Source organism: Pseudomonas sp. HN2-3, from assembly GCF_020691745.1.
Taxonomy (GTDB): Bacteria; Pseudomonadota; Gammaproteobacteria; order Pseudomonadales; family Pseudomonadaceae; genus Aquipseudomonas; species Aquipseudomonas capeferrum.
In genome coordinates, this window is record NZ_CP085704.1 from 112,846 (window position 1) to 517,500 (window position 404,655).

Annotated in this window: 322 protein-coding genes, 8 tRNA genes, 7 rRNA genes and 2 pseudogenes (2 of these 339 cut by a window edge); 169 read left to right on the forward strand and 170 right to left on the reverse strand. The window is 61.8% G+C overall.

Annotation, left to right across the window (positions count from 1 at the left end; genetic code table 11):
- From LJX93_RS00560 to LJX93_RS00575, 4 genes are all read right to left on the reverse strand, one after another.
- A protein-coding gene (locus tag LJX93_RS00560) for an NAD(P)(+) transhydrogenase (Re/Si-specific) subunit beta (protein WP_047583848.1) crosses the window boundary here: on the reverse strand, nucleotides 1-792 show its 5' portion. Its footprint begins 645 nt before the window's first position; 792 of the gene's 1,437 nt are visible here — the first part of the coding sequence; the start codon lies at nucleotides 790-792; its stop codon lies off the left edge, out of view.
- A 2-nt stretch (nucleotides 793-794) separates the two neighbouring features.
- Nucleotides 795-1,109 (reverse strand): NAD(P) transhydrogenase subunit alpha, encoded by a 315-nt coding sequence (locus LJX93_RS00565; protein WP_227696640.1) that lies wholly within the window; start codon nucleotides 1,107-1,109, stop codon nucleotides 795-797.
- Nucleotides 1,110-1,120: 11 nt separating this feature from the next.
- Nucleotides 1,121-2,242 (reverse strand): Re/Si-specific NAD(P)(+) transhydrogenase subunit alpha, encoded by a 1,122-nt coding sequence (locus LJX93_RS00570; RefSeq protein WP_047583849.1) that lies wholly within the window; start codon nucleotides 2,240-2,242, stop codon nucleotides 1,121-1,123.
- 436 nt (nucleotides 2,243-2,678) lie between these two features.
- Nucleotides 2,679-3,578 carry a LysR family transcriptional regulator gene (locus tag LJX93_RS00575; protein ID WP_033702564.1) on the reverse strand — a complete coding sequence of 300 codons (900 nt, stop codon included), beginning with the start codon at nucleotides 3,576-3,578 and terminating at the stop codon, nucleotides 2,679-2,681.
- A 163-nt stretch (nucleotides 3,579-3,741) separates the two neighbouring features.
- On the opposite strand from LJX93_RS00575, the gene LJX93_RS00580 reads away from it, so the two are divergent.
- From LJX93_RS00580 to rrf (LJX93_RS00640), 13 genes are all read left to right on the forward strand, one after another.
- Nucleotides 3,742-4,923 (forward strand): acyl-CoA dehydrogenase, encoded by a 1,182-nt coding sequence (locus LJX93_RS00580; protein ID WP_033702565.1) that lies wholly within the window; start codon nucleotides 3,742-3,744, stop codon nucleotides 4,921-4,923.
- Between the two features lie 14 nt (nucleotides 4,924-4,937).
- Nucleotides 4,938-6,158, forward strand: a complete 1,221-nt coding sequence (locus tag LJX93_RS00585; protein WP_033702566.1) for a CaiB/BaiF CoA transferase family protein — start codon at nucleotides 4,938-4,940, stop codon at nucleotides 6,156-6,158.
- A gap of 568 nt (nucleotides 6,159-6,726) precedes the next feature.
- Nucleotides 6,727-8,263, forward strand: a 16S ribosomal RNA gene (locus tag LJX93_RS00590).
- Nucleotides 8,264-8,349: 86 nt separating this feature from the next.
- Nucleotides 8,350-8,426 (forward strand) — tRNA-Ile (locus LJX93_RS00595).
- A gap of 26 nt (nucleotides 8,427-8,452) precedes the next feature.
- Nucleotides 8,453-8,528 (forward strand) — tRNA-Ala (locus tag LJX93_RS00600).
- 244 nt (nucleotides 8,529-8,772) lie between these two features.
- Nucleotides 8,773-11,664 (forward strand): 23S ribosomal RNA (locus LJX93_RS00605).
- Nucleotides 11,665-11,797: 133 nt separating this feature from the next.
- Nucleotides 11,798-11,913, forward strand: a 5S ribosomal RNA gene (gene rrf, locus LJX93_RS00610).
- 450 nt (nucleotides 11,914-12,363) lie between these two features.
- Nucleotides 12,364-13,900 (forward strand): 16S ribosomal RNA (locus tag LJX93_RS00615).
- A 77-nt stretch (nucleotides 13,901-13,977) separates the two neighbouring features.
- A tRNA-Ile gene (locus LJX93_RS00620) sits at nucleotides 13,978-14,054 on the forward strand.
- A gap of 6 nt (nucleotides 14,055-14,060) precedes the next feature.
- Nucleotides 14,061-14,136 (forward strand) — tRNA-Ala (locus tag LJX93_RS00625).
- Nucleotides 14,137-14,372: 236 nt separating this feature from the next.
- A 23S ribosomal RNA gene (locus tag LJX93_RS00630) occupies nucleotides 14,373-17,264 on the forward strand.
- A 133-nt stretch (nucleotides 17,265-17,397) separates the two neighbouring features.
- Nucleotides 17,398-17,513 (forward strand): 5S ribosomal RNA (gene rrf, locus LJX93_RS00635).
- 109 nt (nucleotides 17,514-17,622) lie between these two features.
- Nucleotides 17,623-17,738, forward strand: a 5S ribosomal RNA gene (rrf, locus tag LJX93_RS00640).
- Together the 16S, 23S and 5S rRNA genes with 4 tRNA genes alongside form the textbook arrangement of a ribosomal RNA operon.
- Before the next feature lie 53 nt (nucleotides 17,739-17,791).
- On the opposite strand, the gene LJX93_RS00645 is transcribed toward rrf (LJX93_RS00640), so the two are convergent.
- From LJX93_RS00645 to LJX93_RS00660, 4 genes are all read right to left on the reverse strand, one after another.
- Nucleotides 17,792-20,206 (reverse strand): TonB-dependent siderophore receptor, encoded by a 2,415-nt coding sequence (locus LJX93_RS00645; protein WP_227697287.1) that lies wholly within the window; start codon nucleotides 20,204-20,206, stop codon nucleotides 17,792-17,794.
- A gap of 171 nt (nucleotides 20,207-20,377) precedes the next feature.
- Nucleotides 20,378-21,346, reverse strand: a complete 969-nt coding sequence (locus tag LJX93_RS00650) for a FecR domain-containing protein (RefSeq protein WP_033703541.1) — start codon at nucleotides 21,344-21,346, stop codon at nucleotides 20,378-20,380.
- A complete protein-coding gene (locus tag LJX93_RS00655) occupies nucleotides 21,343-21,846 on the reverse strand; it encodes a sigma-70 family RNA polymerase sigma factor (RefSeq protein WP_033703538.1) in 504 nt (167 codons plus the stop codon). The genes LJX93_RS00650 and LJX93_RS00655 overlap by 4 nt, the downstream gene beginning before the upstream one ends.
- Before the next feature lie 92 nt (nucleotides 21,847-21,938).
- A complete protein-coding gene (locus tag LJX93_RS00660; RefSeq protein WP_033703537.1) occupies nucleotides 21,939-22,628 on the reverse strand; it encodes a GntR family transcriptional regulator in 690 nt (229 codons plus the stop codon).
- Nucleotides 22,629-22,833: 205 nt separating this feature from the next.
- Here LJX93_RS00660 and lapG point away from each other — a divergent pair, with 205 nt between their 5' ends.
- Together lapG and lapD are read left to right on the forward strand one after the other, a co-directional pair.
- Nucleotides 22,834-23,595, forward strand: coding sequence for a cysteine protease LapG (gene lapG / locus LJX93_RS00665; protein WP_156311542.1), 762 nt, complete (start codon nucleotides 22,834-22,836; stop codon nucleotides 23,593-23,595).
- Between the two features lie 10 nt (nucleotides 23,596-23,605).
- Nucleotides 23,606-25,552 (forward strand): cyclic di-GMP receptor LapD, encoded by a 1,947-nt coding sequence (lapD, locus tag LJX93_RS00670; RefSeq protein ID WP_186661680.1) that lies wholly within the window; start codon nucleotides 23,606-23,608, stop codon nucleotides 25,550-25,552.
- 129 nt (nucleotides 25,553-25,681) lie between these two features.
- On the opposite strand, the gene LJX93_RS00675 is transcribed toward lapD, so the two are convergent.
- The 3 genes and pseudogenes from LJX93_RS00675 to LJX93_RS00685 all read right to left on the reverse strand — a co-directional run.
- Nucleotides 25,682-27,040, reverse strand: coding sequence for an HlyD family type I secretion periplasmic adaptor subunit (locus tag LJX93_RS00675; protein WP_156311540.1), 1,359 nt, complete (start codon nucleotides 27,038-27,040; stop codon nucleotides 25,682-25,684).
- A 7-nt stretch (nucleotides 27,041-27,047) separates the two neighbouring features.
- Complete coding sequence (locus tag LJX93_RS00680; RefSeq protein WP_033703532.1) at nucleotides 27,048-29,204, reverse strand: type I secretion system permease/ATPase; 2,157 nt, start codon at nucleotides 29,202-29,204, stop codon at nucleotides 27,048-27,050.
- Nucleotides 29,205-29,248: 44 nt separating this feature from the next.
- Nucleotides 29,249-29,514: pseudogene (locus LJX93_RS00685) on the reverse strand (hypothetical protein); the annotation flags it as partial.
- A 453-nt stretch (nucleotides 29,515-29,967) separates the two neighbouring features.
- Here LJX93_RS00685 and LJX93_RS00690 point away from each other — a divergent pair.
- The 6 genes from LJX93_RS00690 to LJX93_RS00715 all read left to right on the forward strand — a co-directional run bounded on the left by LJX93_RS00690 (nucleotide 29,968) and on the right by LJX93_RS00715 (nucleotide 58,876).
- The gene (locus tag LJX93_RS00690; RefSeq protein ID WP_227696641.1) at nucleotides 29,968-54,483 is read left to right on the forward strand and encodes a retention module-containing protein; all 24,516 of its coding nucleotides are present in this window, start codon (nucleotides 29,968-29,970) and stop codon (nucleotides 54,481-54,483) included.
- Nucleotides 54,484-54,646: 163 nt separating this feature from the next.
- A complete protein-coding gene (locus LJX93_RS00695; protein ID WP_033703347.1) occupies nucleotides 54,647-54,988 on the forward strand; it encodes a hypothetical protein in 342 nt (113 codons plus the stop codon).
- Nucleotides 54,989-55,190: 202 nt separating this feature from the next.
- Nucleotides 55,191-56,090: a TauD/TfdA dioxygenase family protein gene (locus LJX93_RS00700; RefSeq protein WP_033703328.1), complete on the forward strand. Its 900-nt coding sequence runs from the start codon at nucleotides 55,191-55,193 to the stop codon at nucleotides 56,088-56,090.
- An 18-nt stretch (nucleotides 56,091-56,108) separates the two neighbouring features.
- Nucleotides 56,109-57,128 carry an ABC transporter substrate-binding protein gene (locus LJX93_RS00705; RefSeq protein ID WP_047582859.1) on the forward strand — a complete coding sequence of 340 codons (1,020 nt, stop codon included), beginning with the start codon at nucleotides 56,109-56,111 and terminating at the stop codon, nucleotides 57,126-57,128.
- A 6-nt stretch (nucleotides 57,129-57,134) separates the two neighbouring features.
- A complete protein-coding gene (locus tag LJX93_RS00710; RefSeq protein WP_033703325.1) occupies nucleotides 57,135-57,998 on the forward strand; it encodes an ABC transporter ATP-binding protein in 864 nt (287 codons plus the stop codon).
- Nucleotides 57,999-58,012: 14 nt separating this feature from the next.
- Entirely contained in the window at nucleotides 58,013-58,876 is an 864-nt protein-coding gene (locus tag LJX93_RS00715; protein WP_227696643.1) for an ABC transporter permease, read from the forward strand.
- A 75-nt stretch (nucleotides 58,877-58,951) separates the two neighbouring features.
- On the opposite strand, the gene LJX93_RS00720 is transcribed toward LJX93_RS00715, so the two are convergent.
- The gene (locus LJX93_RS00720; RefSeq protein WP_033703321.1) at nucleotides 58,952-59,512 is read right to left on the reverse strand and encodes a WYL domain-containing protein; all 561 of its coding nucleotides are present in this window, start codon (nucleotides 59,510-59,512) and stop codon (nucleotides 58,952-58,954) included.
- Nucleotides 59,513-59,718: 206 nt separating this feature from the next.
- Here LJX93_RS00720 and LJX93_RS00725 point away from each other — a divergent pair, with 206 nt between their 5' ends.
- From LJX93_RS00725 to LJX93_RS00750, 6 genes are all read left to right on the forward strand, one after another.
- Nucleotides 59,719-60,513 (forward strand): tetratricopeptide repeat protein, encoded by a 795-nt coding sequence (locus LJX93_RS00725; protein ID WP_033703320.1) that lies wholly within the window; start codon nucleotides 59,719-59,721, stop codon nucleotides 60,511-60,513.
- A 176-nt stretch (nucleotides 60,514-60,689) separates the two neighbouring features.
- Nucleotides 60,690-61,142 (forward strand): MarR family winged helix-turn-helix transcriptional regulator, encoded by a 453-nt coding sequence (locus tag LJX93_RS00730; RefSeq protein ID WP_033703319.1) that lies wholly within the window; start codon nucleotides 60,690-60,692, stop codon nucleotides 61,140-61,142.
- Entirely contained in the window at nucleotides 61,139-63,226 is a 2,088-nt protein-coding gene (locus LJX93_RS00735; RefSeq protein WP_033703318.1) for an FUSC family protein, read from the forward strand. Before LJX93_RS00730 ends, LJX93_RS00735 begins: the two co-directional genes overlap by 4 nt.
- On the forward strand, nucleotides 63,223-63,435 hold the full coding sequence (locus LJX93_RS00740; RefSeq protein WP_033703316.1) for a DUF1656 domain-containing protein: 213 nt from the start codon (nucleotides 63,223-63,225) through the stop codon (nucleotides 63,433-63,435). Before LJX93_RS00735 ends, LJX93_RS00740 begins: the two co-directional genes overlap by 4 nt.
- Nucleotides 63,432-64,307, forward strand: a complete 876-nt coding sequence (locus tag LJX93_RS00745) for an HlyD family secretion protein (RefSeq protein ID WP_033703315.1) — start codon at nucleotides 63,432-63,434, stop codon at nucleotides 64,305-64,307. Before LJX93_RS00740 ends, LJX93_RS00745 begins: the two co-directional genes overlap by 4 nt.
- On the forward strand, nucleotides 64,304-65,725 hold the full coding sequence (locus LJX93_RS00750; protein ID WP_033703314.1) for an efflux transporter outer membrane subunit: 1,422 nt from the start codon (nucleotides 64,304-64,306) through the stop codon (nucleotides 65,723-65,725). The genes LJX93_RS00745 and LJX93_RS00750 overlap by 4 nt, the downstream gene beginning before the upstream one ends.
- Before the next feature lie 199 nt (nucleotides 65,726-65,924).
- On the opposite strand, the gene LJX93_RS00755 is transcribed toward LJX93_RS00750, so the two are convergent.
- Entirely contained in the window at nucleotides 65,925-66,200 is a 276-nt protein-coding gene (locus tag LJX93_RS00755) for a hypothetical protein (RefSeq protein ID WP_227696644.1), read from the reverse strand.
- A gap of 45 nt (nucleotides 66,201-66,245) precedes the next feature.
- Between LJX93_RS00755 and LJX93_RS00760 the strand changes: the two genes are divergently transcribed.
- Nucleotides 66,246-68,189, forward strand: a complete 1,944-nt coding sequence (locus LJX93_RS00760) for a cytochrome c/FTR1 family iron permease (protein ID WP_033703313.1) — start codon at nucleotides 66,246-66,248, stop codon at nucleotides 68,187-68,189.
- A 181-nt stretch (nucleotides 68,190-68,370) separates the two neighbouring features.
- On the opposite strand, the gene LJX93_RS00765 is transcribed toward LJX93_RS00760, so the two are convergent.
- Together LJX93_RS00765 and LJX93_RS00770 are read right to left on the reverse strand one after the other, a co-directional pair.
- Complete coding sequence (locus LJX93_RS00765; RefSeq protein ID WP_033703312.1) at nucleotides 68,371-68,616, reverse strand: TIGR02647 family protein; 246 nt, start codon at nucleotides 68,614-68,616, stop codon at nucleotides 68,371-68,373.
- A gap of 69 nt (nucleotides 68,617-68,685) precedes the next feature.
- Entirely contained in the window at nucleotides 68,686-68,985 is a 300-nt protein-coding gene (locus tag LJX93_RS00770) for a hypothetical protein (RefSeq protein WP_033703311.1), read from the reverse strand.
- 147 nt (nucleotides 68,986-69,132) lie between these two features.
- Between LJX93_RS00770 and LJX93_RS00775 the strand changes: the two genes are divergently transcribed.
- Nucleotides 69,133-69,795, forward strand: coding sequence for a glutathione S-transferase (locus tag LJX93_RS00775; RefSeq protein ID WP_033703310.1), 663 nt, complete (start codon nucleotides 69,133-69,135; stop codon nucleotides 69,793-69,795).
- A gap of 115 nt (nucleotides 69,796-69,910) precedes the next feature.
- Here LJX93_RS00775 and argH read toward each other — a convergent pair whose 3' ends face one another.
- Complete coding sequence (gene argH, locus LJX93_RS00780; protein ID WP_033703309.1) at nucleotides 69,911-71,305, reverse strand: argininosuccinate lyase; 1,395 nt, start codon at nucleotides 71,303-71,305, stop codon at nucleotides 69,911-69,913.
- A 308-nt stretch (nucleotides 71,306-71,613) separates the two neighbouring features.
- Here argH and LJX93_RS00785 point away from each other — a divergent pair, with 308 nt between their 5' ends.
- From LJX93_RS00785 to LJX93_RS00815, 7 genes are all read left to right on the forward strand, one after another.
- Nucleotides 71,614-72,357 carry a LytR/AlgR family response regulator transcription factor gene (locus LJX93_RS00785; protein ID WP_033703307.1) on the forward strand — a complete coding sequence of 248 codons (744 nt, stop codon included), beginning with the start codon at nucleotides 71,614-71,616 and terminating at the stop codon, nucleotides 72,355-72,357.
- Between the two features lie 306 nt (nucleotides 72,358-72,663).
- The gene (gene hemC, locus LJX93_RS00790) at nucleotides 72,664-73,605 is read left to right on the forward strand and encodes a hydroxymethylbilane synthase (RefSeq protein WP_033703306.1); all 942 of its coding nucleotides are present in this window, start codon (nucleotides 72,664-72,666) and stop codon (nucleotides 73,603-73,605) included.
- Entirely contained in the window at nucleotides 73,602-74,369 is a 768-nt protein-coding gene (locus LJX93_RS00795) for a uroporphyrinogen-III synthase (protein WP_047582863.1), read from the forward strand. Before hemC ends, LJX93_RS00795 begins: the two co-directional genes overlap by 4 nt.
- Before the next feature lie 45 nt (nucleotides 74,370-74,414).
- On the forward strand, nucleotides 74,415-75,515 hold the full coding sequence (locus LJX93_RS00800) for a uroporphyrinogen-III C-methyltransferase (protein WP_227696645.1): 1,101 nt from the start codon (nucleotides 74,415-74,417) through the stop codon (nucleotides 75,513-75,515).
- Entirely contained in the window at nucleotides 75,512-76,750 is a 1,239-nt protein-coding gene (locus LJX93_RS00805) for a heme biosynthesis protein HemY (RefSeq protein ID WP_047582867.1), read from the forward strand. Before LJX93_RS00800 ends, LJX93_RS00805 begins: the two co-directional genes overlap by 4 nt.
- 232 nt (nucleotides 76,751-76,982) lie before the next feature.
- Nucleotides 76,983-77,483, forward strand: coding sequence for a disulfide bond formation protein B (locus LJX93_RS00810; RefSeq protein ID WP_033703301.1), 501 nt, complete (start codon nucleotides 76,983-76,985; stop codon nucleotides 77,481-77,483).
- A 231-nt stretch (nucleotides 77,484-77,714) separates the two neighbouring features.
- On the forward strand, nucleotides 77,715-78,185 hold the full coding sequence (locus LJX93_RS00815; RefSeq protein WP_033703299.1) for an Rsd/AlgQ family anti-sigma factor: 471 nt from the start codon (nucleotides 77,715-77,717) through the stop codon (nucleotides 78,183-78,185).
- A gap of 9 nt (nucleotides 78,186-78,194) precedes the next feature.
- Here LJX93_RS00815 and LJX93_RS00820 read toward each other — a convergent pair whose 3' ends face one another.
- A complete protein-coding gene (locus LJX93_RS00820; protein ID WP_033703297.1) occupies nucleotides 78,195-78,845 on the reverse strand; it encodes an FKBP-type peptidyl-prolyl cis-trans isomerase in 651 nt (216 codons plus the stop codon).
- A gap of 228 nt (nucleotides 78,846-79,073) precedes the next feature.
- On the opposite strand from LJX93_RS00820, the gene LJX93_RS00825 reads away from it, so the two are divergent.
- Nucleotides 79,074-80,129 carry an AlgP family protein gene (locus LJX93_RS00825; protein ID WP_227696646.1) on the forward strand — a complete coding sequence of 352 codons (1,056 nt, stop codon included), beginning with the start codon at nucleotides 79,074-79,076 and terminating at the stop codon, nucleotides 80,127-80,129.
- Here the strand turns inward: LJX93_RS00825 and LJX93_RS00830 are convergent.
- Nucleotides 80,105-80,587 (reverse strand): TIGR02444 family protein, encoded by a 483-nt coding sequence (locus tag LJX93_RS00830; RefSeq protein ID WP_047582871.1) that lies wholly within the window; start codon nucleotides 80,585-80,587, stop codon nucleotides 80,105-80,107. The genes LJX93_RS00825 and LJX93_RS00830 overlap by 25 nt on opposite strands.
- 50 nt (nucleotides 80,588-80,637) lie before the next feature.
- Between LJX93_RS00830 and LJX93_RS00835 the strand changes: the two genes are divergently transcribed.
- The 3 genes from LJX93_RS00835 (at nucleotide 80,638) to LJX93_RS00845 (ending at nucleotide 83,892) form a co-directional block, all read left to right on the forward strand.
- The gene (locus LJX93_RS00835) at nucleotides 80,638-82,548 is read left to right on the forward strand and encodes an ATP-binding cassette domain-containing protein (protein WP_033703293.1); all 1,911 of its coding nucleotides are present in this window, start codon (nucleotides 80,638-80,640) and stop codon (nucleotides 82,546-82,548) included.
- On the forward strand, nucleotides 82,548-83,135 hold the full coding sequence (locus LJX93_RS00840; protein ID WP_033703292.1) for a mechanosensitive ion channel family protein: 588 nt from the start codon (nucleotides 82,548-82,550) through the stop codon (nucleotides 83,133-83,135). The genes LJX93_RS00835 and LJX93_RS00840 overlap by 1 nt, the downstream gene beginning before the upstream one ends.
- 124 nt (nucleotides 83,136-83,259) lie before the next feature.
- Complete coding sequence (locus LJX93_RS00845; protein ID WP_033703291.1) at nucleotides 83,260-83,892, forward strand: LysE family transporter; 633 nt, start codon at nucleotides 83,260-83,262, stop codon at nucleotides 83,890-83,892.
- A gap of 69 nt (nucleotides 83,893-83,961) precedes the next feature.
- On the opposite strand, the gene LJX93_RS00850 is transcribed toward LJX93_RS00845, so the two are convergent.
- Nucleotides 83,962-84,714, reverse strand: a complete 753-nt coding sequence (locus tag LJX93_RS00850) for a slipin family protein (RefSeq protein ID WP_027595137.1) — start codon at nucleotides 84,712-84,714, stop codon at nucleotides 83,962-83,964.
- A 2-nt stretch (nucleotides 84,715-84,716) separates the two neighbouring features.
- Nucleotides 84,717-86,057, reverse strand: coding sequence for an NfeD family protein (locus tag LJX93_RS00855; RefSeq protein WP_227696647.1), 1,341 nt, complete (start codon nucleotides 86,055-86,057; stop codon nucleotides 84,717-84,719).
- A gap of 97 nt (nucleotides 86,058-86,154) precedes the next feature.
- On the opposite strand from LJX93_RS00855, the gene LJX93_RS00860 reads away from it, so the two are divergent.
- The 3 genes from LJX93_RS00860 (at nucleotide 86,155) to LJX93_RS00870 (ending at nucleotide 87,625) form a co-directional block, all read left to right on the forward strand.
- A complete protein-coding gene (locus LJX93_RS00860) occupies nucleotides 86,155-86,613 on the forward strand; it encodes an aminoacyl-tRNA deacylase (protein WP_033703289.1) in 459 nt (152 codons plus the stop codon).
- A 61-nt stretch (nucleotides 86,614-86,674) separates the two neighbouring features.
- Nucleotides 86,675-86,917 (forward strand): DUF2789 domain-containing protein, encoded by a 243-nt coding sequence (locus LJX93_RS00865; RefSeq protein ID WP_186660510.1) that lies wholly within the window; start codon nucleotides 86,675-86,677, stop codon nucleotides 86,915-86,917.
- 69 nt (nucleotides 86,918-86,986) lie between these two features.
- Entirely contained in the window at nucleotides 86,987-87,625 is a 639-nt protein-coding gene (locus LJX93_RS00870) for a hypothetical protein (protein ID WP_033703287.1), read from the forward strand.
- Between the two features lie 6 nt (nucleotides 87,626-87,631).
- On the opposite strand, the gene LJX93_RS00875 is transcribed toward LJX93_RS00870, so the two are convergent.
- On the reverse strand, nucleotides 87,632-88,069 hold the full coding sequence (locus LJX93_RS00875) for a CBS domain-containing protein (protein WP_033703285.1): 438 nt from the start codon (nucleotides 88,067-88,069) through the stop codon (nucleotides 87,632-87,634).
- A gap of 254 nt (nucleotides 88,070-88,323) precedes the next feature.
- Here LJX93_RS00875 and LJX93_RS00880 point away from each other — a divergent pair, with 254 nt between their 5' ends.
- From LJX93_RS00880 to LJX93_RS00890, 3 genes are read left to right on the forward strand one after another with little or no spacing between them, the layout of a single operon-like run.
- Nucleotides 88,324-89,886 carry an OmpA family protein gene (locus LJX93_RS00880; RefSeq protein WP_227696648.1) on the forward strand — a complete coding sequence of 521 codons (1,563 nt, stop codon included), beginning with the start codon at nucleotides 88,324-88,326 and terminating at the stop codon, nucleotides 89,884-89,886.
- A gap of 22 nt (nucleotides 89,887-89,908) precedes the next feature.
- Complete coding sequence (locus LJX93_RS00885; RefSeq protein WP_227696649.1) at nucleotides 89,909-91,519, forward strand: hypothetical protein; 1,611 nt, start codon at nucleotides 89,909-89,911, stop codon at nucleotides 91,517-91,519.
- Nucleotides 91,516-92,349, forward strand: a complete 834-nt coding sequence (locus tag LJX93_RS00890) for a hypothetical protein (protein ID WP_033703282.1) — start codon at nucleotides 91,516-91,518, stop codon at nucleotides 92,347-92,349. The genes LJX93_RS00885 and LJX93_RS00890 overlap by 4 nt, the downstream gene beginning before the upstream one ends.
- A gap of 39 nt (nucleotides 92,350-92,388) precedes the next feature.
- Here LJX93_RS00890 and LJX93_RS00895 read toward each other — a convergent pair whose 3' ends face one another.
- The 4 genes from LJX93_RS00895 to LJX93_RS00910 all read right to left on the reverse strand — a co-directional run bounded on the left by LJX93_RS00895 (nucleotide 92,389) and on the right by LJX93_RS00910 (nucleotide 96,913).
- A complete protein-coding gene (locus LJX93_RS00895) occupies nucleotides 92,389-94,119 on the reverse strand; it encodes a dipeptidase (protein WP_095064939.1) in 1,731 nt (576 codons plus the stop codon).
- Nucleotides 94,120-94,280: 161 nt separating this feature from the next.
- Nucleotides 94,281-94,357: transfer RNA gene (locus LJX93_RS00900), tRNA-Arg, on the reverse strand.
- Nucleotides 94,358-94,457: 100 nt separating this feature from the next.
- Nucleotides 94,458-95,321: an ABC transporter ATP-binding protein gene (locus LJX93_RS00905; protein ID WP_052040643.1), complete on the reverse strand. Its 864-nt coding sequence runs from the start codon at nucleotides 95,319-95,321 to the stop codon at nucleotides 94,458-94,460.
- A complete protein-coding gene (locus tag LJX93_RS00910; RefSeq protein WP_227696651.1) occupies nucleotides 95,318-96,913 on the reverse strand; it encodes an ABC transporter permease in 1,596 nt (531 codons plus the stop codon). Before LJX93_RS00910 ends, LJX93_RS00905 begins: the two co-directional genes overlap by 4 nt.
- A 296-nt stretch (nucleotides 96,914-97,209) precedes the next feature.
- Between LJX93_RS00910 and LJX93_RS00915 the strand changes: the two genes are divergently transcribed.
- A complete protein-coding gene (locus tag LJX93_RS00915) occupies nucleotides 97,210-98,247 on the forward strand; it encodes an ABC transporter substrate-binding protein (protein WP_033703279.1) in 1,038 nt (345 codons plus the stop codon).
- Between the two features lie 36 nt (nucleotides 98,248-98,283).
- Nucleotides 98,284-99,189 (forward strand): TauD/TfdA dioxygenase family protein, encoded by a 906-nt coding sequence (locus tag LJX93_RS00920; protein ID WP_095064941.1) that lies wholly within the window; start codon nucleotides 98,284-98,286, stop codon nucleotides 99,187-99,189.
- A 77-nt stretch (nucleotides 99,190-99,266) separates the two neighbouring features.
- Here the strand turns inward: LJX93_RS00920 and LJX93_RS00925 are convergent, their stop codons facing one another.
- Nucleotides 99,267-100,181 (reverse strand): LysR family transcriptional regulator, encoded by a 915-nt coding sequence (locus tag LJX93_RS00925; protein ID WP_095064943.1) that lies wholly within the window; start codon nucleotides 100,179-100,181, stop codon nucleotides 99,267-99,269.
- A gap of 193 nt (nucleotides 100,182-100,374) precedes the next feature.
- Between LJX93_RS00925 and LJX93_RS00930 the strand changes: the two genes are divergently transcribed.
- The 5 genes from LJX93_RS00930 (at nucleotide 100,375) to LJX93_RS00950 (ending at nucleotide 109,053) form a co-directional block, all read left to right on the forward strand.
- On the forward strand, nucleotides 100,375-102,711 hold the full coding sequence (locus LJX93_RS00930) for a TonB-dependent receptor (protein ID WP_033703275.1): 2,337 nt from the start codon (nucleotides 100,375-100,377) through the stop codon (nucleotides 102,709-102,711).
- A gap of 17 nt (nucleotides 102,712-102,728) precedes the next feature.
- Nucleotides 102,729-104,405 (forward strand): aryl-sulfate sulfotransferase, encoded by a 1,677-nt coding sequence (locus tag LJX93_RS00935; RefSeq protein WP_033703274.1) that lies wholly within the window; start codon nucleotides 102,729-102,731, stop codon nucleotides 104,403-104,405.
- Nucleotides 104,406-104,745: 340 nt separating this feature from the next.
- Nucleotides 104,746-106,188, forward strand: a complete 1,443-nt coding sequence (gene gabD, locus LJX93_RS00940; RefSeq protein WP_027595154.1) for an NADP-dependent succinate-semialdehyde dehydrogenase — start codon at nucleotides 104,746-104,748, stop codon at nucleotides 106,186-106,188.
- A 182-nt stretch (nucleotides 106,189-106,370) separates the two neighbouring features.
- Complete coding sequence (gene gabT / locus LJX93_RS00945; protein ID WP_033703273.1) at nucleotides 106,371-107,648, forward strand: 4-aminobutyrate--2-oxoglutarate transaminase; 1,278 nt, start codon at nucleotides 106,371-106,373, stop codon at nucleotides 107,646-107,648.
- A gap of 136 nt (nucleotides 107,649-107,784) precedes the next feature.
- On the forward strand, nucleotides 107,785-109,053 hold the full coding sequence (locus LJX93_RS00950; protein WP_227696652.1) for a response regulator: 1,269 nt from the start codon (nucleotides 107,785-107,787) through the stop codon (nucleotides 109,051-109,053).
- Between the two features lie 122 nt (nucleotides 109,054-109,175).
- On the opposite strand, the gene LJX93_RS00955 is transcribed toward LJX93_RS00950, so the two are convergent.
- Nucleotides 109,176-110,207: a GGDEF domain-containing protein gene (locus LJX93_RS00955; protein ID WP_033703269.1), complete on the reverse strand. Its 1,032-nt coding sequence runs from the start codon at nucleotides 110,205-110,207 to the stop codon at nucleotides 109,176-109,178.
- A 100-nt stretch (nucleotides 110,208-110,307) separates the two neighbouring features.
- Nucleotides 110,308-111,492 carry a delta-9 fatty acid desaturase DesA gene (gene desA, locus LJX93_RS00960; RefSeq protein WP_047582890.1) on the reverse strand — a complete coding sequence of 395 codons (1,185 nt, stop codon included), beginning with the start codon at nucleotides 111,490-111,492 and terminating at the stop codon, nucleotides 110,308-110,310.
- Between the two features lie 147 nt (nucleotides 111,493-111,639).
- On the opposite strand from desA, the gene dibA reads away from it, so the two are divergent.
- Nucleotides 111,640-113,535 carry a phosphodiesterase DibA gene (gene dibA / locus LJX93_RS00965; protein ID WP_033703267.1) on the forward strand — a complete coding sequence of 632 codons (1,896 nt, stop codon included), beginning with the start codon at nucleotides 111,640-111,642 and terminating at the stop codon, nucleotides 113,533-113,535.
- Nucleotides 113,536-113,539: 4 nt separating this feature from the next.
- Here dibA and LJX93_RS00970 read toward each other — a convergent pair whose 3' ends face one another.
- The 11 genes from LJX93_RS00970 to tcyJ form a co-directional block, all read right to left on the reverse strand.
- Nucleotides 113,540-114,793: a HipA domain-containing protein gene (locus tag LJX93_RS00970; RefSeq protein ID WP_095064949.1), complete on the reverse strand. Its 1,254-nt coding sequence runs from the start codon at nucleotides 114,791-114,793 to the stop codon at nucleotides 113,540-113,542.
- Nucleotides 114,790-115,074: a helix-turn-helix domain-containing protein gene (locus LJX93_RS00975; protein WP_320327157.1), complete on the reverse strand. Its 285-nt coding sequence runs from the start codon at nucleotides 115,072-115,074 to the stop codon at nucleotides 114,790-114,792. Before LJX93_RS00975 ends, LJX93_RS00970 begins: the two co-directional genes overlap by 4 nt.
- A 165-nt stretch (nucleotides 115,075-115,239) precedes the next feature.
- Complete coding sequence (locus tag LJX93_RS00980; protein WP_033703266.1) at nucleotides 115,240-115,884, reverse strand: methionine ABC transporter permease; 645 nt, start codon at nucleotides 115,882-115,884, stop codon at nucleotides 115,240-115,242.
- Nucleotides 115,874-116,983, reverse strand: coding sequence for a methionine ABC transporter ATP-binding protein (locus LJX93_RS00985; protein WP_095064953.1), 1,110 nt, complete (start codon nucleotides 116,981-116,983; stop codon nucleotides 115,874-115,876). Before LJX93_RS00985 ends, LJX93_RS00980 begins: the two co-directional genes overlap by 11 nt.
- A 1-nt stretch (nucleotide 116,984) precedes the next feature.
- Nucleotides 116,985-117,785 carry a MetQ/NlpA family ABC transporter substrate-binding protein gene (locus LJX93_RS00990; protein WP_033703264.1) on the reverse strand — a complete coding sequence of 267 codons (801 nt, stop codon included), beginning with the start codon at nucleotides 117,783-117,785 and terminating at the stop codon, nucleotides 116,985-116,987.
- Complete coding sequence (locus tag LJX93_RS00995) at nucleotides 117,778-119,169, reverse strand: LLM class flavin-dependent oxidoreductase (protein WP_227696654.1); 1,392 nt, start codon at nucleotides 119,167-119,169, stop codon at nucleotides 117,778-117,780. The genes LJX93_RS00990 and LJX93_RS00995 overlap by 8 nt, the downstream gene beginning before the upstream one ends.
- Complete coding sequence (locus tag LJX93_RS01000) at nucleotides 119,169-120,350, reverse strand: SfnB family sulfur acquisition oxidoreductase (protein WP_095064955.1); 1,182 nt, start codon at nucleotides 120,348-120,350, stop codon at nucleotides 119,169-119,171. The genes LJX93_RS00995 and LJX93_RS01000 overlap by 1 nt, the downstream gene beginning before the upstream one ends.
- A 137-nt stretch (nucleotides 120,351-120,487) precedes the next feature.
- Nucleotides 120,488-121,729 carry an SfnB family sulfur acquisition oxidoreductase gene (locus tag LJX93_RS01005; protein WP_033703261.1) on the reverse strand — a complete coding sequence of 414 codons (1,242 nt, stop codon included), beginning with the start codon at nucleotides 121,727-121,729 and terminating at the stop codon, nucleotides 120,488-120,490.
- Between the two features lie 265 nt (nucleotides 121,730-121,994).
- The gene (gene tcyN, locus LJX93_RS01010; protein WP_227696656.1) at nucleotides 121,995-122,753 is read right to left on the reverse strand and encodes an L-cystine ABC transporter ATP-binding protein TcyN; all 759 of its coding nucleotides are present in this window, start codon (nucleotides 122,751-122,753) and stop codon (nucleotides 121,995-121,997) included.
- Nucleotides 122,754-122,755: 2 nt separating this feature from the next.
- Nucleotides 122,756-123,424: a cystine ABC transporter permease gene (gene tcyL, locus LJX93_RS01015; protein WP_033703258.1), complete on the reverse strand. Its 669-nt coding sequence runs from the start codon at nucleotides 123,422-123,424 to the stop codon at nucleotides 122,756-122,758.
- The gene (gene tcyJ, locus LJX93_RS01020) at nucleotides 123,421-124,215 is read right to left on the reverse strand and encodes a cystine ABC transporter substrate-binding protein (RefSeq protein ID WP_095064963.1); all 795 of its coding nucleotides are present in this window, start codon (nucleotides 124,213-124,215) and stop codon (nucleotides 123,421-123,423) included. The genes tcyL and tcyJ overlap by 4 nt, the downstream gene beginning before the upstream one ends.
- 271 nt (nucleotides 124,216-124,486) lie before the next feature.
- Between tcyJ and epsC the strand changes: the two genes are divergently transcribed.
- Nucleotides 124,487-125,419 carry a serine O-acetyltransferase EpsC gene (epsC, locus tag LJX93_RS01025; RefSeq protein WP_033703256.1) on the forward strand — a complete coding sequence of 311 codons (933 nt, stop codon included), beginning with the start codon at nucleotides 124,487-124,489 and terminating at the stop codon, nucleotides 125,417-125,419.
- A 333-nt stretch (nucleotides 125,420-125,752) separates the two neighbouring features.
- Nucleotides 125,753-127,714, forward strand: a complete 1,962-nt coding sequence (gene betT / locus LJX93_RS01030; RefSeq protein ID WP_167334472.1) for a choline transporter BetT — start codon at nucleotides 125,753-125,755, stop codon at nucleotides 127,712-127,714.
- A 121-nt stretch (nucleotides 127,715-127,835) separates the two neighbouring features.
- On the opposite strand, the gene tauD is transcribed toward betT, so the two are convergent.
- From tauD to tauA, 4 genes are read right to left on the reverse strand one after another with little or no spacing between them, the layout of a single operon-like run.
- On the reverse strand, nucleotides 127,836-128,669 hold the full coding sequence (gene tauD / locus LJX93_RS01035; RefSeq protein WP_047582898.1) for a taurine dioxygenase: 834 nt from the start codon (nucleotides 128,667-128,669) through the stop codon (nucleotides 127,836-127,838).
- A gap of 43 nt (nucleotides 128,670-128,712) precedes the next feature.
- The gene (gene tauC / locus LJX93_RS01040) at nucleotides 128,713-129,552 is read right to left on the reverse strand and encodes a taurine ABC transporter permease TauC (protein ID WP_033703249.1); all 840 of its coding nucleotides are present in this window, start codon (nucleotides 129,550-129,552) and stop codon (nucleotides 128,713-128,715) included.
- Complete coding sequence (tauB, locus tag LJX93_RS01045) at nucleotides 129,549-130,337, reverse strand: taurine ABC transporter ATP-binding subunit (RefSeq protein ID WP_033703248.1); 789 nt, start codon at nucleotides 130,335-130,337, stop codon at nucleotides 129,549-129,551. Before tauB ends, tauC begins: the two co-directional genes overlap by 4 nt.
- 13 nt (nucleotides 130,338-130,350) lie before the next feature.
- Nucleotides 130,351-131,322 carry a taurine ABC transporter substrate-binding protein gene (gene tauA / locus LJX93_RS01050; protein ID WP_227696658.1) on the reverse strand — a complete coding sequence of 324 codons (972 nt, stop codon included), beginning with the start codon at nucleotides 131,320-131,322 and terminating at the stop codon, nucleotides 130,351-130,353.
- 514 nt (nucleotides 131,323-131,836) lie between these two features.
- Here tauA and LJX93_RS01055 point away from each other — a divergent pair.
- From LJX93_RS01055 to LJX93_RS01090, 8 genes are all read left to right on the forward strand, one after another.
- Nucleotides 131,837-133,165 (forward strand): OprD family porin, encoded by a 1,329-nt coding sequence (locus tag LJX93_RS01055; protein ID WP_033703246.1) that lies wholly within the window; start codon nucleotides 131,837-131,839, stop codon nucleotides 133,163-133,165.
- Between the two features lie 165 nt (nucleotides 133,166-133,330).
- Nucleotides 133,331-133,969: a peroxiredoxin gene (locus LJX93_RS01060; protein WP_033703245.1), complete on the forward strand. Its 639-nt coding sequence runs from the start codon at nucleotides 133,331-133,333 to the stop codon at nucleotides 133,967-133,969.
- Between the two features lie 220 nt (nucleotides 133,970-134,189).
- Nucleotides 134,190-134,783 (forward strand): NADPH-dependent FMN reductase, encoded by a 594-nt coding sequence (ssuE, locus tag LJX93_RS01065; protein ID WP_033703244.1) that lies wholly within the window; start codon nucleotides 134,190-134,192, stop codon nucleotides 134,781-134,783.
- A gap of 84 nt (nucleotides 134,784-134,867) precedes the next feature.
- Nucleotides 134,868-135,833, forward strand: coding sequence for a sulfonate ABC transporter substrate-binding protein (locus LJX93_RS01070; RefSeq protein WP_033703243.1), 966 nt, complete (start codon nucleotides 134,868-134,870; stop codon nucleotides 135,831-135,833).
- A gap of 60 nt (nucleotides 135,834-135,893) precedes the next feature.
- Nucleotides 135,894-137,042, forward strand: a complete 1,149-nt coding sequence (ssuD, locus tag LJX93_RS01075) for an FMNH2-dependent alkanesulfonate monooxygenase (RefSeq protein WP_033703242.1) — start codon at nucleotides 135,894-135,896, stop codon at nucleotides 137,040-137,042.
- A 10-nt stretch (nucleotides 137,043-137,052) separates the two neighbouring features.
- Complete coding sequence (ssuC, locus tag LJX93_RS01080) at nucleotides 137,053-137,850, forward strand: aliphatic sulfonate ABC transporter permease SsuC (RefSeq protein ID WP_033703241.1); 798 nt, start codon at nucleotides 137,053-137,055, stop codon at nucleotides 137,848-137,850.
- Entirely contained in the window at nucleotides 137,847-138,659 is an 813-nt protein-coding gene (gene ssuB / locus LJX93_RS01085) for an aliphatic sulfonates ABC transporter ATP-binding protein (protein WP_227696659.1), read from the forward strand. Before ssuC ends, ssuB begins: the two co-directional genes overlap by 4 nt.
- A gap of 44 nt (nucleotides 138,660-138,703) precedes the next feature.
- Nucleotides 138,704-138,919: a TOBE domain-containing protein gene (locus tag LJX93_RS01090; RefSeq protein ID WP_008095172.1), complete on the forward strand. Its 216-nt coding sequence runs from the start codon at nucleotides 138,704-138,706 to the stop codon at nucleotides 138,917-138,919.
- A 78-nt stretch (nucleotides 138,920-138,997) separates the two neighbouring features.
- Here LJX93_RS01090 and LJX93_RS01095 read toward each other — a convergent pair whose 3' ends face one another.
- The 5 genes from LJX93_RS01095 to LJX93_RS01115 form a co-directional block, all read right to left on the reverse strand.
- On the reverse strand, nucleotides 138,998-144,145 hold the full coding sequence (locus tag LJX93_RS01095; protein ID WP_227696660.1) for a dermonecrotic toxin domain-containing protein: 5,148 nt from the start codon (nucleotides 144,143-144,145) through the stop codon (nucleotides 138,998-139,000).
- Nucleotides 144,146-144,231: 86 nt separating this feature from the next.
- Nucleotides 144,232-144,867, reverse strand: coding sequence for a TetR/AcrR family transcriptional regulator (locus LJX93_RS01100; RefSeq protein WP_095064969.1), 636 nt, complete (start codon nucleotides 144,865-144,867; stop codon nucleotides 144,232-144,234).
- Entirely contained in the window at nucleotides 144,867-146,444 is a 1,578-nt protein-coding gene (gene gshA, locus LJX93_RS01105; RefSeq protein WP_227696661.1) for a glutamate--cysteine ligase, read from the reverse strand. The genes LJX93_RS01100 and gshA overlap by 1 nt, the downstream gene beginning before the upstream one ends.
- A 153-nt stretch (nucleotides 146,445-146,597) precedes the next feature.
- A complete protein-coding gene (locus tag LJX93_RS01110) occupies nucleotides 146,598-146,981 on the reverse strand; it encodes a PaaI family thioesterase (RefSeq protein WP_186660445.1) in 384 nt (127 codons plus the stop codon).
- Nucleotides 146,981-149,305 (reverse strand): Tex family protein, encoded by a 2,325-nt coding sequence (locus LJX93_RS01115; protein WP_033703236.1) that lies wholly within the window; start codon nucleotides 149,303-149,305, stop codon nucleotides 146,981-146,983. Before LJX93_RS01115 ends, LJX93_RS01110 begins: the two co-directional genes overlap by 1 nt.
- A gap of 227 nt (nucleotides 149,306-149,532) precedes the next feature.
- On the opposite strand from LJX93_RS01115, the gene ompR reads away from it, so the two are divergent.
- Both ompR and LJX93_RS01125 read left to right on the forward strand, forming a co-directional pair.
- Nucleotides 149,533-150,273, forward strand: coding sequence for a two-component system response regulator OmpR (ompR, locus tag LJX93_RS01120; RefSeq protein WP_227696662.1), 741 nt, complete (start codon nucleotides 149,533-149,535; stop codon nucleotides 150,271-150,273).
- Between the two features lie 13 nt (nucleotides 150,274-150,286).
- Nucleotides 150,287-151,600, forward strand: coding sequence for an ATP-binding protein (locus LJX93_RS01125; protein WP_033703234.1), 1,314 nt, complete (start codon nucleotides 150,287-150,289; stop codon nucleotides 151,598-151,600).
- 113 nt (nucleotides 151,601-151,713) lie between these two features.
- Here LJX93_RS01125 and rimK read toward each other — a convergent pair whose 3' ends face one another.
- Together rimK and LJX93_RS01135 are read right to left on the reverse strand one after the other, a co-directional pair.
- On the reverse strand, nucleotides 151,714-152,619 hold the full coding sequence (rimK, locus tag LJX93_RS01130) for a 30S ribosomal protein S6--L-glutamate ligase (protein ID WP_012316721.1): 906 nt from the start codon (nucleotides 152,617-152,619) through the stop codon (nucleotides 151,714-151,716).
- Complete coding sequence (locus LJX93_RS01135) at nucleotides 152,616-153,032, reverse strand: ATP-dependent zinc protease (RefSeq protein WP_414004136.1); 417 nt, start codon at nucleotides 153,030-153,032, stop codon at nucleotides 152,616-152,618. Before LJX93_RS01135 ends, rimK begins: the two co-directional genes overlap by 4 nt.
- Before the next feature lie 175 nt (nucleotides 153,033-153,207).
- On the opposite strand from LJX93_RS01135, the gene LJX93_RS01140 reads away from it, so the two are divergent.
- Entirely contained in the window at nucleotides 153,208-153,609 is a 402-nt protein-coding gene (locus LJX93_RS01140; RefSeq protein WP_047582909.1) for an RNA-binding S4 domain-containing protein, read from the forward strand.
- A 26-nt stretch (nucleotides 153,610-153,635) separates the two neighbouring features.
- On the opposite strand, the gene LJX93_RS01145 is transcribed toward LJX93_RS01140, so the two are convergent.
- Complete coding sequence (locus LJX93_RS01145; protein WP_033703232.1) at nucleotides 153,636-154,430, reverse strand: phosphatase PAP2 family protein; 795 nt, start codon at nucleotides 154,428-154,430, stop codon at nucleotides 153,636-153,638.
- A gap of 119 nt (nucleotides 154,431-154,549) precedes the next feature.
- On the opposite strand from LJX93_RS01145, the gene hslO reads away from it, so the two are divergent.
- The 3 genes from hslO to LJX93_RS01160 all read left to right on the forward strand — a co-directional run bounded on the left by hslO (nucleotide 154,550) and on the right by LJX93_RS01160 (nucleotide 157,789).
- Nucleotides 154,550-155,449 carry an Hsp33 family molecular chaperone HslO gene (gene hslO, locus LJX93_RS01150; RefSeq protein ID WP_033703231.1) on the forward strand — a complete coding sequence of 300 codons (900 nt, stop codon included), beginning with the start codon at nucleotides 154,550-154,552 and terminating at the stop codon, nucleotides 155,447-155,449.
- Nucleotides 155,450-155,628: 179 nt separating this feature from the next.
- Nucleotides 155,629-157,170 carry a phosphoenolpyruvate carboxykinase gene (locus LJX93_RS01155; protein ID WP_033703229.1) on the forward strand — a complete coding sequence of 514 codons (1,542 nt, stop codon included), beginning with the start codon at nucleotides 155,629-155,631 and terminating at the stop codon, nucleotides 157,168-157,170.
- A 178-nt stretch (nucleotides 157,171-157,348) separates the two neighbouring features.
- Complete coding sequence (locus LJX93_RS01160; protein ID WP_033703228.1) at nucleotides 157,349-157,789, forward strand: acyl-CoA thioesterase; 441 nt, start codon at nucleotides 157,349-157,351, stop codon at nucleotides 157,787-157,789.
- Between the two features lie 55 nt (nucleotides 157,790-157,844).
- On the opposite strand, the gene LJX93_RS01165 is transcribed toward LJX93_RS01160, so the two are convergent.
- The 3 genes from LJX93_RS01165 to fdhD all read right to left on the reverse strand — a co-directional run bounded on the left by LJX93_RS01165 (nucleotide 157,845) and on the right by fdhD (nucleotide 161,722).
- On the reverse strand, nucleotides 157,845-158,324 hold the full coding sequence (locus tag LJX93_RS01165) for a glycine zipper domain-containing protein (RefSeq protein WP_033703227.1): 480 nt from the start codon (nucleotides 158,322-158,324) through the stop codon (nucleotides 157,845-157,847).
- 216 nt (nucleotides 158,325-158,540) lie between these two features.
- Entirely contained in the window at nucleotides 158,541-160,886 is a 2,346-nt protein-coding gene (locus tag LJX93_RS01170; protein ID WP_227696663.1) for an FdhF/YdeP family oxidoreductase, read from the reverse strand.
- Nucleotides 160,887-160,891: 5 nt separating this feature from the next.
- Entirely contained in the window at nucleotides 160,892-161,722 is an 831-nt protein-coding gene (fdhD, locus tag LJX93_RS01175) for a formate dehydrogenase accessory sulfurtransferase FdhD (RefSeq protein WP_227696665.1), read from the reverse strand.
- 175 nt (nucleotides 161,723-161,897) lie between these two features.
- Between fdhD and lysM the strand changes: the two genes are divergently transcribed.
- Nucleotides 161,898-162,338, forward strand: a complete 441-nt coding sequence (gene lysM, locus LJX93_RS01180) for a peptidoglycan-binding protein LysM (RefSeq protein WP_047582915.1) — start codon at nucleotides 161,898-161,900, stop codon at nucleotides 162,336-162,338.
- A gap of 107 nt (nucleotides 162,339-162,445) precedes the next feature.
- Here lysM and yrfG read toward each other — a convergent pair whose 3' ends face one another.
- A complete protein-coding gene (gene yrfG, locus LJX93_RS01185; RefSeq protein ID WP_033703223.1) occupies nucleotides 162,446-163,108 on the reverse strand; it encodes a GMP/IMP nucleotidase in 663 nt (220 codons plus the stop codon).
- A gap of 64 nt (nucleotides 163,109-163,172) precedes the next feature.
- On the opposite strand from yrfG, the gene nudE reads away from it, so the two are divergent.
- Nucleotides 163,173-163,739 (forward strand): ADP compounds hydrolase NudE, encoded by a 567-nt coding sequence (nudE, locus tag LJX93_RS01190; protein ID WP_033703221.1) that lies wholly within the window; start codon nucleotides 163,173-163,175, stop codon nucleotides 163,737-163,739.
- Nucleotides 163,736-164,572: a 3'(2'),5'-bisphosphate nucleotidase CysQ gene (gene cysQ / locus LJX93_RS01195; RefSeq protein ID WP_227696666.1), complete on the forward strand. Its 837-nt coding sequence runs from the start codon at nucleotides 163,736-163,738 to the stop codon at nucleotides 164,570-164,572. The genes nudE and cysQ overlap by 4 nt, the downstream gene beginning before the upstream one ends.
- A gap of 15 nt (nucleotides 164,573-164,587) precedes the next feature.
- Here cysQ and LJX93_RS01200 read toward each other — a convergent pair whose 3' ends face one another.
- From LJX93_RS01200 to rfbB, 7 genes are read right to left on the reverse strand one after another with little or no spacing between them, the layout of a single operon-like run.
- Complete coding sequence (locus LJX93_RS01200; protein WP_033703219.1) at nucleotides 164,588-165,043, reverse strand: YiiD C-terminal domain-containing protein; 456 nt, start codon at nucleotides 165,041-165,043, stop codon at nucleotides 164,588-164,590.
- Nucleotides 165,040-166,449, reverse strand: coding sequence for a sigma-54-dependent transcriptional regulator (locus LJX93_RS01205; RefSeq protein ID WP_156311032.1), 1,410 nt, complete (start codon nucleotides 166,447-166,449; stop codon nucleotides 165,040-165,042). Before LJX93_RS01205 ends, LJX93_RS01200 begins: the two co-directional genes overlap by 4 nt.
- A complete protein-coding gene (locus tag LJX93_RS01210) occupies nucleotides 166,446-168,260 on the reverse strand; it encodes a sensor histidine kinase (RefSeq protein ID WP_033703216.1) in 1,815 nt (604 codons plus the stop codon). Before LJX93_RS01210 ends, LJX93_RS01205 begins: the two co-directional genes overlap by 4 nt.
- Before the next feature lie 38 nt (nucleotides 168,261-168,298).
- Nucleotides 168,299-169,159, reverse strand: a complete 861-nt coding sequence (gene rfbD / locus LJX93_RS01215) for a dTDP-4-dehydrorhamnose reductase (RefSeq protein ID WP_047582920.1) — start codon at nucleotides 169,157-169,159, stop codon at nucleotides 168,299-168,301.
- Nucleotides 169,156-169,701 (reverse strand): dTDP-4-dehydrorhamnose 3,5-epimerase, encoded by a 546-nt coding sequence (rfbC, locus tag LJX93_RS01220; RefSeq protein ID WP_033703214.1) that lies wholly within the window; start codon nucleotides 169,699-169,701, stop codon nucleotides 169,156-169,158. Before rfbC ends, rfbD begins: the two co-directional genes overlap by 4 nt.
- Entirely contained in the window at nucleotides 169,698-170,573 is an 876-nt protein-coding gene (rfbA, locus tag LJX93_RS01225) for a glucose-1-phosphate thymidylyltransferase RfbA (RefSeq protein ID WP_033703213.1), read from the reverse strand. The genes rfbC and rfbA overlap by 4 nt, the downstream gene beginning before the upstream one ends.
- Nucleotides 170,570-171,652: a dTDP-glucose 4,6-dehydratase gene (gene rfbB / locus LJX93_RS01230; RefSeq protein ID WP_033703212.1), complete on the reverse strand. Its 1,083-nt coding sequence runs from the start codon at nucleotides 171,650-171,652 to the stop codon at nucleotides 170,570-170,572. Before rfbB ends, rfbA begins: the two co-directional genes overlap by 4 nt.
- 303 nt (nucleotides 171,653-171,955) lie before the next feature.
- On the opposite strand from rfbB, the gene aguA reads away from it, so the two are divergent.
- Nucleotides 171,956-173,062: an agmatine deiminase gene (gene aguA / locus LJX93_RS01235; protein ID WP_033703211.1), complete on the forward strand. Its 1,107-nt coding sequence runs from the start codon at nucleotides 171,956-171,958 to the stop codon at nucleotides 173,060-173,062.
- Nucleotides 173,063-173,246: 184 nt separating this feature from the next.
- Nucleotides 173,247-173,444: a hypothetical protein gene (locus tag LJX93_RS01240; RefSeq protein ID WP_077068774.1), complete on the forward strand. Its 198-nt coding sequence runs from the start codon at nucleotides 173,247-173,249 to the stop codon at nucleotides 173,442-173,444.
- A 51-nt stretch (nucleotides 173,445-173,495) separates the two neighbouring features.
- Here LJX93_RS01240 and LJX93_RS01245 read toward each other — a convergent pair whose 3' ends face one another.
- Nucleotides 173,496-175,583 carry a TonB-dependent receptor gene (locus tag LJX93_RS01245; RefSeq protein ID WP_227696667.1) on the reverse strand — a complete coding sequence of 696 codons (2,088 nt, stop codon included), beginning with the start codon at nucleotides 175,581-175,583 and terminating at the stop codon, nucleotides 173,496-173,498.
- A 471-nt stretch (nucleotides 175,584-176,054) separates the two neighbouring features.
- Here LJX93_RS01245 and LJX93_RS01250 point away from each other — a divergent pair, with 471 nt between their 5' ends.
- Nucleotides 176,055-177,374: an OprD family porin gene (locus LJX93_RS01250; RefSeq protein WP_033703209.1), complete on the forward strand. Its 1,320-nt coding sequence runs from the start codon at nucleotides 176,055-176,057 to the stop codon at nucleotides 177,372-177,374.
- Nucleotides 177,375-177,516: 142 nt separating this feature from the next.
- Here LJX93_RS01250 and LJX93_RS01255 read toward each other — a convergent pair whose 3' ends face one another.
- From LJX93_RS01255 to LJX93_RS01265, 3 genes are all read right to left on the reverse strand, one after another.
- Nucleotides 177,517-179,178 carry an FMN-binding glutamate synthase family protein gene (locus LJX93_RS01255; RefSeq protein WP_095064985.1) on the reverse strand — a complete coding sequence of 554 codons (1,662 nt, stop codon included), beginning with the start codon at nucleotides 179,176-179,178 and terminating at the stop codon, nucleotides 177,517-177,519.
- A 141-nt stretch (nucleotides 179,179-179,319) separates the two neighbouring features.
- Nucleotides 179,320-180,696 (reverse strand): ATP-binding protein, encoded by a 1,377-nt coding sequence (locus LJX93_RS01260; protein WP_156311038.1) that lies wholly within the window; start codon nucleotides 180,694-180,696, stop codon nucleotides 179,320-179,322.
- Nucleotides 180,689-181,408: a response regulator gene (locus LJX93_RS01265; protein ID WP_033703206.1), complete on the reverse strand. Its 720-nt coding sequence runs from the start codon at nucleotides 181,406-181,408 to the stop codon at nucleotides 180,689-180,691. Before LJX93_RS01265 ends, LJX93_RS01260 begins: the two co-directional genes overlap by 8 nt.
- 140 nt (nucleotides 181,409-181,548) lie before the next feature.
- Here LJX93_RS01265 and LJX93_RS01270 point away from each other — a divergent pair, with 140 nt between their 5' ends.
- Nucleotides 181,549-183,846 carry a TonB-dependent siderophore receptor gene (locus LJX93_RS01270; RefSeq protein ID WP_156311040.1) on the forward strand — a complete coding sequence of 766 codons (2,298 nt, stop codon included), beginning with the start codon at nucleotides 181,549-181,551 and terminating at the stop codon, nucleotides 183,844-183,846.
- Nucleotides 183,847-183,963: 117 nt separating this feature from the next.
- On the opposite strand, the gene LJX93_RS01275 is transcribed toward LJX93_RS01270, so the two are convergent.
- Nucleotides 183,964-184,170 (reverse strand): DUF3079 domain-containing protein, encoded by a 207-nt coding sequence (locus tag LJX93_RS01275; RefSeq protein ID WP_047582976.1) that lies wholly within the window; start codon nucleotides 184,168-184,170, stop codon nucleotides 183,964-183,966.
- 208 nt (nucleotides 184,171-184,378) lie between these two features.
- Here LJX93_RS01275 and LJX93_RS01280 point away from each other — a divergent pair, with 208 nt between their 5' ends.
- A complete protein-coding gene (locus tag LJX93_RS01280; protein ID WP_227696668.1) occupies nucleotides 184,379-184,831 on the forward strand; it encodes a DUF2442 domain-containing protein in 453 nt (150 codons plus the stop codon).
- A gap of 137 nt (nucleotides 184,832-184,968) precedes the next feature.
- Here LJX93_RS01280 and LJX93_RS01285 read toward each other — a convergent pair whose 3' ends face one another.
- From LJX93_RS01285 to LJX93_RS01325, 9 genes are all read right to left on the reverse strand, one after another.
- On the reverse strand, nucleotides 184,969-185,283 hold the full coding sequence (locus LJX93_RS01285) for a hypothetical protein (protein ID WP_033703201.1): 315 nt from the start codon (nucleotides 185,281-185,283) through the stop codon (nucleotides 184,969-184,971).
- A 482-nt stretch (nucleotides 185,284-185,765) separates the two neighbouring features.
- Nucleotides 185,766-186,431, reverse strand: coding sequence for a dUTP diphosphatase (locus LJX93_RS01290; RefSeq protein ID WP_227696669.1), 666 nt, complete (start codon nucleotides 186,429-186,431; stop codon nucleotides 185,766-185,768).
- Between the two features lie 13 nt (nucleotides 186,432-186,444).
- Nucleotides 186,445-187,338 (reverse strand): hypothetical protein, encoded by an 894-nt coding sequence (locus LJX93_RS01295; protein WP_227696670.1) that lies wholly within the window; start codon nucleotides 187,336-187,338, stop codon nucleotides 186,445-186,447.
- On the reverse strand, nucleotides 187,335-189,281 hold the full coding sequence (locus LJX93_RS01300; RefSeq protein ID WP_227696671.1) for a hypothetical protein: 1,947 nt from the start codon (nucleotides 189,279-189,281) through the stop codon (nucleotides 187,335-187,337). Before LJX93_RS01300 ends, LJX93_RS01295 begins: the two co-directional genes overlap by 4 nt.
- A 2-nt stretch (nucleotides 189,282-189,283) precedes the next feature.
- Nucleotides 189,284-190,162, reverse strand: a complete 879-nt coding sequence (locus LJX93_RS01305) for a hypothetical protein (RefSeq protein ID WP_227696672.1) — start codon at nucleotides 190,160-190,162, stop codon at nucleotides 189,284-189,286.
- Nucleotides 190,163-190,178: 16 nt separating this feature from the next.
- Nucleotides 190,179-191,375 (reverse strand): N-6 DNA methylase, encoded by a 1,197-nt coding sequence (locus LJX93_RS01310; RefSeq protein WP_227696674.1) that lies wholly within the window; start codon nucleotides 191,373-191,375, stop codon nucleotides 190,179-190,181.
- Nucleotides 191,376-192,383: 1,008 nt separating this feature from the next.
- On the reverse strand, nucleotides 192,384-193,703 hold the full coding sequence (locus LJX93_RS01315; protein ID WP_227696675.1) for a tyrosine-type recombinase/integrase: 1,320 nt from the start codon (nucleotides 193,701-193,703) through the stop codon (nucleotides 192,384-192,386).
- A 163-nt stretch (nucleotides 193,704-193,866) separates the two neighbouring features.
- A tRNA-Thr gene (locus LJX93_RS01320) sits at nucleotides 193,867-193,942 on the reverse strand.
- A 98-nt stretch (nucleotides 193,943-194,040) separates the two neighbouring features.
- The gene (locus LJX93_RS01325; protein ID WP_033703195.1) at nucleotides 194,041-194,289 is read right to left on the reverse strand and encodes a hypothetical protein; all 249 of its coding nucleotides are present in this window, start codon (nucleotides 194,287-194,289) and stop codon (nucleotides 194,041-194,043) included.
- Between the two features lie 648 nt (nucleotides 194,290-194,937).
- Here LJX93_RS01325 and LJX93_RS01330 point away from each other — a divergent pair.
- Together LJX93_RS01330 and LJX93_RS01335 are read left to right on the forward strand one after the other, a co-directional pair.
- Complete coding sequence (locus tag LJX93_RS01330; protein WP_227696676.1) at nucleotides 194,938-195,204, forward strand: hypothetical protein; 267 nt, start codon at nucleotides 194,938-194,940, stop codon at nucleotides 195,202-195,204.
- Nucleotides 195,201-195,473, forward strand: a complete 273-nt coding sequence (locus tag LJX93_RS01335; RefSeq protein WP_156311041.1) for a DUF3077 domain-containing protein — start codon at nucleotides 195,201-195,203, stop codon at nucleotides 195,471-195,473. The genes LJX93_RS01330 and LJX93_RS01335 overlap by 4 nt, the downstream gene beginning before the upstream one ends.
- Before the next feature lie 236 nt (nucleotides 195,474-195,709).
- Here LJX93_RS01335 and LJX93_RS01340 read toward each other — a convergent pair whose 3' ends face one another.
- The 5 genes from LJX93_RS01340 to LJX93_RS01360 all read right to left on the reverse strand — a co-directional run bounded on the left by LJX93_RS01340 (nucleotide 195,710) and on the right by LJX93_RS01360 (nucleotide 199,978).
- Nucleotides 195,710-196,909, reverse strand: a complete 1,200-nt coding sequence (locus LJX93_RS01340; RefSeq protein ID WP_227696677.1) for a methyltransferase — start codon at nucleotides 196,907-196,909, stop codon at nucleotides 195,710-195,712.
- An 83-nt stretch (nucleotides 196,910-196,992) separates the two neighbouring features.
- Nucleotides 196,993-197,682 (reverse strand): ABC transporter permease, encoded by a 690-nt coding sequence (locus LJX93_RS01345; RefSeq protein ID WP_047582943.1) that lies wholly within the window; start codon nucleotides 197,680-197,682, stop codon nucleotides 196,993-196,995.
- Nucleotides 197,679-198,374: an ABC transporter permease gene (locus LJX93_RS01350; protein ID WP_033703191.1), complete on the reverse strand. Its 696-nt coding sequence runs from the start codon at nucleotides 198,372-198,374 to the stop codon at nucleotides 197,679-197,681. The genes LJX93_RS01345 and LJX93_RS01350 overlap by 4 nt, the downstream gene beginning before the upstream one ends.
- Nucleotides 198,375-198,429: 55 nt before the next feature.
- Nucleotides 198,430-199,191 carry an ABC transporter substrate-binding protein gene (locus tag LJX93_RS01355; RefSeq protein ID WP_033703190.1) on the reverse strand — a complete coding sequence of 254 codons (762 nt, stop codon included), beginning with the start codon at nucleotides 199,189-199,191 and terminating at the stop codon, nucleotides 198,430-198,432.
- Between the two features lie 13 nt (nucleotides 199,192-199,204).
- Nucleotides 199,205-199,978, reverse strand: coding sequence for an ABC transporter ATP-binding protein (locus tag LJX93_RS01360; protein ID WP_027917578.1), 774 nt, complete (start codon nucleotides 199,976-199,978; stop codon nucleotides 199,205-199,207).
- A 638-nt stretch (nucleotides 199,979-200,616) separates the two neighbouring features.
- Here LJX93_RS01360 and gabP point away from each other — a divergent pair.
- Nucleotides 200,617-202,002, forward strand: a complete 1,386-nt coding sequence (gene gabP, locus LJX93_RS01365) for a GABA permease (RefSeq protein WP_227696678.1) — start codon at nucleotides 200,617-200,619, stop codon at nucleotides 202,000-202,002.
- 75 nt (nucleotides 202,003-202,077) lie between these two features.
- Here the strand turns inward: gabP and LJX93_RS01370 are convergent, their stop codons facing one another.
- Complete coding sequence (locus tag LJX93_RS01370; protein ID WP_033703188.1) at nucleotides 202,078-202,515, reverse strand: hypothetical protein; 438 nt, start codon at nucleotides 202,513-202,515, stop codon at nucleotides 202,078-202,080.
- Between the two features lie 129 nt (nucleotides 202,516-202,644).
- Between LJX93_RS01370 and LJX93_RS01375 the strand changes: the two genes are divergently transcribed.
- The gene (locus LJX93_RS01375; RefSeq protein WP_050506183.1) at nucleotides 202,645-203,178 is read left to right on the forward strand and encodes a hypothetical protein; all 534 of its coding nucleotides are present in this window, start codon (nucleotides 202,645-202,647) and stop codon (nucleotides 203,176-203,178) included.
- A gap of 9 nt (nucleotides 203,179-203,187) precedes the next feature.
- On the opposite strand, the gene ppk2 is transcribed toward LJX93_RS01375, so the two are convergent.
- From ppk2 to LJX93_RS01400, 5 genes are all read right to left on the reverse strand, one after another.
- Entirely contained in the window at nucleotides 203,188-204,168 is a 981-nt protein-coding gene (gene ppk2, locus LJX93_RS01380; protein ID WP_227696679.1) for a polyphosphate kinase 2, read from the reverse strand.
- Between the two features lie 293 nt (nucleotides 204,169-204,461).
- Nucleotides 204,462-204,537 (reverse strand) — tRNA-Phe (locus tag LJX93_RS01385).
- Between the two features lie 90 nt (nucleotides 204,538-204,627).
- Nucleotides 204,628-204,900, reverse strand: coding sequence for an oxidative damage protection protein (locus tag LJX93_RS01390; RefSeq protein ID WP_227696680.1), 273 nt, complete (start codon nucleotides 204,898-204,900; stop codon nucleotides 204,628-204,630).
- On the reverse strand, nucleotides 204,897-205,964 hold the full coding sequence (mutY, locus tag LJX93_RS01395) for an A/G-specific adenine glycosylase (protein WP_033703185.1): 1,068 nt from the start codon (nucleotides 205,962-205,964) through the stop codon (nucleotides 204,897-204,899). Before mutY ends, LJX93_RS01390 begins: the two co-directional genes overlap by 4 nt.
- Nucleotides 205,961-208,210 carry an AsmA family protein gene (locus tag LJX93_RS01400; RefSeq protein ID WP_227696681.1) on the reverse strand — a complete coding sequence of 750 codons (2,250 nt, stop codon included), beginning with the start codon at nucleotides 208,208-208,210 and terminating at the stop codon, nucleotides 205,961-205,963. The genes mutY and LJX93_RS01400 overlap by 4 nt, the downstream gene beginning before the upstream one ends.
- Before the next feature lie 330 nt (nucleotides 208,211-208,540).
- Between LJX93_RS01400 and LJX93_RS01405 the strand changes: the two genes are divergently transcribed.
- The 6 genes from LJX93_RS01405 to hisF all read left to right on the forward strand — a co-directional run bounded on the left by LJX93_RS01405 (nucleotide 208,541) and on the right by hisF (nucleotide 213,507).
- Entirely contained in the window at nucleotides 208,541-210,202 is a 1,662-nt protein-coding gene (locus LJX93_RS01405; protein ID WP_033703183.1) for an OFA family MFS transporter, read from the forward strand.
- A gap of 170 nt (nucleotides 210,203-210,372) precedes the next feature.
- Nucleotides 210,373-210,966, forward strand: coding sequence for an imidazoleglycerol-phosphate dehydratase HisB (gene hisB, locus LJX93_RS01410; protein ID WP_033703340.1), 594 nt, complete (start codon nucleotides 210,373-210,375; stop codon nucleotides 210,964-210,966).
- Nucleotides 210,967-211,605 (forward strand): imidazole glycerol phosphate synthase subunit HisH, encoded by a 639-nt coding sequence (gene hisH, locus LJX93_RS01415; RefSeq protein WP_033703182.1) that lies wholly within the window; start codon nucleotides 210,967-210,969, stop codon nucleotides 211,603-211,605. It begins immediately after the preceding gene.
- A complete protein-coding gene (locus tag LJX93_RS01420) occupies nucleotides 211,606-211,866 on the forward strand; it encodes a DUF2164 domain-containing protein (RefSeq protein WP_033703181.1) in 261 nt (86 codons plus the stop codon).
- Nucleotides 211,867-211,893: 27 nt separating this feature from the next.
- Entirely contained in the window at nucleotides 211,894-212,625 is a 732-nt protein-coding gene (gene hisA / locus LJX93_RS01425) for a 1-(5-phosphoribosyl)-5-[(5-phosphoribosylamino)methylideneamino]imidazole-4-carboxamide isomerase (protein WP_033703180.1), read from the forward strand.
- A 111-nt stretch (nucleotides 212,626-212,736) separates the two neighbouring features.
- Nucleotides 212,737-213,507, forward strand: a complete 771-nt coding sequence (hisF, locus tag LJX93_RS01430; RefSeq protein ID WP_033703179.1) for an imidazole glycerol phosphate synthase subunit HisF — start codon at nucleotides 212,737-212,739, stop codon at nucleotides 213,505-213,507.
- Between the two features lie 127 nt (nucleotides 213,508-213,634).
- Here hisF and choV read toward each other — a convergent pair whose 3' ends face one another.
- The 3 genes from choV to LJX93_RS01445 all read right to left on the reverse strand — a co-directional run bounded on the left by choV (nucleotide 213,635) and on the right by LJX93_RS01445 (nucleotide 216,687).
- Entirely contained in the window at nucleotides 213,635-214,813 is a 1,179-nt protein-coding gene (choV, locus tag LJX93_RS01435; RefSeq protein WP_033703178.1) for a choline ABC transporter ATP-binding protein, read from the reverse strand.
- Nucleotides 214,810-215,658: a choline ABC transporter permease subunit gene (gene choW, locus LJX93_RS01440; protein ID WP_177326490.1), complete on the reverse strand. Its 849-nt coding sequence runs from the start codon at nucleotides 215,656-215,658 to the stop codon at nucleotides 214,810-214,812. Before choW ends, choV begins: the two co-directional genes overlap by 4 nt.
- Before the next feature lie 81 nt (nucleotides 215,659-215,739).
- Entirely contained in the window at nucleotides 215,740-216,687 is a 948-nt protein-coding gene (locus tag LJX93_RS01445; protein ID WP_033703176.1) for a choline ABC transporter substrate-binding protein, read from the reverse strand.
- 453 nt (nucleotides 216,688-217,140) lie between these two features.
- Here LJX93_RS01445 and LJX93_RS01450 point away from each other — a divergent pair, with 453 nt between their 5' ends.
- Both LJX93_RS01450 and LJX93_RS01455 read left to right on the forward strand, forming a co-directional pair.
- Nucleotides 217,141-218,517 carry an L-serine ammonia-lyase gene (locus LJX93_RS01450; RefSeq protein ID WP_047582955.1) on the forward strand — a complete coding sequence of 459 codons (1,377 nt, stop codon included), beginning with the start codon at nucleotides 217,141-217,143 and terminating at the stop codon, nucleotides 218,515-218,517.
- 393 nt (nucleotides 218,518-218,910) lie between these two features.
- Complete coding sequence (locus LJX93_RS01455) at nucleotides 218,911-220,017, forward strand: GlxA family transcriptional regulator (RefSeq protein WP_033703174.1); 1,107 nt, start codon at nucleotides 218,911-218,913, stop codon at nucleotides 220,015-220,017.
- Between the two features lie 67 nt (nucleotides 220,018-220,084).
- Here the strand turns inward: LJX93_RS01455 and LJX93_RS01460 are convergent, their stop codons facing one another.
- Nucleotides 220,085-220,342, reverse strand: coding sequence for a hypothetical protein (locus LJX93_RS01460; protein ID WP_033703173.1), 258 nt, complete (start codon nucleotides 220,340-220,342; stop codon nucleotides 220,085-220,087).
- 347 nt (nucleotides 220,343-220,689) lie between these two features.
- Between LJX93_RS01460 and LJX93_RS01465 the strand changes: the two genes are divergently transcribed.
- Nucleotides 220,690-222,285 carry a reprolysin-like metallopeptidase gene (locus LJX93_RS01465; RefSeq protein WP_227696682.1) on the forward strand — a complete coding sequence of 532 codons (1,596 nt, stop codon included), beginning with the start codon at nucleotides 220,690-220,692 and terminating at the stop codon, nucleotides 222,283-222,285.
- A gap of 67 nt (nucleotides 222,286-222,352) precedes the next feature.
- Here LJX93_RS01465 and LJX93_RS01470 read toward each other — a convergent pair whose 3' ends face one another.
- The 4 genes from LJX93_RS01470 to choX all read right to left on the reverse strand — a co-directional run bounded on the left by LJX93_RS01470 (nucleotide 222,353) and on the right by choX (nucleotide 225,762).
- Nucleotides 222,353-222,817, reverse strand: a complete 465-nt coding sequence (locus LJX93_RS01470) for a thioesterase family protein (protein ID WP_227696683.1) — start codon at nucleotides 222,815-222,817, stop codon at nucleotides 222,353-222,355.
- A gap of 10 nt (nucleotides 222,818-222,827) precedes the next feature.
- Nucleotides 222,828-223,793 (reverse strand): L-carnitine dehydrogenase, encoded by a 966-nt coding sequence (locus LJX93_RS01475; protein ID WP_033703169.1) that lies wholly within the window; start codon nucleotides 223,791-223,793, stop codon nucleotides 222,828-222,830.
- 18 nt (nucleotides 223,794-223,811) lie between these two features.
- Nucleotides 223,812-224,696 carry a 3-keto-5-aminohexanoate cleavage protein gene (locus LJX93_RS01480; protein ID WP_033703168.1) on the reverse strand — a complete coding sequence of 295 codons (885 nt, stop codon included), beginning with the start codon at nucleotides 224,694-224,696 and terminating at the stop codon, nucleotides 223,812-223,814.
- 121 nt (nucleotides 224,697-224,817) lie between these two features.
- Nucleotides 224,818-225,762 carry a choline ABC transporter substrate-binding protein gene (gene choX, locus LJX93_RS01485; RefSeq protein WP_033703167.1) on the reverse strand — a complete coding sequence of 315 codons (945 nt, stop codon included), beginning with the start codon at nucleotides 225,760-225,762 and terminating at the stop codon, nucleotides 224,818-224,820.
- A gap of 146 nt (nucleotides 225,763-225,908) precedes the next feature.
- Between choX and LJX93_RS01490 the strand changes: the two genes are divergently transcribed.
- Nucleotides 225,909-226,853 (forward strand): GlxA family transcriptional regulator, encoded by a 945-nt coding sequence (locus LJX93_RS01490; protein ID WP_156311253.1) that lies wholly within the window; start codon nucleotides 225,909-225,911, stop codon nucleotides 226,851-226,853.
- 116 nt (nucleotides 226,854-226,969) lie between these two features.
- Here the strand turns inward: LJX93_RS01490 and LJX93_RS01495 are convergent, their stop codons facing one another.
- Nucleotides 226,970-227,371: a lysozyme inhibitor LprI family protein gene (locus LJX93_RS01495; RefSeq protein ID WP_033703164.1), complete on the reverse strand. Its 402-nt coding sequence runs from the start codon at nucleotides 227,369-227,371 to the stop codon at nucleotides 226,970-226,972.
- Nucleotides 227,372-227,667: 296 nt separating this feature from the next.
- Here LJX93_RS01495 and LJX93_RS01500 point away from each other — a divergent pair, with 296 nt between their 5' ends.
- The 6 genes from LJX93_RS01500 to LJX93_RS01525 all read left to right on the forward strand — a co-directional run bounded on the left by LJX93_RS01500 (nucleotide 227,668) and on the right by LJX93_RS01525 (nucleotide 235,502).
- A complete protein-coding gene (locus LJX93_RS01500) occupies nucleotides 227,668-228,645 on the forward strand; it encodes a dipeptidase (protein ID WP_033703163.1) in 978 nt (325 codons plus the stop codon).
- Between the two features lie 76 nt (nucleotides 228,646-228,721).
- Nucleotides 228,722-229,252, forward strand: coding sequence for a DUF5943 domain-containing protein (locus LJX93_RS01505; RefSeq protein ID WP_033703161.1), 531 nt, complete (start codon nucleotides 228,722-228,724; stop codon nucleotides 229,250-229,252).
- A gap of 15 nt (nucleotides 229,253-229,267) precedes the next feature.
- Entirely contained in the window at nucleotides 229,268-231,328 is a 2,061-nt protein-coding gene (gene dgcA / locus LJX93_RS01510) for a dimethylglycine demethylation protein DgcA (protein WP_033703159.1), read from the forward strand.
- Between the two features lie 208 nt (nucleotides 231,329-231,536).
- Nucleotides 231,537-233,489, forward strand: coding sequence for a dimethylglycine demethylation protein DgcB (gene dgcB, locus LJX93_RS01515; protein WP_095065419.1), 1,953 nt, complete (start codon nucleotides 231,537-231,539; stop codon nucleotides 233,487-233,489).
- Complete coding sequence (locus LJX93_RS01520) at nucleotides 233,489-234,721, forward strand: electron transfer flavoprotein subunit alpha/FixB family protein (protein ID WP_033703157.1); 1,233 nt, start codon at nucleotides 233,489-233,491, stop codon at nucleotides 234,719-234,721. The genes dgcB and LJX93_RS01520 overlap by 1 nt, the downstream gene beginning before the upstream one ends.
- A 10-nt stretch (nucleotides 234,722-234,731) precedes the next feature.
- Nucleotides 234,732-235,502, forward strand: coding sequence for an electron transfer flavoprotein subunit beta (locus LJX93_RS01525; RefSeq protein ID WP_186661444.1), 771 nt, complete (start codon nucleotides 234,732-234,734; stop codon nucleotides 235,500-235,502).
- A 62-nt stretch (nucleotides 235,503-235,564) separates the two neighbouring features.
- Here the strand turns inward: LJX93_RS01525 and LJX93_RS01530 are convergent, their stop codons facing one another.
- Complete coding sequence (locus LJX93_RS01530) at nucleotides 235,565-235,783, reverse strand: cold shock domain-containing protein (protein WP_186666152.1); 219 nt, start codon at nucleotides 235,781-235,783, stop codon at nucleotides 235,565-235,567.
- 496 nt (nucleotides 235,784-236,279) lie between these two features.
- Here LJX93_RS01530 and LJX93_RS01535 point away from each other — a divergent pair, with 496 nt between their 5' ends.
- Nucleotides 236,280-237,086, forward strand: a complete 807-nt coding sequence (locus LJX93_RS01535) for an RHS repeat-associated core domain-containing protein (protein ID WP_227696684.1) — start codon at nucleotides 236,280-236,282, stop codon at nucleotides 237,084-237,086.
- A gap of 42 nt (nucleotides 237,087-237,128) precedes the next feature.
- Here LJX93_RS01535 and gbcA read toward each other — a convergent pair whose 3' ends face one another.
- Entirely contained in the window at nucleotides 237,129-238,421 is a 1,293-nt protein-coding gene (gbcA, locus tag LJX93_RS01540; RefSeq protein ID WP_047582963.1) for a glycine-betaine demethylase subunit GbcA, read from the reverse strand.
- Nucleotides 238,422-238,716: 295 nt separating this feature from the next.
- Between gbcA and gbcB the strand changes: the two genes are divergently transcribed.
- Nucleotides 238,717-239,817: a glycine-betaine demethylase subunit GbcB gene (gbcB, locus tag LJX93_RS01545; protein ID WP_033703152.1), complete on the forward strand. Its 1,101-nt coding sequence runs from the start codon at nucleotides 238,717-238,719 to the stop codon at nucleotides 239,815-239,817.
- Between the two features lie 81 nt (nucleotides 239,818-239,898).
- Here gbcB and LJX93_RS01550 read toward each other — a convergent pair whose 3' ends face one another.
- From LJX93_RS01550 to LJX93_RS27400, 3 genes and pseudogenes are all read right to left on the reverse strand, one after another.
- Nucleotides 239,899-240,354 (reverse strand): REP-associated tyrosine transposase, encoded by a 456-nt coding sequence (locus LJX93_RS01550; RefSeq protein WP_047582964.1) that lies wholly within the window; start codon nucleotides 240,352-240,354, stop codon nucleotides 239,899-239,901.
- An 872-nt stretch (nucleotides 240,355-241,226) separates the two neighbouring features.
- Nucleotides 241,227-242,099 carry a methyl-accepting chemotaxis protein gene (locus LJX93_RS27395; RefSeq protein WP_371856450.1) on the reverse strand — a complete coding sequence of 291 codons (873 nt, stop codon included), beginning with the start codon at nucleotides 242,097-242,099 and terminating at the stop codon, nucleotides 241,227-241,229.
- A 30-nt stretch (nucleotides 242,100-242,129) separates the two neighbouring features.
- Nucleotides 242,130-242,852: pseudogene (locus LJX93_RS27400) on the reverse strand (MCP four helix bundle domain-containing protein); the annotation flags it as partial.
- A gap of 270 nt (nucleotides 242,853-243,122) precedes the next feature.
- On the opposite strand from LJX93_RS27400, the gene LJX93_RS01560 reads away from it, so the two are divergent.
- The 3 genes from LJX93_RS01560 to LJX93_RS01570 all read left to right on the forward strand — a co-directional run bounded on the left by LJX93_RS01560 (nucleotide 243,123) and on the right by LJX93_RS01570 (nucleotide 245,711).
- The gene (locus LJX93_RS01560) at nucleotides 243,123-243,353 is read left to right on the forward strand and encodes a hypothetical protein (RefSeq protein ID WP_033703149.1); all 231 of its coding nucleotides are present in this window, start codon (nucleotides 243,123-243,125) and stop codon (nucleotides 243,351-243,353) included.
- Nucleotides 243,350-243,652, forward strand: a complete 303-nt coding sequence (locus tag LJX93_RS01565; protein ID WP_033703147.1) for a cell division protein ZapA — start codon at nucleotides 243,350-243,352, stop codon at nucleotides 243,650-243,652. The genes LJX93_RS01560 and LJX93_RS01565 overlap by 4 nt, the downstream gene beginning before the upstream one ends.
- 121 nt (nucleotides 243,653-243,773) lie before the next feature.
- The gene (locus tag LJX93_RS01570; RefSeq protein WP_227696685.1) at nucleotides 243,774-245,711 is read left to right on the forward strand and encodes a methyl-accepting chemotaxis protein; all 1,938 of its coding nucleotides are present in this window, start codon (nucleotides 243,774-243,776) and stop codon (nucleotides 245,709-245,711) included.
- Between the two features lie 84 nt (nucleotides 245,712-245,795).
- Here the strand turns inward: LJX93_RS01570 and LJX93_RS01575 are convergent, their stop codons facing one another.
- On the reverse strand, nucleotides 245,796-246,836 hold the full coding sequence (locus LJX93_RS01575) for a low specificity L-threonine aldolase (RefSeq protein ID WP_033703145.1): 1,041 nt from the start codon (nucleotides 246,834-246,836) through the stop codon (nucleotides 245,796-245,798).
- Nucleotides 246,837-247,156: 320 nt separating this feature from the next.
- Between LJX93_RS01575 and LJX93_RS01580 the strand changes: the two genes are divergently transcribed.
- From LJX93_RS01580 to purU, 6 genes are all read left to right on the forward strand, one after another.
- Nucleotides 247,157-248,410: a serine hydroxymethyltransferase gene (locus LJX93_RS01580; RefSeq protein WP_047582966.1), complete on the forward strand. Its 1,254-nt coding sequence runs from the start codon at nucleotides 247,157-247,159 to the stop codon at nucleotides 248,408-248,410.
- A gap of 15 nt (nucleotides 248,411-248,425) precedes the next feature.
- Entirely contained in the window at nucleotides 248,426-249,676 is a 1,251-nt protein-coding gene (locus tag LJX93_RS01585) for a sarcosine oxidase subunit beta family protein (RefSeq protein ID WP_008089646.1), read from the forward strand.
- 14 nt (nucleotides 249,677-249,690) lie between these two features.
- The gene (locus LJX93_RS01590) at nucleotides 249,691-250,026 is read left to right on the forward strand and encodes a sarcosine oxidase subunit delta (protein ID WP_027594307.1); all 336 of its coding nucleotides are present in this window, start codon (nucleotides 249,691-249,693) and stop codon (nucleotides 250,024-250,026) included.
- Complete coding sequence (locus LJX93_RS01595; protein ID WP_033703143.1) at nucleotides 250,023-253,040, forward strand: sarcosine oxidase subunit alpha; 3,018 nt, start codon at nucleotides 250,023-250,025, stop codon at nucleotides 253,038-253,040. Before LJX93_RS01590 ends, LJX93_RS01595 begins: the two co-directional genes overlap by 4 nt.
- Nucleotides 253,041-253,223: 183 nt before the next feature.
- Complete coding sequence (locus LJX93_RS01600) at nucleotides 253,224-253,856, forward strand: sarcosine oxidase subunit gamma (RefSeq protein WP_033703142.1); 633 nt, start codon at nucleotides 253,224-253,226, stop codon at nucleotides 253,854-253,856.
- Between the two features lie 10 nt (nucleotides 253,857-253,866).
- On the forward strand, nucleotides 253,867-254,724 hold the full coding sequence (gene purU, locus LJX93_RS01605) for a formyltetrahydrofolate deformylase (RefSeq protein ID WP_033703141.1): 858 nt from the start codon (nucleotides 253,867-253,869) through the stop codon (nucleotides 254,722-254,724).
- A gap of 55 nt (nucleotides 254,725-254,779) precedes the next feature.
- Here purU and LJX93_RS01610 read toward each other — a convergent pair whose 3' ends face one another.
- Nucleotides 254,780-255,217, reverse strand: coding sequence for a hypothetical protein (locus LJX93_RS01610; protein ID WP_033703140.1), 438 nt, complete (start codon nucleotides 255,215-255,217; stop codon nucleotides 254,780-254,782).
- A 388-nt stretch (nucleotides 255,218-255,605) separates the two neighbouring features.
- Here LJX93_RS01610 and fdhA point away from each other — a divergent pair, with 388 nt between their 5' ends.
- Nucleotides 255,606-256,805 (forward strand): formaldehyde dehydrogenase, glutathione-independent, encoded by a 1,200-nt coding sequence (gene fdhA / locus LJX93_RS01615; RefSeq protein ID WP_033703138.1) that lies wholly within the window; start codon nucleotides 255,606-255,608, stop codon nucleotides 256,803-256,805.
- A gap of 50 nt (nucleotides 256,806-256,855) precedes the next feature.
- On the opposite strand, the gene LJX93_RS01620 is transcribed toward fdhA, so the two are convergent.
- The gene (locus LJX93_RS01620; RefSeq protein WP_227696686.1) at nucleotides 256,856-257,761 is read right to left on the reverse strand and encodes an RHS repeat-associated core domain-containing protein; all 906 of its coding nucleotides are present in this window, start codon (nucleotides 257,759-257,761) and stop codon (nucleotides 256,856-256,858) included.
- 168 nt (nucleotides 257,762-257,929) lie between these two features.
- Entirely contained in the window at nucleotides 257,930-258,925 is a 996-nt protein-coding gene (locus tag LJX93_RS01625) for an RHS repeat-associated core domain-containing protein (protein WP_227696687.1), read from the reverse strand.
- 410 nt (nucleotides 258,926-259,335) lie between these two features.
- Here LJX93_RS01625 and LJX93_RS01630 point away from each other — a divergent pair, with 410 nt between their 5' ends.
- From LJX93_RS01630 to LJX93_RS01640, 3 genes are all read left to right on the forward strand, one after another.
- Complete coding sequence (locus LJX93_RS01630; RefSeq protein WP_227696689.1) at nucleotides 259,336-259,584, forward strand: hypothetical protein; 249 nt, start codon at nucleotides 259,336-259,338, stop codon at nucleotides 259,582-259,584.
- A gap of 16 nt (nucleotides 259,585-259,600) precedes the next feature.
- Entirely contained in the window at nucleotides 259,601-259,873 is a 273-nt protein-coding gene (locus LJX93_RS01635; RefSeq protein WP_033703134.1) for a DUF3077 domain-containing protein, read from the forward strand.
- A gap of 152 nt (nucleotides 259,874-260,025) precedes the next feature.
- Complete coding sequence (locus LJX93_RS01640; RefSeq protein WP_227696690.1) at nucleotides 260,026-260,619, forward strand: DUF2780 domain-containing protein; 594 nt, start codon at nucleotides 260,026-260,028, stop codon at nucleotides 260,617-260,619.
- 38 nt (nucleotides 260,620-260,657) lie between these two features.
- On the opposite strand, the gene LJX93_RS27405 is transcribed toward LJX93_RS01640, so the two are convergent.
- Together LJX93_RS27405 and LJX93_RS01650 are read right to left on the reverse strand one after the other, a co-directional pair.
- Nucleotides 260,658-261,401: an RHS repeat-associated core domain-containing protein gene (locus tag LJX93_RS27405; protein ID WP_077068767.1), complete on the reverse strand. Its 744-nt coding sequence runs from the start codon at nucleotides 261,399-261,401 to the stop codon at nucleotides 260,658-260,660.
- 65 nt (nucleotides 261,402-261,466) lie between these two features.
- The gene (locus tag LJX93_RS01650; RefSeq protein WP_095065439.1) at nucleotides 261,467-262,837 is read right to left on the reverse strand and encodes an APC family permease; all 1,371 of its coding nucleotides are present in this window, start codon (nucleotides 262,835-262,837) and stop codon (nucleotides 261,467-261,469) included.
- A gap of 220 nt (nucleotides 262,838-263,057) precedes the next feature.
- On the opposite strand from LJX93_RS01650, the gene LJX93_RS01655 reads away from it, so the two are divergent.
- Nucleotides 263,058-264,412 (forward strand): IS3 family transposase gene (locus LJX93_RS01655; RefSeq protein WP_156056779.1). Its coding sequence is split into 2 segments (ribosomal slippage): nucleotides 263,058-263,528 and nucleotides 263,531-264,412, totalling 1,353 coding nucleotides; the frame shifts between segments, so codons are not numbered across the junction.
- A gap of 74 nt (nucleotides 264,413-264,486) precedes the next feature.
- Here LJX93_RS01655 and LJX93_RS01660 read toward each other — a convergent pair.
- Nucleotides 264,487-265,377: an acyltransferase gene (locus LJX93_RS01660; protein WP_033703129.1), complete on the reverse strand. Its 891-nt coding sequence runs from the start codon at nucleotides 265,375-265,377 to the stop codon at nucleotides 264,487-264,489.
- Between the two features lie 182 nt (nucleotides 265,378-265,559).
- On the opposite strand from LJX93_RS01660, the gene LJX93_RS01665 reads away from it, so the two are divergent.
- From LJX93_RS01665 to creD, 4 genes are all read left to right on the forward strand, one after another.
- Complete coding sequence (locus LJX93_RS01665) at nucleotides 265,560-266,060, forward strand: ATP-dependent zinc protease (RefSeq protein WP_095065441.1); 501 nt, start codon at nucleotides 265,560-265,562, stop codon at nucleotides 266,058-266,060.
- Nucleotides 266,061-266,237: 177 nt separating this feature from the next.
- Complete coding sequence (gene creB / locus LJX93_RS01670) at nucleotides 266,238-266,918, forward strand: two-component system response regulator CreB (protein ID WP_227696691.1); 681 nt, start codon at nucleotides 266,238-266,240, stop codon at nucleotides 266,916-266,918.
- Nucleotides 266,918-268,351 carry a two-component system sensor histidine kinase CreC gene (gene creC, locus LJX93_RS01675; protein ID WP_227696692.1) on the forward strand — a complete coding sequence of 478 codons (1,434 nt, stop codon included), beginning with the start codon at nucleotides 266,918-266,920 and terminating at the stop codon, nucleotides 268,349-268,351. Before creB ends, creC begins: the two co-directional genes overlap by 1 nt.
- A 100-nt stretch (nucleotides 268,352-268,451) precedes the next feature.
- Nucleotides 268,452-269,780 (forward strand): cell envelope integrity protein CreD, encoded by a 1,329-nt coding sequence (creD, locus tag LJX93_RS01680; protein ID WP_227696693.1) that lies wholly within the window; start codon nucleotides 268,452-268,454, stop codon nucleotides 269,778-269,780.
- Nucleotides 269,781-269,967: 187 nt separating this feature from the next.
- Here creD and LJX93_RS01685 read toward each other — a convergent pair whose 3' ends face one another.
- The 5 genes from LJX93_RS01685 to aceE form a co-directional block, all read right to left on the reverse strand.
- Nucleotides 269,968-270,591 carry a glutathione S-transferase gene (locus LJX93_RS01685; RefSeq protein ID WP_033703124.1) on the reverse strand — a complete coding sequence of 208 codons (624 nt, stop codon included), beginning with the start codon at nucleotides 270,589-270,591 and terminating at the stop codon, nucleotides 269,968-269,970.
- Between the two features lie 3 nt (nucleotides 270,592-270,594).
- Nucleotides 270,595-271,263, reverse strand: coding sequence for a peptide-methionine (S)-S-oxide reductase MsrA (gene msrA / locus LJX93_RS01690; RefSeq protein WP_033703123.1), 669 nt, complete (start codon nucleotides 271,261-271,263; stop codon nucleotides 270,595-270,597).
- A gap of 103 nt (nucleotides 271,264-271,366) precedes the next feature.
- Entirely contained in the window at nucleotides 271,367-274,057 is a 2,691-nt protein-coding gene (locus LJX93_RS01695) for an EAL domain-containing protein (RefSeq protein WP_033703122.1), read from the reverse strand.
- A gap of 314 nt (nucleotides 274,058-274,371) precedes the next feature.
- Nucleotides 274,372-276,012, reverse strand: a complete 1,641-nt coding sequence (gene aceF / locus LJX93_RS01700; protein ID WP_162525116.1) for a dihydrolipoyllysine-residue acetyltransferase — start codon at nucleotides 276,010-276,012, stop codon at nucleotides 274,372-274,374.
- Nucleotides 276,013-276,025: 13 nt separating this feature from the next.
- Complete coding sequence (aceE, locus tag LJX93_RS01705) at nucleotides 276,026-278,671, reverse strand: pyruvate dehydrogenase (acetyl-transferring), homodimeric type (protein WP_033703119.1); 2,646 nt, start codon at nucleotides 278,669-278,671, stop codon at nucleotides 276,026-276,028.
- Nucleotides 278,672-279,054: 383 nt separating this feature from the next.
- Here aceE and glnE point away from each other — a divergent pair, with 383 nt between their 5' ends.
- The 8 genes from glnE (at nucleotide 279,055) to LJX93_RS01745 (ending at nucleotide 289,130) form a co-directional block, all read left to right on the forward strand.
- Entirely contained in the window at nucleotides 279,055-281,988 is a 2,934-nt protein-coding gene (gene glnE / locus LJX93_RS01710) for a bifunctional [glutamate--ammonia ligase]-adenylyl-L-tyrosine phosphorylase/[glutamate--ammonia-ligase] adenylyltransferase (RefSeq protein ID WP_033703118.1), read from the forward strand.
- A gap of 184 nt (nucleotides 281,989-282,172) precedes the next feature.
- Entirely contained in the window at nucleotides 282,173-283,222 is a 1,050-nt protein-coding gene (gene waaF, locus LJX93_RS01715) for a lipopolysaccharide heptosyltransferase II (RefSeq protein ID WP_033703117.1), read from the forward strand.
- Complete coding sequence (gene waaC / locus LJX93_RS01720; RefSeq protein ID WP_033703116.1) at nucleotides 283,223-284,281, forward strand: lipopolysaccharide heptosyltransferase I; 1,059 nt, start codon at nucleotides 283,223-283,225, stop codon at nucleotides 284,279-284,281.
- Complete coding sequence (locus LJX93_RS01725; RefSeq protein WP_095065449.1) at nucleotides 284,281-285,402, forward strand: glycosyltransferase family 4 protein; 1,122 nt, start codon at nucleotides 284,281-284,283, stop codon at nucleotides 285,400-285,402. Before waaC ends, LJX93_RS01725 begins: the two co-directional genes overlap by 1 nt.
- A complete protein-coding gene (gene rfaP / locus LJX93_RS01730; protein WP_186658562.1) occupies nucleotides 285,399-286,205 on the forward strand; it encodes a lipopolysaccharide core heptose(I) kinase RfaP in 807 nt (268 codons plus the stop codon). Before LJX93_RS01725 ends, rfaP begins: the two co-directional genes overlap by 4 nt.
- The gene (locus LJX93_RS01735; RefSeq protein WP_227696694.1) at nucleotides 286,205-286,939 is read left to right on the forward strand and encodes a lipopolysaccharide kinase InaA family protein; all 735 of its coding nucleotides are present in this window, start codon (nucleotides 286,205-286,207) and stop codon (nucleotides 286,937-286,939) included. The genes rfaP and LJX93_RS01735 overlap by 1 nt, the downstream gene beginning before the upstream one ends.
- The gene (locus LJX93_RS01740; protein WP_047583687.1) at nucleotides 286,936-287,688 is read left to right on the forward strand and encodes a lipopolysaccharide kinase InaA family protein; all 753 of its coding nucleotides are present in this window, start codon (nucleotides 286,936-286,938) and stop codon (nucleotides 287,686-287,688) included. Before LJX93_RS01735 ends, LJX93_RS01740 begins: the two co-directional genes overlap by 4 nt.
- Entirely contained in the window at nucleotides 287,688-289,130 is a 1,443-nt protein-coding gene (locus LJX93_RS01745; RefSeq protein WP_033703111.1) for a lipopolysaccharide kinase InaA family protein, read from the forward strand. Before LJX93_RS01740 ends, LJX93_RS01745 begins: the two co-directional genes overlap by 1 nt.
- Here LJX93_RS01745 and LJX93_RS01750 read toward each other — a convergent pair.
- The 8 genes from LJX93_RS01750 to LJX93_RS01785 form a co-directional block, all read right to left on the reverse strand.
- Nucleotides 289,091-291,892, reverse strand: a complete 2,802-nt coding sequence (locus LJX93_RS01750; protein WP_047583688.1) for a dermonecrotic toxin domain-containing protein — start codon at nucleotides 291,890-291,892, stop codon at nucleotides 289,091-289,093. The genes LJX93_RS01745 and LJX93_RS01750 overlap by 40 nt on opposite strands.
- A 66-nt stretch (nucleotides 291,893-291,958) precedes the next feature.
- Nucleotides 291,959-292,135: a hypothetical protein gene (locus tag LJX93_RS01755; RefSeq protein WP_077068766.1), complete on the reverse strand. Its 177-nt coding sequence runs from the start codon at nucleotides 292,133-292,135 to the stop codon at nucleotides 291,959-291,961.
- Nucleotides 292,132-293,244 carry a PepSY-associated TM helix domain-containing protein gene (locus LJX93_RS01760; RefSeq protein WP_227696695.1) on the reverse strand — a complete coding sequence of 371 codons (1,113 nt, stop codon included), beginning with the start codon at nucleotides 293,242-293,244 and terminating at the stop codon, nucleotides 292,132-292,134. Before LJX93_RS01760 ends, LJX93_RS01755 begins: the two co-directional genes overlap by 4 nt.
- An 80-nt stretch (nucleotides 293,245-293,324) precedes the next feature.
- A complete protein-coding gene (locus LJX93_RS01765) occupies nucleotides 293,325-295,757 on the reverse strand; it encodes a TonB-dependent siderophore receptor (RefSeq protein WP_227696696.1) in 2,433 nt (810 codons plus the stop codon).
- 118 nt (nucleotides 295,758-295,875) lie between these two features.
- A complete protein-coding gene (locus LJX93_RS01770) occupies nucleotides 295,876-296,832 on the reverse strand; it encodes a FecR domain-containing protein (RefSeq protein WP_033703106.1) in 957 nt (318 codons plus the stop codon).
- A complete protein-coding gene (locus tag LJX93_RS01775) occupies nucleotides 296,829-297,347 on the reverse strand; it encodes an RNA polymerase sigma factor (protein ID WP_047583689.1) in 519 nt (172 codons plus the stop codon). Before LJX93_RS01775 ends, LJX93_RS01770 begins: the two co-directional genes overlap by 4 nt.
- 394 nt (nucleotides 297,348-297,741) lie before the next feature.
- Complete coding sequence (locus LJX93_RS01780; protein WP_033703104.1) at nucleotides 297,742-298,452, reverse strand: PolC-type DNA polymerase III; 711 nt, start codon at nucleotides 298,450-298,452, stop codon at nucleotides 297,742-297,744.
- Nucleotides 298,449-300,386 carry a putative nucleotidyltransferase substrate binding domain-containing protein gene (locus tag LJX93_RS01785; protein WP_095065455.1) on the reverse strand — a complete coding sequence of 646 codons (1,938 nt, stop codon included), beginning with the start codon at nucleotides 300,384-300,386 and terminating at the stop codon, nucleotides 298,449-298,451. Before LJX93_RS01785 ends, LJX93_RS01780 begins: the two co-directional genes overlap by 4 nt.
- Nucleotides 300,387-300,572: 186 nt before the next feature.
- Between LJX93_RS01785 and LJX93_RS01790 the strand changes: the two genes are divergently transcribed.
- On the forward strand, nucleotides 300,573-301,016 hold the full coding sequence (locus LJX93_RS01790; RefSeq protein WP_033703102.1) for a response regulator: 444 nt from the start codon (nucleotides 300,573-300,575) through the stop codon (nucleotides 301,014-301,016).
- Nucleotides 301,017-301,059: 43 nt separating this feature from the next.
- Here the strand turns inward: LJX93_RS01790 and LJX93_RS01795 are convergent, their stop codons facing one another.
- The gene (locus LJX93_RS01795; RefSeq protein ID WP_033703101.1) at nucleotides 301,060-303,237 is read right to left on the reverse strand and encodes a malate synthase G; all 2,178 of its coding nucleotides are present in this window, start codon (nucleotides 303,235-303,237) and stop codon (nucleotides 301,060-301,062) included.
- Nucleotides 303,238-303,690: 453 nt separating this feature from the next.
- Here LJX93_RS01795 and LJX93_RS01800 point away from each other — a divergent pair, with 453 nt between their 5' ends.
- Nucleotides 303,691-304,209 (forward strand): glycine cleavage system protein R, encoded by a 519-nt coding sequence (locus LJX93_RS01800; RefSeq protein WP_033703100.1) that lies wholly within the window; start codon nucleotides 303,691-303,693, stop codon nucleotides 304,207-304,209.
- Between the two features lie 247 nt (nucleotides 304,210-304,456).
- On the opposite strand, the gene rarD is transcribed toward LJX93_RS01800, so the two are convergent.
- The 4 genes from rarD to LJX93_RS01820 all read right to left on the reverse strand — a co-directional run bounded on the left by rarD (nucleotide 304,457) and on the right by LJX93_RS01820 (nucleotide 308,213).
- Nucleotides 304,457-305,344 (reverse strand): EamA family transporter RarD, encoded by an 888-nt coding sequence (rarD, locus tag LJX93_RS01805; protein ID WP_033703099.1) that lies wholly within the window; start codon nucleotides 305,342-305,344, stop codon nucleotides 304,457-304,459.
- Nucleotides 305,345-305,408: 64 nt separating this feature from the next.
- On the reverse strand, nucleotides 305,409-306,383 hold the full coding sequence (locus LJX93_RS01810; protein WP_047583691.1) for a serine/threonine protein kinase: 975 nt from the start codon (nucleotides 306,381-306,383) through the stop codon (nucleotides 305,409-305,411).
- Nucleotides 306,384-306,452: 69 nt separating this feature from the next.
- Nucleotides 306,453-307,217 carry a TOBE domain-containing protein gene (locus LJX93_RS01815; protein ID WP_227696697.1) on the reverse strand — a complete coding sequence of 255 codons (765 nt, stop codon included), beginning with the start codon at nucleotides 307,215-307,217 and terminating at the stop codon, nucleotides 306,453-306,455.
- A gap of 264 nt (nucleotides 307,218-307,481) precedes the next feature.
- On the reverse strand, nucleotides 307,482-308,213 hold the full coding sequence (locus LJX93_RS01820) for a ComF family protein (RefSeq protein ID WP_047583692.1): 732 nt from the start codon (nucleotides 308,211-308,213) through the stop codon (nucleotides 307,482-307,484).
- A gap of 89 nt (nucleotides 308,214-308,302) precedes the next feature.
- Here LJX93_RS01820 and bioB point away from each other — a divergent pair, with 89 nt between their 5' ends.
- The 9 genes from bioB to LJX93_RS01865 all read left to right on the forward strand — a co-directional run bounded on the left by bioB (nucleotide 308,303) and on the right by LJX93_RS01865 (nucleotide 318,668).
- Entirely contained in the window at nucleotides 308,303-309,361 is a 1,059-nt protein-coding gene (gene bioB, locus LJX93_RS01825; protein ID WP_033703095.1) for a biotin synthase BioB, read from the forward strand.
- 1 nt (nucleotide 309,362) lies between these two features.
- Complete coding sequence (gene bioF, locus LJX93_RS01830; protein WP_033703094.1) at nucleotides 309,363-310,556, forward strand: 8-amino-7-oxononanoate synthase; 1,194 nt, start codon at nucleotides 309,363-309,365, stop codon at nucleotides 310,554-310,556.
- On the forward strand, nucleotides 310,541-311,272 hold the full coding sequence (locus tag LJX93_RS01835; RefSeq protein ID WP_033703092.1) for an alpha/beta fold hydrolase: 732 nt from the start codon (nucleotides 310,541-310,543) through the stop codon (nucleotides 311,270-311,272). Before bioF ends, LJX93_RS01835 begins: the two co-directional genes overlap by 16 nt.
- A complete protein-coding gene (gene bioC, locus LJX93_RS01840) occupies nucleotides 311,265-312,083 on the forward strand; it encodes a malonyl-ACP O-methyltransferase BioC (protein WP_033703091.1) in 819 nt (272 codons plus the stop codon). Before LJX93_RS01835 ends, bioC begins: the two co-directional genes overlap by 8 nt.
- Before the next feature lie 10 nt (nucleotides 312,084-312,093).
- Complete coding sequence (gene bioD / locus LJX93_RS01845) at nucleotides 312,094-312,774, forward strand: dethiobiotin synthase (protein ID WP_033703090.1); 681 nt, start codon at nucleotides 312,094-312,096, stop codon at nucleotides 312,772-312,774.
- A gap of 112 nt (nucleotides 312,775-312,886) precedes the next feature.
- Complete coding sequence (locus LJX93_RS01850) at nucleotides 312,887-313,201, forward strand: hypothetical protein (protein WP_033703088.1); 315 nt, start codon at nucleotides 312,887-312,889, stop codon at nucleotides 313,199-313,201.
- Between the two features lie 317 nt (nucleotides 313,202-313,518).
- The gene (locus tag LJX93_RS01855; protein WP_033703087.1) at nucleotides 313,519-315,324 is read left to right on the forward strand and encodes a phenylacyl-CoA dehydrogenase; all 1,806 of its coding nucleotides are present in this window, start codon (nucleotides 313,519-313,521) and stop codon (nucleotides 315,322-315,324) included.
- Nucleotides 315,325-315,482: 158 nt separating this feature from the next.
- Nucleotides 315,483-316,766 carry a sensor domain-containing diguanylate cyclase gene (locus LJX93_RS01860; RefSeq protein WP_047583694.1) on the forward strand — a complete coding sequence of 428 codons (1,284 nt, stop codon included), beginning with the start codon at nucleotides 315,483-315,485 and terminating at the stop codon, nucleotides 316,764-316,766.
- Nucleotides 316,767-316,889: 123 nt separating this feature from the next.
- Entirely contained in the window at nucleotides 316,890-318,668 is a 1,779-nt protein-coding gene (locus tag LJX93_RS01865) for an acyl-CoA dehydrogenase C-terminal domain-containing protein (protein ID WP_095065461.1), read from the forward strand.
- 301 nt (nucleotides 318,669-318,969) lie between these two features.
- Here LJX93_RS01865 and LJX93_RS01870 read toward each other — a convergent pair whose 3' ends face one another.
- The gene (locus LJX93_RS01870) at nucleotides 318,970-319,893 is read right to left on the reverse strand and encodes a LysR family transcriptional regulator (protein WP_047583695.1); all 924 of its coding nucleotides are present in this window, start codon (nucleotides 319,891-319,893) and stop codon (nucleotides 318,970-318,972) included.
- Nucleotides 319,894-320,102: 209 nt separating this feature from the next.
- Here LJX93_RS01870 and LJX93_RS01875 point away from each other — a divergent pair, with 209 nt between their 5' ends.
- A complete protein-coding gene (locus LJX93_RS01875; RefSeq protein WP_047583696.1) occupies nucleotides 320,103-321,383 on the forward strand; it encodes an aspartate aminotransferase family protein in 1,281 nt (426 codons plus the stop codon).
- A gap of 151 nt (nucleotides 321,384-321,534) precedes the next feature.
- Complete coding sequence (locus LJX93_RS01880; RefSeq protein ID WP_003177654.1) at nucleotides 321,535-321,693, forward strand: YqaE/Pmp3 family membrane protein; 159 nt, start codon at nucleotides 321,535-321,537, stop codon at nucleotides 321,691-321,693.
- Nucleotides 321,694-321,740: 47 nt separating this feature from the next.
- Here the strand turns inward: LJX93_RS01880 and LJX93_RS01885 are convergent, their stop codons facing one another.
- From LJX93_RS01885 to LJX93_RS01930, 10 genes are all read right to left on the reverse strand, one after another.
- A complete protein-coding gene (locus LJX93_RS01885) occupies nucleotides 321,741-323,573 on the reverse strand; it encodes a S9 family peptidase (protein ID WP_033703080.1) in 1,833 nt (610 codons plus the stop codon).
- The gene (gene pqqE / locus LJX93_RS01890; protein WP_033703079.1) at nucleotides 323,539-324,699 is read right to left on the reverse strand and encodes a pyrroloquinoline quinone biosynthesis protein PqqE; all 1,161 of its coding nucleotides are present in this window, start codon (nucleotides 324,697-324,699) and stop codon (nucleotides 323,539-323,541) included. The genes LJX93_RS01885 and pqqE overlap by 35 nt, the downstream gene beginning before the upstream one ends.
- Complete coding sequence (gene pqqD / locus LJX93_RS01895; protein WP_033703078.1) at nucleotides 324,671-324,946, reverse strand: pyrroloquinoline quinone biosynthesis peptide chaperone PqqD; 276 nt, start codon at nucleotides 324,944-324,946, stop codon at nucleotides 324,671-324,673. The genes pqqE and pqqD overlap by 29 nt, the downstream gene beginning before the upstream one ends.
- Nucleotides 324,943-325,698 (reverse strand): pyrroloquinoline-quinone synthase PqqC, encoded by a 756-nt coding sequence (pqqC, locus tag LJX93_RS01900; RefSeq protein ID WP_047583697.1) that lies wholly within the window; start codon nucleotides 325,696-325,698, stop codon nucleotides 324,943-324,945. The genes pqqD and pqqC overlap by 4 nt, the downstream gene beginning before the upstream one ends.
- Before the next feature lie 9 nt (nucleotides 325,699-325,707).
- Complete coding sequence (gene pqqB / locus LJX93_RS01905) at nucleotides 325,708-326,619, reverse strand: pyrroloquinoline quinone biosynthesis protein PqqB (protein WP_033703075.1); 912 nt, start codon at nucleotides 326,617-326,619, stop codon at nucleotides 325,708-325,710.
- 78 nt (nucleotides 326,620-326,697) lie between these two features.
- Nucleotides 326,698-326,769 (reverse strand): pyrroloquinoline quinone precursor peptide PqqA, encoded by a 72-nt coding sequence (pqqA, locus tag LJX93_RS01910; RefSeq protein WP_003243383.1) that lies wholly within the window; start codon nucleotides 326,767-326,769, stop codon nucleotides 326,698-326,700.
- A 170-nt stretch (nucleotides 326,770-326,939) separates the two neighbouring features.
- Nucleotides 326,940-329,216: a pyrroloquinoline quinone biosynthesis protein PqqF gene (gene pqqF / locus LJX93_RS01915; protein WP_227696698.1), complete on the reverse strand. Its 2,277-nt coding sequence runs from the start codon at nucleotides 329,214-329,216 to the stop codon at nucleotides 326,940-326,942.
- Between the two features lie 12 nt (nucleotides 329,217-329,228).
- On the reverse strand, nucleotides 329,229-330,023 hold the full coding sequence (locus LJX93_RS01920) for a carbon-nitrogen hydrolase family protein (protein ID WP_095065465.1): 795 nt from the start codon (nucleotides 330,021-330,023) through the stop codon (nucleotides 329,229-329,231).
- A gap of 14 nt (nucleotides 330,024-330,037) precedes the next feature.
- Nucleotides 330,038-331,720 carry a flavin monoamine oxidase family protein gene (locus LJX93_RS01925; RefSeq protein WP_047583699.1) on the reverse strand — a complete coding sequence of 561 codons (1,683 nt, stop codon included), beginning with the start codon at nucleotides 331,718-331,720 and terminating at the stop codon, nucleotides 330,038-330,040.
- A 237-nt stretch (nucleotides 331,721-331,957) separates the two neighbouring features.
- Nucleotides 331,958-332,419: an Lrp/AsnC family transcriptional regulator gene (locus LJX93_RS01930; RefSeq protein ID WP_033703070.1), complete on the reverse strand. Its 462-nt coding sequence runs from the start codon at nucleotides 332,417-332,419 to the stop codon at nucleotides 331,958-331,960.
- A 114-nt stretch (nucleotides 332,420-332,533) separates the two neighbouring features.
- On the opposite strand from LJX93_RS01930, the gene LJX93_RS01935 reads away from it, so the two are divergent.
- The 7 genes from LJX93_RS01935 to LJX93_RS01960 all read left to right on the forward strand — a co-directional run bounded on the left by LJX93_RS01935 (nucleotide 332,534) and on the right by LJX93_RS01960 (nucleotide 342,542).
- Nucleotides 332,534-333,088 (forward strand): serine acetyltransferase, encoded by a 555-nt coding sequence (locus LJX93_RS01935; protein WP_095065467.1) that lies wholly within the window; start codon nucleotides 332,534-332,536, stop codon nucleotides 333,086-333,088.
- Nucleotides 333,089-333,216: 128 nt separating this feature from the next.
- A complete protein-coding gene (locus tag LJX93_RS01940; RefSeq protein WP_033703068.1) occupies nucleotides 333,217-333,888 on the forward strand; it encodes a hypothetical protein in 672 nt (223 codons plus the stop codon).
- 425 nt (nucleotides 333,889-334,313) lie between these two features.
- On the forward strand, nucleotides 334,314-336,671 hold the full coding sequence (locus LJX93_RS01945; RefSeq protein ID WP_265106050.1) for a membrane-bound PQQ-dependent dehydrogenase, glucose/quinate/shikimate family: 2,358 nt from the start codon (nucleotides 334,314-334,316) through the stop codon (nucleotides 336,669-336,671).
- A 117-nt stretch (nucleotides 336,672-336,788) separates the two neighbouring features.
- Nucleotides 336,789-338,081 (forward strand): carbohydrate porin, encoded by a 1,293-nt coding sequence (locus LJX93_RS01950; protein WP_227696700.1) that lies wholly within the window; start codon nucleotides 336,789-336,791, stop codon nucleotides 338,079-338,081.
- Nucleotides 338,082-338,504: 423 nt separating this feature from the next.
- Nucleotides 338,505-339,086 carry an HNH endonuclease gene (locus tag LJX93_RS27410; RefSeq protein WP_414004131.1) on the forward strand — a complete coding sequence of 194 codons (582 nt, stop codon included), beginning with the start codon at nucleotides 338,505-338,507 and terminating at the stop codon, nucleotides 339,084-339,086.
- A gap of 181 nt (nucleotides 339,087-339,267) precedes the next feature.
- Nucleotides 339,268-341,622: a sensor histidine kinase gene (locus LJX93_RS01955; RefSeq protein WP_227696702.1), complete on the forward strand. Its 2,355-nt coding sequence runs from the start codon at nucleotides 339,268-339,270 to the stop codon at nucleotides 341,620-341,622.
- Nucleotides 341,619-342,542: a hypothetical protein gene (locus LJX93_RS01960; RefSeq protein WP_227696703.1), complete on the forward strand. Its 924-nt coding sequence runs from the start codon at nucleotides 341,619-341,621 to the stop codon at nucleotides 342,540-342,542. The genes LJX93_RS01955 and LJX93_RS01960 overlap by 4 nt, the downstream gene beginning before the upstream one ends.
- Here the strand turns inward: LJX93_RS01960 and LJX93_RS01965 are convergent.
- The 10 genes from LJX93_RS01965 to rpsU all read right to left on the reverse strand — a co-directional run bounded on the left by LJX93_RS01965 (nucleotide 342,492) and on the right by rpsU (nucleotide 356,288).
- Nucleotides 342,492-343,799 (reverse strand): DNA cytosine methyltransferase, encoded by a 1,308-nt coding sequence (locus LJX93_RS01965; RefSeq protein ID WP_227696705.1) that lies wholly within the window; start codon nucleotides 343,797-343,799, stop codon nucleotides 342,492-342,494. The genes LJX93_RS01960 and LJX93_RS01965 overlap by 51 nt on opposite strands.
- Nucleotides 343,800-345,001: 1,202 nt before the next feature.
- Nucleotides 345,002-345,280: a TraK family protein gene (locus LJX93_RS01970; protein WP_227696707.1), complete on the reverse strand. Its 279-nt coding sequence runs from the start codon at nucleotides 345,278-345,280 to the stop codon at nucleotides 345,002-345,004.
- 681 nt (nucleotides 345,281-345,961) lie between these two features.
- Nucleotides 345,962-346,171 carry a hypothetical protein gene (locus LJX93_RS01975; RefSeq protein WP_227696708.1) on the reverse strand — a complete coding sequence of 70 codons (210 nt, stop codon included), beginning with the start codon at nucleotides 346,169-346,171 and terminating at the stop codon, nucleotides 345,962-345,964.
- A 4-nt stretch (nucleotides 346,172-346,175) separates the two neighbouring features.
- Nucleotides 346,176-346,394, reverse strand: coding sequence for a DNA-binding protein (locus LJX93_RS01980; RefSeq protein WP_227696709.1), 219 nt, complete (start codon nucleotides 346,392-346,394; stop codon nucleotides 346,176-346,178).
- A 303-nt stretch (nucleotides 346,395-346,697) separates the two neighbouring features.
- Nucleotides 346,698-347,771, reverse strand: a complete 1,074-nt coding sequence (locus LJX93_RS01985) for a tyrosine-type recombinase/integrase (RefSeq protein ID WP_227696710.1) — start codon at nucleotides 347,769-347,771, stop codon at nucleotides 346,698-346,700.
- Between the two features lie 126 nt (nucleotides 347,772-347,897).
- Nucleotides 347,898-347,974 (reverse strand) — tRNA-Ile (locus LJX93_RS01990).
- A 15-nt stretch (nucleotides 347,975-347,989) separates the two neighbouring features.
- Nucleotides 347,990-351,733, reverse strand: a complete 3,744-nt coding sequence (locus LJX93_RS01995) for a bifunctional diguanylate cyclase/phosphodiesterase (protein WP_095065567.1) — start codon at nucleotides 351,731-351,733, stop codon at nucleotides 347,990-347,992.
- Between the two features lie 131 nt (nucleotides 351,734-351,864).
- Complete coding sequence (gene rpoD, locus LJX93_RS02000; protein ID WP_033703065.1) at nucleotides 351,865-353,712, reverse strand: RNA polymerase sigma factor RpoD; 1,848 nt, start codon at nucleotides 353,710-353,712, stop codon at nucleotides 351,865-351,867.
- Nucleotides 353,713-353,779: 67 nt separating this feature from the next.
- Complete coding sequence (gene dnaG, locus LJX93_RS02005; protein WP_033703064.1) at nucleotides 353,780-355,762, reverse strand: DNA primase; 1,983 nt, start codon at nucleotides 355,760-355,762, stop codon at nucleotides 353,780-353,782.
- Between the two features lie 310 nt (nucleotides 355,763-356,072).
- A complete protein-coding gene (gene rpsU, locus LJX93_RS02010; RefSeq protein WP_003255575.1) occupies nucleotides 356,073-356,288 on the reverse strand; it encodes a 30S ribosomal protein S21 in 216 nt (71 codons plus the stop codon).
- 204 nt (nucleotides 356,289-356,492) lie between these two features.
- On the opposite strand from rpsU, the gene tsaD reads away from it, so the two are divergent.
- Nucleotides 356,493-357,518, forward strand: a complete 1,026-nt coding sequence (tsaD, locus tag LJX93_RS02015; protein ID WP_047583864.1) for a tRNA (adenosine(37)-N6)-threonylcarbamoyltransferase complex transferase subunit TsaD — start codon at nucleotides 356,493-356,495, stop codon at nucleotides 357,516-357,518.
- 6 nt (nucleotides 357,519-357,524) lie between these two features.
- On the opposite strand, the gene plsY is transcribed toward tsaD, so the two are convergent.
- On the reverse strand, nucleotides 357,525-358,094 hold the full coding sequence (gene plsY / locus LJX93_RS02020) for a glycerol-3-phosphate 1-O-acyltransferase PlsY (protein WP_033703062.1): 570 nt from the start codon (nucleotides 358,092-358,094) through the stop codon (nucleotides 357,525-357,527).
- 74 nt (nucleotides 358,095-358,168) lie between these two features.
- Between plsY and folB the strand changes: the two genes are divergently transcribed.
- Nucleotides 358,169-358,525 (forward strand): dihydroneopterin aldolase, encoded by a 357-nt coding sequence (gene folB / locus LJX93_RS02025; protein WP_033703061.1) that lies wholly within the window; start codon nucleotides 358,169-358,171, stop codon nucleotides 358,523-358,525.
- Nucleotides 358,516-359,025 carry a 2-amino-4-hydroxy-6-hydroxymethyldihydropteridine diphosphokinase gene (gene folK, locus LJX93_RS02030; RefSeq protein ID WP_033703059.1) on the forward strand — a complete coding sequence of 170 codons (510 nt, stop codon included), beginning with the start codon at nucleotides 358,516-358,518 and terminating at the stop codon, nucleotides 359,023-359,025. Before folB ends, folK begins: the two co-directional genes overlap by 10 nt.
- A 56-nt stretch (nucleotides 359,026-359,081) precedes the next feature.
- Here the strand turns inward: folK and LJX93_RS02035 are convergent, their stop codons facing one another.
- From LJX93_RS02035 to LJX93_RS02085, 11 genes are all read right to left on the reverse strand, one after another.
- Nucleotides 359,082-360,200 (reverse strand): multifunctional CCA addition/repair protein, encoded by a 1,119-nt coding sequence (locus LJX93_RS02035; protein WP_033703058.1) that lies wholly within the window; start codon nucleotides 360,198-360,200, stop codon nucleotides 359,082-359,084.
- A gap of 60 nt (nucleotides 360,201-360,260) precedes the next feature.
- On the reverse strand, nucleotides 360,261-361,829 hold the full coding sequence (locus tag LJX93_RS02040) for a SpoVR family protein (RefSeq protein ID WP_033703057.1): 1,569 nt from the start codon (nucleotides 361,827-361,829) through the stop codon (nucleotides 360,261-360,263).
- Nucleotides 361,826-363,094, reverse strand: a complete 1,269-nt coding sequence (locus LJX93_RS02045) for a YeaH/YhbH family protein (protein ID WP_227696711.1) — start codon at nucleotides 363,092-363,094, stop codon at nucleotides 361,826-361,828. The genes LJX93_RS02040 and LJX93_RS02045 overlap by 4 nt, the downstream gene beginning before the upstream one ends.
- Before the next feature lie 141 nt (nucleotides 363,095-363,235).
- Nucleotides 363,236-365,158: a PrkA family serine protein kinase gene (locus LJX93_RS02050; RefSeq protein WP_027594382.1), complete on the reverse strand. Its 1,923-nt coding sequence runs from the start codon at nucleotides 365,156-365,158 to the stop codon at nucleotides 363,236-363,238.
- A 283-nt stretch (nucleotides 365,159-365,441) separates the two neighbouring features.
- Nucleotides 365,442-365,771 carry a thiosulfate sulfurtransferase GlpE gene (glpE, locus tag LJX93_RS02055; protein ID WP_047583863.1) on the reverse strand — a complete coding sequence of 110 codons (330 nt, stop codon included), beginning with the start codon at nucleotides 365,769-365,771 and terminating at the stop codon, nucleotides 365,442-365,444.
- 14 nt (nucleotides 365,772-365,785) lie between these two features.
- Nucleotides 365,786-366,652, reverse strand: coding sequence for a symmetrical bis(5'-nucleosyl)-tetraphosphatase (locus LJX93_RS02060; RefSeq protein ID WP_033703053.1), 867 nt, complete (start codon nucleotides 366,650-366,652; stop codon nucleotides 365,786-365,788).
- Nucleotides 366,652-367,032, reverse strand: a complete 381-nt coding sequence (gene apaG, locus LJX93_RS02065) for a Co2+/Mg2+ efflux protein ApaG (RefSeq protein ID WP_033703052.1) — start codon at nucleotides 367,030-367,032, stop codon at nucleotides 366,652-366,654. The genes LJX93_RS02060 and apaG overlap by 1 nt, the downstream gene beginning before the upstream one ends.
- 153 nt (nucleotides 367,033-367,185) lie before the next feature.
- Nucleotides 367,186-367,986 (reverse strand): 16S rRNA (adenine(1518)-N(6)/adenine(1519)-N(6))-dimethyltransferase RsmA, encoded by an 801-nt coding sequence (gene rsmA / locus LJX93_RS02070; RefSeq protein ID WP_033703051.1) that lies wholly within the window; start codon nucleotides 367,984-367,986, stop codon nucleotides 367,186-367,188.
- Nucleotides 367,983-368,972, reverse strand: a complete 990-nt coding sequence (gene pdxA / locus LJX93_RS02075) for a 4-hydroxythreonine-4-phosphate dehydrogenase PdxA (protein WP_033703049.1) — start codon at nucleotides 368,970-368,972, stop codon at nucleotides 367,983-367,985. Before pdxA ends, rsmA begins: the two co-directional genes overlap by 4 nt.
- Nucleotides 368,969-370,288 (reverse strand): peptidylprolyl isomerase SurA, encoded by a 1,320-nt coding sequence (surA, locus tag LJX93_RS02080; protein WP_033703048.1) that lies wholly within the window; start codon nucleotides 370,286-370,288, stop codon nucleotides 368,969-368,971. The genes pdxA and surA overlap by 4 nt, the downstream gene beginning before the upstream one ends.
- The gene (locus LJX93_RS02085) at nucleotides 370,269-373,109 is read right to left on the reverse strand and encodes an LPS-assembly protein LptD (RefSeq protein ID WP_033703047.1); all 2,841 of its coding nucleotides are present in this window, start codon (nucleotides 373,107-373,109) and stop codon (nucleotides 370,269-370,271) included. Before LJX93_RS02085 ends, surA begins: the two co-directional genes overlap by 20 nt.
- Nucleotides 373,110-373,239: 130 nt before the next feature.
- On the opposite strand from LJX93_RS02085, the gene LJX93_RS02090 reads away from it, so the two are divergent.
- Genes LJX93_RS02090 through LJX93_RS02100 form a run of 3 tightly spaced genes read left to right on the forward strand, consistent with a single transcriptional unit; the run spans nucleotide 373,240 to nucleotide 375,693 of the window.
- Nucleotides 373,240-374,259, forward strand: coding sequence for an aminoglycoside phosphotransferase family protein (locus LJX93_RS02090; protein WP_033703045.1), 1,020 nt, complete (start codon nucleotides 373,240-373,242; stop codon nucleotides 374,257-374,259).
- Nucleotides 374,256-374,927, forward strand: a complete 672-nt coding sequence (gene murU, locus LJX93_RS02095) for an N-acetylmuramate alpha-1-phosphate uridylyltransferase MurU (RefSeq protein ID WP_033703044.1) — start codon at nucleotides 374,256-374,258, stop codon at nucleotides 374,925-374,927. Before LJX93_RS02090 ends, murU begins: the two co-directional genes overlap by 4 nt.
- A gap of 1 nt (nucleotide 374,928) precedes the next feature.
- Nucleotides 374,929-375,693, forward strand: coding sequence for a TerB family tellurite resistance protein (locus LJX93_RS02100; protein WP_033703043.1), 765 nt, complete (start codon nucleotides 374,929-374,931; stop codon nucleotides 375,691-375,693).
- A 42-nt stretch (nucleotides 375,694-375,735) separates the two neighbouring features.
- On the opposite strand, the gene LJX93_RS02105 is transcribed toward LJX93_RS02100, so the two are convergent.
- Nucleotides 375,736-376,734, reverse strand: coding sequence for an alpha/beta hydrolase family protein (locus tag LJX93_RS02105; protein ID WP_033703041.1), 999 nt, complete (start codon nucleotides 376,732-376,734; stop codon nucleotides 375,736-375,738).
- A gap of 95 nt (nucleotides 376,735-376,829) precedes the next feature.
- Between LJX93_RS02105 and LJX93_RS02110 the strand changes: the two genes are divergently transcribed.
- From LJX93_RS02110 to trpE, 9 genes are all read left to right on the forward strand, one after another.
- Entirely contained in the window at nucleotides 376,830-379,217 is a 2,388-nt protein-coding gene (locus tag LJX93_RS02110) for a PAS domain S-box protein (RefSeq protein WP_227696712.1), read from the forward strand.
- A 7-nt stretch (nucleotides 379,218-379,224) separates the two neighbouring features.
- Nucleotides 379,225-379,857, forward strand: coding sequence for a response regulator transcription factor (locus LJX93_RS02115; protein WP_177326514.1), 633 nt, complete (start codon nucleotides 379,225-379,227; stop codon nucleotides 379,855-379,857).
- A 305-nt stretch (nucleotides 379,858-380,162) separates the two neighbouring features.
- Nucleotides 380,163-381,287 carry an ABC transporter ATP-binding protein gene (locus tag LJX93_RS02120; protein WP_033703038.1) on the forward strand — a complete coding sequence of 375 codons (1,125 nt, stop codon included), beginning with the start codon at nucleotides 380,163-380,165 and terminating at the stop codon, nucleotides 381,285-381,287.
- A 40-nt stretch (nucleotides 381,288-381,327) separates the two neighbouring features.
- Nucleotides 381,328-382,362 carry an ABC transporter substrate-binding protein gene (locus tag LJX93_RS02125; protein WP_033703037.1) on the forward strand — a complete coding sequence of 345 codons (1,035 nt, stop codon included), beginning with the start codon at nucleotides 381,328-381,330 and terminating at the stop codon, nucleotides 382,360-382,362.
- Nucleotides 382,363-382,428: 66 nt separating this feature from the next.
- Nucleotides 382,429-383,676: an ABC transporter permease gene (locus LJX93_RS02130; protein ID WP_033703036.1), complete on the forward strand. Its 1,248-nt coding sequence runs from the start codon at nucleotides 382,429-382,431 to the stop codon at nucleotides 383,674-383,676.
- Between the two features lie 11 nt (nucleotides 383,677-383,687).
- Complete coding sequence (locus tag LJX93_RS02135) at nucleotides 383,688-384,515, forward strand: ABC transporter permease (RefSeq protein WP_033703035.1); 828 nt, start codon at nucleotides 383,688-383,690, stop codon at nucleotides 384,513-384,515.
- 161 nt (nucleotides 384,516-384,676) lie between these two features.
- Complete coding sequence (gene rpe / locus LJX93_RS02140; RefSeq protein ID WP_033703334.1) at nucleotides 384,677-385,351, forward strand: ribulose-phosphate 3-epimerase; 675 nt, start codon at nucleotides 384,677-384,679, stop codon at nucleotides 385,349-385,351.
- Nucleotides 385,348-386,166, forward strand: a complete 819-nt coding sequence (locus LJX93_RS02145; RefSeq protein ID WP_047583858.1) for a phosphoglycolate phosphatase — start codon at nucleotides 385,348-385,350, stop codon at nucleotides 386,164-386,166. Before rpe ends, LJX93_RS02145 begins: the two co-directional genes overlap by 4 nt.
- 70 nt (nucleotides 386,167-386,236) lie before the next feature.
- Nucleotides 386,237-387,718: an anthranilate synthase component I gene (gene trpE / locus LJX93_RS02150; protein WP_047583857.1), complete on the forward strand. Its 1,482-nt coding sequence runs from the start codon at nucleotides 386,237-386,239 to the stop codon at nucleotides 387,716-387,718.
- A gap of 37 nt (nucleotides 387,719-387,755) precedes the next feature.
- On the opposite strand, the gene estP is transcribed toward trpE, so the two are convergent.
- The gene (estP, locus tag LJX93_RS02155; protein ID WP_227696713.1) at nucleotides 387,756-389,645 is read right to left on the reverse strand and encodes an esterase EstP; all 1,890 of its coding nucleotides are present in this window, start codon (nucleotides 389,643-389,645) and stop codon (nucleotides 387,756-387,758) included.
- Between the two features lie 373 nt (nucleotides 389,646-390,018).
- On the opposite strand from estP, the gene LJX93_RS02160 reads away from it, so the two are divergent.
- The 4 genes from LJX93_RS02160 (at nucleotide 390,019) to LJX93_RS02175 (ending at nucleotide 393,282) form a co-directional block, all read left to right on the forward strand.
- On the forward strand, nucleotides 390,019-390,612 hold the full coding sequence (locus LJX93_RS02160) for an aminodeoxychorismate/anthranilate synthase component II (RefSeq protein WP_033703030.1): 594 nt from the start codon (nucleotides 390,019-390,021) through the stop codon (nucleotides 390,610-390,612).
- A gap of 9 nt (nucleotides 390,613-390,621) precedes the next feature.
- Nucleotides 390,622-391,671 (forward strand): anthranilate phosphoribosyltransferase, encoded by a 1,050-nt coding sequence (trpD, locus tag LJX93_RS02165; RefSeq protein ID WP_033703029.1) that lies wholly within the window; start codon nucleotides 390,622-390,624, stop codon nucleotides 391,669-391,671.
- Nucleotides 391,668-392,501 (forward strand): indole-3-glycerol phosphate synthase TrpC, encoded by an 834-nt coding sequence (gene trpC / locus LJX93_RS02170; protein WP_047583856.1) that lies wholly within the window; start codon nucleotides 391,668-391,670, stop codon nucleotides 392,499-392,501. The genes trpD and trpC overlap by 4 nt, the downstream gene beginning before the upstream one ends.
- 76 nt (nucleotides 392,502-392,577) lie before the next feature.
- Nucleotides 392,578-393,282, forward strand: a complete 705-nt coding sequence (locus LJX93_RS02175; protein ID WP_227696714.1) for a biotin/lipoate A/B protein ligase family protein — start codon at nucleotides 392,578-392,580, stop codon at nucleotides 393,280-393,282.
- Here the strand turns inward: LJX93_RS02175 and crp are convergent.
- Nucleotides 393,279-393,923: a cAMP-activated global transcriptional regulator CRP gene (gene crp, locus LJX93_RS02180; protein WP_033703333.1), complete on the reverse strand. Its 645-nt coding sequence runs from the start codon at nucleotides 393,921-393,923 to the stop codon at nucleotides 393,279-393,281. The two genes, LJX93_RS02175 and crp, sit on opposite strands and share 4 nt — an antisense overlap.
- 191 nt (nucleotides 393,924-394,114) lie before the next feature.
- Here crp and LJX93_RS02185 point away from each other — a divergent pair, with 191 nt between their 5' ends.
- Complete coding sequence (locus LJX93_RS02185) at nucleotides 394,115-394,537, forward strand: OsmC family protein (protein ID WP_027594409.1); 423 nt, start codon at nucleotides 394,115-394,117, stop codon at nucleotides 394,535-394,537.
- 39 nt (nucleotides 394,538-394,576) lie between these two features.
- On the opposite strand, the gene LJX93_RS02190 is transcribed toward LJX93_RS02185, so the two are convergent.
- The 6 genes from LJX93_RS02190 to hemJ all read right to left on the reverse strand — a co-directional run bounded on the left by LJX93_RS02190 (nucleotide 394,577) and on the right by hemJ (nucleotide 399,002).
- Entirely contained in the window at nucleotides 394,577-395,617 is a 1,041-nt protein-coding gene (locus LJX93_RS02190; protein ID WP_047583855.1) for a hypothetical protein, read from the reverse strand.
- Between the two features lie 10 nt (nucleotides 395,618-395,627).
- Nucleotides 395,628-396,275 (reverse strand): 2-polyprenyl-3-methyl-6-methoxy-1,4-benzoquinone monooxygenase, encoded by a 648-nt coding sequence (gene coq7 / locus LJX93_RS02195; RefSeq protein WP_027594411.1) that lies wholly within the window; start codon nucleotides 396,273-396,275, stop codon nucleotides 395,628-395,630.
- A gap of 65 nt (nucleotides 396,276-396,340) precedes the next feature.
- Nucleotides 396,341-396,679 (reverse strand): histidine triad nucleotide-binding protein, encoded by a 339-nt coding sequence (locus LJX93_RS02200; protein ID WP_033703025.1) that lies wholly within the window; start codon nucleotides 396,677-396,679, stop codon nucleotides 396,341-396,343.
- A 64-nt stretch (nucleotides 396,680-396,743) separates the two neighbouring features.
- Nucleotides 396,744-397,526, reverse strand: coding sequence for an SDR family NAD(P)-dependent oxidoreductase (locus LJX93_RS02205; RefSeq protein WP_227696715.1), 783 nt, complete (start codon nucleotides 397,524-397,526; stop codon nucleotides 396,744-396,746).
- A gap of 67 nt (nucleotides 397,527-397,593) precedes the next feature.
- Nucleotides 397,594-398,550 carry an NAD(P)H-dependent flavin oxidoreductase gene (locus LJX93_RS02210; RefSeq protein WP_033703022.1) on the reverse strand — a complete coding sequence of 319 codons (957 nt, stop codon included), beginning with the start codon at nucleotides 398,548-398,550 and terminating at the stop codon, nucleotides 397,594-397,596.
- Between the two features lie 26 nt (nucleotides 398,551-398,576).
- Nucleotides 398,577-399,002, reverse strand: coding sequence for a protoporphyrinogen oxidase HemJ (gene hemJ, locus LJX93_RS02215; RefSeq protein ID WP_227696716.1), 426 nt, complete (start codon nucleotides 399,000-399,002; stop codon nucleotides 398,577-398,579).
- 142 nt (nucleotides 399,003-399,144) lie between these two features.
- Here hemJ and argC point away from each other — a divergent pair, with 142 nt between their 5' ends.
- Together argC and erpA are read left to right on the forward strand one after the other, a co-directional pair.
- Nucleotides 399,145-400,179 (forward strand): N-acetyl-gamma-glutamyl-phosphate reductase, encoded by a 1,035-nt coding sequence (argC, locus tag LJX93_RS02220; protein ID WP_033703021.1) that lies wholly within the window; start codon nucleotides 399,145-399,147, stop codon nucleotides 400,177-400,179.
- A 145-nt stretch (nucleotides 400,180-400,324) separates the two neighbouring features.
- Nucleotides 400,325-400,675 carry an iron-sulfur cluster insertion protein ErpA gene (gene erpA, locus LJX93_RS02225; RefSeq protein ID WP_033703332.1) on the forward strand — a complete coding sequence of 117 codons (351 nt, stop codon included), beginning with the start codon at nucleotides 400,325-400,327 and terminating at the stop codon, nucleotides 400,673-400,675.
- Between the two features lie 58 nt (nucleotides 400,676-400,733).
- On the opposite strand, the gene LJX93_RS02230 is transcribed toward erpA, so the two are convergent.
- Nucleotides 400,734-401,825 carry an anhydro-N-acetylmuramic acid kinase gene (locus tag LJX93_RS02230; protein WP_033703020.1) on the reverse strand — a complete coding sequence of 364 codons (1,092 nt, stop codon included), beginning with the start codon at nucleotides 401,823-401,825 and terminating at the stop codon, nucleotides 400,734-400,736.
- A 3-nt stretch (nucleotides 401,826-401,828) separates the two neighbouring features.
- A complete protein-coding gene (locus LJX93_RS02235) occupies nucleotides 401,829-403,247 on the reverse strand; it encodes a peptidoglycan DD-metalloendopeptidase family protein (protein ID WP_033703019.1) in 1,419 nt (472 codons plus the stop codon).
- A gap of 217 nt (nucleotides 403,248-403,464) precedes the next feature.
- On the opposite strand from LJX93_RS02235, the gene tyrS reads away from it, so the two are divergent.
- Nucleotides 403,465-404,655, forward strand: the 5' portion of a protein-coding gene (gene tyrS, locus LJX93_RS02240) for a tyrosine--tRNA ligase (RefSeq protein WP_033703018.1). Its footprint extends 9 nt past the window's final position; only the first 1,191 of its 1,200 coding nucleotides appear in the window; it begins with the start codon at nucleotides 403,465-403,467; its stop codon lies off the right edge, out of view.

The window sequence follows — 404,655 nt, forward strand, 5'->3', positions numbered from 1 at the left end:
GCTGGAGCCGACCAGTGAGCCTGCAATGATCAGCATCGAGTTGTTCAGCGAGAAGCCGATACCTGCAGCGGCCCAGCCCGAATAGCTGTTGAGCATCGACACCACCACCGGCATGTCCGCGCCACCGATCGGGATAATGATCAGTACGCCCATGATGAAGGCCAGGGCCAGCATCAGGGTGAAGGCACTGTAATGGCCGGTGAAGGTGAACAGCAGGCCAAGGGCGATGGTGGTCAGGCCAAGGATCAGGTTCAGCTTGTGCTGGCCGGTGAACTGTACCGGTGCGCCCTGGAACAGGCGGAACTTGTACTTGCCCGACAGCTTGCCGAAGGCGATGACCGAACCCGAGAAGGTGATGGCACCAATGGCTGCACCGAGGAACAGCTCCAGGCGGTTGCCGGTGGGGATCGGGTCGCTGATGGCGGCGACGATGCCCATCGACTGGGGCTCAAGCACGGCGGCAATGGCGATGAATACCGCAGCCAGGCCGATCATGCTGTGCATGAAGGCGACCAGCTCCGGCATCTTGGTCATCTCGACACGCTTGGCCATGACCGAGCCAGCGGTGCCGCCGACCAGCAGGCCGACGATCACATAGCCGATGCCGGCGGTGGCAAGCTCTGCGCCCAGCTTATAGATGAGGCCAACGGTGGTGACGATGGCCAAGCCCATGCCGATCATGCCGAACAGGTTGCCGCGGCGTGACGTGGTCGGGTGCGAAAGGCCCTTGAGCGCCTGGATGAAGCAGATCGAGGCGACCAGGTAGAGAAGCGTTACCAGATTCATGCTCATGCTTACTTCTTCGCCTCGTTCTTGGCTTTCTTCTTGAACATCTCAAGCATGCGACGGGTGACCAGGAAGCCACCGAATACGTTGACCGCGGCCAAGGCCACGGCGAGCGTGCCAATCACCTTGCCGGCCGGTGTCACGGTCAGCGCGGCGGCCAGCATGGCGCCGACGATGACGATGGCGGAGATGGCGTTGGTGACCGCCATCAGCGGCGTGTGCAGTGCCGGGGTAACGTTCCACACGACGTGGTAGCCCACATAGATGGCCAGCACGAAGATGATCAGGTTGTAGATGCCATGGGAAATCAGCATGTCTTCCATTGTCGTGCTCCTTAGCCGTTCTTGCGGACGACTTGCCCGTCGCGGCACATGAGGCAGGCCGCGACGATATCGTCTTCGAGGTTGATGACCAGCGCGTTGTCCTTGTCGAACAACAGCTTCATGAAGTCCAGCAGGTTGCGTGCGTACAGCGCCGACGCATCGGCCCCCACCTGGGCTGGCAGGTTGGTGGAGCCGACGATGGTCACGCCGTTTTCCAGCACCACCTGGTCGGCAACGGTCAGCGGGCAGTTGCCGCCTTGGGCTGCCGCCAGGTCGATGACCACCGAGCCCGGCTTCATTTGCGCGACGGTTTCAGCGCTGAGCAGGGTCGGCGCCTTGCGGCCCGGGATCAGTGCCGTGGTGATGACGATATCGGCCTGCTTGGCGCGCTCGTGTACGGCCTGGGCCTGGCGCTGCATCCAGCTGGCCGGCATCGGCCGCGCATAGCCACCCACGCCTTCGGCGCACTCACGCTCCTCGTCGGTTTCGTAAGGCACATCGATGAACTTGGCGCCCAGCGACTCGATCTGCTCCTTGACGGCGGGGCGCACATCCGAGGCCTCGATCACGGCGCCCATGCGCTTGGCCGTGGCAATGGCCTGCAGCCCTGCAACGCCGGCGCCCAGAATCAGCACGCGGGCAGCCTTAACGGTGCCGGCAGCGGTCATCAGCATGGGCATGAAGCGCGGGTAGTAGTGAGCGGCCAGCAGCACTGCCTTGTAACCGGCGATGTTGGCCTGCGACGACAGTACGTCGAGGCTTTGCGCACGTGAGGTACGTGGCGCTGCTTCCAGGGCGAAGGCAGTGATGCCGCGGTCGGCCATCTTGCCGATCAGTTCGCCGTTGAACGGGTTGAGCATCCCCACCAGCAGGCTGCCACTGCTGATCAGCGCGAGCTCCTGATCATTGGGCGCGACCACTTTGAGTACGAGTTGCGCGCCATAGGCGTCGGCGGCGCTTCCCAGGGAGGCGCCCACGGCCTCATAGGCACTGTCCGGAATGCTGGCGTTTAGCCCTGCCCCCCGTTGGACGGTGACCTGATGGCCTTGAGCAACCAGTTTTTTGATGGTTTCAGGGGTCGCGGCGACCCTTGTCTCACCCGTCTGCGTCTCGAGAGGAACACCAATGTGCACGACTTTATCTCCTGCGGTGACCTTTTGTCTTTGTGGAAGCCAGCGTACTTCGGGTGGTGCGCTGGTGCGGTCGTTGAGCGTCAACCCGCCGAGTCCTAGGCGGGCCAGGCATTTTGCAGATGAACCCGGGGGCCTACAACCGGTTATGGAGCGAAACGAAGTTAAAACTACAAGTCACCCTGTGACCGTATGTCGCAAGCCTACCGTCGCAGCCCGTCAAACATGGGCTATTGGGAGATTAGGAGAAAAAATCAAAAAAAATGGCCCTAATTCGCTTACGACTTGGTGAATGTCGCAATTTCGCCCTGAAAGCCGCGTAGTCAGCAGGGTTAAAGGGGATTTTCAGGCTTGCATAACAGTTTACGTATATGCGACAAATACATATATCTGTAGGTGTTTAAAATAATTGACTACGGGGTCAGGTTGCACCGTATTCCTACGTTGACGCCGTGTATTGCTTGGCTTGTGCCACCAGCCAGTCGCGGAAGGCGCGCAGCGAAGCGGACTCAACCTTGCGCTCGGGAATCATCAGATAGTAGGCCTTGTCGCTGCTCAGGGCATGCCTGTTAGCGACCACCAACCTACCCTCCTGCAACTCACGCTGGATCAGGAAGGGTGGGATCAGCGCGACGCCCATGTCGTGCATCGCCGCCTGTGCGAGCATGGAGAATAGTTCATAGCGTGGGCCTGTCATGTCGCGCTCCACGTTCATGCCCAGGCTGGCGAACCACTGTCGCCAGGCATACGGGCGTGTGGTCTGCTGCAGCAAGGGCAGTTGCGCAATGCGCCGGGCGTCGAGCATGCCCTGCCCGTCCAGCATGGCCGGGCTGCACACGGGTACAGGGTTCTCGCCCATCAGCCGGTGCGACTGGGTGCCTGACCAGTCGGCATCACCGAAATAGATGGCGGCATCAAAGGCGGTGTCGGCAAACAGGAACGGGCGGGTGCGGTTGGTCAGGTTGACGGTGACGTCCGGGTGGCCCTGCTGGAAGTCCTTGAGCCTGGGCAGCAGCCATTGGGTGCCAAAGGTCGGCACCACGGCCAGTTCGATCACGTTGGCGCCTTGCTGGCGCATCACTGACAGGGTGTCGCGCTCAACGGCATCCAGCTGCGCGGCGACCTGGCGACTATAAGACAGGCCCGCCTCGGTCAGCTTTACCCCACGCCGTGAGCGACGAAACAGTTCGACATTAAGGAAGGCCTCCAGGCCACCGATCTGCCGACAAACGGCGCCCTGGGTCAGCGCAAGCTCTTGCGCAGCCTTGGTAAAGCTCTCGTTACGCGCCGCCGCCTCGAAGCAGACCAGGGCGGCGGTACTGGGGATCTTGCGGCGCATGTACGTCAACCTCACTTGTAAGGCTGTCAATGTGGCGTTTTGCCGATTTACGGAGTGATAAATTATCACTAATCCGTGCGCAATCCTCGTTTGTCCCGGCAGCCGATCAGGCCTAGGCTCAAGGGCACAAGAATTTGCTCTCTCTATATCGAGGATTTCGCTCATGGCCGGTAAAGCAAGCTTCAACTGGATCGATCCGCTGTTGCTGGATCAGCAGCTCACTGAAGAAGAGCGCATGGTGCGTGACAGCGCTTATCAGTTTGCCCAGGACAAGCTGGCGCCGCGCGTGCTCGAGGCCTTCCGCCATGAGCGAACCGACCCAGCAATCTTCCGCGAGATGGGCGAAATCGGTTTGCTGGGTGCGACCATTCCCGAACAGTACGGCGGCAGCGGCCTGAATTATGTGTGCTACGGGTTGATTGCACGCGAGGTAGAGCGCATCGACTCGGGCTATCGCTCAATGATGAGCGTGCAGTCTTCCCTGGTCATGGTGCCGATCAACGAATTTGGCACCGAGGCGCAGAAGCAGAAGTACCTCCCCAAACTGGCCAGTGGTGAATGGATCGGCTGCTTTGGCCTGACCGAGCCTAACCATGGCTCCGACCCGGGTTCGATGATCACCCGTGCCCGGAAGGTCGACGGTGGCTACCGCCTGACCGGCAGCAAGATGTGGATTACCAACAGCCCGATCGCCGATGTGTTCGTGGTCTGGGGCAAGGATGACGCGGGCGACATCCGCGGCTTCGTGCTGGAAAAGGGCTGGGAAGGCCTCAGTGCCCCGGCGATCCATGGCAAGGTCGGCCTGCGCGCCTCGATCACCGGCGAAATCGTGATGGACAACGTATTCGTGCCTGAAGAGAACATCTTCCCGGACGTGCGTGGCCTCAAGGGCCCGTTCACCTGCTTGAACTCGGCGCGCTATGGCATTTCCTGGGGGGCATTGGGCGCCGCCGAGGCCTGCTGGCATACCGCGCGTCAATACACCCTGGACCGTCAGCAGTTCGGCCGCCCGCTTGCAGCTAACCAGTTGATCCAGAAAAAGCTCGCCGACATGCAGACCGAAATCACCTTGGCACTGCAGGGCTGCCTGCGCCTGGGGCGTATGAAGGATGAAGGCACGGCGGCTGTCGAGATCACTTCGATCATGAAGCGCAACTCGTGCGGTAAGGCCCTGGATATCGCCCGCATGGCGCGCGACATGCTCGGGGGTAATGGCATTTCCGACGAGTTCGGTGTGGCCCGCCACCTGGTCAACCTCGAGGTGGTCAACACCTATGAGGGTACCCATGACGTGCATGCGCTGATCCTGGGGCGTGCACAGACCGGCATCCAGGCCTTCTATTAACAAGGAGCCAGCCCATGGGCGCGCTATCACATCTGCGGGTGCTGGACCTTTCGCGCGTGTTGGCCGGCCCCTGGTCTGGCCAGATTCTGGCTGACCTTGGTGCTGACGTGATCAAGGTCGAGCGCCCGGGCAGTGGCGATGATACCCGTTCGTGGGGCCCGCCCTTTCTCCGGGACGCCCAGGGTGAGAACACCAGCGAGGCGGCTTATTACCTTTCGGCCAACCGCAACAAGCGTTCGGTGACGATCGACTTCACTCAGCCTGAAGGCCAGCGCCTGGTGCGTGAGCTAGCGGCCAAGTCGGATATCGTCATCGAGAACTTCAAGGTAGGTGGCCTGGCGGCCTACGGGCTGGATTACCAAAGCCTGAAGGCACTCAACCCGAAGCTTATCTATTGCTCCATTACTGGCTTCGGTCAGACGGGGCCTTATGCCAAGCGCGCAGGCTATGACTTCATGATCCAGGGCCTGGGCGGGCTGATGAGCCTGACCGGGCGGCCTGAGGGCGAGGAAGGCGCGGGGCCGGTGAAAGTTGGCGTGGCGCTGACTGACATCCTCACTGGGCTGTATTCGACGGTGGCTATCTTGGCCGCCCTCGCCCATCGGGATCAAACCGGCATCGGTCAGCATGTCGACATGGCATTGCTCGATGTGCAGGTGGCATGCCTGGCCAACCAGGCCATGAACTACCTGACTACGGGCAACCCGCCCCGGCGCCTGGGCAATGCGCATCCCAACATCGTGCCCTACCAGGACTTCCCCACGGCCGATGGCGATTTCATTCTTACCGTGGGTAACGACAGTCAGTTTCGCAAGTTCGCCGAGGTGGCGGGGCAGCCGCAATGGGCGGATGACCCGCGCTTCGCTACCAACAAGCTGCGGGTTGCCAATCGTGGTGAGCTGATTCCGTTGATTCGTCAGGCTACGGTATTCAAGACCACTGCAGAATGGGTGAGCCAGCTGGAGACGGCTGGTGTGCCCTGCGGGCCTATCAATGACCTGGCGCAGATGTTCCAGGACCCGCAGGTAGTGGCGCGTGGCTTGGCGGTGAGTATCGCGCACCCGCTGGCTGGGAGCGTGCCGCAGGTGGCCAGCCCGATTCGGCTGTCGGAGACACCGGTAGAGTACCGACGGGCGCCACCGCTGCTGGGTGAGCATACCGAGGCGGTATTGAGTGATGTATTGGGGCTGGATGCCGAGGCGGTACACCGCTTGCGCAGTGCCGGGGTGCTTTAAGGCTATATAAAGCAACGAAATAGCGGGGAGGCCGAAGGCCTCCCCGCTTTGCTTTTCGGCGATATCAAAGTTTATTGGAATTAAGGGGTTGACGCGATTTCGAATCCCCTTATAATGCGCCCCACTTCCAGCGTAGTCGGAACGAAAAACTCCTTGAGATTCAATGAGTTAAATAGTCAAGACGGAGTTTGAAGGGCTTCGATCGAAAGGTCGTCAGCGGTTAAGATGGTGGTTGACAGCGCTTCTAAACGCTGTATGATTCGCCTCCCGCTACGAGAGATCGCAGCGAGTCAAGTGTTTGAAGCTAAACGAGTTTCTCGAAAAAAACTTCAAAATAAACGCTTGACAGCAAATGAGGAAAGCGTAGAATGCGCGCCTCGGTTGAGACGAAAAGCTCTTAACCAACCGCTCTTTAACAAATTGAATCAAGCAATTCGTGTGGGTGCTTGTGAGTACGGACTGATAGTCACAAAGATTATCAGCATCACAAGTGACCATGCGAGAAATCACATAGTCATTTGAGATTGCTGAGCCAAGTTTAGGGTTTCTTAAAAACCCAAGCAGTATTGAACTGAAGAGTTTGATCATGGCTCAGATTGAACGCTGGCGGCAGGCCTAACACATGCAAGTCGAGCGGATGAGAGGGGCTTGCTCTTCGATTCAGCGGCGGACGGGTGAGTAATGCCTAGGAATCTGCCTGATAGTGGGGGACAACGTTTCGAAAGGAACGCTAATACCGCATACGTCCTACGGGAGAAAGCAGGGGACCTTCGGGCCTTGCGCTATCAGATGAGCCTAGGTCGGATTAGCTAGTTGGTGGGGTAATGGCTCACCAAGGCGACGATCCGTAACTGGTCTGAGAGGATGATCAGTCACACTGGAACTGAGACACGGTCCAGACTCCTACGGGAGGCAGCAGTGGGGAATATTGGACAATGGGCGAAAGCCTGATCCAGCCATGCCGCGTGTGTGAAGAAGGTCTTCGGATTGTAAAGCACTTTAAGTTGGGAGGAAGGGCAGTAAGCGAATACCTTGCTGTTTTGACGTTACCGACAGAATAAGCACCGGCTAACTCTGTGCCAGCAGCCGCGGTAATACAGAGGGTGCAAGCGTTAATCGGAATTACTGGGCGTAAAGCGCGCGTAGGTGGTTTGTTAAGTTGAATGTGAAAGCCCCGGGCTCAACCTGGGAACTGCATCCAAAACTGGCAAGCTAGAGTACGGTAGAGGGTGGTGGAATTTCCTGTGTAGCGGTGAAATGCGTAGATATAGGAAGGAACACCAGTGGCGAAGGCGACCACCTGGACTGATACTGACACTGAGGTGCGAAAGCGTGGGGAGCAAACAGGATTAGATACCCTGGTAGTCCACGCCGTAAACGATGTCAACTAGCCGTTGGAATCCTTGAGATTTTAGTGGCGCAGCTAACGCATTAAGTTGACCGCCTGGGGAGTACGGCCGCAAGGTTAAAACTCAAATGAATTGACGGGGGCCCGCACAAGCGGTGGAGCATGTGGTTTAATTCGAAGCAACGCGAAGAACCTTACCAGGCCTTGACATGCAGAGAACTTTCCAGAGATGGATTGGTGCCTTCGGGAACTCTGACACAGGTGCTGCATGGCTGTCGTCAGCTCGTGTCGTGAGATGTTGGGTTAAGTCCCGTAACGAGCGCAACCCTTGTCCTTAGTTACCAGCACGTTATGGTGGGCACTCTAAGGAGACTGCCGGTGACAAACCGGAGGAAGGTGGGGATGACGTCAAGTCATCATGGCCCTTACGGCCTGGGCTACACACGTGCTACAATGGTCGGTACAGAGGGTTGCCAAGCCGCGAGGTGGAGCTAATCTCACAAAACCGATCGTAGTCCGGATCGCAGTCTGCAACTCGACTGCGTGAAGTCGGAATCGCTAGTAATCGCGAATCAGAATGTCGCGGTGAATACGTTCCCGGGCCTTGTACACACCGCCCGTCACACCATGGGAGTGGGTTGCACCAGAAGTAGCTAGTCTAACCTTCGGGAGGACGGTTACCACGGTGTGATTCATGACTGGGGTGAAGTCGTAACAAGGTAGCCGTAGGGGAACCTGCGGCTGGATCACCTCCTTAATCGACGACATCAGCCTGCTGATGAGCTCCCACACGAATTGCTTGATTCTTTGTATAAAGACGATGCTGTAACGCGACCCTGTTATAGGTCTGTAGCTCAGTTGGTTAGAGCGCACCCCTGATAAGGGTGAGGTCGGCAGTTCAAATCTGCCCAGACCTACCAATTACTTGGTGCGGCCTACAAAATACGGGGCCATAGCTCAGCTGGGAGAGCGCCTGCCTTGCACGCAGGAGGTCAGCGGTTCGATCCCGCTTGGCTCCACCACTCTTCAGGTTTCGCAGCACTGCTCAGAACTTAGAAATGAACATTCGTTGATGAATGTTGATTTCTGACTTTTGTCAGATCGTTCTTTAAAAATTCGGATATGTGATAGAAATAGACTGAACACTACTTTCACTGGTAGTGGATCAGGCTAAGGTAAAATTTGTGATGTGCTCTTAATTGAGCAGCATGCGAATTTTCGGCGAATGTCGTCTTCACAGTATAACCAGATTGCTTGGGGTTATATGGTCAAGTGAAGAAGCGCATACGGTGGATGCCTTGGCAGTCAGAGGCGATGAAAGACGTGGTAGCCTGCGATAAGCTTTGGGGAGTCGGCAAACAGACTGTGATCCAGAGATCTCTGAATGGGGGAACCCACTCAGCATAAGCTGAGTATCTTGTACTGAATACATAGGTGCAAGAGGCGAACCAGGGGAACTGAAACATCTAAGTACCCTGAGGAAAAGAAATCAACCGAGATTCCCTTAGTAGTGGCGAGCGAACGGGGACCAGCCCTTAAGTTGGTTTGAGATTAGTGGAACGCTCTGGAAAGTGCGGCCATAGTGGGTGATAGCCCCGTACACGAAAATCTCTTATCAATGAAATCGAGTAGGACGGAGCACGAGAAACTTTGTCTGAATATGGGGGGACCATCCTCCAAGGCTAAATACTACTGACTGACCGATAGTGAACTAGTACCGTGAGGGAAAGGCGAAAAGAACCCCGGAGAGGGGAGTGAAATAGATCCTGAAACCGTATGCGTACAAGCAGTGGGAGCCTACTTGTTAGGTGACTGCGTACCTTTTGTATAATGGGTCAGCGACTTATATTCAGTGGCGAGCTTAACCGAATAGGGGAGGCGTAGCGAAAGCGAGTCTTAATAGGGCGTTTAGTCGCTGGGTATAGACCCGAAACCGGGCGATCTATCCATGGGCAGGTTGAAGGTTAGGTAACACTGACTGGAGGACCGAACCGACTACCGTTGAAAAGTTAGCGGATGACCTGTGGATCGGAGTGAAAGGCTAATCAAGCTCGGAGATAGCTGGTTCTCCTCGAAAGCTATTTAGGTAGCGCCTCATGTATCACTGTAGGGGGTAGAGCACTGTTTCGGCTAGGGGGTCATCCCGACTTACCAAACCGATGCAAACTCCGAATACCTACAAGTGCCGAGCATGGGAGACACACGGCGGGTGCTAACGTCCGTCGTGAAAAGGGAAACAACCCAGACCGTCAGCTAAGGTCCCAAAGTCATGGTTAAGTGGGAAACGATGTGGGAAGGCTTAGACAGCTAGGAGGTTGGCTTAGAAGCAGCCACCCTTTAAAGAAAGCGTAATAGCTCACTAGTCGAGTCGGCCTGCGCGGAAGATGTAACGGGGCTCAAACCATGCACCGAAGCTACGGGTATCATCTTATGATGATGCGGTAGAGGAGCGTTCTGTAAGCCTGTGAAGGTGAGTTGAGAAGCTTGCTGGAGGTATCAGAAGTGCGAATGCTGACATGAGTAACGACAATGGGAGTGAAAAACTCCCACGCCGAAAGACCAAGGTTTCCTGCGCAACGTTAATCGACGCAGGGTTAGTCGGTCCCTAAGGCGAGGCTGAAAAGCGTAGTCGATGGAAAACAGGTTAATATTCCTGTACTTGCAGTTATTGCGATGGAGGGACGGAGAAGGCTAGGCCAGCTTGGCGTTGGTTGTCCAAGTTTAAGGTGGTAGGCTGAAATCTTAGGCAAATCCGGGATTTCAAGGCCGAGAGCTGATGACGAGTTGCCTTTAGGCGACGAAGTGGTTGATGCCATGCTTCCAAGAAAAGCTCCTAAGCTTCAGATAACTGGGAACCGTACCCCAAACCGACACAGGTGGTTAGGTAGAGAATACCAAGGCGCTTGAGAGAACTCGGGTGAAGGAACTAGGCAAAATGGCACCGTAACTTCGGGAGAAGGTGCGCCGGCGAGGGTTAAGGACTTGCTCCGTAAGCCCATGCCGGTCGAAGATACCAGGCCGCTGCGACTGTTTATTAAAAACACAGCACTCTGCAAACACGAAAGTGGACGTATAGGGTGTGACGCCTGCCCGGTGCCGGAAGGTTAATTGATGGGGTTAGCGCAAGCGAAGCTCTTGATCGAAGCCCCGGTAAACGGCGGCCGTAACTATAACGGTCCTAAGGTAGCGAAATTCCTTGTCGGGTAAGTTCCGACCTGCACGAATGGCGTAACGATGGCGGCGCTGTCTCCACCCGAGACTCAGTGAAATTGAAATCGCTGTGAAGATGCAGTGTATCCGCGGCTAGACGGAAAGACCCCGTGAACCTTTACTATAGCTTTGCACTGGACTTTGAATTTGCTTGTGTAGGATAGGTGGGAGGCTTTGAAGTGGGGACGCCAGTTCTCATGGAGCCATCCTTGAAATACCACCCTGGCAACTTTGAGGTTCTAACTCAGGTCCGTTATCCGGATCGAGGACAGTGTATGGTGGGTAGTTTGACTGGGGCGGTCTCCTCCCAAAGAGTAACGGAGGAGTACGAAGGTGCGCTCAGACCGGTCGGAAATCGGTCGTAGAGTATAAAGGCAAAAGCGCGCTTGACTGCGAGACAAACACGTCGAGCAGGTACGAAAGTAGGTCTTAGTGATCCGGTGGTTCTGTATGGAAGGGCCATCGCTCAACGGATAAAAGGTACTCCGGGGATAACAGGCTGATACCGCCCAAGAGTTCATATCGACGGCGGTGTTTGGCACCTCGATGTCGGCTCATCACATCCTGGGGCTGAAGCCGGTCCCAAGGGTATGGCTGTTCGCCATTTAAAGTGGTACGCGAGCTGGGTTTAGAACGTCGTGAGACAGTTCGGTCCCTATCTGCCGTGGACGTTTGAGATTTGAGAGGGGCTGCTCCTAGTACGAGAGGACCGGAGTGGACGAACCTCTGGTGTTCCGGTTGTCACGCCAGTGGCATTGCCGGGTAGCTATGTTCGGAAGAGATAACCGCTGAAAGCATCTAAGCGGGAAACTTGCCTCAAGATGAGATCTCACTGGGATCTAGAATCCCCTAAAGGGCCGTCGAAGACTACGACGTTGATAGGTTGGGTGTGTAAGCGCTGTGAGGCGTTGAGCTAACCAATACTAATTGCCCGTGAGGCTTGACCATATAACACCCAAGCAATTTGCTCCTGCAGATTGCGGTGGTGAAGACACACGAACCGAAAGTTCGAATGTACATCACAACATCACATATCCGAATTCGCTAGGCTGTCCATCTGGACGTTCTGGCAACAGAATTTCTTGACGACCATAGAGCATTGGAACCACCTGATCCCATCCCGAACTCAGTAGTGAAACGATGCATCGCCGATGGTAGTGTGGGGTCTCCCCATGTGAGAGTAGGTCATCGTCAAGATTCATTTCGCAAAACCCCTATCTGCGCAAGCAGGTAGGGGTTTTGTCTTTAAGTAGAAGCTCATGCTTCTTGCTGACCAGGTCGAGAGACAGATCAGCAGCGCTAAAAAGGTGATTGACAGCGTTTTTGAATGCTGTATTATTCGCCTCCCGCTACGAGAGATCGCAGCGAGTTAAGTGTTTGAAGCTAAACGAGTTTCTCGCAAAAAACTTCAAAATAAACGCTTGACAGGCACTGAGGAAAGCGTAGAATGCGCACCTCGGTTGAGACGAAAAGCTCTTGACCAACCGCTCTTTAACAAATTGAATCAAGCAATTCGTGTGGGTGCTTGTGAGTATGGACTGATAGTCACAAAGATTATCAGCATCACAAGTGACCATGCGAGAAATCACATAGTCATTTGAGATTGCTGAGCCAAGTTTAGGGTTTCTTAAAAACCCAAGCAGTATTGAACTGAAGAGTTTGATCATGGCTCAGATTGAACGCTGGCGGCAGGCCTAACACATGCAAGTCGAGCGGATGAGAAGAGCTTGCTCTTCGATTCAGCGGCGGACGGGTGAGTAATGCCTAGGAATCTGCCTGATAGTGGGGGACAACGTTTCGAAAGGAACGCTAATACCGCATACGTCCTACGGGAGAAAGCAGGGGACCTTCGGGCCTTGCGCTATCAGATGAGCCTAGGTCGGATTAGCTAGTTGGTGGGGTAATGGCTCACCAAGGCGACGATCCGTAACTGGTCTGAGAGGATGATCAGTCACACTGGAACTGAGACACGGTCCAGACTCCTACGGGAGGCAGCAGTGGGGAATATTGGACAATGGGCGAAAGCCTGATCCAGCCATGCCGCGTGTGTGAAGAAGGTCTTCGGATTGTAAAGCACTTTAAGTTGGGAGGAAGGGCAGTAAGCGAATACCTTGCTGTTTTGACGTTACCGACAGAATAAGCACCGGCTAACTCTGTGCCAGCAGCCGCGGTAATACAGAGGGTGCAAGCGTTAATCGGAATTACTGGGCGTAAAGCGCGCGTAGGTGGTTTGTTAAGTTGAATGTGAAAGCCCCGGGCTCAACCTGGGAACTGCATCCAAAACTGGCAAGCTAGAGTACAGTAGAGGGTGGTGGAATTTCCTGTGTAGCGGTGAAATGCGTAGATATAGGAAGGAACACCAGTGGCGAAGGCGACCACCTGGACTGATACTGACACTGAGGTGCGAAAGCGTGGGGAGCAAACAGGATTAGATACCCTGGTAGTCCACGCCGTAAACGATGTCAACTAGCCGTTGGAATCCTTGAGATTTTAGTGGCGCAGCTAACGCATTAAGTTGACCGCCTGGGGAGTACGGCCGCAAGGTTAAAACTCAAATGAATTGACGGGGGCCCGCACAAGCGGTGGAGCATGTGGTTTAATTCGAAGCAACGCGAAGAACCTTACCAGGCCTTGACATGCAGAGAACTTTCCAGAGATGGATTGGTGCCTTCGGGAACTCTGACACAGGTGCTGCATGGCTGTCGTCAGCTCGTGTCGTGAGATGTTGGGTTAAGTCCCGTAACGAGCGCAACCCTTGTCCTTAGTTACCAGCACGTTATGGTGGGCACTCTAAGGAGACTGCCGGTGACAAACCGGAGGAAGGTGGGGATGACGTCAAGTCATCATGGCCCTTACGGCCTGGGCTACACACGTGCTACAATGGTCGGTACAGAGGGTTGCCAAGCCGCGAGGTGGAGCTAATCTCACAAAACCGATCGTAGTCCGGATCGCAGTCTGCAACTCGACTGCGTGAAGTCGGAATCGCTAGTAATCGCGAATCAGAATGTCGCGGTGAATACGTTCCCGGGCCTTGTACACACCGCCCGTCACACCATGGGAGTGGGTTGCACCAGAAGTAGCTAGTCTAACCCTCGGGAGGACGGTTACCACGGTGTGATTCATGACTGGGGTGAAGTCGTAACAAGGTAGCCGTAGGGGAACCTGCGGCTGGATCACCTCCTTAATCGACGACATCAGCCTGCTGATGAGCTCCCACACGAATTGCTTGATTCATATGTGAAGACGATCAAGACCCTATATAGGTCTGTAGCTCAGTTGGTTAGAGCGCACCCCTGATAAGGGTGAGGTCGGCAGTTCAAATCTGCCCAGACCTACCAATATGCGGGGCCATAGCTCAGCTGGGAGAGCGCCTGCCTTGCACGCAGGAGGTCAGCGGTTCGATCCCGCTTGGCTCCACCACTCTTGCAGTACCTTGATCAAACTCAGAAATGAGCATTCGCGTCGAATGTTGATTTCTGACTTTTGTCAGATCGTTCTTTAAAAATTCGGATATGTGATAGAAATAGACTGAACACTACTTTCACTGGTAGTGGATCAGGCTAAGGTAAAATTTGTGATGTGCTCTTAATTGAGCAGCATGCGAATTTTCGGCGAATGTCGTCTTCACAGTATAACCAGATTGCTTGGGGTTATATGGTCAAGTGAAGAAACGCATACGGTGGATGCCTTGGCAGTCAGAGGCGATGAAAGACGTGGTAGCCTGCGATAAGCTTTGGGGAGTCGGCAAACAGACTGTGATCCAGAGATCTCTGAATGGGGGAACCCACTCAGCATAAGCTGAGTATCTTGTACTGAATACATAGGTGCAAGAGGCGAACCAGGGGAACTGAAACATCTAAGTACCCTGAGGAAAAGAAATCAACCGAGATTCCCTTAGTAGTGGCGAGCGAACGGGGACCAGCCCTTAAGTTGGTTTGAGATTAGTGGAACGCTCTGGAAAGTGCGGCCATAGTGGGTGATAGCCCCGTACACGAAAATCTCTTATCAATGAAATCGAGTAGGACGGAGCACGAGAAACTTTGTCTGAATATGGGGGGACCATCCTCCAAGGCTAAATACTACTGACTGACCGATAGTGAACTAGTACCGTGAGGGAAAGGCGAAAAGAACCCCGGAGAGGGGAGTGAAATAGATCCTGAAACCGTATGCGTACAAGCAGTGGGAGCCTACTTGTTAGGTGACTGCGTACCTTTTGTATAATGGGTCAGCGACTTATATTCAGTGGCGAGCTTAACCGAATAGGGGAGGCGTAGCGAAAGCGAGTCTTAATAGGGCGTTTAGTCGCTGGGTATAGACCCGAAACCGGGCGATCTATCCATGGGCAGGTTGAAGGTTAGGTAACACTGACTGGAGGACCGAACCGACTACCGTTGAAAAGTTAGCGGATGACCTGTGGATCGGAGTGAAAGGCTAATCAAGCTCGGAGATAGCTGGTTCTCCTCGAAAGCTATTTAGGTAGCGCCTCATGTATCACTGTAGGGGGTAGAGCACTGTTTCGGCTAGGGGGTCATCCCGACTTACCAAACCGATGCAAACTCCGAATACCTACAAGTGCCGAGCATGGGAGACACACGGCGGGTGCTAACGTCCGTCGTGAAAAGGGAAACAACCCAGACCGTCAGCTAAGGTCCCAAAGTCATGGTTAAGTGGGAAACGATGTGGGAAGGCTTAGACAGCTAGGAGGTTGGCTTAGAAGCAGCCACCCTTTAAAGAAAGCGTAATAGCTCACTAGTCGAGTCGGCCTGCGCGGAAGATGTAACGGGGCTCAAACCATGCACCGAAGCTACGGGTATCATCTTATGATGATGCGGTAGAGGAGCGTTCTGTAAGCCTGTGAAGGTGAGTTGAGAAGCTTGCTGGAGGTATCAGAAGTGCGAATGCTGACATGAGTAACGACAATGGGAGTGAAAAACTCCCACGCCGAAAGACCAAGGTTTCCTGCGCAACGTTAATCGACGCAGGGTTAGTCGGTCCCTAAGGCGAGGCTGAAAAGCGTAGTCGATGGAAAACAGGTTAATATTCCTGTACTTGCAGTTATTGCGATGGAGGGACGGAGAAGGCTAGGCCAGCTTGGCGTTGGTTGTCCAAGTTTAAGGTGGTAGGCTGAAATCTTAGGCAAATCCGGGATTTCAAGGCCGAGAGCTGATGACGAGTTGCCTTTAGGCGACGAAGTGGTTGATGCCATGCTTCCAAGAAAAGCTCCTAAGCTTCAGATAACTGGGAACCGTACCCCAAACCGACACAGGTGGTTAGGTAGAGAATACCAAGGCGCTTGAGAGAACTCGGGTGAAGGAACTAGGCAAAATGGCACCGTAACTTCGGGAGAAGGTGCGCCGGCGAGGGTTAAGGACTTGCTCCGTAAGCCCATGCCGGTCGAAGATACCAGGCCGCTGCGACTGTTTATTAAAAACACAGCACTCTGCAAACACGAAAGTGGACGTATAGGGTGTGACGCCTGCCCGGTGCCGGAAGGTTAATTGATGGGGTTAGCGCAAGCGAAGCTCTTGATCGAAGCCCCGGTAAACGGCGGCCGTAACTATAACGGTCCTAAGGTAGCGAAATTCCTTGTCGGGTAAGTTCCGACCTGCACGAATGGCGTAACGATGGCGGCGCTGTCTCCACCCGAGACTCAGTGAAATTGAAATCGCTGTGAAGATGCAGTGTATCCGCGGCTAGACGGAAAGACCCCGTGAACCTTTACTATAGCTTTGCACTGGACTTTGAATTTGCTTGTGTAGGATAGGTGGGAGGCTTTGAAGTGGGGACGCCAGTTCTCATGGAGCCATCCTTGAAATACCACCCTGGCAACTTTGAGGTTCTAACTCAGGTCCGTTATCCGGATCGAGGACAGTGTATGGTGGGTAGTTTGACTGGGGCGGTCTCCTCCCAAAGAGTAACGGAGGAGTACGAAGGTGCGCTCAGACCGGTCGGAAATCGGTCGTAGAGTATAAAGGCAAAAGCGCGCTTGACTGCGAGACAAACACGTCGAGCAGGTACGAAAGTAGGTCTTAGTGATCCGGTGGTTCTGTATGGAAGGGCCATCGCTCAACGGATAAAAGGTACTCCGGGGATAACAGGCTGATACCGCCCAAGAGTTCATATCGACGGCGGTGTTTGGCACCTCGATGTCGGCTCATCACATCCTGGGGCTGAAGCCGGTCCCAAGGGTATGGCTGTTCGCCATTTAAAGTGGTACGCGAGCTGGGTTTAGAACGTCGTGAGACAGTTCGGTCCCTATCTGCCGTGGACGTTTGAGATTTGAGAGGGGCTGCTCCTAGTACGAGAGGACCGGAGTGGACGAACCTCTGGTGTTCCGGTTGTCACGCCAGTGGCATTGCCGGGTAGCTATGTTCGGAAGAGATAACCGCTGAAAGCATCTAAGCGGGAAACTTGCCTCAAGATGAGATCTCACTGGGATCTAGAATCCCCTAAAGGGCCGTCGAAGACTACGACGTGGATAGGTTGGGTGTGTAAGCGCTGTGAGGCGTTGAGCTAACCAATACTAATTGCCCGTGAGGCTTGACCATATAACACCCAAGCAATTTGCTCATGCAGATTGCGGTGGTGAAGACGCACGAACCGAAAGTTCGAATGTACATCACAACATCACATATCCGAATTCGCTAGGCTGTCCATCTGGACGTTCTGGCAACAGAATTTCTTGACGACCATAGAGCATTGGAACCACCTGATCCCATCCCGAACTCAGTAGTGAAACGATGCATCGCCGATGGTAGTGTGGGGTCTCCCCATGTGAGAGTAGGTCATCGTCAAGATTCATTTCGCAAAACCCCTATCTGCGCGAGCAGGTAGGGGTTTTGTCTTTAAGTAGAAGCCATAGAAATTCGCGGGCACGTCTTCAGGACGGGCCGGCACACAGAATTTCTTGACGACCATAGAGCATTGGAACCACCTGATCCCATCCCGAACTCAGCAGTGAAACGATGCATCGCCGATGGTAGTGTGGGGTCTCCCCATGTGAGAGTAGGTCATCGTCAAGATTCAAACCCAAAGCCCCTGTCTGCATCGCAGACAGGGGCTTTGTCTTTTCGGGTCAGAATTGATAGCTGACCGTTGCGCTGACGTTGCGCTCTTCACCCATGTAGCAATAGTTCAGGCTGGCACATGAGGTGACGTAGCTCTCATTGGTGAGGTTGTTGGCGTTCAGGCGCACATCCACCCCCGTCAGGCCAACCTTGCCCAGGTCGTATCCGATCGAGGCATCAAACAGCGTGTAGGAGGGCACCTTCATGCTGTTTTCCGCATCCACCCAGCTGTACCCTACATAACGCACCCCACCGCCCAGTCGCAGGCCGTCCAGCGGCCCCTGGCGGAAGTTGTAGTCGGCCCACAGCGAAAACATCTGCTTGGGTGCCTGGGTGGGCGAATTACCCTTGTTGTCCAGGTTTGCTGCCACCAAGCTCGGCATCGTCTTGGCATACTCGATGTCGGTAAAGGTGTAGCCGCCCAACAGCTTGAGGTTGTCGGTCAGCTGAACATGCGCCTCCAGCTCCAGGCCTTGTGAGCGTACTTCACCCACCGGGCGGTAGAAGTCTTCGTTCGGCTGCTTGGAGGCCAGGTTCTCCTGCTCGATACGGAACACCGACGCGGTAAACAGGTTGTCACTGCCGGGCGGCTGGTACTTGATACCCGCTTCCCACTGAGTGCCCTCGGTCGGTGCCAACGGCCGGCCTTCCTGGTCGGACACGGTATTGGGGTTGAACGACTCCGAGTAGCTGACATAGGGTGCCAAGCCGTTCTCGAACAAGTACAGCACGCCCGCTCGGGTGGTGAACTTGGAGCGCTGATCGTTGACCTTGGTGTTGCTGTCGCGATTCTCCTCGGAGACCTTCACCCAGTCCTGGCGCAAGCCCAGCGAGAAGCGCCATTGGTCCAGCTCAACCAGGTCCTGCAGGTACACACCCGTTTGCTGCAGGCGGCGCTGATAGCGGTTTTCACCAAGTACCTGGAGGTTGCCATTGCCATATTGAGGGTTGCCGGCATCCAGCGGGTCGACCGTGCCGTAACGCCATTCCACGTCGGCCTTGCGGCGCTGGTAGTCGGTGCCAAGCAGCAAGGTGTGCTTGGCCGCGCCGGTGAAGAACTCCGCCTGCAGCATGTTATCGATGATGTACGAATGCAGGCGCTCGTCGCCCCCGGTGTAGGCGCGGTTGAGGATGTTGCTGTCGGCGTCGGCCCAACCGGCCGAATACACCTGGTCCATCGTTACGTCAGAATCCTGGTAGCGGAAGTTCTGCCGGGCGGTGAAGACGTCGTTGAAACGGTGCTCGAACTGGTAGCTGAACGACTGCTGGGTACGCTCGTAGTTGTCGACCCCAGGCTCACCTTCAAAGAAGTGGTCTGACAGGCGCAGCCCGTTGCGCTTGTGCAGCATGCCGTCAGCCGGGTTACCCCCGTGGTAGCCACCATTGGGGTCGTGCTGCAGGTATGCCTGCAGCGTCAGCGAGGTGTCTTCGGTGAAGTCGATGCTGATAGCCGGTGCGATGGCGTAGCGTTCTTCCTTGTTATGGTCGAACTGAGTATCAGAGCTGTCCGCCAAGCCTGTCAGGCGATAGGCAATACGCTTGTCGTCATCGACCGGGCCGCTGAAGTCGAAGCCCATGCCACGCTGGCCTTGGGTACCGACGGTGGCCTGCACCTGATGGAAGGGCGTGAACAGGGGCTTCTTGGTGGTCAGTGCCACCAGGCCCCCTGGCGAGCTGCGGCCATAGAGTACCGAAGAGGGCCCTTTGAGGATGTCGATGCGCTCCAGAAAGTAAGGGTCCACTTGCATGGTGCTGTAGGTGCCGTTGTCACCCATGGACTTCAGGCCGTCAACGTAGATGTTGTCGACCGAACCGTCGTTGAAGCCGCGCATGGCCACATAGTCGTAGCGGTGAGTGGCGCCATAGGGGTTGGTCAGCACCCCAGGCGTATAGCGCATGGCCTGGGCGACGGTCTGCGAGCCCTGGTCATCTATCTGCTGGCGAGTCACCACCGAGACCGACTGTGAGGTTTCCACCAGGGGCATGCTGGTCTTGGTCGCGACCTGGCTGTGGGTGGCGTTGTAGCCATCCATGCTGCCCAAGGCATTGCCCAGGGAGAAGCTGCGGATATCGGTGTCTGGCAGCGACAGTGCGGCGTTGTCTGGCTGGGCCCGCAGCACATAGCTGTGCCCACCCTGGCTTACGGCCTCCAGGCCGCTGCCATTGAGCAATTGGCGCAGCGCCTGATCGGCCGAGTACTGCCCTTGCAAGCCACGGGATTGCAGCCCATTGGTCAATTGCGGTGTGCTGGAGAGGGTGATCCCCGCCTGACGGGCAAACTGGTTGAGCACATCGTTCAGTTCGCCGGGCGCAATCGCATACTGCTGGCTGACCTGCGCGGCTTCAGCGGCCAAGGCTTGAAGGGGCAGGGCGCTGATGCCCAGTGCGGTACCGAGCAGGGCTGCCCGAACGGCCTTGCGCAGGCTGGCTGAATTCAAGACAGGTCGAAAATCATTCTCGTTAGTGCGGTGTGTAGAGGTAGAGACAATGGGCATGAAAGCGTCCGTTGAAAGGTTGAGGGCAGAAGGCGTTGCTTACTGTCCTAGCCGGATCGATGCCCAAAACCCGCCAAAAATATCCCCGCAGGGGTGAAGTCAGGCCATGTGCTCGACGCGGATCCACCAACGTGTGCGTTGGCGAAGCCTGACCGGGAGCGTTTTTGGCAGCAGTTGCAGCAGTTGCTCCGGGTCGTCCAGGCGGAACACACCGGACAGGCGCAGATCGGCAATGTCATCGCTGCAAGCCAAGTAGCCATGGCGATAGCGGCTCACTTGCGCGAGAAAATCGTGCAAGCGCATGTCGCGGGTCACGATCAGCCCTTCGCTCCAGGCCATGGGGTCCATATCCACGCGATCCAGGCGTTGTGCACCGCTGGCATCCAGGCGCCAGTGCTGGCTGCTGTCGATCCATTGCACCTGGCCATTCCCCGGCCGGTGTATCGCCACCTTTCCCTGGCTGACGCTGACGCGGGTGCAGGCGATATCCTGGCGTACCACAAAGCGAGCATTGAAACCTTCGAGCAAGGCCTCTTGCGTCTGTACCAACAGGGGGCGCGTCTGATCCTGCGCTTCGCTGCAGGTGAGCATCAGCTCCCCTTGCTTGAGGTGAACCAAACGCTGCTGCTGGTCGAAGGCCAGGTCCACCGCACTGCGCGTGTTCAGTTGCATCAATGAGCCATCGGGCAGGTGCAATCGCCGCCGTTCGCCAGTAGCAGTGGCGTAGTCCGAAGCCCAGGCGCTGACGCTATCGAGGTCTCTGGCCAGCCAGGTGGCGGAGCCCACCAGGGCGACGCCGCCAAGCAACTTGAGCGCCTGGCGCCGGTGCAGGCGCCGCTGGCTGGTTTCCAGGGTGTGCAAGGCAACCCCAGCGCCGGGGATGGTCCGCAGGTCAAGGTCCTGGTGCAGGTGTATCACCCGTTGCCAGGCCAGTTCGTGCTCATGCCGCGCGCTACGCCACTGCTCGCATTGCTGCAGCAGGGCAGGGCTGCTACCGCTCTCTCGCAGCCTGAGCAGCCACTGAATGGCTTGCTTGACCGCTTTGGCCGACGGCGCGACTACTGTCATCGCTCGTCTTCAAAGCGCAGCAGGTAGCAATGGTAAAGCGCATCGGCGATATAGCGCTCGACGGTGCGTACGGATATGCCCATCTGCTCGGCGATGGCCTGGTGTTTCAGCCCATCGCACTGGGCCAGCAGAAAGGCGCGGCGCACCTTTGGCTTGAGCCCTTCGAGCATGCGCGCGATACGCTCCAGCAGCTCCAGTAGCACTTCGCGGGTCTCGGCCGAGGGGGCCTGTGTTTCCGGCAAGTGAGCCAGGGCTTCGAGGTAGGCCCGGTGCAGTTCTTCACGGCGCCAGTGATCGATCACCAGCCCACGTGCCACGGTCCGCAGAAACGCCCTTGGCGTGTTCAGCTGTACCTGCTCGCGACGCTGCAACAGCCGCACGAAGGTGTCCTGGGCCAGGTCCGCGGCATCGGCGGCATTGCCCAGCTTGCTGCGCAGCCAGGCATGCAACCAACCGTGGTGGTCACTGTAGAGCGTTTGCACGGAGTCATTGGAAGGCATGGAGGAGGGCGCTGGCTTCAATGGACATGAATGATAATTAGTCTCATTGTTTGCGGTGCCGGGCTAATTTGCAACCGTCTCATGCCGGCCTGTTATCGTGCCAACTGCGAATCCAGGTAAGCCCTGATCACATGCGCGCCGGAGTTCAAGTGCTTCTCCAGCACGGCGATGGCTTCATCCACCAGTTTGTCGCTGGCCGCATCCACCAGCGCGTTGTGATCGTCCTGGGTGAGTTTCCCCAACCCCATGGAGGAAAGATGAAAGCGCAGAAAACGCTCTTCTTCGTTCAGTTCGTTCTCGATCAGGCGCAACAGCTTCTTGTTTGACGCCTTGCTGTACAGCGTCATGTGGAACAGGCGGTTGAGGCGGCCGAGTTCGGCGTGGCGGGTCTCATGCTCGAGTTGCAGGATGTAGCCGCGGGCACGGGCGATGTCGTCGGCATCAAGCAGCGGAATGGATTGGCGCAGCGCCTCGCTTTCGAGCAGAACACGCAGGGCATAGGTGTCTACCGCGTCCTCGCCGATCAACGGCGCAACCACAGCGCCCTTGTGCATCTCCACGTTCAGCAGCGATTGCGCTTCAAGTTGGCGCAAGGCCTCGCGCACAGGCATGCGGCTGACCCCGAACAAGGTCGCCAGCTCTTGCTGACGCACAGCGGTGCCTGGCGGTAGTCGCCCATCAAGAATGGCGCTGCGCAGGCGCTCTTCGATAACAGCACGTGCCAGGTGTGGGGGTAGCTGTTCGCTAGCCAGCACGTTGCTCAGTTTAATTTTCTCGGCCACGCGGAGTCTGCCTCGACCATAACGAAAGTTGGATCCAATGACACTAGTAACAGGCAAGGGGGCTTGTCAAACCGTCAGCCGCATTGGAGCGGGTGACCCAAGGCCGCGGCTATGGTGTATGAAGTCGCTTGGCAAAGGAAGCGGCACATACAACGAGATAGCCATAAAGTTAGTATGGCCCATCCCCAGGTTGCGTGATTGCAGGATGCCATTGTCTTTTGCACAGCGAGGCCGCACCATCGCTGCTTTCGACTGGTCTGAACAGGTCTTCGCAGTGGCGATATCCTGGATGTTCAAAACCGCTGTGCGACGTGTCGGCCTTGCCGCGCTGCTGGGTAGCTTGCTACTGGGCGGTTTGCACGCGGATTGGGATTTTTCCCAGATCAGTCGCAAGTCGCAGGCCCTGTATGGCCCGCTTGGCGCAGGCCAGGGGCGTATCGACGCCTGGCAGAACCTGATGGCCACGCAGAAGCAGGCCACCGAGCTGGAGCGGCTGCAGGTGGTCAACCGCTTCTTCAACCAGCAACTGCGCTACGTCGAAGATATCGATCTGTGGCATGAGGTCGATTATTGGGCCACGCCGGTCCAGGCACTGATCAAGGGGGCAGGTGATTGCGAGGACTACGCTATTGCCAAGTATTTCAGCCTACGGCGCATGGGCATCCCCAGCGAAAAGCTGCGTATCACCTACGTCAAGGCGTTGCGGCAAAACCGAGCGCACATGGTGCTGACCTACTATTCAAACCCACAGGCTCAACCGTTGGTGCTCGACAGCCTGATGGATGCCATCAAGCCGGCGAGCCAGCGTCCCGACCTGCTGCCGGTGTATGCCTTCAATGGTGAGGGGCTGTGGCTGACAGGCGCCGCCGGCAACAAGAAGGTAGGCGATACCAAGCGGCTGTCACGCTGGCAGGATTTGCTGAAGAAAATGCAGGCCGAAGGGTTCCCGGCCGAGCCGGTTTACTGAAGGAGCACAGATGTCACTGTTCAAACAATTGCTGTTGGCCATTTGCCTGTTCCTGGTGGTCGCCTTCAGCGGCAGCTTCATGGTCAGCCTGGAGAGCTCGCGCAGCCAGTACGTCAACCAGCTGCGTTCGCACGCCCAGGACGCAGCCACTGCCCTGGCGCTGTCGCTGACACCCAACATCGACGACCCGGCGATGGTCGAACTGATGGTCAGCTCGATCTTCGACAGTGGCTACTATGCGAGCATCAAGGTCGTCGACCTGGGTTCCAATGCCGTGTTGGTGGAGCGCCATGCCGAGCCTGACCGAGGGGGTGTGCCGGCCTGGTTCGTCCACCTCATTGGCCTTGAAGCGGCCGGTGGTGATGCCATTGTCAGCCGCGGATGGCAGCAGGCCGCCCGGGTGGAGGTGATCAGCCACCCGATGTTCGCCATCGCCAAGCTCTGGCAGAGCGCCTTGGGCAGCCTGGGCTGGTTGCTGCTGTGTGGTGCAGCCAGTGCGGTGCTCGGCGCGTTGTTGCTGCGCCGCCAGTTGCGGCCACTGGACTACATGGTCGAGCAATCCCATGCCATCGCCCGGCGCGAATTCCTCAGCCTGCCAGACCTGCCGCGCACACCCGAGCTGCGCCGTGTGGTGCAGGCGATGAACCAGATGGTCGAGAAGCTCAAGGCGCTGTTCACCGAGCAGGCCGAGCGCAGTGAGCGGTTGCGCGCCGAGTCCTACCAGGACAGCCTCACCGGGCTGTCCAACCGCCGCTATTTCGAGATGCAGCTCAACACCCGCGTCAGCAACATGGAGGAAGCCCGGGCTGGTTACTTGCTGTTGCTGCGGGTGCAGGGGCTGGCAGGCCTCAACGCGCGCCTGGGCGGGCAGCGTACCGACCAGCTGTTGCAGGCGGTGGGCGAGCAACTGCGCCGTACCTGTGCCAGCTACCCAGAAACCAAAGACCTGATTTCGCGCAGCCGTGGGGGCGAGTTCGCCGTGCTGGCGCCGGGTATGGTGCACGAGGAGGCCGTACAGCTTGCCCAGGCGCTGGAGGCCACCCTGCAGAGCCTGCACGAGACTGGCGCCAGTGATGTCAGCCCGGTCGCGTGCATCGGCCTTGCGCCCTTCAGCCCCGGCGATGCGCCACAGGCATTGCTGAAACTTGCCGACGAAGCCCTGGCCCTTGCCGAAAACCAGCCGGCACCCGGCTGGGTCTGTCTCGAACAGGGTGCAGCTGCGGTAGCGGGCGATAGCCATCATGCCTGGCATGAGCGGCTCGACCAGGCATTTGCCAATGGGCATTTCGAGCTGTTTTTCCAGCCGGTGGTGGACTGCGAAACAGCGCAACGGGTATTGCACCACAAAGTCATCTCGCGCTTGCACGATGAGCAAGGCGAGGCACTGCCCGCCGGGCGCTTCCTGCCCTGGCTGGAGCGCTTCGGCTGGATGCCGCGCCTGGATGTGCTGGTGCTGGAAAAGGTGCTCGCCCACCTGCGCAGCCATGATCAGATGCTGGCGCTGAACCTGTCCGCAGCAACCTTGGCCGACCCCAAGGCGCTGCAACGCGTCTACGAGCTGCTAAGCCAGCATGCGGCGCTGGGCCCGCGGTTGACGTTCGAGATCGGCGAAGAGCAACTGCCCGACCAGTCTGCCCTCGAGCAACTGACCCGACGCCTGCACGCGCTTGGCTTCGGGCTGGCGCTGCAGCGCTTCGGCGGCCGTTTCAGCATGATCGGCAACTTGGCACACCTGGGCCTGGCATACCTGAAAATTGATGGCAGCTATATCCGTAACATTGACCATGAGCAGCACAAGCGCCTGTTCATCGAAGCGATCCAACGCGCCGCACACAGTATCGACCTGCCGTTGATTGCCGAGCGGGTCGAGACGGAAGGCGAGCGGTTGGTGCTGCGGGAGATGGGCGTGGGTGGTATTCAGGGGCAGCTGGTGGGTGAACCTGCACCCTGGCGCTGATACTTCCCCGTGAAGGAGCGGCCCCGGCGATTTTTGCTGCGCCACAGAACCTGGGGCCGCTCCGCGACCCTTTCCGACCGGTCCGGCGCCTCGGCAAGGCCGCTCCTACACACACAGCCGGGCGTGGTGTTAACGCTCGCGCAGGGCTTCCGAGCGGGCCTTCATGATCGGCTTGAGCAGGTAGCTCATGATGGTCTTCTTGCCGGTCATGATATCCACCGTCGCCACCATCCCGGGAATGATCAGTAATGGCTTCTCGTCAGTGCCCAGGTGGCTGCGATCGGTGCGCAGCTTGATCAGGTAGTACGTGGTCTTTTTGTCTTCATCGGTGATGGTGTCGGCACCGATCTGCTCCAGCTTGGCCTTCAGGCCACCGTAAATGGTGTAGTCATAGGCGGTGAACTTGACCGTCGCTTCCTGCCCTGGATGCAGGAAGGCGATGTCCTTGGGCAGGATCTTCGCTTCGATGACCAGGGTGTCGTCCAGCGGCACGACCTCGACGATGTCGCTACCCGGCTGGATCACTCCACCGATGGTGTTGACCAGCAGCTGTTTGACGATACCGCGCACAGGTGAGGTGACCATGGTGCGGTGAACCCGGTCGTCCAGCGCCTTGCTGGTGGCCGTGGCCTTGCTGAGCTCGGTGCGTGCCTCATTGAGCTGGGTCAGCGCTTCGCTGCGGAATTTGCCACGGGTTTCTTCGATCTTGCTCTGTACTTCCCGAATGGCCGCCTCGGCACGCGGGATGGCCAGCGCGGTGGAATCCATCTGGCCACGGTTTTCCACTTCGGCACGGCGCAGGCGCAGCACTTCGACCTGGGAGATTGCGCCCTGGGCTACCAAGGGCTCGGACATCGCAATCTCCTGGCGCAGCAGTTGCAGGCTGTTGGCGTACTGCGCGCGCTTGGAGGTGTATTCGCGCAGCTCCTGCTGACGCTGTACCAGCTGCTGCTGCAGGCCACCGATCTCGTCCTGCAGTTGCTGGCGCCGGCTCTGGTAAAGCGATTGCTCGTTGGCTGCCTGGTTGGGCGCGGCCTTGCTCAGGGCCTCATCGATTTGCAGCGGACGGTCTTCGACCTCGGCACTCAGGCGTTCGACGCGCAGCGCCATGGCCAAGCGGTCGGCCTCGGTTTCGCCGACGTTGGAGGCGAAGCGGGTTTCGTCCAGGCGCAGCAGGGGTTGGCCGATTTCGACGATCTGCCCTTCCTTGGCGTAGATTTCGGCGACGATGCCGCCCTCGAGGTTCTGGATCTTCTGCACCTTGGAGGACGGAATGGCCTTGCCTTCGCCGCGCGTGACTTCATCGATCGGCGCCACACTGGCCCAGACGATCAGGAATACGAAAAACGCGATCACACCCCAGATGGTCAGGCGCACCACCCGCGGTGCATCCTCGATCAGCGCCTTGTTGACCTCGGGCAGCGGCTGCCCGCCGAGCGAATCGGAGCCCTTGAAGTAGCGCCGCAGGCCATCCTTGAACTGCCCCATATCGAGCTTATGCAACACTGATCTGCCCCTTCTTCAGCGCATCCATGACCGCGGCTTTCGGGCCGTCGGCGACAATCTGCCCGCGATCGATGACGATCAGCCGGTCCACCAGCGACAGCAACGAGGCGCGGTGGGTCACCAGCAGCACCGTCTTGTTCTCGATCACCGCCTGCAGGCGTTGCTTGAGGCGCTCTTCACCGGTGTTGTCCATGGCGCTGGTCGGCTCGTCGAGCAGCAGGATCTGCGGGTTGAGCAGCAATGCACGCCCCAGGGCAACGTTCTGCCGCTGGCCGCCGGAGAGGTTCTGGCCACGCTCGCCCACTTGCAGCTCATAACCGTCGGGGTGCAGCCGGGCAAACTCATGAACACCTGCAAGTTCTGCGGCCTGCAGGATCATTTCGTCTTCGATGTAACGTGCGCCGCTGACCAGGTTGTCGCGCAGGGTGCCGGCCATCAGCTGGATGTCCTGCGGCACATAGCCGATGTTGTGGCGCAGTTCGCTGACGTCGATCTGGCGGATATCCACGCCATCGACCAGCAGTGACCCGCCGTCGGCTTCATAGAGGCCCACGACCAGCTTGGCCAGGGAGCTCTTGCCCGAGCCGCTGCGGCCAATGATGCCGACCTTTTCGCCGGGGCGGATGGTCAGGTTGATGTTCTTCAGGGCCAGGTTCTGCTGGTTCGGGTAGGTGAACTCGACCCCGCGGAACTCGATGCTGCCCTGCAGTACCCGGCGGCTCAGCGGCCGCTCCTCGAAGTTGCGCTCCTGCGGCAAGTCCATCATGTGGTCGGTGGCGACCATGGTTACCTTGGCCTGCTGGTAGCGGGCCAGCAAGCCGTTGAGCTGGCCCAGCGGGCCGAGGGCGCGGCCGCTGAGCATGTAACAGGCGACCAGGCCGCCCATGCTCAGGTTGCCGTCGATGATCAGGTAGACACCCACGCAGATCATCGCCACGCCTGCCAGCTGCTGGATCAGCATGGTGATGTTCATCGCCAGGCTCGACAGCACCTTCACGCGCAGCTCCAACCGGCTGAGGGTGCCGAGGGTCTGCTCCCACATGTACTGGCGCTCGCTTTCGGCGTTGTTGACCTTGACGGCGTCCAGGCCAGCCAGGGTCTCGATCAGGCTGGACTGGCGCTCCGAGGCCAGGGCCATGGTCCGCTCCATGGTCGCCATCAGCGGCCGCTGCAAGGCATAACCGATGCCCAGGGCCAGCGGGAAGGCGATGATCGGGATCCACACCAGGTGCCCGCCAATGATGGCGATGACGATCAGGATCAGGAGGGTGAACGGCAGGTCGATCAGGCTGGTCAGGGTCAAGGAGGCGAGGAAGTCGCGCAAGCCCTGGAACTCATGGATGTTCTGGGCAAAGCTGCCGACCCGCGCCGGGCGGTACTTCATCGACATGCCGACGATACGCTCGAACAAGGTCGCCGAAATGATCAAGTCGGTCTTTTTGCCGGCAAGGTCCAGGCAGAGGCCGCGCAAGCCCTTGAGGATAAGGTCGAAGACGTAGGCGCCGGCGATGCCGACGGCCAGCACCCAGAGGGTCGAGGTTGCCTGGTTGGGCACCACCCGGTCATACACGTTCATGACGAACAGCGGCGCGGCCAGGGCGATCAGGTTGATTACCAGGCTGGCGGCGATGGCATCGATGTACAGCCATTTGCTGCGCAGCAGGGTGTCGCGGAACCAGGATTTCGCGCGCGGGATGAGGTTGCCGTGGTTGACGTCGAACTTGTGCTGCGGCTGGGCGAAGAACACGCGCCCGCTGTAGTCACTGAGCAGCGCTTCGCGGCTGACATGCACCTCGCCACCATCGCTCTCGCTAAGCAGCAGGCGCGCGGTGTCTTCGTTTTCCCAGCCCAGCAGCACGGCGCTGCGGCCTTCCTTGAGCAACAGCATGGCCGGCATGGCGATACTGGGGATCTGCTCCAGCTTGCGCTGCAGCAGCCGCCCCTGCAGCCCTGCCCGGGCCGCGGCACGGGGCAGCAGCTCGGGGCTCAGGCGCTGGGCAGGCAGCGGCAGGCCGGTGGTCAGCATGACCCGGCTGGCGGGTTTCTGATGCAGAACACACAGGCTCAGCAAGCTATCCAGCAAGGGATCGTCATGCTGACTGCGTGGATCGTGGCTGAGTTGGACTCGACTGACTTCGGATTCCACGCGGCGCTCTCTTCATCCTTGCGGTGGGTGGGGCAGGGTGTGCCTCAGTTCAGGCCTGACAGGCTCACCCTCGGTTTCAGATCGTTCTGCACAACAGTGGCCATCGGGGCTACGACACCCTGATTCTTGAGCAGTGGCCAATGGTCGCCTTGATTCGATACTGAGTAAACAATTGTATGTTCTTCACCGCTACCAGACGACGCTGGCTTAGTGAAGGTTACAGCTTGGACTCCAGGTCAGCCTTGTCGCTGACGCCAGTGTAAAGGTTGAAGTTCATTCGCAGCATAGCCTGCCATTCGTTGTTATAGCCTGCGGGCTATCAAGGGTGGTCTGCATGGCTTCGGGCAAGGATTGTGCTTGTGAATAGGTGGCGGCTAGGGTGATGGGAAGAACGGTAAACAGTGAAGCACGCATTTTTGGCGAGTTCTCGAAAGCGCTGTTGTCCTGAATCACGGTTCAAGCTTTTCAGGGCCAGGAAAATGGCGCCAGAACTGACCGATGGGCGGGCTTCCGACCGGCCCTGGATTAGTACTAAAGGAAGGGGTGGCAAAGGTGCAAATATCAATGTGACATTACATTGCCGATTGTTTAGGATGGCGAGTATAAGGTCAATAGTTTGGCAGATAGTTAATTCCAAACAGTTATAGACGTAATTTTGACGTCAAATCCTCATCATATTAATCGACACAGATCCGCCTGAAGTGGCTTACAACAGCGCCGCTCTGGCAGGGAAGTACCCTAACCGGGTCACACGGAGAGTCCAATGAGCAGCGTTGTAGCCATCGTCAAAAGCATTGTCGGCCAGGTTATTGCGGTATCCCCAGAGGGCATCCGGCGTGTACTCATCGAAGGTGATCGCCTGTTGGCGGGTGAGGAAGTACTCACCGGCCCGGGCGGCGCGGTAACGCTCGAGCTGGCCGATGGTCGCCTGCTCGACCTGGGCCGTGACAGCCAGTGGAGCGCGGATGCGCCCTACAGCAGCACCGACCTGGGCCAGGCCACTGCGCAGGCTGCACCGTCGGTCGAAGAGCTGCAGCAGGCAATCGCTGCGGGTGTCGACCCGACTACCGAGCTTGAAGCCACGGCAGCAGGCCCGGCAGCGGCGGGCGGTGGTGGCGCGCTGGGGGGTGGCCACAGCTTTGTCATGCTTGAGGAGACAGCGGGCAGGGTCGACACGAGCATCGGTTTCCCTACCGGCCCATTAGGCTTTGCCGCGGCGCTGGAGTCTGAAGACGTTGGCGCGCTGGACACCAGCAACAGCAATCAGCAGGTCATACCGCCCACCACGCCGACCGATGTCTCCACCGCGCTTGTCCTCAACGCCACCCCTTCCATCTCCGAAGCGGGTGGCGTAATCGTTTATACCGCGACAGTTGGCCAGGCGCCGACGTCCAACCTGGTCGTGACCCTGTCCAACGGAGCGGTGATCGTCATTCCGGCAGGGCAGACCAGCGGTAGCGTCAATGTCACCATCCCGGCGAATGACACGCCGTATATCGACGGCGGGCAGATCTCGACGACCGTGACGGGTGCCACCGGGGGGAACGGTCTGATAGTGACCCTGCCGCAAACGCCGGCGGTTACGCAGATTACCGATACTATCGACACCACCACTGCGACCCTGACCGCCAACCCTTCGGTGACCGAAGGTGGCGTGATCACTTACACCGTGACCCTGAGCAACCCTGCCCAGACTCCGGTTACCGTGACCCTGTCGAACGGCCAGACCATCACCGTCGAAGCCGGCAAGACCCAGGGCAGCGTTGACTTCCAGACCCCGGATAACGATGTCTACAGCAACGGCTCGACTGTCACTACCACTATCACCGGCGCTACCGGCGGTAACTTCGAGCAACTGACGCCGAACCCGACCCCGGCGCAGACCACGATCAACGACTCGGTCGACAACACTACTGCGACCCTGACCGCGAATCCTTCGGTAACCGAAGGCGGCGTGATCACTTACACCGTGACCCTGAGCAACCCTGCCCAGACGCCTGTCACCGTGACCTTGTCGAATGGCCAGACCATCACTGTCGAAGCTGGCAAGACTCAAGGCAGCGTTGATTTCCAGACCCCGGACAACGACGTCTACAACAACGGCTCGACCGTCAGCACCACTATCACTGACGCCACTGGCGGCAACTTCGAGCAACTGACGCCGAACCCGACCCCGGCGCAGACCACGATCAATGACTCGGTCGATGTGACCACTGCGACCCTGACCGCGAACCCTTCGGTAACCGAAGGTGGCGTGATCACTTACACCGTGACCCTGAGCAACCCTGCCCAGACGCCTGTCACCGTGACCCTGTCGAATGGCCAGACCATCACCGTCGAAGCCGGCAAGACTCAAGGCAGCGTTGATTTCCAGACCCCGGACAACGACGTCTACAACAACGGCTCGACCGTCAGCACCACTATCACTGACGCCACTGGCGGCAACTTCGAGCAACTGACGCCGAACCCGACCCCGGCGCAGACCACGATCAACGATTCGGTCGACACCACCACCGCAACTCTGACCGCTTCGCCAAGTGTGACTGAGGGCGGCGTGATCACGTACACCGTGACCCTGAGCAACCCTGCCCAGACTCCGGTTACCGTGACCTTGTCGAACGGCCAAACCATCACTGTTGAAGCCGGCAAGACCCAAGGCAGCGTTGACTTCCAGACCCCGGACAACGACGTCTACAGCAACGGCTCGACTGTCACTACCACTATCACCGGCGCTACCGGCGGTAACTTCGAGCAACTGACGCCGAACCCGACCCCGGCGCAGACCACGATCAACGACTCGGTCGACAACACTACTGCGACCCTGACCGCGAATCCTTCGGTAACCGAAGGCGGCGTGATCACCTACACCGTGACCCTGAGCAACCCTGCCCAGACGCCTGTCACCGTGACCTTGTCGAATGGCCAGACCATCACTGTCGAAGCTGGCAAGACTCAAGGCAGCGTTGATTTCCAGACCCCGGACAACGACGTCTACAACAACGGCTCGACCGTCAGCACCACTATCACTGACGCCACTGGCGGCAACTTCGAGCAACTGACGCCGAACCCGACCCCGGCGCAGACCACGATCAACGATTCGGTCGATGTGACCACTGCGACCCTGACCGCGAACCCTTCGGTAACCGAAGGTGGCGTGATCACTTACACCGTGACCCTGAGCAACCCTGCCCAGACGCCTGTCACCGTGACCTTGTCGAATGGCCAGACCATCACTGTCGAAGCTGGCAAGACTCAAGGCAGCGTTGATTTCCAGACCCCGGACAACGACGTCTACAACAACGGCTCGACCGTCAGCACCACTATCACTGACGCCACTGGCGGCAACTTCGAGCAACTGACGCCGAACCCGACCCCGGCGCAGACCACGATCAATGACTCGGTCGATGTGACCACTGCGACCCTGACCGCGAACCCTTCGGTAACCGAAGGTGGCGTGATCACTTACACCGTGACCCTGAGCAACCCTGCCCAGACGCCTGTCACCGTGACCCTGTCGAATGGCCAGACCATCACTGTCGAAGCTGGCAAGACTCAAGGCAGCGTTGATTTCCAGACCCCGGACAACGACGTCTACAACAACGGCTCGACCGTCAGCACCACTATCACTGACGCCACTGGCGGCAACTTCGAGCAACTGACGCCGAACCCGACCCCGGCGCAGACCACGATCAATGACTCGGTCGATGTGACCACTGCGACCCTGACCGCGAACCCTTCGGTAACCGAAGGTGGCGTGATCACTTACACCGTGACCCTGAGCAACCCTGCCCAGACGCCTGTCACCGTGACCCTGTCGAATGGCCAGACCATCACCGTCGAAGCCGGCAAGACTCAAGGCAGCGTTGATTTCCAGACCCCGGACAACGACGTCTACAACAACGGCTCGACCGTCAGCACCACTATCACTGACGCCACTGGCGGCAACTTCGAGCAACTGACGCCGAACCCGACCCCGGCGCAGACCACGATCAACGATTCGGTCGACACCACCACCGCAACTCTGACCGCTTCGCCAAGTGTGACTGAGGGCGGCGTGATCACGTACACCGTGACCCTGAGCAACCCTGCCCAGACTCCGGTTACCGTGACCTTGTCGAACGGCCAAACCATCACTGTTGAAGCTGGCAAGACCCAAGGCAGTGTCGACTTCCAGACTCCGAACAACGACGTCTACAACAATGGCTCGACCATCACTACCACCATCACAGGCGCTACCGGCGGTAACTTCGAGCAGCTGACGCCGAATCCGACCCCGGCGCAGACCACGATCAACGATTCGGTCGACACCACCACCGCAACTCTGACCGCTTCGCCAAGTGTGACTGAGGGCGGCGTGATCACGTACACCGTGACCCTGAGCAACCCTGCCCAGACTCCGGTTACCGTGACCTTGTCGAACGGCCAAACCATCACTGTTGAAGCCGGCAAGACCCAAGGCAGCGTTGACTTCCAGACCCCGGACAACGACGTCTACAACAACGGCTCGACCGTCAGCACCACTATCACTGACGCTACCGGCGGTAACTTCGAGCAGCTGACGCCGAATCCGACCCCGGCGCAGACCACGATCAACGATTCGGTCGATGTGACCACTGCGACCCTGACCGCCAATCCTTCGGTCACCGAAGGTGGCGTGATCACCTACACCGTGACCCTGAGCAACCCTGCCCAGACTCCGGTTACCGTGACCCTGTCGAACGGCCAGACCATCACCGTCGAGGCCGGCAAGACCCAAGGCAGTGTCGACTTCCAGACTCCGAACAACGACGTCTACAACAATGGCTCGACCATCACTACCACCATCACAGGCGCTACCGGCGGTAACTTCGAGCAACTGACGCCGAACCCGACCCCGGCGCAGACCACGATCAACGATTCGGTCGATGTGACCACTGCGACCCTGACCGCGAACCCTTCGGTAACCGAAGGTGGCGTGATCACTTACACCGTGACCCTGAGCAACCCTGCCCAGACGCCTGTCACCGTGACCCTGTCGAATGGTCAGACCATCACCGTCGAAGCCGGCAAAACCCAGGGCAGCGTTGACTTCCAGACCCCGGATAACGACGTCTACAACAACGGCTCGACTGTCACTACCACCATCACCGGTGCTACCGGCGGCAACTTCGAGCAACTGACGCCGAACCCGACCCCGGCGCAGACCACGATCAACGATTCGGTCGATGTGACCACTGCGACCCTGACCGCCAATCCTTCGGTCACCGAAGGTGGTGTGATCACCTACACCGTGACCCTGAGCAACCCTGCCCAGACGCCTGTCACCGTGACCCTGTCGAACGGTCAGACCATCACCGTCGAAGCCGGCAAAACCCAGGGCAGTGTCGACTTCCAGACCCCGGACAACGACGTCTACAACAATGGCTCGACCGTCAGCACCACTATCACTGACGCCACTGGCGGCAACTTCGAGCAACTGACGCCGAACCCGACCCCGGCGCAGACCACGATCAACGATTCGGTCGATGTGACCACTGCGACCCTGACCGCCAATCCTTCGGTCACCGAAGGTGGCGTGATCACCTACACCGTGACCCTGAGCAACCCTGCCCAGACTCCGGTTACCGTGACCCTGTCGAACGGCCAGACCATCACCGTCGAGGCCGGCAAGACCCAAGGCAGCGTTGATTTCCAGACCCCGGATAACGATGTCTACAACAATGGCTCGACTGTCAGCACGACCATCACTGACGCCACTGGCGGTAACTTCGAGCAACTGACGCCGAACCCGACCCCGGCGCAGACCACGATCAACGATTCGGTCGATGTGACCACTGCGACCCTGACCGCCAATCCTTCGGTCACCGAAGGTGGCGTGATCACCTACACCGTGACCCTGAGCAACCCTGCCCAGACTCCGGTTACCGTGACCCTGTCGAACGGCCAGACCATCACCGTCGAGGCCGGCAAGACCCAAGGCAGCGTTGATTTCCAGACCCCGGATAACGATGTCTACAACAATGGCTCGACCATCACTACCACCATCACAGGCGCTACCGGCGGTAACTTCGAGCAGCTGACGCCGAATCCGACCCCGGCGCAGACCACGATCAATGACTCGGTCGATGTGACGACTGCGACCCTGACCGCGAATCCTTCGGTCACCGAAGGTGGTGTGATCACCTACACCGTGACCCTGAGCAACCCTGCCCAGACGCCTGTCACCGTGACCCTGTCGAATGGTCAGACCATCACCGTCGAAGCCGGCAAAACCCAGGGCAGCGTTGACTTCCAGACCCCGGATAACGACGTCTACAACAACGGCTCGACTGTCACTACCACCATCACCGGTGCTACCGGCGGCAACTTCGAGCAACTGACGCCTAACCCGACTCCAGCGCAGACCACGATCAATGACTCGGTCGATGTGACGACTGCGACCCTGACCGCGAATCCTTCGGTCACCGAAGGTGGTGTGATCACCTACACCGTGACCCTGAGCAACCCTGCCCAGACGCCTGTCACCGTGACCCTGTCGAATGGTCAGACCATCACCGTCGAAGCCGGCAAAACCCAGGGCAGCGTTGACTTCCAGACCCCGGATAACGACGTCTACAACAACGGCTCGACTGTCACTACCACCATCACCGGTGCTACCGGCGGCAACTTCGAGCAACTGACGCCTAACCCGACTCCAGCGCAGACCACGATCAATGACTCGGTCGATGTGACGACTGCGACCCTGACCGCGAATCCTTCGGTCACCGAAGGTGGTGTGATCACCTACACCGTGACCCTGAGCAACCCTGCCCAGACGCCTGTCACCGTGACCCTGTCGAACGGTCAGACCATCACCGTCGAAGCCGGCAAGACCCAAGGCAGCGTTGATTTCCAGACCCCGGATAACGATGTCTACAACAATGGCTCGACTGTCAGCACGACCATCACTGACGCCACTGGCGGTAACTTCGAGCAACTGACGCCGAACCCGACCCCGGCGCAGACCACGATCAACGATTCGGTCGATGTGACCACTGCGACCCTGACCGCCAATCCTTCGGTCACCGAAGGTGGCGTGATCACCTACACCGTGACCCTGAGCAACCCTGCCCAGACTCCGGTTACCGTGACCCTGTCGAACGGCCAGACCATCACCGTCGAGGCCGGCAAGACCCAAGGCAGCGTTGATTTCCAGACCCCGGATAACGATGTCTACAACAATGGCTCGACCATCACTACCACCATCACAGGCGCTACCGGCGGTAACTTCGAGCAGCTGACGCCGAACCCGACCCCGGCGTCGACTGTAATCAATGACAGTATCGATACCGTCACCGTAAGCATCGTCAGCAACGGCAACGTGACTGAAGATCAGCAGCCATCCTTTACCGTAAAAGTGAGCCAGGCGCTGGACCGTCCGCTGACCGTAACGCTGTCGAACGGCGAAACCGTCACCATCGAGGCAGGCAAGACCGAAGTCGAGTACAAGACTCCGGCCCAAGGCGATGACGTAATCAAGGACGCCGGCTCTGTGACGTTGAGCGTCACCGGCGCCACTGTCGCGGGTGCTACCTTCGAGAATCTGGCCATCGGCGGCCCGGCGACCGTTGAAGTTTCGGACACCGTCAGCGAAGTCGTTGCAACTTTGACTGTGGACAAGGCAACCGTGGCCGAAGGTGGCCAGGTGACCTACACCGTCACGCTGACCAACGCACAGGGCCTGTCTGTCACTGAGCACGGCGCGCTGACCTTCACCCTGACCGACGGTACAAAAGTCACGATTCCGGCCAACAGTGCTTCCGGCACTGCGACCATCACGGTTCAAGATGACGTGTACGTCGGCGGTCAGGGCGCTGTCGCCAACAAGCTTGAGTCGGTATCGGGCGCAGACAACTTCGAGAAGCTGACTTTGGGTGGTGATAGCGTCACCACTTCTGTGACGGACGAGCCAGGTTCGGGCACCCCAGGCACCGGCAACGAAGGCGACCTGGTCAGGGTCACCATCACCGCCGACCAGGTTTCGGTCGCCGAGAACGTGAAGCCGACCTTCACCGTTCACATCAATACCGCCCTGACCCACGACCTGGTCGTGACCCTGAGCAACAACGCTACGGTCACTATCAAAGCGGGCGAAACCAGCGCGCCCTACAGCCACGATGCGCAAGGCGACGACGTTTACCAGGACGCCGGTGAGATCAGCCTGGGTATCAAGTCCGCCGTCGATGTCGATGGCCGTGCTTTCGAGAACCTGCAGCTGGGTGATGCCGCGTCGGTCAAAGTCACCGACACCACCGACGAAGTCATCGCCAAGCTGACCGCTACGCCTTCGGTCACCGAAGGAGGCGAGATTACGTACACCGTCACCCTGACCAACAAAGACGGTTTGCCAATCAACAACCACTCGCCGCTCTACTTCACCCTGAGCGACGGCAAAACGGTCATCACAGTGCCAGCCAACGGCACCGTCGGTACGGCCACTGTTACTGCTCCGGATAATGTCTACGTGGGCAGCAACACCCCGGTAGAGCAGAGCCTGCAATCGGTCAGCGGCGCAGACGCGTGGAAGTTCGAGCAACTGACCTTGGACAAGACCCCGGTCAGCACTACGGTTACCGACGAGCCAGGTACTCCGGGCAACGAAGGCGACGTGGTCAAAGTCACCATCACCGCTGACCAGGTATCGGTCGCCGAGAACGTCCAACCGAGCTTCACCGTTCACATCAACACCGCCCTGGACCACGACCTGGTCGTGACCCTGAGCAACAATGCCACCGTCACCATCAAGGCTGGCGAAACCAGCGCGCCATACAGCCACGATGCGCAAGGCGACGACGTTTACCAGGACGCCGGTGAGATCAGCCTGGGTATCAAGTCCGCCGTCGATGTCGATGGCCGTGCTTTCGAGAACCTGCAGCTGGGTGATGCCGCGTCGGTCAAAGTCACCGACACCACCGACGAAGTCATCGCCAAGCTGACCGCTACGCCTTCGGTCACCGAAGGAGGCGAGATTACGTACACCGTCACCCTGACCAACAAAGACGGTTTGCCGATCAACAATCACTCGCCGCTGTACTTCACCTTGAGTGACGGTAAAACGGTCATTACCGTCCCGGCCAACAGCACCACCGGTTTCACCACCGTTACTGCACCAGACAACGTTTATGTCGGCACTAACGCCCCGGTTGAGCAGAGCTTGCAAGCGGTCAGCGGCGCAGACGCCTGGAAGTTCGAACAACTCACCTTGGACAAGACCCCGGTCAGCACCACGGTGACCGACGAGCCAGGTACCCCAGGCAACGAAGGTGATCTGGTCAAGGTCACTATCACCGCTGACCAAGTCTCGGTTGCCGAGAACGTGAAGCCGACCTTCACCGTTCACATCAACACCGCGCTGGCGCACGACCTGGTCGTGACCCTGAGCAACAATGCCACGGTTACCATCAAGGCCGGTGAAACCAGCGCGCCGTACGCTCACGACGCGCAGGGCGACGACGTTTACAAAGATGCCGGTGAGATCAACTTGGGCATCAAGTCCGCCGTCGATGTAGACGGTCGTGCCTTCGAAAACCTGCAGTTGGGCGATGCGGCGTCGGTCAAAGTCACCGATACCACCGACGACGTGGTTGCCAAACTGACCGCTACCCCTTCGGTGACCGAAGGTGGCGAGATCACCTACACCATCACGCTGACCAACAAAGACGGTCTGCCGATCGACAAACACTCGGCCCTGACTTTCACCCTGAGCGACGGCACCACCGTCATTACCGTGCCGGCCAACAGCACTGTTGGCACTGTCACTGTCACTGCTCCGGACAACGACTACGTCGGTGCGAACGACCCAGTGATCAAGTCGATCGCTTCGGTTGATGGCGCTGATGTCGGTAAGTTCGAGAACCTGGTTCTGGACAAAACCCCAGTCAGCACCGCTGTCACCGACGAGCCAGGTACTCCGGGCAACGAAGGCGATCTGGTCAAGGTCACCATCACGGCCGATCAGGTTTCGGTTGCCGAGAACGTGAAGCCGACCTTCACCGTCCACATCAACACCGCGCTGGCGCACGACCTGGTCGTGACCCTGAGCAACAATGCCACGGTTACCATCAAGGCCGGTGAAACCAGCGCGCCGTACGCTCACGACGCGCAGGGCGACGACGTTTACAAAGATGCCGGTGAGATCAACTTGGGCATCAAGTCCGCCGTCGATGTAGACGGTCGTGCCTTCGAAAACCTGCAGTTGGGCGATGCGGCGTCGGTCAAAGTCACCGATACCACCGACGACGTGGTTGCCAAACTGACCGCTACCCCTTCGGTGACCGAAGGTGGCGAGATCACCTACACCATCACGCTGACCAACAAAGACGGTCTGCCGATCGACAAACACTCGGCCCTGACTTTCACGCTGAGCGACGGCACCACCGTCATTACTGTGCCGGCCAACAGCACCTCGGGCTTCGTCACCGTTACTGCGCCTGACAACGTCTACACCGGTACCAACGACCCAGTGATCAAGTCGATCGCTTCGGTTGATGGCGCTGATGTCGGTAAGTTCGAGAACTTGGTTCTGGACAAAACCCCAGTCAGCACCGCTGTCACCGACGAGCCAGGTACTCCGGGCAACGAAGGCGATCTGGTCAAGGTCACCATCACGGCCGATCAGGTTTCGGTCGCAGAGAACGTGAAGCCGACCTTCACCGTCCACATCAATACCGCCCTGGCCCACGACCTGGTCGTGACCCTGAGCAACAACGCCACCGTCACCATCAAGGCTGGCGAAACCAGCGCGCCGTACAGCCACGATGCACAGGGCGACGACGTCTACAAAGATGCTGGTGAGATCAGTCTGGGTATCAAGTCCGCCGTCGATGTCGATGGCCGTGCCTTCGAGAACTTGCAGCTGGGTGACGCGGCGTCGGTCAAAGTCACCGATACCACCGACGATGTCATTGCCAAACTGACTGCTACCCCTTCGGTGACCGAAGGTGGCGAGATCACCTACACCGTCACCCTGACCAACAAAGACGGTCTGCCGATCGACAACCACGCGCCGTTGTACTTCACACTGAGTGACGGCAAAACGGTCGTCACTGTGCCGGCCAACAGCACCTCGGGCTTCGTCACCGTTACCGCGCCTGACAACGTTTACGTTGGGACCAACGCGCCGGTAGAGCAGGGCCTGCAAGCAGTCAGCGGCGCTGATGCGTGGAAGTTCGAGAACCTGGTTCTGGACAAGACCCCGGTCAGCACTACGGTCACCGACGAGCCGGGTACACCAGGCAACGAAGGCGACGTGGTCAAAGTCACCATCACTGCTGACCAGGTCTCGGTTGCCGAGAACGTCAAACCGACCTTCACCGTCCACATCAACACCGCGTTGGCGCACGACCTGGTCGTGACCCTGAGCAACAATGCTCAGGTCACCATCAAGGCGGGCGAAACCAGCGCGCCGTATAGCCACGACGCGCAGGGCGACGACGTCTACAAAGACGCCGGCGAAATCAGCCTGGGTATCAAGTCCGCCGTCGATGTCGAAGGTCGTGCCTTTGAAAACCTGCAGCTGGGCGATGCGGCGTCGGTCAAAGTCACCGACACCACCGACGACGTGGTTGCCAAGCTGACCGCCACACCGTCGGTCACCGAAGGTGGTGCAATCACTTACACCATCACCCTGACCAACAAAGATGGTCTGCCGATCGATAAACATTCGGCGCTGACCTTCACCCTGAGCGATGGCACCACGGTCATCACCGTGCCAGCCAATGGCACCTCGGGCTTTGTGACTGTCACTGCTCCGGACAACGTTTACACCGGCACCAACGACCCAGTGATCAAGTCGATCGCTTCGGTTGATGGCGCCGATGTTGGCAAGTTCGAAAACCTGGTCCTGGACAAGACCCCGGTCAGCACCGCTGTCACCGACGAGCCAGGCTCTGGCACTCCAGGCACTGGCAACGGTGGCGACTTGGTCAAGGTCACTATCACCGCTGACCAGGTCTCGGTTGCCGAGAACGTGAAGCCAACCTTCACCGTCCACATCAACACCGCGCTGGCGCACGACCTGGTCGTGACCCTGAGCAACAATTCCACCGTCACCATCAAGGCCGGTGAAACCAGCGCGCCGTACGCTCACGACGCGCAGGGCGACGACGTTTACAAAGATGCCGGTGAGATCAACCTGGGCATCAAGTCGGCAGCCGACATCGATGGCCGTGCCTTCGAGAACCTGCAACTGGGTGATGCCGCGTCGGTCAAAGTCACCGATACCGCCGATGACGTGGTGGCCAAGCTGACTGCTACGTCTTCGGTGACCGAAGGTGGCGAGATCACCTACACCGTCACCCTGACCAACAAAGACGGTCTGCCGATCGACAACCACTCGCCGTTGTACTTCACCCTGAGTGACGGCAAAACGGTCATCACTGTGCCGGCTAACAGCACCAGCGGTTTCACCACCGTGACTGCACCGGACAACGTCTACGTCGGCACCAACGCACCGGTTGAGCAGAGCTTGCAAGCAGTCAGCGGCGCTGATGCGTGGAAGTTCGAGAACCTGGTTCTGGACAAGACCCCGGTCAGCACTACGGTCACCGACGAGCCGGGTACACCAGGCAACGAAGGTGATGTGGTCAAGGTCACTATCACCGCAGACCAGGTTTCGGTCGCAGAGAACGTGAAGCCGACCTTCACTGTGCACATCAACACCGCCCTGGCGCACGACCTGGTCGTGACCCTGAGCAACAATGCTCAGGTCACCATCAAGGCCGGTGAAACCAGCAGCGAACCTTACACCCACGACGCGCAGGGCGACGACGTCTACAAAGACGCCGGTGAAATCGGCTTGGGTATCAAATCGGCGGTCGATGTTGACGGTCGGACCTTTGAAAACCTGCAGCTGGGCGAGGCGGCGTCGGTCAAAGTCACCGATACCACCGACGATGTCATCGCCAAGCTGACCGCTACGCCTTCGGTGACCGAAGGTGGCGAGATCACCTATACCGTTACGCTGACCAACAAAGACGGTCTGCCGATCGACAACCACTCGCCGTTGTACTTCACCCTGAGTGACGGCAAAACGGTCATCACTGTCCCGGCTAACAGCACCAGCGGTTTCACCACCGTGACTGCACCGGACAACGTCTACGTCGGCACCAACGCACCGGTTGAGCAGAGCTTGCAAGCAGTCAGCGGCGCTGATGCGTGGAAGTTCGAGAACCTGGTTCTGGACAAGACCCCGGTCAGCACTACGGTCACCGACGAGCCGGGTACACCAGGCAACGAAGGTGATGTGGTCAAGGTCACTATCACCGCAGACCAGGTTTCGGTCGCAGAGAACGTGAAGCCGACCTTCACTGTGCACATCAACACCGCCCTGGCGCACGACCTGGTCGTGACCCTGAGCAACAATGCTCAGGTCACCATCAAGGCCGGTGAAACCAGCAGCGAACCTTACACCCACGACGCGCAGGGCGATGACGTCTACAAAGACGCCGGTGAAATCGGCTTGGGTATCAAATCGGCGGTCGATGTTGACGGTCGGACCTTTGAAAACCTGCAGCTGGGCGAGGCGGCGTCGGTCAAAGTCACCGACACCACCGACGATGTTATCGCCAAGCTGACCGCTACCCCTTCGGTGACCGAAGGTGGCGAGATCACCTATACCGTTACGCTGACCAACAAAGACGGTCTGCCGATCGATAACCACGCGCCGTTGTACTTCACCCTGAGTGACGGCAAAACGGTCATCACTGTCCCGGCTAACAGCACCAGCGGTTTCACCACCGTGACTGCACCGGACAACGTCTACGTCGGCACCAACGCACCGGTTGAGCAGAGCTTGCAAGCAGTCAGCGGCGCTGATGCGTGGAAGTTCGAAAACCTGGTCCTGGACAAGACCCCGGTCAGCACCTCTGTCACCGACGAGCCGGGTACTCCAGGCAACGAAGGCGATCTGGTCAAGGTCACCATCACCGCCGATCAGGTCTCGGTCGCAGAGAACGTGAAGCCGACCTTCACCGTTCACATCAATACCGCCCTGGATCACGACCTTGTCGTGACCCTGAGCAACAACGAAGTTGTGACCATCAAGGCCGGCGAAACCAGCGCGCCGTACAGCCATGCTGCGCAAGGCGACGACGTCTATAAGGACGCCGGTGAAATCAGCCTGGGCATCAAGTCCGCCGTCGATGTAGACGGTCGCGCCTTCGAGAACCTGCAGCTGGGCGACGCGGCGTCGGTCAAAGTCACCGATACCACCGACGATGTCATCGCCAAGCTGACCGCTACCCCTTCGGTGACCGAAGGTGGCGAGATCACCTACACCATCACGCTGACCAACAAAGACGGTCTGCCGATCGACAAGCACTCGGCCCTGACCTTCACCCTGAGCGACGGCACCACCGTGATCACCGTGCCAGCCAATGGCACCTCGGGCTTTGTGACTGTCACTGCACCGGACAACGTTTACACCGGCACCAACGACCCAGTGATCAAATCGATCGCCAGCGTCGACGGCGCTGATGTCGGCAAGTTCGAGAACCTGGTTCTGGACAAGACGCCGGTCAGCACTGCTGTTACCGACGAGCCTGGTTCGGGCACCCCAGGCACTGGCAACGGTGGCGACCTGGTCAAGGTCACCATCACCGCTGACCAGGTCTCGGTTGCCGAGAACGTGAAGCCAACCTTCACCGTCCACATCAACACCGCGCTGGCGCACGACCTGGTCGTGACCCTGAGCAACAACGCCACCGTCACCATCAAGGCGGGCGAAACCAGCGCGCCGTATAGCCACGACGCGCAGGGCGACGACGTCTACAAAGACGCCGGCGAAATCAGCCTGGGTATCAAGTCCGCCGCCGATGTCGATGGCCGTGCCTTCGAGAACTTGCAGCTGGGCGACGCGGCGTCGGTCAAAGTCACCGACACCACTGACGATGTCATTGCCAAGCTGACCGCTACCCCTTCGGTGACCGAAGGTGGTGCGATCACCTACACCATCACGCTGACCAACAAAGACGGTCTGCCGATCGACAAGCACTCGGCCCTGACCTTCACGCTGAGCGACGGCACCACCGTGATCACCGTGCCAGCCAATGGCACCTCGGGCTTTGTGACTGTCACTGCTCCGGACAACGTTTACACCGGCACCAACGACCCAGTGATCAAGTCGATCGCTTCGGTTGATGGCGCCGATGTCGGCAAGTTCGAGAACCTGGTTCTGGACAAAACCCCAGTCAGCACCGCTGTCACCGACGAGCCAGGCTCGGGCACCCCAGGCACTGGCAACGGTGGCGACTTGGTCAAGGTCACCATCACGGCCGATCAGGTCTCGGTTGCCGAGAACGTGAAGCCGACCTTCACCGTCCACATCAACACCGCGCTGGCGCACGACCTGGTCGTGACCCTGAGCAACAACGCCACCGTCACCATCAAGGCGGGCGAAACCAGCGCGCCGTATAGCCACGACGCGCAGGGCGACGACGTCTACAAAGACGCCGGCGAAATCAGCCTGGGTATCAAGTCCGCCGCCGATGTCGATGGCCGTGCCTTCGAGAACTTGCAGCTGGGCGACGCGGCGTCGGTCAAAGTCACCGACACCACTGACGATGTCATTGCCAAGCTGACCGCTACCCCTTCGGTGACCGAAGGTGGCGAGATCACCTACACCATCACGCTGACCAACAAAGACGGTCTGCCGATCGATAAACATTCGGCGCTGACCTTCACGCTGAGCGACGGCACCACCGTGATCACCGTGCCAGCCAATGGCACCTCGGGCTTTGTGACTGTCACTGCACCGGACAACGTTTACACCGGCACCAACGACCCAGTGATCAAGTCGATCGCTTCGGTTGATGGCGCCGATGTCGGCAAGTTCGAGAACCTGGTTCTGGACAAAACCCCAGTCAGCACCGCTGTCACCGACGAGCCAGGCTCGGGCACCCCAGGCACTGGCAACGGTGGCGACTTGGTCAAGGTCACCATCACGGCCGATCAGGTCTCGGTTGCCGAGAACGTGAAGCCGACCTTCACCGTTCACATCAACGCTGCCCTGGACCACGACCTGGTCGTGACCCTGAGCAACAATGAAGTTGTGACCATCAAGGCTGGCGAAACCAGCGCACCGTACAGCCACGCTGCACAGGGCGAAGACGTCTACAAAGATGCTGGTGAGATCAGTCTGGGTATCAAGTCCGCCGCCGATGTCGATGGCCGTGCTTTCGAGAACTTGCAGCTGGGCGACGCGGCGTCGGTCAAAGTCACCGACACCACTGACGATGTCATTGCCAAGCTGACCGCTACCCCTTCGGTGACCGAAGGTGGCGAGATCACCTACACCATCACGCTGACCAACAAAGACGGTCTGCCGATCGATAAACATTCGGCGCTGACCTTCACCCTGAGCGATGGCACCACGGTCATCACCGTGCCAGCCAATGGCACCTCGGGCTTCGTGACTGTCACTGCTCCGGACAACGTTTACACCGGCACCAACGATCCAGTGATCAAATCGATCGCCAGCGTCGACGGCGCTGATGTCGGCAAGTTCGAGAATCTGGTTCTGGACAAGACTCCGGTCAGCACTGCTGTTACCGACGAGCCTGGTTCGGGCACCCCAGGCACTGGCAACGGTGGCGACCTGGTCAAGGTCACCATCACCGCTGACCAGGTCTCGGTCGCTGAAAACGTTAAACCGACCTTCACCGTGCACATCAACGCTGCCCTGGACCACGATCTGGTCGTGACCCTGAGCAACAACGAAGTTGTGACCATCAAGGCCGGCGAAACCAGCGCGCCGTACAGCCATGCTGCACAGGGCGACGACGTCTACAAAGACGCCGGCGAAATCAGCCTGGGCATCAAGTCGGCAGCAGACATCGACGGCCGTGCCTTCGAGAACCTGCAGCTGGGCGATGCGGCGTCGGTCAAAGTGACTGACACCACCGACGACGTTGTGGCCAAACTGACCGCTACTCCTTCGGTCACCGAAGGCGGTGCGATCACCTACACCATCACATTGACCAACAAAGACGGTCTGCCGATCGACAAGCACTCGGCCCTGACTTTCACCCTGAGCGACGGCACCACGGTCATTACTGTGCCGGCCAACAGCACCTCGGGCTTCGTCACCGTTACTGCGCCTGACAACGTCTACACCGGCACCAACGACCCAGTAATCAAGTCGATCGCTTCGGTTGATGGCGCTGATGTTGGCAAGTTCGAAAACCTGGTCCTAGACAAGACCCCGGTCAGCACCGCTGTCACCGACGAGCCAGGCTCTGGCACTCCAGGCACTGGCAACGGTGGCGACTTGGTCAAGGTCACTATCACCGCTGACCAGGTCTCGGTTGCCGAGAACGTGAAGCCAACCTTCACCGTCCACATCAACACCGCGCTGGCGCACGACCTGGTCGTGACCCTGAGCAACAACGCCACCGTCACCATCAAGGCGGGCGAAACCAGCGCGCCGTATAGCCACGACGCGCAGGGCGACGACGTCTACAAAGACGCCGGCGAAATCAGCCTGGGTATCAAGTCCGCCGTCGATGTCGACGGTCGTGCCTTTGAAAACCTGCAGCTGGGTGATGCGGCGTCGGTCAAAGTCACTGACACCACCGACGACGTGGTGGCCAAACTGACCGCTACTCCTTCGGTCACCGAGGGCGGTGCGATCACCTACACCATCACGCTGACCAACAAAGACGGTCTGCCGATCGATAAACATTCGGCCCTGACCTTCACGCTGAGCGACGGCACCACGGTCATTACTGTGCCGGCCAACAGCACCAGCGGTTTCGTAACCGTGACTGCTCCGGACAACGTTTACACTGGTACCAACGATCCAGTGATCAAATCGATCGCCAGCGTCGACGGCGCCGATGTCGGCAAGTTCGAGAACCTGGTTCTGGACAAGACGCCGGTCAGCACTGCTGTTACCGACGAGCCTGGTTCGGGCACCCCAGGCACTGGCAACGGTGGCGACCTGGTCAAGGTCACCATCACTGCCGACCAGGTCTCGGTCGCTGAAAACGTTAAACCGACCTTCACCGTTCAGATCAACGCTGCCCTGGCCCACGACCTTGTCGTGACCCTGAGCAACAACGCCACCGTCACCATCAAGGCTGGCGAAACCAGCGCGCCGTACAGCCACGCTGCACAGGGCGACGATGTCTACAAAGATGCCGGTGAGATCAGCCTGGGCATCAAGTCGGCAGCAGACATCGACGGCCGTGCCTTCGAGAACCTGCAGCTGGGCGATGCGGCGTCGGTCAAAGTCACTGACACCACCGACGACGTGGTGGCCAAGCTGACTGCAACGCCTTCGGTCACCGAAGGTGGTGCGATCACCTACACCATCACCCTGACCAACAAAGACGGTCTGCCGATTGATAAACATTCGGCCCTGACCTTCACGCTGAGCGACGGCACCACGGTCATTACTGTGCCGGCCAACAGCACCTCGGGCTTCGTCACCGTTACTGCGCCTGACAACGTCTACACCGGCACCAACGACCCAGTAATCAAGTCGATCGCTTCGGTTGATGGCGCTGATGTTGGCAAGTTCGAAAACCTGGTCCTGGACAAGACCCCGGTCAGCACCGCTGTCACCGACGAGCCAGGCTCTGGCACTCCAGGCACTGGCAACGGTGGCGACTTGGTCAAGGTCACTATCACCGCTGACCAGGTCTCGGTTGCCGAGAACGTGAAGCCAACCTTCACCGTCCACATCAACACCGCGCTGGCGCACGACCTGGTCGTGACCCTGAGCAACAACGCCACCGTCACCATCAAGGCGGGCGAAACCAGCGCGCCGTATAGCCACGACGCGCAGGGCGACGACGTCTACAAAGACGCCGGCGAAATCAGCCTGGGTATCAAGTCCGCCGTCGATGTCGACGGTCGTGCCTTTGAAAACCTGCAGCTGGGTGATGCGGCGTCGGTCAAAGTGACTGACACTACCGATGACGTGGTGGCCAAACTGACTGCAACGCCTTCGGTCACCGAAGGTGGTGCGATCACTTACACCATCACCCTGACCAACAAAGACGGTCTGCCGATCGACAAGCACTCGGCCCTGACTTTCACCCTGAGCGACGGCACCACGGTCATTACTGTGCCGGCCAACAGCACCTCGGGCTTCGTCACCGTTACTGCGCCTGACAACGTCTACACCGGCACCAACGACCCAGTGATCAAGTCGATCGCTTCGGTTGATGGCGCCGATGTCGGCAAGTTCGAGAACCTGGTCCTGGACAAGACCCCGGTCAGCACTACGGTCACTGACGAGCCAGGTACTCCGGGCAACGAAGGCGATCTGGTCAAAGTCACCATCACTGCCGACCAGGTCTCGGTCGCTGAAAACGTTAAACCGACCTTCACCGTCCACATCAATACCGCCCTGGATCACGACCTTGTCGTGACCCTGAGCAACAACGAAGTTGTGACCATCAAGGCCGGCGAAACCAGCGCGCCGTACAGCCATGCTGCGCAAGGCGACGACGTCTATAAGGACGCCGGTGAAATCAGCCTGGGCATCAAGTCGGCAGCAGACATCGACGGCCGTGCCTTCGAGAACCTGCAGCTGGGCGATGCGGCGTCGGTCAAAGTCACCGATACCACCGATGACGTGGTGGCCAAGCTGACCGCTACTCCTTCGGTCACCGAAGGCGGTGTGATCACCTACACCATCACCTTGACCAACAAAGACGGTCTGCCGATCGACAAGCACTCGGCCCTGACCTTCACCTTGAGCGACGGCACCACCGTCATCACCGTGCCGGCCAATGGCACTTCGGGCTTCGTGACTGTCACTGCTCCGGACAACGTTTACACCGGCACCAACGATCCAGTGATCAAATCGATCGCCAGCGTCGACGGCGCTGATGTCGGCAAGTTCGAGAACCTGGTTCTGGACAAGACTCCGGTCAGCACCGCTGTCACCGACGAGCCGGGTACTCCAGGCAACGAAGGCGATCTGGTCAAAGTCACCATTACTGCCGACCAGGTTTCGGTCGCTGAAAACGTCAAACCGACCTTCACTGTGCACATCAACACCGCCCTGGCGCACGACCTGGTCGTGACCCTGAGCAACAATGCTCAGGTCACCATCAAGGCCGGCGAAACCAGCGCGCCGTACAGCCACGCTGCACAGGGCGACGACGTCTATAAGGACGCCGGTGAAATCAGCCTGGGCATCAAGTCCGCCGTCGATGTAGACGGTCGCGCCTTCGAGAACCTGCAGCTGGGTGGGGCCGCGTCGGTCAAAGTCACTGACACCACCGACGACGTGGTGGCCAAACTGACCGCTACTCCTTCGGTCACCGAGGGCGGTGCGATCACCTACACCATCACGCTGACCAACAAAGACGGTCTGCCGATCGATAAACATTCGGCCCTGACCTTCACGCTGAGCGACGGCACCACGGTCATTACTGTGCCGGCCAACAGCACCAGCGGTTTCGTAACCGTGACTGCTCCGGACAACGTTTACACTGGTACCAACGATCCAGTGATCAAATCGATCGCCAGCGTCGACGGCGCCGATGTCGGCAAGTTCGAGAACCTGGTTCTGGACAAGACCCCAGTCAGCACCGCTGTCACCGACGAACCAGGCTCGGGCACCCCGGGCACCGGTAACCAGGGCGACAAGGTCGAACTGAGCATCGTTGCCAACCAGGCCTCGGTCTTCGAGAACGAGAAGCCGACCTTTACCGTCAGCATCAAACAGGCCTTGGATCAGGACCTGACCGTACAGCTGACCGAAGGCAAGTCGGTGGTGATCAAGAAGGGCGAAACATCGGCCATCTTCACCCACGACGCACAAGGCGAAGACGTGTACGTCGATGCCGGTTCGCTGACCGTCAGCATCACCGGCACCAGCGTGCCGGATGGCCGTCAGTTCGAGAACCTGGTCGTGAGCAAGCCTTCGGCCTCGGTGGACATCAAGGACACCTCGAACGAAGTCATCGCCAAGCTCACGGCAACCGAGTCGGTTACCGAAGGTGGCTCGATCGTCTACACCGTCACCCTGACCAGCAAGGATGGCCTGCCGGTCAACAACCACGGCGCGCTGACCTTCACCCTGAGCGATGGCAAGACCGTCATCACTGTGCCGGCCAACGGCACCGTGGGTACGGCTACCGTCGCTGCACCGGATAACGTCTACATCGGCCAGAGCTCCGTCAGCCAGACCCTGCAGTCGGTAGGCGGCGCCGGCGCCAGCAAGTTCGAAAACCTGACCCTGGACAAGGCCCCGGCCACCACCACGGTCAACGACGAGCCAGGCGTGGGCACCCCGGGCAGCAACAACCAGGGCGACAAGGTCGAACTGAGCATCGTTGCCAACCAGGCCTCGGTCTTCGAGAACGAGAAGCCGACCTTTACCGTCAGCATCAAACAGGCCTTGGATCAGGACCTGACCGTACAGCTGACCGAAGGCAAGTCGGTGGTGATCAAGAAGGGCGAAACCTCGGCCATCTTCACCCACGACGCACAAGGCGAAGACGTGTACGTCGATGCCGGTTCGCTGACCGTCAGCATCACCGGCACCAGCGTGCCGGATGGCCGTCAGTTCGAGAACCTGGTCGTGAGCAAGCCTTCGGCCTCGGTGGACATCAAGGACACTCAGAACGAAGTCATCGCCAAGCTGACTGCTACCCCTTCGGTTACCGAAGGCGGCGTGATCACCTACACCGTGACCCTGACCAGCAAGGACGGCCTGCCGATCAACAACCACGGCGCGCTGACCTTCACCCTGAGCGACGGCAAAACCATCGTCAACGTGCCGGCCAACAGTGCGACGGGCTTCGTCACTGTGGCTGCACCAGACGACGCCTACATCGGCCAGACCTCTGTCGGCCTGTCTCTGCAGTCGGTAGGCGGCGCCGGTGCCAGCAAGTTCGAGGCGCTGACGCTGGACAAGACCACGGCCACCACCGTGGTCAACGACGAGCCAGGTGTTGGTACACCAGGCACTGGCAACCAGGGCGATGTGACCACCATCGGCATCACCGGCACCACCTCGTTGACCGAAGGCGAAACCGGCCGCTACACGCTGACCCTGAGCAACCCGTCCAAGGCAGAAGTCACCGTTACCCTGACCTACAGCGGCACCGCCAACGGCCAGGATTACACCGCAGTCACCACCGTGAAGATCCCGGCCAACAGCAGCAGCGCCACGTTCGATATCAAGACCCTCGACGACAAGCTGGTTGAGGGTACCGAAAACTTCACCGTCAAGATCGAAACCGCTACCGGTGGCAACTTCGAGAACTTGCAGGTCGATGGCAGCAAGGCGAGCGTTACCACCAACATCCTCGACAACGACCATCTGCCGGTCTCCACTGGCGGTGCGGTCAATGGCGTGGAAGACACCGACTACCTGTTCGCCTGGAACGACTTCAAGGTCACCGATGCCGATGGCAACACCGGCCTGTTCGTGACCATCACCTCGCTGCCGGTCGACGGTAGCCTGAAGTTCTTCAACGGCACCGCGTGGGTCGATGTGACCGTGGGCCAGGTGGTCAGCCAGGCCGATATCGGCAGCAAGTACCTCAAGTTCGTCCCGACGCTGAACCAGTCGGGCACCGATGGCTACGGCGGCTCGGGCGTCGGCAACAAGCAGGCTGACTACGCGCAGTTCAAGTACAAGCCGAACGACGGCACCAACTCGGGCAGCGAAGTGACCATGAAGGTCGACATCAGCCCGGTGGCCGACAAACCGACCCTGAGCTTCGGCAGCAGCGATGTCGAGTCCAAAGGCCTGACCAAGGACGTCTGGACCACCTTGAAAGGCCTGGGCACCGACGGCAACGGCATCACTGGCGATGCGCTGAAAACGGTGTTTGCCAACTCCGGTAATGCCGCCTCCAGCGCCACCACCACCAACGTGCAGTCCGATGGCAGCGTTACGGCTGGCAGCGGTTCGAAAACCTCGGGCCTGCTCTTCCTGGAGGCCGGCAAGACCTACACCTTCAGCGGCATCGCCGATGACAGCATGGTCGTCACCATTGGTGGCAAGACCGTGGTGACCGCGACTTGGGGCGCAGGTGGCCAGATTTCCGGCACCTTCACCCCAACGTCCAGCGGCTACTACCCGATCGAGGTGTACCACGCCAACCAGTCTGGCCCTGGTAGCTATGACCTGAACATCCAGGTGGGCTCCGGTGCTGTCACCGACCTGAGCAGCAGCAACATCCCGATGTACCAGAACGTGACCGAGATGGCCAACGCTGGCCTGGGCGTGTCCGACCTGCACAACGTCAATGGCCAAAGCTACTACGACGGCTACAAGCTTAACGAAGGGCCGGAAGGTGGCTCGGTCAAACTGGTTGGCATCACCACCAACCTGACCGACACCGATGGCTCCGAGACCTTGAGCGTGACCCTCAGCGGCATTCCGAAAGGGACTGTGCTGAGCGATGGTGCGGGCCACACCGTGACTGTCGGCGGTACGCCGGTGGACGTGACAGGCTGGAAACTCAGCGGCCTGACACTGACCCCGCCGGCCTACTACAAGGGCTCGTTCGACATCACCGTCACGTCGACCGCCACCGAAAGCCTCGGCGGCTCGGACAGCATCACCGGCAAGATCCCGGTGACTGTCTACGGCGCCAACTACAAGGCCACGGTGGGCACCTCGGGTGATGACACCATCAATGGCAGCGAAGGCAACGACATCATCGTCGCCGACGTCGCTGGCCTGAACGTGGTGGCGGGCAAGAACTACAACATTGCCTTCATGGTCGACAGCTCGGGCAGTATGAGCACCCAGTCCGTCAATGCCGCCAAGGCGCAGTTGGCTGCGGTATTCCAGACGCTGAAAGCCAGCCTGGGCTCGGATACCTCGGGGACGGTGAATATCTTCATCGCCGACTTCGACACCCAGGTAAACAAGAACGTGGCGGTCAACCTTGCCGATACCGACGCACTGGCCAAGCTTCAGGCGGTGCTGGACTCAATGGTGGGTGGTTCAAGCTACGGCGGTGGTACCAACTATGAGGATGTGTTCAAGACCACGGCCAACTTCTTCAAGAGCACCATGGCTACCGGTAACAGCAGCGCGGAGAACCTGACCTACTTCATCACCGACGGTAAGCCGACCTATTACCAGGCCAATGAGACGACCAATTACCGCCTGTGGAGCGGCGGCAAGTACCTGGATGACGTGGTCAACGTCAACAACTACAAGGTGGGTGACACCTTCAGTGTCTGGGCCGACGCAACGCACAAAGTTGAAATCAATAGCGAAGGCACCCTCAAAGTGCTGACCTACACAGAAAACCGTTGGGGCAGCCTGGTGCTTGATTCCACCCGCACTGTCGGGACGATTCATGCTCAAGGGGATGGCACCTACGAGTTCTCCGGCCTGGGCGGTACCGGTTATGCCGATTCCTGGAACTACTGGGATTCGGCGAACAACACCTCTGCCAGCTTCGCCCTGTTGGGCGGGACTAACGGCGTAAGCAAGGTCCAGGCAATTGGTTTGAACAACGATGTCAGCCTGACCGACCTGAAGCCATACGACAGCGCCGGCAAGCCGCAGGCCAATATCGACCCATCCAACCTGGCCAGCGCGATCCTCGGGCATTCCGAGGCGACCCTGCCAGGCGCCGACAAGGTCGATGGCGGCAACGGCAACGACATCATCTTCGGTGACCTGATCAGCCTCAACGGTGTCGTCAGCGAGGGCTACCAGGCCCTGCAGGCGTACGTTGCGCAGAAGAGCGGTGTCGAGGCCAGTGCCATCACCACCAACAACGTTCACCAATACATCACCGAGCACTACACCGAGTTCGATATCTCCGGCGCCAACGACGGCAAGGACTTCCTGTCGGGCGGCAATGGCAACGATATCCTCTTCGGCCAAGGCGGCGATGACACCCTCGATGGTGGCAGAGGTAACGACATCCTCCTGGGCGGTACTGGCAAGGACATCCTGATCGGTGGCCAGGGCGACGATATCCTCATCGGCGGTAGCGGTGCCGACACCTTCGTGTGGAAGTCGGGCGACCTCGGCAATGACGTGATCAAGGACTTCAAGGTGGCCGAAGGCGACCGTATCGACCTGAAGGATCTGCTTCAGTTCGAGAAGGGCAGCACCATCGACAACTACTTGAAGATCACCACGGTGGACGGCTCCTCGACGCTGCAGGTCAGCAGCGAAGGCAAGCTCAACGCCGCCGGTGGCCTGGCCAACGCCGATGTGACGATCAAGCTGGAAGGGGTGAACTGGTCCAATACCTCGATCAACTCGTTGATCAGCGGTGGCGACCCGACCATCCGTATCGACAACAAGGACAGCTGATGCCCAGCCCACCCGGGCGGTCTGTATGACCGCCCGGGTGGGCGCCGGCTCTTTCCTGCCTTCCCGTGACAGCGCATACTCCTGCGCCGGGCCTGCGCGCCCGGAAATCTTTGCCTATGCTGCTGTCTACCAACAAGGAATCAACGTGACGAGGGACACCGCCATGTTCTACGTGCAACGCGACGCCACCGGCCAGTTGCTGCGGGTAGAAGCCGCTTCATACGAAGGGTTCAGCGAGATACTCCCCGCCGACAATGCCGAAATCCAGGAATGGTTCGGCGATGACGAAGTGGAAAACAGCCTCAAGCAGCTCAAGCAAAGCGACCTGGACATGATCCGCGTGCTCGAGGACTTGATCGATGTGCTGACCGCCAAGGGCGTCTTCAGCATCACCGACCTGCCTGCCGGGGCACAGGCCAAGTTGCTCAATCGTTCCAAGGCGCGCAAGGCGCTCGGCAGCTTGAACAACCTGATCGATGAAGAAGAGCAGGGCGGGTTGATCTGATACTGGATCAGCCCCCGATCCTCGGTGATATGGTTATTCAATAAAGGTATTTAAAATATCCTTCTTATGACTTTATAGTCACTCCCACTGCGTACCCGTCGACCAATCGATGCGCCGCACGACTTGAACCCACACGGGAAATCCCCGTGCGTTTCTGATCGTTGCGCGTACTTTGACGTCGCGCACTGCGTGGGAGTGAACCATGTCCGCCGCCTCGAACGCCTTGTCGTCCATCGACAGCGCCCAGCCGCAACACTTTGAAATCCGCCCGTTCTCCGGTGCCGTCGGGGCCGAGATCATTGGCCTTGACCTTGGCAAACCCGTCAACGCCGAGGATTTCACCCGCATTCATCGTGCCCACCTCGATCACCATGTACTGGTGTTCCGCGACCAGCGCATCACCCCTGAACAGCAAATCAGCTTCAGCCGCCGCTTCGGCGAGCTGCAGATCCATGTGCTCAAACAGTTTCTGCTGGCCGGGCACCCCGAGATCCTGATCGTTTCCAACATCATCGAAGATGGCCACAACATTGGCCTGGGTGATGCTGGCAAGTTCTGGCATTCGGACCTGTCGTACAAGACGCTCCCCAGCCTCGGTTCCATGCTGCATGCCCAGGAACTGCCCAGCGAGGGCGGCGATACCCTGTTCGCCGACATGCACAAGGCCTGGGACGCCGTACCCGAAGCCCTGCGCACCGTGATCGAGGGCCGCGCGGCCGCTCATTCCTACACGGCGCGTTATTCCGAAACCAAGTTCGAGGGCAACTGGCGCCCGACCCTGAGCGCCGAGCAGTTGGCCCAGGTGCAGGAAGTCATCCACCCGGTGGTACGTACCCACCCGGAAAACGGCCGCAAGGCGCTGTTCGTCAGTGAAGGCTTCACCACCCGCATCGTCGGCCTGCCAGCGGATGAAAGCCACGACGTGCTGCAACAGCTGTATGCCCTGAGCGTGCTCGAACAGAACATCTACCGCCATCAGTGGCAGCCCCACGACCTGGTGTTCTGGGACAACCGCTCGCTGATCCACCTCGCCACCGGCTGCCCCGCGCACCTGCGGCGCAAGCTGTACCGCACCACCATCCAGGGCGATGCCCCGTTCTGACGACTGAGGAAACACATCATGCGCAAATCCATCAGCCGCCTGGCGGCAAGCATCGGCCTGGGCGCGAGCCTGGTCGTCGGCAGCCTGGCGGCCCCTGCCGTGGCCCAGGCCGAAGGCGAGATCCGCATCGCCGAACAGTTCGGCATCGTCTACCTGCTGCTGAACGTGGTGCGTGACCAGCACTTGATCGAGAAGCACGGCAAGGAGCAGGGCATCGACATCAAAGTCGATTGGGCCCAGCTTTCTGGCGGTGCAGCCATCAACGATGCGCTGCTGTCCGGCTCGGTGGACATCGCCGGCGCCGGCGTTGGCCCACTGCTGACCGTCTGGGACCGTACCAAGGGCCGGCAGAACGTCAAGGCCGTCGCCTCGCTTGGCAACTTCCCGTATTACCTGGTCAGCAGCAACCCCAACGTGAAGACCATCGCCGACATCTCCGAGAAAGACCGCATCGCCGTGCCGGCGGTAGGCGTCTCCGTGCAGTCGCGCTTCCTCCAATACGCCGCAGCCCAGCAGTGGGGCGACAAGGACTACAACCGCCTCGACAAGTACACCCTGGCCGTACCGCACCCCGATGCCACGGCCGCATTGATCGCCGGTGGCACCGAGCTTAACGGGCACTTCTCCAACCCGCCGTTCCAGGACCAGGCGTTGGCCAACAAGGACGTGCACGTCGTGCTCAACAGCTACGACCTGCTCGGCCCCAACTCGCCGACCCTGCTGTTCGCCACCGAAAAATTCCGCAACGAAAACCCCAAGACCTACAAGGCCTTCGTCGACGCCCTGGCCGAGGCTGCGGACTTTGCACAGAAGGACAAGGCTGCTGCTGCCGATACCTACATCCGCGTGACCAAGGCCAAGATCGACCGCGACGTGCTGATCAAGCTGATCGACAACCCGCAGTACGAGTTCACCGTCACGCCGAAGAACACCTACAAGCTGGCAGACTTCCTTTATCGGGTCGGCGCCATCAAGCACAAGCCTGAGTCGTGGAAGGATTACTTCTTCCAGGATGAACGCCCGCTGCAGGGGAGCTGATCGATCATGACCGCCCCATTGCCAGGCCACGCGGCCAGCAACCTGAGCCGTGTCGCCACGCCACCCTTGCTCAAGGTGGATAACCTCAGCCTCGAATACCGAACCGCGCAGCGCGTGGTGCGGGCCACCCACCAGGTCAGCTTCGAAGTTGACCGTGCCGACCGTTTCGTCTTGCTGGGGCCTTCGGGCTGCGGCAAGTCCACCTTGCTCAAGGCCGTGGCCGGGTTCATCAACCCCCAGGAAGGGCAGATTCTGCTGCAGGGCAAGCCCGTCAAAGGCCCAGGGCCGGACCGTATCGTGGTGTTTCAGGAGTTCGACCAGCTACCGCCCTGGAAGACGGTAAAGCAGAACGTCATGTTCCCGCTGCTGGTCTCGGGCCAGCTCAAGCGCGCCGAGGCCGAGGAACGGGCCCTGCATTACCTGGACAAGGTTGGCCTGGCGGCGTTTGCCGATGCCTATCCCCACACCCTGTCTGGCGGCATGAAGGCGCGCGTGGCGATTGCCCGGGCCTTGGCCACCCAGCCGAAGATTCTGCTGATGGACGAACCGTTCGCCGCGCTCGACGCGCTGACCCGGCGCAAGATGCAGGAAGAGCTGCTGCTGCTGTGGGAAGAGGTGCGTTTCACCTTGCTGTTCGTCACCCACTCCATCGAAGAGGCGCTGGTGGTCGGCAACCGCATCTTGCTGCTGTCGCCGCACCCGGGGCGGGTGCGGGCCGAGGTGCACAGCCATCAGTACGATCTTGGCAGCCTGGGCGCAGCGGATTTCCAGGCCAGTGCCCGCCGCATTCATCGGCTGCTGTTCGATGAGGCCCAAACGCCCGAGCAAGCCGACGAACTCGGCTTCAACGATATCCGTATCGCCTACTGACAGGAGCTTCAGCCATGACCACTACCCCTGTACGTCAGGAATACGAGGTGCAGCTGGAGCCGCTGCGCAGTGTGCCTCTGGAACGCCAACTGCCATTGGCCCAGCGTTTGTGGCAGCTCGGCTGGCTGCGCAAGGCGGTCATCCTGGTTGTGATCGCCGCGCTTTGGGAGGCCGCAGCCCGCTATCAAGGCAACGACCTGCTGCTGCCGAGCTTTCTGCAAACGTCCGCTGCGCTATGGGATGGCCTGATCAGCGGTGAACTGCCGGCCAAGGTCGGCGTGTCGCTGGTGATCTTGCTCAAGGGCTACGTGCTGGGCATCGTGCTGGCCTTTGGATTGACCAGCCTGGCGGTGTCGACCCAGCTCGGTCGTGACCTGCTGGGCACCTTGACCTCCATGTTCAACCCCCTGCCAGCAATCGCCTTGCTGCCGCTGGCGCTGCTGTGGTTCGGCCTGGGCGACAACAGCCTGATCTTCGTGCTGGTGCACTCGGTGCTGTGGGCGCTGGCGCTGAACACCTACGCGGGCTTTCTCGGGGTGTCCGAAACCCTGCGCATGGCCGGCCGCAACTATGGCCTGAAGGGCCTGCGCCTGGTGTTGCATATCCTGGTTCCGGCGGCCTTGCCGTCGATCCTGTCGGGGTTGAAGATCGGCTGGGCGTTTGCCTGGCGTACCCTGATTGCCGCCGAGCTGGTGTTTGGCGCCAGCAGTGGCAAGGGCGGCCTGGGTTGGTACATCTTCCAGAACCGCAACGAGCTGTACACCGACAAGGTGTTCGCCGGGCTGGCCGTGGTGATCCTGATCGGTTTGCTGGTCGAAGGGTTGGTGTTCAATACCCTGGAGCGGCTGACGGTGCGGCGTTGGGGCATGCAGCGCTAGCAGGCAAGCCTGCACCGGCTGCTGTGGGGGCGGGGTTATCGGGGTGCCGAACCGCCACGCAGAGGCCGGTACAGGTTATGGGTTCTGGTACTGGGCAGCCGCATTGCTCAGCATCTTGCCAATCTCTTCGCGTAGCCCTTCCGGTTGCTCCACCACTACCCCATCCCCCTGGCTCAGCAGCCACCAGCGCAACGGCCAGCCATCGCTCACCGTGGCACGTACCCGATGCCCATGCTCCTGCGCGGTCAGCTGCATGTCGGTGCTTAGTGGCGTCTCGCGCAGCTGCCGCGCCAATGTGTCACTGATCCGCGCCACCAGCTCCACCCCCTCGCCCTGGGCCGGCTGCAGCGCGTCACCGCGCAGGTAGGTCAACAGGTCGAAATTGCCGCGCAGCTCACCCACGGCAGTCGACGACCAGTGCCAGCCGAACGGTATGCTCTTGTCATTGCGCTCCAGCGGAAAAATCAGCGACAACTCGTTGAGGTCGCGCTCAACCGTGCGTTTGCTGACATTGAAGCCCACATCACGCAGGCGCCAGACCAGCTCGGCGCTGGTGATGCCTGGGGAGCGGCTGGGCAGCTGACGCAGCAGCGCCCACTGACGGCTGAGGGTGGCGCGAGTGGTGGCGAACGGCAAAAGATAACGTCCTTGTCTAGGCTTGCCGCAATAGGATGGCGGCACGAGCGGGGCATGGCAATTGGCCACAGCCTGCTCAGATCAAGGAAGTCGCATTTGGTTGCCTCGTGCCGAATCGTTCGCGACAGGTTTTGTCGTGACGTCACGCAGAATCACGCCTCATCACAGCTGAGGTTGGGGTTGTGTGTCGTTCAATGAGGATGAACATGTCTGCTGCCAGCAATATCCATTCGCTGCTCGCCCGTCTTCTGCCAGAGCGGGTCATCGCCCCACCAGCCCCTGCGGGGAGGCGTCATCGGTTGTTTGCCGGGGTCGGGTTGCCCAGCCAGCGGTCGCTGTTGGTCAGCCGCCTGGATGAGGCCAGCGATTTGCAGGTGGTGTATGCCGACCTGCGCCGCCAGGCGTTGCAAGGCAGCGTAGCGGCACTCAATGACCTCGGCTGGATCTGGCTCAATGGCAAGTACTGGCGTGCCGACACGGTGCTGGCCGGCCACCTGCTGCGCATGGCGGCCTTGCAGGGCAACGCCGCGGCCTGGTTCAACCTGGGCCAGCAGCACTATTTCGGCAAAGGCATCGAGGCATCGTACGTGCAGGCGGCCGAGTGTTATCGGCAGGCATTCGACCGCGGCATTTTGCATGCTGCCGCTGCGCTCGGTGACTTGTATGAAGAGGAAGTGTGCGATGGCGACCTGGACTGGCAGGTCGACCTGGTAGAGGCCTACCAGTGGTTTCAGCGCGGCGCCCAGCGGGGCGAAGCGCGATGCCGGTTTGAAGTCGGTTATCGGCTGATGCATGGCCTGCACGTCGAAGCCGATATCAAAGGCGCGCTGTATTGGCTGGAACTGGCGGCTGCGGCGGGCGTGATGCAGGCGGCCGAGGAGCTGGCGGTGCATTTCAGCAGCCGCGACGGCACACGGTACCTGGAATGGCGCGACCGGGCAGTGCAGATGGGCAGCACGCTGGCGCTGACGATGAAGCTGGAAGACCAGGTGCAGCCCTGACCGTTGCCTCATATTCGCGGCAAAGTGCAGCCCCTTGTGGGGGCGGCTTTGCGCCGCGAAAGGGCATTACATGAACAACCATTCATCGACGCTATCCGTCGCCCGCTGTTGACGACAGGGGGAGGGCCAGGCGTATATTGATAGTTAGCAAACTATGAATATCCTTGGTTCCTTTCATGACCCTTGATCTCCTGCGCCTGCAAGTCAGCAGCGGCATGGTGGTTGCCGCACGCCATTGGCGGCGCATCTGCCATGCGGCCCTCACCAGCTACGGCATCTCCGAAGCCTGCGCCGCGCCGTTGCTGATGATCGTGCGCCTGGGCGACGGCGTGCATCAGGTGGCGGTGGCCCAGGCCGCCGGCCTCGAAAGCCCGTCGTTGGTGCGCTTGCTCGACCAACTGTGCAAAGCCGGGCTGGTGTGCCGCAGCGAGGACCCTCTGGACCGCCGCGCCAAGGCCCTGAGCCTGACCGCCGAAGGCCGCGCCCTGGCCGAGTCCATCGAAGCCGAGCTGGTGCGCCTGCGCCGTGATGTGCTGCAGGGCATCGACCAGGCCGACCTGGAGGCCACCTTGCGCGTACTGCGCGCCTTCGAAGCCGTCGGCCTCGGCACACCAGGCGGGGCAGCATGAACGGATTCTTCAGCTCGGTGCCCCCGGCCCGCGATTGGTTCTACGGCGTGCGCACCTTCGGCGCGTCGATGATCGCCCTGTACATTGCCCTGCTCATGCAGCTGCCACGCCCTTACTGGGCGATGGCGACCGTCTATATCGTCTCCAGCCCGTTCGTCGGCCCCACCAGCTCCAAGGCCCTGTACCGCGCCCTGGGCACATTGCTCGGTGCCGGCGGGGCGGTATTGCTGGTGCCACCGCTGGTGCAGTCGCCGCTGTTGCTGAGCGTGGCCATCGCCTTGTGGACCGGCACCTTGCTGTTCCTCTCGCTGAACCTGCGCACAGCCAACAACTACGTGCTGATGCTGGCCGGCTACACCCTGCCGATGATTGCCCTGGCGGTGGTCGACAACCCTACGGCGGTGTTCGATGTGGCCTCGTCGCGGGCCCAGGAAATCTGCCTGGGCATCGTCTGCGCGGCGGTGGTCGGCGCAATCTTCTGGCCGCGGCGCCTGGCCCCGGTGGTGGTCGGCTCGACCGGCAACTGGTTCGCCGAGGCGATCCGCTACAGCGACACCTACCTGGCCCGCGACGTTGCCGCCGACAAGGTCGGCAGCATGCGCGTCTCGATGGTGGCCACGTTCAATACCCTGGAAATGATGATCGGCCAGCTCGGCCACGAAGGTGCCGGCCCCCACACCCTGAAAAACGCCAGTGAACTGCGTGGGCGCATGATCCACCTGCTGCCGGTGATCGACGCCCTGGACGACGCCTTGGTCGCCCTCGAAGGCCGTGCGCCGGCCCAGTTCGCCCAGCTGCAACCGCTGCTGGCCGAGGCCCGCGAATGGCTCAAAGGCACCGCTGATGATGCCTCCCTGGCCCCCTGGACCGCATTGCACGAGCAGATCACCCGCCTGCAACCCAGCGCCACCGCCCTGGACCAGCGCGCCGGCCTGCTGCTGTCCAACGCCCTGTATCGCCTGACCGAATGGGTCGACCTCTGGCAAGACTGCTGCACCCTCCAGCACGCCTTGCGCAAGGACGACGCCACGCCCTGGCGCGCCGCCTACCGCCACTGGCGCCTGGGCCGGCTGACGCCGTTCTTTGACCGTGGCCTGATGCTCTACTCGGTGTTTTCCACGGTTACCGCGATCATTGTCGCCAGTGGCCTGTGGATTCTGCTCGGCTGGAACGACGGTGGCAGTGCGGTCATCCTCGCCGCCGTGGCGTGCAGCTTCTTTGCCGCGATGGACGACCCGGCGCCGCAGATCTACCGGTTCTTCTTCTGGACACTGATGTCGGTGATCTTCTCCAGCGTCTACCTGTTCCTGGTGCTGCCCAACCTGCACGACTTCCCGATGCTGGTGCTGGCCTTTGCGGTGCCGTTCATTTGCGTCGGCACGCTGACCGTGCAGCCGCGTTTCTACCTCGGTACTTTGCTGACCATCGTCAACACCGCCACCTTCATCAGCATCCAGGGCGTCTATGATGCGGACTTCCTGACCTTCATCAACGCCAACCTGGCAGGCCCGGTGGGGCTGCTGTTCGCCTTCATCTGGACCTTGCTGCTACGCCCGTTCGGCGTGGAACTGGCGGCCAAGCGCATGACCCGCTTCGCCTGGCGCGATATCGTCGAAATGACCCAGCCCGCGACATTGGCCGAACACCGCCAGGTGGGCGTACAGATGCTCGACCGCCTGATGCAGCACCTGCCACGCTTGTCGCAGACCGGCCAGGACAGCGGTGTGGCGCTGCGTGACCTGCGCGTGGGCCTGAACCTGCTCGACCTGCTGGCCTACCTGCCACGCGCCAACCCGCAGGCCCGCGAGCGCCTGGCTTTGGTCATCGAAGAAGTCGGCGCCCACTACGCCGCCTGCCTGCGCGCCAACCAGCGCCTGCACGCCCCGGCGGCGCTGTTGCGCAACATGGAGCGTGCGCGGCAAGGGCTGGCGCTGGACGATCACAACGACCGCGGCGATGCCCGTGTGCACCTGCTGCACGCCTTGAGCGGCCTGCGCCTGGCCTTGCTGCCCGGTGTCGAAGTGATGCTCGAACCCACCGAACAACCGCAACTGCCCCCCGGCATCGATGGAGCCCCACTGTGATCGGTGATCTGGATATCAGCGGGGTGTTTCTGCCCACGCTGTTGGTGATGATGTTGTTCACCTACCTGTTGTTCCTGGGCGTGCACGCTGTACTGGTGCGCCTGCACTTTTACCGCCTGGTCTGGCACCGGGCCTTGTTCAACGTTGCCCTCTACGCCGTGATGCTGGGCGCGGTCGACCACTTTTGCCGAAACCTGATGCTGCCATGAAAAAACCTTTGCTGACCCTGGGCCGTGTGGTCCTGACCTTGCTGGTCGTGAGTTTCGCCGCCGTGCTCGTCTGGCAGATGGTGGTGTACTACCTGTTCGCCCCCTGGACCCGCGACGGCCATATCCGCGCCGACGTGATCCAGATCGCCCCGGATGTGTCCGGGCTGATCCAGAAGGTCGAGGTGCGTGACAACCAGGTGGTCAAGCGCGGCGACGTGCTGTTCACCATCGACCAAGACCGCTTCAGCCTGGCCCTGCGCCAGGCACAGGCAACCCTGGCCGAGCGCGAGGAAACCCTGGCCCAGGCCGCCCGTGAAACGCGCCGTAACCGCAAACTGGGCAACCTGGTGGCGGCCGAGCAGCTGGAAGAGAGCCAGTCCCGCGAGGCCCGCGCCCGCTCGGCGGTCAACGAGGCGCAGGTGGCGGTCGATACTGCCCAGCTCAACCTCGACCGCTCGGTGGTGCGCAGCCCCGTGGACGGCTACCTCAACGACCGCGCCCCGCGTAACCATGAGTTCGTCACCGCCGGCCGCCCGGTACTGTCGGTGGTCGACAGCGCCTCGTACCACGTCGATGGCTACTTCGAAGAAACCAAGCTCGGAGGCATCCATATCGGCGATGCCGTGGACATCCGCGTGATGGGCGACAACACCCGCCTGCGCGGCCACGTGCAAAGCTTCGCCGCCGGTATCGAAGACCGCGACCGCAGCAGCGGCGCCAACCTGTTGCCCAACGTCAACCCGGCCTTCAGCTGGGTGCGCCTGGCCCAGCGGATTCCGGTGCGTATCGCTTTCGATGAAGTGCCGGAAGACTTCCGCATGATCGCCGGGCGCACCGCCACGGTATCGATCATCGAGGACAAGCGCCCATGAAACGCCTGATGCTGGTGGGCATGGCCTTGTCCCTCGGTGCCTGTGCCCTGGTTGGCCCGGACTATGAAGTGCCGAAAGACGCGGCCGTGCAGCGCAGCGACCTCAACGGCCCGCTGCGCCAGGATGCCGACAGTGTGGTGTCGGCGCCGGTACCTGAAGACTGGTGGCAGCTGTACCAGGATCAGCGCCTCAACGCACTGGTACGCCAGGCATTGAGCGCCAATACCGAGCTGCGCGTGGCCGCAGCCAACATTGCCAAGGCCCGTGCGCAGGTTGAAGTGGCCGAATCGCAGGGCGGCTTCAGCGGTGGCATCAAGGCCGGCGCGCAGCGCTTGCAGGAGTCCGGCGAGGCCTTCCTGCTGCCTGAGAAGGTGCCCGTGGCCAATATCGGTGAGGCCATCATCAGCGCCTCCTACCAGTTTGACCTGTGGGGCACGTTCAAGCGCGGCACCGAAGCGGCCAAGGCCAACGCCGACGCGGTGCAAGCTGCCGCAGACACCGCGCGCATCACCCTGGTGGCCGATGTGGTCAAGGCCTACACCCAAGTGTGCTCGGCCAACGAGGAATACCACATTGCCCGCGAGTCGCTGGACTTGCAGGAGCAAGGCGTGAAGCTGAACCAACGCCTGCGCGATGCCGGCCGTGGCGATGAAACCCAGGTCACCCGCTCGCAGACCCAGTTCAAATCGTTGCGCGCCGAGTTGCCGCGCTTCAAGGCCGAGCGCGAGACCGGCCTGTATACCCTGGCTGCACTGCTGGCAAAACCAGTTGAGCAATTGCCTGCCGGCACCGCCGACTGCGCCGAGCTGCCGCACCTGGCTCAGTTGGTCCCGGTGGGCGACGGCGCCGCGTTGCTCAAGCGCCGCCCCGATGTGCGCCAGGCCGAACGCCAACTGGCGGCGGCTACCGCCAACATCGGCGTGGCCACCGGCGCGCTGTACCCGGATATCAGCATCGGCGCCCAGGTCGGCACCATTGGTATTCTCGAGAACCTTGGCGAGCCGGCCACCAACCGCTGGGGCTTTGGCCCGCAGATCAATTGGAGCATCCCGACCAATGGCACCCGTGCCCGCATCCGCATGGCCGAAGCCTCGACCCAGGCGGCGCTGGCGCATTTTGATGGTGTGGTGCTGAACGCCATTCGCGAGACCCAGACCCGATTGGCGCAGTACAGCGCCTTGCTGGACCGGCGTGATGCTCTGGCCGAGGCGGAGCAGTCGGCCAAGGAAGCGGCAGACCAGACGCATCGGTATTACCAGGCTGGGCGTGAGTCGTTCCTGGCGGATTTGCAGGCGACGCGGACGTATACCGATATGCGGGCGCAGTTGGCGGCGGCGAATAGCCAGGTGGCGATGGGGCAGATTGGGGTGTTTCTGGCGTTGGGTGGGGGGTGGAAGGGGGGTGGTGGCAAGCCTTGAGGGTTGTGGGTAGGGTTTGACGACAGAGCCGCGGCGCCCTTGAGATCGAGCGCCGCCCGCGCGGCGCTCGATCTCAAGGGCGCTGAAACTCTCACGGTGAACACCTTGAAGCCGTAAGACATTTCCGAACCTGAAAGCTGCGGCCTGCTGATCCGCGCCCTGACCCTGACCGTGGAACAGACCACCACCGCCCTGCCTGCTATGCGCAATGATCAACGCCCTGTGCGACCACTCCCGCGCCACCGCCTGAAGCGAGGCACGACAGATGCGCGACGAGCCCAGAGCGTCTTCCACCGCAGGCGGGGAAACCTTCGACCTGTTCCGCCTGCAACCCTGTATCCGCCACCTGAATAGCTACTGACATGGGCAGCAGTAAGCCATTGTCCAATGCTCCAGCACGGCATAGTGCTTGGTGGATCAAAAGCGCTTTCATTTCACGATCAATCCCCTCCTGTTTTGTCACAAGATTTTTCATGAAATCTGCCCGCACACCTTGAGAGAAGAAGAGTGGAAGTGAACAATGTTCTCTTTCGCATTCCCTCCGAGACTGGCCATGAATACCCATTCCCGTCTGCTTGCCTGGCTGCCTGCTTTACTGCTGGGCCCAATGCTGGCGCTGTGCAGCACCCTGGCGTTGGCCGAAGCCCCTGCCGAAGCTACCAAGGCCCTGCACTTGCTCGACTACATGGGCGCCGACTACCCGCCGACCGTGCGCGAAGGCAAGGTGATCGACGAGGGCGAGTACCGCGAGCAACAGGAGTTCAGCGCGGTCCTGGCCGACCTGGTCAAGAACCTGCCGGCGCATGCCGAACAAGCCGCCCTGGTACAGGGCGTGCAGGCGTTGCGCCAAGCCATCGACCAGCGTCAGGACGGCGCCGCTGTAGCCCGTCAGGCCCGTCAGTTGGGCGCACGCCTGGCGGTGGCCTACGAGGTCAGCCAGGCCCCGGTGATTACTCCGGACCCGGCCCGTGGGGCTTCGCTGTACGCGCAGAACTGCGCGATCTGCCATGGCGATAGCGGCGCCGGCGATGGCCCAGCCGGCGTTGGCCTGGAGCCGCCTCCAGCCAACCTGCGCAGTGTCGAGCGGCTAGACCAGCTGAGCCTGTTCGACCTGTACAACACCCTCGGCCTGGGCATCGAAGGTACCGAGATGCCATCGTTCGCCGACCAGCTCGACGAGCGTCAGCGCTGGGACGTGGCCGCCTTTGTGGCCAGCTTCACTGCCAACCCCGAGGCGGCCAAGGGCGATAAAGCCTGGAACCTGGCAGACCTGGCGCGCCAGACCCCGGCCGAAGTCGCGGCCAACGAAGGCGCCGATGCAGTAGCGGCGTTCCGCGCCCAGCGTGCCCAGCCGCCGCAAGCCAAACGCGGCCCGGCGCAGTTGCTCGAATACACCGCCAGCACCCTGGACAAAAGCCTGGCGGCCTACCGCGAGGGCGATCACGACCAGGCCTATGACCTGTCGGTAGCCGCTTACCTGGAAGGCTTCGAGCTGGTGGAAAGCTCGCTGGACAACATCGACACCCAGGCGCGCAAGGACACCGAAAAAACCCTCATGGCTTACCGCCAGTCCCTGCAGGACGGCTTACCTGTGGCCCAGGCCGAGCAACGGCTGGCCGAAGCCAAGGCTAAGCTCGACCAGGCCGCCAAGCTGTTGGGCAGTGATGGCCTGAGCTGGTCGCTGAGCTATATCTCCGGTTTGTTGATTCTGCTGCGCGAAGGCCTTGAAGCGATTCTGGTGCTGGCGGCGATCCTCGCCTTCCTGCGCAACACCGGCCAGCAGTCGGCGGTGCGCAGCGTCAACGTCGGTTGGGGCCTGGCGCTGGTCGCAGGTTTTGCCACCTGGGCCTTGGCGGCTTACGTGATCGACGTCGGCGGTGCCCAGCGCGAGCTGCTGGAAGGCTGCACAGCGCTGTTTGCTGCGGTCATGGTGCTGTGGCTCGGGGTGTGGATGCACGACCGCCGCCACGCCGCTGCCTGGCAGGACTACATCAAGAGCAGCCTGGTCAGTGGTGGCGGGCGCTTCGGCTTTGCCATGCTGGCGTTCTTCTCGGTGTACCGCGAACTGTTCGAAGTGATCCTGTTCTACGAGACCCTGTGGCTGCAGGCCGGGCCTTCCGGGCATCAAGCCGTGCTAGCGGGGGGCGCCACGGCATTGGTGCTGCTGGTGGGATTGGCGTGGGTGATTCTGCGCGGCTCGGCCAAGCTGCCGCTGTCGCTGTTCTTCAGCATCAACGCCGCGCTGCTGTGCGCGCTGTCGGTGGTGTTCGCCGGGCATGGCGTGAAGGCGCTGCAGGAAGCCGGGGTGCTGGGCACGCGGCCGGTGGCGTTCTTCGAGTTTGACTGGCTGGGCATTCATGCCGATGCCTATTCGCTGGCAGCGCAGGCAGTGGCCTTGCTGGCCATCGTGTTCCTGTACGGGCGCTCGTGGCTGGCAGAGAAACGCAGGGCGGCGGCCAACTAGCAAAGGTGTGTAAACCCCCTGTAGGCGCGGCCTTGCCGGGGCGCCGGACCGGTCGGAACGGGCCGCGAAGCGGCCCCAGGATTTCAGCAGTGCTGCACAAATTGCCGGGGCCGCGTTGCGGCCCTTTCCGACCGGTCCGGCGCCCCGGCAAGGCCGCTCCTACAAGGATTGCGGCAGTCTGTCAGGCCGGTTGTGGCGCCTTGAGAATGTTCTGCAGCAGTTGCACACTTTCGACGGCGTCATGACCCAGGCTGGTCAGGTAGCCACCATCGGGTTGATCGGTCAGCCCTTTTTCGTGCAGGCGTTTAGCTGCCGCGATGAGTTTAGTGGGGGCTTGGCTGTTTATCTTGATGCCTTCCTGGCTGCTGTCGTGCTTGAACAGCGCAAGTACTTCCAGTTCATCGATCAGCTCGGGGGTAAAGGACATGGCGACTCCTGACTTCCAGACGAGGATGGCGGCACCTTCATGGGTGCCTGACCTTCGAGTGTAGTCGGGTTATTCGTCGTCGCCTTGATCCATCTCAGGTGGCAGCTCGGGCAGGGCACGCAGGGCGTTTTCATACCATTCGCTGTTGAACGCGCGGTCTTCCACCAGCATGTTGTCGATCTCGAAGGCCAGCACATGGGCCATCAGGTTGAGGATTTCCTCGCGCGCATAGCCAACCAGGGTGAGTTTGTTGAAGGTGGCCTTGGCCGCTGGCGGCTCGTCGCTTTCGATCTGGTTCTCGATGGCCTGGGTCAGCGTTGCCTCGGCGAAGGCTTCGTCGTCATTGTCGATGTCGGTGGGCTCGCTCATGGCGGTACTCCTGTGATTGGGCATACAGTTTGCCACGCCTGTGGCGGCAATGTCCGGTCATTGACCGGGTGCATGACGCTGGTCAGGCGCAGGCTTAGGGGCTATAAAAGCCGGGCCATCCCCATACGGCCTGGAGGCTGTTACCCCATGCTCAAGCTTCACGGATTCTCAGTCAGCAACTACTACAACATGGTCAAGCTGGCACTCCTGGAAAAAGGCCTGCCTTTCGAGGAGGTCACCTTCTATGGCGGCCAGGCGCCGCATGCACTGGAAGTCAGCCCACGGGGCAAGGTACCAGTGCTGGAAACCGAACACGGCTTCCTCAGCGAGACCAGTGTGATTCTCGACTACATCGAGCAGACCCAGGGCGGCAAAGCGCTGTTGCCTGCGGACCCGTTCGAGCAGGCCAAGGTGCGCGAGCTGCTGAAAGAAATCGAGTTGTACATCGAGCTGCCGGCACGCACCTGCTACGCCGAGTCGTTCTTTGGCATGGCGGTAGAGCCGTTGATCAAGGAGCGCGCGCGGGCCGACCTGTTGGCGGGCTTTGCCACGCTCAAGCGCAATGGTCGCTTCGCGCCGTATGTGGCGGGTGAGCAGCTGACGATTGCCGACCTGATGTTCTGCTTCTCGGTCGACCTGGCTTACGCGGTGGGCAAGAAGGTGCTGAACGTCGACTTCCTGGCGGATTTCCCGCAGGCGAAGGCATTGTTGCAGCGAATGGGCGAGAACCCGCACATGGCGCGGATTTTGGCAGACAAGGAGGCGTCGATGCCGGCCTTCATGGAGATGATTCGCAGCGGCAAGCGCTGAGGTTTGCACAAGCGTCAAGCCTGCCCCCACAGGGTTCCGTTAAATCAATGAGTTAGCGGTTTCTCTGTGGGGGCGGGCTTGCCCCGCGAACGAGGGCAAAGCCCTCGCCATGGTCTTAGCGCGAAGCCAGCAAGGCTTGGCCGCGTACCACCGCCGCACGCACTTGCGCCGGCGCGGTACCACCAATGTGGTCACGGGCATTGACCGAGCCTTCCAGGGTCAGCACGGCGAACACGTCCTGCTCGATCTGGTCGCTGAACTGGCGCAGTTCTTCCAGGCTCATCTCGGCCAGGTCCTTGCCGGTGTCCACACCATACTTCACGGCATGGCCGACGATTTCGTGGCAATCACGGAACGGCAGGCCACGGCGTACCAGGTAGTCGGCAAGGTCGGTGGCAGTCGAGAAGCCACGCAGGGCCGCTTCGCGCATGATCGCGTGCTTGGGCTTGACCGCGGGGATCATGTCGGCAAAGGCACGCAGCGAGTCGCGCAGGGTATCGGCGGCGTCGAACAGCGGTTCCTTGTCTTCCTGGTTGTCCTTGTTGTAGGCCAGCGGTTGGCCTTTCATCAGGGTCAGCAGGCCGGTCAGCGCGCCGAACACGCGGCCGCTCTTGCCACGTACCAGCTCCGGTACGTCCGGGTTCTTTTTCTGCGGCATGATCGAGCTGCCGGTGCAGAAGCGATCAGGCAGGTCGATGAACTGGAACTGCGCGCTGGTCCACAGCACCAGCTCTTCGGAGAAGCGCGACAGGTGCATCATGGCGATGCTCGCGGCAGCGCAGAATTCGATGGCGAAGTCGCGGTCGGAAACGCCGTCCAGCGAGTTGCCAGACACGTCCTCGAAGCCCAGCAGCTTGCAGGTGAGCTCGCGGTCGATCGGGTAGGTGGTGCCTGCCAGCGCGGCGCTGCCCAGGGGCATGCGGTTGGTGCGCTTGCGGCAGTCGACCAGGCGCTCGTAGTCGCGGCTGAGCATTTCGAACCAGGCCAGCAGGTGGTGGCCGAAGGTGACCGGCTGGGCCGTCTGCAGGTGGGTGAAGCCGGGCATGATGGTGTCGGCTTCACGCTCGGCCTGCTCCAGCAGGCCCTTTTGCAAGCGGGTGATTTCGGCCAGGATCAGGTCGATCTCGTCGCGCAGCCACAGGCGGATGTCGGTGGCCACCTGGTCGTTTCGGCTACGGCCGGTGTGCAGTTTTTTACCGGTGATGCCGATGCGATCGGTCAGGCGTGCCTCGATGTTCATGTGCACGTCTTCAAGCTCGACGCGCCAGTCGAAGTTGCCGGCCTCGATTTCGCCCTGGATGGTCTTCAGGCCATCGATGATGGTGTCGCGCTCAGCATCGCTGAGCACGCCGACCTGCGCCAACATGGTGGCGTGGGCGATCGAACCCATGATGTCGTGGCGGTACAGGCGCTTGTCGAAATCGACCGAAGCGGTGAAACGGGCGACGAAGGCGTCGACGGGCTCACTGAAGCGGCCGCCCCAGGACTGATTGGTCTTGTCGGTGCTCATGGATTCACTCATTGCAGGCGTGAACGAAAAAGTGGCAACGATGATAGCAGGGTTGGGCTTGCTGCCGCAGGGCGCCGGTCGAGAGAAATGACCCGAAAACGGCAGGCAGACACGCACACAAGGATTTGCAGGATTGAACGGCAGTGTTCCATGGACCGTCTACAGTTGGACAGAGGACTGGCAGTGAATCTGCCGGCCGAGTGAATCTTTGGCCATCGCACCGGTCTAGAGCGTGACCGCAGTGTCGCTCGAACCACATCTGTCTACGCTATACCTGTGCGAGACTCATTCAGGAATCCAGCGCAATTATGAATGTCCTGATCGTTGATGACGAACCCCAAGGCCGTGAACGCCTCAGTAGGCTGCTCGGCGAACTGGAGGGTTACACCGTGCTGGAGCCTAGCGCCACCAACGGCGAGGAAGCCCTGGCGCTGATTGAAAGCCTCAAGCCTGATGTCGTCCTGCTCGACATCGGCATGCCCGGCCTGGATGGCCTGCAGGTTGCCGCTCGCCTGTGCGAACGCGAGGCGCCGCCGTCGGTGGTGTTTTGCACCGGCGACGACGAATACGGCACCGAGGCTTTCAAGGACAGCACCCTCAGCCATGTGACCAAACCCTTCCAGCCCCAGGCGCTGCGTGATGCCTTGCGCAAGGCCGAGAAGCCCAACCGCGCCCAGTTGGCGGCGCTTACCCGGCCTGCCAATGAAGGCGGAGGCCCGCGCAGCCATATCAGCGCGCGAACGCGAAAAGGCATCGAGCTGATTCCGTTGCCCCAGGTCATCTATTTCATTGCTGACCACAAATACGTGACCTTGCGCCACGAGACCGGGGAAGTGCTGCTCGATGAGCCGCTCAAGGCCCTGGAAGATGAATTTGGCGATCGCTTTGTGCGCATCCATCGCAACGCGCTGGTGGCCCGCGAACGTATCGAACGCCTGCAGCGCACGCCGCTGGGGCATTTTCAGCTGTTTCTCAAGGGCCTTGACGGTGATGCGCTGACCGTCAGCCGGCGCCACGTGGCTGGCGTGCGCAAGATGATGCAGACGCTCTGACCCGCCGTGCGCTGCCTGTTGTAGGAGCGGCCTTGCGTCGCGAAAGGGTTGCGCAGCAGCCCCAGGTTTTCAGCTTCACCGCACAGATTGCCGGGGTCGCAAAGCAGCCCCAGGTTTTCAGCTTCGCCGCACAGATTGCCGGGGCCGCTTCGCGGCCCTTTCGCGACGCAAGGCCGCTCCTACAAACAGCCATCCGTGGGCACAAACACAACAGCCACCCCCACCGCACCGCCTTTGACCCGTATCTGCTAGCGATGCCATCGGAGCTGTTATCATCGGCGGTATTTCTCTGCATCGGGGCGTTCCATGTCCACTCGCGAAATCCGCATTGCCACCCGTAAAAGTGCCTTGGCCCTGTGGCAGGCCGAATACGTCAAAGCCCGCCTCGAGCAGGCTCACCCTGGGCTGATCGTGACCCTGGTGCCCATGGTCAGCCGCGGTGACAAGCTGCTCGACGCGCCGCTGGCGAAAATCGGCGGCAAGGGCCTGTTCGTCAAAGAGCTTGAAACCGCCCTGCTGGACAACGAAGCCGACATCGCCGTGCATTCGATGAAGGATGTGCCCATGGACTTCCCCGAAGGCCTGGGCCTGTATTGCATCTGCGAGCGCGAAGACCCGCGCGATGCGTTCGTTTCCAACCGTTTCGAAAGCCTTGAAGCCTTGCCCGCCGGCAGCATCGTCGGTACCTCCAGCCTGCGCCGTCAGGCCCAGTTGCTGGCGCGCCGCCCGGACCTCGAAATCCGCTTCCTGCGGGGCAACGTCAATACCCGCCTGGCCAAGCTCGATGCCGGCGAATATGACGCGATCATCCTCGCTGCGGCCGGCTTGATCCGCCTCGGTTTCGAAGACCGCATCACCTCCAGCATCAGCGTCGACGACAGCCTGCCAGCGGGCGGCCAAGGCGCGGTGGGCATCGAATGCCGCAGCGCTGACAGCGAAATCCATGCGCTGCTGGCGCCACTGCACCATCTCGACACCGCCGACCGGGTGGTGGCCGAACGGGCATTGAACAAACACCTCAATGGCGGCTGCCAGGTGCCGATCGCCTGCTACGCGGTACTTGAAGGCGACCAGCTGTGGCTGCGTGGCCTGGTCGGCCAGCCCAGCGGTGGCACCTTGCTGGTGGCCGACGCCCGGGCGCCGCGCGCAGCGGCTGAGGCGTTGGGCGTGCAGGTTGCTGAAGACCTGCTGGGCCAGGGCGCCGAAGCCATCCTCAAGGAAGTCTATGGCGAGGCCGGGCACCCGTGAGTGATTGGCGCCTGTTGCTGACCCGGCCCGCCGATGACTGCACAGCACTGGCGCAACGGCTGGCGGCGGCGGGGGTGGCTAGCAGTTGTCTGCCGCTGCTGGCGATAGACGCTGTCGCCGTGGACGAGCGGCAACGCCAGTTGCTGGCTGGGCTGCAGGGCTTTCAGGCAATCATCGTGGTCAGCAAGCCGGCAGCCAGGTTGCTGCTCGAACGGCTGGACCAGGCCGGGCTACAGCCACCGGCTCAAGGCTGGTTCACGGTGGGCGAGGCGACCGCAGCGGTGCTGCAGGGCGCGGGCCTTGAGGTGGCCTGCCCAGCGCAAGGTGACGACAGTGAAGCGTTGCTCGCGCTGGCGGCCCTGCGCGAGGCTATCGGCGTGCCTGCGCCGCGTGTCTTGATCGTCCGCGGCGTCGGAGGTCGCGAACTGCTGGCAGAGCGTCTTGCAGAGCAAGGTGCTAGTGTCGATTATCTGGAACTGTATCGTCGCAGCCTGCCGGAATACCCGGCGGGCGCCTTGATGCGTCGCATCGAAGCGGAACGCCTCAATGGCCTGGTGGTCAGCAGTGGGCAGGGCTTTGAACACTTGCAGCAGATGGCCGGCGCCGATTGGCCGCAGGTAGCGCGTCTGCCGCTGTTCGTGCCGAGCCCGCGGGTTGCCGAGCAGGCCAGGGCCGCCGGGGCCCAACAGGTTGTGGATTGCCGTGGCGCCAGTGCCACGGCCTTGCTGGCAGCTGTGCAGCGCCGCGCTGCACCTGCCTCTTAAGGCGCTAAGCTGAACGCCAAGCGCCCCCATGCAAAGGATGGATACGTGAGCGAAACTGTCTTGTCCAATAATGATCAGCCGTCGGCCCAGACGCCGGCGGACCCCATCACAGCCCCACCTGCCAAGCGCTCCGGCAGTGGTCTGGCAGCACTGGCCCTGCTGCTGGGAGCGGCCGGGGTCGCAATAGGTGGCTGGGGTGTCTGGCAGGTGCGTCAACTGCAAGGCAACGAGTTCAACCAAGGGCAGCACCTTGAAGCGCTGAACCAGCGCGCCGAAGCGCTGCAGCAGCGTGAGCAGCAGATCAGTGCACAGTTGGCCAGCCTGCCGGCCGCCAGCGAGCTGGAAGACCGCCGCCGGCTGGTCTCGCAGCTGCAAGGCGACCAGCAGCGCCTCAGCCAGCGCCTGGAAACCGTGCTTGGCGAAAGCCGCAAGGAATGGCGCCTGGCAGAGGCCGAGCACTTGCTGCGCCTGGCCACCCTGCGCCTCTCGGCCCTGCAAGACATCACCAGTGCCAAGGCGCTGGTCGAAGGCGCCGACGAAATCCTGCGCGAGCAGAGCGACCCAGGCGCCTTCGCCGCCCGCGAGCAATTGGCACGCAGCCTGGCAACGCTCAACAGCACCCAGCAACCCGACCGCACCGGCCTGTACCTCAAGCTGGCCGCGCAACGTGAACTGGTGCAGCAGCTCAGCGCCCAGTCGCCCGAGTTCGACAGCAACGCCGATGCCCTTGGCGCGCTGACTGCCGACGGCGATGGCGCCAGTCGCTGGTCGCAGTGGTGGGCGGAAATCTCCAAGTACTTCCAGATCGACTTCAATGCCGATGACAACGTGCGGCCGCTGCTGGCCGGGCAGTCGCTCAACCAGTTGCGCCTGGCCCTCAGCCTGACCATCGAGCAGGCCCAGTGGGCGGCGCTCAACGGCGAGGCCAAGGTCTACACCCAGGCGCTGGATGATGCGCGCTCTGTGCTGTTGGCCAACTTCAACGCCGACAACCCGCAGAGCAAGGCCATGCTCGACAGCCTCAACGCCCTGGCCGAGCAGCCGGTGTCTGTCGTCACCCCTGACCTGAGCGAGAGCCTGGCCTCGGTGCAGGCCTACATCCAGCGCCGTCACCTGCCGGCCGAGGGTGAAGGGGGCAAACCATGAAGCGGGTCTACCTGCTGGCCGTGCTGGCGATCGTGATCGCCGCCGCGCTGGGTATCGCGGTGGCCAAGCACAGTGGCTATGTGTTGATCTCCTATGGCAGCTTCCGTTACCAGTCGGGACTGTGGGCGGCGTTGGCCGGGCTGATCGCCGTAATCGCCGTGCTCTGGTTGCTGCGCTACCTGGTCGGCCTGGTGCTGACCTCCAGTGGTGTGGTCAACCCGTGGTCGCGACGCAACCGCAGCCGTCGCATCCGGGTGGCCATCGAGCAAGGCCAGTTGGACCTCGCCGAGGGCCGCTGGGCCAGCGCCCAACGCCATCTGCACCGCGCCGCCGAAGCCGAGCGCCAACCCTTGCTGTACTACCTCGGTGCCGCCCGCGCGGCCAACGAGCAAGGCCGCACGGCAGACAGCGACCAGTTGCTCGAGCGTGCTCTGGAGCGTCAGCCGCAGGCCGAGCTTGCCATTGCCCTGACCCATGCCCAGTTGCAGATGGACCGCGGTGATACCGACGGCGCCCTGGAAACCCTGCTGGTCATGCACGAGCGACACCCGCACAACGGCCAGGTACTGCGCCTGCTGCAGCGCCTGCACCTGGGGCGCGGCGACTGGTCGGCGCTGATTCGTCTGCTGCCTGAGCTGCGCAAGGGCAAGGTGCTGCCGGCCGATGAGCTCGCCGAACTGGAAAAACGCGCCTGGGGCCAGAACCTGAGCCTGGCGACGACCCGGGGCGAAGATGCGCAAAGTGCGCGTCAGGCCTTGGAGCGCGCCTGGCAACAGCTTACCGCCGCCCAGCGCCAGGAACCGCAACTGGTGCTGGCCTATGCCGAGCAACTGCGGCAGGTGGGCGCCCAGGGCGAGGCGGAGCAGGTGTTGCGCACCGCCCTCAAGCGCGAATACGAAAGCCACCTGGCCCGTTTGTATGGCCTGGTGCGCGGTGATGACCCGGCACGTCAGCTACAGGCTGCCGAAGGCTGGCTTAAAGCCAACCCTCAAGACCCGAGCCTGTTGCTGACCCTCGGCCGCCTGAGCTTGCAGAACCGCCTGTGGGGCAAGGCGCGTGACTATCTGGAAAGCAGCTTGCGGATGGAACGCAACCCGGAAACCTGCGCCGAGCTGGCCCGCCTGCTCGCCGGCCTTGGCGAGACCGAGCGCAGCAACCAACTGTTCCAGGAAGGCCTTGGTTTGCTGGATGAGCGTCTGTTGGCGCTGCCGTTGCCAGAAGCCGTACGCGCCTGAACCTTTGCCTGAGCCACCCCTGAGCCCGCGCCGAAGTGCGGATTCAGGGGCTGGGTAACTTGTCTGGCAATGTAAGTTAGATCTGCAATCCACTTCTTAAGACGTTTCCTACTTACAGAATGGAAACTTCCTTTGCTATTCAGCGACTTGTCGTCCCTGTAGTGCCTTGAAACAAAGCGGTTGTTTCCTCTACCGTTTCAAGCCACTTCATTCCCCGGGACCACCATTGCCCATGCTGCCGGCCCGTTTACGCACTTTCTTTGTCCCTGCCTGCCTGGCCTCGTTGGCGGTGCTGGTCGGGTCCTATTACCTGGAATATACGCTGGGGCTGATACCGTGCCCGTTGTGCTTCACCCAGCGCCTGCTGTTGGGCCTGTACGCGATGCTTTGCCTGGGCGCAGTGGTACAGGCGCCTTCGACCAGCCGCGGTTACACGCGGGCGCTGCTGGCCTGCTCGCTGACGGGGGCGCTGCTGGCCGCCCGGCATGTCTGGCTGCAAGGGGCGAGTGGGGCGGTCCATGTATGCCCGGCGCCGATCTGGCGGGTGTTCGAGCAATCCTGGCGCGAGGCTGCCCGGCAGTTACTGCTGGGTGGGCCGGATTGCCACTCGCTGACCTGGAGTTTTTTCGACCTGACGCTGCCTGAATGGAGCCTGTTGGCGTTCCTGTTGCTGGCTGCGCTGCCCTTGAGCCACCTGCTGGCGTATCGTTTCCGCACCCTGGCCGGTACTTGACCTGGCGCACGCCTGGGGCGCCATCGCGACCAATGGCGTTGCCAGGGGGTATTAAACACTTGTATGAACTTTGTCTGCTGAGTACCTTGATGGTCAGCACGCGCGGGAATAATCTCCCAGCACGCATACCGAAAATACAACTGCTCGATGCCGTCCTGCTGATGTCACCTTTGTGCTGCGCGGTCGTGGTGCGAGGTGCAGCGGCATCTACCCAGAAGGGAAGAGATCGCCATGCTCGATAGTTGTCAGAACGCCCAGGAACGCTGGGGCGGGGTTCATAAGCTGATCGACCGTTGGCTTTTGGAGCGCCAGGAGCTGGTGCAGGCTTTCCGCGCGTTGCGCGACGCCAAGCCGGCCTTCGCCGACAAGGACAAGAACCGCGATTTCTGTGCGGTCCTGGTCGACTACGTGTCGGCCTGGCACTTCGAGGTCAGCGAACAGTTGGTCAGCGAAGCCAAGGCCTTCGGTGATACGCGTGGCCTTGAACTGGCCACACAGATCAACCCACGTATCGATGACAGTACCCAGATCGCCCTGGCATTCAATGACCATTGCGAGAAGGGCGAGTGCAAGGACCCTGAGCGCTTCGCCGAAAAACTGGCCAAGCTGGGCGGCCTGCTGCACGAGCGCTTCGAGCTGGAAGATTGCCTGATCGAGGTGCTGCACAACGCGCACAAGGAAGAGGGCGCAGTCGAAGCCTGAGGCTTGGCGTCAGTCGCCAACTGCCAGCAGTTCGATCTCGAATACCAAAGGCGTATAGGGTGCGATCAGGTCACCCGCGCCCTCTGCGCCGTAGGCTTGTGCCGACGGAATCACCAGGCGCCATTTGGCGCCTGCATGCATCCGAGGCAAGGCCACCTGCCACCCCTCGATCACCGAGCCCAGGCTGAACCACTGCGGCTGTTGGTTCTGATCGAACACCGAGCCGTCCGGCAACCTGCCTACGTAACGAACCTGTACCTTGCCCCCCGCTTTGGGCTGTGCCCCGGCGCCACTTTGCAGTTCGCTGTAGAGCACGCCTTCGGGTAGCTCATGCACACCGGCCCGTGCCCGCTCGTTGGCCATGAAGCGTGTTTCCACCGCCTTGAGCTTGTCTGCCTCGGCCTGCTCCGCCGTGCTGTCTGCCTGCGCCTCATGCTGCTGCAGTACGGCCTGCATGCGTGCCTTGTCGAGCTTCAGCGGCTGCCCTTGATAGGACTGGCGCAGGCCTTCGACCAAGGCGTCCAGTTGCAAGCCAGGCATCTCGGTGCGCAAGCGCTCGCCCAGGCTGGCGCCCAGGCTGTAAGCCAGGTCGTGGTCGTCCGCATTGGCCAGGGCAAAGGGCGCCACCAGGCACAAACCTAAAACAAGAAAACGAGGCATGGGCAGTTCCTGCGCAATGAGCGGGCCGTTACAGCCAACATCGGGGTGGGCCAGTATCAGCCAAATATGAGCAACGCTTAATTCAGCAACTACACTTTCACGGAGCTGCAAGATAACAACTTTGCCCAGGCATGCAACGCGGCGTAAATATTACTGTCAACATGCCCTAGCGGCGGTAGCAGCAGAAGCATAGTATGAGCCGCAATCTCGTCAGCCAGGAGGTAAACCATGTCGGCCAAAAAGAAGCCAGTAAGTACGCCGTTGCACCTGCTCCAGCAACTTTCGGGCAGCCTGCTCGAACATTTGGAAGATGCCTGCTCGCAAGCGCTGGCTGATGCGGAAAAACTGCTGGCCAAGTTGGAAAAGCAACGGGGCAAGGCACAAGAGAAACTGCACAATGGTCGCCTGAAAATGCAGGACGCGGCCAAGGCAGGTAAAGCCAAGGCGCAGTCCAAGGCCCAGAAAGCCATTGGTGAACTTGAAGGGTTGCTCGACTCGCTCAAGGACCGCCAGACCCAGACCCGCACCTATATCCAGCAACTCAAACGTGATGCTCAGGACAGCCTTAAGCTGGCCCAGGGTGTGGGCAAGGTGCGTGAAGCCGCCAGCAAAGCACTGGACCAGCGCGCCGTAGCCGCCAAGGCTGCAAAACCGGCCGCTGCCAAAGCCCCGGCGAAAGCCGCCGCTACCAAGCCAGCCGCTCGCACCGCCGCCAAGCCAGCCGCCAAAGCCGCCACTGCCAAGGCGCCAGCCAGAGCTGTCGCTAAACCCGCTGCCGCCAAGGCGCCAGCCAAAACCGCCGCCGCCAAGCCTGCGGCCAAGCCAGCCGCCAAACCAGCCGCTGGCAAAGCTCCGGCCAAGGCTGCTGCTGCCAAACCCGCAGCCAAGCCAGCTGCTGCCAAAGCCCCGGCCAAGGCTGCTGCTGCCAAACCCGCAGCCAAGCCAGCTGCTGCCAAGGCACCCGCCAAGGCCGCTGCCGCCAAGCCTGCAGCCAAACCAGCTGCTGCCAAAGCCCCGGCTAAAACAGCAGCGGCCAAACCTGCGGCCAAGCCTGCGGCGAAACCGGCCGCTGCCACCAAGGCACCCGCGCGTGCCGCCGCCAAGCCCGCTGCAAAACCGGCGGTGAAAGCAGCCGCCAAGCCAGCAGCCGCCAAGCCAGCCGAAACCAAGCCGGCCACGGCTGCCACCAGCACGCCTGCTGCCGCGACCAATTCGGCCGCCCCGGCCCCGGCCGCTTCGGCACCTGCCAGCACCCCGGCTCAGGCGCCGTCTTCGGCCTCCTGAAGCGCTGCCGCCGCGACGCGCAATTGATGCAGCGCGCGGTGTTCTCGGGCCTGGTCCGGCGCTAGCCGGGCCAGCCAGTCGTCCGTGGGCTCGTGAGAGTCTGCGGGCCACTGTTGCGAAAGCGCCTGCAAGCGTGCCAGCAAGGTCTTCTCGGCCTGCAATTCCAGCCCCTTTACCTGCTCACGCAATGCCGCCAACAGCGCATCGTTGTGCGCTGCCGTGCGCCATTGTTGACGCAGGCCACGTAACGGGGCCACCACCTCACGCTGCCAAGGTTCGGCGATATCAACCAGGGCCTGCGCGCGCTGCTCAGTCACGGCCACGCCGCGTGCTTGCAGCCAGGTCGCACAGAGCAACAGGCAAACGTCGCCGCCCAGCGCTTGCACGCCAAGGCAGGCCTCTTCCACGCCGGGCCTGGCATACAAGGCCAAGGCGTGATTCCACAGGTCGGTGCACATGATTCCACTCACGCTACGGGCCGAGGAAGCTGGTAGACTCCGCGACCATCATGATCAGACTATCCAACCTCACTTTACAGCGTGGTCCGCAGCGCTTGCTAGAAGGCGCCGAGATGACCTTGCACGCCGGCCACAAGGCCGGTTTGATCGGCGCCAACGGCGCCGGAAAATCCAGCCTGTTCGCCTTGCTGCGCGGTGAGCTTTCGCCCGATTCCGGCGACTGCCAGCTGCCCGGCGACTGGCGCATAGCCCACATGCGCCAGGAGGTCGACACCCTCGACCGCTTGGCCGTGGACTATGTGCTCGATGGCGACGTGCGCCTGCGCAAGGTGCAGGCCGAGCTTGCCGTAGCCGAAACGGCGCATGACGGCACCGCCCTGGCCCGCCTGCACAGTGAGCTGGAAAGTGCCGACGGCTATACCGCCGATGCCCGCGCGCGCAAGCTGCTGGCAGGCCTGGGTTTCACCAACGAGCAGATGGACCGCCGTGTCGGTGACTTCTCCGGTGGCTGGCGGATGCGTCTGAGCCTGGCGCAGGCGCTGATGTGCCCGTCCGACCTGCTGCTGCTCGATGAGCCCACCAACCACCTGGACCTGGATGCGATCCTCTGGCTGGAAGACTGGCTCAAGGGTTACCCCGGCACCTTGCTGCTGATTTCCCACGACCGCGATTTCCTCGATGCTGTGGTCGACCACGTGCTGCACGTCGAGCAGCGCAAGCTCAACCTGTACAAGGGCGGTTACAGCGCGTTCGAGCGCACCCGTGCCGAGCGCCTGGCGCAACAGCAGCAAGCCTACGAGAAGCAGCAGGCCCAGCGCGCGCACATGGAAAAGTACATCGCCCGCTTCAAGGCGCAAGCCACCAAGGCCCGCCAGGCACAGAGCCGAATCAAGGCCCTGGAACGTATGGAAGAACTGTCGGCGGCGCATGTCGATTCGCCGTTCGATTTCGTCTTCCGCGAATCGCAGAAAATTTCCAGCCCGCTGCTGGACATGTCCGAGGGCTGTCTGGGCTATGGCGACAAAGCCATCCTGGAGAAGGTCAAGCTGCAGCTGGTGCCGGGTGCGCGCATCGGCCTGCTCGGCCCCAATGGTGCGGGCAAGTCGACCCTGATCAAGAACCTCGCCGGCGAGCTGGCACCGCTGTCGGGGCGCCTGGTCCGTGGCGAGAACCTGGCCGTGGGTTATTTTGCCCAGCACCAGCTCGACTCCCTGGACGACAAGGCCAGCCCGCTGCTTCACCTGCAGCGCATTGCCCCCACAGAGCGCGAGCAGACGTTGCGCGACTTCCTCGGCGGCTTCGATTTTCATGGCAACCGTGTCGACGAACCGGTGGTGAATTTCTCCGGCGGCGAGAAGGCCCGGCTGGCCCTGGCGCTGATCGCCTGGGAGCGGCCGAACCTGTTGCTGCTGGACGAACCGACCAACCACCTCGACCTGGAAATGCGCCTGGCCCTGACCATGGCCCTGCAGGAGTTCGCCGGTGCCGTGGTGGTGGTTTCCCACGACCGTCACCTGCTCAAGAGCACCACCGACGACTTCCTGCTGGTGGCCGACGGCAAGGTCGGTACCTTCGATGGCGACCTGGAAGACTACAGCCGCTGGCTGCTCGACTACCGTCAGCGCAGTGCGCCGGCCAGCAACGCCCCAGCCAACCCGGACAAGACTGACAAGAAGGCCCAGCGCCAGGCGGCAGCGGCCTTGCGTCAGCAGTTGGCACCGCACAAGAAAGCGGCCGACAAGCTGGAGGCCGAGCTCAACCAAGTGCACGGCCAGCTGGCCGAGATCGAGACTGCGCTGGGTGACAGTGGCGTCTACGAGGCGGCGCGCAAGGATGAACTGCGTGACCTACTGGCCCGCCAGAGCAAGCTCAAGCAGCGTGAAGGCGAGCTGGAAGAGGGCTGGATGGAAGCCTTGGAAACCCTCGAAAGCATGCAGGCCGAGCTCGAGGCGCTGTCCTGATGGAGGAGTTGCGCTCGCTGCTGCCGGGGCAATGGATGGATACCTTCTGGCTGGGGTTGCAGATTCTGCTGATCCTGGCCGCCGCCTTCGTGCTGCAGCGCGTCATCGCCCGTGGCCTCAGCCGTCTGGGCCAGCGTTATCCATTGCCGCCGGAGTTGCTGGTGCCGGTGCGTGGCAGCCTGCGCTGGTTGATCATGGGCAGCGCACTGCTGTTCGTGCTGGAGCGCATGGGGGTTTCTGCGACGGTGCTGTGGACGGCGCTGTCCGGTTTCGTCGCGGTGGCCGCGGTGGCCTTCTTCGCCATGTGGAGCGTGCTTTCCAACCTGCTGTGCGCAGTGTTGATCTTCACCGTCGGGCCGTTTCGCATCGGCGATGTGGTGGAGTTGGTCGATACCCTGGACAAGCCTGGGGTCAAAGGCCGGGTCATAGCCATCAACCTGCTGTTCACCACGCTGATGGAATTGCCCGAGGCGGGCGGGGCGCTGGTGCAAGTGCCCAACAGCCAGTTCTTCCAGAAGTCGGTGCGGCGCTGGCGGGGGGCTGAAGTGCAGGGCCTGAACAGGGACTTGTCGAGCGAGTCTGACTGACCCCCTGACATTGGCCAGCAAAGAGGCCGCTACAACCCCCGCACACACTCAAAAAATCGCTGGTTATTTTTTCACCAACACCTTAGCTTAACGTTTTGCAACATATGTTCGAGCGAGGTGTGTGATGTCGATGGAAGTGTGGTTGGGCTTCTTTGCTGCGTGTTGGGTGATCAGCCTTTCACCGGGGGCCGGGGCGATTGCCTCGATGTCCAGCGGCCTGCAGTACGGTTTCTGGCGCGGTTACTGGAACGCCCTGGGCCTGCAGATTGGCCTGATTGTGCAGATCGCCATCATTGCCGCCGGTGTCGGCGCCATCCTTGCTGCGTCCGCCACTGCCTTCACGATCATCAAGTGGTTTGGCGTCGCCTACCTGGTGTACCTCGCCTACAAGCAATGGCGTGCGTTGCCGATGGACATGAGTGACGAGCCTGCCGTACGCCCCATCGGCAAACCGCTGAGCCTGGTGTTCCGTGGTTTTCTGGTCAACGTCAGCAACCCCAAGGCCTTGGTGTTCATGCTGGCGGTGCTGCCGCAGTTCATCAATCCCCATGAAGCGCTGCTGCCGCAGTACGTGGCAATCACCGTGACCATGATCACCGTCGACATGCTGGTGATGGCGGGTTACACCGGCCTGGCTTCGCGCGTGCTGCGCCTGCTGCGTACGCCCAAGCAGCAGAAGCGGCTGAACCGTACCTTTGCCGGGTTGTTCCTCGGCGCGGCGACCTTCCTGGCGACCCTGCGCCGCGCGCCTATCTGAAAAAAGCCCGCGAGTGATGGCACCGGCTTCGCCGGTGTTCGCGGGGCAAGTCGGATCGCCGCACCGCCGCTATTTCGGTTTTTCCACAAACCCCTTGAGCAAATCCAACGGCAGCGGAAACACGATGGTCGAGCTCTTGTCCCCGGCTATCGCCCCCAGCGTCTGCATATAGCGCAATTGCATGGCCCCCGGCTCCTTGCTGAGCATCTGCGCCGCCTGCATCAGTTTCTCGGACGCCTGCAATTCCCCTTCGGCATGGATCACCTTGGCCCGCCGTTCACGTTCGGCCTCGGCTTGGCGTGCGATGGCACGCACCATCGATTCATTGAGGTCGACGTGCTTGATCTCGACATTGGCCACTTTGATGCCCCAGGCATCGGTTTGCGCATCCAGCACTTGGCGTATGTCGGCGTTGAGCTGCTCGCGTTCGGCCAGCAGCTCGTCCAGTTCGTGCTTGCCGAGCACTGCGCGCAAGGTGGTCTGGGCAAGCTGGCTGGTGGCGACGAGAAAGTCCTCGACCTGAATGATTGCCTTCTGGGGGTCGAGCACGCGGAAGTACAGCACCGCATTGACCTTTACCGAGACGTTGTCGCGGGTGATCACATCCTGCGGCGGCACATCCAGCACGACCGTGCGCAAGTCTACCCGGACCATCTGCTGGATGACCGGGATCAGCAAGATCAGCCCCGGCCCTTTGACCTGCCAGAAGCGCCCGAGCTGGAACACCACGCCGCGCTCGTACTCTCGCAAGATACGGAACGCCGACAGCAACAGCACGCCCAGCAGCATCAGCAGGGCGCCGAAACCCAATTGCATGAACATCGTCATTCTCCTTGCACCGAAGGTGCAGCGGCGCTTACCTCCAGCATCACGCCGCGACGCGCCATGACGCGCACGTGTTGGCCAGGTTGCAGTGGCGTCGCGCACTGTACCTGCCACTGTTCGCCCTGCGCCTGTACCGAGCCGCAGTACGGGTTGTCTGCCAGCACCTGGGTGACGGTGACCAGGCTGCCGACCAGGCCGGCATCACCGCTGACCAAGGCGCGTTTGCGCGTTTTCAGCGCCATGCCCAGCACGCCACCGATGAACAGCGCCGAAAGCAGCGCCAGGCTGGCGATCAACGCCAAGGGGATGCCAAAGCCGGGGGCATCGGTATCCATCAAGATGACCGCACCGACCACGAACGCAACGATGCCGCCAAAACCGACCACGCCAAAGCTGGGCAAGAACGCTTCGGCGATCATGAAGGCCAGCCCAAGCAAAATCAGCGCGACCCCGGCGTAGCTCACCGGCAGCAACTGCAGGGCATACAGCGCCAACAGCAGGCAGATGCCGCCGATCACGCCGCCAACGGCGGAGCCAGGGTTCATGAACTCGAACAGCAGGCCGTACACGCCGACCATGATCAGCATCAGCGCCACGCTGGGGTTGGTGATCACCGCCAGCAAGCGCGTGCGCCAGTCCGGCAGGTGCTCGACCAGGCTGGCATCGCGGGTGTGCAGTTGCCGTGGTTGGCCGGCAACCTCCAGCGTCTTGCCATCAAGCTGGCGCAGCAGGTCGGGCAGGTCGTTCGCCACCCAGTCGATTACCTTCAGTTGCATGGCCTCGTTGGCAGACAGGCTGACCGCTTCACGCACCGCCTTCTCCGCCCAATCGGCATTGCGCCCGCGCAGCTGCGCCAGGCCCCGTATGTAGGCGGCGGCGTCATTGACCTGTTTGCGGGCGAGGGTTTGCGCATTGTCACCGGGCCTGGCCTTGTCGTCCTTGGGGGCGCCGCCGATCTGCACCGGTGTGGCAGCCCCCAGGTTGGTCCCTGGGGCCATGGCTGCAACATGGCTGGCATAGAGGATATAGGTGCCGGCACTGGCAGCCCGCGCCCCGCTGGGGGCGACGAAGCTTGCAACTGGCACGGGGCTGGCGAGTATTGCCTTGATCATCTGGCGCATGGCGCTGTCCAGGCCGCCGGGCGTATCCATGCGAATGACCACCAGTTGCGCGCCCTGCGCCTGGGCCTGGTCCAGGCTGCGCACCAGGTAGTCTGCACTGGCCGGGCCGATGGCATCGTCGATGCTCAACACCCAGACCGCTCCGGGCGCGGCCTGGCCGCTCGGCGTCAACCCGAGCAGCATCAACAGCAACAGCCAGCGCCACCAGCGAGCGGCCACCTGTCGTCACCTCGTTCGCCTCTATTACACAAGTTTAGTCATGGCTGGCGGCCCAAGGCCTAAAATTGAAGATTGGGGGTAACTGCGGAGGTGCATCATGCGCATGGCAAAGACGCTGCAGGCTCGCCTGGACAAGGCCAACTGCGACTACGACATCATTCCCCATCCACATTCGGCCACCAGCCTGGAATCGGCCCGCACGGCTGGCGTACCCGCCGAGCGTGTCGCCAAGTCGGTGATGCTCGATGACCGGCATGGCAACTACATCATGGCCGTGCTACCGGCCAACCGGCACCTGGACATGAGCAAGGTACGCATGTCCGGCGCCTGGCAACTGACCCGCGAAAGCGGCTTGCCGAGCCTGTTCGGTGATTGCGAACGGGGCGCGGTACCGGCGCTTGGCGATGCCTACGCGATAAAAATGATGCTCGACCCGACCCTTACCCGCCAAGGTGATGTCTACCTGGAGGCAGGTGACCACGATCACCTGATCCACATGAGCATGGAGCAGTTCATGAAGCTGGTGCCGCACGCCGAAGTGCGTGAGCTGTGCTGATGTTCTCAAACCAATGCCGGGCGGGCGTCGTAGACGGCCTGGCCGGCTTTCAGGAGGAACCATGGAAGCACCTACCCACCCATTTGCAGACCTTTTCAAACAGCTGGGCTTGCCTGACGATGCCTTGAGTATCGATCAATTCATCACCAGCCATTCACCGCTGCAAAACGAGATCAAGCTGGTGGATGCCCCGTTCTGGACCGACGCCCAGCGCAGTTTCCTGAAGGACAGCATCAATGAAGATGCCGATTGGGCGGTGCCCTTCGACCAACTCAACGAAGCGTTGCGTCGCCCCCGAAAATAAAGCGCCGAGCGGCACCTGACGAGTGATTGGCCGTTGCTATGCTCAGGAAAACAATAAGGGGATAGCGCGATGAAAGATCCCTACGCACCAGGCTTCTGGTGCTCCGTGACGATCCTGGGCACGCTGACGGCCAGTTACTTCTATGGCATCAGGCAGACGCAACAGATGAACCAGGCGGTGCAGTTTCTCTACGCCGCCGCCGCGGTCACCGTGGCGGTTGCGCTGGTGGCGCTGACCTGGATCGCCTGGCAGCACTTGCACCTGAACAAGCGCGAAGTGATTCAGGGGCGAACGTTGCTGACCATCTGGAACACCAAGGTGGCCCTGCGCCGGGTCGAAACGGTGTTCGACCGCTATTTCTGGGGTAGCTACTGGCATTCCGGGCGTACGTTCGAAGAGGTCATGGGCGAGCTCAAGGGCACGCCCCTGGAGCAGAGCCTGGATGCCCTCAAGCGCCAGTGCCGGGCGCTCGACCGCGAAATCCACGATCACCAACACCATTGGCTGGCCAACGCGCGGGACTTATCCAGTGTGGCGGCGGCCATGGCCCGTGAGCGCTACCAGCTCGACCTGGGCGAACCCACCTGTACCGGCAACGGTACCACCGCAGTGCTCAATCGCGACCTTGAAGTGCTGGTGTATACCTGGTCGGCGCGCCTGCGCAGCTTCGACCATCAACTGGACGAACTGGAGCGCGCCTACCATTGACGCGGTTCATTCGCCGCGGATGTACTGCTCCAGCTGCAGTATCAGGTTGGCCTGCTCGGCAATGGTTTCCTTTACCAGGTCGCCGATCGACAACAGGCCGAGCAGCTCGCCGTTGCTGACCACCGGCAGGTGACGCAAATGCAGGTTGGTCATCTGGTTCATGCAGTATTCCAGGTTGTGCTTGGGTTCGACCGTGATCACCGGGGCGCTCATGATCTCGCGCACCGGTGTTGCCGCTGACGAACGGCCCTTGAGCACCAGCTTGCGGGCGTAATCGCGTTCGCTGACGATGCCCACCACCTGGTTGTTCTCCACCACCGGCAGTGCGCCGATATTCTTCTCCGCGAGCAGCTTGAGCGCCTCCAGCACCGAGTCGTCAGGGCCGATGGTGTAAACGGTCTGGTGTTTCGACTTGGTTTTGAGGATTTGTTCGACGTTTTTCATACGGGCCTCTGCGGTGGAAAAAGCGTTGTCTCCAAGTAAATAAAGCATCCGGCACGGCGCTCTGCACGGCAATGCAGGAAACGGCATGGAGGCGATTGAAAAACGTCATGGTTGAGCCGATTGCGTACTTCGCGCAGGAGGCAGGCCAGATTTAGTGTGCTGGGGACCTTCCTGGGGGCGGCAATGTTCCCAATAATCTGTGACAATGCATGTCAAGTTGCCATCATCTAGACCTCGTTCGGCAAGGAGCCGCAATGCAAAGTATGTTTCGCCTTACAGCGCTAAGCTGCGCCTTCATGATCGCTGCCGGTTGCAGCAGCCAACAGAGGGAGAGTATTTCCAAGACTGTAAAAGACATTGGCAAGGACTACGGCCTGCCAGTGCTCTGTGGTGTCGGGGCCGTGGCCGGGGGGGCTGCCGGTTATGCCCTCAAAGGCAAGGACGGCATCTTGCCCGGCGCCGCAGCTGGCGGCGCCTTGGGTTGCGTCGTCGGTTATGTGTGGCAGTCCCGCCTGCAGGAGCTTGACCGCATCGCCAAGGAAGAAAACCTGAAGATCACCACCGAGCAGTTGACGGTCGCCTCGGCCGCCGTGGTAACGGCGGTGCCTGAACAGGCAGGCCTGGTGACTCAGATCGAGGACACCGGCATGTTCGCCACCGGTTCCGACCAACTGACCGCAAGCGGCCAGCGGGCCGTGGCCAAGCTGGCGCAGATGTATGCCAAGCCTGCGGCCAGCGACAAGCAGGCTGCCGCCAAGGAGGCGCAAGCACGTCGCCTGCTGATCGTTGGCCACAGCGATGCGGTGGGTAATGCCGAGTTCAACCAGAAGCTGTCCGAGCGCCGCGCCAAGACGGTCGGCAAGGTCATGCTGCAGGCCGGCATCCCGGCCGGCGCGATCTACTACCAAGGGGCCGGGGCATCGCGCCCGATCGCCGACAACAGCGACCCGCTGCTGCGTGGCAAGAACCGCCGCGTGGAAATCGTCGAGCTGGCAAACGAACAGGCCCTGGTAATGCGTGCCCAGGCCGAAGCGAGCAACACCCGCTACCTGCACTACGGCACCTCGACCGCCGCCAAGCCCCGTCAGGCGGCCACCACGGCGCAAGCGAGCAGCAAGCCTGCGCCGACCAAAGCCACCACGGCGCAGCGTACGCCTGCCGCGACCAGCACCAGCACCAGCACCAGCACCAGCACCAGCACCAGCACCAGCACTGCCAAGGCCGTTGCTGGCGCACGACCGCAAGTCGATTTCGCGGGTACGCCGGTTGCCAGCTACAACTGGACCATGGCCCAGAACATCAAGCCGAAACAGAGCGGTTTCACGCTGATCAGCAGCGCCTACGCGGCGCAGATGCCGATGTCCAGCTGCGAAGCCGACCGGCCACGCAATGCCGGTGAAGTGCTGAGCATGGCCAATGACCAGCCCTTGCAGCGGCGCGCCACCAAGGACTATCTGCCGGGCTACAACAACCGTGTCTGGGCCAACCTGGTCAACGGGCACCTGGTGACCGTGTCGCCGGTCTCGATCTTGCGCGAGAACGCCCGGGTCGATCGCCAGCCGATCCTTCAGCTGGTCGAAGACTACAAGCTGCCCACCCAGCACAAGACGCGGACGATGAACGCCGTGGCCAACACCTATGAAGGCGAAAGCGAAGTGCTGTACCGGGTCTTCGCCAGTGATGCCCAGGCCTCGATTTCCTGCATGGATATCGTGTTCAGCAAAGACAACGCCGAAGTCAACGAGGGTGCCTTGTTCTATGCCGCCGGCAGTGACGCGTATGTCGCTTCCTACAAGCCGATCCCGGCCAAAAAATAAATCCCCGTCAAGGACGTCCTGAATGGAAGACTTTTCGCTTGCTGCACTCAAATCGCTGATTCTCGCTAATCAGTTGCTTTCCGCTGGCCTGCTTTCGCTGCTGATCACGGCGGTGATCGTGCGTAACTACTGGGAAGAGGTGTCCTACTTTCTGATCCGTGTCTGGCACAGCTTCCCCTTGATCGGCACGGTGGCGCGCTTGTCGCGCAAGCCAGCTTCGGTCGACGGTGACGGCTGGATCAACCACGAAGTCAACCTGGCGAACGTGTACAACAAAAAATTCAAGCTGTACGCCAAGGACGCGAACGCCTACAGCGCCTACCTCGATTACCTGTCCAAGGCTGGTGAGGCCGGGCGTTCTGCGCGCCCGTGGTGGGTATTGGCGGTAGTACTGATGTTGGTGGTGGTCGAGGCCATGGGCTTCGCCTATGTGGTCGCCGGCTGGGTGAACATGGATGCCTCCACCAACGACCGTCATTGGCTGACCGCTTTTGTGGCGATCCTGCTGGCCGTCGCCTCGGCGTTTCTTGCCGAAGCCGCCGGGCACGCGTTGCACCACAACAGCCTGGTCGCCCGCGCCCGCCACTGGTGGCAAGGTGAAGAGCCCTCCAAGCGCTCCCGCTCCCTGAAGTCCAACAAAGCGATCAACCTGGAAGACTCGTTCGACGACTCGGACAAGCCTGACTACGAGCAGCTGCTGGCCCGCGTAAAGGATGTAAACGCCAACGTCACGCGCAAGTTCTTCTGGTTGATCACTTGTGGTGTGTTCGTGGTTGCCATGGCCATCGGCGCCTTCGTCATCCGTTCGGCCACCCTGGACAGCATCGAGACCGAAATGGTCAACGGCATGCGTGCCGAAGCGTCCTCGCAAAGCAGCACTGCAGGGTCGCCATTCGACCTGCCGGCAGAGTCCCAGGCCATCAACGATGAAGCGGATAACGCCACCATCGACGACAAGATGCAGGCGATCCGCAAGGCCAGCCTGACCACCTATGTGATGCTGTCGCTGATCTACGTGGCGATTCAAGGCATCAGCCTGTGGTTGGCGAGCCGCTACTTCTTCGCCGGTACGCACTCGCATACCGCCTGGCAGCGTACCCACAAGTACGCCACCTCCGAAGAGATGCTCGATGCAATGGATCAGCAGCGTTCGGCCATCGCCAGCCATGCCGATGACAAGCTGCGTCGCCTGCAGACCTTGTTGTCCAGCCGCGATCACACCGATGCCAACGTGCTGACTGCGCTGGACGGGGAAAATACCGCCCGCCGCAATTTCCTGAGTTTCGTCGAGCACAAGGCAGACAAAATCTCGGAGAAGCCGGAAAAGCCAGTTCGGCCCGTTGAAGCCGTTGCGCCAGCGCCAGCTGCGGTCGCCGTCGCCGTCGCCGCCGCCGCGCCGGTCGAGCCCCAGCCTGCCGTTGCCCCAGCTGCCCCAGTTGCGGCAGTGGTCGAGCCGGCCGCTATCAAGGCGTCTGACTTCCACGATGTCACCGGCCTGCCGGAAGAAAGCCTGGCCGCCGCCAGCCGTGCGCTGAATGTCAGTGAGGCGCAACTGCGTGATATCCGCGAGCAACAGCAGGCGCTGAAGGCGCTTGGCCTGTTCCCGGCGAACAAGGAGGGCATGCTGTCATGAGGCTTGCCAAGGCCCTGATCCTTGCGCTGGCGCTGCCGTGTGCAGCGCTGGCCGCCGAACGCAACGACCTGCAGAGCTGCTACACGCGCAACGGCCTGGCCGATATCAAGCCAGCAGGGACCGGCCGCGAGCTGGTGGTGATCATCGATCAGACCATCCCGATGCCTGAAGACCTGCAGCGCAGCAGCTGGGGCCAGATCGACCGGTTCGTGCAGCCGGGCGATCGCGTCAGGCTGTATACCTTCTCGGCGTTCCTGCCGGGTGAGTATCAGCGCCTGGTGTATGCCGGCGAGCTGGACATGCCGTTGCAGGGCGAGGTGCGTGACGATGTGAACATGCGCAAACTGCGTGGCCTGGACCAGTGCCTGGCGACCCAGAAAAAAGCCTTTCAGGCAGGCTTTGGCGGCTTGTTCGTGAAAGGCCTGCGTGAAGCCCGCCAGGACATCCCCAAGAGCGAGATCATGAACACGCTGCGCCGCGTGGGTGAAGACATGGGCAAGGAGCAGGGTGTCCAGGAGCGGGTGGTGTACCTGATTTCGGACATGCTCGAGCATTCCGACTACACCAGCTTCTACGCCGCCAATCAGATCAAGCAGCTGGATGTCGCCAGCGAGCTCAAGCTTGCGCAAAGCAAGGGGCTGTATGCGGACCTGCAGGGTGCACGGGTGTATGTGTCTGGCGCGGGCCTGGTCACCGACGCGGTGAAGCATGCCTACCGTTCCGGCAAGACCATGGATGCGCTTAACAACTTCTGGGCGCAGTACCTGAATGCGTCCAACGCGACGCTGGAAGGCTTTGGTACACCGAGCCTGAGCACCGACCTTCGGTAATCAGACACTGGGGCCGCGCTGCGGCCCCAGTGCGCTTGCTTACAGCTTCGGCATCTGCCCGATGCGCGCGACCATCTCGCTCACTACCTGCAGATCCAGCATGAACTGCTCCACGGTCTTGAACTCGTTGTCGTTATGCCCGGTGTACTTCACATCAGGCATGGCCAGGCCGAATTGCACGCCGTTGGGCAGGTCATGCACCGAGGTGGCACCCGCCGAGGTGCCGAACTCATGTTTCATGCCCAGGTTTTCGCTGGCCACGGCCAGCAGGGCCTTGACCCATTCGCCTTCCGGGTTGCGGAACATCGGCTCGTCGAGGCTGTAGTCGAAGGCGACCGGGACATGGCGGGTGCTGGTCCATTTGCCCAGTCTGGCTACCAGTTCCTGCTTGATCGTGGCGACCGGCTTGCCTTTCGGGATGCGCAGGTTCACCGCCAGTTTCAGCCCCTTGTCATCCACGCCGACGAAGGTCAGCGAGGCGGTCAGCGGGCCCATGAACGCATCTTCGAAGCCTACGCCCAGCTTCTTGCCCAGGTAGTCCAGGCCCCAGTTGTCGTTGGCATAGCGAGCGGCGTCGGTGAACTGGTTGTGCTTGAGCGGCACCTGTTGGCCCAGGCCATCGATGAACACCAGCATGCGCGCCACCGGGTTGACCCCAGACTCGGGCTCCGAAGAGTGGGCCGAGACGCCGGTGACGGTCAGCAGCACGTCCTTGCCGGCCACCTTGGCGTCGATCTTGAAGTCACCGCCATTGCCCTTCACGTACTCGGCACCGGCCTTGTTCAGGCTTGCTGCCAGTTCAGCCGGCTTGTCGCTGGCCAGGGTGGCTACCGAGGTGGTGGGGATCTGGTTGGTGGCCAGGCCGCCGGTGAGGTGGGTGATTTCAGCGCCCTGGCCGCTGGCGGCGCGTTTGTCGAAGCTGGCCATCACCGTGCCGTAGCCCTTCTCGGCTATCACCACCGGGTAGCCGCCATCGAGCGCCAGGTTGTAGTCGGGCGTCGGGTTGCGCTCGAAGTAGTAGGGGATGGCATCCCCGCTGGTCTCTTCGGTGGTGTCCACCAGCAGTTTCAGCTGCCGGGCCAGGGGCAGGTTTTCGTCCTTGGCCACCTTCAGTGCATACAGCGCCACGACGATGCCGTTCTTGTCGTCTTCGGTGCCACGGCCGTACATGCGGTCACCTACCAGGGTGACCTTGAACGGGTCGAGGCGGGTGCCATCGTCCAGCTTCCAGTTGTCCGGGTTGACCGGCACCACATCGGCGTGGGCATGAATGCCGACCACTTCCTTGCCTTCGCCGAGGGTGATCTCGTAGACCCGGTTGTCGACATTGCGGAACGTCAGGCCAAAGCCTTCGGCCAGGGCTTTGATCTTGTCGGCGATCTTCAGGAATTGCGGGTTCTCGTGCTGCGGCACACCGTCGACGCTGAAGGTGGGGATGGCCACCAGTTCACGCAGTGTTTCGGTGGCGGCCTTGCCGTACTTGATGCGGGTATACAGGCCCAGCAGGCGGTTGATCTCGTTTTGCTGTTCGACGGCCAGGGGTTTGTTGGCCAGGTAGGCGCTCAGCGTATCGCCGAGGTTGTCGGCCTTGGCCAGGTCGCTGCCGTTGAGCTTGCCGATGAACTGCTTGAAGTCCGCAGGGTCGGTGCCGTCGTAGGCCTTGATGATGGCCGCAGATTGTTGCTGGGAGAGGTTGGCCTGGGCCGGCACGCTGAACAGGCCGATACTGGCCAGCAGCAGTGAGGTTGCGGTGAGTTTTTTCAGGTGCATGGGTGCGCGCATTCCTTCGCGAATCGTTGTAGGGAGGTACCCGTTCGAAAAACGGGAAGGTGCCCACGCTAACACCAATGCTCTGCGGTACGGGAGTACCAGAAACGCGACATGTCGCACAAACGAAAAAGCCCCGGGAATAATCCCAGGGCTTTCGAAGATGGCGCACTCGGCGGGATTCGAACCCACGACCCCTGCCTTCGGAGGGCAGTACTCTATCCAGCTGAGCTACGAGTGCAACGCGCACGCATGATACCCATCTGTTTCGGTTGCGTCCATCGCCTTGATCTGTGGCTGTTTTTCCCCGGGGTGATCCTGTGGCAGCGCGCGCTAGCCATTCATAGCGCAATCAGTTCAGGCCGCAGCCCTTCGACCCGGCGCGCCGGTTGCGGCAGGTAACCACCGTCACCGGTGATCTGGTGCAGCACCTTTTCGCGCAGCCCATGCAATGCCACGCCCGTACGCAGCCGCGGGTGCGGCAGATCAATCTCGACCACCGACTTGATCCGCCCCGGCCGTGGTTCCAGCACCACCACCCGGTCAGCCAGGTACGTCGCCTCCTCGGCATCGTGCGTCACCAACAGGGTGGTGATGCCGGCGCGTTCACGAATCGCCAGCAGTTCATCCTGCAGTTGCTGGCGGGTCAGTGCATCGAGGGCACCGAAAGGCTCGTCGAGCAGCAGAATACGCGGGCTTGCCACCAACCCGCGGGCAATCGCGACGCGCTGGGCCATGCCACCGGAAAGCTGGTGTGGGTAAGCCGATTCGAACCCGCTGAGCCCGACCAGCAAAACGAACTCATGCACCCGCCTGGCGCGTTCGCCCTGGGTGAGCGACTCGTTGACCAGCCCCAGGGCGATGTTCTGCTCCACCGTCAGCCAAGGGAACAGGCGGTGTTCCTGAAACACGATGCCGCGCTCGCCACCGATGCCCCTGACCGGCTGCCCGTCGACGCGGATGCTGCCGCTGTAGTCGGTGTCGAGCCCGACCAGCAGGCGCAGCAGGGTGGACTTGCCGCAGCCGGACGCACCCACGATGGCGATGAACTCGCCTTGGTTGATCGCCAGGTTGAAATCGCGGATGGCCTCGAACGGTTGGCCATCGACGCTGAAGACTTTACCGACTCCCTCGAAGCTGACCAGCGGCGGGGAGACGTCGGCCTGGTTGGCGGCGGGCAGGTGCGAGGTGTTGAAGGCGTTCATGCAGTTCTCCAGCGCGTGGCGCGCGATTCGAGGCGTTGTCCGAGGGTGCCGAGCAGGGCACCGACCAGGCCGATCAAGACCATGGCAGCCATCACCTGGTCCATGCGAAACAGCTGTTGCGCACCGATCATCAGGCTGGCGATGCCGCCGTCTGAGGGCATGAAGTATTCCGCGCCGATGGTGCCCAGCCAGGCATAGATCAGCGACAGGCGCAGGCCGGCAAAAATCGCCGGTGCGGCGCCCGGCAGCACCAGCCGGTGTAGGCGTTCCAGCAGGCCCAGGCGCAAGGTGCGGGCCGCCTCACCCAGCTGTGGCGACAACCCGGCGATGCCACGCTGGGTAGCGATAAGCAGCGGGAAGAACGCAGCCAGGGCCACAAACACGGTCTTGGCGCCTTCGCCCAGGCCGAACCAGGCGGTGAGCAGCGGCACCCAGGCGAACAACGCCACCTGGCGCACGGCGGTCAGGCTTGGCCCGAACACGCGTTCGGCATGGTGTGAAAGCCCGAGCAGCACGCCCACCAGCAAGCCCGCGCCGCCGCCAAGGGCCAGGCCGCTCAGGGTACGTTGCAGGCTCAGCAGCAACGCCTCTGTCAGCGTGCCGTCCGCCAGCCCGCTGAACAGGGTCCGCAGCACGCCCAGGGGCGAGGTGAGAATGTTCTGGTCGACCCAGCCAAGGCTGCTGCTGGCCTGCCACAGGGCCAGCAGCGCGGCCGGCAGCAGCAGGCTCTGCCAACCCTTGGGGATGGGGCCGCGCTGTTGCTCGCCGGTAGCGGGTTGCGGCCAGAACAACAGGCGTTTTTCCAGGCGCGAGAAGCCTTGCTCCATCAGCGCTCCGACCAGGCCGATGACCAGGATGCAGAGCAACACCAGGTCGAGCATGAACAGTTGCCGGCCCCACACCATCAGGTAGCCGATGCCTTCGCTGGAGGCCAGCAGCTCCACGGCCAGCAACGACGTCCAGCCGGTGGCCAGGGCCAGGCGTACGCCAGTCAGAAAGGCGGGCAGGGCGGCAGGCAGCAGCAGGCGCAGGAACCACAAGTGGCGTGGCAGGCGCAGGGCCGCTGCGGCTTCACGCAGTTTGGGCTGGGCATCGCGCACGCCAACCAAGGTGTGCAGGGTGACAGGAACCACCACGGCTTTTACCAACACCACCAGCTTGAGCAACTCGCCGATGCCGAAGAACAGCATGAACAGCGGAATCCAGGCCAGGGTCGGGATTTGCGCCAGCGCCACGAAGGTCGGCAGCACCAGCGTCTGTGCCCGCCGCGACGACCCCAGCCAGGTGCCCAGCAGCAGCCCGCTGGCAATACCGACCGCCAACCCCCAGAACAGCCGCTGCAAACTTATCCACAGGTGCCCCCAAAGCTCCCCCGAACCAAACTCCACCGCGCTCTGCCACACCAGCGCCGGCGCCGGCAGTATCTGCTCGCTCATCCAGTGTTGCTGGCTGGCGACCCCCCACAACAGCGCGATCACCCCCGGCAATACCCACGAAAGGTATGCGCCCTTGTAGGAGCGGCCTTGCGTCGCGAAAGGGCTGCGCAGCGGCCCCCGACGCCGCCCCCGCCCCCAATTCAGAATTCCATTCATCGCCATCTCTCAAAGCGTTTTCACTTTATGCACTAATGGAATAAAAAATTAATCAGTGCGCATTTCAAGAGATAAGAGCACGCACACCCCGCCTACGGAAGCCCCCTGCCGTTGCGTTTTCCTCATATTTTCCATGCGTTCTCCACAAGCCCCCCGCGGCCCCGCACACCGCTTGGTTTATGCCTTCTGGTTACTAAAAAATGAAGTTTTGATCTTTGTATGTTCTAGCCAGTCCCGCCTAGCTTCTGCCCAAAGCGCCGGCCATCGTCGGTGGCAGCCTGCCAAGGAGCCTTGCCATGAACACCCCCATCCGCCACCTGATCACCGCCCTTGGGCTGGTCTTCACCCTCAACGCTCACGCGCTTGAATCGGCCAAGCCAGAGAGCATCCGCATCGCCGTCCCCGACCTGAGCGCAGGCAGCAAGCACAGTGCCGGCGGCGTGGTCGATGTGTTGCGTGACCAGCAACTTCTAGAGAAGGAGTTCGCCAAGGACGGCATCCGCATCGACTGGCACTTCTTCAAGGGCGCGGGCCCGGTGGTGAATGAGGCGTTGGCCAACGGCCAGGCCGACTTCGCCTACCTGGGCGACCTGGCTGCGATCGTCGGCAAGGCCAATGGCCTGGATACCCGCGTGCTGTCGGCCGGTGTGCGTGGGGTGAAAAGCTACCTGGGTGTGGTGCCGGGGTCTGGCATCAACACCCTGCACGACCTCAAGGGCAAGCGCGTGGCGGTGTTCCGCGGTACCGCCAACCAGCTGTCGTTCGCCAGTGCGCTGGCCAGCCAGGGGTTGTCCGAGCGTGACCTGAAGGTGATCAACCTGGACTTCAACGCCGCCAACGCCGCACTGGCCGCCAAGCAGATCGACGCCACCTGGGGCCTGTCCAACCTGCTCTCGCTGCGTGAACGCGGCTTGGTCGAACTGCCCGTCAGTTCGCGTGACCTGCAAGGCGCCGGCAGCACCCAGGCGGTACTGCTGGGTACCGGCGCGTTCATCCGCCAGCACCCCGACCTGGTGCAGCGCCTGGTCAATGCCCAGGAACAGGCCACCGAGTGGCTGCGCGACGAACACAACCGTGATGCCTACGTCGACCTGGTGGCGAATAACGCCAGCTGGCCGCGCAGCATTCTCAGCGACGACCTGGCCCAGGAAAGCCTCGCGCATTACTTCGACCCACGCCTGGACGCCGACTTCCTGGCCCAGCTGCAGCAGGGCGTCGACCTGGCTGCCAAGGAGCGCCTGATCCGCCGCGGCTTCCAGGTTGCCGACTGGGTCGAACCACGTTTTCTCGACGCCGCACTGCAACAGCAACAGGCCGTGCAGGCCGCCCGCTGACCTTCTGAACCGACAACAACCGTAAGGACCACGACCATGAGCAATGCCGCCCTGGCCACCGCGCCACTCGCCCTTGAACTCGATATTCACCCGGTTGCCGGCCGTATCGGCGCCGAGATCCGCGGGTTGAAGCTTTCTGCCGACCTGGATGCCGCCACTGTAGAGGCCATTCAGGCCGCCTTGGTCCAGCACAAGGTGATCTTCTTCCGTGGCCAGACGCACCTGGACGACCAGAGCCAGGAAGGCTTCGCCAAGCTGCTTGGCGAGCCGGTCGCGCACCCCACGGTGCCGGTGGTAGATGGCACCAGCTACCTGCTGCAGCTTGACGGTGCCGAGGGCCAGCGGGCCAATTCCTGGCACACCGACGTGACTTTCGTCGATGCCTACCCCAAGGCTTCGGTCCTGCGCAGCGTGGTGGCGCCGACGTCCGGTGGCGATACCGTCTGGGCCAACACGGCGGCAGCCTACCAGGAACTGCCCGAGCCGCTGCGCGAGCTGGCTGACAAGCTGTGGGCGGTGCACAGCAACGAATACGACTACGCATCCATCAAACCTGACGTCGACCCGGCCAAGCTTGAGCGCTATCGCAAGGTGTTCACCTCGACGGTGTACGAGACCGAGCACCCGGTAGTGCGCGTGCACCCGATCAGCGGTGAGCGGGCGCTGCAGCTGGGGCACTTCGTGAAACGCATCAAAGGGTATTCGCTGGCCGACTCACAGCACCTGTTTGCGGTGCTGCAAGGGCATGTCACGCGTTTGGAAAATACCGTGCGCTGGCGCTGGCAAGCGGGGGATGTGGCGATTTGGGACAACCGCGCGACCCAGCATTATGCGGTGGATGACTACGGCACCCAGCCGCGGATCGTGCGGCGGGTCACCTTGGCGGGTGAGGTGCCGGTTGGGGTGGATGGGCAACTGAGCCGCACCACGCGGAAGGGGTGAGCCTGTTGGGGCCGCTTTGCGGCCCTTTCCGACCGGTCAGGCGACCCGGCAAGGCCGCGTCTATAGGGGTATGCCGGTCATACCTCTGTATCACAGGCAATCAACTGCCTGACCAACCCCTGCGCCAACGGCGACAGCCCATACCCCACTCGGCTCACCACCCCATAGCGGGTATAGAACGCCTCTTCCTGCTCCGGCGCCAGGTCTGCAAGCTTCAGCGCCACCAGTCCCCCATCCCGCTGATACGGCCGCAGGTTGGCATTGCAGGCAATGCCGATGGTGTCCGAATGCATCACCACGTTGAGCAGCGCATAGCCGTGTTCGCATTCCACCGAGGGCAGAAAGTCCTGTCGCCCGCTGAGGTCGCTGAGGATCTTGCGAATGTTCGGTGGGCGCAAGGTGGTGGCCAGCGGGTACTCGAACAGGTCCCGTGCCTGCACGGCCGGGCGGGTGGTCAGCGGGTGCCCGGCGCGGCAGCAGAAGTGCCAGCGCTGCGGCGTCAGCTTGTGCACGCGGTAATCCGGGTCTGACTCGAACTGGCGCGTGTCGGCGACAAAGAATTCGATCTCTTCGGCAATCAGCCGACGGTTCAGCGCCTGCCAGTTATCCACCTGAAAACACGTGCGCGCCGCCGGGTATTCAGCCACGAAACGCGCCACCGCCCGCGGCACCAAGCCCCCGGCCGGCGCGGGGCCGGAGCCGAAGCGCACCACACCGGTGGTGGCACCGTTGAACTGGTGGATCTCGTTGACCAGGTTGTGCGCCCCGTGCACCAGCCGGCGCGAATGTTCCAGCACCAGCAAGCCTTGGCGGGTGGGGGCCAGCTCTTTGCTGGCGCGGTCTACCAGTCGGCAGCCGATGTTGTGCTCAAGGGTCTGGATGCTGCGGCTGAAGGCCGATTGCGAGAGGTTAACCGCGGCCGCCGCAGCCACGAAACTGCGGTGCTCGACCAGGGCAATGTAGTGGCGCAGCTGACGGAGATCGATATGCATTTTCTACATTAAAACCTTCGGTCAAATGCAATTGCTGACAAGGGTGAGTCCCCTTATAAAGGGTCTTACTTATTCCACTAAATATGAATTACAAATATTTATATCACTTAAAAGAATATAAGCCCGACTGACCGCGATTCGGTTCCGCCAACGGAAATGCTCGCCCAGGGCCCATGCCTCAAGGAGCATCAGCATGTCCCGAGTTTCCCGTTGGCCTGCGCGCGCATCGCGGTTCACCCTGCAACCCCTGGCCGCCGGCGTGCTGCTGGCGGCATCCAGTGGCAGCTTCGCCGAAACGCCTGCCACTACCGCCCCCGCCGTGGAGCAGGAAGCCAAACTTGGCACTGTTACCGTCAACGCCCGCCGGCGTGAGGAAACCGCGCAAAGCGTGCCTACACCGATCAGCGTGCTGAACAGCGAAACCCTGGAAACCCAGCGCATCTACCGCGTGCAGGACCTGCAGCAGCTGGTGCCGAGCACCAACGTCGCTTATGTGCATGCGCGTCAGTCGAGCATCTCGATTCGTGGCCTGGGCAACAACCCGGCCAGCGATGGCCTGGAAGGCAGCGTTGGCATCTACCTGGACAACGTCTACCTTGGCCGCCCCGGCATGGCGGTATTCGACCTGCTGGATGTCGAGCAGCTTGAAGTGCTGCGCGGCCCGCAAGGCACGCTGTTCGGCAAGAACACCACCGCCGGCGTGCTCAACATCACCACGCGCAAGCCGACCTTCCACCGCGAGGGCAGCATTCAGCAGTCCATCGGTGAGGACGGTTACCTGCAGACCCAAGGCAGCTTCTCGGGGCCGATCAGCGACACCTTGGCCGGGCGCATCAGCGCTTACCGCAGCGAAGACGATGGCTATGTGAAAAACATCCACAACGGCGACGACCTCAACGGCGGCAAGCGCCAGGGCTTTCGCACCCAACTGCTGTTCAAGCCCAGCGAAACCTTCAACCTGCGCTGGATCGGCGAGTACAACGAAGAAGACTCCAACAACGGCATACTCAGCCTGTACAGCACTGGCCCCACCCTCAATGGCGTCAACCGCTACGAGAGCCTGGCCGCCCAGGCCGGCGCGACACTGGTGTCGGGCAAGGACCGCAAGGTCAATTTCGACGCCGACCAGCAGGTAACGGTGTTCCAGGGGGGCACCTCGGTAGAGGCCAACTGGACCCTGCCCAATGATTTCACCCTGACGTCGATTACCGCCTACCGCTGGTGGGACTTCACCCCGCGCAACGACGATGGCCTGGACGTGCCGGTGTTCTACAGCGCCGGGGTGTCGGTGCGCGACAAGCAGTATTCGCAGGAAATTCGCCTGGCTTCGCCCACCGGTGGCGCCTTCGACTACGTGCTGGGCGCGTACTACTTCAAGCAGGACCTGGACAACACATCGTTCACTTACTACGGCCCCCAGGCAGATACCTGGAACCTCACTCCGGCTGGTGCCCTGAACAACGTCAACACCTTGGGTGACGGGCACATCGACACCGACAGCTATGCGCTGTTCGCCCAGGGCACCTGGCACGTCACCGACCGCCTCGACTTCACCGCCGGCATCCGCGGCACCTACGAAGAGAAGAGTGCCTGGGTGACCCGCGATGCACCAACCGGCGGCGCGGCGGTCACCGGCGCGGCAGCAGCGGCGCGTCAGGGCCGGGTGGGCGCCTATGACTCGGGCGACCTCAACCAGTACAGCTTCAGCCCCTCTGGCCTGCTTGGCCTGAGTTACCGCTTCAACGACCAGGTACTGGGCTACGCCACCCTGACCCACGGTGAGAAGTCCGGTGGTATCAACCTGACCGTCGGCGCCGCGCCGCGCCTGGGCACTGACTCGCTGCTGGTGGGGACCGAGCGGGTTAACAATGCCGAGGTCGGGGTCAAGAGCACGCTGTTCGACGATCGCCTGCAGCTCAACGCCAACCTGTTCTGGGCCGAAGTGCATGGCTACCAGGCCAACGTGTATGACCAGGTCAACCGCGTGCAGTACCTGGCCAACGCCGGGCGCGTGCGCTCGCGGGGCCTGGAGTTCGAGGCCACGGCGCTGCCGGTGCGCGGCCTCACGGTCAACTTCAACGGCTCATGGAACGACGTGCGCTACACCGAGTACGACGATGCGCCATGCCCGCCAGAGGTCAGCCTGGCCAATGCCACCGCTACCTGCGACCTGTCGGGCCACCAGGTGGTCGGCGCCTCCAAGTACATCGCCAACCTCAATGCCCAGTACAAGTGGCAGTTGGCCGAGCGCATCGAGCCCTATGTCACCGCCAGCTATGCCTTCCGCTCCAGGGCGGTGGGCACCATCGACGATTCCGATTTCGGCCAGATCCCCAGTTACGCGCTGGTCAACCTGTCCACCGGCGTGCGCCTGGACCAGGGCGACGGCGTGCTCGACCTGTCGCTGTGGGTGAAAAACGCCGGCGACAAGACCTACTTCACCAGCCTGTGGAACTCCGCCAACGGTGGCTATGCCGGGGTACTCGGCACGCCTCGCACCTTCGGCGCCACCGCCCGTTACGACTTCTGAGCACAAGGAGCTTTGCCATGAATGCCAAAACCGAAACCCCCGCACTGCCTGAAGGCGCCTGCCTCACCGCCAAGGTCCCTGCACCCGATGCGGCACTGTTGGGCGATGTGCTGGTCAACCCGTACCGCCTGGCCCCGCTGACGGCCATCATCCGCGACGGCGGGCGCGCACTGAGCGCGGCCCATGTGCGGGTGCTGGGCCGGGGCGAGCGGGGCGTGGATATCGCCTACGAGGTGTCCGACCGCTCGCTCTGGACCTATGGCGGCATCCCGGTGTTCGGCCTTTACCCCGACTACGTCAACCAGGTGGAAGTGACCTACAAGCTCGACGGCGAGCGCATCCGCGAGCGTTATCAGGTCTACGCGCCGGCGGTGCGTCTGCCGGTGGTGGCCAGGCAGACTGCGGCGTTGCCTGAGGTCGAGCCGGTCAAGGTCGCGCCAGGCTTCGAGCAGCGCCTGTACCTGTTCAACCACCTGCAGGGTGATATCCCCGGTGGCCGGGCCTTCAAGTGGAATGGCCTGGGGGGGGCGGCCGAGTGGGACCAGGTGGGCAACAACTGGATCGCCGACACTAATGGCGACGTGCGCTGGTACCTGGACATCGAGCAGATCCACGATTCCAACCGCCGTGACGGCCTGGGTGGCACCATGGGCTTCCAGCAGACCCGCGATGGCAAGTTGATCTGGGGCCAGGGCCAGACCTACTCCAAGTACGACCTGCTCGGCCGACGTATCTGGCAACGCAGCTTGCCGGACAAGTTTGCCGACTTCTCCCACGAAATCCGCGAGACCGCCAACGGCAGCTACCTGCTGCGGGTGGGCACCAGCGACTACCGCCGCCCGGACGGCAAGCGCGTGCGCTCGATCCGCGACCACATCATCGAGGTCAACGAGGCGGGGGATGTACTGGACTTCTGGGACCTGAACCAGATCCTCGACCCGTACCGTGGTGACCTGCTGGAAACCCTTGGCAAGGCCGCGATCCAGCTGCCCGACGGGGTGCAGAAGCAGGACGACCGGCTGGCCAACGAGCTGGCCGAAGGCGACCTGCCGTTCGGCGACACCCCTGGGGTGGGTACGGGGCGCAACTGGGCGCACGTCAATGCCATCGATTACGACGCAGATGACGACAGCATCATCGTTTCAGCACGCCATCAAGGGGTGGTGAAGATTGGCCGCGACAAGGCGGTGAAGTGGATCCTCGCCGCGCCCCAAGGCTGGCCGCAGCGGCTGCGGGACAAGGTGCTGACGCCGGTTGAAAGCGAGGGCTTTGACTGGTCGTGGACCCAGCACACGGCCTGGCTGACCGGCAAAGGCACCTTGACCGTGTTCGACAACGGCTGGGGGCGTGACTTTGCCCCGACCAAACTGACCGGCAACTACAGCCGCGCGGTGGAATACAAGGTCGACGAGGCCAAGGGCACGGTCGAGCAGGTGTGGGAGTACGGCAAGCAGCGCGGTGACGAGTGGTACAGCCCGGTGACGTCAGTGGTGGCGTACCGGCCCGAGACCGATACCCAGTTCATTTACTCGGCTTCGGTGAATTTCCTCACGCCAGAGAAACTGACCACTACGGTGCTGAACGAGGTACGGCGTGGGACGCAGGAGGTGCTGGTGGAGTTGAAGGTGCACAGCCGCCAGCCGGGGAGCGTGGGGTATCGGGCGTTGGTGATCGACTTGGCCACGGCGTTTTGAGGTTTGATCGTTTTGTGATCAGAGAGGTGTGGCTTTCGGGCGCTTGCCTTGGGTTTTGAGGTGGGGCGCAAATCGAGCGCCGCCCGCGCGGCGCTCGATCTCACAGGCGCTGAAAATCTCACGCCAAACACCCCCCTTTCACATTTCTCCCCGCCCGATCGTCTACCCTGTAGCGGCCGTTCTGCGGGCGATTTCAGATGGGCTGTTCAACCATTCGTTCTTTTTTTCGAACAGCCTATTGTCCTACACCCCAGCAGCCGCTTAGCATTCGTTTGAGATTTCAAACGCTCGATGCCCTGCTTTGGGCGCTTTTCAACAATCAACAATTCGGGAAGCCGACATGCAGCTCAAAGACGCTCAGTTGTTCCGCCAGCAAGCCTATATCAATGGTGAGTGGCTGGATGCGGACAATGGCCAGACCATCAAGGTGACCAACCCGGCCACCGGCGAAGTCATCGGTACCGTGCCGAAGATGGGCACCGCGGAAACCCGCCGCGCCATCGAAGCCGCCGACAAGGCCCTGCCGGCCTGGCGTGCCCTGACCGCCAAAGAGCGTTCGGCCAAGCTGCGTCGTTGGTTCGAACTGATGATCGAGAACCAGGATGACCTGGCTCGCCTGATGACCACCGAGCAAGGCAAGCCACTGGCCGAAGCCAAGGGCGAAATCGCCTACGCGGCCTCGTTCATCGAGTGGTTCGCCGAAGAAGCCAAGCGCGTCTACGGTGACACCATCCCGGGCCACCAGCCCGACAAGCGCCTGATCGTCATCAAGCAGCCAATCGGCGTTACCGCGGCCATTACCCCGTGGAACTTCCCGGCGGCGATGATCACCCGTAAAGCCGGCCCGGCCCTGGCCGCGGGCTGCACCATGGTGCTCAAGCCTGCTTCGCAGACCCCGTACTCCGCCCTGGCCCTGGTCGAGCTGGCTCACCGTGCCGGTATTCCGGCTGGCGTGCTGAGCGTCGTCACCGGCAGCGCTGGCGAAGTCGGCGGCGAGCTGACCGGCAACTCCCTGGTACGCAAACTGTCCTTCACCGGCTCGACTGAAATCGGTCGCCAGCTGATGCAAGAATGCGCCAAGGACATCAAGAAGGTTTCCCTGGAGCTGGGCGGCAACGCTCCGTTCATCGTGTTCGACGACGCCGACCTGGACAAGGCCGTCGAGGGCGCGATCATCTCCAAGTACCGCAACAACGGCCAGACCTGCGTCTGCGCCAACCGTATCTACGTGCAGGACGGCGTCTACGACGCGTTCGCCGAGAAGCTGGCCGCCGCAGTGGCCAAGCTGAAGATCGGTAACGGTCTGGAAGACGGCACCACCACCGGCCCGCTGATCGACGGCAAGGCTGTCGCCAAGGTCCAGGAGCACATCGAAGACGCGGTCGCCAAAGGCGCCAAGGTGCTGGCCGGTGGCAAGCTGATCGAAGGCAACTTCTTCGAGCCGACCATCCTGGTCAACGTGCCGAAGACTGCTGCTGTCGCCAAGGAAGAGACCTTCGGCCCGTTGGCGCCGCTGTTCCGCTTCCAGGACGAAGCCGAAGTCATCGCCATGTCCAACGACACCGAGTTCGGCCTGGCTTCGTACTTCTACGCCCGTGACATGAGCCGTGTGTTCCGTGTTGCCGAGGCCCTGGAATACGGCATGGTCGGCATCAACACCGGCCTGATCTCCAATGAAGTCGCGCCGTTCGGCGGCATCAAGGCTTCGGGCCTGGGCCGCGAGGGTTCCAAATACGGTATCGAGGACTACCTCGAAATCAAATACCTGTGCATCAGCGTCTGATCACCGGTTAAAAGGCTTTACCTCTGCCAGCGGGGCGCGAGAGCGACGTCTCGCTGGCCTTTTTTACATGCAGTACCTGGTGGCCAGGGCGTTCACGGCAGTCGATCAACGAATACTGTGCGCGAGCACTCCCAGCCACCCCCGAATAAAAGCGCCATTCCGATCGGCGCAATGAGGGCATTATGAGCAAGACCAACGAATCCTTGATGCAACGCCGTGTAGCTGCCGTCCCACGTGGCGTCGGCCAAATTCACCCGATCTTCGTTGATACCGCGAAGAACTCGACCGTGATCGACGTTGAAGGCCGCGAACTGATCGACTTCGCCGGCGGCATCGCTGTACTGAACACCGGCCACCTGCACCCGAAAGTGGTTGCAGCTGTGCAAGAACAGCTTACCAAAGTCAGCCACACCTGCTTCCAGGTGCTGGCCTACGAACCCTACGTAGAGCTGTGCGAGAAGATCAACAAGCTGGTCCCAGGCAACTTCGACAAGAAGACCCTGCTGGTCACCACCGGCTCCGAAGCCGTTGAAAACGCCGTCAAGATCGCCCGTGCCGCCACTGGCCGTGCTGGCGTGATCGCCTTCACCGGCGCTTACCACGGCCGTACCATGATGACCCTGGGCCTGACCGGCAAGGTTGTGCCGTACTCCGCTGGCATGGGCCTGATGCCAGGCGGCATCTTCCGCGCACTGTTCCCGAACGAACTGCACGGTGTGAGCGTCGACGACGCCATCGCTTCGGTCGAGCGCATCTTCAAGAACGATGCCGAGCCTAAGGACATCGCCGCGATCATCCTGGAGCCTGTTCAGGGTGAAGGCGGCTTCCTGCCGGCGCCGAAAGAGCTGATGCAGCGCCTGCGCGCCCTGTGCGACCAGCACGGCATCCTGCTGATCGCCGACGAAGTACAGACCGGCGCTGGCCGTACTGGCACCTTCTTCGCCATGGAGCAGATGGGCGTCGCGCCTGACCTGACCACCTTCGCCAAGTCGATCGCTGGCGGCTTCCCGCTGGCCGGTGTGTGCGGCAAGGCCGAGTACATGGACGCCATCGCCCCAGGTGGCCTGGGCGGCACTTACGCCGGTTCGCCGATCGCTTGCGCCGCGGCCCTGGCCGTGATCCAAGTGTTCGAAGAAGAGAAACTGCTGGACCGCAGCAAGGCCGTTGGCGAGCACCTGGTTGCCGGCCTGCGCAAGATCCAGGACAAAAACCCGATCATCGGTGACATCCGTGGTATGGGCTCGATGATTGCTGTCGAAGTCTTCGAGAAAGGCACTCACACCCCGAATGCCGCTGCCGTTGGCCAAGTAGTTGCCAAGGCACGTGACAAGGGTCTGATCCTGCTGTCGTGCGGCACCTACGGCAACGTCCTGCGTATCCTGGTCCCGCTGACCGCCGAAGACGCGCTGCTGGACAAAGGCCTGGCCATCATCGAAGAGTGCTTCGCTGAACTGGCCTAATGTGACGCGCTTCTGAAAAAACCCGCTTCGGCGGGTTTTTTTTGTGCCCAGAAAACCTGAGGGGCGCTATGGTTGACGCAGGACTTGCCGAGGAAGCTGCGACGGATTGCGTGCCAGGGATATTCAGGAGTTGGCCATGAGCGCTGTAGACCCCACCCCACCTTGCGTATTGATAGTCGAAGGCGACCCGTGGGTGCGTGACATGCTCAAGGAGATGCTGCTCAGCGTGCGCTGCGACGCCCGGCTGCAGGTCTGCGCCGACGGCTCGCAGGCACTGACCGCGCTATCGAGCAAGCCCGACCTGATCATCGCTGCGCGTGAGCTGGCCGGCGTCGATGGCCTCGACCTGCTGCGCAAGGTGCGCGCCAAGGGCCCTGGGTTGCCGTTCATTCTGATGAGCAACCGCAGCGACAGCGCCAGTGTGCGCGAGGCGTTGCCGTTGCACCCCACGGCTTATCTGAGCAAGCCACTGAACCTGGAAAACCTGCGCAAGCGTCTTGAAGAGCTGCTGCTGGCCGTGGGCGAGGAAATCGCCTGCCCGGTGCCGCACTTGCAGCCGGGTGCCAGCCTGCCTGGTTACCTGGAACAGCGCCGCGCTACCGCCGATGGTGGGCCGCTGCTGGCCGATGTGCAGGTGGCGATCAAGCGGGCGCTGAACCCCCAGGGCCTGAACCTGAAGGTGCTCGAGGAGGAAGTGCGCAACGACCCGCAGGTCACTGCGGTGCTGATCGCCGCCGCCAACAGCGCTGCCCTGCACCGCGATGCGCCCGTGCAGACCTTGCTGCAGGCGTTGAACAAGCTTGGCAGTACCCAGAGCATGAACCTGATCCTGGGCATGACGCTCAAGCGCAGCGCACGGCTGAGTGACCCGCTGCTGGCGCAGCATGCGGCCCACTACTGGAACCTCTCGCTGCACTGTGCCGAATACGGTCGCAGCCTGGCGCGCAGGCTCGAACTGGACGAAGGGCGTTGCTACTGCGCGGGGCTGCTGCACTGCCTGGGTGACCTGGCGGTGTTGCGTTGCCTGCAGGAGTGGCGCCTGGCCGGTGGGGAGCTGGACGAGGGCAGGGTGCAGCAGTCACTGGATGAATACGGCGCAGCGTTTGGTTCGGCATTGCGCACGCGCTGGCGCTTGCCACTGGCGCTGCGCGAATTGATCGCGGCGGTTTACCAACTGGGCGGTGGCGTGTATTCGCGGGAGATCCTGGCGATGAACCTGGCCGGGCAATTGTCGCGGCTGCCGGCGGGTCATGGGTTGGAGCCGGTTGCCAGTAACAAGACTGCGCGGCTGCTGAAGATCGGCTTGCCGGAGCTGAGCCGGTTGCGCAAGGTGGAAAACCCTGAGGTGAAGCCGCAGGGTGAAGAATCACCTGCGGACGAAAATGGGGCGGGTGAGGGCGGTTAAGTGCTTGTCTTGGGCTTGGAGGTGCCGCGAACATCGAGCGCCGCCCTGAAAAAACCAAGCCAGGCACCCAGCGGCCCTAAGTACAATCTCCAGGCATCCACACCCCCCCAAATTTCACCTAACTACCCCCGTACGATCTGGTTCTTCCCCTGGCGTTTGGCCCGGTACATCGCCGCATCGGCGCGGGCGAACAGGCTGTCCAGGGACTCGTCCTCGTCGCTCAACGCCGTCAGCCCCTGGCTCACGGTCACGCCATATTCATGATCGCCATGGCTGAAGCTCAGCCGTTGGATCTCGCGTTGCAAACGCTCGGCAATCTGCTCTGCCACCTGCGCATTGCAGCCAGGGAACACTGCCGCAAACTCCTCGCCACCAATACGCCCGAACTGGTCGCCCCGGCGTAGCACGGCTTTGCCGCTGTCAGCGATGCGCTGCAGTACCTGGTCGCCTTCCTGGTGGCCGTAACTGTCATTGACCTGCTTGAAGTCGTCGATATCCAGCAGCAGGAATGCCAGGGGCGTGCCGTCCTCGCGGGCGCTTTCGAACGCCTGTTGGGCGCATTCGAAGAAGTGCCGGCGGTTGCTGCTTTGGGTCAGCACGTCGGTGGTGGCCAGGCGATGCAGTTCGCCTTCAAGCTGCTTCTTCTCGGTGATGTCCTCGGCGATGCCGACAACGATCACCCGCTGCTCGCCCTCGCGCTGCTGGTTGATGTAGCACTTGTCGCTCAGCCAGCGCACCTGGCCTTCGGCATTGAGGATGCGGTACTCGCGGTCTTCCACCGAACCTTTGAGCAGCACCTGGGCCAGGCTGCGCTCGGCGTATTCGAGGTCGTCGGGGTAGATGCTGTCGCGCCACTCGTTGTAGTCGGCCAGCACCAGGCTGGCCGGGCGGCCAAAGATGCGTTCGTAGGCAGGGCTGACGTACAGCACCTGGCGGGCTTCCCAGTCGAACGCCCAAAGCACGGCGTTGACGCTGTCGAGCAATGAACTGAACAGCTGTTCGCGCTCACTCAGGCGCGCGACTTCGCCTTGGGCGTGAAGCAGGGCCAGCAAGGTTTGGGCGGCTTCTGGACGTGGGGTGCCGGGCAGCGATGTTGGAAATTTTTTGGCCATGTGCACGGAGCGAGTCTCGACAAGGAAGCGTGCGGCCGGCATCAGGCCCGCCACGCGGGCGATGTGCCGGGTTGGAGTCGAAACCAGAGGGGGAAGTTCCGAGCGGCACACCCTGACAGCAGGGCGTGCCGATCAATGGCCTTCAGGCGCCGGTGGGGCGCAGGGAGTAGGTCTTGAGCTGTGCGGCGAAGTCGTGCAGGGCGTGAATACCGCTGGCTTCGGCCTCGTGCACCCAGTCCTTCATGGCGGCGAGCATGTCGTGGCCATTGGCGCTGGTGCGCGCCCAGATTTGCTGCAAGGCCAGGCGCTTTTCGTAGATGACCTTGAGCGCCTGGCTGTGTGCGAGCAGCGACTCGATGCGTACGTGGTGGCGGTCTTCCAGCAGGCTGGTCTCGCGCGACAGCAGGCGCTTGGCGCGGCGGAAGCGGTGGCGTACCGACGCATCGACTTTGGCCAGTTCCTGCTGGACCAGCGGGCCGATCACCAGCTTGCGGTACTGGGCCATGATCTGGAAGCGGTTGTTGAGGATGGCCATGGCGGTGTCCATGTCCAGGTTGGCCTTGCCTTCTACCCGGTGGGCGATCGGTGCCACGCGCTGCACCTTGGCCAGGCGCAACATGCAGAACAGGCGGATCCAGGCCCAGCCCATGTCGAACTCCCAGCGCTTGACCGAGAGCTTGGCCGAGTTGGGGTAGGTGTGGTGGTTGTTGTGCAGCTCTTCGCCACCGATGACGATGCCCCACGGCACCAGGTTGGTGGCGGCGTCACGGCATTCGAAATTGCGGTAGCCCACCGCATGGCCAAGGCCGTTGACCACACCGGCAGCCCAGAACGGAATCCACATCATCTGCACCGCCCAGACGGTGATGCCGAGGGTGCCGAACAGCAGCAGGTCGATCACTGCCAGCAGGGCAATGCCGCCCAGCTTGTAGCGCGAGTAGAGGTTGCGCTCGATCCAGTCGTCCGGGCAGTTCTTGCCGTAGATGCGCAAGGTTTCGGGGTTGCGCGCCTCTTCGCGGTAGAGTTCGGCGCCTTTGCGCAGGACCGTGCTCAAGCCCTTGTGAACCGGGCTGTGCGGGTCGTCCGGGGTTTCGCACTTGGCGTGGTGCTTGCGGTGGACGGCGGTCCACTCGCGGGTGTTCTGCGCCGTGGTCAGCCACAGCCAGAAGCGGAAGAAGTGCTTGAGCGCGCCATTGAGCTCCAAGGCCCGGTGCGCGGAGTAGCGATGCAGGTAAACCGTGACGCTGACGATGGTCACATGGGTCATCAGCAGTGTGATGCCGACCAGTTGCCAGGCCGACAAGTCGAGCAGGCCGTTGTACCACATAGGTGTTAAAACCCTCGAGAACACAGGGGAAGTGCATGATTATCCCTTGGCAGGGAAATAAAACCAGTCACCCATTCAGATAGGACGTCACGACATGTTTCAACCTTTATAATGCCTGATCTTCGTTCAAGGGCCACTCCCCCCGACATGTCTGTTTCCGTTCGCGACGCCTTGCGCATGGCAGCGCTCTATGTGGTGCTGTCGATCCTCTGGCTGGTGCTGGCCCAGGTACTGCTGCAGGGTATGACTGACGACCCGCTGGCGCTGACCGTGGGGCAGCAGATCAATGTGGTTATCTGGGTGTTGTTCAGCGCGGTGCTGATCTTCGTTTCGCGCGCGCGGCTGCTGAATTTCATCGGCATCGGCGTGCGTCTGCGCGGCGAGGACCGCGAGCGGCTGCGCATGGCGGCGGCGGTGTTCGACAGTACCCTCGAAGGCGTGCTGGTGACCGACCGCCAAGGCTTGATCGTGCACGTCAACCGCGCCTTCATGCGCATCACCGGCTACCAGCAGGACGAGGTCGTTGGCCAGCGCCCGAACAAGTTCAAGTCGGGCCGCCATGGCGTGGCGTTCTATCAGCAGATCTTCGCCACCCTGGCCGAGAAGGGCGAGTGGAGCGGCGAGATCTGGAACCGCCGCAAAAGTGGCGAGATCTACCCGCAATGGCAAACCATCCGTGCCATACACGATGACGCCGGCGAGCTGAGCCATTACGTGGCGGTGTTCAGCGACATCAGCGCGATCAAGCATACCGAGCAAGAGCTGGCCTACCTGGCGCATCACGACCCGCTGACCGGCCTGCCCAACCGCTTGCTGTTCACCGACCGCGTCGAACAGGCACTGGTGACGGCGCAAGCCAACAAGCGCGGTTGCGGCTTACTGCTGCTCGACCTGGACCATTTCCAGAGCATCAACGACGGGCTTGGCCACACCATTGGCGACCAGTTGCTCAAGCTGGTGGGCGAGCGCCTGGGTGAGGTGGTGGGCAGCGGTGTGACCCTGGCGCGCCTGGGCGGCGACGAGTTCGGTGTGCTGGCCGAGAACTGCCAGCAGGTCGGCCAGGCCGGCAAGCTGGCGCAGCGCATCATCGAGCGTATGCGCGAGCCGTTCGTGTTTGATGGGCATCGCCTGTTCATCAGTGTCAGCGTGGGCATCGGCCTGTTCCCCAGCGATGCCTTGAGCGCCGAGCAACTGCTGCGTAACGCCGACTCGGCGCTGTTCAAGGCCAAGAGCAGCGGGCGCGCCTGCTATGCGCTGTACACCGAGGAGCTGACCGCGCACGCCCAGCACCGGGTAGAAACCGCGGGGGAGCTGCGCCGGGCGCTGGAGCAGGACGAATTGCGGGCGTACTTCCAGCCGGTGCACGACCTGGCCACGGCGAAGCGGGTTGGGGTCGAGACGCTGGTACGCTGGCAGCATCCGCAACGCGGCCTGGTGCCCCCGAGCGAATTCATCCCGATCGCCGAACGCACCGGGCTGATTGCCGAGATCGACGCCTGGGTGCTGCGCCAGGCGTGCCGGCAGATGGTGCAGTGGCAGCGTGAAGGCCGGCAAATGGCCTTTGTGGCGGTGAATATCTCAAGCCGTCTGTTTGGCCAGCACGCGCTGTATCGGCAGGTAGCCGAGGTGTTGCACGAAACCGGCCTTGACCCGGCGTTGCTCGAACTGGAAGTGACCGAAAGCGCAGTGATGGAAGACCCGGAAGTGGCGCTGGAGCAGCTGCATCGCTTGCGTGAGCTGGGGGTCACCTTGGCTATCGACGATTTCGGTACAGGCTATTCGTCGCTGCTGCGGCTCAAGCGCTTGCCGGTGCAGAAGTTGAAGATCGACCAGGGTTTTGTCGCCGGGTTGCCGCATGACGACGATGACATTGCGATTGTGCGGGTGATCATCGCCCTGGCCCGCAGCATGGGCATGCAGGTGCATGCCGAGGGCATCGAGCAGCAGGAACAGGCCAGCTTTTTGCTGCAGGAACAGTGTCAGTTGGGGCAGGGGTACTGGTTTGGGCGGCCGGTGCCGGCTGGGGATTTGGATTGGGAGTGATGGGTCAACGCCGCAGCTTTTCCGTCATATCGCGAATCACGCCATGGACGATGCGCCTGATCAGCCTGCTTTCACCGGCACTCCAAGTATGAGCATGCTTTTCCAGAAGCGCTCTTGCCGCATCCTCCACGCTCGGTACCAGTCCATCAATGATCTTGTTGCCTAGAGGCGCACGAACTCCAATGGCCTCACCGAGGCTGAGAACACTGGCCCTGGTTACGTCGGCATGGGTGCGGATACCCTCGGGTTTCCACACCAGTTCTGCCTCAAGCCAAGGCGCAGCAGACTCCCCGTAGACGGCCGTGCACAAGAGATCATAGTGCGGCGCGAGGTAGTAAGCATCGGGGCGAACGAAGAACGAAAGGTTCTTTAAATGGGCATCGTTGTTGCCGACCAGTACGTTGAAAACCAGCCATTCGAATAGCTGAATGCGTGTCTGGGCCACATTTCGGACCAGCCCCAGAATCCTTTGCAAGGTTTCTGCAGTCGCTTGTTGATACTTGAAGCTTTTGTCGAGTGTGAGCAATTGGCAAGCATCGAGCGTATGCACGCGCTCGAGCCCATCATTCACCTGTGTCCGGTCGAAGCGCTCTATCAGATAGGTTGCCTCAGGCACGCGGCGAACCGTAACCTCTGGAACTTCCAGCCCTACCTCGCGTGCAACACTCATCACGAACCATTCATTTACTGCGGTCGCATCATAGAGATCACGGTCAGGGTGGTCGGGCTTGAGAATATGGGTCGACGGCGTGCTGCCGACGGGCTCAAACAGCGCATCTTTCGCCATGACGATCGGTAGCTTGTGCTGAGCGCCGGCGAGTGACATTCGCTTCGGGGCACCCGTCGTCAGTGCAACTCGAGGCAGGTTGCGAATCCTTTCACTCAACTGAGCATTCGAGAGGGGCTTCAGTCCGCTGGCCTGTTCGCACTGAGCCTCAGGTAGCAATGTGATCGCACCTGCAGACTCTGAGCCGTAGTAGCCTAGCAGGCCAAAAGCGTCTGCGAAGTCAAGCTTTGCATCGTTGGCCAGTAGTGACCGTGCTTGCTCTTCGGGAAGCAGGTTGTCAAAGAACCACTGCACGGGGCGCTCCGATGATCCGTCAACAAGCAATCCTTTGGCTCGAGGAAGTGCAGGCGACAGGTCGTAGCCATCGGCTCGGGCCATCCACTCTGGCGTATATTCAAGGCTCCAGACACCTGCATTGTCGGTGAGGGTTGCCACGTGGTGACTGTTGATCAGGATGTGGAGGGCTCTCATTTGCCAGGTACATCCACGTAGACCCGAATGCCGAGCTCCTGCATTACCTGCAGTACGCTTGCGAGCGAGACACTGCCTTTGCCTCGTTCAATGTCTCTGAGCAGAACGTGGCTCTTGCCGACAATGAGGGCTAGATCCGATTGGGTAATTGCCTGGCTTTTCCGTACCTGACGTATTGCGTTACCCAAATCGGTTGGCGTCTGGATCTGTTGAAGGATGCCCATGGAGTGTTCAACCGGGTCGAAGGAATAATTTCGATTATGGCTCCGAACAGGCATCATTCAAGGAAAACTAAGGTTTTATTTCGTTTTTCTTGTTTATGAAGATTTCAAGATAAAAACGAAAGTATTGTTTCGCTAGCCTGCTTTCAACATGCTCTGGCGACCTAGGCTAAAGGATAATTTAGTTCAGTTGTAATGGGGCCGCACAGCGGCCCCCAAAATGGCTCACCGCTTGTTCAATCCCTTCGCCAACCGATCCCCACCCAGCTGAATCACCGCTACCAGCGCCACCAGCATGGCAATCACGGTCAGCATGATCTGGCTGTCAAAGCGCTGGTACCCATAGCGATAGGCAATATCCCCCAGCCCACCGGCGCCAATCGCCCCGGCCATGGCCGACGAGTTGATCAAGGTCACCAGGGTGATGGTGAACCCGCCGACGATGCCCGGCAGCGCTTCGGGCAACAGCACATGCCAGACGATGTGCCAGCGCCGGCAGCCCATGGCTTGCGCGGCTTCCACCAAGCCATGGTCGACTTCGCGCAAGCTCACTTCGGCAATGCGTGCAAAGAAGGGTGTGGCGGCGATGGTGAGCGGCACCACGGCCGCCCACACGCCGTAGGTAGTGCCGACCAACAGGCGGGTGAACGGTATCAGCGCGACCATCAGGATCAGAAAGGGGATCGAGCGGAACAGGTTGACGAACGCGCCCAGCACCCGGTTAAGCAGGCGCGCCTCGAATATCCCGCCTTTGTCGCTGGTGACCAGCAGCACCGCCATCGGTACCCCGACCAACAGGGCGATCAGCGAAGACACGCCGACCATCAGCAGGGTATCGAGCAAGCCTTCAAGCAGGCGATCAAACCACATGGCCCAATACCTCCACGTCTTCGGCCCAACGGCGGGCGCGCGCCAGCAACTGGTGGGTTTCGTGTGGCGAGTGCTGCACCGACAGGATCAACTGCCCGAGCGCATGCTCACCGATGGTTTCAACACCCCCTTGCAGCAGGCGTACACGCCCGCCCAGGTCGTTGAACAGGGCAGACAGCTCCGGCTCGCCGAGCAGGGTCAGCTTGAGTACCACGGCGCTGTCGCGGCTCACCGGGCTGGCTTTGAGGCTGGCCTGCAAGCTAGCCGGCAGCTTGGCCTGCAACGGCGCGAGCAAGGTGCGGGTCACCTCGTGACGTGGCGCGCCGAATACCCGCCAGACCTCGCCCTGTTCGACCACTTCGCCACGCTCCAGTACCACCACGCGGTGGCAGATATCACGGATCACCGCCATCTCATGGGTGATCAGTACGATGGTCAGGCCCAGGCGCTGGTTGATGTCGCGCAGCAGCTCCAGGATCGAGGCCGTGGTTTCGGGGTCCAGTGCCGATGTGGCCTCGTCGCACAAGAGGATCTCGGGGTCGTGCACCAGCGCCCGGGCAATACCGACCCGCTGCTTCTGCCCGCCGGAAAGCTGCGCCGGGTAGACCTGGTGCTTTTCCTGCAGGCCAACCAGCTCCAGCAGTTCGCGGACCTTGCGTTGGCGTTCGGCCTTGGGCACCCCGGCCACCTTCAGCGGCAGCTCGACGTTCTGCCACACGGTCTTGGCCGACATCAGGTTGAAGTGCTGAAAGATCATGCCGATGCGACGGCGCAGCGTGACCAGGCGGTCCTCGTCGAATGGCGCGATGTCCACCTGGTCGATCAGCACGCGGCCTTGGCTGGGCTGCTCCAGGCGGTTGATGGTACGCAGCAGCGATGACTTGCCGGCGCCGCTGCGGCCGATGATGCCGAAGATCTCACCCCGGCGGATGTTCAGGTCGATGCCGTGCAAGGCGGGCTGCGCCTGGCCAGGGTAGGTCTTGCCCAGGCCGATGAAGCGCACATGGGCTTCATTGACCTCGGGGCGCAGGGCCTGTTCCTTGGCCGTTGGCGGCAATGGTTGTGGTGTCGGCGCCCTGAGTGCGCTGGCCTGGCTCATGTCAGCCCTCCCAACCGGCCTGGTAGAGGTTGCCGTGGGCTTTGTTCAACGCCGCGCGCACGGCGGGCGAGTGCTGGTAGATGTCGACGAACTTGGCCAGGCGGGGGTCGTCCTTGTTTTGCGGACGGATGACGAACTGGATCACGTACTCCTTGTTTTCCAGGCCGTCGAACAGCAGCGCCGAGGTGGCGTCGAAGGTGTTGGCCAGGCGGATGTAGGCCGGGTAGCCCTGGACCAGATCGGCGTCGTCATAGGCGCGCACCAGTTGCACCGCCTCGACCTGCAGAATCTTCAGTTTCTTGGGGTTGGCGACGATGTCGTCCTCGGTGGCCTTGTAGCCGACCCCCGGCTTGAGCGTGATCAGCCCGGCCTTGGCCAGCAGCTGCAGGCCACGGCCGCTGTTGATCGGGTCGTTGGCGATGGCCACGCTGGCGCCTTCGGGAAGCTCGGCGAAGCTTTTGTATCGCTTGGCGTACAAGCCGACGTTGTTGATGATGCCCGGCGCGTAAGGCACCAGGTTGAAGCCTGCGGCGGCCTTGGCGTTTTCCAGGAACGGGATGTGCTGGAAGTAGTTCACGTCGATGTCGCCGCTGTTGAGGCTGACATTGGGTGCGATCCAGTCGCTGAACTCGATCAGCTTGACCTCCAGGCCCTGCTTGTGAGCCTCTTCCACGGCGGTTTCCAGTGGGATGGCGAAGGCTGAGGTGGTGCCGATCTTCAAGGGCTCGGCGGCGATCGCGCTGGCGCACAGGCCGAGGGTGAAGGCCATGGCCGCGACGGGCCGGAACAGTTTCTCAAGCATGGTGCAAGGCTCCAGTCGGGGCAGGGGTTGGGGTGAAGCGGTAGGCCGAGCCGGGGTGGCTGGCGGGCAGGTGCGGGTGGTCGGTGTCGAACAGCTTCGCGCGCAGGGTGCCTTCGGCGTAGGCGGTCTTGTAACGGCCACGCTGTTGCAGTTGCGGGATGACCAGGTCGATGAAGTCTTCAAAGCTTTCCGGGGTGACGGTGCGGGTCAGGTTGAAGCCGTCCAGCCCGGTTTCGTCGAGCCAGGCGATCAACGCATCGGCGACCTGCTCGGGTGTGCCGACCAAGGTCACGTAGCGGCCGCCCAGGGCGTGTTGCTCAAGCAGACGGCGGCGGGTCCAGGCGTTTTCCTGCAGCTGGCGGGTGGCCGACTGAATGGCGTTGCCCTTGCTGAAACCGATCGGCTCGTCCAGCCCATAGGTCGCAAAATCGATGCCGGTGGAGGCGGCGAAGTGCGCAACGCCAGCCTCTGGGCTGGCATGACGCAGGTACTCGGCATGCTTGGTCTGGGCCTGTTGCTCGGTGGCGGCGACGATCACCGTGATGCCCATGAACACCTTGATGGCCTGCGGATCGCGGCCGGCTGCCTGGGCGGCGGCGCGTACCTTGTCGACCTGGGCGCGGGTGGCGGTTTTGTCCTGGCCGCTGATGAACACGCATTCGGCATGGTTGCCGGCGAACGCCAGGCCACGCGTGGAGCTGCCCGCCTGGAACAGCACCGGTGTGCGCTGCGGTGACGGTTCGCTCAGGTGGTAGCCCTCGACGTTGTAGAACTCGCCGTGGTGGCTGACCTTGCGCACCTTGTCGGGCTGGGCGTAGATGCGCTGCTCGCGGTCGGCGACCACGGCATCGTCGGCCCAGCTACCTTCGAGCAGTTTGTACAGCACCTGCAGGTATTCGTCGGCCTGGTCGTAGCGGCGGTCGTGCTCGGGTTGCTGCGCCAGGCCCATGGCGCGGGCAGCGCTGTCGAGGTAGCCGGTGACGATGTTCCAGCCGACCCGGCCATTACTCAGGTGGTCGAGGGTGGAGAGGCGGCGGGCGAACAGGTAGGGCGCTTCGTACGTGAGGTTGGCGGTAAGGCCGAAGCCCAGGTGGCGGGTGACTGCGGCCATGGCCGAAACCAGCAGCAAGGGGTCGTTGACCGGCAGCTGGATCGACTCCTTGAGGGTCACCTCCAGCGACTGGCCATAGATGTCGTAGGTGCCGACGATGTCGGCGATGAACAGCCCGTCGAACAGCCCCCGTTCCAGCAGGCGGGCCAGGTCGGTCCAGTACGCGAGGGTCTTGTACTGGGTCGAGGTGTCCCGCGGGTGGGTCCACAGGCCATGGTTGATATGCCCGATGCAGTTCATGTTGAAGGCATTGAGCAGCATCTGCTTGGCCATCAGATGGTCCCCCGGCGCGGCGGGTTTTCGTTGTTGAGGTAGTAGTTGCCGATGGCGTGGTACTTCCAGCGCACCGGGTCGTGCAGGGTGTGCACCCGGGCGTTGCGCCAGTGGCGGTCGAGGTTGTGCTCGGCCAGGGTGGCCTGGCTGCCGGCTAGTTCGAACAGCGTGGTACCGGCGGCGAGGGAGATTTCGGTGCTGATGGCGCGTGCTTCGGCCACGGCGATGGAGGCGGCGGCGACGTTGTCGGCGCTGCTGTCCTGCTGGGCGCGGTCGAGGTATTCGCCCGCGCGTTCCAGCAGGGCTTCGGTGGCGTGCAGGCGGATTGCGAGCTGGCCGAAGCTCTTCAGGGTCAGTGGGTCTTCGCTGGCCTTGTCCAGGCCCGAGTCGACCCAGGGGCGGCTGCGGGTGCGCACGAAGTGCAGGGCATCCTCGTAGGCGGCGCGGGCGATGCCGGTGTCGATGGCAGCGTGGAGGATCTGTGCCAGTGGGCCGACCGGGGTCGGGCGGTCGAAGGCGCTCTGGAACGGCACGACGTCTTCGGTGCGCACCCACACGTTGTCGAATACCACCGAGCCACTGCCGGTGGTGCGCTGGCCAAAACCGCTCCAGTCGTCGATCACCTGCAGGCCCTGGCTGTCGGCGGGGACGAAGGCCAGTTGCTGCACGCCGTCTTCGTCGATCACCGAGGTGGGGATGCGCTGGGCGTAAAGGGCGCCGGTGGCGTAGAACTTGCGGCCATTGATACGAAAGCCGTCGCCATCTCGGGTCAGGCGGGTGGTGCGGTCGTTGGCGGTTTTCGTGCCCAGCTCGGCCAAGGCATTGCCGAAGCGCCGGCCCGCCAGCACTTCGGCGTACAGGCGCTGTTGCTGCTCGGGGCTGCCGTTTACGCGCAGCACTTCCAGGGCGTAGAAATGGTTTTGCGGTATTTGCCCGAGCGAGGCGTCGGCCTGGGCAATGCGGGCAATGACCTTGGCCAGGGTAACGTTGGAGACACCGGCGCCGCCGAAGGCCTTGGGTACGCTGATGGCCCACAGGCCAGAGCGGGTGAACAGGTCGAGTTCGGCGAGGGGCAGGCGGCGCTCGCGGTCGCGCAGGGCGCTGTCGCGGCGCAGTTGCTGGGCGATGTCTTCGGCGATGGCCAGGGCTTGGGTGTCGTGGGTGATGATGTTTGTGGTCATGGTGTTTCTCCGGGGCCTCTGGGGCCGCTTCGCGGCCCTTTCGCGACGCAAGGCCGCTCCTACAGGGATCGGGGGCTGTCTGTAGGAGCGGCCTTGCGTCGCGAAAGGGCTGCACAGCAGCCCCCAGGGCCAAAAAATCAGATCCAGGAATGCCGAGCAGGCAGGGTGCCGTTGAGGTGGTAGGCCCCCACCGCGTGGTACTTCCAGCGCACCGGGTCATGCAGGGTGTGCACCCGGGCATTGCGCCAGTGGCGGTCGAGGTTGAACTCGGCAAGGGTGGCGCGGCTGCCGGCCAGCTCGAACAGCTTCTCGCTGGCCTGCAGGCTGATTTCGGTGGTCAACACCTTGGCCTCGGCCACGGCGATCGACGCGCGGGCCGCAGCGGCTGCGTCCACTGGCGTTGCATTGACCTCATCGAGTACCCGCGCTGCCTTGCGCAGCAGCGCCTCGGCAGCGTGCAGCTCAAGCTTGAGGCGGCCGATATCGGCAATCACATACGGGTCGTCGCTGGCGCGCTCGACCTTGGCCTCGATCCACGGCCGCGACTTCTCCCGCACAAAGCGGATGGCCTCTTCGATGGCTGCTTCGGCGATGCCGGCGTCGATGGCGGCCTGGATCAACTGCGAGGCTGCCCCCTGGATATTGGGGATGTCACGCTGGCGCCAGTTGTCGATCACCAGTTCCGCGTCCACCGGCACCTGGTCGAGCAGCACGGTGCCGCTGGCAGTGGTGCGTTGGCCGAACCCGGACCAGTCATCGACGATGCGCAGGCCCGGGCTGCCACGGCGGACGAAGGCCAGGCGCTGGCGGCCCTCGTCATCCAGCGCCTTGACCGCCACCCAGTGGGCGAACAGGGCACCGGTGGAGTAGAACTTTTCGCCACTGATGCGATAGCCGTCGCCCGTGAGGGTGATCTTCGCCTTCAGGGTCAGGGTGTCTTTGGTGCCGCGCTCGGGGCCGGCGTTGCCGATGCGCCAGCCGTCCAGCACGCTGCGGAAGATCACCGCCTGCTGTGCCTCGGTGGCCGTCAGGCGCAGCAACTGCAGCATGCCGAACTGATTCTGCGGGATCTGCCCCAGGGCCGGGTCGGCGGCACTGATCAGGCGGAATACTTCGGCGACGGTTTCGAACGAGACATCAGGTCCGCCGTGGGCCTTGGGTACGCTGATGCTGCCCAAGCCGCTGCGGGTGAACTGCTCGATCTCTGCCCATGGCAGCTTGCGTTGCTGGTCGCGGCGCGCGGCCTGCTCACGGGCCACATCGGCCAGCTCGCGAGCAGCTTGCAGGGCTTCGGCGTCGTTGCGCAGCACCTTGGCTGGCAGCAGCAGGGGCGAGCTGTCGAGGTCGCTATGGAAAAGGGTATTTGGCTGGCTGGACATCAGTACCGCTCCTTGGCTGCACTCAATGCCCTGGCGATACGCACTGGGGTGATTGTGATCCTGACCATTCCTAACCTCACAAAAGTAGTTGTGTCGCTTCAGCTGATGGCGACAGACGTTTGCTGGTCCGGTGGTCCGGTGTATATACCCTAATAGCTTATTAAAAGATTATGAACTAACCTTTTGGAATATATATAGAAGTCGAGATGTGCAGCGGGTGTGCCGGCCCTATCGCGGGCAAACCCGCGAAGAGGCCGGTGCAGGCTTACTCGGAAGCCGCAGTACCGAGAAACTTGCGCAAGAACTGCCGAGTACGTTCTTCCTTGGGCGCGGCAAACAACGCCTTGGCCTCGCCCTGCTCGACGATCACCCCCTTGTCGAAGAAGATCACTCGGTTCGCCACATCCCGCGCAAAGCCCATCTCGTGGGTGACGATGATCATGGTGCGCTTCTCTTCGGCGAGGCCGCGGATGGTGGCGAGCACTTCACCGACCAGCTCGGGGTCGAGCGCCGAGGTGGGTTCGTCTAACAGGATCACCTCAGGCTCCATGGCCAGGGCACGGGCAATGGCTACCCGCTGCTGCTGGCCACCGGACAGGCGCCGGGGGTAGGCATCTTCCTTGCCCGCCAGGCCGACCTTGGCCAACAGCTTACGCCCCAGCGCCACGGCTTGGTCGCGGGGCGTTTTCTTGACGATCACCGGCCCCTCGATCACGTTCTCCAGGGCAGTGCGGTGCGGGAACAGGTTGAAGTTCTGGAACACGAACCCGGCCTGCTGACGCAACCGGCGGATCGCACTTTGCTGACCGCCCAGCGGGCGATTGGCATCGATGCTGATGGCGCCGATCTGGATCTGCCCCGCGTCGGGGGTTTCCAGCAGGTTCAGGCAGCGCAGGAAGGTGGTCTTGCCAGAGCCGCTGGGGCCGATGATGGCGACCACTTCGCCTGGCTGCACGGTAAGGTCGATGCCGTTGAGCACGGTCTGGCCCTTGAACTGCTTGGACAGGCCATTGACTACGATCATGCTCAGTGCTCCTGGTCATGTTGGTTGACCCGCGCTTCCATGCGGTTCTGGAAGTGCGCGAGGATACTGCAGAGTATCCAGTAGATAACGGCCACAGCCAGGTACATGGTGAAGACTTCGAAGGTGCGCGCAGTAATCAGCTGGGCCTGGCGGAACAGCTCGGGCACCTGAATGGTCGCCGCCAGGGCAGTGTCCTTGACCAGCGAGATGAAGCTGTTGCCCAGCGGCGGCAAGGCTGTGCGCAAAGCCTGCGGCAGGATTGCCCGGCGCATGGCCTGGGTGCGGGTCATGCCAATGCTGGCGGCGGCCTCCCACTGGCCACGGTCGATCGAGGAAATCGCCGCCCGCAGGATTTCGCAGATATAGGCGGCCATGTTCAGCGACAGGCCGATCAGCGAGGCCGGGATCGGGTCGAGTTCGATACCGATCTGCGGCATGCCGAAGTAGATCACGAACAGCTGCACCAGCAGCGGCGTGCCTCGGAAGAACGACACGTAGATGCGTGCCAGCCAGTCCAGCGGCAGGATCTTCGACAGCCGCATCAGGGCCAGGGCAAAGCCCAGCACCAGGCCGAAGAACATGCCGCCGACACTGAGCAGCACCGTATAACCCGCGCCCTTCAGCAGGAAGGGCGTGGAATCGACAACGAGTTGCAGGCTTTCAGCGATCATTTGGTGACATCAGCACCGAAGTATTTTTCCGACAGCTTGGCCAACGTGCCGTCGGCTTTGAGCTTGTCGATGGCCTTGTTGATTGCCGCCAGCAGTTCAGGCTCGCCCTTGCGCAGGGCCACGCCGCTTTCCAGACGCGAGAAGGCGTCACCGGCCAGTTCCGTGTCCTTGGCTTTTTGCGCGTATTCCAACGCGGCCAGGCGGTCGATCAGGATGGCGTCGATGCGGCCGTTGCGCAGGTCGGCGAACTTGCTCGGGTCATCCTCGTAGGTGCGCACGTCCGCTTTCGGCACGTCCTGCTTCACCCATTGTTCGTAGTTGGTGCCCAGGCCCACGCCGACCTTCTTGCCTGCCAGGTCCTGCGCGGTCTTGATGTTCAGCTGTTCGGCCTTCTTCTTCAGGATCAGCGCCTGAATGCCAGAGACGGTGTAGGGCTCGGAGAAGTCGTACTTCTTCTTGCGCTCTTCGGAAATGGTCACCTGGTTGATCACCACATCCAGCCGCTTGGACTCCAGTGCCGCGAGGATGCCATCCCATTTGGTCGGTTGAACTTTAGCCTTGACCCCCAGCTCCTTGGCCAGCAGCTCGGAAAGCTCGACTTCGAAGCCGCTCAGCTTGCCGTTTTCGTCCTGGAAGCTGAAGGGCGGGTAGGTGCCTTCCAGGCCGACGTTGATCACGCCCTTTTCCTGGATGGTCTTCAACTGCTCGCCGGCGAACGCCTGGCTGAGCAGGCCGGCACCCAGCAGGATGGCCAGGCTGGCGTTGAGTAGCGGTTTGGCGAATTTCGACATGTCAGGCCCCGCGCTTGTTGTGGAAGTGGTGGGTGGCGACTATAGAGTTGGCCGCTTAGGCCAGGAAATAATAAAAAATTATCTTATTATTCCTTTTTTGTTTTTCTGTCGATGTAAGTCAGCTTTGAGGTTAGGCCAGGATGCTGGCGCCGTCATCGCGGCTTATGCCCTACTTAGCGCAGGATGGAATAAAGCGTTGTTTTTTCTAAGGGATGGATTTGCCGTAGAGTGGTTTGCATAACGACAGATTGGCCCCAGGCAGGAGAACACCGTGAGCGAACAACCAACATCCGCCCATTGGCAGCTGCACAGCATCGTCAGTGGTTTGCGCAGCGCCCGCGAGCAGTGGCGCAGCCGCAATGGCCGCAGCATTGGCGAGCAGGGCGGGCGCGAACTGCCTTCTCGCGAGGCCATGCGGCAAGTCCTCGAACAGTTGTGCGGGGCGCTGTTCCCCATGCGGCTGGGGCCGGTCGACCTGCGTGAAGAGAGCGAGGATTTCTACGTAGGCCACACCCTGGACGCCGCCTTGACCGCGTTACTGGCCCAGGCCCGCCTGGAGCTGCGCTACGCCGCTCGGCAAAGCCAGGGCGACCTGGCAGCCGTCGATGCCCAGGCCCTGCGCCTGATCCAGGCCTTTGCCGCGGCGTTGCCCAACTTGCGCGTGCTGCTCGACACCGACGTGCTGGCCGCCTACCACGGCGACCCGGCGGCGCGCAGTGTTGACGAAGTGCTGCTGTGCTACCCCGGCATTCTGGCGATCATCCATCACCGTTTGGCGCACCATCTGTACCAGGCGGGCCTGCCGCTGCTGGCCCGTATCAGTTCGGAGCTGGCGCATTCGGCAACCGGTATCGACATCCACCCCGGGGCGCAGATCGGGCCGAGCTTCTTCATCGACCATGGCACCGGGGTGGTGATTGGCGAGACGGCAATCATCGGCGAGCGTGTGCGTATCTACCAGGCAGTCACCCTGGGCGCCAAACGCTTCCCCAGCGATGAGTCGGGGACGCTGCACAAAGGCCTGCCGCGCCACCCCATCGTCGAGGACGATGTGGTGATCTATGCGGGGGCGACGATCCTGGGGCGCATTACCATCGGCAAGGGCTCGACCATTGGCGGTAACGTGTGGCTGACCCGCAGCGTGCCGGCCGAGAGCAACATTACCCAGGCGAACCTGCAGCTCGATTGCCAGGACAAGAACTGACCTAAGCTATCTACGGTCTTGGCCGTCCCTTTCGCGGGGCAAGCCCGCCCCCACATGAGCCCCCCAATCTCGGGTCTGGTGGGGCACCTGTGGGAGCGGCCTTGCCCCGCGAAAGGGACGGTACAGGCATAAACCGATCAGCACCCCGGTTCGCATCAAATCCCGATCCATGTTTAACTTGAACGCTTGTTCAATGATAAACGCTGGTCCGCTGCCGGTGTTCAACAGGAGGATTCCTTTGCTGAACCCGTTCATTCCGAACCTTTCGTCACTCGACGAGGTGCATGCCCGATGAGTGCACCGAACCCATCCCTTGCCAATGGCAAGATCCGCATGAACCCCCCGGTGTTCTATTTCGCGGCAAGCTTCATCCTTCTCTTCGGCCTGGTGGTCATCATCAACCCGCAAGCTGCCGGCGACTGGTTGCTGGCGGCGCAGAACTGGGCGGCCAACACGGTCGGCTGGTACTACATGCTGGCGATGACGCTGTACCTGGTCTTCGTGGTGGTCACCGCCTTGTCCGGCTACGGCAAGATCAAACTCGGTGCCGACCACGACGAACCCGAGTTCAGCTACCTGTCCTGGGCCGGCATGCTGTTTGCCGCCGGCATCAGCATCACGCTGTTCTTCTTCTGCGTGTCCGAACCCCTGACCCACATGCTGCAGCCGCCCCAGGGCGAAGCGGGCACGGCAGAGGCCGGGCGCCAGGCGATGCAGATCCTGTTCCTGCACTGGGGCCTGCACGGCTGGGGTGTGTTTGCCTTCGTCGGCATGGCACTGGCCTACTTCGCCTACCGGCATAACCTGCCACTGGCCCTGCGCTCGGCGCTGTACCCGCTGATCGGCAAACGTATCAACGGGCCGATCGGCTACGCGGTGGACGGCTTCGGCATCATTGCCACGGTGTTTGGCCTGGGCGCCGACATGGGCTTTGGCGTGTTGCACCTGAACGCCGGCCTCGACTACCTGTTCGGTATCAGCCACAGCCAGTGGGTGCAGGTGGCCCTGATCACCTTGATGATGGGTGCGGCGGTGGCCGTGGCGGTCGCCGGGGTGGAGAAGGGCGTGCGGGTGATGAGCGACATCAACCTGTTCCTGGCCTGCGCCCTGCTGCTGTTCGTGCTGTTCGCCGGCCCCACCCAGCACCTGTTCAATACGCTCATCCAGAACCTGGGTGATTACCTCGGCGCCTTGCCACGCAAGAGCTTCGACGTCTATGCCTACGGTGAAAACCGCGACTGGCTGGGCGGCTGGACGGTGTTCTACTGGGCCTGGTGGATTGCCTGGGCGCCCTTCGTGGGCTTGTTCATTGCGCGCATCTCGCGTGGCCGCACCATCCGCGAATTCGTCTTCGGCGTGTTGCTGATCCCCCTGGGCTTCACCCTGGCGTGGATGTCGATCTTCGGCAACAGCGCCCTGGACCAGGTCATCAACCACGGCATGACCGCGCTTGGCCAGTCTGCCCTGGATAACCCGTCGATGAGCCTGTACCTGCTGCTGGAAACGTATCCCTGGAGCAAGGCGGTGATCGCGACGACGGTGTTCATCAGTTTCGTGTTCTTCGTCACTTCGGCCGACTCGGGCACCGTGGTGTTGTCGACCTTGTCGGCCAAGGGCGGTGACCCGGATGAAGACGGGCCTAACTGGTTGCGGATCTTCTGGGGTGCGATGACCGCGCTGATCACCAGCGCACTGCTGTTTGCCGGCAGCATCGATTCGCTGAAGTCGGCGGTGGTGCTGACCTCGCTGCCGTTCTCGCTGATCTTGCTGTGCATGATGTGGGGGCTGCACAAGGCGTTCTACCTGGAGTCCCAGCGGCAGATCGCGCAGATGCATTCGTTGGCCCCGTTCGCCCAGTCACGCCGCGGGCGTGGTGGCTGGCGTCAGCGCCTGAGCCAGGCGGTGCACTTTCCGTCGCGTGATGAGGTGTACCGCTTCATGGACGACGTGGTGCGCCCGGCGATTGCCGATGTGCGTGAAGTGTTCGAGCAGAAGGGCCTGGTGCTGATTACCCAGGACGACCCCAGCCATGACAACGTCAGCCTGAAGATCGGCCATGGTGAAGAGCAACCGTTCATCTACCAGGTGCAGATGCGTGGCTATTTCACGCCGTCGTTTGCATTGGGTGGGCTGGGTACGCAAGAGTTGAAAAACCGCCGCTATTACCGGGCGGAGGTGCACCTGAGCGAGGGCAGCCAGAACTACGACCTGGTGGGCTACAGCAAGGAGCAGATCATCAACGACATCCTCGACCAGTACGAGCGGCACATGCAGTACCTGCACCTGGTCCGCTAGACCCCAAGGGCCGCTCCCACAGATTCCGCACAATGCCTGAGAGCAGCGGGGTACTTGTGGGAGCGGCGGTGCGGCGAGCCGACTTGCCCCGCGAAGAGGCCGGTGCAGGCCCCATCAATTTTCAGAACGGCGCATCCCCCAGGATCGTCGCCCGGTGCATCACCCGCCGCTCAGGCCGGTAATCATCCACCGCAAAATGCTGGGTCACGCGGTTGTCCCAGAACGCCACATCATTTTCCTGCCAGCGCCAGCGAATGCTGAACTCCGGCCGTGTCGCATGGGCGAACAGCAGCTTGAGCAACGCTTCGCTTTCATACTCGTTCAACTCGTTGATGCGCGTGGTGAACCCCTCGTTGACGAACAGCGCCTTGCGCCCGCTCACCGGGTGGGTGCGTATCACCGGGTGCGACAGCGGCGGGTTGTTGCGCCGTGTCGCCTCCCAGCGCGCCAGGTCTTCGGGCGTTGTGCCAAACCGTTCGAGCGGGAATGACTTGGTGAAGTCGTGGGTAGCGGTGAGCCCGTCGAGCATCGCGCGCAACGGCGCCGACAAGGCTTCCAGCGCGGCAATACCACTGGCCCACAGGGTGTCGCCGCCATACGCCGGCAGCTGCTTGGCGCTGAGTACCGCGCCCAGGGCCGGGGTCGGCAGAAAGGTCACGTCGGTGTGCCATACCGCATTGTCGCGCACGTCGGTGACCGCCGTGTCGAGTACCAGCACCTGCGGGGTTTCGGGCACGTTGGGGTAGATCGGGTGGATGTGCAGGTCACCAAAGCGGGCAGCGAAGCTGGCCTGCTGCTCCGGGTTGAGCGGTTGCTCGCGGAAAAACAGCACCTGATGCTTGAGCAACGCCTGTTCGATGGCATCGCGCTGCTCGGCGGTGATAGCGCGGCTGATGTCCACGCCGCTGATCTGCGCGCCGAGCGCCGGGCTGAGAGGGGTGATGGTCAGGCTCATGTCGGTCTCGATCTGTTCTATGGGCGCCGAAATGCCGGCGTGGTCAGTGGCTTTGCCCGTGCCAGGGCACCAGTTTGCGTTGCAGGGCGCGCAGGCTCATCTCCAGGGCAAAGGCGATCAGGGCGATCAGCAGGATGCCCAGCACCACCACGTCGGTGACCAGGAACTGCGCCGCCGACTGCACCATGAAGCCCAGGCCGCTGGTGGCGGCGATCAGTTCTGCGGCCACCAGGGTCGACCAGCCCACGCCCAGGCCGATACGGATGCCGGTGAGGATGTCGGGCAATGCGCTGGGCAGGATCACGTGACGGATCAACTGCGCCTTGCTGGCGCCCAGCGACTGCGCGGCGCGCAGCTTGGTCGGGTCGACAGTGCGCACGCCGGTAGCGGTGGCGATGGCAATCGGGGCGAAGATCGCCAGGTAGATCAGCAGCACTTTCGACAGCTCGCCAATGCCGCACCAGATGACGATGAGCGGCAGATAGGCCAGCGGCGGGATAGGGCGGTAGAACTCGATCAGCGGGTCGAGAATGCCCCGCGCCACGCGGTTGTAACCGATGGCGATACCGACCGGAATGGCGGTCAGGGTCGCGGCCACCAGGGCCAGGCCGATGCGGCCCAGGCTGGCGCCCAGGTGCTGCCACAGGCTGGCATCCATGTAGCCTTGGGTTAGCAGGGTCCAGGCCCTGGCCAGGATGTCGCCGGGCGAGGGCAGGAACAGCGGCTCGATCCAGCCAGCTGCCGTCACCAGCCACCAGACCAGCAGCAGGCTGGCCAGGGTCAGGGTGCTGATCCAGCGGGTGGAAAGCGGGCGGCGTGTCTTTTCGGCAGGCCGGGTGTGGCTATCGTGCTTGCCGTTGACCGGCAGATCCAAGCTGCTCATGCGCGCTCCTGCAGGCTTTGGCGTTGGGAGAAGACCCGCGCCAGCACATGCTCGCGGGTTTCGATGAAGCGTGGGTCGGACTTGATCGCCCGGGCCGACTCGCCAGCGGCATAGCGCTGGCCGAAGTCCAGTTGCAGGCGCTCGACCACACGGCCGGGATTGGGGGCCAGCAACACCAGCTCGCTGGCGAGGAATACGGCTTCTTCGATGTCGTGAGTAATCAGGAACACCGGCTTGGCGGTGCGCTGCCAGACCTGCAGCAGCAGCTCTTGCATCTGCTCGCGGGTGAACGCGTCGAGTGCGCCGAACGGTTCGTCCATCAGCAGTACCCGTGGGTCGGCCGCCAGCGCGCGGGCAAGGCCCACACGCTGCTTCTGGCCACCGGACAATTGCCAGATGCGCCGCTCGGCGAACCCTTCCAGGTCGACCAGGGCCAGCATCTCGCGGGCCTTGGCTTCACGTTGCGCGCGCGGCACGCCGGCCAGCTCAAGGCCGAAGGCGACGTTGCCCAGCACGTTCTGCCAGGGCAGCAAGGCGTCGTCCTGGAACACCACGCCGCGTTCGGCGCCTGGGCCTTTGACCGGCACGCCGTCCAGGCTGATGCGTCCGCCGCTGGGGGCCACGAAGCCGGCGATCAGGTTGAGCAGCGAAGTCTTGCCGCTGCCGGACGGCCCCAAGGCCACCAGCAGTTGGCGTGGCCCCAGGCTCAGGTTGATGTCGGCCAGTACCGGGGTGCTGGCGCCGGGGTACTGTGCGCTGATGCGCTCCAGTTCAAGCAAGGCCATGGCTGGCTCCGGGTCAATTAGGCAGGAACTTGGCGCTGACGTACGGCGAGTAGTCCGGCAGCACGGCGTCGACCTTGCCTTGCTGCTTGAGGAAGTTAGCCGTGTCGGTCAGTGCTTTGGTGGTTGGCGCACCCAGGGCGTTGGCCTGGTCTGCGGCCAAGGGGTAGACGTTGCCTTCCAGCAGTACCGGGATATCGCTGGCCTTGGCGCCGGACAGCTTGACCAGCTTGGCCACGTTGTCTTTGTCGGCCAGCCAGGCTTGCGGGTCTTTGCGGTAGTCGGCGTAGGCGTCGAGCGTGACCTTGGCGAAGGCCTTGACCACGTCGGGGTGCTTGTCGGCGAAGTCCTTGCGCACGATCCAGGCGTCGAAGGTAGGTGCGCCTTTTGCGGCCAGTTCACCCGAGGTGATCAGCACTTTGCCGTTTTCCTTGGCCACGCCCAGGGCCGGGTCCCAGACGTAGGTGGCGTCGATGTCACCGCGCTTCCAGGCCGCAATGATGGCCGGTGGTGCGAGGTTGAGGATCTGCACCTTGGTGGGGTCGATGTTCCACGCCTTGAGCGCCGCCAACAGGCTGTAGTGGCCGGTGGAGACGAAGGGCACGGCGACTTTCTTGCCGATCAGGTCGTGTGGCGTCTTGATGGTGTCGCGCGCCACCAGCGCTTCGCCAGCACCAATCTGGGTGGCGATCAGGAAGGTTTCGACCGGCAGCTTGCGGGTGGCGGCGGCGGCCAGGGGGCTGGAGCCGAGGTAGCCAATTTGCACGTCACCGCTGGCCACGGCGGTGATCACATCGGCGCCGTTATCGAATTTGCGCCAGTCGATGCTGGCCTTGCTGGCTTTTTCGTAGTCGCCATCGACCTGGGCCACTTTGGCCGGGTCGACTGTGGTCTGGTAAGCCACGGTCAGGTCAGCAGCCTGGGCCAACCAGCTGGTGCTGGCGAGAGTCAGGGCGGCGAACAGGCGCAGCGGAGCGTGCGGGATCATGGTGAACCTCTCGTCAGGCAATCGATGTGATGGATGGCGAGAAGACTAGATGATCTAAGAAATCGAAAATAAATAACTTTTTAGAATTAGCTTAGGAGCCAATTGCTGTAAGGCAGGTGCGGCCCGAGCAGGGAATGGAAGGTGACCTGTCGCCATGGCGAAAACCGAGAGCACTGCTAGGCTCTTTGACCCTTAGACCGTGATGGAATTAGGTTATGAGCAAACGTTTGCAAATAACTGAAAGTTATGAATGCTGCGCCTGGCTACAACAAATGGCAGTAAAGGTTCCTAATATATTCCGGAATAATCTTACAAATTCATAAAACGGTCATTTTGGATTTATAGGATTGTCATTATCCTGTAGCGCAGGTGGCCTTAGACCAAAGTCGCGAAACGTTTAGAAATGATTGACTTCATGGTCACGCTTTGGGACTAAATCGCCAATCCACGGTGAGCAGGGCAGCAGATCCCGCCGCCAGAGATACACAAGAATTAGAACGTAGAGGAGCAAAACATGTACAAGTCCAGCCTGGCTCTGGCCGTGGCACTGGGGGTTCTCGCCCAACAAGCAGGCGCTGCCGGTTTCGTTGAAGACAGCAAACTGTCGCTCAGCTCGCGCACCATGTACTTCAACAACGACAACCGTGACGGCGGTGCTGACAACCGCGAGTCTGGTCAGGGCTTCAAGCTCGACTACCTGTCCGGTTTCACCGAAGGCACCGTTGGTTTCGGCGTCGATGTCCAGGCCCTGTGGGGTATTCACCTGGATGGCGGCCGCGGCAAGCACCCTGACAACAGCAGCTTCTTCCCCAGCGATACCGACGGCTCTGCTGTGAGCCAGTGGGCGCGCGTGGGCGGTAACGCCAAGGCTCGCTTCTCCAAGACCGAGGTTCACTACGGTAGCGCCCTGGCGCCGAACCTGCCGATCCTGGTTGCCAACGATGGTCGTCTGCTGCCGCAGACCTTCGAGGGTGGCACCATCCAGTCGAAGGAAATCGACAACCTGACCGTCAACGCCGGTCAGCTGACCCACGCCATGGGCCGTGCTTCGAGCAACCGTACCGGCCTGTCCGTGGCGGGCGCTACCCAGGACAGCAACAAGTTCCGCTACGGCGGCCTGGACTACAAGCTCACTCCAGACCTGACCCTGCAGTACTACTACTCGAACCTGGAAGACTTCTACAAGCAGCACTTCCTGGGCGCGACCCACGTGTTCAAGATCGCTGACGACCAGTCGTTCAAGACTGACCTGCGCTATTTCGACAGCAGCAGCGACGGCAAAAACGGTGAAGCCGGCTACCGCTTCAGCAACAACGGCGGTTATGCCAAGAACGCTGGCGAGGTCGACAACAAGACCTGGACCGCCATGTTCACCTACACCCTGGGTGGCCATGCGTTGATGCTGGGCCACCAGCGCGTCAATGACGACGGTGGCTTCGTCTGGCTGAACCAAGGCAACGTGGTTGACGGCAATGGCCGCAACGAAGGCGCCGGTGGTTCGAGCTTCTACCTGTTCACCGACAGCATGATCAACCAGTTCGCCAAGGCCGGTGAAAACACCACCTTCGGTCAGTACTCGTATGACTTCGCGCGTCTGGGCGTGCCAGGCCTGAAAGCCTCGGTCTCCTACCTGAAAGGTGAAGACGGCAAGAACGCCAACGGCAACGGTACCTTCAGCGAATGGGAACGTGACGCCCGCGTCGACTACGTCATCCAGGAAGGCACCTTCAAGGGCCTGGGCGCCAGCCTGCGTCACGGTGTCTACCGTGGTACTGGCACCAGCTCCCTGGCTGACCAGGATCAGACCCGTCTGATCTTCAACTACACTTACAACTTCCTGTAAGCCGTAGCTGAACAAGGAGCCTCGCCTAGTGCGAGGCTTTTTTGTGTGTGCGATTTAGTATGCTATTAGGTTATAAATAGAGCAGCATTTATTCTTTTTGTTTTTAATCGAAAGCAGGCACATTGAACGTCACAAGGCCAGAACACAGCACAGGAGCCGCACCCCATGAGCCTCAAACTCGGCGATATCGCCCCCGATTTCGAACAGGATTCCAGTGAAGGCAAGATCCGTTTTCATGAGTGGCTCGGCAACAGTTGGGGTGTGCTGTTCTCTCACCCGGCCGACTTCACCCCGGTGTGCACCACCGAACTGGGCCTGACCGCCAAGCTCAAGGACGACTTCGCCAAGCGTGGGGTCAAGGCCATCGCGCTGTCGGTGGACCCGGTCGACTCGCACCACAAGTGGATCGATGACATCAACGAGACCCAGAACACCGTGGTCAACTTCCCGATCATCGCCGACGCCGACCGCAAGGTTTCCGACCTGTACGATTTGATCCACCCGAATGCGAACGACACCCTGACCGTGCGCTCGCTGTTCGTCATCGACCCGAACAAGAAGGTGCGCCTGACCATTACCTACCCGGCCAGTACCGGGCGCAACTTCAACGAAATCTTGCGGGTGATCGATTCGCTGCAGCTGACCGACAACTACAAGGTCGCCACGCCAGGTAACTGGCAGGACGGTGACGAGGTGGTGATCGTGCCTTCGCTCAAAGACGAGGAAGAGATCAAGCAGCGCTTCCCCAAAGGGTATCGAGCGGTGAAGCCCTACCTGCGCCTGACGCCGCAGCCTAATCGTTAAAGGATCCTCGTTGTATTGCTCTTAGCCATGCAGGGTTTTTCGGGCCGTTTCGACGGCCCTTTTTTTTGCCTGGGATTTGTGCAGCTTGGGGCCGCAGAGCAGCCTCAAAACCGCAAACCATCTAAATAACAATAAGGAATAAACAAATGAAAAAATATGATTTCTAGATATATAAACAGGCTGTTAATGTCACTCCAACAGAACACAAGGAAGCGCTGCAATGCTGGTCGTCTCAATCGGTGGTAGCCCTGGTACCCGTTCACGCTCTGGCGTGCTGCTCGAACGCTCGCGCCAGTGGCTGCAGGACCGCGGCGTTGAAGTGGTGACGTTCCAGGTCCGTGACTTCCCCGCCGAAGACCTGCTGCATGCACGCTTCGACAGCCCGCAGGTGCAGCACTTTCAGCAACTGGTGGCTCAAGCCGACGGCCTGATCGTCGCCACCCCGGTGTACAAGGCCTCGTTTGCCGGTGCGCTGAAGACGTTGCTCGACCTGCTGCCCGAGCGCGCCCTGGAGCACAAGATCGTGCTGCCAATTGCCACCGGCGGCAGCATCGCCCACATGCTGGCGGTGGATTACGCGTTGAAACCGGTGCTGTCGGCACTCAAGGCGCAAGAGACCCTGCAAGGGATCTTCGCCGACGACAGCCAGGTCGTCTACGCAGAAGGCAGCAAGCCAGCCCAACTGGCGAGCGCCCTGCAAGAACGTCTGCATGACTCGCTGGAAACGTTCCATGTTGCCCTGGCCCGTCGGCCGCGGCCGGTAGCGCCCGGTGTATTGAATGAACGGCTGATCAGCGCCCGCTGGAGCATCTGACCCGCCTTACTGCTGTACCACCTTACTCGCCCGTCAACGAGGCAAGCAGGTGCAACCCGAACCCTATTCGCACAGGAGAGCGCCATGCGCACAGTCTTCTTGCGTCGTGGTCTGGTCGCCCTGTTTGCGGCGGCTGTGTCCTTCGGCGCCATCACCCAAGCCCAGGCAGAGAGCCTGCGCATCGGTTACCAGAAATACGGCACCCTGGTGCTGCTCAAGGCCAAGGGCACGCTGGAGAAGCGCCTGGCCGAACAGGGCGTGCAAGTGCAATGGACCGAATTCCCCGGTGGCCCGCAGCTGCTCGAAGGGCTGAACGTCGGCTCCATCGACTTCGGCGTCACCGGCGAAACACCGCCCGTGTTCGCCCAGGCCGCCGGTGCCGACCTGCTCTATGTCGCCTACGAGCCGCCTGCGCCGCACAGCGAAGCGATCCTGGTAGCCAAGGGTTCGCCGATCCAGTCGGTGAAAGAACTCAAAGGCAAGAAGGTCGCGCTTAACAAGGGCTCGAACGTTCACTACCTGCTGGTGCGTGCGCTGGAAGACGCCGGCCTCAAGTACAGCGACATCCAACCGGTCTACCTGCCTCCAGCCGATGCCCGTGCTGCGTTCGAGCGCGGCAGCGTCGATGCCTGGGTGATCTGGGACCCTTACCAGGCTGCCGCCGAGCAGCAGCTGCAGGCACGCACCCTGCGTGACGGCAAGGGCCTGGTCGACAACCATCAGTTCTACCTCGCCACCCGTGACTACGCCACTCAGCACCCGGCTGTGATCAGCACCTTGATCGAGCAAGTGCGCGCTGTGGGCGAGTGGTCCCAGGCCAACCCGCAGGAAGTCACCGACCAGGTCGCACCGCTGCTGGGGCTGCCTGCCGACATCACCCTGACCTCGGTCAAGCGCCAAGGCTACGGCGCCGCGCCGCTCACCCCTGAGGTGGTGGCCGCACAACAGAAGATCGCCGACACATTCCAGGCACTCAAGCTTATTCCCAAGCCGCTGAGCATCAAGGACGTGATCTGGACACCCCCGGCCAAGGTCGCCAGTGCGCCTTGATTGATTTGCCTGCGCCGGGGCGCCGCTCCGGCTTGAGCCACCCTTGAGGAGACAACTCCAATGAGCCTTAACATTTTCTGGTTCCTCCCGACCCATGGTGACGGCAAGTACCTGGGCACGTCCGACGGCGCGCGCGCAGTCGACCATGGCTACCTGCAGCAGATTGCCCAAGCTGCCGACCGCCTTGGTTTTGGTGGGGTGCTGATCCCTACCGGGCGTTCTTGCGAGGATTCCTGGCTGGTGGCGGCGTCGCTGATTCCAGTGACCCAGCATCTGAAATTCCTGGTTGCCCTGCGCCCCGGCATCATTTCGCCGACCGTGGCGGCGCGCCAGGCCGCGACCCTGGACCGCTTGTCCAATGGCCGTGCACTGTTCAACCTGGTGACCGGGGGCGACCCGGACGAACTGGCCGGTGACGGCCTGCACCTGAGCCATGAAGAACGCTACGAAGCCTCGGTCGAGTTCACTCGCATCTGGCGCAAGGTGCTGGAAGGCGAAAGCGTCGATTACGACGGCAAGCACATTCAGGTAAAGGGTGCCAAGCTGCTGTACCCGCCGATTCAGCAACCACGCCCGCCGCTGTATTTCGGCGGTTCGTCCGAAGCGGCCCAGGACCTGGCTGCCGAGCAGGTCGAGCTGTACCTGACCTGGGGCGAGCCACCTGCCGCCGTGGCCGAAAAAATCGCCCAGGTGCGCGAAAAGGCTGCCGGCCAAGGCCGTGAAGTACGCTTTGGCATCCGCCTGCACGTGATCGTGCGTGAAACCAACGAAGAAGCCTGGGCCGCAGCCGACCGCCTGATTTCGCACCTGGACGATGACACCATCGCCCGTGCCCAGGCCTCGCTGGCGCGCTTCGATTCGGTTGGCCAGCAGCGCATGGCAGCCCTGCATGGCGGCAATCGCGACAACCTGGAAGTCAGCCCCAACCTGTGGGCGGGTGTCGGCCTGGTGCGTGGTGGTGCCGGTACTGCGTTGGTCGGCGATGGCCCGACCGTGGCGGCCCGGGTCAAGGAATACGCCGAGCTGGGCATCGATACATTCATCTTCTCGGGTTACCCACACCTGGAAGAGTCCTACCGCGTGGCCGAGCTGTTGTTCCCGCATCTCGACGTGCAGCGCCCGGAGCAACCGAAAGCCGGTGGTTACGTGAGCCCGTTCGGCGAGATGGTGGCCAACGACATCCTGCCCAAGTCCGTGTCGCAGAGCTGAGGGCCGGACCATGAGTCGTGCAACTTCTTCCACCCTGGCTCAGCGCCTGGCGCCGTGGGCCCTGCCGGTACTGCTGCTGGCAGCCTGGCAGTTGGCGGTCAGCGCGGGCTGGCTGTCGACCCGCATCCTGCCGGCACCCAGCGCGGTGGTCAGCGCGGGTGTCGAGCTGGTGCGCAGCGGCGAGATCTGGACCCACCTGGCTATCAGTGGCTGGCGTGCCGGGCTTGGTTTCGTCATTGGCGGCAGCATCGGCCTGGTGCTGGGCTTTATCACTGGCCTGTCGAACTGGGGCGAACGCCTGCTCGACAGCTCGGTGCAGATGATCCGCAACGTGCCGCACCTGGCGCTGATCCCACTGGTGATCCTGTGGTTCGGTATCGACGAGTCGGCAAAGATCTTCCTGGTCGCCCTGGGCACGCTGTTTCCGATCTACCTCAACACCTACCACGGTATCCGCAACGTTGACCCGGCGCTGGTGGAGATGGCGCGCAGCTATGGCCTGTCCGGTTTCGGCCTGTTCCGGCAGGTGATCTTGCCCGGTGCGCTGCCCTCGATTCTGGTCGGCGTGCGCTTTGCCCTGGGCTTCATGTGGCTGACCCTGATCGTGGCAGAAACCATTTCGGCCAATGCCGGCATCGGTTACCTGGCGATGAACGCCCGTGAGTTCCTGCAGACCGACGTGGTGGTTTTGGCCATCGTTCTGTACGCCGTGCTTGGCAAGTTGGCCGACCTCGCCGCCCGCGGCCTGGAGCGTGTCTGGCTGCGTTGGCACCCGGCTTATCAAGTTGCCAGGAAGGAGGGCGCATGACCGTGCTCAAGGAACAACCGCCACGCCTGCTGCGTGGCATCCCCCTGGCATCCAACGGCCTGCGCAAGACCTTTGGCCAGCGTGAAGTGCTCAAAGGCATCGACCTGCACATCCCGGCCGGCCAGTTCGTCGCCATCGTCGGCCGCAGCGGCTGCGGCAAGAGCACCTTGTTGCGCTTGCTGGCCGGGCTCGACCAGCCAAGCGCCGGTGAGCTGCTGGCCGGCGCCGCGCCGTTGGCCGAAGCCCGCGAGGAAACGCGGCTGATGTTCCAGGACGCTCGGTTGCTGCCGTGGAAGAAGGTGATCGACAACGTCGGCCTGGGCCTGTCTGGCAACTGGCGCCCGCGTGCGCTGGACGCATTGGAGGCGGTTGGCCTGGCTGACCGCGCCAATGAATGGCCGGCGGCACTTTCCGGTGGCCAGAAGCAGCGTGTAGCGCTGGCCCGGGCACTGATCCACCAGCCTCGCCTGTTGCTGCTCGATGAGCCGCTGGGTGCCCTGGATGCGCTGACCCGTATCGAGATGCAGCAACTGATCGAACGCCTCTGGCGTCAGCACGGTTTTACCGTGTTGCTGGTTACCCACGATGTCAGCGAAGCGGTTGCCGTGGCTGACCGGGTGATTTTGATCGAAGACGGCGAGGTCGGGCTCGACCTCACTGTTGACCTGGCCCGGCCAAGGGCGCGGGGTTCGCACCGCCTGGCGGCGCTGGAAAGCGAAGTGCTCAACCGTGTTCTGTCGGTACCGGGCACTGCGCCCGAGCCGGACCCTGTAGCCCCTTTGCCCACGCAACTGCGTTGGGCGCACTGAATGACCCACTTACCTCACTGAAGCCAAAGAGAAGGAATCAAGCCATGACTATCAAAGCCATCAACGTCCGCAACCAGTTCAAAGGCACCGTGAAAGAAATCCTCGAAGGCCCGGTACTGTCGGAAATCGACGTACAGACTGCCTCCGGCATCGTCACTTCGGTGATCACCACCCGCTCGGTCAAAGAGTTGGAGCTGCAGGTGGGCAGTGAAGTGATCGCGTTCGTCAAATCCACCGAAGTGTCCATCGCCAAGCTGTAATGGCAGTGGCGGCGCTGTGCGACCCAGTCGCGGGCTTGATCCGCGAATGGGCCGCCAGGCGGCCCGTACCCTTCAGCCCTAAGCGGGTCGCAACCCGCCAAACAGTTTGTTGGCCTGGCTTTCCGTGAGGGCGCCGCGCCAGGCGCCCGCGCCCAGATTGCGTTCGTGGGCAAGCTTGATGTGACCGGCCTCGAGCCGTGCAAAGCCTTGTGCTGGCCTGCGCTTGAAGTGGAAGTGCGCATACCACAGAGGGTTGCTAGTGGCCGCATCGTCGATGCGGTACTCCTCCAGATACTCGATAGGTTGGCCCTGCCTGTTCTTGGCCGGCTCCAGCACGCGTGACCAACCGATCCGCACCTCACCTTGGCTTTGCAGGTAATCCAGATGACCAGGCTCAGGGCGCTGTGTGGCTTTGGTCTGGTCGATGCGCAATTGCCGACCCACCCTGCGCAGTTCGCCTGCAGCCTGTTCGACACTGCCTGTAAGCTGGCGCTGAGCCTCGGTCAGCGCGCTCCCTCCCCGGCGGGCGATGTCCCGCGCCAGATCCTCCAGCGTCGTGGCATAACCAATGGCCAGGTCTTGCAGGCTGGCAGGGGCCATGTTCAGGGCCTTGTACTGCTGTAGCTTGGCTTGCTGCGCGGCGACATTGCCCAATCGTTTGCGCGCGGCGGCCACCAGTACCATCAGGTCGGCTGCGGCCGCGGCAGGCTGCACACTTCTGGGTTGCCACAAGTTATCGGCGGTACGGGTGAAGGTGATGTGTGTTTCCTGGTTCAGTCTGTTGCTGACCTGCATCTGCGGCTGGCCGTCGATGGTGATCTCACTGCCTATCAACAACTGTTGGTCCACGGTTTCGAACAGACGGGGCCTGCTCGGCCCGCGATGACGGTTTGGCTTTCGCGTGATGGGGGCTGAGGCGTCGATGCCTGCCTCGACTTCGGCGATCAGTTGGGCCAGCGAATGGCGCATTCGCTGGGTGCTTTGCGGTGTGATGTAATCAGGGAAGTCGTCCTGCCAACTGGTCATGTAGTTGCCAAAGCGCTGATAGCGGTCTTTGAGCTGGCGCAGGAAACGGTGCTCCTGGGTGCGGCTCAGGCCCGCAGTCGCCAGATCTTGATGGCTGAACAACAGGCTCCTCAGGTCGGTGATTTCCTGCCTCACCTGACGTTGCATCAACAGGTAGTCATAGCTTGCCCGGCTTGGCAGCGGGACGATGTGGCTCAGTTCGATGGCCAGTCTTACGGTTCGGTACTCATGAGGGTGCATCGGCATCTGCAGTCTATCGAGTGTTTGTTGGTAAACGGTGAGCTCATTGCCGCGCAGTTTTTGGGTGACCCTTGCCACTCGATGGAATTCGTCTTCCAGCTTGCCGAGTGTGTGGCAGAAGCGCTCCTGAGCACCCCTCATCTGCCGCAGGAGCTCAAAGGAGTTGTCGCTGGCTTGTTCGAGCTGCTTGATCCGGGTGTATTCATCCTGCATCCGCAGATTGAGTTGTACGATCAAGCTGGGGTGCTGCCTGCCCAGGTTATAGGCCATTTGGTTGTGCATGCCTTGGTAGTGGCGACCCAGCTGTGGCTTGATTCTGTGCAGTCGCTCCAGGCTTTGCTCATGAAATGTCACGAAGGCTTCCAATTGCTCGATGGACTCCTGAAGCGCCTGCCTGATGGCGGGCAACGGCGCCGGTGTGCCTTGAGGGCCATTGGGGCCAACTCCGCGTGCGGTGTTCCAGGCCGAGACTTTTTCGGTGAGACGGGCTTGGTGTGCAACGCGGCCATTTTCGATGTCTTGCACCACCTGCCTAGGCGATAGCAACGCGGGCTGCCGGCCAAGGTAGCCGCGCAGGTGCTGCCAGCCCTGCTGGTACAGCCTGCCGAGGTAGGCGCCACCGCCTGCCAGCCCACCGTCGACGATACGCCCGCTCAGGCTGCCGTGGGGCTGCCAGGAGCCCAGCTCGTCGAGCTTCACAGGCTGCTTGTAGCTGCGTGCTGCGCTGCCCTTGAGGCGCCAGGTGCGATAGGTCGCGTCCCACTCGACCTGATAGTGCAGCCCCTGGCTGACGATGAAGTCGTTGCCGGTCTCGGCATGCCGGTTGACACCCTTGCCGTGAACCTCGGGGTGGTCGCGCCAGTGGCCCGAGGGCGCTTCGGTTTCATAACCGCTGAAGGGGTCGGTGCGCCCCCGGCGGGTCACGGTGGTGGGCCGCAACCCTTCGAGGCGCTGGCGCAAGTGGGTGCGGGTGCGTGCAAGTGCAGTGGACGAGCGCGACACAGAGGCGGCAGGCACCACATCGAAGAGCGCATCGACCAACGACAGGAACACGCTGTTCAGGTGCTCGACCCCCTCGCCAGGGTCACCCCGCAGAAATGCCTCGACGCTGGCATTGGCGGCGCTCCAGCCATCGTAGAGGGCAATCGCGGTACCTACGCCGGGCACGAAGCCCAGCGCCAGTTTGAGGTAGTCGTATACCCGCCCGTGGCGCATCGCCTCGCTTTCCAGGTACAGGTCGACCTGGCTGCGCGACGAGGCGCGGTGTTCGAGGATCAGCCGGCCCATCTGCAGGTTGGCTCGCACCTGGGCGATCGGCTCTGAACGGGCATTACCCACGCCGATGAAACCGGTGAACCGCTTGAGCAGCGCCTGGTTGATATAGGACAGGTGCGTGCGTGTGTCGCCTTCCAGCGGGCGGCTGGCGAGGTAGGTGCGCATGGCCTCGTCGATGGCCATGTCCTCCAGCGCCTGGCATGCCTGCTCGCTGTTTTCGTACTGGCTGATGACCTTGCCGTTGGGGGCGTCGGGTAGCAACAGCAGGCACGGCCCGCTCGCTGGTTTGAGCAGGAAGATGCCGGAAAGCGTCACGCGGTCGCTGCTACCGTCCGCAGCTACGCCAGGCCGCAGGTCGAGTGCGTGGTGATCGATGGTGCGGGTAAGCGTGGTGCCCTGCTGTTCGCGGCAGAACAGCTCGAATACCTCCATGCCGTATGCATCCAGGGTATCGGGCCGGCTCAACAGCAGGATCTTCAACTGGTGCTCGAAGGGCCTGCGGAGCGTTTCCTGGCGCCATTGTGCCTGCCAGTCGGATTGCTCCGCGTTGCCCTTGAAGGTATCGCGTATCTGCTGCTCGTAGGCGCCAGCCACATCCAGTGTCTGCACCAGGTTGGCAATGTAGCTGTGGTTGAGCTTTTGTTGCAGGTCAGGCGTCGCCGTCGTGTCTTCGATTACGATGTTGGCGTTGGCCAGGCGCAAGGTCAGGTCGTCGTCCAATGCCCACAGCAGAAATTGCTCGAGGGGCACGTGGCTACGTTCGGCACTGAACGTCGTGACCTCTTTGTAGGCATTGGCGAAGCCGGACTCCGGCAGCGGAATACGCTGCTTGCCTGTGCGGTCGGCGATGTCCAGGGTGACTTGGGGCAGCGTCGTCAGGCCGAGTGACTGGCGCAGGTGCCCGTTCATCAGGTTGCGTGAAAACGCCCCGCGCTCAGGCAGGTCCCTCGCCAGTAAACCGCTGGCAGCCAGCATGCTGACGCGCAATGCGTCGAACTGCGCCGCCAGTGTCTCGCGCTGGGGCGCATCAAGGTGGCTCAGTGAATGCAGGCGGGTGTGCAGGTTGGCAGTGCGGTTACGCTCGGCCAGCCGTTCGAACGCCTGGATCCTGGCGGCGTTGTTGCTGGCGCCCAGTTTCCAGCGCAGTTGCAGGCGCGAGGAGGGGGCGGCCTGGGTCAGCAGGGCCAGGTGGGTCGAGGCCAGGTAATCGAAAGCGTGGGTGGTGATGGGTTCGCTGATCAGGGCTGGAGTGTGCTCGCCGCTGTCGATCAGCTCAAGGAGCGCATCGATGTCCTGCGGCCAGACGCTTTCCAGCAGTACTTCTGGCCAGGCGCCCTGCAACGTGTTCAGCAGTCGTTCGGCCAGCTGGGCCTGGTCCGGATAACAGGCCAGGCCACCGTCGTGCCCGGGTTTGTAGAGCAGCAAGGCGCTGTCTGCTTCACCCGTGGCGTCCTGGGGTATCGCCCGGAGGGTGATGAAGCCCGTCAGGGCCCAACTGCGAGGGCCCACCACCAGTTTCAGAGCGCTGGGCACGACCTGCCGTTGCAGGCTGGGGTTTGGCCGCTCCACCAGTTGGCGAACCCATTGCAGGCGAGATTCGCTCAGGTCCCCCAAGTGTTGTTGGAACTCGGCCTCCAGCAGCAAGGCCTTTGCAAAGTGCTGGCTGAGATGTTCGAACCTGCTGTTTTCGCCGTACATTTGCCCCCAGCTTTCCGGCGTGGGCGACTCGGGAAGCGCAGCCAGCACTTGTTGCAGTATGGCGTCCTGGGCATCGAGCTTCGCTTGCTGGGCCTGCAGCTCCGCCAGGCGTGCAGAGCCTGGCCCGGTATCGCTCCCCAGGTAGGCGGCCAGCAGCTGTTCCTGGCGGTCGATGCGCTGCTTGCGCCAGCCGAGCGGCAAGCGTTCGTCGAGTGAATCGAAATGCACCTCGTCCTCCGCCAACGCTTCATCGGCACTGACCAGCCGAGTCAGCTCCTCGCTCAATGCGTCGGGCAGCTCGACCTGCAGTTGCAGGCCCTGGCCGGTCAGCAGGCTGTTCAGCAGGCCGGCGAAGCCATCACCCGGGAGCGCGATGACGGCGATGAACGTGCTGTCGCTGTCGCTGGCCAGCGCGGTGGGCGGGGTGCGCCACAGGCGGTCCCGATGCTCGTGGGCCCACTGCAGCAGGGCCGCTTCGCTGTGGAAGGCGCGTACCGGGTTGTGGCCGTCGGGCCGGTACAGCAGCCAGGGCTCGTCATCGCCAGGGGGCGTGATCAGTAGCGCAGTGGGGCAGGCCCCTACGGGGATGCCTGGCTGATGCCAGTGCAGTTGCGCATACCGGCTGTTGCTGTCCAGCTGGCCCAGCTTCCAGGCCTTCGTTGCGATTCGGTCAAGCCCGTAGTTGAGCTCCAGCGCGCTCTGGAAATGCGCGTGCAACTGCTGCTCGGCAAAGGCCCTGCGTGCTATCGACTGCCCGGGCATACGTGCGTCCCAGTAGCTGGTGTGCCCAGGCGAAGGCTGCAACTGCGCCTGGTTGAACACGCTATTCAGTGCCTTGACCGCCTGGCGTCGTCGCAGGTCGGCCTTGCCGAGGGCATTACCGCGTCCGGCGATAATCCAGGGGGTGGTGGGCAGGGGCAGGGGGCTGGCGAAGTCGTCCAGGCCGATGGGCGTGGTGTCGGCTGACAAGTCGAAAGATTGAGGCATGGTCGTGATCCACGTTGGCTGAGTGCTGGAGAGGAGCGCCCATTTCAACGTTCGATCGGAGGCGAACTGCGTTACATGTTGCTCGTTCAGTGTGTGTGGCGTTTTCCCAGGAACGGCGGCAGGTAGAGCCCCAGATACGCTTCGAATACCCGCATGCCTTCCTCGGCCATACGCGGGGTGATCTGTTCATGCAGCTGCATGGAGCGGGCATACACCCGGTCGCTCAATTCCATGGCCAAGGCAAACACATCCACATCGGTCGGCATTGTCGGCAGCTGGAAGTGCTGGTCGAACAGCCTGTGCATCAGCTCGCCCAGCTCCATGTCATGCTGGCGGTCAGCCTGCACCACTTCGCTCAGGCCATGCTGGGCAAGGATCAGTTGGCGCGCTGCGGCGTCTTCGTTGTAGATGTCGAGCATGCGCTGCTCGATCAGCCGTGACAGTTGGTGCCAGGTATTGAACGCAGCGCTGTCGATGGGGGCGCTGAGGGCTTCGCGAAAGGCCCGATGCACATCGGCGGTCAACGCCTCGAGCAAGGCGGGCACGCTGGCGAAGAAGTGATACACCGACGAAGGTGGGATTTGTGCCCGTTCGGCAACGCTGTAGATCGACAGCCCCGCGACCCCTTGCTCTGCCAGAAGCTCGCGAGCCGCCGCCAGGATCGCTTCGATCCTGGCCTGGCTGCTGGCGCGCGGCTTGCGAAGGGAGGCGGTGCGGCTCATCAGTTGCTGATCGCCAGGATGCTGGCCTGGTAGGCACCGACGAACAGGTCGAAGTCGCCGACTTCGGTCTGTTCAAGCTCGCTCTGCTTGGCCAGGGACTCGCGGGCGAGCGTTTCGAAGGCCTGCTGGCGTGCGCTGCTCAACGGTTGTTCGCGCAAGCTCTCGGCATGGACACGGCTCTGGCGCAGCGAGAACTGGATAAAGCTCTCGTCGTGTTCGGTCATGCGCGCCAGTACTTGGGCCGATGGGGTCAGCGAAGCGTCGTCGACCTTGGCCTGTTGGGCATCCAGTGCCTTGGCGTGCTCGTCACTGCCGTGTGCCTGGTCGAGCAGGTCGGCCAGCGCGCGAATGCGCGTGATCAGTTCGCCGGCCCACGCCTGCAGACCGATCGGTTGGCCATCGCGCTGCAGTTGCAGGCCAGGACGGCGACCTTCCTTGACCACGGTCAGGAAGTTGCTGGTGCACTGGCCGCACTCGCCGTTGTCCAGTTGCGGGCTTTCTTCAAGCGCGCAGAACAGCAGGAATGCATCGAGGAAACGCGCCTCGGGCAGGTCGATGCCGACGGGCAGGAACGGGTTGATGTCCAGGCAGCGCACTTCGACGTACTGCACGCCACGAGAGGTCAGGGCCTGGATCGGCCGCTCGCCGGTGTAGGTGACGCGCTTGGGGCGGATGTTCGAGTAGTACTCGTTCTCGATCTGCAGGATGTTGGTGTTCAGTTGCACCCACTCGCCATCCACGTGGGTACCGACCTCGACGTAGGGCGGGTAGGGCGTGCCCACCGCCTTGCGCAGGCTGTCGGTGTAGCTGGCCAGGTTGTTGTAGCAGGGTGTGAGGCCGGCCTGGGCGTTGCTCTGGTAACCCAGGTCACTCATGCGCAGGCTGGTGGCGTAGGGCAGGAACAGGGTTTCGGCGTCCAGCTCTTCGAGTTGGTGCGGGCGGCCACGCAGGAAGCCTTTGTCCAGTGTCGGCGAGGCGCCGAACAGGTACATCAGCAGCCAGCTGTAGCGGCGGAAGTTGCGGATCAGCGCGATGTAGGCCGACGACTGATAGTCGCGCGCGTCTTCTTCGCTGCCTTCACTTGCGCGCAGCAAGGGCCACAGCGCCTCTGGCAACGAGAAGTTGTAATGGATGCCCGCGATGCACTGCATGGTGCGGCCGTAGCGCAGGGCCAGGCCTTTGCGGTACACGTGCTTGAGCTTGCCGATGTTGGAGCTGCCGTATTCGGCGATCGGGATGTCTTCCTCGGCCGGCAACGCACAGGGCATCGACGGGCTCCACAGGTATTCGTCACCCAGCTTGGTGTAGACGAAGCGGTGGATCTCTTCGAGGTTCTCCAACACCTGGGCCGGGTCTGCGAGGGCCGGGGTGATGAACTCCAGCAGCGACTCGGAATAATCGGTAGTGATCTGCTCATTGGTCAGCGCCGAACCCAACGCTTCCGGGTGCGGGGTCTGGGCCAGGCGACCTTCATCGGTCACGCGCAGGCATTCTCGCTCAATACCGTGCAGGCACTGCTTGAGCAGGGGAAGATTGGCGCCGAGCAGGCTCAGGCGGCGGTTGAGGAGGTCGCTCAAGATGGATTCCTTCACGCGTCAGTCGCCCCAATATGGGGGTGGAGATAACGGTCTACAAGGGTAGGGAGAAAGGAACTGGCGTTGTCGCCTGGTTTACGCGGTTCCAGCAGTGCCAGCGCACTGCTGAAAATACCGCAGATAGTGCTTGGTGAGCTAGAGAACCGCGAAGGTTCCTTGCGCTTTGGCCACCAGCTTGTCGCCTTGGACTACGTCGGCGTCGACCACCAGTGTGCGCCGCCCGGCGTGCAATACGCGGGCGCTGCACACGACCTCGCCGTCGCTGACGGCGCGCATGTAGTTGATCTTGCATTCGATGGTGACGCTTTGCTGGTCGAAGCCATGGCTGGCCGAGCAGGCCAGGCCCATGGCGATGTCCACCAGGCTGAAGATCGCCCCACCGTGCAGTTTCTGCCCCCTGTTGCGCAATTGCGGCGCAAGCGCCAGGGCCACTTCGGCAACGCCGGTGTCCAGGCGTTGCAGGCGGCAGCCGAGCAACTGGCTGAAGGCGCTTTCGACGTATTCGCGCGGGACGTCCATCACTTCTTCTTCAGTTGCTTGGCGTTGGCGAACAACGAGGCCATGGCATTGTTGGCCGGGGCTGCGGTGGTGGTTTCACGCGGGCGTGGCGCCTGCTGCTGGCGATTGCCACCGTTGCCACGGCCGCCACCCCGGTTGCCTTCGACCTTCTCGCCCGGGGTATCGCCCATGCGCATGGACAGGCCGACACGCTTGCGCGGGATGTCCACTTCCATGACCTTGACCTTGACCACGTCGCCGGCCTTGACCGCTTCACGCGGGTCCTTGACGAACTTTTCCGACAGCGCCGAGATGTGCACCAGGCCGTCCTGATGCACGCCAATGTCGACGAAGGCGCCGAAGTTGGTGACGTTGGTGACCACGCCTTCGAGGATCATGCCGGGCTCCAGGTCCTTGAGGTCTTCGACGCCGTCCTGGAAGGTCGCGGTCTTGAACTCAGGGCGTGGGTCGCGGCCGGGCTTGTCCAGCTCCTGGAGAATGTCGGTGACGGTCGGCAGGCCGAAGGTCTCGTCGGTGAACTTCTTCGGGTCGAGGCGCTTGAGAAAGCTGCTGTCGCCGATCAGCGAGCGGATATCGCGGTCGGTGCCGGCGGCGATGCGCTGCACCAGCGGGTAGGCTTCCGGGTGCACGGCAGAGGCGTCGAGCGGGTTGTCACCGTTCATTACACGAAGGAAGCCGGCGGCCTGTTCGAAGGTTTTTTCACCCAGGCGGCTGACCTTTTTCAGCGCTGCGCGGGTGGCGAACGGGCCGTTGGCGTCTCGGTGCGCCACGATGTTCTGCGCCAAGGTTGCGTTGAGGCCCGAGATACGGGTCAGCAGCGCCACCGAGGCGGTATTGACGTCCACCCCCACGGCGTTCACGCAGTCCTCGACCACCGCGTCCAGGCCGCGGGCCAACTTGAGCTGGGACACGTCATGCTGGTACTGGCCGACGCCGATGGATTTCGGGTCGATCTTCACCAGTTCGGCCAACGGGTCCTGCAGGCGGCGGGCGATGGAAACAGCGCCGCGGATCGACACGTCCAGGTCCGGGAATTCGCGGGCGGCCAGTTCCGAGGCCGAGTACACCGAAGCGCCAGCCTCGGAGACCATGACCTTGGTGACCTTCAGGGCCGGGTATTTCTTGACCAGTTCGGCCACCAGCTTGTCGCTCTCGCGGCTGGCGGTGCCGTTGCCGATTGCTACCAGCTCCACCGAGTGCTTGGCGCACAGGGCGGCCAGCACGGAGAGGGTGCGGTCCCAGTCGTTTCGCGGTGCGTGCGGGTAGACGGTGGCGGTGTCCAGCAGCTTGCCGGTGGCATCGACCACGGCGATCTTGCAGCCGGTGCGCAGGCCCGGGTCCAGGCCCAGGGTGGCGCGCGGCCCGGCCGGGGCGGCCAGCAACAGGTCGTGCAGGTTGTGGGCGAAGACGTTGATCGCCTCACCCTCGGCGTTGTCGCGCAGCTCACCGAACAGGTCGGTTTCCAGGTGGGTGTACAGCTTGACCTTCCAGGTCCAGCGCACCACCTCGGCCAGCCACTTGTCGGCCGGGCGGCTGCGGTTTTCCAGGCCGAAGTGGCCGCCGATCATGACTTCGCACGGGTGCAGGGTGCCGGGCAGTTCTTCGCCGACCTTCAACGAGGCACTGAGGATGCCTTCGTTGCGCCCGCGGAAAATCGCCAGGGCACGGTGCGACGGGGCGCTGCGCAGCAGTTCGTCATGGGCGAAGTAGTCGCGGAACTTGGCGCCTTCTTCTTCCTTGCCGGCCACCACGCGGGCGCTGAGCACCGCCTCCTGCTTGAGGAAGTTGCGCAGCTTGTCGAGCAGGGCGGCGTCTTCGGCGAAGCGCTCCATGAGGATGTATTTGGCGCCCTCCAGGGCCGCCTTGACATCGGCCACGCCTTTTTCGGCGTCGACGAAGCGTGCCGCTTCGGTTTCCGGGGCCAGCTGCGGGTCGTTGAACAGGCCGTCGGCCAGCTCGCCAAGGCCGGCTTCCAGGGCGATCTGGCCCTTGGTGCGGCGCTTTTGCTTGTACGGCAGGTAGAGGTCTTCGAGGCGGGTCTTGGTGTCGGCCAACTTGATCTCGCGGGCCAGCTCCGGGGTCAGTTTGCCCTGTTCCTCGATGCTGGACAGGATGCTGGCGCGGCGCTCGTCGAGTTCGCGCAGGTAGCGCAGGCGCTCTTCCAGGTGGCGCAGCTGGGTATCGTCCAGGCTGCCGGTCACTTCCTTGCGGTAACGGGCGATGAAGGGCACGGTCGAGCCTTCGTCCAACAGGCCCACGGCCGCTTCGACCTGTTGTGGGCGTACGCCCAGTTCCTCGGCGATACGGCTGTTGATGCTGTCCATGTAAACCACCTGACAATTGTGAATACGGGGGCCGCGCGCGGGCTCGGAGCCTGACGGCGCTGGATGAAAGCCGCGCATTATACCCATCGTGATCGGCTTGCGGTGATGGCGCCAAGCCAGCCCGAGAGGCCCGGAACTGGCGCTGGGGGAAAAATCTGCTAACAATGCTCACGGCACGCGTTGCAATGGCTACGCCATAATGCGCGGCGATACCAGAGGAGTTATTCATGACCGGCACTGCAAACACCGCTGAAGGTGACAAGATTCTCATCGTCGACGACGATCCCGGGCTGAGCAGCCTGCTGGAACGTTTCTTCACCAGCAAGGGCTACCGTGCCCGCGCGGTGCCCAATACCGAGCAGATGGACCGCCTGCTGTCGCGTGAGGTCTTCAACCTGGTCGTGCTCGACCTGATGCTGCCTGGCGAGGACGGCCTGACCGCGTGCAGGCGCCTGCGCCAGTCGAACAACCAGATCCCGATCATCATGCTCACCGCCAAGGGCGACGAGCTCAGCCGCATCAAGGGGCTGGAGCTGGGCGCCGACGATTACCTGGGTAAGCCGTTCAACCCCGACGAGCTGATGGCCCGGGTCAAGGCCGTGCTGCGCCGCCAGGCGCCGAGTGTGCCCGGCGCCCCGGGCAGCGAGGACGAATCGGTCACCTTCGGTGATTACGAGCTGTCCCTGGCTACCCGCGAGCTCAAACGCGGCGACGAAGTGCACATGCTCACCACCGGTGAGTTCGCCGTGCTCAAGGCGCTGGTCATGCATGCGCGTGAACCGCTGACCCGCGACAAGCTGATGAACCTGGCCCGTGGCCGTGAATGGGACGCCCTGGAGCGCTCCATCGACGTACAGATCTCGCGCCTGCGCCGCATGATCGAGCCGGACCCGTCCAAGCCACGTTATATCCAGACGGTCTGGGGCGTGGGCTACGTCTTCGTACCAGACGGAAACTCCGGCAAATGATGCCTTGCCGTCGATGAAAACGCCGCTGTGGTTTCCGCAAAGCTTCTTCGCCCGCACGCTGTGGCTGGTGCTGATCGTCGTCCTGTTTTCCAAGGCGCTGACCCTCGTTTATCTGCTGATGAACGAGGATGTGCTGGTCGACCGTCAGTACAGCCATGGTGTGGCACTGACCTTGCGCGCCTATTGGGCTGCCGATGAAGAAAACCGCGACAAGATCGCCGAAGCCGCAGGGCTGATCCGGGTGACCGGCTCTGGGGTACCCGAAGGCGAGCAACACTGGCCTTACAGCGAGATTTACCAGCGGCAGATGCAGGCCGAGCTGGGCGAAGACACCGAGGTACGTCTGCGCATCCACGCGCCACCGGCGTTGTGGGTCAATGCGCCGAGCCTCGGCCCTGGCTGGCTCAAGGTGCCGTTGTACCCGCATCCGCTGCGTGGGCAGAAGATCTGGAACGTGCTCGGCTGGTTCCTGGCCATCGGCCTGCTGTCCACCGCGTCGGCCTGGATTTTCGTACGCCAGCTGAACCAGCCGCTCAAGCGCTTGGTGTTCGCCGCCCGGCAACTGGGCCAGGGGCGTAGCGTGCGCTTGCCGATCAGCGACACTCCCAGCGAAATGACCGAGGTGTACCGCGCGTTCAACCAGATGGCCGAGGATGTCGAGCAGGCAGGGCGTGAGCGTGAGTTGATGCTGGCAGGGGTTTCCCACGACCTGCGTACACCGCTGACGCGGCTGCGCCTGTCGCTTTCGCTGTTGGACAGCGACAACGACTTGAGCGATGACATGGTCCGCGACATCGAGGACATGGACGCGATTCTCGACCAGTTCCTGGCGTTCATCCGCGATGGCCGTGACGAGCCGGTGGAGGAGGTCGACCTGGCCGACCTGGTGCGCGAAGTGGTGGCGCCGTACAACCAGCCGCACGAGCGGGTACGCCTGTGCCTTGAGCCGATACCGCCGTTCCCGCTGCGCCGGGTTTCGCTCAAGCGCATGCTGGGCAACCTGATCGGCAACGCCTTGCACCATGCCGGCAAAGGGGTCGAAGTGGCCGCCTATGTTTCGGGCGACGAGAGCGCGCCTTACGTGGTGCTCAGCGTGCTGGACCGGGGCACGGGGATCGACGAGTCGGAGCTGGAGACCATCTTCAACCCGTTCATTCGTGGGGACCGCGCCCGGGGTGGCAAGGGCACCGGGTTGGGCCTGGCGATCGTCAAGCGGATCGCGGCCCAGCATGGCGGCAATGTCGAGCTGCGCAATCGGTCCGGTGGCGGGATCGAGGCGCGGGTGAGGTTGCCGTTGGGGCTTTTGCTGCCGCGTAATGCCGTGTGATTGCCGGGGCCGCTTTGCGGCCCATCGCGACACAAGGCCGCTCCTACAAGGGTTACGCGATCCCCTGTAGGAGCGGCCTTGTGTCGCGATGGGCTGCAAAGCAGCCCCGAATCTCAGCCCTTACCCTTGGTCCGGGTCTGATTCGGCCCGCCGTTCTTCTCCAGGTGTTCGATGATCATCCCGGCCACGTTCTTGCCGGTGGTCACCTCGATCCCCTCCAGCCCCGGCGACGAGTTCACCTCCATCACCAACGGCCCGTGGTTGGAGCGCAGAATGTCTACCCCCGCCACGCTCAAACCCATCACCTTGGCCGCACGAATAGCGGTGATGCGCTCTTCAGGCGTGATTTTGATCAGGCTGGCGACCCCACCCCGGTGCAGGTTGGAGCGAAACTCCCCAGGCTTGGCCTGACGCTTCATCGAGGCAATCACCTTGTCGCCCACCACGAAGCAGCGAATGTCGGCACCGCCGGCCTCCTTGATGTATTCCTGCACCATGATGTTCTGCTTCAGGCCCATGAAGGCTTCGATCACCGACTCGGCCGCCTGGGTAGTCTCGCACAGCACCACGCCGATGCCCTGGGTGCCTTCGAGCACCTTGATCACCAGGGGGGCGCCATTGACCATCTGGATCAAGTCCGGGATGTCGTCGGGCGAGTGGGCGAAGCCGGTGATCGGCAGGCCGATGCCGCGCCGCGACAGCAACTGCAGCGAGCGCAGCTTGTCGCGCGAGCGGGCGATGGCCACCGACTCGTTGAGCGGGTACACGCCCATCATTTCGAACTGGCGCAATACCGCGCACCCGTAAAAGGTGACCGAGGCACCGATGCGCGGGATTACCGCATCGAAGCCTTCCAGCGGCTTGCCCCGGTAGTGGATCTGCGGCTTGTGGCTGGCGATGTTCATGTAGGCCCGCAGGGTATCGATCACCACCATTTCGTGGCCACGCTGGGTACCGGCTTCGACCAGGCGGCGGGTGGAATACAGACGCGGATTGCGCGACAGCACAGCGATCTTCATGCAGCACCTGTGACAGGGGAAAGGGTGGCCGGAAAGGCCGGTTTGTCTTGTACGTACTTCAGGCCAGGGTTGACCACCAGTTGGCCGTGAATAAGTGCCTTGGAGCCGAGCAGCAGGCGGTAGCGCATGTCCTTGCGGCAAGCCAGGGTGAACTCCACTTCCCATACAGCATCGCCCAATGCCAGCGAAGTGCGGATCACATAACGGGCCTGGGCATGGCCGTTGGAGCTCTTGATAGTCTTCATGGTCACCAGCGGGGCTTCGCAACGGCGGTGGCGCAACTGAACCACCGAGCCCAGGTGCGCGGTAAAACGGACCCACGGCTGGCCGTCACGCTCGAATGGTTCCACCTCGGTGGCGTGCAGGCTTGAGGTGCTGGCCCCGGTGTCGATCTTGGCGCGCAGCCCGGCCAGCCCGAGGTCGGGCAGGGCCACCCACTCGCGCAGGCCGATCACAGTCAAATGGTCAAATGTCTTCACGAAGCGCACCCAGGCGATAAGGTGGTGAACTGTAAGCACGGCGTGGACTTTTTGCATCCGCAAGATACGGTAGTACAGTTCGATGAAAGACTGAATTCGAGGTAACGGGATGGCACACAAGGCGGAAGAAGACGACAAGGTTCGCCTGGACAAATGGCTGTGGGCGGCGCGGTTCTACAAGACCCGAGCGCTGGCCAAGGCGGCGATCGAGAGTGGCAAGGTGCATTGCCGGGGCGAGCGCTGCAAGCCAGGCAAGGAGCCGAGGGTAGGCGATGAGTTCGTCCTGCGTACCGGGTTCGACGAGCGTACGGTCGTGGTCAAGGCGCTGTCGGTAGTGCGCCGTGGGGCGCCGGAGGCGCAGGCGCTGTACGCCGAAACCGAAGAGAGCGTGCGGCGCCGTGAACAGGCTGCCGAGCTGCGCAAGGCCGGTGCGATGGGTGTGACCACCGACGGCCGGCCTAACAAGAAACAGCGGCGGCAGATTCATCAGCTGCACGGCAGCTTCGAGTGAACGGGGCCGCATTGCGGCCCCAAGCATCAGCGAACCACAGCCAACCGCCCGACCAACGGCAGCTTGGCTGCCAACCGGAACAGCGGCGCCGTCCAGCGCATCAATGCCGCACTGCCCTTGGCCGCCAACGGTGTATAGCAGCTCCACCCCAACGCCAGTATCGCCATCAGCAACCCGCCGATGTAGTCATCCTGGCCCCAATGGGCGCCTGCCACCAAACGCGGCAGCATGAACACCACCGCCAGCCCCCAGACCACCAGGTAGTGCACCAGGCGCCGGCTGAACAGGCTCATGAACAACGCCCAGATCAGCAACACCGAGGCGTGATCACCCGGGAAGCTCTTGCTGGAGCGGTCCTTGAGTTCCCAGGCAGCCTCCAGGTTCGGGTAGTAGTCACTGAGGTGCACGACGTCATCGAAGATCATCGACGGGCTCTTGTGTTGCCATCCAGCGGCATCGACCCACTTGGAAAACAGCGCGCGAATCACCACTAATAGAACCAGGGTGACCAAAAAGCCGAAAAAGGCCTCACGCACCTGGCAGGCTTTGAACACCCAGTTGCCACGGATCAGCACTGCCAGCAGGATCAACCCGACCACGATGTCGAACGGGCGCAGGCTGCCAAGGGTCCAGATGTAGCGCCAGGCGGTGTTGTCGGCCAGCGGCGCATTGAGGCTGTGAAACAGCCATTCGTCGAAAGTCAGGCACAGGATCTGGCCAATAGGCCATAACCAGAAACACAGTAGAGCGATGGGCAGCAGCGTGCAGGCTGCCAAGGGTCCCAAGGACCACCTTGCTTGGAACAGTGGTCGATTGTCCATAAGATACCTCTATTGCCAACAGGAATCGGAGCGCCTTGTGAGCGCTCTGTCACGGGCTTCGCAAGTGTTTCGAAATCCCGTGTAACCATTTTGTCATCATTTTTAGATAGCCAGAACCTATGAGCGAATTGCCGGATACCGATTTCACCCAACGCTTCATCTTCGACGACCGCGATATCCGCGGTGAGTGGGTGGGGCTCGACCGCAGCTATGCCGAAGTGCTGGCGCGTCACCCGTACCCCCAACCTGTGGCCGCGCTGCTCGGTGAGCTGATGGCTGCCACCGCATTGCTGGTGGGCGCGCTGAAGTTCGATGGCCTGCTGATCCTGCAGGCACGTTCCCAGGGGCCGATCCCGCTGCTGATGGTGGAATGCTCCGGTGATCGCGAGATTCGCGGCGTTGCCCGTTACGAGGCGGACCAGATCGGCGCAGAGGCGACCTTGGCCCAGCTGATGCCCGACGGCCACCTGACCCTGACCATCGACCCGGTCAAAGGCCAGCGTTACCAGGGTACCGTCGACCTGGATGGCGCCAACCTGTCGGAATGCTTCACCAACTACTTCGTTCAGTCGCAGCAGCTCAATACCCGTTTCTGGCTTGATGCCAAGGACGGCAAGGCGCGCGGCCTGCTGTTGCAACAGTTGCCGGTAGACCGCCAGCGCGACGAAGAAGAGCGCGCCGAGAGCTGGCAGCATGTAACGGCCCTCGCCAGCACGCTCAAAGCCGAAGAGTGGGTGCTGGACAACGAAACCCTGCTGCACCGCCTCTACCATGAAGACGCCGTGCGCCTGTTCGATATCGAGCCGCTGCGCTTCCACTGCAGTTGCTCGCGCGAGCGCTCCGGCAATGCGCTGGTTAGCCTCGGCCAGCACGACGCCGAGCAGTTGGTCGAAGAGTGCGGTGGCAAGGTGGAAATCGATTGCCAGTTCTGCAACGAGCGCTATTTCTTCGATGCAAGCGATGTCGCGCAACTGTTTGCCGGTGGCGGGACAGACACGGCGTCAGAAACTCGGCACTGAAACGATTAACTACAGGGAATTCTGCTGTCGAATTGCGCAAAAGCGCAGTAACGACAGGAGGGGCCTACTTTTTTTGGGCGTTTCTGGCATAATCCGGCCACTTTTTTCGCTGTAGTAGTTTTTTACAGACAACTACAAAACGTTTGGAGCACTCGGCCTCGGGCCGGATGGGGTATCTCATGACGCAAGCCAACAACACCGTGTACACCGACCTGAGCGTCGATAAGCTGGTAGAAGAAGCGCTGCAACGCGGTGAGGGCGTGCTGGCCGATACTGGCGCACTGGTGGTCGAGACCGGTCACCGCACTGGCCGTTCGCCGGCTGACCGTTTCATCGTCGAAGAACCTTCCACCCAGGCTGCCATCTCCTGGGGCCCGATCAACCGCAAGTTCCCGGCCGACAAGTTCGATGCCCTGTGGGACCGCGTCGAGGCGTTCAACAACGCCCAGGATCACTTCGTTTCCTACGTTCACGTAGGTGCGGCCGCCGAGCACTACCTGCCGGTGAAGATGACCACCCAGACTGCCTGGCAGAACCTGTTCGGCCGTTGCCTGTTCATCAACCCTGAGCAGTTCAACCCGGCTGGTCGTGACCAGTGGCAGATCCTCAACGTCGCCAACTTCGTTTGCGAGCCTGAGCGTGACGGCACCAACTCCGACGGCTGCGTGATCATCAACTTCGCCCAGAAGAAGGTGCTGATCGCTGGCATGCGTTACGCCGGTGAAATGAAGAAAGCCATGTTCTCGGTGCAGAACTTCCTGCTGCCGGCTGCCGACGTGCTGCCAATGCACTGCGCTGCCAACATCGGCGAAGAAGGCGATGTGACCCTGTTCTTCGGCCTGTCCGGCACTGGCAAGACCACCCTGTCGGCCGACGAAAGCCGTTACCTGATCGGTGACGACGAGCACGGTTGGGGCGAAGGCGTTGTCTTCAACATGGAAGGCGGTTGCTACGCCAAGTGCATCGACTTGTCCGAGAAGAACGAGCCGGTCATCTGGAAAGCCATCAAGCATGGTGCAGTGCTGGAAAACGTCGTGCTCGACGCCAACAAGCACGCCGACTACACCGACGTCAGCCTGACCCAGAACAGCCGTGCGGCCTACCCGCTGGAGCACGTTGCCAAGCGTTCCGAAGCGAACCTGGGCGGCGAGCCTAACGCGGTCATCTTCCTGACCTGCGACCTGACCGGCGTTCTGCCTCCGGTTTCGATCCTGAACAACGAACAGGCTGCCTACCACTTCCTGTCCGGTTACACCGCGCTGGTCGGTTCCACCGAAATGGGTTCGGGCGGCGGCATCAAGTCGACCTTCTCCACCTGCTTCGGCGCGCCGTTCTTCCCGCGCCCGGCTGGCGAGTACGCTGAGCTGCTGATCAAGCGCATCAACGGCTTCAACTCCAAGGTCTACCTGGTCAACACCGGCTGGACCGGTGGTGGCTACGGCGTTGGCAAGCGCTTCAGCATCCCGACCACCCGCGCGGTGATCGCTGCGATCCAGAGCGGCGCGCTGGTAGGTGCCGACACCGAGCACCTGGACATCATCAACCTGGACGTGCCAAAAACCGTTCCGGGCGTTGATACCGAGCTGCTCAACCCGCGCACCAACTGGGCTGACAAAGCTGCCTACGACGAGGCCGCCAAAGGCCTGGCCAAGCTGTTCATCGAAAACTTCAAGAAGTTCGAAGTTTCCGACGCCATCAAGGCTGCTGGCCCACAGCTGTAAGCTGTCGTTAGCTGTAAAGAAAAGCCGCCTGAGATGGCGGCTTTTTTGTGCCTGATGCTTTTGCACGATTACTAATGGCCTTTTCGCGGGCTGCCCGCAAAAAGGACGTAAAGACATCCTCCAGTCTGGATTTTCTGTTTCACTGTTAGCATCCATTGCGACCTCGCGAGACAGACAGATGACCGAAGCCCCACAGCGCAGTGCATTCGCCCACTTCCATCCCATCCTCACCCGCCCCCAGGACAACGACCTGAACGGCCACATCGCCGGTGCCACCGTGCATGGCTTTTTCGAAACCGCCATCCAGGCCTTCCTCGTCGAGCAAGCTGAGCTGGACCTGCGTGAAGGTGCTCTGGCCGCGTTCGTGGTCAGTTCGGCTGCGGACTTTTTCGCGCTGCCGGGTTTTCCGGATGTGCTTGAGGTGGGCCTGGGGGTGACGCGGTTGGCCGGCAGTACCGTGGAATACCGGTTGGCGCTGTATCGCCCTGGCGAAAGGGATGCGTGTGCGGCGGGGACGGTGGTGCAGGTGTTCATCGAGCGCTCAAGCGGCCGGCCTGTGCCGCTGCCTGAGGCACTGCAGGCCATTCTCAGCGGCCTTCAGCTCGCCCCGCAGGCATAAAAAAGCCCCGCCGGGCGGGGCGGGGCTTTTGCTGCCAGGGCCAAGCCCTCAGGCATCAGTGGCGCCAGTGGCGCTTGTGCTTGCGGTGGCCGTAATGGTTGCCACGGTCATAGTGACGACGGTCGTCGTAGCTACGGCGGTAGCGGCGATCGTCATGGCGTTCGTCGTCGTCGGCCTTGTTGCCCATGTAGTTACCCAGCGCGCCACCGGCACCGCCGCCGGCTGCCGCACCAATATAGCTACCGGTGGTGCCGCCCACCGAGCGACCAACCACGTTGCCGCCTGCGGCGCCCAGCGCGCCACCGATGGCGGCCTCGCCACGCTGGCGTTTATCGGCACCCAGGGCGCCGCCGGCTGCGCCGCCCAGGCCGGCACCAATAGCGCCGCCCGTGCTACCACCGATGGAGTTGCCCACTACGGAGCCGAGTACCCCACCCAATGCGCCGCCAATGCCGGCCTCGGTATTGCCACCGGCCATGGCAACGCCGCTGAGCAAGCTGAAAGACAACAACAGAATCGAGGAGTACTTCTTCATCAAGAGAGCCTCATAAGGATGACGAGGCGAATTTGAGGCTCTGGAGGGCGGCTGGCAATTGAAATCCGACGAGTAGCACGAGTTGTACACAATTCTCTAAGTTACTGTTTTCTAGGTGAAACTTTATTGTTTTTTGGCTGTCAGAGTTACTTATGACAAAGCCCTGAACCGTTACGGAACAGGGCTTTTTCGTTTTTGCCGTAAGCCTTTCGAGCGCTACAGAATACGCCCGTCGTCCCGCGCACGTTCCAGCTTGATGGCAATGAATTTGGACGTCGGCGTATGGCTGCCATCGCCAATGCTCTCCAACGGCACCAGCGGGTTCACCTCTGGATAATAGGCCGCCGCCTGCCCGGCCGGAATATCGAAGGCCAGCAAGGTGAAGCCGTGCACACGGCGCACATGCTCATCCCCCCACAACGAGACGATGTCGACCTTCTGCCCCGGCTGGAAGCCAAGGCGGATGATGTCGGCCTCGTTGACGAACAGCACCTCACGCTGGCCGCGCACGCCTCGGTAGCGGTCATCCAGGCCATAGATGGTGGTGTTGTACTGATCGTGCGAACGCATCGACTGCATGACCAGGTCTGGCAATTGGCCGCTGGCCCGCACGCGCTCATCAAGCAAGGTGTCCGGCAGCAAGTTGGCCTTGAAATTGGCGCGCCCGGTGCTGGTCTGCCATTCGCGGTTGGCGGCGCTGTTGCCCAGGTAGAAGCCACCCGGCTCGCGCAGGCGCTGGTTGAAGCCGCTGAACCCGGCAATGGTGTCGCCGATCAGGTCGCGGATGCGGTCGTAGTCGGCGACCAGCCAGTGCCAGTCGACCGGCTGCTTGCCCAGGGTGGCGGCAGCGATACCGGCAACCACCGCAGGCTCCGAGCGCATCTGCGTCGTCAGCGGCTTCAACTGGCCGTTGGAGGCATGGACCATGCTGAACGAGTCTTCCACGGTCACCGCCTGTGGCCCGTCGGCCTGCAGGTCGATATCGGTACGGCCCAGGCACGGCAGGATCAGTGCCTGCTTGCCGTGCACCAGGTGGCTGCGGTTGAGTTTGGTGCTGATGTGCACGGTCAGCTCGCAGTTGCGCAGCGCCTGCGCGGTACGCGCGGTGTCTGGCGTGGCCTGGGCGAAGTTGCCGCCCAAGCCGATGAACACCTTGGCACGGCCGTCGAGCATGGCGTGGATGGCTTCGACGGTGTTGTGGCCATTGTGCCGCGGCATGGGGAAGTTGAAGCGCTTCTCGAGGGCGTCGAGCAGTGCCAGCGGCGGGCGCTCGTTGATACCCATGGTGCGGTCGCCCTGCACGTTGCTGTGGCCACGCACCGGGCACAGGCCGGCGCCTGGCGCGCCGATGTTGCCGCGCAGCATCTGCAGGTTGACGATTTCCTGGATGGTCGGCACCGAATGGCGATGCTGGGTGATGCCCATCGCCCAGCACATGATCACCCGCTTGCCACGGCAATACATGCGCGCGGCCAGCTCGATGTCGGCCAGGGCCAGGCCGGATTGCGTCTGGATATGCGCCCACGGCGTGGCATCGACCACTGCCAGGTAGTCATCGACGCCGTGACCGTGCTCGGCGATGAAAGCATGGTCGAACACAGCAGGTTCGCCGTTGGCCTGGGCCTCACGTTCCCACTGCAGGACGAACTTGGCCATGCCGCGCAGCAGCGCCATATCGCCACCAAGGGCCGGGCGGAAGAACGCGGTGTTGGTCGGCCGGTCGCTGTTGGTCAACATCTCCAGCGGGTTCTGCGGGTGCTGGAAACGCTCCAGGCCACGCTCTTTCAGCGGGTTGACGCACACCACCTGGGCGCCGCGTTTCACCGCATCGCGCAGCGGGTCGAGCATGCGTGGGTGGTTGGTGCCCGGGTTCTGGCCCCAGACGAAGATCGCATCGGCATGCTCGAAGTCGTCGTAGGTGACCGTGCCCTTGCCGACGCCGACGCTTTGCCCCAGGGCCACGCCGCTGGCTTCGTGGCACATGTTCGAGCAATCGGGGAAGTTGTTGGTGCCGTAGGCCCGCACGAACAGCTGGTAGAGGTAGGCGGCTTCGTTGCTGGCCCGGCCCGAGGTGTAGAACTCGGCCTGGTCAGGGGTGGCCAGGTTGTTCAGTTCGCGGGCGATCAGGGCAAAGGCGGCATCCCAACTGATGGGCTGGTAGCGGTCCTGTTGTGCGTCGTAGACCATCGGTTCGGTCAGGCGCCCCTGGTACTCCAGCCAGTAATCGCTCTGCTCGCGCAGCGCGCTGACGCTGTAGCGGGCGAAAAAGGCGGCGTCCACGCGGCGCTTGGTGGCTTCCCAGTTGACCGCCTTGGCGCCGTTCTCGCAGAACTTGACCATGCCGCTTTCCGGCGAATCGCCCCAGGCGCAGCCGGGGCAGTCGAAGCCGCCGTTCTGGTTGGTCTTGAGCAGCGCGCGGATGTTCTTCAGCGCGTTATCGCTGCCGACCCAAGCCTTGGCCACGCTGCGCAACGCACCCCAGCCTCCGGCGGGGCCGTGGTAGGGCTTGTAGCGAGGGGGGGCGGCTGGGGCGTTGTCAGGGAGGGGCTGGTACGAGGTCACGGCTGTTACGACTCCGCCGCTGGGCTGTAGACCCGCGGTGCACTGTGTTTGGGCAAGTGAATGAGGTTGAGGTTGTGCTTGCGCGCCCATTGCAGGGCCAGGCCGGTGGGTGCCGAGAGGCTGACCAGGGTCTGGATGCCGGCACGCAGCACCTTCTGGATCAGCTCCAGGCTGCAGCGGCTGGTGACGATGGCCAGGCCGCCGGTGCTGTCGATGCCTTGGCGCAGCAGGGCTCCGATCAGTTTGTCGAGGGCGTTGTGCCGGCCGATGTCTTCGCGGCCGAGCAGCAGTTCGCCGTTACGGTCCATGAACAGTGCCGCATGCACCGCGCCGCAATGCTGGCCGAGCGGCTGGAAGGCGTCGATACGCCCACGCAGGCCTGCCAGCCAGTGCGCAGGCGGCAAGGGCGCACCGGGCAGTTCGGCCAGCTCGGGCAGTGCCTGCTCGAGTGCTTCGACCCCGCACAGGCCGCAGCCGCTAGTGCCGGCCAGCTGGCGGCGCTGGTTCTTCAGGTTCCAGAAGGCCCGGCTGGAGATTTCCAGGTCGGCGTACAGGGCCGACCCGGTGCCGGACAGCTTGAGGTCATAGATCTCGTGGGGGCCTTCGACAAGCCCGGCGCCGACGCTGAAGCCGACGGCAAAGTCTTCAAGGTCGGTAGGGCTGACTAGCATCACCGCTTGGTTGAGGCCGTTGTAGGCAATGGCCAAGGCCACTTCTTCGGCCAGGGGCGTGCTGGCGCGCTCGGCGTCGCCGAGCTGGGCATAATCGTAGGTGTTGCTGGCGGCGGGCAAGGCCAAAGGCGATGAGGCCGCGCAGACCGGAGGTTTGCTGTTCATCGGGGCTGGCTACCGGCGGCGATTTGATAGCCCAAGCCTAGGCCTGTGGGACGGTCTCGTCTAATCGCTAGGGTCTATGCCTTGATAGACCGCGTCGATTGGTCGCGGCAGGGGCAGGTCGGGTAATCCTGGCCTAGACTCCTGGCTCCGAGGTTTTATCAACAAGGAGAACGCAATGAGCCTGTTCAGTTTCGTGAAGGAAGCCGGCGAGAAGTTGATCGACCTGCTGACCCCCGGTAATGCCAATGCCGAGGAGCAGTTGAAAAAGCACGTGGAAAGCGTCGGCCTGGGTAATCCGGACATCACCGCCACTGTAGAGGGCGACACGATCATCCTCAAAGGCGAGGTTGCCAGCCAGGAGGAGAAAGAGAAGATCATTCTGGCGGCGGGCAACATCAACGGTGTGGCCAGCGTTGATGATCAGATCACCGTAACAGGGCCGGTCGTTCAGGCTGCGCGTTTCGTTACCGTGAAAAAGGGTGACACGCTGTCAGCCATTGCCGTAGTCGTGTATGGCAATGCCAACCAGTACAACAAGATCTTCGAGGCCAACAAGCCGATGCTGTCGCACCCGGACAAGATCTATCCGGGGCAGGTGTTGCGCATTCCGGACTGATAGATCGTGCTGGCTCTTTCGCGGGGCAAGCCCGCCCCCACAGGTACCCTGCAATGCTCAAGGGTTTTGCTTACCTATGGGAGCGGGCTTGCCCCGCGAAGAGGCCCTCAAAGCCCCGACAACAAATCCCGGTAATCCTCTACCGCGGCAAACTCCTGAGTATCGCGCGGCGCTGCCTGGCTGTCCGGCTGCCTCACTGCCAGCAGGTGCCCGACCCCAAACTGCCGTGCGCTGCGCAAAATGGCCAGGGTGTCGTCGATAAACAGGCTGCGCGCCGGGTCGAAGCCGATATCCGCCTGCAACGCATCCCAGAACTGTGGGCTTTCCTTGGGGTAGCCATAGTCATGCGAACTGATCAGCCGCTCGAAGTACGGCGCCAGTTCTACCCGCTCCAACTTCAGTGACAACGAATCGCGGTGGGCATTGGTGATCATCACCACGCGCTTGCCCGCCTGGCGGATGGCGGCCAGGAAGGTGTCGGCATCCGGGCGCAGGGCGATCAGGTCGGCGATCTCGCGCTTGAGCTCACGGATCGGAAGCTTCAGCTCACGGCTCCAGAAGTCCAGGCAGTACCAGTTGAGCGTGCCAGCATTGCGCTCGAACAGCGGCTGCAGCTCCATTTCTGCCATGGCCCGGCTGACGCCATGCAGCTCGGCATAGCGCTGGGGCAGGTGCTCCAGCCAGAATCGGTTGTCGTAGTGCAGGTCGAGCAGCGTGCCGTCCATGTCCAGCAGGACGGTATCGATGGCAGACCAGGGAAGAACAGACATGGGAAACTCTCGTTCAGTCGGCTAGCCACGGTATAGTAACCCGTTCACGCCAAGGAGCTGCCCCATGCGCCAGAAACCCACCGTCCTCAACCGCGAAATCGTCGCCAGCAGCCGCCTGTTCCGCGTCGAGGCCGTGCAACTGCGCTTCAGTAATGGTGCCGAGCGCACCTATGAGCGCCTGGTCGGCCGGGGCAACGGTTACGGGGCGGTGATGATCGTGGCGATGCTCGACGCCGAACATGCTGTGCTGGTCGAGGAATACTGCGGCGGCACGGACGAATACGAGCTGTCGTTGCCCAAGGGCCTCATCGAACCGGGCGAGGACGTGCTGGCGGCGGCAGACCGGGAGCTCAAGGAAGAGGCCGGTTTTGGGGCGCGGCAACTGGAGCACCTGACCGAACTGTCGCTGTCGCCTGGCTACATGAGCCAGAAGATCCAGGTGGTGCTGGCGACCGACCTGTATGAAGAGCAGCTTGAAGGCGATGAGCCGGAGCCGATGCGGGTCGACAAGGTCAACCTGCGCGAGTTGTCGGCCCTGGCCATGCACCCGCAGTTCACCGAGGGCCGCGCCTTGGCGGCGCTTTACCTGGCGCGCGACCTGCTGAGCCAGCGGGGGCTGCTAGAGCTATGAACGACCTGCAGCTGATGCACGAAGTGGTCAAGCTGGCCCAGGTGGCGGGCCAGGCGATTCTGCCGTTCTGGCGCGCCGATGTGGCGGTCAGCAACAAGGCCGACGATTCACCGGTCACTGCGGCAGACCTGGCGGCGCACCGAGTCATTGCCGATGGCTTGCTGGCGCTGGCGCCGCACATCCCGGTGCTGTCCGAAGAAGACTGCGACATGTCGCTGGCCGAGCGCCAGGGCTGGAGCCGTTGGTGGCTGGTCGACCCGCTGGACGGTACCAAGGAATTCATTGCAGGCAGTGAAGAGTTCACGGTCAACATCGCGCTGATCGACAATGCTGAGGTGGTGTTTGGCGTGGTGTCGATGCCGACCAACGGGCGCTGTTACTTTGGCGGCCGCCAGTTGGGTGCCTGGCGTGCCGAGGCGGGTGAAGCGGCCGAGCCGATCCAGGTACGCAATGCACCGCCTGCCGATGGCCGTTTCACCGTGGTCGCCAGCCGTCGTCATTCCAGCCCGGAGCAAGAAGCGCTGCTGGCCGGGCTAGGGGCTGCGGTGGGGGACCTGGCGCTGGCCAATATCGGCAGCTCGCTGAAGTTCTGCCTGCTGGCCGAAGGCAGCGCCGATTGCTACCCGCGCCTGGCGCCGACTTCGCAGTGGGACACTGCTGCGGCGCAGGGGGTGGTCGAAGGTGCCGGTGGCGAGGTCATCGAGCTGGACGGCCAGCCGTTCCGCTATCCGCCGCGTGAGTCACTGCTGAACCCGTTTTTCCTGGCCTTGCCCAGCGCTGCCAGCTGGCGCCAGGCCTTGATCGACCTGTCGCGCCGCGCCTACAACAACTAGGGTGCGTGCAGGCAATCAGCGGTGCAGAACGTACTGCCCGCTGAACTGCACGGCCGGTTCGTCGCTGCCGGCATTGCTGACGGTAGTCTCCAGCGTCAGCCGCGCCCGCCCACGGCGCTGGTACATCGTCACGAAGCGCGCCCAGCTCTTTTCATCCGGCGCCGCACAGCGGGCCACTGCCGTACCGGTGACCGGCAACGGGTAACTGATCTGCCCCTCCTGGATGACGATATGCCCGTCATCGATGCCCAACTCGCGCAGGCGCAGGTGCAGCCACCCCCAGCCCACCAGTACCGCAGCGCAGTACAAGCTGCCGCCGAACATGGTGCTCTTGTGGTTGACGTTGGCCGCCAGCGGCAGTTGCAGGCGCAGGGTGTGCTGCTGCCAGTCGATGACCTCCAGGCCCATTTCCCGCGTGAGGGGGATGTCGCTGTGCAGTACGCCCTGCAGGTACTGGCTGTCGGTGCTCATGGACGGTTGTCCTCCTGGTCGTCGTGCCCGCCGCTGCCGCCGTCAAAACTGAGGCTGTGCTTGCGCAGCTTGTCATGCAAGGTCTTGCGTGGAATGCCCAGAGCCTCGGCCAGGCTGCGCATGGAGCTGTGGGGTTGGGCAAGCTCGGCGGCAATCAGCGAGCGCTCGAACTGCTCGACCTGTTCGCTGAGGTTGCCGGCCACGACCACCGGCGCCGGCGTTGCCGCAGCCGGTGCCTGGCCGTCGAGGGCAAGCTCAAGGCCCAGGGCAAAGCGTTCGGCAGCGTTCTGCAGCTCCCGCACATTGCCAGGCCAGGCGTGGCGCAGCAGCATGGCGCGCTGGGCGGGCTGCAGGGTGTGCGGCGTCAAGCCGTGGCGCTGGCTGGCGGCATCGGCGAAGTGCTGGAACAACACCAGGATGTCGTCACCGCGCTCACGCAGCGGGGGTATGCGCAGCGGCGCCACGTTCAGGCGGTAATACAGGTCGGCGCGGAAGCGCCCCTGGTCGGCGGACTGGCGCAGGTCTTCCTTGGTGGCCGCAATGATGCGGATATCCAGCGGGATCAGCTGGTTGCCGCCCAGGCGCTCGACCACCCGCTCCTGCAACATGCGCAGCAGTTTGACCTGTACATCCAGGCTCATGCTTTCGATTTCATCGAGAAACAGCGTGCCGCCATTGGCGAATTCGAACTTGCCGATGCGCCGCTTCTGCGCTCCGGTGAAGGCGCCAGGTTCGTGGCCGAACAACTCGCTCTCGACCACCGACTCGGCCAGTGCCCCGGCGTTGATCGCCACGAATGGCCCGTCACGGCGGCTGGACAGGTCGTGCAGGGCGCGGGCCACCACCTCTTTGCCGGCACCGGTCTCACCCAGTATCAGCACATCGGCGCGGGTACCTGCCAAGGCGCCGATCTGCTCGCGCAGGCGCAGCATCGACGGCGACTGGCCCACCAGGCGCGTGGCCAGTTGCTGGCGGTCGCTCAAGGCCAGGCGCAGGCTGCGGTTGTCCAGCACCAGCCGGCGCAGGGCCAGGGCGCGGCGCACGCTGTCGAGCAGGGCGTCGCTGGCAAACGGTTTTTCAAGGAAGTCATAGGCACCGGCGCGCATCGCCTGTACCGCCAACGGCACATCGCCGTGGCCGGTAATCAGCAGCACCGGCAGCTCGCTGTCGCGCCCGTGCAGTTGCTCCAGCAGTTGCAGGCCATCGATGCCAGGCATGCGGATGTCGCTGACCACCACACCGGGCCAGTCGGCTTCGATACGCTCGGCCAGGCCTTGGGCATCGGCCAGCGCCACCACCTTGAGCCCGGCAAGGTCCAAGGTCTGGCTCAGCGCTTGGCGCAGGTGGGGGTCGTCGTCGACCAGAATGACCTGGGCTTGGCTGTCGATCAGTGTCTCGGGGGTCATGCCGAGGGGTCCTCCGAATTGGGCAGGGTAGCGCCGGGTGCGGCCACGCGCAGTTGCAGGGTAAGCAAGGCGCCGCCTTCAGGGTGGTTGGCCAGTAGCAGTTCACCGCCCAGCGCGCGCATCAGGCTTTCGCAGATGGCCAGCCCCAGGCCCAGGCCCTGGGTGCGGGTCTTGGTGGTGAAGAACGGCTCCTTGGCATGCTCCAGCGCCTGGCGGCTGAAGCCAGGGCCGTTGTCGCGGATGAACAGGTAGACGTAGCCATCGCGCTGTTCGGCACTCAGCCACAGACGGCGCGGGTTGGCCTTTTCGGTCAGGGCGTCGAGGGCGTTGGCCAGCAAGTTGCCCAGTACCTGGCGCAGGCGGGTTTCGCCCGCCTGTACCCACAACGTGGCCTCTGGCAGGTCGCGGATCAGCTCGACGGCCATCGCGCGGCGGCGCTTGGCCAGCAAGGCCAGGGCATCGTCCAGTGCCGGCTGCAGGGCCACGCTCTCCGGGGCGTGGCGGTCGCGGCGGGCGAAGGCGCGCAGGTGGGCGATGATAGAGGCCATGCGCCCGGTCAGTTCACCGATCAGCTTGAGGTTGCCGCGGGCGTCGTCGGTGCGTTGATGGTCAAGCAAGATCTCGGCGTTCTCGGCGTAACTGCGAATGGCCGCCAGCGGCTGGTTGAGCTCGTGGCTGATACTCGCCGACATGGTGCCCAGCACCGACAGCTTGCCGGCCTGGACCAGTTCGTCCTGGGCCCGCACGGCTTCCTGCTGGGCATTTTCACGTTCCAGCACGGCACTTTTGAGGCGGGTATTGAGGCCTTCGAGGTCGGCGGTACGTTCGGCCACGCGCTTTTCCAGCTCTTGGCGGCCACGGGCCTCGAAGTCGATACGGTCGATGTAGTGGCGCCGCCGCTGCATCACCAGGCCGGCCAGCAGCATCATCACCAGCAGCGTGCCGGCGCCGATGGCCATCACCGTCTGCACCGAGCGGTCGACCAGCATGCGTGGCGCGAGGATGCTGACTTGCCAGCCGGTTTCCTTGATGTCGCGGGTCTGGGTGATCCACGCATCCTGGCTGAGCAGCAGCGGCTGCGGGGCCTGGGTCGGGTACGGCTGGATGGCGATGATCGCCTGGCGCTCGGCCTCGGTCAGCGCGCGGGTGGCACGGAAGCGCCAGTCGGGCCGTGAGGTCAGGATCACCACGCCGTTATGGTCGGTCAGCAACAGTTGCTCGGGGGTGCGGCCCCAGAGGGTTTCGGTGTGGTCCAGGTCGACCTTGACCACCAGCACGCCAACGATGCGCTCGCGGTCCCGCACCGCTGCGGCAAAGAAGTAGCCACGCTTGGCCGAGGTGGTGCCCTGGCCGAAGAAACGCCCCAGGTGGCCGGCCATGGCCTCGTTGAAGTAAGGGCGGAAGGCGAAGTTACGGCCGACGAAACTGTCGTGCTTGTCCCAGTTGGAGGCGGCCAGGGTGTTGCCGCTGACGTCCATCAGGTACATGACCTCGGCACCGGTCTGCTGGACGATGCCCTTGAGCAGGCGGTTGGCGTTGGTCACCGCTTCCAGGCGGAACGGGTCAGCCAGCACGCCGCGCAGGGCCGGCAGGTCGCCGAGGATCTGCGGCAGGGTTTCGTAGCGGTGCAGGGTGCCGAGCAGGTTGGCGACGTACAGGTCGAGGGTCTGGCGGTTCTGTGAGGCCAGTTCTTCCTGGTAGTAGCGCTCGGCCAGGTGATGCAGCGGCCACAGCAGCGGTGCGAGGCACAGGGCCAGCAGGGCCAGGCTGCGCCAGCGGGGACGGCGTGGGGGCGTGGGTTTTGCAATCATCACGTAAGTGCGCCAGAAAAGTCTGATGCAATTATGCGCTACTTGAGGCAGTCGATCAGCGCCTGCTGCCAGTGCGGCAGGCGGATGTGCCATTCGCGGGCCAGGCGTGAGCAGTCCAGGCGTGAGTTGAGCGGCCTGCGGGCCGGCGTGGGGTAGTCGCTGGACGGGATTGGCAGCAGTTCGGCGCAGGGCAGGCCTTGGGCCTTGAGTTGCTCGGCGATGGCCTGGGCGAAGCCGAACCAGGACGTCTCGCCTTGCGCGGTAAGGTGGTAGGTGCCCCAGGCGCCCGCTTGCCCGGCCTGCCAACGTTCGACCAATACACGGGTGCTGGCGGCAATGCTAGCGGCCCAGGTCGGTGCGCCGATCTGATCGTCGACAATGCGCAGTTGAGGCTTCTCTTGCAGCAGTCGCTGCAGGGTCAGCAGAAAGTTGCGCCCGTACAGCGAATAAACCCAGCTGGTACGCAGGATCAAGTGCTGGCCGGCCACTGCGGCAATCGCCTGCTCGCCTGCAAGTTTGCTTTGGCCGTAGACCCCCAGGGGGTTGGGGGCGTCTTGTTCGGTATAGGGCGTGGCCTTGCTGCCGTCGAAGACGTAGTCGGTGGAGTAGTGGATAAGCGGCGCGCCGAGCCGTGCCGCTTCTTCGGCAAGTACGCCAGGGCCGTGGGCATTGATCGCAAAGGCGCGCTCTGGCTCGTGCTCGGCCTGGTCGACCGCCGTGTAGGCACCCGCATTGATGATCAGGTCGGGGGCCAGCTGGCGCAGCGGGCCACGCAGGGCCTCGGGCTGGGCCAGGTCCAGTTGCTCGCGCCCGAGCACGTGAAGCTCGCCAAGGCCGACCAGCTGCGCCTGCAGCGCCTGGGCTACCTGGCCGTTACGGCCACATACGACAATCTTCATGGCAGCAGTTGCGCCTCACTCAGCGGTACGCCGACCTTGTCCTTTTCCGACAGCACCGGCGGCCCTTCGAGTTGCCAGTCGATGGCCAGCTGCGCGTCGTCCCAGCGGATGCAACGGTCGGCGCCTGGGTTGTAGTAGTCGGTGGTCTTGTAGAGGAACTCGGCCGTTTCGCTGACCACCGCAAAACCGTGGGCAAAGCCAGGCGGAATCCACAATTGGCGATGATTGTCGGCCGACAGGTGCACGGCAACCCACTGGCCGAAAGTTGGCGAGCTCTTGCGCACATCCACGGCAATATCGCGGATCTCACCCTGTACCACGCGCACCAGTTTGCCTTGGGTGTTTTCCACCTGATAGTGCAGGCCGCGCAACACGCCCTTGAGGGAGCGGGAGTGGTTGTCCTGGACGAAGTCCACGGCAACGCCGGTCTGCTTGGCAAACTCACGGGCGTTGAAGGCCTCGAAGAAGAAGCCTCGGCTGTCACCGTATACCGTCGGTTCGATGATCAGTACATCAGGGATCTCGGTGGGGATGATGTTCATGCAGACTCGTTAGCCAGTTTGCCCAGGTACTGACCGTAACCGGTCTTTTTGAGTTTTTCAGCCTTGGCCAGCAACTGGTCACGGGTGATCCAGCCCTTGTTGAAGGCGATTTCTTCCAGGCAGGCCACCTTCAGCCCCTGGCGATTCTCGATGGTCTGCACATATTGCGAGGCATCCAGCAGGCTCTCGTGAGTCCCGGTATCGAGCCAGGCAAAGCCGCGGCCAAAGCGCTCCACGCGCAGGTCGCCGCGCTTGAGGTAGGCATTGGTGACATCGGTGATTTCAAGTTCGCCCCGCTCGGAGGGGCGGATGCCCTTGGCAATTTCGATTACGTCGTTGTCGTAGAAGTACAGGCCCGTCACCGCATAGCTGGACTTGGGCTTGAGGGGCTTTTCTTCGATGGACAGGGCATTGCCTTGCTCGTCGAACTCGACCACGCCGAAGCGCTCCGGGTCCTTGACCCAATAGCCGAATACCGTGGCGCCACTCGGGTGGTTGACCGCGCGCTGCAACTGTTCGGTGAAGCTCTGGCCGTGGAAGATGTTGTCGCCAAGAATGAGGCACACCGAGTCATCGCCGATAAACTGCTCGCCGATCAGAAATGCCTGGGCCAGGCCATCGGGCGAGGGCTGCTCGGCATAGTTGATGTGGATGCCGAACTGGCTTCCGTCGCCGAACAGCTGGCGATACTGGGGCAGGTCCTGAGGTGTCGAGATCAGCAGGATTTCGCGGATATCGGCGAGCATCAGCACCGAAATCGGGTAGTAGATCATCGGTTTGTCGTAAATCGGCAGCAGTTGCTTGGAAACCCCAAGGGTGATGGGGTGCAGGCGTGTGCCGGATCCTCCGGCCAGGACGATGCCCTTGGTCATGCAATGAGCTCCTTGATGTCGGTATTGCCCAGGCGTTCACCCTGGTAGCTGCCATCCTGGACATGACGGCACCATTGCAGGTTGTCCAGGTACCACTGCACCGTCTTGCGCAGCCCGCTGGCGAAGGTTTCTTGCGGTACCCAGCCCAGTTCCCGTTCGATCTTGCTGGCATCGATGGCATAGCGCAGGTCGTGGCCGGGGCGGTCCTGGACGTAGCTGATCAGGTCTGCATAGCGGGCCACGCCTTGCGGGTGCTGCGGCGCCAGCTCTTCGAGCAGGGCGCAGATGGCGTGCACCACGTCGAGGTTCTTCTGCTCGTTGTGGCCGCCGATATTGTACGTTTCGCCGACCTGTCCGTGGCTCACTACTTCAAGCAACGCCCGGGCGTGGTCTTCGACGAACAGCCAGTCACGTACTTGCTGGCCATTGCCATACACCGGCAGTGGCTTGCCGGCCAAGGCATTGAGGATCATCAGCGGGATCAGCTTTTCGGGGAAATGGTAAGGGCCGTAGTTGTTCGAGCAGTTGGTGATCAGCACCGGCAGCCCGTAGGTGCGGTGCCAGGCGCGCACCAGGTGGTCCGAGGCGGCCTTGCTCGCCGAATAGGGTGAGCTGGGCGCATACGGCGTGGTCTCGTGAAACAGGTCGTTGGCGCCATGCAGGTCGCCATAGACTTCGTCGGTGGAGATATGGTGAAAACGGAACGCACGGCGCTGCTCGGCCGGCAGCTGGCTCCACCAGGCGCGGGTGGCTTCGAGCAGGGCGTAAGTGCCGACGATGTTGGTCTGGATGAACGCGGCCGGGCCGTCGATCGACCGGTCCACATGGGATTCGGCTGCCAGGTGCATGATCGCCCCAGGCTGAAAGCGTTCGAGCACGGCGCTGACGGTTGCCGAGTCGGCGATATCGGCCTGGACGAATTCGTATCGGGTGTTGTTGGCGATGCTCTGCAGCGATTCGAGGTTGCCGGCGTAGGTCAGCTTGTCGAGGTTGAGCACTTCGTGTTCGGTGTTGTCGATCAGGTGGCGGACCAGCGCCGAGCCAATGAAGCCGGCGCCGCCTGTGACGAGTATGCGCATCTCAAGTGGCCTCTGGAAAACCAAGTTCTATGGCATGCAGCCTAGCTCGTCGGCTAGGGTGGTGGCAGACAAATATCATGGGTTTGGCGGGAAGGCTTGGGGTTATTTCGATTGATATCGGTATAATTGGTTTAATGGTTTTCTTAGGCAGGTTTTTTTGCTTTTAATGCCGATATATATCGGTTATAAATTTGCGATAGCCGGGGGCGCTTTGCGCCCCATCGCGACGCAAGGCCGCTCCTACACACACACACTACCAACGCCCCAGTGCACATCGGCTCAGGGCCTACGCAGAGGTTAACCATGAAAACCCTCAACTCCACCCCCCGTGCCGACGGCTTCCATATGCCCGCTGAATGGGCGCCGCAGACCCAGGTCTGGATGGTCTGGCCGGAGCGTTCGGACAACTGGCGCCTGGGTGGCAAACCGGCGCAGGCTGCGCATGTGACGCTGGCCAAGGCCATCGCCCGCTTCGAGCCGGTGACCGTGGGGGTTTCCGCTGGCCAGTACGAAAACGCCCGTCGCCAACTCGACCTGCCGAACATCCGCGTGGTGGAAATCAGCAATGACGATGCCTGGGTGCGCGATACCGGCCCAACCTTCGTCATCAACGACCACGGCGAAGTGCGCGGTGTGGACTGGGGCTTCAATGCCTGGGGCGGTTTCGAGGGCGGCCTCTACGCGCCCTGGAACCGTGACGAGGAACTGGCCGCCAAGGTACTGGAAATGGAGCGCTGCCAGCGCTACCAGACCGAGGGCTTCGTGCTGGAAGGTGGCTCGATCCACGTGGACGGCGAAGGCACCGTGATCACCACCGAGGAATGCCTGCTCAACCGCAACCGCAACCCGCACCTGGGCCGCGAACAGATCGAGGCGGTGCTGCGCGAGCACCTGGCGGTCGACACCGTGGTCTGGCTGCCGGACGGCCTGTACAACGACGAAACCGACGGCCACGTCGACAACTTCTGCTGTTACGTGCGCCCAGGTGAAGTGTTACTGGCCTGGACCGATGATTCCAACGACCCCAACTACGCACGCTGCCACGCCGCGCTGGAGGTGCTGAAAAACACCCGCGATGCCAAAGGCCGTGAGTTCGTGGTGCACAAGATGCCGATTCCGGGCCCGCTGTATGCCACCGCCGAAGAATGTGACGGTGTCGACCAGGTGGCCGGTAGCCAGGAGCGCGACCCGTCGGTACGCCTGGCCGGCTCGTATGTGAACTTCCTGATCGTCAACGGCGGCATCATCGCGCCCAGCTTCGATGACCCTGCAGATGCCCAGGCCAGAGCGATCCTGGCCAAGATCTTCCCGGACCACGAAGTGGTGATGATCCCTGGCCGTGAGCTGCTGCTGGGCGGGGGCAATATCCATTGCCTGACCCAACAGCAACCCGCGCCGCTCAAGCGCTGAAGCCACGCTGAACGAAGAGGCCCGTCATCTGACGGGCTTTTTATTTCCAGGCGACGTCCGGCGCCGCGAATGGCATATGTTTTGTATTGTTTTTCAAAGAGATAGCTCGGCTTGGCCGGGCGCTTGGATCTGTAACAATACCTACGTAGATTAGCCGCTCACGGGCAAGGGAGTACGTGTGGAAATGAACGCAGCAAGTGAGTCGGCTTTGTGCCCATCGGCAGTGAATCATCAATCGCTCAAGGTTCTGGCGCAGTGGTTGAAGCACCATGGAAGCAAACAGGTCAGGACGACCGACCCACGACGTCTGCTTGCCGGGCGATACCCCCAAGGGCTGATCAGTGAAGCGGAGATGCAAGCGCTGATGGCGGTGTGGCACTGACCGTATCGGGCTAGCCTGCACCGGCCCTGACACCGGTGCAGGCAGTAAACATCAGAAGCGGTAAGTGCTCGTCACCACCAGGCTGCGCGGGTCACCCGGTTGAATCTGCGCGGCGCTGGTCGCCGAGCTGTAGTAGGTCTTGTCGGCAATGTTGTTCAACGCCGCGCGCACATCCCAATCGTGCGTGCGGTAGCCGGCGAGCGCATCCCAGCGGCCATACCCCGGCATTACCGTGGTGTTCTGGTTGTCGGCATAACGGTCACCCACCAGCGTCAGCCCCGTCTCGGCGTACCAGCCCAGCTCCGGCTTCCAGGTCACGAACAGGCTGGCGTTGCGCTTGGCCACGTCGTTGATGCGGTTGCCTTCCTGGTTGTTGTTGTCCTTGACGATGGTTGCATCCTGCAGGCCGATGCCCCCGCGCACGTACCAGTTGCCGACGATGTTGCCGGTAGCGGTCAGCTCGATGCCGCGCGAGCGTTGCAAGCCGGTGAGTACAATGATTTCCGGGTTGTTGGCGTCACGCGTGCGGCGGTTGTACAGCTCCAGTTCATACACCGCGAGGGTGGTGGTCAGGCGTTGGTCGAGCCAGTCGCTCTTGACCCCGATTTCCTTCTGCCGGGTCATCTCTGGCCCGGTGTCGTTGGTGTTGCCCGGCGCGCCCGGGGTGATGCCGATCAGGCCACCGCCCACGGGCGAGAAGGTCTTGCTCCACGACGCATAGAACGAGTGATCACGCCACGGCGTATACACCACACCCAGGCGCGGGCTGGTGGTGTTGCTGTCCTGCGGCTCGGAAATGCCCTTGATCTTGTTGGTGGTTTCCACCTCGAACTGGTCGAAGCGCACGCCCGCGAGGATTTGCCATTGATCGTTCAGTCGGACCTGGTCCTGAAGGTACAGGCCACGGCTTTCGACTACGGTGTGGTTGTTGCTCGACACCAGCAGCGGCCCATTGTGCTGCAGGTTACGGTTGGGTTTGCCCACGTCCAGGCTCGGCACCGTACCCGTCGGGGCGGTGTACAGGGTCGGGTCACGCCGTTGGCTGCCGAACTCCAGGCCCACCAGCAGTTTGTGCTCCAGCCCCAGGGTGTTGAAGTCGCCCTCGGCTTCCAGGTTGTTGAACAGGTTGCGGGTGTTCAGGTCTTGCTGCCAGCGCTGGCGGGTGACGGTGTTGTTGCTGGCGTTGTAGCCCGTGGCGTAGGTGTTGTCGAACTCGCTGTCGAGCTTGAACAGGCCAAGGGTGTGGCGCAGTTGCCAGGCTTCGTTTAGCTGGTAGTTCAACCGCGAGCGCAGCGACTGGGCGCGGTCGTCGATGTAGTCGCGCTGGGTATCGCCATAGGTGGTGCTGCGGCTTACGTCTGCCGGGCGGCCGTTGACGCCAGGGATGCCGCGGTCGGGCGTGCGGTTGTAGCGGCTGTATTCGTATTGCACCAGCCAGTTCAGGTCCGGCGTCAGTTGCCAGCTCATCGAGGGCGCGAACAGTTGGCGGCTGCCATCGATGCCATCGCGGAAGCTGTTGCTGTCCTCGTTGCCCAGGTTCAGGCGCAGGCTGATGGTGTCGCTGGGGTCGGCACTCAGGTCGGCGTACAGGCTGCGCAGGTCTTGGCTGCCGCCTTGCGCCTCGATGCTCGAACGGCGGCCGTGCTCGGGCGCCTTGCTGACGCGGTTGACGATGCCACCCTGGCTGCCACGGCCGTACAGCACTGCGGCCGGCCCTTTGAGCACTTCGACACGCTCGATGTTGTTGAGGTCGCGAATGTACTGGCTGTCATCGCGAACACCGTCCAGATAGAAGTCGTTGCTGGCATCGAAGCCGCGGATGCGCACGCTGTCGAAACGGGTGTCGGCGCCGCTGCTGACGTTGGGGATACCCTCGAGTGCCTTGCCCAAGGTGTTGCTGCCGTAATCCAGCACGTTGGCGGTTTTCACCGTGTCGATGGCCTGGGGTACATAGCGCACCGGCGTTGAGGTGCGCGTCGCGGTACTCACCTCCTTGACCCGCGGGTTGTCCTGTTCACGCTCGCTTTCGGCGGTGACCGACAGTTCCGGCAGGGTAGTGGTGGCGGCGTTGGCGAGGCTGGCGCTGAACAGCAGCGACAGGCCCAGCGACAGGGGGGAAAGGCGGCAGGGTACAAGCATGGACACATCCGGACCGGGGCAGGTGAAAAGAAGGTGCGAATGGTAATGCTTGCTATTTACTGTTGCTTGGGTATTTGTAAGGGGTTGTCTTTACATATGTATCACTTTGTAACTAGGTACTTTGTATAATCCCCCAGCCCAAGATTGCTCCCACAACGTCAGCTGACTTACCTGACAAGAGAAAAATTGCCCACCGATAGCGCGAACCGGCATGGAAATGCACCAGACCTGCCGGTTATTTTGGTTATATCAACCTGCATTTCACGATTTTTTGACATTTGTAATCGCACACCGCTAGGATTCGGCCAACGCCTGCTGGCCATGACATGGCCATGCTGCTGTTAAAGGCCACCGTGCGATTGCCGGCAAAGCCTTCCAGTTTGGATCCGCATAGCGTCGAGCCTACGAAGGGGCGTTGGTTCCTGGCGTCATATTGCAGAGCGTTTTTGATTAAGAAATAAGGAAAATAACATGTTGAAAACCAGGATCAGCCTGGTCGCCTTGGCGATGATCGCCGCGACCCAGGCACAGGCCAATGAGCAGGCCGACAGCAAGGGCTTCATCGAAGACAGCCACGCCAATGTGCTGCTGCGCAACGCCTACATCAACCGTGACAAGAAGCACGGTACCGATGACCAGATCGAATGGGGCCAAGGCGTCATCGCCAACTTCTCCTCCGGTTTCACCCAGGGCACCGTCGGTGTCGGCGTCGACGCATTCGGCCTGTATGCCGTGCGTCTGGACGGCGGCAAGGGCCACAACGGTGGTGGCGGCGTCGACTTCTTCAAACCGCACGAAACCACCAATGCCGAGGGCAACGCCAGCTCGCCGCATAACCTTGCCCGTGGCGGCGCTGCCGTGAAATTCCGCATCTCCAACACCGTGCTGAAGTACGGTGACCAGATGCCGGCACTGCCTGTGCTGCAGTACGACGATGCACGTCTGCTGCCAGAAAGCTTCACCGGCACCCTGCTGACCTCGAAAGAGATCGAGGGCCTGGAGCTGAACGCCGGTCGCTTCACCCAGGAAGCGCGCAAGAGCGCCGAGCGTCGTGACGGTGGTGGCCTGAAGTCGATCAACGTCTTCGGCGGTAGCTACAAGTTCACCGACAACTTCACCGCTTCGCTGTACACCGCAGACAACGAAGACGTGATGAAGAAGCACTACCTGGGCTTGAACTACGTCTTCCCGATCGCCAGCGACCAGTCGCTGACCCTGGACTTCAACGGCTACAAGTCGGACATCGACAAGCAGTACGTCCAGGCCGCTGGCCTGAACGGCGACTCCAACACCATCTGGAGCCTGGCTGCCACTTACGCGTACGGTGCCCACTCGTTCACCCTCGCGCATCAGCGCAGCACCGGCAGCACCGGCTACAACTACGGCTTCTACCAGAACGCCGGTGGCGTGGGTGACGGTGGTTCGACCATCTACCTGGCCAACTCGTACTGGTCCGACTTCAACGCCGAAGACGAGCGCTCCTGGCAGCTGGGCTACGGCCTGGACTTCGGCGCCTATGGCGTTCCGGGCCTGACCTACAAGCTGGCCTACGTGGTGGGTGACAACATCAACACCCGCAACGTCGCCAACCCGCAAGGTTTCGGTGAAGGTAAAGAGCGCGAGATCTTCAACCAGATCCGTTACGTGGTTCAGGACGGCCCGGCCAAGGACCTGTCGATCAAGCTGCGTAGCTCGTTCGTGCGTACCAACAATGCGGTACAGCAGAACGGCTACAACGACGACGGCAACGAAGTCCGCGTATTCGTCGAGTACCCGATCAGCATCTTCTGATCTGATCCCGCTGGGGCTGCTTTGCAGCCCTATCGCGGCGCAAGGCCGCTCCCACACTGGCTGGCTCTAAACCTTCAAGGCCGGCGCAACCCCTGTGGGAGCGGCCTTGTGCCGCGAAAGGGGCGCAAAGCGCCCCCAGCCTTCAAGCCGGCTCCGCCTGTCTACGTCGTACCCCTGCTGCTTTTTCAACTTCCCCCGTCTCCGGTGCAAAGCTGTCGCTACGCGCCATCCGCCACATCCGCGCATAAAACTCGCTTTCAATCGAGCCACTGAGCAATTCGCCAGGCTTGAGAAACGTATGCAAATCCGAGAACAAGCCGATTTCACTGGCGCTGACACGCCGTGCCAGGTGCTTGGGCTTGAGTTCGCTTGGGTGCTCCAGCCCTGCGGCCGCCAGCATCTCGGCCAAGGTGTGCAGCGTGTTGCGATGAAAGCTGGCCACGCGTTGGGCCTTGTCCGGTACCACCAATGCGCGCTGGCGTAACGGGTCTTGCGTGGCAACCCCGGTCGGGCACTTGTTGGTGTGGCAGCTTTGCGACTGGATGCAGCCGATGGCGAACATGAAGCCGCGCGCCGAATTCACCCAGTCGGCACCAATGGCCAGCACGCTGGCGATATCGAAGGCGCTGACGATCTTGCCCGCTGCGCCAATACGGATGCTCGAACGCAGGTTCAGGCCGACCAAGGTGTTGTGCACGAACATCAGCCCTTCGCGCATGGGCACGCCCATGTTGTCGCTGAACTCGCGTGGTGCCGCGCCGGTGCCGCCTTCCTTGCCGTCGACGACGATGAAGTCGGGGGTGATGCCGGTGGCCAGCATGGCTTTGGCAATGCCCATGAACTCCCACGGGTGCCCCAGGCAGAACTTGAAGCCCACTGGCTTGCCGCCCGACAGTTCGCGCAGGCTGGCAACGAACTTGAGCAATTCGACCGGCGTGCGGAAGGCGCTGTGCGCAGCCGGGGAAATGCAGTCCTGGCCTTCGCGCACGCCCCGGGTCGCGGCGATTTCCGGGCTCACCTTGTGCCCTGGCAGGATGCCGCCGTGGCCGGGTTTGGCGCCCTGGCTGAGCTTGATCTCGATCATCTTCACTTGCGCCGAGCGGGCTTGCTCGGCGAAGCGTTGCGGGTCGAAACGGCCCTCTTCGGTACGGCAGCCAAAGTAACCGCTGCCGATCTCCCAGATCAGGTCGCCACCATGTTCGCGGTGGTAAGGGCTGATGCTGCCTTCACCGGTGTCATGGGCAAAGCGGCCCAGGCGTGCGCCCTGGTTGAGGGCAGCGATGGCGTTGGCGCTGAGGGCGCCGAAGCTCATGGCCGAGATGTTGAAAATCGAGGCCGAGTAGGGCAGCCGGCATTGCCGCCCGCCGATGGCGATGCGGAACGAAGCAGGGTCGGGGGTGGCCACCGGCAGCATCGAATGGCTGATGAATTCGAAGCCCGGCTTGTAGGCATCGTTGAGTGTGCCAAAGGCTTTTTCGGCGCTTTCATTCTTGGCCCGGGCGTACACCAGCGAGCGCTGGGAGCGGGAGAACGGCAGCTTGTCGTCGTCGCCTTCGATCAGGTATTGGCGGATTTCCGGGCGGATGGTTTCGATCAGGTAGCGGATGTTGCCCAGGATCGGGTAGTTGCGCCGCACCGCATGGTGGCTCTGGCGCAGGTCATTGAGGCCGACCAGGCTGAGCAGGGCGGTGAGCACGGTGAACGGCCAGAGCCAGGCCTGTTGGGGCAGTAGCGGCAGGCTGGCGAAGGTGAACAGCAGGCAGGTGACGAGGCAGGCGTAGCGGCTGGGCAGTGAATGTTTCATGGGTCCATCGCAGGCAGGATGACCGGGCCTAGGATAGGCAAAGGCAGGCTGCGGAAAACCTGGTGAATCGGTAAAAGACTGTTACCTGATCGCAGGTTTGCCCTGCGCGACCCTTTCGCGACGCAAGGCCGTGATGGCAGGTTATTCGGGCAACTGCACACTGGCCCGCAAGCCGCCGCCGTCGCGGTTGTACAGCAGCAACTCGCCGCCATGACTGGCCGCGATGCGCTGGGCGATGCTCAACCCCAAGCCATACCCGCCAGACGCCTGATTGCGCGACCCTTCCCCCCGCACGAACGGGTCGGTAACCGTCGCCATCAAGCCGGGTGCAATCCCCGGCCCGCAGTCATCGATGTGGATAAAAACCCCCGTGGCCGCGCGCTCTAGCGTGACCGAAACGTCTTTGCCATAGCGCAAGGCATTGACCAGCAGGTTCTGCAGGCACCGCTGCAGCAGCAGGGCATCGACCCGCACGGTGCCAGCCTGGCCCTCAACGGGAAGCGGCTCACTGGCGGTGGCCAAGTCTGCGCACTGGCGCGCCACCAGCTGGTCCAGGTCCACCTGTTGCAGGTTCTGCTGCTCGCCGGCGCGCAGGTAGTCGAGTACCTGGCCGATCATGTCGTCCATCTGCGTGATGTTCTGCCGCAGCCGTTCGCGCTGCTCATCGTCTGGCAGGCGCTCCAGGCGCAGGCGCATGCGGGTCAACGGGGTACGCAAATCGTGGGAAACGGCGGCGAGGAAGTAGGCCTTGTCGTTGACCATCGCAATCAACCGTTGCTGCATCGCATTGAAAGCCTGCGCCGCCTGGCGCACTTCCTGCGGCCCATCCAGCGCCAAGGGCGGCTGCTCCAGGTTGCTGCCCAGCCCTCGCGCTGCGTCCGCCAGGCGCTGCAGCGGGCGCAGGCACAGGCGCACCGCCAGCAGGCACACCAGCAGCACGGCGACGATACGCAGGGCATATACCCGCAGCAGGTAGTCGCTGATCAACGCCCAGGCAGACTCGCCACTCCAGCCCTGCAGCTCCTGGCCATCGATGGTCAGCCAATGCCCATCGGCCAGCGGCACGGCAAACTGAATATGCGCCTGGGCCGTACGCAAGCCGAACAGGCTGCGCCAGACAATCGGCTGGCCCAGTTCGTCAGTCAGTTGCACCTTCATCAGGCGCACGTCTACAGCATGGCCAAGTTCGTACTTGAGGGCCTGGTGCAGCAGCAATTCGATGCGTTTGCGCCCCCTGCGTTCGTCCCCTTCTTGCGCGGGCAAGGCTTCGGCACAGCGCAGCTGATAATGGGCTGGCGCCTGCACTGCGCCGGCATGGCAGTCGGCCTTGGCAATCAGGGGCGCGCTGCGGGCGGCGATCAGCCGCACCGGGGCTTCGAGCACCTGCGCGAAACGCACATCGAACCAGATGCTGCTCGACATCAGTTGGATTACCAGCGTGCCGCTGACCATGATCAGCAGCAGTTGGCCAAACAGCGTGCGCGGCCACAGCCGGCGGAGCCAGCGCACCTCAGGCATCCGCCTCGCTGCGGGCGAGGCTCAGCAGGTAGCCTTCGTTGCGGATGGTGAGGATCTGCGCGACGGCGCCCGGCGCGCGGCGCAGTTGCTGGCGCAGGCGGCTGACGCACATGTCTACCGAGCGGTCATCGGGCAGGTGGTCACGGCCGAACGCACTGCGGGTCAGATGATCGCGCGACACCACACGGTTGTTGGCTTCAAGCAGCTCACGCAGCACGCGGTAATCGGAGCGGGGCAGGGGCAGTGTCTCGCCGTCCGGGCGGGTGAGCAGGCGCTTCACGTGGTCGAGGCGAAAACCGGCAAATTGCTGCGCTTCGACAGCCGGTTTTGCCACCGGTGTATCGAGGCGCTGGGGGCGACGCAGCACGGCCTTGATCCGGGCAATCAGCTCGCGTGGCTCGAAGGGCTTGGCCAGGTAGTCGTCCGCGCCCACTTCAAGGCCAATGATGCGGTCCAGCGTGCTGCCTTTGGCAGACAACATGATCACCGCCAGGCCAGGGGTGGCTTGCAGCTGGCGGCACAGGCTCAAGCCATCCTCGCCGGGCAGCATCAGGTCCAGCACCACCAGCTCCACTTTGTGCGCAGCCAGTTGCTCACGCATCTGCTCGCCATCAGCGGCGGCCAGTACGGTGTAACCGGCATCTGTCAGGTAATCACAGAGAAGTTCGCGGATTTCGTCGTCATCGTCGACAACCAGCAGCGTTGTACTCATTGCTAAAAACACCTGTTCGGTGAGGGCCGGAGGCGCTCGTTACGTTCAATTACATCCCCGTACAAGCCGGGGCTGGAGCCCCAAGGGCGGATCCCTAGAATCGTAACAAAAAATCATCTGCGAATACGAAACCTTCCCAAATGAAGCCTCGGAGCATCATGAACGACTTCTCTTCCATCGGCCGAGGCGCAAGTCACCTCACCCCGCTCGCCTTCTTCATCGCCGCGGCCATCAGCGGCAGCGCCATGGCTGCCGACAGCAAGCCACTGGTGCTGGATGCCACGCAGATCGAGGACAGCGCGCTGGCGCCTGCCGATGAAGCCGGCCAGCTAGGGTACACGGTCGAGAGCAGCCGCAGTTCAACCGGCCTCAAGCTGACGCCGCGGCAAACGCCGCAGTCGGTAACCACCATTACCCGCCAGCAGATGGACGACCGCGCCATCCACACCATCGAGCAGGCGCTGGAAACCACGCCAGGGGTGACGGCCAGCAAAGCCGAAGTCGGCGGGCGCACCGACTACCGGGCGCGAGGTTATTCGATCAGCAACTGGAAGGTCGATGGCCTGCAGTTTCAGGGTGGCTCCGACTTCAGCGGCGGTGGTAACGCGCTGAACATGGACCTGTACGAGCGCATCGACATCGTGCGTGGCGCCAACGGCCTGCTGGGCGGCACCGGCGACCCCTCGGCCACCGTCAACCTGATCCGCAAGGCCCCGACCAAGACCTTCGGCGGCAGTGCCTACGCGACCTACGGCAGCTGGGACAAACGCCGCCTGGGCGCCGACCTGAACCTGCCATTGTCCGAGGACGGCCGCCTGCGTTCGCGGTTTGTAATGACCCAGCAGGACGCCAACTCGTTCCGCGACAACCAGTCCGAGCGCGCCCGCGCTGCGCTGGCCAACTTCGAATTCGACCTCGACGACGCCACCACCCTGGGTGCCGGTTACCAGTACGAATACAACAAGGTCGTCGGCGGCGGCTGGGGTGCGAACATCCCGATCTGGTACCGCGACGGCAGCAAGACCGACCTGCCGCGCAGCACCAACGTGGTGCCCAGCTGGAGCTTTGGCGAGTACACCACCCGCACGGCGTTCGGCTCGCTCGAGCATCGCTTCGACAACGACTGGACGCTGGACCTGAAGGCCGCCCAAAGCACCGCCGAGGCCCTCAACCACCGCGGGCTGGCCAAGGTCAACTCGGCGGGCCGCGGCACCTTCGGCGGCTACTGGGACCAGGACGGCAGCGGCGCCGTGCTCAACGGCCTGCACAGCGCCAGCGACACCACCCAGCAGTCGGCGCAGATCGACCTGTCCGGCCCGTTCCAGCTGTTCGGCCGTACCCATCAGGCGATGGTCGGTTACAACGACAGCCGCACCGTGGCCTGGTCACCGGAATACACCTGCAACATGGTCAGCGACGGCCGCGTCAGTGCTGCGGCGCTGGGTTGCCAGTTCCGCGCCAACAACGGTTTCCCGCTGACCGACTGGCGCAATGGCGTGGATGACGACTACGACATGATCGCCTCGCGCACCGGCCGCCACAGCAAGACCACCACCCGCTTGCAGGGTATGTATGCAGCTACTCGCCTGAGCATCACCGACCCGCTGTCGGTGATCGTCGGCGTGCGCACCAGCAACTACTCCGCAATCACGCGCAGCAATGCCGGCGTGCGCACCAGCCAGGAAGAAAACGGCATCGTCACCCCCTACCTGGGCGCGGTGTACGACCTCAACGACACCTACTCGCTATACGCCAGCTACACCGACATCTTCACCCCGCAGACCGCCGAGACCAGCAGCGGCAGCAAGGTCGAGCCGATTCGCGGGCAAAGCTACGAAACCGGCATCAAGGGCGAATGGTTCGATGGCCGCCTGAACGCCTCGGCGGCGTACTTCCGCACCAAGCAGGAAAACAAGGCCGTGCTGGACGGCGACCTGACCACACCGACCGGTAACGACGCCTACAAAGCCGGCTCTGGCCAGGAAACCGACGGCATCGACCTGGAAATCGCCGGTGCACTGACCCCGAACTGGAACGTTTACGCGGGCTACACGTACCTGCACTTCCGCCGTATCGACAGTGATGGCCGCAGCGACCCGTCGCACCTGTTCAAGGCTTCGACCACGTATCGGCTGTCTGGCCCGCTGGACCGCTTGACCCTTGGCGCAGGGGTGACCGCGCAGAGCAACATTCGCGCGGTATCCAGCCCGGCTGGGCAGCCGAGCAATGGTGTTAGCACAGGTGCTACCGACGTCAACTGGTCGGGGTATGCGATCTGGAATGCCATGGCCAAGTACCAGCTGACTGACGATACGAGTGTCAGCCTCAATGCCAATAACCTGTTCGACAAGCACTACTACACCCGCTACGGGTTCTACGCGGGGGCGATTTATGGTGATCCGCGGAACCTGTCGTTGACGGTGAGTACGGCGTTCTGACGGAGGCACCTGGGGCTGCTGCGCAGCCCATCGCAGGCCAGCGCTGTACCTGTGGTGTTGCGCGTTTTGTGTAGGAGCTGGCTTGCCTGCGATGGGCCGCAAAGCGGCCCCCTGCGGTCAGTTGGATTGCGCCTGCTGAACCTCGCGAACCGGCTTGTCCAACCGGTCCTCCATACGGTCCCAGTCCTCCCCGAACAACTCCACCGGATGCATAGTGCGATCGGCTCCATTGCCGCAGGCCAGCGCTTTGGCGGGGCAATACAGGTCGCACCCCCAGCAGATGCGTTCAGGGTGGCTGGGGTTGGTCGGGAATTTCTTGGCCATAGCGTCCATTCTCGCAAGTGGGGTGCTGAGCCCAAGCTATGCCTTCCAGCGCTTTCAGCCTTGATTGAAATCAAGACGCGCTGCGTCTTGCGGTAAGGTTTCAACTTATCGTTTCTGCGATCGGCATGTGATCGCGAAAGTCGGTCCGAGCAGTATCACTGACTGGGGGTGATAGGGGCGCTATCTGACACAAGAAGGAGTGGATGAAATGGCATCGATGAAACGTCCCCGCCTGCGGGCGGTTCAGCCTCGGCCGGGCGTTAGCCTTGAGCTGACTTTTACCAATGGGCAGCGGTTTACCCTGGATATGAGCGACGCGCTTAAAGCGTATCCGGGGTTGGCGCCACTGGCTAAGCGCAAAGCGTTCGAAGACGTAACGTTAGGGGATGGAGGCTGGTCCGTGGAATGGCCGGCGCTGGATATTCAGATCGGTGCCGACACCCTACTGCTGGACGCGCTTGCCCAAAACGCCCCGGATGAGAACACCCGGATATTCATTCGCTGGCGGCTGCGGCATCGGATGACGCTCGACCAGGCTGCCGAAGCGCTGGGCGTCAGTGCGCGCAGTATCAGCCGCTACAGTAGTGGTCGTGAAGCGGTACCACGCACACTGGCGTTGGCTTGTTTGGGCTGGGAGACGTTGGAGCAGAAGGCAGCCTGATAGGTCATGCTTGCTCCGCCCTGGGGTAATTGCGCGGCGGGGTAGCGAACACACAAACAAAGGCCCACCTTGCGGTGAGGGTCTGGATCGAAAATTAAACTCCAGAGCGGATTGCGAGAGTCTTACGGATGTACGCTTTATTTACTGCGGCACTTGAAAAGCCAAAGCAGTGTTAGCACCGTCGGCCAAAACAATGTGTTGAGAACGTCATGAGCGCTGGCCTGCCAGCGCCAGTATCCGAAGCTGCCAATATCGTCTCGCCGATCTACCCACTCGCCAGCACACGCAATGAGTAAAACAACCAGCCAACCAAAGTATGGCCTGAATCGTTGGGTGCCAACGATCATCGTCAAATAGACCGCCATGCCAAAATAGATATGCAGCGCGTCTTTTGACAGTCCGGTTGCCGCCACAATCGCGAGCTTGATGCTTTGTACAGTTGAGATATCCATGTCAATTTTTCATGTCTGTGCCAAGGCGTTTTGTCTCGTGCGTGATGCTATGCGGGAAGCTCTAACCCTAAAGCAACGTCTATCGTTCCACGCTGCTTGATCGATTCCAAGGGCTGCATGAGGTCATATCGACAGTGCCGCGCGGGACCTCGTAGGTTTTGAGGCGGCTCTCAGGTGCGACATAAGGTACTCCCTTTCTTCGAAGTGACCTTGATCCCCAAACTGAAACGGTTGGAACCCACCAGTTTTTGAAGGAATCCGACGGAACGCCAAAACGAAAAAACCCGCCAGAAGGCGGGTTTTTCGGGTGTTCCAGAGATTTTGAAGGCTTTCTATGGAACCTTGAATGGTGCGGCACCAGGAGTCGAACTCATCAATATCATGCTGATTTAACGAGTTTTTAGCATTTCGATATGTGGCACTATCCCTAAAGCTATCCTTTAAAGACAGTGCCGTCAGCCGTGGCAGCTATTGGCCCGCAGTCAGCCAATGGATTTGTACTTTAGATCGAGTTCTTTGAGAATCTCTTGAGAGAAGGTAGAAGAAGATGCGTCTAATTTTAATATGATGTCATAGAGGTGTTCATTATCTTCTCTACCATTCCATATTTTCTGATAGCTGCCATCTTTATAGCCGTTATTCTGTCTAAAAATATTAAGTATATTTTTAGACACATAGCCGACATATAAAGAATTCCAGTCTAGTTCGCATTTCTCCATTATCTTTTGCAGGATATTGAAGCTGCGCTGCCTGATAACTGAGGTTGCAGCGAGTAGCTCAAAAAGCGTCTGGGTTTCGACTGAACGTAGGTCGAAATTAATTTTGCCTATACTTAAAGTCTGGCTAAGATCGTTACATTCGGTTGCCATTAGTTTTGTGGCTGATTTAATATCGCCGGAAGTACTTATCAGCAGGTCGGAAAGGTAAAAGTGTAAAATGTCAGAAATCTCAATCTGGACTTGAGGGATGTCTGAAGTTTGTTTTTTCCACCATTTCCATCCGAAGTGGTCTAATGCTTCTGCTGACTCTACAAAAGCGGCTCGTAGGTACGGGAATTTTTTAGTCAGCCAGTCGCGATCTACTAGTGCATTGAGCTTGTACTGAAGGTCAAGCATTGTCTCAATTTGGCTGTCGTTAGGCTTTTTCACGATTATGAAATCCTTAAGAGATTATGACAGTAAATTTGTGCCAGGTACCTACGCCACTTGAGCGTTTAGATTTTTTTTCAGGATGGTCGTATAAAATCCCTACCCGATCCTGATTCAAACTAGCAAATAAGGCTGTTGCAACGCCGCATGGCTTTGTACCAATAGGGGCAATAAACATTTGGCTTTCTTCGGATAACGAGTTTTTAGTTTTCTCAAGCAATTCGTATGCTGCGCTCGGATCATTGGCCGCGCAGTAGGCTATATCGAAAGACTTTTCGCTTAAGCTTGGGAGGTGCGGTATGAAAGAATTTAGTTCCCATCCTGGTTTAAATGCAGGTACACCAAAGACGACTTTGATTTCCTTTGAAGAAATCATCTGGTATTCTTCGAGCGCACGCTCAAGCCTCTCGGGCTCATAGCCGAGAAAAAATACGCCCGCCTCAACATTCTCGCTTGATAAATCAACCACCGCATTAGGAATAGGTCTATATCCAACTATTTTATTGGATAGTGCAAAAGAATCCCCTCCCGGATGGACTGGTGTATAGTCTGCGGGCTCACCATAAATTATGTCGAATTCTTTAACGCCCAAGTTAATCACCGAGCGTATCGTGCAGAAGAGTTCGGCAAGTCCTAGTGTTGTTGCTTCAAATACAATTGGTGCGTCGATATAGTCTTTGATTATTTCTTCAGATATGTCTGCGCTGGCTTCCTGGGGGCCAACTTCAAGGCTCATGGTTTCGTATGAATATGAAACTTTCAGCCTTTCAGATGCTGTAGACTTATCTAACAATAACGCGATATCTCCGCGCTCATCTAGCGAAACGCCATGTAATAAAACGCAGCCTTTGGGAAGTTCTACGTCTTTGGCATCGCTATAGCGTGTAGTGAGTATTGTAGTTGTCATAGCCCAAGCCCGAGCTGGAGATTATCTTGCTGTTCAGATTTTCTATAAAGCGATACCGCAAGCTCGTTGTACTTGTCCTCGGTGCCCATTGATAATGTGTGAAAATCTTCAACTGAAAAGTCTACCTTGCGTTTACGACGGTAGCTAATCATAAAGTAAGGCGAGTAAATCGGATTCAACTGAAAGTCAGTGATGTCTGTGCTTACAGCGCTTTTAGCTTTTGTTTCCAACATTTCGATGAGGATTGCATACTTCAGCGCTTCAGAAATGAATAACATTTCTCCTGCGTCGAGTGATCTATTACCTGAGTTTATAGTGAATTGGTTCTGCTCTGGTTCACTCATGCTAGGTGCAGACTGAAGTGTTCTAAACACATTCCCCAAACGGAGAACAAAGCTACGCAATTGCTCTCCCGACTCACCGAATGTCTTTATTTCCCGAATTAGTTGGTCGGCAGCCTCATATGCGGCTCGTGCCTGGATGTCAATCGAGAATATGTCTGTACCCTCATCCTCCAGCTCACTCATTTCTAGTACTTTATAGGAAAGAATTAAGAAGTGGCGAAGATTTTTGTTGGACATCGATATGAATGTATCGAATCCACTATATAAAGGGCAGTATGTTCTGTAAGGTCTGTAAAGCTCAAGAATGGAGCCAAACAAGTTGTTGTGGATCCAGTTTGAGAATTTGCTTTCTTCGGATTTGCTGTATTTCTCTAGCTCATCAAGAACAAACTCTGCGGAGTTTGTATTTCGATTGAGTAGCGCTGGTAAGATAACCTTTGCTTCGGCGAGGTAGCCTGGCTTTAAGAAACTATCTACATCTAATTTTGTTTGCTTTCTCGAAAGTGCCTTTTCAATGCGCTCGCGTAGAATGTTTTTAATGCGATCTGTTTCAAAGGCATCTACTGCAAATTGTTTATGCTCTTTTGTTGGAAATCGCTTTCTTATTTCATCAATAACATTACTTTTGTAGGCTTTTTCACGGCGACTCTCTAAAGAGTTCTGGTCGCGGACCAAAAGCAAGAGGTTGGAATCTTGTTTGCCAGCAGCTAGGTCGAGGTTTGCGAGGAATACCTCAGCGAAGAAGCAAGACCTTTCTGTGTCATCCATTAGATTATCGATGTAACACAGGTTGTAGTCATTAGTTGCAGTGATTGACTCTTTGCCGGTGGTTCGATTTTCGTCGGATAATTCTTTTGAGGTGAAATTTACAATAAGCGGTTGTTGGCTATGTCGTAAATATGTGTTTAGCACTCGTCTTTGATAGGGTACTAAATTTTCAACTTCATCAATGTAGATATAAAAGCAGCTTTTGGTCAGGCCTGGTGCTTTTCTAATGTCCGAAATTAACGAGTCTAAAAAGTCTTTGCCAGGTGGTAGAAGCGGGCGCGGGGCTGTGGATAGATTTGAAATCCATAGGCTAAACGCTTTTCTAGTTTTGTCTAGTGCTCTTTCCAATTCTTCAGGATTAGATGGGAAAGAGTAATCCTCTGCAGATGGAAAGGTTAACTTTTCTAAATCTTTGAGGTTGAACTCAGCGTATGAGCTTTGAGAAATACTTCTTAGAGAGCGAACTATTTCTCCGGCGATGGCTAGTGAGAAATAACAATTGAAAATGGTAGTCCACTCGGCTTCTTCAATGCCACGCAATCTCATGGAATTGCAAAATTGAGTATCGACACGCCAGTAGATCCCGATGTGCTCAATTTCGCTTTGGGGTATCTGCTGCCGGTTAGGAGAAAAAAGCGTATGGTAGTCGAGATATTTGAGCAGCATGGTTTTTCCACAACCACGCTTTCCGACCAAATAAGTCGACTTTGTTGCATCTTTAAGTGAAAGGCTATCAAAATAAGGTGGGACGAAGAATTTCCCCCATACGTCAGCTGCATGCTCTTCCGCACGGGTTTTAGCTAATATTGAGTGATCTATTATTGGTTGCATAATTATCTCTCGAATAGAGGTTCCCAGTTTGCGGAGCGCTTCCATAGCAACGGAAGAGTATTGTCAGGTATTCCATGTTCGTAAACTACCATCAACCCGCCCATGCCGGCATCGGACATGTCTGCACGAGCCAGTGTCTTCAAATATAGGTCGTAGGGGTCAACTTTATCGTACGGCCAGATTTTATTTTCAATCCAAAGTTCGCAAACTTTTTTAAAATTATCTTTTTCTGTGAGTAGCTCCCCGTAGAATACTTTTACATTGGGGAAATCTTTTGCGAGACGTTTTATAGCTTCTTCATGAGCGATAGCAAGGACAATTCCGCCTCTCTCGTGATTTCGCATTAGGTCGCCACATTGTACTAAAGTTTGTGATATCTGAGAGCCCGAAAAAGATCCATCGTCAACAATCAATAGGTATTCATCTTCTGGGAGCTTTCTGCTGTTGCAGTAAGTTTGATAGCTCTTGTCAATTCCGAAGTTAGAGTGTAGTGATCGTGCTATTAGCTCACCACTTTTTCCAGGAGGAGTTGTTCCTTCGGTCATAATTGGTGGGGCAAAATAAAAATATCTATTGCTGCGTAGGGGCTTTTTGTTTGAAAGTATTTCTTTCCAGTTGTAACCCGCTTCTGATTTTTCTGGGGGTTCAAAATGGAGTGCGGCCTCTTTCAGCGCCTGTCGGAGTGATGACTCAATCTGAGCAGAATTTCTGAATATAAGATTTTTTACAATAAGTAGTGCTAAGGTTTGCTCTTCCTGGCTTTTGAATTGTTTCAGCCATGTTCTTACTCGCTCCATTGTAAGCGGGTTGCGAATCTTAGTCGCGCAGAGCTTTCGTATTATTTCTTTGAGTTTTGTGTTGTCAGTTGGTGGTACGTCCATGTTTCTAATTCTCAATCTAAAAAGGGAAGTTTTCTAAATCACTTTTCGTTATGAATTTTGCACAGGCGCCGTGGATATGTGCTTGAAGCCAAGACTGCCCGTCTTCTGAGGTAAGAGCTCTGTATAGTTCCTCGGCAGGTCGGTTATCTGTGCGGAGAACGTATAAACAGTCGCTGATTGGAGCAAGTCCACTTTTGACAATTCTAATGCCACTTAGGATGTTTCTCCCTACGCGTGGTATTAGAATATCGCCAGGCTTGGCTATAACTTTGCTTGAAAGCTTTGCGTTGCTAGCGAATTCTTCAGAGAAATTTACTTCGCCAGGAATGCTCTGATCCTTTAGGTCAGTGGTGTGAAATATACACCATTCATTTTTTAGTGCTTCGCTGGTTGTAACGCTGCCTCTCAATACCGAGAGTGTGTGAGCGCTGTGTTTGGGGGCGTTTTTTTTGCTGTGACTTCGCCACTTGTAGTAGCTATAGTCCATTCTGCTTTTGGCTTCTTCTTGAGAAATCCAAATTGGATGTTCCATGCAACCGTCTTTGTTGCATCGATACAGCGCTATTTTCTTTGTTCCTGGCTTATTCTTCTCTAAGTTGAGAATGAATGTTTTGACTTCAGTACCCTTAAAAGCATTGTCGGGCAGCTCAACGATTTCGGTAATACAATGTTGTGATAGCAGTGCGTCTCTAATTGCGTAGTTACGTTCGCCAGAAATTATGCCAGACGGTATTATTATTCCAAGTTGCCCTTTATCTTTAAGGAGCCATAAATTTTGGGCGAGGAATAAAATGTCTGCCCCAACTTTTAATGCCTTGCTCGGTACTGGAAACCCTGCGCGACTGAGTAACGTGGAAAAATTAGGCTTCCAATCTGCAGCGATGAACGGGGGGTTGCAGACGGCTAAGTCCGCGACTCCGCTGGGGAGGCCGATGAGCTCCTCAAGCTGTGGGCTCAATGCATCGGCGCAGTAATGGTGGTGATCTGAAGGCTGGTAAAAAGGCGAGCGCGACAGCATTGGATCTATATCCACTGATATGCAGCGTGCATCAGGCCAACGACCGTTGACAGCTGACAGCAGGGCTCCACCTCCCACCCCTAGCTCCAAGGCGACACTCACGGCATCCTCTTGGAAACGATTCACTAGAAGCGATCCATAGGCTGCGTCAGTGAAATACTGGCCGTGTCGCTTCTTTTTTTCCTGTGCCTGCATTCAGCGACCGCTCTAGCGAAAATATGCATGTTACATCCTATGCAGCGCTGGCAGCACTACGCCCTACCGAGTTTTATGGATCATTTGATGAGCTAGACAACTGACTTGCCTATCCCCACGTCATCCCGCCAAGAATGCTGAGTGTTATCAGGGATCAAGGCCCCTGCGACCTGTGGGGATGTCCTCTAGCGCGGGACTGGCGGCTCCTTACGTCCGGGAGCAAGGGCATCTCATGATCTGGCCTCCTGAGCACCGTTACCGGTGGGCGGGCGGAGGCTGCATTGGCTGACGAGACCAGTGCCGCGAGATCCTGAGCCAGGTGCAAGCAGCAATGCGATGACCGGGGCATGCCTGACTGTCAGTCAGGTGCAGTCCATTCCTTGGTCTGCGGCACCATCATCTACAACGCTGTTGCTGGTGACATCGGCGTTTGTCACGCCGATTGTCACGAGGGGGAATGCCGCAAAGCCTTGTGCGATCAGGGCTGCAGCAGTGGTAGAAGTGCCCGTCTCTTTCCAGAAGAAAGAGACGGGCACAGGTTGGCGCAATAGTCGGCCAAGCGGATAGGTTGCTGCAGGGCAGCGAGGTACGGTGTATCTGGCACACGAGCGCCATATGTGTAAGAGCATCCATCACCTGGGTAGTGACCGGGCGAGCTGCCGGATGCGAATCGCCCTTGGGGAGAACCACCGCCAGAGCGGCGTGACCTTGAAGGTTCGGGTCACTTGGGTTGCTGTCATCGACAGCTCTTGCGACTTCCGGTCTACGCCTGTGGACAATATTCGTCAAGCAAAGAGATTTCAGGAATTTAGCACCTGTGGATAAAACTATCCCCCGGTGGACATCTGTGGTTTTCCACACACGTACGCTGTGCCAGCAGTTTTTTTCTTAGGTATGGTCCTTTCAAACGGGGCGGCTTTGCAGCCCCGTTTGAAAGGACCCGCGTGGAGGAGCTTCATGCGGTGCTGTGGGTAACTTCACAGCGAGTTGAGGTGGTGTTGCGGCGGGTTACTCGGTCCTCTTGGCACTGCGAAGGCGCATGACGTTCTCGCCCGTCTGCTTGGCAAACTCATGCGGCGTCACATGGTCCTCGCGGTTCGCCTCCAGAAACCGGCTCCACCAGGTCATGATCATCCGGCGCTCTTCGAGGAACTCGGCCTTGTGGGTATAGGCGGCGCGCACGTTGTTGCGTTCCTTGTGGCTCATCTGGCGTTCGATCGCTATCTCTGACCACAGCCCGGACTCGACCAGCGCACTGCACGCCATGGCTCGGAACCCGTGGCCGCAGATATCCACCTTGGTGTCGTAGCCCATCGTCCTGAGCGCGGCATTCACCGTGTTCTCGGACATCGGTTTCCACGGTTTGGCATCCCCCGCGAACACCAGCTCGAACTTGCCGGTGATCGCGTGGATCTGCTCAAGCAATGCCACTGCCTGCGGCGATAAGGGTACAACGTGGATATCCCCGGCCATCTTTGTACCCCTTGTGGAAAAGGGCACACCGTCCAGCGCCGGGCGGGTGTCGGGGATTTCCCAGATTCCGCGCTTTAGGTCGAACTCGTTCCAGCGGGCGAAGCGCAGTTCACTGGAGCGTACGAATACATGCAGCGATAGCATCACGGTAAGGCGCGTGAGCGGGCGACCTCTGTAATCCTCAATGCATGCCAGTAGCTCTGGCAGCCGCGATAAGGGTAGTGCGGGTCGGTGAGTTACCCGGGGTGTCTTGATCGAGCCATCAAGGTCGTGAGCTGGGTTCGCCGTGATCAGTCGCAGCCGTTTGGCTTCACGCATGATGCTTTGCAGGTAATTCTTGATCCTGAACGCCACGTCGATGGTGCCGCGCTTCGTCACGGCTTCCAGTGGCTGCATGAGGTCGTGGGTGTCCAACTCAACGATTGCTCTGGCACCGATCAAAGGGAATACGTGAGTCTTCAATCGGCTAAGTACAGTCTTGGCGTGGCCGGGCGCCCACTTGGGCACCATGCTGGCGTGCCAGTTGAGCGCAACGCTTTCGAAGGTGCGGCCGTTGATCACGGCTTGGGTCTTGGTTTGTTGCTTGTACTGGATGGGATCTATGCCGTTGGCGAGCTGCTGCTTGATCTCGAAGCGCTTACGGCGTGCGTCGCCCAGCCCGACCACTGGGTAGCTGCCGAGGGCGGTCAGGCCTTCGCGGCCATCGGGTTTCACGTACCTGAGCCGCCAGCCTTTGCGGCCGTTGGGTTGCACAAGCAGGTAAAGACCGTCGCCGTCGAAGAGCTTGTACTCGCGCTCTCTGGGCTTTGCCGTGCGACAGGCGGTGTCTGTAAGCGGGGCAGTGGTGCGTGCCATAAGGGTAGTCTCCGATATCGAAACGGACCTCTATCCTTAAAACTACCCTTATTAGCGCTGGCTACCCTCGGAATCCGACGGAACGCCAAAACGAAAAAACCCGCCAGAAGGCGGGTTTTTCGGGGGTTCCAGAGATTTTGAAAGCTTTCTATGGAACCTTGAATGGTGCCGGCACCAGGAATCGAACCCGGGACCTACTGATTACAAGTCAGTTGCTCTACCATCTGAGCTATACCGGCAATGGGGCGTCATTATAACGATCGTTTGGCGCCTGTAAACCACTTCCTTGCGATTGTTTGCAAATGACCTAAGTCACCGGCTTAAAAGGAGATTTTTCTTACCAGCCGCGGTGGATCGTGTTGACGCTTGGTTCGGTTTTGCCGGGGTTGAAGAACAGCTTGTCGTTGTCGCAGCCGCGCTTGCGGCAAGGGCTCTCGACGCGCAGGGGCAGGCCTCTGTCGCCACCCAGTTGCATGCCGGGGGTGTCCCAGCCCAGGTGGCTGGAAGGGTGGCTTGGGGTGTCGCTGGCGCAGGCGGTCAGGGCCATGGCGAAGGTCAACAGGGCTAGGGGTTTGGCTTGGGTCACGATGAGGAAGTCCGTTAGTCCATTGTCGGTTCTGGCGCAACGCCAGAAGGTCGCGGGGCTGGCGGGCAGCGCGCGACGTCTCTTTTTAATGATTTGGGGGTGAATGATACACCGTGGGGAGGTGTGCAGTGCGAGCTTTGCGGGCGCTGATCGATCGTCTTCAACCGTCGCGCGTGCGTGCGTGTGTAGGAGCGGCCTTGCGTCGCGAAAGGGCTGCGAAGCAGCCCCAGCAATGTGTGAACAAACGTCGATACCTGCGTTGGTTCGAAAACCTGGGGCTGCTTCGCAGCCCTTTCGCGACGCAAGGCCGCTCCTACAATGAAGGCAGCTATCAGCTGTAGGGCATTTCTGAACCTGAAACCAAATGCTTCGGGGTTTGCATGCTTCAGACCTATCCTACGCGCGCTGCTGAAGTATCGCTGTTGTCGGGGAAATGCCTCACGGATACCGTTTCTGGGTCGCTTCGGCGACCGGGTGTGAGAACCCGACCACGAATGAGCGTCACCCAAATGGTGGCTGTACGCGGGCAGACTTCGGTCTGGCCGGGGCTTTCCTTATTCACTCGGTTTCTCACCCCGCGTATGGCTGCCACCTAAATCCGTGAGAAAGATTTAGTGGCAGTTCCTTCCGTGAATAAGGAGTTACGCCATGATCAAGATCGTCCCCGACCCACCACGCCCGCTCATCCACACCCCCTACTTCTCTATCCACAGCGACATCTCCCCACACGACGCACTCACCCAGGCCCGCGAGCTCATGCGCGCTGTGGCCCAAACCCTCGACGAACACTGCTGCGCCCACGCCGGTGAACCTGGCCTTAGCCGGCTGGCCCACACCGCTCAGGCCGCCGAGTCGGCAGCGATATTGCTGCAGCACGCCAGTGAACGCATGAGCGCGGAGGGGGAAATCGCATGAACGATAGCCCCAAGCCCATCACCACAGCCGGCCTGGAAACCTTCCTGGAAGTCGGCGACCCACCCGTTGGCCTGTTGCGGGTGCAGCCCGGTATTGCGATCGACGATGCCTATGAACAGGTCTCTGTGCTGCTCAGCTACATCAAGCATCTGCTCAGGGAGGGTGATATGGAAGACGACCACAAGCTGTTGGGTGCGGCCGATTACCTGACGGCGATGGCCAAGGCATTGATGAACGATATCGAGCTGGCCAAGAACAAATTCCGCTGACCCACCGGGCCGCTTTGCGGCCCCAGGCGGGCGCACAAGAAAAGTTTATGCACAAGTAGCATTGCCAACTTGCGCGAAAGGCATGCCGAGCTGCTACACCGCTGGTCTTTGCGCAAACGCCTGTTTTTGCTGGCCGTGAGCTGTACGAAGGAATAAGCCAAACGCTTGAAATAGCGCTTGGATCCAACCATTCATCAAAAGCTTGTGCACAGAGTTATCCACAGGTTGTGCTGCGGCTAACGGTCGCGTTCTGCCAGGATGAGGATGTTGCGCGGGGTGAGTGGGTAGTCACAGAACAACCCGAGGCGTACGGCATAACCCTGTTCTTCCAGAAACAGCGCACGGTCGAGTACCAGCCACAGTTCCAGCGGGCGGCGGAACAGGTTGCGCACACGTTCTAGGTTGCGCACTTCGGCCAGGCGCTGCCAGCCGGCGGCTTCCAGGGCAGCCCAGTCGGGCGTGCCGCTCAGGGGCACGTGCTTGAGCTCGGCCAGGCCCCGGCAGTACGCCTCGAAAGGCTTGTCCAGCCAGGCCACCGGCAGCGAGGGGGTGGGCAGGTAATCATCACACTGGCGCTGCTGGCGTTGCAGCAGATCGAAGCCCAGGCGGCGGGCCATCGAGGTGTCGCGTTGGCGACGCACGCGGGCGCCCGCGGTGACGGTTTCACTCAACGGCAACCCCAGGTCGTCCAGCGACAAGTGCAGGCTGGAGGCTTGCGCGGCGGTGGATAACGCCTGGTACTGCTGGGCCTGGATGCGGTTATAGCAGCAAGGGGCCACGGCCATTTGCCGGCAGCCTTGCTCGCTGGCCAGGTGCAGAAGGCGTACGTGCAGGTCGCCGCAGGCGTGCAGGGCGACCACGGTCTTGTCGCTATTCAGGTGGCCGGCGCTGTCTGCGGCCATGACATCCTGATGAATATGGTGTGCAGGCAGGTGGTGGTGGTCGCTCAGGGCCTGGCCCGCGGTCACGAGCTCGGCGTCGTATTCCAGGCAGGTCAGGTGCTGGCCGGGTTGCAGCAGGCGGCGACCGAGGTGGCCTTTACCAGAGCACCAGTCCAGCCAGTGCCGGGTTGGCGCGTTGAAGGCCAGCCGGCGGGTGAAGGCTTCGATCTGCTGCCATTTGCGGCCGGGCACGCCAACGTCGAGGCGGTGGGCGGCGGCTGGCAGGCCAGCGTCCGGGAGTGCGTCGAGGGTGCAGAGTTGCTGGGCTTGTTGGGCCAGTTGGGGGAAGGGGGCGGGCACGCCTTGCGTCACCCGTTCGGCTTCGGCGTCGTTCAGGCTGCATTGGCGCAAGTGGGCGGAGAGTGCGGGGTGTTCGGCTTCCCAGTCCAGGCGCAGAGCGGTGAATGGCCTGGGTTTCCACAGGTGCTGGTGCTCGGTCAGGAACTGGTCGAGGGCCTGGAAGCGGTCGCTGTGGGGGATGGAAGGTGGGGTCATGGTTGTTGTCGGCAGGGTTGGGGCTGCTGTGCAGCCCTTCGCGGGGCAAGCCCGCTCCTACAGGGTCGGAGCGGGGGTGAGGTCTAGCGCCCTTGGCAGGCGTCTACCCGCAACCAGCGCTCCAGCAGTTTGAAGCCCTGCACCAGGACAAACGAGATAACCAGGTAAAACACCCCGGCGGCAAAGAAGATCTCCACCGGCAGGTACGTCCGGGCGATGATGGTACGCGCCATGCCGGTCAGCTCCAGCAGGGTGACGGTACTGGCCAGGGCGCTGGCCTTGAGCATCAGGATCACCTCGTTGCTGTAGGCCGGCAGGCCGATCCGCGTGGCGCGCGGCAGCATGATGTAGATCAGGGTCTTGGTGCGCGACATGCCCAGCGCCCGTGCCGCTTCGATCTCACCCTTGGGGATCGACTGCAGCGCACCGCGCAGAATCTCGGCGATATAGGCGGCCGTGTGCAGGGTCATGGTCAGCACGGTGCACCAGAACGGATCGCGCAGGTAAGGCCACAACGCACTGCTGCGCACCGCCTCGAACTGGGCCAGGCCGTAATAGACCAGGAACAGCTGCACCAGCAACGGCGTACCGCGGAAGAAGAAAATGTAGCTGAACGGCACGGCGCGCACGTACCAGTGCCGCGACGAGCGGGCGATGCCCAGCGGGATGGCCAGGATCAACCCGGCAACCACGGCAATGGCCACCAGCTCCAGGGTCAGGGTCGCACCCTGGGCCAGGCGTGGCAGCCATTTGATGATGACTTCCCAATTCATTGTTCGGCCCTCGCAAAGCCGCGAGCGGCGCGTTTTTCCATGAAGTACATGCCGGTCATGGCGACGACGGTCAAGCCCAGGTAGATGCAGGCCGCAACCATGTAGAAGGTGAACGGCTCCTTGGTCATGGTCACGCCGATTTGCGCGTGGCGCATGATTTCTTCAAGGCCGATGACCGATACCAGCGCGGTGTCCTTCATCAGGATCATGAACAGGTTGCCCAGGCCGGGCAGGGCGATGCGCCACATCTGCGGCAGGATGATGCGCGAGAGGATGCGCGCCTTGGACAAGCCCAGTGCCAGGCCCGCCTCACGGTGCCCCTTGGGGATCGCCAGGATGGCGCCGCGGAACACCTCGGTGGCGTAGGCGCCGAAGCACAGGCCGAGGGCGATGACGCCGGCAGCGAAGGCGCTGAGCTCAAGGCCCGGCATGTTGAGCGCTTCGCCGATGCTGTTCATCAGGCCGACGGTGCCGAAATAGATAAGCAGGACCCAGAGCAGTTCGGGCACGCCGCGAACCAGGGTCGAGTAGAAGCCGCCAAGCCATTGCAGCGGCTTGACCGGGGAAGTCTTGGCCAGGGCACCGAGCAGGCCCAGGACCAGCCCCAGCAGCAAGGCGCAGAGCGCCAGTTTTACGGTCATCAAGGTGCCAGCCGCCAGGGCCGGACCGAATCCGTGCAGGTCGATATTCATGGGTAGGGTCGTTCTAGGGACCGGCACGCCGCAAGGGCGTGCCGGTCGGGGCGAATCAATAGATGCTGAACGGGAAGTACTTGTCGTTGATCTTTTTGTAGGTGCCGTCGGCGACAATTTCCTTCAGTGCGGCATTGAGCTTGTTACGCAGCTCATCGTCACCTTTGCGTACGGCAATGCCGACCTTGTCGCTGTCGTTCACCGGTTCGCCTTTGAACTCGAAGTTTTTGCCAGCGGCAGACTTCAGCCAGTCGTAGTTGGCGTACTTGTCGGCGAGGATGGCGTCGAGGCGGCCAGAGGTCAGGTCCAGGTAGGCGTTTTCCTGGCCATCGTACAGGTTGACCTTGAACTCGTTGTCCATGCCGCCGTTGTCGTCCAGCCAGGTCGCGGCCTGGGTGGCGCGCTGGGTACCGATGGTCTTGCCCTTGAGCGAGGCGCGGTCGGTCTTGAAGTCGACGTTTTTCGGTGCGATGAACTGCTGCTTGTTCGAGTAGTACGGGTCGGTGAAGTCGACGGCCTGCTTGCGCTCGTCGGTGATCGACAGCGAGGAGATCAGGAAGTCGAACTTCTTGGCGTTCAACGCCGGGATGATGCCGTCCCAGTCAGAGGTGACCACTTCGCATTCGACTTTCATCTTGGCGCACAGTGCGTCGCCGATGTCTTTGTCAAAGCCGACCACCTGGCCGCTGGCATCCTTGTTGTTGAACGGCGGGTAGGCCGCCTCGATGCCCATTTTGAGTTTTTCGGCTGCCATGGCATTTGCCGAGAACACCAAGGTGGCGGCAGCGGCCAGGAGGAATTTCTTATAGGTCTGCATTCGTGTTGCTCCGTTAGCGGTGGCTGGACATGAATTGCTTGCAACGCGCCGAGGTCGGGTTCTCGAAGACCTGCTGCGGCGATCCTTGCTCTTCAACCAGGCCCTGGTGCAGGAAAACCACTTCACTGGACACCTGGCGGGCAAAGTTCATCTCGTGCGTCACCAGCAGCATGGTACGGCCTTCTTCGGCCAATGCGCGGATAACGTTTAGCACTTCCTGGACCATTTCCGGATCGAGCGCCGAGGTCGGCTCGTCGAACAGGATGACCTTGGGCCTCATGGCCAAGGTACGGGCAATGGCGGCGCGCTGTTGCTGGCCACCGGAAAGCTGGGCGGGGTAGCTGTGGCGCTTGTCGTAGATGCCAACCTTGTTCAGCAAGGCTTCTGCGGCTTCGATGGCCTCGGCCTTGCTTTGGCCGAGCACGCGGCGCGGGGCCTCGATGATGTTGTCGAGGATCGACATGTGCGGCCACAGGTTGAAGTTTTGGAAGACGAAGCCGATCTCGCTGCGCAGGCGGTTGATCTGGCGGTTGTCGGCGGCGATCAGGTCACCGTTTTTGGCGGCCTTGAGCTTGAGCGATTCGCCGGCGACCAGGATTTCGCCCTGGTGCGGGTTTTCGAGCAGGTTGATGCAGCGCAGCAAAGTGGACTTGCCGGAACCGGACGACCCCAGGATGGAGATCACGTCACCATCGCGCGCGGTCAGCGAAATGCCCTTGAGAATTTCCTGCTCGCCGTAGCGTTTGTGCAGATTGCGGATTTCCAGCGCGGGCGTGGCCTGGGCCATGTGCGGTCCTCATGTGTTCGGGTGCGTTCCCAGCTGTTGGCGGCCTTCCTGGCGTGCGCCAAGCTAGCATAGCGGCATTAGGCGGCCAACAGGGTCGCTAGGGGCTCGGGTCGCTGTCGGGGCAGATTGTCGCATCGCTGCAGTGCAACGTCGCGAGGATGACCGCGAAGGTCTAGCCCAACACCAGAGCCTTGATGAAAAAAGGCGCGATGGTGCCAGCTTTGGCCCGCTCTTGGAAGCGGTTTTGGACCATTCGCGGGTAAACCCGCCGGCACAGGGTTGGTAATCGGTTTACCTGCAAAAGGGTGAACGTGGGTAATGGGTTGTACCTTGAGGTTGTACTTTTTTGCATTGCAACGGTGCAAAGGTGTTACCTGGGAGCACCTTTGGTGCGTTTGTAAGTGGGTATTTCCGTAATCCCGACTTGGAAGGTGGTTTTGGCGACCTTTCGGTCAAAGCATGGCCGAAAGCCCTGCAAGCCGCGCCCTTAATGGTTGCCAGAGATTTCTGACGAATGCATTCAGCAACTGGCTCGCTTATTGCCACTGGGAAACCGCCGATTGCAGCGACGCCTAAATAACCCCAGGCGCGCTTCGTTCCCGTAGTCGGCGTGGTCCACTCCTTACAAAGGTAGTTTTATGAGCGGTAACAATTCCAACGACCTCGCTCAGGGGCTCAAATCGCGGCATGTCACCATGCTGTCCATCGCTGGCGTAATTGGCGCCGGTCTGTTCGTGGGTTCCGGCCACGCCATTGCGGCCGCAGGGCCTGCCGTACTGATGGCCTACGCGGCTGCCGGTACGCTGGTGGTGCTGGTCATGCGCATGCTGGGCGAAATGGCCATTGCCTCGCCTGACACGGGCTCCTTCTCGACGTATGCCGACCGCGCCATCGGGCGTTGGGCCGGCTTCACCATCGGCTGGCTGTACTGGTGGTTCTGGGTGTTGGTGATCCCGCTGGAAGCCAACGCGGCCGCAGCCATTCTGCATGCCTGGTTCCCTGCTGTTGATCTGTGGGCCTTCTCCTTGATCATCACGCTGGTGCTGACCCTGACCAACTTGTGCAGCGTGAAGAACTACGGCGAGTTCGAATTCTGGTTCGCCCTGCTCAAGGTGCTGGCGATCATCGGCTTCATCGTGGTGGGCTGCGTGGCCATGTTCGGCCTGGCGCCGGGCAGCCAGGTGAGCGGTGTCAGCCACCTGTTCGACACCCAGGGCTTCATGCCCAACGGCTTGGGCGCGGTGCTGGCCGCCATGCTGACCACCATGTTCTCGTTCATGGGCACCGAAATCGTCACCATCGCCGCTGCCGAGTCCAAGGACCCGGGCAAGCAGATCAGCCGCGCCACCAACTCGGTGATCTGGCGTATCTGTCTGTTCTACCTGGTGTCGATCCTCCTGGTCGTGGCGCTGGTGCCGTGGAACGACCCGGCCCTGGCGGAACTGGGTTCCTACCAGACCGTGCTGAGCCGCATCGGCGTGCCGAATGCCAAGCTGATCGTCGACATCGTCGTGCTGATCGCCGTGACCAGTTGCCTCAACTCGGCGCTGTACACCTCTTCGCGCATGCTGTTCTCGCTGAGCAAACGTGGCGATGCGCCGGCTGTTGCACAGCGCACCACCAAGGCGGGCACCCCGCACTGGGCGGTACTGTTGTCCACTGCCGCGGCCTTCCTCTGCGTGTTCGCCAACTTCGTTGCGCCGGCCCAGGTGTTCGAGTTCCTGCTGGCCAGCTCCGGCGCCATCGCGCTGCTGGTGTACCTGGTGATCGCTATTTCGCAACTGCGCATGCGCAGCCAGCGTGAAGCGCGTGGCGAGAAGATCGACTTCAAGATGTGGCTGTTCCCGGGCCTGACCTGGGCGACCATTGCCTTCATCATTGCGGTGCTGGTGGTGATGGGGCTGCGTGAAGATCACCGTGCCGAGATCATCGCGACTGCCTTGCTGAGCATTGGTGTGGTGGCCGCAGGGCTGCTGGTGCATCGCAAGCGCGAAGCGGCTGGGCGGGTGGCGCTGGATAACTGATCTGCGCTGCTATGAATGAAAAGGCCGCGCCCTGTGTTGGGTGCGGCCTTTTTGTTTGTCTGGCCTTTTCGCAGGTCAGCCGTACAGCTTCTGCTGTTGCTTGGCCACCACTTCGGAAGCGGTGATATAGGCTTCCTGGAACGCGTCGCTTTCCAGCCAGGCCATGGTGGTGTCTTCGTCGGCGCCATCGAGCCAGGTGCGGTAGGCGGTAAACACCAGCACGATGTAGTCGGTGGCGTGCTCTTCCTTGTGGCCTTTGAGTACCAGGGTCAGCAGCGGGTCGACCAGGAACACCGAGATCATCGCGACCAGGCTGGTTTCCTGTGCCGCCTTCATCTTGTCGAACAGCTCTTTGTAGCTGTCCGACTCCATGGCCTTGTTGAACACCTGCTCGATGCTGGCGCTGTCACCGGCGCTGGCCTTGACCGTCTGGCCGCTGCGCACCATGCGGTTCTGCTTGGCCTTGCTGGCGGCGCGTTTGGCGCGTTTCTGTTGCTTGGTAGGGGTGGCCATGGGTAGGTCCTTGGGGGTGCCTGAAAAAGTGCGCGTATTGAATCGTACTTGCCTGCGAAACCCAAGCGGCAAGCGAGGGTCCTAGGCAGGTTGCCGGATGTCCGGTACCCACTCATGAGGAATTCACGGATGAAAACAGCGATCTCGCTTGGCCTGCTGGCTGTGGCGCTGTCCGGCTGCGGCAATATTGCCGCCGTCAAGTCGTTCAACACCCCGTATGGCTCGCCGACGTCGGGCGATACCGCACGCCTGCGGGTGATTGCCGATGGCATGGTGCGCGCTGTGCCGGGCAAGGATTGCGTCGACTGGTACAGCCCCGGGGCAGGGGTGATTGCAGTGCCCAAGGAGGGCTTCGCCGACCGCAATGGCGAAACCCTGGGCATGCCTGCCAGCGCCCCTGTGGCGGCGGGCGATGCGGTCAGCGAAGTGCTGGTGCCGGCCGGCAAACCGTTCACCTTGCACTTTCTCGACGGCGGGCGCAGTAGCTACAACAGCGTCACCAATTGCCTGGGCATGTTCTATTTCGTGCCGCAAAAAGGCGCCGATTACGAAGTGGTGGTGCGCGGCTACAACGCTTGTGGCGTCGAGCTGCGCCAGCTGGGCGTAGAGCAGCCGGTGAAGACCACCAAGGCTGAATACTGCAGCGCCATGGCCAACTTCTGATTGCCCCTTTCAGTGGGCGGTGGCTGGCGCCTCGTCCTCTTCGAAGTCGCGTGATGCGCGCCCTACTAGCATGGGGTCCGGGGCATGTGCCACAGCCGGGTCCTTGCCCGGGTAATCCAGCGAATGCAGGAAGTGGCGGATGCAGTTGATACGTGCGCGCTTCTTGTCATCGGACTTGATCACCGTCCATGGCGCATCGGCCGTATCGGTATGGAAGAACATCGCCTCCTTGGCTGCGGTGTAGTCGTCCCACTTATCCAGCGACTTGATGTCGATGGGCGACAGCTTCCAGTGCTTGAGCGGGTCGTCGCGGCGTGAGATGAAGCGCCGTAGCTGTTCCTCGCGGTTCACCGAGAACCAGTACTTGAACAGCAGGATGCCGCTGTTGCACAGCATGCGCTCAAGGTCGGGTGCCTGGCGCATGAACTCCAGGTACTGCAGCGGGGTGCAGAAGTCCATCACCTTCTCGACCCCGGCGCGGTTGTACCAGGAGCGGTCGAAGAAGACCATTTCACCCGCCGTCGGCAGGTGCTGGATGTAGCGCTGGAAGTACCACTGGCCTTTCTCTTGTTCGGAAGGCTTCTCCAGCGCGACGATCCGCGCGCCGCGCGGGTTGAGGTGCTCCATGAAACGCTTGATGGTGCCGCCTTTGCCCGCCGCGTCGCGGCCTTCGAACAGAATCACCACGCGCTGGCCGGTTTCTTTTACCCAGCTCTGCACCTTCAGCAGTTCGATCTGCAGGGCATGCTTGGTCTTCTCGTATTCCTGGCGGTGCAGGCGGGTGCGATACGGGTAGCTGGCAGGCAAGCGTGCGCGGGTGCTGTCTTCGTTGCTGCCTTTGGGCGCCGTGGCCACTTCAAGTGCGGCGGGTTGCTGGCTGATCCGGGTAATCGCAGGTTCGGGCTTGCGCTGACGTGGCCGGCGCGGGCGCGGCGCAGTGGGGGTGGGTTCGCTGGGGGCGGGGAGCAGGAGGGTGGATTCTTCGCTCATGGAAGTCCTTGCGGGTAGTCGAATGTCCACCTGGCATTTTAAGGGTGAGCGATGGGTGGCTTTTTGATGTTGGTCAACGTGGCGGTGGTGGCGGGTTGTGATATGCACGTTCCCCTAGAATTTTCTGCGCCTGTGAGATCGAGCGCTACAGATGCCATGACAAACCCGGCATCCCAAACTTTCGAGGCTCGCGAGCCGATCCTGACACAAAAATCGCAGACAACAAAAAACCCGCACTTGGCGGGTTTCTTGTTGTCGCTTCGGGTAACTTTGCAACCACCAGAAGCTGAAGGTGGTGCCCAGAGACGGAGTCGAACCGCCGACACGAGGATTTTCAATCCTCTGCTCTACCGACTGAGCTATCTGGGCGACGAGGTGAATTAAATAGATTTCCAGACCGTCCGTCAACGACTTTTTGAAAAAATTTTAAATTAATTCCGTCGCTTACGTTTTCTGGGGTCATTCGGCCGGCGGAACGTAGCCTTCCGCCTGGGCATAATCTTCGCCGGCGAAAAACTTGTCCATTTCGGCCTGGAGGAACTTGCGGTCCTCGCCATTCATCATGTTCAGGCGCTTTTCGTTGATCAGCATGGTCTGGTGCTTCTGCCAGTCGGCCCAGGCCTTCTGCGAGATGTGATCGAAGATGTCCTGGCCCTTGGCGCCGGGGTAGGGCGGGCGCTCCAGGCCTGGGAGTTCTTCATTGTACTTGCGGCACATCACGGTGCGGGTCATCGGGCGTCTCCTGCAATCAGTTCGTCGGCCGCGCGTTTGAGCAATTTCTTGACCGGGGCGGCGAGGCCCAGGCGCGGCGGGGTGGCGAGGTTATACCAGAGCCAGTCGGGCTCGGCCACGTGCTGGCCGACCGGGTCGACCCGTACCAGCCAAGGTTCGATCGCCAGCTGGAAATGGCTGAAGGTGTGGGTCAGGCCATCCAGGGCCTGGCTGCCAGCCAGGCGCAGGCCGTGCTGGTAGGCGAGGTCGTCGAGCTGCTCGATGTTCTCAAGCTCCGGCAGGCTCCACAAACCGCCCCACAGGCCGCTGGAAGGGCGACGGTATAGCAGGATCGCGCCTTCGTGGTTGGCCAGCAGTGGCATCAGCGTCCGGCGTTGCGGCAGCGCCTTGCGTGGCTTGGGCTCTGGGTAGCGGGTTTCTTCGCCGTGCAGGTGCGCTTCGCAGCCACGCTGCAGCGGGCAGATCAGGCAGCTGGGCTTGCTGCGGGTACACAGCGTGGCGCCCATGTCCATCATCGCCTGGGTGTAGTGGTTGGCGCGTGTCAGCGGGGTGAAGCGCTCGGCGCTGGCCCACAGCTGGTTGGCCACCTTGGGCTCGCCAGGGTAGCCGGCCTGGGCGGTGTAGCGGGCCAACACGCGCTTGACGTTGCCGTCCAGGATCGGCGCGCGGATGCCCATGCTGATGCTGGCGATGGCACCGGCGGTGGAGCGGCCGATGCCCGGCAGTTCGGTCAGTTGCTCGACGCTGCGCGGAAACTCGCCGCCATGCTGCTCGACGACGATCTTCGCGGCCTTTTGCAGGTTGCGGGCGCGGGTGTAATAGCCCAGGCCCGTCCACAGGTGCAGCACCTCGTCCTCCGGCGCCTCGGCCAGCGCCTGCACGGTGGGCAGGGCCTGCATGAAGCGGTCGAAGTAGTTGAGCACGGTGCTGACCTGGGTCTGCTGCAGCATGATTTCCGACACCCACACCCGGTATGGGGTGATGCCCTGTTGCCAGGGCAGGTCGTGTCGGCCGTGCTCGTCATACCAGTCCAGCACGGCGCTGGAGAACTGCTCGGGGCTCATCGCTTGAACAGCCCCTTGAGCGCGTCTTTTACTTCCGGGCTCACTTTGTCTCCGAGTTTCTCTTCGAGTTTTTCATCGATCTTGTCTTTCAGGCGGTTGCCGGCCAGTTTCGCGGCGACCTTGCCCAGGCCATCCTGGTCCAGGCGGCAGGCCTTGGCGCCAAGCTCCAGTGGGCCGCGGCAGCGCAGCGGCACTTCAACACCGACATAGCGCTGGTTGACCTGGCAGGCCGGGTCCGGCATGGCACGCTGGTCGCCCTCGACGATCACGCCAACGTTGTAGTCCATGCCCAGTACGCGCAGGTCGACGTCGCCGTGGCCGTTGACGGTCAGGCCCGGGATGCGTGCCTTGAGGTCTGGGTTGCTGGCTACGCCATTGCGCACCACCAGGCTGCCGCGCAGTTCCTGGAAGGGCGTGTCCTTGCCGCGCGGCTCGCCGCTGAGCGCTTTGCGGTTGAGCGTGGCGATGGCCTGGCACAGTTGCTGTTCCAGGTTGGCATTGACCAGCACGCCGTCGTTGATGGTGAAGTTGGCGTTGCCATTGAGGGTATCGACCAGTGCCTTCTGGCTGTTGCCGGTGGCGGTCAGGTCGCTGGTCAGGGTCAGCAGGCCTTTGACCGGTGGCGTCTGCTCCTTGCCCTCGGTCTTGATGAAGTGCTCCACCGGTACCCGGTCGATCTTGGTACTGACGCCAAGCTGCGGCACGGCGGGGCGTACATCGACAGTGCCCTTGGCCTCGAAGGTGCCGTTGTACAGCTCGCCGCGCAGGGTCTGCAGGGTCACCAGGCCGCCTTGGCCGGTGGCCTTGAGCTGGGCGTCCTGAATGGGCAGTTTGTCCAGGGTCAGCGCGCCGAATGCCAGGTCGGCCTGCAGGTCGAGGGCGCGCAGGCGGTCCACCGGCAGCAGCTTGTCGTCACTCCAGGCGACCTGGGTCGGGGCGTTGGGCAGCGGTGAGCTGCCGGCACCGGCCACGGCGCTGGCTTCCTGTTGCTTGACCTCGGCCTGGCGGGCGGCGGTAGCGCCCTTGGCTTCTTCGCTCTTGGCCGGCAGGTAGCGGTCGGCGTCGAAGGTATCGGCCTTGAGTTGCAGGCGCAGGGCTTGCTTGGCGAAGTCTTCGACGGCTACGCGGCCGGTGAAGGTGCTGTCGTCCAGCTTCACCGCCAGGTCGGCCAGGGCCAGGCTGTTTGGTGTGCCCTGCAGGCGGGTGACCAGTTCCAGCTTGGTGAAGGCAGCCGGGTCGTTGGTGGCGGGCAGCGGGTGGCCGACGCCGTCGAGGAAGCTGCGCAGGTCGAACTGGGCGATGGACAGGCCGCCGCTCAGTTGCGGTGCCTTGTCCAGCTCGCGCAGGTTCAGCTCGCCCAGCGCACGCAGCTGGTTGGCCGAGATTTTCAGGCCGTTCCACGAGGCCACATTGGCCGCCAGGTCGACCAGCAGCTGGCCCTGGGCGGCGAAGGTCACGGTCTTGCCGGCCAGCGGTTCGCCCGAGGTTTCGCCCGACAAGCGCATGTCTTCGAAGTTGTAGCGCTTGAGCTTGCGATCGAAACGCAGCTCGCCGGCAAGCTCGGTGCGTGCCTTGATGTTCGGCTGGCTGGCACTCAGGAATGCACTGGCCTTGAGCGCAATGTTCGCCCCTTCGTGGACCGGGCCGGTGCTCAGCTGGATGCTTTCGGCGCTGTAGCTTTGCCCACTCTTGGCATCGGTGTACTGCACGCGGGCGTTGTTCACGGTCAGGCTGTCGATGTCGAGTTTGACCGCACGCTCGCTGCCGCTTTCGGCTTGTGCCGGTGCCTGCTCGGTCGACGGCTGGGCCGGTGTGGTGGCCGGCGCGTCGTTCTGAGGCGGCAATGGCTTGCCGATGTCTTCCCAGTTGCCGTGGCCGTGTTCGTCACGGGCCAGGGTCAGGTTCAGGCCTTCGACGCGCACATCGCTCATCTGCACCTCGCGGCGCAGCAGCGGCAGCACACGCACCGACAAACCGAGCATCTGCAGGTCGGCAAACGGCTCCTTGGGCTTGTTCAAGGTTGCGATGCTTGCTTCGTGCAGCTCCAGGCCCAGCCACGGGAACAGGCTCCAGCCGATATCACCGTTGAGGGTCAGCTCGACATGAGCCTTGTCGCGCGCCAGCTGGCGAATCTCGTCTTTATAGTCGTTGGGATCGAAGAGGTGGGTCAGGGCGAAGCCCAGCGCCACGATGATCAGCAGCAACCCGAGAAGCCCCAGTCCCAGGATTTTGCCGAACGCTTTCATGGGCGAGTCCTTGTAGTCCAGTTTGAAATTCAGCGGCAGAGTATAGCGCCGCAGTGCTTATATCTGCGTATCCGACAAGAGATACAGGGCATTTACCTACGAATGGCTCAGATTGTGCGGCTTTCGTCAGCCGGCCTCTTCGCGGAGGCAGCCCGCTCCCACAGGATTGGGCGAGCCCGCTCGTACCGTTTCAGCGACTGAAAAATCCACGATATCAGATTGCTTTCATGCCACCTGATGCTGGTAACCTTGCGCCGTTTTTTGTGTGCCCGCGACCCATTGTCGCGGTTCGCTTGCCCAGTCCAGGCCCAATAACAAAGGATCAAACCCATGAGCAGTACCGTCACGGCGGGCACCTTGGCCGGCGCGCCGAGCTTCCTGTCTAAGGAGCGCATCATCGCCCGCCCGGGCTTCAACCGCTGGCTGGTGCCACCGGCGGCCCTGGCTATCCACTTGTGTATCGGCATGGCCTACGGCTTTTCGGTGTTCTGGTTGCCGCTGTCGCAAGCCATCGGCATCACCGCCCCGCTCGCCTGCTCGGCCGACATGGGCTTCATCGCCCGCCTGTTCAGTGCCGAGTGTGACTGGCCGATTTCGATGCTGAGCTGGATCTACACGCTGTTCTTCGTGTTCCTCGGTTGCTCGGCGGCGGTGCTGGGTGGCTGGCTGGAACACGCCGGGCCGCGCAAGGCCGGGCTGGTATCGGCTGTGTGCTGGTGCGGCGGCATGCTGATTTCGGCGATTGGCGTGAAGACCCATCAGCTGTGGCTGATGTGGCTGGGCTCAGGCGTGATTGGCGGTATCGGCCTGGGCCTGGGTTACATCTCGCCGGTCTCGACCCTGATCAAGTGGTTCCCGGACAAACGCGGCATGGCCACCGGTATGGCGATCATGGGCTTCGGCGGCGGCGCGATGGTAGGTGCACCGCTGGCGACCGCGTTGATGGGCCACTTCGGCAGCGCGCAGGATGTTGGCGTATGGCAGAGCTTCGTGGTCATGGCGGCGATCTACTTCGTGTTCATGTCGGCGGGCGCGCTGGGTTACCGCGTGCCACCGACCGGCTGGAAGCCCGAGGGCTGGACGGCGCCGGCGAAAAAGGCCGGCAATGGCATGGTCACCGACCGCCATGTGCACGTCAGCGTTGCCTGGAAAACCCCGCAGTTCGCACTGGTGTGGTTGGTGCTGTGCCTGAACGTCTCGGCGGGCATCGGTATTCTCGGCATGGCGTCGCCGCTGTTGCAGGAAGTGTTCGCCGGCAAGTTGCTGGGCAACGAGCTGCGTTTCAGCGAGTTGAATGCCGCGCAGCTGGCGCAGATTGCAGCGATCGCCGCAGGTTTCACCGGCTTGCTGAGCCTGTTCAACATCGGCGGGCGCTTCTTCTGGGCATCGTTCTCTGACTACATCGGGCGCAAAAACACCTACTTCGCCTTCTTCGCCCTGGGCGTTGGCCTCTACAGCCTGGTGCCGAACATGGGCCACCTGGGCAACGTGGCGCTGTTCGTGGCGGCGTTCTGCATCATCCTGTCGATGTACGGCGGTGGCTTTGCCACGGTGCCGGCGTACCTGGCCGACCTGTTCGGCACACAGATGGTCGGTGCGATTCATGGGCGCCTGCTGACCGCCTGGGCGGCGGCGGGTGTGCTTGGGCCGGTGCTGATCACCTACCTGCGTGAGTCTCAGCTGGCGGCGGGCGTGGAACGGGCGGCGGCTTACGACATGACCCTTTACATCCTCTCTGGGCTGCTGGTGCTGGGGTTCATCTGCAACATGCTGATTCGGCCGGTGGCAGACAAGTACTTCATGAGCGACGCGCAACTGGCTGCCGAACGTGCGTTGAGCCATGACAAGGGCGCCGAGGGTGCGCGGTCGCTGGAGTGGCATGCGGCGCCCGGGAGCTTGCCGTGGGTACTGCTGGCTTGGGCGGCGGTGGTAGTGCCGTTGGCGTGGGGCGTGTGGATTACCCTGCAGAAGACGGCTGTGCTGTTCCATTGAGGGTGGGCCTGGGGCTGCAAAGCAGCCCCAGGATCCCTGCTTGTATAGACCTGTAACAGCATCCGGCCCCCGCAATTGCTTGCCCTGCCATATGTCATCCGCGTTTCAAGCTGGCGCGTTCTGGGCCTATAATGGAACCCTTTTCGCCCAATGATTTTGCGGAGCTGGTGATGGTCGAACGTAAGGCTTCCGTCGAGCGCAATACCCTGGAAACCCAGGTAAAGGCCTCGATCAACCTAGATGGCAGCGGCAAGGCCCGATTTGATATCGGTGTGCCTTTCCTTGAACACATGCTCGACCAGATCGCCCGGCATGGGCTGATCGATCTGGACATCGAGTGCAAGGGTGACCTGCACATCGACGATCACCATACCGTCGAAGACGTCGGTATCACCCTGGGCCAGGCATTCGCCCAGGCCATCGGTGACAAGAAAGGCATCCGCCGCTACGGCCACGCCTATGTCCCGCTGGATGAAGCGCTGTCGCGCGTGGTCATCGATTTTTCCGGCCGCCCAGGCCTGCAGATGCATGTGCCGTACACCCGCGCCAGCGTCGGCGGCTTCGATGTCGACCTGTTCCAGGAGTTCTTCCAGGGCTTCGTCAACCACGCCTTGGTGAGCCTGCACATCGACAACCTGCGTGGCCACAACACTCACCACCAGATCGAGACCGTGTTCAAGGCCTTCGGTCGCGCCCTGCGCATGGCCGTGGAGCTGGACGAGCGCATGGCCGGGCAGATGCCTTCCACCAAGGGATGCCTGTAAATGCAAACGGTAGCCGTAATCGACTATGGCATGGGCAACCTGCACTCGGTGGCCAAGGCACTCGAGCACGTCGGTGCTGGCAAAGTCCTGGTTACCAGCGACGCTGCGGTGATCCGCGAGGCCGACCGTGTGGTGTTCCCTGGCGTGGGTGCGATACGCGACTGCATGGCCGAAATCCGCCGCCTGGGCTTTGACAGCCTGGTGCGCGAGGTCAGCCAGGACCGCCCGTTTCTGGGCATCTGTGTCGGCATGCAAGCGCTGCTCGAACACAGCGAAGAAAACAACGGCGTCGACTGCATCGGCCTGTTCCCCGGCCAGGTGCGTTTCTTCGGCAAGGGCCTGCAAGAAGATGGCGAGCACCTGAAGGTGCCGCACATGGGCTGGAACGAAGTCAGCCAGACCATCCATCACCCGTTGTGGCACGACATCCCTGACCGCGCGCGCTTCTACTTCGTGCACAGCTACTACATCGATGCTGGCAAGCCGGCCCAGGTGGTCGGTCGCGGCCACTATGGCGTCGACTTCGCCGCCGCGCTGGCCGACGGTTCGCGCTTTGCCGTGCAGTTCCACCCGGAGAAGAGCCATACCCATGGCCTGCAGTTGCTGCAGAACTTCGTCGCCTGGGACGGGCGCTGGTAAATGAGCAGAGCGAAGACCAAGGCCCCGGTCATCACCCTGGCCGCCGAGCAGGAGCGCGAGGCGCTCGACACCCTCAAGCGCTTTCTCGAAGACCGTTTCGAGTTGCAGCTGGGCTCGTTCGAAGTGGCCGAGGTCCTCGACCTGTTCAGCAAAGAGATTGCACCCCATTACTACAACAGGGCGATTGCCGATGTTCAGCTGCACCTCAAGGAGCGGTTCGAGAGCATCGAGAGCGACCTGTGGGCACTCGAGAAGCCCTGAAACCCAACAAATAGACAGGTTCCCAAGATGCTGATTATCCCCGCTATCGATCTGAAGGACGGTGCTTGCGTGCGCCTGCGCCAGGGCCGCATGGAAGACTCCACGGTATTTTCCGACGACCCGGTGAGCATGGCCGCCAAGTGGGTCGAGGGTGGCTGCCGCCGCCTGCACCTGGTCGACCTCAACGGCGCCTTCGAAGGCCAGCCGGTCAACGGCGAAGTGGTGACCGCCATCGCCAAGCGTTACCCGACCCTGCCGATCCAGATCGGCGGCGGCATCCGCTCGCTGGAAACCATCGAGCACTACGTCAAGGCGGGTGTCAGCTACGTCATCATCGGCACCAAGGCGGTCAAGCAGCCAGCGTTCGTTGCCGAGGCCTGCAAGGCGTTCCCGGGCAAGGTCATCGTTGGCCTGGACGCCAAGGACGGCTTCGTTGCCACCGACGGCTGGGCTGAAGTCAGCACTGTTCAGGTCATCGACCTGGCCAAGCGCTTCGAGGCCGATGGTGTGTCGGCGATCGTCTATACCGACATCGCCAAGGACGGCATGATGCAGGGCTGCAACGTGCCCTTCACCAAAGCCCTGGCCGAAGCCACGCGCATTCCGGTGATCGCGTCCGGCGGCATCCACAACCTGGGCGATATCAAGGCCCTGCTGGACGCCAAGGCCCCAGGCATCATCGGCGCCATCACCGGCCGTGCCATCTACGAAGGCACCCTCGATGTCGCCGAGGCCCAGGCCTTCTGCGACAACTATTAAGAGCAGCGGCAAGCTGTAAGCTGTAAGCCGCAAGAGAAAGGCCAGACCGCGATAGGCTGTTCTCTTGCAGCTTGAAGCTCGAAGCTTGAAGCTGCCGTTCCAGGAGAAGTCATGGCTTTAGCTAAACGCATCATCCCTTGCCTGGACGTGGACAACGGCCGTGTGGTCAAGGGCGTCAAGTTCGAGAACATCCGTGATGCCGGCGACCCGGTGGAAATCGCCCGTCGCTACAACGAGCAGGGTGCCGACGAAATCACCTTCCTCGACATCACCGCCAGCGTCGATGGCCGCGATACCACGCTGCATACCGTCGAGCGCATGGCCAGCCAGGTGTTCATCCCGCTGACCGTGGGCGGTGGCGTGCGCACTGTGCAGGACATCCGTAACCTGCTCAACGCCGGTGCCGACAAGGTCTCGATCAACACCGCCGCAGTGTTCAACCCGGAGTTCGTGGGCGAGGCGGCAGACCGTTTCGGTTCGCAGTGCATCGTGGTCGCCATCGATGCCAAGAAGGTGTCCGCACCCGGTGAAGCACCGCGCTGGGAAATCTTCACCCACGGCGGGCGCAAGCCGACCGGGTTGGATGCCGTGGAGTGGGCGAAGAAGATGGAAGGCCTGGGTGCCGGCGAGATCCTGCTGACCAGCATGGACCAGGACGGCATGAAGAACGGCTTTGACCTGGGGGTTACCCGGGCCATCAGCGATGCGCTGGGGATTCCGGTGATTGCTTCGGGTGGGGTGGGTAACCTGCAGCACCTGGCTGACGGGATTGTGGAAGGGCATGCCAGTGCGGTGCTGGCGGCCAGTATCTTCCACTTTGGCGAGTACACGGTGCCGGAGGCCAAGGCCTACATGGCTTCGCGCGGGATCGTCGTTCGCTGATCCATTGATTGGGGCTGCTTTGCAGCCCATTCGCGGGGCAAGCCCGCTCCCACAGGTTCATGAGCAGCGCAGTCCCTGTAGGCGCGGCCTTGCGTCGCGAAAGGGCCGCACAGCGGCCCCAACAGCATCACCCGTGGTTCTTGCCCAACAACGCGTGATAAAGCTCGGTATCCCCAAGAATCCCCACCACCTTGTCGTTATCCTGCAGCACCAGCTTGTTGCCCGTCTGATAACGAATCTGCAGCGCCTCACGCATGCCGATATCGGCGTGCACCACCGTAGGCCTGCGCTCCAGCAGTTCTACATTCTGCCCTGGCGCCCAATTCTGCATATCCAGGCCGTTCTGGCCTTGGCGTGCACGTTTGAGCAAGCCGCCTTCGCCAATGTCCAGCCATGAGTCGATACCCGGGTCCAGGCACACCGACCCATTGACCCGTTTGCAGTTGTCCAGGCTGCGCATCAGGCTGCGCCCGCACAGCACGTTGAGCGGGTTGGTGTGGGCAACGAAGGTGCGCACATAGTCGTCCGCGGGGTTGAGCACGATCTCCTCGGGCTTGCTGTACTGGATGATCCGGCCGTCCTTCATGATCGCGATACGGCTGCCCAGTTTCAGCGCTTCGTCCAGGTCGTGGCTGACGAACACGATGGTCTTGTTCAGCTTGCGTTGCAGCTCCAGCAGTTCGTCCTGCAGGCCCTGGCGGATCAGCGGGTCGAGCGCCGAGAACGGTTCGTCCATCAGCAGGATGTCGGCATCCATCGCCAGCGCCCGGGCCAGGCCCACACGCTGCTGCATGCCACCCGACAGCTCATCGGGCTTCTTGTTGCGCCATTGGGTCAGGCCCACCAGTTCGAGCTTCTCGTCAACCAGCTTGCGCCGCTCCTTCTCTGGGCGGCCCTGCATCTCCAGGCCAAAGCTGATGTTCTCGCGCACGGTCAGCCAGGGCATCAGGGCGAACTTCTGGAACACCATGGCGATGCGCTTGGTGCGCATCATCTTCAGCTCTGCCGGGGTGCAGTGGGCAATGTCGATGTGCTTGCCTTCATGCTCGACGAACAGCTTGCCGCGGCTGACGGTGTTCAGGCCGTTGATGCAGCGCAGCAGGCTCGACTTGCCCGAACCGGACAAGCCCATGAGCACGCAGATCTCGCCTTTCTCGATGTCCAGGTTGGCTTTTTCGACACCCACCACCAGGCCGGTCTGCTTGAGGATCTGCTCACGGGTCTTGCCCTGGTCGAGCAGCGAAAGTGCCTCGCGCGGTTTATTGGAGAAGATGACGTCGACGTCTTCGAAACGAATGATGCTCATGCTTCACCCCTTACCGTGACTTCCGGTTGCTTGCAGATACGGTCGAGCATGATCGCCAGCAGCACGATCGCCAGGCCCGCTTCGAAGCCCAGGGAGATATCGGCGGTGTTCAGTGCGTTGACCACAGGTTTGCCCAGGCCATCGGCGCCCACCAGGGCCGCGATCACCACCATCGACAGCGACAGCATGATGCACTGGGTCACACCGGCGGCGATGCTCGGCATCGCGTGCGGCAGTTCGATGCGGGTCAGCAGCTGGCGACGCGAGCAGCCAAAGGCCTTGCCGGCGTCGAGCAGCTCTTGTGGCACATCGCAGATGCCCAGGTAGGTGAGGCGAATCGGCGCGGCAATGGCGAACACCACCGTCGAGATCAGCCCCGGGACCACGCCCAGGCCGAACAGGGTCAGGGTCGGGATCAGGTAAACGAAGGTTGGCACCGTCTGCATCAGGTCGAGCACCGGGCGCATGGCGGTATAGAACATCGGTTTATGCGCGGCGAGGATGCCCAGCGGCACACCGAAGGCCACGCAGACCACCGTGGCGAATGTCACCTGCGCCAGGGTTTCCATGGTCTCCTGCCAGTAGCCCAGGTTGAGGATCAGCAGGAACGACAGGGCGACGAATGCGGTCAGCGCCCACTTGCGCTGGATGAGGTGCGCCAGGGCGGCGAACAGGGCGATGAGGACGAATGGGTTGAACCAGGTCAGGGCGCTGGTGACGCCATGAATCATGAACTCCAGGCCTTGCGCGATGGCATCGAAGTAATCGGCGCCATTCTGGGTCAGCCATTCGACGAACGACGCGATGTACTGGCCCAGGGGTATTTTCTGATCGATAAGCATGATAGCGAGCTTCCACCTGCAAAGATTGAAATCAGTCCGGGGCGGGCACGGTCCCGCCCCGAGGTAGCGCTATTGCGTGGTTCGTTATTGCGCGAGCTTGGCCTTGGCCGCCTCAAGGCCGGGTTTGCCATCAACGGTGGTCACGCCGGCCAGCCAGGTATCCAGCTTGCCGGGGTTGTCTTTGAGCCACTTCTTGGCGGCTGCTTCGGGTTTCATCTTGTCGTCCAGGACATAGCCCATCATGGTGCTTTCATCCTTGAGCTCGAACGACAGGTTCTTGAGCAGTTGGCCAACGTTGCTGCATTCCTGCACGTAGCCCTTGCGGGTGTTGGTCAATACGGTTGCCTTGCCGAAATCGGGGCCAAAGTAGTCGTCCCCGCCGGTCAGGTACTGCATCTTGAAGCGGGTGTTCATCGGGTGCGGTTCCCAGCCCAGGAACACCAACGACTCGCCACGTTTCTGCGCCCGGTCAACCTGCGACAGCATGCCTGCTTCGCTGGATTGCACGATCTTGAAACCGGCGTCCTTCAGGCCGAAGGCGTTCTTGTCGATCATGCTCTGGATGGTGCGGTTGCCGTCGTTGCCCGGTTCGATGCCGTAGATCTTGCCGTCCAGTTCCTGCTTGAACTTGGGGATGTCGGCAAAATCCTTCAGGCCCTTGTCGTACAGCGCCTGGGGTACGGCCAGGGTGTACTTGGCGTTTTCCAGGTTGGCGCGCACGGTCTCGACGGTGCCGGCGTCGCGGTACTGCTTGATGTCGTTCTCCATGGTCGGCATCCAGTTGCCGAGAAACACGTCCAGGTCCTTGCCGGTGGCCAGCGACTTGTAGGTCACCGGTACCGAGATCATGGTGGTGTGGGTCTTGTAACCCAGGGCTTCGAGCACAACGCTTGTGGTGGCTGTCGTCACGGTGATGTCGGTCCAGCCGACATCGGAAAAACGTACCGTCTGGCACTGCTCAGGCTCGGCGGCCTGGGCCAGTATCGGTGCGGACAACAACGCAACCAGCAACAGCGAGGGTGAACCTTTCATGGATGGACTCCTGAGATTTTGTCTTCGGGTTCGCATGGGTCGCCGGGCTTTCTGAAGGTCCGGTCGACCAGGCCTGCAGAGGGCAGGTTGCGTGGCCGTGCTTTACGAGTCGCTTTCGATAATCCTCCAGCGCCGGGCAATCGCCTACTGGTGGGGTCGTATCCAGTACGCAACGGGTCGTATCCAGTACGGGCGATGTCGCATATGGATTTTTCCACCCCCTCGGCCGCGTTTTTGCGTCACCCGGCCACTGGAAAGCGGCGTAATGGTGGCAGCACCTCAGGTAAAAACAGCGCGGCGCAGCTGGACAAAAGTACGTCGGTTGCAGACGGCGAGGGGGTAGGCAAAAGCCCGATGATGCGTGCATTCATGGCGGCTCGCAGCTTCAGCCTAGCAGTTGCCCCGCCCTGCGCATGGCGCGCAGAGACAAGCCCAGCAAGAGGTGATTCGACAATGGCCATCAGCGTGTTCGACCTGTTCAAGATCGGTGTCGGGCCTTCCAGCTCCCACACCGTCGGCCCCATGCGTGCTGGCGCTCTGTTTGTCCAGGGGCTGCGTGAGCGCGGCGAACTGGAACAGGTCAAGCGCATCGAGGTGCGGCTCTACGGTTCACTCTCGGCCACCGGCATCGGCCACGGTACCGACAACGCCACCATCATGGGCCTGATGGGCGACTGGCCTGACGCTATCGACCCGACCCAGATCGTCCCACGCATTGCCGACCTGCGCGAAACCAACACCCTGCTGCTGGACGGCCGCCTGCCCATCGAGTTCGTCTGGGCCCGCGACATGCTGCTGCTGGACGAGAACCTGCCGTACCACCCCAATGCCATGACCCTGGTCGCCGAGGGCGCGCAGGGCGAGCTGCACCGTGACACCTACTACTCGGTAGGTGGCGGTTTCGTGGTGGATGCCGCCCAGGCCGCCAGTGGCGTGCTGGATGCCGACCAGACGGTGTTGCCTTACGATTTCAACAGCGCCGACGAGCTGCTGCGGCTGTGCAAGCAAAACGACCTCAGCGTGTCGCAATTGATGATGGCCAACGAGAAGGTCTGGCGCACCGAGGCAGAGATCCACGCCGGCCTGCGCACGCTCTGGCAAGCCATGCAGGACTGCGTCAGCAACGGCTTGAAGTACGAAGGCACGCTGCCCGGAGGCCTCAACGTACGCCGCCGCGCCGCCAAGCTGCACCGCAGTTTGCAGGAGGTCGGCAAACCTAATGTAATCGGCTCGACGCTGAGCGCCATGGAGTGGGTCAACCTGTTCGCCCTGGCGGTCAACGAAGAGAACGCCGCCGGCGGGCGCATGGTCACCGCGCCTACCAACGGGGCGGCCGGCATCATCCCGGCAGTGTTGCACTACTACATGCGCTTCAGTGATGCGGTGGATGAGTCGAGTGTGACCGACTTCTTCCTCGGGGCCGCAGCGGTGGGCATCCTGTGCAAGAAGAACGCTTCGATTTCCGGTGCCGAAGTCGGCTGCCAGGGCGAGGTCGGTTCGGCGTGCGCCATGGCTGCTGCAGGCCTTGCCCAAGTGTTGGGGGCCACGCCGGCACAACTGGAAAACGCCGCCGAAATCGCCCTGGAACACAACCTTGGGCTGACCTGCGACCCGGTCGGTGGCCTGGTGCAGGTGCCGTGCATCGAGCGCAACGCGATTGCTGCGGTGAAGGCAATCAACGCGGTGCAGATGGCCCTGCGCGGCGACGGCGAACACTTCATTTCGCTCGACCAGGTGATCCGCACCATGCGCGATACGGGCGCCGACATGCACGACAAGTACAAAGAGACTTCGCGTGGCGGCCTGGCCGTCAGCGCGATCGAATGCTGATGCGCTAATCTCGCTCTGATGGCAGCACGACGCCCCGTTATGGGGCGTTTGTGTATGACCGGCCGTCAGATGTCGCGATGAGTGTGGGCATTGTCGGTGACACTTAAGAGTGTCGTTTCTGGGCAACCCCCGGGGCATCTGTCACCAAAGTGCTCAGCAGTTACACGTAGCACGCCTAGTACGCCGGTTCTGGAAGTTTGACCGGCGTGATCGAAGGGCCTGATTTGCCTGATGAAGGCGTCGTTTTCAGGTTTTTTCGGATAGCCGTTCAAGTTCCGGCACGGCGTTTGCGTTGTGTTTGGTTACAAGCCCCTGCAACACGAAACAGGGGCCATAACAAGAAATCAGTGCCCGCCTGAGGCACACCCTGCATTTGTGTGAGGAGAAATCGCGATGACGTCGTACACCTCCGGGACCCCAACCCAGAACCGCACAGCCCCCCAGTCCATCGGGTTTCTTCTACTGGACAACTTCACCCTCATTTCCCTGGCATCGGCCGTCGAGCCGCTGCGCATGGCCAACCAGCTTTCTGGCCGCGAGCTTTACCGCTGGCACACCCTGACCGTCGATGGCGGCCAGGTCTGGGCCAGCGATGGCCTGCAGATCACCCCCGATGCGGCCATGCACAGCGCACCGCCAATCGACACGGTGATCGTCTGCGGTGGCGTCGGCATCCAGCGCACCGTCACCCGTGAACACGTCACCTGGCTACAGGCGCAGGCCCGTCAGTCGCGTCGCCTGGGCGCCGTGTGCACCGGCAGTTGGGCACTGGCCTGCGCCGGGCTGCTCGACGGTTTCGATTGCAGCGTGCACTGGGAATGCCTGGCGGCCATGCAGGAGGCCTACCCGCGGGTGAACATGAGCACCCGTTTGTTCACCCTCGACCGTAACCGCTTCACCAGCTCTGGCGGCACCGCGCCGCTGGACATGATGCTGCACCTGATCAGCCGCGATCACGGCCGTGAGCTGTCGGCGGCGATTTCCGAGATGTTCGTCTACGAGCGCATTCGCAACGAGCAGGATCACCAGCGTGTGCCGCTCAAGCACATGCTCGGCACCAACCAGCCGAAGCTGCAGGAAATCGTCGCGCTGATGGAGGCCAACCTCGAGGAGCCGATCGACCTCGACGAATTGGCGGTGTATGTGGCGGTGTCGCGGCGCCAGCTCGAGCGGCTGTTCCAGAAGTACCTGCACTGCTCGCCGTCGCGCTACTACCTGAAGCTGCGCCTGATCCGCGCACGGCAGTTGCTCAAGCAGACGCCGATGTCGATCATCGAAGTGGCTTCGGTGTGCGGCTTTGTCTCCACGCCGCACTTCTCCAAGTGCTACCGCGAGTACTTTGGCATCCCGCCGCGTGATGAGCGCGTGGGCTCCAACACGGCCCAGCAGGTAGCGATGATGCCGATCCCGCAGGCCTTGACCTTGGCACCGCATAGCGGCCCGTTGGCGGCTTTGAGCCAGGCGCGCAACGAGTCGACGTTTGCCAGTGTAAGGCTCTGATACGGCACCGGCCCCTTCGCGTCGAATCGCCGCGAAGGGGCCGGTAGAGACCCTGCAAAGTGATGTTTCAGCCCCGGTTGTTGAAGCTCGCCAAGGCTGGCAATAGCTGTTTATCGATCGCCTGGCGCACCGCCGGCAGGATCGTCGCGCTCCCGGTATACATCTGCTCGACCATGCCCTTCAGCGCCCGTGCATTAGGCTCGGTCAAACCGCGCACCACCGCCTCGCAAGCCTGCTCGGCACTGGCCCCGGCGGGAATCTCGAAACCGCGCGCGCGCAAGTGGCCGGCGAGGTCGTCCTGATCAATCAAATCCGCATGCATCATGGCTGTTGTCCCTTTTATCGCTAAGAGAGTGCTGCTGTGATTTACGACCGATTCTGTGTCCCCTGCGACAGGGCCGCAACCACAGAATGTCGGCATGACTGCTTTGGCTAAGAACAGGTCGTTTACGGCTAAATCTCCCCGCCATGAAGTGCGCACACTCAAGCCATCTACCGCAACGGAGGGTTTGGTCACCCTCGCTCGTTCACAGTGGATGTTGCTCGCTCTTGGCCCCGGATGCTCACGGCTTTCCGGGGTTATTTTTTCCAGCGACCTGACAAATTTGCTAGTTGTCGGGCCCGCCAAATACCCCCTAAATGTTGCCAACTCTCACGCATCGAGGTGGCGTCATGAACACAGGGTTTTGTGCAGCGTTGTTAATAGTGCTGAGTACTTCGTTATTGGCAGGCTGTGTTTCTTCTTCCGCTCCGATCACGACGCCCGAAACCCAATCCCCTCTGTTGTTCGAAGTGGCCTCAGACGATCTGCAAACGCTCCAGAAGGCACCTGGCATCTATCCCTCTCTGGCCATGTTGCTGAACGACCCGTCTACTCAGCAAGTCCAGGCCATCAAGGTCAATGCTTCCTTGATATCCGCCCACACCAGGACGTTGCGCGTTCCGGTGGGCAACGACAAGACGATAGAGTTCACGTTGAGGCGTGCTGATCCGCCAGCCCCAGGTATGTCGGGTTGGGTAGGTGATGTGTCAACGCAACACAGTCAGGCTGCCACTTCCAGCTCGGGTGTTGATTTTGACCCTTTCACCTGGATATCTCTGGTCCGTGAGGGTGATCAACTGGTAGGCACCTTGCATGTGGACGGGCAGCTGTATCGTTTGGAGTCTGTGGGGGCTGGGCATCATGTTTTGGTTAAGGTAGATGAGGCCAAATTGCCGCCTGAAACCGATGCTATTGCAAACTTGGATAATCGGGTTCTGGGTGAGTCCGTGGGCAAGCCGGCGCAATCAGCGCACAGCGTAATTCGTGTGCTTTTTTTCACCACCAATGAGCGCCGCAGGGTAACGCCCACCTACAGAGCGCAATTGGCGCAGGGCATGCAGAACGCAAATCAGGCGATGATCAATTCTCGGGTTCCGATTACCTTTGAACTTGCAGGCTTTATTGACCCCGATTACGCCGAAGGCAATAAAACGGGGGGAGAGCAGTTTGCAGACTTCAGGACCGCCGGTCGTGAATTGAACCGACAGGTTGTGACCGCACGCGAACGCCTCCGTGCCGATTTGGTAAGTTTATATACGTCTTACGCCGGGACAGGTGGCGAAGTCGCCGGCGGCGGTTACTCTATCGTAGGCCACCCGCAGGTACTGGCTCATGAATTCGGTCACCATTTGGGCGCTGGGCATGGTTGGGGGGGCAACCCAGGCGCTGGCTACAATCATGGTTATGCTCATGACAATCCGAAATTTCATACGATCATGGTGACGACCTGGGGCGCAATTCCCTATTTTTCCAACCCCATGCTTTATTACGACGGCGTGAGGATGGGGACGTTCGAACATCATGATGTCGCACGGGTTTTCAACGAGCGCAGAGAAGCGGTCGAGAATACCTATCCGCCGATGCCGGTCGTTGACGTTCAGGTAACCGTATTTGATAACTTTAATATGCAAGGTGACCGTTGCGCGTTCGCGTTACCTGCTGGGGTCCGTACCACGTTTATTGCGAACGTCTGTGGCTTGGCTTGGAATTACAAGGTTCGTTCGGTCAGCGTGCGCAACATCACGCCTGGAAAGACCCTGCGGGTTGGTAACGCGCTCGCCTGGCATACCTATGTAAGTCACTATTATATAGGTGACTTCGATATTCGTTCTCTCGCTAGGGATGGCCAGGAGGTCCCGGAGGGGATGGACATCGTGCCCTACCCTAATGACCTGCAGCGCAAAGTGACCCGGATTGAACTCCTGGAAGGCAGGGCTTCCAAGTGAGTCCACACGCGCCGCGTCCGGCAGGCCACACTTCAATCACGCCGCGACCTTCGCGGTAACAACGCCCTTACATGTGTATGGCCCTACCGACAAAATCAGCAGGGGGGGCATCGTGTTGTTGACCTACCAGGGTCTCTAGTGAAGCAACGCTGTTATCGCCAAAAGGGGCCGCTTTCGGCCCCGCCAGGTCCACATGCAACAGCATCTGTTCGCTGGCTGCCAGCGCCTCGTCGAACCCTGAGCGATGCAGGCTGTGATAGAGGTGCAGGCGCTTTTTATCGAAGCCGATGATCTGCGTCTGCACCCACACTTCGCTGCCGAGCTTTACCTCATGCAGGTAATTGATGTGCGCTTCGAGGGTGAACAATGAATGCCCACTCTGGTCTCGCGCATCGGCGTCCAGGCCAATACGCTCCATCAGCGCATCGGTGGCATAGCTGAAGATCAACAGGTAATAGGCATCGCGCAGGTGCCCGTTGTAATCGACCCAGTCCTCCTGGACTGGGGTGCGGTAGGTGATCAGTGCGGGCATTGCTTGCTCCTCAATCGCCAAAGGCCATGCCATGTGCGGCTTTGCTGGTCTTCACTGCCTCCAGCACCGCCAGCAGGGTGTCATCACGATAGCGCTCCAGCGCGGCGATGCTGCGCTCGCCTAACTGCTCCGAGGTACCGTCCACTACATCGTCGATCAGTTTGTCGGTCAGCTCCGGTGCCGGCAGGTAGGTCCACGGCAGTTGCAGGGCGGGGCCGAACTGGGCCATGAAGTGACGCATGCCGGCGTCGCCACCGGCCAGGGTGTAGGTGAGGAAGGTGCCCATGAACGACCAGCGCAGGCCGGCGCCAAAGCGGATGGCATCGTCGATCTCGCCGGTGGTCGCCACGCCGTCGTTGACCAGGTGCAGCGCCTCGCGCCACAGCGCTTCGAGCAGGCGGTCGGCGATAAAACCGGGCACTTCCTTGCGCACATGCAGCGGGCGCATGCCCAGGGCGGTGTAGATGGTTTTCGCCGCCTCGATCGCCTCTGGCGCGGTGTCGCGGCCACCGACGATTTCTACCAATGGCAGCAGGTACACCGGGTTGAACGGGTGGCCGACCACGCAACGTTCGGGGTGGGTCGAGGACTCATAGAATTCGCTGGGCAGCAGCCCCGAAGTACTGGAGCCGATGATCGCGTTCGGCTTGGCCGCCGCGCTGATCTTGGCGTGCAGGTCGAGCTTGAGGTCCAGGCGTTCTGGGGCGCTTTCCTGGATGAAATCGGCATCGCGCACGCACGCCTCGATGGTGCTGACGAACTTCAATCGATCTTGCGATGCACCCGGTGCCAGGCCTTGTTTTTCCAGCGCCGGCCAGGCGTTGGCGATGCGTTGGCGCAGGGCCTGTTCGGCGCCCGGTGCCGGGTCCCAGGCGACCACATCGAGCCCGTGGGCGAGGGCGCGGGCAACCCAGCCGCTGCCGATCACGCCACTGCCCAGGGCGGCGAAGGTGTTGATCTTGGTGATGAATGGCATATCGGTCTCCAGAGGGGGTCAGCGGCGTTCGAGGTTCATTTTTGCCCGGCCCTCGGCCGGGGTCAGGACACGGGCACCGAGGCGGGAGATGATCTCCACCGCGCGCTCGACCAGTTGGCCGTTGCTGGCCAGTACGCCGCGGTCCAGGTACAGGTTGTCTTCCAGCCCAACGCGCACGTTGCCGCCGAGCAGCACGGCCTGGGCCGCCATCGGCATCTGCATGCGGCCGATGCCGAAGCCGGCCCAAGTGACGTTGGCGGGCAGGTTGTCGACCATGGCCTTCATGGTCGTGGTGTCTGCCGGTGCGCCCCACGGGATGCCCAGGCACAGCTGGAACAACGGGTCTTCGAGCAGACCTTCCTTGATCATCTGCTTGGCGAACCACAGGTGGCCGGTGTCGAAGATTTCCAGTTCGGCCTTCACCCCCAGTTCGGTAATGCGCTTGGCCCCAGCGCGCAGCTGCGCAGGGGTGGAAACATAAATGGAATTGCCATCGCCGAAGTTGAGCGTGCCGCAGTCGAGCGTGCAGATTTCCGGCAGCAGGGCTTCGACATGGGCCAGGCGTTCCAGCGGGCCGATCAGATCGGTGCCAGGGCCAAATTCCATGGGCGATTCGCCCGGGCCGATTTCCAGGTCGCCGCCCATGCCGGCGGTGAGGTTGACGATGATGTCCACGTCGGCTTCGCGGATGCGTTCCATGACTTCGCGGTAGAGGTTCACGTCGCGGCTGAAGCGACCGGTTTGCGGGTCGCGGACGTGGCAGTGGACCACGGTGGCGCCGGCTTTTGCGGCTTCTACGGCGGACTCGGCGATCTGCTTGGGGGTGACCGGGACCAAGTGGCTTTTCGAGGCGGTGTCGCCGGCGCCGGTGAGGGCGCAGGTGATGATGACGTCGTGGTTCATGGCGGTTCCTTATGAGATCGGTGTTGGCTTTTTCGCGGGGCAAGCCCGCTCCCACAGGATGCGCGCGGCCCTGATTCAGTGGACATCCTGTGGGAGCGGGCTTGCCCCGCGAATGGGCCTGTCAGTTGGCAGTAAGCTTGAGGTTGTCCGCCGCCGGCTTGCCGTCGAAGGTGGTCACACCCTCAAGCCAGCGGGCCTTGTCTTCAGGGTGGTCCTTGAGCCACTGGCGGGCCGACGCCAGTGCATCCTTGTGGTCGAGCAGCGGTTGCATCATGCGGCTCTCGTCCTCGGCGCTGAACGTCAGGTTAGCCAGCAGGCGGTGGGCGTTGGGGCAGCGCTCGGCGTAGTCCGGCGCGGTCACCGTCCACACCGTGGCCCGGCCTTCGTCAGGGCCGAGGGCGCCTTGGCTCTCACCCAGGTAGGCCATGTCGATATTCACGTTCATCGGGTGCGGCGCCCAGCCGAAAAACACCACCGCCTCCTTGCGCCGCACGGCGCGGTCGACCGCAGCGAGCATGCCGGCTTCGCTGGACTCGACCAGCTGGAACTTGCCCAGGCCGAACTGGTTCTTGGCGATCATCGCCTTGATCTGGGTATTGGCGCCCGAGCCTGGCTCGATGCCGTAGATTTTTCCACCCAGCTCCTTTTCGTACTTGTGGATGTCGGCGAAGGTCTTCAAACCCTTGTCGGCCAGGTATTTGGGCACTGCCAGGGTTGCCCGGGCATCTTCCAGGCTCGGCTTGTCGAGCACCTTCACCTGCTTGGCGTCGATGAACGGGGTGATGGTCTGGGTCATGATCGGGTTCCAGTAACCCAGGAACATATCCAGGCGTTTATCGCGGATACCGGCAAAGATGATCTGCTGCGAAGCGCTGGTCTGCTTGGTCTGGTAACCCAGGCCGTCGAGCAGCACCTGGGCCATGGCGCTGGTGGCGATGACGTCGGTCCAGTTGACCACGCCCAGGCGCACGTTCTGGCAGGCGGCGGGCTCGGCGGCAAAAAGCGGGGTAGAGGCGATGCTGCTCACGGCAAGGGTCAACAGGCTGCGGCGGATCAAGCTGTGCATGGTGGCTCTCCATCGGCAGTGCATATTGTTATGGTGGGCGGCCTCTGCGGACCGTTTGCTTAAACTACGCCGCTGGCGGGGTGGAAAATCGCACCCTGGCGACCAACACTTGCACCCTGGCGACCACCTCTCTTGTGGAGCATTCGATGGCGGATACCATTCACTTCCTGCTGCTGCCGGGGTTTTCGGCGATGGGCTTCATCAGTGCCCTGGAGCCGCTGCGCGTGGCCAACCGCTTTCGCGGCCCGTTGTATCGCTGGTGCGTGCTCAGCCTGGACGGCGGGGCGGTGCAGGCCAGCAATGGGATGTCGGTGAACGCCGATGCGGCGCTGGGCGCTGGTGAGGCGGGCGCCATTGTGCTGATCGTCGCCGGTTTCGAGCCGTTGGCCTGCTTCGGCCCGCCACTGCAGCAGGCGCTACGCCGTCTGGATCACGAGGGGGTCATCCTCGGCGGTATCGATACCGGTGCGGTGGTGCTGGCCGAGGCCGGCCTGCTCGACGGCCACCGGGCCACGGTGCACTGGGAGGCGCTGGAAGCCTTCAAGGAGCGCTACCCGAGCCTGCAGGCGACCCAGGAGCTGTTCGAGATCGACCGGCGGCGTATCACCTGTGCCGGCGGCACTGCCTCGATCGACCTGATGCTCGACCTGATTGGGCAGGCACACGGCAGTGAGTTGGCGGTGCAGGTGTCGGAGCAGTTCGTGCTCGGGCGTATCCGCCCGCGACAGGACCACCAGCGCATGCAGATCGCCAGCCGTTATGGCATCAGCAACAAGAAGCTGGTGAAGGTGATCGGCGAGATGGAGCGCAACACCGAGCAGCCGCTCAATACCCAACTGCTGGCCGATACCGTGCAGGTGACGCGGCGCCAGTTGGAGCGGCTGTTTCGCCTGCACCTGGATGACACGCCCAGTGGCTTTTACCTGCGCTTGCGGCTGGACAAGGCGCGGCAGCTGTTGCGCCAGACCGACATGAGCGTGCTGGAGGTGGGGGTGGCGTGCGGGTTCGAGTCGGCGTCGTACTTTACCCGCTGTTACCGGGCGCGGTATCAGCGCTGCCCGCGGGAGGATCGGTTGGCCCGGGCGGTTTGAGGGTTGTCATACCGGCCTTTTCGCGGGGCAAGCCCGCTCCCACGGATAGGTATGGTCCCAAGGGACGCGTAGCTCCTGTGGGAGCGGGCTTGCCCCGCGATGAGGCCGGTGCAGGTTTACTGCTGGCCAATGGACTGCAAATACTCCGACCGGTCATCACTGCGCTGCGCCACGCAGGTATTCCACGCTGCCTCGAACGCTTTGCTGCCAGGCTTTTCGGCATAGGTCTCGACCTTGCAATCGGCATCGCGCAGCTGTGCCCACAGCGTTTCTGCCGCCGCCATGCGCCCGACCAAGGCGGTGGCCTGGTCGGCTTCGTCGGCATACTGGTCGCGAATGCGCTGGGTCAGGTCATCGTAAGCCGACCTCAGCTCACGCTCGGCGGTCTGCTTGTTGAACGCCGCACACGCGTAGCTCTGCTGGTCGGTCTCGACGTTGTCGCAGGGGGTGCTCTCTTCCTCACCGGCCTGGGCGCCCGAAACGACGGCCAGCAGTACCAGCCATGCCATTGATTTCATCCTTTTCTCCTCAACAGGCTGACGAATCGCAGGGATTCTCGCTCAGCCGAAGGCGACGTGGTAGCTCCCTGACGAAATGTTCATGAAAGCCTCGAACATGTCGTTATCGAGACTGTCTCTCATCGCCAGACAGCGCCGCAGAGCGCCTGTTGTCGCGCATTGACGCTTTCGGCAAACCCCCTGTCGTTTTTGCATCGGGGCGCCTCGGGCCGCAGGCATATGCTGGCCCCAAAGCGCCGGCACATGCTTCAGGCGCGGACCACTCAAGAACCCAGTCAATAAAAGGGGACAGCCTGATGAGCCCAGCAGAACTTCACGCCGACAGCATCGTCATCGACGGTCTGATCATTGCCAAATGGAATCGCGAACTGTTCGAGGACATGCGCAAAGGCGGGCTGACTGCGGCCAACTGCACGGTGTCGGTCTGGGAAGGCTTCAAGGCCACTGTCGACCAGATCGCCGCCAGCCAGAAGCTGATCCGCGACAACGGTGACCTGGTCATGCCGGTGCGCACCACCGCCGACATCCGCAAGGCTAAAGAGCTGGGCAAGACCGGCATCCTCTTCGGCTTCCAGAACGCCCACGCGTTCGAAGACCAGATCGCCTACGTGGACGTGTTCAAGCAACTGGGCGTGGGCATCGTGCAGATGTGCTACAACACCCAGAACCTGGTGGGTACCGGCTGCTACGAGCGTGACGGTGGCCTGTCGGGCTTCGGCCGCGAGATCGTCGCCGAGATGAACCGCGTCGGCATCATGTGCGACCTGTCCCACGTCGGCTCCAAGACCTCCGAAGAGGTCATCCTCGAATCGAAGAAGCCGGTCTGCTACTCCCATTGCCTGCCGTCGGGCCTGAAAGAACACCCGCGCAACAAGTCGGACGAAGAGCTGAAGTTCATCGCCGACCACGGCGGTTTCGTCGGCGTGACCATGTTCGCGCCGTTCCTGGCCAAGGGCATCGATTCGACCATCGACGACTACGCCGAAGCCATCGAATACACCATGAACATCGTCGGTGAAGACGCCATCGGCATCGGCACCGACTTCACCCAGGGCCACGGCCAGGACTTCTTCGAGTACCTGACCCACGACAAGGGCTATGCCCGTCGCCTGACCAATTTCGGCAAGATCATCAACCCGCTGGGCATTCGCACCGTCGGGGAGTTCCCCAACCTCACCGAGACCTTGCTCAAGCGCGGCCACTCCGAGCGTGTGGTGCGCAAGATCATGGGCGAGAACTGGGTAAACGTCCTCAAGGATGTCTGGGGCGAGTAAGCCGCTCTCCAAGCCTGAAAGCCCCTGCCAGCAACGCCGGGGCATCCCAATAAAAATTTTATGGAGTTGAGTTTCCATGGCCAAGATCGCCCCGCAATTGCCAATCGAAGTCGACACCGAGACCGGTGTATGGACCAGCGACGCCTTGCCGATGCTGTACGTGCCACGCCATTTCTTCGTCAACAACCACATCGGCATCGAGGAAGTGCTGGGCGCTGACGCCTATGCCGAGATCCTCTACAAGGCCGGCTACAAGTCCGCCTGGCACTGGTGCGAGAAAGAAGCCGAATGCCATGGCCTGGAAGGCGTGGCGGTGTTCGAGCATTACATGAAGCGGCTGTCCCAGCGTGGCTGGGGCCTGTTCGAGATCCAGGACATCGACCTGGACAAAGGCACCTGCAGCGTCAAGCTCAAGCACTCGGCGTTCGTGTACGTGTACGGCAAGGTTGGCCGCAAGGTCGACTACATGTTCACCGGCTGGTTCGCCGGCGCAATGGACCAGATTCTCGCTGCCCGCGGCAGCAAGATCCGCACCGTGGCCGAACAGGTCTACGGCGGGTCGGAAGAAGGCCACGAAGATGGCCTGTTCGTTACAAAGCCGTTGTAAGCCGGAGATAGCGTCATGGCATTCGAAGCAATGTTCCAGCCGATCCAGATCGGCAAACTGACCATCCGCAACCGCGTGCTCAGCACCGCGCACGCCGAGGTCTACGCCACTGACGGCGGCATGACGACCGACCGCTATGTGAAGTATTACGAAGAGAAGGCCAAGGGCGGCATCGGCCTGGCGATCTGCGGCGGCTCGTCCGTCGTCGCCATCGACAGCCCGCAGGAGTGGTGGGCGTCGGTCAACCTGTCGACCGACCGCATCATCCCGCACTTCCAGAACCTGGCCGACGCCATGCACAAGCATGGCGCCAAGATCATGATCCAGATTACCCACATGGGCCGTCGCTCGCGCTGGGACGGCTTCAACTGGCCCACCCTGATGTCGCCGTCGGGTATCCGTGAACCGGTGCACCGCGCCACCTGCAAGACCATCGAGGTGGAAGAGATCTGGCGCGTCATCGGCAACTACGCGCAGGCTGCGCGGCGTGCCAAAGAGGGCGGCCTGGACGGCGTCGAACTGTCGGCCGTGCACCAGCACATGATCGACCAGTTCTGGAGCCCGCGGGTCAACAAGCGTACCGACGAATGGGGCGGTACCTTCGAAGGCCGCATGAAATTCGGCCTTGAAGTGCTCAAGGCCGTGCGCGCCGAGGTCGGTGACGACTTCTGCGTGGGCATGCGCCTGTGTGGTGACGAGTTCCACCCCGATGGCCTCAGCCACGAGGACATGAAGCAGATCGCCGCCTACTACGATGGCACCGGCATGCTCGACTTCATCGGCGTGGTCGGCTCGGGTTGCGACACCCACAACACCCTGGCCAACGTCATCCCTAACATGAGCTACCCGCCGGAGCCGTTCCTGCACCTGGCGGCCGGCATCAAGGAAGTGGTCAAGGTCCCGGTGCTGCACGCGCAGAATATCAAGGACCCGAACCAGGCCACGCGCATCCTCGAAGGCGGCTACGTGGACATGGTCGGCATGACCCGTGCGCACATGGCCGACCCGCACCTGATCGCCAAGATCAAGATGGGCCAGATCGACCAGATCAAACAGTGCGTCGGTGCCAACTACTGCATCGACCGCCAGTACCAGGGCCTGGATGTACTGTGCATCCAGAACGCCGCGACCTCCCGTGAGTACATGGGTGTGCCGCACATCATCGAGAAGACCACCGGCGTCAAACGCAAGGTGGTGGTGGTTGGCGCCGGCCCGGCCGGCATGGAAGCCGCCCGCGTGGCTGCCGAGCGTGGCCATGATGTGACCCTGTTCGAGAAGAAAGACCAGATCGGCGGGCAGATCACCATTGCTGCCAAGGCACCGCAACGTGACCAGATCGCCGGTATCACCCGCTGGTACCAACTAGAGCTGGCGCGGCTGAAGGTCGACCTGCGCCTGGGCACCGCAGCCAGCGTGGACGCCATCCAGGACCTGCGCCCGGACGTGATCGTGCTGGCGGTGGGCGGCCATCCTTTCGTCGAGCAGAACGAACACTGGGGCGCTGCCGAAGGGCTGGTGGTCAGCAGCTGGGACGTGCTCGACGGCAAGGTTGCGCCGGGCAAGAACGTGCTGGTGTACGACACCATCTGTGAGTTCACCGGCATGTCGGCGGCGGACTACATTGCCGACAAAGGCAGCCAGGTCGAGATCGTCACCGACGACATCAAGCCGGGTGTGGCCATGGGTGGTACGACCTTCCCGACCTACTACCGCAGCATGTACCCGAAAGAAGTGATCATGACCGGCGACATGATGCTGGAAAAGGTCTACCGCGAAGGCGACAAGCTGGTGGCGGTGCTGGAGAACGAGTACACCGGTGCCAAGGAAGAGCGCGTGGTCGACCAGGTAGTGATCGAGAACGGCGTGCGGCCTGATGAAGAACTGTACTACGCGCTGAAGGAAGGCTCGCGCAACAAGGGCCAGATCGATGTGGAGGCGCTGTTCGCCATCAAGCCGCAGCCGATCCTCAGCCAGCCGGGCGAGGGCTACCTGCTGTACCGCATCGGCGACTGCGTGGCCCAGCGCAACGTGCATGCGGCGATCTACGACGCCTTGCGCCTGTGCAAGGACTTCTGATCGCACCGCCTCTGTAGGGGCGGGACTGGCCCCCCTGTAGGAGCGGCCTTGCGTCGCGAAAGGGTCGCGTAGCGGCCCTGGCATTTAGCAGTGCTACACATTGCCGGGGCCGCTGCGCAGCCCTTTCGCGACGCAAGGCCGCTCCTACAGGGGTCCGCGCCCACCTTTGAGAGGGGCGCAAGAATTCAGCTGTTTGTGGGAGCCTCCCATGTTGAACACCCTTCTACCCATTCTGCTGTTCGCTGCCCTTGGCCTGGCGGTGCTCGGCGCCCTGCGCCGTGTGCGCATGTGGCGGCGTGGCCGGCCGTCCAAGGTCAACCTGATCGGCGGCCTGCTGGCCATGCCGCGACGCTACCTGGTGGACCTGCACCACGTGGTCGAGCGCGACAAGTACATGTCCAAGACCCACGTGGCCACGGCGGGCGGCTTCGTGCTGTCGGCTGCCTTGGCGATCCTGGTACACGGCTTCGGCCTGCAGAGCAAGATCCTCGGCTACGCCTTGCTGGTGGCGACGGTGATCATGTTCACAGGCGCGTTGTTTGTCTTCAAACGCCGCCTCAACCCGCCTTCGCGCCTGTCCAAGGGCCCGTGGATGCGGCTGCCGAAAAGCCTGTTGGTGTTCGCCGCGAGCTTCTTCGTCGCCACCTTGCCGGTGGCCGGCATCCTGCCCGCCAACACCGGTGGCTGGGTGATGGTCGGCGTACTGGGCCTGGGTGTGCTGTGGGGCGTGTCGGAGCTGTTCTTCGGCATGACCTGGGGCGGCCCGATGAAACACGCCTTCGCCGGTGCCCTGCACCTGGCCTGGCACCGCCGTGCCGAGCGCTTCGGCGGCGGCCGCTCCACCGGCCTCAAGCCGCTGGACCTGGAAGACCCGAACGCACCGCTGGGTGTGGAAAAACCGGTGGACTTCACCTGGAACCAGCTGCTCGGTTTCGATGCCTGTGTGCAGTGCGGTAAATGTGAAGCCATGTGCCCGGCCTACGCCGCAGGCCAGCCGCTGAACCCGAAAAAACTCATCCAGGACATGGTCATCGGCCTGGCCGGTGGCACGGACGCCAAGTTTGCCGGTAGCCCTTACCCGGGCAAACCTATTGGCGAGCATGGCGGCCACCCGCACCAGCCGATCGTCAACGGCCTGGTCGACGCCGAGACCTTGTGGTCGTGCACCACCTGCCGCGCCTGCGTCGAGGAGTGCCCGATGATGATCGAGCACGTCGATGCCATCGTCGACATGCGCCGTCACCTCACCCTGGAAAAAGGCGCGACCCCGAACAAGGGCGCCGAGGTGCTGGACAACCTGATCGCCACCGACAACCCTGGCGGCTTCGCCCCTGGCGGGCGGATGAACTGGGCGGCCGACCTCAACCTGAAACTGCTGTCGGAGGTGAACACCACCGAGGTGCTGTTCTGGGTCGGTGATGGTGCCTTCGACATGCGCAACCAACGCACCCTGCGCGCCTTCGTCAAAGTGCTCAAGGCCTCGGGCGTGGACTTTGCCGTGCTCGGCCTGGAAGAACGCGACAGCGGTGACGTGGCGCGGCGCCTGGGCGATGAAGCGACCTTCCAGCAACTGGCCAAACGCAACATCCAGACCCTGGCCAAGTACCGCTTCCAGCGCATCGTCACCTGCGACCCGCACAGCTTCCATGTGCTGAAGAACGAGTACGGTGCCTTGGGCGGCGAGTACCAGGTGCAGCACCACAGCACCTACATCGCCGAACTGATCGCGGCCAACAAGCTCAACCTCGGCCAGCACAAGGGCGGCAGCGTGACCTATCACGACCCGTGCTACCTGGGCCGTTACAACGGCGAGTACGAGGCGCCGCGCGATGTGCTCAAGGCGCTCGGCATCGAAGTGCGCGAGATGCAGCGGTCGGGCTTCCGTTCCCGTTGCTGCGGCGGTGGCGGCGGTGCGCCGATCACCGACATCCCGGGCAAGCAACGTATCCCCGACATGCGCATGGACGACATCCGTGAGACCGAGGCCGAGCTGGTGGCAGTCGGTTGCCCACAGTGCACTGCCATGCTCGAAGGTGTGGTCGAACCGCGCCCACAGATCAAGGACCTGGCCGAGTTGGTAGCGGATGTACTGATCGAAGACGAAGCCCCTGCGAACGCCAAGTCGCCAGCGGCCAAACGTGAACCTGCGGAGGTGCACTGATGAGCGACATCATCCGCCGCGACCCACGCGCCGAGTGGATCGCCCGTAACCGTCTGCATCCGCTGCACGCGGCGATGCAGACGCAACAAACCACTTGGATGGGGCCAAACGGTGTCATCCGCAAGAACCCCCACGCGATTGCCGCAGGCTTTATCGGCCCCGCTGGCATCAAGCGTATCGACCGCAGCGGCGCCCAGCAGGGCACCGGTGTGGGCGGGCGGCGCACGGCGGCGGCTGAAGTGAAACTGCCGCTGCACCAGGTGCCGGCGCCGGCGTACTACATCGCCGTGGTGCCGGACATGGTCGGCGGCCGCCTCGGCAGCCACGACCGCGACTTGCTCGGCCTGGCCCACAGCCTGGCAGGCAGCGACGGCGCGGTGCTGGCGATCGTGTTTGGCGAGCACAAGGAAAGTAACTTCGCCAACGCCGGTGTCGACCGCTTGCTGGTCATCGAGGGCGAAGCTTTCGAAGGCTACGCGCCAGAGCAACTGGTGCAAGGCTTGCGGGCTGTGGATAACCAGTTCACACCGCGCCACTGGCTGCTGCCCGACAGCCGCACCGGTGGCGGTGAGCTGGGCAGGCGCCTGGGCGCTGCCCTGGGCGAGCGCCCGGCGACGCGGGTGTGGCAGGTCAAGGATGGCCAGTGCATCGGCCGCGCCGGTGCCGGCCAGCAAGACCTGCAGCGTGCAGTGCCGCGCTTGATCCTGGCGGCGGCGGAATGCGCCGAGCCGGTCAGCGAAACCCGTCACGAAGCGCTGCCGGTGGAGTTGTCCACAGGCGTGGTGCGCAGCCTGTCGCGTATCGAGGACCTGGGCTCGGTGGCGGTCGACCCGGCCACCATCGCCATGGCCGAGGCGGAGTTCATCGTTTCGGGCGGCAACGGCGTCAAGGACTGGGACCTGTACCACAAGGCCACGGCGGCACTCGGTGCCACCGAAGGCGCCTCGCGGGTGGCGGTGGACGACGGCTTCATGCCGCGCAACCGCCAGGTGGGGGCTACCGGTACCTGGGTCACGGCGCGGGTTTATGTGGCGGTGGGTATCTCTGGCGCCATCCAGCACCTGCAGGGTATCGGCGCCTGCGACAAAGTGGTGGCGATCAACATGGACCCGGGTTGCGACATGATCAAACGGGCCGATCTGTCGGTGATTGGCGACAGTTCGGCAATTCTCCAGGCACTGGTCGAGGCTGTGGACAACTACCGCAGCGGCGGCCAGCGCGACGCGGCATAAGGGCACGAGCATGAGTACGAAAGTCATCAGCCTGGTTTCGATCGGTGCCCACCCAAGCTCCGGGCGCGCCCGCCGCGCCGAGCAGGACGCGCGTGCAGTGGAGCTGGGTCTGCAGCTGGCTGGGGATAACTTGCAGGTGGTACATGCCGGCGACCCTCGTGAAGAGGCGCTGCGCGCCTACCTGGGCATGGGCCTGGAGCACCTGGACGTGCTGGAACAGCCGGCGGGTGCGGATGTATTGGGCGTGCTCGGCGACTATTTACGCGATGCTGGCGCGCAGCTGGTACTGACTGGCAGCCAGGCGGAAACCGGTGAAGGGTCGGGCATGCTGCCGTTTCTGCTGGCCGAGAAGCTGGGCTGGCCGTTGATCGTCGGCCTGGCAGAGGTGGAGTCCATCGAAAACGGCACCGCCCAGGTGCTGCAAGCGCTACCACGGGGCCAGCGGCGTCGCCTCAAGGTGCGCCTGCCATTGCTGGCGACTGTGGATAACGCAGCGCCCAAGCCGCGCCAGAGTGCCTTCGGCCCGGCGCGGCGGGGTGTGCTGGCGGCGCGTGACGTGGCCATTGTCGAAGACGAGCTGCTGGGCGAGGCTGAGCTGCAACCTGCCCGCCCACGGCCCAAGCGCCTGAAGGTGATCAAGGCCAAGAGCGGTGCCGACCGGATGAAGGCGGCCACGGCCAAGGCCAGCGGCGGCGGGGGCAAGGTGCTCAAGGATGTATCGCCGCAAGAAGGCGCCGAGGCGATTCTCAAGCTGCTGGTTGAGGAAGGCGTTCTACGCTGACGTGCATTTAATCTCATTGACTCAGCAGGGACTCTGTGGGAATGGCGCACCCGCAGGCCCTTCTAAGGCTGTAGCTCGGCAACATTGAATGCCCAAAAGGCCAGCCCGTCGATCACCGGTTCAAAACTCACGCGCCCTCCCTCCAGTAGCCGCGCCTTGCCTACCATCAGAATTGCACTCCGCGCCACGAAATAGTCCCCGCTGCCGTCCTCAGCCGATATCACGCCCACTCCATTCGCCTCATGGAACCACTTCACAGTGCCTTTCAGGCGACTGTGCATAAGTGACCTCGTGCTGCTGCCATCTGGATTGTTTTCAATCAATCATGAGCGGGATGTTGAGGAAACTGGCAAAAATGTCAGGTGGGCCGCGTTTTACCCCCGGAATCTGTTCGCCAAGGTGTGGATAAAGTGTTCGTGCTTCGCTGCAGCGCAATGGCTTCGGGCCTTGCAGCGATACGTACAAATAATGATCAATTTCAGCAAACGCTTTCAGAAATACCGCAATTCAAGGAGTTGGTGTAGTTACCCACAGGGTGTTTAAGCGAATTGGCGGACTTGCTCACAAAGTCTGTTGGCCAACCTGTGGGCAAGTTGTTCGGGAAGTGCTGCAGCCCAGGCCTGCCAAGGCTTGCAGAGTTTTGATCAAAAATTGATCTAACGAGGTAGGCGCCTGGCCTGTGGAAAACCATTGCCCTGCAACTGACATTTTTGCCAGTTACCGCTACAGGTACCCTTTGCTAACGTACTGGCAGGTAATGACCTGGGGAGCGTAGCAATGGCGGGTACCACACTGCTGGCAATTGACCGCCAGCGCTCGGTGCTGCGAGGGCAGGCTACCCCGCATCGATGCTATACGCCCTACGCTGGGTTCCAACCCGATGCTGGACCTTGGCTGGCATTCTCTGATGCGCACCTCGATCAAGCCAGTGGCTGCTATCTGCTGGGCAATGGGCATCGTGCCTATAGCCCGCAACTGATGCGCTTTCGCTCGCCAGATCGGCTCAGCCCGTTCGCTGCGGGTGGGTTCAACGCATATGCATACTGCCTCGGTGACCCGATCAACTACCGCGATCCGACAGGGCAGGAAGCCCAGGAAGCCAGTGAGTACCTGTTTCCTATCCTCAGCATTCTTACCAACTTAACGGGTTTCTTCACCAGTGGTCTGAAGCTTCGATCAATGTTGCGGACACGTCAGGCTCATCGAGGCATGGCCCTACAAGCAGCCGCTGTCAACGACACGGTAGGGCTCTTGCCTGTCTCATCGCGAAGTGATTGGGCGCTTTCGGTGGTCAGTGGCGCCAGTGCCGTTGCAGGGATCACAGTGGGGATCAGTCGCCTGGTGGAGCCAGGAAAAGATTGGCAGACATGGGCATTGTCAACCCTTACCGTGATTTCCCTGGGAACGTCGGTAAAGGAGGTTTGGGACCTCGCTCAGGCGAAACCATGGCTGCAGGGTACCCCTGTGATGATCGGGATGAATAGATGGACGTCCGACGCCGCTTCTCCGTCTGCCGAATCGAGAAATAGCATACGACAAGGCGCAATACGCAATACGCAAGACGCAACACGCAACAGGCAGTGAGCAAGCTAGTGGGGTCACCACTAGCCGCACGTGAACGGATACTTACTGCGCCTGCACTTCCTTCAAGTACGGCGCAGGCTCCGCCCCCAGGTTCTCCAGCACGCGCTGGCTGTACCAGTCGATGAAGTTCACCACGCCAAATTCATAGGTCTTCGAATAAGGCCCTGGCTGGTATGCCGTGGAGTTGATCCCGCGCTGGTTCTCTTCGGCCAGGCGGCGGTCTTGGTCGTTGGTCGCGTCCCACACCTTGCGCATGCGCTCCGGGTCGTAATCGACGCCTTCGACGGCATCCTTGTGCACCAGCCACTTGGTGGTGACCAGGGTCTCCTGGGCGCTGATCGGCCACACGGTGAAGACGATCAGGTGGTCGCCCATGCAGTGGTTCCACGAGTGCGGCAGGTGCAGGATGCGCATCGAACCCAGGTCCGGGTTCTTGATGCGGCCCATCAGCTTCTGGCAGGCCTGCTTGCCGTCCATGGTCATCGACACGGTGCCCTTGAGCAGCGGCATGCGCACGATGCGGTTACGCAGCCCGTGGCTCTTGTGCAGGTACGGGATCTTCTCGGCTTCCCAGGCGGCGGCAGAGGCGGCCACGTGGTCCTTGAATTCCTGGCTGGCGCGTGGGTCGTTGGTGTCGTCCCACTCCAGCAGGGTTTGCAGCAGCTCTGGGTGCGAACCGCTGCAGTGGTAGCACTCGCGGTTGTTTTCCAGTACCAGTTTCCAGTTGGCCTTTTCCAGCAACTGGGTCTGCACCGCGATCTTGGTGTTCTCCATGTCGTACGGTTCCATGTAATGGTCCAAAGTGGCCAGGAACTCGTCGATGGCTGGCGGGTTTTCCGCCAGGCTGATGAAGATGTAACCACCCGCAACCTTCACGTTCACCGGCTTGAGGCCGTATTCCTTCATGTCGAAGTCGGCGCCCATCTCGGTGCCGGCGAACAGCAGGCGACCGTCCAGCTCGTAGGTCCACTGGTGGTAATGGCAGACCAGCTTGGCCACCTTGCCCTTGTCGCTGGTGCACAGGCGCGAACCGCGATGGCGGCAGACGTTGTGGAAGGCATGCACCTTACCTTCGGCGCCACGGATGACGATGATCGGGTTCTTGCCGATCTGCAGGGTGATGAAGTTGCCTTTGGCCGGAATCTCGCAAGTCATGCCAGCGATCAGCCACTCTTTGTGGAAGATCTCCTGCATGTCGATCTGGAACAGACGCTCGTCGGTGTAGAAAGGCTGGGGCAGCGAGTAGGTTCGCTCGCGGGTCTGCAGCATCTCGGCGGTAGCCTTGCGTGCTGCTTCCAGTGGATCGCCCAGGCTCAGGGTTGCGGTGACGTCCATCGTGTGGTCCTCGGGGCCGCGTGCGGCCGGCAAAAGGTGGCTAATCATTGTTGTGGTGCCGCAAGGCTGTCGTAAAAAAAACAGCGTGTTCTTTTGCCGTGGAGTGTGCGTCCGAAGGCGTCGTGAACCGTATCCATGGGCGACATGGCCGATTTGAATTACGACGCCCTAGCCCTTGTAGCATGGGGCTGGTCGCGATAAGTACGCCGATGTCGCAGGCAGGAATGTACGTCGCCTTCAGCTTGCGCATTATCGCAGCCATAAAAAGGCCAATTGTCGGCTGCTGGAGATGAACATGTCCGATACCTTCCTCAATCCGGTCACCACCCAGACCTGGGCCAACGGCCGCCACATCGTGCGCTGCGTCAAGGTCATCCAGGAGACCTGGGACGTGCGCACGTTCTGCTTCATGGCCGACCAACCGATCATGTTCTTCTTCAAGCCAGGGCAGTTCGTCACCCTGGAACTTGAGATCGAAGGCAAACCGGTGATGCGTTCCTACACCATCTCCAGTTCGCCGTCGGTGCCGTACAGCTTCTCGATCACGGTCAAGCGGGTGCCAGGCGGGCATGTCTCCAACCACCTGCACGACACCATGCACGAAGGCGCAGAGCTGCCGGTGCACGGCCCGGTGGGGTTGTTCAACGCCATCGACTTCCCGTCGGGCAAGGTGCTGTACCTCTCGGGCGGTGTGGGTATCACCCCGGTGATGTCCATGGCGCGCTGGTTCTACGACACCAACGCCAATGTCGACATGGTCTTCGTGCACAGCGCCCGTTCGCCGAAAGACATCATCTTCCACCGCGAGCTGGAGCAGATGGCCTCGCGCATCCCCAACTTCAGCTTGCACATCATTTGCGAGAAGCACGGGCTGGGCGAGCCCTGGGCGGGTTACCGCGGGTACCTGAACCAGCGGCTGATGGAGCTGATCGCGCCCGACTACATGGAGCGCACGGTGTTCTGCTGCGGCCCGACGCCGTACATGAGCGCGGTCAAGCGCATGCTTGAAGCCGTCGGCTTCGACATGAAGAACTACCATGAGGAGTCTTTCGGCGCGACGCCGGCAGAGGCCAAGGCCGATGCGGTGGAGCATGCCGAGCAGGCCGCCGACGCGCCGGAAGTGGATGTCTCCGACCTCAACCTGGTGGAGTTCATCGGCAGCGAGAAGAGCATCCGCGTTGCCCCGGGCGAGACCGTGCATGCGGCAGCGGCGAAGGTCGGGCTGATGATCCCCAAGGCCTGCGGCATGGGCATATGCGGCACCTGCAAGGTGCTCAAGCTGGGCGGCGAAGTGGAGATGGAGCACAACGGCGGTATTACCGAAGAAGACGAGGCCGAGGGCTACATCCTGTCGTGCTGCAGCGTGCCTAAAGGAGATGTGCGGATCGATTACTGATCCAGCTTCAAGAGTGTGGATTCTTCACAGCTAAACCCGCTCCCATAGGCCTGTGGGAGCGGGCTTGCCCCGCGAATGGCATCAGACCCAGACTGCATCCCAGTGCGGATAATCACCCGCACGGTCAACCAATCCTGCTCTGATGGGGTTGGCAACGATGTACCTCGCTACCTGCAGCACACTTTCTTCCCGGCGCAAGGCTCGGTCCTGGTAGCCCTGCTGCCATATCTTTTCGCGCCGCATGCCCCGCTGATAAAGCGCATGGCTGCTGCGTGACTTGAATCTGCGCATCAGGCGACACAAGGTGCCGCTTCGTAACTCGATCAGCCAGTGCACATGGTCCGGCATGACCACCCACGCGAGGGATTGGCAATGCCCATCGAGCTCAGCCTGTCTGAGTTGCTGAATCACGCCACGGGCGAGATGAAGGTGGGTGAAGGTCCGCTTGCGCTCATGGGTTACCGTAGTCAGCAAGTACAACCCACCAGGCTGAGAGCAACGGCCACGGCGCAGAAGATGGGATTGAGCACGCTCCATGTGATGCCCCCTGAAATAAGATTCAGAGGAACATTAGGTGAGCTGGCAGTGGCGTGCGGCGGGGAATGTTTGCTGGATGTTGGGTGGCAGTGTTGGCCCTTTCGCGGGGCAAGTCGGATCGCCGCACCGCCGCTTGTATCTTCGTTGTACATGGCGTGCGGCTTAACGCGATGATCCGGACAGGCATGCTCTGGCGAGAACAGCAGCTGCCAAAGCGTCGAAGTACAGCACAGGCTCAAGGCGTAGCATGATCCCTGTGGGAGTGGGCTTGTCCCGCGAAGCAGGCACCGCAGAGCATGGCACGGGCTTCGCCCGTGTTCGCGGGACAAGCCCGCTCCCACGGGGGGGCTTGTATCTTCGTTGTACATGGCGTGCAGCTTAACGCGATGATCCGGACAGGCATGCTCTGGCGAGAACAGCAGCTGCCAAAGCGTCGAAGTACAGCACAGGCTCAAGGCGTAGCATGATCCCTGTGGAAGTGGGCTTGTCCCGCGAAGCAGGCACCGCGGAGCATGGCACGGGCTTCGCCCGTGTTCGCGGGACAAGCCCGCTCCCACGGGGGGGCTTGTATCTTCGTTGTACATGGCGTGCAGCTTAACGCGATGATCCGGACAGGCATGCTCTGGCGAGAACAGCAGCTGCCAAAGCGTCGAAGTACAGCACAGGCTCAAGGCGTAGCATGATCCCTGTGGGAGTGGGCTTGTCCCGCGAAGCAGGCACCGCAGAGCATGGCACGGGCTTCGCCCGTGTTCGCGGGACAAGCCCGCTCCCACGGGGCTGGCTGTTTTAGAATTTTGAGCAAGGCAGTTGCTCTCACAGGTTATCCGCAGGCCATGAGAGTGCGAATGGGCCGCAAAGCGGCCCCAGTACTGTCAGGTGCGGAAGCGGGCCACCAGGTTGTTCAAATCCACCGCCAACCGCGACAGCTCGGCACTCGCCGCGCTGGTCTGATGCGCCCCGGTTGCACTCTGTACCGACAGATCATTGATATTCACCAGGTTGCGGTCCACCTCGCGCGCCACCTGTGCTTGTTCTTCCGCCGCGCTGGCGATCACCAGGTTACGCTCGTTGATCTGCGCCACCGCGCCGGCGATGGTATCCAGCGCCATGCCCGCGCCACGGGCGATGTTCAGGGTCGACTCGGCGCGTTCGGTGCTGGTACGCATCGACGCCACCGCCTCCTCGGTACCGCCCTGGATGCTACCGATCATCCGCTCGATTTCGCTGGTCGACTGCTGGGTGCGATGGGCCAGTGCCCGCACTTCATCCGCCACCACGGCGAAGCCACGGCCGGCCTCACCGGCACGGGCTGCTTCGATCGCGGCATTGAGCGCCAGCAGGTTGGTCTGGTCGGCCAAGCCGCGGATCACATCCAGCACCTTGCCAATGTCGCGCGATTGCTCGGCCAGGTGGGTGATCAGCGTGGCAGTGGCTTGCACATCGCCGCTCATGCGCTCGATGGCGCCGACGGTTTCCAGCACCAGGTCGCGCCCGTCGCCCGCCGAACGGCTAGCTTCACCCGAGGCCTGCGAGGTGCTCACCGCGTTGCGCGCCACTTCTTCCACGGCGCTGGTCATCTCGGTGACCGCAGTGGCGGCCTGTTCGATTTCGTTGTTCTGTTGCTGCAGGCCACGGGCGCTCTCGTCGGTGACGCTATTGAGCTCTTCCGCTGCAGACGCCAGCTGGGTGGCGGAGCCGGCAATCAATTGCAGGGTGTCGCGCAGCTTGTCTTGCATGCGGGCCATGGCGCGCAGCAGGCGGGCGGCTTCGTCGGTGCCTTCGGCACGGATGACGTGGGTCAGGTCACCGTCGGCCACCTGCTCGGCGCATTGCAGCGCTTCTTCGATCGGCTTGACGATGCTGCGGGTCAGCAGGAACGCGCACAGCAGCGTCAGCACGGTGGCGGCGATCAACAGGCCGATGACCAGGGCGAAGGCGGCAGCATACTGGCTGGCTGCGGTTTCGTTGGTGGCACGGGTCTGGTCGGTGTTGATGCGCACCAGGGTGTCCATGACCTTGTTGATCTGCTCGGAGTTGGCCAGCAGGTCGCGGTTGAGCAGGTCGCGCAACTCGTCGGTGCGGCCCGCCTGGCTCATGCTGCGCATGCGCGCCTCCAGCTGGCGGTATTGACTGAGCAACTGGCTGTACTGGTCGAAGGCCGCTTGCTCGTCGGGTGCGCCGATCATCGGCTGGTAGGCCTGGCGGGCGCGGTCGATCTGGGCGTTGCGTTGGTCCAGCAGGTTGAGGGTGTCGCGCTGGGTCTCTGGCTCGCGGTTGATCAGCAGCCGATAGGAGAGGGTGCGCATGCGCAGGTTCAGCGCGGTAAGTTCGTCGAGAATCTTGATGCTGGGCACGCTGATGCTCTCGATGGCGACGCCCGCCTGGCGGATGTTGCCCATCTGCATAAGCGAGAAAATGCCGAGGCCGAGCATCAGCAGGCCGATCAGCGCGAAGCCGAGCAGCGCGCGCGGGGCGATGTTCATGTTGCGTAGGGACATGGGGGGATCCAGGCAGGGGAGGGTCGCACACAGCACGACGAAATATGACTTGCCTGGCTATCGGTCGTGACTGGTCAGTCTTGAGCGAGACCGGTGAAATTTGTGAGCGCGCTAACTTTTTCCTGACCGGCGGTTGACCCAGGTCGGAACAAGCGGGCCGATACCCTGTCAATCTGCGCAGCAGAAACCTTAAGAATCCGATATTTAATGGCGAGGGCCGACACTTTTCTTTATCGTGTGCGCCCTCTGCAACAACCTGAGATAGACCCCATGCTTGAAGCCTCCCTGAATCAAATCGAGCAACTGGTCAGCGACCTGATGCATAAAAACGCTCAACTCACCGAGCAGAACACCACCCTCGGCCAGCAACTGGCCCAGGCCAAGGAAGAAAACGAAACCCTGCAGCTGTCGCTGATGGAGCAGGAAGAAAAGAACGGCGCCACTGCCGCGCGCATCCAGGCGCTGGTTGATCGCGCCAGTGCGGGTGTCGTCAACGCATGAGCCTGAATGCGCAGCCGGTCAATGTCGTGTCGATCCTTGGCAGCGACTATTCGATCAAGGCGCCTGAAGGTCAGGAAGAAACCTTGGCGCAGGCGGTGCGAATGCTCAACACCGCCTTGGCCGAGACCAAGCGTTCGTACCCGACCTTGATCGGCGACAAACTGCTGGTGCTGGCTGCCCTGAACCTGTGCTCCAAGCAGGTTGAGCTGCAGAAGGAGCATCAGCAGACGCTTGCGCGCACCCAGGCGCAGATCGACGCTACGGTGGACGCGATCGTTCGGACTATTGCCGAGTCCTGATGGGCACCTGGGGCCGCACAGCGGCCCCAAGGTCCCCAAGCAATGTCCCAGATCACTGGAATAACTGGATACGTAAGTGTATACACTTCCCGCAAAACAATAATTGGCGGGGAGCAAGGGCATGCGTATCTGGCGGCGAAGCATCCAGTGGCAATTGATCGCAAGCATGGGCGCGGCCCTGCTGGCGAGCATCCTGGTAGTGGTGATCATCTTCACGGTGGCGTTCAACCGCCTGACCGAACGCTACCTGGTCGACACGGCGCTGCCGGCCAGTGTCGAAGCCATCCGTAACGACATCGAGCGCATGCTCGGCCAGCCGCTGGTGGCTGCGGCCGACATTGCCGGCAACACCCTGCTGCGCGACTGGCTTGCTGCGGGCGAAGACCCTGCGCAAGCACCGCGCTTCATCGAATACCTCGACGCCGCCAAACAGCGCAACAAGGCCTTCACCACATTGTTCGCCGCTACCGAAACCGGCCATTACTACAACGAGAATGGCCTGGACCGCACCCTCAGCCGTGCCAACCCCAAGGACAAGTGGTTCTACGGCTACATCGACAGTGGCGCCGAGCGCCTGATCAATATCGACATCGACGGTGCCACCGGCGAGCTGGCGCTGTTCATCGACTATCGCGTGGAAAAGGACGGCAAGCTGGTTGGCGTCGCCGGCATGGGCCTGCGCATGGCCGAGCTGTCGAAACTGATCCATGACTTCAGCTTTGGCGAGCACGGCAAGGTGTTTCTGGTGCGCAACGATGGGTTGATCCAGGTGCACCCGGACAACGCCTTCAGCGGCAAGCGCCAGCTGGTCGATCAGCTCGATGCGCACGCCGCCAAGGCGGTGATGAATGGTGAGCCGGGCCTGCGCACCAGCCGCTTCCAGCGCGATGGCGAAGATTATCTGGCGTTGGGCCTGCCACTGCGCGACCTGAACTGGACTTTGGTCGCCGAGGTGCCGGAGGCCGAGATCTACGCGCAGATGCGTCAGGCGGTATGGCTGACCACGTTGATCGGTGGCGGCGTGGCGCTGCTGTCATTGTTGCTGGTGGTGTTGCTGGCACGTGGGCTGGTGCGGCCTATCCGCCGGGTCACTGCCGCGCTGGTGCAGATCGGCAGTGGCGCCGGTGACCTCAGCCATCGCCTGGATGATTCGCGCCAGGACGAGCTGGGTGACCTGGCGCGGGGCTTCAATCGTTTTGTCGACAGCCAGCGCGGGTTGATCGGCGAGGTGCTGCGTACCACCGAACGGCTGCACCTGGCCGTCGAGCAGGTGACCCAGGTGGTGGACAACACCGCCGAACGTTCCGGACGGCAGCAGGAAATGACCGAGATGGTGGCCACCGCTGTGCACGAAATGGGGCTGACGGTGCAGGACATTGCCCGCAATGCCGGTGATGCGGCGCAGGCCTCGCAGTCGGCGCGTGATGAGGCCTTGCAGGCGCGTGAAGTGGTGCGCCGTTCGATTCAGGGCATCGAGGGTATGTCGGGGGATATCGGCAAGGCGGCGGATGCGGTGGAGCAGTTGGCCGACGAAGTCGCCTCGATCGATGAAGTTCTAGCAGTGATCCGTAGTATTTCCGAGCAAACCAACCTGTTGGCGCTGAATGCGGCCATCGAGGCTGCGCGGGCAGGGGAAATGGGGCGCGGCTTTGCCGTGGTGGCCGACGAAGTGCGAACGCTGGCGCGGCGCACGCAGCTGTCTACCGATGAAGTGCAGCAGATGATCCAACGCCTGAAGCAGGGCGCGGGTTCGGCGGTGAGCTCGATGCAGGCGGGGCAGCAGGCGACCGGCAGTGGCGTGGAATCGAGCCAGCGCACCGGGGCGTCACTGGGGGCGATTACCGATCAGGTGGAACATATCAGTGACATGAACCATCAGGTGGCCACCGCGACTGAAGAGCAGTCGGCGGTAACTGAGGAGATCAACCGCACGGTGCAGGGGATTTCCGACCTGGCGCGGGAGACGGCGGCTGAGGTGCAAGGGTGCCGTGAGGAGTGCCAGGCTTTGCGTGGTTTGGCCGATGACCTGGCGCGGCAGATGGGTGGGTTCAGGCTCTAGATCGGTGTTGGCTTCTTCGCGGGGCAAGCCCGCTCCCACAAGTACAGCGCTGTGGGAGCGGGCTTGCCCCGCGAATGCGGCCTGTCAGGCGGTGATGATGCTGCGAATATCCGCCGCCAGCTCACGCACCCGTTCCTCTTCGGTGTCCCACGAGCACATGAACCGCGCCCCGCCGCTACCAATAAAGGTGTAGAAGCGCCAGCCCTTGCCGCGCAACGCCTCGATCGCAGGCTCTGGCATCTGCAGGAACACCCCGTTGGCCTCCACCGGGAACATCAGCTCAACCCCCGGCAAGTCACTCACCAGCGAGGCCAGCAACTGTGCGCAGTGGTTGGCGTGGTTGCCATGGCGCAGCCAGGCGCCGTCTTCCAGCAGCCCGACCCAGGGCGCTGACAAGAAGCGCATCTTCGAGGCCAGTTGCCCGGCCTGCTTGCAGCGGTAGTCGAAGTCCTCGGCCAGGTCGCGATTGAAGAACAGGATCGCCTCACCCACCGCCATGCCGTTCTTGGTGCCGCCAAAGCACAGCACATCGACGCCGGCCTTCCAGGTCAGCTCTGCCGGGCTGCAACCGAGGAACGCGCAGGCATTGGTAAAGCGCGCGCCATCCATGTGCAGGTTCAGGCCCAGCTCCTTGCAGGTGGCGCTGATCGCCTTGAGCTCATCGGGGCGGTACACGGTGCCCACTTCGGTGGCCTGGGTGATGGTCACCACGCGTGGCTTGGGGTAGTGGATGTCCTGGCGCTTGAGGGCGACCTCACGAATCGATTGCGGGGTCAGCTTGCCGTTGACGCTGGCCGCCGTCAGCAGCTTGGAGCCGTTGGAGAAAAACTCTGGCGCGCCGCATTCGTCGGTCTCGACGTGGGCGGTCTCGGAGCAGATCACGCTGTGGTAGCTCTGGCACAGCGAGGCCAGGGCCAAGGAGTTGGCGGCGGTGCCGTTGAAGGCGAAGAACACTTCGCAGTCAGTTTCGAACAGCTCGCGAAAGTACTGGGCGGCCCGCTCGGTCCACTGGTCGTCGCCATAGGCGCGGTCGTGGCCCATGTTGGCCTTGGCCATGGCGGCCCAGGCTTCGGGGCAGATGCCGGAATAGTTGTCGCTGGCGAATTGTTGGCTCTTATCTGTCATGACACGGTCCTGTGAACGACGCAGAACTGCACTCTAAACCATCGATTCAGCAGTTGCCTATACAACCTGCTTTCAGTCGGATCTGTGTCGGCCTCTTCGCGGGGCAAGCCCGCTTCCACAATAGTCCTGCATACAGCAATCAATGTGGGAGCGGGCTTGCCCCGCGAAGCGGCCGGCAACAGCAACACAAAGCCAATGTCGTAAACGCGCCATTGCAAGGCGTGCGCAGGCATCTGACCCACCCCGGCCAGTCATACCATCGCCACAAAGGGCCACAGTGCCTTACAGACAAGAAACGATCGCTGCCGGGAGACAACAAGATGTTCAGCAAGCAAGACCAGATCCAGGGTTACGACGACGCACTGCTGGCGGCGATGAATGCCGAAGAACAGCGCCAGGAAGATCACATCGAGCTGATCGCCTCGGAGAACTACACCAGCAAGCGCGTCATGCAGGCCCAGGGCAGCGGCCTGACCAACAAATACGCCGAAGGCTACCCAGGCAAGCGCTACTACGGCGGCTGCGAGCACGTCGACAAAGTCGAAGCGCTGGCCATCGAGCGCGCCAAGCAGCTGTTCGGTGCCGACTTCGCCAACGTCCAGCCGCACTCTGGCTCTTCCGCCAACGGCGCGGTGTACCTGGCCCTGCTGCAGGCCGGTGACACCATCCTGGGCATGAGCCTGGCCCACGGCGGCCACCTGACCCACGGCGCCAAGGTGTCGTCTTCGGGCAAGCTGTATAACGCTGTGCAGTACGGCATCAACACCGACACCGGCCTGATCGACTACGACGAAGTCGAGCGCCTGGCGGTCGAGCACAAGCCAAAGATGATCGTTGCCGGCTTCTCGGCCTACTCCAAGACCCTCGACTTCCCACGCTTCCGCGCCATCGCCGACAAGGTCGGTGCGCTGCTGTTCGTCGACATGGCCCACGTCGCCGGCCTGGTTGCCGCTGGCCTGTACCCCAACCCGCTGCCGTACGCCGACGTGGTCACCACCACCACCCACAAGACCCTGCGCGGTCCACGTGGCGGCCTGATCCTGGCCAAGTCCAACGAAGCGATCGAGAAGAAGCTCAACGCTGCCGTATTCCCAGGCGCCCAGGGTGGCCCGCTGATGCACGTCATCGCCGCCAAGGCCGTGTGCTTCAAGGAAGCGCTGGAGCCTGAGTTCAAGCGCTACCAGCAGCAGGTCATCGAAAACGCCCAGGCCATGGCCCAGGTGTTCATCGACCGCGGCTACGACGTGGTGTCCGGCGGCACCGACAACCACCTGTTCCTGGTCAGCCTGATCCGCCAGGGCCTCACCGGTAAAGATGCCGACGCCGCCCTGGGCCGCGCGCACATCACCGTCAACAAGAACGCCGTGCCCAACGACCCGCAGTCGCCGTTCGTCACCTCGGGCCTGCGCATCGGCACCCCGGCTGTCACCACCCGCGGCTTCAAAGTCGCCCAGTGTGTGGCCCTGGCTGGCTGGATCTGCGACATCCTCGACAACCTCGGTGATGCCGACGTTGAAGCCGATGTGGCGAAGAACGTCGCCGCCCTGTGCGCAGACTTCCCTGTTTACCGCTGAGTGGAGTAAACGACCATGCAACGCTACTCGGGCTTCGGCCTTTTCAAGCACTCCCTCAGCCACCACGAAAACTGGCAGCGCATGTGGCGCACGCCGACCCCTAAAAAGGTCTACGACGTGGTCATCGTCGGCGGTGGCGGCCATGGTCTGGCCACGGCCTACTACCTGGCCAAGGAACACGGCATCACCAACGTCGCGGTGATCGAGAAAGGTTACCTGGGCGGCGGCAACACCGCCCGTAACACCACCATCGTGCGGTCCAACTACCTGTGGGACGAGTCGGCGCAGCTGTACGAGCACGCCATGAAACTGTGGGAAGGCCTGTCCCAGGACATCAACTACAACGTGATGTTCTCTCAGCGCGGCGTCTACAACCTGTGCCACACCCTGCAGGACATTCGCGACTCCGAGCGCCGCGTCAGTGCCAACCGCCTCAACGGTGTCGATGGCGAACTGCTGAACACCGCCCAGGTCGCAGCCGAAATCCCGTACCTGGACTGCTCCAAGAACACCCGCTACCCGATCCTCGGCGCTACCGTTCAGCGCCGTGGTGGCGTCGCCCGTCACGACGCCGTGGCCTGGGGTTACGCCCGTGCCGCCGATGCCCTGGGCGTCGACCTGATCCAGCAGACCGAAGTGATCGGTTTCCGCAAGGAAAACGGCGCTGTCATCGGCGTGGAAACCAACAAAGGCTTCATCGGCGCCAAGCGCGTCGGTGTGGTCACTGCCGGTAACTCCGGGCACATGGCCAAGCTGGCCGGCTTCCGCCTGCCGCTGGAATCGCACCCGCTGCAAGCACTGGTGTCCGAGCCGATCAAACCAATCATCGACAGCGTGATCATGTCCAACGCGGTGCACGGCTACATCAGCCAGTCCGACAAGGGCGACCTGGTGATCGGCGCCGGTATCGACGGCTGGGTCGGCTACGGCCAGCGCGGTTCGTACCCGGTGATCGAGCACACCCTGCAGGCGATCGTCGAGATGTTCCCCAACCTCTCGCGCGTACGCATGAACCGCCAGTGGGGCGGCATCGTCGACACCTCGCCGGACGCCTGCCCGATCATCTCCAAGACCCCGGTCAAGAACATGTTCTTCAACTGCGGCTGGGGCACCGGCGGCTTCAAGGCGACCCCGGGTTCGGGCAACGTCTTTGCCGCAAGCCTGGCCAAAGGCGAGATGCACCCGCTGGCTGCGCCGTTCTCCATGGACCGTTTCTACAACGGCGCACTGATCGACGAACACGGCGCCGCCGCCGTCGCCCACTAACCGGAGACACCGTCATGTTGCATATTTTCTGTCCCCACTGCGGCGAGCTGCGCTCCGAAGAAGAGTTCCACGCCTCCGGCCAGGCGCACATCGCCCGCCCGCTGGACCCTGCCGCCTGCTCCGACGAAGAGTGGGGCACCTACATGTTCTTCCGCGACAACCCGCGCGGTATTCACCATGAACTATGGGACCACGTTGCCGGCTGCCGTCAGTACTTCAACGTCACCCGCGACACCGTGACCTACGAGATTCTGGAAACCTACAAGATTGGCGAGAAGCCGCAGGTGACCGCCAACGGCAAGCAGAACAGCGCACCGTCGACCGTCAAAGGCCAAGGGGAAAAAGTATGAGCCAGACCTATCGCCTCGCCAGCGGCGGCCGTATCGACCGCAGCAAGGTCCTGAACTTCACCTTCAACGGCAAGACCTACCAGGGTTATGCCGGTGACAGCCTGGCCGCCGCGCTGCTGGCCAACGGCGTCGATATCGTCGGCCGCAGCTTCAAGTACTCGCGCCCGCGCGGCATCATCGCCGCCGGTACCGAAGAGCCGAACGCCATCCTGCAGATCGGCTCCAGCGAAGCCACCCAGATCCCTAACGTGCGTGCCACCCAGCAGGCGCTGTACGCCGGCCTGGTCGCCACCAGCACCAACGGCTGGCCGAACGTCAACAATGACGTCATGGGCATCCTCGGCAAGGTCGGCGGCAGCATGATGCCGCCGGGCTTCTACTACAAAACCTTCATGTACCCGAAATCGTTCTGGATGACTTACGAGAAGTACATCCGCAAGGCGGCAGGCCTTGGCCGTGCACCGCTGCAGAACGACCCGGACAGCTACGACTACATGAACCAGCACTGCGACGTGCTGATCGTCGGTGCCGGCCCTGCTGGCCTGGCTGCCGCCCTGGCCGCTGCCCGCAGCGGTGCGCGGGTGATCCTCGCCGACGAGCAGGAAGAGTTCGGTGGCAGCCTGCTCGACAGCCGCGAGACCCTCGACGGCAAGCCTGCCGCCGAGTGGGTGAGCAGCATCGTCAAAGAGCTGGAAAGCCTGCCGGAAGTGACCCTGCTGCCACGCGCCACGGTCAACGGCTACCACGACCACAACTTCCTGACCATCCACGAGCGCCTCACCGACCACCTCGGTGACCGCGCCCCGATCGGCCAGGTGCGTCACCGCGTGCACCGTGTGCGTGCCGGCCGTGTGGTACTGGCCGCTGGCGCACACGAGCGCCCGCTGGTGTACGGCAACAACGACGTGCCGGGCAACATGCTGGCCGGTGCTGTCTCCACCTACGTGCGCCGCTACGGCGTGGCCCCGGGCCGCAAGCTGGTGCTGTCGACCAACAACGACCACGCCTACCGCGCCGCGCTGGACTGGCACGACGCTGGCCTGCAAGTGGTCGCCATCGCCGACGCCCGCCACAACCCGCGCGGTTCGCTGGTCGAGGAAGCACGTGCCAAGGGCATCCGCATCCTCACCTCCAGCGCCGTGGTCGAGGCCAAGGGCAGCAAGCACGTGACCGGCGCCCGCGTGGCCGCCATCGACGTGCAGGCACATAAAGTCACCAGCCCTGGCGAAACCCTTGAGTGCGACCTGATCGCTACCTCCGGCGGCTACAGCCCGATCGTCCACCTGGCTTCGCACCTGGGCGGTCGCCCGGTATGGCGTGAAGACATCCTCGGCTTCGTGCCGGGTGATGCACCGCAGAAACGCGTGTGCGTCGGCGGTATCCACGGCATCTATGCCCTCGGTGATGTGATTGCCGATGGCTTCGAAGGCGGCGTGCGCGCAGCCACCGAAGCCGGCTTCAAGGCCACTGCCGGCACCCTGCCGAAAACCGTGGCACGCAAGGAAGAGGCCACCGTGGCGCTGTTCCAGGTGCCGCACGACAAGGGCACCAAGGGGCCGAAGCAGTTCGTCGACCAGCAGAACGACGTGACCGCCGCCGGTATCGAACTGGCCACCCGTGAAGGCTTCGAGTCGGTCGAGCACGTCAAGCGCTACACCGCGCTGGGCTTCGGTACCGACCAGGGCAAGCTGGGCAACATCAACGGCCTGGCCATCGCCGCCCGTTCGATCGGCATCACCATTCCGGAAATGGGCACCACCATGTTCCGCCCGAACTACACGCCGGTGACCTTCGGTGCGGTAGCGGGCCGGCACTGTGGCCACCTGTTCGAGCCTGTGCGCTTCACCGCCCTGCATGGCTGGCACGTGAAGAACGGCGCCGAGTTCGAAGACGTCGGCCAGTGGAAGCGCCCGTGGTACTTCCCCAAAGCCGGTGAAGACATCCACGCCGCCGTGGCCCGCGAGTGCAAGGCTGTGCGCGACAGCGTGGGCCTGCTCGACGCCTCGACCCTGGGCAAGATCGACATCCAGGGCCCGGATGCACGCGAGTTCCTCAACCGCATCTACAGCAACGCCTGGACCAAGCTCGACGTGGGCAAGGCCCGTTACGGCCTGATGTGCAAGGAAGACGGTATGGTCTTCGACGACGGCGTCACCGCCTGCGTTGGCGACAACCACTTCTACATGACCACCACTACCGGCGGCGCCGCCCGTGTGCTGCAGTGGCTGGAGCTGTACCACCAGACCGAATGGCCAGAGATGAAGGTGTACTTCACCTCGGTCACCGACCACTGGGCGACCATGACCCTGTCCGGCCCCAACAGCCGCAAGCTGCTGAGCGCGCTGACCGACGACATCGACCTGGACAAGGACGCCTTCCCGTTCATGACCTGGAAGGAAGGCACTGTTGGCGGCGTACCGGCCCGGGTGTTCCGTATCTCGTTCACCGGTGAGCTGTCGTACGAAGTCAACGTGCAGGCCAACTACGCCATGGGCGTACTGGAAAAGATCATCGAGGCAGGCAAGCAATACAACCTGACCCCGTATGGCACCGAGACCATGCACGTACTGCGTGCCGAGAAGGGCTTCATCATCGTTGGCCAGGACACGGACGGCTCGATGAACCCGGACGACCTCAACATGAGCTGGTGCGTGGGCCGCAACAAGCCGTTCTCGTGGATCGGCCTGCGTGGCATGAACCGCGAAGACTGCCTGCGCGACAACCGCAAGCAACTGGTCGGCCTCAAGCCTGTGGACCCGACCCAGTGGCTGCCGGAAGGTGCTCAGCTGGTGTTCGACCCCAAGCAACCGATCCCGATGGACATGGTCGGCCACGTTACCTCCAGCTACGCAGCCAACTCCCTGGGCTATTCGTTCGCCATGGGTGTGGTCAAGGGCGGCCTCAAGCGCATGGGCGAGCGTGTGTTCTCGCCGCAGGCCGACGGCAGCGTGATCGAGGCGGAGATCGTGTCTTCGGTGTTCTTCGATCCGAAGGGTGAGCGGCAGAACGTCTAAGGCCCACCGGTAGGCCTGAATTGGAATGCAAACCTTGTGGGAGCGGGCTTGCCCCGCGAGTGCGCTGGTGGCCTCACCGCCCTCTTCGCGGGACAAGCCCGCTCCCACTGGGCCCCCATTAGCATTCGGGCATTGCATCTGACCTCTGGTCTTACGGACAACAGAATTCAAGGCAGGTAAGAAATGAGCGCTATCAACGTCTTCCAGCAAAACCCCGGCGCCGAAGCCAAGGCCCAGTCGCCGCTGCACCACGCCGACCTGGCCAGCCTGGTTGGCAAGGGCCGCAAGAACGCAGGTGTGACCCTGCGTGAAAAGAAATTCCTCGGCCACCTGACCCTGCGCGGCGACGGCCATGATCCGGCCTTTGCCGCAGGCGTGCACAAGGCCTTGGGCCTGGAGCTGCCGGTCGCCCTGACCGTGGTCGCCAACAACGAGATGTCGCTGCAGTGGATGGGCCCCGACGAGTGGCTACTGATCGTCCCGGGCGGCCAGGAGTTCGCCGTCGAGCAAAAACTGCGCGCGGCCCTCGAAGGCCTGCACATCCAGGTGGTCAACGTCAGCGGTGGGCAGAGCCTGCTGGAACTGCGCGGCCCGAATGTGCGCGAAGTGCTGATGAAGTCCACCAGCTATGATGTGCACCCGAACAACTTCCCGGTGGGCAAGGCTGTCGGCACCGTATTCGCCAAGTCGCAACTGGTGATCCGCCGCACCGCCGAAGACACCTGGGAACTGGTGATTCGCCGCAGCTTTGCCGATTACTGGTGGCTGTGGCTGCAGGACGCTTCGGCCGAATACGGTCTGAGCATCGAAGCCTAAGGAGAAAGACATGAGTCGGGCACCGGATACCTGGATTCTCACCGCCGACTGCCCGAGCATGCTCGGTACCGTCGACGTGGTGACGCGTTACCTCTTCGAGCAGCGCTGCTACGTGACGGAGCACCACTCCTTCGATGACCGGCAGTCGGGGCGCTTCTTCATTCGCGTCGAATTCCGCCAGCCGGACGATTTTGACGAGGTCGGCTTTCGTGCCGGCCTCGCCGAGCGCAGTGAAGCGTTCGGCATGGCCTTCGAGCTGACCGCGCCCAACCACCGCCCCAAGGTGGTGATCATGGTGTCCAAGGCCGACCACTGCCTGAACGACCTGCTGTATCGCCAGCGCATTGGCCAACTGAGCATGGACGTGGTCGCGGTGGTGTCCAACCACCCCGACCTGGAGCCACTGGCGCACTGGCACAAGATCCCCTATTACCACTTTGCACTCGACCCCAACGACAAGGCTGGGCAAGAGCGCAAGGTGTTGCAGGTGATCGAGGCGTCCGGCGCTGAGCTGGTCATCCTTGCCCGCTACATGCAGGTGCTGTCGCCCGAGCTGTGCCGACGCCTGGATGGCTGGGCGATCAATATTCACCACTCGCTGTTGCCAGGGTTCAAGGGCGCCAAGCCTTACCACCAGGCGTACAACAAAGGCGTGAAGATGGTCGGCGCCACAGCGCACTACATCAACAACGACCTCGACGAAGGGCCGATCATTGCCCAGGGCGTTGAAGTGGTGGACCACAGCCATTACCCCGAGGACCTGATTGCCAAGGGACGGGATATCGAATGCCTGACGCTGGCGCGGGCGGTGGGGTACCACATTGAACGACGGGTGTTCCTGAACGCCAACAGGACTGTCGTTTTGTAGTGGCGTCGGGTTCAATCGCCGGCAAGCCGGCGATTGCACTTGTCAGCCAGGGCATTCAGCGCTTGTCAGCGATGATTTGCCAGACGAACCAGTCTTTGTCGACCCATAGATGGGCAATCCTGAAGTAGGCAGTGTACGCCTCACCCTTGTACTCGAACTTTTCATTATTGGCCAAGGTGGCCATCGTTTTCATGGCGTTCGCGTCGTGGACATATTCCCATGTGTCCGACGCTCGCAAGTGCAGTGCCACGTTTGAAAGTGGCGGCTCGCCAATATTCAAAGGCTGGCTTTTGCTGCTGCTGCGTCCAGGGCTCATGGTGGTCACCAGGGTAACCGTTTCAGGGACGATGATCCGTTGTACGGGAGCGATCGTATAGCGTGTTGCATGTTCGTCCGTCCAAGCGACCTGAATTTCATCATCGGTGCGTATTTGCAGCGCCAGTTCGGTATTCGGATAACAAACACCTTCATCGGTCTTCACGACAATTTTCATAGAATGCTACTCCAAGCTATAGGGGGAGCCGCCAGCCCGTGGGCATTCCGCTTACCGTTTCAGGCATGCGAATGGGCAGCAGTGACTTTCGTCCCAACGCAATGGCTGCACAACTGGCAGAAATGCCAGGTGGCCCCGCTGAAACCGCTTGGCATGACTGTAAAAAATGACTTGCAGCTGCTGGCAAGTCGGCGCTTGTTGGCTGACAGCTTGCCTGCGAAGGGCTCCCTCAATGCGCCTGCCGTAAAAAGGCATCTCTCTGTCGTTTCCAGTCAGCGCCGTCATGCCCATCAAGCCCACAATTCCAGCATTCCAGTAACACATGCCGCCCATGGATGGCGGCGCTTCAACCAACGCTGCATAAATAAAAACCAAGCGAGGTAAGAGCATGTCTGGCAATCGTGGAGTGGTATATCTCGGCGCCGGCAAGGTCGAAGTACGCAATATCGACTACCCGAAAATGCAGGACCCGCGTGGCAAGAAGATCGAGCACGGCGTGATCCTCAAGGTGGTCTCCACCAACATCTGCGGCTCCGACCAGCACATGGTCCGCGGCCGCACCACTGCCCAGGTCGGCCTGGTGCTGGGCCACGAAATCACCGGTGAAATCGTCGAGTTGGGCCGTGACGTCGAACGCCTGAAAAAGGGCGACCTGGTGTCGGTACCGTTCAACGTCGCCTGCGGCCGCTGCCGCTCGTGCAAAGAGATGCACACCGGCGTCTGCCTCACCGTCAACCCGGCCCGCGCCGGTGGCGCCTACGGCTATGTCGACATGGGCGACTGGACCGGCGGCCAGGCTGAATACGTGCTGGTGCCGTACGCTGACTTCAACCTGCTGAAACTGCCGGATCGCGACAAGGCCATGGAAAAGATCCGTGACCTGACCTGCCTCTCCGACATTCTGCCGACTGGCTACCACGGTGCTGTGACGGCCGGCGTTGGCCCAGGCAGTACCGTTTACGTTGCCGGTGCCGGCCCGGTCGGCCTGGCTGCAGCTGCCTCGGCCCGCCTGCTGGGCGCTGCCTGCGTCATCGTCGGCGACCTCAACCCATTGCGCCTGGCACACGCCAAGTCGCAGGGCTTCGAAGTGGTCGACCTGTCCAAGGACACCCCGCTGCACGAGCAGATCGTCGATATCCTCGGTGAGCCGGAAGTGGACTGCGCCGTTGACGCCGTCGGCTTCGAGGCGCGCGGCCATGGCCACGAAGGTGCCAAGCACGAAGCCCCGGCTACTGTGCTGAACTCGCTGATGCAAGTGACCCGCGTTGCCGGCAACATCGGTATCCCAGGGCTGTACGTGACCGAAGACCCGGGCGCGGTAGATGCCGCTGCCAAGATCGGCGCGCTGAGCATCCGCTTTGGCCTGGGCTGGGCGAAATCGCACAGCTTCCACACCGGCCAGACCCCCACCATGAAGTACAACCGCCAGCTGATGCAGGCGATCATGTGGGATCGCATCAATATTGCTGAAGTGGTTGGCGTGCAGGTGATCAGCCTGGATCAGGCGCCGGAAGGGTATGGCGAGTTTGATGCGGGTGTGCCGAAGAAGTTTGTGATTGATCCGCACAAGACGTTTAGTGCGGCGTGAAGGATATAAACGAAGCCCCGTGCCTGGGGCTTCGTTTACCGGCAGGCCAGTTAGAGCTGCGGCCGAATAGGTTTATAGTCTTTTCGGATCTGCACTGAATGGTCGTTCAGATCGTGTAGCTGATCATGGCGTCTTTCTCCAGCCTTGAGCATAAAGGAATTTTGACGCTCCAAAATATTGATTTGAATGTTGAGCCTGCGTTGGTCGATATTTTCAAACAGCTTGGGCGCGGCTTGAAGGCTTTCGATTTCACTCAGGTTGCTAGCGAATTTTCCATAGTCATCCCCGACAAGAAACAGGTACGTGCCATTCCGTTGTTCGATTGAATGAAGATGAGTGCGAGTCAATGTGTAGGTGGCAGTTTTAGGTGGTAAACTCAAATTCGCTGTGTTGCCACTTTGGTTGAAAATTTCTTGATTGTTGAGCCGTTGTTTTTTTGGCATTGTGCTGAAAATTTCAATTTTTCTTCTGGATACTGAAGTAATTCCTTGAATTGTGACGTGGCCGGTAGGGTCGGTATAGTTCAAAGGGTCTCCCTGGCAGTAGGCGAAAGGGTTCATGCCGCCTTCGTCGAAAGGGCTGAGATTGTCAGGTGCAAGAAAGCGCATGAGCTCGGGGCTGTAGAGCCGATAGCCGTTACCCAGTAGATAGCCTAGGGTTTGGGGCTCGATACGCTCACCATTGAAACCGAGCGAGTGACGACGGGGGAGCAGGGCGGGGGCGTGTCCATAAGCTGAATAGCTATGCGCGGCTTCGTCACTTTCGCTTTGCACCTGTAGAACAGAGCCTTTGTCATCGGTTGCCAGTAGCGCGTTACCTGACATTTCACCCGTCTGCTGCTCGGCCAGTGGCATCTCCGCGCTGCGGAAGATGGCGCGATGATGTTTACCCTGCTTCACGGTAACGAGCCTACTGTCTTGGTAGAAGAAGCGCGAATTGTTCAATGATCTATTCATTAATCTGTCCTTTGTCGTGCTGGATTAATTTTTGGTTCATGGGTCCATTTTGAACATCTCCAAGAGCCGCTACCATACTGCCCCAGTTTGCTCGGCAACCATGGGCATGCACGACCGATGTGCGGGAGTGGCCTTACCGGCGATGAGGCTAGTTCAGACAGCAACTGGTTATAGCCCCATGTTAGGAGGCGCAGGCGTCTGTGTAGTTGACGACCTCAGCGCTTCAACTGTGGTATTCAGTTCTTTCCGTCTTGTCTTATAAAATATGTCGGTGGGAGCCTGCAGAGGCGCCCTGCTGTCGTAAAATGCCTGCTCGTTCATGGTTAACCCCGACGCTCTTGAGTTTCTCTCTTTCCTAGACAGTGGTTGAACTTTTGAAGTTTTGGCGAGAGGGGCTGCAGGGGTCGGTCGATTCGCATCAAAATTATTACTTATAACTGTGTATATCGTCTTGGATGGAGGCTGGGGCGCATCTAATAAATTCAGTCTGTCTTCATGTTTGGCAATGTGCTTTTGAGCATTTTTTATTATTTTGTTTGCGTGTTCGTATCTAGCTAACATTCCAGGTTTCACGGGATTATTATCCCCGAGTGGGTCGTAAGCGAACCTTTTTGCCTGTGCAATTATTTCTCTGTAGTCAGTAATTCGGTTAGTAGAGTTTTCTGTCACGGAGGCTGAAGATAGACGCCTGAAAAAATGTGGAATACCAAAGTGTCCGCTAGGGTCGGCATTGTTCACAGGGTCGCCAGAGCAATAGGCGTAGGCATTTATACCACCCTTTTCAAAGGGGCTAAGGCTGTCCGGCGAATAGAATCGCATCAGGTTGGGCTTGTAAAGACGGTAGCCATTACCGAGTAGATAGTGTCCATCCCCTGTGGGATGCTGGCCGTTAAATTTCACTATGGAGCGCGCGTTAGCGTTGGCTACGTCGTGCCCATAAGCCGTGTATACCAGTGTGCCTGTGTCTGCCTCGCGACATTCACTGAGTACTGAGCCACTTTGGTCTGTAGACAGCAGGGCAGTGCCTGCTTCTAAGTGAGTGTTACGTTCCGCGAGTGTTACTTCGCCGGTACGGAAGATCGCGCACTGTTGCTCACCTTGGTTGACGGTGATGAGATTTCCGTTCTGGTAGAAGAACTGTGTAGCGTTCGCCTGGTTTTTCATGAAGCTCTCCTGTTATCACTCACTGCTGCTGATGGGGCTAACACAGGATATTGGTCAGGAGTGGAGCGGCCGGCTACTGGCAAAAATGATAGGTATGCGGAAATTGCCTACGTGGCTACGGGTCATTTCCTGCTTACTCTTTGAATCAGCAGGAAATACCCTACGCAGTCTGTCGAATCGCGTCTGATTGCCCATGGAACCCTCGCCCTCTAGGCTCACCGGGTCGCTGTAAGGTTCAGCGATCGGGTGTGGAAACCCGGGTAATCACAAGGCCGCCTCATGGCGGTTGTACGCGGGAGGCCTTAAGGCCTGCCGGGGTTTCCTTGTGACCTGGTTTTCCACCCCGCGTACAACTGCCACCCTAACGTGTGGAAACGGATGGGAGCAGTTCAATTGCACAAGGAACTGCCATGAAAAAAATCGTCCCCGATCCACCCCGTCTCAAACTGTTCAACACCCTCTATTCCTCCATCCACCCCGACCTGCTCCCGCTCGACGCCTTGTCTGTCGCCAGCGAGATGCTGCTGGGTATCTCAGAAACCGTCGACGAGTACCGCCGCATCCATACCGGTGAGCCGGGCCTGCACATGCTGGCCAATGCGGTCCATTCCGCCGATACCGCACACGCATTGATCGAGCACGCGCTGGCGCGTATGTGAAGGAGGGCGTAGTGCGATGAGCGACGATAGACAAGCAAACGTTACGGTTGGCGCCAAGACCTTCTGCGAGGCTGGTGAACAGCCCAGCCATCTGTTCCGGGTGATGCCTGGTGTGCCGTTCGAGCATGCCTATGAGCAGGTTTCGGTACTGCTGGGGTACATCAAGCACCTGGTGCGCGAAGGGGATATGGAGGATGACCATAAGCTGCTCGGTGCTGCGGATTACCTGAGTGCGTTTGCCAAGGCGATCATGGATGACATCGAGCTTGCTCGGAACAGAAGGCACTGACTGGGCCAGTCTGTTAGCGGGGGCCGCTGCGCGGCCCTTCGCGGGGCAAGCCCGCTCCCACAGGATCCCGATCTGCGGCCTGGAACAAACCTTCAATCTCTCAGTCGAATGCCTCGTTTCCCAGGCCATTCCGGCCTACGAGGTCCCTCCCGATGAAAGCTCTCACCCTGGCAACCCTGGCAACCCTGGCAACCCTGATGACCCTGGCCGCAAGCCCGGTGTTCGCCTTCAACCTCAGCGACGCCGCCAACGCCGTGTCGGCCATGCAGAACCAGAAACAGCAGGGCCAGGTGCAGGCGCCCGAGGCGCAGGCCAATTTGCTCAACACTTTGGGCAGCGAACTGAACATCACCCCGGAGCAGGCCGTGGGCGGGGCAGGGGCGATGCTGGGGCTGGCGCGCAATAACCTGAGCGCTGACGATTACGGCCAACTGACCAAAGCGGTGCCTGGGCTGGACCTGCTGTCGGGCGCCAATGCGCTGGGCGGGTTGAGTGGGCTGGGTGAAATGCTGGGCAAGAACAGCGATAGCCACTCGGCGCTGAGCAATGCGCTGGGTAACAACGTCGAGAACCGCGGCGACCTGGACAGTGCGTTCAAGGCGCTTGGGATGGACACCGGCATGATCGGGCAGTTTGCGCCGCTGATTCTGCAATACCTGGGGCAGCAGGGGATTGCCGGGTCGTTGCTGCAGAATTTGGGTAGCCTGTGGACTAACCCTACCCCCTTGGCCCAGCCGTCGGTGTGAACAGAAGGCGCTGAATGGTCCTCATGTAGCCTACCCTTTTAGCGTCTGATAGACCGGAGCTGTGAGGCCGTATTGTACAGCCGATGGTTTATTGCGACTCGGCCCAAATCCACGGAGTTGATAACAGCCTCAACGGCTACGAGCGTTTCACCGAATTCAGCGTAATCATTACCACGCGGACCGGCGGCCTGTGCTTCATCAGCAACCATCGCCTGCTGTGTAAGCTTTAGTCGAAGTTCTTTGGCCTCAGCTTCTCTCAGTGGCGTTGTCGTATCATGATGTCCCAAGTTGAGATTCAATGTGCGCTGATTTTCCTTAGGGGTTTTGCTGTAGGGGGGGATTGTCTCATCTTGTTGAAGCTTTTTTGCTGTAGCCCAGGTGTAATCAGGCGGCCTTCTTTCAGCCAAACCTGGCGCGGGTCGTCTTTGGCCAGCCGTGATCTTTGCGGTTAGCGCAGTAGGCTTTCGAGATGTGACGGAGTGTATGCCCGGAAACCGGTATGTCGTCGGTGCCAGCCCTGTAGGGTCTACAAGATTCGCTGGGTCCCCTGCGCAGTAGGCATAGGCATTCAGACCACCGTTATCAAAGGGACTAAGCACGTCCGGTGAGTAGAACCGCATCAACCTGGGAGAAAATGCACGGTGGCCCTTGCCCAAAGGGTAATGGTGAGTAAGAGGGTCGAGGTACTCGCCGTTGAAGCCCAGCAGCACCTCCGGGAGATCGCAGTTCGTCCATCCATAAACGGTGTAGGCGCGGGTATTCGATGAGGTATTCATGCTCATGGCCTTTAGCACTCCTGAGGTGCTAAAAGCCTGCAGTCGTGTCGGCGATCGAGCAACTGGCAGAATTACCAGGTCATTCTTTCTGATTCCCCTGCTTCTGAAAAATCCACCAAGCGCACCGGGCGGCGGAAGCCAGCCGTCAGCACCGCCAGATACGCCAGCCCCAACGCAAACCAGCACAGCCCAATCACCAACGTCAGCGCCGACAAGCTGGTCCACAGCCACAAGGTCAAGCTCAACCCCACCAACGGCACCGCGCCATAGCACAGCAAGCCTTTGAGGTTGCGCTGCGCGCTGTCGTTCATCAGGTGCGTTTTCACCACCGCCAGGTTCACCGCCGAAAACGCCACCAGCGCGCCAAAGCTGATCAACGAGGCGAGGGTGGCCAGGTCGATCACCAGCGCCAGCAACGAGAACGCCGACACCAGCAGGATGGCGAACACTGGCGTGCCGAAGCGTGGCGACAGATACCCGAATGTGCGCTGTGGCAGCACTTTGTCACGTCCCATGGTGAACAGGATGCGCGACACCGCCGCCTGCGAGGCCAGCGCCGAACCCAGGCTGCCGGCAACGAACGCAGCCGTGAAGAAGTTGGCCAGGAACTGCCCGCCCGCCTTGAGCATCACCTCGTTCGCCGCCGCATCGGCATTGACGAAGGTGCTGCCCGGGAACACCAGCTGGCTGACGTAGGCCAGTACGGTGAACAGCACGCCGGCAAACAGCGTGGTCAGGATGATCGCCCGTGGCACGTCGCGGCGGGCGTCGCGGCATTCTTCGGCCAGGGTCGAGACAGCATCGAAACCGAGGAACGACAGGCACAGTACCGCAGCACCGGCCATCAACGGGCCAAAACCAGGCTGGGTGCCGTCACCCATCAGCGGTGACAGCAAGTCCACCGGCTGGCCGGCCAGGGTCTGGCAAGACAGCCCCACGAACACCCCGATGAACACGATCTGCGCGCCGACGATGAGGTTGCTGGCCTTGGCCACCGAGTGGATACCGATCACGTTGAGCACGGTCACCAGCGCGACCGAGGCAAGGATCAGGGACCAGGCTGGGATGGCGGGGAAGGCGATGTTGAGGAACAGGCCGATGAGCAGGTAGTTGATCATCGGGATGAACAGGTAATCGAGAAGCAGCGACCAGCCGGCGAGAAAGCCCACGTTAGGGCCAAAGGCCATGTTGGTGTAGGAGTACGCCGAACCCGCGACCGGGAAGCGCTTGACCATGTAGCTGTAAGACGTGGCGGTAAACGACATGGCCAGCAACGTGACCAGGTAGGCGCCAGCGGTGCGGCCACCGGTGAGCTCGGTGACGATGCCGTAGGTGGTGAAGATGGTCAGCGGGACCATGTAGACAAGGCCGAAAAACACCAGGGCGGGCAGGCCGAGGACACGGCGGAGCTGGGCGGGGGCGGAGCTAGGTTGGTTGGCCATTGATCGATCCAGGCATTTTTTGTAATTGTGCTTTGATCGATTTTTATCCACTTATGGGGATGATGACAAAGAAGTAATCCTTATGCTGATTATTAGCCAGGCTTTTAATCGAGTTTATCTGGGGGGGCGTCTTCGCGGGGCAAGCCCGCTCCCACAGGCCGACCACTGATTGGACTGCCCCCAAGAAGTTGGACAAAAAATCCAACCCTTGGGGGGACCGATGGGCAAATACACAGAGCAGTTCAAACTCACAGCCATCTCAGCCTACCTAGATGGTAGCGATGGCTTCCGAAAAGTAGCCCAGCGTTTCGGTATCGACGTCAGTCTGCTGCGCCGGTGGGTCTCCAGCTATCAGAGCAAGTCCAGCCTTAGTCCGCGCTCGCACGGGCAGCGCTATGACGACGACTTCAAGCGCCAAGTGCTGAGCCACATGCACGAGCATCGTCTCTCTCTTCGCCAAACCGCTGCGCATTTTGGCCTCGGCCAGTCCTCGCAGATAGGCAACTGGCAGCGGCAGTACTACAGTGGTAGCCCTGTAGCCCCTGTCATCCGCCAGAAAAAGCCGATTAAAGTGTTGAAGAAGATTAAACCAGCAAAGCCCACAGATACCGACGATTCGCAAAAGCCCAGAGACCAGCTGATGGCTGAGCTTGAGTATCTGCGCATGGAGAACGCTGTCCTAAAGGAGCTCAAGGCTCTGCGCGAGGAAAAGGAACGAATACCGGCGAAAAAGTCCTGATCGTTTCCAAACTCAAACGTAGATTCCCTTTGCCTGACCTGCTGCGGCTGATCGGACTGGCTCGCAGCACTTTTTACTACCAGGTACAGAGCCAACAGAAGCCGGATAAATACGCGGAGCTTAAAGAGAGAATTCGGCAGGTCTATCACAAAGAGAAGGGGCGTTACGGGTATCGGCGCGTTGCACTAGCAATCAGAAAAGAGGGGCCGCTAGTCAACAAGAAGGTCGTTGAGAAACTGATGACTGGGCTGGGTCTGAAGTCACTGGTGCGACCCAAGAAATATCGGTCGTACCGAGGTACTGTCGGCAAGATAGCGATGAATCTGCTGGAGCGTAATTTCGTCGCCCAGCGCCCCAACCAGAAATGGGTGAGTGACGTAACCGAGTTCAAGGTGGCGCAACAGAAGCTCTATCTTTCGCCTGTGATGGATTTGTATAACGGGGAAATCATCGCCTACGAGACGGCCAGTCGCCCACAGTACAGCCTGGTTGGGAACATGCTCGACAAGGCACTCAAGACCCTGGGGGAGAAGCCGAAACTCGTGCTCCACACCGATCAGGGGTGGCAGTACCAGCAGGCTCAGTATCGCCAGAAACTGCGCAGTTGTGGAGTGAAGCAGAGCATGTCTCGTAAAGGCAATTGCCTAGATAATGCAGCTATGGAAAGCTTCTTCGGCACGCTCAAGTCAGAATTTTTCTACCTCAAGCGGTTTGAGAATGTTGATGAATTGAAAGCGGGCTTGGATGAGTACATCCACTACTACAACCATGACCGCATCAAGCTGAGGCTCAATGGCCTGAGCCCTGTCGAGTACAGGACCCAGGCGGCAGCATAGAACTGTCCAACTTTTTGGGGGCAGTCCAGACCGTGGGAGCGGGCTTGCCCCGCGAAGAGGCCGGCCCAGGCTTACTACTTAGCCAATTCCCCACGCAACTGCTCGATCCGCTGATCCTTCTCCAGCCACAGCTGGTTCACCCATGCCTGCACGGTCTGCCGGAAGGCCGGGTCATTTTCATAATCCCCATCCCACAATGCCGGGTCCAGCTCACGCACTCGAATGTCGATAATCACCCGGCTAATGCTGCCATTGAGCAAGTCCCAGAAGCCGGGCGCCTTGTTGCCGGGGTAAACGATGGTCACGTCCAGCAGCGCGTCCAGCTGCTCGCCCAGCGCCGCCAGCACAAAAGCCACGCCCCCGGCCTTGGGCTTTAGCAGGTGACGGTAAGGCGATTGCTGCTCTTGGCGCTTGGCCTCGGTGAAGCGTGTGCCTTCGAGGTAGTTGACCACGGTCACCGGCTGGCGCTTGAACAGCTCGCAGGCGGCTTTGGTGATTTCCAGGTCCTTGCCCTTGAGCTCGGGGTGCTTGTCCAGAAACGCCTTGCTGTAGCGCTTCATGAACGGGTAATCCAGCCCCCACCAGGCCAGGCCCAGCAGCGGTACCCAGATCAGCTCCTTCTTGAGGAAGAACTTGAAGAACGGCGTGCGGCGGTTGAGGCTTTCGATCAGCGCGGGGATGTCGACCCAGCTCTGGTGGTTACTCACGGCCAGGTACGAGGTGTCCTTGCGCAGGCGCTCGACGCCGCGGATGTCCCACTGGGTGGGGATGCACAGGGCAAAGATCGCTTTGTCGATCTCCGACCAGGTTTCGGCCACCCACATCACCGCGGCGGATGCGTAGTCGCGGCCACGGCCCGGCAGCACCAGCTTGAGCAGGGCAAACACCAGCAGCGGGCAGATCAACACCACGGTGTTGAGCAGCAACAGAAGGGTTGTGAGAATGCCGGTCAGCAGGCGACGCATAAAGAAACTCTTGTTGTGAGATAAACGCGGTCGGCAATGATAAGCAGCGATGCGCCCCACGCCAAATTTCCAGTGCCCGTCGGCGGGTACAAATGTTTCACATTGTGTTGATTACCCTGTAACGACGAACCTATTCAACGTGTGCAGTCTAAGCACTGTCTGCAATCAAGGAAGCGTAACCCGTGAAATCACTGCTTGCCCTGTTGTCGCTGTTTGCCTTGCCGGTCATGGCCGCTGAGCCGACGATTTATGGCCGTTACGAAAACATTGCCCTGCCGGAAATCGGCGAAACGCTGAAGGCCAAGATGGACACTGGCGCCTTCACTGCATCGCTGTCGGCCAAGGACATCGAGCTGTTCACCCGCGATGGCGATGAGTGGGTGCGCTTCCGTCTGGCGACCAAGGAGTCCGACGGCAAGGTCTACGAGCACAAGGTCTCGCGCATCAGCAAGATCAAGGGCCGTGCCGACGAAGAGGAAGAAGGCGATGCGCCGGAAATCTCCAAGCGCCCGGTGGTGGACCTGGAGTTGTGCCTGGGTGATGAGAAGCGCACCGTTGAGGTGAACCTGGTAGACCGCAGCAGCTTCAACTACCCGCTGTTGATCGGGTCGAAGGCGTTGCGTGAGTTCAAGGCGGCGGTCAACCCGGCCAAGAAGTTTACCGCTGGCAAACCGGACTGCTGACCTGGAACCTGACTGGCCCATTGTAGGAGCGGCCTTGCGTCGCGATAGGGCTGCGTAGCGGCCCCGGCGATTTATGCCACTACAGAAAACCTGGGGCCGCTACGCAGCCCTATCGCGACGCAAGGCCGCTCCTACACAATAGTGCGTCGCCATCGACATTTGCACAGGCCGCGCACCATGCCCCATATCCTCATCGTCGAAGACGAAGCCGCCATCGCCGACACGCTGGTCTACGCCCTGCAGGCCGATGGCCACAGCACCGAATGGGTGACCCTGGGCAGCGCGGCCCTCGATAAGCAACGCCAGCGCCCGGCCGACCTGATCATCCTCGACATCGGCCTGCCCGATATCAGTGGCTTCGAAACCTGCCGCCAGCTACGCCGCTTCAGCGAAGTGCCGGTGATGTTCCTCAGCGCCCGCGACGGCGAAATTGACCGGGTGGTGGGCCTGGAGATCGGTGCCGACGATTATGTCGTCAAACCCTTCAGCCCGCGCGAGGTGGCCGCGCGCGTGCGGGCGATCCTCAAGCGCATGGCGCCAAGGGCTGAGCCTGCTGCTGCGACAACGCTGTTCCAGCTCGACACCCTGCGCATGCAGATCAGCTACCGCAACCAGCCGCTGGCCCTGACCCGCCATGAGTTCCGACTGCTGCAATGCCTGCTGGAGCAGCCCCAGCGGGTATTCAGCCGCGAGCAATTGCTCGATGCCCTGGGGGTGGCCTCCGACGTGGGCTACGATCGCACCATCGACAGTCATATCAAGAGCCTGCGCGCCAAGTTGCGCCTGGTGGCCAGCGCGGCAGAGCCGATCCAGACCCACCGCGGCCTGGGCTACAGCTACAGCCCGGATCACGCCTGATGCGCCTGGGCATCCGGATCTTCCTGGTGTACTTCCTGTTCGTCGGGCTGGCGGGCTACTTTCTGCTCAACACAGTGCGCGAGCAGATCCGCCCGGTGGTGCGCCAGTCGTCCGAGGAAACCCTGGTAGACACCGCCAACCTGCTGGCGGAGATCCTGCACGATGACGTCAAGGCCGGCACCCTCGGCCAGAGCCGCCTGCCCGAAGTGCTCAAGGCCTACGGCTCGCGTAGCCCGGGCGCGCAGATCTGGGGGTTGGCGAAGAACCAGGTCAGCCACCGCATCTACGTGACCGACGCCAAAGGCATCGTCCTGCTCGACTCCAGCGGTGAAGGCCTGGGCAAGGACTATTCGAAGTGGAACGATGTCTACCTCACCCTGCGCGGCGAATACGGTGCCCGCTCCACGCGCAGCGTCGCTGATGACGAAAGCACCTCGGTGATGCACGTGGCCGCGCCGATCATCGATGACGGCCGGATCATCGGCGTGGTGACCGTGGCCAAGCCCAACAGCTCGCTGCAACCCTACATCGACCGCTCCGAGCAGCGCTTGCTGACGTTGGGCCTGGGCTTGATCGGCCTGGGCCTGTTGATCGGTGCCGCGCTGTCGTGGTGGCTGGCGCGCTCGCTGCGCAGGCTGGCCCGCTACGCCCAGGCCGTCAGCGAAGGCGAACGCGCGGCGCTGCCGCACTACAAGGGCGGTGAGCTGGCGCACCTGGCCAATGCGGTGGAGCGCATGCGTACGCAACTGGAAGGCAAAGCGTACGTCGAGCGCTACGTGCATACCCTGACCCACGAACTGAAAAGCCCGCTGGCGGCCATTCGCGGTGCTTCCGAGTTGCTGCAGGGCGAGATGCCGGCCGAACAGCGGGCGCGCTTTGTGGGCAACATCGAACGGGAGAGCGAGCGCTTGCAACAGATGATCGAGCGCCTGCTCAACCTGGCGCGGGTCGAGCAGATGCAGGCGCTGGAAGACGAACAGCAGGTGGCGCTGGCATCGCTGGTCGACGAACTGCTGCTGGCCCATGCGGCACGTATCGAAGGGGCTGGCTTGCAGGTGCGACAGCGGGTGCCGGTGGGGCTGCGGTTGTTGTGCGATCCGTTTCTGATGCGCCAGGCGCTGGCCAACCTGCTCGATAACGCGCTGGACTTTACCCCGGCGGGCGGGGCGCTGTTGTTCGAGCTGGAGCGCGAGGGCGGGCGCGTGGCATTGAGCCTGTTCAACCAGGGGCAGGCTATCCCGGCGTATGCCATCGGGCGGGTCAGCGAGCGGTTCTACTCACTGCCACGGCCGGGCAGCGGGCGCAAGAGTACCGGGCTGGGGCTGAATTTTGTGGCTGAGGTGATGCAGTTGCATGGCGGCACGTTGGCGGTGGATAACGTTGACGGCGGGGTGCGGGTGCGGTTGTGGCTGCCGGTGCGGCGTATCAGCTGAGGTTGCTGGGGCTACGCGCAAAAACACGCAATCTCCATAGAGTCTCCCCAAAGCCTCCATGCAAGGCGCAGACACTGCGCCCACTGCCATAGGAGGCCCCATGAACAAGACCTTGAGTTTCAAGCTCGGCATGATTGCCCTGCTGATGTTGCTGTTGCTGATCCCCCTGCTGCTGATCAACGGCCTTATCGACGAGCGCCAGAGCCTGCGTGACAGTGTGGTGCGGGACATCGCCCAGAGCGCCAGTTTCGACCAGCAGCTCAGCGGCCCGCTGCTGGTGGTGCCCTATCGCAAGTACCAACGGCGCTGGATCGACAAGGACGGCGAGCGTACCCAGGAGACCAGCACCGTCGCCGGCCACCTGTACTTCCTCCCGGAAACCTTCGACGCCGACCTGGGCGTGGAGACCGAGCTGCGCGCACGCGGTATCTACCAGGCGCGGCTGTTTCACGCCAAGGGCCGTATCAGTGGCCGCTTCAAACTGCCCGAGCGGTGGGGCATCGACAAGGACTTCGACGACTACCAGTTCGACAAACCCTTCCTGGTGGTGGGCATCAGCGACATCCGCGGCATCGAGAACGGCCTGGAGCTGACCTTCGACGAACGCAAATTGCCGTTCGAAGCCGGCACCGGGCTCAGCTGGATGCGCGCGGGCGTGCATGCCAGTCTGCCAGGGCTGGATGGCCTGCAGGCGCGCGAGTTCAGCTATGGCTTCGACCTGGCGTTGCAGGGCACTGGCCAGCTGCAGGTATTGCCGGTGGGCCGCACCAGCAGTGTCGACCTGCGCGCCAACTGGCCGCACCCAAGCTTCATCGGCAGCTACCTGCCCAGCCGTCGCGACATCGATGCCCGGGGCTTCAGTGCCCATTGGCAGACGTCGTTCTTCGCCACCAACCTCGAAGACGCCCTGCGCCAGTGCGCCAGCGTGGGGGAGTGCACGGACTTCAGCGAGCGGACCTTCGGCGTGAGCTTCGTCGACCCAGTGGACCAGTACCTGAAGAGCGAGCGGGCGATCAAGTATGCGCTGTTGTTCATCGCGCTGACCTTTGCCGGCTTCTTCCTGTTCGAGGTGTTGAAAAACCTCAGCGTGCACCCGGTGCAGTACATCCTGGTGGGAGTGGCGCTGGCGTTCTTCTACCTGCTGTTGCTGTCGTTGTCCGAGCACATTGGCTTCGGCCCGGCGTATGGGCTGTCGGCTTCGGCCTGTGTGTTGCTGATTGGCTTCTACCTGAGCCACGTGTTGCACAGCCTCGGGCGTGGGGTGGGGTTTGCAGCAGGGTTGGCAGCGCTGTACGCGATGCTTTATGGGCTGCTCAGCGCCGAGGACTATGCGCTGCTGATGGGCTCGCTACTGTGCTTTGGCTTGCTGGGCGTGTTCATGGTGCTGACCCGGCGGCTGGACTGGGCACGGGTGGGGAGGGCGGCATGAGGGAGGATAGAGAAATCGGGCGCTGGTTGGCCCGCAGGGTCGGGCAGTTGTTTCCTGTGATACCCAAGTAAGGCTTGGGGCTGCTTTGCAGCCCATTCGCGGGGCAAGCCCGCTCCCACAGGACCCCCACAGTATTCAAGGTCTGTGAAGGACCTGGGGGAGCGGGCTTGCCCCGCGAATGGCCCTGTCAGGCTGTCGGTGCTGTGGCGACCATCGAAGGCCGCTTGGCCACCTCGGCATACCACGCCGCCAACCCAGGCTGGCGCTCACGCCAGCCAAAATCAGGCTGACGCAAATCCAGGTATCCCAGTGCGCACGCCACACCGATTGCCGCCAGATCAAAGCCCGAGATCAGCTCCGCGAGGTGCTCCTGCTCCAGGTTGGCCAGGCTGCGGCGGATCTTCTCGCCCTGCGCTTCAAGCCAGCCGTCCCAGCGCTTGCCTTCAGGCCGTAGGAAGCTCTCATAGCGCGACGACACCGCCGCATCCATGATCGCATCGGCCTGCGACACCAGCGTCATGCGCCGCCAGCGCGCCGAGCCTTCACGCGGCAGCAACGGCATGCCCACATGCTGCAGGTCCAGGTACTCGCAGATCACCCGGCTGTCGTGCAGCACCGTGCCGTCGTCCAGGCGCAGGGCCGGGATCTTGCCGATCGGGTTGCCCTGGTTGAGTTGCACGTCGCCGCTCACCGGGCTGATGTTCACCGGTTGCAGGGTGACGCGGTCAAGCTGGCCGGTCTCGTGCAGCACCACCATGACCTTGCGCACGAAGGGCGACAGCGGCGAGTGGAACAGCGTCATCGTGGCCATGGTTCAGTTGCCTTGCAGGCTGGGCGGCAGGCACACGCCGGTACCGCCGATACCGCAGTAGCCGCCCGGGTTCTTGGCCAGGTACTGCTGGTGGTAGGCCTCGGCGAAGTACACGGTTGGCGCTTGGTCGATCTCGGTGGTGATCTCGCCGAAACCGGCCTTGTTCAGCTCGGCCTGGAAGGCGTTGCGGCTGGCCTTGGCTTCGTCGAGCTGCTGCGGCGAGGTGCAGTAGATGGCCGAGCGGTACTGGGTGCCGACATCGTTGCCCTGACGCATGCCCTGTGTCGGGTTGTGCAGTTCCCAGAACATCGCCAGCAACTCGCGGTAGCTGAGCTTGTTCTTGTCGAACACCACCAGCACCACTTCGGTGTGGCCGGTCAGGCCCGAGCAGACCTCTTCGTAGGTGGGGTTGGGGGTGAAGCCGCCGGCATAGCCGACCACGGTGCTGACCACGCCTTCACGCTGCCAGAAGCGGCGCTCGGCGCCCCAGAAGCAGCCCAGGCCGAAGATGGCGAAGTCGATGTCACCTTCGAAGAACGGGCCGAGCAGGGGCGTGCCCTCGAACACATAGTGGAACTCGGGCAGGGACATTGGGGTTTCGCGGCCAGGCAGCGCCTGCTCCGCAGTTGGCATGACGTTTTTGTTCACCAGGATTTCCGAACGCAGGACCATGGCCGTTCCTCTTTTTTTTTCAGATATCTGTTTGTCAGATAGATAAGTGTGGGCCGGGAAAGGGCCCGAATGGACTCTATAGTGCACGAGGTTGGCGCTGCTGTCAGGCCACCGGGCCGCGCGGATAGCGCTTGAGTTTCTCGGCCAGCTCACGCCCCGGAATCGGCCGATCGAACAGATAGCCCTGGCCCACATCGCAGCGGTGCCGGCGCAGAAACGCCAATTGCGCCGGGGTCTCAATGCCCTCGGCCACCACCTTGAGCTTGAGGTTATGGGCCATGGCCACCACCGCCGAGGTGATCTCCATGTCGTCCTGGTTGTCGGGGATTTCGTTGATGAAGCTGCGGTCGATCTTGATGATGTCGATCGGAAACTTCTTCAGGTAGCTCAACGACGAATAGCCCGTGCCGAAGTCGTCCATGGCCAAAGTCAGGCCCAGGGCCTTGAGCTCGTCGAGCTGGCGGTGGGTGTCTTCGGTCGCTTCCAGCAGCAGGCCTTCGGTCAGCTCCAGCTCCAGCAGGTGCGGGGGCAGGGCCTCCTCCTTGATGATCGAGCTGATCGACGCCACCAGGTCAGGGTCGGAAAACTGCTTGGGCGACAGGTTGATGGCCACGTGCAGGTTGCCCATGCCGGCCTCGCGCAGCTGTTGGCTCATGCGGCACGCCTGGCGCACCACCCACTTGCCGATGGGGATGATCAGGCCGGTTTCCTCGGCCACGCTGATGAACTGGTCCGGGCGGATCATGCCGCGCTCGGGGTGGTTCCAGCGCAGCAGTGCCTCCAGCCCCAGCAGGCGGCCGCTGCGCAGGCACAGCTTGGGCTGGTAGAACACCTCCAGCTCGTTCTGGGTCAGGGCGCGGCGCAGGTTGTTCTCGACGAACAGCTTGTAACTGGCCTCGGCATTGAGCACTTCGGTAAACACCTGCACCTGGTGCTTGCCGTTGGCTTTGGCCTTGTGCAGGGCCAGGCCTGCGTTTTTCATCAGGCTCGCCGGGTCGATGCCATGCAGCGGCGCGCAGGCCAGGCCCACCGAGGCGGTGACGTTGATCAGCTGGTTGTCGACGAACATCGGTTTGTCGAGGGTGCGCAGCAATTGCTGGGCGACGCCCTGGCCATCTTCCAGGTGGGTGTCGTCGAGCAGCACGGCAAACTCGTTGCTGGCAAAGCGCGCCAGGATGCCGCCGGCGCTGAGGCTGTTGCGCAACCGGCGGGCGAGGCTGACCAGCAGCTTGTCACCGGTCTGGTGGCCGAGGCTGTCGTTGATGCGCTTGAAGTTGTCGATGTCCACCAGCAGCAGGCACATGGAATGCTCGTCGTTGCGGGCAAAGCGCTCGTCGAGGCTGCGGATGAAGGCCGGGCGGTTGCCCAGGTTGGTCAGGTTGTCGGTGTAGGCCAGGCGTTCGATGCGTTGCTGGGCCAGCTTGGTCTGGGTGACATCTTCGTAGATGCCGATGTAGTGGGTCAGCTCGCGGTTGTCGCCATACACCTTGGAAATCGACAGCTGGCCCCAGTAGGGCTCGAGGTTCTTACGCCGGCTCTTGAATTCGCCCTGCCAACTGTTGCCCATGGCCAGGCTCGACGGCGAATCGAACAGCAGCTCGCTGAGGTTTTCCAGGGCGGGCAGTTCGGCCAGTTGGCGGCCCTGGACTTCGTCGGTGCTGTATTGGGTGATCGCGGTGAAGCTTGGGTTGACGTACTCCACCACGCCATCGCGGTTGACCAGCAAAAAGGCGCTGGCGCTTTGCTCTACGGCGCGCTGGAACAGGTGCAGGGCACTGGCTGCCGTGCGCCGGTTGTGGTTGGTGATGACCTGGGCGAACTGGTCGGCCAGCTCACCGGCAAAGGCGATTTCGTCAGACTGCCAGGCCCGCGGCTGGCCGCTCTGCTCCAGGCACAACACGCCGATGACCTGGCCATCGACGCGCACGCTGGCATCGAGCATGGCTTTGTTGTCGGGGCGCAGGCTTTGCGTCAGGGCGCGGGTGCGCGGGTCGTGGCTAGCGTTGTGGGCGTCGATGGCGCGGCTGGCGTGCAGGGCGTCGAGGTAGTCGGGAAAGCGGCTGGCATCGATGGCTTCGGGCAGGCGGTGTTGCTGCTCGTGGCGATACCAGGCGCTGATCGGCTCCAGGCGCTGGTCTTCCAGGTGCCAGATGCTGGCGCTGTCGACCTTGTAGATTTCGCAGGCGCTCTGGGTGATCAGCTCGGCAGCTTCGAGCAGCGAGTTCCCGGCACTGTAGCGCTGGCGGGCCAGGCGCAGGATGAGGTCTTGCTGGCCACGCACCCGCTCCAGGTGTTCAAGCTGTTCTTGCTGTGCGCGCTGGTTGAGTTGCAGGGCCAGCTGCAGGCGGGTGTTGCGTGACTCCAGCTCGCTGGGGTCTGCGTCGTTGGCGTCGTCGGGCGGGTCGTCGAGCACGCTCAGGTAGCCGCGCAGCAGTTGGCGATTGTGCTGCCTGTAGGCCTCGCCGGCTTCCACCAGGCGCAGCGATGCACCAGGGCCATGCAAGGTGTAGCGCACCCGGTAATAGCCGCGCCGGGCCAGTTGCGACTGGATTTCATCGTGCAACCTGTAGCGGGCCTCGGGCTCCATCAGGCTGGCATAGGGCGCATCGACGAGGGCACAGAGTTCGCCGGCCTGCAGGCCGAACTGGCGCTCGCAGGCAGGGTCGAGGTAGAGCATTGCCCAGGTGGCTTCGTTGAGCCTTTCGAAACGCAGCATGCCGAGCCGCGAGGGCACGGGTAGCTGCGTGACGACCTCGGCCGCCACACGGCTGGCGGCATCGGGTTGGCTTTTCATCGAAGACTCGCTTGAAGAGGGTGACACGGCCTGGGCGGCGGCGTATCTGGCAAGGTTGCATCATGTCCCGAGGGCTGGCAAGCGGCCATGCGTGATGCTGTGTACGGGTTATCGGCTGTTTGGCCGGAAATGTTAGTTCGCCTTGAGAATTTTGGCGTCTGGGAGATCGAGCGCCGCGCGGGCGGCGCTCGATCTCACAGGCGCCACAACCCTATCGGCGGACAAAAAAAAGCCCCGCCAAATGACGGGGTTGAGGTACGAGCGTGGCAGCTCGAAAAGGGTACTGCCCCTCTTGCGAGGGGCAGCTTGCCGCCTTACAGCAGCAGGGTGCGGATATCCGCCAGCACGTCGCCCAGGCGCTTGGTGAAGCGCGCGGCGGCAGCGCCGTTGATCACACGGTGATCGTAGGACAGCGACAGCGGCAGCATCAGCTTCGGCTGGAAGGCTTTGCCATCCCACACCGGCTGCATGGTTGCCTTGGACACACCGAGGATCGCCACCTCTGGCGCATTGACGATCGGCGTGAAGCCGGTGCCGCCAATGTGGCCGAGGCTGGAGATGGTGAAGCAGGCGCCTTGCATGTCGTCGGCCGACAGCTTTTTGGTGCGCGCCTTCTCGGCCAGTGCAGCGGCTTCGGCAGCCAGTTGCAGCAGGTTTTTCTGGTCGACGTTCTTGATCACAGGGACCAGCAGGCCGTCCGGGGTGTCCACGGCAAAGCCGATGTTCACGTACTTCTTGCGGATGATGGCCTTGCCGCTTGGTGCCAGCGAGCTGTTGAAGTCCGGCAGTTCCTTGAGCAGGAAGGCGCAGGCCTTGAGCAGCAGTGGCAGCACGGTCAGCTTGACGCCAGCCTTCTCGGCCACGGCCTTCTGCGCAACGCGGAAGGCTTCCAGCTCGGTGATGTCGGCAGAGTCGAACTGGGTGACGTGCGGCACGTTCAGCCAGCTGCGGTGCAGGTTGGCGGCACCGACCTGCATCAGGCGGGTCAGGGCCACTTCTTCCACTTCGCCGAACTTGCTGAAGTCCACGGCAGGGATCGGCGGGATGCCAGCGCCGCCAGTCGCGCCGGCAGCTGCCGGTGCTTCTTTGGCCTTCTGCATCATCGCCTTGACGTAAACCTGCACGTCTTCTTTCAGGATACGGCCGTGCGGGCCGGTCGCGGCAACCGCGCCCAGCTCGACACCGAACTCACGGGCCAGCTGGCGAACAGCGGGGCCTGCATGAACCTTGGCGTTGTTGCCGGCAGCCGGTGCGGTAGCGACCGGTGCAGGGGCAGCAGCGGGGGCAGCGGCAGCCGGTGCGGCGGCCGGAGCCGCCTCAGCCTTGGCCGGTGCAGCAGCGGCAGGCGCTGGCGCAGCAGCCGGGGCGGCGCCCGCGACTTCCAGTTTGATGATCAGGTCACCGGTGCCGACTTCGTCGTCCAGCTTGGCGATCACTTCCTTGACCACGCCAGCGGCGGGCGAAGGGATTTCCATGGAGGCCTTGTCGGACTCCAGGGTAATCAGCGACTGGTCGGCTTCGACGGTGTCGCCGACCTTGACCAGCACTTCGATGATCTTGGCCTTGCCCGACGAACCGATGTCCGGCACGTGGATGTCCTGCACGCTGGCAGCAGCAGGGGCTGCAGCCGGCGCAGGGGCCGCTTCGGCAGCCGGCTTTTCAGCGGCAGCCGGCGCAGCGGCAGGGGCAGGTGCGGCGGCTGGGGCCTCGGACGCAGCAGCGCCCTCGGCTTCCAGAACCAGCAACTCGTCGCCCTCTTTCAGGCGATCGCCCAGCTTGACCTTCAGCTCTTTGACGATGCCGGCCTTGGGGGCCGGGATCTCCATGGAGGCCTTGTCGGACTCCAGGGTCAGCAGGCTCTGGTCAGCCTCGATACGGTCACCGACCTTGACGAACAGCTCGATGATTTCACCTTCACCGCTGCCGATGTCAGGTACGCGAATGAGTTCGCTCACTTAAAAATACTCCTCAGCAGTCCAGTGGGTTGCGCTTGTCCGGATCGATGCCGAACTTGACGATAGCGTCAGCCACCACTTTCGGTTCGATCTCGCCACGGTCAGCCAAGGCTTCCAGGGCAGCCAGCACCACGAAGTGACGGTCGACTTCGAAGAAGTGACGCAGCTTCTTGCGGCTGTCGCTGCGACCGTAACCATCGGTACCCAGGACTTTGAACTCTTTGCTCGGCACCCACTGGCGAATCTGTTCGGCGAACAGCTTCATGTAGTCGGTGGAGGCGATGACCGGGCCTTTGCGACCGTTCAGGCACTCTTCGACGTAAGTCAGCTGAGGCTTCTGGCCAGGCTTGAGGCGGTTGGCGCGTTCCACGGCCAGGCCGTCACGACGCAGTTCGTTGAAGCTGGTGACGCTCCACACGTCGGCACCGACGTTGAACTCTTCACGCAGGATCTTCGCCGCTTCGCGGACTTCGCGCAGGATGGTGCCGGAGCCCATCAGCTGAACGTGGTGCGCGGCTTCGCGGGTGTCTTCTTCGAGCAGGTACATGCCCTTGATGATGCCTTCCTCGACACCGGCCGGCATGGCTGGCTGCTGGTAGGATTCGTTCATCACGGTGATGTAGTAGAAGATGTCCTGTTGCTCTTCGGTCATCTTCTTCATGCCGTCCTGGATGATCACCGCCAGCTCGTAGCCGTAGGTCGGATCATAGGTGCGGCAGTTCGGGATGGTGCCCGCCATCATGTGGCTGTGACCGTCTTCGTGCTGCAGGCCTTCACCGTTGAGGGTGGTACGGCCGGCGGTACCGCCGATCAGGAAGCCACGGGTGCGGCTGTCGCCAGCGGCCCAGGCCAGGTCGCCGATACGCTGGAAGCCGAACATCGAATAGAAGATGTAGAACGGCAGCATCGGCTGGTTGTGGCAGCTGTACGAGGTACCGGCAGCGATGAACGACGACATGGCGCCGGCTTCGTTGATGCCTTCCTCGAGGATCTGGCCCTTCTTGTCTTCGCGGTAGAACATCACCTGGTCTTTATCGACTGGCTCGTAGAGCTGGCCGACCGACGAGTAGATGCCCAACTGGCGGAACATGCCTTCCATACCGAAGGTACGGGCTTCGTCCGGGATGATCGGGACGATGCGCTGGCCGATTTCCTTGTCCTTGACCAGCTGCGCCAGGATGCGCACGAAGGCCATGGTGGTGGAAATTTCACGGTCGCCCGAGCCGTCCAGGATCGCTTTCAGCGTTTCCAGGGATGGGGTCGGTACGCTGAAGCTCTTGGCGCGGCGCTGAGGTACGAAGCCACCCAGGGCAGCGCGGCGCTCGGCCAGGTACTTGGCTTCGGCAGAACCTTCTTCCGGCTTGAAGAACGGCAGGTTCTCGAGGTCGGCATCCTTGACCGGGATGTCGAAGCGGTCACGGAAGTGACGCAGGCTGTCGACGTCGACCTTCTTGGTGTTGTGCGCGGTGTTCTTGGCTTCGCCTGCACCGGTGCCGTAACCCTTGATGGTCTTGGCCAGGATGACAGTCGGCTGCTCTTTGTGGTTCACCGCCTGGTGGTAAGCCGCGTAGACCTTGTACGGGTCGTGGCCGCCACGGTTGAGCTTCCAGATCTCTTCGTCGGACAGGTCTTCGACCATGGCCTTGAGCTCTGGGGTGTTGAAGAAGTTCTCACGCACGTAGGCGCCGTCTTTGGCTTTGTAGTTCTGGTACTCGCCATCGATGACTTCGTCCATGCGGCGCTGCAGGGCACCGTTGGTGTCCTTGGCCAGCAGTGGGTCCCAGAAACGGCCCCAGACGACTTTGTTGACGTTCCAGCCACCGCCACGGAACACGCCTTCGAGTTCCTGGATGATCTTGCCGTTGCCGCGAACCGGGCCGTCGAGGCGCTGCAGGTTGCAGTTGATGACAAAGATCAGGTTGTCCAGCTTCTCGCGGCCAGCCAGGGCAATCGCGCCCAGGGATTCCGGCTCGTCGCACTCGCCGTCGCCCATGAAGCACCAGACCTTCTGCTTGCCGGCCGGGATGAAGCCACGGGCTTCCAGGTACTTCATGAAGCGTGCCTGGTAGATCGCCTGGATCGGGCCCAGGCCCATCGAAACGGTCGGGAACTGCCAGAAGTCAGGCATCAGCCAAGGGTGCGGGTACGAAGACAGGCCTTTGCCGTCCACTTCCTGACGGAAGTTGTTCATCTGGTCTTCGCTGATGCGCCCTTCCATGAAGGCACGGGCGTAGACGCCTGGCGAAGCGTGGCCCTGGAAGAACACCAGGTCGCCGCCGTGTTCTTCGGTCGGGGCCTGGAAGAAGTAGTTGAAGCCGATGTCGTACAGGGTGGCACTGGAGGCGAAGCTGGAGATGTGCCCGCCCAGGTCCGAGTCTTTCAGGTTGGTGCGCATGACCATGGCCAGAGCGTTCCAACGCACCAACGAGCGAATGCGGCGTTCCATGAACAGGTCGCCAGGCATGCGTGCTTCGTGGGTGACAGGGATGGTGTTGCGGTATGGCGTGGTGATCGCATACGGCAGCTGGGAGCCACTACGGGTGGCCAGCTCGCCCATACGGGTCATCAGGTAATGAGCGCGGTCTTCGCCTTCTTTGTCGAGGACCGACTCCAGGGCATCCAGCCATTCCTGGGTTTCGATTGGATCGAGGTCTTGCATGGCTTGCTCCAGGGCGGAAAGGCAACCAGAATCGATTGCCTGAGTTTGCGACTGGCCTTATGGGCAGACGTCGTGAATTCTTGGATTACCGGAGTGTGATCCGGCGCCGTGTAGTTTTACTACAAATGCATTCGCATTTCATGCTTTTAGACAGTCGGGGTAGTAGTAAAACTACAGAAATGCGGCTTTTGGTCGCACCCCTGCTTGTGGGGAAAAACGTTCATGTTGGTTGGCGGTGTGTCGCGAACGGGTGATTCTTGATGTTTTTTGCCAGTGATTCGTTTTTTTTAGCTATTTCCAACTTTTGTATGACAGTCCAACCGTGGTCCGCCTTCCATTTGGCCGCCTTTACCCCTCTCTTTCACGCCGATCAAGGATAGTCCATGCGCCTGCCTTTGCCGCTCGATCTGCCCGCCACCCTGCAACCGCTGGTCGCTCGTAATCAGCAGTTCCTCAGCGATGCCGTGGCTGGCCACCCCGAACTCGACCTGAACGCTTGGAGCCCGGCCCATCGGCAACAGTTCGACCAGGTTGCCGCCGCCAGCGACTTCGTCCTCGGCCAGGCCCAGCGCGAGCCGGCCATGCTGTTTGCGCTGATGGCCAGTGGGGAGCTCGAGCGGCGCTATGCGCCCGGTGAATTGCGCGCGCAGGTCGCTGCCGTGGCCCAGGCCGCGCAAAGCGAAGACGCGCTTGCGCGTAACCTGCGCCGCGAGCGCAACCGTCAGCAGGTGCGCATCATCTGGCGCGACATCACCCGCCAGGCCGAACTGGGTGAAACCTGCCGCGACCTCTCCGACCTTGCCGACGCCGCCATCGACGAAGCCTATCAATGGCTGTACCCACGCCATTGCCAGCAGTTCGGCACGCCCATCGGCCACCGCAGCGGCCAGCCGCAGCACATGGTGGTGCTGGGCATGGGCAAGCTGGGGGCGGTAGAGCTGAACCTGTCGTCGGACATCGACCTGATCTTCGCCTTCCCCGAGGGCGGCGAGACCGAAGGGGTCAAGCGCTCGTTGGACAACCAGGAGTTCTTCACCCGCCTGGGCCAGCGCCTGATCAAGGCCCTGGACCCGGTCACCGTCGACGGTTTCGTGTTCCGCGTCGACATGCGCCTGCGCCCCTACGGTTCAGCTGGTTCGCTGGTACTGAGCTTCAATGCCCTGGAACAGTACTACCAGGACCAGGGCCGTGACTGGGAACGCTACGCCATGATCAAGGCCCGGGTAGTGGCCGGTGACCAGGTGGCAGGCGCCCAGTTGCAAGAGATGCTGCGCCCGTTCGTCTATCGCCGTTACCTGGACTTCTCGGCCATCGAGGCCCTGCGCACCATGAAGCAGTTGATCCAGCAGGAGGTGCGGCGCAAGGGCATGTCCGAGAACATCAAGCTGGGTGCCGGCGGCATCCGCGAGGTGGAATTCATCGCCCAGGCCTTCCAACTGATCCACGGCGGGCGTGACCTGAGCCTGCAGCAACGGCCCTTGCTCAAGGTGCTGGCGACCCTCGAAGGCCAAGGTTACCTGCCGCCTGCGGTGGTGGCCGAACTGCGCGAAGGCTACGAGTTCCTGCGCTATACCGAGCACGCCATCCAGGCCATCGCCGACCGCCAGACCCAGATGCTGCCAGACAGCGAGACAGACCAGGCGCGTGTGGCCTATATCCTGGGCTTCGCCGACTGGCAGGGCTTCCATGACCAGTTGATGCAATGGCGTGGCCGTGTCGACTGGCACTTCCGCCAGGTGATCGCCGACCCGGATGACGAAGACGGCGAGGGTGAGCTGGTGGTGGGTGGCGAGTGGTCGCCGCTGTGGGAGCAGGCGCAGGATGAAGACGCCGCCTGCCGGCAGCTCGAAGAAGCCGGCTTCAAGCAGCCTGCCGATGCCTTGCGCCGCCTGGCCGGGTTGCGCTCCAGCCCGCAGCTGCGGTCGATGCAGCGCATTGGCCGCGAGCGCCTGGATGCCTTCATCCCACGGCTGCTGGCCCAGGCCGTCGAGCATCAAGACCCTGATCTGGTGCTTGAGCGGGTGCTGCCGCTGGTCGAGGCGGTCGCGCGGCGTTCGGCCTACTTGGTGCTGCTCACCGAAAACCCGGGGGCCCTGCGCCGGCTGTTGACCCTGTGCGCGGCCAGCCCGTGGATCGCCGAACAGATTGCCCGCTACCCGTTGCTGCTCGACGAACTGCTCAACGAAGGCCGGCTGTTCAGCCCGCCACTGGCGCCGGAGCTGGCCAGCGAACTGCGCGAGCGTTTGACGCGCATCCCCGAGGACGACCTGGAGCAGCAGATGGAGGCGCTGCGCCACTTCAAGCTGGCCCACAGCTTGCGTGTGGCCGCCTCGGAAATCAGCGGCAACCTGCCGTTGATGAAAGTCAGCGACTACCTGACCTGGCTGGCCGAAGCCATCCTTGACCAGGTGCTGGCGCTGGCCTGGCGCCAGACCGTGGCCCGCCACGGCCAGCCCAAGCGCAGTGATGGCAGCCTGTGCGACCCGGGTTTCATCATCATTGGCTACGGCAAGGTCGGTGGCCTGGAGCTGGGCCATGGCTCGGACCTGGACCTGGTGTTCATCCACGACGGTGACCCGCAGGCCGAAACCGATGGCGACAAGCCCATCGACAGCGCGCAGTTTTTCACCCGCCTGGGCCAGCGCATCATCCACCTGCTGACCACCCAGACCAACTCCGGGCAGCTCTACGACGTGGACATGCGCCTGCGCCCGTCCGGCGCTTCGGGGCTGCTGGTGAGTTCGCTCGGTGCCTTCGAGCGCTATCAGCAGAACGAAGCCTGGACCTGGGAGCACCAGGCCCTGGTGCGGGCCCGCGTGCTGGTCGGCTGCAAGCAGGTGGGCGCAGCGTTCGAAGGCGTACGCGCCAAGGTGTTGGGGCAGGCACGTGACCTTGAGAAATTGCGCACCGAAGTCAGTGAAATGCGCGCCAAGATGCGCGGCAATCTCGGTACCAAGGCTACCGCCGCCGGCACGGCGGCGAATGCGTTCGATGCCGGGGTTGCGTTCGATATCAAGCAGGATGCCGGCGGTATCGTCGATATCGAATTTATGGTGCAATACGCCGCTTTGGCCTGGTCTTTTGACCATCCGGCCATACTTCGATGGACCGATAACATCCGCATTCTGGAAGAGCTGGAGCAGGCGGGCTTGATGCCGGCCAGTGACGCGGTGCTGTTGCGCGAGGTGTACAAGGCGTTCCGTTCTGCCTCCCACCGCCAGGCCTTGCAGAAGCAGGCCGGGGTGATCGATGCGGCGCAGTTTGCCGATGAGCGTCGTGAGGTACGGCGCATCTGGGGCGAGCTTGGGCTGAGTTGAGATTGCCGGGGCCGCTTGGCGGCCCTTTCCGACCGGTCCGGCGCCCCGGCAGGGCCGCTCCGGGGGCCTGGAGGCCCATGTTCCACCACCGGTGGTACACTGTCCGCCACATAGCCTGAATATAAAGAGGGGAGGCCAGGCTGTACCGCAGCCTGCAGCCTCCCCGAGCGTTTCTGGACTAAGCATGAGAATACTGATCATTGGCCCCAGCTGGGTCGGCGACATGGTAATGGCGCAGACCCTGTTCCAGTGCCTGAAACAGCAGCACCCCGACTGCGTGATCGACGTGCTGGCGCCCGAGTGGAGCCGGCCGATCCTCGAACGCATGCCCGAAGTGCGTCAGGCCTTGAGCTTCCCGCTCGGCCATGGCGCGCTGGAGCTGGCCACGCGGCGGCGCATCGGCAAGTCCCTGGCCGGCCAGTACGACCAGGCGATCCTGCTGCCCAACTCGCTGAAATCGGCGTTGGTACCGTTTTTTGCCGGTATCCCCAAACGCACCGGCTGGCGCGGCGAGATGCGTTTCGGCCTGCTCAACGACGTGCGCAAGCTGGACAAGGCGCGCTACCCGCTGATGATCGAGCGCTTCATGGCCCTGGCCTATGCGCCGGGTGCCGAGCTGCCGCAACCCTACCCGCGCCCCAGCCTGCAGATCGAGGCGCAGAGCCGCGACCTGGCCCTGGCCAAGTTCGGCCTGGCGCTGGACCGCCCGGTGCTGGCGTTGTGCCCTGGTGCTGAGTTTGGCGAGGCCAAGCGCTGGCCGGCCGAGCACTACGCCGCCGTGGCCGATGCCATGATCCGCCAGGGCTGGCAGGTGTGGCTGTTCGGCTCGAAAAGCGATCACCCGGTCGGTGAGCAGATCCGCGACCGGCTGATCCCGGGGCTGCGTGAAGAATCGTACAACCTGGCGGGTGAAACCTCGCTGGCCGAGGCCATCGACTTGATGTCCTGCGCCGATTCGGTGGTGTCCAACGACTCTGGGCTGATGCACGTGGCTGCCGCGCTGAACCGCCCGCTGGTCGCCGTCTATGGCTCGACCTCGCCGGGCTTCACGCCGCCGCTGGCCGAGCACGTCGAAGTGGTGCGCACCGGCATCGAATGCAGCCCTTGTTTCGACCGTACCTGCCGCTTCGGGCACTACAACTGCCTGCGCCTGCTCGAACCGCAGCGCGTCATCGCCGCCTTGCACAGCCTGGGTGGTCCGAACCTGATCGATACCGTGGCCGAGGTCGACTAAGTGCGGGTACTGATCATCAAGACTTCGTCGCTGGGGGATGTGATCCATACCCTGCCGGCAATCACCGATGCCGCCCACGCCATACCGGGCATTCGTTTCGACTGGGTGGTGGAAGAAGGCTTTGCCGAGATCCCCAGCTGGCACCCTGCGGTCGACGAGGTGATCCCGGTGGCGATCCGGCGCTGGCGCAAGCATCTCTGGCAGACCCTGAAGAGCGGCGAGTGGAAGGCGTTCAAGCAGCGTGTTCGCGCGCGCAAGTACGACCTGGTGATCGATGCCCAGGGCCTGGTCAAATCGGCCTGGCTGACCCGATACGTCAAGGCACCGGTGGCCGGGCTGGACCGCTACTCGGCCCGCGAAGGCCTGGCCAGCCGCTTCTATGACCGGCCGCTGTCGGTCGCGGTTGGCCAGCACGCCGTGGAGCGGGTGCGTCAACTGTTCGCCATGGCCCTGGCCTATGACCTGCCGGAGGGCATCGGCAACTACGGCCTGGACCTTGATCGCCTGCAATTGCCGCCAGCCGCCCCCTACGTGGTATTCCTGCACGGCACCACCTGGGCCACCAAGCATTGGCCCGAGGCCTACTGGCGCGAGCTGGCCGAGCGCATGGGCCGGCGCAAGCTGCAAGTGCGCCTGCCCTGGGGCAACCCGGCCGAGAAGGCGCGCGCCGAGCGTATCGCCCAGGGCTTGAACAACTGCCAGGTGCTGCCCAAATTGAACCTTGTCGGCGTCGCCCGCGTGCTGGCTGCGGCCAAGGCCTGCGTGGCCGTGGACACCGGCCTGGGCCATCTGGCCGCAGCGCTGGACGTGCCGACCATTTCGCTGTTTGGCCCGACCAACCCTGGCCTGACCGGCGCCTATGGCCGCGCCCAGGTTCACCAGGCCAGCGATTTCCCCTGCGCGCCCTGCCTGCAGAAGAAGTGCACCTACAAACCGAGCGCCGATGACCTGCGCCGGTTCGATCTCAAACGCGAGTGGCCACTGTGCTTCACTCGCCTGAATCCCGAGCATGTGGCGAGCCGCTTGAGCGCGTTGCTGCTGGCTGAGGATGTTCGTTAATGCAACTGGCTTTCGTGCTTTACAAATATTTCCCCTTCGGCGGGCTGCAGCGCGACTTCATGCGCATTGCCCTGGAATGCCAGAAGCGCGGCCATCAGATTCGCGTGTACACGCTGATCTGGGAAGGTGATATTCCGCCGGGCTTCGAAGTGCTGGTGGCGCCGGTCAAGGCGCTGTTCAACCACCGGCGCAACGAGAAGCTCAGCGCCTGGATGGCCGCCGACCTTGCCAAGCGCCCGGTCGACCGCCTGATCGGCTTCAACAAGATGCCGGGGCTGGACGTGTACTACGCCGCCGACGGCTGCTTCGAAGACAAGGCCCAGACCCTGCGCGGCGGCCTGTACAAGCGCTGGGGCCGCTACCGGCACTTTGCCGCGTACGAGCGGGCGGTGTTCGCCAAGGATGCGAAAACCGAGGTGCTGATGATCTCCGAGGTGCAGCAGCCGCTGTTCGTCAAACATTACGGCACCCCGGCAGAACGCTTCCACCTGCTGCCGCCGGGCATTTCCCCGGATCGCCGCGCGCCGGCCAATGCCGCCGAGATCCGCGCCGGGTTCCGCAAGGAATTCAACCTGGCGGACGATGACCTGCTGCTGGTGCAGATTGGTTCGGGGTTCAAGACCAAGGGCGTCGACCGCAGCCTCAAGGCCCTGGCCGCACTGCCGTCGGCGTTGCGCAAGCGCACCCGCCTGATGGTCATCGGCCAGGACGACCCCAAGGTGTTCCAGCTGCAAAGCGCCACCCTCGGCTTGGGCGACCAGGTGCAGTTCCTCAAGGGGCGTAGCGACATCCCGCGCTTCCTGCTGGGCGCCGACCTGCTGATTCACCCAGCCTACAACGAAAACACCGGCACCGTGCTGCTCGAAGCCCTGGTGGCAGGCCTGCCGGTGCTGGTGTCCAAGGTGTGTGGCTACGCCCACTACATTGCCGAGGCCGACTGCGGCCTGGTCCTGGACGAGCCGTTCGAGCAGGAACAACTCAATGGCTACCTGCAACGCATGCTCGAAGACCCGCAGGCGCGCGCCGACTGGTCGCGCAATGGCCTGGCCTTTGCCGATACGGCCGACCTGTACAGCATGCCGCAGCATGCTGCCGACGTGATCCTGGGGCAGACCGCATGAAGCTGATACTGGCCGAACCCTTCAAGCGCCTGTGGGCCGGGCGTGATGCCTTCGAGGCCGTGGAAGCGCTGCAAGGCGAGGTATACCGCGAGCTGGAAGGCCGCCGCACTCTGCGCACCGAGGTCGAGGGCGAAGGCTTTTTCGTCAAGATCCACCGGGGCATCGGTTGGGGCGAGATTTTCAAGAACCTGTTCAGCGCCAAGCTGCCGGTGCTCGGTGCCGGCCAGGAATGGCGAGCCATCCAGCGTCTGCACGAGGTCGGTGTGCCGACCATGACCGCAGTCGCCTATGGCGAGCGCGGCAGCAACCCGGCCACCCAGCACTCGTTCATCGTCACCGAAGAGCTGGCGCCGACCATCAGCCTGGAAGACTTCAGCATCGATTGGGTCAGGCAGGCGCCCGAGCCACGCCTCAAGCGTGCGCTGATCGCCGAAGTGGCGAAGATGACCGGTGGCATGCACCGCGCCGGGGTCAACCACCGCGACTGCTACATCTGCCACTTCCTGCTGCACACCGACCGCCCGGTGACGGCAGACGACTTCAAGCTGTCGGTCATCGACCTGCACCGTGCCCAGACGCGGGCGAGCATCAGCCGCCGCTGGCGTGACAAGGACCTGGCCGCGCTGTATTTCTCGGCGCTGGACATCGGCCTGACCCGTCGCGACAAATTGCGTTTTCTGCGTGGCTACTTCCAGCGCCCGCTGCGCCAGGTGCTTGCCGAAGAGGCCGCGCTGCTCGCCTGGCTGGAACGCAAGGCGCAGAAACTCTATGACCGCAAGCAACGTTATGGGGATGCACTCTGATGTCGGGTTGGACACTGGCGCCCGGCTACGAACACCTGGCGGCGGATTTCGGCAGCATTGATGCCGTCTTTGCCATCCAGGGCGAACGCCTGACCCGCGACCCGCTCAGCGAGGTGGTGCGCATCGAGCGTGACGGCGTCAATTACTACGTCAAGCGTTACACCGGCGCCGGCAAGCACATGCGCCGTTACCTCGGCAGGCCGCGCATCAAGGCCGAATGGCAGAACCTCAAGCAGTTCGCCAAGTGGGGCATCCCCACCGCCGAAGTGGTCGCCTGGGGCCTGGAACGCAAGGGCCTGGCGTTTGGCCGGGGGGCGATGATCACCCGTGAACTGCCGCGCACCGAAGACTTGTCGGCGCTGGCCGAGCGCAATGATGCACGCCTGGCTGACCGGGCCTGGGTCGAGCATGTCAGCCAACAGCTGGCGCGCCACACTCGGGTCATGCACGAGCACCGTTTCGCCCACAACGACCTGAAGTGGCGCAACTTGCTGGTCGACGACCAGGGCACGCTATTCTTCATCGACTGCCCGACCGGCGACTTCTGGCGCGGTTTCATGTGGCGGCACCGGATGATCAAAGACCTGGCGTGCCTGGACAAGGTCGCCAAATACCACCTGTCGGCGACCCAGCGCCTGCGTTTCTACCTGCAATACCGCGGTCGCGACCGGCTCAATGCCCGCGACAAGAAGCGGATCCGCCAGGTGCTGAGCTTTTTCGAGGGAAGGGAATGACCGATTACCTGGCCAGCGCAGACCTCGCGCTGCTCAAACGCCACGGCTTGAACGACTTCGAGGCGCTGTGGGCGCTGCAGCTCGATGCCGTGGACGAGCCCAACACCGGGCGCGGGGGCTGGAGCAGCGTGTTCCGCCTGGAGCTCGAAGGCAAAGGCTACTACCTCAAGCGCCAGAGCGACTACCTCACCCGCACCCTGCACAGGCCCTTCGGCGAACCGACCTTCGCCCGCGAATTCCGCAATATCAGCCGTTACCAGAAGCTGCACATCCCGGCTTTGCAGGCGGTGTTCTATGGCGAGCGCAAGCAGGCCGGCCAGCACCGGGCAATCCTCATGACCCGGGCGCTGGACGAATGGGCCGACCTGGACAGCCTGTTGGCCCAGTGGCCGCAGTTGGGCGACGCCGAACGCAAAGGCATCCTTGAAGCCTGCGGCCAGTTGGCGCGCACGCTGCACAGCGCCGGGCAGGTACATGGCTGCTTCTACCCCAAGCATATTTTCTTGCGCCAGCGCCGCGAGGGCTGGGACGCGCAACTGATCGACCTGGAAAAGACCCGCCCGCTGCTGTTCGGCATGCGTGACCGGCTCAAGGACCTGGAGCCGTTGCTGCGCCGTGCCAGTGCCTGGAGTGAGGCGGATGTGCGTCAGTTGCTGGCGGCCTACCTGGCGCAGCCGGCGGACAGCGCCCTGGTCGACAACTGGCTGCAACGGCTGACGCAACGCCGTCGTGAAAAAGAGGCCCGCTGATGCGTTTGTCTGAACTGAAAGCTGCCGGGCGCACCCCGGCATTGCCCTTGAGTATCACCCTGGCCGATGCCGCCGGTAGCGCCGACCTGCAATTGTTCAGCCTGCTGCGCGTACTGCCCGGCCAGCGCTATGTCGGTGCCGGTGTCTGGCGTGGCACGCCGGTGCTGGCCAAGCTGCTGGTGGGGGGCAACGCTGCGCGGCATTTCCAGCGCGAGTTGCAGGGCGTGAAGCTGTTGGCCGAGCAAGGCCTGACCACGCCGAAGCTGTTGGCCGATGGCTTGAAGGAAGGCGAGGGCGGCTGGCTGTTGTTCGAGTTTCTCGATGGCGCAGAAAGCCTGGCCGATGCCTGGGCCGCCGTTGAGCACCTGCCGGTACTGGCCGACGAACAGCACCTGGTGCTGGGCGAAGCGCTGACCGCGGTGGCGCAGATGCACGCCAAGGGCCTGTGGCAGGAAGACCTGCACCTGGACAACCTGCTGCGCCACGGCGCCAAGCTGTACCTGATCGATGGCGCGGGCATCAAGGCCGAGACGCCGGGCCAGCAGTTGTCGCGTCCGCGTGTGCTGGAAAACCTCGGGGTGTTCTTCGCCCAGTTGCCCAAGCGTCTGGAGCCCTTCATCGAAGAGCTGCTGGTGCATTACCTGCTGGCCAATGCCGAGCACGCGTTGCCGATGGAAGCGCTGCAAAAGCAGATCGACAAGGTGCGCAACTGGCGCCAGAAGGACTACCTGGAAAAGGCCGGCCGCGAGTGCACACTGTTCAGTGTCGAGCGCAGCCTTTCGGGCCTGCGGGCGATCCGCCGTGGTGAAGTCGAAGCGATGCTGCCGGTGCTGGCGCAGGCTGATGCGCTGATCGACAACGGCCACCTGTACAAGACCGGTGGCGCCGCCAGCGTGGCTCGCATCGACGTCGATGGCCGCCCGTTGGTGCTCAAGCGCTACAACATCAAGAACACCGCGCACTGGTTCAAGCGCTTCTGGCGCCCGAGCCGGGCCTGGCACTCGTGGATCGAAGGCCACCGCTTGGAGTTCCTCGACATCGCCACACCGCGCCCGTTGGCGGTGCTGGAGCAACGGGTGATGGGGCTGCGCAGCCGTGCGTACCTGGTCACCGAATTCGTCGATGGCCCGGACCTGACCGCGTGCTTTGCGCCCTATGTGGAAAACGGCGAGGCGCCTGAAGAGCAGGTCGATGCGTTGGTCAAGGTGATGCAGCAACTGATCCGCGAGCGCATCAGCCATGGTGATTTCAAGGGCCACAACCTGTTCTGGCACAACGGCCAATGGTCGCTGATCGACCTCGACGCCATGTGCCAGCACGCCACCGGGCTCAGCTTCGCCCCGGCCTACGCCCGTGACCGGGCGCGGCTGCTGCGCAACTGGCCGAGTAGCTGTGCCCTGCATCAGCGCCTCGACCGGTTGCTGCCACGGCTCGCCGAGTAGCCTTCGGGCAGCGCCAGCCAATCGCTGCTGCGCCCGGCCTGGCGCACACGGATGCGCCATTGTTGGTCTTGCCAGCGCAGGATCGCCCACGGCACCACGCCGGCTTGCTGGGCGTGGGGGATGAGCAGGTGGTAGCGCCCGGCGAGCAGGTGCGCGCGCAGCGGCAGTTGCCCGGCAGCGGTTTGCAGGTAGAGCTGGTCGTCTGCTCGGTACAGCCCTGCCAGCGCATCCACCGCCTCACCCGCCAGCGGCGATTGCAGGCGACAGTCGGCCAGCAACTGCGCAAGATCCGGCAGGCCGTCGTACCACAGCACCGGTGAGTCGATGACCCAGTTGCCATCGGCCAGGCGTTTGACCGGCTGCTGCAAGTAGGCATCGGGTTGCGTCGGGTCGATGACCCGCCAGCGACGGCCGTCGAACACGACCTTGTAATAACGGCCGTGGGCGTCCTGGATGTAATACAGGGTCAGCCCTTCGAATGCCGATGCTTTCTCGAAAACGCCCTCGCCGTGCACACCGTCAATGGTGTAGCGCAGGTTATCGAGTGCAGGCGTGATGCTGTAACGCGAGGGCAATGGTAATGGCGGTTGTGTCGGCATGCCACGCATCATCCGGCGCATCAGGCCGGTGCTGACCATGCTGGTGCCGGCATCGTTGGCATAGCTCAGGGCATTGTAGGTATGGGTCAGCACGCCGTCGATGTCATCTTGGCCAAAGGCATCCACCCCACCCCAGATCTCGATGGCCATGCGCCCCAGCGCAAGCGGAAGTTGCACCCGGGCAGGCAGTACCAGGCTGATCAGGTCTAGCAGGCGCCAGGCCAGGTCGGCGCCCTGCTGGAGGTCGGCTTCCCCGGTGGTACGGCTGTCGGCATCGACCTTGGCCAGCCAGGCGCGCACTTCGGCCCTGTAGCAGGCGAAAAACAGCTCGTCGTCGATCGCCGGGGTGCGCAGTGCGGGGCTCAGCCGGCCTTTGTTCAGCAGCCGCTCGATGCCTGCGGGTGCCAGCAACGGCAAGCGGCCCGCCACGTAGGCGCGCAGGGCGGGTTGTTTGCGCAGTAGGCGCATCAGTTCGCGCGCATTGCTCAGCCCCCGCCAGGCGCGGCGGTCGGGTGCGTCCGGCGTGTAGAGGATGAACGCGCCCACGCCGGCGCCCTCGGCATTGATCAGCAACACGCCTTGCAAGGTATGGCCATGGATCGTCAATTGGCGCACGGTGACGCGTTGTCCGTCCACCGGGGGGCGAAGCGCGTTATGCGGATAGTCCAGCACCTGACGCACCCAACGGTAGGCTCGCTCATCGGGGTTGCGGGCGAGATGCCCGGCATAGCGCGCCTTGGCCGCCTCGGCGCACATGCGGGCGCGGTTGACCAGGGCATGGGCGTTCAGCCGCCACCCCCCGACCGGGGAATCGATCAATTGGGTTTTCAGGTAGGCATGATAGCTGCCACCGACATTCAGGTGCCTGATCATCGCCTTGATGTAGGCCGGGTTCAGTGCCTCGGGTAATGGCTTGCCGTGACGGTGGGTTATCCGGGCGGTGAGCCAGTAGTCGTAGTCGAACCAGGCCACGTTGCGCAATGCCAGCTCGTGTAGCGGGTAGCTCTCTCTGATCAGTTCGATCATCTGGCCACCGACGTGCTGGAAGCCTCGCCAGGTAACGTAGCTTGAAGGGTGAAACGGATTCAACTGCGGGCCTGCCTGCCGGCTGTGCACGACATGGATCATGATGTCTGCGGCTGCGTAGCGCAGGCCATGATCGTGGCGCAGGCGTTCTTCGACGCGCGCGCGCGCCCAGCCCTGCAGGCTGTCCTGCTGGCGGAACTGCCCCAGGGTGAGGATGCCCGGGGCGGCGACGCGATTGCCGGCGGCCACCAGTTGTTGCATCGTCTGCATGATATGCGTAAGCCCCTGGGGCCCTGCCTTGCTCAACCAATTGGGCAGGTTTTTTTCCAGCAGCAGGCCGTAGCGGGTGTCGAGCAAGGCTTGCTTGCCGGCTTCAGCCGCCACTGAAAGGGCATTGTGCAGCGTCTCGACGGCCGGTGCCGGGGCACCCTGGGCGCTTGCCCAGGCTTGGTTGACACGCAGGCGCTGCGCTTCGATCAGGCTGTCGACCTGGGCTTGCACCGGGTCATCGGGATACCATTCGTAGCGTAGCCGGTCGGCCTTGGCGGCGTTGCCGATACGCGCGTCATCAACCAGCAGGCTTAGCAGTGGCGGGCCTTGCAGTGGGTCGTCGAGGCGCTCGCACAGCTCAAGGTGCAAGTCGGCCAGCGAGGCGTAGGCCTCGATGCCCTGGGCCAGGCCGCACAGCAAGGCCGGGCCCAGGGCCTGCTCTGGGGTGAGCTCGGCAGCCTCGTCGTTGCCGGTGACGACCACGAACATACCCGGCAGCACCGCGCGGCTGTGGGGCTGGCTACGGCTGAGGACCAGGCGGTACACCTGGGCACGCGTGGCCACCGGCTGGGGCCTCCGTTGCCAGGCGTTGGGCAGGTCGAGGCACAGGCTGAGGGCGTCGGCCTCGGGGGCGGGCAAGGTCCCGTCGGCCTGGCGCAGTGTCAGCTCGGCGTGCATCAGGGCGCGGCGCAGATCGCCGAGGCGCACCCTGCGCGAGCGGCCTTGGGTGTCGCAGGCGGCCCAGTATTCCGCCAGTTCGCCCTGCAATTGCTGTCGGCTGAGCGGTTGCCGGTCGGCGGCCGGTAATTGCGCCAGCAGGGCGATGATCTGCTGGTCGAGGAATTCGATGCGTTCCAGCGGTAGCATGTTGCGCTCCTTTCTTAAGGGAGCCGTAACGTTAGGGCCCAGGGCAAGGGCCGGAGCGGTAGCCGGTTATCGACTGCAAAGCCCGCGCAGGCTGAGGATGGCGGGCACGCCGAGGCCCAGCCAGGCCAGGGCGTCCCAGGCACCGTCACCCAGCAAGGCGGCAAACAGGCCGGCGGCTCCGAGCACGCTGATGGCGGCCGGCCAGGCGAAGATCCGCCAGGATGATCGAGAGGCGTGGCTCATGCCCGCACCTCCCGGGCTTTGCGCTGCTTGCTTAGCCACAGGTACAGGCCGCTGCCGAGCACGATGATGGTCAGCACATCCAGCACCGCCCAGAGAATCTGCATGGGGCGCCCGCCGTAGTCACCGAAGTGCAGTGGCTGGGACAGGCCCATGGCGTCCATGTACCACGGGCGTTCGCCCACTGCCGTCACGTGCAGGGTGCGCGCATCGATCAGCACGGGGGTGAGCAGGTGCGAGGTCAGGTGAGTGGCGCCCTTCATGAACACGGCGTAATGGTGCTCGCTGGAGAAGCGCGTGCCGGGGAAGGCGATGAAGTCCGGGCGCATACCGGGCGCGGCCTGCCCGGCGATGTCCAGCAGGCGGCTGGCTGGGGCGCGCTCGGTGAGCGGCGGGGCGTCACGGTAGGGCGCGACCATGGCGGCCAGGCTGTCGTTGCGCCAGGCGGCGATCACCAGATCGGACAAGGCACTGATCACCCCGGTGACGCCAACGGTCAGCGCCCAGGCCAGGGTCACCACGCCAATCAGGTTGTGCAGGTCGAGCCAGCGCAGGCGGCGGGATTTGTCGTGGCGCACCGTGGCGAAATCCAGGCGGCGCATGAACGGCGCGTAGAGCACGGTGCCAGAGATGATCGCCACGACGAACAGCACACCCATGAACGCCAGCAGCAGCTTGCCGGGCAGCCCGGCGAACATGTCGACGTGCAGGCGCAGCATGACCATCATGAAGCCGCCGTTGGCGGCGGGCATGGCGACAGCTTCGCCGGTGCGGGCGTCGAGCATGAAGGTGTGTGACGAATTGGGCTCGCTGCCTGCGGTGGCGGCGGTGATCGCCACCACGCCGTTGCGTTCGTCCTCGTCGTAGCCGAAGTACTGCATCACTTCGCCGGGGCGATGCTGCTCGGCCTTGAGTACCAGTTGCTGCAGGTCGAGGTGCGGGGTGCCTGCGGGCATCTCGCGCAGCTCGGGGGCATCGCCGAGCAGATGCTCCAGCTCGTGGTGGAAGATCAGCGGCAGGCCGGTCAGCGCCAGCAACAGCAGGAACAAGGTGCAGACCAGGCTGCTCCAGGTGTGGATCGCGGACCAGCGGCGGATGGTTGAGCTTTTCATTTCATTTTCTTTCTCGACGTTCAAAAAGACCAAAGCCGCCCCTGGGGGGCGGCTTGGTCGGCGAGCTTGTCGTCAGGTCATCACCATTTGTAAGTGGCGCTGGCGACCACGCTGCGCTCATCGCCGTAGTAGCAGTAGTAGCTGTCACACGTGGAAATGTAGTCTTTGTTGAACACGTTGGTGGCGTTGACCGCCACCGAGGCACCCTTCAGGCTGTTGTCCAGGCGCCCCAGATCGTAGTGCACGGAGGCATCGAACACGGTGTAGGCGTTGGCCTTGCCCAGGTAGGTATTGGCCTGGTCGCCGTAGGTGTTGCCGGTGTAGCGCGCGCCACCGCCGATGCCGAAGCCGTCGAGTACGCCGGTGTGCCAGGTGTAGTCGGCCCACAGCGAGGCTTGCTGGTTGGGTATCAACTGCAGGCGGTTGCCTTTGTACAGGCCGTCCTGCACTTCGGATTTGGCCAGGGTGTAGGCGGCAACCACCTTCAGGTTTTCGGTAACGTCGGCAACCGCTTCGAGCTCCAGCCCGCGCACCTTCACTTCGCCGGTCTGGCTGGTGAAGGTAATGCCACCGATGTTGTTGGTGACAGAGACGTTTTTCTGCGTCAGGTCATACACGGCGGCCGACAGCAGGGTGCTGGAGCCCGGCGGCTGATATTTGATGCCCAGTTCCCACTGCTCGCCTTCGGTCGGCTTGAACGACTCCGTTGCCGAGACACTGGCATTGCTGGACGGCTGGAACGACTCGGCATAGGAAAGGTACGGCACGAAGCCAGAGTCGAACACGTAGCTGATTGCCGCGTTGCCGCTGAACTTCTTGTCACGCTCGGTACTGGTGGCATCGCCCTGGTTGAAGAACTTGGTGCCGGTGTGCACCCAGTCTTCACGCCCGCCCAAGGTCAGGCGCCAGTTGCCCAGCGCCATCTGGTCCTGGACGTACACGCCGGTCTGGCGGGTCTTCTGGTTGTAGTCGTAAAACGCCGTGGAGCGATCCGGGCGTGTGATCGGCAGCCCGTAGACCGGGTTGATGACGTTGCTGTTCGGTACGTTGAAGCCGAAGATCGACAGGTAGTTGGTGTTGACGCGCTGGTGGTCCAGGCCCATCAGCAGGGTGTGGCTGATGTCCCCGGTGCTGAAGTCAGCCTGGAAGTTGTTGTCCACTGCGAACTGGCTGATGTCTTCGTCGGTGTTGGTGGACATGCGGCTGACGGTGCCATCGTCCTGCACGGGGCCACCGGGCTGGTAGTAGCTGCCGGGGGTGATGGTCTGGAACGCCAGGTCGGTCTTGGTGTAACGCAGGTTCTGGCGGAACTGCCAGACATCGTTGATGCGGTGTTCGAAGGCATAGCCCAGCGCGTAGTAGGTACGGTCGTAGAACTCGTAGTCCGGGTCACCCAGGTTCTTATGGTGCGAGATCTTGCCGAATGGCATGTCGATCTTGGTGCCCTGGATGGGCCGGAACTGGCTGGTGGCGCCGGTATCGTCGCGGGTGAACTGGGTCAGAAGGGTCAGCGAGGTGTCTTCGTCGATGTTCCAGGTAAGGCTTGGGGCGATGTTGTAGCGCTTGTCGTCGATGTGGTCGATCTGCGTGCCGCCATCGCGAATCACGCCACTGACGCTGTACAGGAACTGGCCCTGGTCATCGATTTTGCCGGTGCTGGCGAAATTGATCTGGCGGTGGTTGTCGCTGCCGTACTGCACTTCGATTTCGTGGCTGCTTTCGGCCTGTGGGCGGCGGCTGACCATGTCCAGCAGGCCACCCGGTGGGGTCTGGCCATAGAGCGAGGAGGCCGGGCCGCGCAGCAGCGCGAGGCGGTCCAGGTTCCAGGTTTCGGCTTTCGGGTTGGCGTATACGCCACGCGGCAGTGGCAGGCCATCGAGGAACTGGGTCGGCTCGAAGCCGCGCACGCGCATCCAGTCATAGCGGGTGTCGCTGCCGAAACTGGCAGAGACGATGCCGGGCATATAGCGCACTGCATCATCCAGGCTGTGCACGCCGCGGTCGGCCATTTGCTGGCGCGTGGCGACGGAAATGGAGCGGGGTATTTCGACCAGTGCGGTATCGGTCTTGGTGCCGGCGGCGCTGCGCTTGGCGAGGTAGCCCTCTACCGGGCCCCACGCGCTTTCGCTGATGCTGGCGGCATTCACGGTGATTTCTGGCAGCGCCAGGGTGCCATCCGGGACGGCCACCAGGCTGTAGCTGCCGACGCTGCTCTGCTGCAACTGCAACCCGCTGCCGCGCAGGGCGGCCTGCAGGGCGCCGATGCCGTCGTACTGGCCGGTGACGGGCGCCGAAGTGCGGCCGCTGACCAGTGCTGGGTCGATGGCCAGGGCGATGCCCGATTGGCTGGCGATCTGGTTGAGGGTGCTGGCCAGGGGGGCGCTGGGCAGGTCGTAGGCGCGCAGGGCGGATTGCTCGGCGGCGAACAGGGCAGGGCTGGCCAACGGCGCAGCCAGGCCAATGGCCAGGGCCATCAGGCTGGGGCGCAGGATACGATCGACAGTACGGGACATGCAGCGGCTCCTCGACGGATAAGTGCTTACTGCTTCCTTGCCGAGCGAGATTTTAAAAGTGACAGGGGGGTGTCATGAAAAAAGCGAGATTTTTTGCAGGCGCAGCCACAGGCCGCTACTACTGGGGCTGAACCGTTACCCACCACGGGGTATGCCGCTCTATCTTCACCGGCAGTGCCGGCACCAGCGATGCCAGGGCCAGGTCGATGTCGGTCAGCGGGAAGCTGCCGGTAACACGCAGGTCGGCGACCTCGTCTGCCACCCCGAGGTGGCCGCTGCGGTACTTGCCGAGGGCAGCGACCAAGTCAGCCAGGCGTACGTTGTCCACCACCAGCATGCCGCGGGTCCAGGCATCGGCACCGACGTCGACCGTGCCGACCTGGCCGAGGCCGTTGGCATCCATGAGCACCTGCTGGCCTTCGCGCAATACCTGTTCGTCCCCACTGTTCAGCGGCATGGCCGCGACCGAGGCCTGCAGCACCTCCAGGCGTGTTCCGTTGGCCTCACGGCGCACCAGGAAGCGCGTGCCCAGCGGGCGCAGGCGGCCGTCGTCGGTGCGTACCAGCAACGGGCGTGGGTCTTGGTGGCCGGTCTCGACCGAGATTTCACCCTGGTGCAGCACGATCACCCGTTGCGCGCCTGCGTAGTCGATGTCCACTGCTGTGTGGGTGTTCAGGCTCAGCAAGGTGCCGTCTTCCAGGCGCAGGGTGCGCAGCTCGCCGGTGGCGGTGCGTTGGTCGGCCAGCCAGTAGTGCGCTGACAGCGACGGGGCGCCGACCCAAGCCAGCAACGAACCCAGCAGGAACATGCCCGCCAGGCCACCGCCCACCTTGCCGATGCGCCGGCGCAAGCCGGCACGCGATTGCAGCAGCGCCTGGCGCGCGGGCCCGGCAGCGGCGTTGACGCGCTGGTCAAGGCAACCCAGCTGGCGCCAGGCGCGGGCATGCTCTTCGCTGGCAGCGTGCCAGCGCATGAACTCACTGCGTTCATCTGGCGTGCCGCTGCCCTGGTCCAGGCTCAGCTTCCAGGCAATGGCTGCATCCAGCACCCGCGACGAGACCGGTGAACCGTTCACGTCGGCTCCCCGTACAAGGCCACATAGCACTGGCGCATGCCCTGGGCGATGTACTGGCGTACCCGCGAGACCGAAACACCAAGGCGCTCGGCGATTTCGGCGTGGCCCATGCCGTCCAGGCGGTTGTGCAGGAAGGCCGCACGGGCCTTGCTCGACAGCTTGCCAAGCAGGCGGTCGATGGCCTTGAGGTCTTCGAGAATCAGGTGCTGGATTTCGGGAGAGGGCTGTTCGGCTTCCGGCAGGTGGGCGAGTTCGGCCAGGTAGGCCTGCTCCAGTGCGGCGCGGCGGAAGTGGTCGAACAGCAGCCCCTTGGCCACGGCGGCCAGAAAGGCGCGCGGCTCGCGGGGCGTGTCCAGTTGCTCGCGGCCGAGCAGGCGCACGAAGGTGTCCTGGCTCAGGTCTTCGGCACGTTGGCGGCAGGCCATGCTGCGTTGCAGCCAGGCGAGCAGCCAACTGCGGTGATCGCGGTAAAGCGCACCGACCAGCTCGGCGTGTGGGCTGTGTGCAGAAGACAAGCAGCGTCCCCCCGGAACGAATGCATTAACTAACGATAATTATTCGCGATTGTTGCAGAGGCGGGGGGCGCGGCGCAATGGACGCTTATCGGATTGCCACTATGCGGGGCTTCCAGGCGCATGGTCTGGATGATTCAGCGCCTATCAGATCGAGCGCCGCCCGCGCGGCGCATCGCGGGGCAAGCCCGCTCCCACATCTGTTTCGGGCCAGTTATTCCTGAGGCATTGGCGCGCGGCCCCTTGGCGCCCGCCTCGATATCGAATCGGACCAACAAGGCGGTCACGCCCCTAAGGTACTGGCCTCACTGGCCCGAAATAGATGTGGGAGCGGGCTTGCCCCGCGAAGCGCCGCGCGGGCGGCGCTCGATCTCACCGGCGCAACAACACTCAAGCCCTACAAACCGTGACTCTGTGCCGCACGCCGCCGCCACCCGCGCAACCGCTGCTCAAGTTGCAACGGGCTGTCGAGCTGCTGGCGGCGAGCCTGGCTGAACAGGATCAACGCCAGCTCGGCAGTGACCTGGGCATCGGCGCTGGCATGGTGGCGCTCTTCAACCTGCAGGCCAAAGCGGGCGACCCAGTCATCCAGCCCGGCTTCGCGCAGTACCGTGTCGGGGTTGAGCATCGGCGCCAGTTCAGCCACATCCAGGAACGGCACCTGCAGGCGATAGCCCAGGCTTTCCTTCAGCGCCCGCGCCAGCATGCGCTGATCGAAAGGCGCATGGAACGCCAACACCGGGCTGTCGCCAATGAAGTCGAGCAGGTCGATCAACGCCTCGGCCGGGTCGCAACCCGCGGCCAGGGCACTGGGCCCTAGCCCGTGAATCAGCACACTGGCGTTGGTCTTCTGGGAGGGGCGGTACAGAGTGCGTTCGAACTGCTGGGCAAAGTCGATGGCACCGTCCTCGATGGCCACGGCACCGATCGACAGGACCTGGTCGCGGTTGGGGTTGAGGCCACTGGTTTCCAGGTCCAGCACCACCCAGCGCTGTTCGCGCAACGTGCACACCCCCAGCGCAGCCGGCTTGGGCAACTGCGCCAGGCGTTGGCGCGCGGTGTCGTCCAGCGTGGGCAGGTTGGGGCGCAGCCAGGCGAACAGGCTCATAGCTGGTACCGCAAGGCCAGGCTGCTTTGCAGGCGCTGGGCCTGGCGCAGCGACTCACGCAGGATGCGTCGGTCCAGGTGGTTGAGGCTGTCGGGGTCGACGCGGTTGGAGTAGGGCAGGTTATCGCGGGTCTGGCGCTGGTGCTGCTGCATGCGGGTCTGCTGGATGAAGTGGTAGGCCTCTTCGTAAGCCGCACCGTCGAGTGGTTCGATGATGCCCTTCTGCACCAGCTGGCGCAGGCGTTCGAGGGTGTTGCAGGCGCCGATGCCGTTGGCCAGGGCCAGCAGGCGCGCACCATCGACGAAGGGCGTCAGGCCCTGCACCTTGAGGTCGAGGGTGGCGGCCTTGTCGTTGCCCTGGCGGGTCAGCACGAATTCGCGCAGGCGCCCCACCGGTGGGCGTTGGCGCAGGGCGTTGTCGGCCATCATGCGCTGGAAAATGCGGTTGTCGGCGACCTGGGCCAGCAGGCTCTGGCGCAGTTGTTCACAGCCTTGCTCGTCACCCCAGACCACGCGCAGGTCGAAGTAGATGCTCGAACCCAGCAGGTTTTCGGGGCTTGCCTCGCGGATGAATCCTGCGAAGCGCCGCGCCCATTCCCCGCGTGACAGGCACAGCGCGGGGTTGCCGGCCATGACATTGCCTTTGCACAGGGTAAAGCCGCACTGTGCCAGGCACTGGTTGATGTACTGCGCCAGGGGCAGCAGGCGGGCACGGATCGCGTCGGCTTCGGCGCTGTCGCGGGCCTCGAACAGAATGCCGTTGTCCTGGTCGGTGTGCAGGGTCTGCTCGCGCCGCCCCTCACTGCCGAAGCACAGCCAGCTGAACGGCACCCCTGGGTCGCCGCGTTCGGCTATGGCCAGTTCGATCACCCGGCAGACCGTGTGGTCGTTGAGCAAGGTGATGATCTGGGTGATCTGCGTCGACGAGGCGCCATGGGCGAGCATGCGCTCGACCAGCTGGCTGATCTCACCGCGCAGCGACACCAGGGTGTCCAGACGCGGGGCATGGCGGATGGTACGCGCCAGGTGCACCAGGTCGACACGTTGCAGGGAGAACAGGTCACGCTCGGAAACCACCCCGCACAGGCGCTGGTTGTCCACCAGGCAGACATGCGCGATATGCCGCTCGGTCATGGCCATGGCGGCATCGAAAGCACTGGCCTGCGGGCTGAGGTAGAACGGCCTGGCGGTCATGTGCCGGTCGATGGGCGCGCCCAGGTCGGCATCCGCGCCCGCCACCACCTGGCGCAGGTCGCGCAGGGTGAAGATGCCGATCGGGTAGCGCTGGGGGTCGACCACGACAATGCTGCCGACCTGCTGCTCGTGCATCAGCCGCACGGCGTCGCGCAGCGGCGTGTCGGGGTTGCACACCACCGGGTGACGCATGGCCAGCTCGCCCAGGGGGGTGTTCAGCGAGTACTGGGTGCCGAGGGTTTCCACGGCGCGTTGGCGCACCTGCTGGTTGACCTGGTCGAGCAGGCTGCTGACCCCGCGCAGGGCAAAGTCGCGAAAGGCTTCCGACAGGGAGAACACGCGGATGAAAGCGGCCTTGTTCAGTTGCAGGCAGAAGGTGTCCTCACCGGCCAGGTGCTCGGTGCGGGTGGCGCGCTCGCCAAGCAGGGCGGCCAGGGGGAAGCACTCGCCGCTGGTGATCTCGAAGGTGGTCTCCACACCGGGTTTGACCAGGTGCTGGCGTTCGCCGACCACGCGCCCTTGTTTGACGATGTAGAAGTGCTCGACCGGGCCGTCGGCGGGTTTGACGATGCTTTCGCCACTGGCATAGAAACGCAGCTGGCACTGCTCGACCAGATACGCCAGATGGCTGTGCTCCATCTGGTTGAAGGGTGGGAAGCGCTGCAGAAACTGCAACGTACCTTGTATGTTCTGCAGCACAGCCGTCCTGCCCGCCTGGCTGTAGGCGTCCTTTTTACTCATGACACTGACCGTATCGCTACGCCGAACTATATATATCTATATATAGGTGCCGGCCTTGTTGTTCTCGGTCCCCATGGTCGGCTGGCTGAGGTGTGGTGCCCATTGGACGTAAGTCTATGGGCGGCGTGTGATCAATATCGCAAAGCGCGGTCTTACCGGTGAGCAAGACTTTTTGACGAGACGACCATGGTTGAGCATGACGACATCCTGAGTGACGCCGAACGCGAGGCACTGGCCCGGCTGGTGGCGCCTATTGCGCCCAAGCCTGTGGTTCTGGTGGTGGATGACAACCGAGTGAACAGCGAGGCCTTGAGCCTGTACCTGAAAAGCAGAGGCATCGACTGCATGACGGCCGACGGGGTCCAGGAGGCGATGTTCAAGCTGCATTACGAGCCGAGGATCGCCTTGGTGATCACTGACCTGCGCATGGAGCCCAAGGATGGCCTGGATCTGATCCGGTATATTCGTAAGTCGGAGCGGGCGGCGTTGTCGATCATCGTGGTGTCGGGCGACACCGATGTGAAAGAGGCGGTAGACGTGATGCACCTGGGGGTGGTCGACTTTTTGCTCAAGCCGGTGGACCTGGGCAAACTGCTGGAGCTGGTGAAGAAAGAACTGAAGATTGGGTGATGGGTAGAGGGGCCGCAAAGCGGCCCCCGTACGCAGATGTTACTTACAACCCGTTACGCGCCTTGAACTCGCGACGGCGACGGTGCAGTACCGGCTCGGTATAACCGTTCGGCTGCTTGCCACCTTCGATCACCAGCTCCACGGCCGCCTGGAACGCGACGTTGTCGTCGAAGCTCGGCGCCATCGGTTGGTACAGGGGGTCGCCAGCGTTCTGCTGGTCGACCACCACCGCCATGCGCTTGAGGCTTTCCAGCACCTGCGCCTCGTTGACCACGCCGTGGCGCAGCCAGTTGGCCAGCAGCTGGGCCGAGATGCGCAGGGTGGCGCGGTCTTCCATCAGGCCGACGTTGTTGATGTCCGGCACCTTCGAACAACCCACGCCCTGATCGATCCAGCGAACCACGTAGCCAAGGATGCCCTGGGCGTTGTTGTCCAGCTCGTTGCGGATCTCCTCGGCCGACCAGTTGGTGTCGGCGGCCAGCGGGATGGCCAGGATGTCGTCGACCGAAGCCGGGGTGCGCGTAGCCAGCTCGCGCTGACGCGCCTGCACATCGACCTTGTGGTAGTGCAGGGCATGCAGGGTAGCGGCGGTCGGCGAAGGTACCCAGGCGGTGTTGGCACCGGCCAGCGGGTGGGCGATCTTCTGCTCGAGCATGGCAGCCATCAGGTCGGGCATGGCCCACATGCCTTTGCCGATCTGCGCACGGCCTTGCAGGCCGGTGGCCAGGCCGACGTCGACGTTGTTGTTCTCGTAGGCGCCGATCCACTTCTCGTTCTTCATGGCGCCCTTGCGCACGACGGCGCCGGCTTCCATGGAGGTGTGAATTTCGTCACCGGTGCGGTCGAGGAAGCCGGTGTTGATGAACGCCACGCGCTCGGCAGCGGCCTTGATGCAGGACTTGAGGTTGACCGTGGTACGGCGCTCCTCGTCCATGATGCCGACTTTGACGGTGTTGCGCGGCATGCCCAGCAGGTCTTCGACCTGGCTGAAGATTTCAGCGGCGAAGGCCACTTCTTCCGGGCCGTGCATCTTCGGCTTGACGATGTAGACGCTGCCGGTACGGGTGTTCTTGCGGCTGGTGTTGCCGTTGAGGTTGTGCAGGGCGATCAGGTTGGTGAACAGACCGTCCTGGATACCTTCGGGGATTTCATTGCCCTGGGCGTCGAGGATCGCCGGGTTGGTCATCAGGTGGCCAACGTTGCGGACGAACAGCAGCGAACGGCCGTGCAGGGTGACCGTGCCACCGTTTGGCGCGGCATATTCGCGGTCTGGGTTCATGGTGCGGGTGAAGGTCTTGCCACCCTTGTTCACGCTTTCGGCCAGGTCGCCTTTCATCAGGCCCAGCCAGTTGCGGTAGACGATGACTTTGTCATCGGCGTCCACGGCCGCGACCGAGTCTTCGCAGTCCATGATGGTGGTCAGTGCCGATTCCATCAGGATGTCTTTGACGCCGGCGGCATCGGTGCTGCCAACCGGGGTGCTGGCATCGACCTGGATTTCGAAGTGCAGGCCGTTGTGCTTGAGCAGCACGGAGGTCGGCGCGGCGGCATCGCCGACGTAGCCGATCAGTTGGGCATCGTCACGCAGGCCGCTGTTGCTGCCGCCCTTGAGGGCGACGACCAGCTTGCCGGCTTTGATGCTGTAGGCCGTGGAGTCGACATGCGAGCCTGCAGCCAGTGGCGCGGCTTCGTCGAGGAAGGCGCGGGCAAAGGCAATAACCTTGTCGCCCCGGGCTTTGTTGTAGCCCTGGCCTTTCTCGGCGCCGCCTTCATCGCTGATGGCATCGGTGCCATACAGGGCGTCGTACAGCGAACCCCAACGGGCGTTGGCGGCGTTCAGGGCGAAGCGGGCGTTCATCACCGGCACTACCAGCTGTGGGCCGGCCATGCGGGCGATTTCTTCGTCCACGTTCTGCGTGGTGGCCTGGAAATCGTCGGCTTGTGGCAGCAGATAGCCGATTTCCTGGAGGAAGCTTTTGTAGGCTACGGCGTCATGGGCCTGGCCTTTGCGTGCCTGGTGCCAGGCGTCGATCTTGGCTTGCAGCTCGTCGCGCTTGGCGAGCAGGGCTTTGTTCTTTGGAGCGAGGTCATTGATGATCTTCTCTGCACCTGCCCAGAACTGCTCGGCGACGATGCCGGTCCCGGGGATGGCTTCGTTGTTCACGAAGTCGTACAGGACCTTGGCGACCTGAAGGCCACCGACTTGAACGTATCCAGTCATTGCTTGCCTCACTCTGCTCAGCTATTTCGCTCTTCTGTATTAAGCCTGTAGCGCTTCTCTAAACACGGCACCAGTGCGTGCCCAGGTCGGATGAACCCGAGGGCGGCTGGGTGCGGCCTGCCAGACGGGCTGGCGGGCAGTGTGCGTATTTTCACAGGCGCCTTGGCAGACATCCAAACGACGTTTTGTAGTCCGCGCCACGGGATACTACATGAAGCAGTAGGCGGGGCAAAATCAGACTAAAAGCGTCGTTGTGCGACCCGTTGGTCGCGTATGGTCACGCTGGGAATTGGTATGTTCGCAAAAAACAGGTGGATTGTTCCAGATAAATCTTGAAACAGTACACGATTAGTCATGTCGATTGCCCTGCGGCAGGTTGCCGCGCCTTGCCTATACTCAATCGATCCCCCGGTTTATCGCCGCCCAGCGCGGTTCGACACAGAGGAAGGGCTTGTGGATCATCTTGTACTCACTGTGATTGCCCCTGACAAGGCCGGCCAGGTCGAACGCATTGCCCAATGCATCGCCGACCACAGCGGTAACTGGCTGGAAAGCCGCATGTCGCGCATGGCCGGGCAGTTCGCCGGCATCCTGCGGGTGGCGGTGCCGGCGGAAAATTATGCAGAACTGGTCGCGTCGCTGCAGGCCCTGGCCCGCTACGATATTCGTGTATTGATTGCCGAGAGCGGCATCGAGCCGTCGTGCACCTGGAAGCCTATCGCCATGGAGCTGGTGGGTAATGACCGGCCCGGGATCGTGCGCGATATCACCCGGCTGCTGGCCGAGCTTGGGGTGAACCTGGAGCGCTTTACCACTGAAGTGCGGCCTGCACCGATGAGCAGTGAGCCGTTGTTTCATGCCAATGCATTGTTGGCGCTGCCGTTGACCTTGTCGCTGGACGAACTGCAGCAGCGGTTGGAGAGCCTGGCGGATGATTTGATGGTGGAGTTGGAGCTGCGGGCGGAAGAGTGATCCGCGATGGCTGGGGCCGCTTTGCGGCCTCAGGGTTATCCCCCGTTTTACAGGTACGGCCCTGTGGATAACCTGGGGGCGCACGTCTCCAGCCCACGCGCATCAAGGCCTGCAAAGGTTTGATCAAAAAACACCCAGAATTCAGCAGCTTGTGCACAAAGCACGGGGACGAGGGTGTGGATAACCTCTGGAGATGTCTCTGCAGGCCACGACCCACGTGCCCTGCAGAGTTTTGATCGTTTTTTGATCAGGCGCGCTTGCGCAAATTCAGCCAGGCATCGACGCTGTATATCGCCAAACCCGCCCAGATGAACACGAACGCCACCAGGGTGCTCGACGACAAATGCTCGTCAAACAACAGCACCGCCTGCAGCAGCACCAGGGTCGGGGCGAGGTACTGCAGGAAGCCCAGCGTGGTATACGGCAGATGGCGTGCGGCAGCGTTGAAGCACACCAGCGGCACCAGCGTTACCGGCCCTGCCGCCATCAACCACAACGCTTCGCTGCTGGTGTAGAACGCGCCCTGCGCGCTCATCGCGGCGGGGTGCAGCAACAGCCAGCCGAGGGCCAGGGGCACCAGCATCCAGGTTTCCACCACCAGGCCCGGCAACGCTGCCACGGGCGCCTGTTTGCGGATCAGCCCATAGAAGCCGAAGGTCAGCGCCAGTACCAGCGAGACCCAGGGCAGGCTGCCGACCTGCCATACCTGCTGGGCCACGCCCACCGCCGCCATGGCCACTGCCAGCCATTGCAGGCGGCGCAGGCGCTCGCCCAGGATGAGCATGCCCAGCAGCACGTTGATCAGCGGGTTTATGTAGTAGCCAAGGCTGGCTTCGAGCATGCGGCCATTGTTCACCGACCATACGTAGGTCAGCCAGTTGCCAGCGATCAGCGCGCCGCTCAGCGCCAGGATGGCCAGCCGGCGCGGGTTGTCGCGCAGTTCGCGCCACCAGCCGGGGTGCTTCCATACCAGCAACAGCAGCGAGCCAAACAAGGCCGACCAGAGCACCCGGTGGACGATGATCTCCACCGCCGGCACGCTCTGGATCGCTTTGAAGTAGAGAGGGAACAGGCCCCAGATGATGTAGGCACTAAGGCCCAGGATGTACCCGCGTTGCGGGTTTGCGGCGTGCATGCAGAATCCTTGCTTAGGTAGCTAAATAAAGCGACGCCTATTGTAGACAGAGGTCAGCGCACTTCTAGAACAATTTCAGCGGTTGTTCATCGAGGGCTGCCATCTGCTCGCGCAGCGCGAGAATCTGGTCGCCCCAGTAGCGCGGCTGGCCGAACCACGGGAAGCTTCGCGGGAATGCCGGGTCGTCCCAGCGCCGCGCCAGCCACGCGCTGTGGTGCAGTTGGCGCAAGGCGCGCAGCGGCTCGATCAGGGGCAGCTCGCGCGGGTCGAAGTCGTGGAACTCGTTGTAGCCGTCGATCAGCTCTGCCAGTTGGCCGAGGCGTTCTTCGCGGCTGCCGGCGAGCATCATCCACAGGTCCTGCACCGCCGGGCCCATGCGGCAGTCGTCAAGGTCGACCACGTGATACACCTCGTCGCGATGCATCAGGTTGCCCGGGTGCAAATCGCCGTGCAGGCGCATCACCTTGTGTGGGGTGCGCGCGTAGATATCCTCGACCCGTTTCAGCAGGTCGCGGGCCACGGACTCGAAGGCGGGCCGCAATTCGCGCGGGACGAAGTTGCCTTCCAGCAGGGTCTGCAGGGAGGCGTGGCCGAAGTTGTCCACAGCCAACGCTTCGCGATGCTCGAACGGCCGTGTGGCGGCAACGGCGTGCAGGCGGCCGAGCAACTGGCCGAGGCGATAGAGCTGGTCGAGGTTGCCGGGTTCTGGTGCATGGCCGCCACGGCGGGGGAACAGTGTGAAGCGAAAACCCTGGTGCTCGAACAATGTGCGGCCGTCGTGCTGCAGAGGCGCGACCACGGGCACTTCACAGTCGGCAAGCTCGGCAGTGAAGCGGTGTTCTTCAAGGATCGCCGCATCGCTCCAGCGGCCAGGTCGGTAAAACTTGGCGATCAGCGGTTGTGAGTCTTCGATGCCTACCTGGTAGACGCGGTTTTCGTAGCTGTTCAGCGCCAGGATCCGGGCATCGCTGAGGAAGCCGATGCTTTCCACGGCGTCCAGGACCAAGTCGGGGGTGAGGGTGACGAAGGGGTGTGACATGGTGGCTCCGGGGATAGGCGGCGTGCAGCCATGGTAACGCATTCCACCTTGCCAAACGGTGCGGCCAAGCTACACCGGCACCCCCAGCAGCACATAAGAAGGATGGAACTGTGCCCGTACCTGGCTGCCCGTTTGAATCCGATTGCGCGTCAACCACGCCTTTTCGGCGAACGCGCACAATGTCTGCCCATTGCCCAGCGCCAGCCGTACTTCGCTGGGCCCGTCAACGTCCGCCAGCACGTGTTCCACCGTTGCCTTGAGGCAGTTGCTACCCGCGTCGGCGTCATCGCCATCCCCCAGCAGTTGCACCCACCCGGCCTTGAGCAACGCCACCACCATTGCCCCCAGGGTCAACTCCAGGCGCGCGGTGCTGTCGTGGGTAATCAGCGCCTCGATCTCCAGGCCACCACCCAGCGCCAGGCTTACGCAGTCATGCCGGCCTTCACGGCGTAGGCCGCTGACCTTGCCCTGCAGCTGATTGCGCGCACTGGTGCGCAGCATCAGGCGCCCGAGCAGGTCGAGGTCGCTGGACTCTTCGGCCGCTTCCAGGATTTGTGCCTGCAGGGCCTGCAGGCGTTGATAAAGACGCAGCACGCGTTCGCCTTCGACCGACAGGCGTGCGCCGCCGCCGCCACGCCCGCCGGTGCTGCGCTCGACCAGGGGCTGGCTGGCCAGGTTGTTGAGCTCGTCGATGGCGTCCCAGGCGGCTTTGTAGCTGACGCCTGCGGCCTTGGCGGCGCGTGTGATCGAGCCTTGTTCGGCGATGTGCTGGAGCAGGGCGATGCGTTGCGGGCGGCGGGCGATGTGCTGGGTGAGCAGGGCGGGTAGGGACATGGGGAGGGTAATCAGTCGTCGATGCAAGGTCGTTGCTTTATAGCATGGCCCTGATTGGTTGCATGGCCCTGATTGGTGTAGGAGCGGCCTTGCGTCGCGAAAGGGCTGCGCAGCAGCCCCCATCGATTTTAGCGGCGACGCTGGAATCCGGGATTAGCGGCGACGCTGGAGTCCGGGATTAGCAGCGACGCTGGAGTCCGGGATTAGCAGCGACGCTGAAATCCGGGGGCCGCTGCGCAGCCCTTTCGCGACGCAAGGCCGCTCCTACACGGGCTTGGGGGTGCGTGCCAGGCAATACACATCGACCCGGCGTGCCCCGGCCTTGGTTAACACCTGGGCAATCGACTGGGCGGTGGTGCCGGTAGTCAGCACGTCATCGACCACCGCTACATGCCTGCCCGCCAGTGCCTTGTGCCCGGTGAGGCAGAAGGCCTGGCGCAGGTTGCGGCGCCTGGCCTTGGCATCCAGGTGCTGCTGCGCCTGTGTTTCGCGTGTACGCAGCAGCAGCCTCTCGTCGCAATCGATGCCCAACTGCGACGCCAACCAGCGCGCCAGCATGCCGGCCTGGTTGAAGCCGCGCTCACGCAGTCGACGCTTGGCCAAGGGCACAGGCAACAGCAGGTCAGGTTGCGCCAGGCCTTCTGCATAGCGATGTTGCAGGCCCTGGCCGAGCAATTCGGCCATCAACCGCCCCAGCGGCCACTGGCGTTTGTGCTTGAAGCGGCTGATCAGCGTGTCTACCGGGAACCCGTAATGCCACAGCGCGATGACCTGGTCGAACGCCGGCGCCCGGCGGCTGCACTGGCCGCAGGTCAGGTTGGCCATGGGCAAAGGCAGGGCGCAGCGCAGGCAGTAGTCCTGCAACCAAGGCAACGCCTGTTCGCAGGCGACACACAGTGGGTACGCCTGTTCGGCAAGGGCGTCGCAGAGCAGACAGTAATGGTTAATATTTATACACTTGTAAACCAGTGCTTTCAGGTTGGGTTGACAGTTCATAGGCCTTCCATGACTATGCGAGCTATCCGTGATGCGCTGGCGGGCATTCCTGTCCCGGCGCCAGTTACAGCCTAAACAAGGAAACGCCGATGAGCGCCAGCACAACTGCAACAACACGTCACGACTGGACCCTGGCCGAGGTCAAGGCGCTGTTCCAGCAACCATTCAACGACCTGCTGTTCCAGGCGCAAACCGTGCACCGCGCGCATTTCGACGCAAACCGCGTGCAGGTCTCGACCCTGCTGTCGATCAAGACCGGCGCCTGCCCGGAAGATTGCAAATATTGTCCGCAGTCCGGCCACTACAACACCGGGCTGGAAAAACAGAAGCTGATGGAAGTGCAGAAGGTGCTGGAAGAAGCCGCCCGCGCCAAAGCCATTGGCTCGACCCGCTTCTGCATGGGCGCGGCGTGGAAGCACCCGTCGGCCAAGGACATGCCCTACGTGCTGGAGATGGTCAAAGGGGTCAAGGCCATGGGCCTGGAAACCTGCATGACCCTCGGCAAGCTCGATCAGGATCAGACCCAGGCGCTGGCCCAGGCCGGCCTCGACTATTACAACCACAACCTCGACACCTCGCCCGAGTTCTACGGCAGCATCATCACCACCCGCACCTACAGCGAACGCCTGCAAACCCTGGCCTATGTGCGTGATGCCGGGATGAAGATCTGCTCTGGCGGCATCCTCGGCATGGGCGAGTCGCTGGATGACCGCGCCGGCCTGCTGATCCAGCTGGCCAACCTGCCCGAGCACCCGGAGTCGGTGCCGATCAACATGCTGGTCAAGGTGGCGGGCACGCCGCTGGCCGAAGAAGAAGATGTCGACCCGTTCGACTTCATCCGCATGCTGGCGGTGGCCCGCCTGCTGATGCCCAAGTCGCATGTGCGCCTGTCTGCCGGCCGTGAGCAGATGAACGAGCAGATGCAGGCCCTGGCCTTCATGGCGGGCGCCAACTCGATCTTCTATGGCGAGAAACTGCTGACCACCGCCAACCCGCAGGCTGACAAGGACATGCAGCTGTTCGCCCGCCTGGGTATCAAGCCTGAGGCCCGCGAAGAGCACGCCGATGAAGTGCACCAGGCAGCCATCGAGCAGGCGCTGGTCGAACAGCGCAGCAGCGAGATGTTCTACAACGCAGCAACGGCCTGAGATGGCCTTTGACCTGGCAGCGCGCCTGGCCGAACGGCGCGCTGCAGACCTGTATCGGCAGCGGCCACTGCTGGAGAGCCCGCAGGGGCCTGAAGTGGTGGTCGATGGCCAGCCGCTGTTGGCGTTTTGCAGCAATGATTACCTGGGCCTTGCCAATCACCCGGAGGTGATCGCCGCCTGGCAGGCCGGCGCCGAACGCTGGGGTGTCGGTGGCGGCGCGTCGCACCTGGTGATTGGCCACAGCACGCCGCACCACCAGGTCGAAGAGGCGTTGGCAGAGCTGACCGGGCGTCCGCGCGCGTTGCTGTTCTCCACCGGCTACATGGCCAACCTGGGCGCCATCACTGCGCTGGTGGGGCAGGGCGACACGGTGCTGCAGGACCGCCTCAACCACGCCTCGCTGTTGGATGGCGGGCTGCTCAGTGGTGCCCGTTTCAACCGCTACCTGCACAACGACCCGGCCAGCCTGGCCAGCCGCCTGGACAAGGCCGTGGGCAATACCCTGGTGGTGACCGACGGGGTGTTCAGCATGGATGGCGACCTTGCCGATTTGCCGGCCCTGGCCAAGGCCGCCCGCGCCCGCGGCGCCTGGCTGATGGTCGATGATGCCCATGGCCTGGGGACCTTGGGGGCCCAGGGTGGCGGTATCGTCGAGCACTTTGGTTTGGGTGTGGATGATGTACCCGTGCTGATCGGCACCCTGGGCAAAGCCTGCGGCACGGCCGGCGCTTTTGTTGCCGGTAGCGAAGCGTTGATCGAGGCGCTGGTGCAGTTCGCCCGGCCTTACATCTACACCACCAGCCAGCCCCCGGCGCTGGCCTGTGCCACGCTTAAAAGCCTGGAACTGTTGCGCCGCGAAACCTGGCGCCGCGAGCACCTGGCCGCGTTGATCCGCCAGTTCCGCCAGGGCGCCCAGCAGATCGGCCTTGAGCTGATGGACAGCCCCACACCGATTCAGCCGATCATGATCGGTGACAGCGCCCAGGCCCTGCGCCTGTCACAGATGTTGCGCGAGCGGGGCTTGCTGGTGACGGCGATCCGCCCACCCACCGTGCCCGCCGGCAGCGCGCGCCTGCGGGTGACGCTGAGCGCCGCGCACAGTGAGGCGCAGGTGCAGCTATTGTTGAATGCATTGGCCGAGTGTTATCCACAACTGGAGAACACCACTGGAGAGCGCCGATGCGAAATCGACTGATTCTATTGCCCGGCTGGGGCCTGGGCACCGCTGCGCTGGAGCCATTGGCTGCCAGCCTCAGGGCTCAGGATGCACGCCTGCAGGTCGAGCTGATGCCCCTGCCGGAACTGGCCGAAGCCGATGTGCAGGCCTGGGTCGACCACCTCGATCGCAAGCTGCCGACTGATACGTGGCTGGGCGGCTGGTCGCTCGGCGGCATGTTGGCCAGTGAGCTGGCAAGCAGGCGCGGTGATCACTGCTGCGGCCTGCTGACCCTGGGCAGCAACCCCAGCTTCGTGGCGCGGTCGGACTGGCCCCACGGCATGGCCGACGACACCTTCGGCACCTTCCTCGACGGTTGCCGCAGCCACACCCAGGTGACGCTCAAGCGCTTTCGCAGCTTGTGCAGCGACGGTGCCCTGCAACCGCGTACGTTGCTGCGTCAGCTTGGCGTAGGGGTGCCGGACACCGACCCGCTGTACCTTGCCACCGGCTTACAGGTGCTGGCGCAACTGGATACCCGCGCGGCCCTGCAACACTTCGCCGGGCCGCAACTGCACCTGTTCGCCGGTAGCGATGCGCTGGTGCCTGCGGAGGCCGCCAAGGCCCTGAGCGAACTGTTGCCGGACGTGGAAGTCGGCCTGGTCGAAGAGAGTTCCCACGCCTTCCTGCTGGAGTACCCACAGGAGCTGGCGGCGGGCATCAAGAGTTTCCTGCATGAGAGTGGCGATGACTGACCTTTCCCGTCCGATTCTGCCCGGCGCGCTGCCGGACAAGCGCCAGGTGGCGGCCTCGTTTTCCCGCGCGGCGGCCAGCTACGACAGCGTCGCGGCCTTGCAGCGCGACGTTGGCATGAGCCTGCTGGGCCAGTTGCCGGCAGGGCTGGCGCCGTCGCGCTGGCTTGACCTGGGCAGCGGCACCGGGCACTTCAGCCGGGTGCTGGCCGAGCGCTTCGCGCAGGCCAGTGGCGTGGCGGTGGATATCGCCGAAGGCATGCTGCGCCATGCCCGGCATGAGCAGGGCGGTGCCCAGTACCACGTGGTCGGCGATGCCGAGCGCCTGCCGCTGCGTGAGGCCAGCGTCGACCTGGTGTTCTCCAGCCTTGCAGTGCAGTGGTGCGGGCAGTTCGCCAGTGTGCTGGATGAGGCGCGGCGGGTGCTGCGCCCAGGCGGTGTGCTGGCGTTCAGCAGCCTGTGCGTCGGTACCCTGGACGAGCTGCGCGCCAGTTGGCAGGCGGTGGATGGCCTGGTGCACGTCAACCGCTTCCGCCGCTTCGACGATTACCAGCGCCTGTGCGCAGGCAGTGGCTTGCAGCACGTGACGCTGCAGCAGCGTGCGCATGTGCTGCACTACCCGGATGTACGCAGCCTGACCCACGAACTGAAGGCCCTTGGCGCCCACAACATCAACCCGGGCCGCCCCTCGGGCCTGACCGGCCGCGCGCGCATGCAAAGCTTGTTGCAGGCATATGAGGCATTTCGCCAGCCCCAGGGGCTGCCAGCCACTTATCAAGTGGTCTATGGTGTGTTGCGCAAGCCACAGGGGTAAGGGGAGTCAGATGAGCCAGGCCTATTTCATTGCCGGTACCGATACCGACGTCGGCAAGACCACCATTGCCGCCGGGCTGCTGCATGCGGCGCGGTTGCAAGGCATGAGCACCTTGGGGGCCAAGCCGGTGGCGTCCGGTTGCACGGTAACCCCAAAGGGTTTGCGCAACAGCGATGCGCAGGCGCTGATCGATGAAAGCTCGATCAAGTTGCCGTACGAACAGGTCAACCCGTTTGCCTTCGAGCCTGCGATCGCACCCCATGTCGCGGCCCGTGAGGCTGGCGTCACGCTGGGCGTGCCCGAGCTGCTGGCGGCGATGCGCAACGTGCTGCAGCAAAACGCCGACTTCACCTTGATAGAAGGCGCCGGTGGCTGGCGCGTGCCGTTGTCGGGCCAGGCCAACCTGTCTGACCTGGCCATCGCCCTGAAACTGCCGGTGATTCTGGTGGTGGGGGTACGCCTTGGCTGTATCAGCCATGCCTTGCTCAGCGCCGAAGCGATCGCCCGCGACGGGCTGCAATTGGCGGGCTGGGTGGCGAACATCATCGAACCGCGCACGTCGCGCCTGGAAGAGAACCTGGCCAGCCTCGCCGAGCGGTTGCCCGCGCCTTGCCTGGGGCGGGTGCCCAAGTTGAAGCAGGCGAGTGCCGACATGGTGGCGGAGCATTTGCAGCTGGATTTGCTCGATTAACCGCCGCTGTCTATCGACTGGCACTGGGCCATTAACGATTTAAACGGGCCTTTTCTGCCGTCGCCTGCTTTAATTAGGCCTGTTCGTCATCCAGCGTCAATGGAGTCCTGACATGGAAATCACCGGTAGCTCCGCCTACTACGCGGGCCTGAGCGCAATCCAGACCGGCCAGAACCGCGTCGATCAAGCCGCCAGCCAGATTGCCAACACCAGCCAGATTGCCAACAACAGTGCCGAGCGCACTGCCACCAGCCAGTCCAGCGACTTTCAGGCAGAACGCCTGCGCGCGGTCGATCGCAGCCAGCAAATGGACATGGCGACCAGTACCGTGCAACTGGCACTGGGCAAGCATGAAGTGGAGCTTGGCGCAAAAGTCGTCAAGGCTTCCGACGAAATGCTCGGTCGGATCATCGACACCTACGCCTGATTTCTGGCGTCCCCTGTAAAACACCTCCTTTCAACACTGTGGGAGCGGGTTTACCCGCGAATGCGTCCGATCAGACACCTTTATCGTCTGGGAGGCCCTGTTCGCGGGAAAAGCCGCTCCCGCAGCCTGTGCATTTCAGACACTGATCGTCGTGCAATGGCCGAAACGTCATTTTTCGTGACGTAAATGGCACCATCGTCCCTCCTTGACATCCGCGCGTGCTAAACGTAAGTTTCAAACAACTGTTTGATCGAAAGCCGCCAAGAGCTTGTCGGTAGTACCGATCACCCCCGAACTCATCACAGAGGTTCACCGCAATGCCTGATTACAAAGCCCCCTTGCGTGATATCCGTTTCGTTCGCGACGAGCTGCTCGGCTACGAAGCGCATTATCAGAGCCTGCCGGGTTGCGAGGACGCCACGCCCGACATGGTCGACGCGATCCTTGAAGAAGGCGCGAAATTCTGTGAGCAGGTACTGGCCCCGCTGAACCGCGTTGGCGACCAGGAAGGCTGCACCTGGAGCGAGTCGGGCGTGAAGACGCCGACCGGCTTCAAGGCGGCTTACGAGCAGTTTGTCGAGGGTGGCTGGCCGAGCCTGGCGCATGACGTTGCCCACGGCGGCCAAGGCCTGCCGGAATCGCTGGGCCTGGCCCTGAGCGAGATGGTCGGTGAGTCGAACTGGTCGTGGGGCATGTACCCAGGCCTGTCCCATGGCGCCATGAACACCATTTCCGAGCACGGCACGCCTGAGCAGCAAGAGGTCTACCTGACCAAGCTGGTTTCCGGCGAGTGGACCGGCACTATGTGCCTGACCGAGCCGCACTGCGGCACTGACCTGGGCATGCTGCGTACCAAGGCCGAGCCTCAGGCTGACGGTTCGTACAAAGTGTCGGGCACCAAGATCTTCATTTCCGCTGGCGAGCACGACATGGCCGACAACATCGTCCATATCGTGTTGGCCCGCCTGCCCGATGCCCCGGCTGGTACCAAAGGCATCTCGCTGTTCATCGTGCCGAAGTTCATGCCCAACGCCGAAGGCGCTGCCGGCGAGCGTAACGCCGTGAGCTGTGGCTCGATCGAACACAAGATGGGCATCCACGGTAACGCCACCTGCGTGATGAACTTCGACGGCGCAACCGGCTACCTGATCGGCCCGGCCAACAAAGGCCTGAACTGCATGTTCACCTTCATGAACACCGCTCGCCTGGGCACCGCACTGCAAGGCCTGGCCCACGCCGAAGTGGCCTTCCAGGGCGGCCTGAAGTATGCCCGTGAGCGCCTGCAGATGCGCTCGCTGACCGGCCCTAAAGCCCCTGAAAAGGCGGCCGACCCGATCATCGTCCACCCGGACGTGCGCCGCATGCTGCTGACCATGAAAGCCTTCGCTGAAGGCAACCGCGCCATGGTCTACTTCACCGCCAAGCAGGTCGACATCGTCAAGTACAGCCAGGACGAAGAAGAGCGCAAGAAAGCTGACGCGCTGCTGGCTTTCATGACCCCGATCGCCAAGGCCTTCATGACCGAAGTCGGTTTCGAGGCCGCCAACCACGGCGTGCAGATCTACGGCGGCCATGGTTTCATCGCCGAGTGGGGCATGGAACAGAACGTGCGCGACAGCCGTATCTCCATGCTGTACGAAGGCACTACCGGCATCCAGGCCCTCGACCTGCTCGGCCGCAAGGTGCTGATGACCCAAGGTGAAGCGCTGAAGGGCTTTACCAAGATCGTGCACAAGTTCTGCCAGGCGCAAGAAGGCGTCGAGGCGGTCAAAGAGTTCGTCGAGCCGCTGGCGGCCATCAACAAGGAATGGGGCGAGCTGACCATGAAGGTCGGTATGGCCGCCATGAAAGATCGCGAAGAAGTGGGTGCCGCTTCGGTCGATTACCTGATGTATTCCGGTTATGCCTGCCTGGCCTACTTCTGGGCTGACATCGCCCGCCTGGCTGCCGAAAAGCTGGCTGCCGGTACTGAAGAAGTGGCGTTCTACACCGCCAAGCTGCAGACCGCGCGCTTCTACTTCCAGCGCATCCTGCCGCGTACCCGTACCCATGTGGCGGCGATGCTGTCGGGTGCAGGTAACCTGATGGCGATGGAAGAAGAGCACTTCGGTCTGTCTTACTGACCCATAAGCTGTAGAAAAAACCCGCCTGCCCTCACCGGCAGGCGGGTTTTTTCGTTTCGGGGTCAGGGCATTGCCAGCGGGTATTCAACTGTTCACGCGCGCTGCCGATGAAATAAGGGCACAATGCCACTATTGATCTGCCGGGTTGGAGATTACCCTTGTTTCGTCTTGATGCTGTACGCGTAAGCCACTTCCTGCCTTCGCTGTTTCTGTTGCTGGCAGGCCTTGCGGCGGCTTACGTAAGAGACCTCAGTGTCTTTTTCACGTCGCTGTTCAATGTGCTGCCCACCTTGGTCCTGCTATTGGGCGGTGCCTACTGCGCCGTTTATCGCCGCCAGCGCGAGCTGTTTCTGATGGTCACGGTGTACATCGCCTACTATCTGCTCGACACCCAGACCGACTTCTACCGCGACAACGGCCACGTGCGCGCGGATGCCGCGGTGATCTTCCATCTGGTGTGCCTGCTGCTACCAGCCCTGTTCGCGCTGTATGGCGCCTGGCAGGAGCGCACCCACCTGCTGCAGGACCTGGTCGCGCGCTTCGCGGTGCTGTTTGCCGTTGCCAGCGTCGCTGTGGCCCTCGAGCAAAGCTACCCCGATACGCTGCTGACGTGGCTGGCGGAGATCCGCTGGCCGTCCTTGCATGGCCAGTGGATGAGCCTGATCCAGATGGCCTACCCGTTGTTCCTCGCGGTGTTCATCCTGCTGGTGGTGCAGTACCTGCGCGAGCCCAGGCCCTTGCACGCGGCGCAGGTGATTGGCCTGATCGGCGTCTTCTGGATGCTGCCGCAAACGTTCATCCTGCCCTTCACCCTGAACATCATGTGCAGCCAGGTGATGTTGATGATCGCCGCTGCCGTCGCGCACGAGGCTTATCAGATGGCCTTTCGTGATGAGCTTACCGGCCTGCCGGGGCGCCGCGCCTTGAACGAGCGCATGCAACGGCTAGGGCGCAACTATGTGATCGCCATGACCGACGTCGACCACTTCAAGAAATTCAACGATACCCACGGCCACGATGTCGGCGACCAGGTGCTACGGCTGGTGGCCAGCCGGTTGTCCAAGGTCACCGGCGGCGGTCGGGCCTATCGCTATGGCGGCGAGGAATTTGCACTGGTCTTCGCGGGCAAGACGGCAGAAGAATGTGTGCCGCACGTGCAAGCCGTGCGCGAGATGATTGCCAACTACGCCATGCAACTGCGTGACCCGAACAGCCGCCCGCAGGACGATTCGGCAGGGCGACAGCGCCGCGGTGGCAGCGGCGCCGGTACGGTTTCGGTAACCATCAGCATCGGCGTTGCCGAGCGCCAAGCCGATCACCGCAACCCGGAGGCCGTGCTCAAGTCTGCCGATCAGGCGCTGTATAGCGCCAAAGAGGCGGGGCGCAATTGTGTCATGGTGCATGGGCAACAATCGCAACGTGGAGCGGTGCGAATGGCATGACCAGATTAGACCATGCGGTCAACTGATGACCCTATGTCTCGTAAAAGTTGTTCGGTTACACTGCCAGCAACCCAGTGTCGCGGTTCTCCGAGACCGCCCCGACCCTACTAGCGAGAGGTTGTCATGGCCGACTATAAAGCGCCCCTGCGCGACATGCGCTTCGTTCTGAATGAAGTCTTCAACGTGGCCGAGCAATGGGCACAGTTGCCCGCGCTGGCCGACGTGGTCGATGCCGAAACCGCCCTGGCTGTGCTGGAGGAAGCCGGCAAGGTCACCGCGCGGACCATCGCCCCGCTCAGCCGCGCCGCCGATGAAGAGGGCTGCCGCTGGGACAACGGTGCGGTGAGCACGCCCGCTGGCTTCATCGACGCTTACAACACTTATGCCGAAGGCGGCTGGGTGGGTGTGGGCGGTGACCCGCTGTTCGGCGGCATGGGTATGCCCAAGGTCATCTCGGCCCAGGTCGAGGAAATGGTCAACGCGTCGAGCCTGGCCTTCGGCCTGTACCCGATGCTGACTGCCGGCGCCTGCCTGTCGATCAATGCCCACGCCAGTGAAGCACTCAAGGCAGCCTACCTGCCCAACATGTACGCTGGCGTCTGGGCGGGCTCCATGTGCCTGACCGAGCCCCATGCCGGTACCGACCTCGGCATCATCCGCACCAAGGCGGAGCCCCAGGCCGATGGCAGCTACAAGGTCAGTGGCACCAAGATCTTCATCACCGGTGGCGAGCATGACCTGACCGAGAACATCATCCACCTGGTGCTGGCCAAGTTGCCGGATGCCCCGGCCGGGCCCAAAGGTATTTCGTTGTTCCTGGTGCCCAAGTTCCTGGTCAACCCGGACGGCAGCCTGGGCGCACGCAACCCCGCCACCTGTGGCTCGATCGAACACAAGATGGGTATCCAGGCATCAGCCACCTGCGTGATGAACTTCGACGAAGCGGTCGGTTACATCGTCGGTGAGCCGAACAAGGGTTTGGCGGCCATGTTCACCATGATGAACTATGAGCGCCTGGGTGTAGGCATCCAAGGCCTGGCATCGGCCGAACGTTCCTACCAGAACGCCGTGGAGTATGCCCGTGACCGCCTGCAGAGCCGCGCCCCGACCGGCCCGCAAGCCAAGGACAAGGCCGCAGACCCGATCATCGTCCACCCGGATGTACGGCGCATGCTGTTGACCATGAAGGCCTTGATCGAAGGCGGACGCGCCTTCTCCAGCTACGTGGCGATGCAGCTCGACAGTGCCAAGTACAGCGAAGACCCGACCACCCGCAAGCGCAGTGAAGAACTGGTGGCGCTGTTGACCCCGGTTGCCAAGGCCTTCCTCACCGACCTTGGCCTTGAGTGCACCGTGCATGGCCAGCAGGTGTTCGGCGGGCATGGCTACATCAGGGAGTGGGGGCAGGAGCAATTGGTGCGTGATGTGCGGATTACGCAGATCTACGAAGGCACCAACGGCATCCAGGCCCTCGACCTGATGGGGCGCAAGGTGGTGGCCAGTGGGGGTGCGTACTACAAGCTGTTCTCCGACGAGATACGCCGGTTTGTCGCCGGTGCCGACAGTGAACTGGATGAGTTTGCCAAACCCTTGGGTGCTTACCTTGACCAGCTGGACGGGCTGACCGAGTGGGTACTGGAGCAGGCCAAGGGTAACCCCAATGAAATTGGCGCCGCTTCGGTCGAGTACCTGCAGGCGTTTGGTTACGTCGCCTATGGCTACATGTGGGCGTTGATGGCGCGGGCGGCCAAGGCTGGCGAGGGGGATGAAGCCTTCTACTCCGGCAAACTGGGGACGGCGCGGTTCTACTTTGCGCGTCTGTTGCCGCGGGTGCAGTCATTGGTGGCCTCGGTCAAGGCGGGGAGCGAGGCGCTGTATCTGCTGGAGGCTCAGCAGTTCTGATCTGTTGATGCTGGGGGGGCGAAGCGCCCCCAATCCCCGGTATGACTAGCAATGAATCCTCTTTGTAAGCCTTTTCCTACACAACGTGGTGACTTTTCACCACTGTTCTCAGATTGGATCCACAGGTAATCTTTACCACATGGACGTTGCGCAGGAAGCGCAAAGGACAGATCAAGGAAGACGACGAAGGACTTCCTGCCAGGATGGCGGGGCGATATGGATGTCACAGGGAAACAGTCTGGGAAACCCCGCTTCGGCGGGGTTTTCTTTGTGCGCGTGTTTTGCAGCCGAGCACATCCTTTCAGCCGAGCACATCCAGTGGCGAGCCTCCCAGGTGGCGCGCGTCTGTCTCTTCTTCCAGCACTGTACGCAGCAGCTCGACCGACGCCTGCTGGCGCTGTGCATCGCGGAACACCAGCCCAACCTTGAGCGGCACCCGCGGCTCGCTCAATGGCTTCCACAGCAGGCCCTGGTCATCCTCGGCCGCGTCCTTGGCCCGGCCAGGCAGGATGGTGGCCAGCGCCGTGTGCGCCAGGCTGTCGAGAATCCCGGCCATGTTGTTCATTTCTGCCTGCACCTGCGGCCGACGCCCCTGGCTGGCCAACTGCGCCTGCCAGATCTGGCGAATCTGAAACTCCTCGCCCAGCATCAGCATGGGTAGCTCGGCTGCCTGACGGATCGACACCTTCTTGAAATCCTTCAAGGGGTGGGTATCGGGGATGACAAGTTGCAGTTCATCTTCGTACAGCAGCAGGCCATGCAGCCCAGGTTGGCGCGGCGGCAGGTAGCTGATGCCGATGTCCAGGCTGCCATTGAGCAAACGCCGTTCGATTTCCAGCCCCGACAGCTCGTAGATCTGCACCACAAGGTGCGGCTGTGCCTTGCGCAAGCGTTCGAGCAGCTGCGGCACCAGGCTTGGCCGCACGGTCTGCAGCACGCCGATGGCCAAGGTGCGCAGGGACTGGCCCTTGAAGTTGCGCATGGCCTCATGGGCCCGTTGCAAGCCATCGAGCAACGGCAGGGCATGGTTGTACAGCGTGTGTGCGGCCAAGGTCGGCAGCAGGCGCTTGTTGCTGCGCTCGAACAGGTTCAGGTCGAGGCTGTGTTCCAGTTGGCGTATCTGTTGGGAAAGCGCTGGCTGGGACAGTGACAGACGCTCGGCGGCGCGGCCTACGTGGCCTTCTTCGTACACCGCGACGAAATAACGCAGTTGGCGGAAATCCATAAGTAACACTTATCGAAAATGCTGGAAAAACGAAATGGTCGAAAACCTTCGCGAAGCCTAGTCTATCGCCGTATTCCAGTGGGTTACAGCGGTCATTGAGCTGATTGTTACCCCAGATGAAAAACACTTTTGATAGGCAAGGCTAAATATCAAGTGCCGGCATTCAGACCGCACATAGCCGCCCTTTACCGTGATTGGTTGGAGCCCTGATGAACCTGTTCAACCTGCGCCGGTCGGCAGCCGCCGCTGTCGCCGAGCCCAAGCGTGCGCCGGTGACCGTGGCGGATGCGCCGCAGTTGTCCCGCGAGCGCCTGATGCCGAGCACCGAACGTGCGCCGCAGATGTTCGTGCGTGGTCAGGGTTCGTGGTTGTGGGACAGCGAAGGGCATGCCTACCTGGATTTCACCCAGGGTGGTGCGGTAAACAGCCTTGGCCACAGCCCCAGCGTGCTGGTCAAGGCACTGGGTAACCAGGCCCAGGCACTGGTCAACCCAGGTTCCGGTTATCACAGCCGCGCGCTGCTGGCACTGGTCGAACGCCTGTGCCAGAGCACCGGCAGCGACCAGGCCTACCTGCTCAACAGCGGCGCCGAAGCCTGCGAAGGGGCGATCAAGCTGGCGCGCAAATGGGGCCAGCTACACCGTAACGGCGCCTATCACATCATCACTGCCAGCCAGGCGTGCCATGGCCGCAGCCTGGGCGCGTTGTCGGCCTCCGACCCACTGCCGTGCAATCGTTGCGAACCGGGCCTGCCGGGTTTCAGCAAGGTGCCGTTCAATGACCTGGCGGCGCTGCATGCAGCAGTGGATTCGCGCACCGTCGCGATCATGCTCGAACCGATCCAGGGCGAGGCAGGTGTTATTCCGGCCACGCAGGCGTACCTGAAGGGCGTCGAAACACTGTGCCGCGAGCTGGGCATCCTGTTGATCCTCGATGAGGTGCAGACCGGCATCGGCCGTTGTGGCGCCCTGCTCGCCGAGCAGAGCTACGGCGTGCGGGCCGACATCATCACCCTGGGCAAGGGCCTGGGTGGTGGTGTGCCGCTGGCGGCCTTGCTGGCGCGCGGTAGCGCTTGCTGCGCCGAGCCGGGTGAGCTGGAAGGCAGCCACCATGGCAACGCGCTGATGAGCGCTGCTGGCCTGGCAGTGCTCGATACCGTGCTGGAGCCTGGCTTTTTCGAGCATGTACAGGACAGCGGTCGCCACCTGCGTGAAGGCCTTTGCCGCTTGGCGGGGCGATATGGCCAGGGCGAGGCGCGCGGCCAAGGCCTGCTGTGGGCCTTGCAACTGCAGGAGCGCGTCGCTCAGGACTTGGTCAAGGCTGCCCTGCATGAAGGCCTGCTGCTCAATGCCCCGCAGGCCGATGTGGTGCGCTTCTCGCCCGCGCTGACCGTGAGCAAGGGCAACATCGACGAAATGCTCCTGCGCCTGGCCCGCGCCTTTGCTCGTCTGCATGCACAGCAGCAGGCCCGCCGGGAAATGCCGGCGTAACCGAATTCAACGAACCGTCTGGCGTTTCTGCGCATCGCCCTTGGCCTGTTTCATTTGGCCAGGGGCGTTTTTTTTTGCCCGGTATTGCAGGGGTGTGGAACCTCTGCGAAGCGCGGCTAGTCTTTGTTGAGACCCTTCAGGAGAGACTCGCATGGACTTCATTCGTATCATCATCGCCATCCTGCTGCCGCCACTTGGGGTGTTTCTGCAGGTGGGCTTCGGCGGGGCATTCTGGCTGAATATTCTGCTGACCCTGCTGGGGTACATTCCGGGGATCGTGCATGCGGTGTATATCATCGCCAAGCGATGAACGCATTGGGGCCGCGTTGCGGCCCTTTTAGCGACGAAAGGCCAGATTCAGTGAGGGACCTGGCCTAACACCCGGCAATAGAACTTCCACTCCTCTTCCAGCGCATGCGCCAGGTTCTCTGCCTGTCGGAACCCGTGTCGCTCCCCCGCATAAAAGTGCCCTTCGGCCTCTATGCCATTTGCCTTCAGTGCATCGAGCATCAGGCGCGTCTGCTCCGGCACCACCACAGCATCTAGTTCACCCTGGAAGAAAACCACCGGCACCTTGATCTGCGCGGCATGCAGCAGTGGCGTGCGTGCGTGATAGCGCTCGGCGTCTTGCAGTGGGTCGCCGATCAACCAGTCCAGGTAATCCCCTTCAAACTTGTGCGTGGCGCGGCTCAGGGCAATGGGGTCACTGACCCCGTAGAGGCTGGCCCCCGCTCGGAACACGTCGTGGAACGCCAGGGCGCACAGCGTGGTGTAACCGCCCGCGCTGCCACCGCGGATGAAGGCCTTGTGCGGGTCGATCAGCCCCAGCCCGGCCAGGTGCGTGACCGCCGCGCAAGCATCCTCGACATCCCGCTCGCCCCAGTGCAGGTGCAGGGCCTGGCGATAGTCCCGGCCATAGCCGGTACTGCCCCGGTAATTCAGGTCGGCGACGGCGAAGCCGCGCTGGGTCCAGTACTGGATGCGGGGGTCGAGCGCCGGGTAGCAGGCCGACGTCGGCCCGCCATGGATAAACACCACCAGGGGCGCGGGCGCCTTGGCGTGCATGGCCGGGTAGAAGAAGCCATGGGCGATGCCGTTGCCACTGGTGTAGCGAATGGACTGCGGCATGCTGATGGCTTCGGCGGGCAGTACCTCGGCACCCCCTGCCAGCACGCGTACCTCGTGATTGCTGCGGTCGATGGCAATGACTGCCGCCGGGCTGACGGGGGATGCGGCGATGGCATAGAGGTGCCCGTCATCCATGGCCAGGCTGCGAAAGCGCGTGTAGGCACTGGCGAAACGTTCTACCGGTTGCTCGGCGGTGCGCAGCCCCAACTGCCCAAAACCGCCCTCGAACCAACTGGCCACATAGCTTTGCGGCCCCAGGGCCAGCCAACTGCTGGCGCCAAGTTGCCAGGGCGCCGAGGCATGGTCGGCGGGTTCGGCGGGCAGGGCCTGCCAGTGCCCGTCGACTTCCCCCCAGGGCTGCCAGAAACCGTCGCGATCAGACAGGCAATACAAGCGGCCCTGCGCGTCGAAACGCGGTTGTTGCAGAGACTCGTCCTGGCCTGCCACGCAACACGCAGGCCCCCATGCGCCGCTGCTGTCGCGTTGGCGAAGTAGCAGGCGCGTGTGTGTCCAGGGTTGTGCCGGGCGGTCCCATTCGACCCAGGCCAGGCGCTGCCCATCACTGCTCACGGTGGGTGATGCGTAGAAGTCGGCGCCTTCAGCCAGCACCTCGCGCGAGCCTTCGCGCAGGGCAATCAGGCGATGCTCCACGGTTTGCCCATGGCGCTCTTCGACCGCCAGCACTTGGCCGTCGTGCCAGTGCACATCGCCGTAGCGGCACTGCTGGTCGTCGGTAAGCCGCTTGGGTACGGCACCGTCCAGCGTCTGGGTATAGAGCTGCTGATCTTTCTCGTTGACGAAGACCAGCCCTTCACCGCCGAGGCAAAAGCTGCCCCCGCCATATTCGTAAACCCGGCTGCGCACGCTGAAACCATCCGGCGTCAGGCACTGGGCCTGGTGTTGATGCCAGTGCCAGATTCGGCAGGCACCGTCGGCCGGGCGAAACTCGTTCCAGAACAAGCCGGTGGGGCCGACCTTGAGCTCGGCGAAGTCGGTACCAGCGGCGACGGCCTGGGCTGCGCTGAATTCAGCCGCGGGCGATGACACGGGAGTTTCGATCATTGCGGAAGGTCATCTCTTCAATGGCGAGTTGGGCGGTTTCTGCCTCCTCGCGGGCCTTGAGGATGATGCCGTGATCCGCCGATTTTGCGCACACCGGGTCGGCGTTGCTGGCATCGCCGGTGAGCATGAAGGCCTGGCAACGGCAGCCGCCGAAGTCCTTTTCCTTCTCGTCGCAGGAGCGGCAGGGCTCAGGCATCCATTGGTAACCGCGAAAGCGGTTGAAACCGAACGAGTCGTACCAGATGTGGTGCAGGTCGTGGTCACGCACGTTGGGGAACTGCACCGGCAGTTGGCGGGCGCCGTGGCAGGGCAGGGCGGTGCCGTCCGGGGTGATGGTGAGGAACAGGTTGCCCCAGCCATTCATGCAGGCCTTGGGGCGTTCTTCGTAGTAGTCAGGGGTGACGAAGATCAGCTTGCACGGGTTGCCTTCGGCCTTGAGCTTGTCACGGTATTCATTGGTGATACGTTCGGCCCGCTGCAGCTGTGCGCGAGTCGGCAGCAGCCCCAGGCGGTTGAGGTGCGCCCAGCCATAGAACTGGCAAGTGGCAAGCTCGACGAAGTCGGCCTCGAGCGCAATGCACAGCTCGATGATGCGGTCGATCTTGTCGATGTTGTGCCGATGGGTAACGAAGTTGAGCACCATCGGGTAGCCGTGGGCTTTTACGGCACGGGCCATCTCCAGCTTCTGCGCGAAGGCCTTCTTCGAGCCGGCCAGCAGGTTGTTGACCTGCTCGTCGCTGGCCTGGAAGCTGATCTGGATGTGGTCCAGGCCGGCGGTCTTGAACTCGGCGATGCGCGCTTCGGTGAGGCCAATGCCCGAGGTGATCAGGTTGGTGTAGTAGCCCAGCCGGCGCGCCTCGCCGATCAGCGCGGCGAGGTCCTGGCGCACCAGCGGTTCGCCACCGGAAAAACCGATCTGCGCGGCGCCCATTTCGCGCGCCTCGGCCATCACCTTGAACCACTGCGCGGTGCTCAGCTCCTGGCCCTGGGCTGCGAAGTCCAGCGGGTTGGAGCAGTACGGGCATTGCAGCGGGCAGCGGTAGGTCAGCTCGGCCAGCAACCACAGCGGCAGGCCGACCTCGGGCGTGGCCGGCAGGTCAGGCGAGGACGATCCAGTGTTCGCCACGGGCCACCTCCATGAACTGCTCGATGTCGTCGGCCACTTCCGGGACATCCGGGAACTGCTGGGCCAGTACGGCAATGATCGCCGCGACGTCGCGTTGGCCGTCGATCAGGCCGCCGATCAGCGCGGCGCTGTCGTTGAGCTTGATCATGCCCTCGGGGTACAGCAGCACATGGCCTTTCTGGGCCGGCTCGTACTGGAAGCGGTAGCCGGGGCGCCAGTTCGGCACCTGCTTGCGATCGAAACTCATAGGGCTATCCCCTTGTGCCAGACCCGTTCCTGGGTGACCGAATGATAAGGCGGGCGGTTCAGCTCGTAGGCCATGCTCATGGCATCGAGCATGCTCCAGAGGATATCCAGCTTGAACTGCAGGATCTCCAGCATACGCTCCTGGCCCGCGCGGGTGGTGTAGTGCTGCAAGGTAATCGCCAGCCCGTGCTCGACATCACGCCGGGCCTGGCCCAGGCGGGTGCGGAAGTATTCGTAGCCGGCCGGGTCGATCCAGGGGTAGTGCTGTGGCCAGCTGTCCAGGCGCGACTGGTGGATCTGCGGGGCGAACAGCTCGGTCAGCGAGCTGCTGGCCGCCTCTTGCCAGCTGGCGCGGCGGGCAAAGTTGACGTAGGCGTCTACGGCAAAGCGCACGCCGGGCAGCACAAGCTCCTGGGAGCGCAGTTGCTCAGGGTCCAGGCCAACGGCCTGGCCAAGGCGCAGCCAGGCTTCGATACCCCCGTCTTCGCCAGGGGCGCCATCGTGGTCGAGCAGGCGCTGGATCCACTCGCGGCGCACTTCGCGGTCCGGGCAGTTGGCCAGGATCGCGGCATCCTTCATCGGGATGTTGACCTGGTAGTAGAAGCGGTTGGCTACCCAGCCCTGTATTTGCTCGCGGGTGGCGCGGCCCTGGTACATCGCCACGTGATAGGGGTGATGAATGTGGTAGTAGGCGCCTTTCGCGCGCAGGGCCTGCTCGAACTCGGCAGGGGACATCGGCAATGGGTCGCTCATCAGGCCTCCTTACAACGCGATGCTCATGCCATCGAAGGCGACTTCAACGCCCCGACGCTGGACCTCGGCCCGTTCAGGCGAGTCTTCATCGAGAATCGGGTTGGTGTTGTTGATGTGGATAAGTACCTTGCGCTGGCGCGGGAAGCCATCGAGCACTTCGAGCATGCCGCCTGGCCCGTTCTGCGCCAGGTGGCCCATCTCGCGGCCGGTGCGGGTGCCGACGCCACGGCGCTGCATTTCATCGTCTTCCCACAAGGTGCCGTCGACCAGCAGGCAGTCGGCGCCGTGCATCATCGCCAGCAGCTTGTCGTCGACCTGGCCAAGGCCTGGGGCGTAGAACAGCTTGCCGCCGGTGCGGGTGTCTTCGACCAGCAGGCCCAGGTTGTCGCCCGGGTGAGGGTCGAAGCGGTGCGGTGAATAGGGCGGCGCGGCGCTGCGCAGGGGGAAGGGGGTGAACCGGAGGTTGGGGCAGGCGTCGATGACGAAGCTGCCTTCCAGCTCGATGCGGTTCCACTGCAGGCCGCCGTTCCAGTGGCTGAGCATGTTGAACAGCGGGAAGCCGGTGGTCAGGTCCTGGTGGACCATGTCGGTGCACCAGACCTGATGCGGGCAGCCTTCGCGCAGGCTGAGCAGGCCGGTGGTGTGGTCGATCTGGCTGTCGAGCAAGACGATGGCATTGATGCCGGTATCGCGCAGGGCGCGGGCCGGTTGCATCGGCGCAAAGGCCTGAAGCTGGGCGCGGATATCGGGCGAGGCGTTGCACAGGACCCAGTGCTCGCCGTCGTCGGACAGCGCGATGGACGACTGGGTGCGCGCCGTGGCACGCAGGCTGCCGTCGCGATAGCCCTTGCAGTTGACGCAGTTGCAGTTCCACTGGGGGAAGCCGCCGCCGGCGGCGGAACCGAGAATCTGGATGTACATGGCCACTCTCTACCGGAAAACCGTATCCGAAAAACACAAACGCCCCGGCGGGCCGAGGCGTCGAACCGTAAGCAGAGCTTAGCGGTTGGCGAAGTACATGGTGACTTCGAAGCCGATACGCAGATCAGTGTATGCAGGTTTGGTCCACATGGGATGACTCCTTCCGAACGGGTTGGGTTGGTCAGCTACTTGTTGGGTACCGCCGGGCGCCGGAGGTTCCCTTGACTGAGATTGCGCTATCTTACAAGAAAAATTTGTACTGAAAGGTTAATTATTGGAAAAGCGCCCTTGCAGTTCACGTAACAATACGCCTTTGCTCTTCACCAAGCTGGGCCTGGTGCGGCCGCATTGGCCAGGCAGAGCCAAGGGGCGCGGTGGGCAAGAAGGCTGCCTAGGAGCACGTCCAGATCGGCCTGTTGCGTCATCAGGATAGACCGGTGCAGGTCATTCAGCCTGTCGGATTGTATCGCCATGTGTGCCTGCCATGCCCACTCGGCCACCTCGGCATTGGCCATGGCCGATTCGACGAACTGCTCGGCCAAGGCTTGCCGGGCGGTGCAGTCCAGTGTCACGCCCTGGCTTAGCAACGCATGCAGGTGAGCGAGTATTTCGGCATGGCTGGCATGGGGCGACTGCACGCCGAACAGCAGGCCATTGCAGCCTTCTATCTGACGGAAGGCGCTGAAAACGGCGTAGCCCAATTGCAGCTCCACCCGTAGGCGTTGGTACACCGGCCCTTGCAACAACTGGGCGAGCAGGCGGCCGCTGGCTTGCTGGTTGGCCGCCACCGGGCAGAACAGCAGCAGGGCGTTTTCGCTGCCTGCGAGCGCAGTGTCAACCCAGCGACGGCCCTGCCAAATGGGCAGTGGCGTCGCTGTGGCGCCCTGGCCTGGGCAGGCGCCCAGCACGGCGCCAAGGGCGGCCAATTCTTCAAAGCCCAGCGCCAGGCCGTGCCAGCGGGCAGTTGCCCATACCTGGTCAAGCAGTGGCTGGTCGAGTGTGCAAGGCGGCAACGGCTCGGCATTGCTGCCAAGAATGGCGTCAGGCAGTTGCTTGAGCAGGGCTCTGATCGGGATCTGCGCGGGTTCTGGGTTCGGCTGACCTTGCCAGCTATCGTGTGAGGGCGCGTTCAGCAAGGCGAGGGCTTCATCGACGGCGCGGAGCACCGCTGAGGGTTGGCCGGCGCAACGTAGCTGCCAATACTCGCCAGCTTCGCTGAACTGCAGTTGCAACGCCGCCTGTTCGGCGCGTTCCTGCAAGGGACGCAAGGCCTGGCACAGGATGGGAAACAGCGCACGTCGAAGAGGTGAAGGCAGGTGCCAGCGCAGGTACAGCGCCGCGTACTCGCGTGTCGGTGGCAGCGCGTCGCTGATGGCCAATGCCACGGGTAACGGTGCCTTTGCGGCGAGCGGCTCGGCCGTCAGCAGAGGGTCGGCGGCGGGTATCTGCCATTGACCAAGGCTGGCGTAAGGGAGGCTGGCAAGCAGTGCCTCCAGTGCGCGTAAAGCTTGCTTGTCGAGTGCTGCGAAAGGCTGGTCTGCGCTGTCCCGTCGTGCCAGTTCAAGCGGGCTGGCGGCCCGCTCGCGGCTGCGTTGCAGTTGGCCGAACTGGGCATTGAGGTGCTGCAGGTCGCTCTGGCGAATAAAGCCGAACCAGCCGTGCAGCAATGCGATAGCTTCGTCGACAGAGGCGTCGGTTCCGAGCTGCAAGTCGATGTGCCAGAGCATCTGCCCGGCGAAAGCATACAGCGGTTCGGCTTTGACTCCCCGCAGCCAGCCGCGCTGGCGAAGCGCGTTCAGCCATCCGCCCGGGCGGCTGTCGCCTAGCAGGTCGATCAGTAAGCCAAGCGCGCGTTCGCCACCTTCGGGCAGGCCTTCATGGGCGAAGATGAACGGCTGATCGGCCGCCAGCAGCGGCGGCGGCATTGCTTGCTCGGCACGCCCACCGGCCGGGAACAGGCTGCCAAATTGCCGGCCCAGGCGCTCCAGTGCATCCAAGGGTTGTGGGCCGCACAGGCTCAGGGTGACCTGCCCGCCCTGGTAGAAGCGTTGGTGAAACATCCCGAGAGCCCGTTGGAACGCCGGGTCCTGCAGGGCAAGGGTAAACCGGTTGCCGGCATGAAAGCCGCTTAATGGATGCTGCGGCGAAACCGACTGCAGCAAGGCGAACTGCTGTTGTGCCTGCGGGTTACGTGACCAGGCGATGAACTCGGCGTGAATCACCTCACGCTCTTGGCGCTGGCGCTCGATGCCAAGGTCGGGCTCGACCAACATCTGGCACAGGCGCTCCAGCCCTCCGGCCAGCGCCGCCGGTGGGACTTCGAAGAAGAAGTCGGTGGTGCGCTCACGGGTGCTGGCGTTGACCTGGCCGCCGAGGGACTGGACGTAGCGCATCAGCCCATGCTGCTGCGCGAATGTACGGGTCCCGAGGAAGAACAGGTGTTCAAGGAAGTGGGCCAGCCCAGGCCATTGCGCCGGGGCATCGTGGCTACCCGCGTGCACCCGCAACGCGGCCGCCGCGCGCTTGAGGCGCGGGGCATGGCGCAGGGTCAGCTGCAGGCCGTTGGCGAGGGTGAGGTGGCGCGTAGCGTCAGGCATGAGGGGCTCCGGTCAGCCTTTACTCAGATGCAGCTCCTGGCGCAAATCGGTCAGGTAGGGAAATGCCTTGCGCCCCTCTATCACGCGCTCATGCGCAAGCTCCGCCAGCAACTGGCATTCATCCCGCCCGGCCATGGCCAGCAGGCTGCCATCCGGGCCGATGATGCTGCTCTGCCCGCAATACTGGATTTCATCCTCGGCCCCGCAGTAGTTCGCATACACCAGGTAGCACTGGTTCTCCTGTGCGCGTGCCCGTACCGTCACCTGGCAGATGAAATCGTAGGGCGTCATGTTCGCCGTCGGCACCAGGATCAGTTCCGCGCCCGCCAGCGCCAGGCGCCGGGCGTTCTCCGGGAACTCGATGTCATAGCAGATCAGCATGCCGACTTTCCAGCCATCCAGTTCCACAACCGGGAAGTGATCGGCGCCTGCGCTGAACATCGACCGGTCAAGCTCCCCGAACAGATGCGTCTTGCGGTAGTTGCACAGGCTGCGACCCTGGGCATCGATCAGTTGCACGCTGTTATAGATCGCGCCGTCATCGCCCCGCTCCGGGTAGCCATAGACGATCGCGATGCGATGGGCCTGGGCGATTTCCACCACATTCATGGCCGCTAGGCCATCACTGGCCTCGGCCAGGCGTTCGACCTGGGCCAGGCCGATGTTGTAGCCGGTCAGGAACATCTCCGGGCACACCAGCAGTTGAGCGCCGCGCTCAGCCGCCAGTTGGGCCTGGTGCTGCAGCCGTTGCAGGTTGCCTGGCACGTCCAGTGGGTTGGGTGCGCCTTGGAACAGAGCGATGCGCATGGCGCCTCCTTGTTTCAGTCGGCCAGCGCGATAGGGCCGATTTCATCGAACACATCGCCTGGGCCTGGGTTGTCCGGGTGGGTCTGGCCACCGAAGTGGTTCATGATACCCCACACGGCATTGAGCGAAGTCTGCACCGCGCCTTCTACCCAGGCCGGCGTCCACGACACGTCGTCACCAGCGATGAACATGCCGCGTTGTTCGGCGGGCATGTCCTGCTGCATGAAGTGCGCGTACATGCGCTGGTTGTAGCGGTAATGGCCCGGCAGCGCGCCCTTGAAGGCGCCGAGGAAGTGCGGGTCGGCCTCCCAGGAAATGGTGATCGGGTCGCCGATGATGTGCCCGGCGATATCGGTCTTCGGGTAGATTTTCTTCAAGGCGTCGAGGGCCAGTTGCACGCGCTTTTCGACCGGGTGCGGGAGCATTTTCAGCGCATCGCTCATCCACGCGTAGGACAGGCAGATCACACCGGGTTTGTCGTCGCCGTTATCGAACAGATAGGTACCCCGGGTGAGGCGGTCGGTGAGGGTCATGCTCATCAGGTCGCGGCCGGTTTGCGGGTCTTTGTCCTTCCAGAACGGGCGGTCGACCATGACGAAGGTTTTCGACGATTGCATGTAGCGGGTGCGGTCCAGGGCCATCCACATCTTCTGCGAGAACAGCGATTCTTCGCAGTCGATCTGGGTGGTCAGCAGCCAGGTCTGGCAGGTGGCGAGCACGGCGGCGTAATGGCGGGTATCACCCCAGTTGTCGGTGACCGCAAGCCGGCCATCGGCGGCACGGGCGATGCGTTTGACCCCGGTGCGTGGCGCACCCCCGTGTAACGAGCTGAGGCTGGTGCCTTCAGGCCAGTGGGCGCAGCGCTCTGGCGCATGCCGCCAGATACCTTGCGGCACCTGCTCCACGCCGCCCACCACCAGGTGCTGGTGATCGTCGCAGTTGGTCATCACCACGCGGAAGATTTCCAGCATCGAATTGGGGAAGTCCGAGTCCCAGCCACCGGTGCCGAAGCCGACCTGGCCGAACACCTCCCGGTGCTGGAAGCTCAGCTTGGCGAATGAGCGCGAAGTGGCGACGAAGTCGTAGAAGGTGCGGTCGTCCCACAGGGGCACCAGCGTGTTCCACAGTTCTTTGAGGCGCGGTACATCACGGTCGCGGATCGCCTGCTGGATGTCGGCAAATTGAGCGCCGCTCTCCAGCGCGTCGGCCCAGGCGTTGGCCACTTCATGGAACAGCTCAGGCAGGTCGGCGACTTTCTCGGCGTAGTAGGTCTGGCCTTCCAGGTCGATCACCGTGCTGCCGGAGGCCGGCGTCAGCGGGTTGGGGAAGGGTTTGGTCTCCAGGCCCAGCTTGTCCACATAGTGGTAGAAGGCCGTTGAAGAAACCGGAAAGCGCATGCCGCCGAGCTCGGCGATGATTCCGTCGGTGCCGTTGAAGGCTTGCGAGCGCAACCGGCCACCGAGCTTCGAGGCCTCATAGACCACTGGTTTGAGGCCCAGCTTCATCAGCTCGTAGGCCGCCACCAGGCCGGCGATACCGGCACCCACGATCGCCACTTCTTCGCCATGCCGCTGGGCAGGGATGCTGCCCAGGCCAGCCGGGTGTTCCAGCCAGTCATCGAAGGCGAAGGGGAAGTCCGGGCCGAAGATGGTGATGGGTTTTTTGCCGTCGGCGGGGTGGCGGTTCTTGTTGTTCATGAAGTGACCTTGCCAGAGGGGCTGCGCGGAGGGCGGAGCCTGAGTATAGGAGATGCCTGGGGGTCATTTTAGGGAGCGGGGTGTTCGTAATTAAGGTGCAGAGTGTTGGAGGAATGTAGTGGTTTTAGTCGAAATGTATTCAGTTAAAGTCATTGTGACGAAACAGGTCAACGTGGCGGCATGATCCACAGTTCAGGAGGCATACTCGCCAGTCAGTAAACCTGATCGCCAGCCACTTCAGAGCGGCTGCCCGCGGTCGACCTTGCTGCTCAAGATGATCGACGTAGTGGTTTTTTCCACCCCGTCGACACTGCCGATCTGGTCGAGCATCTGGTCCAGTTGTTCTGGCGAATCGGTCCGCAGCCAGGCCACATAATCGAATTCGCCACTCACCGCGCACAATTGCTGCACCTGCCCCATGGCACTCAAGCGCCGCACCACTTCCTTGCCGGAGCGGGGCTGCACTTTGATCCCGACATACGCCTGCAAACCACCCCCGATCACGTGCTGGCCAAGGCGCACGCCGTAGCCTGAGATCACCTTGTTCTTCTCCAGCCGCTCCAGGCGCGAGTTGACCGTGGTGCGCGCGATACCGAGCAGGCGGGCGAGGGTGGCAACGCTTTCGCGGGCATTGATCTGCAGCAGGGCGATCAGCTGGCGATCGATTTCATCCAGCGTGATGGGGCGGGCATCCGACATGGCAAGTCTCTACAGTGGGCCCGCTAGCCTAGCCAGCCAGTGGCCGCCAGGGCAAGGCTGCGTCGCTGGCTTTGTTTCGGCATCATGGCAGGCCGTACGCAGTGGAGCCACGCCATGAACCTCGCAAACCTGCTCGAATGCTGGCGACTGGAAGTCTCCAACAAGAAAAAGCCCGGGCGCCGTATCAGCCTGCTGTTCAACGTGCTGCGCCGCGCCCGCAAGGATAACAAGCTGCGCTTTCTCTTCGCCTTCCGCCTGGCCCAGTATCTGGATGCACGAGGCGGCCTGGGCCGGCGGCACGCCAAGCGCATGCAGCAGCGGCTTAATCTGAAGTATGCCGTAGACATCGACATCGGCGCACAGATCGCGCCCGGGCTGCGCATCGCCCATCTGCCTGGCGTGGTGATTACCCGTCACGTGAGCATCGGGCGCAATTTCTTCATTCGGCAGAATTGCTCGATCGGCATCAAGACCCTTGGGCTGCAGGCGTATGCGCTGCGCATTGGCGATAACGTCAGCCTGGGCGCCAGCAGCTGCATTGTTGCCGACCGGATCAGCATTGGCGATAACGTGGTGATTGGGGCCATGTCGCTGGTGATGCGCGATATTCCGGCTGACACCACGTTCTACAACCCCCGCCAAGCAGAAATGCGCGTAACCACCCTGTAATCCTTGGTCGTTGATCTTCAGCAAACTTGCCGGCCGGTTGATCTGCGTGGACGGAATGGTGGCCGATTGATATCTTCCGCCGCCCCGCTCACTGCGATTTAACCTCACGTCATGCAAGGATTCGCGCTATGAACAAGATGACAGTCAGCCCCTGGTTGATGGTCTCCCCGGATGGGCCGCTGACCTATGCTCGTGGCGGTCAGTTGGTGCATTTGCGCCAAGGTGGACTGGACGGTGCGTGTGGCCCATACAGTGTGGTGATGGCCCTGATTACCCTGGGCGTCATGGGTTATGGCGAAGCCAGGAACATGTATCTCTGGCATGGCAACAGCCGCGAAGGGCGTTTTCGTTCCGAAATACGTAGTTTGGGCGCACTGGTTTCAGAAGGCACCGACCACAAGGACATGCTGAGGCTGGTCGAGTGCTTCAGTGGTGTGGGGGTGGGCGCTGAGTACGTTACTGGCAGTAAAAAAGACATTGTTCAACAGGTCCAGGATTCAATCGACTGCATGTCTGCCCCGATTATCGGGGTGCGCTGGCCTGGTGGCAGTGGCCACTGGATGATGGTGGTCGGTTATCAGGGTTATGAAAACGAGGGTGATTTCCAGATCACTCACCTGTTATGCCTGGACCCCGGCAGCGAAACACCTCGCACAAGTTTGTGGAACGCGGTTATTGAAGTGTTCAACGAAGATGGCAGTTCTGTGGCAAGCGGCCCGCTCCCCTCCATTCATTGGGGGTATGACGGTAAACAGGAAAGCTGCCGTATCGAAGATGCAATCTTGATCTGCAAAGCCTGACCAAGTTGAAATGACAAAGCCGCGCGATGGCGCGGCTTTGTCATTGTTACAGGTTCGTATAAAAGCTGTTGCAGACGCGTTGGTTTATCCTGGGGATAGTCGGACTTATCATTTAAGCAACGTCAAACCTCGGTATTCAGGTTGCTGACGTTGAATAATTGTTCGTTTTACAAAGTTTCGTGCCAACAGGGCCGTTCTAGCGGCCTGCCTGAATAACTGACCTTTCATCTAACGCTGATGATCTTGGCGATTCTTGCTATTGGCAGGCTGCGCAGCCTGACTTCTCTGGCGGCGTGCTTGCGCCCTGATGGAACAACCATGCATATACCCACAGAGCTTACACAACCATGACGGATGACACGTGTTCCAACGCGGGGAGGCGCTCGTTAAGCAGTGCCGCTCGACTGCTATTTGCGCTACTTGTAATGTGTGTGGCGCTGGGTTTGATTTACGGCGGTTGCAAACTATTGGCACTGGGCGGGTCAAGTTACTACCTGCTGGCGGGGCTTGCCTACGCCGTGTTGGCCGTAGCCGTGTGCTTGCGCAAGCGTATCAGTATTGTACTTTCGATTCTGATATTCCTGGCCACCTGCGCCTGGGCATTTTACGAAGTGGGGCAACTTAGTTACTGGCCACTGCTGCCGCGTCTGGTGGTCCCGGCCATCATCCTGACCCTGAGCCTGTGGGTGGGCGCTGCACTGCCCACTACCTCTTCGAGCACACGCCGAACCGCCAATCGCTCCGGGTTTGCCCTGTTGCTGGCATTGATCGCCACGTTCATCGCCGCCTTCTTCCCACATGGCGGCATCTCGAACCCCATCGCAGCAGGTAGCCTGACAACCCCAGACGCTGCCTCCACAGCCCCGGAAAACTGGGAGTTCTTTGGGCGCAGCGCCTCGGGCACGCGCTTCGCGCCCTACACGCAAATCACCCCGGAAAACGTCAAGGACCTGCAAGTTGCCTGGACCTACCGGACCGGCCGCAGAACCAGCGGCCCAGGTGCGGGTGTCGACGAGAACACGCCATTGCAGATCGGCAACGTCCTGTACTCGTGCACGCCGGAAAACCTGATCACCGCGCTTGATGGCGATACCGGCAAACCCCTCTGGAAGTTCGACCCTCACGCCAAAAGCGAAGAGCATGTGACCTGCCGTGGCGTGGGCTATTACGACATCGACCGGGACGACAGCCTCAGCGCCGAGGTAAAAGCCTCTCACGCCAGCGACCAGCAATGCCGCCAGCGCATCCTGGTATCGTCGGTCGATGCCCGGCTGTTTGCCCTGGATGCACACACCGGCACCCTTTGCCCCAACTTCGGCGAGGACGGTTACGTTGACCTCAAGAAGGGCATGGGGCCAACGGAAAACAGCAAGCGCTACCACCCGACGTCTCTGCCTGTGGTCATGGGCCACCTCACAGTGGTGGGGGGCTGGGTACGTGACATCGTGGCCGGCGAGCCTTCTGGTGCCGTGCGTGCATTCGATGTGCTGAGCGGTTCGTTGGTATGGGCCTGGGATGTCGGTGCGCCTGAGGGTACCGACACTGCGGCGGCTGACCATCAGTTCGCGCTTGAAACACCTAACGTATGGACCATTCCCACCTACGATAAAGAACTGAATCTGGTCTACCTGCCTACCGGCAATGGCCCACCTGACTATTGGGGTGGCGACCGTAACCAGGTGAAAGAAAAGTTCGGCACAGCCATTGTCGCGGTCGATGCATCGACAGGTAAGGCCAAGTGGGTTTTCCAGACTGTCCATCATGATGTCTGGGACTACGACCTGCCTTCGCAACCCGTGCTGTACGAGATGAAAAACGCCCAAGGCACCAAGACCCCGGTGCTGATCCAGACCACCAAGACCGGCCATATCTTCGTGCTGGATCGCCGCACTGGCCAGCCGGTCACTGAAGTTCAGGAGCGCCCTGTTCCCACTTCACCGGCCGCAGAAGGCGAACACCTGTCACCGACCCAGCCGTACTCGGCGGGTATGCCCGTCATTGGCGCGGACCCGCTGACCGAGCAATCGATGTGGGGTGTGTCCACTTTCGACCAGCTCTACTGCCGGATCATGTTCAAGGACTCGGTGTATGTCGGCCCGTTCACACCGCCCTCTGAAAAGCCGTACATCGAATGGCCAGGGCTGTTGGGTGGCATGAACTGGGGTGGCATTTCTATTGATGAAAACACCGGCATGATGTTCGTCAACGACATGCGCATGCCACTGCGCATGTCGTTGGTAACCCAGGAAAACACCCGCAAGTACAAAGTGTCGATCGATGAGGTGCCTGGCTTCATGGGCACTATTCGGCCGCAGGTCGCGGGCATCTATGGCGGTGTGAAGATCGACATCCTCCAGTCGCCACTGGGCGTACCGTGCAATACGCCACCGTTTGGCAGCATGAGCGCGATTGACCTCAACACCCAGAAACTGGTGTGGCAGGTGCCACTGGGCACGGTTCAGGATACCGGCCCACTGGGCATCAAGACGCACCTGCAGATCCCTTTGGGTATGCCGACACTCGGCGGCCCTACTTCGACGGCATCCGGCCTGGTGTTCTTCGCGGGCACCCAGGACTACTACCTGCGTGCGCTCGACTCGGCAACCGGCAAAGAAGTGTGGAAGGCCCGCTTGCCAGTAGGTGCCGTAGCAGCGCCGCTGATCTACAAGTCCCCCACGACCGGCAAGCAGTATGTGGTGATTTCCGCTGGCGGCATGAGCCACTCGCCAGATGTGGGCGATTACATCATCGCTTACGCATTGCCTGACGGCAGCAAGCCGTAACGGCTCTGGTGCACTACGAAAAATCCCCGCTCGCGGGGATTTTTTTTCCCGCCAGTCAGCCCATCACGCAAAAGCCAGAACTGTTCAACGACTTCTCAAGCAAGGAACCCGCGCAAAATGTCATTACCCCTCCGCGCCGTGCTGGCCGGCAGCCTGTGCAGCGGTTTATCGCTTTGCCTTCTGCCACTGCCCTGCGCATTGGCCGATACTGCCCACCTGATGACCCAACCTACACTCACCGGTAACTGGGGCGGGCAGCGTCAGAGGCTGGAAGACCAGGGTATCAAGCTGACGGGCGACTACACCTCGGAAACCATTTCCAACCTGCATGGCGGTATCAAACGCGGTACCCACTATGCACAACAGATACGTTTGGGCGCTCAGTTTGATTTGAGCAAACTGCTCGACACCCCAGATGCCGGGCGCGTGCAAGTACTGCTCAACGATCGTCGCGGCCACAGCGCCACCGAAGACCTGATTGGCAACCGCATGTCCGCGCAAGAGGTCTACGGGGGCGAATATACGCGGCTGACCGAGTTGAGTTACCAGCGCACGCTGTTCTCGCCAGACCTGTCCACCAAGCTCGGTTACATGGTCATGGGCACCGATTTCGGCGGCATGCCGATCCTCGCCAACTTTGTCAGTGCAGGCTTTTGTGCGCATCCGCTGACCATGTCCAGCGGCAGTGGCTGGGGCAACTACCCGACCGCACATTGGGGGGGCGAGTTGCGCTATGACGTCAACCCGTCGCTGACGCTGCAAACGGCACTGTTCCAGGTCAACCCGGGGTACAACGCGCGCGTCTCCAAAGCGTTCGCTATGCCCAGCAACGGCACGACGGGCGCTATCTTGCCGCTGGAGGCGATCATCAATAACCGTGCATTCCTCAATGGCCAATACAAAGTTGGCTGGTACTACGACACGTCCGATTACGCCAAGATTGGCGGCACCGGCAAAAGCAGCAGCCGTACAGGCGCTTACCTGCTGGTGGATCAGGCGATCTGGCGCGACGAGCAAGACCCGGCCAGTGTGCTGAGGTTGTTCGGGCAAGCAGCCACCAGCAACGCCGCGACCTCGCCAATGCGCCGCTGGTACTCGCTGGGCCTGGTTAAACAAAAGCCGTTTGCCAGCCGCCCGCAAGACTCCATTTCCTTTGGCTATGGCCGCGCCGTTATCAACCCGCGCACGCGGGGTGTGCAGGAAGCTGCTGCGGCCTACTCAGATGACACTGCCGTCATTACCGGGCTCGATAGCGGGGAGCAAGTACTGGAACTCAATTACGGTGCACAAGTAACACCGTGGCTACTGCTGCGCCCGGACGTGCAGTACTACATCGAGCCTGGGGCTTTCTTTGGCAAGCAAAGAGGCAATGCGCTAGCGGCTGGGTTGCAGGTCAAGATGACGTTTTAACCGTCTACCTTCGGACCCAACCTCGGACTGATACGGGTGGGATAAACCCGAAAAGCAGAAAGCCGCGCAATGCGCGGCTTTGAATATGGTGGGCCCACACGGACTCGAACCGTGGACCAAAGGATTATGAGTTGCTGGGCTAGGCGGTATGCCTAGAGAAATCACTCAAAGCTTGGCGTAGGTTAGCATAGCTGGAGGCCATGCAATACAAGGGGTTGAGCGTAGATTTGGTAAATCAGGTGAAGCTAGCCACTGTACCCAAGGAGTACCGATCTATTAGGGTGAGTCAATCGCAGATTCCTAGCCCGACTTGGATTGGCCTTCTATGGCGGGGCGCGAATTTCGCATGCTCCAGAATGCGGTTAATACAAGCTTGCAGTGCCAGAATGCCCCCAGGTAATTTCAGGGGGAGGTAGTAATGCTATGAGGGCAGATCGGCTGGATCTCATCGATAAGCAAGTGACATTGATCCTGGCTCTGAAGCGTGGACGGTCGCATACCTGGTGTCTGAGGCTGTGGAGCCGATTTATCAAAGCCAGGGATGGGTATCAATGCGTGGTTTGTGCGTCGAGTGATCGCGTCCAGGCTCATCATATTTTTCGCAAAACCCTTTACCCGTCTGGCTCGTTCCAGCCCGGCAACGGTATTACGCTTTGCCATGAGTGTCATGAGCGGCAGCACGCCACATTCAACGGGAAGCCTTTTCTAGATTTGCCAGTGGATGCTCAGGGTGGTGATAACCTGAATGACTCTTTCGTCTATTTAGATCGCTTGATAGAGTCTGCGGATGCTCGAGGTCACGAGCACGATGACTTCTATTACATTGATGATCACATGCTGTTCTTTTTCATGCGCCTCCAGCAATGCGAGCACATGCGCCAATTTGTGGGGGATAGCAAATATAGCCGTCTGAAAATTGCTCATGAGGTATGGCGGACATCGTCACCGAGCATGGTGAGAGCGCTCATTCGAGCAAACCTGGGTGGGTGTTGGTCACCATCGTAATCGACCAGTCTGCCTATAGCCTGCTTCGGCAGCAGACCCGGTGCAGGCTCGGTACCCCGTATGCGGTTCCACCGAAATGGTCTGGGGCAACGTATATGCCTGTGATATCATATCGCCGTAAGCCACTTCGTAACGGGCTCTAATATCCCTCGCTGTTAACGACTCAGAAAGGAAGACTAGATTGGCAGATAAGGACGACTTGCACTTTGATGTTAGTACTGGCCTCAAGCGAGTGCTGGGGCGTGAACTTATCACAGATGACGAAGTGGCGATTTTTGAGCTTGTTAAGAACTCGTTCGATGCTGGGGCTGATGATGTACAGTTGTACTTCGGTGACGATATTATTGTCATCGCAGACAATGGCTTCGGTATGTCTTATGAAGATCTTACTGAGAAATGGTTGTTTGTTGCATACTCTGCGAAACGCAGTGATCGTCCTGTTGATGACTATCGAAATATTGCCGCTGAGCGCCGCCATTATGCGGGTAGCAAGGGTATAGGTCGTTTCTCGTCAGATCGTTTGGGCGCAAAAGTAATAATACAAAGTCGTCCTAAAGGGCGTAGCAAGTCAGTCAATCGCTTGACGGTTGATTGGGATTTATTCGAGCAAGATGCTAAGGAAAAATTTGAGAATATTCCTGTTCTTTATGCTGAACAGACGGATTTTGATCTGCCGAGTGAGCTTAAGTCATTCTGTTCGACTCTAAAGCACGGTACAGCGGTTATCATTTCGCGACTGAGGAGGCCTTGGCCAAGGCAGCGTATTCTTGATTTGAAAGCTTCTCTAGCAAAACTTATAAATCCGTTTGGTGAGGAGACTGATGGTTTTAGTATCCATATCACCGCGCCGGCCGAGAAGTCTGAGGATAAGCGGCTTTCGAAAAGCGTTGGCAAAGACAGCGAAGGAGTGCTGAATAAAGACTTAGTCAACGGTCGAATTGGCAATTTTATCTTTTCAACTTTGCAGGATAAAACCACGTTTATTCGAGTTTCCATCGATGGTGATGAGTTACACACCTCGCTGACTGATCGGGGGGAGGTGATTTATCGAATTGTCGAGCCAAATCCATATCAATATCTGTCTAACGCTGAATTTAGATGTGAAATATACTATCTGAATCAGTCTGCGAAGATTACATTTGCTAGACGTGTTGGTCTCCCATCTGTTCAGTTTGGGTCGGTTTTTCTCTTTCGAAATAATTTTCGAGTCTATCCTATTGGCGAGGATGGAGATGATTGGTTTGGTTTCAGCCGTCGTAAGCAGCAGGGTTATGCGCGGTTCTTGGGGACGCGTGAAATAATTGGACGTGTTGATGTCTCCGGCTCTGATGAGGACTTCCAAGAGGCTTCGAGCCGAAACCAAGGGTTAATTGAAACACCAGCAGTGGAGCAATTACAAAAAGCGGTGATGGAGCACTGCTTGAAACGTCTGGAGAAATATGTCGTACCGGTGTCTTGGGGTGATAAAACAGACGCTAATACGGATGATTTATCCAGGCTTTTGACCGATCCCGGCCGGGCGAGAGTAACGGCGGCTGTCGCTAGTCTGGTTGATAACGATAAGGTGCGTTTGGTTGAGTACAGCACTCGTCTCATAGACTTGATCAATGAGCGATCCAGTGACTTTGAAACCTCTTTGGTGGGTCTACGCGCGATTGCAGAAAAAATCGACGACTCGCAAATGCTGGCCCGCATTGACCTAGCCGAGCGCCGATTTGACGACTTGAAAAAGTCGGAATCTGATGCCCGACGTGTCGCCGACCAGGCGCTTGCAGCTGCCGAGGCAGCAAATCGGCGCGCAGTTACTGCTGAGGCAGAGATAGAAACGGAGCGGCGCCGGGCGCACTTCCTGGAATCCTTTGTCAATGTGGACTCTGCAACGATTCTAAATTTGCACCATCAGGTCACTATTTATGCGGTAGACATTGCCCAGCAGATAGAGAATTTCCTGACGGAAACTGCCAGTGCAAAAATGATTCCTCGTGAGAGTGTACTTAAAACTCTAGAGCAGATGGCTTTTCTGAATAAGAAGGTCATGTCGGTAACGAAGTTTGCAGCTCGCGCTAATTTTAAGCTTGACTCGGAAAAAATTGAAACCGATCTCGCTGCGTTTATTTACGACTATATAGAACAAATCGCACGGACGACAGGAACTGCGAGGCTGCAAATTGTTGCCGAAAATAATCATCCGGGTATTAAGCTTCGCTTCAATCCGATAGATGCTTCAATTATCGTCGATAACCTTATAAGTAACGCTAGAAAAGCTAAAGCGACCCGTATCAATTTCTCTCTTGATCAAGAGGGCAAAAGTGGACTGGTCATTAGCGTTGGCGATAATGGTCGTGGTCTGGCCGCTGGAACTAATCGATCTCAGATTTTCGAGATGGGCTATACAACGACGCTAGGGTCAGGACTAGGCCTATATCATGTTCGGCAGGCTCTTGGAGAAATGGGCGGTAGTATTGAGCTCGATGACAGCGTAAAAAAAGGATTAGGTCTGATCATCAAGATTGCCGCTAAGGGGAAAAAAGCGTGAGACTCGACTTTAATGTGTTGTGGGTAGATGATCAGCCTGATCGGGTGGCTGCGCAGATTACAAGTATTAAGCATAGAATGGCTGCTGAGGGTTTCGAGTTTAGACCTCGGCAGTGTACGACGATTGCGCAAATGGAAGCCGCCATCTCTGAAGAGGTTTTTACCGACGAAATTGACCTGATTTTAGTGGACTGGGACTTAGGTAACAATGAGCACGGAGAAGATGCTATTGAGCGGATTCGTCAGATTGTCCAATACAAAGATGTTGTCTTCTATTCCGGTCAATTGACCGTAGTAGAACTGCGCGAAAAGGCTTATCTAAAGCAACTCGAAGGTGTTTACTGCGCGGGGCGTGCAGAGCTTGTTGATGAAGTTATAGGTGTCTTCGACTCTCTTATAAAGAAAGTCCTTGATCTTGACCACACTCGCGGAATAGTTATGGGGGCGACAAGCGACATTGATTATATGGTTAACACATGTTTAGCCTTGGCCCATCAGAAGCTCGATGAAGCGGGGAGGGTTGTGTTCGTCCAGGAAGCAATTAGGCGAGTTACTGAACAAGTCGCCAATGTCACTAAACAAGGCGAGAGGCTCAAGGGTGAACCGAGTGTTGAGGCTATTTTCAAAGCTCATATGCTCTTTACTTCGGATCACCGCCTTCGCATGCTCGCCCATGTCCTTGGTATGGATAACTTTAGGGACTACGCATTTGGCATAACGACTGTAAACGATTACCGCAATGGGGTTATTAGTAATCGCAATACCCTCGGGCATGCAGTACTGGTTCCCAATGGGAAACCTAACTCTGTCGTGGACGATGCCGGGAAAATTGTAGACATCGACACAATGCGAGAGTTACGTAAATTGATTCTAAATCTGCGTACAGATTTCCGCGTTTTGCTGGATAGTATGCAGAGCTAAGTTAATATTTGAATTTTTATTGTCGACTGTGTTGGTTGAGTCACTAAGTAGAGCGGCCAGTGTCTCACCAATTGCGCGTGCCGCAAGAGGCGGAACGGCATTGGCTACTTGAGTGAAGCGTGGGACTTCTGTCTTGCGTCGATGCCCCCCTGAGGTATATTTTCCTTGGAAAGAATACCAGTCAGGAAAACTCTGTAGACGTGCATTTTCTCGTACTGTGAGTGTGCGTGGTTCAGAGTAATGAAGCAGATCGTCTGGCATACTTGTGATTGTCGGCGACGGGCGATCTGGGTCTAGGACGCGTAGCGCCATTTTTTTTAATCCGAAACGGGCACGCATTTCTGAACCGATATTGGTATTTAAACGGCCGTTAGCGTGGCTGAGTGCAATAATTTCCGAAAAACGATGTGCAATGTGCTCCGCATGGCGCGCGAGTCGTAAGTCGGAAGGTCTATCACACCCTGTATTCATCAATTTTTGGTAATGAGTAAGCGGGCCGATATATCGCGTCTCCTCAAACCCCTTGGTGTCAGCTGATTCCTGTTTTCCGTTTCTCGAAACTTCAAGATCAGAAATGGCAGATCCTGATGATACTGGCGCAGTGAGGCGCAGTGAGCGTAAAAACGATGGAAGGGAGCGCTGAAGATGATCAAAGGGATCAGGCACATTCAGTTCAGAACGGAATGCAAGAACAAAATAACGTGTTCTGGCCTGTGGTACACCAAAAGCAGATAAATCGAGCAGGCTTTCGTGAACGGTATAAGAGTCGGATAGCTGGGCTCTTAGAAGTTGTGAGAAGTTCTTGGTTTCGTCGCCAGTGTCAAAGTCAATTGTGAATCCGCGAACGTTTTCGATCAAGACCGCTCGTGGCTTTATTATATCTACCAGGCTGAGATATGAGGCAAACAGCTCATTACGAGGGTCATCATGCTGTCGTCTTCCTGCGCTAGAAAATCCCTGGCAGGGTGGCCCACCAACGAGCAGGTCGACCCCTCCGGCAATCTCTTCTAGATAGTCGCGATAGTCATTTAAGAGCTCCACGATACCTATAGCTTCAGCAGGGAGCCAGTGAGGCCAATCGTATGAATGTCTTCCGTTCTTCGCCAAAAGGTTATGTTTAAGGGTTGCGAAAGCGAATTTGTCTCTCTCAATCGCAAAGCGTCCAGTCAAGCCCGCTTGCATCAAGCCGAGTGACAAACCTCCACAACCAGCGAAGGCGTCGATGAACGTCAATGGCTTGGCAAGTGGTGCTGGCATCGGAACTCAACTTCTCAGAAAAATGTGGGCGTATTGGGACGATTATGCACGGCTGAAGGTGTGAGAGCCAGGTCGCGCTCTGGGTATTACGGCAAGGTGGTTTCCTCGACAATCTACAGCGCGCTTGACCGAGGTTACGTCTTTGCACGTGAGTAGTCTCTAAAGTACGCACCGGGTCCTCACATGGCGTGCCGCGGCGTTGGCCTCAACCGTGCTATGTCATGCTTGACGCGTAAGGGTAACTCAGTCCTGATGCTGCGTCAGGTACTGGAAGGTTTTCTTGGGTACAACGCCTGGCTCAAGGTGGTAGAGCGGTCCCCACTGCTATTCATCAGTAGCGTTTTGAGCATCAGGCACAGCTTCCGCCGAGCGAGCAGCGAGATCCAGTAGGGTTTCTACACCACACGCCCCAAGGATTTGCCGTAGGCTCGTTCGGGTGATGAAGCAGGGCTCCTGGGCGGAAAGGTCGTCTTGGTCTCCAATGAAATGAATATCTGACGTGTCCACGGGGGGCTTCATAGATTACTCCTGAGAAAAAAATTTCCGGCGTGATTCCTGAGCCAGGTTATTTAAGACCCTAGTCTTGCGGCGGCTTTTTGTTAACAAAGATTTGAAATCCCGTCATCTTCTGCACTTAACCCATAGCAATGCTCAATCATGCTTCATGACAGATGCGACGTTCTGAATCGCGCTGATTGTCGTTTGGCTCAGGTTAACCCCGTCTGCGACAGTTATGCCCGCGAGCGCGAGGTGAACGGGCAGAAAAGTGACCGTGCCGAGTAGCCATTTCCCTAATATAAATTTCAGCACAAGTGCTCCAGCGTAGGGGGGATTTTTTTGCCGCTAAAATTTCAGTGCCTGGACCAGCCGAAGCATTTCGGCTTGGGTGGTCTCAATCTGGGCGTTTACTGGATCGCGGTAGCGATGGCCTCGCAGAGCAAGACCGCATTGAGTGCCGGAGGCGCGAATACGCGTTGGTAAAGTTAGCTAGCCGACTTGTCGGTTAGCTAACTTCACCTGTCTTGCCCTGCAAATCGCAATAGCATGCCCGATTGCCTCTGGCTGTTTGAACCGATAGTCAGGGTTTCTAGGCGTGAATAATTTAGAATTTTTCAGCATTAACAATGCGACTTGTTAGTAAATGCTCAGCGGAATACAGCTTTGGTTATTACGACAAAGGAGGTTATTCGATAAAATAACTCCTAAGTGTTCGCTTCCGAACGGTCGTTGCCTCTGGCAATGTTTTTGACGTGACGGCTGAAGGCTTGGTATCCAAAGTCAACTACGCCCTCAGCTCTAAGCGTCGTCCAGATGCTCAATAGAGAGCAGCCACGGTGAATCGCCTCCAAGATTTCTTGTTTGTGTATGACTACTATCGCCCGGTGAACGGCGGGGCTATCTGGAGCGTTGTTCCTGATTACCCTCTCCGCGATCCTCTGGCTTAGCGATTTGGCTATGGCGTGGTGTTTTTCATTCAACATGAAATGTCCCCCAAGTGTTGTTAAGGGCCAAAAGCATTCAATCTGGCCTACATCTGTTTTTCTTTAACTTACTCAATGCGTCTAAGCCTACGCTCGACGGTTCTGTAGGCGTAACACTTGAGGGGCAAACTGAGGAAGCCGGCGCCGCGCTTTCGGCAGGTAATGGTGGATTACTGGCTGACGCTGGCTTGGGTGGTAACGGCTTAAAGTTGTATTGGCCGTTCCGGTATCGCTTGATTACCCCGTGTAGCCATGCGAGCTAGGAGGTCCTGATAGACCCCGCTTTGACTGCGGCACAGAAGTCATCGAGCATCCTCTGACGGTCTTCTGGATCGACCTGTTCCAGAGCCTTGCGGACTGGAGCTGTGTCTCCGCGAGCATGGTGGCAGTGAACTTAAGGCTCTTTACGTCACCCGCGTTTCCCCGGAGCGGGGTAGTAGTTTTTTTGCTTTTTGGGGTTTTTGTTTTGTAAGTATTTATAGGGCCACGCTTTCCCGACGATGGTTCGTCCGAGTGCGGATTTTCCGCATCCGGGATTTTGCCATTTTTCTGACGGGCATCAGCCCCTGAAGCCGTATCGCGAAGGAACCAACGGACCCCATTCCTACCGCGACCCATCATACTGCCCAAGATCGTTGTTAATCTGCTCCACATCCAAGTAGCCAGCGATCTTCAGCTCGTCTATTCCAGAACGAACTGCGGAAACACCATCTTTGTTCCACCTGGCAATTTTTCAATGCTCAAGTTTTTCGGGTTCGGAGGTAGCGAAAGCAGTAGGGCCAGAATTCCTTTCGCTTTAAATGTTAGTTTTTTATCATTGAAAATATGGTTGTGAATCACTGTGTAGCCCTTTTCAGGTTTGATCCTCTCCATCCTTAGATTTATGCCCATGGAGTTATTCCTGATCTAAAGCTTTTGCTACGTCAGATGTCCGGAAATAGACCCTTCTACCAATTTTCACTTTGCACGGTGAAAACTTGCGCGAGACCTCGTTGTCGCCGCAAAGGCTGAGGCGCAAGCCATTTTTGCTTCTCAGTAGTATCTCCGCTAGCTGGTCAATGGAGAGAAGCGGCGCGCCGTTGTATTTCTCCAAGATGGCTTGTTCAGTGTTCATAGCAATACTCCAGGTCCGAAAATCTGAAGTAATCCTAGATAAATTTCGAATAGTTTCAAAGCTATTTATGTAAGTTGGTTAAGAAAATAATAAATATCCTTTGTTTTCAGTGTGTTAATTTTTTAATTTCGATATATCGGTTTGTTGATGTACGTATTTTTCAGCTTTAAGGGTGTCTGATTTTTTGTTAGGCTTTGGTTTCATATGGCGTGCCCTGAATTTTAGCCGCTAAAATCTCTATGGGTTCCTTTCGATATATCGAAATTCAGTGGTCTTGGCGTGGTGTGCGGAAATTTTGTTTAGCTAAACTTTTGATGTGGCCCGCTTCTTGATCTTGTCAATTTTCTTGACCAAGTCCTCTGAGCGGAGGTGCGTATATCGCTTTAGCAACTGCATGGACTTGTGCCCGCTTATTGCTGAAACTTTCTGGTCAGATAACCCTCCCTCAACTAATCGGCTCACTGCCTCATGCCTCAGGTCATGAAATCTAAAGTCGGATAATCCAAGCTCTTTAATAAGCAATCCCCATATCTTGGTGAAAGCATAAGGTCGACGCTTTCCGTCTTTGCCTGGCTCGCCAAAGAACACCAAATGGCAGTCGCTTGGTCTTGCTGGGTTCGCCATAGCAGCCTTGAACAGCTCTGTTGCTCGTCTGCTCAACGGCACAGTGCGTTGGCCATCGTTTTTGGTGTCCACCAGTTTCACTATGCGTCGTTCCAGATCGACCATAGGCCTACGCAGCGTGCTGATCTCAGCGGAGCGCATACCGGTCTCCAGAGCGATGCCGACGATCCAGCCCAGCATGGGATTGCTGTGCTTGTTGACGGCGGCCATTAACTGCCGTTCTTCATCGGCAGATAGCCGACGGTTACGTCTCTCACCTGGGCTGGGCTTGCGAATGTTTAGCACGGGGTTGAAGGTTAGGCCCAAGCCCCATTCCTGGATGGCTACAGTGAACAGGTGACTAAGCAGGGCTAGCTCCAGGCGTACCGTGTTGTTGCTGGTAGTCCCGGCGCGTCCTTTCTCGCTCAATCGCTTGTCGCGATAGTTGGCGATGATTTCGGCAGAGAGGGCAGCGAGCGAGTATTTGCCCAGATGCTCTGTGAGCTTCTTGGCCTTCGAAGTCTCTCCACGCTGTGTTGTTGGCTTCTTGGTGGGGGTAATGTCATTGAGATAGCGTTTAAGCGCTACTTCGAGCGTCATACGCTCAGAGCCGCTGCGCTGGATGTACACACCGCGCACCATCTCGTCTTCGGTGCGTCGTGACCAATCCTCAGCGTCGCGTTTGGTGTGGAAGGTTTTGGCGTTAGTCGGCCATCCGGTTTTGCGGATGACGGCCTTCCAGGTGCCGGCAGGGGTTTTAACGATTGTGGCCATCTGAAGGACTCCAAAGGCGTGCAAGCGAAGCCGCACTGTACCTAATTTGTACCTTTGGACCATAGGACTGTATCCGAGATGGTTCCGCCAGAAACGCGAAAGCCGCGCAATGCGCGGCTTTGAGTATGGTGGGCCCACACGGACTCGAACCGTGGACCAAAGGATTATGAGTCCTCTGCTCTAACCAACTGAGCTATAGGCCCTCAGAGGTGGCCGGATTATAACGAGGGTTTTGAAAGGGTGCCATCCGAAAGATCGGTTAGTGCTATACGAAGAAACGCCGCAGCGAATTCCTCCGCCGGCAGGGGCAGGCTGACGATGTAGCCTTGGATCTGTTCGCAGCCTTCGGCGGCGAGGAAGCGCTGTTGGGCCTGGTTCTCCACGCCTTCGGCAATGATGGTGAACTGCATGCTGCGGCCCAGGGCAATGATTGCGCGGGCGATGGCGGCGTCGTGGGGGTCCTCGGGCAGGCCGCGGATGAACGACTTGTCGATCTTGAGGATGTCCAGCGGCAGGCGTTTGAGGTAGCTGAGCGACGAATAGCCGGTGCCGAAATCGTCGATGGCCAATTGCACGCCCAGCTTTTTCAACTGGTGCAGCACGGCCAGGGCTTCCTCGGCCTGGCTCATGATGAAGTTCTCGGTGATCTCCAGCTGCAGGTCACCCGCCTTCAGTTGGTAGGTCTTGAGCAACTGTTCGATGCGCCGCGCCAGGTGCGGGTGACGCAGTTGGGCGCCGGCGAGGTTGATCGACAGGGGGCCGAAGTCTTCGTAGTGCATCTTCCAGAGGTGCATCTGCCGGCAGGCCTGCTCCAGCACCCAGTCGCCCAACTGAAGAATGGTGCCGTTCTCTTCTGCCAGGTGGATGAAGTGCTCTGGCGGCACCTCGCCAAAGGTCGGGTGGCTCCAGCGGATCAGCGCTTCGGCACCGACCAGGCTCTGGGTCTTGAGGCTGAGCTTGGGCTGGAAGCACAGGCTCATCTCGTTGCGCTCGACGGCGCGGCGCAACTCATGTTCGAGGGCGATGCGTTCGCTGGCCTGGGCGGTGAGGTCGCGGGTGTAGGCTTCTACACGGTTGCGGCCTTTGGCCTTGGAGCGGTACATGGCAGCGTCGGCATTGCGGATCAGCGTCGAGACGTCGCTGCCGTCCTGGGGGTACAGGCTGATGCCGATGCTGGCGCTGGTGAAGAACTCGTGCTCGCCGGCCTGGAACGGCGCGCTGAAGCAGGCCAGCAACTTGCCGGCGATGCTGTTGGCGTCGCTGGGCCTGTGCAGGCCGGGCAGAAGGATGATGAACTCGTCACCGCCCAGGCGGGCCACGGTGTCGACGTCACGCACCTGCTCTTTCAGGCGCTGGGCGATACCCTTGAGCAACAGGTCGCCGACCGGGTGGCCAAGGCTGTCGTTGATGTGCTTGAAGCGGTCGAGGTCGAGGAACAGGACCGCGCCCTGGCGGTTGGAGACCTGGGCGCAGGTAAGCACCGCCTGCAGGCGATTCTCGAACAACGCGCGGTTGGGCAGGCCGGTCAGTGGGTCGTGGTGGGCCTGGTAGTCGAGCTTGGCCTGGGCGTGCTTGAGGCTGGAGATGTCGGCGAACACGGCGACGAAGTGGGTGATTTCACGCTCGCTGTTGCGCACCGCGCTGATGGTCAGCCAGCCAGGGTAGAACTCGCCATTCTTGCGCTTGTTGTAGATCTCGCCCTGCCAATGGCCCTCGGCGGTCAGTTGGTGCCACATGGCGGCATAGAAGGCGCTGTCGTGCTGGCCAGAGGCAAGCAGGCGCGGGGTCTGGCCGAGCGCTTCGATCTCACTGTAGCCCGTGATTTCGCTGAAGGCGCGGTTGACCGCGCTGATGCGCTGGTCGATATCGGTGATCAGCACGCCCTCGGCGGTGTTTTCGAACACGGTGGCGGCCAGTTGCAGTTTTTCCTGCATCAGGTGGCGCTCGGTGATATCGCGGGCGATGGTCAGCATGCAGTCGACACCGCCGATCGGCAGGGGCCTGGCAGACAGCTCGCACAGGCGGATCTGCCCATCGCTGCGGCGGATGTGGCAGCTGAAATCACGCACGAAGCCATCACGCTTGAGTTGGTCGACCAGGCGCTTGCGTTCGTTCAGGTCAACCCAGATGCCGAGGTCGAGGGAGGTCTGGTCGATGCTCGGGTTCAGGTCATAGCCGGTGAGGCGGCAGAAGCCCTCGTTGACTTCAATCAGCAGCCCATCACTCTGGCGCGACAGCAGCAGGCCATCGGGTGATGCGTGAAACGCCTTGGCGAACTTCTCTTCCGAGGTTTGCAGTTGCTCCTGGGTTTCCTTGAGCTGGCTGATGTCGCGCACGGCCACCACCAGCGCCGGGGTGCCATCGAGTTCGAAGGTTTCTGCCGAGGTCAGGCCCGTGAACAGCTGGCCGTTGCTGCGCCGGAAGCTCATTTCGAGGTTGCGGATGCCGCCTTGGTGCAGGCGTTCGAGCAAACGTGGGCCGCTGCCTTCTAAGGCCCACAGGTCCAGCTCGGTGGCGGTGCGGCCGATGACTTGGCCCGGGGTCAGGCCGATCTGCTCCTCGAAGGCCTCGTTGACCTCCAGCAGGCAGCCGTCGCTGTGGCGGGCGATCAGCAGGATGTCTGGGCACTGCTGGAACACCGAGGCGAATTTCTGCTCCGACAGGCGCAGGGCATCCTCGGTGCGTTTGGTCTCGCTGATGTCGATCATCAGCCCGCGCATCACCGGCCGATGCCCATGCTCGATCAGGCTGACGATGTTGCGCACCCAGAGCGGTTGGCCATCGGCGCGGATCACCCGGTAGTCGAGGCTGTGATCACGCCTGGCGGCGGTCTCGCTGTCGCAGTAGGCCTGGGCCCAGAGCGCGTCCTCGGGGTGCAGGATGCTGCGCCAGAAGCCCGGTTTGAGCCAATCATGCAGCGGGTAGCCGAGCAGGTCCTCGGCGTGGGGCGAGACATAGCTGTAGGTAAAGTCGTTGGCGTCCGCCTCCCAGGCGATTGCCGACAGGCTTTCGACCAGGCCGCGGTAGTGATACTCGCTGCTGCGCAGTTCTTGTTCCAGGGCGATGCGACGGGAAATTTCCGAGCTGAGCCGACGGTTGATACGAATGACTACTGCGAGAATCGCCACCAGTAGCAGCACTGCAGGCAAGCCATAGATGAGCATGTCGGACCAGAACATGCGCTGGTCCACCACGTTGCCGACCCAGCGCTGCTGAATATGGCTGACTTCGGCGCTGGTCATGTCGGCCATGACCTTATCGAGAATGCCCACCAGGACTTTGTTATCCCGCGGTGCGGCCATGGCCAGCTGGTAGCGGTAGGGCGTTTCGCCGCTGACGTAGAGGCCGTCGAGCTTGAGCTGGCGCAAGCTCCAGATGCTCGAGGCGAGGTCGCCGACCACGGCATCGACCTCGTCTGTGGCCAGGGCTTGCAGCGTCGAACTGACATTGGGCATGGCCACCAGGTTGAGGTCCGGGTGGTGGGTGCGCAGTAGTTCGTGTGGGGCGTAATCCTCGACCACGGCGATTTTCAGGCCGTACAGGTCTTTCAATGAACGGGGTTGTGCACCGCCTTTGTGGGCAAGGATGACAATGGGGAAGTCGAGGTAGGGGCGGGTGAAGGCCAGATAACCCTGACGCTCTGGGGTCGACATGATGCCGGGGAGCAGGTCGAGCTTGCCATCGCGCGCTTGCGCCAATACCTCGGTCCAGCTCTTTGGCTCGACCGGTTTTAGCGTCACACCCAGGCGTTCCTGGATCATGGCGATGTAGTCGGCGGCCAATCCCTGGTACCGGCCCTCCTGGTCGCGAAACTCGAACGGTGGCCAAGAGGCGTCTACGCCCAGGCTCAACTGCGGGTGGGCAGCCAGCCAGGCTTTTTCCTCGTCTGTCAGGGTCAGGGCGCCGGCCGTTGTGGTCCACAGAATCAGGAGCAGCAACAGGATGGCCGGCATCAGGGGCATAGCGGCCTCGCGATCAGAGTGTCTGACGACGAGTGTAGACCGGCATTCAGGGGGATGTGGGGCGGAAGTCGGGCATTGTGTTGCAGCCGGGGCCGTAAAAGAAAAACCCCGGCCTGGGCCGGGGTTTGTCATCACTCGTCGAGGAAGGAGCGCAGATGCTCGCTGCGAGTTGGGTGGCGCAATTTGCGCAACGCCTTCGCCTCGATCTGACGGATCCGTTCACGGGTCACGTCGAACTGCTTGCCCACCTCTTCGAGGGTGTGGTCGGTGTTCATGTCGATGCCGAAGCGCATACGCAGCACTTTGGCTTCGCGGGCGGTCAGGCCCGAGAGCACGTCGCGGGTGGCTTCCTTGAGGCTTTCGACCGTGGCTACATCGATCGGGGACTGCATGGTCGAGTCCTCGATGAAGTCGCCCAGGTGCGAGTCTTCGTCGTCACCGATCGGGGTTTCCATGGAGATCGGCTCTTTGGCGATCTTCAGTACCTTGCGGATCTTGTCCTCAGGCATTTCCATGCGCTCGCCCAGCTCTTCCGGGGTCGGTTCACGACCCATTTCCTGCAACATCTGCCGGGAAATGCGGTTGAGCTTGTTGATCGTCTCGATCATGTGCACCGGAATACGGATGGTGCGCGCCTGGTCGGCGATCGAGCGGGTGATCGCCTGGCGAATCCACCAGGTGGCATATGTCGAGAACTTGTAGCCGCGACGGTATTCGAACTTGTCCACCGCTTTCATCAAGCCGATGTTGCCTTCCTGGATCAGATCGAGGAACTGCAGGCCACGGTTGGTGTACTTCTTGGCGATGGAGATCACCAGACGCAGGTTCGCCTCGACCATTTCTTTCTTGGCGCGGCGGGCCTTGGCTTCACCGATCGACATGCGACGGTTGATTTCCTTGATCTCGGCGACGGTCAGGCCAGTCTCGGTCTCAAGGTCGATCAGCTTCTGTTGGCAAGCGACGATGGCAGCGTCTTTTTCACCCAGGGCGGCAGCCCACTTGGTGCTACGCTTGGCCAGGTCACCGCTCCAGGTCTGGTCGGTTTCGTTGCTTGGGAACATGCGCAGGAAGTCGGCACGCGGCATGCGGGCGTCACGGACGCACAGTTGCATGATGGCGCGTTCTTGCTGACGCAGGCGGCTCAGTGCATCACGCACGCGCTCGACCAGTACCTCGAACTGCTTGGGTACCAGCTTGATCGGCATGAACAGGTCAGCCAGGGCCTGAAGGGCCGCGATGCTTTCCTTGGCGCTGCGACCGCTCTTCTTCAGCACCTTGTTGGTGACTTGAAGCTGATCGGCAACGGCACCGAAACGCTGAGCTGCTACGACGGGGTCCGGGCCACTTTCGGCCTCTTCCTCGTCATCGCTCTCTTCGCTTTCTTCTTCGTCGTCTGTTTCTTCCTTGGTAGCCGCGGCCTTGGCGCCTGGAACAGGCACTTCTTCGGTCGGGGCAGCGATGTTGTCATCAGGGTCGATGTAACCGCTGAGCACATCGGACAGACGGCCACCTTCGGTGGTGACACGATCGTATTCGCTGAGAATGTAGTCGACAGTACCCGGGAAGTGAGCGATGGCGCCCATGACTTCACGGATGCCTTCCTCGATACGCTTGGCGATTTCGATCTCGCCTTCGCGGGTCAGCAGCTCGACAGTACCCATTTCACGCATGTACATGCGCACCGGGTCGGTCGTGCGGCCGATATCGGTTTCAACTGCCGCCAACGCAGCAGCGGCTTCTTCGGCCGCGGCTTCGTCGGTGTCGGCTTCCGCCAACAGAAGGGCATCCGCATCCGGAGCACTCTCGAATACGTTGATCCCCATGTCGTTGATCATGCGGATGATGTCTTCCACCTGTTCAGGATCTGAAATATCCTCAGGCAGGTGGTCGTTGACCTCCGCGTAAGTCAGGTAGCCCTGCTCACGACCGCGGGTGATCAACTCTTTGATACGAGACTGCTGTTGCGCTTTTCCGGACATAACACCCTATCCACTGAAGGTCTTGGCGGGCAAAAAACAAGCCGAGGATTATACCCGAGCATGGGCCTCACGCGCCAGATGAGGTCGGCGTTTGTGCGGGAACATTCCTGCTAAGCAGGGCGAGAAGCTGAGATTTTTCCTCACTGCTCAACTCGCTTTGACGTGCTTTCCTGAGCAGATGTTCCAGGCTGCGCTCGCGTTGGCGGGCGGACAAGCTAGTTATAGTGTCGAAAAACTGTTGTTCAAGGTTGTCGGCCACGATCAGCCATTCCTTCTCGGCCAATGCCCGCAGCAAACGGCCCTGTTCGGTGCCGTGCCAGCGTGCAATCAGCTGCATTGAGCTTAGCCCAGGATTCTTCTGCGCGGCTTCGATCAATGCCACCAGCAACTGGCTGTAGAGGTGCTCTTCGTCGGCGAAGTGGCTGGCATCTTCCACCTTTCCGGCCAGCAGCGGGTGGTGCAGCAGGGTGCGCAGGGCGGCCAGCGTAGGCGGCTCCACGGGGGCTGGCGTGCGCGGTGGCGCCTCATCGCGTTGCTGCCAGGGCTTGCCGCCTTTGCGGTTTTTGTCCCAGGGCTTGTCGCTCCACGGTTTCTTGCCGCCACCCTTGTTCGGCTTCCATTGCTGCTCTTGCTGCGCCGGGGCGTAGTCGTGCTGCGGCATGTCGCCGAAGTCCGGGGTGTAGCTGGCCATGGCGTCGTAGTCATAGCCCGGGTCGTAGTCCGGTACGCTGCTGTTGGCAGCCGGCTGTTGGGCCAATTGCTCTACTTGCTGCGGGTCGAGGCCGGTAATTTCTTTCAGGCGGTTACGCATCAGCTGGCGCAGGTTGGCGCCCGGGATTTTTTCGACCAGCGGTGCAGCCAGGGTGGCCAGATGCGCTTTGCCTTCCAGTGAGCGCGGGTCGGCCTCAATGCTCAATTGCTCGAAAAAGTAATCCGCCAGTGGCTGGGCGTGCTGGTTGATGCGTGCCATGAAAGCATCGGTGCCTTCGGCGCGCACCAGGCTGTCCGGGTCTTCGCCTTCGGGCAGGAACAAAAAGCGTGCGCGGCGGCCGTCCTGCAGGGCCGACAAGGTCGACTCCAGTGCGCGCCAGGCGGCTTTGCGCCCGGCTTGGTCGCCGTCAAAACAGAACAATACGCTGGGCACCACACGGAACAGGCGCTTGAGGTGTTCTTCGCTGGTGGCGGTGCCGAGGGTGGCGACGGCATTGCGCAGGCCTTGCTGGGCCAGTGCGATAACGTCCATGTAGCCCTCGACGACAATGATTTCATCGAGGTTGCGGTTGTGCTTGCGTGCCTCGTAAAGCCCGTAGAGCTCTTGGCCCTTGTGGAAAACCGGGGTTTCCGGGGAGTTGAGGTACTTGGGCTTGTCGTCCCCCAGTACGCGGCCACCGAAGGCGATCACCCGGCCACGGCTGTCGCGGATCGGGAACATCACACGGTCGCGGAAGCGGTCATAGCGCTTGCCGCTCTCGGCGTTCTCGATCAGCAGGCCGGCGTCGATCATCACCTTTTGCTGCAGGCTGTCGGCGCCCAGGTGCTTGAGCAGGTTGTCCCAGCCTGGCGGGGCAAAGCCCAGGCCGAAGTCGCGGGCAATCTCACCGGACAGGCCGCGCCCCTTGAGGTAATCCACCGCCGCCTTGCGGGTCGGGTGGCTGCGCAGGGCCTGGCGATAGAATTCGGTGGCAGCATCCAGTAGCGGGTACAGCGGCGAATCTGTCGGCTGGCGTGGCTTCTGCGCGCGCCGGCCTTCCTCGCGTGGCACTTCCATGCCGGCGGCACGGGCCAGTTCCTCGACTGCCAGGGGGAAGTCCAGGTTGTCGTGGTCCATGACGAAGCCAAGGGCGTTGCCGCCGGCGCCGCAGCCGAAGCAGTAGTAGAACTGCTTGTCGGGGCTGACCGTGAAGGAAGGGGTTTTTTCCTTGTGGAACGGGCAGCAGGCGGAGTAGTTCTTGCCGGTTTTTTTCAGCTGGACGCGCGAACTCACCACGTCGACAATGTCGAGGCGGTTGATAAGGTCGTCAATGAAGCTCTGGGGAATCAGCCCGGCCATGGCAGTCTCGTCATCTGGCAACTGGCAAGTCTAATCGCTCACGCGCCGGTTGGGGCGAATGCTGCAAGGGGAAGTGCGAGGGAGGTATGTGCTCGTCGCCAGCCAATGAAGGCTCGTCAGACAGGACGTGCACGCCTGGTCAAGGACCAGCTCTGACGTTTCAGGCAGGTTGCCCTGCTGCAGTTCGCATGACGCGAGTGCGTAGGGGCCTTGAGCTAGCTGCCCAAGTTTGAAGCAATTGTGTAGCAACCGCTGCCATCGGCCCGGCGGTGAGCCGGGCAGGGCAGAAGCTTTGCGTAGAACGTCTGTATTAGTACAGACGAACGGCGCGGCGCTGTTCGCGCTGAACTTTCTTGGCGTGACGCTTAACAGCGGCAGCTGCTTTACGCTTACGCTCTGCGGTCGGCTTCTCGTAAAACTCGCGGCTACGAACTTCAGCCAGTACACCGGCTTTTTCGCAGGAGCGCTTGAAACGACGCAGAGCTACGTCGAAGGGTTCGTTCTCTTTAACTTTGACGGCTGGCATCCAGGGCTACCTTAATTCATTACCGGGGTAGACGTGCTCCTGGCAAAACAAAGGTGTGCTGGAGAACGTCGGTTTTCAAGGGTTGCGGATGTTAACCCTTAGCTGGCCGGAATGCAAAGCCTCTGATCGAAAACCGCTGGTCGGCACCCGACACGGCGACTATCATGCGCGGCTTCGAATTCAGCCCCCACAAGGGACGAACCCATGCTAGTACTGGGATTGGAAACATCCTGCGACGAAACTGGCGTCGCATTATATGACAGCGAACGCGGCTTGTTGGCCGACGCGCTGTTCAGCCAGATCGACCTGCACCGCGTGTTCGGCGGTGTGGTCCCCGAGCTTGCCTCACGCGATCACGTCAAGCGCATGCTGCCGCTGATCCGCCAGGTGCTGGACGAGGCTGGCTGCGTGGCCACCGAGATCGACGCCATCGCCTACACCGCGGGTCCTGGGCTGGTCGGCGCGTTGCTGGTCGGAGCTTCCTGCGCCCAGGCGCTGGCGTTTGCCTGGGACATTCCGGCCATTGGTGTGCACCACATGGAAGGCCATCTTCTGGCGCCCATGCTGGAAGAAACCCCACCCGAATTCCCGTTCGTCGCTTTGTTGGTGTCGGGCGGCCATACCCAGCTGGTACGGGTTGATGGCATCGGCCATTACCAACTGTTGGGCGAGAGCCTGGATGACGCGGCCGGTGAGGCCTTCGACAAAACCGCCAAGCTGATCGGCCTGAACTACCCAGGCGGCCCTGAAATCGCCCGGCTGGCCGAGCAGGGCGTACCGGGGCGCTTTGTCTTCCCGCGGCCGATGACTGATCGCCCAGGCCTGGAATTCAGTTTCAGCGGCCTCAAGACGTTCGCCCTGAACACCTGGCAGCAATGCCGCGATGCTGGCGACGACGGTGAGCAAACCCGTTGCGACGTGTCCCTGGCATTCCAGCAGGCGGTGGTGGAGACTTTGACCATCAAGTGCAAGCGGGCCCTGAAGCAGACTGGCCTGAAGCGGCTGGTGATCGCCGGTGGCGTCAGCGCCAACAAGGCTTTGCGCGCGTCCCTCGAGGACATGCTGGGCAGCATGAAGGGCAACGTGTACTACGCGCGCCCGCAGTTCTGCACCGACAACGGCGCCATGATCGCCTATGCCGGCTGCCAGCGCCTGTTGGCGGGGCAGCAGCAGGACCTGGCGATCAGTGTGCAGGCGCGTTGGCCGATGGAGCAGTTACCGCCGGTCTGAAAGGTGTCAGAAGTGGCGTTCGCGCCCGGCGAACAGGTCGCGCAGGTTGTTGCGATGACGCCAGACGATCATCACCGTGAGTACGCTGATCGGTAGCAAGGCCTCTGGCTCGCGCCAAGCGAGCAGGGGCAGGGTCAGCGGCGTGGCGATTAGCGCTGCCAGCGAGCTGGTGCGGGTGAGGTAGAAGGTCAGCAGCCAGGCGGCGATGGCCAGCAGTGCGGCTGGGAAGTACAGGGCCATGAGCAGGCCGGCGGCAGTCGCGACGCCCTTGCCGCCCTGGAAGCGAAAGTACAGCGGGAACAGGTGGCCCAGCACCGCGCAGACGCCAACCCAGGCCTGCGCGTGCAGGTCGAGCCCGGCAAGGCGGGCGAGCAATACTGGCAACAAGCCCTTGCACAGGTCGCCAAGCAGGGTCAGGATCGCCAGCTTGCGGCCTGCCAGGCGTAGCATGTTGGTGGCCCCGGCATTGCCCGAACCGCTGGAACGGGGGTCCGGGCTACCGAACAGGCGGCTGAGGACGATGGCGAAGGACAGCGAGCCGAGCAGGTAGGCGAGCAGCGCCAATAACCAAAACATGCTAACTATTCCGGGCGAGGACGCCCTGATTCTAACGGCGCCAGTCGCCCTTGTCGTGCTGTGGAGAGAAGTGCTTGGACAGAGTGTTCATCGAAGGCCTGGAAGTCGATACCGTCATCGGTGCCTATGACTGGGAGCGGGATATTCGCCAGTGCTTGCGCCTGGACCTGAGTTTCGCCTGGGATAACCGCCCGGCAGCGGCCGGCGACGATCTCAGCCTGGCGCTGGACTACGCCAGTGTTTCGGCGCGTATCCAGGCATTTTCCGAGCAGGCGCGCTTCGAACTGGTGGAAACCTTCGCCGAGCGCCTGGTCGCGGTGCTGATGGAAGAATTCCAGATCCCGTGGGTGCGGCTGAAACTGACCAAGCCAGGCGCGGTCCCCGCTGCCCGTGGCGGTGTTGGCGTGGAGATCGAGCGCGGATGTCTCTGAACACGGTTTATCTGGGCCTGGGCAGCAACATCGACCGCGAGGCGCACCTGTGCGCGGGGCTTGATGCCTTGGCGGGCATCCTCACCGACATGCGTTGTTCGCCGGCGTTCGAGAGCCAGGCGGTGGGTATCAAGAGTGGCCCGTTCATCAACTTCGTGGTGACCGGCAAGACCGATCTGCCACTGATGGAGCTGGACCGCCGGCTCAAGTTCATCGAAGCCGACAACGGCCGCTACGCGCCCGAGCGCAAAGGGCTGCCGCTGGATATCGACGTGTTGATGTATGACGACCTGCACGGCACGTTCGATGGGTTGGTGCTGCCGCGGGCCGAGATTCTGAAAAACGCGTTCGTGTTGTGGCCATTGTCGCTCTTGGCGCCCGAGCTGGTGCACCCTGGGGTGGGCAAGCCCATGGCGCAGGTGTGGCAGGAGGCGCGGATTGATCAGGTGCTGGCCCCGGTCGCCTTCGAGTGGCGAGGGTTGCAGCTGACGCCGGCCTGAGCCTTGCCCTTTCGGTGCCTTGCCGGGCCTCTTCGCGGTGCCCGGCAATCGTGAAATCAGCCTTCTGCAGCGCTTTTGTAGGCCGTCAGCGCCTTTAATCGCTCACCTTTAAGCGACTCGCCCAACGCCTGCCCGGTCAGCCCAGCCTGCACCAGCGGCTTCACATCCACAGCCCTTGCCGCAGCTGCTGCCCCTCGCAGGTAGTCAGCCTGTGGATAAGCCAGACTGCCCTGGCGCGCGCGCGCATCCATCTCGCAGGCGCTGATGAAGTCGTCGAAGCGCTGTGGCCGCCGATACACATCGAACTTCTGCAACAGCTCCAGCAATGCCGTGGACGGCAACTCAAGGGCCTGGTTGCATTGAGACAGGCACTCACCCACCAGTATGGCCAGCTCCTGGCAGTCTCGCGGCGCCTTGAAGCGCTGGCTGACCGCCTTGATCGTTGCTGGCTGCAGCTCGCGCAGCAGGCAAGCCCAGCGCACATGCAGTGGTTGATCATGCTGCGCGGCCTGCTCCAGGCCCGCCAAGGCGTGGGGGCTATCCTCAAGCTCTGGCAACAGTGCCTGCAAGGCATCGCAAGCGCGCAAGACCTCGAAGAACACCTGGGGTTGCGGCTCCATCAGCGCGCGCTCGATCTCTTTCCAGCTGCGTTCGGCGGTGAGCGCCTGCAGTTCGCCAGAGGCACTGATCTGACGCATCAGCGCCAGGGTTTCGTCAGCCACCTTGAAGCCCAGTGGCGCGTAGCGTGCGGCAAAGCGGGCAACCCTGAGTACCCGCAGGGGGTCTTCGGCGAACGCGGGGGACACGTGGCGTAAAAGGCGCCTTTCGAGGTCCTCTTTGCCGTGATAGGGGTCGTAAAGCGTGCCGTCGTCGTCCTCCGCCATCGCATTGATGGTCAGGTCGCGGCGGATCAGGTCTTCTTCGAGGGTGACGTCGGGGCTGGCATGGAAGGTAAACCCGCCATAGCCACGGCCACTTTTGCGCTCGGTGCGCGCCAGGGCGTATTCCTCACCGCTTCGGGGGTGGATGAACACCGGGAAATCAGCGCCTACCGGGCGGTAGCCCAGGGCCTGCATCTGTTCGACGGTGGCGCCAACCACCAGCCAGTCGATGTCGCTGACGGGGCGCCCGAGCAAGCGGTCGCGCACGGCGCCGCCAACTTTGTAGATGTGCATGTACAGCCTCCATAACTGCCCACAGGATAACCTGTTGGCAGTTATGCGGGGGCGTCGCGGCTAGAGGTGGTGGATGACGGCCAGGTCCATGCGGCCATAGTCGGCGCTTTCGCCATGCTCGCCGCGCGGAGGCATGTGATGGGTCTTCATGACCTGGTCGCCTTGTACGGTCTCCAGGTGAATGTCGAAGCCCCACAGGCGGTGCAGGTGCTTGAGCACTTCCTCGGTCGAGTCGCCCAGCGGTTTGCGGTTGTGTTGTTGGTGGCGCAGGGTCAGCGAGCGGTCGCCGCGGCGGTCGATGCTCCAGATCTGTACGTTGGGTTCACGGTTGCCCAGGTTGTATTGGGCCGCCAGTTGTTCGCGAATGAACCGGTACCCTGCCTCGTCATGGATAGCGGGTACCAGCAGGTCATCACGCTGGTCGTCGTCAAGAATGCTGAACAGCTTGAGGTCGCGGATCACCTTGGGCGACAGGTACTGCAGGATGAAGCTCTCGTCCTTGAAGCTGCTCATGGCGAACTTGATGGTCGAGAGCCAGTCGCTGCCGGCAATGTCGGGGAACCAGTGGCGATCTTCTTCGGTTGGGTTTTCGCAGATGCGGCGGATGTCGGTGTACATCGCAAAGCCAAGCGCATAGGGGTTAATGCCGTTGTAGTACGGGCTGTCGAAACCTGGCTGGAACACCACGCTGGTGTGCGACTGCAGGAACTCCATGATGAAACCGTCGGTGACCAGGCCCTCGTCGTACAGGTCGTTCATCAGCGTGTAGTGCCAGAAGGTGGCCCACCCTTCGTTCATCACCTGGGTCTGGCGCTGCGGATAGAAGTACTGCGCTATCTTGCGCACGATGCGCACCACTTCGCGCTGCCAGGGTTCGAGCAGGGGGGCGTGTTTTTCGATGAAGTACAGGATGTTTTCCTGAGGTTCGGCGGGGAAGCGCGCATCATCACGCTCACCACCCTTCTCCGCGCCCTTGGGGATGGTGCGCCACAGGTCGTTGATCTGCCGTTGCAGGTGCTCTTCACGCTCCTTCTGCCGGCGCCGCTCCTCCTCGGCAGAAATGGGGTAGGGGCGCTTGTAGCGGTCGACACCGTAATTCATCAGCGCGTGGCAGGAGTCGATGAGGTCTTCGACGGCATCGATGCCGTGGCGCTCTTCACACTGGGCGATGTACTGCTTGGCAAACACCAGGTAGTCGATGATCGAACTGGCATCGGTCCAGGTGCGGAACAGGTAGTTGCCCTTGAAAAAGCTGTTGTGGCCATAGCAGGCATGGGCGATTACCAGTGCCTGCATGCACATGGTGTTTTCTTCCATCAGGTAGGCGATGCACGGGTCGGAGTTGATCACGATCTCGTACGCCAGGCCCATCTGGCCCCTACTGTAGGACTTTTCGGTACTGAGGAACTGCTTGCCATAGGACCAGTGGTGGTAGCCCAGCGGCATGCCTACCGAGGCGTAGGCATCCATCATCTGTTCGGCGGTAATCACTTCGATCTGGTTGGGATAGGTGTCCAGGGCGTAACGCTCGGCCAGGCGGCTGATTTCCCGGTCGTAGGTCTGGATCAGGTCGAACGTCCATTCGGACCCGGTGGAAATAGGTTGGCGTTTCTGAGCTCTGGCGGTCATGTGGCTAACCTGCGCTGGAAGAGTTCACGGAAGACCGGGTAGATGTCGCCGGCCGATACCAACTGCTGCTGGGCGAACGTGTCGGGGAAGCCTTCGCCGATTCGCTCGTACTCGTACCACAGCGCCTGATGCTCACGGGGGGTGATCTCGACGTAAGTGTAGTACTGCACGTGCGGCATGATCTGCTTGGAGAGGATCTCGCGGCAGATCGGCGAGTCGTCGTTCCAGTTGTCGCCGTCGGAGGCCTGGGCGGCATAGATGTTCCAGTCACTGGCCGGGTAGCGCTCGGCCATGATTTCCTGCATCAGCTTGAGCGCGCTGGAGACGATGGTGCCGCCGGTCTCCCGCGAATAGAAGAACTCTTCCTCGTCCACTTCCCGCGCACTGGTGTGATGGCGGATGAAGACCACTTCGATGCGGTCGTAATTACGCTTGAGGAACAGGTACAGGAGGATGAAGAAGCGCTTGGCGATGTCCTTGGTGGCCTGGGTCATGGAGCCGGAAACGTCCATCAGGCAGAACATCACCGCTTTCGAACTGGGGTTGGGCTGCTTGACCAGCAGGTTGTACTTGAGGTCGAAGGTGTCGAGGAAGGGCAGGCGGTTGATGCGTGCCTTGAGCCGTTCGATTTCTTGCTCGACTTCCTGGATGTCGGTGAAGTTGTCAGGTTCCTCGACCTTCAGGCGGTCGAGTTCTTTCTGCGCTTCGCGCAACAAGGCACGGCTGCTGCCGGTCAGGGCAATACGCCGGGCATGGGCCGAACGCAGGGTGCGAACGATGTTGATGCGTGATGGGTTGCCTTCGTTGGCAATACCGGCACGTACAGTCTTGAAGGTGTCGGCACCGGTCAGGTGGCGTTTGACGAGGTTGGGCAGTTCGAGGTCTTCGAACATGAATTCGAGAAACTCTTCCTGGGTGATCTGGAAGACGAACTCATCCATGCCCTCGCCAGAGTTGCCGGCCTTGCCACGGCCACCGCCGCCACCACCCTGGGGCCTGGGGATGTGTTCGCCGGCGGTGAATTCCTTGTTGCCAGGGTGCACGATGGTCTGCTTGCCGCCACGACCGTGGTGCAACACTGGTTCATCGATGTCCCGTCCCGGAATGCTGATCTGCTCGCCATGCTCCATGTCCATGATGGAGCGGCGGCTCACGGCCTCTTCGACGGCCTTTTTGATGTGCTCACGGTAGCGCCGCAGAAAACGCTGGCGGTTGACCGTGCTCTTGTTCTTGCCGTTCAGGCGTCGGTCGATTACGTAGCTCATGGTCCCTCCGGTGACTGGATGCAGCTGCAAGCCACGAGCTTCAAGCTGCAAGAAAGAGCAGCCACCGCGGCTGCAAGCTGTGGCGTAGACAGAAGCGCCGACGCCGGGCAGCTTGCAGCTTGCGGCTAGAAGCTTGCCGCTTTATTGCGATTTCCTGACCCGCAGGTACCATTCCGACAGCAAGCGCACCTGCTTGTCGGTGTAACCACGCTCCACCATCCGGGTGACGAAGTCGTTGTGTTTCTTCTGGTCTTCCTTGCTGGCCTTGGCATTGAAGCTGATGACCGGCAGCAGGTCTTCGGTGTTGGAGAACATTTTCTTCTCGATCACCACCCGCAGTTTTTCATAGCTCAGCCAGCTCGGGTTCTTGCCGTTGTTGTTGGCGCGTGCGCGCAGTACGAAGTTGACGATCTCGTTGCGGAAGTCTTTCGGGTTGCTGATGCCGGCAGGCTTCTCGATCTTCTCCAGTTCTTCGTTGAGGGCAATACGGTTGAGGATCTCGCCGGTTTCCGGGTCGCGGTATTCCTGGTCCTGAATCCAGAAGTCGGCGTACAGCACATAGCGGTCGAAGATGTTCTGGCCGTACTCGCTGTAAGACTCGAGGTAGGCGGTCTGGATTTCCTTGCCGATGAACTCGATGTAGCGCGGTGCCAGGTATTCCTTCAGGTAGCGCAGGTAGCGTTCGCGCACTTCGGCCGGGAACTGTTCCTGTTCGATCTGCTGTTCGAGCACATACAGCAGGTGAACCGGGTTGGCTGCGATCTCGTGCGGGTCGAAGTTGAAGACCTTGGACAGGATCTTGAAGGCGAAGCGGGTCGACAGGCCGTTCATGCCCTCGTCGACGCCTGCCGAGTCCCGGTATTCCTGGATCGACTTGGCCTTAGGATCGGTGTCCTTGAGGTTTTCACCGTCGTAGACACGCATCTTCGAATAGATGTTGGAGTTTTCGGGCTCCTTGAGGCGCGAGAGCACGGTGAACTGGGCCAGCATCTTGAGGGTGTCGGGCGCGCAATGGGCCTTGGCCAGCGAGCTGTTGACCAGCAGTTTGTCGTAGATCTTGATTTCGTCACTGACGCGCAGGCAGTAGGGCACCTTGACGATGTAGATCCGGTCGATGAACGCTTCGTTGTTTTTGTTGTTGCGGAAGGTGTGCCACTCCGATTCGTTGGAGTGGGCCAGCAGGATGCCGGTGTAGGGGATCGCCCCCAGCCCCTCGGTACTGTTGTAGTTTCCTTCCTGGGTCGCCGTCAGCAGGGGGTGCAGGACCTTGATCGGCGCCTTGAACATCTCGACGAATTCCATCAGGCCCTGGTTGGCCCGGCACAGCGCACCCGAATAGCTGTAGGCGTCGGCGTCGTTCTGTGGGTATTCCTCGAGTTTGCGGATGTCCACCTTGCCCACCAGGGCAGAAATGTCCTGGTTGTTCTCATCGCCGGGTTCGGTCTTGGCGATGGCGATCTGGTTAAGGATCGAGGGGTAGAGTTTGACCACCTTGAACTTGGAGATATCGCCGCCGAACTCCTGCAGGCGCTTGGTGGCCCAGGGCGACATGATGGTGTTCAGGTAGCGCCGTGGGATCCCAAACTCTTCCTCGAGAATGGCCCCATCTTCGGTGGCGTTGAACAAACCCAGTGGTGATTCGAATACAGGCGAGCCCTTGATGGCGTAGAAGGGCACTTTCTCCATCAGCTGCTTGAGCTTCTCGGCCAGCGACGACTTGCCGCCGCCTACCGGGCCCAGCAGGTAGAGGATTTGCTTCTTCTCTTCCAGGCCCTGCGCCGCGTGGCGGAAGTACGAAACGATCTGGTCGATGCATTCTTCCATGCCATGGAAGTCTTCAAAGGCCGGATAGCGCCGAATGACCTTGTTCGAGAAGATCCGTGAAAGCCTGGAATTGTTGGAGGTGTCGACAAGCTCCGGTTCGCCGATGGCCAGCAACAGCCGTTCTGCCGCCGAAGCGTAGGCGCTGCGATCCTGCTTGCACAGCTCGAGGTACTCCTGCAGCGAAAGTTCTTCCTGGCGGGTGGACTCGAAACGTTGTTGGAAGTGGCTAAAAATGCTCATGACGTCACCTCGCTCGATACGTGGAGACGACGCCGGATCAGTCAGCTGATGCTGGCATGCAACCGGGTTCGCCGATTGCTGTATACCCCCCAGAACACCCTTGAAACGCTACCGATGACCCGCACGCCGGTGTACCGGCTCTCCCCTTTTTTGGATGGCCTGGGCTTAAGGATAGTTGGTAATACGCAAGGTCAAGGGCGCGAGGCCGAGAAGTTGCTCGCGACCGTTCGTCAGGTGAGCCGCAAGCCCGCATAGGGCGCGGGCTGCAGTAAAAATGAAAAAATTATTCAGCAGCACCTTGGGCAGTCTCGCCCGGGTAGGTGGCGCGCCACAGCTCAAAGCCGCCATCGACGCTGTACACCTCCGAGAAGCCCTGGCCGGCCAGGTAGGCGGCGGCGCTCTGGCTGGAATTGCCGTGGTAGCAGACCACCAGGGTCGGTGCATCGAGGTCGGCATTGCGGATGAAGTCGGCGACCGAATGGTTATCCAGGTGGGTGGCGCCGCTGATGTGGCCGGCGGCAAAAGCCTGTGGGTCGCGAATATCGACCACTACCGCACCTTGCGCGCGCAGGGCCAGGGCCTGCTCGGGAGGGATGCGCTTGAATTCGCTCATGGGTACGGTTTCCTTCAGGGCTGATCGTTGAGTCTAGTGGGTTGTGCCGGCGTGCGTACGGTGCCGTCGTCGGCGCAGTCGCAGCGATGGTATTCACCGCTGTCGACGTTATAGAGGGTCATGGCACCGCCCCACACGCAACCGGTGTCCAGGGCGATGATGCCGGGCTCGTCGACGCGCCCTTCAAGGGCGGCCCAGTGGCCGAAGATGATCTTCACATGCCGCGAGCGGCGGTCCTTGTGCGCAAACCAGGGCTTGTAGCCTTTGGGGGCTGCGCCCAAGCCTTCCTTGCTCTTGAGGTCGAGCTTGCCCTCGGGGGTGCAGAAGCGCATGCGCGTGAGGTAGTTGGTGATCACCCGCAGGCGCTCGATACCTGTGAGGTTCTTGCTCCACTTGTTCGGCTCGTTGCCGTACATGCCATCGAGGTAGAGCTTGAGGCGCCCGTCGTCCCGCAGCACTTCCTCGACTTCGGCGGCAAGCTCAAGGGCTCGGCCCAGGGTCCACTGTGGCGGTATGCCAGCATGTACCATGGCGATACCGCGGGGCTCGTCGTAATGCAGCAGTTTTTGCCGGCGCAGCCAGTCGAACAGCAGGTCGGCGTCTGGCGCTTCGAGGATAGCGCCCAGGGTGTCGCTCTTTTTCAGGCGTTCGACGTTGTGCCAGGCGGCCAGCAGGTGCAGGTCATGGTTGCCCAGCACGCACACCAGCGAGTCACGGATCGAGTAAAGGAAGCGCAGGGTTTCCAGCGACTCGGGGCCGCGGTTGACCAGGTCACCGACCAACCAGAGGCGGTCGATGGCGGGGTTGAAGCGCACGCGTTCGAGCAGGCATTTGAGCGGTTGCAGGCAGCCTTGCAGGTCACCGACGGCGTAGGTCGCCATCAGTGCAGGGCTCCGGGTACCGCCAGGCGGAAGGGCGCGATCTGGGCATCGAAGCGTTTACCGTCTTCGGCGAACATCTGGTAGCTGCCCTGCATGGTGCCGACGCGGGTGCTGATGACCGCGCCACTGCTGTAGGTATGGCTCTGGCCCGGGTCGATGTTCGGTTGCTGGCCGACCACGCCGGCGCCGCGCACTTCCTCTACTTCGCCATCACCGTTGGTGATCAGCCAGTGTCGGGACAGCAACTTGGCCGTGACCGAGCCGTTGTTCTGCACGGTAATGGTGTAGGCGAAAGCGAAACGACTGTTTTCGGGGTCGGATTGTTCTTTGAGGTAGCGGGTCACGACGCTGACGTCGATCTGATAGCGGGGATCGGACATGCAAAGGCCTTGGGCGAACTGACGCAATAATGCAGTCTAGGCCATTGGCGGGGGGGAGGGCCAGCGGTGTGGTCGCGGGCAGGCATGTCAGCAGGGGGGGGGTGGTGCCGGCCTCTTCACGGGTGAACCGCGAAGAGGCCGGTGCAGGCGCTATCAGGCTTGTTGGTCAGCCAACTGGTCTGCCAGGCGCACGAAGGCCGCCAGGTCCAGCTGCTCAGGCCTCAGGCTGCCATCAACGCCAGCGGCTTCGATCGCCTGGCTGTCGAGCAGGCCTTTGAGGGTGTTGCGCAGTGTCTTGCGACGCTGGTTGAAGGCTTCGCGAACGACCCGCTCCAGCAGCAGGTGGTCCTTGGCTGGGAACGGCAGCACTTCGTGTGGCACCAGGCGCACGATGGCCGAGTCCACCTTTGGCGGCGGGTTGAACGCGCCAGGGCCGACGTTGAACAGGTGTTCGACCCGGCAGTGGTACTGCACCATGATCGACAGGCGGCCCCAGTCACCGCCACCCGGGCCTGCGGCCATGCGCTCGACCACTTCCTTCTGCAGCATGAAGTGCATGTCGCGGATCAGCCCGGCGTGGCTGAGCAGGTGGAAGATCAGCGGGGTGGAAATGTTGTAGGGCAGGTTGCCGACCACCTTGAGGCTGCGCGGTGGCACGCCGAGCTGGTTGAAGTCGAACTTCAGGGCGTCGCCCTGGTGCAGGCGGAAGTTGTCACGGCCGGCGAACTTGTGCTGCAGGATCGGCACCAGGTCCTTGTCCAGTTCCACCACGTCCAGCTGTGCACCGCTGCCCAGCAGGCCCTCGGTGAGGGCGCCCTGGCCTGGGCCGATTTCCAGCAGGTGTTCACCCGCCTTGGCGTGGATGGCGCGCAGGATGCGGTCGATGATGCCGGCGTCGTGCAGGAAGTTCTGACCGAAGCGCTTGCGCGCCCGGTGTTGGTATTGCTCGTTCATGGTCGGTTCTCGGCCATCTGGTAGGCGGTTTCCAGGGCAACCCGCAGGCTGCCGGTATCAACCTTGCCGGTGCCGGCCAGGTCCAGGGCGGTGCCGTGGTCGACCGACGTGCGGATGATCGGCAGGCCCAGCGTCACATTGACGGCGGCGCCGAAGCCTTTGTACTTGAGTACGGGCAGGCCCTGGTCGTGGTACATCGCCAGCACTGCGTCGCAGTGCTCCAGATATTTGGGGGTAAACAGGGTATCGGCCGGCAGCGGTCCGCGCAGGTCCATGCCTTCGGTGCGCAGGCGGGCCAGTGTCGGTTCGATGATGTCGATTTCTTCGCGGCCCAGATGGCCGCCTTCTCCGGCGTGCGGGTTGAGGCCGCAGACCAGGATGCGAGGGTTGGCAATGCCGAACTTGTCGCGCATATCGGCGTGCAAAATGCGGGTGACACGCTCGACGCGTTCAGCGGTGATCGCGTCGGCAATCTCGCGCAGCGGCAGGTGAGTGGTCACCAGGGCCACGCGCAGGCCGCGGGTCGCGAGCATCATCACCACTTGCGCGGTGTGGGTCAGCTCGGCGAGGAACTCGGTATGCCCGGAAAAGGCAATGCCGCTCTCGTTGATCACGCCCTTGTGCACAGGGGCGGTGATCATCCCGGCGAAATGCCCGTCCAGGCAGCCAGTGCCTGCGCGGGTCAGGGTTTGCAGGACGAAGGCGGCATTGGCCTTGTCCAGCTGGCCTGCCGTCACGGCGGTGGCCAGGGGTGTATCCCAGACATACAAGCTGCCCGCAGGCGCTGGCTGGTCGGGCCAGTGGTCCGGCGCTACGGGCAGCAGGTTGACGGCCAGCCCCAGCTGCGTGGCCCGCTCGGCGAGCAGGTCACGGCTGGTGATGGCAATCAGGGGGTGGGGCTGGGCGTCTGCGGCGAGCAGCAGGCACAGGTCGGGACCTATGCCGGCTGGTTCACCGGGGGTGACGGCGAAGCGCAGGGGCTTCACTGTGCAGCCTGGTCGGCGCCAGGCAGCTTGATTTCAACGTAGGCCTCGTCGCGGATCTGGCGCAGCCAGGTCTGCAGCTCTTCGTCGTACTTGCGGTTGCGCAGCACGTTCAATGCCTGCTGTTCACGCGCCTGTTCGGTACTGTCGGTGGCGCGGCGGCCCAGCACTTCCAGGACGTGCCAGCCGTACTGGGTCTTGAACGGTTTGGTGACTTCGCCTTGGGCTGCGTTGGCCATCTGCTCACGGAACTCGGGCACCAGGCTGTTCGGGTCGACCCAGTTGAGGTCGCCGCCGTTAAGCGCCGAACCCGGGTCTTCCGAGAAGCTCTTCGCCAGCTCGCCGAAGTCTTCGCCGTTCTTGATGCGGTCGTACAGGCGTTCGGCCAATTGCTCGGTGGCTGCGTCGCTGCGGATTTCGCTCGGCTTGATCAGGATGTGGCGTACATGCACTTCGTCACGCAGCACGTTCTCGCTGCCACCACGCTTCTCTTCCAGTTTGAGGATGATGAAGCCGTTGGGGATACGGATTGGCTGGGTGACATCGCCAGTGGCCATGTTGCTGAGCATCTTGGCGAAGTCAGGTGGCAGCTGGCCGGCTTTACGCCAGCCCATCTCGCCGCCTTCCAGGGCGTTCTCGCTGGCAGAGCGGGCGATGGCCAGCTGGCCGAAGTCCGCGCCTTGCTTGAGCTGCTGGTAGACATCGCCGGCCTGCCGGGCAGCCGCCTGGATGGCGTCGGAGTTGGCGCTTTCCGGGGTCGGGATAAGGATGTTGGCCAGGCGATACTCTTCCGAGAGCTGCATCTTGCCCAGGTCCGAGTTGAGGAAGTTTTTCACTTCCTGCTCGGAAACCTGGATGCGCTCGGCCACACGGCGCTGGCGCACGCGGCTGATGATCATCTCGCGCTTGACCTGCTCGCGAGCGTCGTCGAACGACAGACCGTCATGGGCCAGGGCCGCGCGGAACTGGTCCAGCGACATGCCGTTGCGCTGGGCAATGGTGCCGATGGCCTGGTTCAGCTCCTCATCGGTGATGCGGATGCCGGAACGCTCGCCGATCTGCAGTTGCAGGTTTTCGACGATCAGGCGCTCAAGCACCTGTTGTTCGAGGGCGCTGGTCGGTGGCGCGCCGGCGCCACGTTTGGCGATGGTTTGCTGAACTTCATGGACGCGCTGGTCCAGTTGGCTCTGCATGACCACGTCGTTGTCGACGATGGCCACCACGCGGTCCAGGGGTTGTACCGCGGCATGCACCGCGCCACTCAGCAAAGCGGCGCCCAGCAACACTGGGCGCAGACGATCAATAAGCTTGGTCTTCACGTGTACGGTAACCTTGAATGCCTTCGTCGAGGAAAGATTCGACCTTGTTGCCCACTACACCACCGAGGCCTTTCAGCACGATCTGCAGGAAGATACCGTGGTCGCCTTTTTCGTTCGCTGGAAGGGCTTGGCTGAAGTCGTCGTAGTCGATCCAGTAACGGTTGATCAGGCGCAGCTTCCAGCAGCAGTTGTCATACTCGAAACCGCCCATGGCTTCCAGGGTGCGGTTGCGGTTGTAGTCATGCTGCCAGCGAGCGATGACGCTCCACTGCGGAACGATCGGCCAGATGACCGAGAAGTCATGCTGCTGGATCTTGTAGTAGTCCTTGATGTAGTTCTCGCTGCCTGGCACACCGTAGTCGCCGCCGCCCACTTTCCAGGTACCGGTCTGGGAGTCGTAGGAGATGGTGTCGTTGCGGTAGCGATAACCGAGGTTGACCACCTTGTTCGGGTTGTCTTCAGGCTGGTAGTGGAACATCGCGCTGCCCGAGCGGGTGCTGCGGCTGTCCGGGTCCCAGTTGAAGTCCGAATTGAAGCGCCAGTCGCGGTTGAACGCATAGTTGTACACCAGGGCGTACGGCGAAACGTCGGCCTGCGAGTCGGCGCGGGTCTTGTAGTTGATACCCGGCAACTGGACCTTGCGATCCTTGAAGTAGTAGGCCTGGCCGATGCTGAAGCTCTGCCGCTCGAAGCCATCGTCCTCGATCCAGCGCGTGGTCACGCCCAGCGACAGTTTGTTCTCGTCGCCGATGCGGTCGGTGCCGCTGAAGCGGTTGTCGCGGAACAGCGAGTCGTAGCTGAACAGCGTTTCACCCGAGTCGAACAGCGGGATGTCCTTCTGGTCCTTGTACGGGACGTAGAGGTAGAACAGGCGCGGTTCGAGGGTTTGCTTGTAATTTGTGCCGAACATCGAGGTGTTGCGGTCGAAATACAACCCGCTGTCCACGCTGAAGATTGGCACGTCACGGTTCACCGTGCCGCTGTAGCTGCCATAAGCTACCGGATCAGCTGCCTGCAGCCTGATAGCGTCGGCCTTGCCTTTGCTGTCCAGGTCGAGGTCGTAATGGGTGTAGGCGTACTTCAGTTTTGGCGTCAGGTAGCCGTAGCTGGCTTCCATCGGCAGGCTGATCGATGGCGCGAAGTTCAGACGTGTGCCGTTGGCACGGGCAATACCGGCAATGTTCTGGTCAAGCCGTCGGCCGCCCAGCACTTGCCCGGTAATCGGGTCCCTTACAACGCCTGCTGTCGTGTCTGGCACGCCGTCCTTGTTGAATACCAGGTCGTCTTTCAGGTCACGATCAAAGCGAACCGCTTCAGTCTCATAAGCAAGGTTCAGCCCACCCGGCTCGAACGGCAGCTTACCGTTGAAGGTGATCTGCGGCAGGCGGTCATACGGCGTGATCTGCGAGATGGTCGCCATCTCGTAGGCATGCACGTTCAACCGCGCGGTGTAGCTGTCGCCACGGTAGGTCAGGGCGCCCTGCTGGTTGAGCAGGTCCTGGGTCTCTACGCCGATCTGGTCGGATTCGAGGTCCTGGAAGTAGAACGGGTCGCTGATGTCGGTGTAGTCCACCTCGGCCATCAGGCGCTCGTCCAGGCCACCCTTGTGCTGCCAGTTGACCATCCAGCGCTGTTCTTTGTAGTCAGTCTGGTCTTTACGGTCGTCGTTCTTGTCGTTCAGGTACGCGCCGCCGAACTGGCCTTCGCTGGACGGGGTCAGGTAACGGAACTCACCTTCCATCAGCAGGCCGCGCTTGGTCATGTAGCGCGGGTACAACGTGGCGTCATAGTTTGGCGCCAGGTTGAAGTAGTACGGGGTGACCAGCATGAAGCCGGTGTCGCTGCTGCTGCTGAACGAGGGCGGCAGGAAGCCGGACTGGCGACGGTCGTCGATCGGGAAGTAGATGTACGGTGTGTAGAACACCGGGAAATCCTTGACCCGCAAGGTGACGTTGGTCGCCGTGCCGAAACCGGTGGCCGGGTTCAGGGTGATGTTGTTGCCCTTCAGCTGCCAGGCGTTGCTGCCCGGTTCGCAGGTGGTGTACGTACCGTCCTTGAGACGGATGATGGCGTTTTCGCCACGTTTGGCGTACAGGGCGTTGCCGCGGATGTGCGACTTGTGCATCACGTATTCGGCGTTGTCGACCTGGGCTTCGCCCGTGTCGAGCTGGATCTGCGCCTCGTCACCGACCACCAGCGAGCCGTTGTCACGGATCTTGACGTTGCCCTTGAGCTCGCCACGGTTCTCGGTCTGGTAGAGGTTGGCCTCGTCGGCCTCGGCCTGCATGCTGCCCTGGCGCATCACCACGTTACCGGCGAGGGTAGCGATCTGCTGCTCCTGCTGGTACTTGGACACCTTGGCATTGATGTAGGTCGGCGACTCGTCCTTGGGCGTGGTGTCGGCCATGCCAGGGCGGGTCGGCTCGATGTACGCGCCACCGCAGTACGGGCCGGTTTCGGCCAGCTGGGCGGCGGTGAGCTTGTCACGCGGGACCCAGTCGAGGTGGCTGTAGTCTTCGCTGCGCGACTTCAGGCCACGGCCCTTGGCCTCGGTGACCAGCATCGGCTTGTCCGCGGTTTCGGCTTCGCCCGCCTGGGCTTCGGTACCGGAACTGAGGGCAGCACCCTCGTGCACCGGACGCGGCGGCAGGTTGTTGACAGGCGCCTTGGGCTTGCAGTCCCAACCACCGGAGGCGGACACTTGGCAGTCGAACTGTTCGGCTGCCACGACGTACGACGTGGCCAGAGGTTGCAGGGCCAGCAAACCGCCGGTGACCAGCAACGGAAACTTTCTACGAAACGCGGGGGATTTCAATGCCATCTTATTAGTCCGGGCTTCCTGCGTGCCATCTGCCCGCGTGTGGGGCCGCACGCCTCTCGATGGTCTGAAAAAGATGCTGGATAATAAAGCATGACCCGCTTGACGGCTAGGGCCGTCGGAGACCCTTGTAATGCCTGATCACGATGTACGCTTGCAACAACTGACTGTCTGGCTCGATGAGCAGCTCAACACTATTTTCCAAAACAACGCCTGGGGCGAAGTGCCAGCAGGCAGCCTGACTGCCGCCAGCAGCGATGCGAGCTTCCGCCGCTACTTCCGCTGGCAGGGCGCAGGCCATAGTTTCGTGATCATGGATGCCCCCCCGCCGCAGGAGAACTGCCGACCGTTCGTCGCCATCGATCACCTGCTGGCCAGTGCCGGCGTGCACGTGCCGGTGATCCATGCCCAGGACCTGGAGCGCGGTTTCCTGCTGCTGGGCGATCTGGGCCACCAGACCTACCTGGACATCATCGATGGCCAGAATGCCGATGGCCTGTTCAGTGATGCCATCGATGCGCTGCTGGCGTTCCAGCGCCTGCCGATGGACGCGCCACTGCCGAGCTACGACGATGCCCTGCTGCGCCGGGAAGTCGAACTGTTCCCCGAGTGGTACGTCGGGCGAGAGCTTGGCCTGGCCTTCAGCGAGGCTCAGAAGGCCGCCTGGCAACGTGTCAGCCAGGCGCTGATCGACAGTGCCCTGGCCCAGCCCAAGGTGCTGGTGCACCGCGACTACATGCCGCGCAACTTGATGCACAGCACGCCAAACCCAGGCGTGCTGGACTTCCAGGACGCGGTCTACGGCCCGGTCACCTACGACATCACCTGCCTGTTCAAGGATGCCTTCCTCAGCTGGCCGCAGGCCCGGGTAGACGGCTGGCTGCGCAATTACTGGCAAAAAGCGCAGGCTGCCGGTATTCCCGTGCAAGCCGATTTCGAGGCATTTCAGCGCGCCAGCGACCTGATGGGGGTGCAGCGTCACCTCAAGGTGATCGGCATCTTCGCCCGCATCTGCCACCGCGATGGCAAGCCGCGCTACCTGGCGGACGTCCCACGTTTCTTCGCCTATATAGATGAAGTGATCGGTCGCCGTCCCGAATTGGCGGAGCTGGGCGAGCTGATTGCCGAACTCAAGGCCGGAGCACAGGCATGAAAGCGATGATCCTGGCAGCGGGCAAGGGCGAGCGCATGCGCCCCTTGACCCTGCACACGCCCAAGCCACTGGTGCCGGTAGCAGGCCAGCCGCTGATCGAGTACCACTTGCGCGCCCTGGCGGCAGCCGGTGTTACCGAGGTGGTGATCAACCATGCCTGGCTGGGCCAGCAGATCGAGGACCACCTGGGTGATGGCAGCCGTTTCGGCCTGAGCATCCGCTATTCGCCCGAGGGCGAACCGCTGGAAACCGGCGGCGGGATCTTCAAGGCACTGCCGTTGCTGGGCGAGGCGCCGTTCCTGCTGGTCAATGGTGACGTCTGGACCGACTACGACTTCACCCGCCTGCAGGCGCCGCTTGCGGGCCTGGCGCACCTGGTGCTGGTAGACAACCCAGGGCACCACGACCGTGGCGACTTCCGCCTGGCTGGCACGCAAGTGCTGGATGGCGATGAAGCGCCGGGTACCTTGACCTTCAGTGGCCTCTCGGTGCTTGACCCCGCGTTGTTCGAGGGTTGCCAGCCGGGGGCTTTCAAGCTGGCGCCTTTGCTGCGCCAGGCCATGGCGGATGGCAAGGTCACAGGCGAGCACTACCGTGGCCATTGGGTCGATGTCGGCACGCTGGAGCGCCTGGCCCAGGCCGAGCGCCTGATCGGCGAGCGCGCCTGAGATGTGGTGGCCAAGCACGGTGATTGGTGCCGGCGCCGGTTTTGCCGTCGCCAGCATCCCCGGTGCCTTGCTCGGCGCTCTGCTCGGGCAGGCCATGGACCGGCGCCTGCGGGTGCGTGGCTGGGAGGACATGCGCGAGCGCCTGGGCGGGCGCCCGGCCCTGCGCGACGAGGAGTTGCTGTTCGTGCTGCTCGGCAGGTTGGCCAAATGCGATGGGCGGGTGGCCGAGCAGCATATCCAGCAGGCGCGCCAAGAAATGGTACGCCTGGACCTGGCTGAGGCGGCCCGGCTGCGGGCCATTGCCGCGTTCAACCGTGGCAAGGCCGGCAAGGACCGGCTGGCCGGCCATCTGCGCCGTATCCGCCAGCAGCCGCATGCAGCAGAAGGGACCTTGCGTGCCTGTTGGCGCATGGTCTGGGCCGACGGCAAGGTTGGCAGCAAAGAGCGCGAGATGCTGTTGGACTGGGGGCAGAAGCTGGGTTTGAGCCGGCGCCAGGTGCAAGCCATGTCGCTGGAGTACGAGCCGCGCAAGGCAGGGCTGGACGGTGGCACCATGACCTATGCGGCGGCCTTGCGACTGTTGGCGGTCGAGGCTGATACCGAGGGCGACAAGGTCAAGCAGGCATATCGCCGGCTGATCAGCCGGCATCACCCGGACAAGCTGGCGGGTAGCGGCGCTACGGAAGCCCAGGTGCGCGAGGCGACCGAACGGACCCGTGAGTTGCATCAGGCGTATGGGCTGATTCGCAAGCGGCGGGGGTTGTAGTCAACAGCCGAGGGCCGCACTACGGCCCCCGGCAGCTTGTAATCAGTCTTGCGGGTTCAGCCACCCGCGCACCCGGCGGAACAATTGCTCCTGTTCAGCGGCCTTGTTGCCAGGCATGGCAATCAGCGACAACTGCCGGTACTGGCTGTCCTTCTGCCGCTTGCTGGCCTGCAGGCGCAATGCTGCAGCACGGCGATCACTGGTGCGGGTGGCGTAATACAGGTCGGCGGTCGGCACCTTGAGGGTGGGGGCCAGGCTTTCCAGGTCATGTTCCACCCGTGCCGGCGTCTGCGCGGCGACCATCACCAGTTTCTGCACCTGTGCGGGTTGCTTCTCGCTCAGGTAGCGGGCCGCCCAATACGCGCCACTGCCATGGCCGATCAGCACGATGCTGCGCGCGTCATGCTGTTGCGCGTAGGCCACCGCAGCGTCGAGGCGGGCGAAGATGCGTTCGGCATCGGCAGGGTCGTTCTGCTCGCTGGCCTGCTCGGCGTCGGTGCTTTCTGCGGCATCGGCATCGGCGGCTGTCGCCTGGGCGACGTTGGCGTTGGCATCGGTCGGGGTGTCCTTGGCTGGCGCACTTTCGCCGTTGTCGTTGGCCGGCGCCTCGGTGGGCTTGGCTTCAACCCGCGCCTGCGGGCTGTCGGCGAGCAGGTCGGGCAAACTTACGCTCAGGCTGTGCCAGCCGACGTCGGGGAACTTGCGCCGCAGCGGGCCGACAGCGTTCGGCCAGTCGGCCGTCTCACCGGCACCGGGCACGATGATCACCGCACCTTGCGGGTCGTTGCTGTTGGCCGGTTTCCACAGTGCCAGAAAGCGCTCGGCGCCTGCCTGCAGGGTTTGCTGCTCGGCCTTGGGCACCAGGCGCTCCAGGGCCTGGGCGTCTTCCTGGCTGCGTTCCAGCAGGGGTGGCCGGGTGGCCTCGACGGGCGCGGCTTCGGTGGCGGTGGAAGGTTTTTCAGCGTCGGCGGCCATGGCGCCGAGCGGAAGGATCGAGGCTAGGCAGCACAGTGCCAGCGTCGTGCGATAAAGTGTGGACATGCGTCAACCCAAGGCCAGAATGATACCGGCAGCCTAATAGTATTTGCCCGTGACGGCCATGCTGCATGGCCGCCCTTGCCAAGACGAGCGTGTAGATGAAGCGAATGCGTCGCCTGTTGGTTATCGGCTGCTTGTGGCTACCCTTGATCGCGCTGGCAAGGCCCGAGGCAGTGCCGAGCGTGGCCCTTGAACCCGCGCAGCAGCAGTGGCTGGAGGCGCATCGCAGCCTGCGGGTCGGCCTGGTGTTGCAGGCGCCGTATGCGCAGTTCGACCGCCGTCTGCAGCAACTTTACGGGGCCAATGTCGAGCTGGTGGACGCGTTGGCCCAGGCGCTGAGGCTGGACCTGACCTGGCGCAACTTCGCCGATCAGGCCAGCCTCGAACACGCCTTGCAGGCCGGCGAAATCGACTTCGCCCCCGGCCTTACCCAGACCCCGGCGAGCCTGCGGCTATGGCTGTTCAGCGACCCGTACATGCGCGTGCCGCAACTGGTGGTCGGCCCGCGCACGGGCGCCATGGCGGTGGAGCTGGAAAAGCTCGAACCCGACCAGCGCGTCGCCGTGCGCATGCCCAGCCCGTTGGCGGATTACCTGCGTAGCAACTACGGCAACCTCAACCTGCAAGGCGTGCCCAACGAGCGCGAGGCGCTGCAGTTGATCGTGGGTGGCCAGGCCAGCTACGCGGTGCTCGATGAAGCGCAGCTCAGCCGGCTGTCGCGCGAGAGCGAGTTCGGCGAGCTGGCGGTGGTCGGCGATATCGGCTTGCCGCAACTGCTGCGGGTGGGCTCGCGGCGTGACTGGCCACTGTTGGCCGACGTGCTCGAACGGGGCTTGCAGGCCATCCCGGCCAAGGCGCTGGAGCAACTTCACCAGCGCTGGCTGCAACCCAAGTACCCACGTTTAAGTGAGTCGGCCGGCTTTTGGCAGAACCTCGCCTTGCTGTTCGGCCTGTTGCTGCTGTGCGCGCTGGCCACGTTGACCTGGCAGCGCCGGCAACAGCGCCAGCTGGAACGCAGCCTGCTGGCAACGCGCGAGAACCTGGCCGAACGCCAGGTACGTGAAGAGGCGCTGCGCCTGAGCCAGTTCGCCATCGACCAGAGCACCGTGGGTATCCTGTGGGTCAACTGGGACAGCCATGTGCGTTACGCCAACCATGCCGCAGAGCGCATGCTGGGCTATGGGCAAGGTGAGTTGCTGGAGCGCCCGCTGATCGACTTCGAGCCCAACCTGAACATGGACCGCTGGCTGGAACTATGGCGGGGCGCGCGAGCGGGCGGCGGCGGTGTGGGGCAGTTCGAGACCCGCTGCCTGCGCGCGGACCGCAGCTTGCTGCCGGTAGAGCTGTCGTTGAGTTTTCTGCGCTTTCGCGACGCCGAGTACCTGGTGGTGTATATCGCCGATGTCACCGAGCGCCACCGCGCGCTGGCCGCGCTGCGCGAAAGCGAAGCGCGGCTCAAGGGCATCGCTGGCAACGTGCCGGGGCTGGTGTTTCGGCTGGAGCGTGACCCGGCCGAGGGCGACCTGGAGTTCCCCTACATCAGCGAAGGCAGCGAGGCATTGGTCGGTTATGCACCCGCCGAAATCCAGCACCCGCAGATGGGCCTGCGCAATCTGGTGCACCCCGAAGACCGCAGCGACTATCACCGGGTGCAGGACCTGGCCCTGGCCAGCAACCAGGACTGGTCATGGCAGGGGCGCATCCTGACGCGCCAGGGTGAACAGCGTTGGGCCGACATCAAGGCCAGTACCCGGCGCCTGGCCGATGGCCGGGTGGTGTGGGACGGTATCGTCTGGGACATTACCCAGGGCAAGCGGGCAGAGCTGGCGCTGGCGCGCTCGCAGGAGCAGCTGCGCGAGTTGTCGGCGCACCTGGAAAGCGTGCGCGAGGAAGAAAAGGCCCGTATCGCCCGTGAGGTGCACGATGAGCTGGGGCAGATGCTGACCGTGCTCAAGCTTGAGGTGTCGATGTGTGAACTGGCCTTTGCCGAACTCGACCCAGGGCTGAACGAGCGCTTGTCGAGCATGAAGCGCCTGATCGCCCAGCTGTTCCAGCTGGTGCGCGACGTGGCCACGGCACTGCGCCCGCCGATTCTCGATGCCGGCATCGCCTCGGCCATAGAATGGCAGGCGCGGCGTTTCGAGGCGCGTACACAAATCCCCTGCCTGGTGCAGGTACCGGATAATCTGCCAGCATTGAGTGATGCCAAGGCCATCGGGCTGTTTCGTATCCTGCAGGAGGCGCTGACCAACGTCATGCGCCACGCGCAGGCGCACAGCGTGGAGATCGAACTGGTGCGTGAGCATGGGCAGCTGCGTATGACCGTCAGCGACGACGGCAGCGGTTTTTGCCGCGACCAGACCCGGCCCACCTCGTTCGGCCTGGTGGGCGTGCGCGAACGGGTGCTGATGCTGGGGGGCAGCATGACGCTGGACAGTGAACCGGGCGAGGGCACCAGCCTGAGCGTGGCCATTCCGTTGGAGTAGGAGACCGATCGTGATTCGAGTGCTGGTGGCAGAAGACCACACCATTGTCCGTGAAGGCATCAAGCAATTGATTGGCCTGGCCAAGGACATGCAGGTGGCGGGCGAGGCCGGCAACGGCGAGCAGTTGCTCGAAGCCTTGCGTCATACCCCCTGTGAAGTGGTGTTGCTGGATATATCGATGCCGGGCGTCAACGGCCTGGAGGCCATCCCGCGCATCCGCGCCCTGAACGACGCCCCTGCGATCCTGATGCTGTCGATGCACGACGAGGCGCAGATGGCGGCGCGGGCGCTGAAGGCTGGCGCCGCCGGTTATGCCACCAAGGACAGTGACCCCGCCTTGCTGTTGACCGCCATTCGCCGGGTTGCCGGGGGCGGGCGCTACATCGACCCGGCATTGGCCGACCGCATGGTCTTCGAGGTCGGCCTGACCGAGTCCAGGCCCTTGCATACCCTGCTCTCGGAGCGTGAGTTCTCGGTATTCGAGCGCCTGGCCCAAGGCGCTAACGTCAATGACATCGCCCAGCAACTGGCGCTGTCGAGCAAGACCATCAGCACCCACAAGGCGCGGCTGATGCAGAAGCTCAAGGTCAACTCGCTGGCGGAACTGGTGAAGTACGCCATGGAGCACAAGCTGGTCTGAGTGTTCTGGTTGCGACATGGCCTGACGGTTGGCAATGAGCGAGTACTGTGGGAGCGGGCTTGCCCCGCGAAAGGGCCGGCAAGCTCAACCTCATTGCCCGGGGTGGCGCATTCGCGGGGCAAGCCCGCTCCCACAAGGTGAAGTGGTGTGCCTGGGGTCTATTCCAATTCCGCCATCCTTGTAGGGCGATCCCTACAACGAATCTTCCATATGGATGATGGCATTCTCTCAGCACCCCCGATTTTCGGGCACTTGCGTCTTGTCTAGTCTTTGCCTACGCAGTCATCCAACAAGAAGGTGCAGGCATGAGCGAGGCGAATTCGAACGCTGCAACCAGCGAAACGCTGGTCAGCTTCCGTGGTGTGCAGAAGAGCTACGACGGCGAGTCGCTGATCGTCAAAAACCTCAACCTGGACATCCGCAAGGGCGAGTTCCTCACCTTGCTCGGCCCGTCCGGCTCGGGCAAGACCACCAGCCTGATGATGCTGGCCGGTTTCGAAACCCCCACCGCTGGCGAAATCCAGCTGGCCGGGCGCTCGATCAACAACGTACCGCCGCACAAGCGTGACATCGGCATGGTGTTCCAGAACTACGCGCTGTTCCCGCACATGACCGTGGCCGAGAACCTGGCCTTTCCGCTGAGCGTGCGCAACCTCAGCAAGACCGACATCAGCGAGCGGGTGAAGCGTGTGCTGAGCATGGTCCAGCTCGACGCCTTCGCCAAGCGCTACCCCGGCCAGTTGTCGGGCGGCCAGCAGCAGCGGGTGGCCCTGGCCCGTGCCCTGGTGTTCGAGCCGCAACTGGTGCTGATGGACGAACCGCTGGGCGCGCTCGACAAGCAACTGCGCGAACACATGCAGATGGAGATCAAGCATATCCACCAGCGCCTGGGTGTGACCGTGGTCTACGTGACCCACGACCAGGGCGAGGCGCTGACCATGTCTGACCGGGTGGCGGTGTTCCACCAGGGCGAAATTCAGCAGATCGCCGACCCTCGCACCCTCTATGAACAGCCGTGCAACACCTTCGTGGCCAATTTCATCGGCGAGAACAACCGCATCAACGGCACCTTGCTGGCCAGCGATGGCCACCGTTGCCAGGTGCAGCTGGCGCGGGGCGAGCGGGTCGAAGCGCTGGCGGTGAATGTCGGCCAGGCCGGCGAGCCGGTGACCTTGTCGATCCGCCCGGAACGTGTGCGCCTCAATGGCCACAGTGAAAGCTGCGTCAACCGCTTTTCTGGCCGTGTGGCCGAGTTCATCTACCTGGGCGACCACGTGCGGGTGCGCCTGGAAGTCTGCGGCAAGGCCGACTTCTTCGTGAAGCAGCCGATCGCCGAGCTCGACCCGGCCTTGGCCGTGGGCGATGTGGTACCGCTGGGCTGGGAGGTGGAGCACGCCCGCGCGCTCGATCCGATTGCCGAAGCCCATTGATGGATTGCTTCACCAACCCTGTACTGTGGAGAGAATAATAATGCGCAAGCAGTTGAAACTGACCGCCCTGGCCCTGGGGCTGTTCGCCGCTGGCCAGGCCATGGCGGCCGACCTGACCGTGATCTCTTTCGGCGGCGCCAACAAGGCCGCCCAGACCAAAGCGTTCTACGAGCCGTGGGAGAAGGCGGGTAACGGCAAGATCGTCGCCGGCGAGTACAACGGCGAAATGGCCAAGGTCAAGGCCATGGTCGACACCAAGAGTGTGTCCTGGAACCTGGTGGAAGTAGAGTCGCCAGAACTGTCGCGCGGTTGCGACGAGGGCATGTTCGAAGAGCTCGACCCGGCGTTGTTCGGTGATCAAGCCGACTACGTCCCCGGCGCCATCCAGCCCTGCGGCGTAGGCTTCTTCGTCTGGTCCACGGTAATGGCCTATAACGCCGACAAGCTCAAGACTGCGCCTACCAGCTGGGCCGACTTCTGGGATACCAAGCAGTTCCCGGGCAAGCGTGGCCTGCGCAAGGGCGCCAAGTACACCCTGGAATTCGCCTTGATGGCCGACGGCGTTGCGCCCAAGGACGTGTACACGGTGCTGGCTACCAAAGAAGGCCAGGACCGTGCCTTCAAGAAGCTCGACGAACTCAAGCCAAGCATTCAGTGGTGGGAAGCCGGTGCCCAGCCGCCTCAGTTCCTGGCCTCGGGTGACGTGGTCATGAGCTCGGCCTACAACGGCCGGATCGCCGCCGTGCAGAAAGAGAGCAACCTCAAGGTGGTGTGGAACGGCGGCATCTACGACTTCGATGCCTGGGCCATTCCAAAAGGCGCCAAGAACGCCGAAGAGGCGAAGAAATTCATCGCCTACAGCGTCAAGCCCGAGCAACAGAAAATCTACTCCGAGAACATCGCCTACGGCCCGGCCAACGCCAAGGCCGTCAGCCTGCTGTCGGACGAGGTGAAGAAAGACATGCCGACCACGCCTGAGAACATCGCCAACCAGGTGCAGATCGACGTGGCCTTCTGGGCCGACAACAGCGAGCAGCTCGAGCAACGCTTCAACGCCTGGGCGGCGAAGAAGTAAAGCGCCTCGTCGGAGCGCCAGGGCTTGCACTGGCGCTTCCCGTTTACCTGTTTTGCGGAGTTCGCCATGGCCATTGCAGTGCCCCTCAACGAAGGCGCAGGTCCTAGTCTCAAGCAGCGCCTCAAGCACGCCGAGCGGGTCAACCGCTGGAAGGCGCAGGCGTTGATCGCGCCGCTGGCGCTGTTCCTTCTGCTGGTGTTTCTGGTGCCGATCGCAGCGCTGTTGTACAAGAGCGTCGGCAACCCAGAGGTGGTCGCCGGCCTGCCGCGTACCGTCGAAGCGGTGTCCCAGTGGGACGGCAAGAGTTTGCCCGGCGAAGACGTGTACAAGGCACTGAGCCAGGACCTGGCCGAGTCGCGCAAGAACCAGACCCTGGGCGACCTCTCCAAGCGGTTGAACATGGAGCTGGCCGGCTACCGTAGCCTGTTGACCAAGACCGCCCGGGCGCTGCCGTTCAAGGCTGAACCGGCCTCCTATAAAGAAGCGTTGCAGACCCTCGATGAGCGCTGGGGTGACCCGGCCTACTGGCAGGCGATCCGCCGCAACACCAGCACGGTCACCTCGTTCTACCTGCTGGCATCGCTCGACCACCGTATCGATGACCTCGGCGAGCTGGCCAAGGCCACGCCCGACCAGGCTATCTACCTGGATATCTTTGCCCGCACCCTGTGGATGGGTGTGGTGATTACCGCCATCTGCCTGGTGCTGGCCTACCCGCTGGCCTACCTGTTGGCCAACCTGCCGGCCCGGCAGAGCAACCTGCTGATGATTCTGGTGCTGCTGCCGTTCTGGACCTCGATCCTGGTGCGGGTGGCCGCGTGGATCGTGCTGCTGCAGTCGGGCGGCTTGATCAACAGTGCGCTGATGGCTATTGGCATTATCGATCAACCGCTGGAACTGGTGTTCAACCGCACCGGCGTGTACATCTCCATGGTGCATATCCTGCTGCCATTCATGATCTTGCCGCTGTACAGCGTGATGAAGGGCATTTCGCCCAGCTACATGCGCGCGGCCATCTCGCTGGGTTGCCATCCGTTCGCCAGCTTCTGGCGGGTGTACTTCCCGCAGACCTACGCCGGGGTTGGCGCGGGTTGCCTGCTGGTGTTCATCCTGGCCATCGGCTACTACATCACCCCGGCATTGCTGGGCAGCCCGAACGACCAGATGGTCAGCTACTTCGTGGCGTTCTATACCAACACCAGCATCAACTGGGGCATGGCGACCGCGCTGGGTGGGTTGTTGCTGCTGGCGACCGTGTTGCTGTACCTGATCTATAGCTGGCTGGTCGGCGCCAGCCGCCTGCGCCTGAGCTGAGGAGCCTTGTCATGCTGAGCCCATACATGTCACCCGTGGAGCGGGTCTGGTTCTACAGCCTGCGCATTCTTTGCGGCCTGATTCTGCTGTTCCTGATATTGCCGGTGTTGGTGATCGTGCCGTTGTCGTTCAACAGTGGCAGTTTCCTGGTATACCCGCTGCAGGGCTTTTCGCTGCAGTGGTACCAGGACTTCTTCGGCTCTGCCGAGTGGATGCGGGCGTTGAAGAACAGCATCATCGTCGCCCCGGCGGCCACGGTGCTGGCCATGGTGTTTGGTACGTTGGCGGCGATCGGCCTGACTCGGGGCGATTTCCCGGGCAAGTCGCTGGTGATGGCGCTGGTCATCTCGCCGATGGTGGTGCCGGTGGTGATCATTGGTGTGGCCAGTTACCTGTTTTTCGCCCCGCTGGGGCTGGGCAACAGTTTTACCTCGCTGATTCTGGTGCATGCGGTACTGGGTGTGCCGTTCGTCATCATCACCGTGTCGGCGACGTTGCAGGGCTTCAACTACAACCTGGTGCGCGCCGCAGCCAGCCTGGGTGCCTCGCCGCTGCTGGCGTTCCGCCGGGTGACCCTGCCGTTGATCGCGCCGGGGGTGATCTCGGGGGCGCTGTTTGCCTTCGCGACGTCGTTCGATGAGGTGGTGGTGACGTTGTTCCTTGCAGGGCCGGAGCAGGCAACCCTGCCACGGCAGATGTTCAGTGGTATTCGCGAAAACCTGAGCCCGACGATTGCGGCGGCGGCGACCTTGCTGATCGCGTTTTCGGTGGTGCTGCTGCTGACCCTGGAGTGGCTGCGTGGGCGTAGCGAGAAGCTGAGGACCCAGCAGCCGGGCTGATCCCTGTATTGCTTGTACCGGCCTTGTGGATGCGGGCTTGCCCCGCGCAGAGGCCGGTCCAGGCTGGAGCACCTCGTCGACACGGATTGATACCAATCAGCCTCTATCCGTTTGCCTGAGTTACAATGCGCGCCACCGTGATTCTGCCCTACAGGTGCGCCATGCAGCCCTACGCTATTGCCCCCTCCATTCTCTCAGCCGATTTCGCCCGCCTGGGCGAGGACGTCGACAAGGTGCTGGCCGCTGGTGCCGACATCGTTCACTTCGATGTGATGGACAACCACTACGTACCCAACCTGACCATCGGCCCGATGGTCTGCACCGCCCTGCGCAAGTACGGCCTGACCGCGCCGATCGACGTGCACCTGATGGTCAGCCCGGTTGACCGTATCATCGGTGACTTCATCGAAGCCGGCGCCACCTACATCACCTTCCACCCGGAAGCCAGCCAGCACATCGACCGCTCGCTGCAGCTGATCCGCGACGGCGGTTGCAAGGCCGGCCTGGTGTTCAACCCGGCGACCAGCCTGGATGCCCTGAAGTACGTGATGGACAAGGTCGACATGGTCCTGCTGATGAGCGTCAACCCAGGCTTTGGCGGGCAGAAGTTCATCCCCGGCACCCTGGACAAACTGCGTGAGGCGCGTGCGCTGATCGACGCCAGCGGCCGTGATATCCGCCTGGAAATCGACGGTGGCGTCAACGTCAACAATATCCGCGAAATCGCCGCCGCTGGCGCCGACACCTTCGTCGCCGGCTCGGCAATCTTCAATGCCCCGGACTACCAGGAAGTCATCGCCAAGATGCGCGCCGAACTGGCTCAGGCCCGCCCATGAGCGGCTTCGAGCAGCTGTTCCCGGGGACGCTGCCCAGGCTGGTGATGTTCGATCTGGACGGTACCCTGATCGACTCCGTGCCAGACCTGGCCGCCGCCGTGGACCGCATGCTGCTCGAACTCGGGCGCCCGCCGGCAGGCCTTGATGCGGTGCGCCACTGGGTGGGTAACGGTGCCCAGGTGCTGGTGCGCCGTGCGCTGGCAGGGGGTATCGAGCACGCGTCGGTGGACGATGCGCTTGCCGACCAGGCCCTGGCGCTGTTCATGGATGCCTATGCCGAAAGCCACGAACTGACCGTGGTTTACCCCGGCGTGCAAGACACCTTGCGCTGGTTGCGCAAGCAAGGCGTGGAGATGGCGCTGATCACCAATAAGCCCGAGCGCTTTGTTGCCCCGCTGCTGGACCAGATGAAGATCGGTCGCTACTTCCGCTGGATCATCGGCGGCGACACCCTGCCACAAAAGAAACCCGACCCCGCAGCGCTGCTGTTCGTCATGCAGATGGCCGGCGTCACGCCGCAACAGTCGCTGTTCGTCGGCGATTCGCGCAGCGATGTCCTGGCCGCCAAGGCCGCGGGTGTGCAGTGCGTAGGCCTGACCTACGGCTACAACCATGGCCGGCCGATCAACGACGAGTCGCCCAACCTTGTGATCGACGATCTGCGTGCGCTGCTGCCCGGTTGCGCAGACCCGGCCACTGGGATAACGTTGGCGGACCTTCAAGCCTCACAAGACAGAGAGTCCACCGTGGCGGTTACTGGCAAATTCTGGATGAAAGTCATCAAGGCCTTGGCCCGTTGGCGTTGGCGCGCCTGACTTCTGCCCGCCGGCGCCTGCCGGCCCGTCCGTTTGCCTGACCCTATTGCTGCTTGCCACGAGGCTACTCATGACCCGCGAAGAATTCCTGCGCCTGGCCGCTGCCGGCTACAACCGCATCCCCCTGGCCTGTGAAACCCTGGCCGACTTCGACACGCCGCTGTCGATCTACCTGAAACTGGCTGATCAGCCCAACTCCTATCTGCTCGAGTCGGTACAGGGCGGGGAGAAATGGGGCCGTTACTCGATGATCGGCCTGCCGTCGCGCACCGTGATGCGCGTGCATGGTTATCAGGTGAGCATCCTGCAGGATGGCATCGAGGTAGAGCGCCATGACGTCGACGACCCGCTGGCCTTCGTCGAGTCGTTCAAGGACCGTTACAAGGTCGCCGATATCCCTGGCCTGCCACGTTTCAATGGCGGCTTGGTCGGCTACTTCGGTTATGACTGCGTGCGCTATGTGGAGAAGCGTCTGGGTGCAAGCCCGAACCCGGACCCATTGGGTGTGCCGGATATCCTGCTGATGGTGTCCGACGCCGTGGTGGTGTTCGACAACCTGGCCGGCAAGATGCACGCCATCGTGCTGGTAGACCCGGCCGAGGAACAGGCTTTCGAACAAGGCAAGGCACGCCTGGCAGGGTTGCTGGAGACATTGCGCCAGCCTATCACCCCGCGCCGGGGCCTGGACCTGAGCGGCCCGCAGGCGGCCGAGCCGGAGTTCCGCTCCAGCTATACCCGCGAGGATTACGAAAACGCGGTTGGCCGCATCAAGGAGTACATCCTGGCGGGTGACTGCATGCAGGTGGTGCCGTCCCAGCGCATGTCGATCGACTTCAAGTCGGCGCCCATCGACCTGTACCGTGCCTTGCGCTGCTTCAACCCGACGCCGTACATGTACTTCTTCAATTTCGGCGACTTCCATGTGGTCGGCAGTTCGCCTGAAGTGCTGGTGCGGGTCGAGGACAACCTGGTCACCGTGCGCCCGATTGCCGGCACCCGCCCGCGCGGTGCTACCGAGGAAGCGGACCGTGCCCTGGAAGACGACCTGCTGTCGGACGAGAAAGAAATCGCCGAGCACTTGATGCTGATCGACCTGGGCCGCAACGACGTGGGCCGTGTGTCGGCGACGGGCAGTGTGCGCCTGACCGAGAAGATGGTGATCGAGCGTTACTCCAACGTGATGCACATCGTTTCCAACGTCACCGGGCAGTTGCGCGAGGGCCTGACCGCGATGGACGCATTGCGCGCGATTTTGCCGGCCGGGACCCTGTCGGGTGCACCGAAGATCCGTGCGATGGAGATCATCGACGAGCTGGAGCCGGTCAAGCGTGGCGTTTACGGTGGCGCGGTGGGCTATTTTGCCTGGAACGGCAACATGGATACCGCGATTGCCATCCGTACCGCGGTCATCAAGGACGGCGAACTGCATGTGCAGGCGGGTGGCGGTATCGTGGCGGACTCGGTGCCGGCGCTGGAATGGGAAGAAACCATCAACAAGCGCCGGGCGATGTTCCGTGCGGTGGCCTTGGCTGAGCAGACATCTGCCAAGTAGGTGATGGGGTTTTGGGGCCGCAAAGCGGCCCCAAAATTCAGAAGTCCACACTCACCGCCAAGCTCACCCCCTGCTGCTTCAACTCATCACTCTTGCGCCAGGTGTAGTTCCCCCGCACATGCACCCCCGCCACCAGCTCATGGCTCAGCCCCACGCTGGCCCGGGTCAGGTCGCTATGCGGCGTATACCCGGTCAGGGTGAAGTCGTTGGCCGGTAACGTCGTCAGGTGCATGGTCACATCCTGCTGGTCATCCTCGAACTCGTGTTCCTGAGCGACCTCGGCAAACACCCGGGTACTCGCAGCCACTTGCACACTGCCTAGCAGCCCGATACCCAACCGGCGGGAGGTTCGCTCCTGGTCATCGAAGCCCAGCGCGGTCGAGCGCCCGCTCTTTTCGTCATAGCCATCGACCTTGACCCGGGCATAATCGGCGCTGATGAACGGCGCCAGTTGCCAGGGGCTGCTCTCGGCGGCCAGGTTATAGCCCAGCCGACCCGTCAGCGCCCAAGCCTCGCCGTCGGTATCGCCTTTCTCGCTGCGGTCATTCACGCCGAGGGCGAAGGTGCGCTTGAGGTCGCTGTAGTCCAGGTGGCCGGCAGTCAGTGCGGCATCTGCCCACCAGCGGTCCTGGCGGTACTGGGCGAAAGCGGTGGCCAGGTAGCTGTTGAGCTTGTAGTCCGAGTCCTGTTCCCCTGCCTCCAGTTTCTGCCGGTAAACGCCGCCCGCCAGGCCCAGGCGCCAGGCATCGTTCACGCGATAGCTGCCACCCAGCGTCAGGTTGTAGCCACGGCCGTCGCCGCTGGCCGCGCTGCGCTGGCCGTCAAAGTCCAGGTCCTGAGCACCGGTGGCGACGAATGCCTGCCACTGCCCCACGGCTTGCCAGGGTGTTTGCCACTGGTTGCGCAGTTCGTCCTGGTGGGCGCGCAGGCTGGCGTGGGCCATTTCCGGCAGCAGGGTCAGCTCCCACGGTGCGGAGATGACTGAGTAGGCGTAGTCGGCAATCAACTGCTGGCCGGCAATGGTCGGGTGCACCGAGTCGTTGAACAGCAGCTTGGTCGGGTCGGGCGTGGTGCCGTTGACGCCGTATACCGGGTTTTCGACGCAGCTGTTGCCGCTGTAGCAGGTGCCGACCAGGTTCTGGCCGCTGGCCAGGCCGAACTGACTGGGGCTGGCCAAGGCCTCACCCAGCAGAACGGGGATGTTCAGTGGGATGATTTCGGCGTCGATCTGCCCGAGCTGATTGAGCAGCGACTGGTTGAACACGCTGGAGAGCTGCGACAGCGGGTTTTGCTGTGGGGTGCCGCTGAAGTTTGGCGTCTGGCCCAGGTCGGGTAATAGCCAGACCATGATGTAGTGTGCGCCACCTTGTTGCAGAGCCTGGGCACTGGCGGCCAGGCGGCCTCCGGCAGCTGCAGCGTCGGCGGGGCTGTTTACCAGACCCTGAAGGAAGTCGTTGCCGCCGCCGGTAAGGTAATAGAGTGCATTCGGGTCGGCACGTAGGCCGTTGGCCAGATAACCAGGGCGGTCTCGCAGTACCGCGCCTGCACCAACGTTGCCTGGCGGAATGACCGTTTCGGACGTTGTAGTGATCGAATCGAGAATCTGCTGCGTCGTGTAGCCACCCACCGCCCAGTTGTTGCCATCAGGCTGGATGCCCACTGACGTGGAAGGGTTGAGTTCGTCAGGGGAGATACCCAGCCGACCGCCGAGAATCATCGGCGATACCGGTGCATAGTTGCCATCGGCATCGCGGTTGGTAAAGCGCATGCCTGCGGTGCCACCGGTCAGGTCCGGAAACTGCCCGGCATCACTCAGGCTGTCGCCAAACACGATCAGGGTCGAGTAAGGGGAGGGTGCGGCGAACGCCTGGCTGCAGGCCAGGGCCAATGTGGCGAGGGTAAAACGCAACAATGGAGCTTTTCGCATCTGGGAACATCCTTTTCATTGTTTTTATGAGCACTACCCGATCGACCTTAGCAAATCGTGGGGCTTGTCTCCCAAGTCCATTCGTTTCCCAGTGTTTACAGGCATATTGCGCCCGTCGTCCCGGTAGGCTACTGTGCGGGGACGTATGAGCGAGACCTATCCTGTGTTGATCGTCAGCAAACTCTTGATGCGCGTAATCAAGGCCCACGCCCGTTGGCGTTGGCGCGCCTGACTTTATCTCCTGCCGGCCAGCCCGGCCCGTTTCTGTTTGCCTTCTTATCCGTTTCCGAATGCTCTTCGTGGCAATGCCATGCTGCGGGCGGTGTAGCAAGGTTCGTATTCTAAAGTCAGTAGATTCAAGAGGTTTAGCCCGATGTTACTGATGATCGACAACTACGACTCATTCACCTACAACGTCGTTCAATACCTGGGCGAGTTGGGTGCCGAGGTCAAGGTCATTCGCAATGACGAAATGACCCTCGCTGAAATCGAAGCCCTCAACCCGGAGCGCATCGTTGTCTCCCCCGGCCCTTGCACACCGAGCGAGGCGGGTGTGTCGATCGAGGCGATCCTGCATTTCGCCGGCAAGCTGCCGATTCTGGGCGTGTGCCTGGGCCACCAGTCCATCGGCCAGGCGTTTGGCGGCGACGTAGTGCGCGCCCGTCAGGTGATGCACGGCAAGACCAGCCCGGTGCTGCACCGCGACCTGGGCGTATTCGCCGGCCTCAACAACCCGCTCACCGTTACCCGCTACCACTCCCTGGTGGTCAAGCGTGAAACCCTGCCCGAGTGCCTGGAAGTCACTGCCTGGACCGCTCATGCCGACGGCGCGGTCGACGAGATCATGGGCCTGCGCCACAAGACGCTGAACATCGAAGGGGTGCAGTTCCACCCCGAATCTATCCTCACCGAGCAGGGCCACGAGCTGTTCGCCAACTTCCTCAAGCAGACCGGCGGCCGCCGCTAAGGATCGAACATGGATATCAAGAGCGCGCTGAGCCGCATCGTCGGCCATCTGGACCTGTCCACTGAAGAAATGAGCGACGTCATGCGTCAGATCATGACCGGCCAATGCAGCGAGGCGCAGATTGGTGCCTTCCTGATGGGCATACGCATGAAAAGCGAGAGCATCGACGAGATCGTCGGTGCGGTTTCGGTGATGCGCGAGTTGGCCGACAAGGTCGAGCTGAAGAGCCTCGATGGCGTGGTCGATATCGTTGGCACCGGCGGCGATGGCGCCAACATCTTCAACGTTTCCACGGCGTCGGCGTTTGTCCTGGCCGCAGCCGGTTGCCCGGTGGCCAAGCATGGTAACCGCGCGGTTTCGGGCAAGAGCGGCAGCGCCGACCTGCTGGAAGCGGCCGGCATCTACCTGAACCTGACCCCGGTGCAGGTCGCCCGTTGCATCGACAGCCTGGGCATCGGTTTCATGTTTGCGCAAAGCCATCACAAGGCAATGAAGTACGCCGCTGGCCCGCGTCGCGACCTGGGCCTGCGTACCCTGTTCAACATGCTGGGCCCGCTTACGAATCCGGCCGGTGTGAAGCACCAGGTGGTCGGCGTGTTCAACCAGGCACTGTGCCGCCCGCTGGCCGAAGTGCTGCAGCGCATGGGCAGCAAGCATGTACTGGTGGTGCACTCCAAGGACGGCCTGGACGAGTTCAGCCTGGCGGCGCCGACCTTCGTTGCCGAGCTGAAGAAGGGCGAGATCACTGAATATTGGGTCGAGCCCGAAGACCTCGGCATGAAGAGCCAGAGCCTGCACGGCCTGGCCGTCGACGGCCCGCAGGCCTCGTACGAGCTGATTCGTGATGCACTGGGCCGGCGCAAGACCGAGAACGGCCAGAAGGCGGCCGAAATGATTGTGCTCAATGCTGGCGCTGCGCTGTATGCCGCTGATCATGCCATGACCCTGGCGCAGGGCGTCGAACTTGCCCACGACGTGCTGCATACAGGGCTTGCCTGGGAAAAACTGCAGGAACTGGGTGCCTTCACCGCCGTATTCAAGCTGGAGAACGAAGCATGAGCGTACCGACCGTGCTGGAAAAGATCCTCGCCCGCAAAGTCGAGGAAGTGGCCGAGCGCAGTGCCCGGGTCAGCCTGGCCGAGCTGGAGCGCCTGGCCAAGGCCGCCGACGCCCCCCGTGGCTTTGCCAATGCGCTGATCGAGCAGGCCAAGCGCAAGCAACCCGCGGTCATTGCCGAAATCAAGAAGGCATCGCCGAGCAAGGGCGTGATCCGCGAGCACTTCGTGCCGGCGGACATCGCCGTCAGCTACGAGAAGGGCGGGGCGACCTGCCTGTCGGTGCTGACCGATGTGGATTACTTCCAGGGCGCTGATGCGTACCTGCAGCAGGCCCGCGGCGCAGTTTCGCTGCCGGTGATCCGCAAGGACTTCATGATCGACCCCTACCAGATTGTCGAGGCCCGGGCGCTGGGCGCCGACTGCGTGCTGCTGATCGTCTCGGCGCTGGATGACGTGAAGATGGCCGAGCTGGCCGCCACGGCCAAGGATGTCGGCCTGGATGTGCTGGTCGAAGTGCATGACGGCGATGAGCTGGAGCGCGCGCTGAACACCCTCGATACCCCGCTGGTCGGCGTCAACAACCGCAACCTGCACACCTTCGAGGTCAGCCTGGAGACCACGCTCGACCTGCTGCCGCGTATTCCGCGCGAGCGCCTGGCCATTACCGAAAGCGGTATTCTCAACCGTGCCGATGTCGAGCTGATGGCAATCAACGAGGTTTACTCGTTCCTGGTGGGCGAGGCGTTCATGCGTGCCGAGCAACCGGGGCTTGAACTGCAGCGGCTGTTCTTCCCGGAACAGGTGAAGAAGTCTGTTCAGCCATTGGACTGACCAAGACGAGCCGGCTTTTGCCGGCTTTTTTGTGGGCAATGGCTGCATCGTGAACAATCACATCAAAGGTGGATCAATGACCGATCAACCCCTGGCACTGACTGTTGAACAAGGCCTGCATGCCGAGCAGGACCTGCTGGCCGCGGTCTGCCGCGGCGAGCGCGAATTCGGTGTGCTGTTCTGGCGCCCGACCGACCATGCCCTGGTCATGCCGCGCCGCATGAGCCGCCTGGAAAACTTCGAAGCCGCCTGCGCCGAGCTTGCGATTGCCGGCTGGCCGGTGCTGTTGCGCGAGACCGGCGGTGAGCCGGTGCCGCAATCGCATGCCACGGTGAATGTGGCACTGGTGTACGTGGCACCGCGCAGCGAAGGTGACCATGGGCGTATCGAGAATGCCTACGAACGCCTGTGCCTGCCGCTGTGCGAGGTGCTATGCGAGTGGGGCGGGGTGGCTTCGGTGGGCGAGATCGACGGGGCGTTCTGCGATGGCCGCTACAACGTCAATCTCAATGGTCGCAAACTGGTCGGCACGGCCCAGCGCTGGCGCCAGGGGCTGGGCGGAAAACGCCCGGTGGTGCTGGTGCATGGCGCACTGTTGCTGGATAACGAGCGTGAGTCGATGGTCGCGGCCGTCAACCGCTTCAACGAGTGCTGCGAACTGGAGCAGCGCTGCCGCGCCGATGCGCATATCGCCTTGCACGAAGTTGCGCCCTCAGCGCCCTGGTTCGAGCGCCTCTCACAGGCCTATGCCAAGGTGCTTGCAGACCTGCCCAAGGACTAACGGGTACCGTAGACCACCATGGTCTTGCCCTTTACCTGCACCAGGCTGCGCTCCTCAAGGTCTTTGAGGACGCGGCCGACCATCTCACGCGAGCAGCCGACGATGCGGCCGATCTCCTGGCGGGTGATCTTGATCTGCATGCCGTCGGGGTGGGTCATTGCATCGGGTTGCTTGCACAGCTCGAGCAGGCAGCGGGCGACACGGCCGGTCACGTCGAAGAAGGCCAGGTCGCCGACCTTGCGCGTGGTATTGCGCAGGCGCTGCGCCATCTGGCCACCCAGGGCGTAGAGGATGTCTGGGTCCTGACGTGAGAGCTCGCGAAACTTGTCGTAACTGATCTCTGCCACTTCACATTCGGTCTTCGCGCGGACCCAGGCGCTGCGCTGCTGCTCGCCTTCCACGGGTTCGAAAAGCCCCAGCTCGCCAAAGAAATCACCGCTGTTGAGGTAGGCGATGATCATTTCGTGACCGTCGTCGTCCTCGATGAGGATGGTCACCGAACCCTTGATGATGAACGACAGTGTTTCGGCCCGATCGCCGGCGCAGATGATGTTGCTCTTGGCGGTGTAGCGGCGGCGCTGGCAGTGCACCAGCAGTTTGTCGATATTCTTGATCTTGGCGGGTAGGGCTGAGGCAACCATCACGAAATCCTGTTCGATACGACACATAGGCTTCTTGTAGGAAGTGTCTGGCGGCAAGCGCCAGTCATTTGGCGCCAGCTTATCAGACACTACAGGATGTTTCGGTACTAAACCGACACGTCTCGAGCTTTTCCGACAGCCACACAAGGTCTAAGCTGACACCCTTTTCCGAAAATTAGGAGTCCAGGTAGATGAAGGCACGTATCCAGTGGGCCGGTGACGCGATGTTCCTCGGCGAGTCGGGGAGCGGGCATGTCGTCGTGATGGACGGCCCGCCTGAGGCTGGTGGCCGAAACCTGGGCGTGCGCCCGATGGAAATGCTGTTGCTGGGCTTGGGTGGCTGCAGCAGCTTCGATGTGGTCAGCATCTTGAAGAAGTCGCGCCAGGCGGTGGAGAGCTGCGAGGCGTTCCTGGAGGCCGAGCGCGCCAGCGAAGACCCGAAAGTGTTCACCAAGATCCACATGAACTTCGTGGTGAAGGGCCGTGGCTTGAAAGAGGCCCAGGTCAAGCGGGCAGTTGAGCTGTCGGCCGAGAAATACTGCTCTGCGTCGATCATGCTGGAGCGCGCGGGCGTCGAGATCACCCACGGCTACGAGATCGTAGAGTTGGGTTGAGTCCGAAATGTCTGGGCTGCGTTGCAGCCCCGGCTGTCTTCAGTTGCGCAGTGCCGGAAGGGCAACTTGCAACCACTGCGGTACTACGTTTCTGAATGCCTGGCTCAACCGCTCCCGCCGCTTTTGATAAGCCAACCCCAGCCAGATAACTCCCAGCCCGATCAACGTCACCACCACCGGGAACAGCAGCGACTCGGCAAACACCTCGTAAGACAGATACCCCAGATAAGCCGCCACCCCCAACGCCCCAAACACCATGAACACCGGCCTGCGCAACAGCACGGCGATGGCCATCAGCCCGATATTGATCAGGCAGTAGAGGGCCTTGCCCAGCTCGCTACCGTTGTCCACCAAGGTCAGCCCACCCCAGAACGCCGCGAGCCCGGCCAGATAGCCCCAGTGGGCATAGTCCTCACGGGTGCGGCCGTCCACCACCAGGAATACCAGCAGCATCCCCAGGCCGAACCAGAGCGATACTTCGCGCCGTTGCTCCCAGCTGAACGGCGAACCGAAGAACCACTCGCTGAGGTCCATCGACATGAACCACAACGCCATGGCGATCGGCATCACGATGAACGGGAAAGGGATCAGCCGCAGCATCAGCAGCCCGGCGACCACTGTGGCGGCTTCCATCAACAACCAGCCGCCCTGCACATAGGTGTAGTACTGGTGATAGGCCGATTGCCTGTCATCCAGTGGCCACCAGCCGACCAGACGCTCGATGGCAAACACCGCCAGCGGCACGATGCTCACCGCGACCGCCGCCAGCACGCCGGCGGCTACCGGTTGTGCGCGCCGTTGCAGGTTGAGGGCGAAGAGCGTCAACAAGAGGATGTACAGCGTGGCGATGGCCAGCAGTGCCCAGTCGCCGATCTGCATCCAGGCTTCGGTGAGCAGCCAGCCCATGGCGCCCATGATGAGCAAGGCGCCGAAGTAGAACGCGACGTGCGCCAGCTGGAAGCTGCCGCGCGTTGCCGGTTGCTGGTGTAGAAACTGCAGCAGGGCTTGATCCTGGCCCGGCTGGAGGATGCCGGCGTGCACGGCGCGCGCCAGGTCCTTGGCGCTGAATCGTTCCGTCATGGGTTTACCTTCAGATACGGTAGGTGCTCTTGGTCATGACCTTGGCCAGCAGGCTCATGCCGAAACGCACCGGGGCTGGAAAACGATAGCCGCCCGCCTCGAGGGCAGACTCGGCGTGCTGCTCTTCATCTATGCGCATTTGTTCGAGAATGGCGCGAGACTTTTCGTCCTCGTGCGGAATCTGCTCCAGGTGTTCGTCCAGGTGTTTGCACACCTGATGCTCGGTGGCGGCGACGAAACCCAGGCTGACCTTGTCGCTGACCAGGCCGGCGAGCGCGCCAATGCCGAACGACATGCCGTAGAACAGCGGGTTGAGCACGCTTGGGTGGCTATTCAACTGGCGTATGCGCTGTTCGCACCAGGCCAGGTGGTCGATTTCTTCCTCGGCGGCGTGCTCCATGGCTTTGCGTACCTGGGGCAGTTTGGCGGTCAGTGCCTGGCCTTGGTACAGCGCCTGGGCGCAGACTTCGCCGGTATGGTTGATGCGCATGAGGCCGGCAATGTGGCGGCTCTGGGCGTCATCCAGGTCGGCATCCGGCTGGACGATGGCCGGGGATGGGCGGGACGGTTGGCCGCTGAAGGGCAGCAAGGTGCGCATGGCGGTATCGGCCTGCAGCAACAAGCGGTCGAGCGGCGAGTAGTGACGTTCGGTAGCCATCGGGCACCTCCGCAAGAGTGTGCCCGACAGTTTACCGCAATAGCGCAAGGGTCGCTTGCCCTGGATCAGCCCGGCGGCCAGTGCATCTGGCGCTGGCCAAGCACGTGCATGTGAATGTGGTAGACGGTCTGCCCACCCAGTTCGTTGCAGTTCATGACCACGCGGAAGCCCTCTTCGCAGCCAAGTTCCTTGGCCAGACGCTGGGCGGTGAACAGGATGTGACCGGCCAGGCCTTTGTCCTCTTCGGTCAGGTCATTGAGGGTGCGGATGTGCTTTTTCGGGATGACCAGAAAATGCACGGGCGCCTGGGGGGCGATATCGTGGAACGCCAGAACCTGGTCGTCCTCGTAAATGATCTTCGCCGGGATTTCCCGGTTGATGATCCTGGTAAATAAATCGTCCACAGCACTTGCTCCATGGTGAGGGTCCGGGCCGAGTGTACTCAGCCGGGCGCCGCTCGCCCAGTGGCTATTCCATTCCGACCGGGCAGTAGCGGCGATGGATCACCCCAGCGAGCTTGCGCACCAGCCAGCGGGGCAGCAGGCGCGGCGCGAATGCCAGCCAGCGATTGCGCCGGCCGGGTGTGATGAGTGTGCGGTTCTTGTCCAGGGCGCGCACCGTGTAAAGCGCCACTTCTTCTGGGCTGAGGCAGCGGGTGCCGCCTTCGAGCCGAGGAATGCGCCGGCGCGATGAGCGCACGGGGCCTGGGCATAGCACCGAGACCTTGATGCCAGTGCGCTTGAGCTCTTCGCGCAGTGCCTGGGAGAAACTCAGCACATAGGCTTTGCTGGCCGCGTAGGCCGCCATCCAGGGGCCCGGCGCGACACCGGCCAGGCCCGCCACATTGAGGATCTGCCCGCCGCCCTGGACTGCCATCAGGTTGCCGATGGCATGGCAGAAGCGGCTCATGGCCAGGATATTGACCTCCAGCAGGTTCTGCTCGTCGGCCCACTCATGGGCCAGAAACGGCCCATAGGTGCGCAGGCCTGCGCAATTGACCAGCAGGTCGATACGCCGCTCGCCTTCCTCCAGTTCGAGCACGAAGCCCGACAGGCGAAGGGGCTGGCTCAAGTCGCAGGCTCGGAACAGTACCTCGACACCGAAGCGTTGGGTCAGCTCGATGGCCACCGGCTCCAGCGTCTCGCGCTGGCGTGCCACCAGGATCAGGTTGCGCCCGCGCCGTGCCAGCGCTTCCGCCAGGGCCAGGCCCAGGCCGCTGGAAGCACCAGTGATCATGGCGTAACGGGTCATGCAAAGGCTCCTGGGGCTGAAGAGGGCGCCTAGTGTACAGCTTGGCCGGGCAAGGTGTTGCCTTTTGCTACAAGGCCTGGGCGCGAATACCCTGGCAGCGATCCAGGGCTTCCCGGTACTCACTTTGCAGGCGTTCGATCAGTGCGCTGGCGTTGGGCAGGTCATGGATATCGCCCACCCCCTGGCCTGCCGACCATACGGTTTTCCAGGCCTTGGCTTCGTCGTCGATCGGTTTGAGCTTGCCCGGTTCATGGCCATGCGTGAGTGCGTTCATGTCATAGCCCGCCTGTTCCAGGCTCGGCCGCAGGAAGCTGGCCGGGATGCCGGACACTGCCGGGGTGTGGATGATGTCGACGGCATGGGCATCGAGCAGCATCTGCTTGTAGGCAGCCTGGGCCTGGCTTTCGGTGGTGGCGATGAAGCGGGTGCCCATGTAGGCAAGGTCGGCACCCAGTAGTTGCGCCGCCAGGACCTCATGGCCGTGGTTGATGCAGCCCGCCAGCAGCAGGGTCTTGTCGAAAAACTGCCGGATCTCGGCCACCAGGGCGAATGGGCTCCAGGTGCCGGCATGGCCGCCAGCGCCCGCCGCCACTGCGATCAGACCATCGACACCCGCCTCGGCGGCCTTCTCGGCATGGCGGCGTGTGGTAACGTCGTGGAACACCAGCCCGCCGTAGCTGTGCACGGCATCGACTACCTCCTTCACCGCGCCCAGGCTGGTGATGACGATCGGCACCTTGTGCGCCACGCACAGGGCAAGGTCCGCCTGCAGGCGAGGGTTGGTCGGGTGCACGATCAGGTTCACGGCATAGGGTGCCGGTGCTTGCAGTTGGGCAAGCCCGGCCTCGATCTCCTCGAGCCAGGCCTTGAACCCTGCGCTGTCGCGCTGGTTCAGGGCCGGGAAGCTGCCGACCACGCCGGCGGCGCAGCAGGCCAGGACCAGCCTGGGGTTGGAGATCAGGAACATCGGTGCGGCGACCACGGGCAGGCGCAGGCGTTGTTCGAGCGAGGCGGGCAATGACATGGCAAGGCTCCTGTAGGGGGTTACCGTCAGAACGGTTTGACCACCACGAGAATTACGATACCCAGCAGGAACAGCACCGGGACTTCGTTGAACCAGCGATAGTAGACGTGGCTGCGGGTATTGGCGCCGCTGGCGAAGCGTTTGCGTTGGGCGCCGCACATGTGATGGTAGCCGGTCAGCAGAATCACCAGGGTGAGCTTGGCATGCAACCAGCCTTGGCTCAGCCAGCCCGGAGTCAGGTAGAGCATCCAGCCACCGAACACATAGGTGGCGATCATGGCCGGGTTCATGATGCCGCGGTACAGCTTGCGTTCCATGGTCACGAAGCGGTCCTGGCTGATGTTGTCCTGGCTCTGAGCGTGGTAGACGAACAGCCTGGGCAGGTAGAACAGGCCGGCGAACCAGCAGACCACGCTGACGATATGTAGCGCTTTGATCCATAGGTAAAGCATTGAGGGAGTTCCTTCAGGTTTTCACGGTCGTCAGATAGTAGTGGTCAAGCGCCCGAAGGGTCACCCGAAGAGTTGTTACAGGCGGCTTGCACCCCTATTATCGTGCGCTTTCCAGTGGGCTCGTTGATAAGGGGCAAGCGTTATGATCAAGGTCGGTATCGTCGGCGGCACGGGTTACACCGGCGTCGAGCTGTTGCGTCTGCTGGCACAGCATCCTCAGGCCGAAGTGGCGGTCATCACTTCGCGCTCCGAAGCGGGCGTGGCGGTAGCTGACATGTACCCGAACCTGCGCGGCCACTATGACGGCCTGGCGTTCAGTGTGCCGGACAGCAAAGCCTTGGCGGCGTGTGATGTGGTGTTTTTTGCAACGCCCCACGGCGTTGCCCACGCCCTGGCCGGCGAACTGCTGGCGGCCGGAACCAAGGTGATCGACCTGTCGGCCGATTTCCGCCTGCAGGATGCCACCGAATGGGGCAAGTGGTACGGCCAGCCTCACGGCGCGCCGGAGCTGCTCAAGGACGCCGTCTACGGCCTGCCTGAAGTGAATCGCGAGAAAATCCGCCAGGCTCGCCTGATTGCAGTGCCGGGGTGCTACCCGACGGCAACCCAGCTGGGCTTCCTGCCATTGCTGGAGGCCGGCCTGGCCGACCCATCGCGCCTGATTGCCGACTGCAAGTCGGGCGTCAGCGGCGCCGGGCGGGGTGCGGCGGTGGGTTCGCTGTTCTGCGAGGCTGGCGAAAGCATGAAGGCTTACGCGGTCAAAGGTCATCGCCACCTGCCGGAAATCAGCCAGGGCTTGCGCCTGGCGGCGGGCAAGGACATCGGCCTGACCTTCGTGCCACACCTGACGCCCATGATCCGCGGCATCCACGCCACCCTGTACGCCACCGTGGTTGATACTTCGGTCGATCTGCAGGCGCTGTTCGAGAAGCGTTACGCCGATGAGCCGTTCGTGGATGTGATGCCGGCCGGTAGCCACCCGGAAACCCGCAGTGTGCGCGGTGCCAACGTCTGCCGTATTGCCGTTCATCGCCCGCAAGGGGGGGACTTGGTGGTGGTGCTTTCGGTCATCGACAACTTGGTCAAAGGTGCCTCGGGCCAGGCGGTGCAGAACCTCAACATCCTGTTCGGCCTGGATGAGCGCATGGGCCTGTCCCACGCGGGCCTGCTCCCATAAGGGCACAAGCTGGCACAAGGCCCGCCGAGTGCGGGCCTTTTTATGGGCGCGACTAAAGCCGCACAATTCTTGACCAATTTTCTCGGAGAAGCGGATAATGCGCGTCATCGAGTTTTATGGCGGCAACTGCGCCGGGAGAATCAGCATGAGCGTCGAAACCTTCACCCCTACCGGTCTGGAATTCACCCAAGGGGCAGCCCACAAGGTGAAGACCCTGGTCAACGAGGAAGGCAATGAGCGTCTGAAGTTGCGGGTATTCGTGACCGGCGGTGGCTGCTCGGGCTTCCAGTACGGTTTCACCTTCGATGAAGATGTGGCCGAGGATGACACCATCGTCGAGCGTGAAGGCGTGTCGCTGGTGGTCGACCCGATGAGCTTCCAGTATCTGGCGGGTGCCGAGGTGGACTACCAGGAAGGTCTGGAAGGCTCGCGCTTCGTCATCAAGAACCCGAACGCCGCCACCACCTGCGGTTGTGGTTCTTCGTTCTCGATCTGATCACGGGCTGTACGAAAACGCCGCGCATTTGCGCGGCGTTTTGCATTGTGCTGGGGCCTTACGCCGGGTAGATGGCGCCGAGCACGCGCAAGCCGCGGGCAGCGGTCACACTCGGGCGGTTGGCTGGGATACCTTCCAGGCAGCAATGGGCCAGCCAGGCGAAGGCCATGGCCTCTACCCAGTCCGGGTCGACGCCATGGGCCGCAGTGCTGGCCACCTGGGCGCCCGGCAACAGCTGGGCGAGCCGGCGCATCAATGCCCCGTTGCGGGCCCCGCCACCGCATACCAGCAGCGCCTCGGTGCCCGGCTGAGCGTTACGCAGTGAGTCGATGATGCTGCGAGCGGTCAGCTCCAGCAGGGTCGCCTGCACATCCTGGTCACGGTAGGGCGGCAGTTTGCTCAGGTGCCCTTGCAGCCACGCCAGGTTGAACACCTCGCGCCCCGTACTCTTGGGGCCGGCGCCGGCAAAGAACGGGTCGCTCAACAGGGCTGCAAGCAGCGCTTCGATCACCTCGCCACTGGCTGCCCAGGCACCGTCAGCGTCGTAGTGCTGGCCGCGCTTGAACTCGATCCAGGCGTCCAGCAACACATTGCCTGGCCCGCAGTCGAAACCATGCACCGGCGTGTCGTTGGCAATCAGGCTGAGGTTGCTGAACCCCCCCACATTGAGCACGGCGAGCCGTTGGCCCAGATGGCTGAACAGTGTTTCGTGAAATGCCGGTACCAAGGGTGCCCCTTGCCCGCCAGCGGCCACATCGCGGCGTCGGAAGTCGCCGATCACGCTGATCTGGGTAAGCTCGGCAAGCAGTGCCGGGTTGCCGATCTGCACGGTGAAGCCACGAGCAGGCTCGTGGCGGATGGTCTGGCCATGGCTGCCGATGGCGCGGATGGCGCTTGGCGCAAGCCCCTGGCTTGCGAGCAAGTGGCCAATGCCTTCGGCTGCCAGGCTGGCCCAGCGGTTCTCGGCCAGGGCGGCGCGGGCAATCTCGTCAGGGCCGCTGGCGCAAAGGCTCAGCAGGCCCTGGCGCAGGTCGGCGGGCATGGGGATGTAATGAGTAGCGAGCAGTGCTGGCTGCTCGCGTTGTTCGATCAGGGCGATGTCCAGGCCATCGAGGCTGGTACCGGACATCACCCCCAGATAAAGCGCCATGACTCAGCGCTTGTTCGCAGCGAGCATGGTGGCCTTTTCCTGATCCATGCGGGCGATCAGTGGCTGGCTCTGCTGCATGAAGCGTGAGCGTTCAGCCTTGGCGATCGGGTCGGCCATCGGCACTTTCTGGCTTAGCGGGTCGACGTGCACGCCGTTGACCTGGAACTCGTAATGCAAGTGCGGCCCGGTGGAAAGGCCGGTGGTGCCGATGTAGCCGATGATCTGGCCCTGCTTGACCGAGCCGCCGGTCTTGATGCCTTTGGCGAAGCCTTGCATGTGACCGTACAGGGTTTTGTAGCGGTTGCCGTGCTGGATGATCACGGTATTACCGTAGCCACCCCGGCGCCCAGCCAGCTCGATGCGGCCGTCACCGGCAGCCTTGATCGGTGTGCCGCGCGGGGCGGCATAGTCAACGCCTTTGTGGGCGCGGATCTTGTTCAGAATCGGGTGTTTACGGCCAGCGGAAAAGCGCGAGCTGATGCGGGCGAAATCCACCGGAGTGCGGATGAACGCTTTGCGCAGGCTGTTGCCGTCGGCAGTGTAGTAGCTGGTATTGCCCTGTTTGTTGGTGTAGCGCACGGCGGTGTAAGTCTTGCCGCGGTTGGTAAAGCGAGCGGACAGGATGTTACCGGTGCCGATCACCTTGCCATCCATGACTTTCTGCTCGTACACCACGTCGAATTCGTCACCCTGGCGGATGTCCTGGGCGAAGTCGATGTCGTAGCCCAGCACCCGTGCCATGTCCATGGTCAGGCTGTGCGACAGTCCGGCACGCTGTGCGGAGGCCGACAGGGAGCTCTTGATCACGCCGTGGGCGTAGGCCGTGCGGACCACAGGCTTGCTGATTTCGCGGTTGAAGCTGTAGCCCTTGGCGCTTTTGGTCAGGCGAATGGTTTCGAGGTTGCTGACTTTGCTGTGCAGGTTGGTCAGTTGGCCGTCTTTGTCGAGTTCGAACTGCAACACCTGGCCGTGCTTGAGCTGGCTGAACTGCTTCGCCTGCTTGTTGCTGGCCAGTACTTCATGGACTGCGCTGGCTGGCAGGCCGACTTTTTCGAACAGGGTGGACAACGTGTCACCCCGCGCTACGGTGACTTCGCGGTGGCCAGGTTGCTTGGCTTCGGCGACCGGTTCTGGCGCAGGCGTTTGTTGGTCCGCCTTCTGGGTAGCCGTGTCGGCTTCTTCGATCTGGGCGAACGGCGAGCCTTGCTCTGCCTCAGCGTGTACGAGCGGGGCGGCCTTGGACTCCTCCTTCAATTGTTCGACCGGGCTTTCCAGTTCGAGGTTGAGGGTGGTTTTCTTGGCTTCGACTTCGCTGGAAGGAAATACCAGCAGGGCCAGGCTGAGCAGGGCGGCGATGCCGCTGGCGGCCAACAGATGGCTTTTCGGATAAAGCGGGGGCGCTTTAGGCGGTTCGTTGGTCATAGGTAAGGTGACTTTTTGAAGAAAAGTGAATATGGAAAAGATGAATGACATGATGAAGATGAAATAACTGTATAAAATATAACCAAATCCATTTTCACGCAAGGGCGCGTAGACGCCGCAAGGCTGCCTGCGGGTCACATTCTATTGCGAAACTTGTATTTGATGGCCGATCTTGTATGGTTGGCTCCCCTTGAATCTGAGCCTTGCGGGTCTGTCTATGAAGTCGGTTGAAGAGCAGCTGGCGCTTATCAAGCGCGGTGCGGAAGAAGTATTGGTCGAGTCGGAACTGGTGGAGAAGCTCAAGCGCGGCCAGCCTCTGCGTATCAAGGCAGGTTTCGATCCGACCGCGCCTGACCTGCACCTGGGGCACACCGTGCTCATCAACAAGCTGCGCCAGTTCCAGGAGCTGGGCCACCAGGTCATCTTCCTGATCGGTGACTTCACCGGGATGATCGGTGACCCGAGCGGCAAGAGCGCTACGCGTCCGCCGCTGACTCGCGAGCAGGTGCTGGACAACGCCGAGACCTATAAGCAGCAGGTGTTCAAGATTCTCGACCCGGCCAAGACTGAGGTTGCGTTCAACTCCACCTGGATGGACACGCTGACCCCGGCCGACTTCATCCGCCTGGCGTCGCAGTACACTGTGGCGCGCATGCTCGAGCGCGATGATTTCGACAAGCGTTACACCACCAATCAGCCGATCGCGATCCACGAGTTCCTCTACCCGCTGGTGCAGGGTTATGACTCCGTTGCGCTGAAAGCTGACGTGGAGCTGGGCGGTACCGACCAGAAATTCAACCTGCTCATGGGGCGCGAGCTGCAGCGCGCCTACGGCCAGGAAGCGCAGAACATCGTGACCATGCCGCTGCTCGAAGGGCTCGACGGCGTGAAGAAGATGTCCAAGTCGCTGGGTAACTATGTGGGTATCCAGGAAGCGCCTGGGGTGATGTACAGCAAGCTGGTGTCTATCCCTGACACGCTGATGTGGCGTTACTTCGAGTTGCTGAGCTTCCGCTCGATGGAGGAGATCGACCAGTTCCGTGCTGATGTTGCCAATGGCGCGAACCCGCGCGACATCAAGATCAAGCTGGCGGAAGAGATTGTTGCGCGTTTCCATGGCGAAGAGGCTGCCGCCAATGCTCACCGTGCGGCGGGCAACCGTATGAAGGAGGGCGAGTTGCCGGAAGACTTGCCTGAGATCGAGGTTGCTGCGGCTGAAGACTTGCCGATTGCTGCGGTGCTGAACCGTGCCGGCCTGGTGAAGAACTCGGCAATGGCGCGCGATCTGCTTAATGGCGGCGCGGTCAAGGTTGATGGTGCGGTGGTTGATCGCGACTTCGTGTTTGCGCTGGGTGCTACCCATGTATGTCAGGCGGGCAAAAAGGCGTTTGGCCGGGTTACCCTCAAG

Bases quoted from the DNA above. Each gene is read 5' to 3' on its own strand.
- LJX93_RS00565 (WP_227696640.1), bottom strand. From the start codon at position 1,109: ATGGAAGACATGCTGATTTCCCATGGCATCTACAACCTGATCATCTTC.
- LJX93_RS00575 (WP_033702564.1), bottom strand. From the start codon at position 3,578: ATGCGCCGCAAGATCCCCAGTACCGCCGCCCTGGTCTGCTTCGAGGCG.
- LJX93_RS00580 (WP_033702565.1), top strand. From the start codon at position 3,742: ATGGCCGGTAAAGCAAGCTTCAACTGGATCGATCCGCTGTTGCTGGAT.
- LJX93_RS00585 (WP_033702566.1), top strand. From the start codon at position 4,938: ATGGGCGCGCTATCACATCTGCGGGTGCTGGACCTTTCGCGCGTGTTG.
- LJX93_RS00650 (WP_033703541.1), bottom strand. From the start codon at position 21,346: ATGACAGTAGTCGCGCCGTCGGCCAAAGCGGTCAAGCAAGCCATTCAG.
- LJX93_RS00655 (WP_033703538.1), bottom strand. From the start codon at position 21,846: ATGCCTTCCAATGACTCCGTGCAAACGCTCTACAGTGACCACCACGGT.
- lapG (WP_156311542.1), top strand. From the start codon at position 22,834: ATGCCATTGTCTTTTGCACAGCGAGGCCGCACCATCGCTGCTTTCGAC.
- lapD (WP_186661680.1), top strand. From the start codon at position 23,606: ATGTCACTGTTCAAACAATTGCTGTTGGCCATTTGCCTGTTCCTGGTG.
- LJX93_RS00675 (WP_156311540.1), bottom strand. From the start codon at position 27,040: ATGGGGCAGTTCAAGGATGGCCTGCGGCGCTACTTCAAGGGCTCCGAT.
- LJX93_RS00690 (WP_227696641.1), top strand. From the start codon at position 29,968: ATGAGCAGCGTTGTAGCCATCGTCAAAAGCATTGTCGGCCAGGTTATT.
- LJX93_RS00695 (WP_033703347.1), top strand. From the start codon at position 54,647: ATGTTCTACGTGCAACGCGACGCCACCGGCCAGTTGCTGCGGGTAGAA.
- LJX93_RS00700 (WP_033703328.1), top strand. From the start codon at position 55,191: ATGTCCGCCGCCTCGAACGCCTTGTCGTCCATCGACAGCGCCCAGCCG.
- LJX93_RS00705 (WP_047582859.1), top strand. From the start codon at position 56,109: ATGCGCAAATCCATCAGCCGCCTGGCGGCAAGCATCGGCCTGGGCGCG.
- LJX93_RS00710 (WP_033703325.1), top strand. From the start codon at position 57,135: ATGACCGCCCCATTGCCAGGCCACGCGGCCAGCAACCTGAGCCGTGTC.
- LJX93_RS00715 (WP_227696643.1), top strand. From the start codon at position 58,013: ATGACCACTACCCCTGTACGTCAGGAATACGAGGTGCAGCTGGAGCCG.
- LJX93_RS00725 (WP_033703320.1), top strand. From the start codon at position 59,719: ATGTCTGCTGCCAGCAATATCCATTCGCTGCTCGCCCGTCTTCTGCCA.
- LJX93_RS00730 (WP_033703319.1), top strand. From the start codon at position 60,690: ATGACCCTTGATCTCCTGCGCCTGCAAGTCAGCAGCGGCATGGTGGTT.
- LJX93_RS00735 (WP_033703318.1), top strand. From the start codon at position 61,139: ATGAACGGATTCTTCAGCTCGGTGCCCCCGGCCCGCGATTGGTTCTAC.
- LJX93_RS00745 (WP_033703315.1), top strand. From the start codon at position 63,432: ATGAAAAAACCTTTGCTGACCCTGGGCCGTGTGGTCCTGACCTTGCTG.
- LJX93_RS00750 (WP_033703314.1), top strand. From the start codon at position 64,304: ATGAAACGCCTGATGCTGGTGGGCATGGCCTTGTCCCTCGGTGCCTGT.
- LJX93_RS00755 (WP_227696644.1), bottom strand. From the start codon at position 66,200: ATGAAAAATCTTGTGACAAAACAGGAGGGGATTGATCGTGAAATGAAA.
- LJX93_RS00760 (WP_033703313.1), top strand. From the start codon at position 66,246: ATGTTCTCTTTCGCATTCCCTCCGAGACTGGCCATGAATACCCATTCC.
- LJX93_RS00765 (WP_033703312.1), bottom strand. From the start codon at position 68,616: ATGTCCTTTACCCCCGAGCTGATCGATGAACTGGAAGTACTTGCGCTG.
- LJX93_RS00770 (WP_033703311.1), bottom strand. From the start codon at position 68,985: ATGAGCGAGCCCACCGACATCGACAATGACGACGAAGCCTTCGCCGAG.
- LJX93_RS00775 (WP_033703310.1), top strand. From the start codon at position 69,133: ATGCTCAAGCTTCACGGATTCTCAGTCAGCAACTACTACAACATGGTC.
- argH (WP_033703309.1), bottom strand. From the start codon at position 71,305: ATGAGCACCGACAAGACCAATCAGTCCTGGGGCGGCCGCTTCAGTGAG.
- LJX93_RS00785 (WP_033703307.1), top strand. From the start codon at position 71,614: ATGAATGTCCTGATCGTTGATGACGAACCCCAAGGCCGTGAACGCCTC.
- hemC (WP_033703306.1), top strand. From the start codon at position 72,664: ATGTCCACTCGCGAAATCCGCATTGCCACCCGTAAAAGTGCCTTGGCC.
- LJX93_RS00805 (WP_047582867.1), top strand. From the start codon at position 75,512: ATGAAGCGGGTCTACCTGCTGGCCGTGCTGGCGATCGTGATCGCCGCC.
- LJX93_RS00810 (WP_033703301.1), top strand. From the start codon at position 76,983: ATGCTGCCGGCCCGTTTACGCACTTTCTTTGTCCCTGCCTGCCTGGCC.
- LJX93_RS00815 (WP_033703299.1), top strand. From the start codon at position 77,715: ATGCTCGATAGTTGTCAGAACGCCCAGGAACGCTGGGGCGGGGTTCAT.
- LJX93_RS00820 (WP_033703297.1), bottom strand. From the start codon at position 78,845: ATGCCTCGTTTTCTTGTTTTAGGTTTGTGCCTGGTGGCGCCCTTTGCC.
- LJX93_RS00825 (WP_227696646.1), top strand. From the start codon at position 79,074: ATGTCGGCCAAAAAGAAGCCAGTAAGTACGCCGTTGCACCTGCTCCAG.
- LJX93_RS00830 (WP_047582871.1), bottom strand. From the start codon at position 80,587: ATGTGCACCGACCTGTGGAATCACGCCTTGGCCTTGTATGCCAGGCCC.
- LJX93_RS00835 (WP_033703293.1), top strand. From the start codon at position 80,638: ATGATCAGACTATCCAACCTCACTTTACAGCGTGGTCCGCAGCGCTTG.
- LJX93_RS00840 (WP_033703292.1), top strand. From the start codon at position 82,548: ATGGAGGAGTTGCGCTCGCTGCTGCCGGGGCAATGGATGGATACCTTC.
- LJX93_RS00845 (WP_033703291.1), top strand. From the start codon at position 83,260: ATGTCGATGGAAGTGTGGTTGGGCTTCTTTGCTGCGTGTTGGGTGATC.
- LJX93_RS00850 (WP_027595137.1), bottom strand. From the start codon at position 84,714: ATGTTCATGCAATTGGGTTTCGGCGCCCTGCTGATGCTGCTGGGCGTG.
- LJX93_RS00860 (WP_033703289.1), top strand. From the start codon at position 86,155: ATGCGCATGGCAAAGACGCTGCAGGCTCGCCTGGACAAGGCCAACTGC.
- LJX93_RS00865 (WP_186660510.1), top strand. From the start codon at position 86,675: ATGGAAGCACCTACCCACCCATTTGCAGACCTTTTCAAACAGCTGGGC.
- LJX93_RS00870 (WP_033703287.1), top strand. From the start codon at position 86,987: ATGAAAGATCCCTACGCACCAGGCTTCTGGTGCTCCGTGACGATCCTG.
- LJX93_RS00875 (WP_033703285.1), bottom strand. From the start codon at position 88,069: ATGAAAAACGTCGAACAAATCCTCAAAACCAAGTCGAAACACCAGACC.
- LJX93_RS00880 (WP_227696648.1), top strand. From the start codon at position 88,324: ATGCAAAGTATGTTTCGCCTTACAGCGCTAAGCTGCGCCTTCATGATC.
- LJX93_RS00885 (WP_227696649.1), top strand. From the start codon at position 89,909: ATGGAAGACTTTTCGCTTGCTGCACTCAAATCGCTGATTCTCGCTAAT.
- LJX93_RS00890 (WP_033703282.1), top strand. From the start codon at position 91,516: ATGAGGCTTGCCAAGGCCCTGATCCTTGCGCTGGCGCTGCCGTGTGCA.
- LJX93_RS00895 (WP_095064939.1), bottom strand. From the start codon at position 94,119: ATGCACCTGAAAAAACTCACCGCAACCTCACTGCTGCTGGCCAGTATC.
- LJX93_RS00905 (WP_052040643.1), bottom strand. From the start codon at position 95,321: ATGAACGCCTTCAACACCTCGCACCTGCCCGCCGCCAACCAGGCCGAC.
- LJX93_RS00910 (WP_227696651.1), bottom strand. From the start codon at position 96,913: ATGAATGGAATTCTGAATTGGGGGCGGGGGCGGCGTCGGGGGCCGCTG.
- LJX93_RS00915 (WP_033703279.1), top strand. From the start codon at position 97,210: ATGAACACCCCCATCCGCCACCTGATCACCGCCCTTGGGCTGGTCTTC.
- LJX93_RS00920 (WP_095064941.1), top strand. From the start codon at position 98,284: ATGAGCAATGCCGCCCTGGCCACCGCGCCACTCGCCCTTGAACTCGAT.
- LJX93_RS00925 (WP_095064943.1), bottom strand. From the start codon at position 100,181: ATGCATATCGATCTCCGTCAGCTGCGCCACTACATTGCCCTGGTCGAG.
- LJX93_RS00930 (WP_033703275.1), top strand. From the start codon at position 100,375: ATGTCCCGAGTTTCCCGTTGGCCTGCGCGCGCATCGCGGTTCACCCTG.
- LJX93_RS00935 (WP_033703274.1), top strand. From the start codon at position 102,729: ATGAATGCCAAAACCGAAACCCCCGCACTGCCTGAAGGCGCCTGCCTC.
- gabD (WP_027595154.1), top strand. From the start codon at position 104,746: ATGCAGCTCAAAGACGCTCAGTTGTTCCGCCAGCAAGCCTATATCAAT.
- gabT (WP_033703273.1), top strand. From the start codon at position 106,371: ATGAGCAAGACCAACGAATCCTTGATGCAACGCCGTGTAGCTGCCGTC.
- LJX93_RS00950 (WP_227696652.1), top strand. From the start codon at position 107,785: ATGAGCGCTGTAGACCCCACCCCACCTTGCGTATTGATAGTCGAAGGC.
- LJX93_RS00955 (WP_033703269.1), bottom strand. From the start codon at position 110,207: ATGCCGGCCGCACGCTTCCTTGTCGAGACTCGCTCCGTGCACATGGCC.
- desA (WP_047582890.1), bottom strand. From the start codon at position 111,492: ATGTGGTACAACGGCCTGCTCGACTTGTCGGCCTGGCAACTGGTCGGC.
- dibA (WP_033703267.1), top strand. From the start codon at position 111,640: ATGTCTGTTTCCGTTCGCGACGCCTTGCGCATGGCAGCGCTCTATGTG.
- LJX93_RS00970 (WP_095064949.1), bottom strand. From the start codon at position 114,793: ATGAGAGCCCTCCACATCCTGATCAACAGTCACCACGTGGCAACCCTC.
- LJX93_RS00975 (WP_320327157.1), bottom strand. From the start codon at position 115,074: ATGATGCCTGTTCGGAGCCATAATCGAAATTATTCCTTCGACCCGGTT.
- LJX93_RS00980 (WP_033703266.1), bottom strand. From the start codon at position 115,884: ATGTGGTTTGATCGCCTGCTTGAAGGCTTGCTCGATACCCTGCTGATG.
- LJX93_RS00985 (WP_095064953.1), bottom strand. From the start codon at position 116,983: ATGAGCCAGGCCAGCGCACTCAGGGCGCCGACACCACAACCATTGCCG.
- LJX93_RS00990 (WP_033703264.1), bottom strand. From the start codon at position 117,785: ATGCTTGAGAAACTGTTCCGGCCCGTCGCGGCCATGGCCTTCACCCTC.
- LJX93_RS00995 (WP_227696654.1), bottom strand. From the start codon at position 119,169: ATGGCCAAGCAGATGCTGCTCAATGCCTTCAACATGAACTGCATCGGG.
- LJX93_RS01000 (WP_095064955.1), bottom strand. From the start codon at position 120,350: ATGACCACAAACATCATCACCCACGACACCCAAGCCCTGGCCATCGCC.
- LJX93_RS01005 (WP_033703261.1), bottom strand. From the start codon at position 121,729: ATGTCCAGCCAGCCAAATACCCTTTTCCATAGCGACCTCGACAGCTCG.
- tcyN (WP_227696656.1), bottom strand. From the start codon at position 122,753: ATGATCGTAGTCAATGGCCTGTCCAAGCAGTTCAAGGGCCAGACCGTG.
- tcyL (WP_033703258.1), bottom strand. From the start codon at position 123,424: ATGATCGCTGAAAGCCTGCAACTCGTTGTCGATTCCACGCCCTTCCTG.
- tcyJ (WP_095064963.1), bottom strand. From the start codon at position 124,215: ATGTCGAAATTCGCCAAACCGCTACTCAACGCCAGCCTGGCCATCCTG.
- betT (WP_167334472.1), top strand. From the start codon at position 125,753: ATGAACCCCCCGGTGTTCTATTTCGCGGCAAGCTTCATCCTTCTCTTC.
- tauD (WP_047582898.1), bottom strand. From the start codon at position 128,669: ATGAGCCTGACCATCACCCCTCTCAGCCCGGCGCTCGGCGCGCAGATC.
- tauC (WP_033703249.1), bottom strand. From the start codon at position 129,552: ATGAGCAGCTTGGATCTGCCGGTCAACGGCAAGCACGATAGCCACACC.
- tauB (WP_033703248.1), bottom strand. From the start codon at position 130,337: ATGGCCTTGCTTGAACTGGAGCGCATCAGCGCACAGTACCCCGGCGCC.
- tauA (WP_227696658.1), bottom strand. From the start codon at position 131,322: ATGATCCCGCACGCTCCGCTGCGCCTGTTCGCCGCCCTGACTCTCGCC.
- LJX93_RS01055 (WP_033703246.1), top strand. From the start codon at position 131,837: ATGTACAAGTCCAGCCTGGCTCTGGCCGTGGCACTGGGGGTTCTCGCC.
- LJX93_RS01060 (WP_033703245.1), top strand. From the start codon at position 133,331: ATGAGCCTCAAACTCGGCGATATCGCCCCCGATTTCGAACAGGATTCC.
- ssuE (WP_033703244.1), top strand. From the start codon at position 134,190: ATGCTGGTCGTCTCAATCGGTGGTAGCCCTGGTACCCGTTCACGCTCT.
- LJX93_RS01070 (WP_033703243.1), top strand. From the start codon at position 134,868: ATGCGCACAGTCTTCTTGCGTCGTGGTCTGGTCGCCCTGTTTGCGGCG.
- ssuD (WP_033703242.1), top strand. From the start codon at position 135,894: ATGAGCCTTAACATTTTCTGGTTCCTCCCGACCCATGGTGACGGCAAG.
- ssuC (WP_033703241.1), top strand. From the start codon at position 137,053: ATGAGTCGTGCAACTTCTTCCACCCTGGCTCAGCGCCTGGCGCCGTGG.
- ssuB (WP_227696659.1), top strand. From the start codon at position 137,847: ATGACCGTGCTCAAGGAACAACCGCCACGCCTGCTGCGTGGCATCCCC.
- LJX93_RS01090 (WP_008095172.1), top strand. From the start codon at position 138,704: ATGACTATCAAAGCCATCAACGTCCGCAACCAGTTCAAAGGCACCGTG.
- LJX93_RS01095 (WP_227696660.1), bottom strand. From the start codon at position 144,145: ATGCCTCAATCTTTCGACTTGTCAGCCGACACCACGCCCATCGGCCTG.
- LJX93_RS01100 (WP_095064969.1), bottom strand. From the start codon at position 144,867: ATGAGCCGCACCGCCTCCCTTCGCAAGCCGCGCGCCAGCAGCCAGGCC.
- LJX93_RS01110 (WP_186660445.1), bottom strand. From the start codon at position 146,981: ATGGACGTCCCGCGCGAATACGTCGAAAGCGCCTTCAGCCAGTTGCTC.
- LJX93_RS01115 (WP_033703236.1), bottom strand. From the start codon at position 149,305: ATGGACAGCATCAACAGCCGTATCGCCGAGGAACTGGGCGTACGCCCA.
- ompR (WP_227696662.1), top strand. From the start codon at position 149,533: ATGACCGGCACTGCAAACACCGCTGAAGGTGACAAGATTCTCATCGTC.
- LJX93_RS01125 (WP_033703234.1), top strand. From the start codon at position 150,287: ATGAAAACGCCGCTGTGGTTTCCGCAAAGCTTCTTCGCCCGCACGCTG.
- rimK (WP_012316721.1), bottom strand. From the start codon at position 152,619: ATGAAGATCGCTGTGCTGTCGCGCAATCCGCGTCTGTATTCCACCCGC.
- LJX93_RS01140 (WP_047582909.1), top strand. From the start codon at position 153,208: ATGGCACACAAGGCGGAAGAAGACGACAAGGTTCGCCTGGACAAATGG.
- LJX93_RS01145 (WP_033703232.1), bottom strand. From the start codon at position 154,430: ATGGACAATCGACCACTGTTCCAAGCAAGGTGGTCCTTGGGACCCTTG.
- hslO (WP_033703231.1), top strand. From the start codon at position 154,550: ATGAGCGAATTGCCGGATACCGATTTCACCCAACGCTTCATCTTCGAC.
- LJX93_RS01155 (WP_033703229.1), top strand. From the start codon at position 155,629: ATGACGCAAGCCAACAACACCGTGTACACCGACCTGAGCGTCGATAAG.
- LJX93_RS01160 (WP_033703228.1), top strand. From the start codon at position 157,349: ATGACCGAAGCCCCACAGCGCAGTGCATTCGCCCACTTCCATCCCATC.
- LJX93_RS01165 (WP_033703227.1), bottom strand. From the start codon at position 158,324: ATGAAGAAGTACTCCTCGATTCTGTTGTTGTCTTTCAGCTTGCTCAGC.
- fdhD (WP_227696665.1), bottom strand. From the start codon at position 161,722: ATGAACAGCAAACCTCCGGTCTGCGCGGCCTCATCGCCTTTGGCCTTG.
- lysM (WP_047582915.1), top strand. From the start codon at position 161,898: ATGAGCCTGTTCAGTTTCGTGAAGGAAGCCGGCGAGAAGTTGATCGAC.
- yrfG (WP_033703223.1), bottom strand. From the start codon at position 163,108: ATGTCTGTTCTTCCCTGGTCTGCCATCGATACCGTCCTGCTGGACATG.
- nudE (WP_033703221.1), top strand. From the start codon at position 163,173: ATGCGCCAGAAACCCACCGTCCTCAACCGCGAAATCGTCGCCAGCAGC.
- cysQ (WP_227696666.1), top strand. From the start codon at position 163,736: ATGAACGACCTGCAGCTGATGCACGAAGTGGTCAAGCTGGCCCAGGTG.
- LJX93_RS01200 (WP_033703219.1), bottom strand. From the start codon at position 165,043: ATGAGCACCGACAGCCAGTACCTGCAGGGCGTACTGCACAGCGACATC.
- LJX93_RS01205 (WP_156311032.1), bottom strand. From the start codon at position 166,449: ATGACCCCCGAGACACTGATCGACAGCCAAGCCCAGGTCATTCTGGTC.
- LJX93_RS01210 (WP_033703216.1), bottom strand. From the start codon at position 168,260: ATGATTGCAAAACCCACGCCCCCACGCCGTCCCCGCTGGCGCAGCCTG.
- rfbD (WP_047582920.1), bottom strand. From the start codon at position 169,159: ATGAAGATTGTCGTATGTGGCCGTAACGGCCAGGTAGCCCAGGCGCTG.
- rfbC (WP_033703214.1), bottom strand. From the start codon at position 169,701: ATGAACATCATCCCCACCGAGATCCCTGATGTACTGATCATCGAACCG.
- rfbA (WP_033703213.1), bottom strand. From the start codon at position 170,573: ATGACCAAGGGCATCGTCCTGGCCGGAGGATCCGGCACACGCCTGCAC.
- rfbB (WP_033703212.1), bottom strand. From the start codon at position 171,652: ATGCGCATACTCGTCACAGGCGGCGCCGGCTTCATTGGCTCGGCGCTG.
- aguA (WP_033703211.1), top strand. From the start codon at position 171,956: ATGAAAACCCTCAACTCCACCCCCCGTGCCGACGGCTTCCATATGCCC.
- LJX93_RS01240 (WP_077068774.1), top strand. From the start codon at position 173,247: ATGAACGCAGCAAGTGAGTCGGCTTTGTGCCCATCGGCAGTGAATCAT.
- LJX93_RS01245 (WP_227696667.1), bottom strand. From the start codon at position 175,583: ATGCTTGTACCCTGCCGCCTTTCCCCCCTGTCGCTGGGCCTGTCGCTG.
- LJX93_RS01250 (WP_033703209.1), top strand. From the start codon at position 176,055: ATGTTGAAAACCAGGATCAGCCTGGTCGCCTTGGCGATGATCGCCGCG.
- LJX93_RS01255 (WP_095064985.1), bottom strand. From the start codon at position 179,178: ATGAAACATTCACTGCCCAGCCGCTACGCCTGCCTCGTCACCTGCCTG.
- LJX93_RS01260 (WP_156311038.1), bottom strand. From the start codon at position 180,696: ATGCCTGAGGTGCGCTGGCTCCGCCGGCTGTGGCCGCGCACGCTGTTT.
- LJX93_RS01265 (WP_033703206.1), bottom strand. From the start codon at position 181,408: ATGAGTACAACGCTGCTGGTTGTCGACGATGACGACGAAATCCGCGAA.
- LJX93_RS01270 (WP_156311040.1), top strand. From the start codon at position 181,549: ATGAAGCCTCGGAGCATCATGAACGACTTCTCTTCCATCGGCCGAGGC.
- LJX93_RS01275 (WP_047582976.1), bottom strand. From the start codon at position 184,170: ATGGCCAAGAAATTCCCGACCAACCCCAGCCACCCTGAACGCATCTGC.
- LJX93_RS01280 (WP_227696668.1), top strand. From the start codon at position 184,379: ATGGCATCGATGAAACGTCCCCGCCTGCGGGCGGTTCAGCCTCGGCCG.
- LJX93_RS01285 (WP_033703201.1), bottom strand. From the start codon at position 185,283: ATGGATATCTCAACTGTACAAAGCATCAAGCTCGCGATTGTGGCGGCA.
- LJX93_RS01295 (WP_227696670.1), bottom strand. From the start codon at position 187,338: ATGACAACTACAATACTCACTACACGCTATAGCGATGCCAAAGACGTA.
- LJX93_RS01300 (WP_227696671.1), bottom strand. From the start codon at position 189,281: ATGCAACCAATAATAGATCACTCAATATTAGCTAAAACCCGTGCGGAA.
- LJX93_RS01305 (WP_227696672.1), bottom strand. From the start codon at position 190,162: ATGGACGTACCACCAACTGACAACACAAAACTCAAAGAAATAATACGA.
- LJX93_RS01310 (WP_227696674.1), bottom strand. From the start codon at position 191,375: ATGCAGGCACAGGAAAAAAAGAAGCGACACGGCCAGTATTTCACTGAC.
- LJX93_RS01315 (WP_227696675.1), bottom strand. From the start codon at position 193,703: ATGGCACGCACCACTGCCCCGCTTACAGACACCGCCTGTCGCACGGCA.
- LJX93_RS01330 (WP_227696676.1), top strand. From the start codon at position 194,938: ATGATCAAGATCGTCCCCGACCCACCACGCCCGCTCATCCACACCCCC.
- LJX93_RS01335 (WP_156311041.1), top strand. From the start codon at position 195,201: ATGAACGATAGCCCCAAGCCCATCACCACAGCCGGCCTGGAAACCTTC.
- LJX93_RS01340 (WP_227696677.1), bottom strand. From the start codon at position 196,909: ATGACCCCACCTTCCATCCCCCACAGCGACCGCTTCCAGGCCCTCGAC.
- LJX93_RS01345 (WP_047582943.1), bottom strand. From the start codon at position 197,682: ATGAATTGGGAAGTCATCATCAAATGGCTGCCACGCCTGGCCCAGGGT.
- LJX93_RS01350 (WP_033703191.1), bottom strand. From the start codon at position 198,374: ATGAATATCGACCTGCACGGATTCGGTCCGGCCCTGGCGGCTGGCACC.
- LJX93_RS01355 (WP_033703190.1), bottom strand. From the start codon at position 199,191: ATGCAGACCTATAAGAAATTCCTCCTGGCCGCTGCCGCCACCTTGGTG.
- LJX93_RS01360 (WP_027917578.1), bottom strand. From the start codon at position 199,978: ATGGCCCAGGCCACGCCCGCGCTGGAAATCCGCAATCTGCACAAACGC.
- gabP (WP_227696678.1), top strand. From the start codon at position 200,617: ATGAGCGGTAACAATTCCAACGACCTCGCTCAGGGGCTCAAATCGCGG.
- LJX93_RS01370 (WP_033703188.1), bottom strand. From the start codon at position 202,515: ATGGCCACCCCTACCAAGCAACAGAAACGCGCCAAACGCGCCGCCAGC.
- LJX93_RS01375 (WP_050506183.1), top strand. From the start codon at position 202,645: ATGAAAACAGCGATCTCGCTTGGCCTGCTGGCTGTGGCGCTGTCCGGC.
- ppk2 (WP_227696679.1), bottom strand. From the start codon at position 204,168: ATGAGCGAAGAATCCACCCTCCTGCTCCCCGCCCCCAGCGAACCCACC.
- LJX93_RS01390 (WP_227696680.1), bottom strand. From the start codon at position 204,900: ATGACCCGCACCGTGATGTGCCGCAAGTACAATGAAGAACTCCCAGGC.
- mutY (WP_033703185.1), bottom strand. From the start codon at position 205,964: ATGAGCCCCGAGCAGTTCTCCAGCGCCGTGCTGGACTGGTATGACGAG.
- LJX93_RS01400 (WP_227696681.1), bottom strand. From the start codon at position 208,210: ATGAAAGCGTTCGGCAAAATCCTGGGACTGGGGCTTCTCGGGTTGCTG.
- LJX93_RS01405 (WP_033703183.1), top strand. From the start codon at position 208,541: ATGAGCAGTACCGTCACGGCGGGCACCTTGGCCGGCGCGCCGAGCTTC.
- hisB (WP_033703340.1), top strand. From the start codon at position 210,373: ATGGTCGAACGTAAGGCTTCCGTCGAGCGCAATACCCTGGAAACCCAG.
- hisH (WP_033703182.1), top strand. From the start codon at position 210,967: ATGCAAACGGTAGCCGTAATCGACTATGGCATGGGCAACCTGCACTCG.
- LJX93_RS01420 (WP_033703181.1), top strand. From the start codon at position 211,606: ATGAGCAGAGCGAAGACCAAGGCCCCGGTCATCACCCTGGCCGCCGAG.
- hisA (WP_033703180.1), top strand. From the start codon at position 211,894: ATGCTGATTATCCCCGCTATCGATCTGAAGGACGGTGCTTGCGTGCGC.
- hisF (WP_033703179.1), top strand. From the start codon at position 212,737: ATGGCTTTAGCTAAACGCATCATCCCTTGCCTGGACGTGGACAACGGC.
- choV (WP_033703178.1), bottom strand. From the start codon at position 214,813: ATGAGCATCATTCGTTTCGAAGACGTCGACGTCATCTTCTCCAATAAA.
- LJX93_RS01445 (WP_033703176.1), bottom strand. From the start codon at position 216,687: ATGAAAGGTTCACCCTCGCTGTTGCTGGTTGCGTTGTTGTCCGCACCG.
- LJX93_RS01450 (WP_047582955.1), top strand. From the start codon at position 217,141: ATGGCCATCAGCGTGTTCGACCTGTTCAAGATCGGTGTCGGGCCTTCC.
- LJX93_RS01455 (WP_033703174.1), top strand. From the start codon at position 218,911: ATGACGTCGTACACCTCCGGGACCCCAACCCAGAACCGCACAGCCCCC.
- LJX93_RS01460 (WP_033703173.1), bottom strand. From the start codon at position 220,342: ATGATGCATGCGGATTTGATTGATCAGGACGACCTCGCCGGCCACTTG.
- LJX93_RS01465 (WP_227696682.1), top strand. From the start codon at position 220,690: ATGAACACAGGGTTTTGTGCAGCGTTGTTAATAGTGCTGAGTACTTCG.
- LJX93_RS01470 (WP_227696683.1), bottom strand. From the start codon at position 222,817: ATGCCCGCACTGATCACCTACCGCACCCCAGTCCAGGAGGACTGGGTC.
- LJX93_RS01475 (WP_033703169.1), bottom strand. From the start codon at position 223,793: ATGCCATTCATCACCAAGATCAACACCTTCGCCGCCCTGGGCAGTGGC.
- LJX93_RS01480 (WP_033703168.1), bottom strand. From the start codon at position 224,696: ATGAACCACGACGTCATCATCACCTGCGCCCTCACCGGCGCCGGCGAC.
- choX (WP_033703167.1), bottom strand. From the start codon at position 225,762: ATGCACAGCTTGATCCGCCGCAGCCTGTTGACCCTTGCCGTGAGCAGC.
- LJX93_RS01490 (WP_156311253.1), top strand. From the start codon at position 225,909: ATGGCGGATACCATTCACTTCCTGCTGCTGCCGGGGTTTTCGGCGATG.
- LJX93_RS01495 (WP_033703164.1), bottom strand. From the start codon at position 227,371: ATGAAATCAATGGCATGGCTGGTACTGCTGGCCGTCGTTTCGGGCGCC.
- LJX93_RS01500 (WP_033703163.1), top strand. From the start codon at position 227,668: ATGAGCCCAGCAGAACTTCACGCCGACAGCATCGTCATCGACGGTCTG.
- LJX93_RS01505 (WP_033703161.1), top strand. From the start codon at position 228,722: ATGGCCAAGATCGCCCCGCAATTGCCAATCGAAGTCGACACCGAGACC.
- dgcA (WP_033703159.1), top strand. From the start codon at position 229,268: ATGGCATTCGAAGCAATGTTCCAGCCGATCCAGATCGGCAAACTGACC.
- dgcB (WP_095065419.1), top strand. From the start codon at position 231,537: ATGTTGAACACCCTTCTACCCATTCTGCTGTTCGCTGCCCTTGGCCTG.
- LJX93_RS01520 (WP_033703157.1), top strand. From the start codon at position 233,489: ATGAGCGACATCATCCGCCGCGACCCACGCGCCGAGTGGATCGCCCGT.
- LJX93_RS01525 (WP_186661444.1), top strand. From the start codon at position 234,732: ATGAGTACGAAAGTCATCAGCCTGGTTTCGATCGGTGCCCACCCAAGC.
- LJX93_RS01530 (WP_186666152.1), bottom strand. From the start codon at position 235,783: ATGCACAGTCGCCTGAAAGGCACTGTGAAGTGGTTCCATGAGGCGAAT.
- LJX93_RS01535 (WP_227696684.1), top strand. From the start codon at position 236,280: ATGGCGGGTACCACACTGCTGGCAATTGACCGCCAGCGCTCGGTGCTG.
- gbcA (WP_047582963.1), bottom strand. From the start codon at position 238,421: ATGGACGTCACCGCAACCCTGAGCCTGGGCGATCCACTGGAAGCAGCA.
- gbcB (WP_033703152.1), top strand. From the start codon at position 238,717: ATGTCCGATACCTTCCTCAATCCGGTCACCACCCAGACCTGGGCCAAC.
- LJX93_RS01550 (WP_047582964.1), bottom strand. From the start codon at position 240,354: ATGGAGCGTGCTCAATCCCATCTTCTGCGCCGTGGCCGTTGCTCTCAG.
- LJX93_RS27395 (WP_371856450.1), bottom strand. From the start codon at position 242,099: ATGGCCCGCATGCAAGACAAGCTGCGCGACACCCTGCAATTGATTGCC.
- LJX93_RS01560 (WP_033703149.1), top strand. From the start codon at position 243,123: ATGCTTGAAGCCTCCCTGAATCAAATCGAGCAACTGGTCAGCGACCTG.
- LJX93_RS01565 (WP_033703147.1), top strand. From the start codon at position 243,350: ATGAGCCTGAATGCGCAGCCGGTCAATGTCGTGTCGATCCTTGGCAGC.
- LJX93_RS01570 (WP_227696685.1), top strand. From the start codon at position 243,774: ATGCGTATCTGGCGGCGAAGCATCCAGTGGCAATTGATCGCAAGCATG.
- LJX93_RS01575 (WP_033703145.1), bottom strand. From the start codon at position 246,836: ATGACAGATAAGAGCCAACAATTCGCCAGCGACAACTATTCCGGCATC.
- LJX93_RS01580 (WP_047582966.1), top strand. From the start codon at position 247,157: ATGTTCAGCAAGCAAGACCAGATCCAGGGTTACGACGACGCACTGCTG.
- LJX93_RS01585 (WP_008089646.1), top strand. From the start codon at position 248,426: ATGCAACGCTACTCGGGCTTCGGCCTTTTCAAGCACTCCCTCAGCCAC.
- LJX93_RS01590 (WP_027594307.1), top strand. From the start codon at position 249,691: ATGTTGCATATTTTCTGTCCCCACTGCGGCGAGCTGCGCTCCGAAGAA.
- LJX93_RS01595 (WP_033703143.1), top strand. From the start codon at position 250,023: ATGAGCCAGACCTATCGCCTCGCCAGCGGCGGCCGTATCGACCGCAGC.
- LJX93_RS01600 (WP_033703142.1), top strand. From the start codon at position 253,224: ATGAGCGCTATCAACGTCTTCCAGCAAAACCCCGGCGCCGAAGCCAAG.
- purU (WP_033703141.1), top strand. From the start codon at position 253,867: ATGAGTCGGGCACCGGATACCTGGATTCTCACCGCCGACTGCCCGAGC.
- LJX93_RS01610 (WP_033703140.1), bottom strand. From the start codon at position 255,217: ATGAAAATTGTCGTGAAGACCGATGAAGGTGTTTGTTATCCGAATACC.
- fdhA (WP_033703138.1), top strand. From the start codon at position 255,606: ATGTCTGGCAATCGTGGAGTGGTATATCTCGGCGCCGGCAAGGTCGAA.
- LJX93_RS01620 (WP_227696686.1), bottom strand. From the start codon at position 257,761: ATGAATAGATCATTGAACAATTCGCGCTTCTTCTACCAAGACAGTAGG.
- LJX93_RS01625 (WP_227696687.1), bottom strand. From the start codon at position 258,925: ATGAAAAACCAGGCGAACGCTACACAGTTCTTCTACCAGAACGGAAAT.
- LJX93_RS01630 (WP_227696689.1), top strand. From the start codon at position 259,336: ATGAAAAAAATCGTCCCCGATCCACCCCGTCTCAAACTGTTCAACACC.
- LJX93_RS01635 (WP_033703134.1), top strand. From the start codon at position 259,601: ATGAGCGACGATAGACAAGCAAACGTTACGGTTGGCGCCAAGACCTTC.
- LJX93_RS01640 (WP_227696690.1), top strand. From the start codon at position 260,026: ATGAAAGCTCTCACCCTGGCAACCCTGGCAACCCTGGCAACCCTGATG.
- LJX93_RS27405 (WP_077068767.1), bottom strand. From the start codon at position 261,401: ATGAGCATGAATACCTCATCGAATACCCGCGCCTACACCGTTTATGGA.
- LJX93_RS01650 (WP_095065439.1), bottom strand. From the start codon at position 262,837: ATGGCCAACCAACCTAGCTCCGCCCCCGCCCAGCTCCGCCGTGTCCTC.
- LJX93_RS01660 (WP_033703129.1), bottom strand. From the start codon at position 265,377: ATGCGTCGCCTGCTGACCGGCATTCTCACAACCCTTCTGTTGCTGCTC.
- creB (WP_227696691.1), top strand. From the start codon at position 266,238: ATGCCCCATATCCTCATCGTCGAAGACGAAGCCGCCATCGCCGACACG.
- creC (WP_227696692.1), top strand. From the start codon at position 266,918: ATGCGCCTGGGCATCCGGATCTTCCTGGTGTACTTCCTGTTCGTCGGG.
- creD (WP_227696693.1), top strand. From the start codon at position 268,452: ATGAACAAGACCTTGAGTTTCAAGCTCGGCATGATTGCCCTGCTGATG.
- LJX93_RS01685 (WP_033703124.1), bottom strand. From the start codon at position 270,591: ATGGCCACGATGACGCTGTTCCACTCGCCGCTGTCGCCCTTCGTGCGC.
- msrA (WP_033703123.1), bottom strand. From the start codon at position 271,263: ATGGTCCTGCGTTCGGAAATCCTGGTGAACAAAAACGTCATGCCAACT.
- LJX93_RS01695 (WP_033703122.1), bottom strand. From the start codon at position 274,057: ATGAAAAGCCAACCCGATGCCGCCAGCCGTGTGGCGGCCGAGGTCGTC.
- aceE (WP_033703119.1), bottom strand. From the start codon at position 278,671: ATGCAAGACCTCGATCCAATCGAAACCCAGGAATGGCTGGATGCCCTG.
- glnE (WP_033703118.1), top strand. From the start codon at position 279,055: ATGCGCCTGCCTTTGCCGCTCGATCTGCCCGCCACCCTGCAACCGCTG.
- waaF (WP_033703117.1), top strand. From the start codon at position 282,173: ATGAGAATACTGATCATTGGCCCCAGCTGGGTCGGCGACATGGTAATG.
- LJX93_RS01725 (WP_095065449.1), top strand. From the start codon at position 284,281: ATGCAACTGGCTTTCGTGCTTTACAAATATTTCCCCTTCGGCGGGCTG.
- rfaP (WP_186658562.1), top strand. From the start codon at position 285,399: ATGAAGCTGATACTGGCCGAACCCTTCAAGCGCCTGTGGGCCGGGCGT.
- LJX93_RS01735 (WP_227696694.1), top strand. From the start codon at position 286,205: ATGTCGGGTTGGACACTGGCGCCCGGCTACGAACACCTGGCGGCGGAT.
- LJX93_RS01740 (WP_047583687.1), top strand. From the start codon at position 286,936: ATGACCGATTACCTGGCCAGCGCAGACCTCGCGCTGCTCAAACGCCAC.
- LJX93_RS01745 (WP_033703111.1), top strand. From the start codon at position 287,688: ATGCGTTTGTCTGAACTGAAAGCTGCCGGGCGCACCCCGGCATTGCCC.
- LJX93_RS01750 (WP_047583688.1), bottom strand. From the start codon at position 291,892: ATGCTACCGCTGGAACGCATCGAATTCCTCGACCAGCAGATCATCGCC.
- LJX93_RS01755 (WP_077068766.1), bottom strand. From the start codon at position 292,135: ATGAGCCACGCCTCTCGATCATCCTGGCGGATCTTCGCCTGGCCGGCC.
- LJX93_RS01760 (WP_227696695.1), bottom strand. From the start codon at position 293,244: ATGAAAAGCTCAACCATCCGCCGCTGGTCCGCGATCCACACCTGGAGC.
- LJX93_RS01765 (WP_227696696.1), bottom strand. From the start codon at position 295,757: ATGTCCCGTACTGTCGATCGTATCCTGCGCCCCAGCCTGATGGCCCTG.
- LJX93_RS01780 (WP_033703104.1), bottom strand. From the start codon at position 298,452: ATGAGCCTGTTCGCCTGGCTGCGCCCCAACCTGCCCACGCTGGACGAC.
- LJX93_RS01785 (WP_095065455.1), bottom strand. From the start codon at position 300,386: ATGAGTAAAAAGGACGCCTACAGCCAGGCGGGCAGGACGGCTGTGCTG.
- LJX93_RS01790 (WP_033703102.1), top strand. From the start codon at position 300,573: ATGGTTGAGCATGACGACATCCTGAGTGACGCCGAACGCGAGGCACTG.
- LJX93_RS01795 (WP_033703101.1), bottom strand. From the start codon at position 303,237: ATGACTGGATACGTTCAAGTCGGTGGCCTTCAGGTCGCCAAGGTCCTG.
- rarD (WP_033703099.1), bottom strand. From the start codon at position 305,344: ATGCACGCCGCAAACCCGCAACGCGGGTACATCCTGGGCCTTAGTGCC.
- LJX93_RS01810 (WP_047583691.1), bottom strand. From the start codon at position 306,383: ATGTCACACCCCTTCGTCACCCTCACCCCCGACTTGGTCCTGGACGCC.
- LJX93_RS01815 (WP_227696697.1), bottom strand. From the start codon at position 307,217: ATGTCCCTACCCGCCCTGCTCACCCAGCACATCGCCCGCCGCCCGCAA.
- LJX93_RS01820 (WP_047583692.1), bottom strand. From the start codon at position 308,213: ATGAACTGTCAACCCAACCTGAAAGCACTGGTTTACAAGTGTATAAAT.
- bioB (WP_033703095.1), top strand. From the start codon at position 308,303: ATGAGCGCCAGCACAACTGCAACAACACGTCACGACTGGACCCTGGCC.
- bioF (WP_033703094.1), top strand. From the start codon at position 309,363: ATGGCCTTTGACCTGGCAGCGCGCCTGGCCGAACGGCGCGCTGCAGAC.
- LJX93_RS01835 (WP_033703092.1), top strand. From the start codon at position 310,541: ATGCGAAATCGACTGATTCTATTGCCCGGCTGGGGCCTGGGCACCGCT.
- bioC (WP_033703091.1), top strand. From the start codon at position 311,265: ATGACTGACCTTTCCCGTCCGATTCTGCCCGGCGCGCTGCCGGACAAG.
- bioD (WP_033703090.1), top strand. From the start codon at position 312,094: ATGAGCCAGGCCTATTTCATTGCCGGTACCGATACCGACGTCGGCAAG.
- LJX93_RS01850 (WP_033703088.1), top strand. From the start codon at position 312,887: ATGGAAATCACCGGTAGCTCCGCCTACTACGCGGGCCTGAGCGCAATC.
- LJX93_RS01855 (WP_033703087.1), top strand. From the start codon at position 313,519: ATGCCTGATTACAAAGCCCCCTTGCGTGATATCCGTTTCGTTCGCGAC.
- LJX93_RS01865 (WP_095065461.1), top strand. From the start codon at position 316,890: ATGGCCGACTATAAAGCGCCCCTGCGCGACATGCGCTTCGTTCTGAAT.
- LJX93_RS01870 (WP_047583695.1), bottom strand. From the start codon at position 319,893: ATGGATTTCCGCCAACTGCGTTATTTCGTCGCGGTGTACGAAGAAGGC.
- LJX93_RS01875 (WP_047583696.1), top strand. From the start codon at position 320,103: ATGAACCTGTTCAACCTGCGCCGGTCGGCAGCCGCCGCTGTCGCCGAG.
- LJX93_RS01880 (WP_003177654.1), top strand. From the start codon at position 321,535: ATGGACTTCATTCGTATCATCATCGCCATCCTGCTGCCGCCACTTGGG.
- LJX93_RS01885 (WP_033703080.1), bottom strand. From the start codon at position 323,573: ATGATCGAAACTCCCGTGTCATCGCCCGCGGCTGAATTCAGCGCAGCC.
- pqqD (WP_033703078.1), bottom strand. From the start codon at position 324,946: ATGAGTTTCGATCGCAAGCAGGTGCCGAACTGGCGCCCCGGCTACCGC.
- pqqC (WP_047583697.1), bottom strand. From the start codon at position 325,698: ATGAGCGACCCATTGCCGATGTCCCCTGCCGAGTTCGAGCAGGCCCTG.
- pqqB (WP_033703075.1), bottom strand. From the start codon at position 326,619: ATGTACATCCAGATTCTCGGTTCCGCCGCCGGCGGCGGCTTCCCCCAG.
- pqqF (WP_227696698.1), bottom strand. From the start codon at position 329,216: ATGCCTGACGCTACGCGCCACCTCACCCTCGCCAACGGCCTGCAGCTG.
- LJX93_RS01920 (WP_095065465.1), bottom strand. From the start codon at position 330,023: ATGCGCATCGCTCTGTTCCAAGGCGCACCCAACCCACTGGACGTGCCA.
- LJX93_RS01925 (WP_047583699.1), bottom strand. From the start codon at position 331,720: ATGAACAACAAGAACCGCCACCCCGCCGACGGCAAAAAACCCATCACC.
- LJX93_RS01930 (WP_033703070.1), bottom strand. From the start codon at position 332,419: ATGTCGGATGCCCGCCCCATCACGCTGGATGAAATCGATCGCCAGCTG.
- LJX93_RS01935 (WP_095065467.1), top strand. From the start codon at position 332,534: ATGAACCTCGCAAACCTGCTCGAATGCTGGCGACTGGAAGTCTCCAAC.
- LJX93_RS01940 (WP_033703068.1), top strand. From the start codon at position 333,217: ATGAACAAGATGACAGTCAGCCCCTGGTTGATGGTCTCCCCGGATGGG.
- LJX93_RS01945 (WP_265106050.1), top strand. From the start codon at position 334,314: ATGTGTGTGGCGCTGGGTTTGATTTACGGCGGTTGCAAACTATTGGCA.
- LJX93_RS01950 (WP_227696700.1), top strand. From the start codon at position 336,789: ATGTCATTACCCCTCCGCGCCGTGCTGGCCGGCAGCCTGTGCAGCGGT.
- LJX93_RS27410 (WP_414004131.1), top strand. From the start codon at position 338,505: ATGAGGGCAGATCGGCTGGATCTCATCGATAAGCAAGTGACATTGATC.
- LJX93_RS01965 (WP_227696705.1), bottom strand. From the start codon at position 343,799: ATGCCAGCACCACTTGCCAAGCCATTGACGTTCATCGACGCCTTCGCT.
- LJX93_RS01970 (WP_227696707.1), bottom strand. From the start codon at position 345,280: ATGTTGAATGAAAAACACCACGCCATAGCCAAATCGCTAAGCCAGAGG.
- LJX93_RS01975 (WP_227696708.1), bottom strand. From the start codon at position 346,171: ATGGGCATAAATCTAAGGATGGAGAGGATCAAACCTGAAAAGGGCTAC.
- LJX93_RS01980 (WP_227696709.1), bottom strand. From the start codon at position 346,394: ATGAACACTGAACAAGCCATCTTGGAGAAATACAACGGCGCGCCGCTT.
- LJX93_RS01985 (WP_227696710.1), bottom strand. From the start codon at position 347,771: ATGGCCACAATCGTTAAAACCCCTGCCGGCACCTGGAAGGCCGTCATC.
- LJX93_RS01995 (WP_095065567.1), bottom strand. From the start codon at position 351,733: ATGCCCCTGATGCCGGCCATCCTGTTGCTGCTCCTGATTCTGTGGACC.
- rpoD (WP_033703065.1), bottom strand. From the start codon at position 353,712: ATGTCCGGAAAAGCGCAACAGCAGTCTCGTATCAAAGAGTTGATCACC.
- dnaG (WP_033703064.1), bottom strand. From the start codon at position 355,762: ATGGCCGGGCTGATTCCCCAGAGCTTCATTGACGACCTTATCAACCGC.
- rpsU (WP_003255575.1), bottom strand. From the start codon at position 356,288: ATGCCAGCCGTCAAAGTTAAAGAGAACGAACCCTTCGACGTAGCTCTG.
- tsaD (WP_047583864.1), top strand. From the start codon at position 356,493: ATGCTAGTACTGGGATTGGAAACATCCTGCGACGAAACTGGCGTCGCA.
- plsY (WP_033703062.1), bottom strand. From the start codon at position 358,094: ATGTTTTGGTTATTGGCGCTGCTCGCCTACCTGCTCGGCTCGCTGTCC.
- folK (WP_033703059.1), top strand. From the start codon at position 358,516: ATGTCTCTGAACACGGTTTATCTGGGCCTGGGCAGCAACATCGACCGC.
- LJX93_RS02035 (WP_033703058.1), bottom strand. From the start codon at position 360,200: ATGCACATCTACAAAGTTGGCGGCGCCGTGCGCGACCGCTTGCTCGGG.
- LJX93_RS02040 (WP_033703057.1), bottom strand. From the start codon at position 361,829: ATGACCGCCAGAGCTCAGAAACGCCAACCTATTTCCACCGGGTCCGAA.
- LJX93_RS02045 (WP_227696711.1), bottom strand. From the start codon at position 363,094: ATGAGCTACGTAATCGACCGACGCCTGAACGGCAAGAACAAGAGCACG.
- LJX93_RS02050 (WP_027594382.1), bottom strand. From the start codon at position 365,158: ATGAGCATTTTTAGCCACTTCCAACAACGTTTCGAGTCCACCCGCCAG.
- glpE (WP_047583863.1), bottom strand. From the start codon at position 365,771: ATGAGCGAATTCAAGCGCATCCCTCCCGAGCAGGCCCTGGCCCTGCGC.
- LJX93_RS02060 (WP_033703053.1), bottom strand. From the start codon at position 366,652: ATGGCGACCTACGCCGTCGGTGACCTGCAAGGCTGCCTGCAACCGCTC.
- apaG (WP_033703052.1), bottom strand. From the start codon at position 367,032: ATGTCCGATCCCCGCTATCAGATCGACGTCAGCGTCGTGACCCGCTAC.
- rsmA (WP_033703051.1), bottom strand. From the start codon at position 367,986: ATGAACGAGCAATACCAACACCGGGCGCGCAAGCGCTTCGGTCAGAAC.
- LJX93_RS02085 (WP_033703047.1), bottom strand. From the start codon at position 373,109: ATGGCATTGAAATCCCCCGCGTTTCGTAGAAAGTTTCCGTTGCTGGTC.
- LJX93_RS02090 (WP_033703045.1), top strand. From the start codon at position 373,240: ATGCCTGATCACGATGTACGCTTGCAACAACTGACTGTCTGGCTCGAT.
- murU (WP_033703044.1), top strand. From the start codon at position 374,256: ATGAAAGCGATGATCCTGGCAGCGGGCAAGGGCGAGCGCATGCGCCCC.
- LJX93_RS02100 (WP_033703043.1), top strand. From the start codon at position 374,929: ATGTGGTGGCCAAGCACGGTGATTGGTGCCGGCGCCGGTTTTGCCGTC.
- LJX93_RS02105 (WP_033703041.1), bottom strand. From the start codon at position 376,734: ATGTCCACACTTTATCGCACGACGCTGGCACTGTGCTGCCTAGCCTCG.
- LJX93_RS02110 (WP_227696712.1), top strand. From the start codon at position 376,830: ATGAAGCGAATGCGTCGCCTGTTGGTTATCGGCTGCTTGTGGCTACCC.
- LJX93_RS02120 (WP_033703038.1), top strand. From the start codon at position 380,163: ATGAGCGAGGCGAATTCGAACGCTGCAACCAGCGAAACGCTGGTCAGC.
- LJX93_RS02125 (WP_033703037.1), top strand. From the start codon at position 381,328: ATGCGCAAGCAGTTGAAACTGACCGCCCTGGCCCTGGGGCTGTTCGCC.
- LJX93_RS02130 (WP_033703036.1), top strand. From the start codon at position 382,429: ATGGCCATTGCAGTGCCCCTCAACGAAGGCGCAGGTCCTAGTCTCAAG.
- LJX93_RS02135 (WP_033703035.1), top strand. From the start codon at position 383,688: ATGCTGAGCCCATACATGTCACCCGTGGAGCGGGTCTGGTTCTACAGC.
- rpe (WP_033703334.1), top strand. From the start codon at position 384,677: ATGCAGCCCTACGCTATTGCCCCCTCCATTCTCTCAGCCGATTTCGCC.
- LJX93_RS02145 (WP_047583858.1), top strand. From the start codon at position 385,348: ATGAGCGGCTTCGAGCAGCTGTTCCCGGGGACGCTGCCCAGGCTGGTG.
- trpE (WP_047583857.1), top strand. From the start codon at position 386,237: ATGACCCGCGAAGAATTCCTGCGCCTGGCCGCTGCCGGCTACAACCGC.
- estP (WP_227696713.1), bottom strand. From the start codon at position 389,645: ATGCGAAAAGCTCCATTGTTGCGTTTTACCCTCGCCACATTGGCCCTG.
- LJX93_RS02160 (WP_033703030.1), top strand. From the start codon at position 390,019: ATGTTACTGATGATCGACAACTACGACTCATTCACCTACAACGTCGTT.
- trpD (WP_033703029.1), top strand. From the start codon at position 390,622: ATGGATATCAAGAGCGCGCTGAGCCGCATCGTCGGCCATCTGGACCTG.
- trpC (WP_047583856.1), top strand. From the start codon at position 391,668: ATGAGCGTACCGACCGTGCTGGAAAAGATCCTCGCCCGCAAAGTCGAG.
- LJX93_RS02175 (WP_227696714.1), top strand. From the start codon at position 392,578: ATGACCGATCAACCCCTGGCACTGACTGTTGAACAAGGCCTGCATGCC.
- crp (WP_033703333.1), bottom strand. From the start codon at position 393,923: ATGGTTGCCTCAGCCCTACCCGCCAAGATCAAGAATATCGACAAACTG.
- LJX93_RS02185 (WP_027594409.1), top strand. From the start codon at position 394,115: ATGAAGGCACGTATCCAGTGGGCCGGTGACGCGATGTTCCTCGGCGAG.
- LJX93_RS02190 (WP_047583855.1), bottom strand. From the start codon at position 395,617: ATGACGGAACGATTCAGCGCCAAGGACCTGGCGCGCGCCGTGCACGCC.
- coq7 (WP_027594411.1), bottom strand. From the start codon at position 396,275: ATGGCTACCGAACGTCACTACTCGCCGCTCGACCGCTTGTTGCTGCAG.
- LJX93_RS02205 (WP_227696715.1), bottom strand. From the start codon at position 397,526: ATGACCCGTTACGCCATGATCACTGGTGCTTCCAGCGGCCTGGGCCTG.
- LJX93_RS02210 (WP_033703022.1), bottom strand. From the start codon at position 398,550: ATGTCATTGCCCGCCTCGCTCGAACAACGCCTGCGCCTGCCCGTGGTC.
- hemJ (WP_227696716.1), bottom strand. From the start codon at position 399,002: ATGCTTTACCTATGGATCAAAGCGCTACATATCGTCAGCGTGGTCTGC.
- argC (WP_033703021.1), top strand. From the start codon at position 399,145: ATGATCAAGGTCGGTATCGTCGGCGGCACGGGTTACACCGGCGTCGAG.
- erpA (WP_033703332.1), top strand. From the start codon at position 400,325: ATGAGCGTCGAAACCTTCACCCCTACCGGTCTGGAATTCACCCAAGGG.
- LJX93_RS02230 (WP_033703020.1), bottom strand. From the start codon at position 401,825: ATGGCGCTTTATCTGGGGGTGATGTCCGGTACCAGCCTCGATGGCCTG.
- LJX93_RS02235 (WP_033703019.1), bottom strand. From the start codon at position 403,247: ATGACCAACGAACCGCCTAAAGCGCCCCCGCTTTATCCGAAAAGCCAT.